The sequence below is a fragment of the Paenibacillus azoreducens genome (assembly GCF_021654775.1).
GTDB classification, from domain to species: domain Bacteria; phylum Bacillota; class Bacilli; order Paenibacillales; family Paenibacillaceae; genus Paenibacillus_AQ; species Paenibacillus_AQ azoreducens.
In genome coordinates, this window is record NZ_AP025343.1 from 980,416 (window position 1) to 1,441,788 (window position 461,373).

Here is a 461,373-nt window from a genome sequence, read left to right on the forward strand (position 1 = left end):
CCGTGCCTGTGCTGGCACACCGGCTGCTGCTTAGCCACGAGGCGGTTCTCGCTGGAACAAAAAATGAGGACGTTGTACTGGAACTGTTAGCAGCGATCACGATTCCCCTTGCGTCCCGAAAAGGAGCCAAACCATGAAAAGGCGTTTGGCGGAATGGGTAACAGGCGCTGCAGTTTTGGGTGGACTAGCCGCTTTTTATGTTTGGCATGGGGGAGCAGCCGCGCTTTATATACTGCTGCTTGCAGGGATGGTCGTGCTATCAGGCGTTTTGCTCCAGCTGCTGGGGCCGCGGCGATTTAGCGTTGAGCGGCAATTATCCCAAGCGGTTATATCGGCCGGCGAGGCGACGATGATCCAGGTGCAGGTGGAATTCAGCTCCTGGCTGCCCGTACCCTGGCTTGCCGTAGAGGACTACTATACTGGCGGGCGCAGCCGCAGGGTTTTGTTTCCCTGGTTCCGGCGCAAGCTCTCGTACAGCTTCGAGCTTAGCAACTTGCCGCGCGGAGTTTATTCATTTGATGCCTGCCTGCTTGAATGGGGCGGGCTGTTCGGCTGGTTCAAGGGAGAGCGGCTGCAGAAATCGGAAGGGAGGCTTCTGGTTCTGCCGAAACCGCTGCCGCTCGGGAATGCCTTGGCCGTGCCGAAGGCAGCATCCATGGCGGCATCCGGGCAGCCGTTTCAAACGGCAAAGCAAAGGCGGGGCGTCAAAGGTCCCGAGGTCAGGGAATATATGCCTTCCGATCCGCTGAACCGGATCCATTGGAAGAGCTCGGCCAAGCGCGGCAAACTTCAAACCTTGCTGCCTGAGGAGGAGCGGAACCCGTCTTGCCTCCTGATTCTGGACCGTTCCTTTCAGGGATATACACGAAGCAGCGGTTCGGAAGAGGAGGGGCGGAAACGGGCCGAACAGGCTTTTGAAAAGGCCGTATCGGCAGCCGCAGCGATTCTGGGTGAAATGATGCGTACCGGTTCCCGCGGCAAGTTAATATACGGAACGGGGAAGGGCGTGATTAACAGTGCGGGTGCGGACGCCGGACGGGAAGAGGGAGCGGGCGGCAGCGACGCCTATTCCCGCATGCTTGCTGAATTGTCGCCGGTAACATTGGCTGAAGGTCCGGCGCTACCGATGCTGCTGGAAGAAAGCATGAAATACTTGGCGCCGGGAACCCGCGTAATCATCATTACCGGCATGATGGACAACCAGACGGTCGATACCGCCGCCCGGCTCGCGGCAAGAGGGGTTCGGGCCGATTTCTACTGCACTGCCATTGCCGAAGGCCAAGCCGGCACGGAAGGCCGCAAAACAAACGGAGACGGGGGAACGGATTCCCCTTTGGCTGCGGCTATCCGGTTATCCGCAAGCGGAGCCGGCATCTACGCTATCGAACATGATCGGGCGATGAGGATCGGTTTGGCGGCGGGAACGCTCCCTTCCGGAGAGGGGGCGGTATAGATGGAAAAGGGAAAAGATCCGTTTTGGTACAGAGGATTGGTTTCACTGCTTATAATGGGGCTTTTTATGGAGTGGCTTCATCCCCTGCGGTCTTTGAATATCATGTCCTTTGGAGAGGAATGGTTTCCGGCGATGTATTTATTCACCGGCATGCTTCTTCTGCTTGGTCTGTTCGGCTTGAAATGGACGATTTATATGCCTTTATACGGATTGTGCACTTTGGCTGTCTGGGCTTACATGGTCAGGGGGAGCGAAGAGACGGCCGGCTTCATGTCATCCCTTACCCTTTTGCTGCGGGATGCGGGAATGATTCTTTCCAACGGGCAGTTTTCCATGATCAGCCAGGAGTCGCGCATGCTGGTGCTTATGATCGGCTGGGCTTTGCTTGTCTATTCGGTTCAATCATTGGCGCTGCTTCGCAGCAGTGTCCTGCTTTTTGCGATGGCCACGCTGATCTATTTATTCTGTCTGGAGACGCTGCTGGATATTTCCGTATATGGGGATATCGTCCGTACCGGCGCTTTGATCTTAATGCTGCAAGGCATGATTCATCTCTCACGTCTGCGGGAAAGCGGGAAAATCGACCACGTCTTCAGGCAGGCATACAGCCGCTGGAGCTTCTTATTAACGGCAGCGGTGCTGCTGCTTGCCGCGGTAAGTTGGCTTGGCGTAACCCTGGCGAAGCCGGGGCCTGCGGCCCGGATTTCCCTTCAGCAAACGGCGGAACGCCTTGCGGAGTGGGTAAAAGCTGAGTACGGCAAAGAGGCGGTAGCGGTGACGGGATATAATTTATCCGGCGAAGAAGAGGAGATGGGGTTGCCCCTTCGTCAAAGCAACCGCGTTTACTTCACGGCGCAAACTCCGGTCGCTACGTATTGGCGCGGGGAAACCTTTAGCGAATATAACGGCAGAAAATGGTCCGAAACTGAAGATGACGTGAAGACGGGTTATGCGCCAGGCATCATTGCGAATCCATCGGACTACACGACCGGGAAGCCTCAAACCATAACGCAGCGTGTCGAATTCGCGCAGCCCCCGCGGCAAAGCTTTCCGTTATTTGGCGGGGGGAAGGCTGCGGAAATTGCAGACCTGCAGCTGTTGCCGGGCACGCGCGCCTTGCCTGCTTCGATTGAATACAACGTAGATGCCAGGACGGTAAAGGTCATATTGGACAAAGGCCAGCCCCAAGTTGAAGGCTATACCTTGAAAGTTGAAATTCCCGGCAAGGACCCGCAGGGTCTCCATAAAGAGACCGGGGCGGATCCCATGCCTGTCCGGAAACGATATTTGCAGCTGCCGGAGAAACTTCCGCAGCGGGTCAAGGATCTGGCCGCCGAACTTGTCAAAGGGGCTTCGAGCCGCTATGAACAGGTGGAGGCGGTGAATAATTATTTGCGGCAGCATGGATCTTATACGCTGGATACAAGGGTGCCGCCTGAGGGACAGGATTTTGTCGATGATTTCCTGTTTGTGACCCATGAGGGATATTGCAATCATTACTCCACGGCTATGGCGGTACTGCTTCGCAGTCAGGGCATTCCAACCCGATATGTAAAAGGATTTACGCAAGGCAAGCAGGATTCGGTTCATCCCGATCTTTATTCGGTTAGCGAAGGCGATGCGCATTCCTGGGTCGAGGTTTATTTTCCGGAATCAGGCTGGGTTCCGTTCGACCCTACGCCTGGATTTGCAATATTCGGCGGCACGGACCGGCCGGCTTCCGCGTTTTATCACCTCTCTGCCGCCGGGAGCGATGCCTTGTCGAAGATGACTGAATATACCGCTGCCGGATGGCTGCGGACGGTTGATTTCATTTGGCGCAAGAAGGTTTTAATGATAGAGATTGCAGTTATAGCTGCGATCCTGGGGATAGCCGCCGTAATATTGAAGCCATGGCTGGGGAGAGTTCCTTTGTGGCTGCGGCTTCATACAACAAGGCGACGCTTTCCCGGCAGGGAAGAGCTAATGAGGGAGGCGCTTGGCGTATGGCACGCACTTGCGCGCCGTTTCGGCGCCCCTCAGGCGGGCTGTACCGCAAGGGAGTATATTGGCAACCTTCCGGTTGAACAGGAAGAATTACGCGCATTGTTGTACGATTTTACCGCCGATTGGGAAATGATAGCTTATGATGAAGGTCCGATGAATCGGAGCCGATGCATAGCATTTTTGCGCCGCTGCCTGCGGATCTCCAAAAAAGTGGCATGAAACTGCCTGCCTGGTTTTCTTGACGGTATGAATTGTCGTTGCGTATAATTAATTTCAACAATTGAGGGAGGCACGTTAATGAACAAGCCAAATGAAATCATCGTTGTCCTGGACTTCGGAGGACAATACAATCAACTTATTGCAAGACGCATTCGCGATTTGGGCGTATACAGCGAACTGATGCCTTTTAATACACCGATCGAAAAAATCCGCGAGCTTTCCCCGAAAGGGATCGTATTTTCCGGCGGACCGATGAGCGTATACTCGGAAGACGCACCCCATGTGGATCCGGCGATTTATGACCTGGGCGTACCGATCTTCGGCATTTGCTACGGAATGCAGTTGATGGCTCATCAGTTGAACGGCAAAGTGGAACGTGCGGCGAAAAGAGAATACGGCAAAGCGGACCTGGAGTTTGCTTCCGGTACGACTTTGATTAAAGGACTGGACTCCAAACAAACCGTCTGGATGAGCCACGGGGATCATGTCGTCGAGCTGCCTGAAGGCTTCAAGCTGGAAGCGGGCACGGAATCGGCGCCGATTGCGGCGATGAGCAACCTGGACAAGCAGCTTTACGCTGTGCAATTCCATCCGGAGGTACGCCACTCCGTGCACGGGAATGAAATGATCCGCAACTTCCTGTATGAAGTCTGCCATTGCGAAGGCAACTGGAGCATGGAAACATTCATTGAAGATGCCGTGCGTGATATCCGCGAACAGGTCGGCGACCGCAAAGTGTTGTGCGCACTCAGCGGCGGCGTGGATTCTTCGGTTGTAGCCATGCTGGTTCACAAAGCCATCGGCGATCAGCTGACATGCATGTTTATCGATCATGGCCTGCTGCGCAAGGGCGAAGCAGAGGGCGTCATGGAAACCTTCGTTGGCAAATTCGATATGAAGGTCATCAAAATCGATGCACGCGAGCGTTTCCTCGGCAAATTGGCCGGCGTGGACGATCCTGAGCAAAAACGCAAAATCATCGGCAACGAGTTTATTTATGTATTCGATGAGGAGTCTGCTAAACTCGGCGAATTTGATTTTCTGGCCCAAGGCACGCTGTATACGGATATCGTAGAAAGCGGAACGGCTACGGCCCAAACGATAAAATCCCATCACAATGTCGGCGGACTGCCTGAAGACATGAAATTCGAGCTGGTTGAACCTCTGAAAACATTGTTTAAGGACGAAGTGCGCAAAGTCGGGCTGGAATGCGGGCTTCCGGAAGCAATCGTATGGCGTCAGCCATTCCCGGGTCCGGGTCTTGCTATCCGTGTTCTTGGAGAAGTCACAGAAGACAAGCTTACGATCGTACGCGATTCGGATTATATCCTGCGCGAAGAGATTGCCAAAGCGGGACTTGACCGCGAAATTTGGCAGTACTTCACCGCCCTTCCTAACATGAAGAGTGTCGGCGTCATGGGTGACGCCCGTACGTATTCCTACACGGTAGGCATCCGCGCCGTAACTTCCATCGACGGCATGACCGCCGACTGGGCGCGTATTCCATGGGATGTGCTCGAGAAGATTTCGGTACGGATCGTCAACGAGGTTGAAAATGTCAACCGCGTCGTGTACGATATCACTTCCAAGCCGCCTGCAACGATTGAATGGGAATAGGATAGAACAACAATAGAGTGAAAAAAAATACTCTCTTTTATCTGCGTTATTTACCAGATGAAAGGGAGTTTTTTATGGCCAAAATCAATGAGTTTATCGGGATTTCAAAAATTGGTAACATTAATAATGCCGCTGGGTATTGACGGATGCCAGGATTCCATTAAAATGGTTACAAATAAATATCCATTGCACAGTCTAGGGCGTTTCGGATGATATCATGAAGTATTTGAAAGACATGCTCGCGAAAAGCGGAGAGGAGTAAGGAAAATGCAAATTTATATGGTATCAGGCAGATCCAGGTTCGGAGAATACACAGAGGTCGTCGATGTATTTGAGGATATAAAAGAGAAGCCCAATTATTACGTGTGTGCAGGTAAAAGAATTGATAAAAACATGATTGGAAAAGTGGAAGAGAGCAAATTTTCAGGTTCTTATCGAATAGCGCTGCTCGACTCTAATGAGGTCGCGGAAGCTCGGAAGGCAATCAAGGATAAAGTCAGAGAATATCACCAAAAAGAGTTGGAAAAGACCAAAGCGGCTTTAGAGGCAGTTGATCAACACAGTTTGGACTCGGATATTAAATTCAGATCGTAATAAATTTAAATTGCAATTTTCAATATTGATCTTTAAACCATTGACGGCATGACCGCCATCTATAAGGATTGGATGGGAACAAGCGGGAAGCTTGAAATGCATACAACAAAAAATCCGTTTTCCTCTTAAAGGAGGGAACGGATTTTTATTTTATCTCTCGCCCTGCTCATCCGTCATCAGATCTTCGGCCGGGTAATCCCGACCTGAGCCTTCATGAAGTTGAAGATTTTCGTAACCGAATGGGCGCGGCCCGTTTTGGCCTTTTTTCCACGGCGAGCTTTTCCCGATCGATTCGGCTTCCAGGCTTGATCCGTAAGGTCCTTCCGGGAACTCCTCCGCAATCAAATCGTTTTGTTGGGACTGCACGGTGGAAACGTCACCGTATTCGGATTCTGAATTTGAATTTAATGGACTCATGATGCATTCGGCACCTGCCTTTCTTTTTTTGAGCGGATTTTCAATGGTTAATGTCCCCGTCGATTTCGGTTCTTATCCCTGCCCTCTGGTCCCTAGTTTTATGTTATTGATGTTATGGGCTATCTTTATCGTTGAATTTTACCCCTTATCTATTGCCGTACATTGTATATAATGAATTTATATACCATCACCATGTTGAGAGAGGGGAGATAGAGGAAGGTATGAAGCTGACCAGAGAATCGCTCGAAACGCCTTGCATTCTGATTGATGAAAATATTGTGCAGCGCAACATCGATCATATGGCGGACTGTGCCGCCCGCAACCAGGTGAAGCTCCGTCCGCATATTAAAACGCATAAAATTCCCGAGTTCGCGCTTAAACAGCTGGCCCAAGGGGCTGAAGGCATTACCGTCGCCAAGGTTGGCGAAGCCGAAATTATGGCCGAACACGGCATAGACGATATTTTTATCGCCTACCCGGTTGTTACGCCCGCGAAGATCAAACGAATCATTGCACTGGCTCACAAGAAACGCATGATTGTTGGCGTGGAAAGCATTGAAGGCGCCCGGAACCTCTCTAAGGAGGCAACCGCGGCAGGAATTATTTTGCCTGTAAGACTGGAAATCGACACAGGGCTTGCGCGGACAGGAGCGGCTCCGGACAAGGCGGTTGATCTGGCGCAGCAAATTGCGGCGCTTCCCGGGCTCGATTTAAGCGGTATTTTTACCTTTAAGGGGGCCGTATTCAAAGGCGCAGGCACGCTTGATCTGGCAGCAGCGGGTCTGGAGGAGGGTACCATTATGGTGGAAATGGCCGAGAAGCTGCGTGCCGCAGGTATCCCGATCCGTGACGTAAGCGTTGGTTCGACGCCTACGGCTCCATATGCGGCTGCGGTTGAAGGCGTAACGGAGATCCGGCCGGGAACGTATATCTTTTATGACCGGATGCTCGCCGTAATGGGGGCATGTTCCGAAGAAGATTGGGCGGCCAAGGTTTTGGTGACCGTTGTAAGCGTTCCCGCTGCAGACAGGCTTGTGGTAGACGGGGGCAGCAAAACCTTCGCAACCGATGTCCAGCCCGGCCAGCATCCGCTCCATTTAAAGGGCTTCGGGGAAATTATCGGCCATCCGGACGCCGTATTCGAGAAAATGAATGAAGAGCACGGGATGATCCGCACCAGCGGTCCGCATGGACTGCATGTCGGAGATGTCCTCGAAATTGTGCCGAATCATATTTGCCCTACGGTCAATCTGCATAATGAGGTTTACGTGTCGACGGCAGGCGTCATTCGGGCCGTGCCTGTTCCGGCTAGAGGGAAGCTGGCCTAGGAGGAAAGAGAGGGAAGGCGTATGCTCGATATCATTATTGAAAACGGAAGACTTGTGGATGGAACGGGGAACCCATGGTATTTTGGACAGCTCGGCATCAAAGACGGGGTCATTACGCATGCGGGCCGAACCGACGACGAAGCATTGGAGCGGATCGATGCCAAAAGCCAAGTGGTGGCGCCGGGATTTATCGACGGGCATTGCCATTCCGATCTGCTTATATTGGACCAACCCGATAGCGAATTTAAAATGCAGCAGGGTGTGACGACGGAAGTCGTTGGGAACTGCGGCCTCGCCCCGGCCCCTTACTTCAAAGAACGGGCTGCCGAGCTGAAAAATTATATCGAACCCGTCATCGGACGCACCGATTGGCCGTGGCCATGGGAGAATATCGAGGAATATTTGCAGTATTTGGCTAAGTCGCCGGCATCCGAAAATGTTTCTACTTACGTAGCGCATGGCGCTTTGCGTATCTCCGTGATGGGTTTTGCGAACCGCCCGGCCACAAAGGATGAACTGAACCGGATGAAAATGCTGCTGGAAAACGGATTAAAGGCAGGAGCCATCGGCCTATCGATCGGCCTTCTCTACGCGCCCGGCAGCTATACGCCCAAAGAAGAACTGGCCGAGCTGTGCAAAGTGGTTGCCGCGTATGGCGGCTTATTTTCGACGCACATCCGCGGTGAGGGGAATAACCTGTTAGCTTCGGTTCGGGAGGTCATCTGGATTGCGGAACATAGCGGCGTATCCCTGCATATCAGCCATCTAAAAGCGGCGGGCCGGATTAATTGGGGCCAGACGCAGGACGCGATCGCCCTGATCGATGAAGCGAGAAGCCGCGGGATGGATGTCACCTGCGACGTGTATCCGTATTCGGCCGGTTCGACCACGTTGACGACGGTGCTGCCTCCCTGGGTGCTGGAAGGCGGAATTGATGCGACGCTGGAGCGGATCGCCGACCCCGCCATTCGAGCGAAAATCAAGCAGGAGCTGCGGGAAGAGCAGACCGACTGGGATAACCTGGTGTGCTCCACCGGCTGGCAGAGCGTATTTGTTTCCTCCGTTCCGTCCGCAGCGGGCAAACTGCTTGAAGGCAAGCATATTCTGGAGATCGGCGAATTATGGGGCATGGATCCGGAAGATGCGGCGCTTGAGCTTTTGGCAAGGGAAAACGGCCAGGTATCCATCGTCTATTTTCACATGTCGGAAGAAGATGTGCGGGAAGTGATCCGCTATGATTATTCTTTGGTCGCGTCAGACAGCCTAGGTTGCGTAACGGGCAAACCGCATCCTCGTTCCTACGGCACGTTTCCGAGACTTTTTGCCGAATATGTACGGAATAAGCAAACGCTGACCTTGGAGCAGGCTGTCCGTAAAATAACTTCATTCCCCGCCCAACGTTTCAAACTTGGCAAACGCGGGCTCTTGGTTCCGGGGTATGCCGCGGACATCGTTATTTTTGATCCGGCCACGATTGCGGACACCGCTACATATCAGGACCCGATGCGTTATCCGGAAGGCATTTCCGCCGTGCTGGTGAATGGCAAAAAAACGATGGAACATCGTCAGCATACGCATGAACGTCCGGGTATTTTTATTCCGGTGCAGCACTGCTGCCGGCATTGATTTCTATAGTCGATAAAAAAACTATAACAATTTAAGGAGATGACCCTCATGGCAAAAATCGAAAAAATTCTCGAAGAAAAAGGAATCGTGCTTGAAAAGGTGCCTGTCCCGGTGGCGGAGTATGTTCCGGCCAAAACCGTAGGCAATCTCGTATACACCTCTGGAAATGACTGCCGCGTGAACGGCAAGCTGAAATATACCGGTAAAGTAGGCAGCGATCTTACGGTTGAACAAGGTTACGACGCTGCCCGCCAGGTGATGATTAACCTGATTTCGGTGCTCAAGGAGCATTTGGGAGATCTGGACCGTGTAAAACAAGTCGTTAAAATGCTGGCATTCGTCAATTCCGCTGATGGGTTCGTTGAACAGCCTTATGTCATTAATGGGGCTTCCGAGCTGTTAGTAGAGATTTTTGGCGAAAAAGGCAAACATGCCCGCTCGGCGATATCGGCAAACGAGCTGCCTTTCGATACGCCAGTGGAGATTGAATTGATTGTAGAGATTGAGTAGGAAACATTAAATTTTCATTATTTCCGAACGTTAATTGTGTTTACTAGTTTTAATATTCGTTTTTTCTATTGACATTTTTCGATCGTCTCCCTAGAATAAATGATGTAAGAAACGACAATATAAAAGACATTTTTCGTATAATCCCGGGAATTGGCCCGGGAGTCTCTACGAGATCACCGTAATGATCTGGCTACGAAAAGAATGAGATAGCGGATAACCTGCTTTGCGTTTGGGCATATCTGGTTGATAGAACCTAAATGCAGGCAGAGAGCTACTTCTCTTTTCTTTGATGCAATATGCCTGCGGATCCAAGACGGTCTGCAGGCTTTTTTGTCGTCCTGACTCAATATTCTAAGGGGGATTCATTAAAAATGGAGCGTTTCTTTAAGTTAAAGGAACACGGAACGAATGTGAGAACCGAGATCATTGCCGGTCTTACCACTTTTATGGCCATGGCGTACATTCTTTTCGTCAACGGGCTGTTTTTGGGTGAAAACGGCGCCGGCATCCCGAATGAGGGCGTGTTCTTCGCGACGGCAGTAGGCGCGGGCCTGGTTACGATCGTGATGGGATTATTCGTTAACATTCCGATTGCTTTGGCACCGGGGATGGGTCTCAACGCTTACTTTATGACGGTAGTGCTCAGCTCGAACGGTGCGATTACTTGGCAGGCAGCGCTTGGTGCCGTATTTATTTCGGGTATCATTTTCATCATTCTGACCGTGACCAAAGTTCGTCAAATGCTGATGTCAGCTGTTCCGCGAAACCTGCAAAGCGCCATTACGGTTGGTATCGGTTTGTTTATCGCCGTTGTCGGCTTCAAACTTAGCAATCTGATCTCCATTTCGGTCAATCCAGGTACGGATGTAAGCAAGCCGGTTGGCGGCGCAAGCTTCAACCTGATGCTTAGCGATTTCTTTACGCATAAAGATGCGCTTCTTACTTTGATTGGTATTTTGTTTATTGCTGTTCTGATGGTGCTGCGCGTGAAAGGCGCGCTTTTGATCGGCATCGTCGTTACAACCCTGATTGGCATTCCGATGGGCGTAACGAATCTCAGCGGTTTGTCTCAAGCCAATTGGATTCCTTCCTTCACCAACCTGGCCGTTGGTCAGCTGGATCTGAAGGGCGCGCTTCATATCGGTTTGTTCGAAATCGTATTTATCTTTACATTCGTTGAATTGTTCGACACTTTCGGTACATTGGTAGGTACGGCAACGCGTGCCGGCTTGATGAAAAATAAAGAGCAAGGCGAAAAAACGATCGGTAAAGCCATGCTGGTCGACGCGGTCGGCGTCAGCGCAGGCGCTGTTCTTGGTACAAGCACGGTTACGGCGTTCGTGGAAAGTACCGCTGGCGTTGAAGCTGGCGGACGTACGGGTCTGACAGCTGTTACGACAGGCGTCATGTTCCTCTTGTCCTTGTTCATTGCTCCGCTGGCTTTGGTTGTTCCGTCGGCGGCAACGGCTCCGGCACTGATTGTTGTGGGCGTGCTGATGATGAGCCAAGTCCGCAATATTGAATGGGATGATTTCTTTGAAGCATTCCCGGCGTTCCTGACAATCGTTCTGATGCCATTTACGGGCGGTATCGCTAACGGTATCTCGGCGGGTATTCTGTCTTATGTTATTTTGGGCGTCTTCGCCAAATTCTTTACCAAACGCGATATCAAAATCCACTGGCTCATGTGGGTGCTAGCGGCAATCGTTATCTTCCGTTATGTATTCCTTGGATCGGAGTAAAGGGATTTCAAAGGAATCTAAAGATATCTATATAAAAGAAAAGAGGAGTCGTTCTCTCAACAAATGGAGAGGGCGGCTCCTCTTTTGTTGTCCCGTAATTCTATGGCTTCGTTCAATGGCTATAGGTAAATTCTTTAAAGGGATATGCCGATTTTAAAATCCGGTGCCGTAGTGCAAGATGTGTTTGCAGGGAACAAGATTTTTCATGGCTGCGAATGAGAAAACTAAGCCGGAAGCAAAATGATATGGTGATGTGATGTGGATTGGAGTTTAAAAGGGTCAGATTGACTCGTCATGTTCATGCTGATGAAATTAATGCTTTGACTGTAGATGTGTTGCTTAATCTGAATTAAAGTTTTTTTTGTAAAAAGTCTTGCGTTGTTTTTATATCTATGTTATATTCTAATTCCGGCCAAGAAAACACCAGTTGGTGAATTCTTAGCAAGTCAAAAGGCTTCAAAAAAAGTTTTAAAAAATGCTTGCATAAAACGGTCGGATATGTTATGATATAAAAGTTGTCGCCGATAAGACGATGACGATGAAAAAAGTTTGATCTTTGAAAACTGAACAACGAGTGAGATAAAGGTTTCGGCAACGAAACCGAAACGCAAGATTATCGGGTTCATGACAACTGTCTGAATCGATAGTCGAGCAAATGAGAATTAATTTCTCGTCAGATTCAAAATGAGTCACAAACTTTCTTGGAGAGTTTGATCCTGGCTCAGGACGAACGCTGGCGGCGTGCCTAATACATGCAAGTCGAGCGGACTTGATGAGGAGCTTGCTCCTCTGATGGTTAGCGGCGGACGGGTGAGTAACACGTAGGCAACCTGCCTGCAAGACCGGGATAACTAGCGGAAACGTTAGCTAATACCGGATAATTTATCGCTTCGCATGAAGCGGTAATGAAAGACGGAGTAATCTGTCACTTGCGGATGGGCCTGCGGCGCATTAGCTAGTTGGTGAGGTAACGGCTCACCAAGGCGACGATGCGTAGCCGACCTGAGAGGGTGAACGGCCACACTGGGACTGAGACACGGCCCAGACTCCTACGGGAGGCAGCAGTAGGGAATCTTCCGCAATGGGCGAAAGCCTGACGGAGCAACGCCGCGTGAGTGATGAAGGTTTTCGGATCGTAAAGCTCTGTTGCCAGGGAAGAACGACCGTTAGAGTAACTGCTAACGGAGTGACGGTACCTGAGAAGAAAGCCCCGGCTAACTACGTGCCAGCAGCCGCGGTAATACGTAGGGGGCAAGCGTTGTCCGGAATTATTGGGCGTAAAGCGCGCGCAGGCGGTCGCTTAAGTCTGGTGTTTAAGGCCAAGGCTCAACCTTGGTTCGCACTGGAAACTGGGTGACTTGAGTGCAGAAGAGGAGAGTGGAATTCCACGTGTAGCGGTGAAATGCGTAGAGATGTGGAGGAACACCAGTGGCGAAGGCGACTCTCTGGGCTGTAACTGACGCTGAGGCGCGAAAGCGTGGGGAGCAAACAGGATTAGATACCCTGGTAGTCCACGCCGTAAACGATGAATGCTAGGTGTTAGGGGTTTCGATACCCTTGGTGCCGAAGTTAACACATTAAGCATTCCGCCTGGGGAGTACGGTCGCAAGACTGAAACTCAAAGGAATTGACGGGGACCCGCACAAGCAGTGGAGTATGTGGTTTAATTCGAAGCAACGCGAAGAACCTTACCAGGTCTTGACATCCCTCTGACCGGTCTAGAGATAGACCTTTCCTTCGGGACAGAGGAGACAGGTGGTGCATGGTTGTCGTCAGCTCGTGTCGTGAGATGTTGGGTTAAGTCCCGCAACGAGCGCAACCCTTGATTTTAGTTGCCAGCACTTTAAGGTGGGCACTCTAGAATGACTGCCGGTGACAAACCGGAGGAAGGCGGGGATGACGTCAAATCATCATGCCCCTTATGACCTGGGCTACACACGTACTACAATGGCCAGTACAACGGGAAGCGAAGTCGCGAGATGGAGCCAATCCTATCAAAGCTGGTCTCAGTTCGGATTGCAGGCTGCAACTCGCCTGCATGAAGTCGGAATTGCTAGTAATCGCGGATCAGCATGCCGCGGTGAATACGTTCCCGGGTCTTGTACACACCGCCCGTCACACCACGAGAGTTTACAACACCCGAAGTCGGTGAGGTAACCGCAAGGAGCCAGCCGCCGAAGGTGGGGTAGATGATTGGGGTGAAGTCGTAACAAGGTAGCCGTATCGGAAGGTGCGGCTGGATCACCTCCTTTCTATGGAGTACCTCGCTTCCGTAGCGAAGCGGTACAATGTAACGGTCAGCGAAAGCTGCCGGATCACTTTGCGAATGCAAAGTAACCATCTCACTCGTTGCTCAGTTTTGAGAGTTCAAACTCTCACATATGATTTCCAGAACTTGCTTGTAGTCAAGCGGAACTGAAAATGGTATGATATAAGTCCGGTTTGAAAAGCCGGGTTTTTGATCCTTGAAAACTAGATAACGAAACGAATTTGCGTTTTAGAAATATCCTTTTAGCTGAACTTGTGTCAAGTGATTGACCAAGTAAGTAAAAAGTAGCAGCGAAGGTTTTGAGATCAGCGATCCTTTGCGAGCTTGTTTCCAGCTTGATTTAATTCAATCGAGAAACAAGCGAACAACAGAGCGATGAGCGCAAAACCGGAGCGAACATGGTTAAGCTACTAAGAGCACACGGAGGATGCCTAGGCGCTAGGAGCCGATGAAGGACGTGGCGAACAACGATACTGCCTCGGGGAGCTGTAAGCAAGCTTTGATCCGGGGATGTCCGAATGGGGAAACCCGGCTGGTGTAATAGCCAGTCACTCACATCTGAATACATAGGGTGTGAAGAGGCATACCAGGGGAACTGAAACATCTAAGTACCCTGAGGAAGAGAAAACAATAGTGATTCCGTCAGTAGCGGCGAGCGAACGCGGATTAGCCTAAACCGGTCAGCTTGCTGGCCGGGGTTGTGGGACGTCTCACATGGAGTTACAAAGGAATTGGTTAGGCGAAGAGGTCTGGAAAGGCCCGGCATAGAAGGTAAAAGCCCTGTAGCCGAAAGTCAGTTCCCTCCGAGACGGATCCCGAGTAGTGCGGGGCACGTGAAACCCCGTATGAATCTGCCAGGACCATCTGGTAAGGCTAAATACTCCCTAGCGACCGATAGTGAAACAGTACCGTGAGGGAAAGGTGAAAAGCACCCCGGAAGGGGAGTGAAATAGAACCTGAAACCGTGTGCTTACAAGAAGTCAGAGCCCGATCTAGGGGTGATGGCGTGCCTTTTGTAGAATGAACCGGCGAGTTACGTTCCCGTGCAAGGTTAAAGTGAGAAGCCGTAGCCGCAGCGAAAGCGAGTCTGAATAGGGCGATATAGTACGTGGGCGTAGACCCGAAACCGTGTGATCTACCCCTGTCCAGGGTGAAGGTGCGGTAACACGCACTGGAGGCCCGAACCCACGAATGTTGAAAAATTCGGGGATGAGGTGGGGGTAGCGGAGAAATTCCAATCGAACTCGGAGATAGCTGGTTCTCCCCGAAATAGCTTTAGGGCTAGCCTCGGTGGGACAGTCGTGGAGGTAGAGCACTGATTGGGTGCGGGGCCCGCAAGGGTTACCAAGCTCAGTCAAACTCCGAATGCCATAGACTGATTAACCGGGAGTCAGACAGTGAGTGCTAAGATCCATTGTCAAAAGGGAAACAGCCCAGACCATCAGCTAAGGTCCCCAAGTGTGTGTTAAGTGGGAAAGGATGTGGAGTTGCACAGACAACCAGGATGTTGGCTTAGAAGCAGCCACCATTTAAAGAGTGCGTAATAGCTCACTGGTCGAGTGACTCTGCGCCGAAAATGTAACGGGGCTAAACACACCACCGAAGCTATGGCTTGTATCGACTTCACTGCTTTTTTGAGGTAGTGAAGACCTAAAAAACATTTTTATCGGAAGCCGAGGAACAAGGCTGACGATCAAATGCTCTCAGGGGATAAACACTTCGAAGGCGGAGTGAAGTCGATACAGGGGTAGGGGAGCGTTGTGTACAGCGTTGAAGGTGTACTGGAAAGAGCGCTGGAGCGTACACAAGTGAGAATGCCGGTATGAGTAACGAAAAGATCAGTGAGAATCTGATCCGCCGAAAGCCCAAGGTTTCCTGAGGAAGGCTCGTCCGCTCAGGGTAAGTCGGGACCTAAGGCGAGGCCGAAAGGCGTAGTCGAAGGACAACAGGTTGAAATTCCTGTACCACCGTAAACCGCTACGAGCGATGGGGTGACGCAGGAGGGTAGTGACGCGAGCTGATGGATGCTCGTCCAAGCAGTGAGGCTGATGTGTAGGCAAATCCGCACATCGTAAGGCTGGGCTGTGACGGGGAGGGAAAATTACAGTACCGAAGGTCATGATCTCACACTGCCAAGAAAAGCCTCTAGCCAGGTGAAGGTGCCCGTACCGCAAACCGACACAGGTAGGCGAGAAGAGAATTCTAAGGCGCGCGGAAGAACTCTCGTTAAGGAACTCGGCAAAATGACCCCGTAACTTCGGGAGAAGGGGTGCCCCGGTAGTGTGAATAGCACGAGGGGGCCGCAGTGAAAAGGCCCAAGCGACTGTTTAGCAAAAACACAGGTCTGTGCGAAGCCGTAAGGCGAAGTATACGGGCTGACGCCTGCCCGGTGCTGGAAGGTTAAGGGGAGCGGTTAGGAGCAATCCGAAGCTGTGAACCGAAGCCCCAGTAAACGGCGGCCGTAACTATAACGGTCCTAAGGTAGCGAAATTCCTTGTCAGGTAAATTCTGACCCGCACGAATGGCGTAACGACTTGGGCGCTGTCTCAACGAGAGATCCGGTGAAATTTTAATACCTGTGAAGATGCAGGTTACCCGCGACAAGACGGAAAGACCCCATGGAGCTTTACTGCAGCTTGATATTGGATTTGGGTACGATCTGTACAGGATAGGTGGGAGCCTTTGAAACCTGAGCGCCAGCTTAGGTGGAGGCGCCGTTGGGATACCACCCTGATCGTATCTAGGTTCTAACCTGGTACCGTAATCCGGTGCGGGGACAGTGTCAGGTGGGCAGTTTGACTGGGGCGGTCGCCTCCTAAAGAGTAACGGAGGCGCCCCAAGGTTCCCTCAGAATGGTTGGAAATCATTCGAAGAGTGCAAAGGCAGAAGGGAGCTTGACTGCGAGACCTACAAGTCGAGCAGGGACGAAAGTCGGGCTTAGTGATCCGGTGGTACCGCATGGAAGGGCCATCGCTCAACGGATAAAAGCTACCCTGGGGATAACAGGCTTATCTCCCCCAAGAGTCCACATCGACGGGGAGGTTTGGCACCTCGATGTCGGCTCATCGCATCCTGGGGCTGAAGTAGGTCCCAAGGGTTGGGCTGTTCGCCCATTAAAGCGGTACGCGAGCTGGGTTCAGAACGTCGTGAGACAGTTCGGTCCCTATCTGTCGTGGGCGTAGGAAATTTGAGAGGAGCTGTCCTTAGTACGAGAGGACCGGGATGGACGTACCGCTGGTGCACCAGTTGTTCCGCCAGGAGCATGGCTGGGTAGCTACGTACGGAAGGGATAAGCGCTGAAAGCATCTAAGCGTGAAGCCCCCCTCAAGATGAGATTTCCCAACTAGTAAGACCCCTTGAAGACGACGAGGTAGATAGGTTGGAGGTGGAAGTGCAGCAATGCATGGAGCTGACCAATACTAATCGGTCGAGGGCTTATCCTAAATTACCCCAAAAAGTGAAGCGTATGCTTCGCGGATGATTCCGATTACTTTTCGGGGGCCCCGGGATTTAAAACCGGGAAATGCTACGGAGAATTAAAACGCAAAACGTTTCGTATCTAGTTTTCAGGGAGTCAATGTAGGTTTTCAGAGCTCGAGAGGTTCTGAAAAACAAAGATGACTTTCAGCATTTGGCGATGCCGTTTCCTGAATAATTTCAAGCTATTGATTTTGAAGCTGTATGTCCTTTCTAAGGATGGATATTTTGCTGGTGAGTAATCATTGAGGCAAGCGCAGCGCAAAAATCCTGTTTGGTGGCGATGGCGGAGGGGTTCCACGCGTACCCATCCCGAACACGACCGTTAAGCCCTCCAGCGCCGATGGTACTTGGACCGAAGGGTCCTGGGAGAGTAGGACGCCGCCAAGCGAAGGACCACTGTTGATAACATCGACGGTGGTTTTTTTATTTCTTATCCCCATTGTGGATAATGGATTAGTTTCGTCTATTCATCCACAGGTTTAATGTCCTTTATAGATTTTTTAAAAAAAGTTATGCACAAAAAGGAAACCATTCCCGCCAATTTGCGTTATAATTCTAAATCATATTCCCAAAACTCACAGTTTCATCCCCAATACTCACAACTTCAACGTGATTTATGGTCATAAATGATTTATATGGTGATGTTAGATTAAGCTTTTGTAAAATGTTATTCACATGTACATAAGTTTTCGATTTCTTGCGAAGGGTCTCCTAGGAACGATAAAGGAGGAGTAGTTTTGACCGAAGCACAAGCACGAGCCATACAGTACGTTCGTAAGGATGCTTTGAGCGCGCAGTGTCTTTCCCGCAGATGATTGACCGGATTCTGGCTGACGAAGGCCTTAATGCTATTGATGTTGGCGCACTCATTGATAACATTCGCCGTTTTGCACGGGTTACAATCAATTTTCATCCTGATCGTTTGCTCGCTACCGGTCGGTCGGTAGCTGAAGGACTGCTTCAGGACGGGGTGTACCGAGGACAGTTTGAGACCGCGATCTCCAACGGGAGCCGAACGGCATTTGCCGGTGGTGATCGTGACCGGTGGGAAGAGCATTTATTTGGAAGAGCATACCAGGCTGCCGGAGTAACCAACGAAGAATGGCCTAAGTATGGAGGGCTTAATCTGATGAATTATGGGGATGGTGCGTCCCCCCGTTTTGGGTCGTGCCATTTGGTCCTTCGTCCGCACGTGACGGAGCGTTGCACTTTTACGTTTGGGGATAGCTTTATGGAGCCTGAGCAAAAAGGAACGATTGATGTTTTTTCTCCAGTTTTGGCTCCCTTATTCGAGGCTGCTGCCGGCACCCAGGAAGTGCTCGGTTCCGAACGCATCGGTGTACCGCTGCTGGTGGAGCTGCTTCAAAAGCTGAGCTTTAGATCCACGGGGTTTACACCGGCAGCCTTGGGACGATCGCTTGATGATTACATCGAAGCCCAGGTTCATGTTGTGTTGGATTTGGCAAACGATGCGGAAGCCTTGATTGCGGATCCTTCTTTCCGAAATACGCCAACGGGCAAACTCTTGAAGGAAATCTGCGATAAATATGGTCTGCGGCTTGGCTGGCATGCAGGGTACCAGCTGAAGGTCGAATCGGTGCCGGGTGATTTTCGTGGTCCTGCGATGCAGCCGCTTGCGATGAGGATCGACCAAAGGTTTGGTAACGAAAAGGGACAAATTGACGCGGCGGTTTTGGGTTTGGCTGCGGCATCGCTGCACAATCATCCCGAGAAGTGGGAGGACTGGGGATCTTATGAAGAAAGTTTGCAGCACATTAAACAGTTATGGCATGTTCTCGTTCAATTTGGCTCTCCTATTCATTGTGTTATGTAATGTTACGGAATACCAAGGCAATTCACATAAATAATATAAGTATTATTTTTAGTATAATATCCTAATAAATCGCATGAGGCGTAAACCGCTTTGTGGGATTTATTTATTTTCCGATATAAGCAGAAAAAGCAGAGTAAACAGCAGGTTGCTGGCCGGAGGCGGGGGGACAGCTAGAGTTCCATCTGCTCCTCTCGGTCCTGCGTTCGATACAGCACGGTGGCGCTGTTCTGAGAGCCGTCGTTTGCTTGATCTCGAAGATCCGGTCGTTAAACGGTAATTTACACCTCTTTGAATAATATAAAAACTAAGAGTATGCTGTATATATAGGATTGTAAACCGGAACTTTTAACATAAGGTTCCGAATTCCAAACACTCGCTTAAAATTCCTGGTTGATGATGTGGCCTTGGAATGATCATTACAAAGTTCATCGCAAAGTTCATTAGAAAGTTCACTACAAAGTTCATTGTTCATATTGGCGCCAGTCCGTCATGGGGCAAAGTTCGTACGTCGGAAAAGGGAATCACCTGAGCTGCAGATATATTTTTTACAAAAAAGAGGAGAAAAGTCATGGACAACAAGTGGAGAGAAACCTACCTGATTCATTCCAACGATATCGATTATAAATCCGAGGCACGTTTATCTGTGCTGCTGGCATTGATGCAGCGTACAGCGGATGCGCATTTGGAGCATATCGGCGCCTCGAGAGACCAGATGATTGAAGCTGGCATGGGCTGGATGCTGATTACGATGGATCTGCGTTTTGAGCGGACACCTCAAGCGCTGGAGAATATTACGATTGATACATGGAATATGGGGCCGAAAGGAGCGCTATGGCAGCGTGATTTCCGCATAACGGATCAAACGGGAGGCGTTGTGGCCGAAGCATGCAGTATCTGGGCGCTTGTGGATATCAATAAGCGTAAAGTTCTTAGACCGTCGGCATTTCCTTTTGAAGTGCCAATCACAGCCGAGGATTCAGCAGGAGAGACGCCGCAGAAAGTAAAAATTCCCGAAGACGTAACCATGCATAAGGCTTATAACTCCGTTGTCCGATACAGCGGTATTGATGCGAACGGGCATTTGAACAATTCCCGGTACGCAGATTTATGCATGGATTCCCTTAGCAAAGAGGAGATAGGCAAACTTCGAATCCAATCCTTTAAAATCACCTATCAGCATGAAGCATTGGCTGGAGATGAAATTGAGATCTATCGTTCGGAGATCGTTGACGGCATGATTTATTTTAAAGGACAAGCTTCAGATGGAAACCACTATTTTGAGGCGCAGCTGGACATTGTCAAATATAACGAATTTCTCAAAGCCGCTCAATTAAGGGCGGCATACAAAATATAAGACGATCATACTTTACTCAAATCCGTAAAAACAAAAATGGCGGTACAAGGAATCCCATCCTTTGTACCGTCATTTTTTTTGTTACGCTCGGCTTAGAAAACTTATACTTTAAATTTCATCACCGACTCCTGGAGCTGGCTGCTGACATTGCCTAAGGATTCGGTAGCTCTAGTCATTTCCTCAATCAAATCAAGCAGGTTTCCGGCGGCTTCGTTTACTTGCCCGGAAGTAAGCGCGATGTTGCTTGCCGAATATTTCAGTTCGGTAACTGATGCGGTCGCTTCTTCAGAGGAAGCAGAAATTTGCTGCAAGGCAGCGGAAATTTCCTGCATCTGCATTGCGACATTGCTTGTAGATTGCTGAATACGGTTGAATGCTTGTCCGGCTTCCGATGCCAGAGAAAGGCCGCGTGTTGCCTCGAGCTGCCCGTGTTCAGCCGCTGCAATGGTATTGCCAGTGCTTTCTTTGATGCGAGCGACCAAGTCCATGATGCCTGCCGCAGATTTGCCGGTGCTTTCGGCCAGCTTTCGAATCTCGTTGGCGACTACGGCAAAACCTGCACCATGTTCACCGGCGCGGGCTGCCTCGATGGAGGCATTCAGCGACAGCAGGTTGGTTTGCTGGCTAACCTCGGTGATGAGATCGGAGAAAGTACCGATTTCCGTGATTTGCTGATGCAAAGTGTGGAACGCGTTTGTGATTTGTCCTACCGAAGCGTTGATGGTTTCCATCTGCGTTATGATGTGTTGAAGCACTTCATAACCAGAGTCGGCATGCTCCGCCATTTGGTTGGATTCTTCGGATGCCAATGAAGTGGACTCGGCAATCCGCTGTATGCCCTGGGCTGTTTCTTCCAGAACAACAACGGTTTCTTCGGAGATTTTGGATGTCGTTGCCGTTTGTCCGGCAACCTCGGACACATCCTTTCTGACGGAACGCGAAAAATTCGCCGTTTCCCAAGCGCCGGTTTGAAATTGCTCGATATGTTCCATCATCGAACTGGCCTGGTTCTGGATATTTTGAATCAGCATACGGAGCTGTGTATTCATTTTGCTGATCGCATTGTACAATTGTCCGACTTCATCATTTATATCAGTATTCATCTCTTGAGCGGTCAAATCCCCGTCAGCTATGCTATTGGCCAACGTTACGACACGCCGCAAGGGCACAAGCAGCCGATGCACAACGGAATAAGTGATGAGAGCGGTGACTGCAATACCGATCAGAGTTATGATAATCTCCGTGGTCATGGAAGTGTTAACCGCATTGTTAATATACTCTGCAGAATAGTCGATTCCAAGCACCGCAATGATTTTCCCTTCACTTCGGATTGGCTGCATAATTGTCTTCCAAGAGCCCAAGGAATCATCATATACGTCGGTTATATAGCGTTTGCCGGTCTTATAAGCTTCCTGCGCTGCTTTGATATTAACCGGCGATAAGTCGATGAAAGGTTTTCCGAAATCCTTGGCTTGACCGTTCAAATTTGAAGTAAATACTACTGGATATGCCTGTCCGTCCTTCATTTCCCATATGTAGCCTGATGACATGGTTCCTTGAACTTTTTTAATAAAGTCGAGCTGTGATTGAAGCTTTGTAAAATCCGGATTATCTGTCCCCTTATGGTCGATAAGTGATGTGACTTGGGACGGATCAAGCTGCATGGCGGTCAAATTACCTACGCCTTCAAGCTCATGGTTCAGATCACGGGATAACCCGGACTTCAATGTGTTGATATTCAACAACAAAATGGCCGTAAAAATGATGATAACAACCGGAATTAGTAATGCAATGAATTTGAACTTGAGCGATAAATTACGAAATTTCACGATGTGCCCTCCTGTTGTTTGCGTGGTCTCTGGTTTATGCTACCAATTTTAACTTAACAAATGTATATAAATTAATCCATAATTTTATCTTTTTTATGAAATAAATTGCGCAAATACTCAAAGTATAGGTCAATAATACTAATTAGTGGATAAAAAATCAGGAATAGGGGATCGATAACAGAAAGGAGGGATAGTTATGCCGTATCATAGACCGCTAAAAATCAATAATCAACAAAACAAAGCCAGCAATAAAGAGGAAACCATAACGCAGCGTCCGGAAAAAGCAGCCAAGGTTCCGCCCAGCCTCAACGGGATTTCGAAGCAAGAGTAACATCTTCTGAATCTTTTCTCACAAATATAAGCTAGGACTATCCTCGCAATCCGAAATTCCCTTTGGACGCGTCTGTGAAAGATCTGTTTTTTCACACGGTGTCACGAAGGGATTTTTCATGTTTTGCGTAAAGGGAACTTATGACTTGAGTCATGAGTTGTTGGCGCGCCTATCTGTTATTTCATGACATATGTCAAAGAATGATATAATAACAATCATGGGAAAAACGGTTGCAGGCGTATGTATGTCGCATATGAGACAGACCGTTCGAGAGTCGTTTTTTTCTAAGCGTATCTGAGGCCGGATGAATGGACATTCATGCTTTTGATACCTCAAGGAAAGGGGAGCGTTATGAAAGCACTCGTATTAGCCGAAAAACCATCCGTCGCACGCGAAATTGCGCGGGTCATGGGAAGCAAGGAAAAACATAAGGGATATTTTGAAGGCCCTAAATATATTGTGACTTGGGCGCTGGGACATTTGGTCGGCCTCGCCGAACCCGAGGATTATGATCATAAATACGCAACATGGAATCTTGAGGATTTGCCGATCCTGCCGAAAACGATGAAACTGAAAGTGCTGCGCGAAACCGGCCAGCAGTTCAGAGTGGTTCAGTCGCTAACCAAACGTCAGGATGTGAACAAGCTGATTATCGCAACCGATGCGGCGCGCGAAGGAGAGCTTCTGGCCCGCTGGATCATGAAAATGGTTCATTGGAACAAACCGTTCGAGCGCCTGTGGATATCATCGCAAACGGATAAGGCGATCAAGGAGGGGTTCTCGTCTTTGCGTCCGGGCAAGCAGTTTGACCGTCTGTATGAATCGGCACGCTGCCGCGCGGAAGCGGATTGGATGATCGGACTGAACGTAACCCGCGCATTGACCGTCAAATTCGGAGCGCAGCTGTCCGCAGGCAGGGTTCAAACGCCAACACTGGGCATGATCATGGACCGGGAAAAGGAAATTATTAATTTCCGCTCACAGGAATATGACACCATTAAGGCGGATTTTGGCAGCTTCTCGGCAACCTGGCGGGGGAAAAACGGGGATGCCCGGATTTTTGAACGCCAAAACAGCGAATCATTAAAGAAAAAGCTTGAGGGCCAATACGGGAAGGTCGCCCAGATCAAGAAAACGGAAAAGGTGGAGCCGCATCCGCTTGCTTATGACCTGACCGAGCTGCAGCGGGATGCGAACCGGAAATACGGTTTTTCCGCGAAACAAACTTCCAATGTACTGCAGCGTCTTTACGAACAATACAAGCTGGTCACTTATCCGCGTACGGACAGCCGTTATCTGACCTCCGATATGGTTAATACGTTGAAGGAGCGGCTTGAAAGCGTAGCTGTAGGTCCATATGCCGCGTTGGCCCGGCCGCTGCTGCGCAAAAATCTGCCAATCACCAAACGCATCGTCGATGATTCCAAGGTCAGCGATCACCATGCGATCATTCCAACGGAAGAAACGGTGCTGCTTAATCAGTTGAGCACGGAAGAAAGAAAGCTTTATGACCTGATCGTGCGCCGTTTTATCAGTTTGTTTTATCCGCCTGCCCGATACGACAACGTCAGCGTGACCGTGCAGGTGGAAGGCGAGCAGCTTCATGCCAAAGGCACAACGATCAAGGATGCGGGTTGGCGTGAAGTGTATGGCGCAGATAGCGATCATTTTTCGGATGAAGATGATGAGGATGCGGATGACCGTCCGTCCCTGCTGCCTGTGCTTCATGAAGGCGAATCCGTTAAGGTGCAGCGTGTCCATGTCCAGAACGGAAGAACGCTTCCGCCGAAGCGTTATACTGAAGCAAGCCTTCTGTCCCTAATGGAAAAGCATGGGCTTGGTACGCCAGCCACCCGTGCCGATATTATCGAAAAGCTGATCAACACCGATACGATCGAACGTCAGGGCAATCTTCTGCATCCGACAGGAAAGGGAAAGCAGTTGATCGAACTGGTAGCTTCCGAGCTGCGTACACCTGAGCTTACCGCGCGCTGGGAGGCAGAGCTTGAAAAAATCGCCCGCGGCCAAGGCAAGCCTGATCCTTTCCTGCAAGGAATTCGGGGCATGTCGAAAGATCTAGTTACCGAAGTAAAAAACAGTTCCGCCGGTTATAAGCCGCATAATGTATCGAATAGCCACTGTCCAGAGTGCGGCACCCGCCTGCTGGAGAAAAAGGGAAAACGCGGCAAAATGCTCGTATGTCCAAGCGAAGACTGCGGGTATCGCCGCTCGGATGAGAAGCGTTTGTCGAATCGCCGTTGTCCGCAATGCCACAAAAAAATGGAGATCAAGGAAGGCAAAGCCGGACTGTATGTACAGTGTTTGCCATGCGGCATTACCGAAACGTTAAATAAAAATAATAATCATGTGAACAAAAGGGAAGAGCGCAAGCTTGTCCAAAAATATGCAAAAGAGGAATCATCAGCCGTTTCCAACCTGGGTGAACTGTTGAAAGCAGCCATGGAACAGCAAAAGGGCAAATAACCAGGGATGGAAAATCCATCCGATATGGCTTAGAAACTGAATTGTTCTAAGTTTTGACATTGTTTCGGGAAGATTGTGGAATTATAATAAAATTAGGCAAAGGAACGGAGGTGGTTCCCCAGGTGAAAACAGCCCTTTGGATATGGTTCATTTTCATCAATGCTGTGGGCTACCTGGTGATGTCCGAGGACAAGAAGAGGGCAAGGAACAGACGCGAGCGCGTGCCCGAAAAAACATTGTTTTTGCTGGCAGCGATCGGCGGAGCATTGGGAGTGTGGATTGCGATGTACCGCAAACGCCATAAGACGCGTCATTTGAGCTTCCGTATTGGAATTCCGCTGCTGTTGTTTGTGAATGCCGTTCTGTACGCCTATTTTTTAAGCTAGCAGGTTCATACAGGCATCATCGATTTTCTTTCATTTTTACACGAATCGGTTCCGGTTTTTCTTTAGTGATTGATGGAACGGATTCATGGGTAATAGTTCTACAAAACAGGGAAAGAAGAGGTGGGCTCATATGTTATTCTCCAAAATTCTTCTGGCTTATGATGGTTCCAAAGCTTCCAATAAGGCTCTTGACCGTGCAATCGAATTGGCCCAAGCAACACCCGGCTCGATCATCGAAGTCATTCATGCATTCGACTTTCCACGCGTTTTTATTGGCGAAGGGCTGGCTCCGATTCCCGCCTCCGTGAACAAGGATTATTACGATCTGGCTGAACAGACGGTGGAGGAAGCGAAGAAAAAATTGTCCGAATCCGGCGTGGATTTTCATGTGAAAATGGTGCAGGGAGCTCCTGCGGAAACCATTTTGAAATATGCCAAGGATCATGAATCAGACGTTATCGTCATTGGCAGCCGCGGTCTGGGCGGAATTCGTGAATTCGTGCTTGGCAGCGTCAGCCATAATGTGGTGCAGCATGCCCGCATACCTGTTCTTGTGATTAAGTAACGTTGAATCAATAAATGAAAGCCAGTGCGGCCGGAGTTTCCGGAGGTGCTGGTTTTCTTTTTAAACGTGAATTATGAAAAAAACGAACATTAATTTTACTTGTTTTAAAATTGTTCGTGTTTCGGTTGACATGCAGTAGAAGGGATTGTTAAACTGATCATTGAAAGCCCCTAATTCGGAGACTTTCATTCATTAAACAATAATTCAATAAATTGCTCGTATAATGCCGGGGATAAGGCCCGGAAGTTTCTACCCGGGAACCGTAAATTTCCGGACTACGAGGGAATACCGTAAGGGAGGCTGCGAAAGAGCCTTTCGAGTCTTGACGTCTGCCTGCTGCGCATATTACGTTTGGCTCGTCATGCGTATTCCTGACATGTGGTCCGGTATCCTGAAAATCAAGATTTTCGTGGGGACCGGGCTTTTTGGTCTTGTTTTCGGCTTTGATTGTAATTTTCCACGATAGACGAAAACCATACAAAAACCAACAAGAAGGTAGGTAGGAAATATGTCAGCATCGGTCGCTGTCATTATGGGCAGCAAATCGGATTGGGAAACGATGCAGTACGCATGCAAGGTGCTCGATGAATTAAACATTTCATATGAGAAAAAAGTGGTTTCCGCACATCGTACGCCGGATTTGATGTTTTCATTTGCGGAAGAAGCCGCGCAGCGGGGCATTAAGGTCATTATTGCAGGCGCGGGCGGAGCCGCGCATTTGCCGGGAATGGTCGCTTCCAAAACCGTGCTGCCGGTCATCGGCGTGCCGGTGCAGACCAAAGCGCTGAACGGGCTGGATTCGCTTCTGTCCATCGTGCAGATGCCCGGCGGCATACCGGTGGCGACGGTAGCGATCGGTCAGGCCGGAGCGACAAATGCGGGACTCCTGGCAGCCCAAATTCTGGGAGCTTCAGATCCTGTCATTCAAAACAGGGTGCAGGCGCGGCGGGATCATATCCGCAATGAAGTGCTGGAAAGCAGTGATTCCCTATGAGCAATGTGCAGCGAAACGATCCTTTGACCCAAATTAATACACTCCTCCCGGGATCGACGATTGGCATTTTGGGCGGAGGGCAGCTCGGGCGGATGATGTCTCTTGCCGGGACTGCAATGGGATACCGGTTCATTACGCTGGACCCAACGCCGGAATCGCCATGCGGACAAGTAACGCCGCAGATCGAAGCTGCCTACAGCGATGAGGATGCGGCGCGGAAGCTGGCTGCGAAGTCGGATGTCATTACGTATGAATTCGAAAATGTGGATGCAGGCGTAGCGGCCCTGCTTGAGCGGGAATCCTACGTGCCGCAGGGAAGCTCGCTTCTCTACACTACCCAGCACAGATTGCGGGAGAAACGCGCGATCGAAGCGGCAGGCGTGCCTGTTGCGCCATACCGCGAAATTACGGATTTGCAGAGCCTCACAAAAGCAGCGGAAGAGCTGGGTCTTCCCTGTGTGCTGAAAACGGCAACCGGAGGATATGACGGCAAGGGACAAGCGGTCATCCGTACAGCGGATGAACTGGAAACGGCTTACCGAGAGTTGGCGACATCCGTGAGAGAGCTGGTGCTTGAGAAATATATCGCTTTCCAAGCGGAAATTTCCGTGATTGCCGCCCGGAGCCCGAAAGGCGAAATCAAAAGCTTTCCCGTATCGGAAAATGTTCACGTGAACGGTATTTTGCATCTATCGATCGTACCGGCAAGGATCGAAGAAAGCATTCAAAGAGAAGCACGGAAGTTAGCGGAGAAATTGGCGGAAAGCCTGGGTCTATCCGGACTGCTCGCCGTGGAAATGTTCGTGACGGAGGACGGCCGGCTGTATGTCAATGAAGTTGCCCCGCGTCCCCATAATTCCGGACATTACACGATGGAGGCATGCGCAACCTCGCAGTTTGAGCAGCATATCCGGGCGATATGCAATCTGCCGCTTGGAGACACGACTCTGCTTAGCCCGGTCGTCATGGTGAATGTACTCGGGCAGCATTTGGATGAAGTCGTGAAGCGGGCAGGGGCGCCGGACGATGCTTTAAATGAATTCGGCGTTGTGCCTAAGCTTCATTTATATGGAAAGAATGAAAGCAAGACCGGCCGCAAAATGGGCCATATCAATCTCTTATGCAAAGATGTTCAGCATGCGCTGGACTGGGTAGAACAAACTCAAATTTGGAGGCAAGGATAATCAATGATTGAACGTTACAGCAGACCGGAAATGCGGGCCATCTGGACCGAGGAGAACAAGTTTAAGGCTTGGCTGGAAGTGGAACTATGCGCTTGCGAAGCATGGGCTGAACTCGGCGTCATTCCGAAGGAAGATGCCAAGCTGCTTCGGGAGAAAGCTACTTTTGACATCGACCGCATTTATGAAATCGAGCAGGAAACGCGCCATGACGTGATTGCTTTTACGCGCACGGTATCGGAAAGCCTTGGAGCGGAACGCAAATGGGTGCATTACGGACTGACTTCGACCGATGTGGTCGACACGGCTCTTGGTTACCTGCTGCGTCAGGCCAATGAAATCCTCGAGCAGGATCTGCTTCGTTTCATCGAAATCCTGAAAGAGAAAGCCATTGCCTACAAGGATACGCCGATGATGGGCCGTACGCATGGCGTGCATGCCGAACCGACAACGTTCGGACTCAAAATGGCCTTATGGCATGAAGAAATGAAGAGGAATTTGGAGCGTTTCCGGCATGCGGCGAAAGGCGTCGAGTTTGGAAAAATCTCCGGGGCAGTCGGCACTTACGCCAATATCGATCCTTTTGTAGAAGAATTCGTATGCAAAAAGCTTGGAACCAGCCCTGCTCCGATATCAACGCAAACGCTGCAGCGTGACCGCCATGCCGAATATATGGCAACCCTTGCGCTGATTGCGACTTCGATGGACAAATTCGCGACGGAAATCCGTGCCCTGCAAAAGAGCGAAGTGCGCGAGGTGGAAGAAGCTTTTGCAAAAGGTCAAAAGGGTTCGTCGGCTATGCCGCATAAACGCAACCCGATCGGCTGCGAAAATATTTCCGGTCTGTCCCGCGTGATTCGCGGTCATATGGTAACGGCATACGAAGACGTGGCGCTTTGGCATGAACGCGATATTTCGCATTCCTCGGTAGAGCGGGTTATTTTGCCTGATGCGACAATGCTGCTGAACTATATGCTGAACCGTTTCGGAAACATCGTGAAAAATTTGACCGTATTCCCGGAAAATATGAAGCGCAATATGAGCCGCACGTTCGGCGTTCCGTTCTCCGGACGCGTGATGACCAAGCTGATCGACAAAGGCTTCAGCCGCGAGCAGGCTTACGACACCGTGCAGCCGCGCGCGATGCAGGCATGGGAGGAACAACGCCAGTTCCGCGAGATCATCGAGGCGACGCCGGAAATCACAAGCGTGCTTAGTCCGGAAGATATCGAAGATGCGTTTAACCCTTCATGGCATTTGAAGCATGTGGATACGATTTTCAAGAGACTTGGTCTAGTATAAAGATAAAAAGTGGATCAACATTGAACAGTGACTAAATGAAGCGAAAGTAGCGAAGGGGACGGAATCTGAAAGCTTTCCGTTAGGAAAGCTATATAAGTTGAACTAAAGAAAAGGATAAGGAAATAGGCAAGAGGGCTCAATATTCTAAAGAGACCCGTATTAGAATATTGAGCCTAGGAGAAATGATTCTGGAGAAGCGAAGCGTTCGCCTTTGTGATCGGATTTCTACCATAAATGAATTTGGTTAAATCATAGAAATCCGGGAGCAACAGCGATCGAAAGAACATTTCACCCGGCTGCCTTTATCCGTTCAATTATTGGTTTAACTTATATCGCATCGAAAGCATTACCGCAGCGGCCTGCTTCGTTCTAACTAATTTCAGTGTTGAGCCACATAATGGGGAGGATTCACATGACATCACCGGCCGTATCCACCGCTGTGGAACTTGTTGATGCGCCGCTGCTTTACAAAGGCAAGGTACGCGAACTGTACGATTTGGGGGAACATACGCTGATCGTCGTCACGGACCGGATTTCCGCGTTTGATTACGTGCTCGAGCCGGCCGTTCCGGAAAAAGGAAACGTCTTGAACCGGCTCAGCGCCTTCTGGTTTGAGCAGACCCGCGAGCTGATGGACAATCACGTGGTGCATACCGATGTGGAGCGCCTCGGCGATATCGCGAAGGACAAAGCGCTTTTGAAAGACCGGATCATGGTGGTCCGCAAAGCGAAGCGCATCGATATCGAATGCGTGGTCAGAGGTTACATTACCGGAGGCGGCTGGAAACAGTATCAGGCTTCCAGTGAAATAAACGGGATCAAGCTCCCGGAAGGCATGCGGAAAAACGAGGCTTTTCCGGAACCGATCTTCACGCCGGCCGCGAAAAACGATGTCGGACACGACGAAGACATTTCGATGGACCAAATGAAGGCGATGATCGGCGAAGAGCTAGCTTTCGAACTGCAGGAGAAAAGCCTGAAGCTGTATGGTTTTGCCAGAGATTATTGCGCGGAGCGCGGCATTATTTTGGCGGACTGCAAGTTTGAATTCGGCATTCTGGACGGCCGGGTCATCCTCATTGACGAAATTTTCACTCCGGATTGTTCCCGGTTCTGGGCCAAGGAAAAATATGCTCTGGACATCGAGATCGACAGCATGGACAAGCAGCCTGTCCGCACGTATCTGGCGTCAACGACGTGGGACCAAAACAGCCAGCCCGATCCGCTTCCTGCGGAAGTGGTGGAAGAAACCACTCGCCGCTACAAGGATATTTATCATCGGTTGACCGAGCGGGCATAAGGCCGCTTAGGAAATATTACTTCAGTTCAATTTAAAAAGTGGAAGTAGCGGAGGGTACGGAATCGATTCTTACGAAGCGGTAGCGTTCGCCTAAGAGCTTTCCAAAGGAAAGCTGGCATGGAATGCATATGCTTGTGAGCGGATTTCTACCATAATAAACTAGGTTAAATCATTGAAATCCGCGAACAACAGCGATCGGAAGAACAATCCGTAACCGCAGTGGTCGATGCCACGTAATGCCGCTTGCTTCTAAGATTGAAATAGAGCATTCATTTTAACTCATTCTATCGATCTAATCTGAGGAGGAACTAGAGGAATATGTTGAAAGCTACGGTCTATGTCACGATTAAGCAGGGCGTGCTCGATCCGCAAGGCGTTGCGGTACAGGGAGCGCTGCATTCGATGGGTTTTCAGGAAGTTGAGAGTGTACGCATCGGCAAATATATGGAGCTTAGCCTGAACACGGATGACCGTGCAGAGGCGGAGCGCCGCGTCAAAGAGATGTGCGAAAAGCTTTTGGCAAACACGGTGGTTGAGGATTACCGTTACGAATTGGAGGGCTAACATCCATGAAATTTGCAGTTCTCGTTTTTCCTGGCTCCAACTGTGATATTGACTGTTACAAAGCGGTGCAGGATACGGTAGGAGAGCCTGTCGATTACGTGTGGCATACCGCTACCGATCTTTCCGCATACGACTGCATTCTGGTTCCGGGCGGATTTTCGTATGGCGACTATTTGCGCTGCGGGGCGATTTCCCGTTTTGCGCCGGTTATGAACGAAGTGGCCAAAGCCGCGGAAGAAGGCAAATATATTCTCGGCATCTGCAACGGGTTTCAAATTTTGACGGAAGCGGGATTGCTGCCTGGAGCGCTGCTCCGCAACACGTCCATGAAATTCCGCTGCCATGACACGGTGCTTCATGTCGTGAATAATCAGACGCCGTTTACGAATGATTTTGAGCTGAATGAAGAGATCGTCATCCCGATTGCCCATGGCGAAGGCAATTATTACTGCGATGAAGAGACGCTGAAGGACCTTCAGCAAAATAACCAGATCGTGTTTACGTATAAAGACAATCCGAACGGCTCCCTGGCCGATATTGCCGGCATTTCGAATAAACGGGGCAACGTCGTCGGCATGATGCCGCATCCGGAGCGGGCGGTAAGCGACCTGCTTGGCTCGGCAGACGGAAAACGCATGTTTACATCAATCCTGAAGGCTTGGAGGGATACCCATGGCACAGCAAGTGTCCGCTAAGGAACCGACCGCACAACAGATCGCGGAACAGAAAATTTATCAGCAGTTTGGCGTATCGGACAGCGAATATGAATTGATTTGCTCGTTTATGGGCCGCCAGCCGAACTATACGGAAATCGGCGTTTTCAGCGTGATGTGGTCCGAACACTGCGCATACAAAAACTCGAAGCCGCTTTTGCGCCGCTTCCCGACCAGCGGACCGCGCGTCCTGATGGGGCCGGGCGAAGGCGCGGGCATCGTCGACATCGGGGACAACCAGGCCGTCGTGTTCAAAATCGAAAGTCATAACCATCCGTCGGCGGTAGAGCCTTATCAAGGCGCGGCGACCGGGGTGGGCGGCATTATCCGCGACATTTTCTCCATGGGCGCGAGACCTGTTGCCCTTTTGAACTCGCTTCGTTTCGGGAAGCTGGAGAGCGAGCGCGTCAAATATCTGTTTGAACATGTCGTTTCCGGCATCGCCGGATACGGCAACTGCATCGGCATTCCGACCGTAGCGGGCGAAGTGATGTTCGACAACAGCTACGACGGCAATCCGCTCGTCAATGCCATGTGCGTTGGCTTGATCGATCATGATAAAATCCAGCGCGGCGTCGCCAAAGGCGTCGGCAACCCGGTATTCTACGTGGGACCTCCTACCGGCCGCGACGGCATTCACGGGGCGACATTTGCCTCCGTTGAGCTGAGCGAAGAGTCGGAAGCAAAGAAAACGGCCGTTCAGGTCGGCGATCCATTCATGGAAAAACTCGTGATGGAATCCTGCCTCGAACTGATCGATTCCGGTATCGTGCTTGGCATTCAGGACATGGGCGCAGCGGGTCTGACCTGCTCTAGCGCGGAAATGGCGAGCAAGGCGGGCAACGGCCTGGAGCTGTACTTGGACCAAGTGCCGCAGCGTGAAGAGGGCATGACGCCGTACGAAATGATGCTTTCCGAATCGCAAGAACGCATGCTGTTTGTCGTTGAACCGAAGGACGAAGCTCAGGCGATGGAAATTTTCGAACGCTGGGGCGTTATCTGCGCGAAGGTCGGCAAAGTCACCGACGACGGACGTTTGAAGCTGTTCCATCACGGGGAACTTGTCGGAGATATGCCGGTACAGGCGCTTGTCGACGAGTGCCCTGTGTATGAGAAACCTTCGAGCGTTCCGGCTTATTATGTCGAGAACGAAAACGTGGACACGCAGCGTTATGACGAAGTGAAGGATCTTGGCGGCGCCCTGAAAAAGGTGCTTGCTTCCCCGACCGTAGCCAGCAAAGCGTGGGTATATAATCAATACGACCATATGGTTCGTACCAGCACGGCGGTACGTCCAGGCTCGGATGCGGCAGTGATTACGATCCGCGGCACGCGCAAAGGCCTGGCAATGACTACGGACTGCAACGGCCGTTATGTGTATCTCGATCCGGAGGTTGGCGGTAAAATCGCCGTCAGCGAGGCAGCACGTAACATCGTCTGCTCCGGCGCGGAGCCGCTGGCGATTACGGACAACCTGAACTTCGGCAGCCCGGAAAAGCCGGACATCTTCTGGCAAATGGAACGTGCGGTCGACGGCATGGCGGAAGCCTGCCGCGTGCTGGATACGCCGGTCATCGGCGGCAACGTCAGCTTGTACAACGAAAACGCGAGCGGGGCGATTTACCCGACGCCGGTTGTCGGCATGGTCGGCCTGCTGCATGATACGGATCATATCACGACCCAAGGCTTCAAACAGGAAGGGGACGTCATCTTCCTGCTTGGCGAAACGAAAGCCGAACTCGGCGGCAGCGAATTCCAATACGCCGTTCACGGCGTAACGGAAGGACGCCCTCCAATGCTTGATTTGGTTATGGAGAAAAAGCTGCTTGCAGGCGTGCTCGGCGCGATTCAAAGCGGACTTGTGCAGTCCTCGCATGATTTGTCCGAAGGCGGGCTAGCGGTCGCTTTGGCGGAATCCTGCATCAGCGGTTCCATCGGCGCTCAAGTATCGCTCAGCACGGAGCTGCGCAGCGATCTCGCGCTGTTCAGCGAATCGCAATCTCGCATTCTGCTGTCAGCAAGCAAGGAACAAGCCGACAAGCTGGAGGCGTATTTGGCCGGATGCGAAGTACCCGTGGCACGGATCGGCTCCGTCGGCGGCGAAAGTCTCGCAATTGCGATCAACGATGCGCAGGCTTTGAACGAACCGGTTGAAGGACTGCGCCAGGTCTGGGAGGATGCGATTCCATGTCTCATGAAATAGCACCTCATACGCTGTGGACCGGAGACTATTATAACGAAGGGGCGGGCAAGGAAGGCCTGTTCGACAAATTAAAGGAAGAATGCGGCGTATTCGGGGTCTATGGACACCCGGATGCCGCGTCCCTTTCCTATTACGGCCTGCATGCCCTGCAGCATCGCGGAGAAGAAAGCGCCGGGCTTTGCGTCAGCGACGGGGAGGAATTCCATTTTCACCGCGGCATGGGTTTGGTGAAAGAGGTATTCGACAAGGACTTGTTGTCGTCTCTTACCGGCTCCATTTCCATTGGCCATGTCCGTTATTCGACCAGCGGCGACAGCAAGCTGGCGAATGCGCAGCCGCTTGTCTTCAAGTACCGCGCAGGCGATCTCGCCGTGGCGACCAACGGCAACATCGTCAATGCGCCGCAAATCCGCCGCGAGCTTGAGGAAAGCGGCTCCATCTTTCAGACGACAAGCGACACCGAGGTCATCGCGCATCTGATTGCCCGTTCCTCGAAGGATTTGGTGGGGGCAGCCAAGGATGCGTTTAACCGGATTGTCGGCGGATATGCATTCCTGATCATGACGAACGACAAATTGCTGGTAGCCTCCGATCCTCATGGCTTGCGCCCGCTCAGCATGGGCAAACTCGGTGATGCGTATATTTTTGCTTCCGAGACCTGCGCGTTTGAGACGATCGGCGCGGAAATCGTGCGCGACATCGAACCGGGCGAGCTGCTGGTGCTGGACCGCGAAGGGTTGCATGAGGGCCGTTTTGACGAGAAAAAGCACCGCAAAGCGTTGTGCGCGATGGAATATATCTATTTTGCGCGTCCCGACAGCGACATGAACGGATCGAACCAGCATGCGGCGCGTAAACGCATGGGCAGCCAAATGGCGATTGAATCGTTTGTCGATGCGGATATCGTGACAGGCGTTCCGGATTCCAGCATTTCGGCGGCGATCGGTTATGCCGAACAGACCGGTATTCCGTATGAGCTGGGGCTCATCAAAAACAAATACACCGGACGTACGTTCATCCAGCCGAGCCAGGAGCTGCGCGAGCAGGGCGTGAAGATGAAGCTGAGCGCGGTGCGCCGCGTGGTGGAAGGACGGCGTGTCGTGATGATCGACGACTCTATCGTTCGCGGCACGACTTCGAGACGGATCGTCAATCTGCTCCGCGAAGCGGGGGCCGTCGAGGTGCATGTGCGGATTACGTCGCCGCCGTTCAAGAACCCTTGTTTTTACGGCATCGACACGCCGGACCGGCGCGAACTGATCGCTTCGTCACGATCCATCGAAGAAATTTGTCGTGAGATCAATGCGGATTCGTTGGCTTTTTTAAGCCCTGAAGGTTTGATCACGGCCATAGCGGGCAATAACGAGGCGGATTACAAAGGCGGTCTTTGCATGGCGTGTTTCGATAACGATTACCCGACGCGCCTGGATTTTGACGGCGAAGAGAAGTTCGGCTGCGGCTGCTGAGTGGATCATGCAGTGCTGGCAACTGGATGGAAGTTATAAGCTGCTCATACCAGGGCTAACGGTTGGAAAGTTAAACATATAAAACATTCATGCAGTGTATATTAAGGCTTTCGGGAATGATCATTACTGCCTTGATGTGTGCTGTTGAAACCTTCTGTTTTTGCTGGTAGAGATAGTTGATCATGTGAAAAGGGAAAATGTTGCGAAAGTGCATCCTTTTTAGAGTAGTTGATAGTGTGGCACGCAAAACGCTCGTAAGGTGGCAGTTTTTTCAGATAGCTGATCATGTAAATAGAAAAATGTTGCGAAGGTGCATCCTTTTTAGAGTAGTTGATAATGTGGCACGGAAAATGCCCGAAAGGCGGGCAGCTATTTCAGATAGCTGATCATGAGAAAAGGGAAAATGTTGCGAAAGTACATCCTTTTTTTACATTTTATAGCGTGAAATGCGAAATTGTTGCGAAAGTGCATCAATTTGACCATGAATCGTCTGATTATACCTAAAAACTGGGGAAAAGATGCGCTTTTGCATGCTTTCTAGCCATAAGTGTCTGGAACGCTAAAAAAGATGCACTTTTGAAACTTTCCAAGCCACATTTGCTTGGAGTGCTAATAAGATACACTTTTGCAACTTTTCAGATGGAACAGCCAGTCATTTTTGTATGTAAGAGAAAATAGGTTCCTTCAACGATCTACCATTGAGCGTAGAATGCGAATTGCTTTGCGTCTGTCAGACTTACAAGGAGTCCACTGGAATTTCACGGACAGGCCTATTTAAAAAGCTGCTTTTATCAATTCATGATATAAAACGGAAGGGAAGTGTCGTGGGAAGTGTCTGAAGCCTACAAAAACGCCGGCGTCGATATCGCGGCAGGGAATGAAGCGGTAGAACGCATGAAGAAACATGTAAAACGGACGTTCCGTCCTGAAGTGATGACCGATCTCGGCGGCTTCGGTGCGTTGTTCGGATTGAACAAAGAGAAATATGAGGAGCCGGTGCTCGTGTCAGGCACGGACGGTGTCGGCACGAAGCTGAAAATCGCTTTTGCCATGGACCGCCATGATACGATCGGGATCGATGCCGTTGCCATGTGCGTAAATGATATCGTCGTTCAAGGCGCTGAACCGCTTTTTTTCCTGGACTATCTCGCATGCGACAAAGTGGTGCCGGAAAAAATCGAAGCCATCGTCGCAGGAATCGCCGAAGGCTGCCATCAGGCCGGCTGCGCGCTGATCGGCGGCGAAACGGCTGAAATGCCCGGCATGTATGCCGAGGGCGAATACGACATTGCAGGTTTCACCGTTGGCGTTGTCGACAAAAGCAAAATCATTAACGGCGCCGACATTGCCCCAGGCGACACGGTGATCGGACTGGCTTCAAGCGGTGTCCACAGCAATGGCTTCTCTTTGGTCCGCAAGCTTCTTCTGAAGCAGGAAGGCTACAGCCTGCAGGATTCGGTTCCGGAACTTGGAGGCACCTTGGGCGATGCGCTTCTCGCGCCTACCAAAATCTACGTCAAACCGCTGCTAGGCTTGCTTGAACTGTTACCGGTTAAAGGCATGGCGCATATCACAGGCGGAGGTTTTATCGAAAATATTCCGCGGATGCTGCCGGATCACGTCAATGTCGACATTGAATATGGCTCTTGGCCGATACTGCCGATCTTTGAGCTGATGCAGCGCAAAGGTTCTATTTCGGGCCGGGATATGTTCACGACCTTCAATATGGGCATTGGTCTCGTGCTTGTCGTTAAGGCCGAGGATGCGGAAAAAGCAGTCGGCTTCTTGAAAGAACAGGGAGAAGAGGCTTATATCATCGGCAAGGTGACGGAAGGCGAATCGGTTGTGACCTTTACGGGGGCTGACATTTCATGAGTGTTTACCGTATTGCCATTTTTGCTTCGGGTGAAGGCAGCAACTTTCAAGCTTTGGCCGAAAGGGCAAACGCAGGAGAACTGGGCGGGGCGGAAATCGCGCTGCTCGTTTGCGACAAACCTTCCGCACCTGTCGTACAACGGGCCGAGCGGTTGGGGGTCCAAGCGCATCTGTTCAAACCGAAGGACTATGATTCCCGGGAAGCTTATGAGCGCGAAATCGTTCATAAGCTCGAAGAACATCGCGTAGATCTTGTCGTGCTTGCCGGATACATGCGGCTTTTGACGCCGGTCATCGTCGATAAATACAGAGGCCGCCTCATCAACATTCATCCGTCCCTGCTGCCTGCTTTTCCCGGGAAAGATGCGATCGGACAGGCATTGGCATATGGCGTGAAGGTGAGCGGGGTAACGGTTCATTTTGTCGATGAAGGGATGGATACCGGGCCGATTATTGCCCAGAAGGCGCTTCCGATCGTTTCAGGAGAAACGGTTGATTCTTTGGCTCAAGCGATTCACGCCATCGAGCGGGAGTTGTATCCCCAGGTGGTATCCTGGTTTGCCAAAGGTCTGGTGCAGCTTGATGGCAGGCAAGTTACCGTTTCGAATCCATAACCGCCGTTGTTTAGCTTCACGATAGCGACAAGTTTGGCTATAGAGTGTGAACATTCCGTTGTTTTGTCACTCACAAGCGATTTGCATGAACGAGGGCCGGGGGTTATTCGATATTTCTCGGGAAATAATGAAGATCCCCCGAATGTTAGCGTATAAACGCGAGGATGATGGAGAATGTGGGGCCTGAATATATGCCGCCCAATATATGATGTACCAAGGCATTGCCGGATCTATATATTGAGATGCGCAGCCGGGCCGATGGGAATTTCATCATCTTTTACTACAAAGGAGGAGCATATTGTGGGTATTAAAAGAGCGCTGGTTAGCGTTTCGGATAAAAAGGGCATCGTAGATTTTTGCCGTGAGCTGTCTGCACTTGGCGTGGAAATCATTTCGACAGGCGGAACGAAAAGTCTGCTGGCGAAAGAAGGCGTGCCGGTCATCGGGATTTCTGACGTAACGGGATTCCCTGAAATTTTGGATGGACGCGTCAAAACGCTTCATCCTGCGGTACACAGCGGTCTTTTGGCCATCCGCGACAGTGCGGAACATCAGCAGCAGATGAAGGATTTGGAACTCGGGTATATCGATCTTGTTGTCGTCAATTTGTATCCATTCCAGGAAACGATCGCAAAGCCGGATGTAACGTATGAGGACGCCATCGAAAATATCGACATTGGCGGACCAACCATGCTTCGCTCAGCTGCCAAAAATCATGCGTTCGTGACCGTAGTCGTGGATTCCAATGATTACGGCACCGTGATCGAACAAGTCCGCGAGCAAGGGGATACCACTCTTGAGACGCGCAAACAGCTTGCAGCCAAAGTCTTCCGCCATACCGGCGCATACGACGCCCTGATTGCCGATTATTTGTCGAACGTGACCGGCGAGCCGCTACCCGAGCGCTTTACGGTAACCTACGAAAAAATCCAGGACCTCCGCTATGGAGAAAATCCGCATCAAAAAGCGGCGTTTTATCGCAAACCGCTTGCTCCTTCCGGTACGCTTACGACGGCGGAGCAGCTTCATGGCAAAGAATTGTCGTATAACAACATTAATGATGCCAATGCAGCGCTGCAAATCGTGAAAGAATTCGACGAGCCGGCGGTCGTCGCCGTGAAGCATATGAACCCTTGCGGCGTAGGTGTGGGCGAAAGCATTTTCGAGGCCTATGAAAAAGCGTACAACGCTGACCCGACCTCCATTTTTGGCGGCATCGTCGCAGCAAACCGGATCATCGACAGCGATACCGCAAAACTGCTCAGCGAAATTTTCCTTGAAATCATCCTTGCACCGGGCTTCACGGACGAAGCGCTCGAAATTTTGACGAAAAAGAAAAACATCCGTCTGCTCAAAATGGGGGAATTCGGGTCTTCCAGAGAACGTAAGAGTAATTTTGTCGTAACATCCATCGACGGTGGCATGGTTGTGCAGGAAAGCGACGTGCATGCGGTGGACGAGTCCGACCTGAAGGTTGTGACCGACCGTCAACCGACGCCGGAAGAATTGAAGCAGCTTCTATTCGGATGGAAAGTCGTTAAGCATGTGAAATCCAATGCGATCGTCCTTGCTGCGGACAACATGACCGTCGGCGTTGGCGCCGGACAAATGAACCGCGTCGGTGCGGCAAAAATCGCCATCGAACAAGCCGGAGAAAAAGCAAAGGGAGCCGTTCTGGCATCCGATGCGTTTTTCCCGATGGGCGATACGCTTGAACTGGCAGCGAAAGCAGGCATTACGGCAGTTATTCAACCAGGGGGCTCCATCAAAGACGAAGAGTCCATCAAAGTTGCAAACGAATATGGCATTGCCATGGTATTTACGGGCGTCAGACATTTCAAGCATTAATCACAATTGGCGAACGACAAATGTGGCACTAAACAATAAAAAAGTAGCGATGGGGACGGAATCGATTCTTACGAAGCTAAAGGCTTTTTGAAAAAAAGCTACTTCGGAAGCATATGCTGCGTTCGCCTAAAAGCTTTCTGCAGGAAAGCTCGCTTCGAAAGCATATGCTTTGTGATCGGATTTCAACCATGAATTTAGTATAAATCAAAGAAATCTGGGAGCAACAGCGATCGAAAGAACATTTCACCCTGCTGCCTACATCCGTGCAAATCATTGGTTCAACTTATATAGTGTAATTAAATTAAAGGCCGGACACGGCGTAACAGACCAGACATATGAAATTAAAATCGGGCTCCGCCTGCTGCCGTTTGAAGCGGACTTAGGTGGAGCCCGAAATACACATGGGCAGAAACAGGAGGCGGACATGGATATTTTGGTCATTGGCGGCGGCGGCCGCGAGCATGCGATCGTTTGGGCGCTTCGCAAAAGCCCCAAGGCGGGCAAAATTTACTGTGCGCCGGGAAATGCCGGCATCGGGCAAATCGCGGAAAATGTGCCGATTGCCGTCAACGAGTTCGACAAGCTGACGGCTTTTGCAAAGGATAAAGAGGTCGGGCTGGTAGTGGTCGGACCGGATGACCCGCTGGCGGACGGCATTGTCGATGCGTTTGAAGCCCAAAACATTCCGGTGTTCGGACCGCGCAAAAATGCGGCTGAAATTGAAGGCAGTAAAACATTTATGAAGGATCTGCTTCATAAATACGGCATTCCGACGGCGGCTTATGAAAAATTCGACAACTATGAAGCTGCGCTAGCTTATTTGAATACGCAAAAAGCGCCGATCGTCATCAAAGCGGACGGACTTGCGGCAGGAAAAGGTGTGACCGTAGCTCACACGATGGAAGAAGCACATCAAGCGCTGCAAGACATCATGGTCGCCAAAGTATTCGGCGAATCGGGCGCGCAGGTTGTCATCGAACAATTTCTCGAGGGCCAGGAAATGTCGATCCTTTCCTTCGTCGACGGGGAGACGGTACGTCCGATGCCGGCAGCCCAGGATCATAAACCGATTTTCGACGGCGACCGCGGTCCGAATACGGGAGGTATGGGGACTTATTCGCCGCTGCCGCATATTGATCCGGCCATCGTAGAGAACGCGATCGAAAACATTATTCAACCGACAGCCAAAGCTTTGGTGGCCGAAGGCCGCCCATTCAGAGGCGTGCTGTTCGCCGGACTCATGATCCAGCCGGATGGGACGCCGACGACGGTCGAATTTAATGCCCGTTTCGGCGATCCGGAAACGCAGGTGGTGCTGCCGCGGCTCCAAAGCGATCTACTGGACATTTTCCTTGCGGCGGTAAACGGAACGCTGGCTGATGTCGAAATCGAGTGGAGCGACCGGGCCGCAGTTTGTGTCATTCTCGCTTCCGAAGGGTACCCGGCTTCTTATCCGAAAGGTTTGCCGATTGAAGGCCTACGGCCGTCTATGGACGATGAAGACGCAGTTGTATTCCATGCCGGTACGGCCCTGAACGAGCAAGGGCAATACGTCACGAGCGGCGGACGCGTGCTTGGCGTCGTAGGACTGGGTTCCGATATTGCCGAGGCCCGCAGCAAAGCCTATGAAAGGGCGGAGGGAATCACGTTCCAAGGCAAGCAGAACCGCACGGACATTGCCGCCAAAGCGCTTGTATAAAGGTTCAAGAGCTATTTTTAATAGAATATAAGGGTCAAAAAGGAGTCTTCGTCATTGAAGGCTTTTTTTTGTGCGCGGAGAGGTAATTTCCCGGAAAGTACCCGGGAAATCGAGCAATTGACTTGCAATCAAAATGGAATATTCATATCTCATATACTTTCTTCAAGCCTGAACAGTGGATTACCTCAAAGTTCCTTTCTTCCTTTTCTGTTATATAATACATGTATCGCCGACGCTTAATCCAGATCATTTTCCTAGTTAATCGGCCGGACACAATTAATATCCATAAGGAATTAAGGAGTCATGGAGTTTATGGTGCAAAACTATACGGACAATATTTCCATATTATTGGTAGACGATGAGCAAGGGCTGTGCGAAATGCTGACGGCCGTGTTAAAGAAGGAAGGCTTCCGGCATATTCGAAGCGTGGGAACCGGAGGTGAAGCGCTGAAGATGGTGGCCGAGCTTCCTATCGATGTGATCGTGCTGGATGTTATGCTTCCAGATGAAGACGGCTTCGAAGTATGCCGGCAAATGCGGAAGATGACCGAGGCACCTATCCTTTTTTTAACCGCCAGAGACACCGATTTGGACAAGCTGATGGGGTTTGGCATTGGAGGAGACGATTATATCACTAAACCTTTTAATCCTTTGGAAGTTGTTGCCCGCATCAAAGCTCGTCTGAAGTATAAGCTGCAGCAGGAAAAAGCGCCAGAAGCCGGGTTAGCCGCATTGGACTATAACTATTTCCGGATTGAACCTGAAGCCGGGGAGCTCATCGTAGACGGAAAGCTGGTAGACTGTCCGGCGCGTGAATGGGAACTGCTTGTATTTCTATGCCGCCATCCGAACCGTATTTTCAGCACGCGTCACTTATATGAAGCGGTTTGGAAAGAACCTTATCTTGGAGATGAGAAGACGGTCGTGATCCATATCTCACGGCTGCGGAAAAAGATCGAACCCGACCCGGGCCATCCCTGCTTTCTTGTAAACGTTAGGGGGCTTGGCTACAAGATGGTAGCGCCTAGGAAGGGACAGAAATGAATCCAATGATCAAAATGACGACTCGTTTTATTCAGGTGGTCCTCATGTTGGTAGCGGCCTCCATTTTTTGTTTCATTTTATTGGCAATTGGATCTTTTTATCTCCGGGAAGCGATTGAACCGCTGCAGTTTATATCCACAAGAACATTAATGTTTACAATGGGGTTTATCCAAATCATCTTGTTTATAACCGTTTGCGGCTGGTGTGTTGGTAAACCGCTTATTTATTTAATCCGTTGGATCAACCGTTTATCCAAGGGAAACTACCATCAGCCCGGAGATCATTATCGCACGCCATCCAAGAATTCTTTACAAGAAAAAAAATACCGTTATCCTTTTGCCTTATTTAAGGAGTTGTTTGAGGAGATGAGCAGGTTATCGGAACAGCTGTATAACAGTGAAACCGAGCGGTTGAACATGGAAGTCAAAAAGCAGGAATGGATTTCGTCCATCAGCCATGACCTCAAAACGCCGTTGTCCTATATTGAAGGTTATGCCCGCTTGCTTACTGCGGCCGAGTATCATTGGACCGATGAAGAAAAGCGGGATTTTAGCAAGCAGATCAGCGACAAGACTACCGAAATAAAACGGTTGATCCAAGATTTAAATCATACAAGCCGCTGGTCGGTAGAGCAGTTCCCTATGAACCGGAAAAGAGAAGATGTAGTGAATTTCCTGCGCGATGCCGTCATTGATATCGCAAACCACCCTTTGGCTGAGCATACCCTGTTTACTTTTACGACCTCAAAGGATGTTTATATGTTGGATTTTGACCGCAAACTGTTGGGAAGAGCGATTCAAAATGTGCTGATGAATACCGTTATCCATAATCCTCCCGGGACCGAGGTAGCATGCGACTTTACAATACAAGATAACAGCGTCCTCATTGCGATCGAGGATAATGGAGTCGGGATCGACGAGGCAGTGCTAAAGCAGGGAATGAATCATTCCGGTAAAGGAATCGCTATTGCGAGAGCCTTTATCGAAGCACATTCCGGGCGTATGAACATCGTGAAGGTCGATGGTGGCGGCAGGGGTGTCAGGATTGAGATTACATTACCGAATTAAGAAAAAGTATTTTTCTGCTGTTTATTCCTTGTTTACCTGTTATTAACCCTGCATTGCTACACTTGAGATGTTAGTTATGATGCTAGGGAGGAATAAGGGATGACGGATTTTGCAATAGACACGAGTCAGCTAACAAGGAAGTTTGGGCAGCGTGAGACGGTAAAGCGGATTGATTTGAAGGTTCCGAAGCGGGAAATCTATGGTTTTTTGGGTCCGAACGGAGCCGGAAAGACAACCACGATTCGGATGCTCCTTGGATTGATTCGTCCTTCGTCCGGAGATATCCGCATTTTGGGCAAAGATCTGAAGAAGAATAGAATTGAGATTTTAAAAGATGTGGGTTCGCTCGTAGAATCTCCGTCCTATTATGCCCATCTTTCAGGCTATAAAAATTTGAAAATCATGACGATGATGCATGGGATTTCGGAATCCAGAATCAAGGAAGTCTTGCAGTGGGTCAGGCTTGAAGAGGCTGCACACCGCCCGGTGAAGGGGTATTCCCTTGGCATGAAACAGCGGTTGGGCATTGCGATGGCGCTTATTACGGAGCCCAAGCTGCTGATTCTGGATGAGCCTACGAATGGATTGGACCCATCCGGCATTCAGGAAATCCGCGAGCTGATTACACGGCTGCCCCGTGACTTTGACATCACGGTACTGCTTTCCAGCCATCTTTTGAGCGAAATTGAACAGGTGGCGACCTATGTGGGAATTATTAACCATGGGGAACTGATCTTTCAAGGTCCGCTCGAGGAATTAACCGAACGGAGCAAGCCTTATGTATGGATTGAAACGGACCGGCCTTTGGAAGTAGCCGCTGCTTTAAATGATAACGGGTGGGATGCGGAGCCGGATGTATCGGCAGGCCAGCTTAGAACCTCCATTACCGATCGGCCTCAATCGGCGGAAATGATTCGATTTCTGGTTGGACAGCAGCATGATGTCTACCGGGTGACGGAGAAGAAGAGGACCCTCGAAGAAATTTTCCTTGAATTGACCGGCCAGGAGCGCAGCTTATGAAAATGGAGCTTATACGTGCGGAAGGTCTGAAGCTGAAGAGATTATGCCGATGGATACCTCTCATGCAAGGGATTATTCTAATCAGCATGACGGCGCTGGAATGGTATCTTTATTTCCGTCAAGGACCCGGGGGAGTATATGCTGGCTTTAATGTAATGTACATGTTTATATCGTTTGTTTTTTTATTGGGAATTACGATTCTTGCCAGCATTATGGCAGGTACGGAGCATGAAACCAAGGCTTGGAAGCAGCTCCTGACCACGCCGGTTCCCAAACGATCGATTTACCTGGCCAAATTGTCATGGATATTCATTTTGCAGTTATGCACCGTGGTGATTACCGTTGTTGGCATGTGCCTCATCTGGGTGTTATATACGAACGAACCGATGCCGTGGAAAATCTTGATCCTTCAGCCTCTATTCGTCTGTTTGTCGTCACTGCCGATGATGGCGATCCAAATGTGGTTTTCCACTGTTTTTTCCAACCAGGCGCTGCCGCTGGCTGTGGGGATATTCGGTTCCATCTCCAGCCTGTTTTTGGCCCGAAGCAGTTCCTCTATCGTCCATCTTCTTCCTTGGTCATATCCCTCTTTATCCAGTCCGCTCGTATCCGGTCATGTACAGTGGATCGGGATATCTCTCGGTGTAGGATTATTGTTGTCCTTTCTGGGAGCTTTGATGTTCGCCAGAAGAGAGTTTGAATAGGAGGAACAGATAATATGAGAATGCTGTTACGTGCCGAAGCGATGAAAACCCAATGGAAAATTGTTCTTTTGCTGATTTTGCTGGACACGCTTATCAATGCAGCCATGGGCGTGGAACAGCTCAATAGTCTGAAGGAATTTTTTAAACCAAGCTGGACCACTCTTTATATACACAGCGTAAATCTTCACTCTATGTTTTTTTATCCTCTCTATTGTGGGATACTGGCCTCATTACTATGCATGTACGAGCATCGGGACGGCGGATGGAAGCTCGTGATGGGATTTCCCGGCCCGCGGCATAAAATCTTTTTTGCTAAATACCTGGTGTTAATAGGGATTCTGGCGCTGGTACAGGTTGTATTTATGCTGGGTTATCTTACTGCAGGAATGCTGGCCGGGGCTCCGGGAAGTCTTCCTTGGGGGACTCTGGTGTATACTGGTCTTGGTGGATGGATAGGTATTCTTCCGCTCGCTGCTTTGCAGCTTATCGTTTCCATAAAAGTGCGTAATTTCGGGGCTTCCCTTGCCTTGTCCGTTGGTTATGTCGTTCCGAATATTGTGCTGACCGGTTTTCATTCCTCGATCGGAGCTTGGCTCCCGTTTACAATTCCCTATTATGTTATGATGCCGCAGACGGCAATCTTTGCGCCAAGAGTTGAACCGTATAGTTTATGGGCTATTACGTTATTTACGGGATTGGTTTATTTGCTTATCGGGCGGCGCTTTTTTGAAAAAAGAGATTGGTTATAATATGATAGCGTGCGCGCTTATATGTGTGATTGTCCCCTCATAGCTTGATCGCACCGCTTCCGTTACCCCAGTGCCTTGGGCACTGGGGTGTTTTTGCGCCGCATAGTGTGACTAAAAAACTCTGACGAAACTGGGACACGCTATTGCCGCAAAAAGGACCACAAAAAAATCTAACGAAACAGTGCCATCGGCACTGGGGCGGTTTCGTGGCGCATAGTGTGACTAAAAAACTCTAACGAAACTGGGACACGCTATTGCCGCAAAAAGGACCACAAAAAAAATCTAACGAAACACCATATCGTTATTTGGACGAAATTCACAGAAATCACCGTTCATTGTGCCTAATAGCACTCCCTAGTTTCGTTAGAATCCAACATGGCCTGACGGTCACCACGCTGTGGGCTGTAACTGTACTCTAAAAATACTGAGGTTACTGTTGGCCACTTGCCCGCTCAAGTAAAACACTTGCCTTTTATCTTAAATTGATATAGTATGTAATTAATAATCTTAAATTAAAGAAATACAAAATATAAGGAGCGTGAAAAAAATGCTTAAAACAGCAGGTATTCATCATATTACCGCATTCGTAAACGATGCCCAGCAAAATGTCGATTTTCACGCTGGCGTGTTAGGATTGCGATTGGTCAAAAAAACGGTCAACTTTGACGCACCGGAGGTTTATCATTTATATTTTGGCAATGAAAACGGAAGTCCGGGCACCATCATTACCTTCTTTCCACAGGACAATGCCAGAACAGGCAAAATCGGCGGCGGGCAGGTAAGTATTACCGTCTATGCGATTCCGGAGGGAAGCATGGATTTTTGGCAAAAACGGCTGGATTCCTTCGGCATCCAATATGAAACGACCACCCGCTTCGGCGAAACCTTCCTGCGTTTCTTCGATCCGTCGGGACTGCAAATCGAGCTTGTCGAACGTAACGAAGGAGCGCCTAGCCGTTGGTCTTTTAACGGTATTCCTGCCGAACATGCCATCAAAGGTTTTGGTGGCGCCATGCTGAGCAGCGTATCTTCGAAAAATACGATGCTTGTGCTGGAAAAAGTGCTTGGACTTGACCTCATTGCCGAGGAAGACGGACTTGTTCGTTTTAAAGGATTTGGCGATATCGGCAATATCATTGACGTGAATGCCGAGAACGCGGCATGGGGAGATCCCGGGGCCGGAACGGTTCACCACATCGCATGGCGGGCCAAAGATTACGAAGAGCATGAAAAATGGCGCGAATTGCTGGCGCAAATCGGTTTTCAGCCAACCCAGGTGATTGACCGGCAATATTTTAATGCGATATACTTCCGTGAGCCGGGTGGAATCCTGTTCGAAATCGCCACCGATCCTCCGGGTTTTGCGCGTGACGAAACTTTCGAAGAGCTGGGTACCCATTTGATGCTGCCGGAATGGTACGAACCACAGCGTGAATTGATCGAGCAAATATTGACCAAAATTGAAGTACGTGAAGTGGAGGAGATATAAATGAGCAATTTGAGCATGAAGCATATTTTCAAACAAGGATCGGATCCGGCTGCGCCGGTGCTGGTTTTGCTGCATGGTACGGGGGGCAATGAACATGATCTGCTGCCGCTGGCGGAAATGCTCTCCCCGGAATCCTCGGTGCTGGGGGTTCGCGGCAATGTACTGGAAAACGGGATGCCGCGCTTCTTCCGCAGACTCGCGGAGGGCGTGTTTGATGAAGAGGATCTGGTTGCCCGCACCAAAGAACTAAATGATTTTCTGGACGAAGCGGCTAAGGAGTATGGACTTCAGCGTGACCGCATGATTGCGGTCGGTTACTCGAACGGCGCCAATATCGCTGCCAGCCTCTTGTTCCATTACGAGCATGCTTTTTGGGGAGCGATCCTGCTTCATCCGATGGTGCCGCTGCGCGGTAAACAGCTGCCTGATCTCACCGGACTGTCTGTCTTTATCGGCGCAGGCCAAAACGATCCGATCTGCTCGGCTTCCGAAACGGAAGAACTGCAGTCTCTGCTCACTGGGGCGGGTGCGGAGGTACAGGTGCACTGGGACAATAAAGGGCATCAGCTGAGCAAAAAAGAGATGTATGCGGCTTCCGATTGGCTGGATAACCGCTTCTAAATGATTCGTTATAAATCTCCTGTCCTGTTTAGGGCGGGGGATTTTTTGTTTTGACGAGAGTGCATTTATGGCTTTTTCGAATTCAAGGTGCAGTTTTGTCAGACAAAGCTATGAATTCATTTCTCAATCTAAGGGGTTATTTCTATTTTCTTAGGCTCGGTTTTAATGATGAAATCTTTACTTTTTCCGTTCTCGATGGCCGTAAATTTTGCAATTGCCGAGATTTCATAAGTGCCCGGTTTCTTAATCTTATATTGGTGGGACTCTGAAATAACGGATTTACCGGAGATATCCCGAGTTATTCCTACTTCCTGAATCGTATAGGAATTAATCTGTTTCCCATTACGATCCTTGATCAAATAAACGAACATTTCCCGGGTACTCTGAATTCTGAGCTTTTGTCCTGTCTGGTTTTTCAAAACAGCCTTAATCGTAAAATCCTCGTTGACTTTAGTTTTTTGTGGGAGTGACAGAACCGCCGAGAAATCTACTTGCTTACTTTTTGTCATTGAAGAAGAAGCAGTTCCTCCTGAACCTGATGCTATAGATGGATCCGGCTTTAATGTCTGACATCCAAGCAAAATGAAAATGACAATGGCAACCATGGATTTTTTCAAAATCAATCCACCTCCTTTTACAATTAGACGGTGGATTTTTATTTTTGTTTCAAGACTTAATGTTGGATACCCCCTTGCAAACTTCCTTCGGACATACACTCTTGAAAAAATGCCGCAAACAAGGTACGTTACTGAATAACAAATATTTCTGCGATGGCATATTAAAGCCCATACTGATTGATAGAGGGCTAACGGAGTGAGGAGAAGAGATGAAGGACAAACAGCTTGAAACGACCGTACAACCACCGAATACCGCGGCGGCGGCTCCGGTAGGAGAAAATATCGAAACCATGGTGTCCATGGAGGACATCGTGCGTGCTCACCACATGCTGCGTGAAGTGGTCATACGTACGCCGCTGCAGCATGACGCGGTATTGTCGGCGAAATACAAATGCAACGTCTATTTGAAAAGGGAAGATTTGCAGGTTGTGCGCTCCTTTAAAATCCGCGGTGCCTATAACATGATCCGCAACTTATCGGATGAAGAGCTTGCGAAGGGAATTGTCTGTGCAAGCGCGGGCAACCATGCGCAAGGCGTGGCTTTTTCCTGTAATGCCCTTGGCATTCAGGGCAAAATCTATATGCCAAGCACGACGCCGAACCAGAAGGTGAAGCAGGTCAAGCGTTTTGGCGGCAGCAACGTTGAGGTCGTCCTGACCGGCGATACATTCGACGATGCTTTCGAGCAGGCGATGAAGGCTTGCAAGGAGCAGGGAATGACGTTTATCCATCCGTTTGACGCGCCGAAAATCGTCGCAGGCAACGGCACGATCGCCATGGAAATTATGGAAAGCATGGATGCGCCGGCGGATTATGTTTTCGTTACGATCGGCGGTGGAGGTCTGGCGGCAGGCGTGAGCACGTATATCAAAACGGTGAGTCCCGCCACGCAGGTGATCGGGGTTGAGCCCTTGGGGGCGGCTTCCATGAGCGAAGCGCTGCTGCGCAAAGAAGTCGTGACGCTGCAAGAAATCGATAAATTCGTGGACGGAGCCGCGGTCAAAAGAGTGGGGGACTTGCCATACGCGATTTGTACGAGCAAGCTGGACGACATCGTGAAGGTGCCTGAAGGCAAAGCCTGCACGACGATTCTTGATCTGTACAACGAAAACGCGATTGTCGTCGAACCGGCAGGCGCGCTGCCCGTTGCGGCGCTTGACCTGTACAGCGAGCAGATTCAGGGCAAAAACGTCGTGTGCATCATCAGCGGCGGCAATAACGACATCGACCGCATGCAGGAAATCAAGGAACGCTCCCTGATGTACGAAGGCATCAAACATTACTTCATGATCAATTTCCCGCAGCGTTCCGGGGCATTGCGCGAGTTTTTGCAGGATGTGCTTGGGCCTGGGGACGACATCACCAACTTCGAATATACGAAAAAGCATAACAAAGAAAACGGCCCGGCCCTTGTCGGCATTGAACTGAACAGCAAAGAGGACTATCTCCCGCTGATCGAGCGCATGAACCGCAAAGGTCTGCAATACACCGAATTGAACAAGGATTCGAACTTGTATAATATTTTGATCTGATCGCGAGCAGCACAAAAAAAGCGTCCCTCCGAATGCGGAAGGGCGCTTTTATACGTACAAGCTTGAAGCATAGAAAAGCGAACCCTTATAAATAATAATTCGTCATCGACTGATCGCTGGCCAAAACAGCTTCACTGTCGAGCTTTTTCTTCAAATAAGACTTGTCCGACGAGATGAAAATGCTCATGATCAGATCGACGACAAACAGGAATGTAATGTGATTGGACATAAGCGCGCTATTATTCACCGAAATTTTGTCCGGCACGATGATGTTCACGTCCGCGTTTTCCGTAATGGGCGACGAATCATAACATGTGATCGAAATCGTCTTGACCTGATGGACCTGCGCGATGGCCACCGTCTCCACGATTTCCTTCGTCGAGCCGGAGCGGGAGAAGGCCACAACGGCGTCTTCTTTGCCGCATTGGGCGGCGGCGATCTTCATGGCACGGCTGTCATTGACCGCTTCGGCCATGATCCCGATGATGGACAAGCGGTTCTTCAGGGCGATGGCGGCCAGGTATGAATCGAACATGCCGATAATATAAATCCGCCGTGCCCCCTTCAGGATATCCACCACGCGGCGGAGCTGCTCCTCGGTAACGAGCGCGGACGTATTGACGATCAATTCGTTATAATCGAGCGCAAGCGCATCGATCGGGTTGATTTCCCGTCTTTCTTTTTTCTTGGCCTGCATATCCCGATAAAAGGCGTCCTGGGCAAAAGCAATCTTGAAATCGTTAAAGCCCTTAAACCCGACCTTTTTACAGAACCGATTAATACTTGTCTCCGATACGCCGATTTCATTGGCAATGGCCGTAATCGTATTACGCGTAATAAAATCCGGATTGTGTATAACGAAATTGGCGATCTGGTTTTCACCATATGTCAATTTTTGAGTTTGGGATACGATTTTTGCGATGACGGCCGGAACCTGTGAAGACATGATACCTCCTCCTGATCTAACGCTGGAAATGACAATCCGGCGGGTCTCCGATAGCTTTTCCCATTATATCATACTGAGTGAGGTATTGAGAGTGCATTATATCCATAATTTACAAGTATCTATTTGCTGCAAAAACTCTTCAGCCGGAAGCTGCATCTCTCTGATCAAATAGGCATAGTCCAGCAAATTGGGCAGGCAGGGGAGATCAAGCAGTTCCTTGCAAAAAGCATGCGCGGCGATCTCGCAGCACTGCACCACGCTTGATTTTTTCGTAAATGGCCCCAGCTTAAAGACCTCGATCGTTTCGAGCTTTTCATTCGTAAAAACCTTATCCCGATACTCCAGCCAGTGGTAGAACTCATGAGCCAAATGAATATCGACAAGGAGATCCAGATCGGTTTCGGCGGTACCGGACAGCTCGCCTAGGACGTCTTGGCATACCGTTTGCATTCCTTTCAGGGAAGAGGCGTACAAAATAATCTCGGGCGGCTTTTTGGCAAAATCGATCTGCGCGCGAAAAGAAACGTTATGAAATTTCCCGGAAGCTTCCGTAATTTCGTAATGGAGGCCGTTGTTCCTGCATAGCTCCCGAATGCCGTGGCCTTTATACGCTGCCGCCGCCAGGCGTCCGGCCTGAAGCGATTCATGAACGTAATACGGAATGTTCGCAGGCGGTATTTTATGAAAAAGCGGATCCTGCCTCAGCTCCATGCAGCCCAAAACTTCATCGGACAGACCGGACAAGCAATCAGGCAAAAGGGTTTGCACCGGCATTCGAACGTCCTCCTTGTAAATTCAGAATGATAAGACCGTTCGCCTAAAAAACAATCTTAACGAAATGTGATGTTGCTGTTGAGCTAAAAAAGACTAGCGTAAATCCAATAACTAATGGAACGTGATATTGCTATATACGCCATAGAAGGCAGCTGAAAAATTGTAACTAAACAAGGTATCGCTATATGAGCTAAAAAGTGCTGGTGTAGATTCTATAACTAATGGAACGTGATATTGCTATATAGGACATAGAAGGCAACTGGAAATTGTAACTGAACATAGTATTGCTATTGAGCTAAAAAGACCTGCTGAAGATGCTAACGAAACGTGATATCGCTATTTGCGCCAAAAAAGACTCCTGGATATTCTAACGAAACATGGTATCGCTATTGAGCTAAATTGGTGGGTTTAAGCCTGTTTTTATCCCGAATAACGATATGTAGTTTCGTTAGATTTAATTTGTTGTTGTTTTTGAGGCAATAGCGCTCTGTAGTTTCGTTAGATGTGAATTCTTATTGATTTTGCTGTCTGTAGTTTCGTTTGAAAATATAAGCGTTTATTGATAAGCCACAACCAGTATTTCATCCTGTGCCGCGAGCATCTCGGTTTCGATCTCCAGGATGGACAACAGCTGCTCTTTGGTCTGCATGCCGGTTAAATCGAGCATTTTTTCCTTGTAAAAGACAAATACCTTCGGAATCGTGGCATTGGCGTCGGAATAAATGGTGTTATCGTCCAAAAACGAGTTGAGCGCTTCCTGCGCGGATTTGCTGAGCTTCGCATAGTGGACGTTGCTTTTTTTGAAGCGGACAACGCCTTCGCGGTCGAGAACGCTGACGGAGCTTGATTTCTTTTTCAACAAGCCAAAAAAGGATTTCTTCACATTCTCGCTGACGAACAGGCTCCAACGTCCGGTCTGTGCAGCAAGCACCGTCGATTCCAGCGGCTGGTCAATGGAGCTGGCAGCGATGGCCCGCATGTCTTCCTCGGACATCGCTTCCTGGGCCAGATCCTTGGAGCGCAGCTCGGTGGAGCCGGTCGCCATGGCGCGGAGAATATTTTTCTGGCTGTCGATCTCGATACTAACTTCTACCGTCTCCTCGGAAGCGCCGGACTGCACGATACGCTCAATGATGTCGGCACGGATGCGCTTAATATCCTCGTCGGTCGGATTGACGACCGTGCGCTCCAGCTGTTCCTTAACCATGGCCAGCGCTACGCCGATCGTGGAGACATAAGGGGCGTTATTGGCAATTTGCGATTTGAAGCCCTCGCGCTCGGCCATCGCCGGGATGAGTACGGCACCACTGCCGCCGCCGCCCACTAGCGTAACGAAGCTGCGGTCCAGCTCATAGTCTTCGATCATCTCGTTAACGGTTTTCATCGTTTTATCGATGGCGATATTCATCACCTGTCTGGCGGCTTCTTCCACGCTCAGTCCAACATGATCCGCCAGCGCCTGCCATGCTTTCAGCGCCGCTTCGGTATTTCCTTGGGCATAATCGCCTTCGGGAATGTAATTCAGGATGTTGGCCGCTCCGGCCAGCGTATACGAATATTCCTTGCCTCCGGCACATTCGCAGATGATGTATTCGGCAGGGTCGCCTTCACGCGGGCTGATGAATTTCACCTTCGGGTCTACCATGTTTTCTGTAGGCGCGAAAGCTTCATATTCTTTGCCGGCGATATGCGCGCTGCGCGGACCGACATCCGTGATTTTTCCTCCGGCTACCTTGATCATACTGCCGCCGGCGATGCCAAGCGTGCGCACATCCAAGGATTGCAGATAGGTGCGGTGTCCGCCTACCTCGGCATTTTTGATCATGACTTTACCGTTTTTAATGACGGAGATGTCGACGCTGGTACCGCCGACCTCAAAGAAAATGCCGTCGGAAATTTTCTCATACATCAGCGCCCCGGCAACCCCTGCGGCCAGTCCGGACAGCATCGTCAGGATCGGGCGCTTGCGCACCTCGTCGATGCTCATAACGCCGCCGTCGCATCGCATAATCATCAGCTGCGATTGGATGTTGGCATTTTTGACGGATTTCTCCGTCATATTTGCGGTCTCCATCATCTTGGGAATGAGCGAGGCGTTGATAACGGCTGTGCGTGTCCGCGTCTTCAGGCCGTAAAGCTGGCTTATCTCATGCCCGCCCGTGGCGTAGAGGCCTTTGCGGTTCGCAAGCTCCACGACGCGCAGCTCATTGGTCGGATCATCCACGCTGTAAGCTTCGGAAGCGACGATAACCTCGGCTCCTTGAGCGGCCAATTCATCGATAGCGGCGTTGATTTGGTCATCCGTCATGTTTTTGGAATCCAGGTACGTATGAAAAGTATGCAAATATTTGCCCGGAGCCAGCTCGATATCTCCTGGATTGGATTCGGAGCGGGCGCTGAGGCCGTCAATGCCTGAACCCATGCCAATGATGCCGACGCGAGCGACGTCACCCTCCAGAAGGGCATTCGTTGCCTGCGTCGTTCCGTGAGCGATGAAGGTGACGTCTTCGGGATGGATGCCTTTGCTGCTTAGAATGCGATCCAAAATTTGCACGATCCCTTTCGCCACGCCGTCCGGGTCATGGTGAGTGGTCGGAATTTTCATTTTTTCGATGACTTCGAATGTTTCATTGTCGATGAGAGCCGCGTCGGTAAACGTACCGCCAACGTCAATGCCAACCCTTACTTTTGTTCTCCCCATAATGTCCTCCTCCAGATGACGGGCAAAGGACCTTCTGCCGGAGCTTGCCTTAAGAGGTTGTTCAAAAAGTCCGATTTTGATAAGAAAACCTAATCGAGGCAACTCAAGGTTGAGCGACCGCGATGAATAGGTAGGTTTTCTTGCGATATAGAATTTCATCAGCTCAGCTGATAACTTGTAAATTCTATATCTAACACGAAGTGAATCAGGAAGCAGATTCGGCATCGAATCTTGAATTCAGCCGGGCCTTCTGGTGCTCACGTACCCACTACAAGCAGATGCTTTCGAAGTCGTTTTCTACGAAAACGTTTAGCTCCGCTCCTCAGTCCCTAGCTTCATCCAACTGAAGCGTTTTGAAAAAACGCACATCGGAAGCATAAGCTTTGGTGCTGAAAACCGACCTTTTTGAACACGCACTTTAAGCTCTTCGCAGGGCCCTTGTGCCCGGTTTTATCTGTATAAGTTGAAGTTGAACCAATGTTTTTTTGCACGAATGAAGCAGCCAAGTGAATATGTTCTGCTTGCATCGCTGGATTCATCTCTAACGAAACGTGATATCGCTATTTGCAGCAAAAAGGGGATTTTGAAATTTATACGAAAATGTGTTTTTCCTAACGGACACAGCAGCCGCTATTATGGGCAATTTTGGCCATCATGGTTTCTAACGGACACAGATGATGCTATTTAGTGAAAAAGATCGCTTTTGGCGGTGTTTCTTGGTATTTAAGCGCTGTGGTGTCCGTTAGAATATAGCATTTTCATCGTTGGTGGTGACCATGAGGTCATGAGAGCTTTGTAGTTTCGTTAGAGATACACATGGGCTTTTTCAACAACTGATTTTCCCTTTTGCTGCTTTCATAAGTTTGCTTATGCCCGGTTGATACCGACGGTTAAAATACCATAAATGATCCAATAACCACCGCGATCAGGACAGAGACCATCGTCCATGGCAGCGTCTTTTTCAAAATTTCATTGATATCGCTTTTCGTAAAATCGGCCACCCATACGTTATGCGAGTTTGTAGGGTCCGACACGGACTGCACGTTGCTGACCGCGCGCAAAGCAAGCATTGCGGCCACCGGCGTCATGCCAGCGGATACGAACAGGGCGGCGATGCCGCTGCCAAGACCCCATACGTTCAGCGGTCCGCGATAGATCGCAAGCGGCGACAAAATCGTAAAGAACAGGATGTACATCAGCGGGCTGCTTGGCAGCACGGATTCGATCAATGGCGAGATAACTGCCGATACCTGCGGCGACATGACGGAACTCAGCAGGATGCCGATGCCGATCATAAGCCCCAAGGCGCCAGCGACGTCCTGAATCCCTTCCACCAGCGCGCTGGAGAGGATATGGACCGGACGTTTGGGCCAGGTGAGTAGAATGGTGACGATAGCGCCGATAATTACGGCCGGAACAATATCGATTTTGAAAATGAACACGAGAAGAACCGGTACCAACGGGCTGATCAGCGAAATCGCAGGCACCTTCTTGTTGTCGCCTGGCGTTGCAGCTGGCATCGCCCATGCTTTGCGGCCTTTGCCGTCTTTTTTGATATAAAACACAATCATAATCAACGAAACAACAATGAGCGGCGCGGCCACAACCAGGGTGTAGTTTGCGATTTTATCGACGGAGAGACCCAGCACATCGACATAAACAGCCCAGTTGGACACGTTGAACAGAGAGCCAACCCCTACGGCCAGCAGAACAACGATGGAAGCGACGAATTGGGAAATGCCTGCCGTCAGCATAATCGGGATAACGATCGTGCCGACCAGGATGACCATGCCAAGTCCGCCTGCCGCCGAAAAAATGATGGATGCGGTAATAAAAAAGAGAATAGCTATAAGTACGGGTTTATCGCCAGCCAGCTCAGCAGCCTTGCGGATAATGGATTTGGTAATGCCGACTTTGTTCAGAATCTGGCCGAACCAGGCACCAAAAATGAGGCCTGCGATAGCGCCGGATAATTTCATGGAGCCGCCTGCCAGAATGGTTTTGGCGATGGAGGTCGTCTCCGGATCATTCGACAGCAGCGGCACGCCCGCGATAATGGCGAACAGAATCGCCATGCAGGGCAGAGCCAGAATGGTTGGCAGCTTGCGTGCCATCATGAGACCTACAAACACCAGGAATACGAGCAAAATACCGATTGCTTGGAACCACATTGCTGTTGTCATCAGAATTTCCCCTCTCGAAATGGTGATTTATACAAGTTGAACCACTGATTTTCGGATGAGGGCAGCCGGTTGAAATGTTCTTTCGATCGCTGTTGTTCACAGATTTCTATGATTTAAGAATTGCAATATGGTAGAAATCCGTTCACAAAGGCGACCACTCCGTTTCGCCAGAATCATTTCTCCCTCTGCCTGTATCCTTCTATTTTTCTAGTACAACTTGTGATCTTAAGCTTCCAGGTAAGCTCCTTGCTCTTTTAAAATCGTCTGTACTTTTTTGATGTCGATGTCCTGTACGTTTTTGCCCTCCAGCGCCGCGAGTGCTGCGGCAACGCCGCCGCCATGACCGATAGCGCCTGTTGTCGGCGTGGTTCTCATCGCCGCTTGCGCTTCGAAGGTGGCCGAAATGCAGCGGCCGATGACGATCAGGTTATTCACGGAGCTGGTTATCATGCAGGAATAAGGTATGCTGTATACGCCGCCCCATTCCAATTTTTGATGTTTCGTACCTTCGCCGTCCGGGCTGTGGATATCGATCGGATAACCGGAGTGGGCAATGGTATCTTCAAACAGGCGCTGCTCCAAAATATCCTCTGCCGTCAGCGTGTAGATTCCCTTGATTTGGCGCGAGCCGCGAACGCCGATGCTTGGTCCTGTAGACTCTACAACCGCATTCTCGAACCCTGGAATGTATTTGCGGACAAAAAGCTCCAGTTCACGGCACTGCTTGCGGCCTTCCATCTCCGCCTGGCTCAGGCTGTGCGCGTCGGTTGCGTCAAAACCGATAATACGGGTTGTGTTAAGAATGACCTCGCCCGGGTTATTGGTTTCGAAGAACAAAATATTTTCGCGCGGAATGGAAATTTCGCCACGTTCTTTGGCTTTTCGAAACAGGCTGTCGAATCCGCCGACCGAAAGGCGGGGGGATTTCTCAACAATGGAGGTGTCCCCGTTATACAGCGGGAAGTCCTCCGGATGGCTGTGAATGTATTCCTTGACCTTGGGAATGTCGACGTTGTACATTTTCATTTTCAAAGTCATCGGCTGCGTTGCACCGTCGGATTCGCGCCCTTTTGTATATTCCACTCCGGCAAGAGCCGAGAGGTCGCCGTCTCCCGTCGCATCGATGAAGACAGAAGCGTGGATGTCGCTGAGCCCGGATTTATTGCACACCCGTATGCCCGTAATCCGGCCATTTTCCGCATAAACGCCTGCCAGCATCGTATGATATAAAATCTCGCCGCCGGCTTCCGTAACCATCAGCTCAAGTTCATGTTTCATCGCTTCGGCGTCAAAAGGGGTAACAGAATATGTAAAACCTACCGTATCAAAAATATGCCCGGGAGATTTGCCCAACCGCTTCAGCCGCTCGATCAGCTCCCCGGTGAAGCCCTGAATGACTTGTTTCTCGCCAGCATGGAAGGTCATCATTGGACCAACGCCGTTTGCGGTCAACGTGCCGCCAAGAAAACCGTGGGACTCGATAATCAGCGTTTTCGCGCCGGATTTGGATGCGGCGATGGCCGCCATCGCGCCAGAGATGCCTCCGCCCATTACAACTACGTCGTATTGCTGCATGTTCCTCGCTCCTTTTTTTCCAAGATTTATCCTTTGATGCCTTAAGGCTAACAAATAAAAATCAGTTTGTAAACGCTTTTAGAAAATTATTTTCTAAATATACGGAAATATTGAAAATTGCTTGCTGAATTATTGTATTGCGTTCTTATGTGAACACGGCATGGAAATATCCTCAAAAAAAAGAAGACTCCGAATGTACGGAAGTCCTCTTTATATTGCGTTTAAGCTATACATGCTCAAATAACATAATTCATATCTTTAAATAAAAAAACAACGGGATACACCCTTCACGCATTCCAGTATTGGGATAAAGGTCGGCACAATGATTTATTGTGCATATGTTTTATCAAAGCCGTTTGGAGTTGTTCGTTTGGCCAAGAATGTAATCAATGCTTACGTTATAAAACTCGGATAACTTAATCAACACAGAGCTAGGCACATCTAAGTCTCCACTTTCGTATCGTGAATAAGTTGTTTGTGAGATGTTTAAATGATCAGCCAATTTTTGCTGCGTCAAGTCCCTGTCCTCTCGCAAATCGCGTATTCTCTTATACATCGTTTCATCACCCAAGCCAAGTTTAAGTTATGCGAAAATTGCATATTGTATTTTATGCAGTTTTCGCATAAAATCTACGTGGGAACTATTGGATGATTCGAAGTGAATGTTCTAATTACTATTTCTATAAAGGGGAGAGAAGTAATGAAGAGTATTTTGGAGGAAATCTACTACGGTAACCTACATATGGAAGAGCAAATTGTCCCCACAGATCCTGAATATCAGCCGATTAACAGAAAAATTTCGGAATTGATAGAGGAAGCCAAACAAAAATTATCGGAAAGTGATTTCGCAGCTCTTGAGGAAATTCTGGATTTGAATGGGGAGTCTAACTCTATTCTGGCAAAAGCTTCTTTTGTTCACGGGTTTACGATGGGGGCTTTGGTGATGGTGGAGGTGTTTGGTGGGGAGGGGAAGGGTGTTGGGGAGTAGGCAAGAAAGAAAATCATTTGAATTTAGGGAGTACAGTGATGTGGATTAAACACCTATAAAGCTTCTACTGTTGAAATCAGTAGGAGTTTTTTTGTTAGGAGAAAAGAATTGTTTTTCGTCAAATTATTCCATTTTTATAGTACAATATGCTTATAGTGTATTTTGATTATTTAAATCAAAGGGTGTCGTATAATCTATTATTTCTGTAATTTTTACGAAGTTCGTGAATATTACGTTATGTGCAATATCCCAACAAAAATAATAAAATGAGAGTGATTTTATGGATGAAAATCAAAAAATACTTATGGGCTTAGCAGCTAGATCTAGTCATATTTTACATCAATATTTTGAGATTATTTCTACGTATTTTAATAAGGAGTCTGACGTACCTGTTTTCGAAAGGCATGTATTAAAACAAATACCAATTAGTTGTCATGTGACAAGTGAGAGTATTTTAGTTTTGGTTGCAAATAGTAGATTATGGGATAATGAAATGCTCATCCGTTCAGTACTAGAAGGAACTTTAAAATTTATATATTTAACAACAGGAACTGATGAAGAAAGGAAGACTAAGATAGACGAATTCTGGAATGTGCTTCCTGTAATAGGTCAAATAAAGAGTTCAAGAAGAGCCGAGGAAGTATACAATAATTTATCTGAGAATGCATCTCAGAAGAATGATATGAAGTTTATTAAAGGTGTTATTCTAAGTGAAGATAAGATAAATGAAATCCAAACCAAATATCCAAGAAAATATCGTAAAGAATTGGAACATAAGTGGTCTTATAGTGAAATAGTTAAAGAACTTTCGAAAGATGACAAGCATAAGTATTTTAATGGGATGTTTCATGGTTATGGAGTAGGAAGTCACTTAATACATCACGACGCTGACGCTATAAATTTTTTGATGGATCATAATGCAAGAGTGCCAGAAAGAAGGATTGCTAAAGAATTAGCACATGGATGCCGACAAATCAGTGATGTCATGACTTATTCAATGCTAAGACTTTATGCATACAAGCTGTTACACAATGAATCAGTTGCTAATGTATGGCTTGATTCATATATCGAATTAAGCGAGGAAATGAAGCAATATCATGAATCTTTCCAAGAAATTGAAGAGAAATACTTAGAATATTGAAGGTTTATTCAAAGAAGTGGGATACCTCACATAACATAATATAGCGTTTCAGCAGATACATCCGACTTCGTCGGACGTCATAAATACAGAAACGTTAAGTATAATCGTCGTAAAGGAGAAAACAATGTATCAGTATCTCAAAGAAGTAAAACAATTAATTGAAAATTACTTGGGTACTATCCCAGAGGTAAAGTCACAAAAATTCTATCAAACAAGATTAAATCGGTTTTTTCACGTTTATATGTCTCAAATACATAATTCGCCAAGGCCATACAATACTATTAATTTTCATGACATTAATACATTCATTAATGAACTTGAGTATTCGGGTTCAGAGAAGTTGAATTATTATTATGCGCTAAATGGTTTTTTCAAATACATGTATCGAATAGATCTCATAAATACTGATGTAATGAAAGGAGTTATTAAGCCATCAATAATTAAAAAGAAGAAACGATATATAATTAATACAGATATTAGTCTGATTCAGAGATTCTTGGATGATAGTAACAGATTAATTGAAGATAGATTACTGATCGGCTTGTTTCTATATACAGGCTTGAGCCGTAAATATATCGCTCAATTAACACATTACCAAGTTAGCCGAGGAAATGAATATTATTCAATTTTCTTTGATTTTGGACAAGGTGAATCTCATATCCCTTTGAAGAAAGAATTGGTTGATTTATTTCAAGAATATTTTGATTCATTTAAGACAATCAATCCATTTCAAAAGGTCTTTAGCTTTGATGAGAATTATCTTAGTACGAAGGTCAGTGAACTAAGTAAGCAAATAACTGGAAGATCATATACCCCCACAAATTATTCTAATACCTTTATTCGCTCAGCATTAAGTTTAGGAAATGATTTATTAACTATAAGCGGACTCACAATGGAAACCGTTGAAACAATTAAGAAGCATGTTGATGTAATTGATCAAGAGATGATAAAGAAACAGTTGGAATTACTTGATCGTTTATTCAAAGACGACGACATCACCTAACACCGTATCTACGTCGCGTTGCGTTTGCTCCTTGGTCTACCCGAGGTTTTTCGAAGAAGTGGAATCAGGCAGACAATCCTGCAAGATTAAGTGGTGAAGCCACCCGGTCCGTTCACACCTTAAGTTATTTGTGTTCGCAGATACAAGAATGTAATATTTGGAACAGGAGGGGTTTTAATGTTAAGAAAAGATAAAAACGGATTTATTGATATAATAACAAGCAATAGTTTAAATCCTTCAGATTTTACTGTATCTGAAGATATTAAGGATGGTTATCCTACATTTATAATTAAGCATAATGCATCTCCATTGGAATTTTGGACACGGAATTCGAAAGAAAGCTATTTTGAATATGACTGTAACTACATACCGTTTTCCCCTTCATTTGAACCAGTAGGTTATGAACCTAATGAAGATTGGTATGATAATATTGAAGATGTCTATGACATTTTTGAAGGATGGATAAAGCAACACATTAAGTCTTACGTAGAAGAACAGACTGCTCAAGATATGTGGAAATCATTTACTAGTAGTGGATCTGGCGGGTTTGATTGGGAAAGTATTAATGAAGAGTCAACTGAGTACTTTAATGAAGTAGAAAAAAAGCAACTGCTAGAACAAATTTCGGATTTTCGAGGTAAATTAATTGATAATTATACACTAAGTGAGAAGTTACTATTGCAGATTGATTCAAAATTAAACTATCTGTCAGAATCTATTGATAGACTAAATAAATATGATTGGAAAAGCTTATTAATATCTACATTGATGGGGATAGTAACAACAATGTCGCTTGATAAGAGCAGTGGTCATGCAGTAATAACTATCGCAAAAGAAATATTTACAAATAGTCTAATGTTACTAAAATAAACTTTTTAGCCAGCCCAAGCATTCCATAGTGCTTGGGCTAAATTAATAATTGAATGAAGTACAAGAAGTTCAAGAGATTTTTGAAAGCACTGTGTTTGTAGTTCTTGTTTCTTAAGAAAAAGATGAAAAATGGGTTAAATGAACTAAGGGAAGTGTCGAAAAAGCAGGGGATTGGAAGGGCAAGTAGAATATATGATTTAGAGAAATTACTAGAATTTACTGAACTTGAATATCTCGACAAGTGAGCTGGTAGAAAAGTAGACTGCTTTCGGCTGAGGGGGGGATTTGGATTATGGAGAATTTGAAAAATACAACTAATTGGGATCACGAACACATATTGAAGGTGAATAGATCCATTTCTACATATGTTGCTAAGGAAGAGATAATAGAGGAGAAGGTAAGGAAACGAATAGAGCCATGGTTGTCAGCGATTTTTCAAAGCGAGCATCTATCTGTTTTGCTGGGCGCAGGGTTAACGACCGCAGTAACTTCTATTGCTTCTCTGCCCTCCCAAGGTATGTGGAGGATTGATTTTGAAGGAGTTTATAAAGAACATATTAAGGCTTACGCAGATAAAAAGGCTGCTAAAAGCGACAGAGGTAAAGCTAACTTGGAAGATGATTTAAGAACTGCTTTTGAATTATTAGCTGGTTTGCAAATCGCTGGGCATGAAGTGGATGCCCTTCAACTAAAGACAAGTATAGAGTCAGCATTATCTGAATTTATTTCAGCAATATTAAAAACTGAGGAACAATTTAAAGAAGCACTTGAAGCCAATTTTAAAAAATTTGATATAGAGATGATGTTTGATGATAAGTACGAGAGTAGAGCAGAACAAGAAAAACTAGATTATCAAAAGAAGGCGGAAGAAGCTTTAAGCTATCTAAAGTCATTCCTTACAAGTTTCGCAAGTCGAACTGCCAGTAGAGATCGCCTTAACATTTTCACTACGAATTATGATCGATTTATAGAGTATGCATGTGATATGGCGGGTATCTTACTGTTGGATCGCTTTATGGGGAAAATTTCTCCAATTATGCGTTCAACCAAACTTGAATTAGATTATCATTACAATCCGCCAGGTATTAGAGGAGAACCACGCTATGTTGAAGGTGTAGCACGGTTAACAAAAATGCATGGTTCAATTGACTGGAAGTTTCAGGGGAAGAAGGTTGTAAGAGAACCATTACAATTTGGGGCTTCAGGCTTTATGAATGAATCAACAGAAGCAGTAGTTATTTACCCTAACTCTTCCAAGGATATTGAAACTGATTTTTTTCCATACGCGGACATGTTTCGAGATTTTTCTGCTGCGCTTTGTCGTCCTAACTCTGCACTTGTTGTTTATGGCTACAGTTTTGGTGATTCCCATATAAATCGGATCATTGAAGACATGTTAACACTTCCTTCAACTCACTTAGTTATCATTGCATATGAAGATAGCGCGAAGCGGATAAAACGTTTCTATGAGAAGCATAACCCTGCGCAGATTACTTTATTAATTGGCAGTCATTTTAGTGACTTAAAGAACCTAGTTGATTACTATTTGCCAAAAGCTGCAATCGACAAGATTTCTGTTAAAGCGCATGAACTGAAGGAACGTCGTGGAGATAAAGAACCGCAAAACAAAAGTGGGGAAGGTGGATTTGATGAATGGGATTCCTGATTTTGATTTTCTTCGTGATTTTACAATTGGTACAGTCGAATTTGTCAGTCCATCAACAATTAGAGTGAAATTAGATTTCAATACACCGGCAAACACTGCTATTAATGCTGGTTTTCCAGTATCTTTTCCTAAAATAAACGGATTTGTCCTTGTTCCTAATGAAGTCGGGGCAGTAGTCGGGATGATATCCTGGATTGGCGTTGAAAATTCAATTTATCCAAAAAGAACAGGATTAAAAGATTTTGATTTAATCGACTTACCATTTCCTCAAAGGAAAATGCAAGTTAATTTACTAGGGACTCTAAAAACAAAACGAGACGGAACGTTTGAATTCGAAAGAGGTGTTTATCAATTTCCTTCCGTGGGGGATGTCGTTTCTATTCCTACGAATGAGGAAATGGAGGCAATTGTTGAAAATAGAGAAAGGAACGCCAATGTTGTTATTGGCACAGCCCCAATAGCAGGTAATGTTCCCGTAAAGATAAACCCAGATACTCTTTTTGGTAGACATGTTGCTGTTTTAGGTAATACGGGGAGCGGAAAATCCTGTTCAGTGGCCGGATTGGTTCGTTGGTCAATTGAGACTGCCAAAAATAACAATAAAAAATCAGGGCCACTAAATGCTCGTTTCATTGTTTTTGACCCAAATGGAGAATACTCAGAAACTTTTGATTCTTTAGGGGAACCAAGGAAATTTAAGGTGAGTATAGGCGAGAATTTACTTCATGAAAGCACCCAACTTCAAGTACCAGCCTGGATGTGGAACAGTTATGAATGGAGTTCGATTTCACAAGCAAGTGGAAAAATGCAGCGGCCGATACTTAGGCGTGCTTTGAGAGAATTACGAAATGGCGGTGCGATCTCAAATGATATCTTTAAAGCGAGGCAAGAACTAACAAGCTATCATATAGCTCTTAAAAATCATGTTGCCAGAGGCTACGACATTCTGTCTGATAAGAATGAGCGTACAGCATTCGGGAAAAGGCTGCTTATGTTTAAAAATGATTTTGAGCATATGATAACTCTATATAGTCACCTTTCTGAAGTTGTTGCTGGATTAGGAAAGATCCTTTGGAAAATTGGGGAAATAATTAATAAGTGTTCCAACTCATTTGTTAAAAATGGAGAAACAATTCCATATTTTGAGAGTATCTCGAGGGCTGAATTTGACAGTCTAATTGCTAATATGCAGGAAGTACTAGATTCATGGGGAGGTGAAGTAGAATATGAAGGTCCCAACGAGGACACGCCTGTCGAGTTTGATCTTAATCAATTAACTACACAGATTGCACAAATATCTAAAGAACAAAATGCGATACAGTTTGTAGATTATTTGATTATGCGTATTCAAACGATGATGTCAGATATCAAAATGTCATCTATTATCAATCACAAGAGTGAAATAACTTTATCTGAATGGTTAGAAACATATATTGGCGGTGATCAAGGAAGGGATAGCGAGGTAATGGTCATTGACTTATCACTTGTTCCATCTGAAATTATACACCTGATCGTTGCTGTAATGTCTCGGATTATTTTTGAATCATTGCAACGATATCGAAGAAAATATGGGAAGCCATTGCCGACAGTCATGGTTCTAGAAGAAGCGCATCATTTTATCAGTCGGTATGTGCAAAATACGGAAGAGTTGTCGCCAGCGTCTATGTGTACACAAACTTTCGAGAGAGTTGCCCGCGAAGGAAGAAAGTTTGGTCTTGGACTGATTATTTCTTCTCAGAGACCATCTGAACTATCTCCAACGGTGCTTTCGCAATGTAATACATTCCTACTGCACCGAATTGTAAACGATCGTGACCAAGAATTAATCAAACATCTGGTACCCGATAATTTGGGAGAAATGCTAAATGAACTGCCCGTACTTCCAACAGGTAAGGCGTTATTGATTGGAGCGGCGTCTTCAATTCCGATTTTAGTCGAGATGACTCAATTAAAAGAGGAGGAACGTCCACATTCCTCAGATCCGGACTTTTGGGATGTGTGGACAGGGAATGTGGAACGAGAAGTCGACTGGAAAACCATAGCTAGAGAATGGCAGGTTGAATAAAAAGGTAAAATGGTAACTTAAAACGACATAATCGAATTTTGCGTTACTCTGAAAATTAACTTGAGGAGGGCAAAGGAATGGAGAGTAAAAGAAAACTTACTAATGAAGAATGTAGGGAAATCGAAGGGCTTATCAATAATGCAATTACGGCGATCAATAAAGAAGCAGCTGCTCCATTTATTAAACGCTTAGAATTTATGAGAGAAACATTAACCATAGAAGCTCCACAGAAAAATATTTTTGCTGAACTTGTAGCATATACAAAAGCAGCTTCGGGACAAGTGAAGGAAAAGGAGCACTGGATTAGCGCAGTCAACCAAAGTCTTTATAAGTTGAATTTTTTTGAATATTACGGTGTGTAAGAATCACCTTTCAGGTGAGTAAAGAGCTAGACCCCTAGCTGCGTATAAGTGTGTCTCCATTTTCAAAGTAAATTCCTATATGGGTGGCGATACTGGAAGAGAGAAGAGAATGGGCTGCCCCGGTGTCGATGACTAATGATCAATTGTCAGAGAGCACCCTTTATAGCGAATAGTCATAGAGGGTTGCCGCAGGTTATCTATTCAATCCACATGATATCGGCTCCTATAGAATGGAGGCTTTCTCAGCTCGATTGCAATTTGTTCTTCATCTGCAATACTGTTGTCTTTGCATTTTAGTAGCTCTTTCGTCGCCTCAGAGGGATTTTGGATGGATCGAACAATAGTAACCTCATCAACGTATCCTACGTATGAAAATCGAGAATTTCTAGTAGAACGTATTGATCAGGATCGATCGAACCTCTTGCCACTGCATAAAATTCACCCCGTTCATAAGAATAATTCATCTTTAAAAATTATATTTTTATGCGGTACCCGGGAGACCCTTCAGCTTGGCATGATGGAAGCGGGTATTGATATACACTCGGTTTACGTCACCTATTTGCTTATACGCCGCCCAATCCGTGCTTATAATAAGCCTGCAACCCGAGCGGCATGTCTTCACCATCTACAATTACAGCTTCTTCAGAAGCAGCCGTCGGTACTATTTGGTTTTGGGAATGTCGTCTCGGAAGCTTTGTTCCCCCAGAAGGAGGATGCCACTGTCAAGGCGTTGCGAGGAAACTGGCACGAGTTTGAGCGTATACCGATCAGATTCACCTATCATCCGCTTGCTGTAAGAAGGAGATCCAATTTACTAAGGTTCTTCGTCGAGGATTTGAAAGCTTTGAAGGAGAAGTGGGAGGGAGGAGCAACGCTGGAAAAGTAATTGCTCATTTCCTTCATATTTGGTCAATGAACCCTCCGAAAATTTCATCGGTTTTTAACACCAGGGTTTTTTCCAATATCCACTATAAGGGGTGCACTCTAAATATCGGGGGGTTCTTCGCCAGATACTTTGATGTTCTTTTGCATCGACGGATTGTCAAGTCAAGGTGCTTTTCTGAGAAAGATTCGTGAGCAGTCTTTCACTCTAGGCATTTCGTAGTCTGTGATTTATGAGATCTATTGTAAAATGGCCTTTCCGTAACCAATTTGTTCGCCCATTTTTTCTGATTCAATTTCGTTTTTTTCGATCCAATACTTTGTCTCACTTTCTAATCTTGATATTCTTCCAACAACTCAATTGCAAACTTAAGATCATAAATTTGATTTCTCATTTTGGCGACTGTTGTAACCATTACATCAACTTTCCTTTGACTGAATTGTTCTACTTCAAATTCCTGATCTCGCAACTCATCCTTTAATAAGCGTAGTGCAAATTCTCCAGACATTTTTTACTCTATTAAATGAGACCAAATACCCAAGTATATATTTACATAATATGGTATTGTATACTTATATTATTAAAGGAGGAATTGTATTAATGAACATCAAATCTTTAGCTATAGGTGCTTTAGTAGGTGTGTCTATGATATTTGGAAGTGTGAATGTGAGTGCTTCACCTGTTAATACAGACTCCGTTTCTCCTTTGGCGAATACAAATCAAAAACTAAACCTGCGCATAGGTGACCGTTACGATTTTCATGGTACTGTCACCATGATTTCTAATCCGCAGAGAGCAATCCTTATTGAACAAGGCCGGATAGTTAAGGGAATACAACCAGGAAAAGCTACAGTTAGTGTGAATTCCAATGGAACATATATTTACTATGACATTTGGGTTGATTGATAATAAAGTAGGAACTTTTTGTATTTGATGTTTTTTTCTTTGCTATCCCTTGATATAGTGGAACCGGCTTTTTATGTCCCTACAGATGTACTCATTGGGAAAGTTATCTATGCACTGGTTGGCATGGTAATGATGTTGATCGCTATTATGTCAAAGAAGCAGAAGAATAGCTGTTAGATCGGCTAGACCTGCTGAAAATACTCAATAAGCAAAAGGACTGGATAACATCATCCAGCCCTTTTTCCATCTTCCTATCCTTTTCTTCTCTTGAAAATTCTCTTGAAAAAACTCAGGCTCAAAGCTGCAAATAAAGCCGGTACAGCATCCGGGCAGCTTCCCCGCGCGTGACAGCCTCGCGGGCTTTAATCTGTTTATCGGCAGGAACATCGATCAGACGCTGCTTTACTGCCAAAGACATGGTTGGTTTGGCCCAATTGGATATGGTCTGTTTGTCTACGAATTGATTCAGGTAATCCTCCGGATTGGAAGGGTAAAAATAGTGTTTCTTTTCGTGCAGGTATCTTGCCCCGATTGCGGTCATTTCTTCCCGGGAAATCGTACGATCCGGTTTGAATGTGCCGTCAGGATAACCTTCGACGATATGTTTTTTTTCGGACGAAGCGATAAATGGATGATGCCACTGCGGCGGCTCCACGTCTGAAAAGCTCTCTGTCGCTGTTTCGTCCAAAGCGTAAAAGGCTCTTACAAGCATAGCCGTGAACTCGGCGCGGGTGAGCAGGGAATCGGGCTCGAAACCGCCTTTGTCTTTCCCGGTAACGATTCCTTTGGAGCCCAAGAAGTGTACGGCTTGCTGTAACTCCGGATCTTGACCGTCAACGTCGGGGAATGATTTGGAATTTTCGCTCACGAAATATGTTCCGCTGCGGCTGATTTCCGCTTCCATGCCGTTTTTGGATGGATTGAACTTTCCGCCGATCGGCTGCGTGCTGCTCCCATTTTGATAGAACACGCTGATATTTGTGGCGTCCGGCTGATTTGTGGGCAGAATAAGCCCGATATTGCTTGGAACGTTTGGAAGCTCCTGACCTTGCTCATTAAAAAATTGTACGCGATATCCGTCATTATTTTCTTTCACCAGATGAATCTCAATCACGGGGAATGATTGAAACAGGCGATCTGTTGTCGCAACATTCAGCACCAGCTTCGCATCCCCCGCATAAACGGTTATATAGTCGATATCCTTCCGGCCGACCAAGCCATTTTTATAAAGCTTGAATGTATATTCATTTTGATTGGGCTCGGTCACGATTTCCGCATTCACAATCAGTTCTCGCACAAGTGTGATTTTATTCTCCGATAATGTCTGCTTTACAGTTGACTTTACCTTGGACGCATTGCCAGCTAAGCGGTCAACCACATCGGACGTTATAACGAACTGGCCGTTAACCGGAGTCAGTTTGTCGATGCTTGCGGCTGTGATCACAAGTTCTCCCGCTTGCGTCAGCCCCTCCACAATAAAGGGCTTTTGTCTGTCAGTGTCGGTAATTGCCCGGACGGCCGTGAAATACGTATTGGACAGCGTGCTTCCATCAATGACATACAACCAAAAGTAGGCGGTCTCGTCTGGGGCACCGGCTCTGGTTGCAGTTGCCCGCACAATGGTCTGTCCGGATTTATTCGCTGTTACGACCGGTACGCCATTCACCTTCGATAAGGTTCCAATGCTCGGATCATCAACGGTGTACGTGATTGTCGTCCCGGGAAGCACATTGCTTGCGGCAATGATCTGTCGTTCCCCAGGCTGCAGCATCGTGATAAACGGAAAAATATTTATTTCCGGCGATGTTCTTATGGCTGGTCGAGCTTTTTCCTCAGAGGGATTACCTGCTGTTTTGTTTGTTTTTGCCTCAGGAGGATTGCCTGCTGCTCTGTTTGTTGACTCCGAAGAATTACCTGTCGGCTTGTTTGTCTCGGAAGAATTACCCGCCGGCTTGCTTGTTGTTTCATTACCCGCTGGTTTACTTGTTGTTCCTGTAGAATTACTTGTTGGTATGTCTGTTGTTCCGGAACGATTACCGGATTCTTCCGTTATTTCAGAAGGATTGCCGGTTGGTTTGGTACCGGGAATGCCAACTGACGTGTCTTTCGTGAAGACAACAAGCTTCGGCAAGTTGGAAGAATCCTTCCAGGCCCACAAGGTCTGATCCTTTTTCAATACATAATTCCTTCTTGAATTAAACCCCTGGTGATACACGGAGGCGATATTTGCAAGCCCGGAATACACTTGCTCATTCCCCACTGACCAGAGCTGGTCATCCGTTTTTAAAGCATAAGTGGTATCGATATTCGGATCTTTCACACCGGAGTCTAACTGGACGATACCTCGCGCACCCGTTGCTTTATGTAGTTGAACCGAAATACTCTCAGCGTCATATGTTCGCCAAAACCAGACCGTGCCATCTTGTTTGTAGGCATAGTTGATCATATCGCCCGGCTCGATGTTGACGATATTTGCAAGTCCTGTGATCTGCTCTGGATCTTTGTTTTTAGAACGGTTTTGCGGAAGAAACCAACTTGTTCTCCATTTCCAAACGGAACCGTCTTTTTTAACTGCGTAAGCAACACCGTTTGCAGATTTTAAGGATATGACATCATCAAGAAGCTTGGTTGGTTTTGAGGCCGACGAGGATTTTTTCAGTTTACTTCCCCAACTCCAAACTGAACCGTCCGCTTTTAATACAAACAAGGTTTTATAATTATTGCTGACGAAAAAATCAGCGACGAATGAAGTTACGTTGTTTAAATCTTTAATGGGTGTTGGAGCATCCGCAGGCCGAAGATAATCACCTTTTTTGGAATCCCAATACCATACGGTGCCGTCTTTTTTTAGCGCAACATAGTTGGTTATAAGTCTATTGTTCCGTTCCTTCGCCTCGAACTCGATCTGTTTCACGTCCTGCATGCCCGAAATTTTCGTCAGCTTGGCTTGATAGAATGAATCGGAATCATTAGGTGGATAATCATAGAAGTTCCAGGCCCATAGGGTTCCATCTTTTTTTGCCAATAGCATATTCTCATTAAGAATGTCGTAATCTTCGCCGATGCGTGTATAATGCTGTTCGCTAACCGTATTCGCATCATTCTCCTTGGCTTGCACGATACCTGAATAGGCGGTGAGAATGAGCATCATACTGAGCAGCACTGCCATTAATCGTTTCATGGTCGACCTCCACTAAAATTTTTTTTGTTCGTCTCGTGGTTCTTCTTCTCTGATCTTGAATGGTAAGCCGCTGGGCTGTCTTTGTTTTTCAAGCGGGTCCCCTCACTCTTTCTCTTTCTATTAATTCACATAAGGATTTTACAAAAATCCCAAAAGCGACTTCAATTAAGCAATGTATAGATCGAAACGATTTCGTTCGTCTATATATTGGACCCGAGAGCGTCTATATAAGTTGAACTAAAGAAAATGGAATAGGCAAGAGGGTTCAATCCCCTAAAGAAGATCACTTTAGAATATTGAACCTAGGGGAAATGATTCTGAGAAGCGGCAGCGTTCGCCTTTGTGAGCGGATTTCGACCATGAATGAGTTGTAATCATAGAAATCCGTGAACAACAGCGATTCAAGAAGAACATTTCACCCGGCTGCCTCCATCCATTTAAAGTAAATGGTTCAACTTATATAGAATCGAATTTGAAAAATCCTATCATTATAGTTTAATCGGTTAAAAGAGGTTTGGATTTCATTTTCACCAAATTATCATAATATAGTGGCTGGGCCACAAAAAAACCAATCATTTAAGATACTTCTCTTTTTTGAAAGGTGAACTTATTGAGGTAGACCATATGTTCATTTAGATAATGTTGAACTGAATAGAATAGCAAAGTATCTGGATGAAAAAGGTGTTACCATAAGAAAAGGAATGGGGGACTAAAATTGGGGAGATATGTTTCCGTTAGAGGATGGATTGAATGTGAAGAAAATGATATTGAGAAGATAAAAGAGATAAATAACCTCTTTTTTAAAAATTATTCTGAATATGAATTAGATCTTGATAAGCGTAAACTGTATCAATCAGGATGGAATTTTCCAAAATCGATTATGAATTGGACGGCGTATGTTTTTTATGGGGCAGACATACGAGAGTATCACTCAGATTTTATTAAGAAGCAGCTGGATGAAATAGCAAAATTAAACTCAGATCTAACTGGGTATTTTTTGATTGATGATCATGATGGTGAAAAGAAAATGTGCTGGCAAATATTTGGTGGAAAATTAGTTGAAACAAAGCAAGGGGAAGTACTGTTTAATCAGTGATTTGCAGGAAGGTTTAAACCAGGGAACCGCAAGTAATGCTTTAATATTTGAAGATTACATTGAAAAAAAGTATGCATTGATATTTTTTTCAACTTATTCTAAAACCCTTACTACAAAAAGCCCACGCACCCTTCCCTTAAAGCATAGGAAGAGGAGCGGTAGGGCTTTTTTCGTCGGATCTAGAAATCACGCACCCGAAACGCTTTTTCTATATTTCTCGACGTCAGGCGTCAGCGTATCGTTGTTTTTCTTCAGTACGTCCAGGAAACCTTTTAGCGTTTTCAGGTAACCGCTTTTGCTTGGATCGCCTTTGCTGACGGCGGCTGCGAGAGCTGATTTGGCTTTGGGGTCGATTTTTTTGGTGTCATAATCGAATAATGGCGTGTTATTGAGACCGTGTAGGGAAACGTTCAAGTACTGCTGGTATAATTCCTTGACCTGGGCGGCGCGGTTGGATTTCGGGAAGGACTTTAGGAACTTCTCCTGCGCCAGTGCGCGTTTGGTGACTTCCGTCCAGCCGATGGACAAGGCGGCGTCATTCGCAAACGGGTTTTTCGTTTCGGCCGTCATGATGTCGATGTAGCTTTGAATGTCGGCGGTAACAAATGAACGGACCTTTTGATATCGCGGGTAATCCAGTACCAGGTAGAACATGCCCTCCGAGGTTTCCAGGCGGTAACCGCTGTCGCGGGCGCTTGTGAGCAGGGATTTCAGGCTTTTGTCGCTTGTTTTGCGGATAAGAGTTGTCAGGTCATCTCCGGATTTCATCAGCTTCATAAGTTTGCTTTGTACGCTGTCTTTGAAAAATTTGTTGTTCCAAGCATCCAGATTTGCTTTTTCCGCATTTTCGAGCTTTAAGAGCATCGTAGTGGCTTGGGCAGGCGTTGCCTGGCGTATGTTCTTTTCCAGATAGCTGACGGCTTCAGCCTGTTTGGCCGGGGATTTGAGCAAACTCAACATATGATTATATACATCATTGGAATGGGATTTGACGGTGGAGGCCGTCGATGCTGCCGCAGTCGATGTACCAGCTTTCGCACCAGCGGCGTAAATCGCTCCGGGTCCTGCTTGTAAACTAATAACGGCTGCAAGAAGGACTGCCGCGGCGGATTGGGCCAATTTCATAAACATGCACCTCCGAATAATGCTGAAATGTAGTTCGAATTGTTACTATATTATGTGATACCTTATTGCCTTTGCAAATATTGCCTGCGCATTAAGTCAATTTCATAATAGATTACAAGCAGCAATTTGCATTATGAAATTGACTTTATTTGCGCACATTTTATCGTAGAACCCCTGAATAGCCTTCCAACAAAAAAACATCTTTGGCTGCGTCTTATCGCATTTCGGCACAAAGATGTTTTGTAATTCCTGACTTGAAGTTATGATCTGGATCTGCGCAAAAAGATAAACCGGAGCCCGAGAATGCCGACAGCGCATAATATGAGGCTGATCCATGGCGATACTGTAAAAACGGGCAGCATATTGCGCAGCGAATAGCCGATCACCATGACGATGACCATGACGATCAGGTAGATACCGATAGCCTTTAGGTTAATTCCCGGCTTCTTGTTGTCCGAATCCTGCAGTTTGGCGAGCGGCTTCATGATGAGTTCTGTCAATCCAATCGAGCCGACAGCCACCAGGATGATCGCCAGCAGGCTGATCTGGTTGAGCGAACTGCTGTCGTAACCCGCAAACTTCGCCCACAAACCGATGACCGCTTCCACCAGAAATAAAATGGTCAAGGCGGCCCAGGCAATCATGATGTAATAGCGGGCACCTTCAACAGGTTGAATGGAAGGCAGCGATTCGACGACCGACCGCGCATAAGCCTCGGCATCTCCGCCGAATAATGCCGATGCGGATGTTCCTTTTTGCTGCGCTTCGAGTACCTCCCTCGCCAGCTCCAGCAGCCGCTCTTCGCCTTGATGGCGGTCTACCCGGCTGTCGCGCACATAAACGACGATATCCTCAAAAAAATCCCTGTTCGCCGGAGTCATCTGCTCCCGCAGCCGGTTGTTCTCTTGTATCATTTGTCTTGTTGTCATATCCGTTCCTCCGTACAACAAGTATAGGAACAGCTTCGGCCGAATTCAAGGCCCGGGAACCGCTTATTCCTCGTAAAAGAGCTGCTCGTAATGGAGGATCACATAGATCACAGCCCAAATAACGCCTGCGATAAGTATCCAGGGCAGGGGATGTTCGATGATATGAGAGATCCATTGTCGCCACATATTCCTTATCCCTTTCTTTAACGGTTCTGACCGTAGTTTCTGCCAAGCTCCCCCGTTTCATACCTCCGCCGTGGATTTCCTAACAACCATATGGTTTTGGATTGACACCTTAGAACCTGGGGTGTTAATATGTATTTCAAATCAATATCTTACTAAATTTATCGGAATTATATGTTAAAGGACTTTTAGTAACTTCAAGATATATTATGGGCTCACCATAATAATGAGTGTTTTGAAGTAGCGGAGGGGACGGAATCGATTCAAGAAATTTGGAGACAACAGTGATCGGAAGAATGATCCGTAACCGTAGTGGCCAACTCGTATGCAATGTCAAGAACTAATTTCAGCATTGAGCCACATTATCCGCGAATATTTCGGTTTGAAAATATGAATAGAAGTTATGAATAAAAGGAGGAACGAAGGAGATGGAAAGAGCTATAACGATTCGCCACGGTCAGGAGGAATTGACTGCGAGCTTGCATTATCCGGTGCAACCGGAAGGGGAAAACGGCCGCTGCGGGGAGCGGGCTCCGCTAATCGTGATTTGCCATGGTTTTGTCGGGAGCCGGGTCGGCGTAGACCGCCTGTTCGTGAAGACGGCCCGCGAGCTGGCAGGAGAAGGCTACATGGTGCTGCGTTTTGATTACGCCGGCTGCGGCGAAAGCAGCGGGACTTACGGGAAAGAGGGGCTGGAATCGATGATCGCCCAAACCAAGGCCGTGCTTGATTACGCACTGGAATGCGGCAATGTCGATCCTTCCCAAGTGACGCTGATCGGGCACAGCCTTGGCGGCGCGGTCGCCATTCTGACGGCGGTTCGCGACCGGAGAGTGAAAAACTTGATCTTGTGGTCGGCCGTGGGATATCCGCTGAACGATATTTTGAAAATCACGGGGCGCGAGGTTTATGATCATGCGGTCAAAACGGGTAGTTCCGATTACCTCGGTTTTGAATTTACGCCGGCATTTTTCGACTCGCTTGGCACATATCAGCCGTTTCAGGAGGCTGTGAAGTTTAGCGGCAATGTGCTGGTGATTCATGGGACGTCGGATGAGTCGATCCCGGTCGATTATGCGTTTTTGTATCAAAAAGTGTTCTGGATGCGTTCCGAGGGCCGCTGCGACAAGGAAATTATTTTTCAGGCAAATCATACCTATTCCTCGGGGCCGCATTGCGGGCAGCTTATCCACAGAACCAAAGAATGGCTAAACGAGCAAAAGACATTGCAGCAGGATTGGCAGCACTGGATGATTTAGGATTGCGAACGGAAATCCACTGCCTCTTTAGAGAGAGATGAGAATCCGCTTTGCCATGATGAAATAAATCCGGTGCCCTGCCGGCCGGGATTGGAATTATCTTTCCGTACACGGTAAAATATAAGTAGCAACTTATACTGGCGTGTGGAGGTTGACATCGATGACATTACCATCTCTATTTGTAGCGCACGGTTCACCTATGCTCGCTCTGGAAGATAACGGATACACTCGTTTTCTTGAGAATCTGGGGCAGGAACTTCCAACACCCGAGGCGATTGCGGTTTTCTCGGCACATTGGGATACTCCGGACCAGTCTTTCAGCGTGGATGAGTCACACGATACAATGCACGACTTTTACGGATTTCCCGAAGAAATGTACGAATTGCGCTATCCGGCTCCCGGCTCAGCCAAGCTTTCCCAGCGGATCGGGCAGCTTTTTGAGGCAGGCAATCTGCCGAATCAGCCGGTTCGCGGCCGTGGGCTTGATCATGGTGCTTGGGTTGTTTTGCAGAAAATGTACCCTGACGCCAACATTCCGGTTGTCGAGCTGTCGGTGGATTCCAGACGTTCACCGGCGGAACAATATGCCATTGGCGCCATGCTGACAGAGCTTCGCAGGCAAGATGTACTGATCGTCGGGAGCGGCGGGCTTGTGCATAATCTCCGCTTGATCGGCCAGTCTGGCGGCGAAGCCGATCCATGGGCCGTCGAGTTCGATGATTGGGTCACCGAGCAGCTGGAAAGCTGGAAGATAAACGAGTTGTTCGAATATGCCAAAAAAGCTCCCCATGCCCGTCAAGCGGTTCCATCTTACGGATCGGAGCACTTCATCCCTTTGTTTTATGCGATGGGAGCGGCCGATGACGACCGCCAGGCTAAACGGCTGTTTCAAGATTATCAATACGGCAATCTAAGCCTCAACTGCTGGATGTTCGGCTCCTGAGTTGAATCATTAAATATTTGAAGAAGCCGCCTCAATTTGAGGCGGCTTCTGTGTCTAACGGGAACTTTTGTGCACAGGCATTCTCTAATATTCTGTTATCGCCGCTTCCTACGGTTATTTTTCGAAAAAGGGCCGGCCAATCGCATTGCGGGCAGCACCGGCGTACGGCGCGGTGTTGCATGACGGAGGTCAACCACCTAAAAAAAGAACCGCACCGCCAACTGTCAGTTTTAACGACCAACGGTTGGGATACAGTTCAAGTTCTCTACATTTATCTCAGTATGGTTTCTACTCTCTAGAGTTCTCTTTATTCTCTTTTTATCTACGCATTTTTACGCAGCGCCTTTGGTTTTTGGCAATCCACCATGTGGAAGTGGAGCATTGCCATGGCCTTTTTTATGGAAAAGGCTGCGGAGGTAAGGCATTACCCAACGGTCAAGCCCGATGCGACCGGCATTAGCGGCAGCGACGACTACGAAAATTTCAAGCAGCAGCATTTGCGCGTTGGTGCTTACGGTTCCCGAGAAGAGGAAGGCGAAGTTCATCACCATACCCATCAAGGCCGCGAAGGTTGTGAAGCAGCCCAGGATGAGTCCGAGTCCAACCAGCGTCTCGCCGAGCGGGATCAGTACGTTGAACAGTTTCACGCCAGGCATTGCGCCATGCTCCAGGAATGCAGCCCACCAGCCTTGTACGGCCGGGTGATCGCCGCCGGCTTTCGCGATTGCTCCTTGCAGGAAGCCTCCCGCATCAAATCCGCCTGTCAATTTTCCAATACCAGCCGTGAACCAGGTATATCCAAGGTAGATCCGAACCACCGTCAATAACCACATCGCCGTTTTGTTGTTTCTCAGCCAATTGTTGAACATAATAATCCACTCCTAAAATCAATTTTTTGGGTATTTTCAGAAGCTCTTGGTGTCAGGTTATCTTGCTGTTAGCTTCCGGTTTGTTTTTTTAAGTGATGATCATCTCTTTCATGTCTTTATTATATGTGAAATATTTCACAACACATGTGATTTTAATCACAATTTTAAATAAAATTTTTATAAAAATTTTTCCCATGTCTCTTTTGCCGCTAATATCCAGGAATAGCAAGGACAATGGCGAATTTTTATGGTTAAATGGGAAGAAAAGGAATTGGGAGAGGGATGACAGGATACATGGCTTGCAGCTTGCAATGCCTATAAGGAACAAGGGGGATTATCGATATATGATGAATAGGAACAGGTACATAGGTAAGAATAAGCTCTGGTTTAAATTGGGAAGCGGGATGATATGCCTTGCCGTATGCGGCTCGCTGTTGGCTGCCTGCGGACAGCAAAAAGCGGAAGCGCCGCAGCCGCCGGTTGTGGAGGAACAGACCCCGCCGGAGGAGCCTACGCAGGACGAACCGATTCAATCGGGTGAACAGCAGGGTGCTTATACCTCGTCTTTGACCGGCTTACCAGTGGATAAACCTGTTACACAGCGCCCGCTATCCGTGATGATCAATAATGCGCCTGCCGCACGGCCGCAGTCCGGGCTTACGCAGGCGGATATCGTATATGAAGTGCTGGCTGAAGGCGGCATAACACGTTTGATCGGCATTTTTCAAAGCAAGGGCAGCAATGAGAAAATCGGTCCGATCCGCAGCATCCGCCCTTATTTAATCGACATCGGGGAAAGCTACGGCGGCGTGCTGGTCCACGCAGGGGGCAGCAACGACGCGTATGCGATTTTGCAGAAGCAGCATAAGGAGGACCTCGATGAAATCGGCAATGCCGGGGCATACTTCTGGAGAGACAAAACGCGCAAAGCTCCGCATAACCTATATTCGGATGCAGACAAGCTCAGGGAGGGCGCTGACAAGCGCGGATACAAAAAGGATGTAAACATACCTGGCTATACATTCCGGGCCGAGGATGACCTTCCAGAGGGCGAGGATGCTTCAGGTGTCGATATTACATTTTTACTGAAAAGCTACAAAGTGACGTACCAATATAACGTAGAAAAAAAGACGTATCTGCGCTCGATCAACGGCAAACCCCATATCGACCTGAATACGGGAGAGCAGTTGTCCGCCACGAATGTCGTGGTATTAGGCGCCAACCATAAAACGTTGGACGATGTGGGGCGGCTGGCCGTGAATCTTACCTCCGGCGGGGACGCCATCCTGCTTCAGCGGGGAAAGGCCATCAAAGGAAAATGGGCTCGCGCCAAAAACGACGTCATCCGTTTCGTCAAAGACGGAAAGGAAATGCCTTTATATCCGGGTACCACATATTTCAACATCGTGCCGAATGCTCCGTCATTCGACAGCCACGTCAACCTTCTTCATCAGAAGGGCTAAATTTCATAGGAGAAATGCTGAATTTCATATGGAAATCCTGGAAGGGTTACATCCAAGCCTTGGATAATTTTGCGCAAGATTGGGTATTTTAAGACATAAATCGCGCTAAGGTTTTACAATCCGTTTAAAATAGAGAGGAGTTGCCTTTACAAAATACGTCGCGGGTTGATAAGATAACTAGGGTTGTCATTTTTCATGTTTTCACGCGTTCAAGGCAATTTTAAGTAAAGGGGTTATCGTATGAAATTGAAGAAAAAGGACATATTTTTCCAAACTCTGGAAAATATGGCCGATACGATTGTACAAGCTGCCGATTATTTCGCTCAGCATGTAGCCAATCTCCAGGATGTGCTTCTTTTTGCCAATGAAATGAAAAAGTTTGAGTCGCAGTGTGACGAATTTACACACACCATTATTACGGAACTCAACAAAACGTTTATTACGCCGCTCGAACGCGATGACATTATGGACCTGACAACCAGCATGGATGATGTTATGGATGGGCTGGAGGCCTGCGCTTCCCGTTTTGACATGTATCATCTGCCGAACTCCGATGAGTATATCGTACAATTTGCGGAAATTTTGAGGCAATCGGCTTATGAGATCCAGAAGGCGATTCATTTGCTGTCCCAGAAAAAACTGCTCGCGATCCGCGAATATACGATTCGTCTGAACGACCTTGAGAATCAAGGGGACGATCTGCTCCGTATCTGCATTAAAGAGCTGTTCGCGAAGGTATCCGATCCGATCGAACTGATCAAACGTAAAGAAATTTACGAACGTCTCGAAACGACCACGGATAAATGTGAAGATGTGGCGAATTTGCTGGAATCGATCATTATGAGCAACTCGTAAGGGGTTTAACAAGACATGGAGACATCATTATTCGTATTAGGCATTGTCATCTTCCTTGCGCTGGCGTTTGACTTTATTAACGGTTTCCATGATACGGCCAATGCGATCGCAACATCCGTTTCGACACGTGCCCTGAAGCCGCGGACGGCGATTATTCTGGCAGCGGTGATGAACTTTATCGGCGCGATCCTGTTTACGGGCGTGGCGAAGAAAATCGGCGGAAGCGTAGCAGACCCGTCAACGCTTGACAACGGGATAGAGGTGGTTATTGCCACGCTGCTTGCGGCGATTATTTGGAATCTGTTGACCTGGTGGCTGGGTATACCTTCCTCCTCTTCACATGCATTGATCGGTGCTTTGGCCGGTGCGGTGTTCGTGGGAGCCGGTTCGGACCATGTCAAATGGAGCGGCTTCGTGGAAATTGTGGAAGGACTTTTGTTATCTCCGCTTATCGCGTTTGTGATGGGTTATATTATCATGACGATTCTCAAATGGATATTTGGGAGAATGAGTCCGCATACCGTCAACAAAGGTTTCCGTACGATGCAGATCATTACGGCTGCGGCGCAGTCTTTTACGCATGGTACGAATGACGCGCAAAAGGCAATGGGGATTATCACCTTTGCACTCGTCACCTCTGGTCATCTGAAAGATCTTGAAGTCCCGTTGTGGGTCAAAATTGCGGCGGCGACCTCGATGGCGCTCGGCACCTCTATTGGCGGCTGGAAGATTATCAAGACCATGGGTACGAAAATATTCAAAATCGAGCCGATCAACGGCTTTGCCGCTGATTTCACATCGGCAACCGTTATCTTCGGCGCAACTTTGCTGCATTTGCCCGTCAGCACAACCCATGCGGTGACATCCGCAATTCTCGGCGTCGGCAGCGCAAAGCGTTTCTCCGAAGTGAAATGGTCGCTGGCCGGACGGATCGTGATGACTTGGTTTATTACCATTCCGATCTCCGCTATACTGGCAGGCATTATTTATAAGATATTATTTTAGATAGATTAGACAGAGTAGACAGATAAATAGGATAAGAAGTGGGGGCCAATCGATATTAGGTTGGCTTTTTTGTATGCAGAAAAAGGGGGGATTTCGAATCGAGTTGCTTATACTGTACAATGAAGGGACTAACTTCATCCCGAGCTGAAAGGAGAACATGATTGAGCGATGATACGCACGCTGGCGATAACCCATTCGCATGAGGTGGTGACAGGCATTCCCTTGGAGAAGATTCAAATGGACAATTATGCCTGGATATGGGTTGATTTTAATGCGCCTACACCAGATGAATCCGAACTATTAACTACATATTTTCATTTTCATCCGCTGGCGGTGGAGGACTGCTTGCATGTGCTGCAGCGTCCGAAACTGGATTATTACGACGAGCTGCAATTTTTCGTTCTGCATGCGCTTGATCCGGGTACGCTGCATGTAGAGGAAGTTGATTTATTTCTGAGCCAGCATATGATCGTATCCTTCCACAGCCAAGAACTGGAGGAAGTGGATGAGGCATGGTTGGAAATCATACAGCATGTTCATGACCGCAAAATCTGGGCGCGCGGGCCGTCCTATTGCGCCTACAACGTGATGGACAAGCTGGTGGATAAATATTTTCCAAGCGTATTCATGATTGAAGATGAGTTAGCGGAACTGGAGAGCAAGGGAAGCGTGAAATCGGTCGAGGATCTGATGAACCAGGTGTTTGATCTGCGCGGACGCCTTTTGAAGCTGCGCCGGACGATCGTGCCGATGCGCGATTTGATGTACCGTGTCCTGAATTCCCAACATGTGCAAAGCAGTAACGAACATAAGGTGTATTTTGGCGATATCTATGATCATCTGCTGAAGCTGACCGACATGATTGAAGCGGACCGCGAAATGACGGCCGACCTTAGGGACAGCTACATCTCGCTGAACTCCAACCGGATGAACTCCATCATGAAGACACTGACCGTGATTACAACCATCTTCATGCCGCTGACGCTGATCGCGGGTATTTATGGGATGAACTTTACAAATATGCCGGAGCTCGGCTGGAAATACGCTTATCCGGTAGTGCTGCTGCTCATGTTCGGCCTAGCGGTCGGGATGGTATTGTGGTTTCTGCGCCGGGGCTGGTTCAAGTAGATTATTTTCATTGGGATTGGCCCCACTTTGTGGGGTTATTTTAAAATATAAGAAAGTATAAACTTCGCATATACTCTGGTCTTATATTTCTCGCAGAATCGCTTACCGGCCTGGAAAAGGACGCCGTAGGCGTTTCTTCTTGGTATGCGGATTTATAGCGGCCGCGAATGATGATCATACATTAGACCTAATTTTTTTAAAATGATAAGCTTGCGGCAGGAAGTTAAAAAAGGTTCAACATAATGATTAGTACTTTACAAGAAGCAAAGGTAGCGGAGGGGACGGAATCGATCTGAAGAAGCGGCAGCGTTCGCCTTTGTCTCCGAATTTCTACCTTTTTGGGAAATATAACCATAGAAATTTGGAGACAATAGCGATCGGAAGAACGATCCGGAGCCGCAGCGGTCAACTCGCATCGTATAAAGAACTAATTTGAGTTTTGAGCCTTAAAAAAGCCAGAGATTATCGGAAAGGTTGGGTTGTATGAAGGCGCATGCTGAGAAAGAACCAATGATTTTTGACATCCATGTGACGGAAGGAAGCCATTATGAGGTGGGAAAGCAGCGGGCAATCACGTTCAAAGAAAGTTATCCGGATGACATTGCCTATTTCATCAGTCCAATGGAGGGGCGTGATTATAACCATGGCATGCTTTTGATTTTGATGCTCCGGTGGGGCTCAAAGAGATCGTATGCGAATATGAAAATGTGAATATCGGCAATCCGGAACAATTTTGGCGGGAAATGTGAGCAGTTGAAAGAGGGGCATGATTGCCCCCCCTTCTCAGTTAAGTTATCGGTAAGAATAATTTTTTCGGGAAACGCATGGGGCGTTTCATATGTGCATGGCCTAACGCCGCTTTTTGCCGGATGATTTTTTGGATTTGCCGGACCGGGAAGCGGAGCTTTTGCGTTTACGGGAAGAGGATTTTTTACGGGAGGATCTTCTTCTGCGCCGCGGGCGGTACTCATCCATATCATCATCAGCGCTGTTGGTTTTGCCCTTGCCGAAAAAAAGCTTGAACATTGGCGCAACCTGCTGTACGCCGGTCATGACTTTCTGCACCTTGCCGATGGAATTGACGATACCGTCGATGCCGCCCATTCGCTCGATCAGGCCCTTGAGTTCACCGATATTGGCGAGAGAGAATCCCGTTTTTGCGGCTGCTGCAGCCGGTGCGGCTGCTGCTGCGGTAACTTCGGCCGCTCCCGTCAAGGCTTCGGCTCCAGCCAAAGCATCAGCGCCTCCCTGAAAAGGAACAAGTTCTGTGCCGGGCCCGGGGATGTCATAAGGGATACCCGGATAGGGGGAATAAGATGGATATGGGGAAAAAGGACCGCCATCCAGCGAGCGCCGATCATGGTGAGACTTGCGGTGGTAGTAATGCTGAGGCATGGGATATCACTTTCCTTTTTGGAATGGTTTAATATACTGTATGTCATAGGCGAACATAAGGTATAGGCGAATACCCGGTAGACAGGGATAGGAGCGGAATCGGGCGAATACCCATATGAGGGTGGATGCACAGAGGATGTTACTTATCAGGATATGGGCCCGGGAGAGGAGAGGTTCTTGCATTCATTTGTTTTATCAGGCTTTATCCAAAAAATAATAGACCATTCGATTTGCTGAAAGTAGCGTAATGACGGGCATTTTTCGTGCAAATCTGATTCACTGTTTTTTTGATTGCCCGTAATAAAATTTAATGCTGTAAATCTGTACATTAATGATGTGTTGGGGTATAATTAAAGCGTTTTCAAATCAAGGGCTTTTCAAGTGTCAGAATTGGCCTCCGATATCGGAATCCGCTTCATGTTGACCAATGCCGGCGCCATGCCCCCAATTAGTTTCGATGGGGAGGAAGTGCGTATTTGGCATATTCGACAGATTGAGTCTCGTTGTTCCGGTTTCTGCAGAGTCTGTTCAGAGAGGGGAGGGCGAGTGGTTTCGCGCCTGAAATCAAACCAGGATTTTCGGGATGCTCTTGGCCTGCAGCTCTGTAGTGCGTGAATTCGTTAACGCTTGAAAAGTGCATACCCGCTCGGGTACAATGAATATACATAGTAATAGTAGGGGATGATGATTCAGTGCAACTGAAGAAACTTAATGATAAAAGTATAGACCAATTATTCGAAGCGGTTTTAACGCTTAACAGTGTTGAAGAATGTTACGTGTTCTTCGATGATCTGTGCACCGTGAATGAAATCCAGTCTCTATCGCAGCGTCTGGAAGTTGCGCGCATGCTCGGCAAGGGCTGCACGTATAATCAGATCGAAGCGGAGACAGGCGCGAGCACTGCAACCATTTCCCGTGTGAAGCGTTGTTTGAATTATGGCAATGAGGGTTATAAAATGACGTTGGAACGTCTGGGACGATAAGAAATGAGCAAACGGGGCGTATTGGTAATCAGTCATGGCTCAAGGGAACAGGCTTGGGTCAATCTGGTCGATGACGCCATTCATCAGCTGCCGCTGCGGGGGGATATCCCTGTGGCGGCTTCGTTCTTGGAGATTGTTGAAGGGCGGCTGATTCAGGATGGCATCGATCAGCTTGAAAGCCAGGGGGTCACGGACATCCTGGTTATTCCGTTGTTCGTTTCCTCGGGGAGCACTCATGTGAATGAAATCGCATATGCGCTTGGCGTCATAGACGCGCCTTCCTTTGACAGCGACCTGTCGCCGTTTCGCGTTAACGCGCGAATTTATTACGGTTCTCCGATCGAGCAGGGGCCTTACGTAGCCGAAATGATCTGGGATAAAATAAAATCCGTTTCCCGGAAACCGGCGCAGGAAGCGCTTGTCCTGATCGGGCACGGCAGCAGCTATGACAGCTTCCGGCAGCGCTGGGAGCAGGGATTGTCGCAGTTAGCGGAAAAGGTAAGCAGACTTGGCGGCTTGGCCGCCTGCGATTATGCGTTGCTGCGGCCGGACAATGTGCGCGCCAAAGTGGAATACTGGCAAAAGGAACGCGGGATGCAGGTTATTGCAGCTCCGCTCTTTTTGAGTGCGGGGTATTTTACCCGCGAAGTGATCCCGAAACGGCTGGAAGGATTAAATTACCTGTATTCGGGTATGCCGCTGCTGCCGCATCCGCTTTTACCCTTGTGGATCGATCAGCAGGTTCAAAGCTGGTTAAAAGTTGGAAAATGAGCTATATTTCTTGTAGAGATGTTAATGGCTTTTCGGGAACGCGGCTGGGGATTGTCTTAATGGTTTCAGCCAGCACGTACCCGGAATATGGCAATCATCAGTGTGCAAATCCTAAAATAGGTGGCGTTGGGTAATGAAAAGAGCAAGATTAATTTATAATCCCACCTCAGGCCGGGAGGAGATGAGACGGCGTCTGCCGGACATCCTTCAGAGGCTTGACCAGGGCGGAATCGAAACCTCCTGCCATGCGACGATGGGCGAAGGCGATGCAACCGCCGAGGCGGCAGCGGCCGTGGAACGCGGGTACGACATGATTATCGCCGCAGGCGGCGACGGTACGCTGTACGAGGTAATCAACGGGATGGCCGGCAAAGAAAATGTGCCGCCGCTGGGCGTGTTCCCGTTAGGAACCACCAATGATTTTGCGCGCGGACTCGGCATTCCGAGGAATTGGGAGGACTACTGCGATCTGGTAATCCGGCAGCAGACCCGTCCTATTGACGTGGGAAAAGCGAATGACCGTTATTTTATCAATATTGCGGGCGGAGGGACATTAACGGAGCTGACTTACGATGTACCAAGCCGCCTCAAGACGATGATCGGGCAGCTCGCTTATTACATTAAGGGCATTGAAAAGATGGTCAGCCTGTCGCCGCAGGAATTGATCATTAACGCGGAGGGGCAGGATATCATTCATGATGAATTCATGATTTTCCTGATCACCAATACGAATTCGGTCGGCGGCTTCGAAAAGCTGGCGCCGGGAGCGCGGATCGATGACGGTCTGCTCGACGTGATTGCCCTCAAGAAATGCAACCTGGCGGAATTCGTGCGGGTGGTTACTCTCGCGCTGCGCGGCGAGCATTTTAACGACAAGCGGGTGATTTATTTCCGGACCCGTGCGATGGAAGTCACTTCCCCGGGCAAGGTGCTGCTCAACCTTGACGGCGAGCTGGGCGGAACGCTTCCAGGCCATTTTTCCGTGCTGCATCAGCATTTGAAAATTTTCGCATAGCATGATGAACTAATAAACATTCGGCAGGGCGTGAAGGCAGTTTACGGTGAAGATACTTTATACGGAAGGTTTTTTAGGAGTTGCAACAAAAGTTCTTCGGATTTTGCGACGAACGCTCCACATCAGATACTTGAAGATAGCGTCAAAGTTTATAAGTTCCCCCGGTGTTCATTGCGGAAGCAGTTGGCTTCGCTTTGAAAGTAAAAACGGCCCTAGCGGCCGTTGACCGATACATACCAGTCGTTCATGGAGGTTAAGATGTCCGCCCGCTGTTTTAGCGCGAAGTCGGGGCGGGAGCGGGACATCTTGATCTTTTTTTGCGTTGGGGCGATGTCTGGTATAATAGGATGGACGCAGATGAGGGATGTGGCAAATGTTGCGTCCAAGCGATGTAATAAAGGGTAAACAAAGTGCGCCTAAGTATCGCTAACGAAACAGAGAAGCGCTATTGCGGCTAAAATGATGCGTCCGGACGATGGAATGAACAAGAGCACACGCCTAAATGCGCTAACGAAACAGAGAAGCGCTATTGTGGCTAAAATGATGTGCCCCGACGATGGAATGAACATGAGTACACGCCTAAATGCGCTAACGAAACAGAGAAACGTTATTGTGGCTAAAATGATGGCAAATGAAATCTAACGAAACACGATATCGTTATTTGGGTGAAAAACGGCCGGATTGCCTCCAAATTTGCTGAATAGCGATACACAGTTTCGTTAGAGATTTTAGAAGCCCCAATTTGCACAAATAACGATTGTGAGTTTCGTTAGAAGCCCACATGACCTCACGGTCACCACCAACGATGAAAATGTTATGGGTTTTGTCTCAAAACGCAAAAGCACATTTTCGCATAACATTACAGAGTTGTTCGAGGAACAGGATTCTGGCGTTACAGTGGAAGTTACAGTTGAGAAGGTGTTTTTTTAATGTGTCCGAAGCATAGGCTCGGGCGTTACTATGGGAGTTTCAAATTGTTAAAAAGGCGTTCCGGCCTTTAAGCGACACAACGAGCGACTCCAATTGTGACAGGAAAAACAAACTGTCGCAAAGTTGGAGGCTTAATATATAACGCACGAGTATATCGCACGAAAAGGGGATTCCGGCGAAGTGAATAAGAAAAGTATTCATTCGCGGACCTCCCGAAATATGATGAAGAAAGAAGTGACATGAGCAGCATGAACAAGCGACAAAGCCGCCGTAATTCCGGCCGCCGCAGCACGCCTGCGCCCATCACCGGGCTGCCGGTATCCAAAAACGATGAGGTCGTGATCGACATCATCGGCATGAATCATGACGGAGAGGGGGTAGGCCGTGCCGAAGGCTACACCCTGTTTGTCGCTGGCGCCTTGCCCGGCGAGAAGGTCCGCGTGAAGGTGTTGAAGACCAAAAAGCAGTACGGTTACGCCAAGCTGCTGGAGATGGTCGAATCCAGCCCGGACCGCATAGCCGCCCCCTGTCCGATTTACGCCGGGTGCGGCGGCTGCCAGCTGCAGCATATGGATTATGGTGCGCAGTTGGTTTGGAAAAGGCAGCTTGTCGTGGACAACCTGACGCGCATCGGGAAGCTGCAGGTGAGCGGAGAACCGCCGGTGCGTCGCGTATCGGAAGGCGGTCAGGTTGGAGCGGATGAGCGGGGGGCCGTCGATGGACAGGCTTCCGCCAAAGAGCAGGAGCGGGATGTTACGCTCACGGCTCATGTAGAGGCGGAGTCTGGCAGTGCGGCTGAGGCAGGGCGCTCGGAAGCGCTGAATGGAGCATCGGAGCCGGCCCATGCTGCGGACAGCCAAGGCATTCAGGTTCATGCCACGCTGGGCATGAATGAACCCTGGCGTTACCGCAACAAGGCGCAGTTGCCGATGGGCGTGACCGATGGGGGGCTCGTCGGCGGGTTTTATGCCCGCGGCAGCCACCGCATCATCGACATGGAAACCTGCCTCATCCAGCATGAGCGCAACGACGAGGTCGTTGCCCGCGTGAAGGCGATCGGGCGCAGGCTCGGCATCACCGCCTATGACGAGGAAAGCGGCCAAGGACTGCTGCGCCACGTTGTCGTCAAAGTCGCTTTCCGCACCGGTGAGATGATGCTCGTCCTTGTCACCAACGGCGATAAAATCCCGCATGCAGACGAGTGGATCAAGGAGATTAGGGCGCAGCTGCCGTCCGTTGTTAGCATCTGCCAGAACGTAAACACGAAGCAGACCAACGTCATCTTCGGCGACCTGACCCGCGTTCTATGGGGCAGCGATGTCATTTATGATTACATCGGCGACGTGAAATTCGCTATCTCGGCGCGTTCATTTTACCAAGTGAACCCGGTGCAAACTGAAGTATTGTATGGCAAGACAGTAGAATATGCCCGTTTGACCGGAAACGAAACGGTCATCGATGCCTACTGCGGCATCGGTACGATTTCTTTATTTCTGGCGCAGCATGCCGGCAAAGTATACGGCGTCGAAATCGTGCCGGAAGCCATCGAAGATGCGCGCCGCAATGCGGAACTGAACGGGTTGACCAATGTGACCTTTGAGGTCGGCGCCTCCGAGGAAGTCATCCCGGCCTGGAAAGAGCAGGGGATCGAAGCGGACGTCATCGTCGTCGACCCGCCGCGCAAAGGCTGCGATCCGAAGCTGCTGGAGACAATCCTGGAGATGAAACCGGAGCGGGTAGTGTATGTAAGCTGCAATCCTTCCACGTTGGCAAGGGATTTACGTGTGCTGGAGGATGGCGGTTATCGTACGGTGGAAGTGACGCCGGTGGATATGTTCCCGCATACGACACATATTGAAAATGTAGCATTATTAGTGAAGAATTAATACAGTCGTTCAATCCCTTGTGTAATAAAGGTTTTTAGACTGTAACAGGTTGTTTTTGCAGACTATAACAGCAGAAAAATACTGAGTTTGATGTGAAAAACCTAATCAAAAGTCAGTAAATGGTGATAATCCGACAAAAATATACAGGACACACCAGGTTAGAATTTGGGTAAATTTACCGTTAATATTGACATATATTATAATTGATCTAAGCGATCTGGCCCATGTTCCTTACGAGGACTGGGCTATTTTAATGGAGTTGAAAATCATATCATTTTGCAGCTAAATTAAAGAGCTAAATGCTTATCTTGAAATGACGAATTATTCACGTGATCCAGCAAAAGTAAAAACGGTTCTTCAGGTGATTGCTAATATCAAATGAGATTATGAAAAGTCCACCTAGAAGCTCTACAATTCCGGTCATTTAGGAATCTCGGGTCCTTTGATTAGGCATGGAAAGCCGCTCTTATTAGGCGGCTTTTTTTATTGTCCTCTACAGGGCATGTATAGGCTTCTAATTAGACCCCACCCAGTGCCGAATGATTTACATTTTAATGTTGCGGCAGAGTTTACCCTCGTTTGCTCCGTACCAAGTTATTTAAGAATTTGTTGTACGCACAAGGTCCTTTCTTAAAGTTACGGGCAGGATAGTTTAATCCAAGGCACAAAAGTCAGAACAAACGTTCTTTACATATGCGCTATTAATGGATAAAATCAACTTATTCCCATATTAGAAATGGAGGTTAAAAATGAATAATAAAGCAGCTTTGAATTATGATCAGACAGCAGAAGAAATACTGAAGTATAAAGAATTCGATGAACAACGCCTTCTTGAGCCAATAAGTGAAGGTAAGTGGTCAGTCAAGGAAATCATAGGACATCTATATTATTGGGATAAGTTCATTTTAGGGAATCATGTCCCATATATGAAAGAGGGTGCAAACTTGAACGCTTTCCCTAATCATGACTTACATAATAGAGAAGCCATCGAATACATAAGTGTTTTTAAAACAGCAGGTTCTTTAATAGATGAGTTTGTCCTGAATAGAAGACTATTAATTGAAGCGATATCTGGAATCGACAGTAATGCTAAGTTCACAATTGGTTCTGGGAAACGTCAATTTACAGTTGATAAATACTTGAAGATATTCATTGACCACGATATCCATCACCTTAAGCAAATGAATGAACGACTAAGCTAACGGGAAACGACAGTGCAATATGCAAAGGAAAAGGCAGCGATCACTTAGATCAGCTGCCTTTTCTCAACTAACGGGCAGTTTACGTTAATTACGAGTGGGTTTTCGAGTATTATGCAGTTTTCTAATATACAAGATTGACATCTGAATTCTAACTGGATAAAATGAAAAAAATTAGGAAAAAATACGAATGAAAACGATGAATGAACAAGATATGCTACATTTCGTTCAGAGAGGGATGTTTTGGTGTGAAATCCCACGAAACTTAGTATATTGCCGGTTCAGGAGTGCGGTTAATACCCGCCGGTTTGACTCGTTATAGTCAACAAGAGCTGATTGTTTCGCTATGCGCGAGGACAATAACTTGGGTGGTACCGCGATTAAAATCGTCCCAATTTTTGGGACGGTTTTTTTGTTGTAAAAATATTCGGAATGGAACGGGGGAATATTGATGAAATTGTATACATCCGATGAAATTAGAACACAGTTTATTCGGTTTTTCCAAGCCAAGGGTCATGAAGTCATTTTAAGTGCTTCTGTTATACCCGATAACGATCCAACAGTTCTGTTTAGGACAGCGAGAGAATAATTGTGGTTAATCAAGAAGTCGACGGCATTACATAACACCATATTCATGCATCGGGCATTCGCCCTCGGTCCGGTAGACGTTAGAAGTTCATAGTTTAGGAGGAGTCTATATGATGTTAGAAAAAGTTATAAATAGAATTGTAATTCAAAGTGAATATAAGGATTTTGTTGATAAGTATATAGATAATATACTTACCGAATTTAAAGGTAAGATTCATAGCATCTATATGTGTGGCTCGATTCCAAAAGGAACTGCTAAACCTTTTAAGTCAGATGCAGATTTTACTATTGTATGTGTAAATCCCAAAGATATTGATTACGAAAGATTGTCAAATATTAATGACAGTCTTTTGAAAGAATATCCAGTATTAACTAAGATTGATACGACAATTTGCTCGATTGACGATGTATTAAGTAAACCAAATGATTGGGGTTTTTGGGTAAAGATAATTTGTGTTTGCATATATGGTGATGACGTTGGTGAAAAAGTACCACCGATAATTATTTCTCCAGAGTTCATTTTAGACTTAAATACAGAGACCAAGAAGGAAGTAGATCGTAGACATCGTTTACTTTCTAATGCTAGTGATAACAAAATGAAAACTAGATATATTAAAGGTTACTCTAAGAGATTAATTCGTGCATTATACTCTTTGGTTTTAGAAGATACAGGTGTATGGCAAGATGACATTATTAAGATGAAGAATGCCATATTAAACTATTGTGAGATTGACTCTGCTTTAGTTGATTATCTGTATGCTTGTTACTTGGATGGTAATAATGTACTTGTTGAAGAGTTTCTGGGAATTGCGGATGAAGTATATAGCTATTTTGAGAAGGCCTTAAATGCAATGGCTGCTTCCAGAACTTCCTTCGACTAACACCATATTGACGCTTCGGGTCACACTGAGAAGCGAGTGACCTCATCCAGCTCCCTAAGCCCGTCGGGACGTCACTGCATTAGGTGTTCGGCAAGCCTCACAACTATTAGCAGCGACTCTATTTAAAACATAAGACTATTGAGCTAACGGGGACACGATAGATCAATAAATAAATTAAAGACACGACTGCCATCATGGATCGGCAGTCGTGTTACGCTAACGGGCAGAATAGTGTAACAATGCATTATATTTATGATACGGATCACCGTAAATTGTTCTATAACTTATAGAACTTGCTAGCAGATTTCATGTTGCAAATTATGGTGAATTAATTATGAAATATTTCAGAACTAGAAGCGTAAGATTATGACACAAATATAACCTTTTAAATTCCTCTTTTTCGAAGAGTATAGTTTTTGAAATGCTCCTTCGGGGCAGAGGGAACTGAGTTGGCTTCTGACACCCTGTTTTAGAGTGGGGGTATGGGGGGGCTAGGACGCATCAGAATGAATTCTAAGCAGTCTGACGAGGTGGTAAGTGGTGGTGGGGGGTTACATCTTTTTCGTGTTTGTTGTTTTCAGAAATGCCATATGCACATCCATCGACCGACTTTCAAGCGATACGATAACAAGTAAAATATAGTAGGTTAGAGGTAATTGCAATTTACATTCACGTAATGTAAAATTACTTGATGGAAAAAACATGGAAGGGGTGGGAGTATGAGGTGGAAACGGAAGACTTTCATTCAATCGACTTGCGTAACTTCATATTTCCATTCAATTAGGACACTAAAGCATTTATTGCTTTAGTGTTTTTATTTTATGGGGGTGGAATATTTGTCAAGGTACAAAAGGGTTCTCGTTAAGCTAAGTGGTGGAGCAGTTGCTGGTAACTCTGAATTTGGTTTTGAGCCAGAAAGGTTAGACCATATTGCTGATGAAATTATGTCAGTAGTAAACTTAGGCGTTGAAGTATCGTTAGTTATAGGTGGAGGTAATATTTTCCGAGGTAATATGGCGGAAAGCTGGGGGATAGAAAGGGCAGAAGCTGATAACATTGGAACGCTTGCGACTGTAGTAAATAGTTTAATGCTTCGTGGAGTTCTTAAAGCCAAGACCAAAAAGGAAGTACGGGTTATGACGGCAATACCTATTACTTCAGTTGCAGAACCATACATCCGTCTAAGAGCAATCCACCATCTAGAAAAAGGCTATATTGTAATTTTTGCAGGGGGGAACGGTCAACCTTACGTTACAACAGACTATCCTTCAGTACAAAGAGCCATCGAGGTTAATTGTGACGCTTTATTAGTTGCAAAGCAAGGTGTTGATGGTGTTCTTAATGCAGACCCTAAATTTGATAACGCTACAAGGAAATTTCGTTCGCTTCATTACAACGACGTTATAAAACACAACTTAAAGGTAATGGACCAATCAGCTTTCATTTTGGCAAGAGACTACAATCTGCCAATGCATGTGTTTAACTTCGATAAACCAGGCTCGATGAAAGAAATTTGTGAAGGTAAGAATAACGGTACAATAATTAGTGGTGAATCTGTATTAGAGTTGGAATGAATATGTCTGAAATACTACTCTCTCTTGATTTAGCGAAACACTAATTCCATAAAAGAGAAGTCCTAAGCAAAGAAACCACTCCATTGTCGGAGTGGCTTATTCTTTATATGCTGATGTATATTTTATGGTCAAACTGTACTTTGTGTTTAGATACATTACGGTGAACCGTACCACAAGTGATGGTAAAACATATTAAACACGAGATTGTACTAGACAGTTACTACATAAGCAAGCTATTACGAGAACCGTATCACAAATAGTGGTAAAGCGGAGGGTGGAAGTAACAATTAGTACAAAAGAAATACCTTTCGTATCATAGACGGAGTTTTATTTCAGATGTATCTGAGTTTGGTCTATATCTTGAAATATCAATCTTGAGAAACCTTAATATAAGTTGTTCCGATAAATTCCGTATATAAAATATCGAGCGGATAATAATTTACACCGATAAAATGTATTTGTAAAGGAGGGAAATGAGTGTTACAACAACTCAATAATTTAATGGACTACATTGAAACACATTTGACGGAAGAAATCTCTGGAAAAGATATATCAAAAATTGTAGGACTATCTGATTATCATTTTAAAAGAATGTTTTCGTATATGGCTGGAATGTCATTGAATGAGTATATCAAGAAAAGGAGACTATCAGTTGCAAATGTTGAATTAATTAACGGAGCAAAAGTGACAGATATTGCCTATAAATATGGTTTTCAATCTATAGAAGGATTTTCAAGAGCCTTTCGTGAATGGAGTGGTTTTCTGCCTTCAGAAGTAACTAAAAACAAAATACAAAAATCATTTCCCAAATTTTTATTCTTTATAGATATAAGAGGAGGAATATCAATGGAATTCAAAATTGAAAAGAAAGAGAAGTTTAATATCGTAGGTGTATCGAAAAGAGTACCCATTCAATTCGAAGGTGTAAATAATGCTATCTTAGAACTAGCCCAGTCAATTACCGAACAACAAAGAAATGAAATGCATCAATTAGCTGATTTATATCCTCATCAAGTCTTGAATGTATCTTATGATTTTGACGATGGTTTCTTAGAAGAAAAAGGATACTTGACTCATATGATTGGTTTTGCAACTACAAAAGAAAATACATTTGATGATTTAGAACAACTTTCTATTGAAGAAAGTTTATGGGCAATTTTCCCCAATCAAGGACCATTTCCTGTTACGCTTCAAGAAACTACCGCTAAAATTTATTCTGAATGGTTGCCTTCTTCAGATTATGAAGTATCAGATATACCTGGGATTTCTTTTACAAAGCACAGTGGTACTTCGGAAAATGTATATAGTGAAATTTGGATGCCAGTAAGAAAAAGGAGAGAGATAAATTTAGCTGATTAATTACAACCTATTGTAAAATATCCCTCCCAAGGTAACATCAACAACAATTTACCTTGGGAGCGGATTTTATTTTGGAGCAACTGAGTTGGAGAAAAGTGCGAGACTGGAACGAGCGACGCCCGGCACGTGCACGACGATCTGCGCAAAGTGTACGATGAAATTGTCGATCAGACGATGTTTAAATTTATTAGCGGTGACGACAAAATCTATACCTCGCAAGATTACGAGAGTTATTTGCAGACGCAACGCACCCTTTTGGATGACACCCTGACCGAGCATTTGATCCAATCGGTACGAAGCGGTAATGAGGAGAGAATGCTAAGTACGTTGGAGGAACTGTTTCTCCAGCTGCAGACGATGAAATATTCGGAGTGCAAATTCCAGCTGAGTCTCCTGTTTTTCACCATCGTCAAATCGTTCAATAAGCTGACATCCATCCAGAGCGTTGATAGCATTGAAAATCATTTGAAACACTTTTCCACGTTAAGTGAGGTTAGCGATTGGCTGAAAGAAGAGCTTCTGAGGATCATACACCTGCTTACGAGCCAGAAGGGATTCAGCCGGAAAGATAAAGTCGTTGAGGAGATGGTAGAGTACGTGCACTATCATATTCATGATCCGATGCTTTCAGTCGATGAGATTGCCGAACATGTCTCCTTGTCAAAAAAATACGTGCGTCAATTGTTTGACGAGGTGCGGGGCGTTTCGTTATCGAGCTATATCTTGAACGCGCGTATTGACAAAGTGAAGGAGCTGCTGAGGAACACGGATCTGCCTATCACGGATATTTCTCAACAATCGGGATTCCAGACGAAAAGCCACTTCTTCAAGGCGTTTAAGAAAGCGATGGGCATGACCCCAAGTCAATACAGACTCAGTTCAAATGAAGCGAATGCATAATCGGAAAGCCGTCTCCGTCCGGGGGCGGTTTTCGGGTTTTTACGAACCGACTGGCAAAATCAGAACCCGCAAATTCGCCCTTTGAGAACCGGATTCGGACTATGAGAACTAGGCGGTTCGCCGGTTCCGGTGTTACAGTGACCGTGTAGAGAGGGCTGCGGGTACTGAGATTCCGTAGGTCCATTATTACAACCTTTAAGGAAAGGAGGGACAAACCAATGAAATGGCAACGAAGATTCGGGCGGGGAGTGGTGGCTGAGTTTTCAAAAAATCGCTACTTGTATTTGCTGGCGCTTCCAGGCACATTGTTTCTTATCGTGTTTGCGTATATTCCTATGTCCGCGCATCTGCTCGCGTTTAAAGACTTCCGGCTATCGGACAGGTTGTGGGGAAGCAAATGGGTTGGATTTGACAACTTCAGATACTTTTTCTCCGGAAACGATTGGCTTCGAGTAACTTACAATACGCTCTTCCTGAACGGGCTGTTCCTAGTGTTCGGGCTTGGCTTCGCGGTTATGCTTGCTATCTTTTTAAGCGAGGTTATGAGTCCGTTGTTTAAGCGGGTTGCGCAATCATTTGTTTTTTTGCCTTACTTCATCTCATGGATTGTTATAAGCATGATGACGCAAGCCTTATTCAGCACATCGGAAGGGATTATTAACAAGACGCTAAATTCATTAGGATTTGAAGGGGTCGAGTGGTATTTGACTCCAAGTGTCTGGCCAGCTATTCTGACGATCATCTATATATGGAAGTTCGCGGGTTACAATTCGATCATCTTCCTAGCAGGGATAACGGGGATCTCCCCGGAATACTACGAAAGCGCTAAACTCGAAGGTGCAACTCGTTTTCAGCAGATTATCTACATTACTTTGCCGCTGCTCCGTCCCATTATCCTGTTAATGTTGTTGCTCGGTGTTGGCCGTATCTTTTACGGTGATTTCGGTATGATTTACGCAATTGTGGGTGATATCGGAGTTCTCTATCCGACGACGGACGTCATCGATACCTTTGCGTATCGCGCTTTACGTCAGTTGGGCAACTTTAGCACTTCTTCGGCGGTTGTTCTTTATCAATCCGTCATGGGACTAATCACCGTAGTTATCTTTAATGCAATTGCCAAGAGAATCGACACAGACTCCAGATTATTCTAAGGTGTGGTTGAATTGCGGGAACGCGCATTTGTTGTCATGATGTACACCGTTTTGGTGATATTTGCTCTTGTTTGCTTTCTTCCGTTTTGGCTTGTCATTATTAACTCATTCGCAACCGAGACCAGCATCCAGACGCAAGGCTATCAGTTTTTTCCTCGTAGCTTCAGTCTGAGTGCATATGAATATTTGTTCTCGGGGAAGCAATTGTTTAACAGTTACAAAGTGACGCTGTTCGTAACAACCGTCGGAACGTTATTAGCCGTCTTCACCACGGCAACGTATGCTTATACTTTGTCTCATCCTAGAGTTAAGTATCGAAATATTCTTTCGTTTCTGACTTACTTTACGATGCTGTTCGGAGCCGGCTTGGTCGGATTTTACATGCTTATAGCAAATTGGCTGGGTTTGAAGGATTCGATTTGGGCGCTTATTTTGCCTTACCTGCTGAATCCGTTTTATGCTTTCATCCTAGTCTCGTATTTTCGCACGCTGCCTTTCGAAATGAATGAAGCGGCTACGGTGGACGGCGCTAATGATCTGGTTATTTTCTTCCGCGTTATCTGGCCGATTTCAACTCCTATTATCGCTACGGTCAGCTTGTTTTACGCGCTTAGTTATTGGAACGACTGGTGGTTGTCGCTGCTGTTCGTTGACAATTACAAACTGCATCCGCTGCAAATGATGATTCGCCAGTTGATGTCCAATCTGAATGCAAAGGCGTACGTGGCTGGAAGTGGAACCAATTACAACATCGTTGTGCCTACCTTAGGAATGCAGCTCGCGATTGTATGCGTGACGATCGGCCCGATTTTGTTTGTTTATCCGTTCATTCAAAAATATTTTGTCAAAGGCATTACGATTGGAGCTGTGAAAGGGTAGTTGCCCGACTATTATTTGATCAGATGGGGGAAAGAGTATGAAGCGTTTTGTTATGCTCTCTATGATATTTGTATTGGCATTATCCACCTTCGTAGGATGCGCAAAATCGGGTGACGGCGGGAAAGCATCACAGGAGTCGACAACTTCGTCCCAACAGGCGACTTCGACGCAGCCGACAGCTGACAAGCTGCCGCAAGTCACGCTCAAAATCATGATTCCCGGGGATCGTCCGCCCGATATGGACCTGATCATTGCCGAAGCGGAGAAACGGATGAAAGATACGATAAATGTCAAGCTAGACATCGTTTTTGTACCGTGGTCGGATCTTGCACAAAAAACACAGGTGACGCTGGCATCCGGCGAAAACATCGACTTGATCTTTGACGCGCCTTGGCTGCATATCAACCAAATGATTTCCAACGGCTACTACGAACCGCTGGACGACCTGCTGGCCCAATACGGGAAGACCGTACTGGAGAAGCGGCCGCAACAAATGTGGGACGCCAACAAATACGGCGGCAAAATCATGGCTGTCCCGCTCGGCGTAAGCTACATGTCCGGGAACTCGTACATGATTCGCAAAGATATCCGCGAGAAGCTGGGGATCGAGCCGATCAAAACGTATGACGACATGATCAAGTTCGCTTATGCGGTCAAGGAGAAAGAAAAAGGGCTGGTGCCGATGACGGCCGCCGGTTCCACGGCCCAACAGCAGTATTCGCTTGTTAATTTCCGGTCGTTGAATGATTATCAAACCCATATAAGATCGACACATGCCCTTGGCAACTCCCTCACGCTCTATTACAAAAACAATGATGGTAAAGTGTACAACTTGTTCGAAGATAAAGATCAAGTTTTGACTTGGTTGAATGATGCCCGTAAATATTATACAGACGGGTTGATTTACAAAGACATTCTTTCGGTCAAAGACTTCCACCAGTTGTTCAAGAGCGGCAAAGCGGCCATTACGCCTAACGGCTCCTTCGGACTTGGTGATGACTTCATCAATTCGCTAAAGCAAAATGCTCCGGGCGCGGAAGTGGAGACGGTAACCTTCTTTGATAGTACAAAGGGCGCCAACTACACCAATTTTAAACAATGGAACTTCCTTGCCGTTCCGAAAGCAAGCAAGAATAAGGAACGCGCGGTTATGTTCATGAACTGGGCGAACGAGAAGGATAACTACGATCTGCTTTCCTATGGCATCAAAGGCAAGCATTGGGAAGAAGTTGGGCAAGACAAAATTAAATTTTTGGACACCACTAATTATTGGGGATTCGGCTATGTATGGGTTTGGAACCCGGTTGATGAGCGTTCCGAGGCTAACGGCGACCCTACTACCCAAGCGCTGGATAAGATTTTGCGGGATGCGGACAACTTCACGCCGGATATTCTGACCGGTTTCGAATTTGACACTTCACCCATTCAGAATGACATCAGCCAGTATAACACGATCGAGGCAAAATACTATCCCGCCATGTTCAACGGTGTGGTTGACCCGGCCACTACGATGGAGAAATTCGAAGGTGAGGCAGGCCCCGCACTGAAGAAAATCCAAAACGAGCTGCAAAAACAGATCGATGCCTTTCTGGCTATGAAGAAATAAACCGCTTTTGGTTCGGCCCGATTAGTAAGCGGTTGTGAACAAGAGTCCGAAGTCGGACTGCAAATGATGGAGCTATCCCAAAAGGTCTATAAAAAGGCTAGAGGGATAGCTCTTGTTTGGCTCACCCATACCGTTACGAGATAGACTTTTTTGGTGGTTATACCATAACGAATTACTTCAAAGCAGGTCCCGAACTTGAGGAAGCAGGAGGTTACGTATGAGTAAGATTGCATGGGATAATAAATCTTATCTGCTGGACGGAGAAAGAAGATTTCTGGTATCTGGAGAATTTCACTATTTTCGCGTCCCGAAGGAGGACTGGGAAAAACGATTGATTCTGCTTAAAGAAGCTGGGGGGAATTGTGTTGCCACTTACGTTCCCTGGATTTTACATGAACCGGTAGAAGGGGATATCCGGTTTGGAGATATTCCGCAAAGAGATTTGGAGGATTTCCTGCAGCTGTGCAAAAAGCTGGATCTGCTGGTTGTCTGCAGACCGGGGCCTTATCAATATTCCGAACTAAAGTATGACGGGCTTCCGGGATGGTTGTGTGAGAACTATCAGGAAATTCTTGCCCGCGATATTCACGGTAACATATTCCGCGGTTCGTCGGTTAGCTATCTTCATCCTGTGTTTTTGGGAAAAGTAAAAAAATGGTTTGATGTGGTTAATCCTATTCTTGCAAAGTACATGGTTGCCAAAGAAGGCCCGGTCGCCATGGTACAAATTGATAATGAACTGATGGGAATCCATGAGTGGTATGGCGGATTTGATTACAATCGGGACACGATGGGTTTTGGCACTGAAAGCGGGCGCTATCCCGTTTTTCTAAAAAACAGGTACTCAAATGTCGAAAGCCTGAATTTGGCCTATGGTACCTCTTACGGACAATTCAGTGAGGTTTATCCGTTGAAGGACGGGAATGGGAAGAAAAGCAGTGAAACGCGAAGAATAAAGGATTATCAGGATTTTTACTTCGAAACGATATCCGAATATATTTATCTTCTTTACAAATGGATGAGAGAGGCGGGCATAGACTGCCAGATCGTTCATAATTCGGCGAACCCGTATATGAATTCGTATTTTCTTGAAGCAGTCAAGCTGATGGGCAAGGATTTCTTATTGGGCTCGGACCATTATTATAATCTAAACCAGGACTGGAATCAGAACAATCCCACCCCTCAATATGCCATCAATGTCTATTATTCGAATGAAATGCTTAGGCTGATGGGTTACCCTCCAACCATTTTTGAACTTCCGGGGGGGAGCTTATCTGATTGGCCGCCTATCACGAAAGAAGATTTACTGTGCTGTTACATGACCAACATAGCCCTCGGAATGAAAGGCTCGAATTATTATATCTTTACCGGCGGACCGAATCCGGAAGGGGCATCCCATCACGGAGATTTGTATGACTACAATGCTTCAATCGGCGCATTAGGTGATATCCGGCCTACTTACGAATCACAAATGATATTCGGAAAGTTTTTGGAGGAAAACGCATGGTTAGCCGGCTCTGATCATCTGGCTGATTTCCATATCGGACTTGATTGGGAGCAAAGCAGAAGCAGTCATTACTGGAACGACAAGAGAGGCATGGGCTTCAGCAATTCTGATGCATGGAAATTTCTGCGCAAGGGTTTGATGACGACTGCGTTCTGCGCTTCCTATTCATGCAATCTATTGGATTTATCTAATCCGATTGTAATGGGGGAGCTGGACAAACCTTTGGTCGTTGCAACTTCTGCCTGTATGTCGGAAATGATTCAAAACAATCTCGTGGAATTTGTTAAGCGAGGCGGCAAGCTTATTCTTTCACCAGTTATCCCGCAGTTGGATGAGAATTTCAACCCATGTACCATTCTTAGTGATTACCTTATGGCAGGTGGAAGCGGGCAGTTTGAAAAAACCTCTCCTGTTATCTCTGTCGGGGATGTACACAATATCCTGATGACCGGCTCTCTGTGGGTCAATGAATCAAGACCGTCCGAAGCGCAGGGCATTGCTTTTGAAGAGACCAGCGGTACAGAAATCGGTTGGAAGGCCGATTTCGTCGGAGGTGGAAAAGTCATATGGCTAGGCTTCCAATGGAGCCACGCCAAACATGAGCATTCTGATATGCTCCGATGCTTACTTGCGGAACTTGAATGTGACAAATCCGTGATCCGGTGCAGCAATCCCAATGTCTGGACTTCGATTAGAAGCAATGGCGAAAAACATATGCTTTTTGTTATGAATTTGCTCTCGGCCAAAATGACAGCAAACATAGAAGTAAGTCGTAAGGGAAAAGATGATATTCGATTGGCTGATATAGTGCTGAACCCTATGGAAGTTAAGTATTTTGAAATCGAAGGGGAAATCGAACTGTAGAGCTGGAAGTAGCTCAGGTGACGCCTCCGCGAGCTTACATTCAATTACATATAGCTGATTGCTATAGTACCGCCTGTCCTTGACCGGCGAAATTGCCAAGCCGCCCTTCGGTCTCCGGAGGTGCGGCCTTCAGCGCTTGCCACCCAATTAAATGAAGGATGAAAATGTCCGGAGGTTCGAATCAAGGGTCGTTTGATTTCGATTACATGGATTTACCTGCCTTAATGCTTGTTTCGAAATTTAGCGACTTCGGGTTCAATTTCTGATACAAGTTTTTCAAGGATTCGATTGAATTGTTGTTTTTCCTCGATCGTTAAAACATTTAAAAATACAGGCTGAAAATCTCCGTTTTGATTTAATACCACTTTACCGGCTTTTGTTAGCGTAATCATCATCACGCGTTGATCTTCTTCAGATTTATACCGTTCGATTAATCCCTTCTTTTCCAGCTTTTTAATCAGTTCAGAAGCAGATTGCGGGCGCATATCTAATTGAGCGACTAATTCTTTTTGAGAAATATGTGGTGTTTGATGAAGGATACTCAATATTTTCCCTTGCCCTCGATTTTGAACTGTAAACACGCTGCCTTTAAGCATGCTTTCTTTTAAGAACACCGTAAGTAAATCATTATATTTCATAAAATTCATAGTTATATCGGTATTCAATTGTTTTTCATCCATGACCATTTCTCCTTATCTTTTCCCAGTACACCTCTATTTTATCAGGTTACCGAAATAATTCAAAATGATGTTGACAAATTAATAAGGGTACCTTATATTATTCGTAAGGGTACCTGATAAAATGAGTGGAGGAGAAAAGAGATGACAGAGCTAGCCGTTTCAACGAAAGAGCTCGTTAAAGAGTTTCCTAACAAACGGGCCGTTAATGGAATTTCTTTGGATATAAAAAAGGGAGAGATTTTCGGCATTCTAGGTCCGAATGGTGCAGGAAAGACAACTTTCTTACGAATGCTTGCAACGATTACTAAAGTTTCAGGAGGCAGTGCAAAGATTTTTGGCAAAGATGTCATAAAAGACGCTCGAAAAGTTCGGAGCTTAATTGGCTTAACGGGGCAATATGCAACCGTTGACGAGGAATTGACCGCGATGGAAAACTTGAAGCTTTTTGGCCAATTGAATGGTTTATCGGCGAGTCAATCCAAAGCGAGGGCGCTTGAACTTCTAAATCAGTTTTCACTAACGGAGGCAAAGGATCGGCCCATTCGTGAATTTTCGGGCGGGATGCGTAGACGATTGGATTTATCAGTGAGTTTAATTGTGAAGCCACCCTTAATTTTTCTCGATGAACCAACAACCGGCTTAGATCCACGCACAAGAGGAGAAATGTGGGAAGTTATTCGCAACCTAGCAAGCGACGGGGCAACGATCTTGCTGACAACGCAGTATTTGGAGGAAGCGGATCAACTAGCTGACCGACTAGCCATTATCAATCATGGAAAAATCATTTCACTGGGAACGCCAAATGAATTGAAGTCTCTTTTAAGTGAGACTCAATTTGAAATTACTCTGGAGCATATGAAGGATACCGAAAGAACCAAGCAACTTATCAAGACAGAAATCGCTCAAGAAGCCATGATTTCACCAGAAGGAACCAAATTAACCGTTAAGCTGGCTGACACCAAAGTCATGACGAAATTACTTTTATGTTTTACTCAGCAAAATATAGAGATCAAAGAATTTTCGGTTAGAAAACCAACGCTTGATGAAGTGTTTTTGGAATTAACGAAATAATAAAGGAGAAAATGAACATGGAATCCGTGGTAAGCAAACAAAACAACTTAAAGAGCACCTTGGTTGATATTTTAGTAATGGCCAAAAGAAATATCCTGAAAATCAAACATAATCCCGATAAATTGATTGATGTAACGGTGATCCCCATTTTCTTCATGGTTGTCTTTTCTTATTTGTTCGGAGGCGCAATTGCTGGCGGTGTGCAAGCATATTTGCCAATCATCGTGCCGGGAATTCTCATTCAAACCCTGGTAATGTCGTCATCGGCAACAGGTACACAATTACGAGAAGATTTGGATACGGGCGTTTTTGATCGGTTTAAATCACTGCCCATTGTACGGATTGCTCCCCTAGCCGGTTTGGTGGTATCGGATATTTTGCGATATATTATGGCAGCTTTGTTCTCGATTGGTACGGGCTACATTCTTGGGTGGCGTCCGGAAGCCGGGATTGGTTGGCTAATCGTCGCTTCACTTTTGGCCATTTTTGGGGCATGCGCAATCAGTTGGGTGTTTGCATTAATTGGTTTGGTATCCAAATCCTCAGCAACGATCTCCAGTGTGTCGACAATGGTCACGATGATGATGTCGTTTTTATCCAATGCCTTCGTGCCTACGAACACTTTGCCAACTTTTTTACAAAAAGTAGCTGAATATAATCCTGTTACTTATTTGGTCACTGCTTTTAAAGATTTAGCAAACCATGGACAGTTCACTTCAAGTGCATCAATGACCATCTTTATCGGCATACTGCTTGTTTTGATTATCGCTCCAATTACAGTTAAAATTTATAACAGAAAAATTTAGAAAATGCAGACTTTATTTCCAGGACATATGATCGATCTCGAAAGAGGTTGGTCTACTCTATCAAGAGTTAGAACAATGTGATTAGAAATAAAAAACTAATATTGTCTAAATAGTATTGAAAATCAAATTATGGCATGATATGGTAATGTTATCCGTATAGGGAAATTCTATTGAACAAAGGGGGGATATCCTATGAAAAACCAGTTTGATTTGGATTTGCAAGTAACTAAAACCCAAATTACTTCTAAGAAAGCACTAGTAACTAGCCTTGCGTGGCAGTGTACCAGTTTATGCGATACTTATTTCAACTGTTCAAAGAAAGCTTGATTTCCCGTAAAATTTGCCAAAGTGAACGAAAAACATGCAAATCCGAAGACACGGTTATTTCAAACCGTGTCTTTGTCTATTCCCGGCTGTTTCGCCCCATAGCTTGGGTTTGTTTTGTTCTGAAGGCACCGTTTCACGACGTACAAGGTTTGAAATGAATACAGAATTGTCTGTGGCTTTGTTGGTGAGGAAAGACAAATAGTTGGAGATGCATAGCGGTATAGTAATAGAACGGTGAATCCTGCTTCTTTTTTTGTATATACTTGATGTGGGGCGGCTGAGACAGCCGGCCTTGCTGAATTTAACGAAAGGGTGATCGTATGCAATCTGAAGATAGAAAATTGGTTTTAAAGAAGGATATTTTTGATGCTGTTAAAAATGTTGGAATTGTTCATGGCGATACGGCTTGTTTTGTACAAGCGCTTTGGAAGATCGACTTTCCACGATCCACTGGTTCCCTTGCTTCATACATGTTAAAAAGTCTTTAGACACAATGATTTTAAGTGTTTAGGGGCTTTTTGTTTTTAATATTGATTCTCATAGTAAACGCAAAGCATGCGTAATGTTATACATACAGAAGTGATGCAGTTTTGCAAATTTCACATTACATTAAGATTGCATAGAACCTGGATTAAGTTTACTCATTTACTCTGTTGATGCATGAAAATGACATTAAAGGAGAGAGCACGGTATGAACATATTTTTAAAGCGTGTAATGGCCATTGCATTCACCTTCACCGTAGCAACTGGCTTGCTGGGCGGTATGGGTCCGCTATCGAAAGTATCGGCGAAGCCCTTGGAAATGGGTCCGCAAGATCCGAAAGAAGTGGAGCAATTTGCTGATGAATTTTTTAACCGTTCGGAATTGAAGGATAGTATGGCAGGAGCCGCATTTGTAGTCGTCAAGGGCAACAAGGTGTTATTGAAAAAGGGTTACGGCTATGCAGATATAGAGAAGAAGCTGCCGGTTGATCCTGACCGTACGGTTTTTCGCATGGCCTCCATTTCTAAAGTGATCACCGCTACAGCCGTGATGCAACTAGCCGAACAAGGGAAAATCGATTTGAACAAAGATATGTCGGCTTACTTGGGGGATATTAGCATTCCAAATCAGACGGGCTTTCCTCTAACCATGAAACATTTACTGACGAATTCTACTGGATTTGAATATGGAGATGGTTCAGAGTTAGAGACAAGGGATTTGACTCGGGAAGTACCTATTAAACAATACGTATCAGACAATACACCTACAGTGATCCGTAAGCCTGGTGAGTTTTACAGATATGACAACTTAGGATTTACGATTCAAGGTTATGCCATTGAGCAAGTGACAGGGAAGCCATTTGGTGCATATGTGCAGGAGCATGTTTTCAAACCACTAGGCATGAAAAATAGTAGCTTCCGTTTAACCCCGGGAAACATGAAAGAATTGGCTGTCCCTTATAACCAGATTGGCGAATCTATTCCTACGTATGCCACTGTTCCAACCGAGCTTCCGGGCGGAGGAATGCTGTCTACAGGTTCCGACATGGCTAATTTCATGATGGCTCATCTAGGTGGCGGCAAGCTGGGAGATGCGACGATTCTGAGAAATGAATCCGTGGCGGAAATGCAAAAACCGCAGCTTGCTATCCACGAGAAGCTGCCGAATATGGCTTATGGCTTCGAATACGCTAATCAGCAGCATTATAATGGGCATTACATGATTGAGAAAGCAGGTGACATGGCAGGATATCACAGCAATATGTGGTTGATTCCTGATGAAAAAGTTGGTGTTTTTGTGACCGTAAATAAAGATATTGAAATTCGCAAGCCATTGTTAGAAGCATTTATGAATCATTATTATCCGAATAAGGAGAAATCGTCCAAACCTCATGAACGGTCAAAACAGTCCTTGGCCAATTTTGAAGGTACATATAGTGACTTGCGGAATCGGATGTGGACCTCACGTATTCGTTCAGAAGAGGGCAAGCTTATCGTGAAGGATCCGTTTGGAGAGCATGTACTATATGAAATAGAACCTTTGCTTTTTCAAGACGAGCAGGGCACAAAAGCTGCTTTCAAATTGAATAGCAGCGGTGACGTGCAGGCATTTTATTATGATTTGAAATCTGATAGCTGGACCGAAAAATTGCCGAAACCGCAGCTGTATAAGGATGTTAGTACCGACGATCCTTATGCCGCACCGATCTATCACATGCGCCAATTGCGGGTCATCGATGAAATAAGTAACGACAACCGCTTTCAGCCTGAACAAGCAATTACGCGAGAACAGTTTATCGGATGGTTTATCCGGTGGGCCGGGGTAGCCCCATCCAAGAATAAGCCGGTGTTCACTGACATTTCTAACAGTGCTTACGCCCAAGAAATACAAGCGGCTTATGAGTTTGGTTTAATACAAACCTCAGCAAGTAGTCAATTTCATCCACAGCAGCTGTTGACGCGGCAAGAAGCAGCAACTATTATATGGCGTATGGCATTCAATCATTTAGGCGCCGAACCGCAGAAACCTTCGCTTAGCGGTCATACCGATGCTTGGGCGCTCGAAGGCGTTCGTTTCGTTATCGGGAAACAATTATTTGGACCCGAGGTTGTGAAAGGTAAGGACGGCAGGTTTGATTATCACTCCAAACGGCCTATGCTGAAAAAAGAAGCCGCTTCATTGTTATCACGGTTTGCTGACAATTTATTATAATATATAGAACAACTCCCTTTTGCTTGCAAGAAGAAGCAAGTCATGCGGGAGTTGTTCTTGCTTAACCTGGAGAGGTGAGATAAATGAAGTCTATACTCATCATAGATGATGAAATTGAGATTCAGGAACTGCTGACCATCTATTTAACCAATCATGGCTATACAACGATTGCTGTCGGGAATGGAGTTGAAGCACTGGCAATCATGCAGGAGAGGTCCATAGATTTGATTATTGCCGATATTATGATGCCTCAGATGGATGGATTGGAATTGCTTAAGAGGACGCGACAAAGCTCACAGATTCCGTTCCTCTTTATTTCCGCTAAGTCTGACGACATGGACAAAATCTTCGGCCTTCAGTTTGGAGCGGATGATTACGTTGGCAAGCCTTTCAATCCACTTGAAGTTGTTAGCAGGGTTCAAGCGTTGTTCAGACGGATTGATGCCTTTGCAAAGCCTGCGAAGCAAGAGCAGGAGTGTATTGAAATCGGGGATATATTGCTTGATTTGAGGAGCTGTAAGCTGTACAAGTCCGGGATAGAAAAAGAAACAACATCATATGAATTCAGGATTCTGGAATTGTTAATGAGACAAGCAGGCAGGGTATTTACGAAAGCACATATTTACGAGCAAGTGTGGGGCGAGGAATACATTGGAGATGAGAACTTAATCATGGTGTATATCAGCAAAATCCGGGAGAAAATTGAGGACAATCCCAGAAAACCCGTTCATCTCATTACGATTAGGGGGTTAGGCTACCGATTTGAAAAAGGCAGATAGCGTTTCAGGCAAACGTCCTTTGAAAAGGCTGTTTTTTCGAAATTATGCGGTGATCAGCGCATTGATGATTGTGGCAATATTCGTATCGCTTTTAAGTACACACCTGTTTATGAGAAGGTATATAGATGATCTGGATTTAGCCCAAATTAAAGGAGAGAATATTTATCAATACCCCTTTGATAACATCAGCGGGCATCTGCTAGAAAAGTACGGCGGTTGGTTCGAAATTGTGAATGAGCTGGGCCAGATTATTTATGTCAAAGGAAACAAAGAAGACGATATCGTCCATTATCAGGAGGGTCAGCTGTTTGCCAAAATGGATGTGGAGCGAAACGATGATGCGATTTTCTACCATGGATTTCCTGCGGATGGACCGCATGGCGAATCCTATGTATTATTGTGGAAAATACCTGAACGATTGTTTAAATTATCTACAGCTACAACTTTCTTCGCTGCATTGTTTGCCGTTTTATTGTTCATCTTGCTTTACTTTTATGCCCGATATTCTGTTAGACAAGTTAAGAAGCCGCTAAGACAAATCGTTGAAGGCATCAAAGAGATGGAGCACTTTAATTACACGAAGCGTCTTCATTATTCTGCCGAATGGGAGTTTGTGGAGATACAAGATGCATTTAATAGAATGGCAGGACGATTGCAGCGTACCTCTGCCGATAAGGAATTGGTCGAAAACAACAAAAAAAACATGCTGCTTCATCTGTCACATGACTTAAAGACACCCATTACCTCAATCTATGGATACTCGCAGCTTTTGTTGGATAACGAGACATTAAATCACAGGGATGCGCGCAAATATATTCAATACATTTACGATAAATCATCTTATATGGCCAATTTGATTAAAGACTTATTTGAATTGGCAAAACTGGAAGACAAGCATACGGAATTAAATAAAGAAAAAGTGAACATCACGAAATGGTTTCAACAGTTGGTGGTAGAATATTATCCCGAAATTGAGGAGAAGGGGTTTGAGCTTGAAGCACATATCCCGGAAGAACCGCTTCATGTTAAAATAGACAAAATTCATATGAGTCGCGTTATTACAAACTTGATTAGCAATACATTACAATATAATCCGGTGGGAACTGTTCTTTATGTGTCATGTGAACGAACAGAGGGAGATGTTATTCTATGGATTGGAGATGACGGAATCGGCATTGAGGAGCAAATTAGGGATCGAATTTTTGAAGAATTCATACGAAATTCAAGTACGGTGAAAGACGGCACAGGACTGGGTCTTGCTATATGCAAAAAAATTGTTGCATTGCATCACGGCACTATTGAAGTGGAAAAAAGTGATCGTTATTCTACTTTGTTTCGGATTTGCTTGCCATGTACAGTGGAAAAGCAGTGAACCCGACCATCGCGGGAGAGCACATCAAAATTCGGATTTGTATGGACAGAGCAGAGATGCATTTCCAACGGAGATATTTGGTTATAAAATGTGCATTACCCCATCATGGTCTGCAAAAAGAAAAGGAGGGGATGAAGGAGTATTTTGACCTAAGAGCCTTCTTATCGTCTTCAGATGCCCCTCTTACTTCTATCTACACTTCACTCTCTTCCATCGCTCGAATTGACTCGGCAACTTTGGCCATCATGGAACATTCGATCCGTTTGCGGAAAATGTCACAACTAAACTCGTAGGTTCCGTTGATGGAACCCGTCGCATGCAAGGCATTGGCAGGACAGCCGCCGCTGCAATAGAGTTTGGCCCAGCAATCCTTGCACTCCGGCTTCGTGTAGCAGTTGCTCTCTTTGAATTGGCACTGCAGCTCAGGTCGTGTGATGCCATCCCAGAGGTTGCCCATGCTGTACGCTTCATCCCCTACAAACTGGTGGCAAGGGAACAGTTCGCCCCATGGCGTGACAGCGAGATATTCCGTGCCTGATCCACAGCCCGTAATTCTCTTCTGGATGCAAGGACCTTCCGAGAGATCGAGCATGTAATGATAGAAAGTAAACCCTTCGCTTTGTTCACTCCGCTTAATCATTTCCTTGGCGAGAATTTCGTACTGCTTATAAATCTCCGGAAGATCCCTCTCGGTAAGCGCATAGGGTTCCCGTGGATCGCAGATGACCGGTTCCATCGAGATTTTGTCAAAACCAAGATCTGCGATATGGAAAATGTCATTGGTGAAATCGACGTTGTTCTTCGTATAAGTTCCCCGGACATAATACTCCTGGTCTCCACGCTTTTGGACGAATTGCTGGAACTTCGGCACGATATAATCATAACTGCCTTTGCCGGTCACGGTTGTGCGCAGCCTGTCATGAACCTCTTTTCTTCCATCCAGGCTTAAGACGACATTGTACATTTCCTGATTTAAAAACTCGGTGACCTCATCGTTTAGCAGCATGCCGTTCGTTGTGAAGGTGAAGCGGAATTTTTTATTATATTCCTGCTCCTTGCTGCGTGCATACGCAACAATCTGTTTGACGACTTTCCAAGCCATAAGCGGTTCCCCGCCGAAGAAGTCAATGTCAAGGTTTCGGTGATGGCCCGAGTGTTCCAGCAGATAATCGATAGCTCTTTGTCCAACCTCATAGCTCATGATTGATCGATCGCCATTGTATTTCCCTTGGCTGGCGAAGCAATATTCGCATGACAGATTGCAGGTGTGCGCGACATTGAGACAGAGCGCCTTAACATACGTTTTTCGTTCTTTTAAATTAATGGACAACTCTTCATACGCATCCTCTGTAAAGAGCTGACCATTGCTTATGAGTTCCTCGATCTCCGAGATGGTCTCTCGGATGCTTTCTTCAGAATAATGTTTTTCCTTCATCAATGAGATGATTTCTTCGGGAGCTGTATGCTCATAAAGCGCAATGATCTCATACGCCAGGTCATCAACAACATGCACTGACCCACTATAGGTGTCGATTACGATGTTGTATCCGTTCAGTTGATATTGGTGAATCATATTGCCAATCAAGCTCCTTTTCGCCTATAAAATGTTCAACAGCCATCGAAGCATAAACAACTTCGCCGCCCTTGTAAGGACGGCAGTGGTTTATGCGAAAATATAAAAAGTTCTCTCGTGAACGTATCTGATTCGTAAAATAACCGCCCATGACAGCGCAGTGGGCGGCGAATTTCAATTCCTATTTGTTCATGGGATTTTCACAACGCTGGTTAGCAACGCCACAGGAGGTCTTGCAAGCAGATTGGCAAGATGTCTGGCATGCGCCGCATCCGCCGTGTTTTGCAGTATCCATCAGTTTGCGTGTGCTTAGTGTTACAATTCTTTTCATCTGAAATAACTCCCCTACCATTTCATTAGTTGTAATAAACTCGCTACGTTGAACTATCGTAACAGCAACTTTGGATGTACAACAATCAAAAAGGTCACACATTTCACACATGTGGAATGCATCGATTCGTTGGGAAACAAGATACAGTAGTAAGGAGGATCGAGTGGATTACGGATGTTCCCTCAGTAGCGTGTGGGAGGGGGGAGTGGTTATATCGTCCATACGGACTTATTCTTCATGAGATCATCACTTAAATGGAGTTTCGACAAGTGGAGCCTTATGTGTTGCATGGAATAAAAAGGTTCTTAATTTTATGTAGTATTCCCTTGAGGTATAAAATTCCATATGCTAAGATAACCTTAATAAGGGACCGTGCTGTAACACGATCCCTAAGTACAACGTCCGCTAAAAGAGCGGTCGGCATCGGAAAAACAGTGCAGAAATAGACCGTTTACCTCACCAAGGGCGGTCTATTTCTTTTTGTGGAATGAAAGTATCGCTACAACCAGAGTCGCAAATGAAATCATTAGCGTCAAAGCTTGGTATACCTCCACAGGCATCACCTCCCTTCCGGGAGATTAGCCGACCGCCCTTAAAGCCGTTAAGTTGTACGAACCATATTATACCATGTGGCTCTCGTTTGAGGGTCCTTTTCTTGTGTGAAAAAGGAGACAGAGATGCTTTAGCACTGTAGAACTTGTGGCCTTTACGGATTAGCTGTCGGCAGTGTTACTAAGATAAAAGGTTTTATCCGAGCAATCCTTACATCTGGCATTTTGCATTCCATAACATACCCAAGTTACCTGAGATTCTTGTTTCAGGCAATGAGCTTCCTTTAATGCCGCGTCATAAAATGTTATTGTATCGATGTCGATTTTCTATCTGCGGGTTTATGGCTTTCATCTGCTGTTTGGGTGTTTTCATTTTTATCAGGTATTTATTCTCGATGAGCTTATTAATTTGCCCTTATAAAGTGCCATGGCTATTGACATCACCTATTCTATTTTGCTAGTATGTATCACGAAATAATTTTCCTTTAATGACGGTCCAGAGAGGCCGAAAAGGGCGACTTGATATTTTAATGCTAATAATATCTATGTTTTCTCATGCCCTTTTGTCCTCTGTGCCAGAAGGGCTTTTTATTTTGCTTAGTAATACCTCTTTTAAAGGGAGTCCCGTGAGGCTTCAAAAGAGAATGGAAAAGTCTTGTGTAATCCATTCCCTCAAACACGCTAAAAGAGAGTTTTATCAACAAGAAACGGGAGGATCGTTAGAATGGATTATCGTAAGAAAACAGTGGTAGCTTCAGTAGCCGGTTTAACGTTGGAAGGAATGGACATTATGTTTATTTCCTTTGCGATGACAATGATTATTTCAGAATTTAACATTGATCTCGCAACGGGTGGACTGATTTCTTCCATAACGAACGTTGGCATGCTGTTAGGCGGTATTATTTTTGGGGTTTTGGCTGATAAGTTTGGGCGGGTAAAAGTGTTTACGAACACCGTCTTGTTGTTTGCAATTGGAACGGCTTTAACTGGACTCGCAACGAATATTGAACAAGTTTATATTTACAGATTTATCGCAGGTCTTGGCGCAGGGGGCGAATACGGAATAGGTATGGCTCTTGTTGCCGAGGCCTGGCCGAAGAATAAGCAAGGAAGAGCTTCCTCATATGTTAGTGTAGGTGCTCAATATGGCGTTATTTTAGCGGCGCTTCTTAGTGCTGTCATTCTTCCGACTTTAGGGTGGAGAGCTTTATTCTTTGTTGGAGTGCTGCCTGTAATTTTCGCCGTTATTGTGCGAAAGAACCTTGGGGAATCTACAGAGTGGCTGGATGCTCAGAAAAATAAAGAGATCAACAAACAGCACGAAAAAGGCAAGCTGGCTCAACTATTTGAAACACCTAGAACATCGATGACGACAATTTCATTAATTATTATGGCCACTGTGCAAATTGCCGGTTACAATGGCTTAATGATTTGGCTGCCATCCATGCTGCAGAAATCCCAAGGCCTATCCGTTTCAAGCTCTGCGCTTTGGACGATTAGTACAGCGGTTGGCATGATTATAGGGATGCTGACGTTCGGCCTGTTTATGGACCGATTTGGCGCAAAACGTACTTTTGGTATCTTTTTGCTTGCCTCTGCATGTGCCGTGTTTTTATACTCCTATGCTACTGGAAGTGTCGCCATTTTAATCGGAGGGGCGATTGTCGGCTTCTTCTCAAACGGCATGTTCGCTGGGTATGGGGCTTTAATTAGCAGCTTTTATCCAGTGCAAATCCGAAGTACGGCCACAAATACGATTTTTAACTTCGGTAGAGCTATAGGAGGATTTTCACCAATCTTCGTTGGCTATATTCTTCAGAGATATGATATGACGGTCGTCATGATCTACTTGGCTGCCTTATACTGCATTTCCTTCATCGTGATGCTAACTCTAAAAAAAGGCTCGAACAAAGCTTTACAACCGATTGAAATAAAATAGTTAAACATAGTCAAAAGAGTAGCAGAAATCCTATGTGAATGAGATTTATCATCAATAGCCGAGAAGATAAGTTTGTGTTATATATGCTGGAGGTAAGTGTCGTGGAAAATAGTAATAGGCTTCATTATTTTGATAATTACTTGGATGATGAAGATGTGTATTCTGCTCTAGAAAAATATTGGATTGATATGTTTTTTATGTTGTTGCATAAAGAAAATATAGATGGAAGAGACTGGATATGTCCTTATTATAACACCACCTTTAGTAATGGGAAAAAAATGATGGATGGAAATCCTATATTTTCGGCGAAATCAAAAGAAAAAAATAAAATAATAAAAATTATTCAAGAAAGCTCTAAGAATGGGACTTTATTTTCTTATTGGATAAATAGTTCTATGGACAATAGCCAGAATGAATTGGTGATAGTTTGTACATTAAATAATAATAACTTGGAAAAGATAAAAGAAATAATCATTAGTTGGATTAAAGGTAATTTGAAAGATACGAAATAATAGTCTGAGAGAAAATACGATGGTGAGAAAATCTTGCCGGTTGGCTAAAAACAATCGCCACTATCTGAGCAAGTAGTATTTTGCAATTAAGTAATTTAGAGTGTTGTCCGACTCGCAAAAAAAGGGGGACTGATATGCTAAAACAGTGTTCCGTAGGAAAAGTGAAAAATGTACGTTTAACCGTGGATATCAACCAAACAACTGTGGAGGCGTTTTCTAAACGGGAAGAGCACTTGGTCTAGTGAGGGTTATCAATAATATGATATGGGACATGTCTCGAATAAAGAAGCTTGCCTTTGGGCAGGCTTTTTGACGTTTTAAACACAGTTCATTTTATTGGTAGGATTCAACTCGATATATGTCGAAGTATGGTGGGAGGATGAACAGGACGTAATTATATGGGAATGTGAATAGCAGGGGGATTTTCATGAGAGATTTAAAAATTCTTAAAGAACGAGAAGCTTGTATGCTTTTTCAAACATGCGAAAATGATAGCGGTAATGGATGGATTGGTGGAAATGCGCAGCATATTTTGATGACAAAAGTGTACTGTTTAGAGAAATCGGATCTGATTATCACTTCTATCTTTGTTTTGTGAATCCATTGGATAAAAATAATATGTTTTCTGTCTTTATACCAAAAGAATACGAAAATCGGATTTCAAAAAATATTTATCCAAACTGCTCATTGTACGTATTTGAACATCCGGTTTCGAAAGAAAGTTTGGATTCTACTTATACCGAATTTGGAATAGTTAAACACTATATTTCAGAAGGTATTTTTGCAAGTGAAGAACAAGCATTTGAGACACCTTTTTTAATTAAATTTGGCGGGAATCCCTTTCATATTCAAGAAGAAGAATATTATTACATAGAATTAGAAAAGGACGGATATTGTTTCTTGTGTCAAATTGATGAAGACGGTTATCCAAGTGGGTTATTCCATTCAGGCACAAGCCTTCCATTTGGATTTGGTGCTGTGTATTTGTATGCATTTGTGACCGAGAATACCGTAAAAAATCCAATAGTAGGATATTGGCAATATTCATAGGTCGATGAATATGTAGATTTTTTTAAAGCGCCTTCTGAACAAAGGGAGCCAATTTCTTCATAAAACAATCTTGATGAGAGGTTCATTAATGGACTGAGAGGTATACATATGAAAAAATTCTTAAAGATATTCGCTATTACTATTCTTGTAATTGTAATCGTGTCTATAGGAGCTTTGCTATTATTTGGACGTAACAACCATAGTAATTTATCTGGAAGCATTTCTGATAAAATCGATCAATATTTGACCAATGAAAAATTTCAGGGAACCGTCCTAATTGCAAAGGAAGGTGAAATTTTATTTACAAAAGGTTATGGATTGGCAGCCACTGATTTACCTAATAACCCAAGCACGCTCTATCAGATTGCTTCATTATCCAAAACATTCACTGCAGTAGCAATCATGCAATTAGTAGAAAAGGAGCTTCTTAACGTAGATAACCCAATTTCACAATACTTTCCAGACTTTCCGAATGGAGAGTCTATAACAATAAGTCATCTACTTAGTCATAGCTCGGGAATTCCGGACTATCTAAAGCCGAATTTCAAATTTGACTACAGCAAAGAATGGAATCCAAATGATATTGTAAAAACCGTTAGCAATTCTGAATTAGAGTTTACCCCAGGTAAAAGCTTTAGTTATAGTAATACTGGTTATGTGATGTTAGGACTTATTGTTGAAAAAGTTAGCGGACAGTCATATGCAAATTACATAGAAGAGCATATTTTTAAGCCAAGCAACATGTTGAATTCTATGTTTACGGTTTCGGCTGGCATACCAAAAGCGGAAGGACATATAAAGGGGGAAGTCGGGCCCGTAATGCATAATTCTGCAGCGTTTGCAGCCGGGGATATCATTTCTACAGTTGAAGATTTAGAACGGTTTGACAGAGCCCTGCGTAATCATGCATTGATAAGTAAAGAATCATCAGAACTGATGAGTATGACCCATGCTAAAAAGTTTCCGTCTCAATATGGATATGGATGGTATACGCAAGATGTCATGGGGAAAAAGGCAGTTGGGCATCCAGGAGGGTATCCAAGTGGTTTCCGTCATTATGTTACACGGCTAATGGACGAGGAATTAACAGTGATCGTTCTTAGCAACGAGATGACGGTGAATTCCAAAAAAATCAACCGTAATCTTACATCCATCGTTCTTCAGCAGCCGATTTGGATATGGGAGGAGAAACTTTAGTTGGCACATATTATGGAGAATGGGGAGGAGAGTTGTTGGCATTCTGGGCTTTTTGCCCAATGTTCAATCCCCCGAAGCAAAAACTGTTCCGGGGGATTTTTGCATCCGTCGGCTCTTTCATTGTCATAATTCTAATGAAGATGCTCTTTTAGGCTAGAGCCTGTTCAACTTCCTGTTTTAACTCGGCTGCATCAATTTCAACGGGGTATTGGAACTCTTTGCCGTTAATGAATACAGTCGGCACCATCTTCACCTGACGTTTAATGGCTTCTGCTATAATGTTTAGACTTAGGTCAATGTTATCGGGTTGTTCCTGCAAACCATATTCTTCGGTTAACAGCTTTTTAATGGAATGGCTGTCGGATTCGCTCCACTGGTTTTGTTTGGCGAATAAATCTTTCATAAGCTCGTAGGCTCGCTGCGGGTCCTTATAGTCTAAAAATGCGTTTGCCAGTGTACCATATAATAGCATTTCGCGTGGTTTATCGTAATGTTTAACAACATATTGAACTTGCCCTTTCTCGATATAAGGGGTCAATGTTTCATCGGCTGCTTGAAAGAATGTTGCACAATACGGGCACGCCAGGTTCAAAAACACTTCTATTTTTACGGGCGCACTTTTTTTACCATAACTTAAAAATGCATTTTCGATCGCTTGTGTCATGTTCAATCCTCCTATTTGATATTGCTTGGAATGACGGACTTGTCGATATGAACGGCGTCTTTGATGTTAATTTTGGCATCTAGCAGTCCTGCGTCAACGAATTTATCGGCCAGTTTTTGCTGGCTTGCGATGATAGCTTCACCCATCTGTTGAACGCCGAATGTACGGCGATCATTGGCTTTTTGAAGAGGAGCAACGTCTAACCCCAATTCAGTGGATAAGATTTTCGAAATTTCCTGTTTATTTTCATTGGCCCATGCATCGGCATTTTGCAATTCTTGAAGAATGGTCGTCACGACTTCCGGTTTTTTGTCCAGAAGGTCTTTCGTCGCAAAATAGAACGTCCGATTTTCCGAATTCCCGGAGCCATTGACAATGGTACGCGTTTTTACCGTGTTTTCTACAATCGCCAAGTACGGATCCCAAGTGCCATATACGTCGAACTCGCCTTTAGTAAAGGCAGCCAGGCCCTCCGCGGCATCTTTATAAAACTTAATGTTGACTTCGTTTGGAGCAATACCGGCTTTCTCCAAGGCAACCAAGAGCAGGTAATGCTGATTGCCGCCTTTGGTTACCCCGATCGTTTTCCCTTTCAGGTCATTTACGCTTTGGATCTCGGAATCTGCTTTGACAACGAGTGCAACGCCTTCCGGATATGGAGATTCGGATGCCACATAGTTCAAAGGATGTCCGCCTGCTTGCATAAATACAGCGTTACCGTCAGATGCATGGCCGAAGTCAATGTTATTCGTATTTAAAGCTTCCAATAAAACGGTGCCTGTAGGGAACACCTTCCATTCTACTTTATAGCCTTTCTCGCTTAATGCTTTATCCAAATTCCCGTGTTCTTTTAAAATGTTTAGCGTATTTCCTTTTTGATAACCTATGGTGACGACGCCTTTTTGATTACTTGGAGATGTACTAGCAGACCCGTCGGCAGAGCCGCTAGTAGAACTGCCGCCAGAACTGCTGGCAGAACCGTTGCCGCAGGCAGCTAAAACCAAAGCAAATAGGGCAACTAGAGTAAATAAAAATGTTTTTTTCATGTCCTACACTCCTAAAATTTGATTTAATATTTTTTTCTCATGGAAGGTAAACGTATCGTTTCGTTCCCGTGGCCTTGGCAAGTCAATGCGTTCATCTAACTGTATGGCACCCCGGTCGATCACGATAACGCGATCCGCTAAACGCACGGCTTCCGTTACATCATGGGTCACAAGAAGGGAGGTGAATTTCTGCTGCTGCCACAGCTCTTCAATCAGGTTTTGCATTTCAATCCGGGTTAACGCGTCCAGCGCGCCAAGCGGTTCATCAAACAGCAAAATATCCGGATGGCTTGCTAACGCCCGGGCCAGGGCAATGCGTTGTTTTTGTCCGCCTGACAGCTGATCGGGCCAATCATATCGTTTATCGATCAATCCCACTTTTTCCAGAGATTCTTGGGCGACGCTCGGATTGACTGCGCCAAGTTCAATATTCTTCATAATATTTTTCCAGGGCAGCAGCCTATCATCTTGGAACATGATCCGGATTTTCGGATCGTTTGCTTCTTTGCCGGAAAAATGCAATTCTCCTCTCGTGATCTGCGTAAGCTTTGCGATGATGCGCAGTAGAGTGCTCTTTCCGCAGCCGCTTCTTCCAACGATGGCCGTAAAGCTTCCTTGTTCGATGGATAATTCGATATTCTGTAATACTTCGTTATCGCCGTAACTTTTGCTGACATTTTTCAGTTCAATGTTGACCATGACGTCCCCCAAAAAGCTAGTTATTTCCTACGGTAAACAGGATTCCATTTTAAAAAGCGGCGCTCAAACAGTTTTGCAATGTAATCGGACAGCTTTCCTAGTATCGCGTATAGAACGATGGTTAACACGACAATGTCCATCTGCATGAATTCCCGGGCACTCGTTGCCATAAAGCCAATCCCTGAATCAGCGCCGATGGTCTCCGCTACGATTAATGACATCCACATGACGCCAAGCGCATAACGAATGCCTACCAGAATGGAAGACAAGGCGCCGGGCAAAATAATGTTCACAAACAATTTCCACTTCGATAACCCATAAACGGTTCCCATCTCAATCAGTTTTCGATCCACATTTTGAATACCGCTAAAAGTGTTTATGTATACAGGAAACATGACGCCAAGCGCAACGAGAAAAATTTTGGCGGATTCACCGATTCCAAACCATAAAATGACAAGCGGAATCAACGCCAAGTGAGGGATGGTACGGATCATTTGCATGGTTGTGTCCGTTGTGATTTCAAAAAACTTAACCGTTCCATTTAATAGGCCAAGTGTAAAACCGATGATCCCCCCTATGAGAAATCCGATTAAAGCACGCTCGGTACTAATCAAAACATGTTCTTGCAATTTACCGGAACTCGTTAATTTGATTGCAGCATCAACGACGTCCAATGGCGTTGGCAGGATGGAGGAACTGATAATCTCGGATTGCCCAAGTATTTGCCAAAGTACAATCATTAGGATTGGAAAAAGCCATGGAAACAAATGATTTGTATACCTTTTATTGATTTTTCTCATCTTCTGATCTCCCGAAAATTGTAGAAATGATGAATATGATAGCAAGTTGTGTTTGATTATAGAGAATTCCGATGAGATTTGTCAACAATAAAAATGAACGATGTTGATAGGAGATAATCTGAAAAGCTAACGGACAGGGCAGACGCTATAGAACCGATCAGCCGTCGACCGATTGATTTATCAATTAGCCGAGAATACTCGTGACTTTAGTCATGCAGATGAATCGGCTTCAGTTGAGGCATAGCTTTAGCTATGTTAATCAACTGACGTATGTTAAGCTTAAAACAAATAAGAAGTGAGGTGAATGCCATGCCTCGACATAAAGCTTATAAGTTTCGGATCTATCCAAATCAAGAACAGCAAATATTAATCGCTAAAACTATCGGTTGTTCCAGATTTGTCTACAATCACTTTCTAAATATGTGGAATACAGCTTATTCAAATACAGGAAAAGGTCTATCTTACCCTTCTTGTTCTGCTATGCTTCCCAAAATGAAGAAGGACGTTGAGACTTGTTGGTTGAAAGAAGTCGATAGCATCGCACTCCAATCCTCTCTTTTAAACTTAGCGGATTCTTTTTCTCGTTTTTTCAAAAAACAAAATAAAAGGCCTCAATTCAAAAGTAAAAAGAATCCCGTTCAAAGCTATACTACGAAGAACGTGAATCAAAGCATTGAAATCAAAGAAAACTACGTGAAGCTACCTAAACTCGGATTCGTAAAGTTGGCTAAAAGCCGAGAACCGAAAGGACGTATACTTAATGCTACCCTTCGTAAAAATGCGAGTGGAAAATTCTTCGTCTCCATCCTGTGTGAGGAAGAAATCGATGAACTACCGAAAGTGAATTCCGCGATTGGTATTGACTTAGGTATCACAGATTTTGCAATTCTATCGGATAGTCAGAAGAAAGATAACCATAGATTCACTGCCCAGATGGAAAAGAAACTGAAACGAGAACAGCGTAAGTTGTCACGTCGTGCCTTCCTGGCTAAAAAGAAGGGAATCGACCTTTTTCATGCGGAGAACTACCAAAAACAAAAGCGAAAAGTCGCTAGACTCCACGAAAAAGTGATGAATCAACGTACCGATTTTCTAAATAAGTTAAGTACAGAAATCATCAAAAACCACGATGTGATCTGTATAGAGGACTTAAACACAAAAGGTATGTTACGTAATCGTAAATTAGCGAAAAGCATCTCTGACGTATCCTGGTCTAGTTTTGTAGAAAAGTTACAATACAAAGCCGACTGGTACGGTCGTCAAATTGTAAAGGTAGATCCATGGTTTCCCTCAAGCCAGATTTGTTCTGAATGTGGACACCTAGATGGAAAGAAACCGCTCCACATTCGGGAATGGACTTGCCCCATTTGTCATACCCATCACGACCGTGATATCAATGCGAGCAAAAATATCTTGATAGAAGGATTGAGAATACAAGCTCTATCATAGACCAGACACAAAGAACCGTAGGTACTACGGGGATAGCTTGGTAAATAAGAGAAACCGCTGATTGTCGTGTATGCCACGATCGATCAAGTATGCTCTCTTCCCAAGAATCTCGTGACTTTAGTCATGAGAGGTTCAATTCGGCAAGTTGGGTACAACGTTGTGCAAAGCATAAGCGCGGCCATGAAGGATAAAGAGTACCCGCCGCCACTTTCGCACAAGCGACCCGGGGACGGTGAAAGCCCGGGGAAAGAAGCGGGGAAACGGCGATCCGGAGCCGCAGTCGAAGAAAGGGGACGCGCGTTCGGCATGATCGAACGTTACGGAAAACGCCTATATGCGGAAATTCCGGCGGCGCGTCAACTAGGGTGGAACCGCGGGTGCGTCATACAAGCTCTCGTCCCTAGGCATAGTTCTATGTCATGGGAGAGGGCTTTTTCTATTTGTTTTTAAGCTGCTCATGGCCAAAACAATCTGTTCGGTATAAGGAGAGAAGCAGAAATGAGTGTCAACATGGATCAAATCGTAGCGCTGGCGAAGCATCGGGGGTTCATCTTTCCGGGCTCGGAAATATACGGGGGCCTTGCGAACACATGGGACTACGGACCGCTCGGCGTCGAGCTGAAAAACAACATCAAGCGGGCATGGTGGAAGAAGTTTATCCAGGAATCGCCGTACAACGTCGGTCTGGACGCCGCCATCCTGATGAACCCGCAAGCGTGGGTCGCTTCCGGACACGTCGGCAATTTCAACGATCCGATGATCGACTGCAAGCAGTGCAAGGCGCGTCACCGCGCCGATAAGCTGATCGAGAACGCATTGTCGGAGAAAGGCATCGAGATGATCGTCGAGGGCCTTTCGTTCGAGCAAATGCGCAAGCTGATCGACGAGCACGCCATCGATTGTCCGGATTGCGGCAGCCGCGATTTTACCGACATCCGCCAGTTCAACCTGATGTTCAAGACGTTCCAGGGCGTCACCGAATCGAGCACGAACGAAATTTATTTGCGTCCGGAAACGGCGCAAGGCATTTTCGTCAATTTCAAAAACGTACAGCGCACGATGCGCAAAAAATTGCCGCTTGGCATTGGCCAAATCGGCAAAAGCTTCCGTAACGAAATTACGCCGGGCAACTTTACATTCCGGACGCGCGAGTTCGAGCAGATGGAGCTTGAATTTTTCTGCAAGCCGGGCGAAGATTTGAAATGGTTCGCTTATTGGCGCACGTTTTGCTTCGAATGGCTGAAATCGCTGGGCCTGAAGGAAGCGAACATCCGGCTGCGCGACCATTCGGAAGATGAGCTGTCCCACTACAGCAACGCCACGACGGACATCGAGTTCAAGTTCCCGTTCGGCTGGGGCGAGCTGTGGGGAATCGCCGATCGTACCGACTATGATTTGAAGCAGCATATGGAACACTCCGGCGAAGATTTTCATTATATCGATCAAGAGGCGAACGAGCGGTACGTGCCGTATTGCATCGAGCCGTCGCTCGGCGCGGACCGGGTGACGCTGGCGTTTCTGATCGACGCGTTCGAGGAACAGCAGCTCGAAGGGGACGGCAGCCGCACTGTGCTGCATTTGCATCCGGCGCTTGCGCCGTTCAAGGCGGCCGTATTCCCGCTGTCGAAGAAGCTGTCCGAAGGGGCAAGCGGCGTATTCGCCGAGCTGGCGAAGCATTTCAACGTCGAGTACGACGAAGCGGGCTCGATCGGCAAACGGTATCGCCGTCATGATGAAATCGGCACGCCATTCTGCATTACGTACGACTTCGAGTCCGAGCAGGACGGGCAAGTAACCGTGCGCGACCGCGACACGATGGAGCAAACGCGGATTCCGATCGCCGAGCTAAAGGCGTTTATCGAAAGCAGGATTGTCTTTTAAGCTGCGCTGGAGATCGATCCTGAGTTAACGTTGCTTTGAATGTCGCCGAACTCTTTGCTTCGCTGGCGTTCTTCTACCGCTCTCTTTCCCGGTGACCAGACCAATGCCCGCTAAAAGGCTCAGTGTACCGTGGTGTTTGTTCGGAATCACGCCCGGGTAGCGGGATGTTTGCCGGGAACAGTTGGTAAATCCAAGGAGGTTTTCTGAAAAGATAACCTATATAAGTTGAACTAAAGAAAATGAAAAGGGATAGGCGAGAGGAGGAAATGATTCTGGAGAAGCGGAGCGTTCGCCTTTGTGAGCGGATTTCCACCATAGATTAGGTTCAAATCATAGAAATCTGGGAGCAACAGCGATCGAAAGAACATTACATCCGGCTCCCTCCTTCCGTTCATAAACATTGGTTCAACTTATATAGAAAAAGACCCTCTATGAGGCTTTTGGAAACGAAGGAGGAAGTGTTATGGAAAAAGACCTGTTGGAACAGCTAAACTGTTGGCATGACGATGATGAATTTGAAAAAATAGTTGGCAAGATTACGGAAATTCCCGAACAGGATAGAGACTATGATTTAGTCAGCCATTTGGCGAGAGCATTAAACAATTTGGACCGTTACGATGAAGCATTGCAGCAGCTTTCGACGATCAAAACGGAAGGGGAGCATGACCCTCTTTGGCATTTTCGTGTAGGGTATGCCTACTACTATCTATCGCAATATGAGGACGCAGTAACAGCATTCGAAATGGCGAATAAACTGGATCCCGAGGATGAAGATGCTGTGATGCTTTTAAAATGGAGCCGTCACGAGGTTGGCATAACAAGCCCTCAAGAGAAGTCGATGACAGTGCAGCCAAACGCTATTGCTTCAGTGAAGAATGATCCTCCGGCGAATGAGCTCATAAGTTTTAAAGAAAGAATCAAACCGTTTCAGTTCATAGAGCATGATAGCGGCAATGTGTCCTTGATTTTGAATGTTGGTGTTTATAAAGATGAGGTTTTTCAGACAAGAGCTGACGAGGGATTTGAAGGCAACGGTTACGATTGGGGATCTTTAGCGGTGGTCTTTCTTGAGGAAAAAATGCCTCAACTAGAAGATACCGTACATTTTGACCCGGAAGCCGATATGTTCTGCGCTTATTCAGACAATAGAGAGGCTTTGCAAAAATTTGCGATCGGGTTTAAAGATGCTTGCGAAGATGACGCCGTAATCAGGGATTTATTCTCCCGAGCTGAATTGGATTGAACCGAGGACAAACAGTTAGGACTAAATTGACGATGATTGGTGGTGTTTGCTATTCATAAAATTAGCAGGCAAAAGACTGTAGAGGGCACGCAAATTCCGGGCATTATCCATAACATGCAGTATTTCTACATTAATCTCGATGTATATGAAGATGGAATGATGAATTGTTGGGAATTAGTGGATTTGGATGGCCTAAAAGAAAAACTTGAAATCGGTTGGCTTGTGCCAAGCATCCCGGATGGAGAAAATATATCAATCCATGGATTAGGGGCGTACAAAATTATAACCGGGTCGTGGAATTATGATAAGAACAGCTATTATGAGTACATAAAGAAAGCGATTGAGCGCCTTAATCCTAATTTGAATAATATATATACCGTTTCGGAAGAAGAAAAAAAGTTATTGGAGCAGCGGAGAATATCTTATTCGCCGGAAGCAAAGGATTTTTATGTGAAAAGCGAATTATTTTATCAAACAGTTGAAGGGAATGGGTTCCCTATCTTCATGAAGCATGAGGGATGCTGCTACTTAGCCAATTTGGTGGTTTACCAAGACGGGTGTGTGAAATGTTATTATTCAGGATACGAGTTGGATTATAAAATAGAAGAGGTTCAAGAAATGTTTCGTAACGGTACCTTTTTCACGGAATTTAAGACACCCACAAAAATGATGATTGATGATTTTGCGGAGGTTACGCTTGGAGAAGCCGTATACTGTACCGATCCTGAAGAAAAATATAAGGAACTTTTGGATATCCACTCCAAACTGAATGGAAAGAAAACATCATTAGAAAAATGCAGGGAAGCCTACTATAGTTATCTTGAATATCCCTCTGACTATACAAGGGAGAGGCTTAAAGAACTGTACGAACTTATTCCGGAGCATGAAAGAATGTATTTGGGAGATATGGATAGTAAAGATGCCGATTATATAAGAATCATTTATTATCCAGAAGATAAAAGAGAAGTCTAGTCGAAACGGACCGAACATGCCAACAGACCGCAATCCTCTGTCAGAGGGCGGTCTATTTTTCTTTTAATTGGATAGTACGCTCATTGCTTATGATCTTACAGCCGTTTATGTGCTCATTTCACCGTTTATGTGCTCATTCCGCTCCATATGTCTCCGCTTATACTTCAGCTCTCCCTTATTCCGCGGAGTACTCTTTATGTGCCACCCGATGATCGTTCCTGCTGTCCAAGCTGCACACCCGCTGCGTTGTAGAGACCTCGTCCCATAATATGCGCGAGCTGTTCGGCCATGTACTTCGGAGTGTAAGGCAGATCATTATCCAACCAGGAGACGATGACAGCCAGATGCGCGCCGGCCGCATACGTAATGAAAAAATCCTTCGATACCAGGAACTGCTCCATATTCGGCTGCAATGCAGAAATTCCTTCATAACACTGCGTTTTGATTAATTCAAGCACGCGCCATCCGAATCCCGGTACGCCTTTCAGCATCACTTGATAGAATTCCCGGTTGCTGCCGATATGTTCGAACATCCGAACGAAGGTGGGAATGGGAGTGTAGTCGGGAGTTGCTGGAGAAGGAGGCTTTTGCTCTCCTTGCAGGGCGTTCACAGCCTCGGCGAGCATTTCATTGATGCTTTGCTCCAATAAGTCATGTTTATCCCGGTAGTGAAAATAAAACGTAGATCGATTAATATCGGCGCGAACGGTAATATCCTGGATCGTGATTGCATCAAATCCCTTTTCCGGAATGAGTGAAATCAGAGCCTCTTTTATAAAATGTCGCGTACGTTTTATCCGGCGATCCATTTTGATATTATTTTCCAACGCTTTTCTCCTCCTTGTAGAAGATCTCCACGTAATCCTACATTTTTTCCGTCTTTGTCGAATAAGCAACGAAGCCAAAAAATCTAATGGTAGCGGGGGTGGCTGTCATAACTATAATAATAAACAAGTTGTATGAATTCCGACAAGGCGTTGGATAACATAACGTACAGCAAATAGATATTTAAATGAAAGAGGAGAGGTTCTTATGTCAAATTTCGTGCTTAAAGGCGGACGATTGATCGACGGTCTCGGCAGCATCATTGAAGATTCGGTGGTACAGGTGCGGGACGAGCATATCATTGCCGTAGGTACGGCCTCCGAATTGGAGATTCCTGCCGATGCGGAAGTGATTGATGTAAAGGGCAAAGTGGTTATGCCGGGTTTGATTGACGCTCATGTTCACATTATCGGCGGAAAAGCGGCTAATCCGGTCATGGTCTCGCTCACTCCGCCGGAAGTATTGGTTGGCCGGGCGCTAAATGATATGAAAAAGCTGATCGACGCCGGTTTTACCAGCGTCCGCGATTGCGGCAGCCATGTTGCGGTTCATGTCCGCAGCCTGATTGCCGAAGGCGAGTATGACGGGCCGCGGTTAAAAACTTCTTATAAAATGTTAAGCCAAACGGGCGGGCATGGAGATTTGCATATGCTGCCCCAATCCTTCAATTCCTATGGAAGACTGTGCGACGGCGTTGCGGAATGCCGTAAAGCAGCCCGCGAAATGTTCCGGGAAGGCGCCGATTTTATTAAAATTTGCTCATCCGGAGGCGTATTATCGGAGAAAGATGATCCGCGTTCGCCTCAGTTCACGGTAGAAGAAATCGAGGCTATCGTATATGAAGCCCAAGCTTTCGGTTCCTATGTCGCTTCGCATGCGCAAAGCACCATAGGCATCAAAAACGCGCTTAAGGCCGGGGTAAAGACCATTGAACACGGTATTTTGCTTGACGATGAAGCGATTGAACTGATGCTGAAGCAGGATGCGATTCTCGTGCCTACGCTTGCCATCACCCATTTGATCGTCACCGAAGGGCAGCATTATGGCATACCGCCATTTGGACTCAAAAAAGCACAAGCATATCATGATATTCATAAAGAAAATATCGTCAAAGCGTATAAAGCAGGAGTTAAAATCGCGGCGGGAAGCGATTTGATGGGCTGCAAGCCTGTCGAGCATGGCAAAAACGGGCTGGAGCTCGCCTTGATGGTGGATGAAATCGGGATGAGCCCGATGGAAGCCATTATGGCCGCTACCCGTTTCTCCGCCGAAGCGATGGCAATGGAGGATGTGGGAGTGCTTGCCCCAGGGAAGAAAGCAGACCTGCTTGTCGTTGACGGAGATCCGTCCAAAGATATTCACGTATTATTGGATTCCAGTCATATTGAAAAGGTCTTTGTAGACGGGAAATCATTGAAATAGGCGGTCAACCTTGTCCCGTTTATAGCCGAAAGCTGTAGCGGGACATGGTTCTGCCTTTTGCCTTCAGTAGAGGAGGCCTGTTCATCATCGGCGCTTCCTGGATTAAAAAGGTGCTATTAAAAATAGTGCCTTTTTTATTTTTTGAAGCACTTGCTTGGTTGGATGTCCAAGTGTACTATTGTTTAATCATTAAGTTATTAGGCATGATATAAGTGGATAAAAAGTCGAAATTGCGTTATATTTTGGGTCAAAGTTTGATGCTGTATTCTAACGAGAGGATTTGAGTTTGAAGTGAACCATAATTTTTGGCTTGATTTACCCCGGCCTTTTTTCGTACTTGCACCAATGGAAGATGTGACGCACGTTGTTTTTCGTCATGTCGTGAGTAAAGCGGGAAGACCGGATGTGTTTTTTACAGAGTTTGCGAATACCGAGAGCTATTGTCACCCGGAAGGAAATCATAGTGTGCGCGGCCGTTTGCTATTTACCGAGGATGAACAACCCATGGTTGCACATATATGGGGCGATAAGCCGGAGTATTTTCAAAAGATGAGTATCGGTATGGCGAAGCTAGGATTTAAAGGGATCGACATCAATATGGGTTGTCCTGTTCATAATGTGGCATCCAATGGGAAGGGGAGCGGCTTAATTCTCCGCCCAGAGGTTGCAGCTGAAATCATACAAGCGGCAAAGGCAGGAGGACTGCCTGTCAGTGTGAAGACCAGACTTGGTTTCACGAGGGTGGATGAATGGCAGGACTGGTTGACGCATATCTTGAAGCAGGATATCGCTAATCTTTCGATCCATTTGCGTACAAGAGAGGAAATGAGCCAAGTCGATGCGCATTGGGAACTGATTCCTGAAATTAAGGAACTTCGGGATCGTGTGGCGCCACAGACGCTGCTCACGATTAATGGAGATATTCCTGATCGTCAAACGGGCTTGAAGCTGGCTGAACAATATGGTGTGGATGGGATCATGATCGGGCGTGGTATTTTTAAAAATCCATTTGCCTTTGAAAAAGAGCCGAGGGAACATAGCAGCACCGAATACCTTGATCTTTTAAGATTGCAGCTTGATCTCCATGATCAGTATTCCCAAGAATTAGAGACCCGTCCATTCAAAGCTCTTCATCGCTTTTTCAAGATTTATGTCAAAGGGTTCAGAGGGGCAAGCGAACTAAGAAATCAATTGATGAGCACAGCGTCTACAGATGAAGTACGTGCGCTTTTGGACGAATTTTCGAGGGCTATGGATGAGGGTGGAGACAGTTAAATTGATATAAGCTTCATCGAAATTAAGCCCAAATGAGAAGAAGACAACAGTATGCTCCTGTGTGTCTTCTTTTGTATGTTTAGATGCAGAAACATTCAACAAGCAAGGGCGAATCGAGCGCAAACAGACAGGTGCAATCAATAAAACTACTGCTGTAACGGGAGCTTTTTCATGCTTAATAAAAAATATAGTGCGTAAGAAAAACATCATCGACGTACTCTCATAGAAGACAGACCGCGTGTAGCGGTAATTTTCTTGCGATATAAGGATTTGAGATTTCCAAAGTTTATACTTTCTTATATCTTCAGAACAACTCGCTATCCTCGAGTGTTGAAGCCGAAGTGCTATGTTGCGATTGTTGCGATTTTGAGATTGTTGGGATTGTTGCGATTGTGCATCCTTTTCAGGCGTTTTGTGGTGTGGGAGGCAGAATTGTTGCGAAAGTGCATCCTTTTGACCATGAATGACCTAATTGCGCTCAGAAAAAAGAGAAAGCCTGCACTTTCGCAAGCTTTTTATCCAAATCAAGCCGTTGTGTCGTAAATAGATGCACTTTTGCATCAATTTCGCTCGCTACTTGACGGGGTGCAGTTCACCTTTTGGACACCTTCATTCGTTTATCAGGCACCAAGGAACATTTTCATGTCATCTTCCACATTGGTAATGCCGCCGATCCCGAAGTTATCTACGAGGACTTTGGCCACGTTAGGCGACAGGAATGCAGGAAGCGTAGGGCCCAGATGGATATTTTTGACGCCAAGATAAAGCAGGGCAAGCAGCACGATCACCGCTTTTTGCTCGTACCAGGCAATGTTGTAGGAAATCGGCAGTTCGTTGATATCCTCAAGGCCGAATACTTCCTTCAGCTTCAATGCTATGACGACCAGGGAGTAGGAATCATTGCATTGCCCGGCGTCCAGAACCCGCGGAATGCCGCCGATTTCGCCTAAGTCCAGCTTATTGTATTTGTATTTGGCACAGCCTGCGGTCAGGATGACCGTATCCTTCGGAAGTTGAGCCGCAAAATCGGTGTAATAACCGCGGGATTTCATCCGTCCGTCGCAGCCGGCCATGACGAAGAAACGGCGGATCGCGCCGGATTTCACGGCATCGACGATTTGATCGGCCACGTTCATCACAGCGGCATGGGCGAAGCCGCCGATGATCTCGCCGGTTTCAAGCTCCGTTGGGGCCGGGCACCCTTTCGCTTGCTCGATCAGGGCGGAGAAGTCCTTGGGAGCACCGTTCATTCCTTCCGGAATATGGCGTACGCCCGGAAAGCCGGTGTTGCCCGTCGTATAAATGCGGTCCTTATAGCTGTCCTTCGGCGGAATGATACAGTTGGTCGTCATCAGAATCGGCCCGTTAAAGGATGCAAATTCGCTGTTCTGCTTCCACCAGGCATTCCCGTAATTGCCTACAAAATGCTCATATTTCTTGAATGCCGGATAATAGTGGGCAGGCAGCATTTCACTGTGCGTGTACACGTCCACGCCGGTTCCTTCCGTCTGCTTCAGCAGCTCTTCCAAATCCTTCAGGTCGTGGCCGCTGATGAGAATGCCGGGCCGGTTTCTAACCCCGATATTGACCTTCGTAATTTCCGGATTTCCGTAAACGGAAGTGTTCGCTTCGTCAAGCATCGCCATGGCGTTGACGCCGTATTTGCCGGTTTCCATCGTCAAAGCTACCAGATCCTGCACCTCAAGGCTGTCGTCAAGCGTAGCCGCAAGCGCACGGCGCATGAATCGGTTTAATTCGATATCATCTCTCTCCAGATGAAGCGCGTGGTACGTATAAGCAGCCATTCCCTTCAAGCCGTAAGTAATCAATTCGCGCAGCGAGCGGATGTCTTCGCTCTGGGTCGAGAGGACACCAACTGTACGTGCTTTTTCATCAAATAGGGTTTCATGATCTGCTTCCCAGACGGCAGCATCAGGGAGATTGGCTGTTCCTTCCGGATATTGTTCGTTGAAATAGGCGCGCACCTCGCCGCGGAGCGCAATCGCTTCCCGGATTCTCCCCACAAAAACCTCGCGGTCAAAGTTAGCGTTCGTAATGGTTGCAAACAAGGAGTCCATGATAAAGAGCGATACGCGCTGTTCAAGCGCTTCCGGCAGCCGGACATCCAGACTAAGAAAAGAGATACCTTTCAGCAGATAAATCAACAAATCCTGCAGGTTCGCCACATCATGCGGTTTGCCGCATACGCCGACAAGGGTGCAGCCTGTTCCTTTGGATGCTTCCTGGCATTGAAAGCAGAACATGGACGGCTGATGATTTAAGGCCTGCTCTGTCACGTTGTTATTCATTATTTCTCCTCCGGTTTCATGAGTTCTTTGTCGCCTAAGGTCAGCATAATTCCGCGTTGTCATTGGACTGTCAAAAAAAGTATACTTCGCTGCTATAACTGGAATGGTGATTGGAATCACCTTATTTTTTAAGTTTGTGTGTTAAATCACAAAGTTGGTTCGTTTCTTCTTTTAAACTGAGTTTATTGACCTATATAAAATGATTGCCACCTTCCGTTCATAATCATTGGTCCAACTTATATAGAAGAAATGGGGAGAGAACATGTCGATTTTACCTCGCAAGAATGAACTGGGATTTTTCGAGATCCGTCTCGAATCCATCGGCGGGCTTGGCGCCAATCTGGCCGGAAAAATGCTGGCTGAAGCCGGGGTGACCGGCTCCGGACTTAACGGTTCGAATTTTTCCAGCTATGGCTCGGAGAAAAAAGGGTCGCCGGTAAAGAGTTTCGTAAGGTTCTGCGATCCCGAGGTGGAAATCCGCGATCACAGTCCCATTGAGCAGCCGCATGTCATCGGCGTATTTCATGAAGCATTGTATAAAACGATAGATGTCATAAGCGGATTACAGCCTGATGGAACCGTGCTTGTGAATACGGCGCGGGACCTTTCCGAAGTGGCCGCGGATCTGAGCATGACGCAGGGAACGCTGGCCGTGATCGATGCGCTGAATATTGCCGTTGAGGAAAAGACGAAAGTCAATACAGCGATGCTGGGCGCCTTGTTCCGGATCTGCAGCTTCCTTGACCCGGACGATATGCGGCAGGTTATCCGCACAACGTTTGAAAAAAAGCTGCCCCACCTCGTGGAAGCGAATTTGCGGACCTTTGACAGAGGATATAACGAAGTCCGGTTCCTTTCCTTAGGAGATGGCTCAGAGATTATAGACCCGGCGGCTTTCGCAAGACCGCAGCCGGTTCTCGGATTTGAAACGCAGGAGCCGGGCGGAATTCTGAACGTTACGGCAAACAGCATACTGAAGAATCTTAGCGGCTCCCGGCAGGGATATTTGCCGGAATATAAGGTCGAGGACTGCATTCACTGTGCCGCCTGCGATACGGTATGCCCGGATTTCTGCATCGTATGGGAGCAGAAACCGGATAAACGCGGCAACCTGCAGATGTTTATGAAAGGCATCGATTACCAGTATTGCAAAGGCTGCCTGAAATGTGTGGAAGCTTGCCCGACCACCGCTTTGGCCGCCATGTTGGAAGAGCCGCATTATGCGGAGCAGCACCGTGTGCCGCAGGTCTTCCCCTATTTAACTGCGGAGGGAGTCAGATCATGAACATGCAAATCCAAGAAGCAACAAAGCAAAAGATGCCGGCCGCTCAAACGGCGGTCTTCGAATCGGGCAACGAAATGGCCGCCATGGCGGCGGCCCAGATCAACTATCACATTATGGGGTATTTTCCGATCACACCGTCTACGGAAATCGCCCAATATCTTGACATGATGCGTACGCGCGGCGAACACGACATCAAGCTGATTCCGGCCGACGGCGAACACGGATCGGCGGGGATCTGCTACGGCGCGGCCGCAGCCGGAGCTCGGGTATTCAACGCCACCAGCGCGAACGGTTTCCTGTATATGATCGAACAGCTGCCTGTGCAGGCGGGTACCCGCTTTCCGATGGTCATGAACCTGGTGACGCGGGCGGTCAGCGGCCCGCTGGATATCCGCGGCGACCATTCGGATCTTTATTACGGCCTGAACACGGGCTGGGTGATTCTGACCGCCCGTTCGCCGCAGGCGGTCTATGACCTGAATATCATGGCGCTGCGCATCGCCGAACATGCAGACGTACGCCTGCCGGTCATCGTGGCTTATGACGGATTTTTCACGTCGCACCAGAAACGCCGTGTGCAAATATTTACGAAGCGGGAAACCGTCCGCGGGTTTGTAGGGGAACAGCCGCCGGAATTCCCGCATGTGCTGGACGAGAACAAACCGATCGTCGTTGGGGCTTATATGAACGGCGACGACTTGATGAACAACCACTTCCAGCAGTCGAACGCCATGTACCGTGCGGGCGAGGTATTCAAGGAAGTGGCGGAGGAATACGCGGCTTTGTCCGGAAGATCCTATTCGCCGCTTGATTTGTACCGTATGGAAGACGCGGAGGTGGCTTTGTTCCTGCTCAATTCGGCGGCCGAATCCTCCAAAGACGTCGTGGACCGGCTGCGGGCGAAAGGGATCAAGGCGGGCGTGATCAGCCCGAATATTCTCCGGCCGTTCCCGGCAAGGGAAATCCGCGAGGCGCTGACGGGCGTCAAAGCGCTGCTGGTTGGCGAACGCGCCGATTCTTACGGCGCACAAGGGGGCAACCTGACGCATGAGGTCAAAGCGGCCCTACAGGAAATCCGTGGTCCGCAGCCCATTGTGCTGTCCCGCATATTCGGCCTTGGCGGGAAAGATTATTACGCGGATGACGCGGAAGCCTTTTTTGCCTTGACGCTAGAGGCCATGGAGCTGGGGTATGCCAAGGTACCGTTTGATTATTACGGCCAAACGCCGGGAGATGAGGCGCAAAAGCTGCAGTCGGTCATTGCGCCGATGAACGGCGACAGCTTTAAATCCGGCCTGATCACTGTAAAGGTGGATGAGGCGACGAACAAGCTGTCCGTTAAGGCGCCGCCGATGCGGTCGCTTGCCGCCAAACCGAAACGGTTTGCTTCTGGTCACGGAGCCTGCCCGGGCTGCGGTATTTTCCCGGCGCTGGAGCTTTTTTTCAAAGGGATCGAAGGCAATGTCGTCACGTTATTCCATACCGGCTGCGCTTATATCACCACAACGGGTTATCCGTATAACTCGCATAAGCAGAGCTTCATTCATAATTTGTTCCAGAACGGACCGGCGACGTTATCCGGCACGGTAGAGGCGTTCCTTGAGAAGAAACGCCGGGGGGAAATCGAAGTTCCCGAGGACTTTACTTTTGTCATGGTGACCGGCGACGGCGGCATGGACATTGGGATGGGTTCGGCCATCGGGACGGCGTTGCGTGGCCATAACCTGATCATTCTGGAATACGATAATGAAGGCTACATGAATACTGGTGCACAGCTTTCGTATTCTACGCCTTTAGGCCACATGACCAGTACGTCCGGCGTCGGCAAACAACAGCAGGGCAAAACGTTCCATCACAAAGATACGGTGCAAATGATGGCCGCGGCGCATATTCCGTACGTATTTACGGGGACGGAGGCATTCCCGCAGGACCTTGTGAGAAAGGCGGCAAAAGCGCAGTGGTACGCCCAGAATGTAGGTACCGTCTACGGCAAGCTGCTGATCACATGCCCGCTAAACTGGAAGTCCGACGACAAAGAAGGGGAAAACATCGTTCGCGCGGCCGTGAATTCATGCTTTTTCCCGCTGTATGAAGTGGAACAGGGACAGACGAACATTACGTACGATCCGGAGGCGAAGAACAAACGGGTACCGCTCGGCGAATGGCTGAAATATATGGGCAAATCAAGACATCTGCTCAAGGAAGAAAATAAAGAAATGCTTAGCGAATTTGAACAAGAAGTGGAGCGGCGTTGGTTGATTTTGAAAGCGAAGCATGAGCATCCGCTGCTTTAGTGACGTGGGAACATTCGCGTGCAAATGACGGAAGAGTTGATCAAGATACAAAATACAGGTGTGTATAAGAGAAACGTCGATCGACGTACTCTCCATGAAGACAGACCGCGTTTAGGGGATGCTTTTCTCGCGATATCAGGATGCGCTTCCCGGAAGTTTATACTATCTTAAATAAGGGGGAAACACCCCCTTTTTTAATGTAATGATGCAGGCTTACCCTTCAGGCGATTACGTCTATGGACCCCGAACTCCCAAAAAACAGGGGGCAGTCTCAAAGAACAAGCCCTCATTAAACGTATTTTGAAAACCTTACATAGTAACGGAAACAACGGGAGAATGACAGTGCAGACTTTATGGGTTGTTTTTTTGTAGGGGTTTATTCATACTGAACAAGACGGCGCAGAATGATACCGCGCCCCTTTTAAGCACAATTTTCCCAAAAAAGATACCTGACAGCCGCAAATACGGGGAGGCAGGGTTTGAGAATATAGGAGGAACCATGTCCTGGAGCAAATTGAAGCAGCAGCTGGAGAGTTTTCTCTGTCCTGCGTTAAACGGAAGGGTTGAATACCGAGCAACGGGTTATCGTTATTTGCCTGACAAAGCAGGGCTTTGTTATATTTCGGTAGATAAAAAGGACGCACTCCGAATGAATGATAAAGCGAGTTCAATAAGGTGGTATCAGACGGAGCTGGAAATTAAAAATGACCCGGATATCCGAATTCCGATCAGCGATGAAGAAATGGAAGAGGTCAGAAAGAATACCAAGGGGACCGTTCCGGAGGATCGCCTAAAAGTCATTGCAAGAAACAGAAAAATATCAGAATATGCCAAGGAGCTTTTGTCGGCACAGGCTTCATTAAGCAAATCCAATTTTGTCGCTCTGGCTAATCAATTTTTATCTACTTCTATAGAAGAAAGCATCGAAAGCAAAGATATCTTATTGAATATTCTGGCTTTGGTGGACAGACGGGTTGGAAAAAAGCGGATTTTAAACATGGCAGAGAAGATGAAGTTAAAGCATCCTATTGTGCAGTATTTTTATGAACTACGGCGCAGTACATGTTGAGAAAAATAACTTTCGTTGTTGGCGGCGTCACTGCAATGCATATGGCTATAAAATAGAGAAAAGAAGCAATAACAAGAAACCCTTCTAGCGGAGGGTTTTTATATCGTTTATACTGGTAGAGCCAATTTACTACTTTCTAGGAGTTGTCTGACGAACCATGAACAAGAAAGAAGTCGCGCACATACGCAAGCAGTTTAAGCTGGATAATCATTTGATGCAAATTTACGATATTCTGAACGTGTACATTATGAAGGAAACGAACGAAATCTATCACTGGGAGCGGAATCCTTTTGGGTTAGTGGACCGGGAGAAGCAGGAGCTGTACATGGGCAATTTCAAAAAGCTGCTGACCGGTGAATTGGATCATAAGCTGTTCGAGCTCAAGTTTCAGGAGGAAGCGGAAGATCAGAAAGACCCTTCGCGGGTGCTGCTTCACCAAGCTATCCAGACGGGCGATCCGGAGGAGTGGCAGGATCTGATGCTGCTGCTCGTAGACAAAATGATGGAGGACACGACGTATGAACGGGATACGGTCATCACGTTCGTACGCGGACAATACTACCGGCCGACCAAGGCGCGGAATGAGGAAGCCGAGGAGACAGGGAATGACGAAGTGTTCGGGCATCCGTTCATTCTATGCAGCGTGAACTCTACGGAGAAGCAGCGGAAGGCGCTTTTGTTCGACTATGTGGAGAAAGAGTTTAAGTACAATATTATTGTAGATCCGATTATCAAGCTCAGCACACCGGAGGAAGGGTTCTTTTATCCCAGCGTGACGGACAATTATTCCGACGTGAACCGGGTTTTATACTGTACGGGAAAATCGAATGATCCGAATGAGCGTTTCATTTCGGAGGTGTTGAATGCAAAGCGGTCTGTGACGGCACTGGAAGAGCGAGCGATCTTTGAAGACATCGTGAAGGAAGTGGCGGGCGAACAGCTGGACTCAGCCACGATCGCACACGTGTACGAGGAGATTCATCATGTGATTGAATCCCACCAGGACGAGGAAGAACCTCCGAAGCTGGATTATACCGATGTGGAACGCGTGCTGACCGCAAGCGGCGTAGAAAATGTGACCAAGGATGCCGTGGAGCGGGCGTTTGAAACCATCGTTGACGATAAGAACTATGAACTGAAGGCGAAAAGCGTTATTCCTAAATTCACTTCCAAATCGATCAAGATCGATACCAAGGTAGCCACGATTACGATCAGCCCACAGGATTTAAGGTATATTAAACAGGTGAGCTTTCAAGGCAAACGCTGCATTATGATTGAGGTTGACGAAGATGCCGTCATCGAGGGCTTTACGCTGAGCACAGAGACGTTGTTGGAAAAGGCGGATTGAAGCGATAACAGCCTTTGAATTGGATTTCGCATATTGTAAAAATCTTACCGAGCTTGAAGACGATATAAATAATATCGTAATTGGCATGATACTATTGCAGCTGGAACTTAGAAGATCAATGATAAATAAAACGGGACACAGCTTACTCTAGCCTGTGTCCCGTTTATATTTCTCCGCTCTTCTCTTGGATCTTTTCGTACTCACTTTCAACCAGCTTGAAAAAATCCGATGGTTTGATTTTTAGACCTTTGCAAAGTTCAAATATTTTTGTGACAGAAGGTTCATTCCTGCCGACTTCAATCATGGAAATATAGGATCGATCCACATTGCATTCATGCGCCAGATCCTCTTGGCTTAAACTCTTTTTGATACGTATAGCCTTGATGGTTTTTCCGATGACTTGCTTGATAATAATGGACTGATCTCTCAAGAAAATTACCCCTTTTAAGTCCATTATTAGTCTGTTATACTAACCTTAACAGATAAAATTTTCAACAAATTGGAATTAAATTACATAAAAAGACATAACAAAATCTAGTGCTAATTTTAATAAAGAGCTGGAGGGGAAGTAATGATTCCTTTACTTGCTGTATTAGAGGAAGAAAAGCAGAAACTAAATGAACTTGGTCGTAGATCTCTTGAGCAGGGAATCCCTCTATTTCAAAATGATGCACTTCAGGCTCAAAGCAGGAAAGTGGATGAATTGATCGTCCGATTGCAGAGGGAAGCTGAACTTGAGAAAGAACCAAACAAACTCACTATCAAGGGACGTTAAGAAGTAATGGAATTGCCGTCATGGTTTCAAAGTGCGATTGAGAAGAGGTTGGACCAGGTAGCGGCTCGGATTAAGCGTCAACCCGAACTGCGCAAGCTGCGTGACGAAGAGCGACGATAATGATTCAAGTTAGTTAGCGGTTAACTTTACAAACCCAATACTATCACATCTTTAACTTGTCAATTTTAATTATTCCACACATGTGGAGTGTTGTTCATTATTAGTGCGAATGGATAGTGCTTAAGCCAGTTGAGTACGCGAAGCGTGCGAAACAAAAAAACACCTGCTATACGGGCGGTGTAGTCAGGCATATAGCAAAAACGACCTGAAGCAATTGTTATAATAGAGTTGTTCAAGCTACTGTGTTTAACGAAAGGAGAAGGTGATTTAATGGTTTTCCCAAATTCTTGATGAGTTTAGCTCCTTACTTTGCATCCCCAAAAAGGCTTATTCCTAACTCATAGTCAAGTTGGAATAAGCCGCTGGAAGTTTATCAAACGTGAATCGCCAAGCTTTTTAAACTGTTTGGTTTGTATCGTATGAATTCGCTGTTGGAGTTGCGACTGATTTACACAAAATTTTGGATAAATCTATAGAAATTATCCTTCAATTATCCTTTTCAAATTTTTTCATTCTTTCGATTTTAATTCTATCACTCCCATTTTGTGGAATATTATTTAGATACTTACTTTCCCAATATTCCAACCTATCTGAGGGTCCAAAATTTGATTCGCCCCACTTAGTATAATCATATTCTATATGTAATTTTCCTTCAGAGGTAAGTTTCATAGTGAATTGAGAACCAAGGCTCTTGCCCATTTTCTAAAAATATATTCTTCAGGTCATTTGTAGTTTTAAATAATCTATTCTCTAATTGATTATATTCATTCGAATTTATATTGTATTTGTTTGGTATGTCTAAGGAATAAACATAATCGTCCACATTAATAGGCTTAAAGAAAAAGAAAACTCCTCCTTCTCCATTTTCAACCTCACCATTAAAATAAAACTCAGCCCATTCAACCGGTATCATCTGATCTATTGTTTCCGCAATTATTCTATATAAATCATTCATCTTTTTTTCCATTTCATTAACCTCCCGATTGATTCAATATCAACGGTATTTTGTTTCAACAGGTGGCTCTCCATATCTTTTCGGGGCTTTCCCCGTCTCCTTACTATCCTAACACCATATACTCTCCTGATTCTAACGCATCAGTCTTTTTTTATCTCTCAGGCGAAATATGCGGGCTTACAATTTATAATGGTTTTTTTCTAGTATTGTAATTTATTCCAAAAAGAACAGTGGGAAAACGAAAATAACAAAAACAGGCCAATCATTGTGATATCTAACCATAATCGATCTGTTTAATGTGACGGAATAGCGTTATTTGGGGTATAAATTAATGCACTGATGTGCGTATCAAAATGACGAAATCTTTATATGGGATGACATAGTTGTATGTGTTATTGGTTGAATCATGGGTTCATTTGGCACTGGGTAGCAACCCACATGTCACAGACATTACGCAAAATCTATCTATGAAATTGTTTCTTACTCTAATCTCGTCTTAAGTGCATCTTCTAACATGAAATTAAAATCAGTAAATGAATTCATTACCGTACATGAAGGTTTATCAAGCTCCAAATATACCATCTGAGTTAAGTCATAACAATATAATGCTATATCAGAGTCTCCAAAAAAGACATACTGTTTTTGCCATTCATTTTCATACCAAATCTCATTAGTTTCAATAAATCCATGAATCTCATTTTCTTCTTCAGTTTCTAATAGAGATTTGTCAACTCCATAAATAACTAAGCCGTTGAAGTCCAAACCATTTACAGTCATTAAAAATTGAATGAACTGGTCAGGTAATACAAATCCATTAAACTTTAATAATGTCTCTTCCTGAAGTCTCTTAATTTCATCACTAGTAGCAGGTTTTCTTAAATTAAAGCCATATTCACTTAGTACAGTTTGTATATCTGCTAGTAAATCTCGCCACACAGTCGAACTCCTCCTCATCATTTAGGCTTTTTGGGGTAAACAAATCCATCAGGAATCGGCCAATTCATCGTTTTACTCTCTCCAGGTTTCAATCCCCTTGTCGCATTCATTTGAGCATTTGTAATAACTTTATGGTAGGGGTCATTTTTTATCAAAACTAAATTATCATATGAATTCGTTCCACCATCATCTAGTGGCAATTTATGATGCACCTGCCAGCCTATTGGTACAATTACCATTCTTCATTAAAGCAATATCAGCATCTGATAAACCTGCTTCCTTGAGTAGTTTGACTTTTTCAGGGTCGTTAGCTAAGTCTTTAAGATAATTTTTTCTCTTCAAAATCAATAAAAGCATCTATAGAATCCCTTATAATGATCGACGTATCATTAACTTCATCCCAATCTTCAAGTAATGTTAAAAGATATGGAACTACTTCGAGAGAAAGCGTTGTAACTGCCGCTGACGCAAATGTATTAACCGCATCTTCTGTAGCTTTTTCTAAAAACCGAAGATTGTTGAAGTCTCTTAAATCTTCATGGGTACAAATTGAGCAAAATATCCGAATACAAAGATTAATACTGCTTCATCTTCAGAATGATTTAACAAGTGAATTAAGAGTGCTTTTTGTGTAAAATCTCCTAACTTGAAAAGTTCTACGAGTTGGAGTATAACATCTTGTTCCGTCTTTGAACGTAAGATGCTTTCCTTAATATCCGAAATGTTGGAATTTGATATCTCACCGTACCAACTGCTATTCATAAGGTTCGTATAGTTCGCCATTTTTCATAACCCTTTTATTTTTTTCCTTCATTCAGCATCACTCTGCCATTTTAACACTTTATTTTAAAAAACTTGGTAGAAAATCAATGAAAAATAAGAGAGGGACACAGCTTTCTCTAGCCTGTGTCCCTTTATTTTTCTCCGTATTTCTCTTGGATCTTCTCGTATTCACTTTCAACCAGCTTGAAAAAATCGGATGGTTTGATTTTTAGACCTTTGCAAAGTTCAAATATATTTTGTGACAGAAGGTTCATTCCTCTAATCAAGCAATATATAGATAGAAACGGTTCAGTTCGTCTAAATATTGCTCTCGAGAGCGTCTGAAATCGAATTTTACAAAATCCTAGCTTATCAAATTGTTAACTCTATGGGTATTCTATTTATATAGTGATTTAGAAGATGTGAGTTTTGTCTATTTAAATTGATGAAATTGCTTTGAAGTTTGCATGCTACTAATTGTTTTGTATGGAATCTTTCACATTCTCTAAATGAACATTTCTATAACTTATTTCGGAATCACTAAGCCCTTCTTGTTTCCAAAGTGTTATTAATCTTTTATCACTTATTACTTTTAATGCTTCTTCCTTTATCTCTTTCCTTAAACAATTATGTCGTAGACATATCTCTGCTAACAAAACATTAAACATCCATTTAACTTCCTCATAATCATCGGTTTGCATTTCATATTCATCTATCAATCTAGAAATTGCTTGATTGGGAGATAGGCCGTCTGAAACAGACTTATGATAATCGTTTGGAATATATTTCATTAGTTCCTCATAAGTCATCGGTTCTAACAATTGAATCCCTCCATTTTTATCTATATATGGAATAACATAGCGGGTTCATTCGGCACTTGATAGTTCCAAACTAATTATCTCCAATTTGTTCATTGAATTTTCCAATGTCAAACATGATTTTCTTAATATCCTCGGATTCTAACTCTTCCTTTAATGGCAATAATGAGATATCACTTATCATAATGTTTAAGTTATTCTTTAGATCCTCTCTAAGATAACCTTTATCGAGACAAAGTAGAGCAATTGTCAGATAAATAACTAATTTTTCAACTTTACTGTTGACAATCCCTCGATGATATTCGACAAGTAATTTTTCCGTTACTTGTGATAATGACAACCCCTCATCTAAAAATTCTTCAAAATCTTCAACAATATATTGCTCAAGTTCCTTATAATTGCTTAACATTAGCATCATTCACCTCTCGTATTTTTAAATTCACCCGAGTATACATTCAATTTGATATTAGGGTACTCTTGCCTGAATTGCATTATAATATCGGAACAGCTTCTGAAAGCAGGTAATTCCGTGAATAAATCAATTGTACCTTTAGCTTGCTTGTTGTTCCCTAATTGATGTGCTATATCCTCTAAGATTTTTCGCTCTGTGTCATTATTCCTAGGAAAAGCCCCCTCACCGTTAATTTCTCCTTTTTGGTTTACTGATTTTGCAGGGTGTTGACCCTTGCCTGTTACTGACGAAAATCCGTCGGCATTTTCCTTATGAATCCTACTGTGGGCTTTGAACTCTGTTCTAAGCCCGGGAATATTCACATCCGCAACCGCGACATTACCGTAATTCTTATATTTATTTGGCAATGTATCTCGGATAGCCTGTGCTCTTGCTTGGAACATTTCAACTTTTTGAGCATAGGTGAGATTCCCCGATCCCGTACTCCCCTTACCCGAATACTCTCCTGATTCTAACGCATCGATCTGTTTTTGTCTTTCAGGCGAAATATGCGAACCTGAACCTTTGGAATGCGGAGCATCAGGACCAAGATCATGAAAGCGAAAGTGGCCTCCTTCGGTTGCAAGCAGGGGAGAGCGTTTCGTTATACGGATATTCATCTTTCGCGCTATACTTTGCAAGTAGCTGCTCAAGGATTCGAAATTGGTCGGGAAACGGAGGGCATTCGTTTTAAATTTCCCATCCCCAGCCTTGGCGAGAGCAGAGTCAGCTTTGGCTGTGTCTCCGAATAGTCCAGGCATTACGCTTTTTCCGCCGTTCTTTTCTTCGACCTCTTTGAGTCCTTTAGATAAATGAGATTTTTACCCAGTTTTCCTAGATTTTTGATGAATTTTGCTCCTTACTTTACATGCAAAAAAGGCTTATTCCTAACCCATAGTTAAGTTGGAATAAGCCTCTGAAAGTTTATCAGGTGTATTATCAAGTTGTTTGGTTTTTGGCTTGTTTGTTGTATTGTACGATCTTGTTGTTGGGGTGTAAGAGCAGTATCCCAGTATACTATCCAATAAAAATTACTATCCCATTCCGATGAGAAAAAGCGATGGGCACTTCAGACTCAATCAATTCAATTCTTTCAATAATTTTTGTCTTCTTTTCCTCAGGTAGATTCACCTTTGCCCATTCTTTTATTTTTGATAATTCTTCTATAACAAATGGAAAATCTTCTTCAACTAAATCGATACCAACGGAAAATACTTTAGTCCATTTTAACCCTAATTCTTCGATTGCTGGCTCCCAACACTCTTGAAAGAAAGACTCAGCAGCAATAGGAATAAAAAACTTTTCTTCAAACTCATCCTTTGCATCTAAAACCATAGCACTAATTGACATTACTTTTTCCCTCCAAACAATGCATCAAAAGTGTAATCAGGAAATTCTTTTCTTAATTGTTCCAAGCTATTCTTTACAGCTTGTCTTAATTCAGGTGTATCCCCATCTAATCTGAAGATGAATTTACGAATATCTTTTATTTGCTCTAATGAAGGCACTTCTGGGGTCCCATTTTTAGTAGCTCGCGTAGCTGTAGCTTCTGCAATATTTTTAATTCTTTTTCTTGTTTTACCCAATATTTGTTTATTTGTAAGTTGTTGATGTGTTTGAGCAGGTAATACAGTTTTGGGATTAATGATATCAAGCCCCTTCGCTGCTTTATCCTCATAAAAAATACCATTTTTCAAGTCAATCTCGTCTAATTCGCCAATTGGTTTTCCAGTGTGATCTACAATTTCAACTTCTTTTATTGGTCTAGCTTCTCCCGTCCCCTTACTACCCTTACCCGAATACTCTCCTGATTCTAACGCATCAATCTGCTTTTGTCTCTCAGGCGAAATATGCGGACCTGAACCTTTGGAATGCGGAGCATCAGGACCAAGATCATGAAAACGATAGTGACCTCCTTCGGTTGCAAGCAGGGGAGAGCCTTTCGTTATACGGATATTCATCTTTCGCGCTATACTTTGCAAGTAGCTACTCAAAGATTCGAAATTGGTCGGGAAGCGGAGGGCGTTTGTTTTGAATTTTCTATCTCCCGCCTTGGCGAGAGCAGAGTCAGCTTTGGCTGTGTCTCCGAATAGTCCAGGCGTTACGCTTTTTCCGCTGTTCTTTTCTTCGATCTTTTTGAGTCTTTCAGATAAAGGAGATTCTTTTTTACCTATTTTTCCTAGATTCTTGATGAGTTTAGCTCCCTACTTTACATGCAAAAAAAGGCTTATTCCTAAAACCCATAGTCAAGTTGGAATAAGCCTCTGAAAGTTTATCAAACGTGAATCGCCAAGCTTTTTAAACTGTTTGGTTTGTATCGTATGAATTCGCTGTTGGAGTTGCGACTGATTTACACAAAATTTCGGATAAATCTATAGAAATTATCCTTCAATTATCCTTTTCAAATTCTTTCATTCTTCCAATTTTAATTCTATCACTCTCATCTTGTGGAATATTATTTAGATACTTACTTTCCCAATATTCCAACCTATCTGAGGGTCCAAAATTTGATTCGCCCCACTTAGTATAATCATATTCTATATGTAATTTTCCTTCAGAGGTAAGTTTCATAGTGATTGAGAACCAAGGCTCTTGCCCATTTTCTAAAAATATATTCTTCAGGTCATTTGTAGTTTTAAATAATCTATTCTCTAATTGATTATATTCATTCGAATTTATATTGTATTTGTTTGGTATGTCTAAGGAATAAACATAATCGTCCACATTAATAGGCTTAAAGAAAAAGAAAACTCCTCCTTCTCCATTTTCAACCTCACCATTAAAATAAAACTCAGCCCATTCAACCGGTATCATCTGATCTATTGTTTCCGCAATTATTCTATATAAATCATTCATCTTTTTTTCCATTTCATTAACCTCCCGATTGATTCAATATCAACGGTATTTTGTTTCAACAGGTGGCTCTCCATATCTTTTCGGGGCTTTCCCCGTCTCCTTACTATCCTAACACCATATACTCTCCTGATTCTAACGCATCAGTCTGTTTTTATCTCTCAGACCGAAATATGCGGGCTTACAATTTATAAATGGGTTTTTTCTAGTATTGTAATTTATTCCAAAAAGAACAGTGGGAAAACGAAAATAACAAAAACAGGCCAATCATTGTGATATCTAACCATAATCGACCTGTTTAATGTGACGGAATAGCGTTATTTGGGGTATAAAATTAATGCACTGATGTGCGTATCAAAATGACAAAATCTTTATATGGGATGACATAGTTGTTTGTGTTATTGGTTGAATTGATGGATTCATTAGGCACTGGTTAGCCCCGATTATTAACACAAAGTAGTTTTAATTTTGTTTAATAGAAGTTCAACTTTAGACTCGTCTAAGGGGAATGAAACAAGATACTGGTGAGTCATTTTTTCAAGAAAATCAATGAAGTCAGTATTTTTCACTATCTCATATTTATTTTCATCAACTGCTGGCGGTTCAACTTCAAATTTCACCCCTTTATCTCCAAAATAGCCCTCTTCCCATGATTCATATTCAGATGGAAATGCACAACCAATAAACTCTGATATACCATATCCTATCATGTTTGAAAAATCCTCTAGAGCATCAACAAATTTATCTTCATTAAGGTAGAGGAAATATAGTTCCATTGCAGTCAAATCCTCAAAATTTTTATCGATTCTCATTGTTTGCCTCCATTAATCGAGTTTGGGATAGAAATTCGTAATAATACCATTTGCATCCATATACCCTTCGAACTTCAAGCCATTTGGTGCAATGCCAGTAATTTTTCTTCCGACAATACTCCTCGCATCAATTCCTTGTTGCATAGCAGCTTTACCCCATTCAATTATTGTTTCATCAGATATTTTGGATGGGTCATAAACAGTCTTTGGATTTTTAAAGTACTTATACTCCCCAGTCAAGTTACCCTTATTATCGAGTTTAGGTATCTTGTAATTGATTTGAATAATACCATCAATTGTCGGGTGAGGCGTCACTCTATGAATAAAATCTACATCATCTAACTGCTCAACATTTCTGAAATAATCCATATTGTGACCACCTGTAATACCTTTAGAAGTATCACGATTAAAATTCTTTACATTTATTAAATGGTCATCATAATCTGATTTGAAGACAAGTTCTCCTGTCCCCTTACCACCCTTACCTGAATACTCTCCTGATTCTAACGCATCGATCTGTTTTTGTCTCTCAGGCGAAATATGCGGACCTGAACCTTTGGAATGTGGGGCATCAGGACCAAGATCATGAAAGCGATAGTGATCTCCAGCAGTTGCGGAGATGAGGGAGCGCTTCGTTATATGGATGTTCATCTTCTTCGCTATACTTTGCAAATAACTATCCAAGGACTCGAAATTGGTCGGGAAACGGAGGGCATTCGTTTTGAGCTTTCCATCTCCGGCCTTGCTAGAGCAGAATCGACTTTCGTTGTATCCCCGAATAATCCTAGTGCTCCTCCTTTTCATTCGAAAAAAACTGTTTAAGGATTCCGAGGAAAACAAAAAAACAGGTCAATCATGGCGGTAACTGACCATAATTGACCTGTCTTATGCAATACTATCGCATTTTTTAGGTTATACTTTTCAAGCCTTGTTGTGCGTACATCTGAAATGACGAAATCTTTTACGGGTATTACATGGGTTATATGTGTTACTGATTAATTCATGTATTCATTCGGCACTAGGTGGGTCTATTTCATCCACCGCAACAGAATCAGAAATTCCAGTTCGTCATTCTAATTTGAATCTCTTTCTGATATATTGTAAGCAATTTAATACCTCTTCTTTTAACTCTGGATTATTTTTCACATACTCCATGCTATACTTTTCGATATAAGGATAGAATTCAGCTTCATCCATGATAATTTCTTCTTTTGTCACATCATCAGCAACGCATACTTTATTTTCTCCAATGTAATACTCATCGTCAGGAGTATAATACGCTGACAATGAACATCCGATGGTTTCAGACCCACATATATTGCTTCCTGATTCGTATTGAAACTCATTTAACATTTTAAATGGATTTCTCGTATCAGAACGCAAAAAACCCATAGATAAAAATAGTTGGTGTATAAGCCATTCCTTTCGGTCCTTATCAGTAATTAATTTATCATCACTCATAATATATTTCCTCCTAAACTAAACTTGATAACTGCAATTATTTACCTTCAAGAAGAACTGGATAAATTGAGTCTAGTTCCCCGTCTTTTAATCTCTATTCAAATACTAAACCATTGCTTGCAGTATCTTGATTTATCCCTTCCTTCATTGTAATTCCTGCCTGCTCAACATTCTTTACAGCTTCTTGTCCCCATTTTAAAATATCATCATCAGTAATAGGTGGACCGTATACAGTTTTTGGGTTTCCTTATACACAACATTTCCATCAGCGTCTATTTTAAGCTTAAGCCCACCATTAACATAATCCGTCTCCAATGATGGGATACGATATCTAATTTCATATACACCTTTTACATTAGGATGTGGTTTTGGCTCACCAATAATATAGTCAGAACGAGACAACCCATATTTTTCTGCTTCAGTATCTATTGTCTTATAAAAGCCGCTAATATTATGTGCTCCTTTTACACTAACATTACGTCCTCTACCAATACCGTGACCATCAGTTAAATGTTCAAATAAGTCCTTATTGTCCCTACTAATTGTTTCAGATAGACCTTTACCCGTCCCCGTACTACTCTTACCCGTATACTCCCCTGGTTCTAACGCATCGATCTGTTTCTGTCTCTCAGGCGAAATATGCGAACCTGAACCTTTGGAATGCGGAGCATCAGGACCAAGATCATGAAAGCGATAGTGGCCTCCTTCGGTTGCAAGCAGGGGAGAGCGTTTCGTTATACGGATATTCATCTTTCGCGCTATACTTTGCAAGTAGCTGCTCAAGGATTCTGAGGATTACAAAAAACAGGTCAATTGTGGTGGTATCAGACCATAATCAACCTGTTCAATGTACCGCTATAAATAGTATATTTTTGTGGCTTTTTGTGTGTACATCTTAATTAGTTATAGCTTCTTGTAGGTAGAGCAAAGGTCATGTTAGTCATTTATGGGTGATCTATTCACTCGGCACTATATAGCCCAAAACTTAAAATCTAAGCATTGATGCGTACAAAGAAATACAGTTATACAGGTATTACATGAATTATATGTGTTATGGTTGAATGGTGGGTTCATCAGTACTAGGTAGCCCCATCAAAAGAAGAAATCTGAGCGATACTTAGAAAGTTTCTTCTGATACAGCCTTAAAAGGAGGGTGTCCAGTTTCTGCATTTCTTAATAAAGTCGGCTTACTAAACCTTAAACTGCACCGCAATTTATAAATAGCCGTATCTTCATTCATTTCGACGAAGGTTACATCTATCCATATTGGTACTAATGGTTGTAATCCACAAAGTATTTTCACAGTGTTTTCCAATGCTAATTGCTTGTTCCCCATGTTTCCTTCACTTAAAATGTTTAACCTCATCATATCATCTGCACCGTTTAACGGCTTGTCATTTTCTTTCACAGGCTCTATAACAAATTTACAATCGGTAAACGTCAACCCTTTCTTTCTTGAAATTTCCTCAATAGTTTTTAATAAATTTTCTCTGAAAATATCTTTATTCATTTGTTTTATTTCTCCCACGTTCATCACCTACTTTATTTGAGAGCTAGAAATCTTAACAAGTTCATTTGTGTTAACGCAACCCGAAGGAGTTGCTTCTATGGTGTAAATTTCAAGCCACGCATTCTTAGTTTTTGCCCCTGCTTGCTCAAGAACTTGTGGGATCAACCCGAACTGTGCAAGCTGCCTAACGAAGAGCGTACGCTCCAAAAAAGAAGCCCTGAGAGGCATGAAGCCAGTCAGGGTCTTACGTTATTAGCTTTCAGTTGAAATAATAGCCTTAAAGGGTGGATGACCAGTATCCTGATTTTGTAGCAGACTAGGGCTACGAAATCTTAAACTAGTTTGTAATTCGATAATTGGTACTTCTTCTCTAATTTCCTTGAGGGCTACGTTAATCCAGATAGGGCATAGCGGAATCCTACATGCAAGCATATTGACCACTGCTTCAAAGTCAAGTTCTCTTCCACTTAAATTTTTTTCATTTAACATCCCCCGATGTAAATACTCATCAGTAGAATTGAGAGATTTGCCATGTTCAATTATGGGGACTACTGTAAATTTGCAGTTTTCACCTAGCCTTACATTTTGGGATATTGATATTTCATTCAATACCTGTAGTAAGTGCTCTTTGAACGTCACTTTATCCATGTACTTTATCAATTTATTCACTCCGTTATTTTTTTTGATACTACTTTAATTGAATCGATAATGAAGCCATCAGCATCTATTTTATAGCTATAAAATTCAACCCATGATCCTTTAACTTTAACTCCAGCCTGCTTAAGTAGTTGCGGATAATTCATTGCCTCTTCAGGTGTGGGGCGATAATGCCCAGATTCATTAGTTATCCTTCTCACTTCTCCTTGTCCATTTATTTTTAGTTGTCCTGCTGCAAGAACTTCGTCTTTATTCCCTAAAGTATGATGTCTTTTTCCGATAACAAGCTTTCCATTTTTATCAATAACGAAGTCAACCTCTGTTCTACCATCAATTCCTTTTATTTTTCCATTCTCTAATTTATACGGTAATATTTTACCATCTTTTGGGAAGTCTTCATCAGGAAATTTGTTCTTAATTGTAGAACTACCATTTCCCGTCCCCTTACCACCCTTACCCGAATACTCCCCTGATTCTAACGCATCAATCTGCTTTTGTCTCTCAGGCGAAATATGCGGACCTGAACCTTTGGAATGCGGAGCATCAGGACCAAGATCATGAAAGCGATAGTGGCCTCCTTCGGTTGCAAGCAGGGGAGAGCGTTTCGTTATATGGATATTCATCTTTCGCGCTATACTTTGCAAGTAGCTGCTTAAGGATTCGAAATTGGTCGGGAGACGGAGGGCGTTCGTTTTGAATTTTCTATCTCCCGCCTTGGCGAGAGCAGAGTCAGCTTTGGCTGTGTCTCCGAATAGTCCAGGCGTTACGCTTTTTCCGCTGTTCCTTTCTTCAACTTCATTGAGCCCTTTAGATACAGAAGCTTCTGTCTTGCCCATCTTTTCTACGTTTCTAAATAATTTTGCGCCGCCTTTAACAACCGTATAAATGTCTACTCCACGCTCGACGGCTTTAACGCTGTCATATCCTGCATCGTAGCTCTCCTGTTTGGTATCGGTCAACGGGTTGGGGAGGAAATTGTTCATTTTTTTTACAAAAGGTTCTGTCAGGCCGTCCCAAGCGGTTCCGATGTCGTTTCCTACATCCGACCAGCTCTTTTTCCCTTGAAATGAATCGGCAATATAGTTGCCGGCCCATTTCGCTCCATCCTTAATGCCTTCAAGTGTCTCATTCCGCTCCAGAAAACCTTTATCCACGACGTTACCCGGCATGACGAGAGGGGTCATTACCATGACGCCAATGTCCGCCGCATCAACAACCGTATTCCATACCCCTGTTACAAATTCTACACCCGCATCCCATTCTCCCTTTAGCGTAGAGCCAACATTCTCCAACACGCGTCCCCCCACCACGTTTAGGGCTCCATTTTCAGCCACCTGCTTCTCAAAATCAGACAACAGCGGCTCAGGATAGTATTGGTGGAGGGAAGCTTTGAGCTGTATCTCAGAGCTAACGCTGTTGACTTCCTGTTCCAAATCCAGCGTATCGGTGGTCGTATTCAGGTGTAAACCGTTGGTTCCCCGCAGCAGGATGCTTTCCGCTGAAAGACTAAGGTTACCTGTAGCTTGAATCTGAACATTCTGGGTGCTGCTTAGAGTCACGCCATGATGGGCATTCAAGGAGATGTACAGCGATCCTTCCTGAGCGCTCATCGATAGTTCGGAGTTGCCCAAGGATATTTCTTTTCCCTGCGGATTTGCAAAAGATTTCACGCCAGGGTCGGCCGTTTTACGCTGGTGACGCTCTGCAGGGGACTCGGATGCAGCGCCTTGAGCGGCGTGAGATGAAGGGGCCGCAACAATAGATGGTTTTGTCCGCACCGATTGAATAACCATCGCATCGTCTTCGTCTGCACTTGGAAAATACAGCTTAACCTGTGCCCCTTTTTCCGGCATGAGATACCACACCTGATTGCCTTCGGCAGAATAAGGGAACCACTGGGTATCCTTGGGATTCTGCTGATTGTCCATATCCAAATGCAACCGGACCTGATTCCGGCTGACCTCCATTATTTTTCCTTCAATAGAGGCACCAATGATAGCTCGATTATAGCTTTTAGGGATCTTCAATCCTGAAGGCAACGCGCATTCATACGACCAGGTCATCAAGCCATGAATCAACTGGCCTTCACGTTTGGTGATGACATAAGTTTCGTGATTGCGTTCGACTTCATCTCCCAGTTGCAGGATGTGATCCCACTCGAAGGCATATCGGGTGTAATCCTGAGCGGTGGCCGATTTCCAGCCATTTGCCTCCTGATCCAGATAGGGAGCGATCTTGCGCTGTAGCTTAAAAGGAACGTCTTTCAATTGGATATGCTGCCGTGCCTGCGGAATACCAATCCAAATTTGTACATGGTGCGACAGGATATTAGGAACGAGCAGGGCACCTGCATGCGAAGCTAAACGTTTCAAAAAAGTCCAATCCGTCTCCTGATACTGCATGATAAATTGGCCTGTCGCTTTTTTCTCAAAAGCTTCATCGATCTTGTCCGAGCCTTTATAATCTGCCAGTACTGCATCCACGATTTCCACATATTTTTGATGGATGTGCTGAAAGGAACGGTTTCTGAGCTGCGTATCCAGTTTAAAACTATGAGAAATGACGTCGAGTGTAACTACGGTCTCTTGATGCATGTGCTGTACATCTACGCAGTACAACTGCCCCATAAATAAGGGATGTTTCCGGTCCATGGCATCGGTATACCAAAGTTCGATCTTATCGTCGCTGCTTGCTTTAGTTATAATCTTGTTTGCCTGATCGGCATCCAAGCCGCCCGTGATCAACAGTCTGGCGTGTTCTCCCATCTCATGACTCATGTGTACATGCCGAAGACGCAGCTTGCCATAGGGCCATGTGATATGTAAGTGTTGATAGGTAAAGCGATCATTCGCTACGATGTTCATCCCTGACTCTCCTTGCTTGATAGAATCAACCATCCTGTCCATCATCTATAATGGAGATGAGGCCACCACTAGCACTGTCTCCACCAAAAAATGAGGTTACCGTTTCTCCTACACTTTGACAGCTGCACATTAAGGTTGAATTGCTGAGCAGGGCAGGGGCCCCCTCGATCAACACATCCTCTTTTCCGCCTGTCCACTTGGACCCAAACGCAATCTCCGGTTCACAGGGGAGACCCATCTTTAATTTGCATAGACCAAAAGCATAGATTTTGCTAATATTCGCTCCACAAATGGCATCGTCGATATTCAGCACAGGTTTATCTTTAATGTAGACACCGTGGCTGTACATTGCATTGAGTACTCCCGGGTTTGTGCCTTGACTGCACTCTAGCTTGGCTCCTCTCACTACATAAGAGTGCTCACCACTCAATGCCCCTTGGGCCAGGGCCTTCAAAAGTATAGGTAAAAACATAGAAGTACCTCCTTGGATAAAGGGTATACATTCAGGAAAGCTCCGACCATGTCGCCGTGAGCAGCATGGCATAGGTTAAGGGAACCCATAGGGGAGCATTCTCCAGCTTAAATTGACAACTCCCGATCAAAGCATTGCCATGCCAGGAACGCGCAAAGGCAATCTGATAATAAGGGGAGGGGGAAGCTAGAAAAATAGATTCATAGCAACTGATGATAGCGTCTTGAACATGAAGGGCTTTTTGTTCAACCAGCTTCATCGCAGGTTGTACCCGACTTGTTTGCTCGATTATCTGTTGTTGATAGAGTTCCACCTGCTCAGGGGCCAGTTGTTGCCCGCTCTGGTGAAGCCCGAACAGGATTCCGGCTCGCTTATCCTTAGCGACGAAGCTTTTCGACGGATCTGTAGGTCGTCCAGCACGTACTTCTGGAATGAGCGAATCCGGGAGAGACATCGTGAGCTGATGATCGAAGAGGGGAAGGGTCTGAAACTGAATATCCTGTTCATCTGGCAGCACTAATGATCCGTTCGACATTCCCTTAATCGCTTCTTCAATGGATACCAGCATCCAGTCTTCATCGTTCTCTGCTACGTCTAGTTGTTCTTTCAATATTTGTTGATGATGCAGCTTCAAGAAAAATTCATCCCAATGCTCCGTCAAGGCCTTAGCCTCCTTACAAGATTTCTAGCTTCTGTAGTTGAAAACCACTCAAACTTCGCCGCAGTAGGCTTTCAGCAGCCTCCAAGCTAACGATGAAATAAGGTTCTCTCACGCCCGACAAACGAAAAAAATGGTGTTCTTTTAATTTTTGGCTATCCAGTACAAGATGTTTTAGTGTTTGATCATGCGCATAAAATTCGGTTTGCTCCGAAATACCATCGACGGATGGAACGGATGGAATCCAATATAGCTCCTGACGGCTAAGTTCCCTGTTCACGAGATACACCTGTTTAAAACGGGCTTGGGTATTATATAGTTCTATAATTCGTTTCATAGGATCGGAAAGAAGCGGTTGTGATGTGGACAAAGGAAGCCAGTCCGTAAACTCGGCATCTGCCGTTGCATGAACATCCAACACCTGTGCTGGAAGCATGCGAACAAATGGCGTTTTGAAAAAACTCATATTTGCAGGTTTGATATGGCGGGAAATCCTTTTATCATCGAGCACACTATAATAGTGGCGCATATAGACTCCTCCTTACTCCGTCCATACGATGGATTCACGCTGTGAATCACTAAGCTTCCAGTGCTGCTGGTATATTCTCGGGACACGGGTCCCTTGCATGGAGGCTCCCTCAAAATATGCATGTTCAAAGGAATGCACATTCGTAAAATCGGCCTCGTCCAGATTGGCATGTTCAAAACGTATCCCGCAAAGGCCGGGAGTTCGCAGTCCATTTTCTCGATCCACTCGCCCGCTAGCCTCGCTAAAGTTCACGCCTTTTAGATGACAGTATCTAAAGTCCGTATCAGATAGCAGGCAGCCTTGGAAGCTTCCTCCTTCTACATTGGCTTGCTGCCAGCGGGTCCCTAGCAGTATACAGGTATGAAACTGGCTTCCCCGCAGGTCACTGTAGCTGAAATCGTTATAGCGCAAATCCTTTTGGAACTGATGAAGATGAGGGAGGGAGAGCGACTTCAAGTTTTCGTAAACATAAGGTTCTTCTTCGCTGGATTGCATTAATTGTTCAAATACTTCATCTGCACGGAGCGGTTCCTGATCCCAGACATAAAGATTTTCACTAATATCTCTGTACTCACCCGTCCGAATGAGCAGTCGTTCAGCTTTATGGATGGCCTGATATTCAGGCGATTGAACGGATTCAGCTATAGCCAGACGTACAAGAGAATCCACAAATGAGTGAAAAAAGGGTGCGGATTCTAATATCAGCCGTTCAACATCCGCAGAATTTATCGCCCCCATGTATATTTTTCGCTGCTGCTCCAAGTTTTCCAACATGGCACTCATCGGTGCATAGGCCCATGAAGCGTCATAGGTTAACTTGCAATCGGAATCATCTTCGTACCATTCGGCAGAATAAGCTTCGACCATATACAGGTAGGATTGCTCCAGCATCTGAGTGCGCAGGAACGAGTAGTGAATATATCCAATCGGTTCTTTTAGGCCCTGTTGCTGCATGCTCAGAATGTATGCACACAAATCCCTGAACGATTGTTTGAAGTCGGAGATCAGCCCAGCTTGGCAGCGGTGGAACTTGGCTTCCAGTTTGTCCAACTCAGATTCTAACAAAGGTGTAAAATGATGTTCTTTAAAATGGTGTAATGCCGCTTGTTTATCCATTCTGATCGGGCTACCTTTCGTTAGTTCATCTTAATTTCCGTGCCGGAAAAGGTGGTTTTGTCATCCAGCGTAATGCTGTTTCCTTTACCGGATAGCTCAATTTTCCCGGCGGAAAGCTGGATATTGCCTGAGCTCATGACGATATCGGAGGCTGCGTTAATGCTCACATTTTTTCCGCTTACAATATCAATGCCGGTTTTATCGTTAATGACAATGGACATGCCATTGCCCGAGATGACGATTTGATCCGGGGCGAGCATGATTTCTTTGCCGTATTTGGTTCGAAGCGTCTTAATGGCAGGGTCCGCCATTCGGTCAGGCGCAGGGGCTGCTGCAGACAATGCCGATGAAGACTTTGAACCGGCAGGCGAAGCAGAAGCAGCCGCATGTCCGGAATGGGAAGCAGAAGCAGCGACCGTATGTCCAGAGGCGGAAGCAGAGGCAGTCGCATGTCTGGAAGTGGAAGAAGATTTCCCCTCGGAATGCTGCTGTTCTCTTTTAACCGAACTGATCGCGTATCCTTCTTCTTCCTTATAGCTTGGGAAATAGATACGAATGCTGTCCCCGATCTCAGGCATACAATACCAGCCCGTGTTATCCGCAGATGCATAAATGGTAGAGTAGGGAAACCAGTAATCCGTATTCGGATCTTGCTGCTCGTCCATATCGAGCCCAGCACGGACTTTGTCCCGATGCACGCTCAGTACCTTGCCATGAATGGAAGCGCCAATAATGGAGCGATTATAGTCTTTAATAGGACGCAGTCCGCTTCGTGGTGACAGCTTTGCAGTATGGGTTAGCACCCCGTCTTTCATCTCTGTTAGCACTTCAGCTACGATCAGCTTATGACCATGAAAGGTCACTTCATAGCCAGGCTCCAGCAGTTTCTCCGTCTCAACCTCATATTGAATAAAATCAGCATCGCGCACGCCGGGTATATGATTTTCTGAGGCGGTTTGATAATCCGCGACCCGTTTTTTGACCTTATAATTGGTGGATTGTATTTCCCCCTTGCTGAGTCCCATGGGCAGGCCAAAATAAAACTTCGGTACGCCATAACCCACGGCGGGAATGAGTGGAGAGTAAAAGTGGGAAGCCATGCGTTTCAGGAATTGCCAGTCGGTTTCATCGTATTGCATGACAAAGGTGCCGATAGGTTTCTTGTTGGAAACGACATCCATGGCTTCAGCTTTGGAGTAGCCTGATACAATTTTTTCGATCAGATCCGTATAGGTGAGCTTGGGGTTCTGGAAAGAGCGCTGATGCCGCTTAATATCTAACTCATAGGTATGAGATATGGCTTCAACGGTCAAGTAATGAACGCCGTGAACAACTTTCTCCTCCACATCCAAGGCAATGCCTCGAAAAAGGGGCTGTCGATTGCCATTTTGATCAGTGACAAAAGCTTTGACCTGGGTTTCTTCATCCGAAGCACGTACATACAACTCGCGCTTTTTGTCTGAGATGATGCCTGTACAGATCATTCGGGCATGATCATTGACTGTTTTTAAGATTTTAAATTCATGAAGGCGGACGAATTCATAAGGCATGATTTCGATATGACCATAAGTCACGAAGGTTTCCATAGGTACCTCCTTATGTAGTTGTTATAAGAAAAGCGGCATTTTGAAATTCCAAGACAGTTATTGTCTTTTGTGTATTTATCGGTTAAAAGATAGAGCTAGTTTACAGAATAGACCATTTTTTGGTGTATTTACTATGCTTATTTCTGGGGATGAGGCGTGCAGAAAGGTACTTAAAGACAAACCAGAGGATTGTTAAGAAATTATGGTCCATTGCAAACAGTTGAAAAAAGTAATATTCTTTACTTATTTATCTGGACTGATCGGTTCAGAAATGGTATATTTCTATTACGGGAGGTGTTACTCATCGCTAGGACAAAAGAGTTTAACGAGGATCAAGCGCTGCACCAAGCAATGCTGTTATTTTGGAAAAAGGGTTATGAGGCAACAAGCATTCCGGACTTGCTGCAAGTTATGGGCATTAGCCGATCCAGTCTTTACGACACTTTTTCCGACAAGCAAGCGTTGTACATTGCTGCACTGGAACACTACAGAAAGGTTAACTATGATAAACAGGTCATTCTTGAACGGGCATCAAACGTTAGAGAAGGAATTCGACAATTTTTTGAGCAACATATTGCTTCAGCGTACGATACCAGCCTGCCGGGTGGGTGTTTTGTAACGAACGCAGCTACAACGCTAGAGTCGCCAGATGAAAAAATAAATGAATTGATAAAGACCAGTTTTTTGAATTTAGAACAGGCTTTTTGCGAGCTATTGGAAAAAGGCCAACAATCAGGCGAAATTGATAAAAATACAGATATCCAAGCGTTGTCTTACTTATTGCTGAATTTACATCAAAGCATAAATGTCATGGCGAAAATAGGTCAAGATCAGCAACGCGCAATGAACATGATAAATTTTGTAATTGCAGGAATGTAATTTTTTTTTGACTATATTGGAACGATTATTCCAATATCATGAATGATCATAATATGGCGATGAGGTTCATGAAAGGATCTGAAGGAATATAATTTTTTTTGGTTATATTGGAACGATTGTTCCGTTATTATCGCTAACCAAACGGATTCGCCTGACTAGTGCCGTGACGGTCCTTTCATCTGCTGATCCTGTACGTGTGTTTCAGGATTTTGCTGCGCTTGATGGCATCTCCAATGGACGTGCCGAAATTATAGCTGGGAGGGGTTCCTTTATTGAATCCTTTCCGTTGTTTGGTTATGACTTACATGACTATGAGGAGTTATTTAATGAAAATATTGAACTGCTTCTGAAAATAAGGGAATCCGAGAAAGTAACGTGGAAGGGAGGCCATCGGCCGGCGATTCATAATCTGGGTGTGTACCCGCGGCCCGTTCAGGACTCTTTACCCGTATGGATTGGCAGCGGAGGTACCCAAGAGTCCGCCGTGCGTGCAGGCCTTCTGGGCCTGCCATTGATCCTGGCGATCATTGGCGGAAGCCCAATGAATTTTGCGCCGATTGTTCAGCTGTACAAAAAGGCTGCAGCCCACGCCGGACATGATGTATCGCGGCTTCAGGTAGGATCTCATTCGATCGGATTCGTCGCGGAAGATACGGAACGGGCGGCAGAAATATTTTTCCCGTCTACCCAGTACGGCATGAATAAGCTCGGCAAAGAGCGGGGGTGGGCGTATTACGACCGTTCCAGCTATGATGCCGCTAGGCACTTTGAAGGCGCATTGTATGTTGGCGATCCGGAAACCGTTGCCCGGAAGATCATTCATCTACGAAAGCATGTAGGTATTACACGCTTTATGATGTATGTTCCATTAAGCACGATGCCGCATGAGCTGGTCATGCGGGCTATAGAACTGCTCGGAACGGAGGTTGCGCCACGGGTACGAGAAGAAATTGCCAAGTGGGAAGCTGAGACGAAATAAGGATGATCCAATCAATCATCACCCGAGAAAACGGTGAACGAACGAATTCATTATTTTATTGGAGGGAATTTCATGAATATTGATAAACGTATACTACCGGAATTAAGGGAGGCATATTCGCAATTTCCAGGGTTTCAATTGGAGGGGGATTTAGAGTGGAGCAGAGGTTTGGTGTCGGCTCCGCCTGTGAAGAGATCAGAGCAAGTAAACATGACCAGTCGAAAAATACCGGGTGCTGCAGGGGAGATGCTGGTAAAAATTTATGAACCTGCTCGGCGAAATGTTGACAAGCTTCCAGCCATGTTGTGGATTCACGGAGGTGGATACGTGTTGGGACATCCTGATATGGACGACGAGTTGTGTGAACGCTTCGTTCAGACGGCTCGATGTGTTGTCGTGTCAGTCGATTACAGGCTTGCGCCCGAGCATCCTTATCCGGCGGCTATCGAAGATTGTTATGCCGGCTTGGTATGGATGACGGAGAAAGCGGAATCGCTGGGCATTGATGCGAATCGGGTTGCGATTGCCGGCGCAAGCGGCGGCGGCGGGCTGACAGCAGCGCTCGCGCTGATGGCTCGTGATAAAGGTGGGCCATCTATTATCTTCCAAATGCCGCTATACCCGATGCTCGACAATCGTAATATTACGCCATCAAGCCATGAAATTACAGAAGATGGCGCAATCTGGAACCGAACGGACAACTTGGCGGCTTGGAACATGTACCTGGGCGAGGAGAACGATGCCAGCGCGATATCTCCCTATGCGGTACCGTCGAGAGCGGAGAACTTGGCAGGGCTGCCGCCAGCCTATACATGTGTAGGTCAGCTCGATCTGTTCCGAGATGAGACGATCGAATATGTAACGCGACTTGCACAAGCAGGTGTAGATGTCGAATTTCACTTGTATCCCGGATGCTTTCACCTCTTCGAAGGTCTAGTACCAGAAGCGGAAGTGAGTCAACGCGCCGTTCAGAGCTATATGGATGCGATGGCCCGGGCGCTTCATTCCTAAGGCGCCTTTGTTGACTAAATGATAAACGTGTTACAATAACTGCCGGTGGAAGCAACGGAATTGGTTTTTCAATCGCTCAGAAAACGGTATAATAATTTAGATATTCTGGTTTTTGGGATCGTAGTAATTAAGAAGGTCGCCATCAAATTGGAAGGAAATGTACACTAAGTTGAGCAACCACACTTATTTCTGATACAAGGAGCAGACATATGAGCATGACGATAGTGGGGCCGGATGGTAAATTGCGCTGCCAATGGTGCAGTGCGGCACCGGAATTTCTGGACTATCACGATAACGAATGGGGGTTCCCGGTTAGTGATGACCATCGTTTGTTTGAAAAATTGAGTTTGGAGAGCTTTCAATCCGGGCTCAGCTGGCGTACCATCCTCGTTAAGCGCGAGAACTTCCGCGCAGCGTTTCATGATTTCGATTTCGACAGGATCGCTCGTTTTACCCAACATGACATCGATCGCCTGCTTAAGGATGAAGGCATCGTCCGGCACCGCGGCAAGATTGAAGCGGTCATCAATAATGCACAGCGGGCGCAGGAACTCGTCAAACGGGAAGGATCGCTGGCAGCCTTCATCTGGCGTTATGAACCTGACAAAGAGAAGCTTGCAAAACCGCGATCTGTTTCGACCTCTGCAGAATCGATGGCCTTGTCGAAGGATCTAAAAAAGCAAGGCTGGAAATTCGTCGGACCTACTACCGTGTATGCTTTCATGCAAGCAATGGGGCTGATCAACGATCATGTTGAGGACTGCGTGGTCAGAGCGAACGTTGAACGTGTACGTAAGAATTTCAGGAGACCAGGGCGCTGATAAATAACGTGTATAATTGAGAATTTATTTACAGATTCACTCCTGCTCCATTTCAGGGCTTAGCCCTGCAGGGCGCAGGGGTGAGTTTTAAGTATCTGCCCGGTACTGGCTTGCTCACCGTTTACCGAATTTAAACTGTGATATGTACGAATCCCTAGTAAGGGATACCGCCAACCAAATAACGTAAAAATCCACGCTAAGATAGTTTTTACCAGTCCCTCTTTTTTATTTTCTTTAAAATACCCCTTCGCAGCAAGCCTTTCTGCACTCCACAATAGCCCCGAACGTGCTTTTCTATATTTTTTGATAGTGATTCAAAAGATTCCCCACTCGATCTTGGATCATTTGTTTTAATGATTCAGGTTTTACTGACATAACATCATGGCCATATCTCATAAAATAGTCGGCTAAAAACTCCTCTTCGCCTGGATTATAGAATCCCTTAATCACTGTCTTATCGCCACTTTCTATTTTCATGGTAGGATAATGTTCTTTATAAAAAATATCCTTTGCTTGCTCTAAAATCTCGACTTCAAAGTCGATACTGTTCTCGGAACGATAAATTTCCAATGAGCGGCTAACGAGTTCATCTATAGAGAAGCGGGATTCGATGTCTTCTTCTATAAAGGTGATTCTGTCGCATCTGAAAACCCGATGTTGATTCGTCTTTAATTCTATTCCGGCAGCATACCATTGGCCAAACTTGGCGGAAATTTTGAAAAATTGAACTTGGTAGCTTTTTTCCTGATTGTTTTTTGCGTATTGAATTTTGCAGCTGCTTTCATTAAGAATGCTTTTTAGGATTTTATCCAAAAAACGACTGACATGATGATGAGGATACATTTCGAATTGCAGAACTTTTTTCATGTTGTGAATTTGCTTGATTTGTTCTTTGGAAAGGCAGTTTTCAAACTTCTCGTTTAATTGATTGACGCTCAAGTGAAACGGCGTCGATTGATAAGCTTCTAGCGTCAACATGGCAAAATACAGGGCATACACTTCATCCATCGTAAAAATAATGGGCGATAACAATCTGTTTTTCAAAATGCCGTATCGTCCATGCCTGCCATGCTCCGCAAAAATAGGCATACCTAATTCCTCTAATGAACTAATATCGCGTAAAGCTGTACTTTTTGAAATGTTGTATTTATCCATTAAGTCGCTTAAATTAAAGAACTCCCGGCCGTTTAAGTATCTGATCATGTCATTTAATCTTTCTGACTTCTTCATGTAAATCCCCTTATAAAGGTTTCAATTTTTGATACCTTTATATCTTATAATAAGATCAAGGCATACAGCAATTACCTAACATCATCATAATAAAGGGAGACTGATACAATGAGTGCAACGCTAGAAGTAGCTATTTTCTTATCGATGAACGGAAAAGCAAAAGAAGCGATCGATTTTTACAAAAAGCATTTTAACGCAGAGGAATTGTTGCTTGTTACTTATGAAGACATGGCAAAACGCGACAGCTCGATTCAGCTTACGGATGAAAATAAGCATCATATTTCCCACTCCGTCTTAGCCATCGGAAAAACAAAGATCATGCTGGCGGAAAATCCAATGGATCCCAAAGAAAAATATGCGGTTGGCAACAACACTTCATTATGCATTCAAAGCGCGGACTTAGAAGAAATTAAGCAATTTTACAAGAGCTTGACTACAGATGATCGAGTGCAGATTATTGTTCCTTTATCCAGCAATGTGTTTAGCAAGGCATACGGTATCATTGAAGACCCGTTCGGCATTCAAATTCAATTGATGCATGATGATAGACTGAAATAAAACATTGATGTTTGCGATAGTGTCAGCTCGTCACACGTGGAGTATGCTTTGATAGTGAGGAAGTAGTGTGCGCCGCATTTACCTATATTGAAACAGCCCGGTTCATTCGTGAACGGGCTTTTTTTGTGCCGCAGTTAGGCTGATTTTCGCTCTGCGAAAGTTGAGATATTAATATATTTGGTGTTTTATATATTCAATATAATTCAATATAATTAATGGAGAGTGACTAGTATTCACCTTGATAGGAATTTAATGAAAATGAACATGGTGTTAAGAATAAAGACATTTGACGTAACAATAGAGAATACGGGTTCTTTGCGTGAACACGCAAAAGGAATGCGTGTGTAAACTTGAATTTGACGGAAAATACGGATTCTGTTGGCAGCGAAGTCCGCTATGATCAATGAGTGCACGAAGAAATTAACGCTCATTTTGAGATTAAATGGAGGGATTTTGTCATGTCCACGGTTTACCGTAAATTCGTCGATTTTTTCAACTTGTCCGATCCGAACTATGTTCGTTTTGTCCGTAAGTTTGAAGCCAAGACAAAGAAAGAAATCGCCTTCTACTTGTTTCTTGGCTTGTTGCCCGGTCTGATAGCATATGTTTTTATCTATCCGCTTCGAGAGATGATGATGGCATGGACCGGCTTATCAGCTCACTATGTGCAGTTGTATGTGCTCGTCCTAATGAGTGCCGGCTGGCATACGCTCGTTCCTTTCCTGATGCTGCGTTACAAGGACGGACTTTCATTCAAGGAATCGCTCGTATACTTAGGCTTCGCCAGACTTGATCTGAAAGGGCTGCTGTTCGTCTTTCCGATTTTGACGATTCTGTTCACGCTTTTATCGTTACCTTATGTAAAATACGTCTATCCGCCATTGTTTGAATGGCTGAATGGGTTCCCGGCTTTCCATATGGGGGAATGGCATGTTTTTTATCAAGGTTATTACGACCCGAACTTTCCGTTACCGTTGCTGCTAATTGGCCTAATTGGCAACTTTATCGGCGAGGAAATTTATTTTAGAGGCTATCTGCTACGTAAAGTTGGACGCCTCAAATTGGACTGGTTATGGATTGCGATCATTTTTCAAATCTATCACATGTGGCAAGTACCAATCAATTGGGCCTACATTCCGTTAGCCATAATTATTCCAGAAGAAATCTTGGTTAAGTTGCGCAAAAATATTTATGGCGCTATCCTGCTGCATTTGTTCGTGAATTTTGTGTGGGGGATGATTAATATGTATTTGGTCGGCGTTAGATAAGTGTCATTGATCTTAGCCTTTATGCTCGAGTTATTGATTTTTTAGAGTATTACACTCGAAGAGAGGTGCTGCAATTTGCCAAAAATTGCACGCAAATACAATTGGGCCGTATACAGTTCAGTCTTGTTATTTCTGCTTGTTGCGGGTTATATTCATGCCGTTACATTAAAGAATCCATATACGGGTTTAATGTTTCACGAAGATGGAGACACCTGGGTCGTCGCATCCATCGATCCAGCCGGTAAGGCAAGAGAATGGGACATCCATATCGGTGACAGACTTCTGACGGTTGAAGGCCAAAAGCCGGAAGTAATGAAGCTCGGTAATCGTGCTTATCTGAAGCGATTGGGAGCACTTCAGTTCGAGCGCGAGGGCTTGGGCCGCTTCGAATTGCGCAGCGACCCGGGAATGCCGGAAGTGTATAAAAGTTTGTTTGCAGCATGCGCGGGGCTGGCTCTGCTGGTTATCGGACTGGCTGCCTATCGGAACAAGCCCGAGTCCTATATGGTACGCCGCTTTTATGCACTGAATGTATTCATGGCAGCGACGCTGCTATCGGTCTATTCGACAGAGACGGTGCTTACTGGACTGATATTGCCTGTCATTGCAAGTTGTTTGCCTTACCTGCTGTTTGCCTTCTTCGTTGCTTTCGTGTTTCGTACCGTCCCAGGGTGGATTGGTTTAGTGATGGCTGCCTACCGGGTATCGGCTGCCTTGTTCGCCGTATACGCTTTGCTGGTTTTCTCGCTAGGGGACATCCCGGGGTGGACCCGGGGCGCTCTTCATACCGCTCTGATTGGTACATTGCTTGCCATATTCGCCATTGCTATCGTATATTGGCGCGCGATGGATCGCGCTGAAAAAAACCAGCTGCTGATATTTGTTACCGCGTTGACATTTGGCCTGATGCCCTACCTGTTTTTATATGCACTCCCTGACCTGCTATGGGGGGAATACATAGCGCTGCCGGATATGACATTGGCAGGTCTTATTGTTTTCCCTGCTTCTATACTATCGTTGTGGGCCAGACAAAAGCTGCTTGATATCCGCTTCTATCTTCCACGTTTAGTTATTCATGGCTTGTTTGGAGGGCTTGCGACAATCCTGATAGCCGCGCTAATACGTGCTAGTGCATCTCCTGTAACACTTACATTATGCGGCGCGTTTGTTATCCTAACATTGTTGCATCGGCTTGGTCTTGATAGTTTCAAACGGCAGCGGGAGAAACGGGGAAATCGTCTGGATCGGCAGCGGTTGGAGATGTCGATTAGGCTTGCCGAACATCGTAACAGCCGTGATCTATTGCGAATGCCTGCCGAGCTCATCCATAGTGTAACAGACATTGAGGGACTTTGCTTCGTCTGGAATCGGGGAAGTGAAGCTATTATGTATGGAACAGGGCAATTTACCGAGATGCAGGAGTTAACCAATTTTCGTCAAATCGCTCCGACTATTTTTGCACAAGTGATGGATCTTGTGCAGCCTGACGGAAAAGTCATTGGCTATTTGGGACTTGGTTCCAAAAAAAATAATACGTCCTTTACACCGGAAGAGCTGGACTTAATCGACAAAGTAAGGCTGGAAACCGTCCGTCTGCTGATGGGTGCTGCCTTACTGGACGAGCTGCGAGGAGCGAGAAGTGAGTTGCCAAAGGAAACCTCGGAATTCAGATTGCTAGAAGCACAGCAGGCAGAACGGGTTCGAATGTCATATTATTTGCATGATCATGTTTTGCAGAATCTGATCTTTCTTGCTCGCGATTTGGAAGAATTACACGATACCGAACGAAGCGACAGGCAGTTGACCGCCGTCTGGCTGAAATGTTTGTACGATACGCAGCGCGACATCCGAATGCTTTGCGATGATTTATACCCGCACATCATCGATCAGGCGGGGCTGGATGCAGCGCTGCTCTGGCTCGCGCGCACAGTTAAAGAGAACGGAGGCCTAGCCATCGAGGTAGACAACAAGCTGCCGGTTACGTTGCCTTCGTTATACAAGATGGCGCTGTTCCGAATTGTGCGTGAGCTTGCAAATAATACGGTCAAGCATGCGAAGGCACAGAAGTTGGAGATTCGGTTATGGGAAATTGATGATGCGTTCTGTGGAAAGATCAGCGATGACGGCATTGGATTCGACCCTGTGAATGTGAGCAGTAGTACCGATTCTAAAGGATTCGGACTTGTCACGATCAGCAGTCAAGTCGCCCAATTTGGAGGAGGCATCGAGATTGAATCGGGAGCACAGCGAGGTACGATTGTCCGCATTAGACTGCCCAAACAGGGAGGTGAAGCAAATTATGGATCAACGAATCAAGGTGCTGCTGCTGGATGATCATCCACTTGTCATGGAGGGATTGAAGAATCGGCTGGATCGTGAGCAGGATATGCAGGTCATAGAGACATTCAGTGAACCGCTCGAGCTGCTTAAAAGTATCGATGCACTGAAGCCGGACGTCGCCGTTATTGACATTTCAATGCCAGGTATGACGGGGTTCGACTTGGCGGTAGAAATAAAGCGGACTTACGATATGGAAATCAAGTTGATCGTGCTGTCAGGTTACGTCTACGATGAATATGTCCAAAAAGCTTATGAGATAGGAGTACATGCTTATTTATCCAAACAGGCGACCTATCCGCAAATTATAAATGCCATTCGGCAGAGTATGCTTGGGCTGCGGCTCGTGCCGGAGACAATGACTACATTACCGAGAGCTGACCAATTGACACCGACAGAGAAGGATGTACTAAAGCAAATCGCGCTAGAGAAGACAAATAAGGAAATTGCTAGGGAGTTAGCGATGAGCCAGCGAACGGTAGAATATCATATGGCGGCAATTAACCGAAAGCTTGATGTGAAGACGAGGGTTGGGGCGGTAGCTAAGGGCTATGAGATGGGATTGCTAGAACGCTTATATGACTGATTCTAGCATTAAATAGAAGTAACCCTCTGTTATACTGTTGATCTTGTAGGTGTAGGGGATTGATGATGAAACCATTTAAATCATTCCACATCCATATTTTTTCGGTATTTTACAGTATGATTGCCGTAAGTGACTTCAGGAGCAGGAAGCAAAGCTTCAACTCGCCGCTTGCAGCCGGACGTACGCTGAGTCTTCAAATATCAAACATCAATCCAATTTCATAAAAAAGGAGAATGAATATGATCATTCCTTTAGGCCAATTTGAAGTCACTTCCGGAAAAGTGGTCGTATCCGATCCCTGTTATGACCTGAATCCGGAAACGATTATTATGGGAGTTTTGGAAAATGTAATGAACGGAAACTGGAACGCTGAGGTACATAAAACCGAGGTGAGGGATTGGGGCGAAGCCTGTTCCAGGCTGATCGCTTTTCACGATGCGTTTGCTGGGCGGCAGGATGAGCTCGCATGGATCAAATGCAATTTTATCGTTGGAGTGGACAGCGGGCAGGCGGGGATTTTTGACGTAAACAAATATCGCCTTCCTGACCCGGGAGTTCAGGAGATGGAGCCTGACACAACGGATAGCGACTGGTATTATGTATGCTGCGACATGACGGGAAGCGAGGAAGAGGCCGGAGTTTTGGACGGGGGCGTGGTGTCGCATTCCGGTCTGGGCGATGGCGGATATGCGGCGTATTATGCTGTAAACGATCAGAATCAAATTATCGGAGTCAAAATCATTTTCATTAAAGACGCGGATTTGTAAAAAGTAACGATAATTACACAGAATTCTTTCTCTATCGCCACAAGAGCAGCTATCATCATGTTTGGATACGCTTCCGATTCTAACGGACACCACGACCGCTAAATGGCTAAAAGCAGCAGTTTTTAAATCCTAACGGACACCACAGCGCTTAATTGCCTCAAAACACCGCCAAAAGAGATTTTTTCACCAAATAGCAGCATCTGTGTCCGTTAGAAATCAAAATGGTCGAAATTGCCCACAATAGCTGCAGCTGTGTCCGTTAGAGTGTTGTGTGACTTTGCAATTCGTCCTTTGTGCTCGTCAACATCACATCATAGAGTACATCTGTAACAATATATTAAGGCGATAAATACTAATAGATATTACCTATGAACCCATGAATATGAAATTGATATCGGCTGCCTTTACCTTACTTGGATTTAACACTATGTGTGGGTGGATTCCTTTACGGGTCCAGATGTGGTGTCCAGTTGCAAAGTGAAGGGCAGCAATGGATGAAAAATCGAAAAGTGGCGATGCAGAATTACTCCTCTGCTCGCCACTTTTTAGTTTCCTAACCGCGTTTCTAATTCCAAGTGGAACTGTCTCTTCAGTAAACTAAGCTACGTTTGGGACAGCCCGAAAATTATTTATGGGTCCTCTTATACGAGATGATGAATAGGATGCCGCCAAACGCCACGAGCGCCATAAAAATCAGCATCATATTGCTGTAAAGCGCAGCCGCTTGAATCTTTACGGTTCCGATGAAGCGAAAGTTTAGCCACGGTTTTGTCAGCAGCCCGCCTACACCGGCAATGCCGATGCCTTCGGCCAGGAAGCAGGCGAAGTTGAGCATGCCCATCCCGGAACCCGCCTCATCCGGTTCCAGCGTCTTGGCGACACCTGCGGATACAACGGTTTTGACGAACGAGAGACCGCCAAACGTCAGGATTACCGAGCCTGCAATCAGCCAAGGCCCACGGTCCGTATAGAAGAGTACGATCAAGAAACCGGCGGCAATCATGACGAGTCCGAACAACATCGCTATGATATGGCCAAGGCGGTCAGCCAGTACTCCTCCAAGCATTCCGAACAGGATGACGCTTAGCGTCCCCGGAAACAGAATGGCACTTCCGATAAGGCTGGTCGGCATATGATACACGGCTTTCATCAGATAAGGCACCATGGCAATGAAACCGGCGACTGTACCGAGCACCAAAGCACCCGTAAGTACCCCGGCAATGTACCCTTTTTTCCGAAACAGGAACGGTTCGAGAAACGGCTCCTGCCTTCGGCGGATATGAAAGGCGAGAAGTACGAACAGAACCAGACTTGAAGCCAGGTAAACCCAATGGTACAGCGTCGTGAACAGAGCAAACGCAAGAATACCGACTGACAGCAGAGCTGCCCCGGTCATATCAAACGCTTTTCTATTCGACATTTCGTCAGGCAATATCCGTAATACGAAAGGGAGGGCCAGAAGCGATACCAATGGCAGCGCAAATAACACGGACCAATGAATATAGCCGGAAACCGCACCACCAATAACCGGGCCAAGCCCTTCACCAAAGGCAACAACGGAGCCGACCAGTCCAAATGCTTTTCCTTGTCTTCCCGGATCGACAACTTTGACGATCATCACCATAATAAGTGACGGAATGGCTGATGCTCCAACACCTTGAAAAAAACGAGCGGTCAGCACGCCCGGATACCAGGCATGGCACAACAGGCCAATAACCGAACCGAAACCATAGGTCAGCATGCCGAATAGCAGCAGCTTTTTCATGCCCGTATGCTCGGATATCTTTCCATACACCGCTACGCCAATGGCGAAGGAAAGCGAAAAGCAAGTATTCGTCCAATTGGCCGCAGATGGCGTTATGCCAAAATAAGCGGCAATATCCGGCAACGAGACATTAAACATCGTTTCGTTCATTACGCTGAAAAACGTCAAAACACTGAGCCACAGAATAAATCGCATTTCATTTTGGTGTTGCACTTGCATATAACCCCTTTAGGTAAAGGGGAATCGCAGTTTATAGGGTCAATGATGCGTATTCCCCTAATTGATGTACCCTTGCAGAATTGATTTGCCGCATGTTAAAATACGCCTCCAAATCTATGGATTTATAAAATATACCAAATGATTATAACATAATCCCTCCGAAAAATACTGCGGATATTGGGAAACGCCTTTTGTCTAATTATGCTTCAGGCCTTTGCTCTACTTGCGAGCAAAAGTATGGTTCGATGAATATAAAATATTCCCTGGTTATCACTGGATATTTTGATACTATTGATATTGATAACCAACTAAAGTAGGGTTGGGAGTCCGATCCTACTGGAACAAATCCTGGCTACCTATGGGCTTGTAAAACTCCCCCTTGTTATGAACTGGAGCGGTATTTTCCAATTGCCTTTGTCAGTATCGTATCCGCGGTGTTTGGTTCATGGTTATCAACCCGTGTGATCACAAAAACAGCCCCTAGAATATTGGTAATTGAGTAAAGCAAAGCTGTAATTTATAAAGTGAAAGGAGTTCGGCTTCCCATGAACAAAAAAATTACGTACGGGTCGATTGACGAGTACATCTCTACATTCGCGCCGGAGGTGCAGGACATTCTGCAATCGATCAGGCAAGTCATAAAAGAGGCGGCCCCGGACGCAAAGGAAAAGATCAGCTACCAGATGCCTACATTTGAGCTTCATGGGAATCTCGTACATTTTGCCGCATTCAAACATCATATCGGCTTTTATCCGGCGCCGGATGGGGTCGAGGCATTCAAAGAGGAGATCAAGCCATACCATACGTCCAAAGGAACAATACAGTTTCCCATCGATAAACCGATCCCGTATGAGCTCATACGCAAAATCGTTCTATTCAGAGCAGCCAGAAATACAGAGAAGGCCAACAGCAAAAAAGTAAAGAAAAAATCGTAAGAGAAAGTTCAACTAAAAACGTTTCATTTTATGGAAAGTGCTCAGAATTGAAGTGCTCCAAAAGTGAAGTGCTCCAAAAGTGAAGAGCCCAAAAAGTGAGTGGGTCCGAATGTGAGTGGTCAAAAGGTACTCCGAAAGTGCTACGAGGTGCTTCAAAAGTGCTTCGAAGGTGCTTCAAAAGTGCTCCGAAGGTGCTTCGAAAGAGCTTCGAAAGAGCTTCGAAAGAGCTTCGAAAGAGCTTCGAAAGAGCTTCGAAAGAGCTTCGAAAAGTGCTTCGAAAGTGCTCCGAAGGTGCTTCAAAAGCGCTCCGAAGGTGCTTCAAAAGCGCTCCGAAGGTGCTTCGAAAGTGCTTCAATAGACTTTTCGCAAGCCGCGCTTGGGTGCTGACCAGACGCTTGGTTTGATCTGAATGCGCTAACGAAACTGGGGAGCGTTATTGGCGCAAAAACGATGCCGATTTAAATTTAACGAAACTACAGATCGTTATTTGCACGAAATACGACCGAATGAACCTCTATTGAGCTAAATAGCGTGTCATAGTTTCGTTAAAAATTTTAGAAGCTCATTTATGCCCGAATAACGATTGTGTGTTTCGTTAGAATCAAACGCATGAACAGGTTCATGAGTCCAGCCCATTTTATACGTTAACATGATGCGATTCGAATCCGGTTCTACGAACTTGAGTACCAAGGTGGTGTTTCCGTATTTTTGGCACGGACTCTTCTAATGCGTGAGATAGCATGAGGACCTGCTGCTGCTTGTCCCGTCGCTGCAATGGTCACTTTCTTTCACACTGGATCAGTCGATACTGTTATACCGACGCCTCCAACGATGAAAAATGTGGGTGCGGCATTCATTTAGAGGCGGATTTATAAATTAAAGGGGACTTTGTTTATATAAGTTAAATTTATTGGTAATAAAGGTGCTTAACATTGATTCATCTATGTAAAATAGCGGTTTGAACATGTAAACTTATATCTGCTAAGGCGAGCGCTCGCAAGCAGGTAAATTCAATAACCGACTATTCTACTCATAGGAGATGATCATATTGAGCAATCATGTTAGCTCTGCCCAGTACAGTGCTGCGTCCGATACTCCGCGCTCTGAGCGTTTCCCGTGGGGAGGATTGATTGCACTCGCCATGGCAGGGTTTATTTGCATTCTAACCGAAACGCTGCCTGCGGGTTTGCTGCCTCAAATCAGCGCAGGGCTTGGAATCTCGGAAGCTCTTACGGGGCAGCTTGTCACATTATACGCTCTTGGCTCCCTTTTGGCCGCAATTCCTTTGACCACCGCTACGCGCGGATGGCGGAGGCGGCCGCTGCTGCTGTTGTGTTTGATCGGTTTTCTTGTATTCAACAGCATTACTGCCATGTCCTCCAATTATTCGCTGACGCTGGTTTCCCGTTTTATGGCAGGCGTATCCGCCGGCGTGTTATGGGGAATGGTAGCGGGTTACGCCCGCCGGATGGTACCTGATCCGCTCAAAGGGCGGGCCATGGCTGTGGCTATGGTGGGCACGCCCCTTGCGCTGGCGCTCGGCGTTCCCGCCGGAACATTCCTTGGCGTAGCAGTAGGCTGGCGCGCCGTGTTTGGACTGATGTCGCTGCTGACTGTGCTGCTGGTTGTCTGGGTACTCTGGAAGATGCCGGACTATCCAGGCCAACAGGCCGACAAGCGGCTTCCTCTCCGTAAAGTTTTTGTCATGCCGGGGGTTCGGTCCGTATTAATGGTTGTTTTGACTTGGATACTGGCCCATAACATTCTGTATACGTATATTGCCCCGTATCTCGCTGAGTCCGGGCTTGCCCGGCGCGTTGACCTGGTGCTGCTTATATTCGGGATGACGTCTGTTGTCGGAATTTGGTTGACCGGCATATGGATTGACCGGATGTTACGGCCGCTGGTATTGATCAGCCTCATTAGCTTTGGCTTGGTTTCCATCCTGCTTGGGATCGGGAGCGGTCAGCCCATGATCATCTATGCGGCGGTTGCCATCTGGGGACTGACGTTCGGGGGAGCGGCGACATTGCTGCAGACCGCAATCGCCGAGACCGCCGGCGAGAGTGCCGATGTGGCCCAATCCATGCTGGTGACGGTATGGAATCTCGCCATCGGCGGTGGCGGTTTAGTTGGCGCTATTTTATTCGAAACGACCGGTGTCCGTTCCTTTCCCTGGACTGTGTTCATTCTGGTGGTTCTTGGGCTGCTCATTGCGTGGCGGGCTAAGGAACATGGATTTAGTTCGAAGAAGCAGGGATGAATTCATGCCTTGCATAAGGACGCTCGTGACTCCGGTCGTTTATCGTTGACTTACTCTTCATCAAGTGTGATGAGAGGTTTGTGCTCGATAGGGGATGACATTACGATCAGGATCGTATATGTTCCGAATTTGTCGAGATGATTGCCAAACTCTTCCAGGTTACGCGTAGATTCGGTCAAAACTTTCAATAAATAATTATGTTCTCCACTGATGCGGTGGCATTCAATGACATGCGGGGAAGAACGGACAAAATCGAGGAACGCGTCGCAATCTCTTGTCCGAAACAGGATATAGGCGCTGGCGTGCTTCCCCGTTTTTTCAGCGGAAACGATGGTGCGGTATTCCTCAATAATTCCTTTTTCCTCCATCCGTTTAACTCTTTCCGTTACGGCGGGTTGAGAGAGGTTCACGGATTTGCCGAGCTCTGTCATTGAAATTCTTGCCTGGCCTTGCAGATGGAACAGGATCTGTTTATCAATTTGATCCACGTTGTTGCCCTCCTTTGAATTTAAGGTTAATTAAGCTAAATTCATATAATTTATTCGTGATACAGTCATTTGAATAGACTTTATAATATAAAGTGAGTCTTTTCGTTAATATAATAAACCGGATTAGCTATAGTATCAACACTTGACTTCTTTTCACAAATATTCAAACCGGATGGCTATCTTGGACTTTGTTGCAACAGACAAACAGACCGCCCAAAAGGAGTGGTCTGTTTGAAAATATAAGAGTATATACGGCAAGAAGCCCGCATACGGACAAGAAATGTTTAAGATCAAGCGCCATGACTTCGGTAAGGAACAACCCACTTGCCCAGCTTATAACCGCAAAAGACAAGCAGAAGTGTAAGAGGCAGCGCAATGGCCAGACCTCCGGCCAGGGAAGAGGCGCTAATTTTACCGGCATCGTAAAAGCGATAAAGCGCATAGAACGCAAAAGGGATTTCAACCAAAATGGCGGTGATGACCCCGGGCGTATAAGCCCGCTGCTGCAAACTAATGAAGGCATGTTTGATGCCGTCCAGCCCGATCACGGCCAAAACGCCGGCACAAAGCAGGTTCAGGTTGCCATTGTTTTCGAACCACCTAACCGAACCAAAGGCAATCAGGCTGAGGACTGTGCCGAGCAGCAAAACGGCGACCGTGAACTGCAGCGTTATGCTTTTGCCGGGATCGATGAAGCGGTTTTCCATACGTCTGAAATAATCCTGATGGTTTCGGAGCCATCTCTCCATCATAAGGATCTCTTCCCCGTCATGAATGAAAAAAGCCGCCGGTATCAGCCAGATGAGTGCTTGCAGGTGAATTTGATCAGATATCAAAAAATTCAGCATGCTTCCTATAACCTCCTAAGAATGAAAAATTTTTGCTCATTATCAAACTGAGTATTTACTCAAATTGAGCCGATAAAAAAAGCTGCCGCAGTATATATGTCATGTATAAACTACGAAGCAGCCGGGTGCTAATTTTGCTGCGATTGTCCGTACAAACCGTGAAGGAGGAGCTGCACAAGCTTGCGGACATAGGATTCCTCATCGTACATAAAGGCGTTTTGGCCGAAACGGTAATGGATCATAAAATAGAGAAAAATGGAGGACGTCAGCATCGACATGGCCACTTCATAAGTACCTTCGGCTGCCGGCATCATTTCCATCCCCTGCTTCAGCATACTGCCTCCCGCAGATCCAATGCTTCCGATGAGCTGGAATACTTCCTGGGATACCGCTTCATCCTGGATCATTTCGGGCGACCAGATCAGCATCAGGTAATCGATATGCTTTTTAAGAAACCGCAAGTATTCAAGACCATACTGAACCAGCGCCTCTTCCAGCGTTCTTCCGGATAAGTATTCATCAACCTTTTGGGCTTGGATGGCAAAGGAAAAATTTTTCACGATATGCAGCAGCAGCTTTCTTTTGTCGCCAAAATGGTAAAAAATAAGTCCTTCCGCCACGCCGCATTCATTTGCGATTTCCTTCGTTGTGGTCCCGTGAAACCCTTTTTGCGAAAACAGCTTGAGTGCGGCGGCGATTATGCGGTTTTTCTTGGAGTCTCTGTTTTTTGAGTTGGCCAATGGCAATACAACCCTTTCCTAATGCGCATCAATAGATGAAATGTATTTTTTGAGTGGTTACTCAAATTATAGGTTTGGGAATATATTCTGTCAATCAGGCAGGTGAACCGAGAGGCAGGGGAGGCCGGGTTGTTCAATCGAATAACCCGCAATGCCCGATGATGTCATCCGCTTGCATCAGCGTGGCTTCCGCAATTCCGACATGATTCAGGTTCATAAAGGACTGCACGGCCTTGTAACCAATGGCATAACCCGCAAACGGGGACAATCCGACAGGGGGATACCCCTGTTCTTTTGCATAGATATCGCCAAACATATAGCTGCTAACCTCGGCAAAACCTTTTACATTCAGCGCTTCTTTCAGAATCTGGGTGGAATACTCCAAATCCTCCTCATCGAAGGAAGTCACCCAAGGGCCAAGCAACTCCTCTCCATACAATTCCCGGGCGAACGACTCTGCCAATCCTTCAATGATCAAATATTCTCCAACCGTAACATCGCCATGATCCCAGTCAAAATAGGAGAAACGGATATTATGATGAAATTCATGCGCAATAACGGCGGGAATTCTCGGAATATTATAGGTGTTAGGATGAATGGTCACCTGGATAAATCCAGGGATTCCTCCAAATCCGCTATACCCTTTTACCAGCTCCAGCTTGTAGGGATCGGCGATGTACAGGCCAAACATAACTTCTTCTGCGTTGATGTTTAGTCCATGTTCGAGTATGAAATCAACGCATTTTTGCAAAGCTTCTTGTGCAGTGGATAAGGCATCGATCTCTTTTAATTTATGCAAAACACGAGTGCCTGTCTCCGTTTCGCTTAGTTCCAAATGCCCAAGCATTTTCGCGGCCATTACGACATCGTAACCGCCCGGCTCTTTGGCGCGAAGCGGAACATTGATCGTATTCCACATCGTTTCAAAAGGTTTCATCATGGTGTAGCGAAAAAAATCTTCCCTTTTGGACGGTTCTAAACCATATAGTTTTTCATAGTGCAGAAGCGTATTTTCGATGGTGCATTTCAATAGATTCACCTACTTCGGATGATTGTGATAGAACGGAAGGTATGTTTTCAAGTCCGCTCATCACTGTCTGTTTGAGGATAGGATAAGATATAACGTTACGTGAGAGTCAATGGAGAGAGTCAAACTTGTTATGGAGGCTGCTTAGAGAAGGGATATAGAATCTACTCGGCCTTCAACAAGTCTTGCAGCTTAAGGAAGCCAATGCAGGCGATGCGGATATGATCTTTTTCGCGAATCCTGACGAATTTTTTTGTAGGACTAAAATGGTTGTAGGAAAAAAGGCTGATCAGCAGCTTGACTCCATGCGCGATAAAAGATCGGCAAAACGTCCATAGAAAAACCCTGGCGGTCTTACGGTACGGGAAATTCGACCAGTTAGAGGGCCCGGAAATCAGTAAAGCTAGAGAGAAATGGTTCTTTAGGAAAAAGAGATCATTTTGCCATTTGCTAATTGACAATATGAAAGCGCATTCATATACTGAGGCTTAAATTTGTTAGTTATTTTAACTAATTAAGGTGGTGAAGCAAATCGTGATCGGTCGGGGGAAAACCGGGAATACGAAATTTATGAAGCAGATGAATCGGGAAGGCATATTGCACCAGCTGCGGCAGGAGCCCCGCTTGTCACGGGCCGAACTGGCAGCAAAAACCAAACTTAGCCGTCCCTGCGTCTCGGCGCTGGTCGAAGAGATGATTGGGGAAGGGCTGATTAGAGAGGTTGGCACAGGAGAATCCAGAGGGGGACGCAAACCAATCCTGCTTGAATACAATGTGCAGGCATATGCTGTTATAGGAGCCGTTTTTGAGGGAAGCGAGCTCGAAATGGCGGTGGCCGATATGAAAGGCGAACTGATCGCACAAGTGCATACCCGTTTGAACCAGCCGGTCGATGGGGAATCAGCGCTGCAAGCGCTCGAAGTTACCCTTGCGCGTCTGCTTGATGCAAGCGGCATTGAGCGCGACCGGGTGATCGGTATCGGCGTCGGCCTGCCGGGCATTACGCAGCGCTTGAGCGGTACCGTGAGCTATGCCCCAAGTACGGGCTGGATGGATCTTCCCGTAGGCAAGGAAATCGAAGAACGCCTTCACTTGCCGGTCGTGCTGGATAACGACGTCAACATGATGACGCAGGGGGAATTTTTCGGCGGGTCCGGGTCCGGCGTGTCCAGTCTGGTGTACATGTATGTCGGAACCGGGATCGGGGCAGGCATTATCATTGACAAGCAGCTGTACCGGGGAAGCAGGGAAGCCTCCGGGGAAATCGGCTATATGCGGATCGGCGATTCGCCTGAACGGCGGAAGGACGAATTCGGCGTGTTTGAGAAAAATTTCTCGGTTGCCGGCATCCATGGGAAGGCGAAGGCGCTCGGTCTTCATGTGGATCCGGAAGCGAGCATTCTCAAGCAGTTGATCAAGCTGGGCGAGGAAGGCCATCCGCAAGCGGAGATGCTGCTGAATGAGGTGTATCACGGCTGGGCATCGGGGATTGCCAATACGGTCAGCGTACTTGATCCCGAGATGCTTGTCTTGAGCGGCGAAATGGTGCATCTGAACGAAGCGGGACTGAACCGGATCCGCGAGCTGTTATTCGATTGGGTGCCTGTGGTGCCGGAAATCCGTCTGGCCGAGCTGCGCGAACGCGCGGGTTTGCTAGGGGCGGTGCACAGTGTGTTGGAAGCGCATTCTTCTGCGGCAATGGGGGCTGGAAGGAGATAATCAAGAAATTTGGGGGCAACAGCGATCGGAAGAAAGATCCGGACCCATAGCGGTCAACTCGCATCATATCAACAACTAGTTTCAGTATTGAACTTTAAAAACAGGGGGAATCAGAAAGATGAAAAAGAAATGGTTGAAACTCGGCATGTTTGGGGTGGCGCTGGCGATGACGGTCGGCCTGACGGCTTGCGGCGGAGGAGAAAAGGAACAACAACCGGCAGCCTCCGGTGGAGACGGCGGGAAAAAAGGATCGCAGAAGCTGGTCATCTACACCGCCCGCGACAAAAATGTCGTCGAGCAGATCTTGCCGAAGTTCAAGGAGCTTAACCCGGATATCGATGTCGAAGTGATGACGATGGGCGCCCAGCAGATCATGGAGCGGGTGCGCGGCGAGAAAGCGAATCCGCAGGCCGACTTCTGGTGGGGCGGAACGCAATCCTCTTTTATTACGGCGGCGAATGAAGGATTGCTGGAATCGTATAAACCAAGCTATGCGGACAGCGTGCCGGCTGAATACAAAGACGCTCAGGACCGCTGGTACGGCGAGATGCTGCTGCCCGAGGTGATCATGTACAACTCCGAGGCAATTAAAGAAGCGGATGCGCCGAAGGATTGGGACGATCTGCTCGACCCGAAATGGAAGGATAAAATTTTGATCCGGGGCGTCATGGCATCCGGGACGATGAGAACGATCTATGACGCGATGATTTACCGCCAAGACCCTGCAAATCCGGAGAAAGGTTATGAATGGCTCAAAAAGCTCGATGCGAACACCAAAGAATACACCCAGGATCCAACCCAACTTTACTTGAAGCTGGCCCGGCAGGAAGGAATTTTGTCGCTCTGGAATCTGCAGGACATTTTGCTCCAGAAGGAACTGCAGAAACAGCCGTTTGACTACATCTACCCGGCAAGCGGAGCGCCGATTCTGGTGGATGGGGTCGGTATCGTAAAAGGCGCCAAAAACATGGACGCCGCCAAGAAGTTCTTTGATTTTATTTTTGATAAAGACCAGCTGAAGGAGAAGGCGGATAAATTGTTCCAGATTCCAACCCGGACCGATATCGACAAAAACGAGTTCCCGGACTGGTACAAGAAACTGGACACCAAACAGCTTGATCTGGACTGGATGGTTCTTGCGGATAAAGAGAAGGAATGGATGCAATATTGGGATGAAAATATCAAAGGCAAAGGCGGAAAGTAGAATCCGTACAGTCATTGGTTTGGGCTCATATAGCTTGAACGAGGCTGGTAAAGATGGCAAAGCTGGCGGGGGCAACCCCGCCCGGCCATCCAGCTATATAAGTTGAATAATGAAAAGGGACAAGGGATAGGCGAGAGGGTTCAATATTTTAAAGTAGATCAGTTTTAGAATATTAAACCTGGGAGAAATGATTCTGAAGAAGCTGAAAGCTTTTTGGAAAAAAGCTGCTTCGGAAGCGTATGCTGCGTTCGCCTAAAAGCTTTCCGTAGGAAAGCTAGCATCGAAAGCATTTGCTTTGTGAGCGGATTTTGACAATGAATGAGTTAAATCAAAGAAATCTGGGAGCGGGCAGCGATCGAAAGAACATTTCACCCGGCTCCCTTCATCCGTGCAAACATTGGTTCAACTTATATAGCTTGAAAAAACAATCATACATGCATCTTAAAGAGAATGACTTGAAGGAGGATTCATTATGATCGGAGTCACGCTGGATCGCGTCAGCAAAAAATTTGACGGGGCCAGAGGTGTGGAGAATGTTGACGTACATATCAAGCCAGGCGAGTTTTTTACTTTTCTTGGTCCGAGCGGCTGCGGCAAAACGACCACTTTGCGCATGATCGCCGGATTTTATTACCCAAGCGATGGAAGAATCCTGTTTGGCGAGCATAACGTCACCAACATGCCGCCCAATAAACGCAATACGGGAATGGTGTTCCAGAACTATGCTTTGTTTCCGCACATGACCGTGTTTGAGAATATTGCCTTCGGTCTCCAAGTCCGTAAACAAGGAAAGGCGGAAATTCATGACAAAGTGACGCGTGCCCAAAAGCTTGTGCATCTGGACGGCTACGGGCAGCGCCGCATCGACCAATTGTCGGGCGGACAGCAGCAGCGGGTAGCGCTGGCGCGAGCTTTGGTGATCGAACCGAATATTCTCCTGCTCGATGAGCCTTTGTCCAATCTCGATGCCAAGCTGCGCGAAGAAACAAGGCAGGAAATCAAAAGGCTTCAGCTTGAGCTCGGCATCACGACGATCTACGTTACGCATGATCAATCGGAAGCGATGTCGATGTCGGACCGCATTATGGTCATGAAGGATGGCGTCGTGCAGCAGATCGGTGCCCCGCATGAAATTTACAACCGGCCGGTCAACCGTTTTGTCGCTTCGTTTATCGGCGAGTCCAATCTGTGGGAAGGAACGGTGGAACGCCTGGAAGGCGGGATGGTGGACGTTCGTCTAACGCCTGATTTACTGCTGACGGGCCTTGCCGAAAACGCTTCGCCTGAATGCAAGCTGGCGGTCGGGCAGAAGGTAACGCTATCGGTACGGCCCGAAGCGATCCGGGAAGCCAACCTGTCTGAACGCGGTGAGGCGAACACAATGGCGGTCAAAGTGCTGCTGTCGGAGTTCACTGGCATCAGCGTGAATTATATCGCGCAAGCCGGACCGCTATCCGTGAAGGCGATGTTCGTCGGACAGGGGCATCAGATGCGGAACCGGGATGAAGAGGTATGGTTTAGCGTGGCTCGGGACAGCATTTATTTTTTGGGATAAGGGGGTGAGCCGAAGCGATGAATAAACCAGAGCCTCAATTGACACCGCCGATCATTCGTCCGAGCAGCCGTTGGAATTCGGTGACGACCTCGCCGCATTTTGTGTATGTATTGATTGCGCCGTTATTTCTGATTCTTTTGGCGTATGTGATCTATCCGTTTTTCCAGACATTCCTGCAAAGCATTAAAATGGATGGCAGCTTTTCGCTCCAAAACTACTCGCGTTTTTTTAGCCTTGAGCACACGGCCAATTTGGAGGCGCTTTGGACGAGCGTGTATATCTCGGTGCTAAGCGTGATCACCTGCGGCATCGTGGGGGTAGGAATGGCGTTCCTGCTGGAAAGATACGAGTTCCCGGGACGCAAGCTGCTTTCGGTGCTCGTACTCGTGCCGATGGCTCTGCCGCCGCTGATCGGGGTGCTCTCTTTTGAGTTTTTGTATGGTTCGAGCGGTATTATTCCGCGGGGATTGCAGCATTTGTTTCATTTGGAAAAGCCGCCTTTTACCCTAAAGGGCATCTGGGGCGTGCTTGTCGTCCATACGTTTACGATGTACACCTATTTTTATATGACGGCATCTTCGGCGATCAAGGGACTTGATCCGTCACTTGAGGAAGCCGCGGCCAACCTGGGAGCGAACCGGTTCACGATCTGGCGCCGGGTGATTCTGCCGATGCTGACGCCGGCGATCGTTGCGGCATCGCTGCTCGTCTTTATGATTTCGATGGCGTCGTATACCGCGCCGCTGATTTTCGGAATCGAACGGACGATGACGATGCAGATTTACCTGTCGCGTACCAACGGCGACCTGGATATGGCTGCGACGCAATCGACGCTGCTGTCGGTCGTGTCCATCCTGTTCCTCATTTTGATGAGATGGTATCAGGGCGCCCGGAATTACCAAAACATGAGCAAAGGCGTCAGCGTTCATCGGACCGAAGTGAAAAGCAAAGCCGGCAGAAACACCGCGATGGTGTTGTCCTTCCTCGGGGTGCTGGTGCTTATGCTGCCGATTCTCGTCATCATCCTGCTGGCTTTTTCGGAAGACGGGAAGTGGACGACCCAGGTCCTGCCGCCGTCTTACACGCTGGATCATTTCAAAGATTTGTTCACCGACAGCAAAACATGGCGTCCCATCGCGAACAGCTTTAAGATCAGCATCGCGGCAACGATCGGCAATCTTCTGTTCGGGGTCGCTGCGGCATACGCCATCGTACGCATGAAATTCAAAGGGAAGACACTGCTCGATATTCTGATCATGCTGCCTTGGGCGCTTCCGGGCACGGTCGTTGCCGTCAACCTGATTACGGCATTCAGCGAGCCGAATGCGTTCTCTTTCGGCCAGGTGCTGATCGGCAGCTTTTGGATTTTGCCGCTCGCCTATTTTGTGCGGCATCTGCCGTTGATCTTCCGCTCGACTTCGTCGACGCTGATGCAAACCGACCGCTCAGTGGAGGAAGCGGCCCGCAATCTGGGTGCATCCTGGTGGTATACATTCCGCCGCGTCGTATTCCCGATGGCGCTGAGCGGCATTCTTGCCGGCACTTTGCTGGCGCTGGTGGAAGGGATCGGCGAATTTGTCGCCTCGATTCTGCTGTATACGAACAAGACGACACCGATCTCCGTCGAGATCTTCCAGCGGATGTATGCATTCGAGTTCGGCACCGCATGCGCTTACGGCGTGCTGCAAATCGTGATGATCATTTTCGTTCTTTATGTTTCCCGCAAGCTGACCGGCGGCAATGCCGGATCCGCCATTTGACGATAGACTTTTCCTGAGCTTAAAGCGGTAAAGACGACTTCCTTTCATTACTTGCGGATGCCCGTCTTATTCGCCCGGGCGTCCCGCGATAATGATATAGGCAGGCGCCTGCTTATGCCGGTGTTTGCCACAACAACGCTTGAAGGAGGAGATGCGATTTGAGTCAATCGAGAGCAAAACGCAGGACGAAAAGGTGGGTGGCGGCTTCCGTCAGCCTGGTTCTGGCCGGAACGCTGGCTTTTCAAGCTGGTCCCCAGACAGCGGCTGCAGACAGGGGGGTGGTCGATTTATGGAAAGCGATTAAACCTCTCAGCACCATTGCAAGCGCGATGAACACGGGGGCTCACCCGGATGATGAGCACAGCGCGACACTTGCGTATCTTTCCTTGGGATTGGGTGTTGATACATACAGTGTCATAGCCAACCGGGGAGAAGGCGGGCAAAACGAAATCGGCAGCGAGCTGGGCAATGCCCTTGGTATCATCCGAACCAGAGAGCTGCAGGAAGCGTCCAAGATCACCAACGTTACCCTGGCTAACTTAAGCCAAAAGCTGGACGATCCGATCTATGATTTCGGCTTCTCCAAAAGCCCCGACGAAACGTTGGCCAAATGGGGCGAGGACGTCGCTTATGAACGGTTGATCCGTCAAATCCGGGAGAAGCGCCCGGATGTGCTGATTCCGGCCTTCCTGAACGAACCTTCGACGCACGGTCATCACCGTGCCGTGAATGTGCTGACCGTACGGGCATTCAAGGATGCGGGAAATCCGCAGGTGTTTCCTAAGCAGCTGGAAGAAGGGCTTCAGCCATGGCAACCGAAGAAGCTGTATGTACCGGCCTCGGAAAAAGATTATGACGTCTCATTGCCGGTAAACGAATATAGTGAGCTGTACGGCGCTTCCTATTCCCAACTGGGCGAAGAATCCCGGTATATGCATAAGAGTCAAGGGATGGGAAGACAAATTGACGAAGGTCAAGGAACAGCATATTACAAGCTGCAAGAATCGGCGGACGGCAAGAAGGCCGGCGGTAAGCCGGAAGCGTCGCTTTTTGGCGGGATCGCCTTCACGTTCGAGGATTTGGCGCAAGAGCTTGATGCGAAAGGAAAGGACAACAAAGTCGTCAAGCAGTTAAAAACACTGCAGGAAGACGCAAACGAAGTCATTGCCGCTTATCCATCATTTGCGAAAGTGGCCCGCGAAGTCCATGGGATGAAAGCGGACGTAAAAACAACCGTCGAGCTGGTAAAGGCTTCGTCTTTGGAGCAAGTGGCGAAAAACGATCTGCTGCATCGGCTGGCCGTGAAGGAGAAGCAGCTCGATAAGGCAAGCCAAGAGGCAACGTCCGTCGTGGTTAAAGTGAAACCCGAGACCGGCGAGCTGATTTCAGGGCAAACCGCAAAAGTGACAGTCACCGCCTTTAACGGCGGCGAGGTGGATATCAGCAAAGTCAATTTGAAGCTGAATGTGCCGGAAGGCTGGACCGCCAAGGCAGCTGGGGCGGACAGCTTCGACAAGCTTGCCAAAAATCAGACGGTAAAAACGGAGTTTGAGGTCACCGTGCCCAAGCAGGTGGCGGACTTTAATCCATACGCCCTCCCGCTGATTTCTGCGGATATCCGGTATGAAGCGTTCGGGACGGAAGCGTCGCTGCATGCGGTTCCGGATAATGCGGTAGCGGTGCTGCCGCCGGTTGCATTGTCGCTCAGCCCGGAGGCGGCGGTTCTGAATACGCTGAAGCCGGATGATGCCGTATCGGTCAAGGTTACGGCAACGAATTATGCGCCAGGTGCGGAGAAAACCAAGATTTCACTGAAAACGCCTGAAGGTTGGACGGTGGAACCTGCGGTGCAGGAATTGAGCTTTGCAGCCAAATACGAGACCAAGGCGGCCGAGTTTATCGTCAAGGCGCCGGCAAATGTGAAGCCGGGAAGTTATGATCTGTCGGCCATATCGAGCGACGGTACGTCAGACAGCAGCAGAACGGTGCAGGTGATCCAGTATCCGCATATCGGCAAAACCTATTATGTCAAACCAGCCAACCTTGCCATTCAGGCGTTTGATCTGAAGGCGCCGCAAGGACTGAAGGTCGGTTATGTTTCCAGCGGTTTTGATAATATCGATCAGGTGCTGCGCCAAGTGGGCGTCAATGTGACGAATCTGGACGCCAAAACGGTTCAGTTCGGCGATCTGTCGCAGTACGATACGATCGTGCTTGGCATCCGGGCCTACGCCTTCCGTCCGGAGCTGATTCCAAGCAATCAACGTCTGCTCGATTATGTGAAAAATGGCGGCAACCTGGTTGTTCAATACCACAAGCCGGAGGACAAATGGTCGCCGGATTTGGCCCCGTATCCGATCAAGATCGGTCAGCCGCTTATCCAGTGGCGCGTGACGGATGAAAACTCGAAGGTGACCATGTTGGCGCCGGAGCATCCGATCTTCAATACGCCAAATAAGATCACGGCAGCCGACTGGGATAACTGGATTCAAGACCGCTCCGCCTACAACCCGTCCGAATGGGGCAAGGAGTATACGGAGCTGATCTCGAACGGAGACCCTGGAGAGAAAGAATTTACCGGAACGTTCTTGACCGCTAACTACGGCAAGGGCACTTACACGTACAGCTCGCTTGTCTGGTACCGTGAAATACCAAATCTTGTACCTGGTTCGATCCGGATGTTCGTCAACATGATCAGCCTGAAGCAAAATGGAACGGCATCAACCAGCGTGGCGGCAGCTCCGCCTAAATAACACCGGAATTTGGAATCCGAGCAGAAAACAAGGGGATTAAAGTAGAGAGGATAAACAAGAGGGAATAAAGTAGAAGGAATGAGGAAGAGCGGATAAAGAAGGGGGGAAGGCAGAAGGAGTGAAGAAGGGCGGGTAAAGAAAAAAGAACAAAGAAGAGGAATAAAAGAAGAAGGAAGGCTGTAAAAAGGGTGGAGTGCGCGGGGGATGGGAATCAAAATCACTTCGCTCGCGCCCTCTCCCTTCAGTCAAAACGATAGGCCCACTGCGAAGAGAAAAACGGTACATAGGATTGCCGGATCAACACTAAACTTGGTGCCTGATGAGAGGCGAAGGAGAGGGCAGGGCGGAATCGATTCTTATGAAGCGGGAGCGTTCGCAAAAGAGCTTTCAGAAGGAAAGCTGTAGGCGTTTGGCTGTTGAGAAAGGCGATACTTGTAGCTCTAACGAAACTACAGAGCGCTATCGCATCAAAAACAAGAGCAAATCGAATCTAACGAACTACAGAGCGCTATCGCATCAAAAACAAGAGCAATTCGAATCTAACGAAACTACAGAGCGCTATCGCGTCAAAAACAAGAGCAAATCGAATCTAACGAAACTACAAATCGTTATTTGGGATAAATACCCGGTTTAAAGGCATTGTTTTGGTTTAATAGCGATACCTTGTTTCGTTAGGATTTTTAATAGCCTTTTTTGGCATGATTAGCGATACCACGTTTCGTTAGAGATGTCTCCTTTTTTGTGCTTCCGCCAATCCCAAACCATGTAAGGAAGAACTATTTTAGAAGATGAACCTAGGAGAGAGCCGCTGTCGACAAATTGCTTAATACAAGAATTATTCTCAGGATTGAGCCGGGATTTGATTGGTCAAAACGCGGCTGAACGCTGTTATCAAGGCAGACGTATGCTGAACATGATGAAGGTTCACGGTCAATCACAAGAACATTACGGAAAGGATCTGGACAACATGAGAAATCGGGAACAAATTTTAGAGGAAGAAGGCAAGCTTTTTCCGGGCCGCACATATACGGAAGTTGTGCTCGCGCCTGCTTTTGATGAAGCGAAAACCAGTTTGCTCGCGCCGATGATGGCGATCAACAAAGCGCATCTCATCATGCTGAAGGAGCAGGGACTTGTCACCGAAGAGGAGGCGGGGCAAATTGCGGATGCAATTCGCGGTCTCGATCTGGAGAAGCTTCGTCACGCCGAATATACCGGACAATTCGAGGATCTGTTCTTCCAGGTCGAGCATGAATTGCATGCAGCGGCCGGAGATATCGCGGACAATCTGCATCTGGCCCGCAGCCGCAATGATATGGGCATCGCGATTTACCGGATCGTGCTGCGGGAGAAGCTGCTCGCGACGCTTCGCGGAGCTTTAACGCTGAAGAGCCAGCTGCTTGCATTTGCCGAGGAGCATGCCGATACGGTCATGATCGGGTATACGCATACGCAGCAGGCGCAGCCGACGACGCTCGCCCATTATATCATGGCGATGACGGACTCGCTCGACCGCGATATCCGCCGGATGCAGGCCGCTTATGCCAACTGCAACCGGAGCAGCATGGGAGCGGCGGCGCTGACCACTTCCGGTTTCGCCATCAGCCGGAAGCGGATGCAGGAACTGCTTGGTTTTGACGAACTTATATACAACTCATACGATGCGATCGGCGGGGCCGATTATATAGGCGAAATGATGACTGCCGTGCAATTGGCGGCCATTAATCTGGGCAGATCGTCGCAGGATTTCTTGCTGTGGTGCACTCAGGAGTTTGGCATGCTGCGCGTCGCTGACCCCTATGTGCAGATCAGCTCCATCATGCCGCAAAAACGGAACCCGGTTTCGTTTGAACATATGCGCGCGCTTCTATCCAGCTGCGTAGGCAATACCCAAACGGTGCTGACGATGATGCATAACACGCCGTTCGGCGACATCGTCGATACCGAAGACGATATGCAGCCTTATGCCTGGAAGGCGCTCCAGGTGCTGGACCGGATGTATCGTCTGCTCTCATGCGTCATTGGGACGATCGATGTCAACAAAGAAGTTCTCCGGAAGCGGACCGAAGGCAGCTTCGCCACGGTGACCGAACTGGCGGATACGCTTGTGCGCACCGACGGCCTGTCATTCCGCAATTCCCACCATATCGTGAGCAATGTGGTAAAGCGTTCCGTTGCCGCGGGGCTCGCGGCAAACGAAATTACGCTGGAGCTTGTCAATGAGATCGCGCTTCAAGTCATTGGCCGGAAGCTGTCGCTGACTGCGGAGCAGCTGCGGTTGGCGCTGGACCCGGTTCATTTTGTGGATATCCGGACATTGCCGGGCGGACCTGCTCCAGCAGAAATTCGAGGCACGATCGCCAAACGGAAAACAAGCCAGCAGAGCCAGGAGCAGTGGCTGGACGCGGCACGTGCCCAGGTGGAAGGAGCGCTTGCGGAGCTTGACCGCACGCTGGCCGGTTGGGGCGGCAGCTTATGATGACAGCAACGGTCCCTCTGTTGGCAGTAGACGGCGGGGGAACGAAGTGTCTGGCCGTGTTCGCGGATACGGAGGGCCGAATGCTGGCGAGCGGGAGAGCGGGATCATGCAACTATCAGGGAGCAGGCCGGGAACCTGCGGCACTTGAGTTGACGCGGGCGATTCAGGAGGCCAAGCGGCAGTTGGCCGTATCAGCTGCCGTAGGGAACAAGCCGCCAGAATCCGATGTGGAATCTGCTTCCCTTGCACAGAAGGAGACGGCCAACATTACGGAAGACGGGCCGCTTCACGTGACCTGCGCAGTATTTGGCGTAGCCGGCCTCGATACCGAGCATGACCGCCAAGTGATCGAAGGTATGGTACGGGAAGCACTTGCCCGCACCGAAGTGACGGCGGACCGCATCTTTGTCGAGAATGACGGCGTGGCCGCCTTGCTTGGAGCAACGGGCGGAGCGCCCGGCATCCTCATTATCGCTGGCACCGGTTCGATCATGTTCGGGATCAATGATCAAGGCAAAAGCGCACGGTCAGGCGGCTGGGGCCACCGTATCGGCGACGAAGGCAGCGGTTATTGGATCGGCAAACAGGCCATCAATGCCGTTCTGCGCGGATTTGATGGACGGGGCAGCCACACGGCACTGACCGGTAAGCTGCTGCGGCATCTGGGACTGCGGACAGAAGAGGAATTGTTCAACTGGGTTTATTCCGCCGAGTACAGCGTAAACAAAACAGCCGAACTCGCGAGGTACGTCAGCGAAGCGGAACAGGAGGGGGACGAGATTGCATGTTTGATTCTGGAGACGGCCGCCGATGAGCTGTTTCTGGGTGCGAGGTCGGTGATGAGCAAGCTCGGCATGGCTACCGCGTCATTCACGGTTATTCTGCAGGGCGGCGTGCTGCAAAATAATCCGCTTGTAAGAAACCGATTGGCTGCCGCCTTCCGGTCCGTCTCCCCGCTGGCGCTAATCGACGAGGCGAAAAAAGAGCCGATTTACGGCGTCATCGCGCAGGGATTGCAGCTTTTGCGGCATGGGAATTAAAGGGAGAGGTCCGAACCTCGAGAGGACATTTCACCCGGCGCTTTCATCCATGCAAATCATTGGTTCAAGTTATATAGTTAGGTGACGAAATGGGGGACTTGTTATACAAGTCCCTATTCTGACGGTTGCAGAATGTATATAAGAAAAACATCCGCTAAATGCGGTCTATCTTCTTATAGAGTACGTCGATAGACGCTTTTCTTACATAGGATAGGTTTTTGCAATCATTACGACAGGAATCTATGGTACTGACATGAAATAAATATAAGAGACAGGGGAAGGGGGGCAGATGGATGAAGATGAAAAAGGCAGATATCGATGAATTAACCCGTTCCGGGGTCGTTTTTTTCAACTCCAAGCTGGAGATGCTGGAAGACCTGTCGTGCAAAATGTATAGAATGAACAAGCTGACCAGCTTGTGGGCGCATTTTCATGATTATTTTCAAATCTGGTACGTAGCCAAAGGCGAGTTCCTGCACATGATTGGCGAGCAGCAGTACCACATTACGAAGGGAAACATGTTTGTCGTTCCTCCTTTTACGGTACATCGCATTCAGGCCCCACCCGAGCAGGAGGTTGAAATTTGGGGATGCGAATTTCTGCCGGGATTCGTTAACGAACGTTTTGACGATCCGGCGGGGGAGCATCCCTTTTTTGACGTCAGCTATTTAACCTATTTTGTGCATGCAGAAAACGCAAATTCGCATCAAATGACCTTCGACGGGGTTACGGATAGCCGGATTCGCGGTTTGATTCAGGATATGTTTGGAGAATATGAAAGGCGCACGCCGTTTTTTCAAATCGTCCTGAAAGCTAATCTGCTGCTGTTATTATCGATCATCGTTCGCCAGGTGAACGGGGAGCTTGTCCAAGCTGGTTTTGAGAAGTCGGAAAAGTATCGTGATACGATGACGAAGGTAGTTGAATATATCCATAAAAACGCGCATGAAGATATTAAGCTGGAGGATGTATGCGCCGTTTCGAATCTGTCGAAATCGACGTTTTGCAGCTTGTTCAAAGAATGGACAGGCAAGACCTTTAACCGCTATCTCATTGACCACCGTATCTCTAATGCGCTTAGGCTGCTCCAGCATCCGTCCTTAACGGTCACCGATGTGTGTTTTGCGGCGGGATTTAACGAGTTGTCCTATTTTTGCAGAATTTTTAAAAATTACACAGGCATATCGCCCAATCAGTTCCGCAAACAGGCGACAAAGAAGCAGCTTCAAAATTAATACGATAATCCTATTTTCACATACGATATTGAAATCAAATCAACCGCTTGCATGATAACATGGCAGTAGTTGGCCGAAACGAGTCGCGGATGAATGCGCCGGTTTGAAGGGGGATGGCGTTTTTCATTCGGATGAAACTGCTCGGTCAAATACTTTATGCAATCCGGGTCTGTCTTTACCGGATTCCAATAACCGGAGGGAACTTGCTATGACAAAAACGATTGTAGCGGTGATCGGCTGCGGAACCATTGCCAACAATGCACACATTCCGGCTTACATGGCCAATCAGGACGTAGAGATCAAGTATTTCTGCGATATTCGCAAGGAGCGGGCCGAGAAAGCGGCCCAGCAGTATGGGTGCGGCACGGCGGTGGAGGACTATCGGGTCATTTTGGACGATCCTGAGGTGACGGCGGTGTCGATATGTACCCCGAACAATGTCCACGCCTCCATTGCGATCGACTGCATGCGCGCGGACAAGCACGTATTGTGCGAGAAGCCGGCCGCCAGAACGTACAAGGAAGCGCTGGAGATGCAGAAGGTGCAGCATGAAACAGGCAAAACGCTCAATATTGGCGTCGTGAACCGATTCAATAAAGGCGTCAACATTATCAAACAGATGATCGAAAGCGGAGAGCTTGGCGAACTGTATCACGTTGTGGTCAGCTTCCGTGCGCATCGCTCGATTCCCGGACTCGGCGGAGACTTTACGACCAAGGCGGTTGCCGGCGGCGGGGCGCTCATAGATTGGGGCGTTCATTACCTGGATATCGTCATGTACTGCACGGGCGATCCGCAGCCGAAGACGGTGACGGGGCAGGCGTATTCCAAGCTTGGCAAAGACATGCAGAATTACGCTTACCTGAACATGTGGGCAGGTCCTCCAAACTATGAAGGCAGCTATGATGTGGATGACTTCGTGACGGCCATGATTCGGACGGAAGGACCATCGATTACGGTAAACGGTGCTTGGGCGCAAAATATAGGCGTCGAAGAAACGTACATTGATTTTCTCGGGGATAAAGCGGGCATTCGTCTCCAGTACGGCAAGGAGTTCACGCTGTACTCGGCGAAGCACGGCGCTTTGTTGGAAAGCACCCCGAGCTATCCGCAGAACAACGCTTTCCAGGAGGAAATCGACAGCTTTATTGCTGGCATTCATTCGGGTGAAAAGCTGCCGTCTCACATCGATACGGTGATTTTGTCTGCGCAAATTATCGAAGCCATTTATCGATCCTCTGAAGGAGGCTGTGAGATATCGCTCCTGGAACAGGGCGTGCTGGGATGAAGAAAATAGGCTTTATCGACTACTATCTGGATGAATGGCATGCGAACCAATACCCTGAATGGATTCGCAATGCTTCTGGCGGCACGATGGAGGTCGCTTATGCTTACGGCATGAAGGATGCCGAACAGGGGCTCAGCAATACGGAGTGGTGCGCGAAGCATGGCGTGACGTGGTGCAGAACGATCGAGGAAGTGATCGCACAGAGCGATTATTTGATCGTGCTGTCGCCCGACAACCCGGAACAGCATGAAATGCTTGCCCAGCTGCCGCTGGCCTCGGGAAAGCCGACCTACATTGACAAGACGTTTGCTCCGGACAGGGCAGCGGCGATGCGTTTGTTTGAGCGGGCCGCGAAGCATCAGACCCCGCTGTATTCTTCATCAGCGCTCCGGTATGCTGCGGAATATGCAGAAGTCGAGCGCGCAGGGATCAAGGTAATCTCCAGCTGGGGACCGGGTGCAATGGAAAACTACTCGATTCACCAGATCGAGCCGATCATCGCCCTGATGGGCACAGGCGCGAAGCGCGTCATGTTCAACGGTACGGAGGCTGCGCCAGCCTTGCTGATCGAGTTCCCAGGCGGTCGGCAGGCAACGATCCAGCAGCCGGGTCAGGGCTCTCCGTTCATGATGTCCATCAACTACGACTCGGGAGCCTGCCGCGTCGTGCAGCCGGCATCGGATTTCTTCCAGATCTTTATTCGCGATTTGACGAGGTTCTTTGAGACCGGAGAGGCGACTGTGCCGTCCTCCGAGACCCTTGCCGTCATAACCATTATTGAACATGCGCTTATAGCCGCCAAGCAGCCTTATCAATGGATTGAGCTGCCGGAGAGCCAATAAGCGAAGGAAGCGGAAAAGCTTCCACTGCATTATCCGCACGGGAGGATTACGTTCAGCCGCTTATGTGGATTATTGGATAAGTAATGAAAACCATCGGTAATGGCCAGCTGTACGACTTTATGTATCAGTTCATGAAAGGAACTTATGTGAAGCAAACCCCTTAATACTTGTTTGGATCGTAAAAGAAGCATCCTGAACAAGCGGCATTCGAGGGCGCAAAAAGAAGCTGACGATATTCGTTCAGCTTCTTTTTGTATCACTCTCGTATCTTCAGTATCACTCTCGTATCTTCAGTATCACTCTCGTATCTTCAGTATCTCTCTCGTATCTCTAACGAAACTACAGAGCGCTATTGCCTCAAAAACAAAAGCAAATCGAATTTAACGAAACTACAGATCGTTATTTGGTGTAAAAACAGTCTTAAAGGCCATTATTTAGCTCAATAGCGATACCCTGTTTCGTTAGAACTTTCAGCGGCCATTTTTGGCGTAAATAGCGATATCACGTTTCGTTAGAGATGGTTTATACGGCTTTCTCACAGCCTGATTCACCGCAGCCTTCCGAATCAGCCCTATCAAGATTGGATGCAGACTCTTTTTAGAGGACCATCGTATCATTCGTTCTCCCGCAACTAAATCACTACGTTGTGGCACCGTACGCCGGTTTCAGCGCGCGATTTGGCGTTGAAGGCGGAGCTCCACCGGATTTGCAACTTACTTTGCGCTTGGCAGCAATTTATTCAATAAGATCGCCGCAAGAGAAGCAGCTAAGATAGGCGAGCCCAACAGATATTGCACGAATGTAGGCAAAGAATGCAAGAAATCCTGCGGAATCATTACCAGAGCCAAGGTTATGATCATCGGAATCGCAATGATGTACATTTCTTTTTCGCTGATTTTTACGTTTTTCATTACTTGTATGCCATTAATCGCGATGATGCCGCAGACGATGCTGAATACGCCGCCGATGACGGCGGTTGGAATCGAAGAGATTAAGACGGCTAGTTTGCCCGAACAGCCAAAGATGACAAACCATACGCCTACGGCAAGGAAAACGCGGCGGCTCGCAATGCCTGTGATGGAAATAATGCCCGCATTGGTGGAATAACCGGTAACAGGCGTTGAACCAAGCAAAGAAGCGATAAGGCAGCTAATGCCTTCCCCAATGACGCCCCGATTCAGATTTTTATCCGTTAACGGTTTATCGATGACGTTACTGACGGCAAACCATGTGCCCGTTGTTTCAGCCAACAATACGAAATAAATGATGATCATGGTGATGATCGCCGAAAAGTTGAAGGAAAAGCCAAAATCAGCAAAAGGAATATGCGGCATGCTAAACCACTTGGCATGGTTAACCGCGGAGAAATCCAACACGCCCATAATATTCGCGGAAATACATCCGACAACGAGCGCGACCATGACCGAAATAATTCTGAAGATGGAACCTTTATTGCGGAGCAAAGAACCCAGGATCACGAAAAGAATGAGTACAGCGCCTGAAATCAGGGCCAGCAGTACGTTTTGGTTGATCGTCGCATCCTTGGCCCCATAAATATTGTCTCTGATAGCCACAGGCAATAAAGAAAGGCCAACAATAAATATGATTGTGCCGCCAACAATCGGTGGAATAAATGACTTCACGATTTTATTGAAAATCCCGGTATAGCCCAAAACAATAACTAAGATCGAACCCACCAAGCCGGCGCCCAATACGGAGTTCCAACCTAGTTGCCCGCCGCCGCTAGCGGCATAAATGCTGACGATCGCGCCAAGCGGAACATAAGAAGGACCTTGGGCGACAGGCAGCTTCATGCAGAAATAAGTTTGCACGATCGTGGCAAGCCCGGCCGCAATAAAGGTCGCTTGAATCAAAGCGCTGGACTGGCCTGATGATAGGCCGATTAACATCGCGATCAGGAAAGGCACGACATAGACGTCCATGGCTATAACATGCTGTAAACCCAGGATGATGGATTTCCCGACCGAAATTTTTTCGTCAGGCGAAACCGTCAATTGTGGAGCGTGATCTTGCTTGTCTGCTTGTGTGTTCACTTAGATGTACACCTCGAATTTTCGATTTTTATTGGGGCTCAAAACTGACATTAGTTCTTGTCATTATGCGGGTTGACCACTGCGGCACCGTGCCCCGGATCGTTCTTCCGCTAAACTCTTCCATTAAACCATTCCATCCCCGTATGAGAAACTGCCGCTAGCTGCGGTTTGACTTTTATGAAGATACGTCGCAAAAAATATTCATCTCTAACGAAACGTGACATCGCTATTTGCAACAAAAAGACCTTTTTGAAATTTTAACGAAACAGGGTATCGCTATTAAGCTAAATAAGTGTCTGCAAGCCTGATTTTCTCCTAAATAACGATACATAGTTTCGTTAGATTTCATTTACTCTTGTTTTTGGGGCAATAGCGTTCTGTAGTTTCGTTAGAGATATCTTGGTTGATCGTAGCATACCGTAACAAAGGGAAGTGCCGTGTCGCTGCCAAGGCTGAACGACGGCTACTACGCTTTCGAAGCAGCTTTTTTCAAAAAGCTTTCAGCTTCGTAAGAATCGATTCCGTCCCCTTCGTTACCTTAGCCTATTGTCAAGCACTGATTATGTTTTCAGCGGAGTTGAACCATTCTAAATCGCAAGAGAAACTGCCGCTAGCTGCGGTTTTACTTTTATGAAGATACGTTGATAGACGATTGTCTTCTATTTTTAACGTGAATGAACTTTTTCGCCCTGCACCCAGACTTCGCGGATATGTTCAGGCCGGGTCAGGTACATAATTTTTTGGAAAACGTCATGTAAATCTTCATTTTCGTTAAAGATCGGCAATTTAGCGGATGGCAGCTTGGTATCGATGACCTGCACATCCCATGCATAGTTTTCTTGAATGCGGCCGATGGGTAAGCTTAAGCTTTCGCCGCCGCCGGCCGTAGCAAGATAGAACGCTTCGTCAACCGTAATACGTGATCCCGGCACGCCGCGTTCTTTGGCAGAAAGGGCAGGGTTAACGCCATCCTCCAGCATTCTGGAAGAGATGACAGCTTGCCTGATGTTATCGAAAAGACTGGGTGAGAATCCTCCTGAAATATCGGTCCCGAGGCCAATCTCCACGCCCTTGGCATGAAAATGAGCTACGGGAATGACGCTATTGGCAAAATAGGCGTTGGATATTGGACAATGGGCAATAGCCGTTCCCGTTTCGGCAAATAAATCCGCATCATCATCGTTCAGGAAATTGCAATGTGCCATGACGGACTTATCGCGCAGCAGGCCAAAATCATGCAGGGCAAAGGCATCATTTTTCTGGAATCGATCTTGAACATAACCATGTGCCCAGTCGCTTTCGCTGCAGTGTGATTGCACATACGCGTCATATTTTTCCGCCAGCTCGCCCAAACCTTTTAAAGCCTCATCTGTGCAGCTTGGAATGAACCGGGGCGTCACGACGGGAAAAACGCCTTGTTTCGTGGTTTTGGATAATTCTTTTACAGCGAGAATAAATTCTTCCGTGTCGGCCAGTGCTGTCCGGCTGTCGGCGTCGCGGTAGTTTTCCGGATTTTGCTCCGGATCGTCCATGACCACTTTCCCGACGAGTCCGCGTTGGCCTTTCTCGGCGCATATTTCGGCTAACAATAAACTTGCTTCTTTATGAACGGTTGCAAAATAAAGGGCTGTCGTCGTACCGTTGGCGAGCAGGGTGCCGACCAAATCATCGTAGACCTCCTGCGCAAACTCGAGATCCGAGAACTTGGATTCAAGCGGGAAGGTATACGTATTCAGCCAATCATAGAGCGGGATGTCCAATGCCGTTCCGGATTGGGCCCATTGCGGCGCATGAACATGCAAGTCGACAAATCCGGGCAATAGATACTGGCCTTCAGCTAACTGACGGAAGTTGTCTTTGCCTTGATAAGCATCCAGCAATGGGTGATAGTCGGGATCGTCTGGCGCTACGACTTTTTCAATCATTCCGTCACGATTGATGCAGAACAGATGGTCTTTTAATATTTGAGTTTCTTTGGAAGATTTGCTAGAAAATGCAGTACCTCGAAACAATTGCATATGTTTATCCATAAATACCGCCTTAATGTTCGTTTTCTGATTATGTATTTGTTATTATATCCGTTGAAAAATGACAAGTCCATATCTAAATACGAATGATTTTGTTGAAGTCGTTTACAACATCCTTGCAAATATAAAAGATACATCTTGTTTAAGATTCATTCTTACGACACATTTTTCGCCCCCATCGAATTATTCAGGTTCATTGTTTTACTGGAAAATACCGCCACAATCACCTTACATAAAATAAGGGAGTTCCCTAAATACTCTCCGAATAATCCCTAAATAATCTCCGATAACTCCCTAAAAACTCTCTGAAAATCCACTAAAATTTTCTTTTCCTAAATTTAAAATTTCTTTCATTTCTATGATCTTTCTCACATCCTGTGAAATAAAAATCGGCTAATCTAGAACTGTGATATATTTCACAATGTTTCAGGGGAGGCGTGGAAATGAGAAAGAGATTAGTGATGATTGGCAATGGCATGGCAGGAGCGCGGTGCATCGAGGAGATTCTTCGCCGCGATCGCGAACGCTTTGATGTAACGATGATTGGGGACGAACCTTATCCAAATTATAACCGCATCATGCTGTCCCCTGTGCTGCAAGGCAAAACGACTTTCGAAGAAATCACGATCAATGATTGGAATTGGTATCAATCCAATAATATACATTTGCTGACAAATGAGCGCGTCGTGGCTATTGACCGGAAGGCTCAGGAGGTTAAGACGGACAAGGGGACTGTCGTTCCTTATGACGAATTGATCATTGCGACAGGATCGAGCGCCTTTATCCTGCCTGTTCCAGGACATACACTCGAAGGTGTCGTCGGCTTCCGGACGATTGAAGACACGAAAATGATGCTGGAAGCGGCCAAACAATATAAAAAGGCGGTTGTCATCGGGGGCGGATTGCTTGGGCTGGAAGCGGCGCGCGGTCTGATGAACCAAGGAATGGACGTGCATGTCGTTCATTTGCTGCCGTATTTGATGGAGATGCAGTTGGACCCGGCAGCCGCGAAGCTGCTGCAGCGGGACCTTGAAGCTCAGGGCATGAAGTTCCTGATGGAGAAAAAAACGTCGGAAATTTACGGTGACGGGCGGGTTCAAGGACTTAGATTCGAAGACGGAACAAGCGTCGAATGCGATCTCGTCGTGATGGCCGTCGGCATCCGTCCGAATATTGCGCTTGCGCGCGAAGCGGAGCTCGCAGTAGGCCGGGGCATTCAAGTCAATGACGTCATGCAGACGTCGGACCCTAACGTTTATGCGGTCGGCGAATGCGCCGAACACCGCGGAATTGCCTATGGGCTGGTGGCGCCGCTATATGAACAGGGAGTCGTGCTTGCGGATCATTTAACGGGCCGGTCAACGGAAGGGTATCATGGCAGCGTGTTGTCCACGCAGTTGAAGGTGGCGGGCTGCGATCTGTTTAGCGGTGGGGAAATTCATGCCGATGAGAATACGAAAGCGATTGTCGTTCAGGACGAATTCGCCGGAGCCTATAAAAAAGTGCTGGTTCGCGACGGGAAGGTTGTCGGCGTCGTTCTCTACGGGGATGTGTCGGATGGCACGCGGCTGTTCAACATGCTGAAAAAAGGAAGCGACATTCAGGAATATACGAGCGCATCCGTGCTGCATAAGGCCGGGGAAGATGGCGGGCTGGATGTCGCATCGATCAGCGCCAATGAGACGATTTGCGGCTGCAATGGGGTGACTAAAGGAACCATCGTCGGCGCAATCCTTGAGAACGGATTGACCACTTTTGATGAAGTGAAATCGCTGACGAAAGCCGGCGGTTCGTGCGGCAAATGCCGCGGCATGGTCGAAGCGATCCTTGCGCATACGCTCGGTGATAAATTCGATGCATCGGCGCAAAAGGCGGCAGGCATGTGCGGCTGCACGACGCTATCCCGTGATGAAGTGGTCGCTGCGATTCGGGAGAAAGGACTGCAATCGCCACGGGAAGTGCGCATGGTCCTCGGGTTTAAGCATGAGGAAGGCTGCTCGAAATGCCGTCCGGCGCTGAACTATTATTTGCGGATGCTGCGTCCCGAGACGTATGCCGACGACAAGGCCTCGCGCTACGTTAACGAGCGGATGGAGGGCAATATTCAGAATGATGGCACCTTCTCCGTCATTCCGCGGATGTACGGCGGAACAACGACGCCGGAGGATCTGATCCGCATCGGCGAGGTGGCGAAGAAATACGAGGTGCCGCTGGTCAAAATCACGGGCGCCAGCCGGATCGGCCTGTACGGCGTGAAAAAAGAGGATGTGCCGAAGGTATGGGAAGAGCTTGAGATGCGTTCGGGATATGCCTATTCCAAATCGCTGCGCAACGTCAAATCGTGTGTCGGATCGAGATTTTGCCGCTTTGGCACGCAGGATTCGTTAGGGCTTGGCATCCGGCTCGAGCAGGAAATCGAGATGGTCGACACGCCGCACAAAATGAAAATGGGCGTTACGGGCTGTCCGCGGAACTGCGCCGAGGTGTTGACGAAGGATTTTGGCGTGGTTTGCGTAGAGAACGGATATCAGCTTTATTTTGGCGGAAACGGCGGTACCGAAGTCCGGGAATGCGACAGCTTGACGACCGTGGCAACGGAGGAAGAAGTGATTCGTTTTGCTAAAGCTTACGTCCAACTGTACCGGGAAACAGGCATCTATGGCGAACGCACGGCCCCTTGGGTGAACCGGATGAGTCCGGATTGGGTGCGCCAAATGCTGGCCGATGAAGCGGAAGTCACTGTGCTGAATGACCGATTCGAAGCGGCGAAAAGAACCTATAGCGAAGCGTGGAAAGCCGCGCTTGAAAACGAGGAACGCCGCAGCATGTATACGGTGGAAAAACCATAACGGGGAGGGAGCCGCATGAGCGCTACAAAGGAAATGGTGAAAGTCATAAAGCTGGAGGATCTGAAGCCGCAAATCGGCAAGGAGGTTCAGGTGCTGGATCAATCGATCGCATTATTCCTGCTGTCAAACGGCGAGGTGCGCGCCGTGAGCAACCGGTGCCCGCATAAAAACGGGCCGCTGGCCGAGGGGATCGTATCGGGTGAATTCGTTTTTTGCCCGCTGCATGACTGGAAAATCTCGCTGACAACCGGTGAAGTACAGAAGCCGGATGACGGCTGCATCGCAACATACGAGACGGCGATTATTGACGGTTATGTCTACATTGGGGGGCTGAGGCAGCATGAAAAACACGATACAAGTCGTTGAAAATGCGGGTGTGGGCAAGGTCAATCTCATGAACCGGAGTTTGGGCAAGTACCTCGTCTCTTCCATGCTGGCCGGCTTATTCGTCGGGCTTGGCATCATTCTGATTTTTACGATTGGCGGAATGCTCGCTCCCGCTCATGCGCCGAGCACGAAGATCGTGATGGGGATCAGCTTCGGCATTGCCCTGAGTCTTGTCATCATGGCCGGGTCGGAGCTGTTTACCGGGAATAACTTCGTCATGATGGTCAGTACGTTGAACAAAAAAACGACCTGGCTGGATACCTTCAAAATTTGGCTTTACAGCTATGCCGGCAATTTTGCCGGTTCCATGCTGGTCGCGGCGATTTTCGTTTTTACCGGGCTTGCGAAGGGCGGCACGGCCGACTTCATCAACAACGCCGCGAGCGCGAAGATGAATGCGCCGTTTATGGAGCTGTTCATGCGCGGCATTTTATGTAATACGCTCGTCTGTCTCGCGGTTTGGTGTTCCATGAAGCTGAAGGAAGAGATGGCGAAGCTGGTCATGATTTTCTGGTGCCTATTCGCTTTCATCACTTCAGGGTTCGAGCACAGCGTGGCGAATATGACGCTTCTGTCGGTTTCTCTGTTCATCCCGCATCCGGAGACGGTTTCGTGGGCAGGGCTGGCCGCGAATTTGATTCCGGTCACCCTTGGCAACATGATCGGCGGCATTTTGTTCGTGGGAATTGCTTATTGGTATATTGCGAAGGATAAGGAAGCAGCAAAAGCTTAGTTGCTGTAGAAATTTAGTAGCTGTAAAAATTTAGTTTCTGTGAGAAATTTAGTAGCTGTAGAATTTAGTTACAGTAGAAATTTAGTTACTGTAAAAATTTAGCTGCTGTAGATAAAGAAATGCGGCCTAAGCCGCCTGTCGTCACTTGATTGAATTGGCGATGGGCGGCTTTTTGAAAATATAAACATCCGGGGTCCCCGCAAAGTAATCGGAATAAGCTTCAAAGGCCACACGTCACTCAGTACTTTCGCTCCCCAAAAGCGCCCTTCAGGCGTCGGACTTCTTTCCGATACACTTTGTGGGGTTATTTTAAGTTTATGGCTATGTTCGATTGCATTGTTGATATTTGATAAATAAGAGCGATCGTTCCATAATCAGGGAAACATAGTTTGCGAAGATGATCTACCCATGAATTTGAAGGAATTGAAAAAGATTTGCCGGCGGACTATATTATTTAATGCTTTTCAGGAAAAAAGTTGCAAAAGTGCATCTTTTACCGGCTTAATCGGCTAATTATGGCTAAAAGCGTGCGAAAGTGCATCCTTTTTCAGTTGAATCGGCTAAAAGTCACGTTGAGCGGCGAAATAAATGCACTATCGCAACAATTCTCCCATTAACAAATATATAGCGAAAAAAGGATGCACAATTGCAGGCTTTTGGGTACACGACCCATCTGGAGCCCTGAAAGATAGGAAGCCGGGGGTGAGCCCCCTGACCCGGCGGCTGGCACAGTCTCAGGTACTGACTCTTAACTATGATTTTACCCGCCCGCAACCTGCCAGAGGTTGTTCAAAAAGTCCGATTTTGATAAGAAAAACGTCTATTGATGTACTATCACAGCAGACAGACCACCTTTAGCTATAGTTTTTCTTGCGATATCAGGATGCAAATTCCTTTGAAGTTTATAGTGGTGCCGCGAAACGGCATGTTTGTCTGATATCTAAAGAAAACCAATCGAGGCCAATCAAGAATGAAGGGCCGCGATTCAAAGGCAGTTTTTCTTGCGATATCGAATTTTATAAGCCCTTAGCGGCACAAATAGTAAAGCAGCCATTTCCGGCAAGCTCGGGGAATGGCTGTTTTGCGTTTTTACATACTTTTAGTTTTTTCAGTCTGCACGCTGCGTGTCTTTTTCTGAATCAACGGATCGAAGATCCGCTTGCTCCACTGACCGAGGATGGACAGGGTTTGCGCATCGACGAATCGATAGAACAAATGGGCTAATGCAAAGATGACGGGGGTGGTTAGTATAAAGGTGAGAGTCACGCTAAGGCCGTATGAGAATAGGGGGTGCAGCTGATAGAAGATATACGATCCGAGCGAGCAGATGATTGTAAAGTGAAGCAGATACAAGGAGAACGATATTTTGCCCAGATAGGAAAACAGTTTCCGGCTGAATAGCGACTGGAGGCGGGAGGAAGTCAGGAGGGCTGTCAGGGTTAAACATGCGCCTATCGTATGGTAAAACACAAAAAACGAAAAGGAAGGGGTCTTCCATACCAGGACGGAATATATGGTATTCTCTATCCCTACATAAGGATAGGAGCCAAGATATAGCCCTATGCAAAGAAGAAAGGGGGTGATCCAAGGCCGCTGAATGACGGTCAGCCAATTTCGGCCGCTGTATTTCAGGTCGCTGAGCGCCATGCCAAGCACGAAACCTAAATAATACGAATCAATGAGCAGCAGGGCGAGAATGGCATACCCGATCACCCGAAGCCTGAATCTGCCGACGGTCAAAAGAAATCCAAAGATGAGGAAGGAACCGAACAGCTCATAGGTCATGGTCCATAACACGGGATTGTAAGCGGATCCATAAGTGAAGAAAGTGTGGAATAAAGCCTCTTGAATCATGACGGGAAAATTTGAACTGGCCAAAAACGGATCAGGCATCGAAGACAACGTCGTTTGGCGAATCTCGTCAAAATATCCCAGACCAAGCAGCATGACCACGTAGGCAAAGATGACGGACAAGGTGGCAGGAACGGCCAATCGGAAATACCGGCGCAGCGCGGAGGAGTAAATATGTATCTTGTCTTTCGTGCAAAAATACCTCCAACTGAGCACAAAACCGCTCAATGCGAAAAAGACGCAAACGGAAAAGTTGCCATTGAACAAAAGGTTCAGCGGTGTCCGCGCGGCAAAGCTTTCAAAAACAAAGTGGGTAATCTCCTGTTTACCTTCAAAAACGGATGGCACAAATACCTGAAAAAAATGAGAAACGACGACCACGCAAGCGGCCAAACCCCTTAAACCATCCAAATAGGCGATTTTCGATGCCATACAGGCTCAACTCCCCATATTTTTGTAAGTTTCAAGGTCCAATTTTATTCGATTTCAGAAAGGAATGATTGTACTAACGTAACGAGTTGTAAAACGCGAGCGGATGGCAATCGAAATGCAGGTGTTACGAAAAAGGGGATATGTAAAGAGGAGTGATTTGAGATGAAAAAGCTCGATATCGACCAATTAACCCGCTCAGGGGTGATCTATTTTAACTCCAAGCTGGAGATGCTGGAAGATTTGCATTGCAAGATGTATCGAATGGATACCCTCGTCAGCTTGTCCACCCATTTTCACGACTATTTTCAGATATGGTACGTATCCAAGGGGGAATTTCTGCACACGCTCGGCACGCGGCAATACCGGATCACAAAAGGGGATTTATTTCTGGTTCCTCCTTATACGATGCATCGCATTCAGGCTTTCGAGAACGAGAAGATTGAGATTTTGGGCTGCGAATTTATGCCGTCCTTCATCAACGAGCGTTTTGACGATTCCTCCAGGGATCAGACGTTTTTTGACACCAACTATTTGAAGCACTTTTTGCGTTCCGACTGCTCTCATCATTCGCAGATTGTGTTTGATGGAGTAACGGATGGGAAAATCCGCAATTTGCTTCAGGATATGCTGAGCGAATATGAAGGACGTGCGCCGTTTTTCCAAATCGTGCTGAAAGCGAATCTGCTGCAGCTGTTATCGATCATCATCCGTCAGGTGAACGGGGAGCTGGTGAAGGCGGGATTCCAAAAAATCGAAAGGTATCGGGACACGATGAATAAAGTCGTCGAATATATCGATCAAAACGCGCATGAGGACATTAAGCTGGAGCATATTTGCGCCATATCCAATATGTCGAAGCCGACGATTTGCAGGCTGTTCAAAGAATGGACGGGCAAGACCTTCAACCGCTATCTTGTTGATTTGCGCATCGCAAATGCGCTTGTGCTGCTGCAGCGTCCGTCATTGTCGGTCACGGAGGTATGTTATGCCACAGGGTTTAACGAGCTCGCTTACTTCTGCAGAATTTTCAAAAAGTATACAGGCATTTCTCCCAATCAGTTCCGAAAACAGGCCATGAACAAGTAAGTTAAATTTTAACGATAGTCCAACTTTACGATACAATAGTGAAATTATCTAAAGCGCTTACATGCTAACATATGGGATAGTTGATGGCAGCAAACGCGCTTCGTTGGTGTCGCTGTCCAAAGATTAAGGAGGGAAAAGTCATGATGCGAAAAGGGAGTTTGTGGGGGTTGATCTTCATTCTTTTGCTTGCGATTTTATCCGGCTGCAGTGGTAAAGATACTCCAAGCTCCGGGAAGGAAAGCGGCGAAACGAAGGGCGGGGATTCCCCAAAAGAGCCGGTTGAGCTTAGCTTTTGGTACGGATGGACCGGTCCGGAGGGAGAAGCGCTCGAAAAATTGATCAAGAAGTGGAATGACGCAAATCCCGATATTAAGGTGAAAGGGTTGTCGCAAAGCGATTACCAGAAGCAGCTGACGGCCATTACGGGAGGCAATCCTCCCGATGTCGCGTCCAACTTCGGCAAAGATGTCGTGCCGTGGGGAGAGCGGGGCGCCATGATGCCGCTGGATGATTACATCAAGAAGGATAACGTCGATTTGGGCGATTTTGTGCCGGCTGCCCTCAGTTCATCGCAATCCCAAGGGAAGACGTATGCCATTCCGATTGCCATGCACGTATCGATGCTGTTTTATAACAAAGATATGCTGGAAAAAGCAGGTCTGAACGGTCCTCCGGAAACGATGGGCCAGCTCAAAGAATACATCGCGAAGCTGAGCGTCAAAGAGAATGGAGGAAAACTTCAGCAGCTGGGCCTATGGCCGGGGGTTGATGCCTTTACGTTCAGCTATTCATATGGCGGCTCTTTTTATGATGCGGACAAAAAGCAGGTGACTCCGGATCATGCAGGCGTCAAAGCGGCTATCGAGTTCGGAAAAGGGATCTGGGATCAGTTCGGATCCAAAGAGCTGGATCGGTTTGCGTCCGGATTGGGCCAGTACATGTCGCCTCAGAATCCTTTCTTCACAGGCAAGTATGCGATGACGATCGACGGCGAATGGCTGCCGACATTCATCAAACAGTTCGCTCCGAACTTGAAATACGGCATCGCGCCGATTCCTTATGATGATAACAATCCCAACCTGAAAAATCCGGGCAACGTGACTACAAGTGTATTTTATATTCCTAAAGGCGTGAAGCATCCGGATGAATCGTGGAAATTCCTGAAATGGATCACGGAACCGGAACAAATGGCGGAGTTTACCGCGGCGATCGGCAATCTGCCGACCAGAACCTCGCTGCAAACGCATGAAATCTACAAGGATGTACCCGGCTTCAAGGAGTTTTTGCAATATTCTTCGAGTCCGAATCTGCGCTCCTTCCCGGCCACAACTTTTTCGTCGGAGTATATGACGGAGTTCTCGACGCAATACAATGCGATTCTTCGCGGAGAAGTCAGTGTTGATGAAGGATTGAAAAGGGTCAAAGACAAGATTCAGCCTCTAGTCAAATAATCCGGCATAAGGATCTAACTCAGCCGCTTATAGGGGCCGGGTTAGATCCAATCGATCAGGAGGAGGACGGATAGATGAAAGACTCCATCTCCGGCCAAACGTCTTTAAGGAGAAGGGGCTGGACGAGAAGGGAATGGCATTATTTTTGGCTGGGGCTCATTTTCGCTTCCCCATGGATTATCGGGTTCCTGATTTTTACCGTGTATCCTTTCTTCAGCTCCCTATACTTCAGTTTGACGGAATATGATCTGTTTAATGCCCCGAGATGGGTGGGCATGGATAATTACAAGGCGATCATGAAAGATCACAACTTTTATAAATCCATCAGCAATACGCTGTTTATGGCGTTTATATCCGTTCCCATCACGTTGTTCAGCTCTTTGCTCATTGCCATGCTGCTGAACTTCAAAGTCAAAGGCATCAATTATTATCGCACGATATTTTACCTGCCTGCGGTGATCCCGAGTGTCGCGAGCGCCCTTCTTTGGACATGGATGCTGAATCCGGACTTCGGCCTGGTCAACATTTTTCTGCGCTGGGCGGGTCTTCCCGATCCGGCTTGGCTGCTGGACCCCCAGTTTACCAAGCCTTCCCTGATTCTGATGGGACTTTGGGGCTCCGGAGCGGGTGCGCTGATTTTTCTGGCGGCTCTGCAAGGCGTTCCGCAAACCTATTATGAAGCGGCGCAGGTCGATGGGGCCAACTGGTGGCATCGGTTTTGGAAAATAACGGTTCCGGCGCTGTCGCCGATTATTTTGTTCCAGCTTATTATGGGGCTGATCGGCGCGTTTCAAATTTTTACGGAATCCTACATTCTTGCGGGAGGGAAATCGAACGGAGGCTCCCTCGGCGGTCCCGGGCAGTCATTATTATTTTACGCCGTTAATTTGTATCAGGAAGCTTTCATGAATCTGAAGATGGGGTACGCTTCGGCACTTGCCTGGATTCTGTTCATTATTGTCATGCTGATTACGCTGTTGGTTCTGAAAACATCCAAACGCTGGGTCTATTACGGGGGTGAATAATGGATGAGCGCTGCAAAGCTGCTTCGCACGAGGATTTTTCCGCATACGATGTTAATCTTGTTCTCGGTATTTTTTCTGTTCCCTTTCGTTTGGCTTGTGTTCACCTCGCTCAAGTCGCCGAATGAAATATTCGAGCTGCCGCCGCGGATCATCCCGGCATCTTTTCAATGGTCGAATTACAAGGCTGCGTTTGAAACCGTGCCGTTTGGCCACTATATGCTGAACACGCTGGTGATCTGTGTGGTATGTATCATTGGACAATTGTTTGCCGCTCCGCTCGTCGCCTATTCGATCTCTCGAATCCCGTGGGTTGGGAGCAAAATTATTTTCGCGATCGTCCTGGCTACGATGATTCTGCCGTCGCAGGTGCAGTTGATTCCGCAATACATCATCTTTGCCAAGCTCGGCTGGATTAACACCATTTTACCGCTTACGATCGGGGCTTTTTTCGGAGCGCCATTCTACATTTTCTTATTGCGGCAGTTTCTCTTAGGCATTCCCAGGGAGCTGTCTGAAGCAGCGAAAATGGACGGAGCGTCCGAATTCCGGATCTACGCGCAAATTATTTTGCCGACATTGAAACCTGCGTTAGCGACCGTTGCCTTGTTTACCTTCGTGGGTGCTTATACCGACTTTATGGGGCCGCTGATTTACTTGAACGATGCCGCCAAATGGACGCTTACGCTCGGTCTGCAGGGCTTCCAGCAGGATCACGGGGCGCAGTGGGAAAAGCTGATGGCCGCGTCGACGATTATGGCGATTCCAATGATTTTGCTCTATTTCTTCGGGCAGAAGTACTATATGCAATCGGGATCGGCTTTTACGGGGTTTAAGTGATGGGGGGCATATGCAGGCAGGAATACAAGCGGGAATAAATAATGAAGCAGCCATTTTCCGAGAAGACCGGGGAATGGCTGCTTTGTCGTGGACGTCTTTTATATGGTAAAAGTCATGACACACATTGTTCATAATTATTATTTAAAATTGTAGGCATTTGGCATTTAAATACATCTATAATTGTAGTTAATTCCAAAAAAACATTTTTTTTGTTTAGGAGTAACAATATTCTTTATTTTACTAAGGAGTGACCAAAGCGTGGATATGCTAAATATAAGCAGGTATGCATTTATAACTGCTTTTTTCCTGTACTGTTTGGGATTTATATTTTATATGATTGCATTTGGAGGCAAAAAGTGGAGAAACCGTGATCCGGAACTGCATATGAAGCGTTGGGGAAAGATCGCCTTTATAATCTCCGTGCTGGGTTTTGCGTGTCATAGCATTTATTTTTTTACCCGCTGGGCTGGTGCGGGGCATGTGCCTACAAGTAATATGTATGAATTTATGGCTTTTTTGGCGTTGGTTATTATGCTTGTCTTCATCATTATTACCGCTATCTATCGTTCGTTCATACTTGGGTTATTTACTTTACCGCTTATCATCATCATCGTTGCTTACGCCTCAGTTTTTCCACATGAAGTTCAGCCGCTTATTCCTGCTTTAAAATCAGTCTGGCTCGGCATTCATGTTACGATGGCTGCTCTTGGCAGCGCATTCTTTGCTGTCGGGTCTGTTGCAGGGTTCATGTATCTGCTCCGCGTGATTGATTTCCAAGGGGAATCGAAACGAGATAAACGCATGCAGCGCTGGCTTGAAGTGACGATTTATTTTGTCGTGGTCGTTGTTGCTTTCATCGGCACCGTCTTTCTTTTCCGGGGAATCGGGTATGAAGCGGAATTTTTGCAGAGAAATGAAATAGCAGCTGCCGAAAGACAAGCGTCCATTTCGGAACATACTGTTATTTACAAGATGCCCCCTATTTTTAAACCATATAATAGTGAAGTCGTACATATAGATTCTTTCCTAGGTTTAAAGAGTGCTGTTTTTGAAACGCCTGTATGGATGAAAGGAGTGGATGCCGCACGTAAATGGAACACTGTCGTATGGTCATTTCTGAGCGGATCGCTGCTTTACGGAATAATAAGATTATTATTGCGCAAACCGATTGGAGCGGTGCTCCATCCGTCCCTGCAGAGAATCGATCCTAAACATTTGGATGAAATCAGTTACCGGGCCATCGCCCTTGGTTTTCCGGTTTACACTCTAGGTGCGCTTATTTTCGCCATGATCTGGGCCAGTATTGCTTGGGGCCGATTTTGGGCATGGGATCCGAAGGAAGTATGGGCTCTGATTACTTGGTTGTTCTACAGCGCATATTTGCATTTACGGTTGTCCAGAAGCTGGTATGGTCTACGTTCCGCGTGGCTGTCTGTCATCGGCTATATCGTCGTCATGTTTACTTTGATCGGTATCAATTTAATTATTGCCGGGTTGCATTCTTATGCCGGGGTATAGGGGTAGGGAGCAAAGCAACCTTGTAAGCAGGATATTGGTCTGCAAGGCTTCCAGCAGGATCACGGGGCGCAGTGGGAAAAGCTGATGGCCGCGTCGACGATTATGGCGACTCCAATGATTTTGCTCTATTTCTTCGGGCAGAAGTACTATATGCAATCGGGATCGGCTTTTACGGGGTTTAAGTGATGGGGGCATATGCAAGCAGGAATACAAGCGGGAATAAATAATGAAGCAGCCATTTTCCGGGAAGACTGGGGAATGGCTGCTTTGTGCGTACTGGGCGTTAATATGTTTGATTAAGGGAAAACGAATTAGTGCTTCAAATGATGTCTTTTTTTGAGGTAATAATGCGTATACCCGCCGGCATTTTCGATGATGCCGTATACTTCGAAACCATGGTTTTGGTAGAAATCCAATGCTTGAAAGCTTAACGTATCCAGTTTGATAAAATCGCATTTCTTGTCTTTGGCGATAGCTTCAGCTTGAATTAAAAGCTTTGTCCCATAACCGGACTTGCGAAGTTGCTTATCAACAAATAAATAATGCACTTCCATCCAGTTCCAGCATATTTCCCCCATAATCCCGCCCAAGAATTGTCCCGCATCATTTTTCAGATACAGATTTACTTCCTGGTACCTTCCTTTGAATTGATCAGGGAAATGCATCGAGTTGAATTCGAACATCTTGTTTCTTATGTAGTTTTTGCCGTCCTCATTTGCTTCATTTATGATATGCAAGTTCATATTTTAGGCGCTCCTTGTTATTGAAATAAACTGATGAGAAATAAATCAGGCCATAATTATAGCTTAGCACACCAATTACAGCATCCGGTGGTAAAAAATGTTTTAGCCGATCTTTGCCGGTATCGCAACTTTTCCCGGCCTAGAAATCGAGCGGAAACTGATATTAACTATATTATATTGCTTCGGGCAACCGGCTGGAGGATTTCAACTTACGGGCAGGATAGTTTAACAGTTTCGCGAATACCATACATATGAATTGTTCATGAAGTTCGTGAATAAGACGTTATAAGAAATCGGCGAAGAGCGTAAAAAACATTAGAGTTGGTGATCACGATGAAGGATCCAGTGATTATTGAGCCGTACAGCGATAATTGGCCAAGTCTCTTTAATGAATTAAGAGCCCAGATCGTAACGAAAATTGGCTCTGAAGTACTTAGAATCGATCATATTGGATCGACGGCAGTAGTTGGTTTAGCAGCTAAGCCTATTATTGATATTCAGATATCTGTAAGGGATTTAGGTAATATAGAGACAATCATATCCGGACTTGCATCTTTAGGATATCGATATCATTCGAATAATGATGATTTGACTAAGAGGTATTTCAGAGAAGCACCTGGGACGAGAAGAACCCATATACATGTAAGGCAAGCAGGTAGCTGGTCTGAACAATTCAATTTATTATTTCGAGATTACTTAAGAACTCATGAAGATGATAGAGATCAATATGCCAGGACGAAATATGAATTAGCAAAACGGTATAGAGATCAAAGAGAAAAATATGTAGATGCCAAGACTGAAATCGTATGGGATATTATAAAGAAGGCTAATACATGGAGCCAGAAGATCGGATGGACACCTAGTAAAACCGATTTATAAGTAATTCGAAGAAGCGCCGACATCTTATAACATTATACTCACGCTACGGATCGGCTGAAGCCGATCCTTGGTCCGCCAGGGGATGGGCGAGGAGGATAATCAGGCGGACAACCCTGCACCGACTAACCGCGTCGCGGCCGCCCCTTTAGGGCTTAAGTCGGTGAGGGTTCGTGAATACGGAAACGTTATATGAAACGCCACAATAAATTTTAAAAGAAGGAAACCCATGAAAAACAAAAGAAAAGAAGAAGAAGAGAAGATCAAGAACTTTGACTTGTTGGCATCAGATTGGGATCAAAAGATTCCTGAAAAATCAATTAAGTATGCTGACCAATTGATAAAGAGACTTAATATTACAGATGAACATTCATTACTCGATGTAGCAGCAGGGACTGGAATAATTTTTTCAAGACTCCAATGTTTCGATATATATCTCCAAAGATACGTAGCAGTAGATATCTCGAATAATATGCTTAAGGAACTAAAGGCAAAATATCCAAATGCAGAATCATTTTGCGCTGATTTCGAAGATGAATTTAGTATGAATTATTGGTTCGATTTTGTGATTATCTTTGATAGCATCCCTCATTTTAATAATTTTGACATGGTATTTCTGAACGCATATAAAAATTTGAAGAATAACGGAAAGTTTATAATTGTACATGCACGAACAAGACATGAATTAAAAGAACATCATAAAAGAATAGGTTATGTCGGTAAAATCGATCCAATCCCCAGTGATGATAAGCTGATTGAACTATCTAACAAATATCAATTTAGGAATGTCTGTATAGAAGATGAAGATTATTTTTGTTACATTGGGGAGAAATAATTTTGATAGTAGATTCGGAGAAGTGTGGCGCATCATATAACATCGCATTCAACGCTGCGGGCCGTGACGAGCACGGCCCTTGACCCGGGAGAGGCATTTTCGTGGAAGCAGATTCACCGGACACATCCGCACCGACTAACCGCATCGCGGCCGCCCCTGGCGGGGCTTAAGTCGGTGGGACGTCGTGAACACGGAAACGTTATAAGAAATTGGCGTAAGAGCGAATATATGAAGGCTAATAACATTGATGTAGTGAAAAAGCTATGTCTGGAGCATCCTTATATATTGGGGTATAATAAGAATGATTAAATAAAAGGGGGTACAGTTGATGAGTGTCCCGAATGATGAATTGGAAAACATATTAGGTAATTTAAATGAGAAAAATAAGGTTGTCGCAAAGAGCTTTTTATCATGGTTACTTGAAAAACAGCTTGATGAAGACGATGACTGTTTGACACCTGAAGATATTCAGGCCATAGAACAGGGACGGATTGAATTTCAAAATGGTCAGACAAAATCCTTGGAGGACCTAAAACGTGAACTTGAAATATAAAGTCACATTTTCAAGTGAAGCTGAAAAGAACCTGATGAAAATAGACCGAGTTACCGCAAGAAGAATCTTTATATCCCTTGAAGAATTATCTAATGATCCATTTAACAATCCGAATACAAAGAAAATGAAGGGTAAAGAAGGGATAATCTATAGATTACGGGTGGGGAATTATCGAATAGTCTATGAGGTTCTTAATAATGAATTAATTATCTTTGTAGTTCGTATAGGACCTAGAGGAGACATATATAAATGACAGCAGAGCCCTAGCAATAAAGTTAGGGCTCTTTTTATTTAAAGAAGATCATGTGAGATGTTCAAGAAGCCGCCAACATCTTATAACATAACATTTCTGCTTCGTCGCTGACGCTCCTTGGTCGACAAGAAGTATGTCAGAGAAGTAGAATCTGGCGACACATCCAATCGGCTAAGTCTGACGACCCGGCACTTTGTGCCTTAAGCCGCTTGGACGTCAGAAATGCGAGAACGTTATACGTAATTACTGATTTAATAACAAAGGAGTGAGATGAGTGAGTTTAAGTAAATCTATTGAGTATGTAAAACAAAATTCCACTGATCCATTTGATATTGTTAGATTGAAGAATATATTGGATAGGAAGATTCCAGATGATGAAGAATTAGTGGGACTTATTAAATCACAAAGGCAGGATGGGAGTTGGTCACCCTTTTGGGCAAAAGATAGCAGTTCGTTAGATGCAACATGCTATAGACTTGCAATGCTCGAACAGGCAGGCATTAAAACACATCCTGTTATTGAGCGAGCAATAGAATTTATTACTAAACAAATGAATGAAATGGGGTATTTCGAAGAAAACAATATTCCAATAGACATGTGCCCACCATGGGTTATGCCAGGTGATATTAAGGCTAGATTATATTTAACTGCGAATTGTGGTTTCTGGATTAATCATTATTCATCAAATATAGACAACAGAATAATTACTTACTTAAGAGAACATATCGATATCAACGGAAATATTAATTCGTATTTACATACAAACTGGCTAATAGGAGGTTTATTCTATTCTCTAGGATTGTTTAAAGAAGCAGAAGCCATTTTTCAATGCCTATGTGAACAATTTCCAAAGTTGTCCTCAGATAACCTAGCTTGGTTAATCAATACGTTAATAGTAAGCGGAGTAAATAATGAAGAAGAGATAATAAAAAAATCTATAACTCGATTAATTGAATTGAGAAATAATGATGGAAGCTGGAGTAGTGATGATGGTTCTTTGAAGGATATTCATACAACAATAGAATCTATAAGAGCCTTGAGTTGTGTAGGTATATCATAGAGGTCAGTAACTACGTATAACAATGCATCTATGCTACGGGACATTCGTCCCTTGGTTGTCAGAAGTAAAGGCATAGATATTAACTCAGACAACACACGACCCGGTCTAAGATAAGAGCTATCTAAGGCCGGGTCGCGTCATAGATACAAGAACGTTAGAGGAAATTGCCGAAAAACCATCAATAACACAGAAGTATAATCAAAAGGAGCAAGAATCAGTTGAATGATGTTGATTTATTACCAGTTGATCTAATGAATAAATCGTTATCAAAAAAAGAGATAGTTTTAAACTATGATGTTGTTCATGAAGCAATTGACATAATTACATTTAAAAACTGGGCAATTCTTGGATGGGAAGCATGGGTAAAATACAAATGGAAAATACGGTCATCCATTGCCTTATGTAATAGGGGCTGTTCACGTCGTTCGTAGCTATGAATGAGAGCGAAATTATTTTGAAAGGATGAAAAGGAACATGGGAAATCTGGTTGTGCATATGTTCATGACGTTGGATGGTGTTATTCAAGCTCCGGGAAGGCTCGATGAAGATCGCGAAGGTGATTTCGGCTATGGCGGGTGGCAGGCACCGTATGTCGATGCGGAGTCCGGACAACTGATCGCGGCTGATTATGCGAGGCTCGACGCGCTGTTGCTCGGTCGCAAAACGTACGAAATCTTCGCGCCGTACTGGCAGCAGGCTCCGGCCAGCAACCCGTTCACCAAGCTGTTGAACGAGAAACCGAAATATGTCGCATCCCGCACATTAACGAGCGTCGATTGGAACAACTCAAAGCTGCTCGATGCGGATGTGACCACAAGTGTGCCATTGCTGAAGGAGAGGTATACAGAGGTGCACGTCGCCGGCAGCAGCGACCTGATCCAGACATTGCTGCGTCACGATCTGATTGACCGTATGAACATCTGGCAGTTTCCGGTATTGCTCGGAAAGGGAAAACGGTTCTTTGATTCCGGAACGATGCCGACGGCCTTGCAATTGCTTGAATCCAGAACTTTTTCGAGCGGCGCGGTTCTATTGCGCTACGAGACTGCGGGAAAACCGACTTTCCGCAACATGTAGCAGGATGCCAACGGACGACTATGAGTCACAACATATTCACGTATCGGGTTGACGATGTCGCCCCTCGATCCTGCAAAAGTCCGCTTAGGAAATCAGCGCAAAATATAATAAATTCTAAAAGAATATAGGAACTCATCTAATTTGGAGGCAATTTTATGGCCACTAATCGATCCAATATAAGTATCTATTTATTGATAGTTTCTATAATCATTACGGCATATTTTTTCTTAGTAGTGATCCCATATGGCAATAAGTATGATTTCTTTAGCGAAGGACTCGATCCAAAAGCTGATAAAGTTCCATATTATTTTCTTATGACAACACCAATATTAATTGGCTATGTAGTCTTTGTAGCAAGGTCTATAAAGAAAGTAGCATATTTATGTTGTTTGAATTATCCTTTAATAATTTTTAATATATACTTTTTTTCATTTATATGTTTATCTGCAGAGACAGGTGGCGCTGTACTTTGGCTTATGATTTTTACAATACTAATTCCTTTGATATTGATCCCTATTAGCTTTATAGCAGGATTAATCAAGGATATAAAATATTTAAGAAGAAACGATTTTTACAATCAATAGGTAAACAAACCTATGTTCAAAACGAAAAATTGTGGTACGATTCGATATGGATTAAGCTAACGATTGTCGAATCCTTTGTTCGAATATTTAAGGGGGAGTTGGGTATGGAAATTAAGATACGAGAAGTTGTAGCAGATGATTATACTGAAGTTGTTTTTTTATGGAACGATGTACTTGGAGTTCGCAATGTTAATATTGAAAACTTTCGAGTTACTATGGAAAACATGAATAAGGATGGAAATTACAAAACATTCGTTGCATTATTTGAAAATGATGTGGTTGGTTTTGTCACTATAGTTCAGGCGTTATCCGTAGGGTATTCGATTGGTTATCTACATATCCAAGGGCTTGCTGTTAAAAAGGAATTACAGAATAGCGGGATTGGTACAAAACTACTAAGACACACTGAAAATTATGCTAAAGAGATAGGAATATCAAGTATTATTTTATGTAGCGGATTTAAGCGAACCGACGCCCATGCTTTTTATGTACATAATGGCTATGACAAAGATTCATACTGCTTTGATAAGATTATTAAACTTGACTAACTAATGAGTAATATAAACCAAACTAATTTTGAATATGGAATAGCCAGGTAGCCATTATGCATTAAGCTAACGGTTACAATAGTTGAATCAAAAAGCAGACCAAAACTGAATTTCCAGTTTTGGCCTGCTTTATTCTTACCAAGGTGTTTCAGTTTTATGTTCAATGACTTGCAATACTTTTGGCTCAAGAGCTTTTGACAGTTGTTCCATTTGTTTCTTTGACACAGCAGCACCATTAACTTCTTTTTCAGCTTGTGTTTTTGCAATCACATCAATGACTTGTTGTTTAGAGATATTTTTAGATGCTGCAACTTCCACAACAGTTTTCCCTTTTGCTAATTCTTGTTTTAATTCTGCTGGGCTCATTTTTAGTAAAGAAAACAGTTTTTCATCATTTAAAAAGGAATCTGCAGTATGATCAGGCTTGCCATTTGTAGAGAAGAAGCCTTCTACTTTCATGTTTGAAGGTGTAGCCTCGCCTCCGATCAGTGAGACACTGATTGTATTGCCATGAACAAATGCTTGGTAGAATGGTTTTTCTGATCCCTTTTTGATGTAACTCAACATAAACGTTTTTTGATTCGAATTATCCAATTGCTCCATACTAATCTCGTAATTATCAATGCTGCCATACATTTTATTAATAAGAAAATCTACCTTCGCCTTGATTTCCTGATCGTTTAAAGAAATGACCGGCTTCTCTTTAGGCTCCCAATTCTCCTGAATCACGCTGTCAATCTTACCCGCAGCACTAATACCAAGGCTAATCTTTTTGCCGGTTCCCCCTTTTTCCTGTAGTGCGAAGTTTGTTTGGATCGCTTGCTTGTTGGTTGAATTTGTGGTGTCTCCTCCAAGGGAGCTTGCATCGATAATCTCAAATGATTTTGTTTCGGGAAAAGCGCTATACAGTTTCTCAAGTGCTGGTTTGGAAGCCTCATCCACTTTGACTTGTTCAGCAGTCATTGGTGTTCTAGTAAGCATCTCAATCAGGGTAGGGGCCGCAAATGCTGCGGTTGGAATCATAATCATAGCTGCAACTAATCCACCAATCAATCGTTTTTTCATAGGTTTTTCGCTCCTTTTTCGTTGCAAATATTGAGAATAGGATTGTTCGATTCGTCTGGAAACGGCCGGGGGGCATTCCATCGTTTCTGCCTCTTTGTGCAGATGTTCACGGATTTTGCGTTCAATAGTCATTGATCTTTTCCATCCTTTCCGGGGGGAGATTCCATAAGTATTTTCGAAGCGCCTGAAGGCCGGCATGATATCTGGATTTGACCGTACCCAGCGGAACATCGAGCAAAGTTGCAATTTCCTCAAGGGTATAGTCGTGAAAAAAGCGGAAGATAATCACTGTCCGCTGTTTGTCGGTCAGTTTTCGTATGGATTGCGATATCATTTGGTCCGTCCCATCGAGCGCAGTATGTTGATCCCAATAAGACTCTTCTTCTTCCCGAGTGAAGGCGCGGATGCGTTCAAAAATTCGGAATCTCCTCCAGCTCTTGACCCGAAATCTTTGCACTTGACGGATTACCAAGCCGTGCAGCCAGAAGTGGAAAGGACGGTTCATATCGTAGTTATCAAGCGAGAGCCACATTTGCATATAGATCTCACTCATGACATCTTCCCGATCCTGCTGATGATCCACCAGAAAGGAGACTGTACGGTAGACATCCTGATAGGTAGCATCATACATCGCATGAAACGCCTGTTGATCACCTGCCTTCATTTTGATAAGTAACTGGTACATATGTTCATTTTGCATTCAGAGGGCCCTCCTGTAAGCAGCTTACACACTATATTGCCTCTCTATCGGAAAATGGTTCGGTTCTTTTCTAATTTTTTTAAAAACGATCATCATATCAGCCGAAAGATGCAATCAACGGAATGAATTGGCCAATAAAAATGAATGTGTATGATTTATTTTACTGTCCACGGGTTCTTCAGCGGATGGATATAATAATCTTAATAAACCGTTTCCTTACATAGAGCGGTCTACTTTTGGTTTTTATGTAAATGTACTCCACAACATGGTAAGATTGCTTTGACCATATTTGAGGAGGATACATAAGGTGAAAAAGTTACTTTTATCTCTGGCTGTGGTTATAGGAATGATGTCTACTTACGCAGTCACGGCACCGCAGGTAGATACAGCTTCAGCTAAAACGAGCAGTTATCAAGAAAAAATGGATTACTATAACAAACAAATTGCTATTTTACAGAAAAAGATTGATGAGCTTAAGAGGGCTCGGATCAGAATTCCGAAAGGTTCTGAGGCATACAGGGCATCATTAAGAAAAGAAATATCGTATTTAAAGCAAATGAAATATTATTATAACTTGATTATCGAGCTTAACAGTTAGGGTATCAGACTGGTAACTTTGATTTGTTGAGATTTTCGACTAAGAAAACCGTATGCCTTTAAGAAGGGGCAGTACCAGAAAACTGACACCACCCGCAAAGTAGATGTATTTAAATAAGGAATTTATTGACTTCGTTATATTCCTGCTGGGATCGGTGATTGCAAGCTTTGAATAGACCTATGGCGTGGGCAAATCTTTTGGAGAAGCACTTGCTTCTTATTTTGCTTACCAAGAAAATCTTCATAGTATCGCGTTAAGAATTGGGGCATTTGATGAAGTTGCTCAAGTAGGTACAGATTTGACAGCGAGAGATATGAGTGCTTACATAGCTACTACTCCGTTAATTTGAATAAAAAAAGAGCACATATTATCCCAAGGAAGTTCACTAATTCCCTCAAAGGAAAGTATTGTCTACCTTTCATAATTTCTTTGGCTTTATCCCAAAATGGACAAGAGCAGGCCGCCGCGGCACCTGCTCTTGTTAATTTCACAATCATTTTACTTTAAGTGATAGCTAATTTACTGACCACACTATCGGGACCAGAAAAAATGGACCCGCCGTTGCGAACGGTATCGCGAATAAGTCTTATCATCGATTCTCGATCGGCTTTCACCGCGGAAATCCAATTCTGCGGCGCATCGGTCTCAGGGTCGTTTTGGGCGCCCCAATCGGCTAACTCAAGCAATATTGGTATTAAATCCAAGCCTTTGTCTGTAAGAAAATAAACCTCTTTGCGCTTATCTGTAGCGTGGGGCTTTTTAACGAGAATGCCTTTCAACTCTAAATGAGCAAGGCGACTGGCCAGTATATTTGATGAAATTCTCTCATCAGATTCCATGAACTCCCCGTAGGTGTTCTTTCCGAAATATACGATGTCTCGGATAATCAGCAAAGACCAGTTATCGCCAAAAGCCTCTAAAGAAAAATTAATCGGGCAGTGTGATTTAAGATCTGAACGTTTCATAAGACCAATTTATCATACTTGCATAACGAAAACAATCTTACTTGCATTATGAAAGTGATAATCGTATACTGGGATCAATGCAGCATGTTTAAAATTTCCAATGCATGTAGGGAGGATGGATTATATGAGCATTTCTTCAATGCCTCAGATCGTTTCAGAAGAAGAGTGGCAGGTTGCTCGTCAAAAACTGCTCGTCAGAGAAAAGGAACTCACCCGCGAGTTAGACGCACTTGCTGCGGAGCGCAGAAGGCTGCCGATGGTGCGAATTGAAAAAGATTACGTGTTCGAGGGACCGAACGGCACAGCGGGCCTGCTTGATCTTTTCGACGGACGTCGGCAACTCATCGTCTATCACTTCATGATGGCTCCTGGCTCCGACCAGCGCTGCCGCGGCTGCTCATCCTTTGTCGACAACATTGGTCACCTAGCTCATCTGCACGCCCGTGATACCTCCTTCATCCTCGTTTCGCCAGCACCCTTTACACAGATCGAATCTTATCGGAAGCGCATGGGTTGGACAATCCCTTGGTTCTCCTCAAACGGGGACAATTTCAATATCGACTGCGGGGCAGGCAAAGGATTTGGTTTGAGCGTCTTTCTCCGTAATGACGATAGTGTGTATCGAACCTATTATACGACGGCACGCGGTGTAGACAGGATCAGAGCCGATTTCAATTTCCTCGATCTGACCCCTTACGGCAGGCAGGAGGATTGGGAGGATTCACCTGAAGGGTGGCCGCAAACACCACCATACACGTGGTGGCGATTACACGACGAGTACGAAGTCTGACCCAGGATGGAAAATAACCCTCTCATATATATTCTCGAATGAATGACTTCAGCCGCCAAAAAAAAGGATGCCCGCATTTGCGAGCATCCTTTTATGCCGTGGCTTTTTCGTTATTTTCAGCAGCCCGTGAATCTGGCCGTAATCATAAAACGTTCCGCATTCGTCCGAATGCCTTTTTCCGTTTGATGATCCTGGATGAACTTGTGCAGGATGTGATAATCCAATTCATTTTGCCCGAAATCGGGAATGGTTGGAGTATGCTTGAGCAGGAAAATCAAGTCTTCGGCCGTCTGATAATATTCGGTGGCATTATATTCAGACAACTGAATATCGATAAAACCTGCTTCACTTAATTCAGCCATGTATCGGTTTTTTAATGTCCCTGGCTGTGTCCCCAACGCTTGCCCTCTTCCGAACGCTTCTTTTATGTTGAGCTTATCGATCTCGCTTACCTGCTGCGTGAGGAAAACCCCACCGTTCACGAGCACCTTTGCTATTTCTTTGGCACAGAAGTCCGAATGCCTACAAGTAACGACATTAAAAAAGTTCCCGGGAAAATCCAGCTTCATCGCATCCATCTGCAAAAAACGGACATTCGATACACCTGATTTCATGGCGTTGCGGGCGGCCGTTTCAATCATTCCGTTTGATAGGTCAATTCCGACGAGAAGCAGCAGCGATTCTGCTATGGACAAAAGAGCTTCCCCGCCGCCTGTGCCGATGTCGAGCAAGAGATCCGATTGAGTGCAAATCTTCGTTACTTCATTCAAAAAATCCCATTTTACCCCTTCGGACACGCATTTCACATGACTGAAATCCCATCCGTTCACTTTGCCGACTTTATCATAAAATTGTTGATATTCTTGAGGATTCATATTTTTTCACCTTCCAATGAGATTTAATTACAGGAGTTATCACCGATATCGCCAAGCACTTGCTTTCGTTTGATCAAAAGGGCAGACTACCCCCTTGATAGCTGGTACGCGTTTTTTCCAGCCCGAAACCTAGTTACTTCGAACGATTCGGAAAGACATCCATTTCACCTCATTTGAAAGATTGCATCCATTATATTCTGAAAATGTTGGTTCATCAATGAAAAATGAGCTTTTATGGCGGGTGCTTGAAAAGTCATTGTGAGAAAACAGCTATAGTGGAACTTTCCCTTGTTTATCCCGGATGCTTCCACCATCATTTAAGGGAGAAAGCAGCTGCATCTTAAGTATAAGCTTCAACTACATAAGTGAAGGAGTGATGATGTTTGAATACGAACAAACAAATCAAAAGGCAAGTGAGAGGTTTGGACATATAATTGGATGAACCTCTCATAGGCTTGTGGGAGGTAGAAGAACAATGAAATATGTAATCGATTCAAAGTACGGAGTAGAACTCACGAGTGAACAATTTGCCAAAGCATCGGGCCTGTTTGATGATCTGAATCATCATTTATCCATCAAAGGCGTTTTTTCGGGCGATGTGGCCGGCAGAGTTTTTCTGTCTAACGACGGGAAGACGGCTTTTATTGCAAATAAGGAAGGCTTTTTTGTCGGGGGATGTCCCGAGAACATTCCTTTTCTTGAAGAAATCAATAAAGTGCTTGCAAAAGAAATGATGCCGGAGCTTGTAGCTAATGAAGCATTGGACTATGTACTGTTTTATCCCAATAACGGGGCCTGGGAAACGGCTCTGCCGCATTTGATGAAGGATTTACTGCCGATCCGCAGCGGTCGCATGACCTTTACTCATGATCTGCAAGATGTGAAACCTTCACTTGATGCTGATATCGTGCCGGTTGATCTCGAACTGCTGAAGCAGCAGCATATCATCGGGATGGATGACATCATTGAGGAAATCGAAGGGAACTGGCCTTCGCTAGAAGTGTTCGGAGAAAAAGGATTTGGTTGCGCAGCTATACAAAATACGGCTAAGTCCATCGGACCCGGTCGCGTGCGCTTCCCTTAAGCCTCTCGGGTTCGTGAATACAGAAATGTTATAGGAAATTGGCGTAAGAGCGTTTATTAAAGGTTCTTATGAAAGATTTACAATAAAATAAGAAGCTGGAGCATCGTAAATGATTAGCGTATAATAAGAATGAATTGACAGAGGAGGCTTGAATGATGAGTGTCCCAAATGAAGAATTAGAGCGAATCTTAGAGAATTTAAACGATAAGAATAAAGTGGTTGCCCGAAGCTTCTTATCATGGTTACTGGAGAAGCAAATGGATGAAGAGGATGAATATTTGACAGTTAGCGATCTGGAAGCCATCGAGAAAGGAAGGATTGAGTATCAGAATGGTCAAACCAAATCGTTGGAGGAACTAAGACGTGAGCTTGATATATAAAGTAATCTTGTCAAGCGAGGCTGAGAAAGCTTTGAAAAAACTGGATAAACCAATGACCAGAAGAATTTTCAATGCATTAGATCAATTAAGTAATGATCCCTGGAATCATGCCAATACTAAAAAGATGAAAGGGACAGAGAAAGATGTTTATAGATTAAGGGTAGGAAGCTATAGGTTGATCTATGAAATTATAAATGAAGAGTTAATAATCTTGGTTGTACGCATTGGCCCAAGAGGAGATATTTATAAATGATATGCCCCCAATATTTAAAATTAACGCTTTTTTGCAAAATAATTAAGGGTTCTCAAGAAGACGCCAACATCTTATAACAATGTATTCACGCTGTAGGTCTGTTGCCCTTGGGTTGACAGAGGTATAAACATGGAGGAGAATCAGTCAACAAACGCCCCAGCCTTATATAAACTGGAGATGTTTGGTGATAAAGGAAATCGGAGGTTATAAATGGATATTAAAATTCGTGAGATAAGAGAAAGTGATTATTCTGAAATAGTATCGATATGGAATAATGAATTGGGAAGTCCTAACGTTAATCTTGATAATATTTCCGAACGGATTGCAAGAATGAATAAGGATGAAAACTACAAAATATTCGTAGCATTGTTTGAAAATAATGTTGTAGGTTGTATTTCGGTCGTACAAACAATGGCATTGGAATACGAAATTGGATACTTAAAAATTAATGGTCTTGCTGTACGAGGAGATTTTCAAAAAAAGGGAATAGGATCTAAACTTTTAAAACATGCTGAAGATTATGCTTTAGAGAAGGGGCTTTCTTTTCTCATATTAAATAGTGGCTTTCGACGAACAGAGGCACATAATTTTTATGAGTCCAAAGGTTATGATAAATTGTCTTATTGTTTTACTAAGAAGGTCCACTAACAACGGATAATAATAGATAAATTAATCCTAGTAACTCGAAGAAGCGATTACATCTTATAACACCGCATTCACGCATCGGGCCAGTTAAAGCTGTCCCTCTTGCTCACTTCGTGCTCCATTTTTCCGTACGGATTCAAGCATATGTTCATATTGCCACAACATAATATCCTCCATTGGCTTGGAAGGGCCAGCCAACGACCTCATTATTTATATAAATAATTATTTGTTGAAAAACCAAGTATGGTTACGTTATGGATGAGCAGCAAATTCGGGCTGTTCCTTTACTTTTTGCCGATAGACTCGCATGAGTGACGACAACGATTTTTAGAGGGAAACTATGCAGGAGTATTCTGTGTTGACAGTTGCATCACTTGTCAGACTTTGGACATTCATTGTAGCGAGAAAGCTGATTTTATTGGTTGATTGGTAAGGGGTAGATTGCGTTCCTGTAGTCTAAAAGAGGGAGAGAGCTTCCAGTTTGTGCTGCGGTTGCTGATTAGGGCTAACGTAAGATATGGGAGCCTACATGTTCAGATACTATAATCGAATAAATGAAATTAGGTAATAGGACGATAAAACACATGGACCAAATTAAAATATGCAAAAATGATCAAACTCACTGGTGGTTGTACTAGGCACCAAGGGCCAACCAAAAAATCAGATTTAGAGATCATAACCAGAATTTTTCCCGAAGCGTGATAAAAACCGTGAAATTTAAAGTTTGCTATTATCCAACATCAGGATATGTCTCTAAACAAAGTCAAAGTACTACAACAAATAAAGAATGCAACTCATTTGCCTTCTGACTCGTCTAATATTATGTATTATTTCTGCAAGTAAGGATCATCCTCTAATTGGATTTTAAGGTTCTTATGGTTTTCGTTACTTAGGAGGTAGATAATCTACTAACAAATACATAATAGAAGCGACGAGAGTCGTGTATTTTTAACTTAATAATTGCAGGTATGCTCATCCAAAAGCAATTAAGAAACAGATCATCAGACTGAGGTGTAGTAATGAAGAAATTCATATTTTTAATTCTATTTAGTGTATTTTTTCTAATAGCGCTACCGCATCATAGTGTTGCTGCGACTAACCAATCTAAAATTATTTTAAATGGCGGGGAAATTGTTCTACCCGAGGATGTTGAGGTCGTAAACGTTAAAAATAACGTGATGATCCCCATTCGCGTAGTTGCTGAAAACTTAAAGTTTAAAGTTGACTGGAATCAAAAAACTCAAAATGTGAAGATACAGCAAAACTCCAAAGTAATCTCTTTAACAGTCGGTAAAAAAGAAGCTATGGTTGATAAAGATCAGAAGCTGCTCAATATTGACCCTCAAATTATAAAAAATACAGTCGTTGTCCCCATACGATTCGTTAGTGAAGAGATGGGACTTAAAGTAAACTGGAACAACGCAGACAAAATAGTCACTCTGGATAGTAACGATACACAGCCCGCTCCTCCTGCAACAGGTGGGGAAAATGATTCTAAATTAAACCATGTTAATGAAATTAATTTTGCAAACAATCAGCTGGTTGTTTCTTTAGATAAAGAGGTCACTCCAGTAATCTCTAAATTGACCAATCCGGATCGGATCGTCGTTGATCTGCCCAATACTGCATTCGGTGGTCATGCGGCTGAATCTCTAAATTCAAAATCAATAGGAAAATTAGATATAGGTGGGATACCTAATTTGACGGAAGTAAGGTATTCCTTGTTTAATCAGGATCCAGCTCAGGTTCGAATTGTCATTGAGTTGAATAATATAAATGCAGTCCAGTATACTCCACAGTTTATGCAAGATAAGTTGATTCTTGATTTGAATTTTAATGGCGAGATCAGTAATACTGAACCCACACCACCTAATTTAGGTAAAAAAATTGTTATTATCGATCCCGGGCACGGTGGAAGCGACCCTGGGACAACCGGTTATTCCCAAAAATACGAAAAAGACTTTACTTTAGCATTGTCTCTAAAAGTCCAAGCACTGCTCTTAAAGGAACCTGAGATCGAAGTGATCATGACCCGTGAGACAGATGTATACCCTACTCGTACAGAGCGTGTCCAGTTGGCCAATAAATTAAAGGCAGATGTGTTTGTATCGATACACGGTAATAGCGTACCTACTTCACCCCAGACAACAGGTACGGAGACTTTCTTCTATCAACGCAGCAGCAGTAAAGATTTGGCTAATGTTATTCACAAGCACTTGATCGAAGCGATAGGGCTGAAAGATCGTGGCGTGAAAAATGGCAGCCTGCAGGTCATTAGAGAAACAACGATGCCGGCAGTCCTTCTGGAAATTGGATTTTTAAGCAACCCTGAGGAAGAAGCCCTAATGCTGTCAGATTCTTTTCAAGATAAAGCAGCGCAAGCGATTGTTGATGGGATCAAAGAATATTTGGGAAAAGAAGTAAAACCGTGAGGGATGTGCTAGTATGAAAAAAAGTGTATGCATTTCTATTTTGTTATGTATCATAGCAATGGTAGGGGTAGCCTGTGGAAGTAAGCCTGCTACAGAGTCAGGGGGTTCCTCAGCTTCAGGACAGGAGATGAACTCTGGAGTAGATGGAACTGATAAGAAAGCAGAGCAAGTGAATAATCAAACGGAGGAGATTGTTGTTTACCTCGTCGATTCTCAAGTAACGGAGTTAAAACAGATTAAGGCAGAAATAAATTATACGAATGACATCGATAAGTATGAGAAAGCATTTAAAGCTTTGCAAAGTAACAGTCATTCTGATCTTGTATCTTTATGGAACAAAATCGAGCTAAACGCTATGAAATTCCATGAAGGAGTGCTGGTGATCGATGTTCATATCCCTGATGAGGCAAGATTAGGATCTAGCGGTGAACTGTTAGCCTTGGATGCATTAAAAGAGACCATGTTTCAATTTAAGGAGATAAATAACTTAGATCTTCTTATTGATGGAAAAGCCTTAGAAAGTTTTATGGGGCACTCTGAATTGGAGCATCCGATTTCCCGTAATCAGTAGGGATGGATAAGGCACAAAAAACTTGCCACCCTGATATGCTATTACGCGTTTGATTTGCTCAGGAACTGTTCATCCCACTTACCATGGAATAAAAATGACTTAAGCTTCTTCGATTCCGATGATGCAAGCTTTCGCGATGAATGTCAACGAATTTTTAGAAGTATGCTGCAACCAGACCATCTGGTATATTTAGCTTTTCTTGTAAAATAGATTGAAATTATAACAAACAAAAGAGAAGGGCGGATATACGCCCTTTTCTTTTGTTTTTACGCCTGGAATAGGCGACAACTCTAAGGTCAAACAGTGGAGAAATAAGCGTGGATTTCGTGAGTTGATGTAGAATTCCATATAGGAACACGTTATAAGAAAGACAGGTGAAGCCTGAACGGCTCATAATAGTGGACTTAATCAACCCCGGCATAAACCTCCACTAATCCCATCATCTTTATGGTCATGGATGGACAGCGAACCGCCGTAAACGGGATCGTTACGTATGGTAGTGATGGGGTAGACGGGGATTCAGATGAGTCCCCTCGTACCCGATTTTAAAATATGTCATAAAAGAGGTGTTATCTATGTCTAATGATAATAATGAGTTTCCAATAAACAGTTATAGGGAAATTGTATTTACAAATACGGAAAGTAATAGGATTCTTGAAAAGAATAAATCTTTTTCTGTAACCTGGTATGAAGAAAAAAAATCATTCTCGTCAATGTATGAAGCACAGGAATATATATCAAGTGAAATTTATCCTGAAATTCTTCACAATTATAATGGTTATAAAACAACGGATCCCCAATTAGCTTGCTCTCTTCTCTTTGAATTAATAAAAGCAAAAACACATGGATTTATAACAAGAGAAGTTCATGCAAGTATTGATGTAATTGAAAAGAAACTATACTATCTGGTCTGGATTTCCCCTGAATAAATCCGTACGGAATTGTTCTGAGGATCTAACCGAACACATAATTTACACGAATGAAATCCCAGCAGTCAGATTTTACTCATAATTTGCATGGAGTTTCACCCGTATAGATCGTGGCAAGCGGCAAAAAACGCTACTGACACACCGTTGTCAGTAGCGTTTTTATATCATTAAACCATTAAACGGGAACTGGCTATATGGATCCGCATCCAACCGATACTACAAATCAACTTTTGGAGGTGTCTTTATGCGTGAAGCTAACGTTGTGAATAAGTCCAAACAAAACAAAGAGCAGCGGCGTTATTGGATTGGCGTCGTCTCCGAAGCTCATGTCAGATATGGAGAGGAAGGCGGTTTCGCGCAGCTTTGCCACGGCAAAGCCGCTCCGCTCCGCAGAATGCGACAAGGGGATTGGCTCATTTATTATTCTCCACGGACGGAAATGAAAGGCGGACAAGCGCTGCAATCATTTACGGCGATCGGTCAGGTCGTAGACGATGAGGTCTATCCCTATAAAATGAAAGAGGATTTTGTCCCATATCGCCGGAATATACGTTATTTCCCTTGCCGTAGCGTGAGAATTGCCGGTTTGTTGGACAAGCTAAGCTTCACTAAAGGGAAAGTTAGCTGGGGGTACTCATTTAGGTTCGGGCAACTGGAGATTAGTCAGGAGGACTTTATCATCATAGCGAATGAGATGCTTGGGGAAAGGTGCGAGGAAGCGCTGCGCCTTTCTTAACTCACTCACTGGCAAATCTGCACCCATTGCAAGGGAACGCGGCTTCAGCAGGAAAGCCGACAAGTGACCATCCATGGCTTGTCCATCGTCGAAGTTGCACTGTATTAGACTCCCTTGCTAATGGGTTGCGACTTCCCTATATTTAATGAAATTATCGTCGCGGCGAGGCGGAAAAGTCATCGACTGGAACGGTAAGGAACGCAAGGTAATCATTCAAAAAGCGTAAATACCAAGCGTTATAGAGAATGAATCCCCTCCCAGCACGTTGGCCGGGAGGGGGTTCATTTTGTTTGGCTTGTTTTGAATTCTATCTTATTTTATAGAGATATGTTTCCCCATTGACTTTAACCTCAGCCGTAACTGACTTGTTTCCTGTCTCAACTTCCTTTGGAACTTCGGCCAAAAAAATGACTGTGTTAGAACTCAAAGGGTTAATGTCTGTAATGTTTGTATAAGTAAAATTCCCTCCGCCATTTTCCTCCAATACGCTGAAGGCATCGTAACTAAATTTATCATCATATTTAAAAATAACATTTGCAAATTTATTGGCGGTTGTTCCTGATTCATTCAGATTTTTGATTTTAATGTAGAGTGCAAGGTATGTAGTATCTTCGCCTTTGGCTTCATAATAGGTATAAAAAGATGATGGGGATGAAGGTTCAATTTTTTTAGAGAATTTCGTTTTAGTTATAGTTATCTCAGCGAAATTGTCAAATAACTGCATCTTGTTTTTTGTTAATAAAGGCATTTTTTTATTTTGTTCTTCCGATTTTGTTTGGCTCGTGGCTTCAGTATTATTGCCACTTGTTTTTGTTGCTGCATTTTGATCCTTTAGTTTTTTGTTTTCCGCTTCTAGACTCTTCACCTTCTGCTCAAGTTCTGCTACCTTTGTCCCAACCTCGCTTGAGTTTCCGCCAGTATTTGATGAACATGCGGTTAATGATAGAATGCATATGGCCACCAAAATCAACAGTCTGTATTTCATTTCCTAACCCCCAGTAAAGTTAATATATTACATTCTATCAGTTATAGGACTATATATCTATAGAATGCTAAATATTTGGTTCTTATTTCATATGGTACGTTTTGATTGATAAACAGGCCAAGGAAAAATTTCTTTACCTAGGTGGAAATGCAGGCCGTATGAAATGAAAGGCGGACAAGCGCTGCAATCTTTTACGGCGATCGGTCAGGTCGTGGACGATGAGGTCTATTCCTTTAAAATGAGAGAGGATTTTATCCCATATCGCCGGAATATACGTTATTTCCCTTGCCGTAGCGTGAGAATTGCCGGTTTGTTGGACAAGCTGAGCTTCACCAAAGGGAAAGTTAGCTGGGGGTACTCATTTAGGTTCGGGCAACTGGAGATTAGTCAGGAGGACTTTATCATCATAGCGAATGAAATGCTCGGGGAGGGATGGGAGGAAGCGCTGCCCCTTTCTTAACTCTCTCAGTGGCAAAGGAAAGGACGGTTTGGACCAATGAATCCCTCATCTCTCTACTACGTCAACATATGTCGTAATTGAGATTTACACTGATAGTAAAATCAGTCTAGATGAAATGAGGGAAACAGCCATGACCGAATATATCGAAATCCGAGGCGCGAGAGAGCATAATTTAAAAAACATCTCCCTGCGGATTCCAAAACGCAAGCTGATCGTGTTAACCGGACTTTCGGGTTCGGGAAAATCATCCCTTGCGATGGATACGCTGCAAAAGGAATGCCAAAGACAATATATGGAGTCCATGGGGATGGTGACGGACTTCATCAGCAAACCGCGGGTGGATTCTATTCGCGGCCTGTCCCCGTCCATCAGCGTCAGCCAGCATCGTTCAAACCGGAACCCCCGGTCAACGGTCGGCACGGTTACCGAGGTATACACCTACTTGCGTGTCCTCTATGCCAAGCTTGGCGTTCGCGTTTGTCCATCATGCGGCAGGACGGTTCCACCCGATTTTGAAAGCGATCCGGCCATCATGGATATGGACCAGGAAGAGCTCGAAGAGCAGAGCACCAAAACGCCCGGCGTGAAATGTCCTCACTGTAAAACGCAAATGCCGAAATTGAAAATGGCCCATTTCTCCTTCAACAAGCCCGAAGGAGCATGCGAGGCATGCACCGGACTTGGGATCATAACCACCGTCGATATCGGACAACTGCTCGATGAAGACAAGAGCATTCCCGAGGGCGGCGTCCTGATCTGGGAAAATTGGGTCCGCGACTATTATACGGATGTTTTGTCCGCCGCCGCTAAGCATTACGGCTTTGCATTCGAGCCGAACATGCCCATTCGACGGTTCGACGCAAGCACGCGCGATTTTCTGTTATACGGAGCCGGCAGCGAGGAGTTCAAGGCTCATTTTCCGGATATACGGCCCCCCAAATCCGTCGGAAAAGGCAATTTTGAAGGAATTGTGACCCAACTGTTAAGGAGACATCGCGAGAAAGACGGCGAACTCCATTCTTCCGGCAAAACGGACCGTTATTTCATTCAACAAATCTGCACCCATTGCAAGGGAACGCGGCTTCGGCAGGAAAGCCGACAAGTGACCATCCATGGCTTGTCCATCGTCGAAGTTGCCTCCTATTCTCTGCGCAGACTTCTTGCCTGGCTTGAGGAGATGAGGCGGCAGCTCACAGGAGAGGGTCAGCTGATCCTGGAGCCCATCTTGAGCGATCTGACAGAACGGATCCGCCGCCAGATCGATGTCGGTCTGGATTATTTAACGCTGGACCGCCAGGCCAACTCGCTCTCCGGCGGCGAAGCCCAGCGGCTCCGGCTTGCGTCGCTTCTCGGTTCCGGCCTGACCGGTGTCCTGTACGTGTTGGACGAACCCACCACCGGGCTTCACCCGCGGGATACGGGCAAATTGATCCGTGTTTTGAAGCAGCTGCGCGATTTGGGGAACACCGTGCTTGTTATCGAGCATGATACGGAGGTGATGAGAGCAGCTGATCACATCATCGACATCGGACCGGGCTCCGGCAAACGCGGAGGCACTGTTGTCGGCACCGGAACATTGGATCAGCTGAAAGCCAGTCCCGAGTCCGTAACCGGCCGATTTTTGCGTGAAGAGGAACATGGGCTCCCCGAACGGCAACGACGCACCGGAAATCAAGAACGCATCACGATACGAAATGCATCCGCCCATAATTTGAAAAATATGACCGTTGCATTTCCGCTGGGCCGCCTGATCACTGTTACGGGTGTATCCGGATCCGGCAAATCCACCCTCCTCTTCGATATACTGGAGCCTGCGGCAAGGGTAAGGCTTCACGGAACGAACGTCATACCAGGCAAGCATGAGCGCATTGACGGATTGGAGCATATCGATAAAATCATAGCTGTCGACCAGTCCCCCATCGGACGAATATCGCGCTCCAACATCGCGACATATACCGAGCTTTTCACGCCGATCCGCAGCCTGTTCGCCAGCCTTCCGGAAGCGAGAAAGAAAAAACTGTCGTCCAAGCATTTCTCCTTCAATACTCCAGGCGGCAGATGCGAGAAATGCCAGGGCATGGGCACGCTGCAGCTTGATATGCATTTTTTGCCCGACGTGGAAGTACGGTGCCCGGCCTGCCGGGGGAAGCGGTTCACGGATGAAGTGCTCGAAGTGAAGTACAACGGCTACAGCATATCGGATGTTCTCGACGGGACGGTCCGGGAGAATGCCTCGGTCTTCGGGGAGCCGGAAATTGCCGGGAGGCTGGAACTGCTGTGCGAGGTCGGCCTGGATTACTTGCAGCTGGGACAGCCAACATCCACCTTGTCGGGCGGAGAAGCCCAGCGCATCAAACTGGCGAAGGAACTGGGCAAAAAAAACCAAGGACATGCCCTCTATTTGTTGGATGAGCCGACGACGGGGCTCCATCCCTGGGATGTACGCCAGCTTTGCTCTCTGCTGAACCGTCTGGTAGACGCCGGCAATACAGTGATCGTGATCGAGCACAATCTCGACCTTATTGCAGAGTCGGACTGGGTGGTCGATTTCGGACCGGAAGGCGGCGAAGAGGGAGGCCGCTTGATCGCTCAGGGCACGCCGGAAGAAGTCGGCGCCATCAAAGGCTCCCACACCGGAACATACTTGGCAGCCCATCTCTCGCGCGGGAAATAAAGCAAAGCCTCCAGGATTCTTGCGGTTAAGTCGTTTCGCCATGTCATGCCCGACGATAAAAGAACTGCCACGACTTCAGTGGCAGTTCTTTGTATATTTCAAATAGAAATGACGCTATTAGAGCTATTCTAACCTGACGACGACCTTTGTAGACTTCACCGAAGCTGACGGAAACGGTCGCTGAATGTCCCTCTTCTCTATATTCGGCGTGTACAATGAAGGGAACGTAACGCATTGTAAGCGAAAATGAGAGAATTTATATGAACGAAATGGTTTTATATTTCTCTTTTATGGTTGGGGCTGCTTATGGGTTGCACTCAACAGGCGCAGGTTGAGCTAGATCGTTCCACGGAAGTTTCAATGATGAATCCTACCTCTCAAGCCGACCCAGTTTCATTCGGGACAGAAATTCCGGGCAAGCTCTTCAGCCAGTTTCCGAATCGGTTTCAACCTCCACCGAGCTCGATTCCGTTAAAGATACTCCATCCGTTCGTGCCGAGACGGCCACAGATCAAGGTACTTTGCTGATGTTTTCCAATGGGTGGGAAGAAGAACTCGGGCATTTGGTGGCTTCGAGCAATTTTGGACCTGGCCAGCCATCGGAGCAACTTCATGTTCATCGCCCTCTTCCAAACCGATTCTCTGGACCATAGTCTAGACTATAGATAGCACATCCTCTTTTCCGTTGTTACCGGACCTCTGTTCGCCAAATTCACAAATGAGTGGAAAAAGTGCAGATTCTAATATCAGCCGTTCAACATCCGCGGAACTAATAGCCCCCATGTTATTTAGGGAAAACGAATTTATTTCTCTCGTTGAACTTAAAGTAAATAACACCCAAATATGCTACATTATATAATATGAAGAATAATGCAAGGGAGAGAGTATTATATCTAATCAAGATTTTCACATTAATAGTACCTTTTCGAAATCTGATCTAGGTGCTCAATCTGCTTGGAAAGGTTTTTCATTTCAAACTCTATATATATCATCTCGAATTATTAAAGATACAAATGAGTTTGTGTTTTATCCGGAGGATATTGAAGATTTAGTAATAAAAAAAGAAGATGTTGTTATTGAGGCTATTCAAATTAAAAATATCTCTTCTGATTTGACGCTTTCTTCTCTATCTTCCACAAAGTCTTCAAAATATGGTGAAGGCTTTTTTAATAGAGTTTGCAGTTTACACGCCTTGTATCCTGAGCTTAACTGCATTCGTGTTGTATATTTTAATTCTCTTGGCAGTGAATTTAGAAGCTTAGAGAATAATGATGAAGAAGTTAAGGAACAATTGCTAAAAAAACTGACCAATAATCACGGACTAACAATTGAAAACGCAAAGTGGCTTCTATCAGCTTTGATTTTTGAAAAAGTCAATACCGAAGAAATGGAGAATAGCATCCGCACCCAGTTGAGTACATATGTTCCTGTTATGGCTGCTCCAGATCTTGCGAAGACATTACTCGTTCAGCATGTTTCTGAGTTGTCGAGAACAAAAGGTCATACTACTTTACAAGAGTGGCAAGAGAAAATGCACCAAATTGGAACAGATATTGCTACCATAGACGGTTACTACAAAGAATACCAAAAGTCTCTTATTCGTCTAAGTGACCTAACCTCAGATAAAAATGTTGACCAATTGCGAATTGAATTCGAACAAGGAATTGCGACACAGCCCTCTCATATTAGGAATAATTTGGATTTACCTAGAGAAATTTGGATAACTAAAATATCAGAAGCAATCAGCCATACAGGTGTTGCTATTGTAAGGGGGGTATCGGGCCAAGGAAAAACGGCCCTTTGTTATAGATATCTCTTAAATGAATATCCAGAGGACCTAGTATTTTGTGTGCGTTCTATTTCATCAGTAGGTCAAGCAGAAAATCTTGTAGCAGCTATACGTGGTATTGCAAAACATACACAAAATATGGTTATTTATATTGATGTTAATTCTGGTGAATTGCAGTGGTGGTTACTTGTACAAGAACTTCAAGCCAGAGGTGTATCAGTTCCAGTTCTTCTATCCATTCGTGATGAAGATTTTAACATGACTCAAATAAATGGAAGCGTTATTCAATTTAAACTTGTTGAAGTAGAACTGTCTAAGCAAGAGGCTCGAAATATTTATGAAAACTATACATCTATGTCCCCTCATCAGCAACTGCGAAGTTTTGAGGAAGCATGGAGTCAATTTGGTGAACAAGGCCCGTTAATTGAATTTGCCTACTTACTTACAAATAAACAGCCACTTAGACAACGTATAAAAAGCCAGGTTAATAGGATGCTGCAAGAAGGAATACAGGATTCTTGGCTTGGATTATTACATTTGGTCTGTTATGCCGGGCAAACAGGATGTCCTCTCCATATTCATCGAGTAAAGAAAGAAGTCAAATGTGATAACTTATATTCTGCTATAAATCGCCTTAGCAATGAATATTTGATTAGAACATTTGATGATAACCAATATATTGAACCGTTACATCCATTAAGGGCCCAGATAATCTGTGAAGTTCTTAGGGAGACTCTCGGAGAAGACAGTTTGGATTTAGTGTTATCAGCTATAAAATGCATGGATTCTGCGTATATCCAGTTGTTTTTGATGGACTTCTTTTCTAAGAGCTCCCACTCAATGGATATTATCGAAAAAATTGTGTCTGTTGAGTGTCCTGATTGGATTTCTTATGCTGGGAAGCTTAAAACAATGCTATGGCTTGATGTGAAAAGATATGTTGAGCAAAATAAATCCGTAATTGATGACCTCATCGCAAAGAATGGTGATGGTTGGCCAACTTATATGCCGATGGATTTTTCGGGTATGTTACATCCTAATAAAATAATCGCTGAAGATTTATTGTCTATAGAGAGTCTTGATTTAGAGAACGTTAATAAGGACGAACTACTGACAGCAATTAACGAGGTCAAAGAGTCTCTTACCTCATTACAAATGGATTATCAAACTACAGATTTCTTTATTACTCATAGTAAAATACCAGTTGATATTCCCAATACTGATACTGAATGGTCACTATTTGGTTATGCTCTTTTTTGGCTTGGTTTACGTGGACATAAAATTGAACTTACTTTCTTTCCAAATGAATTTCATGAAAAGATGCTTTCTGGTGATATTCAATCTAAGGCGGATGCTATATGTGGACTTTACATGCAAAAAGGGGAAGATGAGTACTATAAAGCAGCTATTGAATCGCTTAACTCTCGAATAGTCGAAGATTACTGTGTGATTAATTTCTGTATCTCAGATAGTAAAGTTAAATGCCATTTTGTTCCCCCTTTATTTGATGATACACAAAATACAAACAATGAACAAAATTTCAATCATTACTGGAAAATAAAGTTATATAATGTGCTGAAGAGAGCGTATTATGACAAAGAATATATTGAAATTGAATTATTAGGTGTTGATCTTCTAGATGATTTAGGTATTGATGCAATAAATCATACAGTTTGCATACCTAAAAGCAATCGATATGATGACTGGATAACAGAAGTAAACTCATGGATAAAGTCCCGTATTGATTATCATTATCGTCCCGAAACTTGGAAACAGTATGTATCTAGAATTGATGAATTGCGTAAAGTGGCAGATACTCTCGTTACAAATATGATATCATGTTTTGATCATTTATATAAAAAGCAATATCTTGATAAAGGGCGTTGGACTAAAGTTGTGGAAAGTACTGAGAAGTTTAAGGTACTAACTTTTTCTCCTTTACTATTGCCCAAATCTGTAGTTGACCCCTACTGTTTGTTTAGAGAAGATATGAACTCTCTAAGTTCCGAAACGCAAGAATTAGAACGTGTGTCTCATTTGTTATCTTATTCAAAGTACAAAATGTTCAGGAAAGGTTTTTCTGACGTTTATCGACACCTGGAGAATTTCCTAAATCAATACAGTTCAATTCTACTTGCACGAATCAACAAAAAGAATTTAGATGAAATCAATAATCCTAGATTGGCTCTCATTAATTTATTTTTTTCTGCAAATGCTCTGGTAACAATGCAAGAAGAATATATGATGTTATTTAAAAATTATGGAACACTTGGTGTGGATTTCAATCAAAGAGAGCTAGACAATTATATTATTTTGCTGAATATGTGGGCATATATTAATGAAAATCCGATCAAAGGGTATGCAATAGCTTATGATGCAAAACAACGCTATAGAAAAAGTCATGATTCTCTTGAGGTATCGTTACAGGATGCAATCAACAAAATTAGCGCACGGAGTGTAGTATTTGATGAGCATACGTATCTGATAATTCCATTTGACGGTGAAGCCTTGGAAGATAAATATACTAAAGTAGCTTTGACGTTGAGAGAATCATATAAATCAGCGATTGAATTTGCGAGTGAGCGTTGGTATCTCGAGACATATGATCCTAATTTTATTGTAGTATATACACATGGAGATATCCCCGTTGGAAGTGGATTTTTGTTACCAATATTCAGAATTTTAGATACTCCAGAAGATGAAATATCCGCATCTCTTTTTCCTGCTGAGCTGCCCAAATCAACTGAATTCTCCTTACATAGTCAATGCGATGAATTGGCGTTGTGGACAGAAGCTATCGGTTTTTTATCGGGTGCAAGGATCTTAATCAAACAGTATAATAACGTACTGAAGCATATTGATGAGGACATTTTTTATTCAAGTGGTATTATTCAATACATTAATGATTGGTGGCCGAAGTTATCTGATGTATTGGAGAAATTTTCAGACGCAATATCTAAGCCGCTAGACATAATGGTAAAGCATCCAACTGAAATGTTTATTGATTTTTCAGCATCGGCTAGCAAAACTCTTGATAAACTACAGACAATAGGTGAAAAAGTTAGTAGTTGTGAAAGTCTTACCGAGCTTGAAGATGAAATAATTAATTTCGTAATTGGGATGATACTATTGCAGCCAGAACTTCTTTCCTTGGTAGAAGAACAATGAAACATAAAAGAGGGACACAGCATTCTCTAGCTTGTGTCCCTTTATTTTTCTCCGTCTTTCTCTTGGATCTTCTCGTATTAACTTTCAACAAGCTTGAAAAAATCGGATGGTTTGATTTTTAGACCTTTGCAAAGTTTAAATGTTTTTGTGACAGAATCGGTTTGCATTTCATATTCTTCTATCAATCTGGATATTGATTGGGAGATATGCCGTAACAAAATTATGATAATCGTTTGGAACATATTTCATTAGTTCCTCATAAGTCATCGGTTCTAACATTCAAATTCCTCCAATGTTATCTTTTTAACTTTTTAATGAAGTATATATTAACCTTGATATTGGGAAACCTTTCTTTGAATTGTTCAATTATTTGGCTACAACTTGTACAAGGTTCGCGAATCATTTTCATATTTTTATTCCTTCTTGTTCGATCTCTTCTATTTTACCATGCCAAACAAACTAGTTAATTCCTGATAGTCTCGAACGAAATACCCTAGTTAATTATTTTTAAGTAAACTTGGGGTTAAGTACTTTATTGATTCAAAACATTATTGACAGTTAACTGATCATTACTAGACAAGGCTACCGCTGTTCCTGTATCCAAGCTTTAAATGAATTGGAACGTTTGTTCGGAAGGCTAATGTTACTTCTTGTCGAAAAGATAGTATATCTTTGGTATTAGGGATGAGAGTATAGGCCCATTTATTTGAACGAGAAACGAACCAATTTATTACAAAAACTCATTACCCTTGCTAAAGTTTATCTATATGGGGAGTTTTAATGCAAGTTACTAAGATGAAAATTAAAAACTTCTGAAGTTCGGATAATCAGAGACTTCTGTGGAATTTTCTAAAATTACTACTTTAGTAGGGAATAATAGTACTGGGAAAACCATATTTTACCCATTTTTTTCAAAAAAACTGTTTTACAATCTCTGTAATGATAGAATCCTGGTAAAATGGGTTTGGACTACTATTTGTAACTCGCAAAGTTAATAGTATTCCCAAAAAAGCAGGGAGGTTAATGGTAAAGCATGTACTTGAAAATAAAAATCAATTGACAGAAATTGAAGTGAAGATTATTGGGAAAATCATATGTGATAAGCCAATGCAGTCAAAAGAGGAACTTAAACGTTTTAATGAGTCTGTAATCCAGATATAGTTGGATCTCTTTGCATAGGTACCATTAATCCTTTTTCCTTCATATTAGAGAATTATAAAGATATGTTGGTTGAAAAACAGAAAAAATAATTTCAGCATAAATTAAAAGAGGGTAGCTTGATGAAACAGACTTCAAAACATACTAGGTTAGTTATATTACTTATTGCTTTAGTAGCAGTTTTTTTCTTATCTAGTGGCACCATTTTCATAGTTGACATATTTTTTAATGTATTGAATTTTAAACTAAATAACCAAGTTATAAAAATTATATATAAGTGTTTGACTTTTTTCCTAGGCATATTCCTTAGTTTTGCTGGATGCCTCTTAGTTTTATTTTGTCTTTGGACAGTTGATAGATTTAAGAAAGTTGTAGGAAGAATTCTTGATTTCATAAATCCTATTGTTAATTTGATTGATCGGATAATGAATTGGTTCTCAATGATTGGTCTTATCTTTATTCTTATGATTTTTATACTCCTACCTTTTTTAGCCTGGATACTTCTCTATAGTAATAATATTGCACCGCTCAGATATATTGGCGGATTTTATTACGCAGCTGAACTGAGTGTAGTTTTGCTTTTTACTTACGGTATTGAGTGGATCACAAAGTTGTTTATAAAATATAATTTTCCACTTTCGGATAGAATGAAAGAAAAAGCCAATAGTTATTTTTCAACGAAAAAATTGAAAAGAGTTACTTATATATTTTTCTTAGTGGTGTATATAATATTTAACTTTTTAAATTTTTCTGATGAGAAACATACTTTATTTGAAATCAGTAAAGAAGTACTCGTAACTTTTATTGGTTTAGAAACCTGCATAGCATTGTTTAAAGGAAATCATAAAAAAAAGAAAAGAGGGAATACTATGGCTTCTCATATTTTACGTTTAAACCATACAGATAATGAAGTAGTTGATGTCGAATCAGTCTCAATTGAGTTTCCAAAGTTCATAGATGGATCTAAATATGAAGTGACATTTAACAGTAAAGAAACTGATAGCGAGGAGAAACACTCTTTTACGTTAACACTTGAGGGCATGGAAGAGATGGTTAAGTTTTACAACATTATTAAACAAAACAAAGGAAATCTTGAGGGTAGCAAAGATGAGTGACAAAATGTTAAGGCTTGGTTATTTTTGAAACCATATTCGGATTATATGTAGATCGGAAATATCATTTTACTACTCGGGAAATTGCCGTCATCATTTCTTGCTGAGTAATGGCAGGTTAATCGGCTTGTCCGTGTCCCGAGGAGCTCAACAGTATGTTTCAGGTAATGGTAAATCCTGGTTATCCACTCATGAAGGGTTAATATGCAATCCGTATTATTCTTTGTACAATTGGAGGATATCTCCATGATCTGTCGAAGTGTGTAGTTTATTAAAACGGAACTATTAATCTATTCAATATTTATTTCTTTAGCAACACAACATGAAGAAAATAAAAGTGCATTAAGGCGGTGCCGACAACTATGATTATTTACAGCAGTAACGCTCTACAATTTAGAGAAGCTGTTGAGACCAATCAAATCACGCTAGATATTGAACAGGCTTATATTCAGAAAATGGGGAAACGACCAATCCAAGGTGAACGGATGGCATGGAATAATTCCATGCAATTTATGGAGCGAGTGATTCGAAACTCGGAAATACCCGATGATTGCGGTATTCTAATCGAATATAATATTCCTTCAACAAGCAAGAGAATTGACTTCATTATTGCAGGTAAAGATGTACACGAACAAGATAATTTTGTCATTATTGAGCTTAAACAATGGGATTCTGCTAAAGCTACGGAGAAGGAAGATGTTGTAGTTGCATTTATTCGTAGCCGAAACCGAGAAACACCTCACCCTTCTTACCAAGCATGGTCCTACCGGCAGTATTTAACAGACATGAATGAAGCCATCCAAAACAATGACTTAAAGGGACACTCATGCGCTTACTTACATAATTACCATGAACCTAAAACGTATGATCCTCTTAAAAACGAAGTCTACAGTTCTATTATTAAGGAAGCCCCATTATTTTACGCAGATGATACAAAAGAACTTCAGAAGTTTTTGTATAAACATGTTGGTAAAGGGAATGGGGTTAACCTTCTATATTTAATTGAAAATGGGAAGATACGTCCTTCGAAAAAATTGATTGATCATATAAACGGACTGTTCAAAGGTAATTCAGACTTTATCATGTTGGATGAACAGAAGGTTGCTTATGAAACAATAATGTCCTTAACTAAAGATCTAACATCTAAAAGGACTATTATCGTTAAAGGTGGACCAGGAACAGGTAAATCCGTGATCTCAATGAACGCACTTGGGGGAATACTTTCTAAAAAGAAAAACGTTAAATTTATAGCTCCTAACGCTGCTTTCCGAACCGTAATGGTGGACACGCTAGCTAAGCAGCAAGTAAGAGACAAAACACGTACTAGAGTGTTATTTGCTGGATCTGGACAGTTCTATGATTGTGAATCAAATTTTTACGATGTTTTAGTCGTAGATGAAGCACATAGACTGAAGGGGAAAGGAGCCTATCAGTATAAAGGTGTCAATCAAATCGAAGATATTATTAAAGCCTCTAAATTAAATGTGTTTTTCATAGATGATAATCAAAGAATTAGGCCAGATGATATCGGCTCAGTCGAGGAGATTAAAAGAATAGCAGCGCTTCACAAGTCGGAAATTTATGAAATTGAACTTACTTCCCAGTTTAGATGTGCAGGGGCTGATGGCTATTTGAACTGGATTGATGATGTTCTTCAAATTAAGGAAACAGCTAATTTTAATGGCTGGGATAAATCTGCCTTTGACTTTCAGTTATTCGATAGTCCCCATGAGTTGTTGAAGCAAGTCAAGGAAAAGGAAAGTAACGGAATGAAGTCTCGAATGCTGGCTGGATTTGCTTGGACATGGACAAAAGAAGATGAAGGAAACCGTAACGGGGAAATCGATGACGTCATTATCGAAGAGCATGATTTTAGCATGCCTTGGAATGGGCGAGCGATTTCAACTACTTGGGCTGTTCATCCCGATGGTATCGATCAGATTGGTTGTATCCATACTTCCCAAGGCCTTGAGTTTGATTATGTTGGTGTCATTATTGGCAATGATCTTAAGTTTGATCCCCAAACTATGACTCTTTATGCCGATTATGATGAATATAAAGATACGGTTGGCAAGAAGGGATTAAAGAAAGATCCCGCAAAATTAACCGAACTGGTCAAAAATATATATAAAGTGCTATTATCTCGGGGGATGAAGGGGTGCTACGTTTACTGTAGAGATAAAAACCTTCATAACTATCTATTGGAAAGAATTCAACTTACCAACTCTTAAATTACAAATGCGTAATTTGATAGATCTATTGAACCACCTGAGTAATACCGGAGGGTGTCCCTCAGTCATCATAGATGACGACTGAGGGACGCCCCTCTTTTAATATCATTTATAGTTATAAAGCCAATTTACTTTCTAGGAGTTGTCTGACGAACCATGAACAAGAAAGAAGTCGCCCACATACGCAAGCAGTTTAAGCTGGATAATCATTTGATGCAAATTTACGATATTCTGAACGTGTACACGATGAAGGAAACGAACGAAATTTATCACTGGGGGCGGAGCCCTTTTGGGTTAGTGGACCGGGAGAAGCAGGAGCTGTACATGGGCAATTTCAAAAAGCTGCTGACCAAGCGAATTGGATCATAAGCTGTTCGAGCTCAAGTTTCAGAAGGAAGCGGAAGACCAGAAAGACCCTTCGCGGGTGTTGCTTCACCAAGCTATCCAGACGGGCGATCCGGAGGAGTGGCAGGATCTGATGCTGCTGCTCGTAGAGAAAATGATGGCGGACACGACGTAAACGGGATACGGTCATTACGTTCGTACGCGGACAATACTATCGGCCAACCAAGGCGAGGAATGAGGAAGCCGAGGAGACAGGGAACGACGAAGTGTTCGGGCATTCGTTCATTCTATGCAGCGTGAACTCTACGGAGAAGCAGCGGAGGAAGGGTTCTTTTATCCCAGCGTGACGGACAATTATTCCGACGTGAACCGGGTCCTCTATTGTACGGGGAAATCGAATGATCCGAATGAGCGTTTCATCTCTGAGGTCCTGAATGCGGAACGGTCTGTGACGGCGCTGGAAGAGCGAGCGATCTTTGAAGACATCGTGAAGGAAGTAGCGGGTGAACAGCTGGATTCAGCCACGATCGCACACGTGTACGAGGAAATTCATCATGTGATTGAATCCCACCAGGACGAGGAAGAACCTCCGAAGCTGGATTATTCCGATGTGGAACGCGTGCTGACCGCAAGCGGCGTAGAAAATGTGACCAAGGAAGCTGTGGAGCGGGCGTTTGAAACCATCGTTGACGATAAGAACTATGAACTGAAGGCGAAAAGCGTGATCCCGAAATTCACGTCCAAATCGATCAAGATCGATACCAAGGTAGCCACGATTACGATAAAAGCCCACAGGATTTAAGGTATATTAAACAGGTGAGCTTCCAAGGCAAACGCTGCATCATGATTGAGGTTGACGAAGATGCCGTCATCGAGGGCTTTACGCTGAGCACAGAGACGTTGTTGGAAAAGGCGGATTGAAGGGATAAGAGCTTTTGAGATTCTCCCCTTACGGAGACAGGTTTTATGATTTCGCCTGTACTGTGAGGGGGGGTTATGGTTGAGATTCACCCACTTATTCGGCACTTATATTTCCTTTCGCGCTAAAAAGCTCTACCGCGGGTGACTGGGAACCATCGCTTCGGTAATGAAGGGAGCGCCATTGGATCGGGAAGCAGACCATCAGCGACGCGTTGCGATCGTTTCATCAAGTGAATCCGGCGCAGACCGAGGTGCTTTATGGGAAGACGGTGGAGTATGCTCGGTTGACTGGGAAGGGGACAGTTTTTGATGCTTACTGTGGCATCGGGACGATTATGCTATTCCTGGCGTAGCATGCAGGGAATGTGTATGCTTTTACTGCCTCCTCATTATTTATATCCGCCGCATTTAACAATTCTTTTGTTACTTTTCCTTTGGTACCATGAGTGTGCATTCTCTTGTTCAGTTATCGGTACATTATCTTAAAGAATATATAAAAAACATTATATATAAAGTGACTTGGAAAGACTTGGAAAACGGGTTTTAAATCTATAATGTCAGAGGACAATTCCATTTACTTGTATACCCAATTTGGGATACTATAGACCTATATAAATTAGTTGGAGGTCCTATATATGGGAAGCAGCGGATATTCTGGAGGAAGTTATGGAGGAGCAGGAGGAGGTGCAGTTAATAAGTGCGGAGATACACTAATTATACAGATTATTGTTAATCAGAATCAGGGAAGCATTTGGTACAACACTGCTGTAAGTGACGATGTTTACATAAATCTAAACAAAACTTCTATTTTACCTAAAATAGAAGTTTTAAAGATCGACGACAATACACTTGTTGGGGTGGCTCCGCCAAGTTATGGTTGGGTAATTAATTGTATTGAGAATGGCTGGAAGTATCAAGGTGTCATTTTAAAAAAAGAAGGCACTGAATATGATCCGAGAGTAACTGTTCAACTTAGTGGTGTGAAATAGAATGATAAATAATCAAGCAAGCAATATTTTAAAAGAATTATGGGATGTCTATGGCTGCTCAATAGAGTTGGAGTATAGTTCATTAACGAAGACGAAAGAACAGGTGCTTGATGAGTTCTTCTTTGTACTATTAGGTGGATTCGGAATAAGTTATGAATTGAATCTATCAGGCCTACAGATTCTTAAGAAGCAAGGTATTTTTAATCACAAACATTATCAAGAACAAAAAAGATTGAACTTAATTGAAGAAAAGATTAGAGAGCAATTTTCTATAAAACAATTCTCTCCTACTACTTCTAATGGGGAATCTAGAAAGTATAGGTATATCGAGTCGAAACCCAGAACAATCTCCAAAGCGGGTTATTGGCTATGGAAAAGTTGTGAATGGGGACTTTACGATAAACTTGAAAATATGAACACAATTCAGTCGAGAATATGGTTATGTAGTTGTCCTGGAATTGGGATGAAGTCGGCAAGTTGGTTATTACGGAATACAGGATTTAGTGAGGATTGTGCTGTATTTGATGTGCATATAATAAGATTTTTAGGTTATTTAGGTTTTTCTACTCCTGAACCACTAACCAAAAAAATGTATTTAAATTTGGAAGATACCCTACGAACAGTGTGTAATAACGTAGGGGTGTCGTTAGGGAAAATGGATTACTTATTATGGCTATTGTCTAGAAATGGCTTTCTTGATTACGCGAATCGAGGTGATCGTGTTTGAGTCTCGCTATATATGGAGAAATTGGGATAGATTTCTTGCTCGAAAGTAATACTAAAATAACTCATAGAATTGGTGGAGCTGGTCTGTATGCATCTGTTACTGCGGCTAAGCAGGGGGCTGAAGTAGATTTACTTACTGTTTATGGCCCGGAAATTGAAAAGTACAGCATAGATTTTTGGGGAACTATGGGTGTTTCAACAAAGCAATCACTGTATTTAGAAAATTACAGCGTGCCCCGATATATAGTAACTGGTTATAAAGCATTTGAACATAAAATTAGTACCCCAATGACTGACTTGAAAATTGGAATCAATTATAGCCCTTCTTTAAACAATGTATGTCAGGGGTTATTACTTTTTCCGGTAGATCACTCTTTCCCCGAGTCTTTGTGTGAGCAAGCATTTGAAATAGGACTTCCAATTTTCTTAGATCCGAAGCCTAACGAAAAATCTATTAGACAGGCTAGAAATATTCTCAAATATACCACTGCACTTTTAGTTAATGAAGAAGAAGCTTTATTGTTATCAGAAACTACAAATATTAATGAAGCCATTGAAACACTAAAAAACAAGGGACCTAAATATATCATTATAAAACAAGGTCATAGGGGTTGTATTTTGGCCTATGGTAACAAAATAATTGAGGTTCCTGCTTATAAAAGTAATGTTATCTGTACTCTGGGTTCAGGAGATGCTTTCGGAGGTGCTCTTGCAGCAACATTTTTAGAAACAGGAGATATTGAGTATAGTGTTCAGATTGCGAACTGTGTTGCTGCAAACTTTATTGAAAATCTTGATATTGAAACAGTTATTGATAAGGCTGGTGTAGAAAAAGATATTCATTTGCGTGAGAAGTTTGTTGTCGATCATGTCCCATCTAGAAAGATATATTTGGCAGGCCCTTTCTTTAGTGACCAAGAAATTCAATGGGTAAAGCATGTTAGTGATAGATTGGAAAATGCAAAATTTACCGTTCTGTCTCCTTCAAGAGAGAACGGATTTATTTCTAAGAGTATGTCATTTGAACAAAGGGAGAAAATTTTTCAATTAGATATAGAACTCTTAAATTCATGTGACATTGTAGTTGCGTTACTGGATCATGACGACGCAGGAACATGTTTTGAAATTGGCTATGCGTTTGAAAAAGGAATACCCGTATATGGCTTCAAAACGTCTCAAACCGATCTGAATAATATGATTCAATTTGGATGTAAAGAAATAACCGGAAATATTGAAGAGTTAATAAGGACATTATATGGACAAAGGTAGAGTTGTGTTACTGTTCTCTGGCGGGATTGATTCAACCGTTCTTTATCATTGGCTAATTAATGCTGACTATGATGTTTTCCCTATTCATATTAACTACGGCCAAAGAACATACTTGGGTGAGATGAATGCCATAAGAGAAATAGCCAAAGATTTTGAAAAGCTAAACAGACCGCCATTATATATAGATGTTCCAGGTCTTAGACAAGTAGGCTCGGGTTCACTTGTCGGTGAAATTAAAACAAATAACTATTCATTAGATGAATGGTTTCGAGAAGAGTTTTTTCCAAACAGAAATATGATTCTTATTTCTATAGCAGCCTCTTACGCTTATAAATTGAATATCAGCAACCTAGCTATTGGAGTGGTAGGAGAAAACTCTTATAACGATACAAGAAGTTCCTTTATCAAGAGTATTGCTTCTACATTGTCTGAATCGTTATCACTTTTCGAAATAATTGCACCATTTGTTGATAAAAGCCGAGAAATTGTAATAAACGAAGCTAGAAGATTGAAGGTTCCAATAGAAAAAACATTTTCTTGTAATTGTCTAGGAGAACGACATTGTTTGTTGTGCAGTAGTTGTTTGGACAGACAGCACGCCCTGGAATTACTAGGAAAGCAAAATGAATTTTAAAAACTTGAGAATAACTCTAATATAGTTTATAATTATCAAGAACATATGTTCTTATTTTGGGGGCTGAAATGAAAACAATTCGCGATCCTATTCACAACATTGTTCAATTCGATAAGAATAATGATAAATTGTTACTTGACCTAATCGATACGCAGGAATTTCAACGTTTACGTCACATTAAACAACTAGGACTCGCCTCTTTTACATATCCAGGTGCTGAACATACTCGGTTTGCTCACTCCCTTGGTGTAACTCACCTTATGAAAAGGTTCATTGACAAGATCTGCAGTCTTAAAGAAGATCGCTTTATTCCCTATATTAAAGAAATTGGTGAACACAGATCGCTTGCATTAAGCGCCGCTTTATTACATGATATAGGACATGGACCATTTTCTCATGCCCTAGAAAAAACAACTGGTGTTAGACATGAAAAATGGACGATAGCAATTATTCAAGGTGATACCGAAGTTAATAGTGTACTTAAAAAGTATGGGATAAATCCGCAGGAAGTAGTAGATGTTATACAAAGAACACATCCCTCAAAGGCAGTCGTCAAGCTACTTTCCAGCCAGTTGGACACTGACAGAATTGATTATCTTTTAAGGGATTCTAAAATGACTGGTGCTGGGTATGGAACTTTTGATCTTGAATGGATGATTAATGTATTAACAATCGGAGAACACAATGGTGAGATTGAAGTTGGCTTAGATATCGACAAAGGAATTAGTATAGCCGAGGATTTTGTTATGGCGAGATACTATATGTACACAAATGTATATTTCCATAAGACAACAAGAAGTGCTGAATTACTGATTGACAAAATTTTTTCACGGGCGCTTGAGCTATATAATGAAGGTAATATTGATTTACCTGATGATCTTGTTAGCATATTAACAAGAAAGGGTCAACTCCATGAAACAGTTGCTAACTACATTAATCTTACAGACAATACTATTTGGCATTTTGTAAATATTTGGACAAACCACAACGACATAATATTAAATGACCTTTCTAGTCGACTAAATAAAAGGCGATTTTTTAAATCGATTAATTCTTCCGAGTTAGACCCATTAGAATATTGGAAAAGAGTTATTGAAATATCTAATAAGTATGGGATTTCTAGAGAATATTACTTTCTCAGAGATGAAGCAAAAAGTAGCTCCTACAAAGATTCGTATCTAATCCAGACACCGAAAATTGGAGAGGAAGGAATTGAACGGGAAGCTTCCGAACAAATTGTACTATTTGATAAAAATGGAAATGGTACTGAATTGTCGTATATTTCTGATATAGTGAATGGTTTAAGGAACAAAAAGATATCAATTGAAAGATATTTTGTTCCAGATGAATATAAGAACGAAATTATAGGAGGGTATCAACATGTTTAAAGCGGCCTATAGTCTGTTATGTATATTTGATAATGTAGATTCAGTTTATGGAAGAAAAAAAGTACAAAAAATGGTGCACCTTCTTGAAACGTCAGGAACTGAATTGCCCTTTAAATATGAATATCATTACTATGGTCCCTACTCTGCTGAAGTTCAAGAGGAGATAGGCTTTCTTGTGCAACAGGGGTTTCTTGACGAAATTAAACACGATGAAGCATATGAATATGTTATAACTGATAGAGGAAGAAACTTTAAAACAACTCTTGAAGATGATGGGGGATATAGTATTGACTTAAATGAGCGATTATTGAACTCAATGACTAAAGAGAGCTCGCAATTTCTTGAAATGGTCAGTACATATGCATTCTTAATTGATTCCGGTTACGAAGCTGGCTCAGCAAGGGAAAAAGCCCTTGAACTAAAGCCTCATTTAGAACGTTTTGTCGACAAAGCAGTTAATTATTATAACGAGAAAATAAAAAAACACTAATGAATATTGGACACTTTTTGTGGTATTAGCCTGTAGATTAAGTCCTTTTAGAAATAGGTCTACAGGCTATTTTTTATTTAATTAAAAAGGGGGAGAGAAAAATGCTTATTAATGATAATTGCAAAGGCGCTCCCACATTGTGCTGGACGAACTTGTGGCAAAAAAAGTTGTTATAACTTAGAAGTACTTTAGTTTTTTGACAACTTTAGAAGAGATTATTTTTGTGAGAATAGTATTTATTCTTTTTTTCATGAAATTATGAGGAGGTTTTTGTCCGCCATTCTTTTATGAGTTCATTTTCTAAAATTTGATTCGGAATAATAATTTTTGACTTTTCGTTCCTCTTCCCAAAAGAATAATCAACTTTATTAAATGAAATATAAAGAATATTTGATTTTGGTATTAATTTTTTATTCTCAGCTTTTTTTAGATATGAATCTCCAATTATGATTCCACCATCAATGTTATGATTTATGATAAATTTATCTTCAAATACAGTTCCATCTTTTAAATAAATACTTACTGATATTTTTTCGAAATAAATTATAGAAAAAAATAATCTTACAAGAAAAATTAAAAATGAATAGATCGAAATTATTATTATTAAAACATAAAAGAAATGATAGTTCTTAATTTTATTAAAGTACCATATAACATCGTAAGTTCTTATTGCATTAATTTTATATATAGAATTTATATCTTTAAGAATAAAATTAATAGCCGTGGCAAAATAAAGTGAAAGTAATATGCTAAATACAGATGCAATTGTAAAGAGTAATGTTGCATAGGTGAATTTTTTCTCTTCACGGTTTTTTGACAATTTTTTCATTATGAAGTCTTTTGAGTTTGATGAAAACATTAAGATAATAATAATAAATAAAAGAATACATAATGATACCGAAATAGGATTTAGAATCAGAAAAAATAGTATTTTAGTAAACAGGGTATAATTACCGTTTACATTGAAACCTGTGACGAAAACAGCATATAACAAGAATGTGGTAGTAAGTACTATCCAGTAAACTAACTTTCTAAAACTGCGACTAGTATTGTTCATAAACAGTTGTTCTTCTTTTGATTGTTTACCAAGGGCAGCAAATAATCCAAGAACTCCAGTACATAAGACAGTAGACTTGAGTATGCCTTCTATTATGGTTATAATTGGGGCCTCCTCCTCCGAAATCTAATTTAGTAATTTTTATATCGGTATAACTCTGTGCTGATATTATTGATTCAAAATAAATATTTTTAAAACTTGATTTTAGAGTTACCACTTTTCTACTAGTGGAAGTTAACTATAAGCTTTTTTTTCCTCTGTATATAATACAAAACGTTATTCTTTGAGTTAAAGGAGTAAGCTATGAATCAGTTACATCAATATAACCATAAGATAGAAAAGCCCATGATCTCCCTTCATAATGCCCTCTCCGAAATCATGAACAGTTACATAACAGCTAGAAACCAATCGTATGCACACGCTAGGTACCCTTCTAAGACAAACGATCCCTGAGCTAATAAGGTCGCTTTCCATTATCGATCCAAACTACAAAATTCGAGGTTCAGTTGGCCAAGGTAATTGGGTAAACATTCCTTGGATTGCTGTGATGGACAGGCAATTACCGATACGACGCAGCATGGTGATTATATTGTTTATTTGTTTTCCGAGAACATGGAGTCTGTCTATCTAACATTAGCTCAAGAGGTTACTGTGCCCAAAGATGAGTTCGAAAAGAAAGAAGGGTACAACTATCTTGAGAAGAAGGCAAGTAAACTTCGCGAACTTCTTCCCCTTGAAGGTATGCATAAGGATGATGGTATTAACCTCACCTCGAGAGGTGCTGGGGATTCGGGGGAGATAACCCTTACTGTCAGAGTTTATTTAGATCCATGGATAAAACTATGATTCTCAAGATTGTGAATCCCGAGTTTTTTTGTTCAATATTCAATACCTAATCCTTGATTTACCTAGATGGGATCACGGGATTAATTGATAACTTTTTTCTGAGGTGAAGCGAGATGAGTTCTAATGAGGAAATATGGAGGCTCGCGGATCAACTGCGCGCTAGGGGAGATTTAATTACATTGCATGACCTATTACGGGAGGCCAAGAACCAAGGTTTAACCGTATCGTTTGATACTGTAGCAGAGTTGGCCTGGAAGACGGAGCGGTTGGAGCTTCTTGTTCCTCCGCCATTAGTGAGAAAAACCATATCTGCGTTTCTCAAAGGTCAGACCTACGAAAGGGTACTTGACCCGTGGGATAGGCTGGGTGGACTCATACGATTGGCAAATCCGGAGTCCGTGCGGCTGTCCATTGTATACAATTCTCTTTATCAAGAGCTATTTAGCGCAATTGAAGATAATTCCGATATTCAATTGATGTTGGGAAATCCGATTGAATTCCTGGATAAGGAGGTTACATACTGGGATCTAATAGTGTCCTGTCCCCCTTTTGGAATGCAACGTGATAAGATCATGATTCGAGCCGAAGATAGTAAAGAGACGGTTTCTGACTCGATGGAGTTGTTACTTCTCTTGCAGGCATGTACCAGACTAAGCACAGAAGGGACGGCCCTGTTCGTTGTGGCAACTCGTTTCTTTGGCTCAAATTCCTTTCGTCATTTATCGTCGATCGGTATACATCTAGAGGCGATAGTTCATTTCCCTCCGGGAACGTTTGCACCATACACTTACATCAGTACTTATCTTGTTGTATTGAGGCGAATAGATGTCCCCAAGTTGGCATTCCTCGCGGAGATTGGATCAGAGGATGATATTCAGCCAGTTATACACAACATGACTTCAGGTAGACAAGGGAAAACGCTTGAACTCGGTTCATATGTGAACCCTCATTCATTCAAATCCTTCAGGTCGCTTCGGCTATCGCGCGATATCCATCAATATTCACGACGGATGAACCTCGAGCCGGTACCTTTGGCCTCTATCGCCAAAGATATCAATCAGTCGAACGGTAAGTTGGAGGAAGGCTTTGAGGATCTCCCGGATGCGGTGTACCTTCCGATTATCGGTAAATCTGATGCCGTCACAAGGCTTTCGGACCTAAAGCTTAAACCTCATAATTATGTGCAAATCGTTATGAATAGCGAGAAAGTAAATGCGGAATATGTGGCTCGATTTTTTAGCTCCGAGTTGGGAAGAATGATAAGAGAATATCATCAAATAGGGTATGCAAATCCCAGGATCTTAGTCTCTAGTTTGAAGGAATCCGAGCTGTACTTTCCTTCGATTGAGACGCAGATCGAACTGATCAATGCCCAGAATGAAATAACGGAGCTGCGAGCTATGATTAATTCGATTGAGCAACAGCTCTGGAATAAGCCCAATGATGTGGAATACACTCTAAAATCGCTGAAGAACTTAAACCGGGAAAGCGGTTTTGAGGAATGGGCGGAGACGCTCCCCTTTCCATTGGCTTCCATCTTGTGGCGGTACAATGCGGAATCTGATGTCCGGTTGAAGAAGGAACATTTATTCCATTTTTTTGAGGCGGTTGCTCAGTTTAACACTATACTACTCCTCAGTGGTCTGAAGTCCGATTCCAGCCTGTTTGATGCACAAAGAGAGATTGTGTTCAAGGACTTCAAAAAGGAGTCACTCTACCGTTCAACGTTTGGTACTTGGATTGTGCTTGGCGAAAGGATTGCTAAACTCATCCGTACCGAAATGGGGAATAGGAATGGCAGGGAAAGATGCCTTAAGGTGTTTCGATCCGGCCGTTCGGATCTCATTGACTCCTTATCCAGTAAAAAAACATTTGAAGTGCTGAAGAGGACTGCCGATTTTCGTAACAAATGGAAGGGGCACGGCGGAATCGAGAACGAACGGGAAGCACAGAAACGATTAAGTGTATTAGAGTCCGAGCTTGCCGCCTTGCGCGAGCTTATGGTCGACACGTACGCGGGAAATCAGATTATTCGCCCGGAGAACGGAAAGCTCAAATCAGGGATCTATCATATACAGGTCTATTCATTGATGGGAACAAGGCAAATATTCAAGAAAATTAGCATCCAGATGAATATCATGCTGGATAGCGACAGGTTATATTTGTATTTCGAAGGAAATCCGGAGCCACTCGAATTACTTCCGTTTATTAAATTTAAGTTCGGTCAGTCTTCTGAAGAAAATGCTTGCTACTTCTATAATAGTTTGGATAAATCAGGTGTTCGGTGGGTATCCTACCATTTCGATAAGGAGGCTGAATTTGTAAAGGTGGATAATTCGCTGGAACAAATATTAGAATCTTTTTTTGGGTATAATTAATGCTGCGAAAATTGTAATTATTCATCCAGGTGTACCAATTTCGTATTTGGGCTACTTCGAGAGTCTTCCCACAGAGACATTAGAGATCTAGTAAAAAAAGTTCGTCTACAGTGAATCGATTATAAAGTAGATACTGAATGTTGGTCCGAGATCCGCTGAAAATTAAGAAACAATAAAACATCGCCTGCTATCTAAAATATATTACCATTAACGGAATGTTCAATATTGTAGAAATAAAAATGTATTTGTAGATAATTTTATAGACGCATATATCTGCCAACTTCTATAACCATTCCCACGAGCGATTTCAGTTTAAACTAAACAGCCTTAGCACGGTAGAGTACCGAACTAAGGCTGTATTAATTCTCTTTTTTACTTGCGACTCTTAACAGGGACAACTTCAAATCCGATCAGTTTTTTAACCCTTTCCATCCATCCGCCGAAAAATCTCATTCAGCACATTCCTTGCCATCTCTATATCCTTTGGATCACGTTCTCTCAGTAAAGAAATAACTTCTTTCAAAGTCGATTCCTCGGGCAGTTCTTCCTGTTCCTTCAAATATGTAAAAAGCTCATAAACTCCAACGTCTAAGGCACTAGCAACCTTCTCCAGATTCTTCATGGAAATGTTGCGCTCTGCTCGTTCAATAAATCCGATGTAGCTTATATTGAAGCCAGCCTTCTCTGCCAGTGCTTCTTGAGACAATCCCCTTAATTTACGAAGATCCTTTATCCGTGCTCCGACTAATTTTAGAATATCTGACATCGTTACACCTCTCTTTAATAGAAGTGTAGGGAAAGTTTCAAATACAAATAATATATAGATAATAAGTTATTTGAATTAATTACTACTATATAGTAATATTATGTATGTATTTTATCCTAAATTAGGATATTTATTCATGAATGATGATTATTGTTTTCCAGATGTGTGTGATTAATTGATACGTATACTTCTAGTGCATCGCAAATTTGGCAAGGTCAATAAAGCGAAACAATCGCAGCTGAGGAATCGCCAATAATCGCAATAGGAGCTGAAGCATGTGAATGATTCAATCTCCATCGATAAAGCCAGAGATAGTAGGAATAAGCCGTTAAAAATCCAGGAACGAAGTTTGGCTCAAGCCAAAGGCATGATCAAAATGCAGCATCTCGCACAGATCCACATGAACTCTGCCGAGCGGATGATGCATCCAACCTCCGCACATGTCTGCATTCTTGTTTAGTGACCGCGCTCTCGAGTACATGCTTAAGGCATTGTATATGAAGAAGAATAACTATATGTTTCCTCCGCCTTCATTTACGCTTCAGGATATCTTCCAGTTAACGGCGCAGGACGCTGTCCCGGATTTGGATAGGGTATTGTTCATGTGCGTCATCCATTTTCTGGCCGGCTGCAATGACATTTCCTTTTTGCAAAATATAATCTTCTCGCAGCTTCAGAAACTGCTGAACCAAGTGGACAATGTACTGCTTCACCTGTCAGCCATAGTCGCATCCCATCCTTCCGAGTCGTACCGATCTATTTATCCCTAATCAACATGCCAGTCGAGTAGCGGCAAACCCTCCCTCTTCCGCAAATAAGCGTCTGGTGCGCCGTAATGTAGTATAGGTTAAGACACAGGATAGTGATAAATTTGTTATAATGAAGTTATGGAAAAACAGAACCGATACACCTCGGAGTTTAAAACGAAGATCATGCTGAAGCTACTCCGCGAGGAGCAGATAGTAAACGAAATTACATCGAAAACTGAGTCTGATAATGCGTAGTAAACTGGCTCCCTGATTAAACGGATGAAATGTGAACAACGATGTTCCTAAAGAGATGGAAATAAAATCTTAGTACCAATGCACCCATTGAAGGGTGCATTTCTTTTTACCTAAATTAGAGGGAATATAGGAGCAATTGTCGAAAAATGGATGTATACATAACCGGAAGGATGAGTAACGAATGGCTAGGACATACAAAGCAGAAGGCAGGCAGATTGCATACGTTTTGAGAGGTTTATTTATTCTCGGTGGACTTGCGCTTTATTTTAGTATTCCAGGATTACATTGGGGTTTCTTCTTTGGCATCATTCTTGTTGCTGTTCTGGCAGCAGAAATTCTGGGTGCGATGTGGACACGGAAGAGACGTACGAATAAAAAGCAATACTCTGCTAAACCAAGTCAAAAGAAAAGTTCAACCGCAACAAGACGTGCCAGCAACTCAGTGAGATCAGACGAGATTATCCTGACAAGCCGACTAGACAATTTAACTGGAGCTGAATTCGAAAGATTACTTGCTCTTTATTTCCGCGATCAAGGTTATACCGTTAAGGAGGTCGGCGTGGGAGGAAACGACGGTGGAGTAGATTTAGTCATTATTGACCGTCGCGGTGAAAAGACCGCAGTACAAGCCAAATGTTATGCGGACCATAACCTGGTTACCGTCACGACCGTACGCGAACTAGTTGCAGCAAAAAGAAATCATGATTGTATTTTATCCTTGCTTATCACAACCTCCGACCTGACTTCCTCTGCGAAGAAGGAAGCGGAACAGTTTAAGGTGGATTATTGGCATGGCGGTCTTGTAGAGCATAAGCTCAGAGCTTGGGGAAAGTGGCAGCCTAGTAAAAAACGAAGTCCAATTGAAAAAAGTGTAGCCGCGGCTAAACTGAAATAGTTAAGACAAAAAGAGAGGTGGCGGCGACTAGCGGTATAACATGCAAATGTGGGGCCCCAATGGTTAGAAGAAAAGGAAAACAGGGCACGGAATTTTGGGGTTGTAGTAACTTTCCGAAGTGTCGGAATACAAGAAGTATCTAGTCAAGGGACTAGAAAAGTATGAAAGAGGCATTCAAATGACAAAACAACAATGGGAGGTCCTCTAATTTTGTTACCTAATGATTTAGCTACAATATTTAAAAACAAACAAAAATCATACAAAATGGTGCTTGTTTTATCTTTTATAAACCATTACGAAAAGACAAAAAGTCTGACGGTGACTTTAAATGAGATTGCAGAATCTTTCCTTGATTATTACCGAGGCAAGGAGGAACTGGGCTTCAAAATAGACTTACCACCGAAAGGCGAATCGTCCAGTTGGAAAGAATGCTCCCTTGGCCAAATTAGAAACTTGCTCAAAACACCGATAGACGCTCTTTCATCCATAATTGAATATAACAGTTTGCAACAAACACTATCCTTTAAATCCCCTGTAAAACAACTGCTTAATGAAAAAGTTTTTCAAGAATTAAAGGAATATGCCGAACGTGAATTGGAGAGCTATAACAATCAACTACCTTCCAGTAGTATTTGGTTGGACTTTTCGCTGCAAGCAGTCTTTCAAGAAGTGTTTAATAGCTACTTGGAGGCCAAAACCCAGTCATTTGCAGGCCATCAACTCGGGACTCTCTTCAGACAAACCTTGCCTAATGAACTTAAAAAGTTACCCTTTATGAATGATCACTACAAAATACAAGGTTCAATCGGTATGGGGAATTGGGCAACCGTGCCATGGCTTGCAATCATGGATAAGCGGGTAACCGACACCACTCAAAAAGGGGAGTATGTCGTTTATTTATTTTCAGAAGATATGAATTCGGTTTACTTAACCTTGGCCCAGGGTGTAACGGTTCCTACTCGAGACTTAGGTAAAAAACAAGGATACAACTATTTAGAGCAAAAGGTAGCTGAGATGCGAGGACTTCTCCCTCTTCAGGGAATGAAAACGGACGATCAAATCTTTCTTACCTCAAGCGGGTTAGGAAGGGATTATCAAGTATCAACAGTTGCTTACTATCGTTATGACCGAAATAATCTACCTGACGATGAACAATTAATAACGGACCTGAAGAATGTAATGGACAATTACAGACTTTATGTCGATCGGCAAACTGATTACTCGGAGAATGACCAGAGCTCACAGATGATGAGGAGAATTGAGCCAATGGACCCGCAATTAATTAAACCTAAGCTGAATCAAATAAAAGCTTTTATAAAACAAAACGGCTTCCACTACCCCGACCCTCTCATCGAAAACTTCTACCTCTCCCTAAAAACCAAACCCTTCGTCATCCTGGCAGGTATTTCTGGGACAGGTAAAACTAAACTCGTGAAGCTTTTCGCAGAAAGCGTAGGAGCTACAAGGGAAAACGGTCAATTTACGCTGATCCCGGTACGTCCGGATTGGAACGATCCTTCGGATCTCATTGGTTATCAGGATTTATCCGGCCGCTTTAAGCCGGGCAGGTTAACCGAAGTTTTGGTCACCGCTTCGCTGCCTGAGAACCGGAATAAGCCGTATTTTATATGTCTAGATGAAATGAATTTGGCTCGGGTGGAACATTATTTCAGCGACCTTCTGAGCTTGCTGGAGACCCAGCGTTGGATGGACGGCCAAATCGTCACCGAACCGCTTATTCCCAATGCTTCGCTGGATCGGCTTGAAGATCAAGAGCTCTATGGGGACCTTGGCATTCCTGAAAATGTCTATCTCATTGGCACGGTGAACATGGATGAGACGACCTACCCGTTCAGCAAAAAGGTGCTCGACCGAGCCAACACCTTGGAATTTAATCATATCGACTTAACGCAATTGCCATGGTCAGAAGGCGATGACGAACAGGAAATCGTGGAAATCGCGCCGGTTTCTCAACGTTTTTTTCGTGCCGATTACTTGAATCTGGTGAACGTCGATGCCGAAAATAAAGAATTGGTGAAGCGTACGACCGACAAGCTAGTCGCAATAAACCAAATACTTGAGGAAATTCATGCCCAGGTTGGGTTTAGAATCCGTGATTCGATCAGTTTTTATAGCATTTATGCGGAGCGTTTTGGGCTACTAACGGAGGATGAAGCTTTCGATTTGCAGCTGCTTCAGAAGATTTTACCTCGTATCCAAGGCAGTCATACGTCTGTAAAAAGAGTGCTCCTAAAACTTCTAAAAGTTTGTCTGGAAGGGGAATCACTTAAGGTCAACGATTTACTGGATGACGCCTCCTCCTTGTACTCCAGATGGGATGCCGGCAAAGAAGCACCAGCTGCGAAATATCCCCAAAGCGCACGGAAGTTGGCGTTTATGCTGAGGAGGTTAGAGGAAGATGGATTTACCTCTTTCTGGCTCTCCTAATGCTGATATCGAGTTGTTATGCGTGGAGACTAATCTTTTTACGCTGTATCTAAAAGGACGTCCAACTCATCCTACGGTCGAAACGCTAAAGTTGCATAGGGATGGGGAAGGGCAATGGATCAATGCTCTACTTAAGGTTTCAAGTCCAGCTTCTCAATTGCAAATTGAGGAAGTCAAAATGTTTTCCCCGTTAGAAGGGGGATTAGTGGACTGGCATGAGGGCATGCCGGCTTTTCCTTGTTTTTACGAGACTCGAAACTATGAGCTCATTGTAGAGAAGAAACAGCAACCGCTGGACCTGACTTTTTACCATGACAACATCAGCTTGCGGGAAAGCGTTAAACCCGTAGGGAGAATGGTTCTATCCGGCATCTTGAACTTTAAAAATGAAGTCGGCTACACGGAGCTTGAATTCCGCTTGGCGGGAAAAACGGTGCTTCGGCTTGAACTTGAAATTTTCCCCGTTAAGCTGGATTACAAGCAAGACTATATGACGCTGCTGCACGAAGTGAACAGTCAGATTTATAACCTCTCGTTTGATTTTATGAGGAGGACTTATCAGTTAACCGGGTTAAGAGAGACGCAGAGTCAAAGCTTGACGGAGTATTATACGATTCTGCAATTTGTGTTTGAGCGTTTGCTGGAAGCCGTAAGACGAATTACGTTGCAGCCGCATCATCGTTTGGTGACCGACCGTCAAGTAAAACCTGCTGAGAAGGTTCGGAAGGCGGGGAAGGAGAACATCGCTTTTTTGAACAAGAGGGCAGGCAGGCTGTTTGAAGATCCCATGCATGGATATGTCCGGATTGAGGATCGGCTTTATAAGGCGACGCATTTGATCGAATCCAAGAAGCAAGTTTCCTATGATACGAATGAAAATCGGTTTGTAAAGTGGATGCTGGAACGGGTCAAAGGGAACCTATTAAAGCTAAAACGTCGTTTGCAAGAACCGCAAGGGATGCAGCAGCGGAAAGAAGATGTTTTGCTATTACGTCGTTTAGATCAAATGGCGGGCCAAGTGGAACAGGTGCTACATGCGAGCTTTTTGCGTGAGGTGGGGAAGCTACAGCATTTCACGGTCAGTTTGGTTTTGCAAATGGCGCCAGGGTATAGGGATGTTTACCGGTATTATTTGATGCTGCTGAAGGGTTTGTCCATTCAAAATGATTTGCTTCGCCTCTCGATGAAAGACGTGGCGCAGCTTTATGAATATTGGTGTTTTCTTAAGCTCAATGAAATTCTCGGCAGAAAGTACAAGCTCAAGAGCCAGGATATCGTAACGGTAAATCGGAACGGCATTTATGTAACTTTAGATAAGAAACCGACAGCCAAGATGGAATATGTGAATCCAAAGACGGGTGAAGTGTTCACCCTCTACTATAATTTAAGTTTCGGAAAAAGCCAAACCCCAACACTCTCACAGCGCCCCGACAATGTGCTGACTTTAAGTAAAAAAGATGCAGGGCGAGAGAAGGTGTATCAATATATTTTTGACGCCAAATATCGTTTGAATCCGGCTTATGAAGGTGATGCTTATTTCAATGCTTATCGTGCACCGGGACCAGTGGAAGATGACATCAATACGATGCATCGTTATCGGGATGCGATTGTCAGCCTGAATGCATCCTCTCAAGAATATGAAAGGAATATGTTTGGTGCTTACGTCTTGTTCCCTTATCATGACGAGGGCCGATTCAAAGAGCACCGTTTCTATAAAAGCATTGAGCTGATGAATGTGGGGGCATTCCCTTTTTTGCCGGGATCGACGAAGCTGGTGGAGCAGTTCTTGGACGAAATTATTTTGGACAGTCCGGAGAAAGCGTATGAACGATCCACGAAACCGCGGGGAACCCAGGAGTATTTTGCGAATAAATTTAGTGGGAAAAATGTCTTGGTCGGCTCTCTACGAGAGGTCTCCCAGCTGCAGGTCATGCTGGATCATAATATCTACCACATGCCGTTGAAAAATCTATCTGACGCCAAAATTTTGACGCAGCTGGAGTACATCGCGATGTGCCAGTCTCGGAAGAAATTCGATCATACAGGTCGTACGGGCATTCACTATTATGGCAAAATCAAAGACTGGCAGGTGGTCCGCCGCGGGGAGATTAAGGAACGTCCGGCAATACCTGGTCAGGAAAATGAGCTGTATGTCAGATTTACTGTGGAGTCCTGGGAGAAGCTTGGTCAACCTATTCAATTAGGTGGGATAGGGATCTATACGGTTTTGTATACTACCAAGTATATGCTGGACCGGGCCCGGGAACTCGCGGAATTAAAGCTGGAGACGGAAGAGCAGCTGCAGGAATGGCGGGAGAAACGGCGGGCCGGGAAAGTGAAGGTTAAGCTGGATCATGCATATGTGGACTTGGCGAAGCAGGTGAAGGTTGATTTAGTGGAGGATTATAACGGGTGAAAAGCAGCTCCAGGCTGAATTGATTGCAGCAAACTCACCGACCAAGCTGACGTTATCGTTCGTACCAGTCGCGGAGACCATAAGGTGCTTCTCATCCAAGGAGGGAAAAGCGAACTCGCCTGCGGTGCGTTTTTTAAGCAGCATCTGGCCGATTATCGCGGCAAAGGTGGAGGCAGCGACAAGATGGCACAGGCCGGTTTTGCCAACGGTGAGGATGCCATGGCATTTTACCATTTTCCGGTGCAGACATTATCGCCGCTTGAAGAGGAATAAGCGGTAAGCTTTTTATGATGATGTCGTGCATGAGCGCGAAATTTATAAATTGGGGGTCCGCTTTCAAGACCTGCTTCAAGTTGTAGCCAATTCATTGGTATGGTGGGTGTAGAAATCGGTAATTAAGTGGATGCGAATAAGGTGATTGTGTACAGTTTTGACTGGGATCTTGTTGTTGGAAGGTCTTTTTGTCTGTCGAAATTGGGAATATTTCCTGGATTTTGCAGCGAGAATGGGCTATCATTAACATAGGTAAATTGTACTGTTTTCTTTCCTTAATCTCGTGTTATAGGCAAAGAAAAACTTCCGAAAATCTTATATATCATTTCGGCTTTTTACTAAAGACATCGAAAATTATTAAACTTAGAACTGGAGGGGTATAGCATGTCCGTAAGCGACTATTTTAGTCAGTTTTGTTCAAATCTTAGAATGAGTGATTCTACTGTCAGTACGATACAACAGCGATATAAGCAAATTACGAAGCGTATTAATATTGACTATTGGAATAGCACTTCTGATACAACTCATAGTTTATATGTTGGTTCCTACGGACGGGGAACAGATATTTGGACGAGTGATATAGATATGATCGTGCAATTACCTTATGCCACATATAAGAAGTTCAATAATTATAGTGGAAATGGGCAATCAGCATTATTGCAAGAAGTAAAAGGCGTTCTTCAAAAAACATATAGTAGCTCATACATTAAGGGCGACGGACAGGTTGTTGGAATAAATTTTACAGACAATATTAACTTTGAAATAGTACCAGCATTCATTAACGATGATAATAGAAGTTATACATATCCCGATACTAATAACGGAGGAAGTTGGAAAACCACTGATCCAAGAAAAGAAATTGATGCCATGAATGAAAGGAATAAGGATACTAATAAGAACTTGAAAAGGCTTTGCCGTATGGCACGTGCATGGAAAGGGTACTGTGATGTACCAATGAGCGGCATACTAATTGACACATTAGCGTATAAGTTCATAGGCCAGTGGGAGTATAAAGATAAGTCATATTTATATTATGACTACATGAGTAGAGACTTTTTTAAATATCTCAAAGATACAGATACAGATCAAAACTATTGGCTGGCACCAGGAAGTGGTCGTTATGTTTGGAAAGATAAAAATTTTCAAAGTAAGGCTGCAACAGCGTATAATAATTCTATAACTGCTATTGAGCACGAAAGTAAGAATCAGACTTCAACTGCGAAACTAACGTGGAGGAAAATTTATGGAACGAAGTTCCCGAGTTAGTCAGGGGTATAAATTGGAGTCGCAGATTAGAGAGGCATATGGTCGGGTAGTTTATACTTTTACTTGTCACAATAAAATTGCTCAGAGAATGTTGACTAAAAACGAAAAAATTAAAATACTGCAGATAGTACTCTCTGCGCTAACTACAGGCGGGTTCATAGTTACAATTATCGCGGATGAGAAGATTGCCAGTATTTTAGGCGCTCTGGTTTCTATTTTTCTTTTAATTTTGAACGCTTACACAAAGAATTTTGATTTAGTTGAAACTGCTCAAAGTCATCAAAAAGCTGCAGATGCACTTTGGATAATACGGGAAGAGTATGTATCTCTCTTAACCGACTTTGAGTCACTGGATGATACTATAGTAATGACCAAAAGAGATGAACTTCAGAATAGAACCGCAGAGGTATATGCCCAATCGCCAAGAACAGATGCTAGAAGCTATGCTGAAGCTCAAAAAGCATTGAAGACTGATGAAGAGCAGACGTTCAGTGATGACGAGATTGATATTATGCTTCCCAATTCGATACGAAGGAAAAGTAGAAAGTGGGATGACTAATTTTGCGCGATATCTTCTTGACAATCAGAAATTCCCTGACAGTTTGTATGCAAAATTGGAGTAGGCACAATTGATTGTGTAAAGAGAAGTATTTTTATACAGTCTTGGCTTAAGCTTTAGTGCTTAAGCAGCTATCTTGCTTCTAATGGACTAATTTGAATAATTCAACGAAATTATTTTTTTAATCAATAAACATTTGTTACTACTGAGTATTTTCTTACATTTCAACACTACCCATTCCGCAGTTAAGAACAACAATAAAGATTAATGAACTAAAGGTAGTTTAGTACACTTGACATCACTTCATGTATTCACAGTAAAAAAGTGATTTTCACGAGGCTTTCTGCGTTAACCTGACAACCATTTTGACAACGTATTTATCACAATATAATAAAAAAATGTAATTAAGTAAAAAGCAAAGACTGAATGTATTATTGATTTTTAGTTGATTTCCCAATCATGTAAAACGGATGAAACATAGTGTACTGCGTATGCTAAGTATAGTGTATTGGTTGATAATAATGGAATAAGAGAAACTTTACCTGATATTTATTAATGACTCAAGTTGTAAAATACTTGAGTTTTTATGTTTGTTTTGTGGTTGTTGCTTATTTTTCCTGATTATCGTTTACATACGAATTAAATGTTAATTTTTAGAAAATTATCCGATATAGTTTGTATGAATGATTAGAAACCTATATTAGCAGTTGAAAAATAAAAACATTACGATAGGAGGAGAACCTATGGAGAATAAAAGAAAGTTATTTGAAGAGTTTTTTGAACTTGAAAATTATGATATTGAAGCTGAAATAGCAGAAATTATTGATAGGTTTCGACAATATAGACCATATGAGGTTTTTTGGTTAATAAATAGTCTGATTATGGACAACACGAGATATGCTTTTGAAAACAGAGAAAAACGGGTTTCTCCAAAATTGGTAAATAGATTATTTTATTTGTATAAAAAGAATTCAGTTATAAGCAGCAAAATGAAAATTAAGAATAGACCCAGCGAAATAGAGTGGTTGAGAAAAAAGTTTATTAAAATAGTAAACTATTATTGTATGGAACAGTTTAATCAGAAAGAAGAACAAGAAGATATTCATATGTCTTTACGAAATTTCCACTCCCAAAATTTTATAAATTACCATTTCGATTATCCTAATACCTCTTGGTTCCAATACTTGCGTGCTTTAGAAATCAACCGTAAAGTTATTGATGAAATTTTTGAAAATGATAATCTGACAACACTAGAAATTGAAAAAGGTCTACTAATTTGCATTTTATATGATTTTATTTATCGAGTTTGTCAAAAAAATTTACTCAATGACTTATTGTACGAAAAAAAGAAATATAAATTCGAAAACTTTTTGACTAGCTTTTCCATTAAACAATTTTCGCAGATTTTAAGAAGATTTGGAATTAGGGACAAAGAGTTCATTGGTAGATTTTTCCCACTCCTAAGAAATGAAAAAGAGATAAAAGTGAGTTATCCAACTGATAAATATTATAAAGAAGAGTTCTCCGTAGGGATTTGTCATAATGAAAGAGTATTTTTCCCACGTACAAATTTTGTGCTTGATGAGTTCTGGAATTACATATTAGAACGTGAAGAAATGATTGGTAGGAAAGATGATTTTGTTGAAGATTACACTAATATGTTGTTGGTAAACTTTTTTGGAGTAGAGCATATATATAGAAATTTGTTCGATGAAAATGGTGCTGAACAAGATATTATTGTTCTCAGTGGAGAATATATATTGTGTTTTGAGTGTAAATCTGAAGTGTTAAAAGAGCCATTTAGAGATTCTAATAAATCTGAAAAAAGAATGCAACAAAATTTTAATCGAGTTATTCAAAAGGCCTATAAGCAAGGGTGGAGGGTTAAAAATAACATTAGAAATAAAATGTGTAAGTATTACGACAATGATAAGAAAGATTCTCGAAAGATGGTATTGGATTTAAGTGAGTATGATTACACGAAGGTGATTATGGTATGTGTAACTATTAATAATTACTTAAACCTTTCTAATCGTGTTAATAAATACCTTAAATTTGAAGATGATGATAAAGCCTATCCCTGGGTTATTGATATATTTAGTTTGGAGCATATCTTTAATAAAATAATCTCTAGTGATAGAGATGAGGGATACTTTATTAAATATGTTCGGGATAGAATCAAATCTTATCTAGGTGTTCAAGCTATGGGAGCTGAAGAGTTGGAGTGCTTTGGGTATTATTTGCGTTATGGGAAATTTGATAACTCTCTAGATGGTTCAGTAATTACAAATTTAGGGAATGGGTATGCTACATTTGTTCTAGATTATATACCTAGGCCGGAGGTTGATTTAATGTATTTATATTTTTGGGAACTCGCATCCAATACTTAAACAAGATTACGTTGAGTAAATCTCATTCAAATTTTTAGATGTACTCATTGTATCTCAGCACATGTTGAGGCAGTAAAGTCAATAAATCGTATTGAAAAAAATCGGGAGCGCCTAAGCCCAATATTCTGGCTCAGTGAAAATGTTCGAAAATTATATTAAGGTTGGCATTCTTAAGTACTATGTTAGACATGATGGAAATAGAGTTTAAACAATTCGAGCAGGAGATAACTCGAGTATCCATGTATTGAATAACATTGAAATTGAGGATATCGTTGTAAGGCTAAACGATCCCCTCAAGCCTATATTATTTATTTGATTATTGATTTGGTTTTTAGTTATTCGTATATTAATTTCGCAGAACCTGCTTCTGCCGCTTTTGCTTTTGCCCCCTCAAACTCTCCTAAACCTTTCTGGCCTGCTTGCATCGCTAGATTACAGATTGTTTTCGGATAACGATATCAATGAACTATTAAAAGAATTTTTATCCAGTATAAGCAATAACCAAGATTCTGTTGATGAAGCTTTAATAAATTACATGATAAAGTATCTACTATCTAACAGTGGCAATACTCAGGGCGATTAGCAATCAATGAAAAATACATTATGTTCTTAATCATTTACATTTAGATACTCGTAAAAGTAAAGGCTGATTAGAATTCCAATCAGCCTTTTTGCTATGTAAGAAATGTTCACTTATTATTAAAAATTGCTTTAAGCACATTCTTTGCCATAGCGATTTGCTGAGGATTTTGTTGTTCGAGCATGTGCATTATTTCTTGAAGATCAGCTTCTGATTCTTCGTTACTCCCTACACTGGTATAGGTGAAGAGCTGGGATATATCTACCTCTAATGCTTCAGCAATCTTCGCAAGATTTAACAGAGCAACGTTTTTTTCTCCTCGCTCGATTTGTCCGATATATGAAAAATGAAACCCGCCTTTTTCCCCGAGAGCTTCTTGCGTTAATCCTTTTTCTTTTCTCAAATCACGTAGACGAGCACCTATTCGAAGTAGGATCTCTTTATCCGTCATCATTCCACACCTCACTACTAAAAAGTGTAGATAAAATCACAACTGCTATACACTAGCGTTTAAATATCATAAATAATATCTATAGATATTAATTTTGTGTATAATGGTAAATATAAGTATTTCCACGATCCATAAATTCATAACAGTCGAGGCAATGTATTCAGTATGAGTCGTACAATAACTAAAGCGGGAGCTGAAGCATGTGAATCATTCAACCTCCATCGACAAAGCCAGAGATAGTAGGAATAAGCCGTTAAAAATCCAGGAACGAAGTTTGGCTGAAGCCAAAGGCATGATCAAAATGCAACATCTCGCACAGAGCCACATGAACTCTGCCGCGCGGATGATGCATCCAACCTCTGCACATGTCTGTATCCTATTTAGTGACCGCGCTTTCGAGTACATGCTTAAAGCATTGTATATGAAGAAGAACAACTGCATGTTTCCTCCGCCTTCATTTACGCTTCAGGATATCTTCCAGTTAACGGCGCAGGACGCAGTCCTGGATTTGGATAGAGTATTGTTCATGTGCACCATCCATTTTCTAGCCGGCTGCAATGACATTTCCTTTTTGCAAAATATAACCCCCTCGCAGCTTCAGAAACTGCTGAACCAAGTGGACGATGTACTGCTTCACCTGTCAGCCAGGGTCGGATCTCATCCTTCCGAGTCGTATCGCTCTATCTTTCACTAATTAAAATGCAAGCTAGTCAGTGAAGCCGAGCAAGAGGGTATCGCGTCTGCGTGTTTGATTCTATGGGACAGCAGTATTTTCGACAGGGCCACGGAAATAGTAGAGCTCAAATTGGTAACGGATGAGGATTTGCAAAAATAGCGGGAATAAAGATGTGCGGGTGCCTTTAGAGTGGAGCTGGATCATGAGCAGGTGGATTTGGCGAAGAGTGTGCTAGGAATTCGTAGAAAGTAGTAAGATCGACCTTTCTCAGTATTTACATCAAGGGCTTGGGCGGATCGGATACGGTCGTCGGTTGGTCTGCCTTTGCCACGGCCATTTTGGAAGTACCCGTTTTTTTATTGCTGGATCGGTATTTGAAGAAAAATTCGCGTACAATGCTGACCTGGCTGACCGTTATCTGCCTGCTCTTTTCGGCGCGCTGGTTATTGATGTCCGTAGCGGTTTCGGCCATACAGGTGATATTCATCTAATTGCTGCATTCCATTACATTCGGAGGTTATTACTACATTGGCACACAGCTTACGTCGCATCTGGTGCCCGGCGAATATCGCTCCAGCGGGCAGGCCGTTTACGGTCTGACATGGGGAGTGTATCCGGCATTGTCGCAGGCGTACTCGGCGGCTGGATGTTCGAGAATCTGGATGCCTCCGTATTGTACCGGATTTGTTGCGGGGGAACGATCTGCGGATTTATCGGTTTCTTTTGGTTACGGCATTCGTTCCGGACGGCGGAGAAGCAGGTGAACACACAGATCGAACAATTTAATTAAGTCGTTGAAACAACGGGCTACAACAACAAATCAGTCAACTGAAGACGAGTAATATAAATGCCGAAAAGTCCGCGAAGTTCGCGGACTTTTGTAAGCGACTTGATTAATTTCACCATCGGTGCATGGTCTACGTTTCCAAAATGCGCAGCCGTCAGCCGATTCACCGTCAGCACCTGGGCGCGCGGAAGAAAATTATTGGTGCCTATTCTTTCTTTTTCGGATTCAGGGATGTTTCAAGCAAATAGTCAACGACCCAAGGTCCAATATTAGCACCGGATGCAGCTGAATGAACGAGATGGGCAAGCTGATCAGTAGCATTCCCGATCGCCCATACTCCTGGTCGGCTCGTTCTTCCGTACGTATCGGTAACTGCGAAACCGGCTTCGTCTACTTCACAGAGAGAGGCAGCCAGTTCAGACGCGGCTTTGAATGGGGCCGCCACAAAAACTGCTTCACATGGCACTTCCGTGCCGCTCGCTGTGGCGATGGAGACGAGTTGGTCCCCTTCCGTTACCAGACCGGTCACCTCGTCTTGAACGGTTTTAACTCCGAATCCATCAAGCCTTGTCAGCGTTTCGGAGTCGAACTCGTGAGGGCTTACGACCGTTACGGATGAAGACCACGCGGTCAGGAACTTTCCAAGCTGGGCAAGGCGCTCCGGTAGTCCAAAGGCTACGAAAGGTTTGTCCCGAACTTCATATCCGCTGAAGCATGGGCACAGATGAACGTACTTGCCCAACCCCTCTTTTAAGCCAGGCACCATAGGGAGCACATCGACTAGCCCTGTGGCCAGCACTACGGCCCGAGCCGCGATCTTCATCTTACTGCCCCAGACATCAAAGAACCCATCGGGCCTTGCTTCGATCTTCAATACGGTCTCACTGCGAATTTCTCCGCCGTAGCTTAACACTTCGGAACGCCCACGTTCCAGGAATTCGGCCGGTGTACTTCCTTCATATCCAAGGTATTCATGAATCTTAAAGATCATTGAATTGCGAACGGGTCCTCCATCATAAACGACCGTTCGGCGACGGGCTCGAGTGAGAAACAATGCTGCACTTAGCCCTGCAGCTCCTGCCCCTACCACCGCGACATCGAAGATATCATCATGGTCTTTTGAAGTTTTGCGATTCATCATGTTCCTTCCTCCTTATAACGATCTCTTAGTAAAATGAGTACGCTTATATAAAAGATATTACGAGTCTATAATAGCTATAATTAATGAAAGCTGTCAAGTCTTCGTGACAATTGGGACACAGCTTACTTCGCATCTTGTGCCCGGCGAATCACTCAGCGGGCAAGCCGTTTATGGTCTGACGTGGGGAGGTATGGGGTCACGATCTGCGGATTTATCGGTTTCTTCTTGTTACGGCATTCGTTCCGGACGACGAAGAGTCAAGTGAACACACAGAGCGAACAATTTAATGCATAGTCCGCTTGGCAGCGCTGGTGCCACAACTGGGCAAGTATGATTCGGATAGAGTTGTCCATTTTTTTAAAGAATTCATGAAGCTGATCCAAAGGGTTATTCATCGCGACCTTTCGGATCAGCGCTTTTTTCGTTTGAGATTTTGCCGGTTCATTGTGAATCCAGAGTTGAGAAAAATTTAGTCGGATGAACTAATCGTGCATACGAGCATGTATTTAGAGTTATTTGTCTTCGATAAGTTCAAAGTCAGGTTGCATTAAATAGCTCAATGGATAAAGCTCTGGATTCGCTGAAATAAGCCCCTTGATCAAAGCGATTTTCTTTTCTTCCGATGTGTAGAAGGTTACGCCGAGTGCCGTGGGTTCGACGAATTGAATAATGAGATAAGCGTCGTCCTTTTGGTTCATGGGACAAATCATATTATTTTCAGAAAATACCGAATCATATTCATCAAATAAGAAGATATGGTAGGTTTGATTCTTCCAAACCGATTCGTATAGCCTGTATGACTGGCTTTCAATGAGTTTAATAAATTTCGTTGGAGACAACCCGATTTCATAGCCGGTAATATATCCGGAATGGTCAAAGTCGACCCTTTTCTTGTTCATAACCGCTTCTAAACGAATAAGGGAGCATAGACATGTTGTCGAGGCAGGTTCCCAGTTCCGGTTTTCTTTCAAAAGGGATTTGGATCTGGGAAATATCAATGGATTGATTTAATTTGCAGTTGGTTTGGTGGGGGATATTCCTGGATGGTGGTTGTAGATACACATAACCAATATGAGCATAGTCCGACTCCATGCAAGTAATCTTCATAAGAGCCTCCTTTATGAACTTAAACTCGAATAAGGTATATTTAGTTTCTTTCAATATAAAAATAAAAAATTATACGGTCCAAAGCTGTCATCAAACATTAGTTTGCTTAAAATCAATTGCTTCTTCCAAGCATTAGATATAGATGGGCAGACGTATTTGCCAGCCCGTGTATCAAGCGACTGAAAAATAATAACAGTTGAAGGCAAAGCATTAATATATTCGGCATCATCGCCTTTTAAGCTACGGGCAGGATTGTTGAATCGTTTCTCGAATATTTTCTGAGTTGGATAATTTTATGAAGTTTGTGAATATAACGTTATCTGAAAGATACGCAAATCTTATAGGTAAGGGTGATTCGTTTGAAGCAAGGACTTATTGTGTTCTTGAACGGAACTTCAAGTGCAGGAAAGACTAGTATTTCTATAGAACTAAAAAATCAGAAAGAGATTCCTTTTCATCATTTATCCATAGATGCTTTTTTTCGTAATTACTTTGATTTTATTAATAATAAATTTCCAGATACCGAACCTACAAAAGAAGTGGATAATATCGGACAAATCATTTTTGATCCCATAGTCTCAGTGTACTATGCAACAATTAAATTGTTTTCAGAAATGGGTCTGAATGTAATCGTCGATACCGTAATCGACAATGACAAGCGGTTTAATGATTATCTTGATGTACTTTTTGATTATCCTACATTATTTGTAGGTGTAATATGCTCGAAGGAAGAACTCACAAGAAGAGAGCAAATCAGAGGAGATCGAGAGATTGGACTAGCAAATTCCCAGTACGACAAAATATATTCTTTTAATGAATATGACCTTGAAGTAAATACTGAAGAGTTGAGTCCAACAGAGTGTGCCGAAAAAATATTAAGTTTTATTAAGTCCGATCAGGATTACTCGGCATTTAAGAAATTAAGTAAAAGAGAGATTAGTGTTTCATAGAAGGCGAATTCACCAGATAACAACAAAGCATTGAGCTATTGATAAAAAACAACCAGGATAAAGCTGCCGGTGCCGATCAGCCGCTTCATGAAAATGATCGGGCAATAAATTTGTACACATAAGGAGATCAAACTATGGAAAACAACAAATTACTAAGAATGGACAATGTTGGCATCGTTGTAGAATCCCTTGATGACGCAATCTCTTTCTTTGGGGAGATCGGATTGAAGCTCGAAGGGCGAGCTACTGTCGAAGGTGAATGGGCTGGTCGCGTAACAGGGCTGGGTTCACAGTCTGTAGAGATTGCTATGATGGTTACCCCGGATGGCCACAGCCGACTCGAACTTTCGCGATTTCTCACCCCACCTACCATATCAGATCACCGAACTGCTCCTGTAAATGCCCTCGGTTATCTACGCGTTATGTTCACCGTTGAAGACATTGACGAAATGGTATCCAGACTCGCTAAGCATGGTGCTCAGCTCGTAGGCGAAGTGGTTCAGTACGAGCACTCGTATCGGCTCTGCTACATTCGTAGCAATGAAGGACTTCTAATCGGTTTGGCGGAACAACTCGGCAATAAATAAGTCACGTTTAAAAGAAGACTTAGTTAAAACACCGCATTTACGCTCCGGGTCTGGGCGACTCTCGGTACCGGAACAAGGAAGTTGCCGGGACAAATCCGCATCGACTAACCGCATCGCGGCCGGCAGCAAGCTCCCTTAACTCGGTGGGACTTGGAGATGCATGAACTTTAACGGAAATCAATGCAAAACCAAATTAAAGGGACTCAACGACGGGACACGTTAGTTTACATGAACCAGCATAAAGCAACTGAAAAAGACGCTAGGGAAGGTTAACTCAATAAAATGAAAGCAAATATCGAAACGCTTCTACTTATACTGGGAGAGCATCATGAGGAGGCCCACGGCATTCCGGAGGCAGAAATCCGGGCTAAGGAACAAAGCCTGGGCATTCCGTTACCGGCTGCGCTGCGGGAATACTATAAGATTTTGGGACGATCACCGAATATTACCCAAAGATGCAATAACCAATATGAACCCCTTCCGCTAGAGGAAATATTCATTCCCGATAATGATTTTTTTACGACGGATAAGGAATTCCTGGTTTTCTATCAGGTGGAGGAATCCGTGATCTATTGCGGGATTCGAATGCAGGATTTGCAGGAGGAAGACCCGCCGGTTTACTTATGCGCATGGAACTTGCCCGATTGGCAGCTGGAAAATCGATCGCTTCGGCGTTTTCTCGCCGGCAAGGCACTCATTCAGTTGGGCGTTGAGGATCGGCTTCCGTATTGGGCCAATTTCGATGAGAGCATGTGGAGTTTGTCTGATTATTGCAGATCTATGCATCTTGATCGGGAGTGTGAGATCGAAGAGGGTTCAGAACTGAACGCCTGGAAAATCTATGTGAAGGACGATATATTGATCGTGTTTGAACTGGACGTATCCGAAGAGGGAACGGAGGAACCATTGGCCGTATTTTTGGCCTCATTTCAGCGGGCGAGCATCGAAAATCTGCTAAACGGAATGGGAAAGGACACCAGCCTACCCCCGTTTCGAACGAATCTATGAGAACTTTGATGAATTGATGGACGCGGCCAACTTGAGGAGCTTTTCTTTTACACTATGGGAATTGCAAGGCGTATCTCTAAAAGGGATTTTCACTACGGACGGGTATGTGGTGAAGCGGAAAAAAGTCATGAGAAAGTATGGGACTGACGTGAGACAAAATTAAAACCCTTCAAGTGAAAGAAACCATGTCGTAAGATGTTGAGGACAACTTGAAGGTGTTTTTTCGTTGGCAACACGAGTTAGCTACCCCGTAGAAGTGAAAATGCAGGCAATCAAAATGAGGTTAGCTGGTATTCCAGTAAAGGAGGTCTTGGACCAACTAGGGATCAGAAATGTAACTCAACTTAAAGTTTGGATGTCGTGGTGTCGTAATGGGGAACTTCATCGTCCTGGTTCCCGTCATGACCTTACGCGAACTAGTTGCAGCAAAAAGAAATCATGATTGTATTCTATCCCTGCTCGTCACCACCTCCGACTTGACTCCTCCTGAAAAGAAGGAAGCGGAACAGTTTAAAGTGGATTATTGGTATGGCGGTCTGAACCAGTTTACTATTGAACGTCTTACGGAGCATTTTCAACTTGAAGAAGAATGATAGATTTGAAAGCTTAGAGGGAAGAGGGAAGTAATGAATAATGGACATCAACAGCCAACTCGATGAATTGTTTCAACAGTGGAAGATGAACGAATCGTGTGCAGAGGGGATTTTTATCCCCGACGGTCATGTGGACGAGGAAGCGTGGTCCGGTTCTGGACTCAAACTGATGGTATTGCTGAAAGAAGTAAACTCCTCTGATGCTGGATGGAATCTGCAGCAGTTTGTTAGAGAGAAGGGATATCTCAAGGAAAGCAGCACATGGCCTGCACTCATTCGGTGGGCGTATGGGATTCTGCATGGTTATCCTGAATTCCAGGAAGTTGAAAATCGTTATGCGAATGTTAAGGAAGAGGCGGATCAATTCTTACGGCAGGTTTATTTTGCCAACGTGAAGAAGATTGCGGGTGGTTCGCAGGCGGTACACACGGATATTGAACGTCATATAAAGTCGACCGGGCCGCTCCTCCTTCAACAAATCCGGATTCTGAATCCAAGTATGGTCCTATGCTGTGGAGATGTGATTTTCCATGGTGTCCAAAAGGTATTAAAAGAAACAGGATCTTCGAAATCCGAACGGAAGCAAACTTCCGGCGGATTGGATTATATTTGGTGGGATGACGCACAGACCTTTGTGATTCGTTATCATCACCCTAACGCTCATTTTCCAAGAGCGATGTCTTATACCTATCTGATGAAGGAAGTTCAGAAGATTCTTTGAACCGGTAAAAATACGGAACAATCTACTATTCATCTAGCTCATTCTCATAACTCATAATCAAAACCGAAGGCTTAACTTGAAGCGCCCTTGCTAATGCAGTGATCGTTAGCAGAGAGGGCGCTTTTTCGCCGTTCTCTAGTTCGCTAATATACGACCGATCGACGCGAGAATAAATGCTTAACTCATCTTGAGTAAACTTATTCTCCTTCCGTATTTTTCGCAAAGCTCTGCCGAAGGCAAGAAGTTCTATGGATTTTTCACTATGATTAGCCACGTTATAACCCCTTAATTGATAGTTAAAATAATCTTATGCGGTTCTATAAGGGAATTTCCGTAGGCTATTGCCTACAAAATGATTTGGGTGATACAATACAGATACTGGAAAATATATTAAATGGGTGTAAGTTTTTATTTGAATGGGAGCTGAAGCAATCATGAAATCGATCGTGAAAAATGATTCTAATGTTACTAGGCACCCGTCACTCAAACAGAAGCAGCTAGGTTTCAGTTATCTTGATACGATCCATCGTTTGAACAACTGTGTTCAAGAATACATGAGTTTATCTATTCACTTCTTGGAGAAAAATATGCTTCATGTAAGTCTATTATCCTGCAACAGAGCGCTAGAATGTATGTTAAATGCCCTATACTTAAAGCAAAATAAAGGACTGTTCAGTTACAACATTGTACCAGATGACATGCTTCAATTGCTCTCTAAAGATTCAGGGATAAAGATGGATTCATTGATCTTTATACAATCCTTATCCTATTTATGTCAGGAGAGGTCTCTGATCAGCAAAATGCAGTCTACACATTTAAAGAACCTAATTAAGAAAGCGGATGATCTGCTGCTTCAGTTCTCAAACCAACTCCCTATACCTACTGAAAAATACCATTCTGTTTTTGAATAATTTTATTGATCGGCTCATAGCGGACAGATAGGATCATGGCCGGAGGAGCTCGAAAATTACACATGTTCTGTTCTGGTGACCTCTCCCGTCATGACGCCTTAAAAAACCTATTTTAACTCGCGGCAACCGAGAGTCATGTTGCTTTTATCTTATACAGCCGAATAATAAAAGCGTGAATATAAGCTATACGCTATTAAATAACTAGAGGGCGCAAGAAGCAAAGAAATAGGGGACATGACAGTTGAAGAAGTGCTGGGGGAACGTAACATAAACTTGACGTAAGGAAAAGTCAACTGGGGTTGGAGAAATAAACAAGGATACCTATCAATCTGGGGTAACTCTTCTACTCAGTTACGGTGATTCTTAGAGCACTGAGAGTACACGTTCATAGTCGAGCCGCCCCCTCCCTTTTCAAAAGAACAGGAGGTCTCTCATTCAAGGGATCTTTATGTTATTTGGGCGCTGTCATCAGGGGCTTGTCTTCAGACTTTATGCAGTCTTCAGGGGTTGCGCTTATTTGCGAAAATTTAGTTTGCTCAATCTCCGCATTTATCCCCAATTCATAACCAACAAAATCAACCTTTTACCCCGATAATAGAACATTTACCACAATCCCATTTTAAGCTCTTAAACCTCCCCTCCACCTCAGCAACTCCTTCCTACACTCGACCAGTTAACATAAGATCCCCTCTTCTTTAATAAAAGCACAAAGTGTACTTCGCAAATTCCTATCAGATCTATACGATAATCCATAAATATCAAAAAGATAATCTTGGGAAAAAAGATGAACAAGAGCATCTGGGGAGAAAGGAATAAGGGGGAGGTGACACATCCGGATTCTGGAATATGAGGCGTATTGCGCTAGGAGGTCAATGAAAGATGAAATTCATACATCGGCTATCAAGCAAGTCGATCCGGTTCAAGTTGATTGCGGGTTTTCTTCTATTTGTCATCCCCCTGCAGCTTCTGCTTATCTTAGTTCTATCGAATTTCGTATATATGGGCCTCCAGCAATTTTTCCATATTTTCACTTTGAAAATGTCCAATCTACCAAGGTTAATTATAGGAATAAATGTATATTATTCTCATTAAAGTAAGAAAAATGTTGAAATTCTAGCAAGATTAATTATTATTAAATAAAAGGGAGGTGGATCCCATGATTCCAGTATTGAAGCACAAACACTAGCTAGCGTAAACCCCAGAAATCACTGCCATAAGGCAATCGGAGGGGAAATATAATTTGGAATACGTAGATATATTTGCTGAGATAGTATCTATCATGCATCAGGATTATGCAGGATTTGAGGAAAAAAAAGGTTGGGATAATCCTGATTATTTTACCCAAAAAATAGAGTGCCTTGAAACCAGTAAATTAATGACACCGCAACTGTTTACTGATATTGTGAATGAATATCTTATTTGTTTCAAAGATCGTCATATGTATTTTCTCTTACATAATTCAGAAAAGGTAGAACCGAAAACTTGTGGTTTTACCGTAAGGAACTACGAAGACACATTATACGTAACAGGGGTTTATGAAGAGAACAGATTTGGAAAAGGGGCAAAAATTGTTTCTATTGACGGACAATCCATTTCTTCGATAAGAAAAATGCACCGTGAAATGCTTAGAGAATCTCACCCTGAGAGAGAAGAATGGGATGATATTATGAACAAAGCTAAGTATTTTGAGCTTATTAATGAGAATAAAGATTTAGTTAAGCTGGAATTAAGACTATACGGACGAACTTCTAAAAAGTCAACTTATGCTATTCATTTTATCAATGAAGATACGTTATTATTAACCTTTTCTGATTTTAGAGATCCCGATAGAATAATGAATCTAATTGAAAAACATAAGGATGACCTGCTCGAAAGTAAAAATTTAATTGTTGATGTCCGGAGGAATAGTGGAGGCAATGCTCATGCTTTTTCTTCTTTATTAAGATATATCTTTAAAAAGGGAGAAAAACCAACTTCTGATCTTAAAGTACGAGAATTTAATTGTTCTGACCGTAATGTGGAACTATTTTTAAAGCAGGCCAGGGAAGTTCGAAATTCAACAGATAATGGAGAAACTCTTAAAATGTTAGAGTTTGCTGAAAATCAATTTAAAAAATATCAAAATCAAGGGTTTGTTGCTTTTGACTTTTCGGAATATATTGCAGAAGTAGAAAACAATTTTGAGGGGGAGGATAATCCAAAAAATGTAATTATATTATCAGACTGCTATTGTGCAAGTGCCGGAGAGGAACTTGTGGAAATTAGTAAAGAATCATCCAAAGTAACAATAGTAGGACGTGCCACCATGGGACTAAATGATTATAGCGACTTAGTTAGTGTCAATTGGGAAAATCAGTTTTCTCTATATTATCCAATATCAAGACTTAAACGTAAAACAGAAACAGACCCAATACACGGAAAAGGAATTCAACCTCATATGTATATAAAATGGACACCTAAACATATTGAAGAAGATATAGATTTAAATCAAGCATTGAAATTAATTAATAGCTAAGGGCTATAGACTATCGAAATCTTGAGATAAAGCTGCGGGTTAGGTTCATGGGGAAGGGCACACTATGAATACGGAAATAGCAATACCTTTATACTGGCAACAGAATAATGTATTTATAATTTTTTAGAAAGAGGAGGGTTTTCTCTGTCCTTTGCTTCTTCCCTGCTGCTGGATTTGCTCAGTTGGTTTTTTATTGGGAGCGGAATAATGAAGCTACTTTCCCACCGGCATTTTATACAACATGTCATTCATTTAAGGATAGTACCACCAAACGCCCTGGGCAAACTTTCAGTCATGCTTTTGATCGGTATAGAGTTGCTGCTGGGTATTCTGCTGAACGCCAGAATTTTAGTGTTCTACGTTCTTTTCAGTCTTCTTTTGCTCATGATAGGCCTGACCGTCTTGGTAGTCATACTAATCAAGAAGGGAAAATCCAGTGAAGACTGCGGATGTTACGGAAGGTTCTATAAAGAAAAACTAAATGCAAGCAAAGTGATTAGTAACTTAATATGGATTTCCCTGATCCTCATTGCATTTTTTTTACCCAGGGACAATTCCTCTTTTTTCGCCAACTTCTTAGCGCTGCTATTCATGATCACTCGGTTTGCTATTTTAAGGCTCAACCAATTCTTTACATCGTTTTCACTATTTAAAGAAAGATTGTGAGCGATTTTGTTCTTAAATGTTATTCTAGGTATTCTGATAATTGTCGTTATCTTTTTATGCTATGTCGTCTTCAAACTGGTAAAGCAACTCACCAGTTTTTATAATTTGATTTACTCTCGAACATCAGGAATATCAGTAGGAGAACCTATTCCTTTTACCGACTTTCTTCCCTCCGAGCCTTCCGGAGCACAAGTTCTTATATTCGGCAAACCAACTTGTTCCGCTTGTAGGAAGCTGCTTATGCAGATACAAAAAGAGAAGTTGCACCAGAGTATAAATATTTCCGTACTATATCAAGATTCAGAATCTGAACAACAAGAATTTTCCCAACAGAAACATTTTTCCTTCCCAATAAAAACCATCACGAAAGAACAAAAATCACTCTTTAAGATTGAGGTCGCGCCGTATACATACGTCATCGACAAACAAGGCATTATCCGTTACAAGGGTGTGCTGAGTAGCCGTGAAATTGTAAATGCATATAAATTTGTTCAAGCAACTACCTGAACAAAAGTACCGTTAAGCAAATATGAAATAGCACGTCTGTAAAGTCCGCGAAGTTCGCGGACTTTTGTATTGGCAGCGCGCCGACTAAGGAGTAAAAGTCTCCAGCATACCGCGAGGTGGCGGAAGTGCGTAGCTGATAGGCAGTGCGTAGTCCGTAGGATGCGTACGGAGGACATGAAAGCAAACCCCGGAAAGACCATGTTGGCCGGCGAGACCGGATAACCCTGCAAAAAGAAGGGAATGTCCAATACCACCGTAGATCTTGCAGGTTAGGAGGACTGGATTCGGAAGATCGTATCGCATATTCGTAATTGAGACGAAGAATTGCACGAGAGAGATTAAGGGAACGCGAGGGGATAAGCCATGGACGGTGAGCAACCATTTTCAGAATTCGTAGAAGGCAGTAATAGCGAACGTTTTGAATTGGACGAAATATGTGATTGTTAATAAATCCGTTTTCATAGGATGTTATAATTTGGATAGTACATACACACCTTAAGTGAACAGTAGGTTGGTGCTACTGAGTCCGAAAAGGAGGGATATTATGATCGCTGAAATCCACAGCAAAATCTCAAGCTCTGGCAGTAACTTGGGCATGTTACCGCAATCTGAAAAAGGGATTTATATATAATTTAAGCATCAGAAAGAGACGCGATAGAAGAATACGCCCAGAGGTTGATGAGAATTCCATCGGATGCCGATATTAAAACAAAAGGAGGTGGTATAATGGATATTGCGGCTTTGTCTACTTCCATGAGTCAGGCGGCATTGGCTCAACAGGTAAGCCTATCGGTGCTCCGCATGGCTAAAGGCCAGGTGGAATTGCAAGGACAGGATCTGGTCCAGATGATGGAAAAGAGCATTGATCCCAACTTGGGAAAACATATTGACGTTTCGGTGTGACCTTACTAAGAAAAATGGATTAACAGAGCACGCAGCTACTGCGTGTTCTTTTTGATTTCCCTCATTTTTGAGCTGGATAGCCATCATGGGCAACTATGTTACGAAGTGAGTAAATTGGTAATGTATCTAAGGAGATGAAAGTTCCACTGGCCATCAACATACCCATCTCCGCTTTATTCGGCCCGATCTCCTCGAAGTAGAGCGGAAAGTAAGAGGAAATGATTGCAATAGTTCCATATAAGAAAAAGTTAAAAAACATAACGAAAAATTATTACATATATATTTTTTGTATATTTAATTGCATATGTATATATTTACATTATTGATTTAAATGTGGTAGTATTTGGGACATGGGATAAACGATATTATATCCGAGGAGTCCTAAGCAAATGTTAATCCAGGAGTATTGCTATAGGAGCTTGGGAAGTTACGAAGTGAGTAGATTGGTAATGCATCTTAGGGGTGGGTAAATTGTTTTTTTTTCTCTAAAAATAGTGAAAATAAACCCTCTCCTCTTTAAATTTATTTTATATTGTTTATTCTATGTTAATGTTGATATTGTATTATGGTTATGTATTGTTGGATCGTCATCGATTAATTAAATCGAAAATCTATATATCGAAACCTAGTTTGACACAGGAAGATTCTATTGCAATAGAGCGGCTTGGGAATTTGATATCAACGTTTGAATACAGTTTTCTACTTTTATTCATTATTGCGATACTTATCATTCATATTCTTTTTCGAAAAAATATTAAAGTCATTACACACTTCCAGATGTTGAATATGTCCCTATTCGTAGGGATAGTACTAATAAATTTTATTATTTTTCGGTTCACTCACTTACCTATAGGTAATCTTATGCAACCATTATCATACCCCTCGTACATATTAGTGGGAGAATTTATCTGTGTCTTATGTTTGTGGATTAAAAAGTGACCTATAGTCCATCCGGCAGTCATGTGATTGTAACAGTGATTTAAGTAAAGCATATGGATTGATAAGTCAAATGTAGTAAATCATAAAATTAATGAGTCCAGATAAATATCTATCTGGACTCATTGTGTTAGATTGGGGGAGTAGAATGTTCTTTACGATTGGGTATACCGTTATTACATTATTGTATATTGCGATTTTTATTTATCGTATAAGAAGGAATACTTTCTCTTCCTACTTAAAGGAGGAGATAGGATTAATAGCTATTTTTTTTATAATAAGCCCGGGGTTAAAAGTTCCAGGAATTCTTAAAGCTATTTATCTTTCAATTACATTATTAGTTTTCATTTATGGATGCACAAAAAATTATAAAAAATAAGCTATTTCGAAAACATCGGTAAAAATCCCCTGCGGGCTACATACTAGCAGGGGATTTGTTGGCGTCAACCGACGGACATTATGCGTTAGCAGAAATAACAAGTTATTTCATTCATTGCGAAACGCCCTTCACAAAGAATAGTTTACTCTTGCGAATAAGTAATACTACTTTAACAATACCAATGCATAACGATAACAAGCAAAGGGTAAACATCAGATGTCCAATGCCTGGTAAAAACGAGAAGACCATACTCCATGGAGCTAAGTAATTCTCTATGATGATTAGGATTGCAGCAGGAATAATGATGTTAAAGATAAGAAGACAGGTTATAAAAACAAAGATCCGAAAAGGACTGGTCTTACCTTTTTTACTCCATTTAAAGAGGTTGTAAATTGATATGCCCATTAAAGTTATGATGCCTGAACAAATAAGGTCGATCACAACGTAGGTTCCGGATATGTTGGAAATCCCCTCTTGTGATGGTTCTTGACCCTTCATAATTTCATTAATTCCTGATGCAAACATGCCGAGGTGACGACCGCGAACGAGATAATCTTGGGAGTTAATCAATACCACGATGCCCGTATCCCCATCCAGTATCATATCAGAGTGGAAGCTCTCTATATCCCCACTGTGATGAATGGTGTTACCGCCAATTTCCCATCCCATGCCGTAATAACCACTCACTGACGGAGCGTATGGCTGGTGCATTTGCGAGATACTTTCGGCAGACGCTATGGATGTATGACGAAACCTTCCATTATTGAGTTGGGCGATCAAATAATTTGCCATATCCTCTGCACTGGAAATGAGGTAGCCGGATGCAAGCAGGGACGGATTATCCGGCTGCTTCATAGGAACCATAAAGCCAAAGATGGATTGATATCCTGTGGCTAACCCCTCATTTTTTGCCTTTTGCGTAGAAGTGAAGCTATTTCTCATCTCCAAGGGTTTGAAAATATGGTTTTGAATATACTCGGAATAGGACTCATTGGAGACAGATTGAACAATTCCGCCAAGTATATCGTAATTTAAATTGGAATATTGAAATGTGGAGCCTACAGGTTCGGTTAGGGATGTGTGTTTCAGATGAACGATAAGCTCATCAATAGATGGAATAGTGTTCGAGAATACGCGTCGGCCATCATAGGTGGATAATCCACTGACCTGATGCAAAAGATCCTTGACTAAAATCTTCCTAGACGCATCCTGATCGGCTAATCTAAAGTTCGGTAAATAGTTCTGTACAGGTGCATCCAGGTTGATTTTTCCCTGTTCAACCAGTTGCATCGTGGCCAAAGCCGTAAATGATTTGCTGCTTGAGCCTATAATAAAAGGAGTTTGAGGAGTAATCGGTTGCTGATTGGGACCGGAGATCCCATACCCTTTTAAGTAGACCACTTGCTCTCCCTTCACAATTCCTACAGCAACACCTGGAATTTGAAGCTTGTTCATCAGAGATTCTACATAAGTATCGATTTTTGCTGTATGGGCGATAGTTTGCGCCGGGTTCGCATGAACGTTATGCGTTTGCAGAGGTGTTAAAACATCACCTGTGAACATGATGAGTAGGATCATTACCAGTCTAAACATTAGGCTTCTTTTTTGCTCCATCTCTCTATTTACTCCTTTTCCCTGGGGTTGTTTCTCTTTGTGTAAATATGGATTTGTTTAACACCTCTTCATTTTAATGGACTTAGACATGTCGTAACACCGTCTTTAGGATGGTATACGAACTGGACCTTTGTCGAGATAATGCCCAAATATTGGATGAGGACTGTATATAAAATCTTGTGTTCCCGAGCCTTTGGAGAAGAACAATTCATCGTTTTTTTGGAGCCGATCCAACCAAAATTCTCGTTCAGAAAATCGACCGAAGAGGGAATGAATGAAAGGATTGATACACCATATGAATAGCTTGTTAATCAGCAGTTCGATATTTGTGCTATGTTGCATAATTTATCAGTTGTTTTATTTTAAATTTGAACAAAGAATTTCAAATACAGGACTAGCGATTATGGGTACATCTCTTATATTCATTAAAGATAGTTTTAGAGAAGAATTCCGGATTTTATTCTTTATATTGTTATCAGCCTTTATTATATTAGGAGTTCTGCCCATTTTATTGTTCGGGACTAAATTAATTAAAAATTTGAGGAAATAAGAATTAAAACCTTTGAAACACTGCGGGATAAATTGCGTTGTTGTAGTGTTATGGTTTTTTTGTTTCAGGATAAAGGAGTGCTAAAATGTTGAAAAAATGGAGATTTTTAATATTATTGGTGGTTTTGGGTCTTACTGCAATGTATTATGTGTATATCATGAGTGAGTCTAGTACAACAGCCGGAGTTACTATTGCTGAAGTTAATAAGAATAGTATTGTGGTAGTTAATGCTGTTGGAGAAAAAACGAAGTTAATTGTTCCCAGAGGAATTGATACGAGCTGCCTAAACAAGAAAGATTTCTACTTTGTCGACTATTACTCTAACATTTTTAGGAAGAGCACATTAAGAGAAATCCATAAAGCCTATTAGTTTGAACATAGATTATGTTTTCCTTAAAAACATTGCAAGCATAGTGGTCAAGACCCCATAGCGTGAGACAAATCAAAACACCTTCAAGTGAAATCTACTATGTCGTAAGATATAGGGACAATCTTGGAGGTGTTTTTTCAGTGTCCACTAAATGGGGGCTTGACCATGGCCGCTTCGTTCGCTTTGCGTTTCGCTGCAGTTATTACGTTGAACTGCGCACAACCAAACGGGTAGGCAAAATAACCTTCTTAGGCAGCAGCTGGTTTCCGTTTATTCTGTCTATTAAGTTATCGACAGCGACCATACCAATTTCTTTGGTTGGCACATCGATCGTAGACAGCGGGGGGTTAGAATATTTGGATACCTCAATGTTGGACAGCCCTATAACAGCCACTTCATTAGGAACGGAGATGTCGTTGTTATACAAGCCGTTGAGGGCAGCCATGGCCATTAAATCGCTGCCGACGAAGAAAGCGGTGGGAAGGTTCTTGGCTTGACATAAATGATTGATTTGTTCGATGCAGACCGTTTCATCCCACATGCAATCCATCACCCAATCGGGATTTACGGTTAATCCGGCAGCATGCATGGTGGCATAGTAGCCTTGATAGCGGCGGCTGCCTTTCAAGTTGCCTCTTAATCCGCCTCCTCCGATATATCCAATATGGGTGTGCCCCTTTTCAATGAGGTGGTTGACGGCCATCGAAGCAACATGGTAATGATCATAACCCACGTTATCGATATCCTCGCGTTCTGTATCAATCCCCACGATGTACGGCACCTGCTTGCGGATGTACTCATAGGTTTCGTTGTTCAAAGATTCCATGAGGATCAGACCGGTAATCGGTTCACTGAAGGTATTGAATAAGATTTTATTGTTATTCAGTTCAATACCGGTCCGAATAAAGTCAAGATTATACCCTGCGCTGAGCAAGCGTTCTTCCACGCCGGATAAGATCGACATGAAATAAGGATCATTGTATTTATCTTTAGTCACGCTTAATACGCACCCGATTTTGATGTGTGACTTGCTTTTGGAATGATCTTTGGTTGAAACTTTTCGCTTGGGGCTTGAACTGATTTTATAGTTAAGCTGCGTAACGGCTTGCCACACTCTTTCCCTTGTTTCATCCGTGATTTTATATTTCGTATCATTGTTTAAAACTCTGGATACGGTGGCAGTGGATACATTGGCTAATTTGGCAACATCCCGAATCGTACTCATCTATTGCACAATCTCCTTTTAGGTTACTAATTTAGAGTTTATAGGAATGTTACACTTCAAACAATAATTATCCTGCTTGTTATTTATTTGTTGCGTGAAATGTTGCGTGATATTGTTTCGTTCTTACAGCTTACATGTGTTTACGGTTAAAATCAACCATATCTTGTCCGTGTCGCGGAATGTAACATGAAATTTTACAATATTTTAAAATTAATGTTGCAAGATTGCGTACGTATGATATAACATGAAATCACTAAACAAAATATTTGTTTTCGCGACTAATAACGTAACAATAACGTAACAAAATACAATCTCTGATTCGTACATGGCAGGGAGCTGAAAAGAACGTGAACAAAGCAGTGACGGTTTACCCATTGATATTAGACGACATGATTAGCAACCCAGGCATTGGTTTTACGGCAGCACCGGGGTTAATGGGGGACCCGGAGCGTATTTATGACAATCGGGGGGAAGAGCAGGGAAAATATAAGTTCACGGAAGACAGCAAAACCTGCAACCATCCTGACAGCAAAGTGTATTTCTGCAACGTGCGCTGGCGGGACGTGGAGACGGCTCAAGGGGTGTACAACTGGGAAGTGCTGGAGGAAAAGCTGGACTACCCCAAATCGATCGGATGTACGGCAGTGGTTCGTTGTTCGCCCTATGCTTTAAGCGAAGAGGATGATATACCGGCATGGTTTCGGGCGGAATATCCGGAGGAACCCGACTTTCCCTTCTGGAGAGTAGACCCGAAGGAAACGCCGTATGTGGCGTATTGGTCTGAATTTATTAGGGCATTTGCCGCACGGTTTGACGGGCACCCGGTCATCAGTTCGGTGGATTTGACGATTGTAGGGGCCTGGGGGGAAGGCGGGGGAACCGAGTTTTTAGACCCGGAGGCGATTCAGCAAATTACGGATGCCTACTTCGACGGGTTTAAAATCACGCCTCTTCAGGCGCTACTGCATGACTCGATGTCGATCCGGATCATCAAGGACCGTAAAGCCAAAGTGGGCTTTCGCGTCGATTGCTTGGGGGATATGGGAGGATTTCATGGCAAAGCGTGGTCGCATATGACCGATTTCTACCCCCAGAATATTCAGAATTTTAACATGGGCGATGCTTGGGAGAAGGCTCCGGTGCTGTTTGAAGCATGCTGGCATATGAATGACTGGTATCTGCAGGGCTGGGATATCGATTATATCATTCAAGAAACGTTGAAGTGGCATATTACCTCCTTTAACAACAAAGGGACGATTGTTCCGGAACCGTGGAAAGAGAAAGTCAAGGCTTGGCTGAACAAGATGGGATACCGCTTCGAACTAAGGAAGTTTACGTATGACTCTGTCGTGAAGGCGGGGGGAGAGCTGGAAATCCGTGCTTTGTGGGCCAACGTGGGAGTGGCTCCGATCTATCATCGTTATCCGCTTGTGGTAAGGCTTATCGGCCATGATCAAACGTATACGCTGCATAGCAGAGAAGATATTCGGGAATGGCTGCCGGACGAAGACATTGCCTGGGAGGAAAGCTTCGCTCTGCCGGGCGGAATGTCCGAAGGAGAGTATCGTTTGGAAATCGGCATCGAAACCGGCGTGAAAGAAATCGGAAATATCCGATTGGCGATCGAGGGATACACGCAAGGCTATTACCCGATGGGTAAGATCTTAGTTGAACGGAGGGAAGAAGGGAATGGAGAGGCAGCTAGATTTTAACGAGTGTATGGCCATCTGTAATTTTGATTATTTGCCTGAAGGGTTGGAAGCCAAATATAACCGCTATCATCCGGATGACAAGTCCCATCTCATTCCGCGCGATTTCCTGTCCGAACTCTTCGAGCAATACCAAATTCCCGAACATACCCGGCAATGGATCATTCGTGGGATTGAGGAGATAGAAACTCATACCGTATTATTTCATTTCACCAAATTTTTAGTGGAGGACATGTGCTCTGCGCGCAATCGCTGTGATGAGACCCACTATACCAATATGACTCCGGAATGCATGAACCAACACGGAGATTTATATTCATTTCTTTTGCTGCTGGCCTGTGTTGTCCCTTCCATGGAAATGCTGCAAAAACGTTCCGTACCCCAAGCGTACTATAAGCAAATCCCTCATCAGCCCCTGAAGCTTCAGTTGGAAAGAATGGTATCGCACGGCGATGCCAAGGTTCATGATTTTCCATGGGCGATGAATTTTTATACTTGCTCCATCTTTTTGTTGGACCGGTTTTATTTTATTCCATACCGGTTTGGGGATCCATTTACCATGTTCCGCCATGTAAATACGCAAGAAGTGATTGCCCTTCGGCACGCGGGTGAAGAATTTCGCAGCGATGGACAACGAAATGGAATCAATGATGTGTATGACCCGCATGGATGCTTCACTTCAGAATGGCTGGAGAACAGTGAATCGATCAGAGCCAACCGGATCAATCCGATGGGGTTCGTAGAAAGAGAAACAACGTCGATCTTAAAAAAGGAATGGGAACCGGCACTTCGGGAAGGGGATATGCTTTTAGCGCTGCACATTCCATCCGGGCCCGGATATACGCCGGAACGGCTGAAGAATTCCATGTCCATGGCCATTGAATTCTATGATAAATATTTTCCGGAGTTGCCCATCAAAGGTTTCTGGAGCGCAAGCTGGCTTTATGATACCCGGTTATCGCTCATTTTGGACAACGAAAAAAGCAATATCGTCTGCGTTCAACGACAGTTCTATAATTATCCGACTCTGGAAGGGGACGGGATGCTGCGCTATGAAGTCTTTGGAGACCGAAACATCGATCCGGTCCGCATCCCCGGCGGATTTACAACCTCGCTGCAAAAAGCGGCTGCAGCCTATATGCAGACAGGCGCACGCTTTAACACGTTAAGCATGATTGTATTGAAGGAAGACATCGAACGGATCGGCAGCATGCCTTATATTACAGACGCAGATATGGAGCAATTCCACAAGACCGTTGACAGCCATCTAAGGGAGGTAAGTGGATGAGCCGATATTCGCTCGAAAACTACGAGAAGTATAAAACCGTAAAAATCCGGCCGGAGCCCTTATCCCAAAAAAGTGATGTTTCAAACCACGGCCTATTCGAATATGTTGCCTTTTCGTGGAAAGAACTAGAGCCGGACCGAGGAGAATATAGGCTTGAAGGGATTCAAGAAGCACTTAATACCGCAAACAATCCTACTCTAGTCCTGACACCGGACTTGCCTCGATGGGTCAAGGATGACGCCGATGATTGTTTTGCGGCTTTGGTCCGAAAAGTCGGGAGTTATATCGACGCGGACAGACGCCTTGCAGCCGTCGTGATTTCGACCTTGGCTGACAGCAAGGAAGAATGGAACGCTTATATCGATTCTTTCGAAACGCAGACGCTGCTTGCCGACTTGCAGAACGATAGACTCATTCGGCATTTAAGAGAACGCAGCCGTGGATTCGGCCTGCTGGTCAAATGCAGCGAGGAGAATTGGATCGAATGCTGCGAGGCTTTTGCCAGAAACCATCTGCAGAAGGTATGGAAGAGTTATCCTGTTGTCCTCCATGTGACTGATGACGCTTGCGGTCCTCATAGCAGACGCGAGGCATATCGCTGGCATGCTGGCCTCTCCAACGTGAATATAGGGCTTGGATATAACCTGACTTTGCGCAGATTGACTTATCCGGAAACCGTATCCAGCCGCGGGAGTTTACCGCTGCGATTTTGGTTTGTCAACACGGGCAGTTCGAGAATTTATCGGAAATTTCAATTATGGGTGCAGCTAAAGCAGGGCGAGGTTTCCTATGAGCTTCCGCTGCTTGGGGGAACGGATTCATGGTTAACCGGGGATCTTGTTCATAACGAAATGATACCTTTGCAGGATATGCCGGCGGGTGAATATACGCTCAGTGTGGGACTCTTTTTCGAAGACCGTTCTTACATCCCGCTGAATATACGGAATCAACAACAAGATGGATATTATGAGATGGGTACGATCCAAGTCGAAATCACCGATGAAGATCCGCTGATGAATATATGGGATTCGTACGATCCGGAAGGGTATTATCCATTGGAAGACCCTAAGCTTCCGGAAGCAGACTAGTGGAAATGAAAGAACATTTCACCCGGCTGCCCCCATCCGTATAAATGTTGGTTCAACTTATATAGGACAAATACAAGTTCACTGGAGGTAATGGATTTGAAATTAGCATTAATCGGCGCAGGACAACGAGGCATGATCTATACAAGACATGCTTACCAAAGCGAGGAGATTGTCGCGGTCGTTGAACCGGATGAAGGCAGAAGAAAGGCGGCGGCGGACGAGTTTCAGATTCCTCTGGAGAGACAATTCGAATCCGTAGACGAATTTTACCGGCTTGGTAAAATTTGCGATGCCGTTATTATTTCTTCCATGGATCGGGACCATTATGCGCAAACAATGGAAGCGCTTCATATCGGTTATGATATTTTGCTTGAAAAACCCATTTCGCCAAGTCCCGAAGAATGCTTGAAAATACAACAAAGAGCCAATGAAAAAGGCCGCAAAGTGATTGTATGCCATGTACTCAGATACACGAATTTTTTTGCGGAGATCAAGAAAATCATCGATAGCGGCGAGCTCGGCAAAATCATCACCATTCAGCATAACGAGAACATCGGCAATTTCCACATGGCCCATTCCTTTGTAAGGGGCAATTGGAGAAGAAGCGATCTGGCGAGTCCGATCATGATGCAGAAGTCCTGCCATGACATGGATATTCTAGCCTGGCTGGTGGATAGCGGGGCCAAACGAATCTCTTCCTATGGCAGCCTCGCTTATTTTAAAGAGGAAAACGCGCCGGCCGGCAGCGCCGAGCGATGCCTGGACTGCAAGGTGGCTGCGGACTGCCGTTTCGATGCCAGAAAAGCATATCTGCCTGTACGAGGGCAATGGCCGGCTACGGTCGTTTCGGCGGATCCGACGGAAGAAGGATTGCTTCAGGCGCTGGAAACGAGTCCGTACGGACGCTGCGTTTACCGGATGGACAATGATGTGTGCGATCATCAGGTGACCGTCATCGAGTTTAAAAACGGGGTCACGGCAACGTTTAATTTAAGCGGGTTTACCAATAAAATGCACCGCACGCTCAAAATCATGTGCGAACATGGAGAAATTCGCGCGGATGATTACTCGAATATCATTGAAGTCACAAGGTTTAACTCCAATATGGCTGAGGCCAGCCAGCAAACGATCATTCGGCCGGCAGCCATGGGCGGCGGGCATCATGGCGGCGATACCGGTCTGATGAACGACTTTTTGGAAAATTTGGAGAAGGCCGATTTCAACAGCAGATCCTCCATTGACATGTCCGTCGAAAGTCATCTGATGGCTTATGCAGCGGAAGAGGCAAGGGTGACCGGCACGGTTATTGATCTTGATCTTCTCAAGGAGCAGCTTGAACATAGTGTTACGGCATAATCGTTTAATTCAGGATTTTGCAAAATTCGATTCCGGCCGCTCCCGGGTCCAATATATAGACGAACTAAACCGTTTCATCCTATATATTGCTGATTGATAGCCGCTCTTTGGATTCTTGCAAAATCCTCAATTCACAATGCAAAGGTAGTGATGGAATGAATCCAGTGGGTAAGGGGTTCCTATATGAAATAAAGAAAAACAGAATCTTGTATCTCATGTGCGTGCCTGCTCTTATTATTCTGATCATGTTCTCCTATATCCCTTTTGCAGGCGTATGGATGGCATTTACCGATTTTAATGTCGTTGACGGCATCTTTGGCAGTAAATTTGTCGGTCTGGACAATTTTAAATACTTTTTTTCGGCGAACAGCATGGGCTGGAAGGTTACTTACAACACGTTATATATTAACTTTTTCAGCCTCATCTTAGGCATTATCATTCCGGTCAGCATCGCTATTTTCATCAATGAGATCCGGCATAAAGCCTACAAAAAGATTGCTCAAAGCATGATGTTTTTTCCCTATTTCATATCGTGGGTTGTCGTGGGAGCGATCCTGTACGGCATTTTCTCCACGGATGTGGGTGTTGCCAATCAAATTCTGAAGTTCTTTGGAGCGGATCCGATCAGTTGGTACTCGGAGCCGAAGTATTGGAAATGGATCATTATCTTGTCGAGCGTGTGGAAATGGAGTGGGTACAGTTCCATCATTTATATGGCGGCGATGGCTAACTTTGACGCGAGCTTATATGAAGCGGCCAAAGTCGACGGCGCCAGCAAACTCCAGCAAATCCTGCATTTAACCGTGCCCATGCTGAAACCGACGATCATCGTCTTAAGCTTGCTGAGCATCGGACGGATCTTCTATGGCGACTTCGGCATGATTTACGGCATCGTCGGCAACAATCCGGTCCTGGTGGATGAGGTAACGGTCATCGATACGTATGTTTATCAGTCGATGCGTACGCTGGGATTTTCCTACTCTACGGCCATCGGGCTATTTCAGTCTTTGATGGGATTGATCCTGATTACGGCTGCGAACCAATCTGCTAAGAAAATAAATGACGGAGAGGGTCTATTTTAATGATGAAAAAAAATAGGTTGCTTGGCGATAGATTGGTGATCGGCGTAGCTTATGTTTTCATTGGCTTATTTGCGCTTATCTGTCTGTACCCTCTAATTTTAACCCTAAGCGTATCCTTTTCTTCAGAACAGGCGATTGCGAGGAACGGATATTCGATTTTTCCTCTTAGCCCCAGCGTGGATACCTATAAATATATCTTTGTGAACAGCGGTATGAAAATATTGAAATCCTACGGGGTGACCATTTTTGTGACTGTTGTGGGAACGGCAGGCGCTTTGCTGATTACAAGCATGATTGCATTTTCTCTATCCATCAAAAAGCTGAGATACCGTAACACACTTGCCTTTATTTGTAACTTTACGATTATCTTTTCGGCTGGCTTAATCCCGTGGTACATCGTGAGCGTCAATTATTATGGACTGAAGAACAGTATTTTGGCCTTAATTCTTCCTTCCATATTTAGCGTGTGGAATATGTTTCTGCTGCGCACGTATTTTGCAAGCGTTTCCCCCGCTTTATATGAAGCTGCTGAGATCGACGGGGCCAATTATTTTACGATTTATGTTAAGGTAGCGCTTCCATTAAGCAAGACCGCGCTGCTTACGGTTGGTTTGATGTATGCACTGCAATACTGGAATGATTGGTGGCATGCTCTGATCTTTGTGAATGATCGCGATTTATTTCCGCTGCAATATTATCTCTATAACATTTTGTCCAACGTCAATGCCATTAGTTCCGGACGCATTCCATCAGGGGCTTCAGGCAATATCACCTTGCCCGCTGAAACGGTGAAGATGGCGATTACGGTGATTACGATCGGACCGATCATTTTCCTTTTCCCTTACATTCAAAAATACTTCGTGCACGGGATCATGACCGGCGCAGTCAAGGAATAAACGGTGTATGGTTACTGGCCGATCCAGGCTTTTAACATAGATTAACCATTTTATTAGGGAGGGTCATCATTCATGAAAGCAAGGAAAATGCTTATCTTTTTGGTTTTATTGATTGCGTCCGTTTCGGTGATGGCAGGTTGCGGCAGCGACAAAAAGGAAGGAACAGAGAATGCCGCACTCAAAACCATCCGGATTTTGTACCCTGGTGAGGAAACGGATCGGATGAGCGAATTTCTAAAAAATGAATTTGCGGAAAAAATGGCTGCCGATCTTGGTTTGAAGGTAGAGGTTGTGTTTGTGCCGTGGGCCCAATATTGGGAGCAAAAAGATATTATGCTGGCCGCCAATGAACCGATCGATCTGTATTGGGATGGTCTCCCGGATCTTTCTACGATCGTGAACAAGAAGCAAGCGATGGCATTGGATGATTTAATCGAGAAATATGGTCAGGATATGTTAAAAGTGTTGCCGAAGGAACAGCTTCAAGGCGCAACGATTGACGGCAAGGTTTATGGCATTCCATCGGCGTACGCACCTTCCTCCGCCATGTATCAGCTGGTCGCCGTTCGTCAGGATATCCTCGAAGCCGTAGGGATGACCGACATCAAAACCGCCGATGATCTGAAAGAATTTGCAACCAAGGCGAAAGCCAAGTTCCCTGAAATGAAAGGGCCAGCCGACATTATTTTTAAACCGTTAACAAGGTATTTTGGCGATGAACAATATAACTGGATCGCCTCCGAGGATTTGGTCGTATTCGGGGAAGACAGCAAAAAAGCATATAGTTATTATGAATCAGAGGCTTTCCAGAAAGTAGCGAAGTTTAACCGTGAAATGTATAAAGCCGGATTATACACGGAGGATCTGACCATTAAATACAATGAAAGAGACTCCCGCATGCAGACAGGTTTGTATTTATGGGTTGAAGGATCCGTGGGCAAGGAAATGGAAATCATTAATGCACTCAAAGCCAATGCACCGAACGCCAAAGTTAAAACGTACCTGTTAGCGGAGGATAAACCGCGTTATATTACGGCCACGGGCGGAGAGGTTCTGGGCATACCCGTAAACGCTCCAAATCCTGAAGGTGCGATGAAGTTTATAAACTGGATTTATAAGTCCAAGGAAAATTATTTGTTTGCTCTCTATGGCGTCGAAGGCAAGGACTACGAAATTGTGGATGGAAGAATCAAAAAACTGACCTCTAACGAATTTTTCTATGAATGGATGTTTAGAAACCAAAATTACCAAATGTTCGGGCCGGATGTGTCGCAAGAGTCCATCGATAAGTATAAGAGCTGGGATGACAAAGCTATACGATCCGCTTCACTCGGCTTCCGATTTAATAACGAGAAAGTCAAATCGATCGAAACGGCTCTGAAAGAAGTTACGGGCAAAGACTTGGCCGCTATACGTTCCGGTTTTGTGGACTTTGAAACAGGGTATCCCAAGGCCATTGAGAAGCTGAAGAAAGCAGGCATTGATGAATATGTAGCCGAGGTGCAGCGTCAGTTGGACGAGTTTTTGGCTGGTAAAAAATAAGAGTCCGCTATAGCGATCAAAAAAAGAGGCCGTCCCCAAAGATTGTAGATCTTGAGGGCGGCCCCATACCTTCCTACCACTCCATCGCAACACGATGAACATCCCCTTGAGCCAGATCCTTCCCCAACACGACTTCCATCAGTTCAAGATCAGTAATTGCTTTTATTCCATGCTTGAATCCAGCTGTGATTTGTAAAACATCGCCCGCCTGCAGTTTATATAGCCTACCTTCCATTAGGATCTCCGCGCTGCCCGTTACAATCGTCACGATTTCCTGCCGCTTCAGATGCCGGTGATAGCTCGTATATTTTCCTTGGGTGAGTTTAACCCTCTTGATCATGACTTCCATTCCCGTTTCATCTTTCCAATAATTCAAGACCCGATAGGATCCCCATCTTTTCTCTTCATACATTGGAATCTGCGGTACATGTTCGAGCCTTTCCTTGATTTGATTGGCTTTATCCTTGTTAGCGATCAGGATGCCATCAGAACTTGCCGCAACGATGAGATCAGAGACGCCGATAATTTCAATAGGATAGGGAAGTTCGTTAATGAGATGGGTATTCGAGGAGTCATCCGAAATTCGCCCCGATCCAATCACTTTGTTCTCGAAATGACCGCTGAGCGCCATCCAACTCCCCAAATCATTCCAATAGCCGTCATATCTCATGACAACAGCAGGCAGTGTGTGTTCCACGACTTCCCGGTCGAAACTGGTATTGGCAAGATGTTCGTAATTAGCCAGCCAATGCTCAACTTGGGTCGGATGCCCCTTGTCCTTCAAATACGCCAGCATGAACTTCAAGGGGAATGCAAATATGCCGCAGTTCCACATCGCGTGATGCCCGATTAAGCGAGAGGCCGTTTGTTCGTTAGGCTTTTCTATGAATTGGCGGATGAAAAAATATTCGTCATTCTCCTTGGGCAGAATTGGAACGATATAGCCGAACTGATCGGAAGGATGGGTAGGTTTTGTTCCGAGGAGAGCAAGATCTGCTTTAGAATGCAAAAGAACATCGGGAAAGCGAAGGAGCAGCCGGAAAAACGCGGTATCTGCGAAAGTGTCTACCGGAAGAATACAAACCGTTTCATTTGGATCTGCTTGCAGTTTCTCATGAAGATAACTTACGGCATAGGCGACAGCTGTGAAGGTTCCTCTTTTATAGGGTTCGGCCAGGATCGGGATATGCTCGCCAACATAGTTGCGCGTAATTTCCACTTGACTGTGATGGGTGACGATACATGTGGATTGAAGCAACCCCGCCTCATCCAATTGTCGGCATATCCGTTCGATCATCGATTCTCTGACCCCTGCTTCGGATTTCAAAAGCTTAAGAAACACCTTGGAGCGAACCTCGTTGGATAAAGGCCACAGCCTTTTTCCGGATCCCCCGCACAATAGTACAATGCGCAAGCTGATTCCTCCTTTCTTGGGGGAACATCACCCTCCATTCTCATTTCTTGGATCGAATGACTTCTTCAATCGCATGTTTCATGAATGCCCCGGCCCGATCCCAGGATAAATGAAACATATCCTTTCTGCCTTGGCGTCCTTTTTGTTTGCAAAGCCCGGGATTCTGGTACGCTTTCCTCATTGTTTTTTTCAAGCTGCCCAGATCCGGTTCCGCCCATAGTTGTCCCTTTTGCACAAACAGGTTGCTGAATTTTTTCGAAATGGCTCTGTTCATGCTGCTTGACGGGCTCCTTAGCTGATACGGAATGAGGAATGAGTTGCTGTGCGTAAGAAAATCCATTTGCCCGCCCCAACTTGTGGTGATGACCGGTACGCCGCTCGCCAGCGCTTCCAGAAAAGGCAGCCCAACCCCCTCGCCACGAGTGGGGAGGACGAAAACATTGCCAAGCGTATACAAACCCTTAAGCTGGTTTTCACTGAGCCGGCGGCCGATAATGACAACGGGGGCTGTATCCTTTTGAATGCCCAATCTTTTTTTGTATTGCAGTATTTTTTGCTGAATCCATTTTTCGTTCTCATGTGCCGCATATCCGTTCGTTTTGATCACAAGCATGACGTTATCTTTAGAGGAAAACTCTTCCCAATATGCCCTTAAGAGGCCCTCCGGATTTTTGCGATGCTGGAAGCCAAATACGGACACGAATGTAAACCTGCCTGCCGCACCCGGCACAGACATCTTCTTATTGTTCGGATGAAACTCCTTGGTGTTTACGCCATGGGGAACGACAAAAATCGGGACTTTCACGCCGCTGTTCCTTAGCGTTCCTTTATTCTGCCGGGAGGGGACGCAAACCGCGTCAAATTTGTTCATATGGGGAAGCCAGCCCTTGGGGATCCTGCTTGTTTCCCAAACGGTGTTCAAAATAATGAAATCATATACGCTGCGCTCTTTTTGCCATTGAATGCTGCTGGGAATATGGTGATAAATCAGCACCTTTTTGCCTTGGACGCCGTTTTTGCGGTGGTTTGACGCTCCGATGCTAACGGCCACTCCCTGCCGCTTTAGTGCTTGCGCATACGCTCTGCTGGCACGGCCAAGCCCGCTTGCTTTGTGTACGGGTCCCTTCCAGTAGACATGATAGGGCTTCATTTGGCTCCCTTCTTCGAAGATTTAACATATTCTTTGCGTTGGTGAAAAGAAATGGAGCGATATGACTTGGTCAGGGAAGACATCTTGGAAGGGGATATTTGCGAAAAACTCGAATGCAAGCTTTTATTGTTTGCAGGCTTTAAGATCATCTTTTCAGGCTCAGACGAGTATAGGAAGTTCCCATACGTTTCAAATTCCGAAAAAGCGAATTGTTTGGATTTATTCATGCTTTTCATAATCGCCGAGTACCAGCTGCTGTGATGTTTAGATTCAATCGCTTGTTTTAGCTGCTTTACTTTTGATTTATTGAACAGCATGTAATGGGTCACGAAGGAGGACCGGGAGGAGCGGCTTTTTCCCATCAATTTTTTATACGTCTTGAAGTATTCGTCCTGGCTCCAGTTTCTGCAGTAAAACACCGTTTTGTTGCCCACCTTGAAGACATGCGGGCGAATAAGCACGGTATCGGCATCGATGACCAAATAGTGCTTGGATGAGCACACCTTATCACCGCCCAGCTTAAGCAGCTGCTGATAAAGCCATCCGGACCGATCCCACCTTTTGGATTGATAATGGATGTTCTTTTTCGTTATGGGCAGAACTGTATCTTCATGAACGAATCTACACCCCTTCTTCGCACAAAGATCAAGAATTCTTTGCTTCCGGGGAGCTACAATCATGATTTCGCGGATAGGATGCTTCACATATTTTCTTACTGAATCAATAACATGGGGGAGTGTAGCCAGATCTTTCTCAATCGCTGGGATTAACACATCAATTGGGGTTGTCATTTGCTCATCTCCATATGTCTAATATATGGATTATCATATGCCGGAGGAATGAAACGGGATGGGTGTAGTGAGCGTGAAAAACACACAAAAGTAAGGGTTTGAAAAATTTATTAATGTTGTTCTTCTAATCCATTACAGGACTTATGTCAAAGCGTGAACAACTGGCGTTAGATCCGCATACATTGTTAGACTTCGCCATGACAAGTTGAGAAGGATTATTTCCTTGCAACCCCAAACATTCTTCCTCGTATAAAGGTATGAACTTGAATGGAAGAAGCAGGCGCGACAAGCATTCCTCCTTTTAAATTATCATGAATTCCTGGGTTATGAATCGGATATGGCTCTAACTCTTTTAGAAACCGAGGGAACATCATATGAATGCACATTATATATATCATGCCGAACCCGAAACCAGTTATCGTCTAGCGGAGGAGAAGGCAGCTCAATATTTTTCGACTCTTGATGCTCAGGTTAAGAATCAATCTTTCCTGCCCATCTTGACCCATGACATTCAGCTCTGGAAAAGAAGTCATATTACTCAGCCATCGCTGTTATCCCTGTTTTCCAAAAAAAAGAAACGGCCTGATTCGCGAGATTATGGGCGATACATTCAATGGCTGAATTACACAGGCAAACTGGAAGATTATCTCGATCGAAGCGTCTCATACATTTACATGAGAGATCTAGGTAAAGCTTTGGATTCGCTTGAGACGAAGACCCGTATACAAAGAATTGTTGCCGATGTAAAAAGGTACGTTCTTCAATTGACTACCGGAGACGGCGATAAACCTCCAGCGATGGTGGACTTGGCTGAGCTGTATCGCTGGTCGCAGAAACTGGGCATTGAAGCATCTACGATCTGGCTTATCGACAAACTCAAGGGAGTGGCCGCCCATATTCCAGAGGGGATGAACGCCGAACATGCGCAGCGAAAGCTGATCAAGATCGTCATCGGCGTCATGATGCATGTATACGAAGAATTGGATGTAGATGTATCCCATGCTGTAAGGGCACAGAAACTCAGTGAAGCGATCCGGCTTGGCTACTCCTATGGCCTAACTTATCCCTTCATCGACGATCTGTTGGATTCCTATGTATTAACTCCGCAAGAGAAAGAGCAGTATTCGCACATGATCCGCAGCGCGCTGCTTACAGGGATTGTTCCGGAGATCGGATTATGGACGGGAAGCAATCATGAGCTCATTCAATATATCCATGCAGAGCTTAAAGAGGCATTTGAAACGATCGCGAATATTCAAAATGAAGAGTCCAAGCAGATCTTCTTCGAGCAATCCTATGTCTTTTTTCAAGCTCAAGAACAGGATCGTGCAAAAAACCTTGCTTACCCAAGCTACACCAATGAAGATCTCTATATTCCGGTGATCCTGAAGTCTTCTTCATCACGGCAAATTATTCGATCCGTCATTGCTGCTTCGGTGGATGATGGCTTCGATCATCGTACTTTCTGCTATGGCATTTACAATCAATTGGCGGATGATTTTGCCGATATGTTTGACGATATGGACAACGGTGCGGTCACTCCGTACACCTATTATTTAAAATACCGCCACCAGCGTCCTGATCTCATCAATCCATTTGAATTATACTGGGCGGTTATTCATCACCTGATTCATGGCGTGCATCATTCCGATTCCAGCACAAGAGAGGTTATTCTGGATCGTGCCATTAATGGCCTGAAGCGCTGCAAGGAGCGCTTAGGAACGGAGAAATACAACGAGATCATGGATATCTTTGCTTCCGGAATTCCTGCATTGAACAAGCTCGTTCAGCAAATGGTGCAGAAAGCGGATGATGTGGACTTCCTTGATAAGCTGCTCCGGGACCAGCTTGTTACAGCCCTTCGTCATGATCAGAAGGAGAAGGATGAATTCCTGGACACCGTTCATAAAGCCCGCGATCAGATCAACAGCGTCTTAAAGATAGCAAAGGAAGACGATATCTCTCCGATGAAAGAGCCGCTTATTGATGCGGCAAATTACTGCCTGGAGGGTGACGGCAAACGGCTGCGTCCGATTCTGTCTTGGGCTATAGCCGTGAACGCATACGGTCTGAATGCGTCCGAGATTATACCTCTTCTGCGATCTATTGAGTATATGCATACGGCTTCTTTAATCTTTGATGATCTGCCTTCACAGGATAATGCCTCTATCCGGCGCGGCCGTCCAACTTTGCATCAGGTGCATAATATTGCGACAGCCGAATTGACAGGACTATTCCTCATTCAAAAGGCGATTAAAGAGCAGTCGTCGCTTAAGTCTTTTGATCCGAAGGCTGTACTTGACCTGATGCAATATTCCGCGCATAAGACGGAGGAGATGTGCATGGGGCAAGCGATGGACCTTGATTCCAAGGGGAAGGCGCTGAATCTCGACCAACTGAACATGATTTGCTTTTATAAGACGGGAATCGCCTTTGAAGCCTCTCTTGTCATGCCGGCTATTCTCGCTCAGATCTCTGGGGAAGAGATCGAAACGCTAAAGAAATATGCCTATCATGCCGGGATTGCCTTTCAGATTAAAGATGACTTGCTAGATCTGGAGGGGGATACGCATGTACTTGGAAAGCCTGTTGGTCAGGATGCTCATAACAACAATTCGAACTTTGTATCCATCCTTGGCCGGGAGGGCGCCAGAAAAGAGATGTGGGAGCACTACTGTCTGGCGATGGAAGCATTGAAGGGCATGCCGCGCAATATTGCGTTCCTCCGTCACCTGCTGAATTACTTCGTCAATCGCGATCGCTGATAGAGCTAGCAAAAGATAAGGACACTGCTTCCGATGCTTAAAAGCGATTCACCAGGTGGCAGACAGCCCCCCCTTTTTTCAGCAGTATAGAATTTATAAGTTTTTTTGGGGGTCCCCGCAAAGTATTTGGAATAAGCATCGAAGCATAGGCTCCACTTTGTGGGGTTATTTCACATACTTCTCTGCATGTATTGTCCACGATCCGAATAGGCTTAAAAAGTAGGACAGGACAGACAGTAGGGTGGGGATGCGACTAATGGGAATGAATAAACAAAGTTTTATGCGCGGGACGTTCATTTTGACCGTGTCGTCGTTTTTTACCAAAGGGCTCGGGTTTGTGAACGGAATATTGCTGGCACGTTTTTTGGGAGCTGAAGGGGTAGGTCTCTTGATGATTGCTCATCCGCTGCTTCCGTTGTTTATTACGCTGACGGAGCTGGGGCTGCCAGTTGCGATCTCGAAGCTGGTCTCAGAGGCCGAGGCAAGGGGCGATCAAGCCAGGGTCAAGCGGATTCTTGCCGTATCTTTAAGCGTGACGGGGACACTCAGTATTGTATTGACCTCGGCAGCTCTTTTTGGCTCCAAATGGATCGCTTCGCTTGTATTAGCCGATCAGCGGGCGTTTTATGCGATGGTTGCCATAACGCCGATCATTCCGATTGTTGCGGTGTCAGCTGTGCTCAAGGGATACTTCCGCGGCAGGCAGAACATGAATCCGCTCGCGATCTCTGACATTGTTGAGAATCTGGCGCAGATCATCGTCATTATCGGCGTGGTTAACATTTTGCTGCCTTACGGCATCGCTTACGCCGCTGCGGGGGCAATGGCCGCTTCCGTGATCGGGGAAGGATTTGGTTTACTCTATTTGTTCTCCATGTTCAAATGGTCCAATCGGGGAAGAGCCAAGGCAAACCCGCAACTTGCGGAAGGAGTTTCAACTAAAAAGGATCACACGCTTAGAGACCTGCTGCGCATCGGCTTGCCGATGACAGGCAGCGGTTTAATCCATTCCGTATACCGTGCGTTTCTGCCGCTGCTCATAACGAAAAGCCTGGTGCTGTACGGCATCGGCGTTGAGATGGCAACCAAAGAGTTTGGTCTGCTCGCCGGGTACGCGATTCCGCTGTTGTTTCTTCCGAGCTTTTTTACGCAGTCGCTGTCGACAGCGTTAATTCCGGCGATCAGCGAAGCGAGCGTGGACAATAACAGCCAGCTCATGCACAAGCATATGGATATGGCGCTGCGGATTGCGCTGCTTGCCGGTCTGCCCTGCACCGTCATCTTGTATTTATGGGCCGAACCGCTGACGGGTATTATTTATCACGCGCCGGAAGCGGGAGCGCTGCTCAAAATCGTGGCCCCGCTGTTCTTTTTCTTTTATTTTGAAGCGCCGCTGCAAGCCATTTTGCTTGGTTTGGGCAAAGCTTCAACAGTGATGTGGAACCATATCATGACGAATATTTTTGAAGTGAGCATGATTTTTGTGCTTGGTTCCAACTTCGGGACCAAAGGAGTTGCGCTTGGATTCGGGCTTGGCATGGTGCTTGCGACATTGCTTAATTTTTTCTCCGTGGCCAGCACGATCGGCATTTATTTCGACTTCCGCATATTTTTTAAGGTGGGGGCAGGGGTCGTGGTCATGACATTTTGCGGTCTGGGAGCTCATAGCTTTTTTACGCGGATGCATGTGGGGCAGGCGATTGAACTGCTTGGGTCTCTGCTTATTTCGCTGCTCGCCTATGCCGCAACTTTGCAGCTAACCCGCGCTTTGCACGGCGGTCCCAAGACGCCGACGATGACGCCGGTTTCTTGAATGGGAATATCATGATCGGAAACCGGATTCGAGCGGAGCAGCCAGGTAAGGCATGAAGCGAATCGGACATTTAAACAGCTCAGAGAAATAAAAAAGAAATGATTCTGAATATGAAACTGATCTCTTCACGCCGATAAGGTGTGAAGTTTTTTTATTTATTTGCTGACAAGCAAACAGCAGCTGCCGAATTGAAGTATGGTAACCCAACACAATTCCTAATACCAATCTAATCTCGATGAAGGAAAAAAATGAAAATTGTCGAATGAACAATATGCAAAACAAAGCAGATCTGATTTCTATTTAAAGAGGGGATACAATGGGCAAACAGAAGCAGTTCAATGCAGGCAAGAAAAACGTTCGCCGCTTGCAGACGTCTTTGCTTACCGGAGCTTTGATTGTCGGCTCTATTCCGGGACTGGCATATGCAGAGGGATCGACTGCGAATGAGCAGTTCAAGGCAAACGATCACTTGTCTTCGGGGTTGACTGGCACGAGAGAGAAGCCGCTTACTAATCGGGCTTTGCCAGCGGGATTTTCCGATTTGAACGGATTGACATCGTCCGAACAAGACATCATTCAGAAGGCAGTGAACATGGGTTTGCTGGAAGGAGACTCTTCAGGACATTTCCGTCCTAATGAGGTTTTAACCCGTCAAGAATTAGCTGTTTTGTTGGCACGGGCGCTGCATTTGCCTTTATCGGATGCACCCGCTCCGGCGTTTGCCGACGTGACGGAATCTAACTGGAGCGCTTCTTACATAGAGGCCGTGAAACGAGCCGGGTTGATGGCAGGAGAAGGATCGGAATTGTTCCACCCGCATGATCCCGTTACCCGCGAAGAGTTGGCCGCCGTCTTCGTAAGGGCAGTGAATGGAACGGACGCGCGCGGAGGACAAATCCCCCGGATACAGGATAGTGGACAGGTTTCCTCATGGGCGGCAAGTTTAGTTGATACGGCACTGCGTTTAGGATTAATAGATGCGACCGATGAAAAATTGCACCCGCAGAGTTCCGTTTCACGTAAGGACATTGCATCGTTTTTACTGGATGTTTTTCATACTGAAGAACAGACGACAGCAATCACCAAAGTGGATGGCGACCTGATTTTTGTTGACGGGAGCCCATATTTGGTAGCTGGAAAGTTGAAGCAGCTTCTTGGCGAACGGAATCGTGAGGCGCTGGAAGGGGCTGTGTTGAAATATAAGTCGGCCAACCATAACTTAAACGATCTGTCCGAACTGGAAATCGTCAAGGACGGTGTTGTGCTGGATGCGAGCGGTACTTCATACGGAGGAAGCGTGAAGATTTCCGGGGAAGGCGTCACGGTTAGAGGCGACGCCCTGGGTCAAGTGCTTTTGACGAAAGGACTTACCAATTTTGAGGCTAACGCCAAGATCAAGATGTTGATCGTGGACGGCGGACAAGCCGTTCAGTTGAAAGGGAAAGCTCAAATCGAAACCCTGCAGATAACGAATTCGCAAACGAAGCTGACGATCGGCAGCAGCGTAGGAATCAATGAAGTGCAGTTGCCTAAGGATGTCAAATTGTCACAGGTAATTAAAAACCTGGACCAGGTGCGCGGACAGATCAAACATGTGCAAATCGGCATTGATGATCGGTATCCTCCGAACCCGGTGCCGTCAACTTCCGCTTCAAATCCAAGTCAAAATCCAAGCCCAAGCCCAAATCCGACTCCAACCCCAACTCCATCCAATCATGCTCCAACCGTGAAAACAGCAATTTCTCCTGTGACCACAGGAGTAACGGACGGTGTTCAGTCGGTGAGCCTTGTGGATGTATTTGCAGATGAGGACCAAGACGCTCTGACTTATTCGGCTGTATCCTCGAACACTGGTGTTGCCGCAGTTGGCGTCAACGGAGCAAGCTTGTCCATTACCTCTGTTAACGCCGGAACGGCGACGATCACCGTCACGGCAAATGATGGCAAGGGAGGCAGGGTACAGACGCAGTTCATCGTAACTGTCAAGGCCTCGCCTCCGCATGGTTCCGGAATTCCGGATCAGAGGAAAGAGATTGGTACAGGCGATGTTTTCCTTTCGCTGAACTCCTTTTTTACCGCTGCCGACAATGACCTGCTTACTTATGAAATCAGTGTCGGAGACCCCAGCATCACCGCATTTACTCTCAATGCAGATCAGCTAGTGCTGAGTCCTTTACAAGTCGGCAGCACGACGGTAACGGTCAAAGCATCTGATGGACGCGGCGGCACGCAGACTCAATCGTTCCAATTGTATGTAACAGGAGCGGCAAACCGGAATCCGGTGGTGAAGCAAACGCCAAACAACCGAACGATCACCGTTGGGGAGGATGACTACATCATCGATTTGTCGACAGTGTTTGACGATCCGGACCAAGACACGCTAACTTACGAAGCGATCTCGCTGGACCCAAGTCTCGCAGCGGTCTCGGTTAACGGAACGCAGGCGGCGGTACACGCTCTTGCGTCCGGCATGACGACAATTCAGCTGAAAGCCCAGGACGGCAATGGCGGTGAAGCGACGACCGAGTTCCAAGTCACAGTTAATAAACCGCTTGCGATCGGGACGCTCCCCGCCCAAACACTGCAAGTGGGCGATGCGCCGATAACTTTAGATCTCAGCCCGTATCTTACCGATCCGGATCAAGGCATTTTGACCGTCACGGCAACGTCTGCAGCGGCAAACATTGCAACGATTTACGTCTCGGGACAAAAGGTGACGTTGACCCCGGTTGCTGCAGGTTCTACAACCGTGACGATCACGGTAACAGATGGACGAGGAGGCACAGCAACTTCAGCGTTTGCGGTGACGGTCAAAGTCAAGGAATAAGATCCGGATGCTCTCGCAAATGCAGTTTCTTGGAGAATGTCATTTAGAAATTTGAAGTTCTCCCCTAAAAGGAGATTCAAGAAGGCGGGTTGTTCGTGCAATAAAAAAATTTTTTCCATCACATCTCTTTTGCCAAAAGCATGCTATAATACGATGTACACTTTAAACTTCAATGAAAAAGAGATGATATCTTGGGTTCGCCAGCTCCATATTATAAACAGAAAACCAATGTATTCCTGAATAAGTACTTTACTGGAACCAAGCTTGATTACAAGCAAATTATCGCGATCATTATTCCGATATTTGTGGATCAAGCTTTTATTATTTTGATGAGTTTGATGAACACGGCGATGATTGCTTCCTCGGGCGTGGCTGCCGTAAGTGCGGTCAGCATGGTGGATTCGCTGAACATTTTCCTCGTTAACGTCTTTATTGCCGTGGCAACGGGGGGAACCGTCATCGTGGCGCAGTATAAAGGCAGCGGGAATGACAAGATGGTATCCAGGGCAGCCGCGCAGGCCATTTCGGCAGTTGCGGTGATATCCATTTTTTTATGCGTGATCGTGATCGCTTTTCACACTCCGGTGCTGAATTTGCTGTTCGGCCAGGCGGAAGCGGATGTATTCCAGAATGCCCGGATTTACCTGATCGGAAGCTGTATTTCGTATCCGTTTATTGCTGTTTTTCAGGCGGTGACGGGGGCGCTTCGAGGCGTAGCGGAGACGAAGGCTTGTCTGGGGCTTTCCCTTATTTTGAACTTATCTTATCTGCTGCTTAATATTTTATTTATTACCGTCCTTGATATGGGCGTGATCGGGCTCATCATTTCATTGATTACGGCAAGGGTGCTCGGAATGGGCATTTCGCTGTTTTACTTGATCAAAATGAACCATACGCTCCGGTACCGCCTCAAGGATGCGCTGAAGATCGATTTTTCTTTGCTCAAAAAGATTATGATCATCGGGGTGCCTTTTGCTGCGGAGCAAATGTTTTTTAATGGCGGCAAGCTGCTTACGCAAACTTTTATTGTGCAGCTGGGTACGCTTGCGATTACGGTCAATGCGATCAGCGGCTCGATTTCGATGTTGTTCCAGATCGGGGGAAGTGCGCTGAGTATCGCCGTCGTCACGGTGGTGGGCCAATGTATCGGGAATGGAAGCATTCCGGACGCGAGAAAGTTTATTAAGTCCTTTATCGGGCTGTCGACCGTCCTTTTTATCGTGATTTCAGCGATTATTCTGCCGTTATTCCCGTGGATTGTGAGACTGTTCTCCCCGCCGGCCGAGATTATCCCGGATATATTTAAGCTTACTCTTCTCATCACCATAACGCAGCCGATTTTCTGGTCCGCCAGCTTCATTATGCCTTCGGCTTTACGCGCGGCAGGGGATTCGAACTTCACTTCGATTACGTCGCTGCTGTCGATGTGGGTATTGCGGGTTATTCTGGGTTATGTGCTCGCGATCACCTTCAAGTTCGGCATTATGGGCGTTTGGATTGCGATGGTAACCGAATGGAGCGTACGCGGGGCCATTTTCTGGTGGCGGTTCAGGGGCGATAAGTGGTATAGACGGAAGCTGATATAGGATAGAACACCCTTTACATCAGTTAGGATGGGGAGGGTGTTTGTTTTTGTGAGCGGCTTAAGCGCATGATATAAGTATGTCATAAACGCTGCTCAAAGTAAGGATTGGGTTTGTTCGGTGTGCGGCAAGTCAAAGATCATTTTGCCAAAGGTAACAGAATAACTAAGGAACTTCCCCGTAACCTGTAACCGCCGCATCTTTGCATCATGTGCATATGGATACGGATTACAAATTGTTGCGTTTGTGCACTCTTTTCTGGCATTGTAGGAGTTAAAACGCAAAATTGTTGCGATTGTGCATCAATTTGACCATGAATCGTGTAAAAACGCTCAAAAGGCGGAAAAAGCCTGCACTTTTGCAAGCATTTCAACGATAACGGAGCTGACTGACGAAAACAGATGCACTTTTGCAAGTTTTTTAACGATACGGAGCTGCCTGCCGAGAACAGATGCACTTTTGCAAGTTTTTCAGCGAGACTGGTCTGTTCAAGCTTGAAGAAGCGGTAGGTGGTTCATCTGCTTTGAGTGAGTCTTTTGTGCGGGAGGTCGTGCTTAAAAACACAATGTTTCGCAGACTCTGAGGTTCGTGTAGCATATATGCTTTTGGAATTCTGCCGAAAGTGTGGCAGTAAGCATCCTGAAGGTATTCTAATTCAATTGCCATTAAGTTTCGCACTCGCCGTGATGCGCCCCCCTAAGGGAATTCTTTATTCCAGGGGGGGGGCATTTTTTTAAGATTATAGAATTTATAAATTTTAAGCGGAGCTTAAGAAATCCTATAATCGCAAGAAAAACATCCGCTAAATGCGGTCTGTCTTCCTAGAAAGTACGTCGATAGTCGTTTTTCTTATGGCGGTCTACCGAATGTCGCTCCCGTTAATAAATCTTCTTTAACAGCTCAATAACTTCATCTAGAGTCAGGCCAAAGGATTTGTAGTATGAAGTGTCACTTTCCATTTGCTTCAGGATCATTTCGTTGCGTATTCGAAGCATCTCATCGGAAGAGAATTCGGCCACAAAACACCCTTTACCTGTGACTGTATTGATCAAACCGCTTCGTTCGAGTTCTTCCCAAGCTTTTTTGACGGTGATGACACTAACACGAAGCTCCAGGGCTGCTTGTCGAATGGGTGGTAAACAATAGCCGCTTTCAAGCTCTCCTTTCAAAATTTGGGCGCTGATTTGTTCGAAAAGCTGCTGATAAATCGGTTTTTCAGATGTGTTCGAAATTGCTATGTTCATTGTATCTCCACTTGCAGGAATCGTTTAACCCCAATTCGATAAGCAATCATCGTGAATGCAATGAAAATAATGATTCCTGCGACCAGAATAGATGTTTGAAGCGCCATATTGTCAGCACCGGACCCATTGAAAATGTCAAACAAATAAGAACTCTGGATTCCCAGCCATTGGGCAACACCGGCAAAAATCATAGCGGCCACTATAGATACAAGCTGCGCCGTACCATATTTATACGCCGTCTTGTAATACATGGGTATCAAGATAATGTTATAGATCGCAAACATGGCAAAGTTTAGCCCCCAGAAACCCATGTGCGGCGCGAAGAAATGGTACGTCAGATTCGGGTATAGGTGAATCGTGAACAAACCGTAGATCATAGCAAACACAATATGCATTAATTCCAGGATAACAAAAACGGACACCCTTGCCTTCACCATGTCTTTCTTGGTTACAGGCATCATCGCGGTAAAGAGTAAATCGTTCGAGCTTCTGAATTGGGCGAACAAATTCGGTGCCGTTACCCAGAAAAAATACATAACCACAATAAAATACAACCAACCCGGAATGAGCATTAAGGCGCCCATCAAAATAGGAAATACAAAAAACAACGGATTTACGCCTAATTTCAAATCTTTTATCAATAAGTTAAACATACGCATCCTCCTTTTTCGCGAAATAGATCATGATTTCCTCGAGACTCGGCGTGGTTGCTTTAATATCGGAAGATGGATCGAAGTCTTTGGAGTGGATCAATCCTGTAAAGCCGAATGAATTTAGTTTGTAGGAAATCAACTTTTCTTTCACCTGGTTTAGCTGGTCTTCGTTGCCGTTCAACAAGCGATAGGACTCCTTAAATTCTTCTTTGTCGGCACTTTTGATAATTTGTCCGTTTTCGATATAGGTAATAAAATCCGCGCATTTTTCCAAGTCAGTTGTAATGTGGGTGGAAAAAAGAATGCTGATTTCGCCATCGACTACGAGCTCTTGAAAAATATCGAGCAGATCATCTCTTGAGACCGGATCGAGTCCGCTTGTTGGTTCATCGAGGATGAGAAGCTTTGCACCATGGGATAAGGCCAGGGCCAAACTGTACTTTACTTTCATTCCCGTCGACAAATCGACGATTTTTTTGTTTTCATCCAATTTGAATCTTCTCAAATAGCTGTAATAGGTTTCATCATCCCAATTCGTATAGAATCTTTTAATCACACTAGTCAATGTTTTCATTTTGCTCCGAGTATAAAAATCGATGCCGCCAAACGCATATCCGAGTTCTTGTTTCAATTCGACTTCGTGTTCGGCAATGTTTTTACCTAAAATGTGTATCTCGCCGCTATCAAGATGAATCATATTGAGGATCGATTTGATTGTGGTTGTTTTTCCTGCGCCATTGGCGCCGATAAATCCCATAATATAACCTTTTTCCAGTTGAAACGATATATCTTTTAACTGAAAATTCGGATATGTTTTGTTTAAATTTCTAACGTCTAATGCTAGCATAAAGTTCCTCCTCTTTAAATTGTGTATATCGTGTATGCACAATATAGCATGAGGAAATTATGAAGTCAATTGTTTTATGACTTAATTTTGGAATATGGTAATCTAACATTGTGGCTTTATACATCAAATACATAGACAAGAAATTTCCATTACAGGAGGTGACCCCTTGTGATCCAAGTAGCTGCAGCAATCATCGAAAACGAGCAAGGGCGGATTTTAATCGCCAGAAAACGAACGGGGAAACCGCAAGCTGATATGTGGGAGTTTCCAGGGGGCAAGCTGGAGGCTGGCGAAACCCCTCAAGAGTGTTTAAAGCGTGAATTGCGTGAAGAAATGCAAATCAACATCGAGCCGTATGCATGGTTTGGAACAAACGACCATCATTATGGGGAAAAGCACATCCGGCTGATTGCATACAAAGCTCGCTTTATCGGCGGTGCAATCAAACTTACTGATCATGACGAGTTCCGTTGGGTGGATCTGCATGAGCTTGGCGAGTATACTTTTGCACCAGCTGATGTTAAATTCGTCGAAATGCTAATGGCAGACAAGAGAGCGATGAAAGGGGATGAACCGTTGGGGGAAGTCGTTGCTGAGACTGAGGAGAATAACGAGGAACTCTTGGACGTTAAATCAACCCTTCGACAGGCCTACGACAATCATGCTGATCTCAGAAACTCAGCGGAACTGGAAGGCTGGAAAGCAGACGAAAGGGATCATGTGCTTGATGTATTCCGATCCCATCATGTGCGAAGCATTTTAGAAATCGGCGCGGGTCCGGGTCGGGACAGTTTGTTTTTTAAGGAACATGGCTTTGATATAACGGCTGTAGATTTGTCGGAAGAGATGGTCCGTTTATGCAAGGAAAAGGGGCTGCGCGCAAGGGTGATGGATTTTTACCATTTGGATTTTGCGGATTGCTCCTTTGATGCGGTGTACGCCATGAATTGCTTGCTGCATGTTCCGAAAGCTCAGCTGCATGTTGTGCTCACGGAAATCAAACGGATTTTGAAGCCTAGCGGTATATTTTATTTGGGACTTTATGGAGGGATGTCCACGGACGGCATTTGGGAGCAGGATTCATATAAGCCAAAGCGTTATTTTGCCATGTACCCCGATGAGGAGATCGAGCGGATCATCAAAGGTTATTTTCAAATCGAAGACTTTCACACCCGTTTTATGGGCGAGGGAAATCCCCATTTTCAAGCGATACTGCTCAGAAACTATATAAGTTGAACTAAAGAAAAGCATAAGGAATAGGCAAGAGGGAGAAAGATTTACGGAGAAGCGAAGCGTTCGCCTTTGTGATCGGATTTCAACCATGAATTTAGTATAAATCAAAGAAATCCGGGAGCAACAGCGATCGAAAGAACATTTCACCCGGCTGCCTACATCCGTGCAAATCATTGGTTCAACTTATATAGCATGGTTTCTTGCTCTAAATGGCTGCCTCATTACAATCATCGGGACATTTACGATATGGATTTGCGTTACCCACCCAGATTGCGCCATCAATTACTTGGCAGATAAAAGGCATCATCATATTAAAGGGGGTCAGGTTGTTTATGCGCTGAAACTTCTTACCCTTTCCTGCGTCTATCATTACAACCCAATATATAACCTCAGAGGAGCGCCTGTTTATGAATATTCGGAAATGGATGTTGAGCTTTAGCATAGCAGCCTTAGCTATATCAGCAGCAATGCCGGCATATGCCGCTGAAACGAAAAGCAATTCGAATGTGACCAGCTTCAAGGCTGCATCGTTAGTGAAGAAGGATGGCTCCTATTGGATCTGGGGAGATACAAGGGCAGTACCAACTCAGGTTGTAGCACTAACCGAAGTTGAGCGGATCATTAATGATCAGTTCATTCAAAAGAAAGATCAAACGGTTTGGTATTATAAGCCGGAATATAGCTGGAGTCCTGGGGAAGAGAAACTGCTTCAGGTTAAGGGTCTTCGTGATGTGGTTGACGTAGCTGACGGGATAGGTACATATGTGGCGTTGGATAAAGAAGGACATTTATATGAATTTACTATTCAATCTTTAAAGAATGAAGTAGTTAAACCAAGTAATGTGTTAGATCATGTAGTTGCCGTCAGCAGCTACAATCGAACCATTCCAAGGCAGAAGCCGCCGTTTGAAGATTACTCCACGGAGGGAAAGTGGCTGCTTCTTCGGCAAGATGGAACGCTATGGCAGAATGAAGGTGGAAAACCGGATAAAGTGAAGCCCGTTGCTGGTTTGCCGAAGGTCAACATGCTGGCTAATAACGTAGCTTTGGCAGTTGACGGAACCGTTTGGAGGTTCCCCACCCGGGTTGCTGCTGGTCAATCGGCTGCACCTAGCCAGTGGAAAGGAATAGCCAAGATGCAGAAGATCTACTCCAATAATCAGACAACGCTTGCGATTGATGCGAATGCAAAGCTATGGTTTTTAGGTTCAACTGTGCCGTACGGATCGGATGGATCGGAGTATCATGTCGGGAAGCCTGTACAGGTCAAGACAATCAATAAGGTAAAAGAGGCTTATGTCGTCGAACGCAGCTTGATTGTGTTGACTGAGGATCACAAGGTATACCGCACATCGATTGAAAATGACAATATATCCGCAAATCCGAAATTTGAGCTGCTTGCTTCGGATGTGATGCAGATCGAGCCTGCCATGCGCCATTTCATCATGGAGAAGAAAGACGGTTCCCTATGGGGATGGGGGATTAATAAGCAGGGCGAGCTTGGGTATGGCGATTATAAATTTATGTATGACAGGCCGGTTCTGATGCAAAAGGCGATTACGGTCCGCTTGAATGGAAAGGCGCCTCAGCTATCCAACGGTGCGCTCGTTCGCAATGGGCAGGCATTCGTACCGCTGCGTTCGATTTTCAGCGATCTAGGCGCTGAGGTAGGATGGGATGCAAACACGAAGATGGCAACTGTGGTGCAGAAGAAGGATGGCAAGGACAGCTTGAAGATTACGATCGATATGAATACGGGTGCAACAAAGCTGAATGATAAGCCAATTGAGCTTCAAAATAAACCGTTCACTGTAGGTGGAACCGCCTATTTGCCGCTTCGCTTGATTAGCGAGTCGTTAGGGGCGAAGGTTGATTGGCAGCCCCAAGGACTCCTCATTTCGATAATAATGAATTAATCGCTTTATAACTGTATAAGCAAACAGTCACCATATTCAAGATAGCAGATCGAATACCGGATAGATAAAAGTTATAAAAAACCCACAAGATGGATGAAATCATTTTGCGGGCTTTATCTTTTATGATTCATAATTACTAGGTCTACTGAACACAGCAATCCACTTTATACATTATAGGGATTAAGCACTCCTTATTCTTAACGAATAATCCCCCGAATCTCGTCCAAGCTCTTGATGTTTTCTTTTTGCATAAAACGGTTCAGTCCGGCAAGCAGCTCTTCGCCAGCTCGCAGATTCATGAAGTTGTAAGTACCGACCTGAACGACTTCAGCGCCGGCCATTATAAATTCGATAATATCTTCTGCTGTCGTGATGCCGCCCATGCCCATGACCGGAATAGTGAGCTCGCGGGCCACTTGGTGGACCATGCGCAGGGCAATCGGTTTAATGGCCGGGCCGGACAAGCCGGCGTACAGATTCGAGAATACGCTGCGGCGTTCATGAATATCGATTTTCATGCCCGAAAAGGTATTCACTAGTGAGACGCAATCCGCACCTTCTTCCTCGCACATGACCGCCATTTCAACGATGTTCTCCGCATTGGGTGACAGCTTGATCGCAAGCGGGAGAGATGTGGCTTGACGTACTTCCCTGACAACTTCCCTGGCCACGTCTGTTTTGATGCCGAAGGCCATGCCGCCTTCTTTAACGTTCGGGCAGGAGATGTTGAGTTCGATCATATCGACGCTGTGCAGGAAGGCTTTACGGCGTTCCCCGGTATCTTTGGTGATTTTTAAGGCGCCAAGCACATAATCTTCGATGTTGCTTCCGCCAAGGTTAACGATTTTAACGGGTTCGATTTTTTCCCAAAACTTCATTTCCTCATCGAGGAAGGCATCGATGCCGGGATTCTCCAGACCAACGCTGTTCATCATGCCGCCGGCCGTCTCCCAGACGCGGATTCCGCGGTTGCCAGGGCGAGGTTCAAGGGTCAACCCCTTGGAACAGATTCCCCCAAGTTTGTTGATGTTGTAATGCTTGGCGTATTCCTGGCCGAATCCGAAGGTGCCGGAAGCCATTACGATCGGATTCGCAAATGGAATGCCGGCGATATTACAAGCTAAGTTCCGCATCCCATTTCACCTCCTCCGCCAAAAATACCGGGCCATCCGTACACACCTTGCGGTTGCCGTCGGTGTTGGTTATGGAGCATACATAACAGGCGCCGATGCCGCATGCCATCCGTTTCTCCAAAGAGACGTATACTTTGGTATCAAGCCCCTCAGCCATCCGCGCAGCTGCCTTCATCATCCCGAGCGGACCGCATACAAATACGTTTTCGTACCGACTTAAATCCAGATCGTCCAGCACGCTGCCGCCGATCCGCACGACAAGTTCATTCGCATATGGTTCAAAGGCTTGGGTCAGATAAGATTCTTGTTGAAAACCAAGATAAATATCCGGTTTATCCAACTGCTTGGCGGTATAGAACAGGGGAGCGATACCGATCCCGCCTCCAATCAGGGCAGTTCGTCCCATCACATCCGGGAAACCATTGCCGAGCGGTCCTTCCAGCTGGATGCTGTCCCCTGGGCGAAGTGCTGCCAATAAACGCGTGCCTTCACCGGCAATTTTGTACAGAAATTGAATATGGTTATGTTCCTTATTAAAAATACTGATTGGACGCGATAACAGAGGGGCATCCTGCCAAGCGCGCAGCATAAAAAATTGCCCCATGCGTGCTTCTTGAAATGCTCCCTCCACCGTCATGAGGTAAATGCCTTCACAGATGCGTTCGTTGGAAAGAATGTTGTACACAGGCATGCTCCTTTTTTTTGCGACATAAGGATTTTGCAAAAATCCTGGACATAGGAAAAATCTGAAAGATGAAAAGAAAATAAATATCTTTATTTTCACACATCTTTACTATGCCTGCTTTGTCAACCATTCGGCCGTGATACGCGTCACAATCCATGCATAAATGTACTGTAAGCGCGAGCATGATGAGTCATGTGGAGGGCATATTTTTTCTATGGTTATCCATGAAGGTAAAGCGTACGTCCGCCCATATCCTTATGAATTGGACCATGCCGCCAATAATTCCATCGCCTTGACCCGCTGGGGCCAGGTTTGTTTCGTCAAACGCAGCAGTTCCCGGCTCCTTGGGCGGCCTGGGAAGCGGTAAGCGGACCAGGCTTCCCGGGGCAATCCATATAACGCGGCAATTAATTTGCGCTCAGCCTGAATTAACGGCCTGCCAGCTTCGTAACCCTTCAAGAGCGACTGGATGAAATCGGGATTGAATTGGGTAGTGTTCATGATCGCGTTGGCTGTATCGATGTAGGTGGATCCGATCCGGATACGGTCCCAGTCGATCATAAACAGACGGCCATCTTCGGAAACAATGACGTTTGGCGAGGTTACATCGCCGTGAATCAGTGATGGGTGCATCATCTCATTTTTCATCAGCTGCACGATGTCCGGGTTGGCAAGAGAGGTCCATGCCCGGTCCGAAAGAGCACTGCAGGCTTCCCCATGTTTACAGACCTTTCGTCTGTTCCCACCCTTAAAAGACCGGGGCATGTGCTTTCGGGCGAGACGATCATGGTTTTTCCATAACAGGATTTTCTCATAGGTAGGGGACTGATTTCCGCTGTTGATCCCGGTGGGGGTTGTATGAAGCGCGGCGAGGGCCATGCCCAGTTGCTCAAAGTCTCCGGTCGTTTCCAGGCCGCGGCCCGGTATCCATTCCGTCAAATAAAACGGCCTGCCCCTGCTTAATATCCATAGCGCACCGGAACGGGCCGGAAGCCATTCTGGCATGTAACGGTACCCGCTGTTCATTAACAGCTGGACGTAACGCGCGGCTGCACTCATTTGCTTAACTGTGCTTGAGTGAAGAAGATCGCTTCGGAAAAAGGGTTTTAATGCATAGACTCCGGCGCTTGTTTGTACTTGAATGACGGCGTTTATACGGTAAAGGGATGCGACCTTGGACGATTTCAGCATGTTTAGACCGAAACGACGGGTGATATCGCGAATCTGTATGTCTTGGTATGTGTCAGTCATGCGAAGGCTCTCCTTTCAACGCAAATGCGGCTGGTATGTAGAGATGCAACTTGGCCGTTGTCATATTATATTCGTCCTCATAAGGTATGTATGGATGAATACCGTGTCCATCATGGTTTATACCTGGTACGTTAGTTTTCAGACATGTCAAAATGCAAGTGCCTTCAATCACAATCCATGAATTGCTTAAGACCTACAATGAATAAAGAGACAGGGAAGGACAAAAACAATCCAAAAGATGGGGGAGAAAGCAGCCATGGAGAAAATTTCGTTAAACGAACGTATCGAATATAAAGAAGAGAAATTCACAAAAAGAATTGTATTCAAGGATGAACAAAGCGTTGTATTCGTACTTAATTTCATGCCTGGTCAAGAGCTGCCGACTCATCGGCATCCGGGGGCCATGCTGTATCTGACGGTTCTCCAAGGAGAGGGCATCATCACGGCAGATGGCAAAGATACGGGAGTCTCCGCGGGTGATGCAGTCCGGTGCGAAGGAGACGAAGTTTTCTCTTTCCGCTGCACGGGTACCCAGCCTGCAAGCATATACGTCATGCTTACCTCGATTCCGGACGAAAGATACTCGGCAGAAGTATGACTGGATAAGTTGGACTAAAGAAAAGTATAAGGAACACGCAAGGGGATCTAATTCTTTTCAGCAGATCCATTTAGGAAATTGAAATAGCGATGTCACGTTTCGTTAGAGATGAACCAGCTATAGTTCAAAGGCAGCCAGCCCTTTTGTTGTTCTAATCGCATGGTTATCCCCATCAAATATTCCGAAGAATAACCCCCATCCGGTAAGGACAATCTATACAGGATGGGTTTACATTTCTTTGCGAAAGGGGATATTTACCATGGCAGAAGAACGTACGCCGACCAAAACTATTGTGGCAATCGGATCGATCCCATTGATTATGACGCTGGGCAACTCCATTCTCATTCCGATCCTGCCCAAAATGAAAGCGGAACTTCATCTTTCTTCTTTTCAGGTCAGTTTGCCGATCACGGTGTTTTCGCTGGTGGCTGCATTTGCGATTCCGTTTCTGGGATATTTGTCCGACCGCTTGTCCCGCAAGGCAATCATTATTCCGGCGCTGCTGCTTTACGGCATTGGCGGCGTTCTTTCGGGAATGGCCGTTGCGTGGTTTTCCAATCCGTTTATATGGATTATGGTGGGGCGAACCCTGCAGGGGATTGGGGCGGCAGGAACGACGCCAATCGCCATGGCGCTTGCCGGGGATCTATTCAAAGGTGCGGAAGCAAACCGCGTCCTCGGATTGGTTGAGGCATCCAATGGCTTCGGCAAGGTTATTTCGCCGATTCTCGGGTCGTTGATTGCGCTGATCATCTGGTATGGCGTCTTTTTTACGTTTCCGGTCGTGATGCTGGTTTCGCTGATCCTGACATGGATATTCATCAAAGAGAAAAAGACGGCGAAGGAACCGCCGCCATTCAAACAATACATTCGCGGATTAGCCAGCGTTTTTAAACATGAAGGCAGATGGCTGTTTACGGCTTACTTGGCCGGAGCCACTTGCCTGTTTACGCTGTTTGGCATTTTGTTTTTCCTGTCGGATGTGCTGGAGAAACCTCATAACATTGTCGGCGTGGTCAAAGGGTTGGTCCTGGCTATTCCGCTGCTGGTGATGTGTACCACTTCCTACATTACGGGCAGTAAAATCGGCGAAAATAAAAAGCTGATGAAAAGACTGATCGTGCTCGGGTTTGTTTTCATGACGATCTCTTACGCATTGCTGTCTTTTATCGGGCATTTAACGTTGTTTATTGCCGTGTTGGCGGTCAGCAGTTTGGGGACCGGATTGATTTTGCCTTGCATCAACAGCTTTATCACGAAGGCGGTCGGCAAGGAAAGACGGGGGTTCGTGACTTCGCTGTACGGCTCGGTCCGTTTCTTCGGGGTGGCCATCGGCCCGCCGCTGTTCGGATGGATGATGGGCTGGTCGCGCCTCGGGATGTTCCTGTCCATCGCAGGGCTTACGTTGGTCGTCGGCGCGCTGGCATTTTTTATGATTCGGGTCGATCAAGGCGACAAAGAAGAGGAACAGTCCGGGGGCAGTCAGAGTCATTACGAACTGAAGCGAAAAAAGCCTGTTGGTCTCATGAACCCTATCCGCGGCCGCGTGCGGTAATTTGGAAGCGGTCAGCGACCTTTAAATTCCACCTTGGTTTTATTCCAATCAAGAAACTGGCGGGCAACAGAGCACATAGCACGAAACTTGAGCGAACATGGTTAAACTACCAAGAGCACACGGAGGATACCTAGGCGCTAGGAGCCGATGAAGGACGTGGCGAACAACGATACTGCCTCGGGGCGCGTGTGCGGCCAAGGACTAATTTCAGCATCGAGCCTTACAAATATCGCGAATTTACTTCTTGCCGCTTCTCCAGGCAAAACCAAACCCTGGCCTTGCTTTCGGTCTTGTGGAGCGCAGCAGCCAATTGATGATCCGCGTCGATATCAGTTGGCATCCGATGGCCAAAATGATGATTTTCCAGTCGATCACAATCGCGGTCAGAGAAAAAATAAAACCGTTCATCCAAAACAAAGATGTGCCGGGTTTGATTTTTTTGTATTTGTAAAGGGCCAGGGCGGCAAAACCGATCCCTCCGTTGGACACTCGCTGCCTCATCAGCATGGCTACGCCCGTTCCTAAAAATACGGAGCCGATGAGCAGATCGATCCACACATTCGGAAAAGGGTGCTTGATATATACTTCAAAGAAATTCACGGATACGGACGTAACCGTAATGACATATATCGTTCCGATGGTGCTCGCGTTGCCAAGATACGGGGCGGTAAAGATCAGAAAAACAAAATTCGCAAACCAAAACCCCAAGCTCATCGGGAGGCCAAAGAAATGATGCAGAAGCACTGCAATCCCTGAGCCGCCCCCGGAAGGAATGTCATGGGGAAACAGAAAAACGGCCATGGCAAGACCCTGGATCACGGCACCTGCAGTAATCAGCGAAATTTTACGGTATAGGCGGCGGTAAAAATAGAACTTGTTCCGGCCGGGAACCATCAGAATTTTCACGCGAATCATCCTTCGAATAATAATTGGATTGGGATGCTAGTCCTGTTTGGTACAGTGTATGCTTGTCTTCTGGACAGGATGCCCGGAACTTTTATATAAGGCCGATCATTCTTGCAAAAGGATTACTTTTGCCGGAGAAAGTGCAATCGAAAAACCGCGTTATATACCCCTGATCAATCCTGACAATGGCCATGTGCGGGGTTTGGTGTGGGGAAGATAAAAGAAGGAGTCCCTCTTGAGGAAGGCTGTTCAACGCGAACGGTCTTTTTTTGAAGATTATAGAATTTATAAATTTTCTTGCTACGCTGAACAATTCTATAATCGCAAGAAAAACTATCTCTAAGCGCGGTCTGTCTTCTATGAAAATACGTCGATAGACGTTTTTCTTAAGATTATAGAATGTATAAGTTTTAAGCAGTGCTTAAGTCATTCTATAATCGCAAGAAAAACATCCGCTAAAAGCGGTCTGTCTTCTATGAAAATACGTCGATAGACGTTTTTCTTATAAGTTTTTTGGTCCCCGCAAAGTATTTGGAATAAGCATCGAAGCATAGGCTTGTGGGGGTATTTGCACAATCCTTGTTGTTGGTTCGTTTGCAGGATTTCTTTCGGACCGGTTCTCGGGTAGGCTTAAAGATATCAGCTTTTGAGTCGGACAAGGAATGTTGGAATCATACCCCAAGCTATCGAAGGAACGGATATGACGGATAAAATAGAGGCGTTATTAACGAAACAAGGAAAGAAATTTAAAGATTACCGACATCTGATTATCAGGGAAACTAGGGCGCCGATATATTGGCAGCGGGCCTCCCGATGATTTACCACGTGGAAGACACCCTCGAGAAATACCGGAAGATCGAACCGGTGATCACGGAACGTTACCGTAATTGGAAGGCTTCGCATTGAGGACATTGAGGATATTAGGATATGAACCTGAAAGGAGTGAGGAATGTCGATGAAGCTTGAAACCAACCGGTTGATCCTGCAAACACTCGATCTCGACCTTATGGATGCTGCAGCCAAACGCGATGCACGGGCGATTGAAGCGCTAGGGTACAAAACAAACGGCGAGTGGCCGGGTCAGGACTTTTACGAAGCTCTGCCTTTTTTTCGGGAACTGCTTGTCAAAAATAACGGAACCCGAGGGTTTGATTCATGGATCATCGTGACGAAAACGGATAGGGAAATTGTGGGCGGAATTGGCTTCTTGGGCGAACCGGAAGAAGGCGGCATGATTGAAATCGGTTTTGCGACAAACGAAAGCCAACAGCGGAAGGGTTACTGCTACGAAGCCGCAACGGAATTGCTGGCATGGGCGACAGGACAAAACGAGGTCAAAAAAGTAACCGCCAGATGCGAGCCGGGCAATACCGCGTCCCAAAAGGTGTTGGAAAAGCTGGGATTCAGTATCGACCGCAGGGACGATGATTTCATTTATTGGACGTATCGTGGCGGGCAGTAATATGAATCCTAACGAAAGTACGAATTGTTATGAAGACAAAATAGAGCCTTTATGAATCCTAACGAAACTACGAATCGCTATTGAGCTAAAGAGACGGTCATAACGCTCTTTTTTGCCCGAATAGCGACCTGTAGTTTCGTTACATTTATTTTGTTATCGTTTTGGCCAGTATAACGCTTCCCAGTTTCGTTAGCGGCAGCTTGCCAGGCGAATGTCCCCCGATCGCTGCTGTGATAACAAAGAACGCTGCCCTGATAACCTGGTTATTTCAATAATTTAGGCGAGATGATATTCATCAGGTTTTCCGGAATCTTAAATTGCTGGTTATCGATCAGAAACTGGAAATCCCCTTTGGAATCGGCTTGATTGGCCCGTTTGATCTCTTCCATCTCATGGTGAAGCTGCTCCATCGTCGTGTCCAGTTCATAGGCGGTGTCCGCGGCTTTTTTCAGATCGTCGATTAACCGCTGCGGTACGGTTTCATAGTATTTATAAAAGATTTTATGTTCCAAGCTGGCCCAGAAGTCCATGGCGATGGTCCGGATTTGAATTTCAACGCATATCGATTCCTCATGGTCGGACATGAATACAGGGACTTCAACGATCATATGAAGGCTTTTGTAGCCGTTGGGTTTCGGGTTTTTAATATAGTCTTTGATGGAAATGGTCTTCAAATCATTTTGGCTTTGCAGCATTTCGCTGATTCTGTAAATGTCCGAAATAAAAGAGCAAGTAATCCGGATACCCGCGATATCATGGATCGTTTCTTTAATTTCTTCGAGTGAGTTTGCCCCGCCTTTGCGCATCATTTTTTTCAAAATGCTCTCCGGCGATTTCAAACGGGACTTGGTATGTTCAATCGGATTGTAATCATGCAGCATTTGGAATTCTTCCTGCAGGATTTTGATTTTGGTCTCCACTTCCTGCAAAGCAAACTTATATTTCATCATAAAACGTTTAAGCTCTTTTTGGATGACTTTCACTTGTTCAATAGGATTATCTGACATGGTACAACCATCCTTCTGTACATATATTCGTATAAGAATAGTATGAAGCTTTTAGGAGAAGTCTGTCAAATGATTGATGTCGAGAAGGGGCAGAAAGAAGAAGCGGACAGGCAAGAAGGAATTAACATAACTTTTACAGCTTAATGATGAGGGGCACATATATGGTTGATACACTGGGGAGCAAGGGGTGGTAATGATGGAAAAATCGTCCTCGGCTGCTTTCCAGCCTATGCTTACGAGCGATCGCTTTGGTTGGGATAAGCTGCGCGTATCGCAATGGGGCAGTCCGGAACAAGCTTTAGATCCTTCGACTGAGCCCAGGTACATCGTTGGGATTCACTGCACGGCCTACTATGAAAATTATTATACGATTCATATGACCCCATGCAACGAAAGCATTTTTTGCCCTTGGGGGAGAACCTCGCTCTATTTTCTGAAAATTGAAATTACGCCTTCTGTCATTGAACAAGTTGCCCGTGAAGCGGGGTTTTTGACGGAAGGCCATATTCAGTTGGAACGCAAGTTCCATGTCAAAGATTCCAAGCTGCTGCAGCTGGGGCTTTGGATGCTTGAGGAGCTGCAGAATGGGGGAAAGAAGGGGAAAATATACAGCGATTCATTGGCCAATATGATGATTATCTATTTATTGCAGCACTACTCTATCGTCATTCCCAGACATTCCACAGGCGGATCATCGGCAAACCAGGAGATTGCTGAGGTCATCCAGTATATGCGCGAGAATTTGGAAGAGGAGATTCAGCTGGCCGAACTGGCTTCGAAAGCGAACATGAGTCAATCCCACTTGATTCGCGTGTTCAAACAGCAGACAGGCTTTACTCCGCATCATTATTTGATTCGCCTGCGCATCGAGCGGTCGAAATTCCTGATCCGTTCGGGGAAAATCGGCTTGAAGGAAATTGCCGCCCAGGTCGGTTTTGCCGATCAAGGTCATTTCACAAGAGTGTTCAAGCGCGAAACAGGACTTACCCCAAAGTTATTCGCACAACAATTTTCCTCAAAATCAAACCACGCGCTGTATTAAATGAATGTTCGCAAATGAGAGTTTTGTTCAAGGAATGGAGTGTTTTGTTCAATAGGGGAAGAGGGCTCTACTCTACAATAAAATCAAGCAAGGCGATAAGGCGCCTGGCCGAGATTTTAGGAGGAGGAGAGAAAATATGAAATGTTTAAGATTGGCGGGTCTGGTTTGCGCGGGAGTCATTGCAGCCGGATCCTTGTCTTCGATGGCATTTGCCGCGCCTGCCGAAATGTTGGAGCCTGAAAGCGGGGCAGACGAAACCGTTGCAACCGCCGCGGCAGCCGAGTCCTGGCATGAAATATCCAAGCAAACCTTCTGGCTGCTGGATGCCCTCGAACGGGGACAAGGCGTAACGACGGACGGAAGCGCCTGGATTTTCAATTCCAATTTGGGACTTCTGCGTACGGAACTGGACGGCAAAACCGTAAAGGCACGGAATGCGGTGGCGATTCCGCCCGAGATCTCGGCCCAGGGCGGAGACCACATCGGCGATATTTCCTATAACAATGGCATCATCTATGCTCCGATCGAAGACGGCAAGAACTATCAACATCCCTATATCGCTCTCTTTGACGCCAATACCTTAAAGTATACGGGAACTTCATACGCATTGCCTTTGCAACTCCATCCCGGGGGCGTGCCTTGGGTTGCGGTCGATGCCGCGCGCGGACAAGTGTATACGGCCCAGTGGAGCAATGCCCCTGTACTTAACGTGTTTAGCCTTGACGATATGCATCTGATCAAAACGGTTCCCCTTACCCAGAGCATCGACCGGATTCAAGGCGCCGAAATGTATAACGGTTATCTGTACGCCTCGACCGATAACAAAACCCAGACCGTCTACCGAATCGATCCGGATACCGGCAGCGTATCCACAGCCTTCGACCGCAATTTGCCAAAAGGTACCGAGGCGCAGGGCATCGCGGTTCTGCCGACTGCAAACGGCGCTGTTCTCCACATTCTTGACGTAGATCCGAACCGCATCAGTCAAAACTTCCGCCATTATGGACTCTAATCATTGAACGAAGCGAAAAGAGGGACTAACGGATATGATCAAGCGATCCAAATCGTTGCTGCTGCTGCTCGCCGCTTGTTTCTTGGCGATTGCGGGCTGCGGCCAAAGCAATAACCAAACGGCGGGAACGGATGGCGGTGCCGCCAAGCCGCAGACAAACGCAAGCGCGCCGGAACCGAAAGAAACGAAGCCGGTCGAAATCACCTTTTATTATCCGGTAAACGTCGGCGGGCCGCTGACGAAAGTGATTGACAATATGGCAGGCACATTTATGGAAAAACACCCGGATATTAAGGTGAATCCCGTGTATACCGGAAATTACGGCGACAATACGGTGAAGATCCAGGCAGGCATTCAGGCCAAGCAGCCGCCGGATGTGGCGGTCATGATGTCGACGGAGCTATACGGCATGCTGGATATGAACGCAATCATTCCGCTGGACGATTTGATCGCCAAAGATGCGGATATCCAGATGGCGGATTTCTACCCCGCTTTTATGGAAGATACGCAGTCCGAAGGCAAAACATACAGCATTCCGTTTCAGCGGAGCACGATTGTTATGTACTATAACAAGGAAATGTTCAAAGCCGCAGGACTGGATCCGGAAAAACCGCCAGCCACATGGGATGAGCTCGTGAGCTATGCCCAGAAGCTGAATAAAGACGGCCACGCGGGCCTGGAAATTCCGGGTAATGACGATTCCTACTGGATGTTTCAAATGCTGGCAAGGCAAAACGCTTCCGATCCCAAACAAAACATCATGTCCTCCGACGGGAAAAAGGTGATGTTCGATACTCCGGAGAATGTTCAGGCGCTGCAATTTTGGCTGGACTTGTCCCATAAGCATAAGGCGATGCCGGAAGGCGTCATCGATTGGGCTGCGGTGCCGACCGATTTCATCGAAGGCAAAACCGCGATGATGATGCATACGAGCGGCAATTTGACGAACGTAAAAAATAACGCAAAATTCGATTTCGGCGTGGCGTTCCCGCCTGCGCAAAAGCAGTTCGGCTCACCTACCGGCGGCGGAAACTTGTATATCTTCAAGGATACGACGCCAGAGAAACAAGCAGCGGCTTGGGAATTCGTCAAATACATGACCTCTCCGGAGCAAGCCGCGCTGTTCAGCAGCTCATCGGGATATGTGGGAGTCCGTAAATCCGCATACGATACCGAAGCGATGAAAAAGTATACGGCGGATTTCCCGCAAGCTCTTGTTGCCCGCGATCAGCTGCAATATGCGTTCCGGGAATTGTCGACCCATAATCATGGCAAAGTATCGACGGCGATCACGAACCAGATTCAAGCCGCCTTGGCCGGAAAGACCGATGCGGCAGGGGCGCTGAAGAAAGCACAGGAAGAAGCGGATCAGGCGCTTGCGCCATTCAACAAGTAAACAGGGTTTTGGAGCGGTGTGCGTCAGGGAGTTTTGCCTTAGGCCTGATGCATGCCGCGTCCATGTCGTTTATTCGATGATCTGACTTTTATAGAAGGAAGGACGAAAATGTCATGGGTGCCGGATGGACCGGGAAGCTGAAACGAAACGGATTCGGCTGGGGGCTTATTCTGCCGTCCCTTCTGTTTCTATGTTTATTTACTTATTATCCGATGCTGAAAGCGGCTTGGCTCAGCCTTTACGAGCAAAATTTGGCCACGCCAGAGCCTGTTTTCGTCGGTTTGGGCAATTACGCCAATCTGCTGAAAGACCCCGTCTTTTTGAAAGTGTTCGGCAACAATATCTGGTTTGCGGTCGGAACCGTACCCGCCTCGTTAGGTCTGGCTTTCTTGATGGCACTGTTTGCCGATAAGGCGATAAAGGGACGGGCGATCGCGCGTCTCGCTTTCTTTTATCCGAACATGATACCGATGATCGCGGTGGCCAATATTTGGTTGTTTTTGTATACGCCGCATTTCGGTTTATTTGCCAGACTGGCTGCATGGATTGCGGACCAGCCGGTGAATCTGCTCGGAACGCCCGATACGGTCATGGGCGCCCTCATTGTCATGATGATCTGGAAGGAAGCCGGTTACTTCATGATTTTTTATCTGGCCGGGATGCAGCAGATTCCGAAAGATTTGTATGAAGCGGCTGCCGTGCATGGCGTCGGAACATGGGCATCGATCCGGCGGATTACCATTCCGCTTACGATGCCGACCACTTTGTTCGTCGCGGTGATCGCCGTAACGAATTCCTTTAAGCTCGTCGATCATCTCTGGATTATGACGAAGGGCGGGCCGAACCATGCGAGCAACCTGCTGCTGTACTATATCTACGAAACGAGCTTTAACTTCTACGATCAAGGAATGGCCGCCGCGATGACCGTGGTGATGATCGCGCTCCTGCTTCTGATTTCTTCCCTGCAGTTTTTCGGCTGGGACCGCAAAATCCATTACGAATAGGATGGAACGTATGAACAATCCATTAAAGATGTCGTTGCCGCTCAAACCGAACACGATCAGGCCAGCCCGGAAAAACCGCGTTCTGCGCTCCGCGAGCCTGAAAGTTCGTACCCTGCAAATGTTGTGGCATGGAATGGGCTTCGCCTTTGCCGCCCTATGGATCATCCCTTTCGTGTGGGTCGCCAGAACCGCCTTTCTCCCCAAGGAATCCGCCATAACTTCGGGATGGTTTCAGGGCTGGACATTCGATAATCTCATCAACGTGTGGCACGCAGCTCCGTTCGGGCAATATTTTTTGAATACTTTGCTTGTATGCGGCGTCGTTCTTGCCGTCCAATTCGTCACGCTGACGATGGCGGCTTATGCGTTTGCGCGGGTTCGTTTCGCCGGCAGAGACTTGATATTCCTGCTGTTTCTGGTGCAAATCATGGTTCCGCCCGACATTCTCATATTTTCGAATTATCAAGTGCTGAACGAAATGGGATTACTGGATACGAAGCTTGCGATTATGCTGCCGTATTTCGCATCCTCGTTCGGCATCTTCCTGCTGAGGCAGTCCTTCAAGCAGCTGCCTTACGAGCTGGAGGAAGCCGCATGCGTCGAAGGCGCCTCGCGTTTGCATATTTTGTCGCGAATTTATGTTCCATTGTCGCGCCCGGTGTATGTATCGTTTGCGATCGTATCCGTCAGCTTCCACTGGAACGACTTTTTATGGCCGCTGATCGTAACCAATTCGGATAGCAACAGGCTATTGACCGTAGGTTTGGCCATGTTCGCGAAATCCACCGAGTCGGGCGCGCAGTGGTCCGACGTGAGTGCGGCGACGCTGATTGTTGCGGCACCGCTCATGGTCGGCTTTTTATTGTTTCAGCGCCAGGTGATCGGCAGTTTTATGCATTCCGGCATTAAAGGGTAGGGGAAGGTTTATGAAGTTACACGGAAATCGGGAGGGGCAAAAATGATGAACCGGCCTATACGGTTAGCCATCGTTGGCGGTAACAGGGGAGCAAGCTTTATAAACGCGTTATATTCGCTTACGGACCGGATCCAGCTTACTGCGACCTGCGATTTGAACGAATGGGTGCTTAAGTTTTGGAAAGAGAAATTTCCGGATATCCGGACTTACCGGGACTTTCACGAAATGCTGAAAGATCCGTCCATCGATGCCGTATTTCTCCTCAGCCCCATGCATCTGCATGCCAGGCAGTCCATCGATGCGCTTAAAGCCGGAAAACATGTCCTCAGCGAGGTCATTGCGGCCCAATCGTTGGAGGAGGCCTGGGAGCTTGTCGAGACGGTCGAACAAACGGGCCTGAAATACATGATGTCCGAAAATTATTGTTTCTCGCGTTCGAATCTCACGATCAAGCATATGGCCGATCAAGGAATGTTCGGTGAAATAACGTATTTGGAGGGCGGATATATCCATGATTTACGCCATTTGATCCATCATCCAGACGGTTCCTTGACATGGCGGGGGCAGCTGCATCAGCAATATAACGGCGTCAATTATCCCACTCATTCGGTCGGACCGCTGGCGCAATGGATTCATCTCAACAAACCTGGCGGAGACCGGCTGGAGAGCGTATCGGCTTTTGTCTCCGAATCAAGATCCTTGCAGCACTACTTCAGCGAATATTTCGGCAAGGATCACCCGGCGGCGCGGAGCGGCTTCTGGCGGCAGGGAGACAGCGCGGTCGCCGTCCTGCGGACGATGAAGGGAGTACTGATTCAATTGCGGGTCGATTGGACTTCCGTCAGGCCGCATAATAAAACGCATTACGTGCTGCAGGGAACCGAAGGCGCGTATATTACGGGCCGCCATCCGCAGGAAGACGATCTGATCTGGCTTCAGCATCGTTCGCCGAAAAATGCGGAAGACGGATCCGCTATGTGGGAACCGCTCCGGAACTATCAGCCGCAATATGACCATCCAACCTGGAAGCAGTGGGGGGAATATGCCGCCGGGACCAAACACGGCGGAGGCGACTTTCTTGTGCTGGAGGAATTTATTTCGGCTATCCACGAGGACCGGACGCCTTCGGTGGATGTGTATGACGCGGTAACCTGGAGCTCTGTTTTCGCCTTGTCCATGGAATCGGTCCAAGCCGGCGGGAAGGCGATTCCGTTTCCCGACTTCAAAGCGAAGGTGGGGACATAACGGTGAATCAATCCCTTTCCAAACTTCTGATGAAAAAAGAGACGTTGTCCGATTTGCCGCCTTTCCGTTGTCCGACAGGGTTCCGGATTCGCTGTTTTCGTCCTGGCGACGAACGGGATTGGGAGGAGCTCATCCGGCATTCGTTTACGAGGGAAATTAAATTCGCCCACAAGATTGGGGATCATGTACCTTCATGCGCCGAGCGCGTATTGTTTATATGCAAGGGCGGCGAGCCTGTCGCAACCGCTACAGCTTGGGAAACGGGCGGTGAAGACAGCCAAAGGTGGTATCTGCACATGGTAGGCGTGAAACCCGAATATTCGGGCAGAGGGCTTGGCTTCGCCGCAAGTCTTGCAGCCCTGCACAAGATGGAGGAATCGGGCGCGGAAGCGGCCTATCTGGAAACGGATGATTTCAGGCTGCCCGCGATCCGCATTTATTTAAGACTAGGGTTTCTGCCCGTACATACCGATGCAAGCCATCCCGGCAGATGGGAGCGGATTCTTAGGCAAACCGCAGACCATACGCCGAAAAAGTCGTAAAGCCTCCAACCTTCAGGTTGATGCCACGGGCGGTTGCGGACAAAACTGAGCTTGATGCCACGGGCGGTTGCAGACAAAACTGTAGCTTGATGAGCGAGCGGTTGCAGGCAAAGTAAAAAGCTGACGCCGGTAGGTCCGGCGCCAGCTTTTTGCAGCTTTGCTTATTTCATTGTCCCTTATTCGTGGAAAAATGAAAGGCTTATTATTCGGTGTTTTTATCCGATTACCAAATGCTCACGCGGTCTTTAGGCGCAACGTACATGGCATCTTTTTCGGTTACTTCGTATGCTTTATAGAATTCTGGGAAGTTCGAAACGGTACGGTTCACGCGTACTTTGTTTGCGGAATGCGTGTCGATTGTCGACAGGTACGCAGCCGTTTCCTTGTTCATGGTCGTGCGCCAGATCGTTGCATAACCTTCAAAGTAGGCTTTGAAATCCGGCTTTTCCATTTTGGACAGCACTTGAAGCGATGCCGCCATACCGCCAAGGTCGGCGATATTTTCGCTTACCGTCAGCTTGCCGTTATTGTATACGCCGGGAACCACTTCAACATGGTCATAGTAGGAAATAACCTGGTCGCATTTTTCCTGGAATTTTTTAAAGTCTTCCGGAGTCCACCAGTTGACCGCATTTCCGTTCTCATCGTATGCAGAACCTAAATTGTCAAAAGCATGGCTGATTTCATGCGCAATGACCATGCCGATGGCTCCCAAATTCGTTTCATGTTTGGCTTTGAGATCATAAAACGGTGCTTGCAGAATACCCGCCGGGAACACAATTTCGTTATTCAAAGGATTATAATAAGCATTGACCTCATAGGCGCTCATCATCCAACTGCTCTTATCGACAGGTTTTCCAAGTGAAGCGATAGCGCGTTTTTTGCTTTCTTTACTGATGTTAACGATATTGTCAAACAGCGATCCGCCGTCCGCAAAAGTTTTAATGGAAACATCCTTCAAGGAATCTTTCCACTGATCCGGATATCCGATTTTGATCGTCATTTTATCCAGTTTTTTGATGGCTTTGGCTTTGGTTCCTTCAGACATCCAGTCCAGCGCTTTGATCCGCTCTTTATAAACTTCGATGAACTGCTTGACCATCTGTTCAACGTCTTGCTTGGCTTCTTTCGTGAAATATTTATCGGCGAATTCCTGGCTGAGATACTCGCTCATGACCGCTTGGGTAGTCATAATCGCCATTTCTTCATTTGTCTTTGCGCCTTCAATTCCAAACATTTGAGCTTCGAATTGAGTCGACAATTTGAGGAAATCTTCCGATAGGGTACCGCCTGCGTTGATCAGCAGCATCCCTTTGGCATAAGTTTTGAGCGTGTTCAAATTTTTGTCGTTCAAAACTTCCGCCGTTTTATTCGCGAGTCCAACGTCAGTCACGATAACCTTGTCCGCTTTATCGACTTGGGATTCTTTCATATATTTGTCCATATCGATCGATTTGAAGAGTGCAACGAACTTTTCCTTGGTATAAGGATTATAGTATTTCTCTACCTTCCCTTGATCCTGAAGGTCCATTGCGGATGCAGCCAGCTGTTTTTCGAACGCGAACATGTCTTCGGCTTGCGCTTTTGCCGATTTCTCATCGCTACCGGACAGCATAAACAATTTCGTCAAATAGGTCGTGTACGCTTTTTTTGTTTTTTCGTCGCCGGAGACATAACTATTTTTGTCGAGCACGGTTCCAAGACCGGAGAAATACAGCGCATTGACGTTACTGTCCTTGGCGTCTCCCATCACTGCAAAAGACAGCAGCGAACCTTTCGCGATTTCTTTATCGATCTTAAAGCTTGCATCGAACAATTCCTTGATGGAGGAGGCCTTGTCCAGAGCGGCTAAATAAGGTGCAATGGGCTTGATCCCTTGCTTGTTGCGGTTTTCCATATCGAGCACCGATTTGTAGAAATCGGCAATCTTCTGCTCCTTGGAGCCCGCCGGATTTTGCTTTTTGACAAGGTCGTCGATGATTGCTTTAATCCGGTCTTCGTTGGCTTTGGCCAGCTCATTAAAGACGCCGTTGGACATTTCCCCAGCCGGGATTTTAGAGTCGTTCAGCCATTTTTTATTGACGTATTCATAATAATCATCGCGCGGATTCGATCCTTCGAGTGCCATGACCCGATTCGTCAGCGTACGCAATTGTTCTGCTGTGATATGGTCGGAAACGCCCAGTTTCCCGTCCGGATAACCGCTGACCAGGCCCGCAGCGATCAGCTTCGCGATTTCGTCCTGCGCCCATTTCGGCACGTCGGTAAAGGATGCGGAGGTGTTGGCTATGCGCAAATCATTGCCTTTTGGTTCGGGCAGGTCCGAAAAAGCGCGGCCAAGCATGATCAAAGCTTCAATTCTGGAAACATATTGATCTTCTTTGCCATCTCCTTTGCCGTAACCTTTCAAAATATCTTCTTTTTTGATGCCCGGATTGTAGTCATCTGCTGCATTCAGCAAAAAATCTACAACTTCCCCCCGTGTCAGGTTTGGTTTGGCTTCTTGTGCAAGTGCGGCTGCCGGCAGCATGGTCAGGAACAATGATGCGGATAATAATACTGCTGCGAATTTTTTCACGTTTTTTCCTCCTAAAATAAAAATACATCCTATGTAATGAGAATGAATACCGAATAGGATAGGCCCTTAGACTCAGTTGGTATTATTCTCCTTTAAGTATACGAGATAATAGAAGATCTGATAAGTGTAAAATGAAAAATTGTTCAAGGTTGACGTTCGCAAATTCACTTGCGAATATTAACAAGTTAATGCGTAAAAGTGCAAAAATATATAACTAATTACCTATGCTTTTGCTTTTTTTGATCCGCAACGATTGCAATTATTTTTTTAAAGCGTTTACAAAACTGTAAAAATCCTCGGACTGATGTAAAGATCCTCTGTATCTGGCAGCATATTTCTCTCCTATGATAGATGTACGCTCGGGAGCCAGACAATTCTTGAAACTCCCAGCGGAATATGGCGCCTTTTTAAATCGATGTATAAGGAGGTTTTTTTGCATGAATCGTGGAAAGGGGAGGATCGCCCTAACGAAAAAAACATGGCAAAAAGGAACGGCTTTACTTTTGATATGGGTCATGTTGTTTTCGTTGTTTGGCGTTTCCGCACCGCCTGTGAGCGCACAGGAAGGGGAGCCTGCAAGCGGGCAGGAAGAAACGGCAGAACCACTCGCACTCGAGCTGCCTCCGCTGCCGCCGCTTCCTGACGTGCATCTCTCCGATATGGAGTGGATCAGCGCGGAATCCGGCTGGAAGGAAGTACAGAAGAACAAATCGGTTGAGGGAAACACGCTCTCTGTAGGGGGTCAAGAGTACAGCAAGGGGATCGGGACACATGCTTCGTCCAAAATTGTGTACCACATTCCCGCTGGGTATACGAGATTCGTTTCGGTTGTGGGGGTGGATAATGAGATCAACGAATTTCTTCCCAATAAGCGCGCGAGCATGACTTTTCGGGTATACGCGGATGAGACGCTTTTGTCGGAATCACCGGTCTTGCATGCTAACGGATACTGGTATTTTGACGTAGCTATTCCCGAAGGCGCACAACATCTGAATTTGATTGTCGATGATATGGGTTCCAATGAATTTGACCATGCGGATTGGGTTAATGCGGGGTTTTATAATCCTGTGGACACGGAAGGAGACCCTGTTCCAATCGAAAGTCCGACGGGGGCGGTAACCGCTTCGGTTTATTTTAATGCTTCCGGACAGTTAGTTTACGCCGTTAAGTATTCGGGCCAAGATGTCATCGAGGAATCGAATTTGGGCGTCTATTACGATAATGTCGATTTGGGTTATGGAGTCAAGTTAGGAGAACCCGAGAGGGCGGAAACCCACAATGAAACCTATCCGTGGAATGGAGGGCATGCCCAAGCGGAGGACCGCCACAACCTGGTGAAGATTCCGATTACGCATATCAAAAGCGGCATTCAGTACACCTTGGAGATCAAAGCATTTGATGAAGGAATCGCCTTCCGTTATGTGATGCCGGGAGAAGGAACGCACACCATCTCGGGTGAAAAGACCAATTTCAAGCTCCCAGCGGGAAGTACGGTATGGTACCAGCAAAATACGATGAATTATGAAGGCAGATTCACGAAGAGTCCGGCAGAATCGGTACCGCCAAGCACCCGGATTGGTCCGCCGTTAACGATTCAGCTGCCTGAAGGCAAAGGTTACGCGGCGATTACGGAAGGCAACTTGGTGGATTATAGCGGGATGTCGCTGTTAGCTGCGGGCAACGGGGTGTTCAAAGCGAATTTCCTGTATGACAACGGGGCATGGCAGCAAACGGGAACGATTGAATCACCCTGGAGAATTGTCATGATGAATGCTGATTTGAACGGGCTTGTGAACAATGACATCGTTCATAATACCGCTCCCGCCCCATCGCCGGAGCTGGCGAACGCCGATTGGATCCAACCCGGGAAATCGACGTGGTCATGGCTCGGAGGCGGCGGGGTTACCGTTGAAAATATGAAGCAGTATATCGATTTCGCGTCTCAATTGGGCATTGACTCCAACCTGGTTGATGAAGGATGGAGCCATTGGATCAGCGGCAACCGGGATTGCTGGGATTTGCTGAAAGAGGTCGTGGATTACGGAAAAGAGCGGAACGTCAAGACATGGGTATGGAAAGCGGCTCCTGACCGTTATGGCATTCCAGGCATATACAACCGGGAGGCGCGGCGGGAATTTTTCAGAAAATTAAAAGAGATCGGCGTCGTTGGAGTGAAAATTGACTTCATCGACGGGGAAAGCGTGAACCAGGTGAATTTTTACCGCGATACATTGGAGGATGCAGCCGAATATAAATTGATGATTAATTTCCACGGCGCCAATAAGCCGACCGGTCTATCGCGTACGTATCCGCATGAGGTTTCAAGGGAAGGCATTTATGGATTGGAGAATTGGAACCCTTGGGCGGAGCATAATACGACCCTTCCGTTTACGCGGTTTCTTGCAGGGCATGCGGATTATACGCCTATGCATTTTACGGGCCGGTTAGGGGATACGACATGGAGCCATCAATTGGCTACCACGATCACGTTTACTTCATCCCAGCTGGTGTTCGCTGAACATCCGGAGACGATACTCAAAAATCCTGCGGTCGAGTTCATCAAAAGCATTCCTTCGGTCTGGGATGAGACGATCGTGCTTCCAGGCAGCAAAATCGGGGAAGTGTCCGCCTTTGCAAGACGGCAAGGGACGACTTGGTATGTTGCTGTTCTGAATAACAATACGGCCCGTGATATGGATGTAAACTTGTCTTTCCTGGGAGAAGGCATGTATCAAGCATCCATTTACGGCGATAAACCTGGCGAACAAGCGGCCTATGATATGGCGGAGAAATCCGCTTCGAAGCAAGACCGTTTTAATGTGAAGTTGAATGCAGGCGGCGGGTTTGTGGCGAAGCTGTCCAAGCTGGACATGAAGCCTTATGGCGGAGGTTTCGCCGCCAAGCAGAAAGTATATCTGACTGTCGCGGATCCCGGTGCGGAGGTGCGATATACATTAGACGGCAGTGAACCGACGCAAAATTCCCCGTTGTATAAAGATTTTATCGCTCTGGATGAATCTGCCGTAATACGGGCCAAAATCGTTGCAGGCGAAGGAGCGGGATCGGAAGTCAGTGCCAGATTCAATAAAAGAGTGCCGAAACTGGCGATTACCAATGAAGGCAGCCAAAGCTTTTTGCATAAAGGGGATAAAGTTACCCTGAAAACCGACGACATCGATGCGGATCATGAAATTCGCTACACCTTGGACGGTAGTGAGCCGGATCAAAACGCCATGCTGTACACCGAACCTTTCGCCCTTTATGAAAGCGTTATCGTTAAAGCGCGTTTGTTTGTGGAAGGAGCCGACACGGGGGTTGCGGCCGAGCGGAGTTTTACTGTTCTTGATAAACCGCGGCTTCCGGATGTGCATTTGTCTGATTTGAATTGGGTGAGTGCCGAGACCGAATGGGGACAAGTGCAAAAGAACAAATCTTCGGACGGCAATTCGCTGCGCGTAGGCGGGACAACGTATCCGAAGGGCATCGGAACGCATGCAAACTCGAAGATCGTTTACAATATTCCTCCTGAAGCAAGACGTTTTGTTGCAATTGCAGGAGCGGATGATGAAATTTCGGAATCCATGCCTGGCAAATATGCGAGCATGATTTTTAAAGTGTACGCGGATGGTACGTTATTGTCGGAGTCGCCGGCAGTCCATAAAAACGACTATTGGTATTTTGATGTGGACATTCCATATGGTTCACAGCAGTTAACTCTGATTGTAGACGACGATGGTGCACCGGAATACGATCATGCGGATTGGGTTCAGGCGGGGTTTGTGACCAAAGTTGCCCTGAAAGTGGAAGAGATCACGGTAACCGGAAAAGACGGAGCCGCCAAGATCGCGACGGACAAGGGAACCTTGCAAATGGTTGCCAGCGTTATGCCGCAGAATGCGGACTACAAATCGGTAGCTTGGTCGGTGTCGGATCCGGGCAAGGCGTCGATCGATGCGAACGGATTGCTGACGGCGAAAGCCGACGGCAATGTTGACGTCATAGCCGCTGCCAGGGACGGCTCGGGCGTGAGCGGGCGGAAGACTATTACGATCAGCGGTCAAACGGGAGCAGTGCCTGTAAAGGAAATCGTCGTGACAGGCAAAGACCAGGCAACGGCAATTACGAAAAAGAATGGAACGCTGCAAATGACAGCCTCCGTAAAGCCGGAGGGCGCTACCAATAAAGCGGTGACGTGGTCGGTGTCAGATCCGAGCAAGGCATGGATCGATGCGAGCGGATTGCTGACCGCGAAAGCCAACGGCAGGGTTGAAGTCAGGGCTGCTGCGCAAGACGATTCGAATGTAACAGGCAAAACCATCATTACGATCAGCGGCCAACTCATAAGCTTCGATGCGGATGCCGAAGTGCTGGATCGTGAAATTTCGGTTGATTTATCGCAAGAAGGCAAGGCGGACTGGATTCGCTTTGGCGGGGATAAGACGATCAAGTCCAGAAAAAATATCGGTCAACCGCTTCTTCAGTTCCAACCGTTCAACACGCAGGCCGTTCATCAAATGTACGACTACAAAGGAAGATTTACATGGAATGACGGGAATCCGACGGCGGCGGGAGATAACGAACGTTACGGCATCTATATGGCGGATCTTTACAGCGGGTGGCAAATAACGGTTCCGCCCGGCCAACATGAAACGACTGTCAAAGTGTATACAGGGGGTTGGGCATCGAAGGGAAGAATCGAAGCATTATTCGGCGACAGCAGTACGCCGGTGTATACGGATCACTACGATAACAAAGGCGAAAACAGCATTCATAAAGTATATACCTTCAGGTTCAACGGCGGGGAGTCAAACCAATCCCTGATTATCAAGGGGAAAGTGGAAGGGCAATACCACCCGAGCGGCAACGTGACGCTTGCGGCAGCCGTCATGTCAAACTCGGTGAGCGAAAATGCGCCAAAATGGCCGGAAGGCAGCGTATTAACGGCTTCGGACATTACGAGCAGCAGTGCCGTATTAACATGGAGCGGCGCCGACAATTCGACAACCAAATATAAAATCTATCAGGACAATCAATGGATCGGCACGGTTGGAAGCGATGTTAAAAGTTATAAAGTTTCCGAATTGGTAGCCGGCGTTACTTATACCTTTAGAGTCGAAGCAGGAAACGCCTCGGGAGATTGGAGCTTGACCGGACCTTCCGCATCCGTGCAGACAAAACCTGATCATCCAGCGGAAGTGGAGGCCATTAAGCCAATCGAAGTGCTTACTTCCCCCGGTAAGAAACCGGACCTTCCGGATAAAGTGACGGCATCGTACGCAGATGGAAGAACGGAAGAATTAGCAGTGGAATGGCCCAAGATCGATCCGAAACGATATGAGAAACCGGGAACCTTTACGGTAGAAGGTACCGTTGCCGGAACGGATAAAAAAGCCACAGCGAACATTTTCGTCGCATACGAACAGAATCAATTTATAGTTGCGCCTGCCTTTAATATGGATAAGTTGGAACCAGACAGAACGCTGCAAGCCAGCGTCATCGTGAAAAATAACAGTTCACTGGCTGAAAACGTATTGGTGATTGCCGCTCTTTATGATCAGGATCAGAGGATGGTGGATCTTTCAAGCTATTCGAAAAAAATCGATGTGGGCGCAACCGAAAAATTAGCGGCTGGATTCAAGCTTCCAAACCGTATTCAAGGGCATCAGGTGAAAGTGTTTGTATGGAGAGGCGAAAAGATCGAAAACTCGCCGATGAAGCCATTGTCAAGCGAAGTCATTCTGAAGTAAAGGTAAAGCGTAGCGTCTTTCCGGAAGGCGCTGTGCCTTCCCGCATCCCTGTTTCGCAAGGTGTGATTCATCGGCTAATGCTGCGCTCGTTTTTGACCGCATACTGCCACGGGAATATCAAACGGATCCCTTGCGGGAATTGGACCCCGGGCATGGGTTGGACGAAATCGTGACAGGAGGGTATTTATGTTCAGTTTACAAAGGGGTAAAGCAGCGGCATGGATATGCTTGATCGCTCTGGTGTTCATGTGTTTTGGCGTGATGAATCCGGAAGCCCGCGTCTATGCGGATCGAATTACGGCCTTGGATGATTCGCAGCCTGAGGAGCCACTGGCGTTTTCTACCGCATGGAACATGGAATCATTGGAGCCGGGCAAGCTGCTTACCGCAGAGGTTAAGATTGCGAACCGGCAGAAGCATTCACAGCGAATCCTGGTCATGATGGCCCTGTATGACGGACAGGGCAAAATGGAAGGCATCTCTTACGTTTCGCGAACGATTGGCGGAGGAAGCGAAGAACGATTCATCCCCGGAATCCGGCTGCCGAAGAAACTGAACGGCCATACAGCCAAAGTGATGGTCTGGGAGGGAGATAACCTGAACGCAACGACGATGCAGCCGCTTACGGATATTGGCATTAATAAATAGATTCGTAAAGATGTTACGTGTCGAAACCATGAACCATCGTAGAGGAGGGGTTATATGTTCCGTTTCACCAGGTTTCGTAAATCGATCATGACCTGGATCTGTATTGTCTTATTGTTATTCACTACTCTGGTTCCGGTTAGCCAACAAGCTTTCGCGGGTGCAGCAACAGGAGCCGCCCTAGCGGCAGAAATTCCGGAAGCAGCGGTAAACGAGGGGGATGGAGCCGTAACGGAAACCCCTTCCGAAGCTCCAAGTGAACACCCCAAGGCGGAAGTTCCAAATGAACTTCCAAAGGAAGAAGTTCCAAGCGAACTTCCGACGGCGGAAGTTCCAAATGAACCTCTGAAGGAAGAAGCTCCAAGCGAACTCCCGAAGGCGGAAGTTCCAAATGAACCTCCGAAGGAAGAAGCTCCAAGCGAACTCCCAAGGAAAGACGTTTCAGCAGCCCCCGAAGAAAACAGCTATATGAATGTCCAGTCTGACATTCTGGATCAAGAAATTCTCGTCAACCTGACAGATGAGGGAAACATTGATTGGATCCGTCTGGGAGACGAAGAAAAGGGAATCAAGGCCAGAAAAAACATCGGCGGAGAGAAAATCAGGTTTAACGTGTTTAATGGCGGAATGAACAAATTTACCGACTACATCGCCAAGTTTACCTGGAATGACGGCAAGCCGGTGGCAAAGGGCGACAACGAAAGATACGGCACATTTGTCCGCGACATAAACGGAGGCTGGCAGATCACCGTTCCAACCTCAACGCGGGAAATGAAGTTGAAGGTGTATGCGGGCGCCTGGGCTTCCAAGGGGAAAATCGAGGCATTTTTCAGCGACAACAGCGTTCCCGTATTTGTAGACAATTATGATACTGTGAACGATTCAGCCGTACGCAAGGTTTATTCCCTATCATTCAAAGGCAGCGGAGCTAAACAGTCGTTAATCGTCAAAGGAACCGTTGAGGGCAAATACCATGATTGGGGCAATGTATCGCTGGCGGCAGCGGGATTATGGGCGTCTGCAAGCGAGAACGCTCCCGTCTGGCCGGAAGGCAGTGCTCTGAAAGCCACGGACATAACCGAAAATAGTGCCGTATTATCCTGGAATGCTGCCGAAGATCCGAATGGAGTGTCGGAATATCGAATCTATCAGGATAACGTCGAAATTGCTTCAGTAAAAGGGGACGCAACATCGTACGAGGTATCTGGCCTAGCGGCAGGCAATACTTATCATTTCAGCGTAGAAGCGGGTAATCAGGCGGGTGAGTGGACCATTAACGGCCCATCCACATCGGTATCCACAACACGTTTTCATTACATTGGCGATATCGTGTCCTTTGAGCGGGAAGGGGACAACACGCTTGTTTTTGACGCTTCGCCCGCGAAGGTGAGGATCAAAGCGGTATCGCCGGAAATCGTTAAGGTTTGGGCCGAACCTGCTGGTGAATTCGACAGAAAATATGAATCGGTCGCGATCGTGAATGACGATCTGGGCGGCAGCCTTACTCTCGATGAGAAGGGAGACTACTACGAAGTACGTACTTCCAAATTGCTGATAAAAGTATTCAAAGCACCTTTCCGTCTGGAATATTACGACCTGCAAGGCAATCTTCTGAGCAAAAGCAAGGAAGGCAAAAGCATGGGGTGGAACGGAAAAGGCGAGGTGGGCGTCTGGAATGAAGTCCAAAGCGGCGAACATTTCTGGGGTTTGGGAGAGAAAACCGAATCTTTTGACCGCAGCGGCCAAAAGATTTATGAATGGGGCGTCGATTTGGGAGGCGCGAGCTGGGATGCAATGGCTCCGGCGGTCGGCGAAGGAAGATGGTACGGCGCGAACCCGCATTTTATGAGCTCGAAGGGGTATTCGATCTATTTTGACAATACGAGCAGAACATGCTTTGACATGGGGAAAAGCGAACCCGGCACGTATTCGTTCAGTTCCCTGGACCCGGCCGCCGGGGGAGAATTGTTATACTATTTCATTTACGGTCCGACCCCGAAACAGATGGTTCAAAAACTTACCGATTTGACGGGAAAACATTTTATGCCACCGATGTGGGCGTTCGGCAACATGCAGAGCCATTGGGGATACACGCAAGCGGATATTGAGCGGGTGGCCAAGGAATACAGGCAGCGGCAAATTCCACTGGACGTGATGTATTCGGATATCGAATGGTATGCCAAATATTGTGCCCCTTCCGAGTGGAACAGCGACAACTTTCCCGACCCTGCCGGAATGTTCAGGAAATTGCGTGATCTCGGCATGAAAGTGTCGTTCATCGATGACCCGAATATAACGGTATCCGCGAAGGATTATGGCATTGCGGATGACAAAGGTTATTTTATCCGGGACTCGAGCGGCAAAACGAAAAATGTTAATTGGCCTTGGGGAGATGAGTCTGGAGTCATCGACTTCTTTAACCCCGAAGCGCGCAAGTGGTGGGGGGATTTGCACAATCATTTGGCAGACCTGGGGGTTAATGCTTTCTGGACCGATATGAATGAGCCGGCGAGATACAATGCGGATTGGCGTTTTTGGAACGGGGAAGGCAAAGAGGAAGGCGATATCGGCGAAATGCATAATGCCTACGCGATCATGCACCAAAAGTCCATGTTTGATTGGTATAAGGGATATACGCAAAAAAGACCTTTTATACTGACCCGTTCTTTCTTTACGGGTTCTCAGAGATATGCCGCTCCATGGTCGGGCGATATCGAATCCGGTTGGGAAAGCATGGGGCAGCAGATCGGACTCGGAACCGGAATTTCCCTGTCCGGATTTAACATGTGGGGTTTTGATATCGGCGGATTTTCGGGCAATCCTACACCGGATCAGTTCAAACGCTGGATTGAATTGGCGTCCTTTATGCCTGTGCACAGGTTCCACTACGCGAAGTGGGGAAATCCTCAGGAGGCCTGGGAAAATGGGGCCGAAGACGTCGCGAGAAAATACATTTTGCAGCGCCAGCGCCTGATTCCGTATTTCTATTCTTATATGGCGGACAGCGTCATCGGGACGGGCATGGAAGGAGAGTATGGCAGCGGAGGAACCGGCCTGCCGCTGATGCGGGCGATGATGCTGGAATATCCGGACGACAGCGCCACGTATAACATGGACTCCCAATTCATGAACGGTCAAAGTTTTCTTGTGGCGCCCGTCACGGATAACGGCACGATGAAAGACGTCTATCTCCCCGCAGGAGACTGGTATGACTATTCCGACGGAAAAACTGTATACGAAGGGAACCGGACGCTCCGTTACCCGGCGCCGCTCGATAAACTTCCGGTATTCGTTAAAGCGGGCGCCATTATTCCGATGACTCCCGCCATGCAGTATGTCGGCGAGAAGAAAATCGATGTCATGACGATGGATGTTTATCCGCAGCGGGCCGGCGGCACTTCTTCATTTGTTTTATACGAGGATGACGGCGAAAGCTTGGGGTACGAACAGGGCCGGTACAGCACCACGAAGTTTGAAAATACGGTACATCCGGGAGCGGACGGCGCGACAAATACGTTTAAAATTAATGCAAGGCAGCAGGGGAAAGGCAGATTCGAGCCGGATCCACGAAGTTATATGCTGCAGTTTCATCAAACGGTTAGGAATGACATGACCGTACGTCAAGATGGCATAATTCTTCAAGAATACACATCGCTGAATGAATTGGAAAAGGCGGAATCCGGCTGGTTTACGGATCGTAATTCATTGATCACCTATGTGAAAATTCCGGATCGCGGCCAAGAGACCGTCATCGAGTTGTCAGGCCGGTTAACCGGCGACAATCCATTTACCGTGGCTTCTTCTTTTAATCTAAGTAAACTGGAAGCGGGAAAAGTCTTGCATGCGGACATCACCGTGAAAAACAACGGCGCCTATGCGGATACCGTATTGATCATGGCCGCTTTGTACGACCAAGCGGGAGACATCGTTAACGTTTCGAGTATACCGAAAACGATCGGAGCAGGAACAGCGGAAGTCGTGAAGGCAGGCTTCAAACTTCCAGACCGAATCCAGGGGCATCGGGTCAAAATATTCGTCCGGGACGGAAGCAGTCCCGAAGCGAAACCGTTCAAGCTTTTATCCAATGAACTGGTTGTTCAATAAAAGGGAGATGGTGAGATGAAAAAACATGCCGGATTTATGATAGCAGCGTTGTTCGCCTTGTTCTTGATGCTGCCGTTAAGCGCGGGAGCCGAGGAAGCGGTTGCGATCAAAGGAATGAAAGCGGCAATGGACAAAACGACGAAAAAAGTATCCATCGAAGGGATGGTTGTAGGTAGTTCTGCCGTGAATGTAACGCTGAAAGTGCTTGATCCCGGAGGCGAAATCGATTATGTGGATCAAACCAAAAGCGCGGAGAACGGGAAATTCAGTTTTGCATTTACGCTTTCAAGTTCGCTGAAAGGCACTTATACGGCATATGTCGGCACAGAACGCCTGAGTGAGCCGGAGAAGATTACTTTTGAGTATAAAGACGGCAGCCCTGGCGGAGGCGGCGATAACGGCGGAGTTGGCGGCGGCAACGGAGGAAGCGGCGGAAACGGCAGCGGGGCAGGCGGCAATCCGACAGCACCAAGCGATTCCGACTTGCTTCAATTGCAAGCGGACGGTTCCGTCAAGGCGGTGATCGAAACCAAGCTTGAGCAAGATGGAACAACTGCGGCAGGTGCGGTTGGCGAGCAGGATTTGCAGAAAGGGTTCGCGAAGGCGAAAGCGGGCCAAGAGGGTAAAAAGAAAGCGATTATTGAGCTTAAAGAACGCAAAGAGGCGAAGAAATATGCCCTTGATCTTCCTGTATCGTATCTATCCGCTCATCCTGAATGGATCATTGAAGTGAGAACGCCTAAGGCAGCGGCAATTTTGCCTGGACATATGCTGCAAGAGATGGAGGCCAAAGGGAAGAACTTCCGTTTCATCATCGCTGAGGCTAAGGCCGAAGGCGTGGAAAAAAAGGTGAAAGAGCAAATCGGTCCTCGGCCGGTCATTGAAATTCTGGCAGAAATGGATGGAAAGGCGATCCGCTGGGCGAATGAACTCGCTCCTGTTACTGTAAAGATCCCTTATTCGTCCGGCGCGAATGAAGAGGCTGCGCGAATCGGCGTACTTGATATAAGCGAACAAGGCCAAGCAAAAGCGGTGCCGCAGGCTGCGTATAACAAAGCCGATCAGTTCGTGCAATTCCGGACTGGGCATACAGGAACTTATGCGGTCATCAATACGGGAATGGAGTCTAGTACCCCTGCGAGTCAGCCTTTTGAGGATCTCGGCAACTACCCGTGGGCTCAGCAGGCGATCGGGGAATTGGCTGCAAAAGGAATCGTAAAAGGGACTTCCCCGAAAACATTCAGCCCTGCCGATCAAGTGACCCGAGCCGATTTTGTTCTGATGCTCGTCAGAGCTTTGGATTTGCAGGCTGACGCAGCAGGCGGTTTTGCGGATGTGAAGCCAAACGATTATTACTATGAGGCGGTAGGTATTGCCAAAAAATTGGGTATCGTTACCGGAATCAGCGGCGAGCGTTTTGAACCGAAAGCGGAGATCACCCGGCAGGATATGATGGTCATGACGGCCAGAGCGTTGGAGGCGTCAGGGAAAGGAATCCAAGGGAAGAAGGAGGATCTTGCCGGATACCAAGATGCAGCGAAAGTGGCGGACTACGCCGCGACCAGCGTTGCGGGCTTGATTTCGCAAGGCCTGATTCAGGGCAGCAACGGTTTGATCCATCCGCACAGCCATGCCACCCGAGCGGAGACGGCTGTCCTGATATACCGGATTTTCCGTTTATAATCTGAGATTTGGTTTGCATGGCATAAGGAAAGCCCCTGGCTGCAGCTCAACTGCAGCTAGGGGTAAAGCAGATCTTAGAAGCGCAGGGGAGTCCCATACCTTCACAACCTCATGAATTTAGTTTAAAACACGAAGCGCCCTGTCCGGGCGCTTTTTGTGCATTCAGCCAGATTGAAACTAGCGCTTTGCAAAACCTATATCCCTTGTTTGATCTGCTGGCGGTTGTCCCACAACAGCTTGCGCAGGTTCGACTTGGAACCCTGAATCACGAAATATGGAATTTGGTACTGCTTGGCCACTTCAATGGTGCCCCATGATGCCCGGTGGGAGGTGGCTGTCAGCAGGAGAAACAAAGCCTGGGAGGATTTCAAATCCGGATATACTCTTTCAGGACTTGTGCCATTTTCATGGATCAGTTCAGCTCCGGTTTCTACGACCACGGACTCGAACCATTTCCGCTGGCCGCCGATGATCACAATTTTGCATCCTTCCAGGAACGGTTCCGGTTTTTCTTTTTTGGGGCCATAGTCAGTTATAGCTGTGCTTGGGGTGGAGGCGCCCGTTTTGGTTTCCGCAGGTACGGGACCATTAACCGGATACAGGCGAACCAGGCGGGCAACGCGGCTGTTTTCGGCAATATTAAAGGTGCAGGGCGCGCCGTCGACGGGCTTTTGAATTTCGATGTCTTTATAATGGATGGGGTAACGTTGGTCGGGATGATTCATGTCCACGCAATACCATACATGATACGCTCCCAGCAGAACATACCCTTTAAACTGCCGGACCGGGCTGTATGTGTCGTCGCCTTGAAACAAAACCTCAATGTCGTAATAAACCGTCCCATCTTTGGGTTTTGGCCTGCATAATACTTCCGCTTCGTGTTGCAAATCATGTTGATATACCATCGATTCGGTAATATTGAATACCTCGCCGTTTTCCAGGCTGATATATCCTCCATGATCGCGCCGGTAAAATATGCCGTTAAAGGTTTGCACCTCATCCTCATCCGGCTTATTTTGTTCTGCCTCCATCATCTGAGTGGTTTCCGCAGGTGGTGCTTCAGGCTGTTCTACCGCCGATTCGGGCTCGTCCTGATCCAGATAATCCTCAAGCAAGTCCATCAGATCGAGAATCTTTTTTAACTGTGCGCGCAGCTCGCTTTTATGAGGAGAGTTCTTCAGCTTGCGGTTGATCTCGTCCATATTTTCGTATAACCCGGAGAGCAAGTGGGAAGCCGATTCTTTGGAATCCTGGGAGCGGTGCCCCATTTCACGGATTTCCCGTTTAAGGGCAGAGAGTTCCTTGTCTTTTTGTATCACTAATTTTTCCGACTTGCTGAGCGCCTTGCCTGCATCTTGCAATTGTTCGAGCAGCGCGTTTTTTTCTTCTTCCCAGTTGGTTTGCAGTTGTTTCCAGAATAGTTCATGCTTTTTTTGCCTGTTTCGGGATTCTTGCCATTGTTCTCTGTCCTGCTGCATTTTTAGTTCAAGCTGTTGCTCCTTTAGCGCCGCTTGCTCCAGTTTGAGCTGCTGCTGCATCAACAGTTTGGTTTTGTGATCCAGTTCTTTGCGCAGCGACTGTTTGGTGCGTTCGGCTTCTTGAAGTTTGGCGGCGAGGTTATCGATTTTATTTTTCAGCTTCTGTTCTCTTGCCGTGTTCAGATCGGAAGGGACGGGGAGCTCTTCTTTAACGGCCGAGGCTTCGATGTTGGGTGCGTCGATTTGAGCGAGTCTTGTCTTGAAAAGTTCAATTTGGCTGTGCCACGAATCATGCAGAGGTTCGCGCGCGGGATGGAAGTATAAGGCCCAATACGTATGATACAGGCCGCAACGGTTGGATAGCGGTTCAAGCTCACGTATAAAGGTATCCCATGTGCTTTCGTCTTCGTTTTCGATCAGGTTAGCGACTTCGTAAATGAGGGCGGAGATGAACTGACGCTTTCGGTTGTTATCTTTTGCAGCTTGTAAAATAAACTGGTTGATCTCTTTTTGGAACAAGAGATGCGGGAATTTCTTGCGCTGGTTATGAAAAAAGGTGATATCAAGGTTAGAAGCCATTTCCTGCTTGCCTTTATCATTCATTTCTTTTAGCAAACCGCGTATTTCAGGCAGCTGCAGGGGGAGGGGGTCTTCCCTGTTAACAAGGTTTTGGTATTTGTGAATATCCTCTCTGATCGTCGGCTGAGAAGAGTCGTTTAACCATTTCCTGATCATTTTGGAATTGATTTTACTAGCCATAGGAGTCCCCCTCGAGAATGATAATAAAAATGCTTGCTTGGTTTGAAAAAGCGGAGCATAGATGAATGGCTTGTTTGAGTTTGGAGGTAGATCGTTCATTTCTTATAAATATAAGGATTTTGCAAAAATCCAATAAGCGGCTTTAAAGAATCTCTCCGGGACCCGCCCATCATCCACAAAAGCTGTAACGGACACCAGAGACTGGTGACTTTTGGACGACGCTAACGACACCGCATCGTCCACTAAAGCTTATAACGGACACCAGAGACGCTAAGAGGCTGAAAAAGGCCGATCCCAATTTGTAACGGACATCCTGCATCTTAGAAGCGAAAAACTTGGTCAAAAGGCCGATTCCGGCGCTCTAAGCTGCAAATATGTCCGTTAGACTTGCGCCATGAGCGAAATGATGCATCTAAGCGTCCATTATGTCCGTTAGAATCCAAGCGCCGCCCATTTTTCTTTTGACTAGTAATTTTTGACAAAAGGTATGCGGTATCCTGCTTTTTAGTAGAAAAAAAGTTCACCAAGGACAACGTAACACGCCACAATACAAAAAAGAGGGGGGGCCGTCGAGTGGATGTTATTTAGATGTAAGCGGAGAGTTCATGAAGATTGGCTTTTCCCGCCATTAATGAGAAGCCGGAACCCGGGAACTGAGTCCCCTTGTTCCGGCTTCTATATAAGTTGAACCAATATTCCTCTCTAACGAAACGTGATATTGCTATTTGCAACAAAAAAGGCCTTTTGAAATTTTAACGAAACAGGGTATCGTTATTAAGCTAAATAAGTACTTGCAAGTCTGATTTTATCCAAAATAACGATCTGTCGTTTCGTTAGATTTCATTTGTTTTTGTTTTTGAAGCAATAGCATTCTGTAGTTTCGTTAGAGAAACCTAAGCGAACGTAGAAGCGTTAGTACATGCTTCCGAGGCAGCCTTTTTTCAAAAAGCTTTCAGCTTCGAAAAATATCATTCCTCCCAGGTTAATTTTTCCAAAATGGGTTTTCTGTAGAGGAAATGGACCTTCTATAAAGGATTGGACTCTCTTACGTTCGTGGCTATGCAGTTATAGGAATCCGTTCAGGCGCGACATTTCCTGGGGCATCTGAAGCAGCAGGGCAAGCCAACGCTCCACATGCTGTTCCATTCGCTCGCTTGGTCCGATCGGACTAATAGCGGCCAGCACGTTACCGTTGGGCGACGCAATTCCGGTAACGCCGATATTACGCATATCGATAAAACACATTCTTGTCAGGGGGCTGGAAGGAAAATGATTTTGCCTGCCGAATCATTGTAAGTATCAGGTAGAAATAATGAGCACGTGCAAAGAGTAGCTTATTTAGGTGCGAATGTGAAGTGCACATGATTTTCCTGGGGGATTCGCACCAAGAATATCTTGATCTTTATACATAAATGGGATTAAAAGTAAAAGCAAGTGGTGATTATGAGGTATAAAGACGGTTTTTGCAGCCATTTTGGCTTGAAAATCGGAGTCGCATCCTATGCGGATGCGTGGATTGAAAGCTAAATAACGCGTTTTCTGAAACAGGAGCAAACGTCGCATCCTATGCGGATGCGTGGATTGAAAGCTCAAACGCGCATTTGATGGCAACTGGAGATTCCGTCGCATCCTATGCGGATGCGTGGATTGAAAGCATCCGCATCTGCTGTAATGCCAAGCAGTGTAAGTCGCATCCTATGCGGATGCGTGGATTGAAAGCATCCGCATCTGCTGTAATGCCAAGCAGTGTAAGTCGCATCCTATGCGGATGCGTGGATTGAAAGTTCAATAACGCATCTTTTTGACCGTCACCAGCAGAGTCGCATCCTATGCGGATGCGTGGATTGAAAGGCATTGAATTTATTTTTTATTCCTGGCCCGCAAGTCGCATCCTATGCGGATGCGTGGATTGAAAGTGATAATAATCAGGATTGCCAGCGTATCCCGTATCGGTCGCATCCTATGCGGATGCGTGGATTGAAAGCTACTCGGGGAATGCCTGCTACTGGACCGACTTGGTCGCATCCTATGCGGATGCGTGGATTGAAAGATGAATACAAGCAGAACACCAAACCAAAGCGAACCGTCGCATCCTATGCGGATGCGTGGATTGAAAGCCCTGTATAGCATATATCTCCCAGATAAGCGAAGTCGCATCCTATGCGGATGCGTGGATTGAAAGTCCGGATGGCCGATCCGAAAGCAAGGGCAGAGATGGCACGTCGCATCCTATGCGGATGCGTGGATTGAAAGTCTTACCAGTAGTAAGGATGGATCGTTAATATCGTCGCATCCTATGCGGATGCGTGGATTGAAAGACCGTAACGCCGGATACAAAGGTGTACCACGTGCCGGTCGCATCCTATGCGGATGCGTGGATTGAAAGAAAACTCAAGTTGTTTTTAGAAATGAGTCGGGTGGTCGCATCCTATGCGGATGCATGGATCGAAAGGCCATAATGCCGATCATTGCGGACGTTTTCTCAAGTCGCATCCTACACGGATGCGTGGATTGAAAGTACTGCGAAGGTTATGCAAAACGTTATGCACGAGCCGATCCAACCGGATGCGTAAATAACCGAATAGCTACCGCTTTGACAGCCCCATTGTAAACTCGCCAATTTCGCAAATTTCATTGTGAATTGGCGATTTTTTATTTTGTGCTGATTTAAGATAATTGTTGAGGTATTTAAATTTGCTTGTGACCACTAAATCAGAAATTATTGACAAAACCTTGTCCTTTATGACTGATATGGGTTATTCGAATCCATAATAATTGATTTTTTGGAAGGATATCTCAATTACCTGTCGAATGTCGTTAACAATAAGGGAAAATTGTCGTAGATATTTGGTCCTGGTAGAGATGGGAGAATCCTGTTTTAGGAGGGGGAGGAATGAATTATATCGCCCATATTCGCGAAAGCGATCATCAAATACAAACAGTTGAAGAGCATCTTCTAGCAGTAAAAAAGTTGGCGGAATCTTTTGGGGAAAAATTAGGCGTCAAGCATATAGCCGGACTCGCGGGTCTGCTGCATGATTTAGGGAAGTATACGAACAAGTTTAAGGATTACATATGGAAGGCAGTCCATGATCCAGGGTCAGCCCCACCGCGTGGAAGTGTGAATCACTCCACTGCAGGCGGCAAGCTATTGTACGATTTGTTTCATACCGGGAAAATAGATACTCACCGAGGACTGTTGGCCGAAGTTGTTGGAAACGCCATCATTTCTCATCACTCATATCTTCAAGATTTTTTGAGACCGGATTTGGAATCCGACTATTTACGGCGCGTAAGGGATTCTACTCCTGATGAATACGAATGGACTATCCCCACATTTTTTGAGCATGTCATGAGCGAAGCGGACTTTCGGGAATATGTAGATCGGGCAGCGGATGAATTAGGAGCCTATCTGAACAAAAAAACTTCTGCTTCCTCTGAAATGAAGTTAATGTTCTTAACCAAGTTTATTTTTAGCGCATTAATCGATGCGGATCGGACGAATACCCGGCTGTTTGAGGAGAACAAAACGTTTGAACCGGAGCTGGAACATATCAAGCTTTTTTCAGATTATTATAAAAAGTTAATGCTCAAACTCAATTCATTTGCGGATCAAAGCCAGTCACAGTCGGCTATTAACCAATTAAGGAGTAAAATGTCCGAACGATGCGAGGATTTTGCAGGGAAGCCGTCAGGTGTTTATACATTATCGATTCCTACTGGCGGAGGAAAAACGTTAGCCAGCTTGAGAAATGCGTTAAAACACGCCATGACCTATCGCAAAAAACATATCATCTATATCGTTCCTTACACGACAATCATCGAACAGAATGCTGCTGAAGTACGCAAAATCCTCAAGGACGATGCCAATATTCTGGAGCATCATTCCAATGTGGTGATCGATGACAGCGACGAGAATGAAGATTCGGATGACATGAACGATATGCAGCAAAAGCTTAAATTAGCAAAAGACAATTGGGATTCACCGATTATTTTTACCACCATGGTGCAATTTCTGAATGTGTTTTACGCCAAGGGCAGCAGAAATATTCGCAGACTGCATAATTTGGCAGAGTCCGTCATTATTTTCGACGAGGTTCAGAAGGTTCCGGTTCCATGCGTTTCGTTATTTAATGAAGCCGTTAATTTCTTGCGGGCATATGGGCACTCCAGCATTGTACTTTGCACTGCCACGCAACCGGCGCTTGATTTTGTTGAACATAAACTTGAAATGGGCCCGGATGCAGAAATGATAGACAATTTGGATCAAGTTATTGAAGCTTTTAAACGTGTGGAAGTGATCGACCGGGCGACGGATGAAGCTTTTAACAATGAGAGTTTATGTGAGTTTGTTATTGAAAAAATGGAAGACTCGCAAAGCGTTCTGGTTATTTTGAATACAAAATCCGTAGTGAAAAAGCTTTACCAGATTTTAAAGACGGCAGCAGAGCATATACCTGTTTATCATCTCAGTACGTCGATATGTGCGGCTCACCGGAATAAGCTGCTGCAAGAAATACGGGACCATTTAAAACGCGGCAACAAAATCATTTGCGTCAGCACGCAGCTTATTGAGGCCGGGGTGGATGTCAGTTTCAAATGCGTGATTCGCTCCTTGGCCGGACTGGATTCCATTGCGCAGGCTGCGGGGAGATGTAACAGACATGGGGAAAGCGAGCTACAGCAGGTTTATGTGATCGATCATATGGAAGAGAACCTGAAATTTTTGCGGGAGATCAAGGAAGGCAAAGAGATTTCGAAAAAAATCCTCATCGATTTAAAACGTGATCATACCCAACATGGCGGCAATATTTTATCGCTGGAAGCGATGGAGCGGTATTTTACAGAGTTTTATTCAAAATTTCATTCGAAGCTGGAGTATCCTTTACCGAAATTAGGTACGGATGTTACCATCACCAGGCTGCTTGCAGCTGACAAAAGAGAGAACTCGTATTATCAAGCTTATAAAAATAACAAGGGGGCGCTTCCATTATTTTTGGCCAACAGTTATAAAACGGCGGCAGAGCACTTTCATGTCATCGACGATCTGACCACTTCGGTGATCGTTCCATATGGGGACGAGGGAAAAGATCTGATAGCGGACTTAAACGGTGATCGGAACATTGAGGATCTGACGCGTTTATTGCGAAGAGCACAGCAATATACTATCAACTTGTTTAAATATGAGCTGGATCAATTGGATAAAAACAATGGCCTGGCAAGCTGCCTTGACGGAAAGGTATTGGTGTTAAAAGAAGGGGCTTATAGCGATGAATTTGGCCTCGATTTGGAGAACGACAGCGGGTTTGATTTGAGTATGTACTAAATATATAGAATAAAAACCTATCTGTTCATAACAAGATAGGTTTTTATATCATTCAAAATAATTTTAAATCCACGCTGTTGAAGAAATAGCGACAAGTAATTATTGCATATATAGCATTTTGTGTAAATGATTCTTATTATGAATAATATTATAGACGAAATTAGTATTTTGTTTTATTATGGAAACTAAGGAAGATAATTGGAGGTGTTATTTCTGTAATGTAGTTGATTGAAGAAATTTGAAATGGAATCTGCTCCAACAGAATTGTTACTTGTTTCCTCTGGTCTAGTTTCTGTAGCAAGCGGGAGTTGAAGTCCCTGATGTGATTTGTCCCATACTCAATGAACGCAAGGAGATTGGGACAACTTTTCGCTCCAAGAATAATTATAAGGAAGTCTTGTATTATGTTTGTTAAATGCGCTGAGCCATCGAATATACATTCAGATTTTCGAGCTTTGATAAATCTTCAAAAGAAGCTTATCAGAGATTTTAGTCAAGTAAGATGTCAGATACAGAATTGGTTGGACTGTTTTTTTCCGAAGTATGGACAAGTATTTAAAGATTGGGAGGGCAAGGCATCGTTAATAACACTAAGCGAATTTCCGACTCCAACTGAAATTGTAATGTTAGGTCCGAAAGCAATTTTATGTCGTTGGAAGAAAGACGTAAAACGTGCGGTTGGATACAAACGAGCAGTCCAGTTATTTGAAGCGGCGAATCAATCTATTGAGCTTAGCAAAGGGTTGAAAACAGCGGAAATTGAGCTAAGAATGCTCCTCGAAAAATATAAAATGCTCGGCAAACATCTTACGGAGATTCTGACTGAGTTGAGACGGTTATTAGTTCAAATTTCAGGAGCCAAAGAGATGCTGGTCATGCCCGACCTTTCCATCATAAACCTAGCTAGCTATTTATCTGAGTTGGAACACCCTAGAAACAATTGATTTTTCGACAATGTTTTCAAACAAGCTGAAGCTGTGAGACAACGATATACAATTACGATGATTTTCCTGTTTACATGGGGGAAGCTGATCGGAATGGCGTGGATGTTAATAATTGATTGAGATTAATATTCAGAACTTTTCTCCGTCATTTCCCCCTAATGATTATGTATTTAGTTGTTTATCATCCATCATTGAGAAATGAAGATTACAACGTCTAAAAGTAAGTGGGGGCAGATATTAAATTGCGAAAGGAGGTGATTCTATGAGAAATGCAATCGAATTCGAAGTTTATGGAAATTATGCGCTTTTTACGGACCCCTTAACCAAATTGGGCGGGGAAAAGCTATCCTATCAGGTGCCAACTTACCAAGCGATTAAAGGCATCGTTGAAAGCATTTACTGGAAGCCGACCCTCATCATGATTGTCGATGAGATTCGTGTCATGAATGCAATTCGTATGGAGTCTAAAGGCATTCGTCCGATTGAATACGGGGGCGGCAACACGCTTGCAAACTATACCTATTTAAAAGATGTCCGCTATCAGGTGCGGGCTCATTTTGAATTCAATCTGAATCGCCCGGATTTAGCACATGACCGTAATGAACATAAGCATCATAATATTTTAAAACGTTCTCTCAAAGCGGGGGGCCGCAGAGATATTTTTCTGGGAGCCCGCGAATGTCAGGGGTATGTGGAGCCGTGCGAATTTGGTTCAGGCGATGGATTTTATGATGGATATGGCGAGATTCATCTCGGCAATATGGTGCATGGGATCAATTATCCGGATGAAACAGGGCGGGATCAGATGGAAGTCCGTTTATGGATTCCTAAAATGAAGGATGGCTATATTAAATTTGACCGACCAGAGGATTGCCCTCAGGTTCGAGTGATCTCAGAAATGAAGCCGAAGCATTTTGATGAAAACAATGTAGAATCGGTTGACGATCTTTTTGCCCAAATGGAAGGGGGTGAAGCTCTTTGAGTTGGTTGCTGAATTTATATGAGACCTATGAATCTAACTTGGACTTGGTTGGTGAAATCGAAACAAGAGCGAATGACCAGGAATTCACATTGCTGCCCATTTCCCACACCACCCAAAATGCTCACATTGAAGTCACCGTTTCGGAAAATGGTGAATTTCACTCGGCGTCCGTAATTGACAAAAAGGATGCAAGCACATTAATTCCATGTACGGAAAAATCGGCGAGCCGTGCGGGGAAGGTCATCTCTCCATATCCCTTGCATGACAAACTCGTTTATGTTGCCGGGGATTTCACGGCATATGCGGGAAGTGGGAATGAAGCGGAATCTTTTGCCCATTACATCAAGCAGTTGGGGGATTGGGCGAACTCTTCGTATGCCACTTGGAAAGTTCGGAGTATCTATAACTATCTCAAAAAAGGCTGCTTGATTCAGGATCTGATCAAAGAACGCATTTTATTCGTGGATACGGACAAACGCCTGATTGAGAAATGGGATAAAAAGTATGAGTCGCTGTATCCCGAAAAGCCGTTTATTTTTTCCGTACTTGCGGGAGGGCAGGAGAGTGCTTTTGTCCGGTTTAATGTACGGGCGCGGGATATTGAGAAGGATGTATGGGATGATCAGGAGATGTACAAGTCCTGGATCGATTACTATCAAAACCTGCTCGGCGATGAGGATATTTGCTTTGTCACGGGAAACAGGCAGCCAAGCACCGACAAACATGCCAACAAAATCCGGAATGCGGCGGACAAAGCTAAATTAATTTCGGCCAATGACTCAAGCGGTTTTACATATCGGGGCCGGTTTAATGCAAGCCATGACGCTGCCAGCATTAGTTACGAGGTGTCGCAAAAAGCGCATAATGCGTTGAAATGGTTGATTAATCGCCAAGGGAAAATCATTGATCTACGGGTATTTTTGATTTGGGGAAATGATGATCTTAATGTGCCCGACCCTACCGAGGATACGTTTGCGATTGGTCCTGCACCAACTGAAGTTGCAGCCAAGAGGTCTTTTACGAACCGGGAATATGCCCAAGAAGTATACAAATTAATGGACGGTTACAAAAGCAACTTGTCGAGCAAACCGAAGATTAATATCCTGGTCCTTGATTCGGCGACAACGGGGCGCATGGCCGTACTTTATTACCGGAACATGGATAAAGAAATCTATTTGGAAAAGCTGAAAGATTGGCATACAAGTTGCGCATGGCTGCATCGCTACCGTAAAAACCGTGAAGGGGATTTTGTGCAGTTTTATGGAGCCCCGGCAACCAAAGATATTGCATTTGCCGCTTACGGACCGCGAGCGAATGAAAAAATCGTCAAAGGTTTGATGGAGCGGATGCTGCCATGCATCGTCGACGGTGCCAACATTCCTCAAGATATTGTCAAAAGCGCTTTTCACCGCGCCTCAAATCCGGTGTCGATGGAAAAGTGGGAGTGGGAAAAAACGCTCAGCATTACATGCGCGTTGATCAATAAAACATTGAAGACCAGAAAGGAGGAGTTTGGTTTGGCATTGAATACGGAAAACGATGATCGCGACTACTTATTTGGCCGCTTATTAGCCGTTGCGGATGTACTGGAAAGACGGGCTCTCGGGGACGAGACGCGTGCGACGAACGCAATCCGTTATATGAACTCTTTTTCCATGCATCCCGAAAGAACCTGGATGACTATTCAAAGAAGTTTGCAGCCATATCAAGCACGGTTGGGGACAAAAGCTACCTATCTTACGAAGATTATGGATGAAATCGCTTCGAAATTTAAAGTGGAGGATTTCAATAATAGGTCGTTAAGCGGCAAATATTTGTTAGGTTTTTATAGCCAAAGACATGAGCTTTATCAAAAGAAAGAAAACAATAACGATGCCAATGAAGCATCCGGTGAGGAGTGATTGCGATGTCAGTATTAGATCATAAAATCGATTTTGCCGTCGTGTTATCTGTAAAAGGCGCTAATCCCAATGGAGACCCGTTAAACGGTAATCGTCCAAGACAAAATTATGACGGGCATGGAGAAATATCGGATGTGGCGATTAAACGGAAAATCCGAAACAGGCTGCAGGATATGGGAGAACCGATTTTTGTACAATCTAATGACCGAAAAACCGATGCGTTCAGCAGCTTAAGAGAACGTGCCGATGCGAATGAGGAACTGAATAAAATACTGAAATCAAAGACAGCATCAGGCGATGATTTTGCTAAAATCGCATGTGAGTCCTGGATCGATGTCCGCAGCTTTGGGCAGGTGTTCGCGTTTAAGGGTGGGGCGGATAAAGGCGTATCCGTAGGTGTGAGAGGCCCTGTATCAATTCATACGGCGACCAGCGTTTTACCAATTGATATTACCAGTATGCAGATCACGAAAAGCGTGAACTCGGAGCCGGGGAAGGACCGGGGATCGGATACGATGGGGATGAAGCATCGCGTGGATTTTGGTGTATACGTTTTTTATGGCAGCATCAATACTCAACTGGCTGAAAAGACAGGCTTCTCAAACGAAGATGCAAACAAGATCAAAGAAGCGCTGGTAACATTGTTTGAAAATGATGCATCGGCAGCCAGACCGGACGGAAGTATGGAGATTCATAAGGTATACTGGTGGGAACATAATTCAAAATTGGGTCAATACTCTTCCGCCAAAGTACATCGTTCATTAACCGTAGAACCACGTGTTGAGGAACCAAAATCTTTTGATGAATATGTTATTGAACTCACGGAGCTTGATGGTCTGAAGGTTGAGATTCTGGATGGCCTATAATGATGAAGATGATTATTTGATGCTGTCTGGCATCCAGCATTTTCAATTCTGCAAGCGGCAATGGGCACTCATTCATATCGAACAACAATGGGAAGAGAATGTAAAGACGATCGAAGGGCAGTATCTCCACCGCAATGCAGACCAACCGTTTACGAGAGAAAAGCGCGGCGATAAACTTGTCGTCCGCGCGATGTCTGTCAAGTCGCATGAACTGAAGATGAGCGGCATTTGCGATGTGGTCGAGTTCGTACAAGATAGCCGTGGAGTAGAGATTAATGGAGCCGAGGGCAAATATTTAGTTTTCCCGGTTGAGTATAAACGCGGCAAGCCTAAAACGGATGAGTCGGATGTGCTGCAATTGGCTGCTCAGGCAATCTGTCTCGAGGAGATGCTGCTATGTGAAGTACAGATGGGCTTTATTTTTTACCAAGAACTGAAACATAGGGTTGAAGTGTCACTAACGGATGACGTAAAACAAAAAGTCAGATCGGTTGTGGCTGAGATGCATGATTATTATAAGCGTGGCCATACTCCCAAAGTTAAAACTGGTCCATTTTGCAAAAATTGTTCGCTCCATTCCATTTGCTTGCCATCCCTAATGACAAAACGGACTGTGCGAAGCTATATAGAAGGGAAGATCCGGGATGAAGCGTCTTCTTAATACGTTATATGTCACGCAACCAGATATATATTTATCACTGGACGGGGATAATATTGTGTTGCTGAAGGAACAAGAGAAGGTTGGACGTTTGCCGCTGCACAATCTGGAATCTATTGTCGCTTTTGGTTATACGGGCGCCAGTCCGGCACTAATGGGGTATTGTGCGGAGCGGAATATAGCGATCACATTTATGACGATGAGCGGGAGGTTTTTGGCTCGTGTTATTGGACAAAGCAAAGGGAATGTGGTGTTGCGTAAGAAGCAGTATCTTATCTCTGCGGATGAATCTTTGTCTGTAAAAACTGCCCGCAACTTTATTATCGGCAAAATATATAACCACAAATGGATAATTGAGCGAATGACTCGCGACTATCCGCTTCGAATTAATGTGGCTGAATTCAAGGAAATTTCCGGGCAGCTATCATCCATTATTTTAGATGTAAGAGCGTGCGAGGACCTAGAGCGGTTAAGAGGATTGGAAGGACAAGCTGCATTCAGCTACAATAAGGCGCTGGGACAAATGATTTTGCAGCAGACAGACGATTTTTATTTTCGTTCCCGCTCTCGTAGGCCTCCGCTGGATAATATGAATGCGATGCTTTCTCTGGCGTACACATTGCTGGCAAATGATATGGCTGCCGCCCTGGAAGCGGTTGGGCTGGATGCCTATGTTGGATTCCTGCACCGGGATCGTCCCGGGCGGGCATCTTTGGCACTTGATGTTATGGAAGAGCTGCGGGGAGTCTACGCTGACAAATTTGTTTTGACCTTGATCAATAAGAAGATTGTAAACAAGGATGATTTTTATACAAAAGAAAACGGCGCTGTTTTGATGACAGATGAGGCCAGGAAGAAATTTTTAGCGGCATGGCAAAATAAAAAGCAAGAGAAAATAGAGCATCCGTATTTGGGCGAGAAAATAAGCTGGGGACTGGTTCCGCATGCTCAAGCATTGCTACTGGCGCGTTATTTGCGCGGCGATCTGGATGAATACCCTCCATTTTTATGGAAGTAGGTGTTTGATTTGTTAGTTCTAGTCACATATGATGTAAAGACAACAAGCATGACCGGGCAGCAAAGATTGCGCCGAGTTGCAAAGCTATGCCAAAACTACGGCCAAAGAGTTCAAAATTCGGTATTTGAATGCATCGTAGATGCAACTGAGTTTGCTCTTTTAAAAATAAAACTGATGGAAGTTATCGACCAAGAACAGGACAGTATCAGGTTCTATCAGCTTGGCAACAATTACAAAAACAAGGTGGAGCATTTTGGAGTTAAAGAATCCCTGGATCTTGAAGGTCCATTGATTCTATAGTAATTTGACGGTGCGAACCCCAAGTGCACATGCATTTCCCGGGGGATTCGCACCAGAAATATCTTGATATTTATCCATAAATGTTATTTTATGTATATAAGTGTTCGTAAACAAGTATGTTTTCGACAAAAAAGTACTGGTTTTCAGGCTTTTTTACTTGAAAATCGGAGTCGCATCCTATGTGGATGCGTGGATTGAAAGGTATCCATTGGCGCACCTGAGACGGTCTATCATGTCGCATCCTATGTGGATGCGTGGATTGAAAGCATATGATTTTAGTACAATTACTAGAATGTTATTGGGTCGCATCCTATGTGGATGCGTGGATTGAAAGCACTCTTCTTGGTTTGTTTCACAAGCTGGTTACCAGTCGCATCCTATGTGGATGCGTGGATTGAAAGACCTCCTTCTCCCCCATCGTCCTTTTTAAAAAGTGGTCGCATCCTATGTGGATGCGTGGATTGAAAGGTCGGCATCATCCTGGAGCTTTACGAGTTGATCTTGTCGCATCCTATGTGGATGCGTGGATTGAAAGAACATACGCCGGATCCAGTATATGGAGCGAGGTAGTCGCATCCTATGTGGATGCGTGGATTGAAAGCAAAAAGGGAGAATAATAAATGGAATTTTACATGCCGTCGCATCCTATGTGGATGCGTGGATTGAAAGAACCATTAGTTTCGAATCTTGGTTTGATCAACTTGTCGCATCCTATGTGGATGCGTGGATTGAAAGAAATGTTGCAAACGGCAACCCTGCCGCACGTTTTACGGTCGCATCCTATGTGGATGCGTGGATTGAAAGACTGATTTGATTTGCAAAATTTGTATTGGTGTCCAGTCGCATCCTATGTGGATGCGTGGATTGAAAGCGATTGAGATAAGTCAAACCCTCCTACGCACGGCCTAGTCGCATCCTATGTGGATGCGTGGATTGAAAGTGGACTGCTCATCTGCCAAAGATGCTGATGAGCTGGTCGCATCCTATGTGGATGCGTGGATTGAAAGATATCATCCGGTTTAACAACGTCGGTCATTTTCGTCGCATCCTATGTGGATGCGTGGATTGAAAGCCTTTAGGAGCGCCCGGCCCCCGTTTAGTAACGTTGTCGCATCCTATGTGGATGCGTGGATTGAAAGTGAGCAGCTGCTTCGATTGCGGCATTGATCCGCGTCGCATCCTATGTGGATGCGTGGATTGAAAGTCCGCGGGTACTGGAACGCCCTGGCCGTTTTTGTAGTCGCATCCTATGTGGATGCGTGGATTGAAAGGAGACAGCCAGGAATTCGCAGCTGCGGGAAATCGTCGCATCCTATGTGGATGCGTGGATTGAAAGTTGAATGTTATCGTTGGTATTCTCAAACTTTACTGTCGCATCCTATGTGGATGCGTGGATTGAAAGATATCAGCAGAACAGAGCTAGAAAAAATCAAACGTGTCGCATCCTATGTGGATGCGTGGATTGAAAGCACATCAACACGCAAAGTACCACCAGTACGACCGTCGCATCCTATGTGGATGCGTGGATTGAAAGGTCGTGGTACAATTTACCTCTAGATTCACCGCCTTGTCGCATCCTATGTGGATGCGTGGATTGAAAGTCAAGAAGTTGCTGGAACTGATCCATTTGAAGCAGTCGCATCCTATGCGGATGCGTGGATTGAAAGTGATCTCGGGCTCCCTAAAAGTTGGTTAAGGCCTAGTCGCATCCTATGTGGATGCGTGGATTGAAAGGTCGTGGTACAATTTACCTCTAGATTCACCGCCTTGTCGCATCCTATGTGGATGCGTGGATTGAAAGTCAAGAAGTTGCTGGAACTGATCCATTTGAAGCAGTCGCATCCTATGCGGATGCGTGGATTGAAAGACCCCTTGCGTTTGGAGACGCGTAGCCACTCGCTCGTCGCATCCTATGCGGATGCGTGGATTGAAAGTGATCTCGGGCTCCCTAAAAGTTGGTTAAGGCCTAGTCGCATCCTATGCGGATGCGTGGATTGAAAGGTATCGATGCTGATCGGAAATGGAAATGATGTGACTCGTCGCATCCTATGCGGATGCGTGGATTGAAAGATAGTTTGCCTTGGACTGCTCACGTGATGTAATTCCGTCGCATCCTATGCGGAAGCCAACCATCCCGGTAGTACCAAAAATTATGACCACGTCGCATCCTATGCAGATGCGTGGATTGAAAGATTGGAGATTATTTGTATCTCTTGCAGTAACAACAGTCGCATCCTATGTGGATGCGTGGATTGAAAGTTTTAGATGGAAGCCATCAATGCCTCGACCTGAACCCGTCGCATCCTATGCGGATGCGTGGATTGAAAGTTGTCTGCCCATGATGTGAACTGGATCTTCACTAGGTCACATCCCTCATAGATGCACGGTTTTATGTTCACAACTGCAAAGCTCCCCACTCCGGTCTCATTCTGCACTCGCTGCAGCTTGAGACTTTCTTATGTTCCATACCTCCAAAGAAATCGCAAATGTAAAAATCCTCGGAGTGTTGTAAATATCCTCTATTTCAGTCTAGGGGCTCCCTTTTTATGATGAATATAGATTCTTTGCTTTCTCTGAAAGCGAGGGCGGGGAGTCGGACTATCTTACGAAAAAGGGTTTCGTAAAGCGGAAGGAGTAACAACATGAAGCCGAAAATAGACACACAGCGCTCCATGATTAAACCGAACAGGAGCTTACATGCCAGGCTGGGCAGGCTGGGAAGTTCATCGACGTTTGTTGGCTATTTGTTTGTAGCCCCCATCCTGATTTTGATGGGAATCTGGTTTTATTATCCTCTGATTCAATCGTTTATTTACAGCTTGCAGGATATCAGTTTTTTGAACCCGGATGCGGCCAAGTTTGTCGGTCTCGGCAACTATATCGAAATTGTTAAGGATAAGGATTTTTGGACCGCCTTAAGCCATTCCGCGCTGCTGACAGTCGTGGCGGTGCCGCTGCAGGCGCTCATCGCGCTCGTGATTGCGGTCAATTTGAACAAGGTCAAGCGGATGAAAGGCGTGTTCCGCACTTTGTATTACATGCCTTACATTACGTCCACGATTGCCGTGACGACCGTATTTATGTATTTGTTCATGCAGCACGACGGGATTGTCACTAAAGCGCTGGTTTGGCTTGGATTCCCGGACATTTCCTGGTACGCGGACGTGAAATATGCGCTTCCGTTTCTGATGATCTTAACGATTTGGACTTATGTAGGCTTTTATATGGTGGTATATCTTGGGGGGCTGCAAACGATTCCTAACGATATATATGAAGCGGGCCGCGTTGATGGCGCTAATGGCTGGCAGCAATTCTGGAGGCTTACCGTACCGATGCTGAAGCCGGTAACTTTCCTGGTCATCATGTCCGGGATTATCAATGTCATGCAATTGTTCGACCAACCGTATGCGCTCGCGAGAAACGGATCTCTGGGCAGCCCCGCCGGCGCAACAAGCACCATCGTGACGTACTTCTACAGCCAGGCGTTCAGCTATAACCGTTCCGGCTACGGCAGTGCGGCTGCATTTATTATCTTCGCGATTATCATAACGCTGTCCATGCTGCAAAAACGCTTTATCCGGGAGGAGATCTAAACATGGAAAACCGTAAACATAGCTTCTTCCGATATCTGTTGCTGATCGTTTTCTCCATATTTTTCATCGTGCCGTTCGGTTATGCGATTTATACGTCGCTTTTGTCCAAAGCGGACATCGGCCATTTGGTAATACCTACGAAATGGACGTTTGAGAACTACAAGGACGTTTTCGTGAATTCGGATCTGCTGATCTGGTACAAAAACTCCATTATCGTAACACTCGGCATTTTGATAGGGAACCTGATTGTCAACACGATGGCTGCTTATTCTTTGGCCCGTTTGAATTATAAGGGGAGAGGAGTCGTGTTTTTCTTGATCATCGGGATGATGATGGTTCCTTACCAGGTCATGATTATTCCGATTTTCTCCATGATCGTCGATTTGAAATGGATGAACAGTTATTATGGCTTGATCATTCCGTTCCTGTTCCAAGGATTTCTCGTCTTTTTGATGCGCCAGTTCTTTTTGACGATTCCGAAAGAGCTGGAGGAGGCCGCGGAGGTCGACGGGTTAAACAAAATCAGCATTTTCTTCCGGATCATGCTGCCGTTATCCAAAGGCGCGCTCGGTACACAGATTATTTTCAGCTTTACCGGAACATGGAACTCCTTCGTATGGCCGGTTACGCTCGTGAACGACAGCCGCTGGTACGTGCTGACAGTCGGTCTGAACACGCTTAAAAACCGTTATTTTGAATGGCCGAACCTGACGATGACCGGCGTTGTGCTGCTGACCGTGCCGATCATCATCGTATTCCTGATTTTCCAGCGCCAGATGGAGCAAGGGATTGCCACCACGGGCCTGAAAGGATAAACCGATTCGAAGTAGAGGATAGATAGGGGGAAGAAACTTGATCGGATATAAAGCAAAAGACGCGCTTCAGAATGGATGGGTCATCTCGGAAACTGCTTTTGATGCCAGATATTTGGCTAAATTCGAAACGATTTTCAGCCAAGGCAACGGCTATATGGGACTTCGGGCGGCAACGGAAGAAAGTTATGCGGGAGAACGGCGCAATTTGTTTGTTGCCGGCACGTTTAACCGCTTTGCGAATCAGGAGGTGACCGAGCTGCCGAATGCCGCGGATATGCTTCAGCTTGACATTCGCTTGAACGGCATCCCTTTTCATTTGGAAAAGGGAATGATTCACAGCTACCGCCGGGAGCTTGATCTGCGGCAGGGCGAGCTTCGCCGCGACATCGTCTGGGAGGATGGGCAGGGAGCGCAGTTCAAGCTTTGTTTCAGGCGTTTTGTATCAATGAGCAACCTGCATCTGCTGGGGATGAGGGTGGAAATTACGCCGCTCACGCAACCTGCCGAGATTTCCATCGTTTCCGGGATTAACGGGCAAATGACGAACTCGGGCGCACAGCATTTTCTTGAAGGAGAGCGCCGGATATTCGAGAAAGAACTGCTGCAGCTGACTGCCGTAACCTCGCAATCGAACATGGAGTTCGTGCATACTTCCGCGCATCAGTTGTACCGGAGAGGGACACGCCTTCAGGCTTACCCATCGCCAAGCATGGAACGCCGCAAAGTGCGGCTGACATACCGGGTACAGGCCGACGCTGGCGAGACCATTTCGCTCGATAAAATCGCTTCGGTCCATACAAGCATCGATGCCGACTGGACAGGGGAGCAGAACGGCAGACCGCCGCTTGCTGAATTCGCCAGAGATAACCTGCTTGCAGCCGCATGCAAAGGTTACGATCAGCTGTTTGAAGATCATGCTCAGGCATGGCAGCGCCGCTGGGAGAGTACCGGCATCGAAATCGGCAGCAGCGATGACTTTGATCAGTTGTCCATCCGTTTTGCCCAGTACCATCTCGCGATCATGACGCCTGCCCATGACAGCCGCTTCTCGATCGGTGCCAAGGGACTGACGGGTGAAGGTTATAAAGGGCATGTGTTCTGGGATACGGAGATTTTCATTCTCCCTTACTTCCTGTACACCGAACCGGGGACGGCGCGCAAGCTTGCGGAATACCGGTATCATACCCTGAATGGCGCCAGAAAAAATGCGCTTGACCGCGGGTATCGCGGCGCAATGTATCCTTGGGAATCGGCTGTTACGGGAGAAGAGGAAACGCCGGAGTGGGGACCCGTCGATGTCGTGACTGGCACGCCGACGTATATTTGGACGGGAAAAATCGAGCAGCATATTACCGCAGACGTTGCTTATGGAGCATGGCATTATTATCAGGCAACGGGCGACCAGGAGTATATGGACCGCTATGGTTATGAAATCGTGATGGAAACCGCGACTTTCTGGGCCAGCCGGCTGGAGTGGAATGAAGAGAAGCAGCGGTACCACATCACGGATGTGATCGGTCCGGATGAATATAAGGAGCATGTAAGCAATAATGCGTACACCAACTACATGGCCTATTGGAATATCAAGAAGGCTATCGAATGTACCCGCCGGTTAATGCAGACTGGCAATGAGGTTTACACTCGTCTGGAACAAAAACTTTCGCTTAACGAACGTTTGAAGGAATGGGAGGAAAAAGCCCAGCGCATTTATTTGCCGCAGCCTGATGCAGAGTCGCTCCTTATCCCGCAGGATGATACTTATTTGGAGTTGCAGGTCATTGATTTGGAAAAGTACAGAAATCAGGAGCAGGTGGCTTCCATTCTCGCCGACTACAGCATGACGCAGCTCAGCGATATTCAGGTATCCAAGCAGGCGGACATTCTCGTCTTGTTTTACTTGCTGGAGGATTGGTTTTCCAAAGAGGTCAAAGCGGCCAACTGGCATTATTACGAACCCAAAACGCTGCATGACTCCTCGCTCAGCCTTTCGACTCACAGTTTGCTGGCCTGCGATGTTCATGATCTGGACCTTGCATATGAAATGTTTGCCAAGGCGGCGCGGATCGACCTCGGTACGAATATGCACAGCTGCGATGAAGGGATTCACGCTGCTTCGATCGGGGGCATTTGGAAGGCAGCCATCATGGGCTTTGGCGGCGTTCGTTCCTGGGAAGGAATGCTTCGGCTGAATCCGATGCTGCCCAATGCCTGGGAGCGGCTGTCCTTCCCGCTGTACTGGCAGGGCGTACGGCTGCAGGTGACGGTCACGCGCGATCAGCTGGTAGTAGAACGTATATCTTCCGAAGCAAACGCGGGAAGCGATCTGCGGGAAATGAACATTCTTATACACGGCCGTCCATACGCGCTGAAGGATCAGCTGATCATAAATTCATTCTAGATCATAGATTAGTGCATCTGTATGCAGGCTGAATCGGACTCCCAGTGACAGGTTCAGCTGTCGCATACTTTTTCTATTGAAGGATTTTCCAAAATCTTGGTTGCTAAAAAGCAGTCGGATCGAATATGATTTCGTCATATACCGCCTTATTTCTACCAAAAACGGAGGGTGGATCATGCTGAAATGGAAGCGATTCCAAGATCGCAGTATCCGGCAGAAAATGTTTCTCACCTATGCGCTCTTGATGATTGTTCCGCTTTTGGCGATCAGTATTTCTTTTTATACATACGCCATTTCGATCTTTGAGACCCGCATTGTCAAGTCGTTTGAGGAAACGAACCTCCAAATGATGTCGACCGCAGACAATTTTATCAACAATATGATCAAATCTTCGGAGCAGCCTTTTTATGACGAGAAGCTGATGGGGATTTTGGCCAAGGATTATTCCCGCGCCACCTATGAAACATTTGAAAAAAGCATGGATTTCCGCTATATCAGCGACGGTGTTTTCAAAAATTTAATGACATTCAATCCGAGTATCGATTCGATCCTGATTTATCCGCAAAACAGCTCGTTGATTTACCGCAGAGGGTATAATACGACCTTTAACTACAAGTACACTCCGGTTCATGAACCGTGGTACCAGCAGATTCATAACAATGCGGATAAGCCTGTTCTGCTCGGCCTGCATGAGGAAAAGCAGATGTATGCCAAGCCGCGGAAGATGCTGTCGGTCGGCCGGGTGTTGATCGATGCGGATTCGTACCGGAAGATTGGCGTGCTGCTGGTCAATTTCAGGGTTGAGCAGCTGGAGAAATTGTTCAGCGGACTGACTGACAAGCGGGATGTCAATCAGGTCATTATGGATGGGAAAGGAACAGTCATATTTAGCACGACGCCGGGTATGGTCGGGAAAAACCTAATTGAACCTTTATCGCAAATAGGGCCGGGCAGCAAGGAGTATTATGTCGTCCGCCACGTGTCCAAAGTCTCGGGATGGCAATTTTACAGTGTCGTACACCGTAATCAGCTGTTTGCGGAGATCAATAAACTGCGCGACTTTACCGTGCTGCTGTTTGTGCTGCTGGTTGCCGTCGGATTTGTTATTGCGTTTCTGGTGTCCGGCAGCATTTCGAATCCGATCCGAAGACTGAACCGGTTGATGCGCAAGGTAGAGAGGGGAGATTTCGACGTGACGGCCCGGCAGGACAGTCTGGATGAAGTCGGTCATTTATCCCGTTCCTTTAACCGGATGACGGCGGAAATCAAAGATCTGATCGAAAGAATCAAGCTGGAGGAGAAAAAGAAGCGGAGCGCCGAACTGAACGCGCTGCAGAACCAAATCAATCCCCATTTCATCTATAATACGCTGTCGGTAATTAAATGGATGTCCCAGGCGCAAATGGCCGACAACATTACGGAAGCGATCGACGATATGATCAAGGTTTTGTCTTTCTCTACGCGAAGCACGCAGGAGTATGTGTCCATCGAAGAGGAAATGGCGTTTATTCGCAGCTATGTCGAATTGCTGCAGCTTCGCTATTACAACATATTTGACTGCGAGATGGAAGTTGCGCCGGATGTGCTGCACTATCGCACCCTTAAATTTATGGTTCAGCCTTTTGTGGAAAACGCGGTATTTCATGCTTTTACCTCGCAAGACCGCCATTACGAATTAAACATTCGGGTAGAAAAAACGGATGACAATGACATTCAATTCATCATCAGAGATAACGGGATAGGCATTGGCCAAGAGCGGCTTCATGAGCTGCTGGAGCGGGAGTGGTCCGATAATCAAACGATAAATTCCATCGGCATCGGCAACGTGTCGCGGAGACTGAAGCTGCATTACGGAGAAAAGTATGGGGTAGTGATAGACAGCACGGAAGGGTTAGGGACATTAGTGTGCATTCGTATTCCCGCAATGGAGCAAAATCCTGTTCCCCATGGGCCAAGGAAGGAGGAAGCGGTATGAGAATCATGATTGTGGACGATGAGACGTTTATCAGAGTGAACTTCAAGACTTTTTTGGATTGGGAACAGGAGGGCTACAATCTCGTAGGCGAAGCTGCCAATGGGGAGGAGGCGCTGGCAAAAATCGAAGAGCTGAAGCCTCATGTCGTATTTCTCGATATTCGGATGCCGGTGCTTGACGGACTAAGCGTGCTTCAGGAGCTGCAGCGAAGAAAATTCCCGTGCAAAGTGATTATCCTGAGCAGTCACAACGAATTCGACTATGCCAGGGAAGCGCTAAGGCTGGGTGCCTGCGATTATATTCATAAGCCCAATCTGACCCGGACCGCGGTGCTGGAAGCATTGGACAGGATTCAGAAGCAGATCAGCCCATATGCTGATATGGGGCAGTTTCCGGTTCAGCAGGAGAAAAACCGCTCCGAATTGAAAACACTCTTTTTGCGGGATTTGGTTATCGGCGTGATCCGTCATAAATGGGAGATCGACCAAAAGACCGAACAGTATCAGCTGCAGCTGAAGCAGCCGAATGTATGCTGCATTGTGATGCATATCGATCAATACGAACAGGTGATGGAGCGGTATAAAAAGGGAATGGGGCATCTGCTCGGATTCTCCATTCTGAATATTTTGCAGGAAGTGCTGAGCCGGTACGACGAACTGGAATTGTTCCAGACCAATCCGAAAGAGTTTGTCATTCTTAAATCCTTTTCCAATGTGAGAAGCATGAATGAAATTTTGGAGGAGCGCTGGCGGCTGCTTCGCAAGGTCGAAAAAACGCTGAAGCAATTTTTGAATATTCATGTCAGCTTCAGCATCAGCGGGCTGCATTCCCGTCTTCTGGATATTCCAAAAGCTTACCATGAAGCGCAGGAGGCGGCGGAAATGCTGTTCTTCGAAGTCCAAAGCAACGTTGCCGTTTACGAACCGGTCGCTTCCCGGAATGAAAAAGACAGGGCGGCTCTTGCCCATTACGAACAGCGAATCAGGAAGGCCATAACGGAGAAAAAAATGGCGGATGCGATGAAGATACTCCATGAGATGTTCGCGGCAATCAAAGAGCGGCGCCCGGCGGACCGGCATGAAATATTGGAGCTGTGCGTCAATTTGCATTACCTGATTCAATCGCATTTACGGGAAGACCATCCGGGGACGGAGACAGCCGGGGTGCAGAAGCTTATGTCAGCCGAGCGGGCCGAGTTTTTGCATGGGATGCTTGTACAGGAGCTGGAGGATTTGTCCGCGAGCCAGGCGGAAGACAGCTCATCGTCCAACTACAAAATCAAGCGTGTGATCGACTACATACACCAAAATTATGCCCATGATTTGACGCTGGATGAACTTGCCGGTTATGTCGGTTTGAATAACAGCTATCTCAGCAGAATTTTCAAGGAGCAAACCGGCTCCATGTTAATTCCTTATATTAACGGGTATCGGGTAAAAAAGTCGCTTGAGCTGCTGAAAGAAGGAAAACTGAAGACATATGAAATTGCGGAAAAAGTTGGTTTTAACAGCATTGATAACTACTATCTAAGCTTCAAAAAAATATACGGCCTTCCCCCGAACGAATACCGAAAAACTTGCATGGGAAAGTAAAATATCGCGGAGATATGTAAATATCCTCTGTTTGCCGGGTCCTACGCGCCAGCTAATATGAAGTTAACACCGATCAGGGTGAATTTAGTAATGACGAAGGGGTAATGGCAGATGAGAAAGAAAGCATTCCTGTTATTGTGCTCCCTCATGCTGGCGCTTACCGCGGCGGGGTGTGGATCCAAATCCACCGAAGGCAGCAAAGGCAGCGAGCCGGGCAGCACCGGAGAGACAAGCGGGGACAAGAAAGAAACGGTTGAAGTCACGATGGCTTATTGGGCCAATGCTTCGGAACAAAAGAACTTCGAATACATGGTAAACGGACTGGAAAAAGAATATCCGAACGTTAAAGTCAAAATGCAGATGTACCCGACGAGCGATGAGTTCTGGAAGGCGATTCCATCCGCGATTGCAGCCGGCGTAGGCCCGGATATCATTGCGATGTCCGATGAAGGCAACTACGAATATATCAAAAAAGGCGTTCTGGCTCCGCTGGATGATCTGATCACGCAGGTCGGTTTCGAAAAAGACAGGATTACGGGATCTTTGTACAAAGGCTGGACGGATGACAACAAGCTGTACGGCATTCCTTACGATTCGTCGACTTCCATGCTCGCGATCAACAAAGCGATGTTCGAAAAATCAGGCATCACCAAGACTCCCGAAACGATGGATGAAGTTGTTGAGCTGGCCAAAGCGATGACAACGAAGGATGTCAAAGGGATTATCGGCAGCATCGATCCATTCCACATCACGCAATATGTACACGCTTTCGGCGGGGATTGGGGATACGGCAAAACGATCAATTCCAAAGAAAATATCGCCGGCGTTCAGTTTTTTGTCGATCTTTTTCTGAAGCATAAGGTGGCCATCGCTCCGATCGAAGTAGGCGCGCCATGGGATGGAGAAGTGTTCAGCCAGGAAAAAGGCGCAATGTCGACGGCAGGTCCTTGGTACGTCGGTCATTTGAAGGAAGCCAATCCGAATATGAAAATGATTGCTTTGCCTATGCCTAAAGGGACGGTAGCGGCACAAAGCGCGTATTCTCACGGGTTGTCGATCTTGGCAGGCAGCAAGCATAAAGAAGAAGCCATGCAGGTGATCAAGTATGCGCTTCGCGACGACGCGCAGCTGAATGCCATTGAAGCGGTTGGATATTCCCCGGCTGTTTCTTCTCTGCTTCCAAAATACCTGGAGAAGAACCCTGAATTGAAACCGGTGTTTGACAATATGGAAAAAGTGGGCATGCCTTTTGCTTATCCAGAGCAAACCAAAGCGTTCCATGCCGACCTTTTGAAAGGGGTAGAAGAAATTATCTTCAAGCAAGACGGATTGACCGTTGAAAAGCTGTTAAACGATCTGCAGAGCAAATACGGGCAAAACTAGTGAATCAGTTGCAGGCAATACCATGTTAGGGTGAGGATGACCGCTTAAAAGCTATTTTGTTTTTTCGGAAAATATGCTGATAAGCGGTTTTCTATTACAACCCGATAGGAGGTAAAGGGAAAAGTGAAACATTCATTCAATAAAGCCATTTCGAAGATTATGCTTATGTCCTTGTTGATAACAACGATCGGCCCGGTATACTCCGCACATGCCGCACCTGGATTGCAGATTACAGACAAGCAAGCGCTCGAATCCGGTTCGGGGTCGGCAGAAGATAAGGTTGTCGAAACCGGTTCGGGGCCGGCGGAAGGCAAGGCAGGCGAATCGGATTCAGGGAAAACAGAAGGGCAGGTCGTCCAACCGGATTCAGAGTCGTCAGATGATAAGGCAGGCGAATCCAATTTGGAGCAGCCGGCAGAAGGGAAGGCGCCTGAATCTGAATTAAAGGGGACCGAAGAAGAGAAGCTTGAACCCGAATTAAAGCCTCAGGAAAATCAAGTATTGGCATCTGATTTGCAGTTGGCGGAAGGCCAGGTACACGGCGAATTTCCGGTGAATTTGACTCAAGTCGGGGATGTAGATTGGCTCCATCTTAAAGGGAATGGAAGTTTTGCCCAGATTAAAAAAGCGGGATCGAACTCAATTGCCTTCAGCGTAATTGGAGATGACACTACAGGAACCGAAGGAAAACTGAACAAGGGCGGGGACACGAATTACATGTCTTATGCCTGGACGGATGGTATGAGTGGACATGAAACTTCGGTAAATGACACCGGATTTGTCGTATTTTATCCAAAGTCCAGCCGGGATGCGGGCGATTATGAAAATGTGGGCTGGGACGCTACCATGGCTGCACAGCCGCAGGAGTCAACGATTATATTCGGCGTTGGCATGTGGCAGGCTGAGATGAATATTAAAATTTATTTCAACGATGAGCTCAAGACCGACCAGACTCTTTCTGCAGGCGGTATTTCCGAGGTACACAAATATCAATTCAAAGCGCCTTCAAATGTGAAGGTAAAAATAGAGGCCCGGCAAACGAAAGTATTATCCCAGTGGGGAAATATGTCATTTTCCGGATTGGCTGTAAGCAGCAAGGACATTGCAGACAAGCTGGCATTGCAAAACGAATACAACAAAGTAAAGGACATGGCTCAAGAACTGTATACGGATGCAACTTGGAAGCCTTTCGCAGCTGCAAGGGATAAAGCTAAGAATGTTCTGGCCCAAACGTTTGCTTCGCAGCAGGAATTTGACAGCGCTCTCAATGAAATGCAAGCAGCAATTCAAGCTTTGGAGAAAAAAGACACGAATATCCGGATTGACTTTATGGGGAATATTTCCGGCGGGTATACGTTTGGTTCCATGGGGGATCAGCAGGACAGATATCAAACATTTACGCCAAAAGAAAGCTTTGAAATGGAATATGTTCAAGTAAGGGTCATCAGAGAACATGAGCCGGTTAGCGATCTGGTTGTGAAGCTGTATGCAACAGATGACCAAGGATTGCCTTCCGGATCGCCATTAGCGGAAAAGACGGTAAATGAGCGTAAGGTTGTAAGCGGCGAAATCACTACCATTCCATTAGCCTTCAACCTTGAGGGCGGCAAGCGTTACGCCATCGTATTATCCCAGAAAAATCTCGGCTCCGGCGAATACCGCTGGTATGTCATGAATAAAAAATCGGAATCCAGCCATGAGTTTTACGGCAAATCGGTTTCGGGGAATTTCGTATCCGAAGCTTCCCTGGGCACAGGCTTGCTGCGGGTTATCCAGAAAAGCGATGTGGATCGCAGCGTCCTGCAAGCGCTGGTTAACGAACTTGGGCAGTATAACCGGAAGCTGTTTACGGTGGCAAGCTGGTCCCAATTGGAGAGCGCCTTGAATGAGGCCAATCTCCTCTTGAACGATGTGGATGCGAAACAGACGGCTATTGACGCGGTTTATGAAAAGCTGAGTGCGGCATTCAAAGGTTTGGAACAGGGCGCCGGACTGAACGATATTGCGAATATCATTGAGGAAATCAGCCGCGTAGATATGAATGGATATACCAGCGAATCGAAATCCACCCTTCAGCAAGCCATTCAGGAAGCGAAGGACCTAGGAAACACGGCGCCGGACAAAGACCGGGTTATCGCCTATTCCAAAGTCATGAACGCACTGGACGCACTGGAGCCTGAGGGTAAATACCAGTATGAGTCTCATCCGAAGATCACGGCGGCATTTGGTTTCGAAGGCGACAAAAATGCTTCGCTCGCATTCCTTGACGGAACGTATCAAATCGGCGGCAGCCGTCCGGAGCAGCATGGACCGATCGCTCCCAAGCAGACGGTGACCTTCGGTGTAAAGAATGCGACTGATATCAAATGGTATAACGCAGAAGGTTATTTGCCGGCATTTATTCACGAATTTTCCAAAGATCAGATGGACTACCAAATCGAATCTTTCGGCAACAAGCATACGGTTGACGGCAAGGATTACGTGATCGATTATTCGAGAATGACCGTGACGAACCATTCGAATGAAATCCGCCTGCTGCCGGTCGTATCCCAAAATCTGACCCCGCTGAATGCCGCAGCGAATCAGGCCTATACGATTCAACCCGGCGAGACGGTCGTCAGAGATTATGCCATTGAAGCGGATAAGTATGAGTACTTTGATGAGGGCAAAACTTCATTTACTTCACTAACGAGAGAGCAAGTAGCGGGTCAGGGCGATTTTGACAAGAATTACGCCTCGATGAAATCATATTGGGATAACCGGTTGTCGGCGGTGCTGGATCTTGATCTGCCGAATAAAGAGCTGGTGAATGCGTTCAAAGCAGGTTATATCTACACCATGATTATTAAGGACGGCAACTACCTGCATATCGGCGAAAACGGTTATGCAAGATTGTACTCTCACGATACCATCGGGATTCTGGTTCAATTGATTCAAAGCGGGGATTTTGCTCATGCCAAGGATTATTTGAAGAGCGTTCCGCTCACCGGCGGCATCAATATCGAGACCGGTGAAGTGGATGGCAATCTCTATTGGGATGCCAATTGGAAGCTGGCGTGGGCTTATGCGGTTTATTTGAGCAAGACGGGGGATACCTCCATCTTCAAGGAAATGATGACAGCGGATGACGGAACGACCGGTACCGTTTTCGAGAAGAGAATTAAGTTCGGGGCGAGAAGTATCGAGAAAGACCGCACCGGTGAGGGCGGGATCATGAAAGAAACGTATGCCATCGATGACCCGGGTTATTGGACGGTCGACAACTACGCTGCGTTGGCAGGCTTGGCGTCGTATGAATACATCACCCGTGAGCTGTATAAGGCGGAAAAGGATCAAAGCTATCTGGATGAGGCGAAGTGGGCTAAAGATCAATACGATGACTTGCTTGCCAAATTCTCAGCCAAGCTGCAGCAAACGATGACGAACAATAACCTGAATTATATTCCCGCGTCTGTCGTGGAGAGCAACGATAAAAACCGAATGAAGGATCCTCGCGATGCGAACTGGGCTTCGATGTTTCTATTCGGAAGATGGCTGTGGGACGGATACTTGTATGGCGCGGACCAGCCTGCCGACAATATTAACCTAAAGATGCTGGACGATACTTATACTTATGGCATCGAAAGACGAACCGCGGCGGGAGTAACCGATTCGCCATATAACTTCGGCGGTTATCCTCACGGTTTCTATTCCAGCTCTTATAATGCAGGTTACGGAAGCTCCGCGCTTCGCGGGGAGAAATATAGAGACATGGGCATTAAAGCCTATGAATTCATGCTTGAAAATTCGATGAGCGGACCATTCAGTTGGTGGGAGGGCGTGGATTATCCTTCCAAAGAAAAAAGTCCTTGGACGGCGACCAACGAGAAGCTTGGCGTTCGCAATACGCCGGGCGGGGGCGGATCGGCCCAGCATATCTGGGGGCAGTCCGTCAATTCCAAAGTATTGGCCGATTCTCTGATCGCAGAGCGTGTTTACGATCAGAATACGAAATACGAAATTATCGTCGGCCGCGGAATTCCAAAAGAATGGGTTACGGATGCGGCCAAAAACAACAATGTGGTAGCTAAAGTCCATAACTATCCGGCATTCCAGGGCGGCAGAGTCGGATACGATGTCGTGAGAAATAACAATAAACTTGAATTCTCGTTTACGACCGATCTCACCCAAGCCAAGGCGGACGCCAGCAATGCCACCTTTAGTATTCAGCTGCCGAGCATGGTAAACAACATTTTGGAAACTTCTGCAGGAACCATTGACAATGCTAAAGGGATCGTTACCGTTCCGCTCAGCATAAAGTCCGTTACCATCACGCTTAGCGATCTGCCAAAGCCTACATCTGATGTGGACCTCGATAAAGAGGAGTTGGAAATCGGTTTTGCTGCAGGCGATTCCAGCACATCCGTCACCCAAAATGTGACACTGCCGAAGCAAGGCCGTCATGGCAGCATGATTACCTGGTCTTCAAGCCATCCGCAAGTCGTATCGGAAACAGGCACCGTGAAGCGTCCGGCGGCGACCACGCAAGTGACGCTGACAGCTGTATTGACCAAAGACGGTCGCCAGGCACAAAAAAGCTTTGTGCTGACGGTCATCAAGTCGGATGCAGGTAACGGCAATGGTAATGGCAACAATGGCAACAACGGAAATAACGGCAACAACGGTAATGGGAACAATGGGAATAATGGCAACAACGGTAATGGGAACAATGGAAATAATGGAAATAATGGAAATAATGGAAATAATGGCAATAGCGGGAATAATGGAAGCAACGGCAATAATAGTAACAAGGGCAACAACAGTAACAACGGAAATAACGACAACAATGGCAATAAGGGGAATGGCGGGAGTTCGAGCCGGCCGGTGCTGAGCGATATTTCTAATCACTGGGCTCATGAAGCGATTGCCACCGCGGTAGAGCGCGGAATCGTGAAAGGATATGAAGACGGCACTTTCCGTCCGAATGGCACGCTTACGCGCAGTGAACTTATCGTCATGCTGGGCAGGGCGCTGAACCTTCCACAGGAAAATGCGGCCACGACATTTACCGATGAAGCCAAAATTCCGGCTTGGGCAAAACCATACGTATCCGGCGCGCTCAAAGCGAAATTGGTGAAAGGATATGGTGACGGCACATTCCGCCCTGAAGGGAAGATGACACGGGCCGAGTTCGTGGCGGTCATTCGCCGGGCGCTTGATTTAAAGGCCGACGCCAAGTCTGCTTTGCCGTTTAAAGATGCAGATCAGATTCCAGGATGGGCTATAAACGATGTGGCGGCGGTTCATCAAGCAGGCCTGATTGAAGGCAAAGGAAATAACAAGTTTGCTCCAAACGATTCATTGACACGGGCCGAAGCGGTTACTTTGCTTCTTCGGATGCTGCAATATTCGAATGCCAAATAAAAGGGCTGATATCGAGCTGATATCGCACCTTAGTATATTCTTCAAGCTATTGATCTATGAAGCTGTTGATCAATGAAGCTGTTGATCTATGAAGCTATCTATCGCATTAAAGTACTCTAACGGACACAGGTGCAGCTATTGGGGTGAATTTCGACCATTGCGAATTCTACCGGACACAGCAGCCGCTATTGGAGTGAATTTTGACCATTATGAATTCTAACGGACACAGGTGCAGGTATTTAGTGAAAAATGCCCATTTTGGTGACTGTGTGGGGCAAATAAGTGCTGTGGTGACCGTTAGAATTTGAAAAGTACTGTTTTTTGCGAAATAGCGTCCGTGGTGTCCGTTAAGTTAACATGATCCAGTTGTGCTCCTCGTTCGCTGCTTAAAAGGGCGCAAAGTAGGGGCTCCTCCTTAGCTCACTTAAACTTTAACGGACACAGCAGCCGCTATTGGGGTGAATTTCGACCATTATGAATTCTAACGGACACAGGTGCAGCTATTTAGCGAAAAATACCCATTTTGGCGACTGTTTGCGGCAAATAAGTGCTGTGGTAACCGTTAGAATTTGAAAAGTACTGTTTTTTGCGAAATAGCGTTCGTGGTGTCCGTTAAGTGAACATGATCCAGTTGGGCTCCTCGTTCGCTGCTTAAAAGGGCGCAAAGTAGGGGCTCCTCCTTAGCTCACTTAAACTCTAACGGACACAGCAGCCGCTATTAGGGTGAATTTCGACCATTACGAATTCTAACGGACACAGCAGCCACTATTTAGCGAAAAATACCCATTTTGGCGACTGTGTGGGGTAAATAAGTGCTGTGGTGACCGTTAGAATTTGAAAAGTACTGTTTTTTGCGAAATAGCGTCCGTGGTGTCCGTTAAGTGAACATGATCCAGTTGGGCTCTTAGGGATCCTGATATTTGTGCAGACAAATCATGCAGTCTTGTAAGAAGTTGAGACTTTATACTCGTGCTCGTAGTGAAAATCAGCTGGTGACCATCAGGCCATGTTGGATTCCGAAGTAAATGTTTAAGCACAGCATCCATTGAAAAGATGCTGTGCTTTTTTCATAAGATAAAGCTCGGGTATTCGGACATAGGAGATCATTTGGACAAAAAAATGTACATCATGTCGCTTCCGCTGGCCAGATTGTTGCATTTTGGATGTATATGGATTCTCCTGCGGCAGATAGCCCCTTTTCCCTAGTAAAAAAGTTCCTTAAAATATATGAAATTAAATTTTATAGTATAAATATCCATTTTTAATTATATTTCGAAATATTATTTTACATCCTTTTTACGAAATTATGGGAGGAGGGTTAACAAGACCCCGGTATACTTTTCTGAAATGGCGTTCTATGCAGGACCTGAATTCTGATAGTAGAATAGGAGGTAAGATAGAATGATTAGGAAAAGGACGAAAAAAATGTGGTCTGCCCTGCTTGGCGGCACGATGATATTATCGATGCTGCTTCCGGTTCAGCAGGTGCTGGCGGAGAGCGCGGGTTTGGCGGCGGAAGGCAATGTCATTGATGAGAGGCAGGCGCAAATCGGGCCAGGGGCCACTTATACGTGGAGAGCCATGAAGTTAGACCGTGGACTGGAGAAGCTGCACATGGTGGAATTCAATCCCAAAAATAAAGCGCTTACACTCGAACCGGGCCTGGCGGACGGCAAAGTGTACGGCATGCAGGGCGTAAGCAAAATGGCCAGCGACGTGGATCGTCCGGGGAATCGGGTCATCGCGGGGATTAATGGCGATTTTTACGATATGTCTAATGGCGTGCCGCTGGGTATGTTCATGGGTAGCGGCAAGATGCTTGTCAGCCCTCCGGACGACTGGTTTGCTTTCGGTTTGAAGGCGGATGGCACGACGTTGTATGGAACGAGCCCGAAGCTGGAAAAATCGCTGCTCATCGGTGGTGAAACGGCCGAATTAAGCGCGATTAACCGAACCCGGGGGAACCAGGACCTGGTGCTGTATACGCCTGATTTTAATGGAACCACAATGACCAATGATATGGGGGATGAAGTAGTCCTGAATGTGGTCAAAGGCGAGGTCAAGAGCGGTCAGACCTTGCAGTTGAAAGTTGAGCAGATACATAAAGATAAAGGAAATACGCCGATTGCCGAAGGCAAGGTGGTATTATCCGCGGCGGGCAAACAACGCGACACGCTCTCCGGTCTTAAGGCGGGGGATGAGGTTAGCATAAGCTTGAAGCTGCAGGATGACTGGAGCGACGTGACGATGGCGATCGGCGGTTCGGCGCTGCTTGTCATAGACGGCCAAATTCAGCCGAGTTCCGATCCTGCGGCACATCCCCGCACCGCGGTCGGTACCAAAGCAGATGGTTCCGTTGTGCTGCTGGAGATCGACGGCCGCCAGCCAGGATTTAGCGAAGGCGTGACGCTGGACGAGCTAGCCCGGATTATGAAGGACATGGGGGTTGTAAATGCCCTGAACCTGGATGGCGGCGGATCGTCCACATTTATTGCCCGGATGCCGGGAGAACGCGACAGAAAACTGCTGAATTCCCCTTCGGATGGCGGGGAGCGCAAGACGGCGAACGGGATTTTGCTTGTTAACAAAGTGCCTGAGGGTGCGGCGGACAAGCTTGTCATCCAGCCGGAATTGCAGCGTGTGCTTGCAGGTTCGGCGGTTTCCTTCAAGGCGGCGGCTGTAGATGCAAACCTGCATCCGGCAGCTTTCAGCGGTCCTCTGCAGTGGAGCGTCTCGCCGGAGATTGGTATGCTGGACGATCAAGGGATTTTTACGGCCGGAACACAAGCGGGTTTGGCGGATATTGCTGTTACAGCCGGCGAGCTGGGCGGAAAAGGGAAAGTCGAGGTGGTGGATACGCTGACAGAGCTTTCTTTTGGAGATACGGTAAAAAGCTTCGCACCGGGCAAATCGGAAAAGCTGAAAGTGACGGCGCTGCGGAATGGCCAGACCATTCAGGCGGATAACGGCCAGCTGGAGTGGCGCGTTGAAGGGCCGATCGGCTCAATCGACGAAAACGGAGTATTCACGGCGACTGACAAAACAGAACAAAGCGGTAAAATTATCGTCAGCTACAAAGGGATTGAAGCGTCCGTGGACGTGAACATCGGGCTTCCGCCGGTTGTGCTGGAGGACTTCGAGCATGGATTGGATCGCTATCTTCCATCGGCCGGAGCCCAGTTTAAAACATCCAAAATTAGTGTTGAAACGGACGAGGATTTGGTACGGTTCGGCAATGGATCGCTGAAGCTGGAGTATGATTTTACCGGCATGCCGGGTACCTCGGGTGCGTACCTGCAAACCAAAAGCACTGCCGACAACATCATGATCCCGGGGTATCCGGAGAAAATCGGCATGTGGGTATACGGAGACGGCAAAGCACATTGGCTTAGAGCGCAGCTGCGCGACAGCAAAGGGACGATTGCGCTTGACTTGACGAGTCAGGAAACCGGTGTGGACTGGGTAGGCTGGAAGTATGTCGAAGCCGATGTGCCTAAGGGCAGAACGCTGCCGCTGACCATGGATATGCCTGTGCGTTACATGGAGCCGTCGGGAGCCAAAAAGGATGCCGGCGTCATTTACGTGGACCAGATCCGCGCTCTTTACGGTCCTAACGAAGACGATATGGAACCTCCGATTTTGAAAAATTTCTCGCCTGCGGAAGGCGAAACGGTTCATACGAACCAGCCGCTCATTAAGGTCTACGGCGAAGATGCTGGTTATGATCCGGTGAAGCATCCCGGGACGACTTTGATCGACCCTGATTCGATCCGGTTTGACCTGGACGGGGTACGGGTACAGCATACCCTTTATCCGCCGGAAGGAAGAATTTATTACACGCCGGGGACGCCGCTGGCGGACGGGGTTCATCAGGCGAAGGTTTCAGTAAAAGATCTTTCCGGCAACCGGACGACGGAAGCATGGACTTTTAACGTAGATACGGGTTCTTCCAAAATAACGTACGATACGCCAAAGAACATCTATGCGGGAAATACGTATTCGGTAGACTTTAAAGGTGTTAAAGCTTCGGGCCTGAAGGACGGCCGGATCAAACTTGCTTTTGACATGTCGAAAGTGGAAAATTTGAGGTTCGTTCCAGGAAATAAGCTGAAGGCTTCCCAGGTTCAGGCTGATATCGACAGCAATACGGGGACGGTTGCTCTGACATTAATTGGTCTTCATGAAGCTTCATTAAACGATGAGGATCTCATCGGACAAATTCAATATGACGTGAAAAAGGACGTCGTCGGTACTCATACGGTTCAGTTCGTGTCTGGCAGCGTTTCTTTTGTCGGTACGGGGAATGTGAACTATACCTTCTTTGGTCTGCCGCTGTCTTCCGAGATCAAAAGCGGTCTGACGCTATCATGGAATGAAGACGGGAATGTTCAGGGTAGCGAAACGGTGTTCCGGGTCAAAGAGGAAGCGGGAGCGCCTGTAGAAGGAGCGCAAATCCTTGCAGACGGCAGTTCTATCGGTACGACGGACGCCCAAGGCGAGCTGAAAACGAGGGCCCTCACAGCGGAAGCCAAGACGTACAAGGTACAAGCGGTAAAGGACAACTTGTTCAGCCCGGTTGCGGAATTTAAAGTTTCTCCGCTTTCCGGATCGGAAGCGCCGTACAACATCAATGTCAGCATGGGTGAAGACCCGTCTTCCTCAAGAGGATTCACCTGGCATACCCACCCGGGTACGGAGCCAACCGTCGTTGAAATCGCGAAGCAGTCGGAGTTTAGCGGTTTTGATCAGGCTAATGTACAAAAAATTGACGGGACGAGCTATCTGTATCAAACGCTGGATTTGGGTACCGTACGGGTACATAAGGCGACCGCCCAGGGCCTTGAGCCGGGAACGGTTTACGTGTACCGCGTAGGGGACGGTCAAGGGAATGAAAGCCCACAAGGAACTTTTAAAACGGCAGAGGTTTCCGGCGAGCATACGAAGTTTTTGTATTTTGCCGATTCCCAAGCTGGGGATCTTCCTGGTTACAAACTGTGGGGCAATACCGTGCAAAAAGCGGCGCAGAATACGCCTGACGCCGAATTTATGGTACATGTCGGGGATATGGTCGATAAAGGATTTAATGAACAAGAATGGAAATGGTGGTTTGGCGAAGCCCAGGGAGCCCTCATGAACACGACACTTGTCGGCGCGATCGGCAACCATGAAGTGATGGGCACGAAGGGAAACAATGATTTCCTTGCCCATTTCAATCAGCCGGGGAACGGACTCGAAAGCTTGAAAGGAAGCCATTTTTCTTTTGATTACAAAAATATTCATTTCATCGTGCTGAACAGCGAATATCAATATGAAGAGCAGCAGCAATGGCTGGAACGGGATTTGGCCGCCACGACGAAAAAATGGAAAATCGCGATCTTCCACCGCGGTCCGTACGGCAGCGTCTACGATACGGCGGACATTAGACGATTATGGGCGCCGGTATTGGAAAAGCATCAGGTAGACCTCGTGCTGAACGGTCATGATCATATTTACTTGCGGACGTATCCGATGATGAACAACCAGATCGTAGATGACGGCCAAGGGACGACTTATGTTGTCGCCGGTTCTACGGGGCCGAAGTTTTATTCCCTGACGAAGCGGGACTGGCAGCGGGTAACCGATGATGAGGCAACGCAAATGTACGCTTCGGTTGAAGTTGATGGTGACCAGCTGAAATTCATGACGAAAACGGTGGGCGGCCGCGTCGTAGACGAGTTTACGTTGTCCAAGCAGACGCTGGCTCCCGAAGAAATCGATATTGAGCAGCAGGACGTGCAGCTGGCCGTTGGCCAAACCTACCAGCTTACCGCCAATGTGAAGCCTGAGCAAGCCAATAAAAGCGTGACCTGGTCCGTATACAGCTCTGATCCTGCAGATCAGGAAATCTCCGAATCTGTGCATCAGGAAATCTCCGAACCTGTAGATCAGGAAATCTCTGATCCTGCAGATCGGGAAATCTCCGAACCTGCAGATCGGGAAATCTCTGAACCTGTAGATCAGGAAATCTCTGAACCTGCAGATCAGGGAGTCGTAACCGTTTCGGCCGAGGGACTGGTGACGGCCCGCGGTTTGGGGACGGCGGTAGTAAGGGCTACTAGCACGATCAATCCGGATGTGTACGGAGAAACGACGATCACCGTCAACCGGGTTCCTGAGGGGGCAATCGAATCATTGTCCATCAAGGGAAAAGAAAAACTTAAGATTGGCGAAACCGATCGGGCAGTTACGGAAGCCGTATATCAGGATGGAACGCGGGTTCAACTGCTGGAAGGCGTGTCGTATGCAAGCAGCGACAGCAATATTGCTTCGGTTAATGAACAAGGCCTGGTTACCGCATTGTCTGCAGGGACAACAGTGATTTCGGCAGCATATAATTCCCTTCAGGCCGAATATGTGCTGAATGTGCAGGCTCCCGAACTTCCTCGTCCTCCAGGAGGCGGGGAAGGCAATGGGGGCGGCGGCAACAGCAATTCCGGCAGTGAAAATAGTGGTGGCGGCTCAACAGAGCAGGTTGCTCCACCAATTCAACCGCCTGTAAAGCCGGAACCGCTGCCTGAGAAAAAAGAGGGAACTTGGAATGTAACGGAAAGCGAGCTATCAACACTTGCCGCAAAAGGGGAGGTTGCTTTTAAAACGGACCAGCCGTTTGAAGAACTCATTTTACCTGGCAATGCGGCTTCGCTGCTGCAAAATAAACCTGTAAGCATTTATGCGGGGAATGTTTCGCTGACGATTCCATCCGGTTTATTCGGTTCCTTAAACGAACGGGTGCCTGCCGGGCAGCTTGATGGAGGCAAAATCAAACTCAGCCTCAACCGGATTAGCGGAAATGAACAAGCACAATGGCTTACGGCCGCTGAGCATACAGCGGGCGTTTCAATCCGGGCAGTAAGCGATATGCTGAAACTTAGCTTAAGCGTCATCGCCAAAGACGGAACCGTGTATTCATTGACAGAATTGAAGAAGCCGATCGCGCTTACGCTCAAGGCATCATCCGATGCAAATCTGAAGCTGGCGGGCATGTATAGTCTAACGAACTCCGGCACGCCGAAGTATATCGGGGGAGCATTGGAAAGCGGCAACTTGAAATCCGACATCTCCAGCCTTGTTCCTGCTTATGCTGTCTTGGAATACCGCAGGGATTTTGCGGATACGGCATCGCACTGGGCTTCCGGAGTCATTCGGGAACTGGCGGCAAAACATATGATCGAAGGCGTCAGCGGAGGCCGTTTTGCTCCGGATCAACCGGTAACGCGCGCTGAAATGACGGCCATGCTGGTTCGCCTGCTTGATCTCAAAGGCGGCGGCACAGCGCCGTTCAAGGATGTTGCGGCGGACCGGTGGTACGCGGAGGCCGTATCGGCAGCCGTTCAAGCCGGGATCGTGCAGGGCGTAAGCGAAACAAGCTTTGCGCCGGACGCTTTGATCAAACGGCAGGAAGCGGCAGCAATGGTCGTACGCGCCTATAAGCTGGCGGGAGGGCAAATCGGCGGATCTGCTGGTGATGCGGCGTTTAACGATTTAGCCGCTTCGCCAGACTGGGTGCGGGAGGCCGTGCAATCGGCATATGCCTCCGGGCTGATGCAGGGGCAATCGCCGCAGCTCTTCATACCGGAAGGGGCGGCAACCCGGGCGGAAAGCGCGCAAATCATCTACAATATGATGAGCAAGCTGAACCAAGCCGGAAAATAACAAGAGACAAAAAAGCGGCAGGGCCCAAAATGAGGGTCCTGCCGCTGGCGCTTCTTGACGTAATCCGCTGGATTGCTGCGGTACTGAGCCTTTTGTCTGGTATCCGAAAGCTTTATCGTTTTATCAACTTTAACTCCCAGAAAATTTATAACCATGCAACAATCTTTACCCCCTTATATCTGCATTAATCCTAATTATTTTCCTAAACATTTCCGATATTTTTCTATAGATTGTATTTTTTTCAGAAACCATACAAATAGACAGTCCATTTTGCCTAAAAAGGAGTGGAAGACCATGTTTAAACGGGTAGAGAATGAACTGGAGCTGGCTATGTTTAACGGGATTTGGACGACCGTGTGGCTGGAAAAAGGATTCGAACTTGAATTTTCCGAGAAAGTTCTGGAAAGATACGTGGTCGTTACGGATGAAGGGCATTATGTCGGGACCACGGAGATCAAACCTTACGGCAGCGAAAGTCCGATCAACGATGCGGCCCCCTTTGTTCGGCATCCCAAGATCATAAACGCAGTAGGCGCCGTTGCCGAAATCGATAAAATGGCGCTCCTTCGCACCTACCGTGGCCATTTCATATCGGATTTGCTGTCTGCTTTGGTGGAGTTTGGCGAGCGGAATAAACTGAAATATTTTGTCACACTGCTTGAACCGGTGCTTCTGCGGGCGCTGCGGATCACGTTTCAGGTGCCGCTGGAGAAAGTATCGCATAAAGTGTTTTACAAGGGCGACTATGTCGTTCCAGCGATTGTGGATGCCGAGGAAGTGTACACCCACAAAGAACGTTACCCATGGCTTGCGCTCCCTCTAGGCGCTGCGCAGACAGGGACAAGCACTTAACCAGCACGAAGGAATAATACATATTAGACAGAAAGGGTAAGAAAAAATGAAAAATGGAGTTCTCACCGAGCTCGATAAGCGCAATCGCCTGTTCGTCAAAATTTTGTGGGTGATGCTGGCTCTCGGCGTGGTTACGGATTTGGCGATTGGATTGGGCATGAACATGATTATGCTGCTTGCAGGCGTTGGGATCGTTACCTGCGGTGCTGCCACATTTATGACTTACCGCCGTTTATTGGTGTCCTACATCAAATATTTCGTGTCCTGCATTTTTACCTTGATCATATTGCTGCTGATTGTGTCTGATCCCCACCCGATCATCAGCACGTATTTTCTGGTTTACGTGAGTTTGGCTGTCATGACGCTGTATGCGGACTACAAGCCGATCATTTTCACGGGGATTTTGGGAGCGGCGGTGACTACATATTTATATGTAACGCCGGATATTCGAGACCAGCTGTTTCGGGGAGAGTCGCTTGTTTATTTATACCTTTACCTTGCGTTTGCGACAGCGGCTCTGGCCTTTTCAGCAGGATTCAGCCAACGTTTGCAGCGTCAGGTGAAGGCGAAACAGCAAGAGACGCTGGAGGCCAAACTTACCGTGGACGGCTTGCTGGATCAGTTGAAAGTTTCGGTCCTGGTACTCAATGAATTCAGTGCCAATCAACAGGAAGGGGTCCGGACGACCGGGGATATCTCCAAAGAGGTGACGCACACCTTCTCCGAAATGTCGTCATCCATCGAGAAGCAAACGGACAATATTATGAATATTAACGATACGACCCAACTGATGAATGAGGGTGTCGGACAGCTGCTTGAAGGAACGGGCCGGCTGCAGAACTATGCGTCGGACAACGCCGAGCTGACAGAGCGGAGCAGCAGGCAGATCGGAGTTCTGTCCGGCGAAGTGGAAAGCGTGCATCAGATGATTGATCAGACGGTTGAAAAAATGCAGCTGCTGAGTCAAGAAAATGAACGCGTCGGCTCGATCGTTTCGGTCATCCGTGAGATTGCCGAGCAGACGAATCTGCTTGCGCTGAATGCCGCGATAGAAGCGGCCCGTGCCGGAGAGCATGGTCAGGGGTTCGCGGTCGTGTCCGGGGAAGTCCGGAAGCTCGCGGATAATTCGGCCAAAGCTGCGGCTGAGATCGGGGAGATTCTCTCCGGAATCCGTGATCAGATCCATGTGGTGCATGAGCAGGTTCTCCAAGGCCAAGCTGCCGTCACCACCAGCAGCAAGGTTTCGCAGGAAGTGAAGCAATTGATCGGAAGCATCCATGAAAATATGGAAATGGTAAAGGAACATGCTTACACCGTGGGCGGTTCTGCAGATCATCTTCATAAGCGGCAAATGGATATCGCCGACAACATGGCCCAAATTGCGGCCGCAACGCAGCAAAATATGGCTTCGGTTGAAGAGATGCATGGAAGCATGCGCAGCCAGGATGCGAAGATCGGCGAGATGGTCAAAGATTTTGCCCGATTGGATCAGTTGATCTCCGATATGAAGCTGTTGGTGTCCAAGCATTAAATTCGAATTTTTATAACCATTTCATTGGCGGATCATATTCCTCTATTCTTATCATACGCGGACTTTTCGGTTCAGCGGGAACCACACTCCAATCCTTGCTGAATCCGGGAGGTCCCGTTATTTTGACACCCCACAATCCTCCTATTTCTCTCAAATAATCTCCACACGATACTCGTTCGTTACCACACTATTTCTGCACATACATATTCTTCATGGATTTCTTTGTTACAGCTTTCTTCATATTCTGATCTACCGTGACTCGCTTCTATCTTAACGTAATTAGCCAGAAGTCTTCGACGCTTGGGTAAGTAGGGACAATGGCGCCGCTTTGGAATAAGGTTCCCTTGGGCAGTTCGAAGTCCGTCATTCTACGGGGAACATTTTTTAACTTTATGGGAATATATGTTCCCGTTTTTCTTAATTATGTGCTATTATAAAAATAAAGTACATGCCTATGAAGTTAGACCGTATCAAAAATTGAAGAAGTTTGTCGAGTTTTTGTCTATTTCCTTATGATAAATTGTAAAGATTGTAATGAAAGCATCACCAGCAAGGCTGGGTCAGCTCAAACCCCATATCAGGATGGCGCGATTCCCCCTATACATGCCGTCCCGGATGGATGGTTGAACTAAGCATGTATCTTAGGTTTAGAAGGATGTGTTGCTTCGATGGCAAGAGTTATCAGTATTACTTCAGGCAAAGGCGGGGTGGGCAAAACGACGATTACGGCTAACTTGGGTACATCCCTTGCTTGCCTGGAACAAAAAGTTTGTTTGATCGATGCCGATTTCGGCCTGCGAAATTTGGACATTCCTCTTGGTCTGAGCAGCAGGCTAAATTATGATATTTCGGATTTTATATCGGGCAGCTGCGATTTGCAGCAAGTGACCGTCAAAGACAAACGCCTTCCCAATCTCTCTTTGATCTCTTGCAGTATGGATGCGGATCATCACTATGATCCGGAGCTTTTTCGCGATGTAATCCAATACATCGGCCAGGACTATGATTACGTGCTGATCGATTCTCCCGCCGGGATCGAGAACGGATTCCGCAATGCCGCCCACGCTGCCGACGAGGCCATTATCGTTACGACTCCGAACCGAACGGCGTTACAGGATGCGGATCGCGTGATCGGTTTGCTGGGAGATCTCATTCCGACATCCCCGCAGCTTATTGTTAACATGGCGGACGATCCGTCAGATCCGTCTTTAAGCATAGAACAGATTATCAATGTTCTTAATATCGGGCTCATTGGATTGGTGCAATTGGATCTGGAAATTATGCGTTCGGTCGCCAAAGGCACCCCCATCGCGCTGGACCCCGAGCTCGAGAGCGGTCAACGCTTCCGGCATATCGCCCGGAATATCGTAAATAATTTACAGGAATCATACCCTCCGGAAAAAACGAAAAAGAAACATAAAAGCATCTTTTCTTTTTCCAAAGGAATACGGTGGAGGCAGAGCAATTCGATGTAGCGATTTAGGCTAGTCTTTAAAGCGATTAGGTTAGTCTTTAATATGAATGAAAACGAAGCATTATAGTTAATACGGAATATTTCGGGTTGGCGCGCCCTGCTTTAATAACGAACAAACTTGCGTACCATGAGCGAGATTAGTCATGAAATGAGCATCTGGAGAAAAGCTCCGGACGCTCATTCTTTTTATATACTTCAGGATATTGCAAAATCCTCGCTTAAGCGGTGAAACGTGTTCAATGTTCCCAAGCGATTTTTTTAATTCTCGGCTGCGGGTAGCGCAAACAATCCGGGATTTGACATACTTAACTGTGTTTAGTATGATTACAGTAAAAATTTTAATGTGAATAATTTGGTTACAGTTTGTATATACTATAAGCTAAGGCGGTGGGGAAATGATGAAATTCGAAATCAGCGATTGGGTCCAAGGGAAAACGGTAGATGGAGAGTTCATTCAGGGATACATTGAAACGACGGATGACCAGCGGGAGCTCGTGCGGGTACGCGTCGTGCAATCGGATCATGAAGCGGCGGTCGGCAAAGCCGTTACGGTGCACAGTTCCTGGCTGAAACAGCTTCCTCTCAACTCCCTGAATGACCGGAAAAATATTGAAAGCTTAATTGATCTTGCTCTAGCAACCTATGACGAAACATGGTTTAACGAATTGTCGGACCGGCTAAGCAGCCTGCAGCATGAAGGCAAAAGCAAACCTAAATCCCGTGTTCGCGGATCGCTGATCAATCGTTTGGGCTTGTACGAAAATAAATAAAAGAAGGGAAGCGCTGGAGCAAAATCCGGCGCTTCGTTTTTTTTAGCAGTATAGAATTTATAAGTTTTTTTGGGGGTCCCCGCAAAGTATTTGGAATAAGCATCGAAGCATAGGCTCCACTTTGTGGGGTTATTTTACCCATATAAATAATACGGCGGGAGACACGGTGCTGATTTTAAAGGATGCCAACCTTTCCGAATCGTATGTTATAATGTCATGTAAATTATTGACGGAATCTATCCCAAAATCAGTAGGCGGACATGCTGCCTCAACCGAAGAATATATCGGTACTAGGAATAACGCAGGCAACTCGAAATGAACTGGAGGAAAAACGATGGGGCTGGAGATTGAACGTAAATTTTTGCTGCCGGAGTACCCGGCCGATTTGATAAGGGAACATGAGATCCGGATCGAAAAGGAGCAGCTGATCGACCAGACATACCTGGCTATACACGGGGATCAGGAGCTAAGGGTCCGCAAAATCCAGGATTTGACGAGCAAGCAGGTAGAGTACACGCACACCTTCAAAAAGGGCCATGGCATCGCGCGTGAGGAAGTGGAGTATTCCATCTCCGAAGGACTTTATGAGCAAATGATCAATGCGCACCAAGCTGTGCCGCTTATTAAAAAGCGGACCACGGCGGTTTGGGGAGACAAAGTGATCGAAATCGACGATTACGAGCAGATACAGCTGTTGGTGCTGGAAGTGGAATTCGCTTCGGTCGAAGAGGCGGAAAACTTCAACGCCCCCGGGTGGTTCGGGAAAGATATCAGCTCGGAAAAGCAGTATAGCAATAAAAAAGTATGGCAGGAGCTTCAAGCACGGAAGGGGTAACAGAAATCGTGGGGCGGATCCGGGCGTCTTGCCGAGGTGTCTGGCAACCATAGAATCAAACCGAAATCCAAAACCCTCGCTTAGAGACGTTGATCCTCCCTTTGGATTTATTCGAAAATAGATAAAAAAGCAAAGCGCTGGAACGAAATCCCGCGTTTTGCTTTTTTTTTGAATTTGGGCGGTTGGCATTCAGACCCGCATAATGGCTTTTGCAATTTTGGCGGGGAAAGAGCGAAAATTGATTTGGCCTTGCCAAGACCGCCTCCGAAAAGATAGGTTATTGCACAGTTATATGCGTATTAGCGAAAAATATCCTCTAGGCAACGGAATTGTCTTAATAGAAAATAAGTGGGTTTCTTGCAGTTTTTTGTAGGGGAATGTCGGAAATACGTCATGGAAGATATGCAGAAATGCCGATGACAAAATACGGTTAATCCGCTATGATGGGCATTAAATCGAATATCTCAAATAGGTGCCAAATGATGGATGCGTTTTGGAATGGATTCATCGGTTGGTTAAAAGGGAAGCGGGTGCAAATCCCGCGCGGTCCCGCCGCTGTGTAAGAGGAGTCCTTGCAAAAAGACCACTGGGAAACCGGGAAGGTTGCAAGGGTGATGATGCTTGAGCCAGAATACCTGCCTATTTTGATGACGCCATGAACTCTACGAGCGATAGGGGGTGTTTATTAGTACATGCTTTGTGCCTTGTATAGCCGTGTATTCTCGTAAAGGGGCTGTCCAATAAGTCCCCAAAATAAAAAGTTGGACGGGAAAACGTCATGTTTTCCGTCCAACTTTTTTTGTTCTGTCGCTTTTGCAGGAAAGTGGCTGAGCGGATGCCCGCCACCTTCAGTAGATTGTGGGCCAAAGCCACAATCCCAAATTCGGTGTGAACCTTCTCCATCCCTCGCAAGGAGAAGCGACGGAACGAGCGATTGCCCTTGATGTGACCGAATACGCTTTCTACCTCGACTTTACGCCGAGCATAGATCGCAGATCTCTCGTCATCCTCAAGGGCTTTCTTGGCCTTTGCTTTTAACTCTTCCCAGATTGTATTCCAGTGTACCTGGCGGTTCCCCTTGGCCTTGGTGCAGCTTGCCTTGAGTGGACAATCACTGCAATCTTCACATTCATAAATCTTAAAGCTTTGCTCCAGGCCAGACGCGTTTTTCTTCATTTGGTATTTCTTAAAGCGAACGTACTGGCCATTCGGGCAAATAAATCGGTCATCTTGCTCTTCATACGTCCAATTGGAGGCATGTCGGATGTCCTTCTTGTAGCGACGCGCTTTCTCTTTCATATAACTGCCGTAAGGAATGAGAAAATCAAAACGAGGCTCTTTTTCTTCGCCCACCGCATACAAGTAATTTTCCTCGCTGCCATAGCCTGCATCGGCAATCACCGTTTTCGGCATCGGCAAAGCAGACGCAGCCAATCGCTCCATATGGGGGATGAAGCAACGTGTATCTGTAGGTCGCTGATGAAGGCTGTAAAACAAAATGAACTGGTTTTCTGTCGCTATTTGCACATTGTAACCCGGTTTCAGTTGACCATTCTTCATGTGGTCTTCCTTCATCCGCATAAACGTGGCATCTGGATCAGTTTTGGAGTAGCTGTTGCGATTGCCAAAGCAGGCTTTCTGCTGCTCATACTTGGCGAGCCGCGGAAGAAAGTCCTCCCAAATTTGTTTCAGTGGCTGCTTCAGGGCACTGCGCTCTTTGCGTAAGGCTTTTCTCGCTCCGCTGTCGTTTGCCTGAGCCATTTGTTCGGTGAAATCCTCCACTTTTTCTTCCAGTAGGGCGGCTGCTTCTTCGAGTCTTACAGGAAGTTCATCCGGGGCTGCCGCCGCGTATTCGTCGGCTTCTTGCTGTGTGAGCGTATGAATATGCGCAAGGGTCGCCTGTACCTTTTCCTTGAGCTTCTCTTCAAAGTGAAGGGTGGATTTTTTCCACACAAAAGAATACTTGTTAGCATCAGCTTCGATCTTCGTGCCGTCTAAAAAGTAGTTCTCCATCGTGATGTAATTGTCTGCGATGAGCTTTTGGATCATTGTTTCAAACAGCTCGTCCATAAATGCTTTCATACGCACGCCACGGAAGTCGTTCAAGGTACGGAAGTCGGGCTGTTGCATCGCCGCCAGCCACATCGCCGGGAGGTTCTCTTGCAGCAGCTTTTCAATGCCTCGGCAAGAGTAAACCTTTTGCGAGTAACCGTAAAGGATCACCTTGAGCATCATTTTGGGATGGTAGGGACTGCGGCCTCCGCCTGTGTAGTGGGCAAACAGTTGCTGATCTGGAATGGATTCGATCATTTCATCAATGACATGTGCCACATGGTGGTCAGGAATGAATAGTTCCAAATTCAGAATCATCTGAGCTTGCTTGTTATCGTACGGCTTGAAGGTAGGGGCAAGATTTCGTTTAGGTATCACTTTTTCTTCCACATCCTCTAGAGGAAGTGTCACTTGCATGGTATACTGTTCGGTAGTAGTCGTTAGATTACGCAAAAAAATCGCCCTTTCCTGAGTTGGTTGTGTGGTAACTTCCATTCTACAAGAATTGGCGTTTTTTTTGTTCCTTTTTTTAACATCCAACAAAAACGGGGCGTCCAGCATCAGCTTTTACTGACTTTCTGGACAGCCCCTTTTTGCGCTTGCGGCAGAGCTTTTTAAAATCATCGAATCAAAGAAATGGGAAGGGGTATAAACATGAGAAGATTTAAACCTGCAGCCTGGCTGGTCGTCATCAGCATGCTGTTTTCCTTGCTTTTCCCGGGACTTTCGGTGTCTTATGCCGATGGAAACGGGGGCCCAGCCGGATACGTTACGATTTCGGTAGAAAAATTCACCTTGGGCCAAGGATATGTTAGAGAGCCGTTAAAAGTACCTTTTTACGAAGGGGAAAATGGCGCGGCATTAATTGCCCAGTTTTTGGGCGAGGACAATTACGAAAACACCGGGAGTATACATGATTCATTTTATTTGGCAGCGGTTATGGATCATGACACCGGCGATGTGCGCATTCCGCAATACATTTTGGATCAAGCCGGATCGGTCGGTTCCAGGCAGGACGAAGACTGGCTTGGGCAATTCGATTATACCCCGATGTCCGGCTGGATGTATGCGGTCAACAATCAATTTCCCAATTATGGCCTATCCAATTATCATCCGCAAAACGGCGATGTGATCCGGACGCAGTTCACGGTATACGGTTATGGCGCGGATTTGGGCGGGGGCTTTGACGGTAACTATATTCAACCTGCGAACAAAGATGCGCTCACATCAAAAGTTGCGGAAATCAACAGCAGTCCGGACAAAGACGCGCTCCTCTCCAGGGCGGAAGCAAGGGCTGCTTATGACCGCGCATACGAGCTGCTGACGGATATGGAGAGCAGTCAGGAAGACATCGATGCGGCGTATGCCAACCTGGCAGGCGCTTTATCGGAAACGGAACAGCCGGCCCTGGATACGGAGCAGCCTGTCATTCAAGCCGAGGGCTTGCAGCAGGTACAGGAGGTAGCAAGTCCTGAGCTGAGCTTCAAAGTATCGGTAACGGATAACGCCGACCAAGGCATCATTCCGGAAGTAACGCTTAACGAAACGGTTTTGCCTGAAACGGGCGGAGAATACAAGGCTTCCCTGAGAGCTGGGGCAAACCGAATCCATATTGCCGCAACCGACAAGGCAGGGAACCGTGCGGAGCAGGATTATTCGGTTATCTATAAGGCAGCGGGCACTTCCCAATTAGCCAAAGAGCGTCTGGATAAAAGCCTGGAGTATATTTTTCGGACGGTAGAACATCCGACGTTTGGAACAGGTGGCGGGGAATGGTCCATTCTTGCTTTGGCGAGAGGCAACTACCCGGTTCCAAGCAGCTATTATAAGGAATATTACGATAATGTCGTCAGCGTGGTGCAAAGCAAACAGAATAACCTGGACCGGACAAAATGGACGGAACATTCCAGACTGGTTCTGGGCTTGACGGCCATTGGCAAAGATGTCACGGATGTAGGCGGTTACAGCCAGCTTGACAAGCTTGCGGATTACAACGCCGTGATCAAACAAGGGATTAACGGACCGATTTTTGCGCTGATCGCCTTTGACAGCAAAAATTATCAAATTCCCGTTATTGGCGGCGATAAAAAACAAACCACAAGAGAGAATCTGATTGATTTTATTTTGAACCTCGAGATCAAAAAGGGGACGGCTGACGCGGGCGGATGGGCGCTGTTCGGCTCGGCTGCCGACACCGACATTACGGCGATGGCCATCCAGGCGCTGGCTCCTTATTATTCAACCCGCGGCGATGTCCAAGCGGCGGTTGACCGGGCCGTAAATTGGCTTTCCAAGACGCAAAACGCGGAAGGCGCTTATACAAGCTGGGGAAGCATGAGCAGCGAAAGTCTGTCTCAAGTGGTTACCGCTTTAAGCAGCATCGGAATCGATGCCGATCAAGACCCGCGATTTATTAAAAACGGTAATTCCATACTTAGCGCCCTCTTGAGCTTCTCGGTTCCGGACGGCGGTTTCATGCATGTAAAACCAACAGGCTCGGAGGCTCCCAAAGTCGACGGCATGGCCACCGACCAGGGGACTTATGCCCTCGTAGCTTACGACCGCTTCATTAACCATAAAAACCGTCTGTATGACATGACGGATGTGGGGGATCAAACGCCGAATCCGGGAACGCCGGCGGAAAACCTTTCGGTTCCGGATGGTGCTCAAGACTATAAGCTGGCGGTTACAGCCGCAGATGCGAATAAAGAGTTCAATTTGGAAATTCCGGGAACTAAAGAAGGGAAAGTCGTCTTAAGTTTGCCGGCGAAAAGCGATCTGCCTTTGATCGCGGCTTTTAAGGGAAATGTATCCGTGACGATCCCCAAAGGCTCACAGGTTATAGCCGGGGACGCTTCCGCGTTGGAGGTGATCACGTCCTTAAATGCACAGAGGAAGGACCTAAGCGACAAGATTGCGGGAATCGTTCCGGATGGCTACAAGCTTGATGGCATTGACAAAGCCTTTACCATGGGCGGCCAATCCAAGATTGATCTTAACCGGTTTGTGACGCTGACGTTCAAAGGGTTGAAAGGGAAGTCTGCCGCTTATATTCAGGACGGGACGCCTCATGCGATTCAAAAGGTTGCCGACGCATCCGAAGGCGAAAATGGCAGCCTGACCGAATATGCATACGACAGCGGCAATGATCTTGTTGTCAAAACCAAGCATTTTACGGACTATATCGCGTATTCCGCAAGCAAGGCAAGCACGCCTGGCGGTAATCCCGGCGGCGGCGACGGAAACGGCAACGGGAATGGCAATGGTAACGGTAACGGTAACGGCAATGGTAATGGAGGGAACGGCCCGGGTCCGCAGCCGGGATCCTATGTAACCCTGTCCGTGGACAAGCTGACGATCAACAAGGGATATGTCGTCACGCCGACCCAAATCGAGTTGAAGTCCGGAGATACCGCATGGACGGTGCTGAAGCGGGTACTCGACGGCAAAGGGATCAGCTATGATTACGTATGGACGGAAAAATACGGAAGCGTATATGTGCAGTCGATTGCCGGCGACGGGGAGTTCGACCATGGCAGCGGCAGCGGCTGGATGTACAACGTCAACGGCGTTTACCCGGGATACGGGGCAACGAAATATATTCTAAAAAGCGGAGATCAGCTTCAGTGGCGGTATACAACGAATCTTGGCGAAGATTTGGGCGAGGATCTCAGCAAGTGGAATCCGGGAGGTACGGGACAGGGTACGGGCCAGGGAGGAGGAAGCGGCTCCGGTGCTCCGGTAGCTCCAGGCATCGTCCTGAACAAAGACGACAAAACACCTGTAATCCAGGTTCCGGCTAACATTCAATCGGATTACATCCTGAATATTACCAAGGCGCTTCAAAATACAAACAGCATCACCATCAGCATTCCGGATGTGAAAGCCAAAGTCATCCTGAATCTGGAGGATGTAAAAGACAACATCCCGATGATTGCGGCGGTCAAAGGAAATACCTCGCTTGTCATCGACAAGGGAACCCGGGTGAGGTCGGGAGACCGGAGAATTGAACTTTTTACCGCAAATACGGACGCCAAAGTCAAAGACCTCATTCAATTGGCCCTGACGGGGCAGGACAAGCTGGACGCGGTTAAAAACGCCTTTGTTGCCGGTAATGCGGCGGTTCCGGTTATTTTAGACAAGCCGGTTGCGATTGTGGTTAAAGGCGGCAAAGATCAGCGCGCAGGTTACATCGACAACGGCAAATTCGTGCCTGTTCAAATTTATGAGTCCGATGACCAGGGGGCGCAGGCCGTTAAAGGCAATGAGGTACAGGTTTATGCTTTTGTTAAAGGCAGCGATCTGTATATCAAAACAAACCGCCTGACGTCGTTTGCGACTTATACGGTTACGCAGGCGGCTGTGAAGCCGGAGGCTGGCTTGAAGGGGGTGTATGCCGATGCGTCGACGATCTCCGATTGGGCATACGAAGCGGTTATGGCAGGAACGCAGAAAGGATACATTCAGGGAAGCGGCGGCAAGTTTAATCCGAAGTCCAATGTTACCAGGGCGGAGTTCGCCAAAATTTTGGTAAGTGTTTTAGGATTGGATACGAAAAACGTGCAAGCGGCCGACTTTAAGGATGTTCGTCTCGATGACTGGTATTATCCATATGTTCAAGCGGCCAATGACGCCAAGGTGCTTACGGGGTACAATCATGAATTCCATCCGAACGAAAATATGACCCGCGAGGAAATGGCTGCGACCGCCGTCCGGGCTTTGGGCGTGCAGCCAGCCAAGCTGCCTTCGGCCATAAAGGATATGGAAAAAGCATCCGAATGGGCTCGTGCCGACATCGAAACGGCCGCCGCGTATGGATTGATGACAGGCACCGGAGACAGATTCCTTCCGAAGGGCACCGTGACCCGGGAAATGGCGGCCGTCGTTTCGGCAAGGGTCTATGAATTTAAAAACAAAAACACATCTGGCAACCAGGCAAATGATCAAGCTAAACAGCAAGACAAACAGCAAGATAAACAGTCAGACAAGCAGCAAGATAAGCAGTCAGACAAACAAACAGACAAACAACCGGATAAGCAAGCAAACACCAAAGTAAAGCAGCAGCTGAAGGAAACCGCGGCATTCCTGCAAAAATCGGTTGCCGATCCGACCATTGCGTCGGTTGGCGGCGACTGGACGGTCTTGGCAATGTCCCGTTCGGGAATTCCTGCGCCGGACGCCTATTTTGCCAAGTATTATGCCAATGTGGAGAAGGTCCTCAAGGAAAAGTCGGGCAAGCTGCATCAGGTCAAATATACCGAATATGACCGGGTGATTTTGGCGCTTACAGCTCTCGGCAAAGACGTGGATCATGTGGCAGGCTATAACCTGAGAGAGCCGCTTGCCGATTACGACACTGTCATTAAGCAGGGGATTAACGGGCCGATCTTTGCCTTGATCGCGCTGGACAGCAAGCATTACGACATCCCGGCCGTGAAAAACGGCAAAACGCAGACCACCCGGGAAATGCTCATCGATTTCATTTTGAAAAGAGAGATCGACGGCGGGGGCTGGGCTTTAGGCGAAAATCCGACCGCAGCCGATCCCGACATTACGGCGATGGCGATCCAAGGGCTGACGCCGTATTACGCGACGAATCCGCAGGTTAAAGCTGCCGTTGATCGGGGAGTCACATGGCTGTCCAAAGCTCAAAGCGCGGATGGCGGCTTTGCAAGTTGGAAATCGGCCAACTCCGAGAGCGCAGCCCAGGTCATTGTGGCTTTGACAGGTCTCGGCATCAATCCGGATACGGATGCCCGGTTTATCAAAAACGGCAAATCGGTCGTGGATGCGCTTCTAGGCTTTGCCGCACCGGGAGGCGGATTCTATCATGTCAAAGCAGGAGGTGCCGATAACGGCGGTGCCAAGCCGGGTGAAGTGGATTTGATGGCGACCGACCAAGCCATGTATGCGCTTGTGGCTTTCGACAGATTCGCGAATGGACAGAACCGTTTGTATGACATGACGGACGTGAAATGATGAAGAATAAAAAATGGTTATATGCCGCCCTGATTGCGGTTGTGCTGGCAATTGCTTTTGTCTGGGGCGGTCAGGATTCGAAGAAACCGGCGCCGCCTATGGAAGCAAGCGTTCAGACGGAACATTCTGAATCCGCAATTTCGCCTGAGGGAGTGGCTCCCTCAGGCGGGAAGGCGGCCGCCGATGAAGAAAGCAAGCAGCCACCTTCAGACGCAACGCAAGCTTCCACCGCGCCGGAGAAGGAACCGAAGGATTCCAAACCGGATGCCGAGAAGGCGTCAGGCGAAGCAGTCGGTACCAAAAACAAGGAAGCCGGACTAACCAATCAACCGCAGGACCTGAAGCAAGAAACGGATGGCGCATCCGCGCCGGACGCTTCCCAAAAAACGGAATTGGCAGAAGAAGCAGCCGTCAACACTTCCACCAATAAAGGGCCGGACAAAGCAAAAGAAAATGCAGAGGCTAAGGTCCCGGGCAAAAGCGAGACCAAGGCTTCTGTCAAAGCGGCGGACAAAACTGCAGATAAAACCGTAGATAACGATAAAACTACAGACAAAACGGCGGATAAAAACTCCGCAGCCAAAACGGCAGAAAAGCCAGCAGCTTCATCCAAACCTGGCAAAACGGATTCCGCCAAGGCGGACGCCAAACCAAAAAAGGATAAATATCAGACGGACCCCGTACCGGCAGGCAAACCGAAGCCCGTTGAATGGCAGGATACGACGATCAACAAGAAGAAACAGCTGACCGCTACTTTATCCGTCTCGGCTGCCTCGATTTTGAACCATATGGATCAATTCAATAAGGATAAGCTTGAGGTTTTGCCTAAAGACGGAGTGATTTACAAAGCACGCAAGGTCACTTTCTATGAAGGGGAATCGGTGTTTGACCTGCTGCTGCGGGAAATGAAGAAAAATAAAATCCATATGGAATTTTCCATGACGCCGATCTACAACAGCAATTACATCGAAGGCATCAACAACTTGTATGAATTTGATTGCGGCGAGCTCAGCGGCTGGATGTACAAGGTAAACGGCTGGTTTCCGAATTATGGCAGCAGCCGTTATGCCTTGAAGGACGGGGATGTCGTGGAATGGGTATACACCTGTGATCTGGGCCGCGACGTTGGCGGTTATGTGGCTGCCGGAGGCAAACCGTAATGAGGGATCCTTTTTCCTCCTATCACCCGATTCTTAATTTCGGTTATTTTACCGTGATGCTGCTGTCCAGCATGTTCTTTATGCATCCGGTATTTCAGGGGATCGCCTTGCTGAGCGCGGTTACTTATTCCTTGCTGCTGAAAGGCCGGAGCGGAGTCAAATTCCATATGCTGTATATGCTGCCGCTCCTGCTGTTCATGGCCGCGATGAACCCGGCTTTCAACCATGCGGGCGTGACGATTCTGTTTTATCTCAAGAGCGGAAATCCGGTGACGCTGGAATCGATTGTATTCGGCGTGTCGGCAGCCTGTATGTTCGTGACCGTAATCATATGGTTTTCCTGCTACAATGCCGTGATGACATCGGATAAGTTCATTTACATTTTCGGAAAAATACTGCCTTCGCTCTCATTGATTTTATCGATGGTGCTGCGGTTCGTACCGAGGTATATTGCGCAAATGAAGACGATCTCGAACGCCCAAAAATGCATCGGAAGGGATATGTCGCAGGGAAATATGCTGCAGCGCGCACGGAACGGAATTGCGATTTTATCCATACTGACGACATGGGCACTCGAGAATGCGATTGAAACGGCGGACTCCATGAAGTCCAGAGGATACGGGCAGCACGGACGGACAAGCTACTCTAATTTCCGCTTTGACCGCCGGGATCGGATCATGCTCGCCGTTCTGGCGGGACTCATCGCATGTGTGCTGGTCGGGGCCGTGCTGGGCGAAAATACGATACGTTTTTTTCCGTCTATCAAAGTAAGCGTGGTTACGCCGGTTAGTTATGCCGTATATATTGCATATTTTGCATTATGTACGATACCTGTTCAGGTCGCGATCATGGAGGAGGTCAAATGGAAATATATCGAATCGAAAACTTGAATTTTGCCTTCCCGGGCCAAGAACGGCAGGTGCTTTCCGGTATACGCCTTACAATACGAAGCGGTGAATTCGTAACTATATGCGGAAAATCGGGATGCGGAAAAAGCACGCTGTTAAGACATCTGAAAACCGTGCTTATGCCGCATGGCAAACGGGAGGGATGCATTTATTTTCGCGGCGAGCATCTGGCGGATACGGATCAGCGCACGCAGGCATCGGAAATCGGATTTGTGCTGCAGAACCCCGACAACCAGATTGTGACTGACAAGGTATGGCATGAACTGGCTTTCGGGCTGGAGAGCCTGGGGACCGATTCCCGCACCATTCGGCTGCGCGTCGCGGAGATGGCAAGCTTTTTCGGCATCCAAACCTGGTATCATCGGAACGTTTCCGAGTTGTCCGGAGGCCAGAAGCAGCTGCTTAATTTGGCTTCGGTCATGGCCATGCAGCCTTCGGTATTGATTTTGGATGAGCCGACTTCTCAATTGGACCCGATTGCAGCTGCGGATTTTCTGGAGACTGTAAAAAGGATTAACCGGGAACTGGGGACCACCGTCATCATCACCGAACACCGGCTCGAAGAGCTTCTTCCAATTTCCGACCGCCTGATCGCGATGGACGAAGGCAGTATCATCGCAGATCATGCGCCGGCAAAAGCTGGAGAAGCGCTGCATGCGATGAACCATCCGATGTTTGCCGCCATGCCGTCGCCAATGCGGATATATGCGGGTGCTCTAGAGAACGGCGGATACCCGGTTACGGTGAAGGAAGGGCGGCAATGGCTGGACGCTTTTTATCCTGAAAGCAGCCCACAGGCCAAGCCGGACAATGCGGAAAACCGGGAGCATCCGGGTCCTGCCGCCATCCAGTTCAAGGATGTTTGGTTTAGATACGAGAAACATGGGGCGGATATTCTAAAGGATTTGACGTTTGAGGTGAAAGAGGGGCAATTTTACTGTATTGTCGGCGGGAACGGGACAGGCAAAACGACCGCGTTGTCGCTTATTAGCGGGCTAAGGCAGCCTTACCGGGGAAAGGTGCTGATTCACGGCAAAAATCCGGCCAAAATGCCATCACGCGAGCTGTTCTCGGCTTATCTTGGCGTACTTCCGCAAAATCCGCAAACGCTGTTCGTCAAAAAAACCGTCCGGGAAGATTTATACGAAATGTTATCCGGCAGCAAGCTGACCCCAGTTGAAAAAGCAGGGAAGGTGAAGGACGTGTCCGAATTTGCGGAACTGGAACCTTTGCTGGACATGCATCCTTATGATCTGAGCGGAGGCGAACAGCAGCGGGCTGCACTGGCCAAAGTACTGCTGTTGGAACCGAAAATTTTACTGCTCGACGAACCGACGAAAGGATTGGACGCCTTCTTTAAGGAGAAGCTGGCCCGGCTTTTGCAAAAGCTGAAAGCGGCGGGAGTTACGATCGTGATGGTCTCGCATGATATCGAATTTTGCGCCAAATACGGCGAGGAATGCGCGATGTTTTTTGATGGCAGCATCATCGCGGCAAACCGGGCCAAACCGTTTTTTGCGGGCAACAGCTTTTATACCACGGCGGCGAACCGCATGGCGCGGCATGTATGGAACGATGCCGTTACAGTCGAGGATGTGATTGAGCGATGCAGGACAAGCAAGCCGCAAGTCAACGTTTAAGCCGCCGCACTTGGCTGGCCGCCGCATTTATTCTGGTGATCATCCCGGCCACGATCCTGCTTGGCGTGTTTTTGCTGAATGACCGTAAATATTATTTCATCAGCCTGCTAATTGTGCTTTACACGATGATTCCTTTTGCCATGGTCTTCGAGCGGCGCAAACCGCAGGCAAGGGAGATGATCGTCATCGCCGTGATGACGGCGATTGCCGTGGCGGGGCGGGGGGCCTTTTTTATGCTGCCGCAGTTCAAGCCGGTCGTAGCGATCGTGATCATTTCCGGAGTAAGCCTGGGGCCCGAAGCGGGTTTCCTCGTTGGAGCGATGACGGGGTTTGTGTCCAATTTTTTCTTTGGCCAAGGGCCATGGACGCCGTGGCAAATGTTTTGCTTTGGCATTATCGGCTTTCTGGCAGGCGTCCTGTTCAAAAAAGGACTGCTGCATAAAAGCAAGCTTTCGCTTTGCATCTATGGCGGATTGTCTACCTTCGTCATATACGGCGGCATTATCAATATCGGCTCGCTGCTGATCTTTACGGCCGCTTTTTCCTGGAAAGCGCTGCTTGCCACGTATATATCCGGCTTCTGGTTTGATATGGTGCATGCGCTCGCGACGGTTTTTTTCCTCTTTATCCTCTCTAGGCCGATGCTTGAAAAGCTGGACCGGGTCAAAACGAAATACGGTTTGTTGGAGCCATAACTGGCACGCATGGAATGAAACAAAAAGCGCCCTGAAATTCGGGGCGCTTCTTTGCGTCGGTAGTTATGGGGCATGGAAGGTCAATCAAAAATCCTGCATGAGCCTCGTAAAGCCAGCTACTTCGCCATCAACGCCGATTCCCGGAAGATCGGCTTCGTCTGGATATGCGTAACCTGATGCGGCTGCGACGGCTCCTGGATGCGGGACAGCAGCATGTCGGCTGCCGTGATGCCCATTTCGTCGCTAAAAATATGTACGGTCGTCAAATGCGGCTCAACGATGCGCGATTCCGGCGCGTTGTCGAAGCCAACGACGGCGATGTCCTCGGGAATGGAGATGTTTTTGTTTTTGAGCGATTTCATGACATTGACCGCAATGAAATCGTTGGCACAGACGAAGGCCGCAGGCAGTTCGGCGATTTGCTCCAGCCGCTTGTCCATCCAATCGGCCTCGGAAATGAACTCCTTATCCGGATTCAAAACGCATTGGCCCAGGTCCAGCGGCACTCCCGCCTCGGTGAGGGCCCGGTTGAAGCCCGCCCAGCGCTCGTTAAAGCTTTTGCAGTGGTTGTAATCGCCGATGAAGCCGAAGGAGCCGCAGCCGCTCTCGATCAACCGGCGGGTCATGAAGTACGTGCTGTGCTCGTTTTCCATCAGCAGCAGATCCGCCTCCAGATCGGGATAGAACATGTCGGCTGCGCAGTCGATGAAAATAGTTGGCAGCCCGAGGCTCGTGATCTTTTGCGTGTATTCTTTATCGAACAGCTCGATACAGATGATGCCGTCCACCTTGGACGTCTCGAAATTGTTGGGCAATTGCAGGGCGCTCCGCTCGAAGTCGCGCACGATATGAATCGACAGATTATACCCTTCGGCGCTGATCCGTTTCTCGAGCCCGCTGATCAGGCGGGAGCCGAAGTGGGAGCTGCTGGGCATATTGGCCGTCAGCAGGGCGATGTTCCCCGGGTTTTTCGCTAACAGATTATCGGTTTCCATATATGCAAACTGTTTATATTTAAGCTCGATCGCTTTCTTGATGACCTTGTTGCGGGTTTCGCTCGGGATGCTCTCGCTGCCGTTAAGCGCCTTGGACGCCGTGTTTCTAGAAATGCCAAGTGCATCGGCTATATCTTGAATCGTTACTTTTTCCTTCATGTAAGTCTTTTCACCTCTACGAATTATTCCACTCCAACCCCACGCGCGTTTGCTGCCTTTTATATGCTATGACAAATGTATAATAGATTGGCCTAAATAGCAATGTTATTTTTACAAATGCACATATAAACTTTACATTTTTGACGAGGTTGAGAGTAAGAAAGATTTATTTGTATACAAAAAGCCGTTCTTGTACGCAATATGTTGTAATCGAGCAGCAAGAATGATGCTGATCAAATGATAAATATGCTATATATTTACATTTAACTCATTTTCGCGTCGATTATGAACAAAATATTATCTACAAATGCACAAATAATAATTTACAAAAGTTATTGACGGATGTTACAACCTTTGATAAATTGTAAAAGCAACGGTAAACGGCAACGAGAATTGAAAGCCTTTTCCGTCATGAGCATGCTCAATTCTCACAGGTAAGAATGGAGGTTACGGTTTGGAAAACACGGTCAAAGTCGATCAACGGGCAGCGGTGCTGAAGCGGAGGAGCTCGGCGGGGCGCATATTCGATTTTCTGAAAAAGAATTACTTTTTGTACGTCCTGCTCGCTCCGGCGCTGATCCTGACCCTGATATTCAAATATGTCCCGATGTACGGCGCCATCATCGCATTCAAGGATTTCAGTCCGATCCGGGGCATCATGGGAAGTCCCTGGGTGGGACTGAAGCATTTCGAGAAGTTTCTGTACTCGCCCAATTTCGACGTTATTTTTATGAATACGCTTAAATTGAGCTTCCTGGGCCTCATTTTCAGCTTCCCGGTGCCGATCCTGCTGGCGCTCATGCTGAACCAGGTCCGGAAGACTGCGGTGAAAAAGAACGTTCAGCTCTTCTTGTACGCGCCGAACTTCATCTCGGTCGTGGTGATTGTCGGCATGCTGTTCATCTTTTTGTCGCCGACGGGGCCAATCAACCAGATTCTGATGCATTTCACGGGCAGGCCGCTCATGTTTATGTCCGAACCGGAATATTTCCGCTGGATTTACATTTTGTCGGATATTTGGCAGGGGGCCGGCTGGGCCTCGATTATATACGTGGCCGCGCTCGCCAACGTCGATCCGGAGCTGCACCATGCGGCAAGCCTGGACGGGGCGAACCTGCTGCAGCGGATCCGGAACATCGATCTTCCGACGATTCGTCCGATCATGGCGATCGTGTTCATCCTGGCGGCGGGCGGCATCATGTCCATCGGCTTCGAAAAAGCATATCTGATGCAGACCTCGATGAACCTGCCCGCATCGGAAATCATTGCGACTTACGTATATAAGGTCGGTTTGCAATCGGGCGATTACGCGTATTCCGCGGCGGTCGGATTGTTCAACTCCGTCATTAACGTCATTTTGCTGCTGACCGTGAACTTTATCGTCAAAAAGCTGAACGAAGGCGAAGGTCTCTACTAGAAAGGAAGTGTATCTCAAATATGGCAGTCAAGCATTCCGGGCTCGACCGTTTCCTGCTGGCGTTGAATTATTTGTTTTTGGCGCTGGCCGTGCTCATCGTCGTCGTGCCGCTCGTGTATATCGTGGTCGCCTCGTTCATGGATCCGACCGTGCTGCTGAACAAGGGGCTTTCCTTCCGGGTCTCCGATTGGAGCCTCGAAGGGTACAAGAAGATTTTGTCCAACCCGGCGATGGTCCGCGGATTTTTCAACTCGGTGTTTTACTCCGCCGCTTTTGCGATTGTAACGGTCGCGGTTTCGGTGTGCGCAGGATACGCGCTGTCGGAGGAGCGCCTGGCGGGACGCGGCATCTTCATGACGCTGTTCATCGTCACGATGTTTTTCGGCGGCGGGCTGATTCCGACCTACCTGCTAGTCCGCAATCTCCACATGCTGAACACGGTGTGGGCGGTCATCATTCCGGGCGCGGTCAACATATGGAATATCATTTTGTCCAGAACGTTCTTCAAAGGCGTGCCGAAGGAGCTGAAGGAGGCCGCGAACGTCGACGGCGCAACGGATGCGGGCATCTTCGCCCGGATCGTCCTGCCGTTGTCCAAACCGATCATTTTCGTGCTGGCGCTGTATGCGTTCGTAGGACAGTGGAACTCGTATTTCGACGCCATGATTTATTTGGAGGATGCGAAGCTTCATCCGCTGCAGCTCGTTCTGCGGTCCATCCTCATCCAAAACCAGGCGGCCCCGGGCATGATCAGCGATCAATTGGCCATGAACGAGCTGAAGCGCCTGTCGGAAATGATCAAATATTCGGCGATCGTCATCTCCAGCCTGCCGCTGCTCGTGATGTACCCGTTCTTTCAGAAGTATTTCGAAAAAGGTGTGATGGTGGGTTCCCTGAAATAGGCCGCCCCCTGAACATACATAGCCATCATTCATTTTTTAATCCGCAAGGCAGATTTTCGTTTGCATGAAGATCGAATAAATAATGGAGGTCATCGTGATGAAAAGATTACAGGCAAAGAAAACCGCGGGAAAAGCCGTTTCGCTTTCCGCGCTGGCAGCGCTGGTACTGCTCTCCGGCTGCGGGGGAGGCAAGGCTGAGAACGAATCCAAAGACGGAAAATTGACCTTGAATTTCCTGACGCAAAGCTCGCCGCTGGCGCCGGCCGATCCGAACGACAAGCTGATCAACAAAAGGCTGGAGGAAAAAACGGGCGTTCACATCAAATGGACCAACTACACGAATGACGTTTTCGCGGAAAAGCGCAATCTGGCCATGGCGAGCGGCGACTTGCCTGATGCGGTGTTCGACGCGGGATACGGCGACTACGACCTGCTGAAGCTGGCCAAGGACGGAGCCATCGTACCGCTGGAAGACCTGATCGAGAAGCAGATGCCGAATTTGAAAAAGGTGCTGGAGGAAGCTCCGGAATACAAATCGATGATTACTGCTCCGGACGGCCATATCTACTCCTTCCCTTGGATCGAAGAGCTCGGGTCCGGCAAAGAGCGGATTCAAGCAGTGGACGATCTCCCATGGATCAACGTCGAATGGCTGAAAAAGCTGGGCCTTGAAATGCCGAAAACGACGGATGAGCTGAAAAAGGTTCTGATCGCCTTTAAGACGCAGGACCCGAACGGCAATGGCAAGGCGGACGAAATTCCACTGTCCTTCATCAACAAGCCGGGCGGCGAGGATTTGGCATTCCTGTACGGCTCCTTCGGCCTGGGCGAGAACTGGGACCATACGGTCGTGACCGACGACGGCAAGGTTGTATTCACGGCTTCCCAGGATGGCTACAAAGACGCGATCAAATTCATTCACGAGCTGTACCAAGAGGGGCTGATCGATGTCGAAGCCTTCCAGCAGGACTGGAACACGTACTTGGCCAAAGGCAAGGACGATCGGTACGGACTGTACTTCACGTGGGATAAGGCGAACATTACAGGCAGCAACGACAAGTATGATCTGATGCCTCCGCTTGCGGGACCAGGCGGCGAAGCGAACGTAACCCGGACCAACGGCATCGGCCTGGATCGCGGACGCATGGTCGTCACCAGTACCAACAAGCATCCCGAAGAAACGGCAAAATGGGCCGACCAGCTGTACGATCCGCTGCAATCCGTCCAAGACAACTGGGGCACCTACGGGGATGACAAACAGCAGAATATTTTCGAATTCGACGAAGCGAAAGGCATGCTGAAGCATCTGCCGCTCGAAGGAACGGCCCCGGTCGAGCTGCGGCAAAAAACGAGCATCGCCGGTCCGCTGGCGATCCTGAACAGTTACTACGGCAAATATACGACGATGCCGGACGACGCGGCGTGGCGCCTGAAGCTGCTTAAAGACGTGATGGTTCCGCACATGAAGGCGAAAAACAACTACCCGAACGTGTTCTTCTCCTTGGATGAGCTCGACCGGTTGTCCACGATTCAAACGGATATGTTCGCCTACGTGGAACGCAAGCGCACTGAGTGGTATCAAAACGGGAAAATCGATCAGGAGTGGGATGCTTACCTGAAAGAATTGGACCGTTTGGGACTACAGGAGTGGCTTAAAATCAAACAGTCGGGTTATGACCGCAACGTCCAATAAAAAGAACGAAAACCGGACGCTGCAGCAGACGCCTTAGTGCACGATCGCGGCCGCGTCCGTACAATACCCATATGAAGGAGTTTATCGAATGTCCGTACTGCTGCAAGATCATCGCCGGGGGACGTATCATTTTTCCCCGCGGCACAACTGGATGAACGATCCGAACGGCATGGTTTATTTCAATGGAGAGTATCACCTGTTTTATCAGCATCACCCGAACGGAACGACGTGGGGACCGATGCATTGGGGACATGCGGTGAGCAGGGATCTGGTGGCGTGGGAGGAGCTTCCGATCGCCCTTGCGCCGGATGAGCACGGCACGATTTTCTCGGGCAGCGCGGTGGTCGATTGGAACGACACGACGGGTTTTTTCGGCGGCAAACCGGGACTCGTCGCGATATTCACCCATCATTCCGACGTGCCCGGCGCGGAGCACCCGGTTCAGAGCCAAAGTCTCGCATACAGTGCCGATCAAGGGAGAACCTGGACCAAGTTTGTGGAAAATCCGGTGCTGCGCCATGACTCTTACATCGATTTCCGCGATCCCAAAGTGTTCTGGCATGAGCCTACGTCGCAGTGGATCATGATTCTGGCATGCGGCCAGTCCGTCAGCTTGTACCGCTCCCCGAATCTTAAGGTCTGGACGCTTGCCAGCGAATTCGGCGAAGGCATCGGTTTTCACGGCGGCGTCTGGGAATGCCCGGATTTGTTCCCGCTGCCCGTCGAAGGGGAGCCGGGCAGTGGCAAATGGGTGATGCTGGTGAGCATCGGGGATGCCCCGGATTATGAGGAAGGTTCAAGAACCCAATATTTCACGGGGGACTTCGACGGCGAACGCTTCATGCCGGATGCATACTCGCAAGGCCATGTTCGGTGGTTGGATTACGGCCGCGACAATTATGCAGGCGTGAGTTGGTCGGACGTTCCGGCGGCGGATGGAAGACGCCTCTTCATCGGCTGGATGAGCAACTGGAAATATGCAAATCAGACACCTACCAGCGGCTGGAGGGGGGCAATGACGATCGCCAGGGAATTGCAGCTTATCCGGGTGAACGGTGAGACAGTGCTGACCCAGCAGCCGGTGCGGGAGCTCAAAGCGTACCGCAAGCCCGTCTTGACGATGCGGGATGCGAAGGCCAAGGACGTTTCCGTCCGCTTGGCAGGCTTGCGCCTGGACGCCATCGAAATCCATGCTTGTGCCGGGTTTGCAGAAGCGCAGGGTTCTTTTGCATGGAAGGTCCGGACCGGAGCGGAGCAGGAGACGGTCATCGGTTATGACGCGGAAGCGGGAGAAGTGTACGTGGACCGCCGCCGGTCCGGCATCGCCGATTTCCATCCGCAGTTTGCCGGCAGGCATGCGGCGTCGCTTCGTACTGGAGCGGAGAGCCTGGAGCTCCGGATCTTCGTCGACAAGTCTTCCGTCGAAGTATTCGTGAACGGCGGCGAGTCCGTGTTGACGGATTTGATCTACCCCGATCCTAACTCGGCCGGCTTGTCGCTGCAAACGGATAACGAGCGCTTGACGTTCGACGCGTTCGACCTATTCGAGATAGCGGTTCCGGCGAAATAAGCCGGGCTCAAGAAAGAGATGCGGCGGGGGGGGGAAGGATTCCGAAGAAAATGATAGATGAACGATGGACGAACGCTCGGCGAAGTTGGCGAGTGATTCCGTAACAAAATAAACGACGACAGGAGCATCGACACATGCGGATCGGAGCCATAGAGGCAGGCGGTACCAAATTCGTCTGCGGGGTTGGGAACGAATCGGGCTTGATGGAGGACAGCATCAGCTTTCCGACCGGGCATCCCGAAGAGACGCTGCCCCAAGTGATATCTTATTTCAAAAAGAACCGGGTGGAGGCGATCGGGATCGGTTCCTTCGGTCCGGTGGGCCTGCGGCGGGACAGCCCGACTTACGGCTTTATTACGACCACGCCCAAGCCGGGATGGGCTCAGTACCCTTTCCTCGACGCGATGCGCCGACATTTCGGCGTTCCGTTCGGGTGGGATACCGACGTTAATGCCGCGGCCTTCGGCGAAGCGGCTTGGGGAGCGGCCGAAGGGCTGGACAGCTGCGTTTACGATCGGCACGGGCATCGGCGTCGGCGTATATGCCGGCGGCCGACTCGTTCACGGCCTGGTTCATCCGGAGGGAGGCCATGTGCCCGTGAAGCGCCATCCGGAGGATTCCTATCCGGGAGGCTGCGCTTACCATGGCGACTGCCTGGAAGGGATGGCGGCGGGACCGGCCATTGAAGCACGCTGGCATGCCAAGGGGCATGTGCTGCCGCCGGATCATCCGGCCTGGGCGATTGAAGCGTATTACATCGCGCAGGCGGTCACCGGCGCGATTCTGATGCTGTCGCCGGAGAAGGTGATCCTTGGCGGTGGCGTCATGCAGCAGCCGCAGCTGTTTCCGCTTATTCGCGAGGCGGTGGCGCGGAATCTGAACGGCTACGTCCAGGCGGATGAAATCACGGAGCGGATCGAAGACTATATCGTTCCGCCGCGGCTTGGAGCCAAGGCCGGATTATACGGCGCGCTCGCGCTGGGATTGGAAGCGCTGGGCGAAACGCCGGCGAGGCGATGATACGCATGCAGCTTGACCAGGATCAGTTCAATGTCCCGCCAAGCCGCATCATATATTTGAATCATTCACTCTTCCTCAGCGGGGGAAGAGTGAATGATTCGCTTTTCTTGTAAGCGGTTTCTATAAGGATGAGAAGGGGACGTATGAACGAATGAAGACAAGTAGAGGAATCCTTTCGTTATGTTTAACCGGCCTGTTGACTGCTTCTGTGGCGTTGTCGTTCCAGGCTGACGCCGGGAAAGCCTCGGCCGAACCGCTTCAGCCGGCGCCGAAGGGACAGAAGGAGGCCAATATGAATACGGTGAATACTAATTTGGGCGGATGGAAGGCTCAGGGACAAGGCCGTATGGAGTATACGGCCGACGGTCTTCTGTTGACTTCGGACCCGATGGAAAACGTGATCGCGATGTCGAATACGCAGACGGACGATTTCGTCTATGAAGCGGACATGATGGTTCTAAACGGAACGCATCCGGACGCGACGCTGCTGTTTCGGAGCAGCGAGGACGGATGGTCCTCCTACATGCTGCAAATCGTGCCGGATGCCGGCGTGCTGCGGCTGAAGGACGCCGGCGGGGGTGACGGAAAGCTGAACGTGGAGAAACCGGTTTCCGTGAAGCCCGGGGATATCGTTCATTTGAAGGTTAAGGCCGAAGGTTCCAGCCTGAAGGTTTATTGGGGCAGCGCTTATCAGCCGGTCATCGACGTCCGGGATTCCGCGCACAGGTCGGGACGGCTCGGCCTTCACGTGTGGGACGGGGCGGTACTGTTCCAGAACATCCAGGTCAGCGGCCTGAACGGTAACGTTGGAGCGGCATCGGCAACCGAGGGAAGTTGGCAGCCGGATCTCAAAGGCTGGAAAGGAACGGCCGCCGTCGGACAAGCCGCCCGGCAAATGCGCGATGGCCGGTTCGCCGACGGGATCTACGAAGCTAACGTTACCCTGCAGCCTGGAGCGTCGGCGGGACTCGTGTTCCGCGGCAGCGCGCAGGGCTCCGCAGGCTACGAAGCGGTTCTGGTCAGCCAAGGCGACCGGATCGGCGTGCAGCTGCGCAATGCCGGCGGCAAAGTGCTGCAGACGTCGGGGAACACCTATCCGAACATTCCGGGCGCGAAGCATCATCTCGAAATCAAGGCGAGCGGACAGCGGATTCAGGTCTTTGTGGACGGATATGAGCCAGCGGCCATCGACGTGAACGACGGCAGCTTCCGGGACGGGTTCGCAGGGATGAAGGTGGACGCAGGAACGGCATACTTTCAGGATACATACATTACGGCCGCTGCTGATTATTACGAAGAAACCTATCGGCCGAACTATCACTACAGCCCCCTGCGCGGTTCGGCCAGCGATCCGAACGGGCTCGTGTATTTCGACGGGGAATACCATCTCTTTCACCAAGACGGCGGGCAGTGGGCGCATGCGGTCAGCCGCGACCTTGTGCACTGGAAGGCGCTGCCGATCGCGCTTCCCTGGAACGATCTCGGCCATGTGTGGTCCGGCTCCGCGGTAGCCGACAACACGAATGCCTCCGGATTGTTCGGGAATGTGGGCGGGAAAGGGCTGATCGCATACTACACGTCCTACAGCCCGGATCTGCCGAACGGCAACCAAAAAATCGGGCTCGCTTACAGCACGGATCATGGTCGGACATGGGAGTATGCCAAAGACCGCCCTGTCGTCATCGAGAATCCCGGCAAAAACGGTAATGATCCCGGCGGCTGGGACTTTCGTGATCCGAAAGTCGTGCGGGACGAAGCTAACGGACGCTGGATCATGGTCGTATCCGGCGGGGATCATATCCGCTTCTTTACCTCGACCAACCTCCTGGATTGGACGCTGACGGACAATTTCGGCTACGGCGATTACGTGCGCGGCGGCGTCTGGGAATGCCCGGATCTGTTCCAACTGCAGGTGGATTCTACGGGCCAGCGCAAGTGGGTGCTCATGATCAGCACAGGCGCGAATCCGAAGACGAAGGGCTCGGATGCGGAGTATTTTATCGGCGATCTGACCCCGGAAGGGAAATTTGTCAATGACAATCCTGCCGGAAAGGTGCTGCGAACGGACTTTGGCAAGGAATTCTATGCCTCGATGTCGTTCTCGGATATGCCGGACGGCCGCCGCATCATGCTGGCCTGGATGACGAATTGGGATTACCCGTTCAGCTTCCCGACGACGGGCTGGAAGGGGCAGTTGACGATCCCGAGGGAAATCTCGCTGAAAAAAACGGATGAAGGCATCCGCATGTATCAAAAGCCGATCGACGAATTGGCGTCGCTTCGCAGCCCGCTGCTGCAAATTGCCAATCGGAAGGTCGCGGCGAATTCGGACAATATGTTGAAGGGGCTCGCCTCCGGGGCATACGAAATCGAGGCCGAAATCGAACTCCCGGCCAACGCCGGCGCTTCGGAATTCGGATTCCGGCTCCGTCAAGGCGGGGACCAGCAAACCATCGTTGGTTACAAGCCGGGGAGCCAGCAATTGTTCGTGGACCGTTCGGCTTCGGGAACGACCGATTTTTCGAGCCGATTCTCGACCCGGCATGAAACATCCCTGGCGGCGGTGAACAACCGGGTCAAGCTGCGGATTTTTGTGGATGAATCCTCGGTGGAAGTGTTCGGCAACGACGGAAGGGTCGTGTTCTCCGATCTCATTTTTCCGGATGAAGCCCGGAGAGGCATGAGCTTTTACACGAAGGACGGCCAAGTGAGAGTCGTATCGCTTCAGGTTTACGACATGCGGAATACTTGGAGGGAAGGCTTCGCCTCGCCTGAAATCGTCATGGATCAATCGGCGCTGGAGCTGTCCCAGGGGCAGATGCAGGACGTATACGCATCATATGCGAGTACTGCGCATCCAGCATCAAGCCTGATCAAGTGGGCATCGAGCCGTCCGGATATCGTTGCCGTCGCCTCTAAGGTACAAGGGCATGCGGTCGTGCGGGCCCAAAAAGCGGGCGAAGCCATCATCACGGCTTTCTCGCCGAATGGCAAAACGTCCGCAAGCATGACGGTTCGCGTCACTACAGGGACGTTCGACACGAATCTGACCGGATGGAAGCCGAGTCCAGCTGCAGGGAAATGGGTCGTCACGGAGCAGGGAATCCGGGGAAGTTATGCCAGCGACGCGAATTACATGGCGGCCGAGCTGGCCGGGAATTTTACCTATGAGGCCGATATGCGGCTTGGCGAAGACGGCGGCGCGGGCTCGATCCTGTTCCGTGCCAGCGAAGACGGCCGCAGCGGTTATTACTTCAATCTCGACCCTGGCTTGAAGGCGATCCGGTTGTTCTATATGGTTGACGGGCGTTTCGAGGAACGCCAGGTGCTGGCGAAGCTGCCGCGGTTCATTCAACCCGGAAGAACGTATCATGTGAAAATCCAGGCGGATGGCCCTCATATCGCAGCTTGGGTTGACGGCCAACAGGTCGTGGACGTCCATGACGGCACGTTTGCGGAGGGAAGGTTCGGCGTGAACGTGTTCGACGGCCACGCATATTATCAACATGTGCAGGCAAGCGGCATGTCCGAGGCACGCCTGGTCGAAACAATCTTCGTCAATGCGGGCGCGCATCTGGCCCTTCATGCCGCCCAATCGCAAAACGGCGAGCCTGTCGCCCTGCGTACGCCTGACGGGTCCACCAATCAGCAGTGGGTACTCGTGCCCGCAGGAGACGAATCGTATTCGATCCGGACGAAGGGAGGCAAAGCGCTGGACATCGACACCGGCCAAAATAAGCTGCAATTATACGATTATCTCGGCTACGATAACCAGCGGTGGAATGTGACGGCGGATGCCGATGGCAACGCGGCGATTCTCTCCGCCTTTAACGGCAAGGCGCTCGAGGTATCGGCCGACGGGCAGCTTCAACTGAGCGATGCCAAGGCCGGCGAGCCGAGACAGAGCTGGACGTTGACCCCGGGAACAAGCTTGAAACGGTAATCTATTCGTTGCTCGCTGCCGCATCATCATGGTGCGTTAGCATATGGGCTTTAACCCCGGCAACGCACATGCCAGCCGCAAGCAAGCGACAACGGATGTGAGCGCGAAAAAGGATCTTTCCTGGCCTATGAGGCTGAAGGAAGATCCTTTTTCGCGTTGCTCCCGCGAAACCCGCTTTCAGTTTTCAGAAACAGTCCTTTTCAATTCCGTGCTTACGCTGTTCCGGTTACCCGGGTTTATTTCATTTCCCAATTCGTCACTTTCTTGATGGCAGCGTCGGCATTTTTCAGATCGGTAATGCCCATGCTCATAAGGGTACTCCATTGTTTGACTCGGTTTTTGCCGTTTGGCGGCGTGTTGTAATCATGGGTATCGACGACTTTGGTCCGTTCCGCGTAGAATTTCGTCATAAATGTTTTTTCGTCCTTGCTGCTGCCCGAGCGGGAAAGGAGACCTTCCAAGGTGTTGGAATCGCCCGTCGCGCCTTGATTCAGCGCAGTGTCGACGAAAGAGCCGATGGTCAAAGCCGAATTGAAGCCGCGTTTTCTGGCCTGCTCGACGCTGTATTGGATATAGACGTTGTAGAATGTGCGCCACATGGCTTCTCTCCAGGCGGAATCATTTTGGAGACCGTTGATCTTTTTGATAAATTTGCTGTCGCTGTCCGAGATGATCAGGATGCCGTTTTGCATTTTTCCGTTGATGCCAAGCCGCTTGAGTGCGCCTTCAACGCTTGGGTTGCTGGCTCCTTTAGCCCGGTCATATTCTTTGAACAAATCGGGACCATCCGGTCCTTCGTCGTTTGGCCCCCCTGTGGTTGCACCGAAAATTCCGATGGTAAATCCACGTTTATCAGGAAGCCTCTCACAGTATCCATAGAATTCGGTCCAGTTGAGGTTGTCCTGTTCCGGTTTGTTTACGAGCTTCATGATGTTATCCCATTGTTCCCCGTCGAGACTCGTATTGGCTTTTAAAAATTGCAGGGTAGCGGGAGAAAATTTGGAATCATGGTCTTCGGCTGCTGCAAACTCGTAGCTGCTTACATCGTTGTCTGCGGGCGTCAGGGCTTCGCCTGCTTCAATGTCAGGATCGTCGTTTCCAATCTCCGCAGGATCCTGAATTTCCGTTTGAATTCCCTCATCATCCGCATATACTTTCGTTTGCACCGGACCGGAAAAAGCCGCAATGGAGCCGAGCAGGGCGAAACTGAGCAGGATCGCCGTAAATCTTCCTTTTGGGGTGGATTTTTTATCGGTTGTCGTATTCATCATAAATCCCTCCATCATTTTTTGTTGCCGACACATCAATGTGCGGACTGTAAAGAGATAATAAAAGCGCTTTAACTTTTTGAAAAAAGAAGAAATTATCCGGTGAAAACGGATACCACAAAATAAGGATTATATACTCGGACTGATCTTCCTCCTCTCTTCTCACAATTTAAGCGCTTACACTTTTGGGGCAAATAAAAACATCCGCTTCGAAAAGAGACCGTTCATGATGCATGGAATGTTCTTACCCCGGGCTGCTTGTCTCCATTTGTCTGTGATGTAGTCTGAGCATACTGGATAATTTTGGTCGTGTATAGGGCTTATATAACTAAATTGATTGCGTTTTATGTGTAGAACCATTTTCCCAGGAAGGGCGGGATGCAGAATTATGCAGCTTTTTGTAGAACGAGGCGCCATTTTTAGTGATGGGAGGTAATGGATACTGCAGCACTCGACAAGATCATGACCCCAATTCAATATATTGAGCGTATATTTATTCAAAGAAAATGATTGACGCGGCATATTTTTCATGCTAAGTTGGTGTCACGAAATCATTTTACTAAAATAGTTTCGCCACCATTTTCCAACAGTTCGACAATTCAGCTCAGATTTTACTTATCTCACCTTAGACATACCCGCCATCAAAGCAACAAATTCACTTCATCTTAGACAAAACTCACTTCATCTCAGACATATTCACCATCAAGACAATACAAAAACATCAAATCATCTCAGACAAACTCGCCACCAAGCTAAGACTAACTTACCATCTCAGAACAGCACATCTTTTGAACTATATAAGTTGAACTAAAGAAAATGAAAAGGGACAGGCAAGAGGGGGAAATGATTCTGGAGAAGCGAAGCGTTCGCCTTTGTGAGCGGATTTCTACCTAAGATAGGTTCCAATCATAGAAATCTGGGAGCAACAGCGATCGAAAGAAACATTTCAACCGGCTGCCTCCTTCCGTTCATAATCATTGGTTCAACTTATATAGACACGCAAGCAGGATGACTTTATGAATCATTAGGCTCATCGGTCAGACTCCAGGACTCCCGCCGGTATGAGCCGCTCATCCCAAATCATTTTTACAGGAATCAATTTCATAATGGATTAACAGTTGAATAAAAAGAGGTCGTAGGATGGATAAATGGTATAGTCCTTCAGAATCTTCCGGTTCAAGCACCGTAACGATCAAAGATATAGCTAGACTTGCAGGGGTGTCGATTGCAACCGTTTCCAAAGTGTTGAACAACAAGGATCAGGATATCAGCGAAGAGACGCGGGCCAAGATTAACAAGGTGATCAGCGACAACAACTATATCCCGTACCGCAAAGTCGTCAAGCGGATGGGGGCGAAAAGCGACACGATCGGGCTTGTGATTTCATGCGGCGAGGTTGCCGGGAAGGAGTGGGTCCGGGGAGCTGAAGCTGCGGCATATCAAGAAGAGATGAGTCTGATCGTATGCCATACGGATGGTCTTGCGTCGAAGGAAAAAGGTTATTTTAAAATGCTCCGGGACCGCAATGCGGAAGGTGTCGTGTTTGTGCCGAATTCAGGTTCGGAGCGCAAACAGGAAACGCCCATTGCCCAAGCCGGTGAAGATTGGCCGATGGTGGTCGTAGATCACCAAGGAGGCGGGCCGGACATGCAGCATCTGGCGCCCGATTTTGAGCAGGGGATGTATATGTCTGTTCAGTGTTTGGCCGAGCAGGGGCATGAGCGGATCGGTTTTATTGGCGGTCCTTTAGACCATGCGCCCGAGATCGCCAAGTTCGAAGGGTATAAAAAGGCGCTGTATGAAAACCACATCAACTTCGATAAAAGCCTCATTTTTGAAAGCGCATCCGGCAGCGAGAAGTCGGGTGGATACGAAGGCGCCAAGCAGTTGTTGTCAATGGGAGCGACAGCGATCGCAACCGGCAGCGACGTAATCGCATGCGGTGTCTATGCGGCGGGGGCCGAGCAAGCGATTCGAATTCCGGAGGCGCTTTCCGTCATTGGTTTTGGCGATTCCGACATCTGCAAGCTGGTCATTCCGACGCTCAGCTCGGTGCAGTTCCCGTTTTATGAAAGCGGTTTTGCGGCGGTGATGGCCTTGCTTGACCAAATCCGGAACCAGGAAAAAGGAAAAAAGCAGGTGTTCCAGCCGTCCATCATCGTTCGTGACAGCGTAGCTGCACCGCCTCATATCGATCTGACGCCAAAAGAGAAAATCGCCATCGTAGGCAGCTTGAATATGGACATCATCATGCGGGTGCCGCATATCCCGAAGGTAGGAGAGACGATTTTGGCCCAGGATGTCAAAAACGCTGCCGGCGGCAAAGGCGCGAATCAGGCGGTTGGCGCGGGCAAGCTGGGGGGAAAGGTGTATATGATCGGCAGGGTCGGAAACGACTTATATGGCCGGGAGCTGTACAATAGCCTGATCAAAAACGGCGTGGATGCAAGCGGGGTTATCTTCGATGAATTGCTGCCGACGGGGAATGCCTATATCCACGTGTCCGACAAAGGGGAAAACAACATCGTCGTTAACCCCGGGGCCAATTCCAGATTAAGCCGGGAGCAAGCGCAAAGCATGGAATGGATTTTTGACGAGGTGTCCTATTGTTTGGTGCAGATGGAGATTCCGGCGGACACGATCCGTTATGTGGCGGGCATTTGCAAACGCAAAAACGTCAAACTCATCATCAAACCGGCACCCGCGCATAACTTCAATTTCGACAACTTTGATGAAGGTTTCTTGATCGTTCCCAATGAAACAGAGTTGGCCTTGATGCTGCCGGGCGGGCAAACCATTGAGGAAAAAGCGTACCAATTGCTGAACATGAACTATCAAAACGTCATTGTGACGCTTGGTGAAAAAGGCTGCCTGCTTGTCAATGCGGATACGAAGCAGTATTTCGACGCGGCGGATTTTCAGGCGGTTGATACAACGGCGGCGAGCGATTCCTTTATTAGCGGGCTGACCGTCGCGCTGGCGGAGGGCAAGGACTTGATCGAAGCCATCCGTTACGGTTCCCTGGCGGCGGGCATTACCGTCAGCAGGGAAGGGGCGCAGCCGTCGCTGCCCGACCAGGATACGATGCGGATATACATGTAAATAAGGATTTTGCAAAAATCCAAAAAGCGAGGGAGCGTCCTCGAATCGAATTTAGCAAAATCCTGAAATGCATAATAGGGAGGCACAGATGAACATGGAGGAATACAAAATTTTAGCGCCGTGCGGCATGCTCGGATATGGATTTCCGAAAGCTTCGTTTCAGAAAGGAATGGAGCATAAACCGGACGCCATTGTCGTTGATGCCGGATCGACGGATGCCGGACCGCATAAGCTGGGCGCAGGGACGGCCATCGTCAGCAAACAGGCTTGCAAAAAAGATCTGGAGCTGATGATTACGGCCGGAGCGGCAGCCGGCATCCCGGTGATCATCGGCTCGGCCGGCGGCAGCGGCGCCCGGATTCATGTGGAATGGACGCAGTCGATCGTGATGGAAATCGTGAAAGAGCACCGGCTTAGCGATTTGAATATCGCGGTCATCTGGGCGGATATTCCGCATGAGGCGGTGAAGGCCAGTCTGGCGGCCGGCCAATGCGAGCCGCTGAATATGACGGTGAAGCCATTGACTGAAGAGCGGCTTGAAGCGACCACCCGCATTGTGGCGCAGATGGGCCACGAGCCGATTATCCAAGCGCTGGAGGCGGGGGCCGACATCATTATTTGCGGACGGGCCTATGATCCGTCGCCGTTTGCGGCAGCAGCCATCCATAACGGTTTCGATCCGGCCTTATCCTATCATCTCGGGAAAATCCTCGAATGTGCAGCGTTATGCGCCGATCCCGGAACGACCAAGGACTCCATGCTCGGCATTTTGAAAAAAGACTCCTTTATTATCAAGCCGCTGAATGACAAGCGGAAGTGCACGACCATCTCGGTCGCGGCGCACACGTTCTACGAAAAGGATCATCCATATTTGCTGCATGGACCGGGATTGATTCTCGATCTGGAGCAGTGTACATTCACGGAACTCGGAGACGGCAGCGTCGAGGTTCGGGGCAGCAGAGTTCATGAAACGCACGTTTACAAAATCAAACTTGAAGGGGCGATGAGAACCGCTTACCGCACATTTGTCGTCGCCGGCGTCCGCGATCCTCTGCTGATTTCGAGAATCGAAGAAGTGGAGGAACTCGTCAGGCAGCAGGTCCAAGAGTATTACGATGATATTTCTGAAAGCGATTACGAGATTCGTTTTATCAATTACGGCCTGAACGGGGTCATGGGACAGCTGGAACCTACACCGACGCCGGGCCATGAGCTCGGAATCGTGGTCGATGTCGTAGCCAAAACCCAGGAGCTGGCCGATATGATCTGCAGCTCGGCCCGTTCCACCTTCCTGCATTACGGTTACGAGGGACGGAAAGCAACGGCGGGGAATCTCGCTTTTCCGTTTGCCCCGAGCGATGTGCCGTTTGGCGCCGTCTATGAATTTTCCGTTTATCATTTGATGGAAACCCGTGATGCGCTTGAAATGTTCACCTGCGAATTCATTCAGGGGGGATCGAGATGAAGTTATACGATGCTGCCGCCGTGCTGCGCAGCAAAAACAGCGGCCCTTTCGAAATTACGGTAGATGCCCTGTTTGATCATGCCGCAACCTACAACAAGATCAAACAGTCCGGGATCATCAACAAAGAAACGATTTCCAAACTGTACAATATTGCGCCTGAGGAGATTACGGAAATCGTTTTTTTCGATCAAGCTTTGGGATTTAAAGTTACTTTTGCCCGCGGCGTGTCTTCCGGTTCATTTCTGGACCGCGACGTTTACGGGGCGCAGCAGCATGCGCCGCTGATGGACCTGGAGGTGGAGGTATGAGCAGGATGAGAACGGTGCCCGCAGACCCGAAGCCTTCCAAGCTCAAGCAAATCCGGGCCGACAAAATCCTGTATCTGATGCTGCTGCCGGCCATCGCATTTTATGCCCTTTTTCATATTTGGCCGATTTACGAGATGAAGCTCGCTTTTTACGATTACCGCATTATTGGCGACGATGTTTTTGTTGGCTTCAAGCATTTCAAGGAGCTGTTTAATACGCCTATTTTCACCCAGGTTATCGTGAATACGCTGGTCATCAGCGCGATGAAGATGTTTTTGCTTTTTCCGCTTCCGATTTTATTCGCCCTGGCTCTGAATGAGTTTATGAACAGCGGTTTTCGGAAAACGGTTCAGGTCGTGTCCTATCTGCCGCATTTTCTTTCCTGGGTCGTCATTGCCGGCGTATGGTATGAATTTTTGTCGCCTTCGACCGGAGCCATTAATCAAATTCTGACGTTTTTCGGATTTCAGGCTCATGATTTCCTGACGGAAAAAAGCAGCATCCGCTGGGTGCTGGTGGCGAGTGAAGCCTGGCGCAGCATGGGATGGGATTCCATCATTTATTTGGCGGCGATCATCGGCATCAGCCCTACGCTGTATGAAGCGGCGCGCGTGGATGGCGCCGGACGCTGGCATATCATGACACGGATTGTTCTGCCGCATCTGTTTATTCCGATGGTAACGATTTTTATTTTGAACATCGGCTTTATCATGAACGCTGGACTGGATCAAATCCTGAACTTCACGAACGATTCCGTCGCCAGTCACATCGATATTATCGATACCTTCGTGTACCGCATGGGTCTCTTGAACGGCCAATATTCCTTGGCTACCGCCGCGAATTTGTTCAAAAGCGTCATCGGCGTGATTCTGGTTCTGTCCACCCATTTCTTATCGAAAAAAATGACCGGCAAAGGCGCATGGTAGGGGAGGTAATCAAGTGGTAGGTAAAAAATTCACGCTGCCCAAGCTGGCGATCGGACTGGTGCTGAGCTTGATTGCGCTGGCGATGTTCATCCCGGTAATCAATATTTTCGCCAGAGCCTTTTCCCATCCTGACAAGGTGCATGAGCTGACCGGACTTGGCGTCATTCCCAAGGGGTTCTCGCTGATCAACTTCCAGGTGGTGCTGAGCAACCCGATTGTCGGACAAGCCATTGGCAATTCGTTGTTTATAACGATCGTCGGCACCTGTTTCAGCCTGTTTTTCACGACGATTACCGCCTATGTGCTGACCCGGAAAAATCTAGTAGGCAAAACGCCGATCATGATTTTTCTAATCATCATTATGATTTTTGAACCCGGCTACGTGCAGGAATATTTTGTGATGAAAGATCTGCATTTGCTCGACAGCCTGTGGTCCATGGTTTTATACCGGATGGTCAACGTATTTTATCTCGTCATTATGATGCGGTTCATCGAGGAAATTCCGGAATCGTTAATGGAAGCCGCCAAAATTGACGGCGCAGGGCATATGCGCGTTTTTGTCCGAATCGTGCTGCCTTTGTCGCGGATACCGCTGCTTACCATCGGCATGTTTTATGCCATTGCCAAATGGAATGAGTTTTTCAAATCGAGCATTTTCCTGTCCAGTCCAAACAAGACGGTGCTGCAGGTGCTGCTAAGACAGTTTGTCGTCGAGCGGGACACCTCAACCCTTGTGGGGATTACGGAGCTACTCAAGAACAGCAATGTGGCGCAGCTGGATTTCAATGCGTTAAAAGCGGCTACCATCGTGGTCGCCATGGTTCCGATTCTTATGCTGTATCCCATCATTCTCAAGTACTATACCAGCGGCGTGATGGAAGGCGGCGTTAAAGAATAATAGATAGGTCAATCAAAAAAGGGAGGTTGAAGTCGTGAAAAAAATGTTGGTCATGGTTATGGCGGCACTTATGATTCTTACGACGGCTTGCGGTTCCGGGGGAAAAGAAACTGCGCAGGAAACACCGGGAAGTTCTGATTCGGGAAGTGGGGAACCGGTTACAATCAGCATAGTTTACAAAGACATGACTGCGGACGATCCATGGATCAAAGCCGTTGAAGAGGGAATGAAGGCGGAAGGTAAAAACGTAAAGCTTGAATTCGTTCCCGTGCAAAGCGGTACGTACTCCGAGAAACTGGGACTCCTGCTGCAAAGCGGCACGATTCCGGATTTGATCTACTTCCAGGGCGGCGATTACCAGTTTGCGATCACCCAGAAGATTCTGGAGGATCTGACGCCGTACATTGAAAAATCGACTTATGTGAAGGCGGCGATGGACCCTTACAATCAGGAGCGCACCAAAAATTATCCGTACCTGGTATGGTTGTCGCCGACGACAACCAAAGTACCGGTCGTGCGCCAGGACTTTTTCGATAAAACATCATCCGGCAAAACGCTTTTGGAAAATCCGAGCATTGATAACTACTACAATTTCTTCAAAGAAGCGAAAGAGAAAAACGGCGCTAAATTCGCTTACACGGTACCTGGGGATCTGGACGAGCTGGATGCCGTATTCGCCCAAGCATTTGGCCTCACCTCAACCTGGCTTAAGGGGGATGACGGCAAATACGTATTTGGCAGAACGACGAAATTCGAAAAAGATAAGTTGGAATTTTACGCGAAGCTGTATAAAGAAGGGCTGCTTGATCCGGAATTCCTGACTAAGAAATGGGATACGAAGGAAAAAGCATTTTATGACGGACAAGCGGCCGTGATCGCCGGAACGCAGGGCAAAGTTATCGACATGTATAACAGCAAATCGGTTTCGCAGAACGGAAAAGACGCTACCGTGATGCCGCTGCCGCCGGCTAAAGGCGTGGGTGAAGGTTATCTGCCGATCGACGTCAGCAAAGAGAGTCGCGGCATTGCGATTTCCAGCGTGTCCAAAAACAAGGACATGGCTTTTGCGGTCTTGGAATTTCTGGCCAGCCCGAAAGGACAAATGCTGGAGAAGCTGGGGATTGAAGGCGAGCATTACAACATTGAAAACGACAAAATCAAATTTACGGATAAATACGCCGAGTGGTATGCGCGTTTCGTAGCCAACAACGTCAACTTCAAGCCGGACCATGAATTCGACCCGTCGACGCCATTCCTGTCGGAAGCGGCCACGAAATCGCTGGACCTGGTAGCGTCCAAATCGACTAAGGACAACGCATTTATTATTCCGGATGATATGCAGGCCAAATATGATGCGGCCATGTCCGTATACAAAGAATTTGCGGCGAATGTAGTGACAGGCAAAACGTCCATCGACAAGTTCGACCAATTCGTTCAGGACTGGAACGCTGCAGGGGGCAGTGATTTGACCGCCAAAGCGAATGAAGTCATCAAGTAAAATAGAACGCTCAGGCGCGGGGCTTAGGCTGGCAAAGAGCCTTATAGAGCCCCGCCCAATTTCCGCATTTTTCGCATAAAGGAGTGAAAGTCAGGTGATTTCTTTTGCAGACCGGGTCAAAGGCGTCGTTTTCGGAACCGCATATGGCGATGCGATGGGTGCGGTTGTTGAAAAACTGACATACAAGGACATTCAAGAGAAATATGGGAGAGTGGAAACCACGCAGCTGAGCTGGTGGAAGTCGGAGCTTCCGGAAACAACGAGACTCGGGCGTATGAGAGGGTTCGGCATCGTAACCGACGATACGCTCATGACGCTGGCGCTCATGAAGGTATACGATACGGAAAGGCGCCATTTGGACGCATATGATCTGGCCAACGAATTCGTGAAGGAAATTGCCTTCCGGCCGCGTTATATTCCGGAGTTCGGCAGGGAAGCCCTCATTATGGACAGGCTGTTTTATCCCGAAAAACATATATTTACCCGGCATGTGCTGGCGAACTGCGAACCGCGCGAAGGCGGATACGGCAATATGGTCAACTGCGGGGCTGCGATGTATATCGCGCCGGTGGGCATCGTCAATGCCTGCAATCCGAAAGCGGCTTATGACGAAGCGATTTTATTCGCATCCGGGCATCAGGTCAGCTATGGGCTGGAAGCGGCAGGGGTCATGGCTTGCTGCGTGGCCAAAGCGTTTGAGCCGGGAGTTACGGTAGATGAGATCGTAGAGACGGCGCTGGCATATGCGAAGGATGGCACGAAAGAAGCGATCACCGATTTGTGTACGGCCGCCAAAGTCCTTCGTCCCATGAAACAAGACCGCGATGCGGTCGTGCGATATTTTCATGAAATGATTAAAAGATATTCTCCAATGGGAGATGACGTCAACCGCAGCATCGACAAGGTCGGCATCCCTTCGAACCACTACACGCCAAGCCGGCTGTTTGCGATTGAAGAGCTGCCGTTGGCGCTAGCCTACATCGTATTGCATGAAGGCGATTTGACGGAGGCGGTTAAGGACGGCGTCAGTTCGGGAAGGGATACCGATTCCATCGGGGTCATGATCGGGGCGATCCTGGGCGCCATGCATGGCGTGCAGGCGATACCGGCCGATGAAATCCGGGCTATCGAAGAAATCAACAAGCAGGAGATCGGCAAGCAATGCGGCATTTTTGTGGAAACGGCTGCCTCTATGATCCGCAAGGATCTGAAAGAACAGGAAGCACGCAGGGAATATATGAACATTATTCAATTGTAATGCGAGTTCAAAAAGACCGGTTTTCAGCACCGAGAAGATTGGATGAAGCTAGGGACGAAAGGAGCGGAGCGTACGTAGTGGGTACGTGAGCACCGGAAGGCCCGGCTGAATTCAAGATTCGATGCCGAGTTCACTTCCTGATTTACTTCGTGTTAGATATAGAATTTATAAGTTATCAGCTACGCTGATGAAATTCTATATCGCAAGAAAACCTACCCTTGAACCGCGGTCGCTCGTCCTTGCCTAGGCTTCGATCAGGTTTTCTTATCAAAAGCGGACTTTTTGAACAACATTTTATAGGTGGTGCATACAGCGATGATTCCTTCTAATTATGTAGAAAAAGTGTACGCCGGTTATTTGGGTATGAATGTGGGCATCCGCCTGGGGGCTCCGGTGGAACCGACTCACTGGACGTATGAAAGAATATATCAAACGTACGGCGACATTAAGGACTACGTCAAACCGTTCAAAAATTTTGCGGCGGATGATGACGCCAATGGACCGTATTATTTTCTGAGAGCGTTGTATGACGATGCGAAAGACCGGGACATCACGCCAAATGATGTGGCGCGTGCCTGGCTTAACTATTCCCGGGAAGGCGTCGGGATGTTCTGGTGGGGCGGATACGGCGTAAGTACGGAACATACCGTATACGTTAATTTGAAGCGCGGCATTCCCGCGCCGCAGTCCGGTTCCATTCGGCAAAACGGATTAATCGTGGCAGAGCAGATCGGAGGCCAGATATTTATCGACACATGGGGACTGATTACCCCTGGAAATCCGAAAAAAGCGGCCGATTTGGGCGAAGCCGCAGCCCGGGTTTCCCATGACGGGGAAGGTGTGCTGGGGGCGCGGTTTTTCTGCGCGGCGATATCCAAAGCATTTGAAACAAGCAATATCGAAGAGATTATCGCGGCAGGACTTGCGCAAATTCCGGCGGAATCCACGTATTCGAAAGTGGCGCATGCCGTGCTGGATTTCCATAAAGAACATCCGGATGATTTCCGCGCCTGCCGGGAAATGCTGGAGCGCGATTGGGGTTATGACAAATATACGGGCGTATGCCATATCATCCCGAACGCAGGCGTTTGCGTGCTTGCCATGATTTATGGGCAAGGCGATTTCAACCGGACCGTTGAAATTGCGACGATGTGCAGCTGGGATACGGACTGCAATGCCGGGAACGTAGGAACGGTTTTGGGCGTAGCGTGCGGCGTGGATGGAATTGCGGATCATTACCGCCAGCCGATTAATGATTCGATCGTCATGTCGGGCATTTCCGGTTATTTGAACATTCTCGATATCCCGACATACGCCAAAGAGCTTTCCATTCTCGGTTACCGCATGGCGAAGGAGCCATGCCCGCAGTGGTTGGCGGACAGTTATAAGGAAGACGAGATCTACTTTGATTTTGAACTGCCGGGCTCAACGCATAACATCCGGGTTTCGGATCCGTATCTCTGCCGGGCGAAGCATTCCGAAGAGATGGCCTATCAGGGCAAAGCCTCGCTTGAAATCGTTTTTGACCGGATGGCGCGTCCTCAGAATGCCAAAGTGTATTACAAACCCTTTTATACAAGGGATGAATTTAATGACGAACGTTATTCGCCGACGTTTGCACCCAAAGCATATCCGGGGCAAAAGGTCTCCATGCAGGTTTACCTGGATCAATGGTCCGGAAACGAAGCGATGGGCATCGCTCCTTATATCCGGCTTGCATCAAGCAAAAAGGAGCTGGTTCAGGGATATATCAAGCTTATTGACAAGGAATGGCTGCATGTCGAGTTTACGATTCCGGATGCCGAAGGCGAACTGATCGATGAAGTCGGAATCGTACTCGAAGCCTATTCTCCGGCCAAGTTCAAAAGCATGGGGCGCATTTTTATTGATGAGTTCCGCATCAGCGGCCCATCGGAATACCATATCGATTTTGCCAAACAGCAGATCAATTTCGGATGCGTCACGCCATTTTCGCATAATCACGGGGCATGGTCGCTGGAGCAGGATGCGATGTACCTGATGACAGCCGATCCGGCCGAGGCTTATACAGGCAATTATTTTGCCAAAGACTATTCGGTAGCGGTCCGAATTAATCCGCAGTATGGTTCCTCGCATTTGGTCGCCGTTCGGGCGCAGGGCGCGATGCGCGGTTATCATGCCGGTTTGGATGAAGACGGCGAGGTGTCCTTGTATATCAACCATTTCGGTTATAAAAAGCTGGCTGGCCGCAAGTTTGCCTGGGAGCTGGATCGCGAGTATGATGTGAGGGTAACGGTGCAGGGTTCCACCATTACGCTCGCAATCGATGGCGAAGAATTGATCCAACATGAAGACGACACATTTGCTTACGGTATGTACGGCGTCAGCACATTGGGCGCAGCAAGAACGTATTTCCGCGATATTCGGTTGACAGAGCGAGCATAACATCCGAGCATTTTGCAAAAATCCAAGGAGCAACTTTCAATCAGCAATATATAGATCGAAACGGTTTAGTTCGTCTATATATTGTACCCGGGAGCGGTTGGAATCGAATTTTGCAAAATCCTGATCCAAAAAATCTGAATCGAGGATATATATGAAAATTATTGTGATAGGCAGTGCGAATATGGACATGGTGATGGAAACCAGCCGTATTCCGAATAGGGGAGAAACAATACACGGGGAGAAATTCTTTTTATCTTCCGGCGGCAAGGGAGCCAATCAGGCGGTGGCATGCGCCAAAATGGGCGCGGATACGTGGCTGCTGGGTAAAGTCGGAGATGATCTGTTTGGCAAGTCGCTGGTGGAAAGTTTGACCGGCTATGGCGTGAAATCCGATTTTATAGCGGTTGAAAAGGGCACCACCTCAGGCGTTGCCGTGATCACCGTTTGCGAAGGAGATAATGCGATCATTCTCGATGGTGGGGCCAATAAGAAGGTGACGCCTGCGTATATCCGGCAATTTGAGGCAGAGCTGTTGGCGGCCGATGCGGTGCTGCTGCAGCTGGAGATTCCGCTCGAATCCGTTTATGAAACCGTTCGGCTGGTGAAAGGCAAGGTTCCGATTTTTCTGAATCCGGCTCCAGCCATGCCGATCGACGAAGATATTCTGCAGGGATTGGATTACTTTGTACCGAATGAGCATGAAGTTGCGCTTTACACGGGGTGTGAGATTCATGACGTTGCTGACGCTTTGACCGCGCTGGATCTGCTGCGGGCGAAGGGCATCCGCTATCCGCTGATCACGCTCGGGGACAAAGGGGTCGCGTATTATAACGGTACCCACAATGTCCATAAAGAAGGGCGCAAGGTGACTGCCGTAGATACAACGGCTGCAGGCGACACGTTTGCGGGCACGCTGGCCGCCATGATCTGTTCGGGTAAAGGAATCGACGAAGCAGTGGATTTGGCCCAGCAAGCTGCATCCATTGCGGTCACGCGTCCAGGGGCTCAGCCTTCGATTCCGGCGATTAGCGAGCTGTCGTAAGCAGCTGCAATAGTATATACGGGAACAGCTACAGGGGAGGATTCGTCAAGTCCATCCCTATGGAGTTCAAGCCGTCTACCCTCGGGAAGGCGGCTTATTTTTTGATTTCAGAATTTTGTGAAATTAATTCGATTCGAGGGCGCTCCCGGGAACAATATATAGACGAACTAAATCGTTTCGATCGACATAAATTGAGCACGAAACTATCTCTAACGGATGCCACCACGGCGGCTAACGGACACCATGGCTGCTAAGCGGCTAAAAACAGGCGTTTTTAAATCCTAACGGACACCACAGCGCTTAATTGCCCCAAAACACCGCCAAAAGGGAATTTTTCATTAAATAGCAGCATCTGTGTCCGTTAGAAATCAAAATGGTCGAAATTGCCCTCAATAGCGGCCACAGTGTCCGTTAGAGTTTTGCGTGCCCCTGGTATCGCGTCATTAGAGCGGGTCTGTAACGTGTTCTTTGTGCGAATCTGCATAGCGGCTGCTATGTCCGTTAGAGTTTTGCGTGCCCCTGGTATCGCGTCATTAGAGCGGGTCTGTAACGTGTTCTTTGTGCGAATCTGCATAGCGGCCACAGTGTCCGTTAGAGTTTTGCGTGACCTGGTATCACGTCATTAGAGCGGGTCTGTAACGTGTTCTTTGTGCGAATCTGCATAGCGGCCACAGTGTCCGTTAGAGTTTTGCGTGACCTTGTATCGCGTCATTAGGGCGGGTCTGTAACGTGTTCTTTGTGCGAATCTGCATATCGGCTGCAGTGTCCGTTAGAGTTTTGAGTGACCCTGCATTGCGTCATTAGAGCGGATCTGTAACGTGTTCTTTGTGCGAATCTGCATATCGGCTGCTATGTCCGTTAGAGTTTTGGGTGACCTTGTATCGCGTCATTAGGGCGGGTCTGTAACGTGTCCTCTGTACGAATCTGCATCGCGGCCGCTGTGTCTGTTAGGGTTTTGCAGTTCTGGTCTACATATTGCGTGATGAATCCATATCATAATGAATAAGTGCGGGTGATTTAAACAGTGACATGATGAAATTCAAATTCATTCTTAAAAGTCGCTTCTTGAATTACAAAATCCTTAGAAAATATCACGCCTGTTGATTTACCAGCATCTGGGTTATGGCAATGCTAAATGGTGAGCCAAATAAACCACCCATTCGGGAGGCAAGGCCGCTAAGCTGATCAGTCGATCGAACTCTGCAAAAGATAATCGTGCACTTGGGTGAACCTGGCTATTTCCCTGCTCATACACGTACTGAAGCAGCACGTACACGATTAATGCGGTGTATAATTGTCCGTAAACGGCATTTGGTGTCTTCCCAAAAAGTTTGGGCACATTCAGATGCTGTTTAATCCATCGAAAAAACACCTCGATTTGCCAGCGTTGTCGGTAGACTTCTGCTATTTTCTCCGCCGAGGGACGGTGTAAGTTGGTCGCCAGGACAACCGGGTTGCCTTGGGGATCCTTTAGCTTTACGACCCGAAATCGATATCGGGTCAAAGACGCTTTTGTTCCGAGCTGACAGGTCAAATCTTGCTCAATCGTATGTTCGTAAGGGCGTTTTCGTTCACGATAAACCGGCTCATGCAGTACCGTATTGTTTCTCAACCGGATGACAAAATACTGCCGTTGCTCCTGCTCCATGTACGCATCAAACTGTTTATGCTTTCCATATGCACGATCCGCAACCAGAATGAAATTGGAGTCCGTTACCGCGCTGCACAGGGTCGAATCGTGCTGTTTTCCCGTCGATTCCGTAACACGATGGAGTTCGCCGGTCTCAGTCAACAAAGACACGTGCAGCTTAATGCCACTCTTCTCTCCTTTTACCGATGGAGCCCAAGGCAGCCGATTGTGACCGGCAGAAATGGTCGTGGAATCCACCGCCAGCGGCTCTTTTGGAAGCCGAAGACGCCTGCGCGTGGAGCGATTGCATTTGCGAATCAGTAGATGAAGCAGTTGCTTAAAGACGCTGAACGGAACTTCTTTCGCTTTTTTGGAGATCGTGGAGTGATCCGCCGGACGCAATCCACAGGCGACCATTCGCTTTTCTCCGTCTCGATAGCCATCCCACTGCCCAAGCGCCGCTTCAGCAAGAAAGATAAAGAGCTCGTAAACTGTAAATTTCCTTGCTGTATCAACATAATTGGCTTGCTGTAACAAAGGTTGAAGCTCCTCGTTAGGAATAAGGGATTGAAGAATAGGGACTAACATTGTACGATGGTTCATGAGACCGTCTCACCTTCCGTAGGGTTTGTAGGGGTACAAACACTTTACAGAAATGAGCGGTCTTTTTCTACCATTTTTTTGATAATCAACAGGCGTAGAAAATATGAATGAAATAAATAGGGTTAATAATCCATTGTAGGGATTTATTTGGTAAAATGGAGTTAATCCCTTATACGTTTTTAAGGGGGATCGATGGAGGGGAGCAGGATGAAAGTATATAACAAGCATTATATCAAGGCATGCGAAAGTTTCCTGTACATGACTACGGATGATATCATCGCCAGGCAACTCCGAAGCGAAAATAGGCTGCTCGTCAATGAATATCTCGTCAAAATAGGGACCCTCGTCTTTATGGGGGCTTTTTTTTTGACATCAAATTTGGTGGTACCAAGTGAGCTTTCTTTTATAAGATGGAGCCTGTCTGAAATCATCATTTACATTGGTCTGCTGTATTTCGCCAGCCGGAGTTCAAAACGCTGCCGGGCGTTTAGCGACGCGGCCGAAATTATGCTTCAGTTTGATACCGAAGAAGCCCGCCGAACCTATTTTGATGAAAAACTGAGGCATCAGCTTTAGGAAAGGGAACGGCGCCCAGATTTATAGTCATTGGATGGAACAGGTAAGAGTCTTCATCCGTCCAATCATTTGATTCAACTTAAACAGTCTTAGAAAATATCATTGACAATCAAGTTGGTGTATGATCAATGAGTATCCGCCTATTTTGAGAGGATCATTGATGATACATATGAAGGGAGGATTTATGCCCATGTGGATTGCCTATGCCTTTGGCTCAGCTTTGTTTGCCGGAATCACATCCATACTTGCCAAAATCGGTATCCGGGATGTGGACTCCAATTTGGCGACCGCGCTGCGGACGTGGATCGTGTTGTTTTTTTCATGGCTGATGGTTTTTATCGTTGGATCACAGCATACCATTACAGATCTTGGCGGGGTAACCTTGTTGTTTCTCGTTTTGTCCGGACTAACTACGGGGGCGTCATGGATTTGTTATTTCCGGGCTTTGCAGCTGGGTGACGTCAACAAGGTTGTGCCGGTGGATAAATCAAGCAATGTGCTGACGATGATTTTGGCTTTTTTATTTCTTGGTGAACGGATGTCGGGGATCATGCTTGCAGGGATGGTTTTAATCGCCATCGGAACCTATATGATGATCCAGAAAAATAAAGCGCAGCAGGCTGCGGCCCCCGGGAATAAAAGCTGGCTTATCTACGCCTGTTTGTCGGCGCTGTTTGCGGCTTTGACGTCAATCTTGGGCAAAATCGGCATTGAAAATGTCGAGTCCAATCTGGGGACGGCCATCCGTACCATTGTCGTGCTCATCATGGCTTGGCTGATTGTGTTTGCCCAGAAGAGGCAAGGGGAGATCAAGGACATCGACCGGAAAAGCTGGCTGTTTATCATTTTATCCGGGCTTGCGACGGGGCTGTCCTGGTTATGCTTTTACAAAGCGCTGCAGGACGGGCCGGCCAGCGTCGTGGTTCCGATCGATAAGCTGAGCGTGCTTTTAACGGTGCTGTTTGCATTTGTTTTCTTCAAGGAAAAGCTGTCCGTTAAATCCGCGCTCGGATTGCTGCTGCTGACGGCGGGAACGCTGACGCTGCTATTATAGGTCTAATGAAAGCCCGCCCGTAGAATCGAGTCCACATTTAGGCGGGCTTTCGTTAGATAATAAGGCAGCATAATAAAGAGGCTGAAAATAAGTGGACGAAGAAGCAAGGTTAGAGGAAGGGGGGCGTAATGTTTTTGAAGGGGAGGGCTATTTGATTCTAGCGTTATTTACAGCAGGATTTTGCAAAATCCTTACATAGATATTTTTTCAAAATAAGTAGGATCATGTATGATGATTTTCTTTCCTGAAATTGTAATAATATTATTTTTCTTTAAATGGTTTAACACACCGCTAACCGTTTCTCTGGACGTTCCGGATATTTTGGAAATTTCAATGGTTGTCAGCGGACATGAAATGATGATCTCTTCACCGTTTCGTTCACCTAAATCCCGCATTAAATAATTTAGCGCCTGGGTTACCCGGTCTTGTGCGTTGGGGATGGTAATATTTTGCACACGATTCTCATGCAGCTTTAGTATTGAAGATAATTCCTGAACAACATATATTAATTGTCCCTGGTTTGATTTCAGCATATCTTCAAATATCGCCGTAGGGATATAATACACATCTACATCGGTCAGAGCTTCTGCCGAGTAACTATATCTTTTATCTGTAAACATGCCGCCATAAGGAAAGATGGAATATTGTTTGACATGGTCCTCATATAATAAATTTCCACTTTGATTTACCCGCTCTAACTTTACAAAGCCATCTAGCATAAGGTAAATTCTTTCCCTTGAATCCCCATCTAAAAATAAAAATTGACCTTTCTTATACGTTCGCCAGTAGACAAATTCCGTTAAGGCTTTTAATTTTTTGTCTGATAAATGGGCAAATAATTCAAACTGCTTTAAATCTTTTTCAACGTTTCGTATACTCATGTGATCTCCCTCTTCTCTACATGTAGGTTGATGAGAAATAAATGAAAGCGGAAACAAGATATATTTTACCGTATTTTTTCTTATATACTAAGATATATAATTTAGTGATTAATGATTTTTTAAGATTATAGAATTTATAAATTTTAAGCGGAGCTTAAGAAATCCTATAATCGCAAGAAAAACATCCGCTAAATGCGGTCTGTCTTCCTAGAAAGTACGTCGATAGACGTTTTTCTTAAGATATAAGAAAGTATAAACTTCGGAGATCTCGCATCCTTATATCGCAAGAAAAATTACCGCTAAATGCGGTCTGTCTTCCTAGAAAGTACGTCGATAGACGTTTTTCTTAAGATATAAGAAAGTATAAACTTCGGAGATCTCGCATCCTTATATCGCAAGAAAAATTACCGCTAAACGCGGTCTGTCTTCTATGAGAGTACGGCGATAGACGTTTTTCTTATAAACTATAAAACAGCCATAAACAAGCAGGCCGAGTGAGGGAGTAAATACAACCCAAACTCGACCATGTTCATTACAAAGCAACCCTATAAAATCATGCACAGACTCCTCTTATCTAGAAATAATAGTGCCTGCTTTTTCTTCTAATGCCTCATACACCCTCTCTAAAGAAGTAATAATTGCTTTCCGCTCTCCATTTCCACGAACAAAATGAATGGCTGCTTCAATTTTTGGAAGCATGCTTCCTGCTGCAAACTGTTGTTCTTTGATATATTCCTCTAATTCATCAGCGGTTACAAACTCCAGTTTCTTTTGATTGGGCTGATTAAAATTCACATACACAAAATCAACTGCAGTTAAAATCACAAGTATATCGGCACCCACTAATTCAGCCAATTTTTGAGCAGCGAAGTCCTTATCAATAACCGCTTCAATTCCTATGAGTCCTTCTTCGGAATGAATGACCGGAATTCCACCGCCTCCGACAGCAATCACGATATCGCCTTGTTCTACCAAGGAATTGATCACCCTATGTTCATGAATGCTCACAGGTATCGGTGATGGTACAACGCGTCTCCATCCTCTTCCCGCATCTTCCTTGAATACCGCCTTTGTTTCATTCATTAATTTTCTCGCTTCGTCCTCTGCATAAAAAGGTCCTATTGGCTTGGTGGGATTATTAAATGCTTCATCTTTTTCATCGACGACAACACGTGTAACAACGGTTACGACTTCTTTATTTATATTGTGTTTTTTCAATGCTTTTTCGATCGCATTTTCTATCCAATACCCGATCATTCCTTGACTCATCGCGCCACAGGTATCTAGTGGCATTGCGGGGGTTTTTTCCGATTCTGCTACTTTTTGCTGAAGAAGAATGTTTCCTACCTGCGGACCATTTCCATGGACAATGACTATATCGATATTCTTTTCTATTATTTTAACAAGTTGCTCTGCTGTTTTTTCCAATGCTTCTTGCTGTGCCTTGGCAGTGGCGTCGCCGGTTTGTATCGCGTTGCCGCCAAGCGCAATTACGATTTTTCCTCGTGTCATACGGCAAACCTCCAATAGATTCTTTTTTCATCTCATCCAACTTTAAATTGTAATTCTCCCTGTAATTAATCCGAAAATTGCGAATAATGCGAAGGTAGCAATAGCAATAGATAACACCAGTTCCGGCCGAGTAAATATTTTTTTGATCGAATGTTGTTTTTGCAGATTAATGTAGATGATGATTCCTGGCGCATATAAGGTCATTGTTAACAAGAGGTAGTTTAATCCGGCAGCAAAAATCAACCAAATACCATAAATACTTGCAATGATACCGATGATCATATTTCTGGTTCGGTCTTTGTCTTGAGATTGCAAGCTATGCTTGAATTGATAAAACGCTGAAAACGCATAAGGAATTAAAATTGCCGAGGATGCGAGAGAATACGCAAAATGATATGCTTGATCGGAAATAATGAAGGTTAATAGGAAAATCTGAATTAGACAATTCGTAATCCATAATGAATGGCTCGGAGCTTTGTTCTTATTCTCTTTTGCGAACCACTTTGGAAATACACCATCTTTAGCAGCCAGATAAGGAATTTCAGATGCTAACAACGACCATCCGAGCCAAGCGCCCAATACAGAAATGACTAAGCCTAAATTAATAAATGCAGCTCCCCATTTACCAACAACACTTTCAAATAAATACGCCATAGCCGGATTTTTCAAGTCAGCAACATCTGCTTGCTGCATAATTCCAAGAGATAGTAACGAAATCAATATATAAATGATCAGTGTTCCGGTTAATCCGATAACGGTTGCTTTCCCGACATCGCTTCTATTTTTTGCACGGCTGGATAAGACAACCGCTCCCTCAACGCCAATAAATACCCATAGAGTGACAAGCATTGTACTTTTAACTTGACTTCCGATGTCTGCCCAAGAGAAGGAACCGCCTTGCCCCCAGAACCCGTCTATGAATATATCGATATGAAAAGCACAAATTCCTACAATAATAAAGACAAACACAGGTACCAGCTTCGCAATAGTTGTGACAAGATTCACAAGCGCTGCCGATTGTACACCTCGTAGGATTAGCATATGGACACACCAGAGCATGATACTCGCACCAATAATAGACGCTATGTTTTGACCTCCATCAAAAATGGGGAAAAAATAACCTAGCGAACTAAATAATAGAGTCGCGTAAGCCACATTGCCGAGCCAAGCGGATAGCCAGTATCCCCACGCGCTGTTAAAGCCCATAAAGTTACCGAATCCAGCTTTTGCATAACTGAAAATACCACCATCTAGATCCGGTCTTTTTTCAGTTAAATTCTGAAAGGATAATCCAAGTGCAATCATGCCGATGCCTGTTATAATCCACCCGATAATAATAGCTCCAGCGCCGGCTTCTTTTGCCATATCACTTGCCAGGTTAAATGCCCCGCCACCTATCATCGAACCTACCACAAGAGACGTTAAGGTAAGCAGCCCTAATTTCTTTTCTTCACCCATTACACACTCACCTCTTCCTAAATTGCATTAAAAACAACAATAATAGTGAATGAACGTATTAAGGAGAGAGGGGAAGAAGGAAAACGAATTCCTTCTTCACTCCATATTTCCCAAAGTAGCTGCTATAACCGCCTTAATGGTATGCATTCTATTTTCAGCTTGATCGAATACTTTAGAATGTTTGCTGAGGAATACCTCATCGGTTACTTCCATTTCCTTCAATCCATGTTTTTCATGCATTTCTCGTCCATACGCTGTTTCGAGATCATGAAAGGCAGGTAGACAATGTAGAAAGATGACGTTGTCATTTCCTGTTGCTTTTATCATTTGCATATTTACTTGGTAAGGCGAGAGCAGTTCAATGCGTTCCGCAAATTTATCTTCTTCCCCCATGGATACCCAGACATCCGTGTAGATGACATCCGCACCTGCAACTGCCTCTTCAACAGAGCTTGTGATCATGATCCGGTCGCTATATTTTTTGGCTGTATCGACAACTTCTTGTGCCGGCCATAATGATGCCGGTGCACAAATCCGAACTTCCATTCCGGCGATTGAACCGCCAACTAATAGACTATTAGCAACATTGTTTCGTCCATCGCCCACATAAACGAGCTTCACATCTTTCAAGTGCCCAACATGCTCTTTAATCGTTAGCAAATCTGCGAGCGTTTGTGTTGGGTGCCACAGATCGGTTAAACCGTTCCATACAGGAACACCAGAATGTTCAGCCAAGGATTCTACCGTTTTATGGGAAAAACCACGGAACTCAATTCCGTCGAACATACGGCCCAGCACTTTTGCTGTATCTTCCACAGATTCTTTTTTACCGAGCTGAATATCGCCTTTTCCTAAATACTCAGGATGCGCGCCTAAATCTGTGCAAGCGACTGTAAATGCACACCGTGTACGAGTCGAAGTTTTTTCAAATAGGAGCGCGATATTTTTCCCTTCCAAATAACGATGGGGAATGCCGCTATTCTTTTTCGCTTTTAAATCTGCTGCCAAATCAAGAAAATATAACATTTCTTCTTCTGTGAAATCCTTCTCTGCAAGAAAACTTCTCCCTTTTAAGCTTGCATTACTCATTTTCATGTTGATCCCTGCTTTCTTGTGATATTATTTTCCGGGATTATATAGTTTCCGGGGTCCCCGCAAAGTAATCGGAATAAGCTTCGAAAGCTACGCGTCACTTTGTGGGGGTATAGTTTCCGGGGTCCCCGCAAAGTAATCGGAATAAACTTCGAAGGCCCCGCGTCACTTTGTGGGGTTATATATAGTTTCCGGGTTCCCCGCAAAGTAATCGGATAAGCTTCGAGGGCTACGCGTCACTTTGTGTGATTATATAGTTTCCGGGGTCCCCGCAAAGTAATCGGAATAAACTTCGAAGGCCGCGCGTCACTTTGTGGGGTTATATATAGTTTCCGGGTTCCCCGCAAAGTAATCGGAATAAACTTCGAAGGCCGCGCGTCACTTTGTGGGGTTATATATATTTTCCGGGGTCCCCGCAAAGTAATCGGAATAAGCTTCGAAGGCTACGCGTCACTTTGTGGGGTATTCTTTAGATGTCTTTTCGAACGATTGGCATACTCATGCAGCGTGGACCCCCGCGGCCACGGGATAATTCCGAGCTCAACACCTCTATTACCTCGATGCCGTGTTCGCGTAATAGAGCATTGGAAACATAGTTGCGGTCATAGGTAACAACGACTCCTGGTGCAATGGCCAACGTATTAGAGCCGTCATTCCATTGTTCGCGAGCAGAGGCGATTGCATCTCCTCCTCCGCAAGGAATCAGAACCAAATCCTTCAGGCCGAGTACCTCTTTAAGAGATTCCATTAAAGAAGTTCGATGGGAAATCTTAAGCGTTTCTTCATCCGGACCTTTTTCCAAAATATAAATATTCATATTTCCTTGTGGCCCTTGGATCGCTGGATGGATGGTGAATTTATCATAATCAACCATTGTAAATACGGTGTCCAGATGCATAAATGCCCGGCATTTTGGAATTTCTATGGCCAATACTTTCTTGAATGACGCGTCTGGATTTTTAAACAGATTCAAAGCTAAACGTTCAATAGCTTTCGCTGAAGTCCGGGCAGATACCCCGATGGCAATGGTCTCTTCATTCAAAATCAGCTCGTCGCCGCCTTCGATTGGGAATTTATAATTACGATCCAGCCATACAGGCACATGATGAGTTGCAAATCTTGGGTGATATTTGATGATATATTCCATGAACAATGATTCGCGTCTTCTTGCCGGCTCTCTCATTTTATTGATCGTCAGTCCATCTCCAATCACGGCTGCAGGATCGCGGGTAAAATATAAATTGGGCATTGGATCCAAATAGAACGGATAATGATCTTCCATAAATTCATATAGTTGCGCTTTCTTGCTCGTTTCAATTTCGTTTTTTCGTACACCGCCCATTATTTTTTGAATGAGATCTTCATTTGAAAAGGAAAGCAAATAGTCTTTTAAAGTTTGATGCGAAACATTTCCTTCGGTCTTTCCTTCTTCCAAAATGCGACAAACAAATTCTTCTTTAATGTTTTTATCCACCAGCGCCTCAGATGCCAGTTTTTCTAAATAAAGAACTTCAATCCCGCGATTGCGTAAGGTTTGTGCGAAATAATCATGTTCTTGTTGAATAACAGGCAGGTAGGGGATGTCGTCAAAGAGTAATTGCTGCAGATAATCCGGCGTTAAGTTTTCCAATTCAAAACCTGGACGTTTTAACAGGACCGTTTGTAATTCACCAATTTCCGAAGTAACATGTAGCGGATGTTTCATTTTTTGTACCTCCCTTTTTTGATGTTAGATTTATAAGTTTTTTGGGGTCCCCGCAAGCACCGAAGCATAGGTCCACTTTGTGGGGGGAGTTAGTTTGGTGCTTACAAATACATCATAAGGGGACTGTGCTTTCGACATTATGGAAACGCTAACAATAGGAACGTGAAATATTTCACGATTTTTTTCAAGAAATCAAATTAGATTGTATGTTTATGAAGTGTTTATGTGGTTACTGTGCTGAACCTATTTCATTTTGCGTATATATGGTGAATATTTGAGGAATTGAGACATAAAATAACCCCACAAAGTGGAGCCTATGCTTCGATGCTTATTCCAAATACTTTGCGGGGACCCCCAAAAAAACTTATAAATTCTATACTGCTAAGAAAAACGCCTATCGACGTATTTTCATAGAAGACAGACCGCGCTTAGAGATAGTTTTTCTTGCGATTATAGAATTGTTCAGCGTAGCAAGAAAATTTATAAATTCTATAATCTTAAAAAAAGCATCTTCCGGAGCGATAAACGCTACGAAAGATGCATGATCTGTTACGATGGGCATGATCTGTGATTAAAAAGGCAAATTCAGTTTTTCCTCTAACAACTTTCTGTCTGATATTGTCCGGGATATGACAAGGCATGTATCATTTCCGCATATACATCCTATTTTTTCTTCCCAATCCAAATCATCCAATATAGCCCCAATGACGTGTGCATTACCGGGCAGTGTTTTAATAACCGTTAATTGATCTACATAGTCAATCTTAATGACTACTTCTTTTAACATCTTTTTTAATCTCAAATCCGTTTGAAAAGGTTTTTCTGAGGAGCTTTTATATATCATTAATCCTTGTGGGGAAGCTGCTCTTATTAAATTCAGCTCACGAATATCCCGTGAAACCGTAGCTTGAGTTACTATGACATCTCGTTCCGCCAACAACTCTACTAATTTCTCCTGTGTATCTATCTTATGTTCTTTTACCAATTCCCGAATCAACCGTTGCCTTTTTTCCTTTTTCATAAAAGACACCCCTTTATATTATATCTGTAATAAACCTTTCTTGTTCACTACAAAAGTCATAGATAACCGAGAAATAAAAAAAGGTGACCCCCGTACAATACAGGAATCATCCTTTCGGTAACATAAACAGATTTTTGCTTCAAGTCTCGAAGAGAACTTCTCCCGTCCGGGACAAATCGTAACCGGCGATCATTTGCAGCTCCCTCCGGAATTCCTCCGACCGCAAAATATCCAGCAAAGCTTGAATCCACGGTATATTATCCGCCGTCTTCAGCATCACCAGGTCGTAGCGTTCCTCGATCAGCGGGATAAAGTCCAGCTGACCGACGATCGCCGCGGCCTTTTCGATGCCTACGCCAACATCGGCTTCACCGGAAGCGACCTTGGCGGCAACCCCGATATGATTCGTTTGCTCCAGCTCATATCCTGCAAGCTGCCGAGGGCTTATGCCATGCAGGCGAAGCTGCTCGTCGAGCAGTATGCGGGCGCCGGAGCCTTTCTCGCGGTTCATGAGGCGAAGCCCGGGATGGCTCAGGTCCTGCCAACCGGCGAGCCCGAGCGGATTTCCCTTTTGCACGTAAAACCCGGCCTGCCTCGATAACAGATTCACGACCATATAGGATGAACCGACCAAAAGCTTGCGGATATATGGAATGTTGTATTCACCCGTATCACCGTCAAGCAGATGGGTACTCACGATGTCCGATTCGCCGCGGTACATGGAGATCAGGCTGTCCAGGCTGCCTACATATGCCCGCAGAGGCCGGATGCCGGAGATGTTTTTTTCCATATGCTTAACCAAAATATCCAGGCCGATATCTTGTCCCGTAACGACGATGGGGCGTATGCCGTTTACCGATGCAGCGGAGTGCTGCAGCGGGCGGTCCGCAGCCGGAGCAGGTTGGGAAGATGGCTTGATTCCTTTGGCCCGCTGTTTGTAGGCTTCCAAATCGGCCGCATCCACGCGCATTTGTTTGCCGACTCTGTAGGAGGGCAGCTCGCCTTTTTTGATCAGGTCGTAGACAGTGAGCTTGGATATTTTAAGCATCTTGGCAATTTCTTCGGTGGTATAGGATATATCGCTAGACACGGACATCCTCCTTATCAAAAACAAATACATTCGAACGTTTCATTCTTGCTACCTTGTATTGTAACATAATCGACTCATAAAGTTTTTTTAGCGGGTTTACAATTCAAATGATAGGCAGGTATAATTTGTGTTAATTATAACTAATTATATCTAAATATAACTTTGGGGGTTAAAAAATGTACGCTAAGATAAAAACTAATGCTGTTTTATGTTTTTTGTTAGCGATGATGCTGGTTCTGGCAGCTTGCGGAAATCAAACGGAAACGAAAACCGATGCGAGCGCGAATAACGCGGCTGGTTCCGATAAGACAGCATCGGCCAACGCAACAGCGGACAAAGTAGGGCTTACGATCTCTGCGGCGGCCAGCATGACCGATGCGTTGAATGAGATTAAGCAAACATATGAAACTGAACATCCCAACATAGAATTAAGCTTTAATTTTGGCGGTTCCGGTGCGCTGCAGAAGCAAATTGAACAAGGAGCGCCGGCGGACCTGTTCCTTTCGGCCGCAGTCAAAAACATGAAACCGCTCGTTGAGCAAAAGCTGATTGAAGAGGGCAAAGAAAAGACACTGCTGAAAAATGAACTGGTAGCGATCGTGCCTGCGGATACTCAAGCTTCTATTGCGGCTATGGATGATCTGAACAAAGCGGAAGTGAAAAAAGTGGCAATCGGTATTCCGGAAAGCGTGCCTGCAGGCAACTACGCCAAAGAGGCGCTTACAAATTCGAAGCTTTGGGAACCTCTCCAGCCTAAAATGGTCCAAGCCAAAGACGTGCGGCAAGTGCTGCAATACGTGGAAACGGGGAATGCCGACGCCGGGTTTGTTTATAAAACGGATGCGCTAACTTCGTCAAAAGCCAAAATCGCGTTTACGGTCGATCCAGCTTCTTATTCGCCGGTTGAATATCCGATCGGGATCGTCAAGGCGACGAAACATGCCCAAGAAGCCGAAGACTTTTATAATTATTTGCAATCGAAAGCATCGCTGGATGTATTCATCAAATACGGATTTTCCGTCCCTGAGTAAAAAGGAAGTGTATTTATGAACTGGCATGATTTCTGGCCGCCGATTCGGATTTCCTTGCAGGTCGCGCTGTTATCCAGCGTAATCGTTTTAATTTTGGGCGTAGCCGCGGCGTGGTGGATGTCAAAGCGCAGGTTCAGAGGGAAAATCGTGCTGGAAACCGCCTTGATTCTGCCGCTGGTGCTGCCGCCGACGGTGGTCGGCTTCCTGCTGCTGGTCATTTTGGGTCGTAAAAGCTGGATCGGCCAGGCTGCGGAGTGGTTGCTGCATGCTCCGATTATTTTTTCCTGGTGGGCTGCGGTCATTGCAGCCGTGGTGGTATCTTTTCCGCTTGTGTATCAGACAATGAAAAATGGTTTCGCCGCCATCGACCCGGAGTTGGAGAATGCCGGACGTTCCAGCGGGGCAAGCGAGTGGCAGGTGTTTAGGCACATTACGCTTCCATTGACCTACCACTCTTTGGGCACGGCTTTCATCTTAGGATTTGCGCGTGGACTTGGCGAATTTGGCGCGACGCTGATGATTGCCGGCAATATTCCCGGCAAAACGCAAACCATACCGACAGCGATATATGTTGCGGTAGATGCAGGCAATATGCCCTTGGCGTGGGCATGGACCTGTGCGATTATTGTCATTTCGTTTCTGATGCTGCTGCTTACAGGGCAGCGAAATCAGGCAGGCGCGGCCGAGGCTGTGGAAAAGTCGGGACGAACCCTTGTATTACCGGGGAAATAATGGATATAGTTGAGCAAAAGCAATGAGGCTGACCAATAAGCAAAGCCTGGCTTGGGGCGTACCGCACAAGGCCAGGCTTTTTCTGTATTCATTCTGATTCTGCCGATTTTTCTGTCGCGATTGGTGTTCCCGCGTGCCGAATCGTATTCTGCTGGCGCGGTTTAGCTCGACCGGAGCTGCGGAACCAATTCCAGATTTCTTCCACATCCTTTTGTTCCAAATGACTTAAGGACTGGTTGTATTGACTCGTGATCAGGTAGACCTTAAAGGAACGGAGGTTTCGCTTCCGCTGCCGCCGGGTCGACCTAACCTTCAAGGAGACAATTTGCGGACGACGGGCATACTGGGTGCTACGGGATATGATGCGGCTCCGCATCGTCAATTGCTTGTCCCGCAGTGTAAAGCCGGTGTCTTTATAGGATACAACGGTCCAGAAGATCGAGAGCGGGAACAGCAGCAATGACCATAATCCATGTTCTTTAAAATATGCGATGCAAGCTGCGCATAGGATCGCAGTGAGCGCCAAATCGATCTGAAGCACCATCCATAAGCCGCGCCGCGGAGATCTGCGCTCCACTGGATCGGCTTTGAACTGGGGAACGATTTGCTCAAGCAGCTCACCTACCTGCCGGACCGGAATCAGGGGATGAAGTATCAGATTTTTTTCGGATTCGGAAGTGAGCACATGCAGCTTGATCTCGGCATAGCCAAAAGGCTGGCGCAGCAACCCTTCCTTCACGGATACAGCCTGAACCCGTTTCGGCGAAAAGAACATTTGCTTGCGGTCAAACAGTCCGGAAGTAACGGCAATTTGCTTGCCGAGCCGTTCTACCTTGAACCCGGCATATTTAATCGTAAATAGGATTCCCGAGAGAATCCAGGCCAGTATAATCGCTAACGGGACGAGGGTGAACCAGCCTCCATACAGCCAGCTTCCCGCTTCCATAAATGCCCGGGCCGACAGCTTGCCGGGAAGGAAATCATTTGCAAGCGAATATGCCCCGAACAAAAAAGCGACCGCAAGCGTCAGGTTAAACGAAGTTAACGCCGCTATAAACAGCTTTCCCGGCGATAGTGCAAGCAGAGTAGTACGCTCCTCCGCAAAGGCAGACGAAGCAGGGCCTATCGGTTTTGGATTCTGCGGGGTATGATTCCATGCAGGTGCCGCGTTTTTGTCCGTATCGGCTTCTACAACCGGCAGCTTAAGATCAAGCGGCTCCTGTTCCAAGTCCTGTCCTGGTCCTAACTGCATGGATTCCGCTGTATTGACGCGATTAGCACTCATTTCCGTTGTCGCATGAACCGGGTTGTCAACAGCGTCGCCGGAGGCTGTACGTTCCCGCAGCCATTGCTGCAACCGGGCGGCTTCCGCAGAAGAGACAGCCGGCAGTTTCCCGCCGTCATGATCCGCTTTGCCCGGCATGTCAAACTTGATCAGCGTTAATCCGAAGAGTCTCTGCGCGAATGGCTGCTCTATGTTTAAGGAATGTATTCTTGCGGCATAGATCGTTTGTTCCCCGCGAAAGATGACGCCACGCCGGATCACGATTTTATCGTCTTCCAGTACATAGACAAATCGTTTCCACTGCAGCCAGCCATAAAAGAGCAAAAACAGAAAGATAGCGGCTATCGTCCCGATAAACCAGGGAACGGTTGCCGGCGACATGCTTTTGCCTCCTGTGACGACTCTGATCGTAAGCAAAACGCTGATCGGAAGAAAAGCCTTGAGTAAATGAACCAGCGGAAACAAAATAAACAGTTTATGAAGACGCACACCCTGCCGCTTATTCATCGTGCTCCACCACTTTCGCCAAATCTCCGATCTGGCGTTTCAAATCTTCCGCCTCATGCAGCGGAAGCGCTTTGATGATATGGGATGTAGCGGCCGTAACCACTTTCACCTGTGCCAGATTGTATTTTCGCAGCAAGGGCCCCCGTTCAAGTTCCACATGCTGCACGCGGGTCATCGGCACGATGATGTCGGTATACCAAATCCACCCGGAGCGTATTTCGAGTTCTTCTTCCGACACCCGAAATCCGAACATCCGATAGGAGATGCCTGGAGAAAAGCAGGTTAACCAGATCAAGAGCAGCACACTTAGGCCAATTGCGATCCAGCCAGGCATGAATATCCAATGTTTCCATTTGGCAATCAGCAGATACAAGATGGAAATGCCGATCAAGAACAAACCCGTCATAAATCCGGAATAACGGAATACTTTCACGGAGTCCGGATGGCAGCGCCGCATGGAATCCAATCGTTGATTCATCATAAAAACCCCTTTCAAGCGGCAATACTCTAGTTGTTCTTTTTCATCATATTACCATGACCGCCTAAATTCCTTGTGAAGCAATCCTTAACATAAGCTTAACAAAATGAGGAGTAAACCTCTCTGAAAAGGTGTCCGACAGCTTTTTTGCAGGAAACATCTTCTCCTTTATTGTCGATGTTCAGAATTTATTCAGGGCATTATGATTTAATGGTTTTATACTTGCTGGATGAAGAAAAAGCGATATTTGTGTCAGGCAGAAAAGCCTGGAAGCAAATTTCGAAGTATTGATTTGAGTGGTGATAAGCATGATTTTATCTGAAAGACAGCAGGAGGCTCTGAATAAAGCGCAAAAGCATGGGGGAAAGCTGATTCGTTGGAATCAAGGCGGTTATTGGACATATGAAGAAGCGGCGGCGAAACATAGCGATCCTTCCCTTGATGCCTCAACTTTGGAATGGTGCTGCACGACGAATACCATCTTTGCATTGGTACGCCGTGGATTTATGATGATGGATAATTGGGAAAGCTGCTCCTTGATCCATAGGGGCATCGTGCAAGAAGATTTATAGAATGTTAGAAAAACTTGATAATGACATATCCGAAAGGTACACCTGAGAATATTTTGCTGTTAAAATGAAAGAAGAGAATGCAGCGCGAGGCTCAGGGGGAGTGACAAGCCTTGAAGATAATGATTGTTGATGATGAAAATTTGGCTTTGTGGAAAATGGAAAAGCTTTTGCAGTCACAGGAAGGACTGGACGTCAATATCGATCTGATTGGAGCATTCCAGAATCCATATGCGGCATTGGAAGCGGCCCGGCAGGAAGTTCCGGACGTCGCTTTTTTGGATATCGAAATGCCGGAAATCAACGGATTCGAGCTGGCCGAGCAGCTTTGGGAGCTGCATCCCCAGATGCAAATCGTTTTTGTTACCGCATACCAGGATTTTGCCATCAAAGCCTTTGAGGTGAATGCACTCGATTATTTGCTGAAGCCCGTGCATCCTGCCAGATTGACCGTAACGCTAAACAGGGTGGTCCAATACTTGCGAGCCAATCCTGCAGGCATAAACGACGAGAGCCGTACCCGGAAGACGCTTTGCTGCCTGCAAAGCTTGCATTACCGGGATCATGAGGATGAACCGCAAAGCTTTTCATGGAAAACGTTGAAAGCGCCGGAGCTGTTTGCGTATCTGATCTATTACCGCGGCAAGACGGTGAGCAAGCAAACACTGATGGATTTGCTTTGGCCTGAACATGATATCAAAAAAGCGTCAACACAGCTACATACTGCAATCTATCAAATCAGAAAAATGATGAAAACCTGCGGGCTTGATGTCCAAATCAGTTATCATGACGAAAGCTACCGCCTGGTCCTGGGCGACATGGCGCTGGATGTCGAAGAGTGGGAGAGCTGCCTGCGCGAAGCTCCGGCTGTGACACCGGAAACGCTGTCCCGGCATCTGGCGATTATGTATATGTATACAGGCGATTTTTTGGAAGAACACCGTTATGCATGGGCAGAGCCGGAGCAGGAGCGAATCCGTTTATTGTGACTGGAACATGCCAAACCGGTTGCTCTATGTCATATTCAGCTTGGCCAGCATTCGGAAGCTATCAAAATATACCAGCAAATGATGATGAGAATGCCTTATCTGGAGGACGGTTATGCCGGCTCCATGAAAATGTATGCGGAGCTGCATCATCTGTCGGAGGTCAGGAAGGTATATCAGCAGCTGACAGATGCGTTTTTTGAGGAATACGGCATAACGCCAAGCAAGGAAATTGCCGCGTGGTATCGGAATTGGGAACTTGGGGTCATAAGCAGCTCGTAAGTCATGGAAGGAGGCTTGAAGCTGGCGGTGAAATTGAAAATCGTATCCGTTATTTTGATCGCGGCAGGTCTTTTGATGCTGTTTTATCCCAAACTAACGGAAATGGCCGAAAATGCGGAACAGGAAAAGTTGGCCGAGCAGTGGCAGGCAAGCCTGCAAAATATCGAAATTCGGAATGAAGAACCTGAGGTACAGGGGCGACAAGAGGCTTTCCCAAGCATTCAAACGCGTCCGGTTTCGGCAAACGCAACGAGCAGCAGCGAGCAGGTGGAAGGAATGCTGGAAATCGGCAAAATCAATCTGAAGCTCCCGATCCTTCATGGCGCGACCAAAAGCAATATGAGAACAACGCTGGCCAGCATTGAAAATACCGGGCGGCCCGGCGAAATTGGAAATTATGCGGTTGCGGGACACCGGAACCGGACCTATGGCAGAAATTTTAATAGGCTGGACGAACTAGCTGTCGGCGATCTGATTGATGTCGATACGGGAACCGAAAAATTCGAGTATACAGTCACGGAAAAACAGATCGTCAAACCGGAGGATGTATGGGTGCTGAAGGGCAACGGCAAGGATAAGGAAATTACGCTGGTGACCTGCCATCCCATGGTGAATCCGACGCATCGGCTGATTATAAAAGGAAAAATCGTGGATAAAAAATAAGAACCGTTCACTTTAACGTGAGGGTTCTTATTTTTTTTGCCAAAAAAGAAAATATAAATGCTTACTTTCAGAAAATATTCAGAGGGGTATTTTATAGTAGATTTGGCATGCGGCTTTTGACACGGACAGACAAAGCGGCATGATGAAAAAAGTCGAAGGAGAGGTGAAATTTCCGAATGCGCAAGAAATGTGGACGGCTGTCATCGATGATGTTGGCGTTTGTATTGCTGCTTAACCTGTTGTTTCCGCACAGCATGGTCAGCGCAGATGCTGATACAGGTCTGAATACGGGAAACACGGTTACGACAGCGGCCGTCGATGAAAACGCAGCAGGGAATGATAACGCGGAAGTCAAGGATAATCCTGACGTTAGCGAACATACAGACGTTGACAATAATACAGATGCTAGCGATAACACTGACGTGATCGATAACAAAGACAAAGACGTTGGTGATAACAAGGAAGCCAATGACAACGCAGGGGAAGTAAAAGATGGCGCAGATCAGAAAGATGCGGATCAGAAAGACCCAAGTCAGAAAGATCAAGAGCCAGCAAAAGAGGTTACAGGGCAAGGGCAAGTGATTGAGAAAAATATCATTACCAGCGTTAAGATGACAGACAAGGATGGTAAGGATATTAAAGAAGTGCGCGTTGACCAGAACGAAAAGGTTCAGGTTGACCTGGAATGGCAGCTCCCGGCAAATCATGGATACAAGGCTGGAGACAGCTTTACGTTCCAACTGCCGGAGAATTTCAAGCCTGGGCAAAAATTGGATGGAAACTTGAATGACGAAGAGCCAGAAGTAGGGACATACGAGGTCACTTCTGACGGGCAGGTAACCTTCACTTTCGATAAAGGGATTGAAGGTAATGAAATGCAGGGTCATTTCTTTGTTTGGCGATACTTTGACGAGAAAAAGCTCTCGGGTAGTACCAAAGAAGAAATTATCTTTAAGATCCACGAAGAAACCTTTACGGTTCCTGTTCACTTTAATAACAGCTCAGGCAAAGAAATCGACAAGACCGGAGTAACTGACAAAGTTATGAATCCGGGTAAGATTAACTGGACGGTTGATTTTAACAAAGGTGAGCAAAAAGTTACCGATATGCTGCTTGAGGATACGCTGCCTGAGGGCGTAACTTTGGTCGAAGACTCCGTGCAAGTATATGCTCTTGAAGTGAAAGTGGACGGAAATGTTGAAGAAAAGGGACTGCTTGATTCAAGCAAATATGCTTTTAGTAAAACGGATGGCCGGTTCCAGCTGAATATCAGCGGTTCATCCGACAGCGCATATCGCTTGAAGTATGCTACTTTGATTGACAAGCCAGGGGATAAGACTTATACCAATAAGGTCAAGGTAACCGACAAGGATCGGCCGGAATGGCTGGAAAAGACAACGGACGTGAAAGTGTTTTTCAGTAAGCCGCTCGACAAGAAGGCTATAGATTATAATTCTTCGCTTCAGACAATTCAATGGGAAGTTCGATACAACTACAACGAACAAACCATAAAGCAAGGTAATGCCTGGATCGATGACAAATTCGATACGAACAACCAGAAACTGGTCGATGGTTCGTTCGAAGTTTATGAAATGACGATCGATGATGCCGGCAACGGTTCCCCAAAAACGGGAACAGCGCTCATCGAAGATAAGGATTATATCGTAACCAAAGAATCTTTTGGATTCCGTTTCCAATTTACCAAGGATGTAGATGCGGCTTATAAAATCATATACAAAACAAAAGCGAAAGACCGCGTATATGATGACAAGCTTAATGTAGAGAATACGGTAAGCATTTGGGACGGCACTGAGGTTACAAAAGGCCAGAATATCAATCAGGTCATCTTTTGGAAGAGTTATGGGAACATCGATTATGCCCAAAAAACGATCGATTGGAAAATTAGTTTAAATGACGATCTCAAGACCATGACGGGCGTCGTCATTACCGACAGCTATGCCGGACAGCATATGGAACTGATTCCGGAAAGCTTGAAAGTCAGCGGTTTAAAAGTAGGGGACGACTATAAACTCGAACCGTATCCGGAAAATTCCGATTATAAATCCGGGTTCAAAATAACCTTCCTAGAAACGGTTTCCGCGAGCCACATGATTACGTACACAACGACCTTCGATCCGAGAGCGGAGAAAGAGAAAGGTTCTTACACCAACACGGCTGTGCTGAATTGGAATGAAAGTGGTGGGAGGCCAATTGAAAAGACAGTATCCAGGCCAGTAGACGACTACACCAAAAACAATGGCTACAAAAAGGGTTCTTATAACGCCATAAATAAGGAAATCACCTGGACACTGGACGTCAACTACAACTTGCATGAGATCGAGAAGGCTGTAGTACGGGATTTCTACACGGGTGAGCAGAGCTTTGTGAAAGGATCGTTGGTTGTCAAGCAACTTAAGATTACCAACGATGGAGCAGTCGTGGAGCCTACAGGTGAGCCACTCACTGAAGGTAAGGACTACACCTTTGAGACCATGAAAGATGGCGACAAAGACGGGTTCGAATTGAAGTTTAATAACAAGATCAATTCCGCTTACCGGATTACGTACAACACCAGCCTGGAAAATCATCCGGTTGCGAAAGAGTATAAAAACGATGCGGTGCTGTACGATGAAAGCAAGCCGAATAGCAAGCTGTTCGAAAAATCAGCAACGGTTGAACCAAAGTACGGTGACGAATATATCGTAAAAAGCGGCGTACAAGGCACAGGGGAATTTGAGGATCGCGCGTATTGGACGCTGCATATCAACCGCAGCCAATCTTTTGTCAAAGATGCGGTGGTGAAGGATAACTTAATCGGGAATCAAATCCTTATTCCTTCCTCATTTGAGCTGTACGAAACGAATGTAGCCGCAAATGGCAATTTGTCGAAGAGTACGCCTGTGAGCAAAGATAACTATACGCTTGAAGTAAACGGCAACTCATTTGAATTGAAATTCAAAAATCCGATTGACAAGTCATATGTGCTTGAATATCAGTCGTTTATCAATGAGGAAGACGGCAAAGAGATTAGAAATAATGCCGAGTTTGCCGGTCACTCCTCTGTGACGGTTGAAAAGAATGAAAATAAGATCATTAAAGTGAGCTTTGCGGGTGCCGGAGGCGGAGCGCAAGCAGGCAGAGGCGATTTGACCCTGATTAAGGTAGACGCCGCAACGGACAAGCCTCTCCCAGGAGCACATTTCGGATTGTACGACAAGACGGGCAGTATGCTCCTTGAGAAGCTGGTCACGGATTCCGAAGGCAAGGCAGTATTTAAGAATTATACTTATAAACAGTATGTTCTGAAAGAATTGTCCGCTCCAGAGGGCTATCTTATTGACCAAGACTACTTGAATGGCCAGAAGATCACTTTTAGCGCAAAAAACAATACAATCAAGGTCACCAATACAAAAGGCGTTTGGGATCTTGAGCTCACGAAAGTTGACAAGGATGACGCTGCCAAGGTTTTACCTGATGCAGTATTTAAACTGCAAAAGAAAAACGGCGAAGCCTTTGAAGACGTAAAAGAATACGCTGAGCTGGAGACCAACGAGCACGGCAAAATTCTGCTGGCGCATCTCGCTCCGGGAAGTTATCAGCTTGTCGAAGTCAAAGCGCCTAAGGGATATAAACTCGATTCTGCTCCAATCGCCTTTACAATCGATGCAAATCAGTCCGCACCAAAACAAGTAACCGCGAAAAACGAAATTTATGTAGGTTCCGTCGAGTTGACGAAGGTCGACGCCTTTAACAAAGCGGCACTGGCAGGTGCTAAATTCGACCTTAAGGACGCTGAAGGCAATACGCTGCATTCCGGATTAACGACAGATGCAGATGGAATATTGTCTGTGAAGAATCTGAAAGCGGGAAGCTACATGTTCATTGAAACAGCTGCTCCAGCAGGTTATGAACTTAAAAACGAACCGCTAAAATTCGAGATTGTGGACGATCAGCTGCTGAAGCTGACGTTTGATAATGGCATGATTCCAGGATCGCTAAGGCTGACCAAAATCGAAACCGGCCGTCCGGACATCCCGCTCAAAAACGCCCAGTTCCGGATTCTCGATGAGAACAAAAAGCCGGTTCTGGATGCCAACGGTAAAGAATTAGCCGGACTCTTGACGAATGAGAAAGGCGAGCTTGCCATCTCGAACTTAAGACCAGGCAAATATTATGCCCAAGAAACAGCGGCGCCTTACGGCTATTGGATCTCGCGCGCATTAACCGAGTTTGAGATCGTTCTGGGCAAGGAAACAGCAGTAACCATTGAAAATGCCAGAATCACGGGCGGCGGAAGCGTTGATCCGAATCCGCCGGGACCATCCAATCCTGATCCGAACCCGCCTGGAACCACGAACCCTCCAGGAACGACGACTCCGCCTACACCAGGCGGAACGACAACGCCTGGCGTACCTGGAACGATCGTTGAGCCGGGAACAACGGTCCCAGGCACTCCTGGAACCGTAACGGAGCCTGGGAGACCAAGCGAACCGGATACGGATGCGGATAAACCAGCCGAGCTGGATGATAACAGTGAACCGCCTGCCGGCAACAACGAAGAGGGGCAGCCAGGCAAAGATAAGCCTGCTCCAGCCGGCGATGGCGACGACGGCAAGCCAACACCAGGTCCAAGCGGCGAAAGCTTGCCGAAAACCGGTGAAGACAGCCAGCTTTCACTCCAACTTGCAGGTCTCAGCTTGGTAATGGTCGGAGCGGCATTGGCAATCTACAGAAAAAAACGCGTTAAACCATAAGTATCATACAAAGGCAGCTTACCGATTTCGGTAGGCTGCTTTTTTGTGAAATCACGATTTTCACACAGAAATTGAACCATGTCTTAATAAATTTGAAGATCGAAATGACATAACCCAGGACTTTGAACTCTCTTAAAAGAAATTTTCGATGCTTGACCGTTCGTGGAAACAAGCATACGATGATGAAAAACCTGGCAGTTCAGCTTTATGAGCGACTTCATCCGTCCAATCTTCACCGTCCGGACTGTTCAGGCTGACAGCATGAATAACAATAAATGAAACCCATTAATCATGAGGAGTCGATGCTGGAATGAGGATTCGTTTTTTGGGCACGGCGGCTTTCGAAGGGATTCCTTCCTTATTTTGTCGCTGTGGGTTATGCTTGAAAGCAAAAGAGCTTGGAGGTAAAGAGATCCGTTCCCGAACTTCGATGCTGCTGGATGATGATTTGAAAATCGACTTTCCGCCCGATACATTTTTACATATGGTTCGGGACGGTTTGGATTTGGAGCGGATCAAGGATCTGATCTTTACGCATTCGCATTCGGATCATCTATACGCGGAGGATTTGGTTGCGAGGCTCCCGGGGTATGCGCAATCCGACGCTCATCCGATTCAAGTGTATGGAAATGATGCCGTTCTGCTGAGGATTAAGCAGACGCTTGATTTTAACGGCGGGCTGCAGGAGAAATTTGTGTTGAACCGGTTAAAGCCATTTGAGCGAAAGGAACTGCAGACGGCGGTGGTTGTGCCGCTTCCGGCCAGCCATGACCCCATTGAGGCTTGTTATGTGTATTACATTGAAAAGGACGGCAAGTCCATTTTGTACGGACATGACAGCGGCTGGTTCCCTGAAGAAACCTGGGACTGGCTTCGGGGCAAACAGTTGGATCTGGCCGTGCTCGAATGTACGGTAGGGAAGATCAACTATCGGCAAAGCCATATGAACGTAGATGCCGTTCTGGAAACAAAGCAGTTTTTTGCGGAAAATGGCGTACTGAAGCCGGAAGCCAATATCGTTGTGACCCATTTCTCTCATAACGGGCAGTTATCCCATTCCGATCTGACGGAAATTTTCACGCCGCACGGGATCCAAGTGGCATACGATGGCATGGTCCTTGAACTTCCGTGAAAAGATAGAAATCGCTGATGCGTGAAGCACCAGCGATTTTTCTTGATCAATAAAAAGAATAAACTTAAACTTCAATGTCCTCATCCTGAAATAGTGAGAGAAGTTTTTACTAAAAGCAATCTGTCAGCAGCATGATTACCATTCTGTTTTTTTGAAAATGACGTTCAAGGGGATGCTCCTTTGGGTGGTTTGACGGATGTACTGGGAACTTTATCGGCGCGTTTAGCCTCTGCGCATCCGACAATCAGGATGCTGAAGGTCAGAACGGCTGCAACAACAGTATGCGTTTGCCTGGTTTTCATAATTTCACCACCTCTTATATTCCGATCGATCATATCGTTAATAATTAACCGTTTGGATACTTCACTTTACAATGAAAGGCCAATCATTTCCATATAGGCGTATACCTATATAACGCGTTATTTACCAATAAGTTCTATTTTTCAAGAAACGTTCACATTCTCTGCCAGCAGAAAGGGGCATGACGGATTGAGGGCTCGTTTCCTTAATGTATTAAACGTATGAATGAAGTCTTGGTTACAAAATAATTGATTTGGAGAAAGAGAATGCCTCGCGTAGATGGGCGGAAGACGATCGGCAAATAAAACATAAAAAAGACCATCCATTTCGGACGGTCTATATGGTTTAAGGTACGCAATATCCCAGCCTGTATTCAGTTTGGCATCTTCAAAAAAACGGGGACGCCTTGATTATTTAATGGATGCATAAGCTAATGTATAATCTCTTCAAAATTTGCATCTGTTACATTTTTTAATGCCTGTACACTTAGTTCAATCTGAACCCCAATTTTTCCGCCGCTGACGATAATTCGTTCAAGACTAGACGCACTATAGTCAATAAATGTAGGATATTTCTTTTTCATGCCTATTGGCGAACATCCGCCGCGGATATATCCCGTCCACTTTTGAATGTCCTTTACGGGCAGCATGTCCACTTTCTTCTCTCCGGCCGCTTTAGCAGCCTTTTTCAAATTTAATTCGGTCTCGACAGGAATGACAAACACATAAATATTCTCTTTCTCCCCATGCACAACCAATGTTTTATAAACCATGCCCGGATCTTTACCAATCTTCCTGGCTACAGAAACGCCATCAATTTTGTTATCGTTGGTTTCATACGTTATGGCTTCATACGAAACATGATTTTGATCAAGGATTCGCATGGCATTTGTTTTGGCCTTTGACATTTTTCCTTCTCCTTTTCAAAAATACCGTAAAGTAGTACGTCATTCTAGACTAAAAGATGATGGATATAAGGTCAAATGATGTAGCCGCTCATTTTATGGGCAGTTCCATCTTATTTAAGCGGAAGGAAGACTGATTTTTGTGGTCCGAGCCCGTGATATTATTATGTTTTGGTGTACAGTTAATCTATTGCAGGGGTACGCGCCCATACGTTATAATAGCGTTAAACATGGAAATTGGATGAATTAACCAACATAACGGAATACCGCACAATGAACAGGTAAAACACCTCGCTATGCAGAAAACAACGTACAGACATTCTTTCATCGGGGTATGGCGCAGTCTGGTAGCGCGCACCCTTGGGGTGGGTGAGGCCGTGGGTTCGAATCCCGCTACTCCGATAAAACTTTATGTATCAAGCTGTTTGTCTATTTATTCTTTTTTAAAAAGGTAGCAGAAGATAGATAACCACTCCATTTAAGGAGTGGCTTTCTCTTTAAATACAGAAATTATGGCAAGTGTTTGGTGCAGGCTACTCGTGGTTTTAGCCATGAGAGGTCAAATATTGTGTTTGAGGTGTCAGAAATGGATTTTAACGAATATATGGCATTTGTCAGAAAATGCAAGGAAGAACCTGTAAAAGAACTCAACGAATCAGACTTCGACGATATAGAGAAAACGGTGGGTGCAGAATTGCCCGTCGATTTTAAATCCTTTTATCTAAAAAGCAATGGAGAAGTTGAAAGCGAATATTATAGTTTCTCTCCCATTAAATATGGATTTTCAATAGAGAAACATATATATGTTTATGCTGAGCAAGGCATTTCTTTTGGGAAAAAGCTACCTTTTGCAACAGATATCCATGGACACACATATTTATTGTCTTTAGAAAATGATAGTTATGGACAAGTGCTTTTCCTACAACATGAATATGAAGATGAACAAGATTATGATTTTGTCGCAAACAGCTTTACAGATTTTCTTAATGAATTTGTATCCAAAGAGAAAACATTTTTAATATGAACTAAAGTCTTATATAAAAAGCGTTTACCGAAAGCCGCTGCTTCCGGCGAACGCTTTTTATGTTTGGCTTAGCATTGATTAAATTTTGTTGATAGGGCGAAAGAATCGATCGCTGCGGCCGCGTCGCAAAAACTGATTGGCGGATACGATGACGGCACATTCCGTCCGGACGAACATTACGCGCGCAGAGATGACCGCCATGATTGTCCGAGCGCTGCACCTGCCACTGGATGAATCAGCAACCCCTGCTTTTACGGATAAACAGGACATTCCCGTTTGGGCGAAAGGTCCGGCGGCCGCAGCCGTAGAACAAGGCATCATCAAGGGGCTGAACGGTCAGTTTGCTCTCGCCCGTCTCGCGACGAGAGCCGAGGCTGCGGCGATGCTGATCCGGATGCGGCAGTCGGAAGGATTATAATCGGTTTAGAAATCAAAGATCAGGGAATTCCGCGTGCGGATGGCATCCCTGGTCTTTTTTTGTTGTGCGATGACCGAATAGGACCCCCGATCCGATGCTTGATTTTACAATTCCCCATTCCCGGCTTGTCTCTTAAGATCGCGAAGATCCGGTAAAGACAGGCTTTTTTTTACGTGAGCCATTCCGTAGAGAACCCGGGAGCGATTTGACAAAGACGTCCTTTTTTTACAGATACTTTACAGTGATTTGACCCTTGCAACTTGGCACCAAGTTAGACTGAAGCTACGAATTGCGGATCGGGCTAAAACGTTTGTCTGCGCAGCGATTCCGATTCGTTGAATCCATGGACAAGGTGGTGCTCAAGATCAAAACGGAACTGCATTGCCATACGAACATTTCGGACGGCTCTTATTCTTTTGAGCAATTGGCCGAAGCGGCCCTGAAAGAGGACATCCGGGTGCTGGCGGTAACGAACCATGACACGACCCAAGGCCTCGCCCTAATGGCGGAACAGGGCGGCAGCCTCGGGCTCGAAATTATTCCGGCCATCGAAATTTCCGCTTGCGACCGGGAAAGAAAGACCAAGGTTCATATTTTGGGTTACTTTATCGAGCCCGGTCACCCTGCTCTTGAACGGTTATGCGCGCCTATGATCGCCAAACGCCACGAAACCTCGCGGCTGATGGTTGAACGTTTGGCCGAAGCGGGGTACCGCATTACTTGGGATCAGGTCCAGCGGTATGCGCTGGGCGGAACCGGAGTGTATAAGCAGCACATCATGCATGCCTTGATTGATGAAGGCTACGCCGTTTCCATTTACGGGGAGTTGTACAAGAAATTGTTTGCCAAGGGCCAAAACGGGGAGGCGGGGATCGCCCATATCCCGCTGGAATACTTGCACGCCAGGGATGCCATCGATGCGATCCTTCAAGCGGGAGGGGTTCCGGTTCTGGCTCATCCGGGCCAATACGGCAATTTTGACTATATCCGCGATCTGGTAGGCATGGGGCTTCAAGGGATTGAGGTTTGGCACCCGCTTCATGATCAAGAAGACGAAGAGCGGGCAAAGGAGTATGCGAGGCGGTACGACCTCGTCATGACCGGAGGCTCCGATTTTCACGGCTTTTACGGGGAAAAGGAAGTCCTGCTGGGCAGCAAGGACCCGGGCCTCGCCTGTGTCGACGAGCTCAGAAAACGGAAAATCCACGCGTAGAGGAGAGTGCCTCAAATGGAACAGCATCAGGTGCACCGTCCTACAGAATCTAAACGGCTCACGGTCGAACCGGATATTCATCCGAGCGCGCATGTTCTTCACAGCACGTTCGGATCCTGGACCTCCATCGGTCCGGGCAACCAGATCATTGAATCCCATATCGGGGATTACACCTACACAATGGATGACGTTACCGTCAACTATGCCGAAATCGGCAAATACACCTCTATAGCTTCGCATGTCTGCATCAATCCGGTGGACCATCCGATGGAGCGGGTAACGCAGCATCATATGACCTATCGGCGCAGGGATTACGGTTTTGCCGCCACCGACGATGAGGTTATTTTTAACCGGCGCAGGGGCAACCGCGTAACCATCGGCCATGACGTCTGGATTGGCCATGGCGCGATCATCATGAAGGGGGTCCATATCGGCATTGGAGCCGTGGTAGGGTCCGGCGCCATCGTGACCAAGGACGTCGAGCCGTATGCCATTGTCGTCGGCGTGCCGGCAAGACCGGTTCGAAAAAGGTTTCCCGATGAGGATCGCCCGGCTCATGGAGATAGCCTGGTGGGATTGGCCCCGGGAAGTCATGGAGGAACGGTTCGAAGAGCTGAATGATACGGAGGCTTTTATTCGGAAGTACGGAGTTGATATCCGGAGCTAAAAGTGAAGGGAACGAGCGAAATGCGCGAGGAAATGGAGATCATGGATAAGCTGATATTCGATATGGAGGCAGGAGTTTATGAGCCCGATGACAAGCTGCCCTCCGAGAACGATTTGGCCCGACTGTTCAAGGTCCCACGAATGACCGCCCGCAAAGCCTACGAAAAGCTCCAGGACCTTGGTTACGTATATTCGAAGCAGGGGAAAGGCAGCTTTGTCCGGGATCAGCACCAGCGCATCCCGCTCCTTTTTTCCGGCAATGAAAGCTTTAGCTCCAAAATGCTTCAAATGGGGTACGATTACCAGTCCCGCAATCTGTTTTGCGATCCCATCGAATATAATCATAAAATTTATGAAACGCTCGGCGCGGACCCCGGAGAGAGAGTCTTCAAAATCGGCAGGCTGCGCCTCATCGGTAACCGGCCGATCGCGATTCATATCTCTTACGTGCCGGAATCCATGTTTGCGGACATCGGGCAGACCGGAAGGGATATTACCTCGATGTTCGAGTATTACCGAAGGAAGGGGTACATCGATTTCGGATCGATGAAGACGCTCCTCAGCGTCAAGTATCCCGGCAAAGCGGAGAGGGAACTGCTCGCCTGCACCGGCCTCATTCCGCTGCTCGTGGTGGAAACGGGTTGCCTGGATAACCGGACGGGAAGGGCGCTTGAATATACGCGGATACTGTATAGGAGTGACTATTTTACGTATGAGCTCTAAAACGGGAGGTTTGAAAGGATGAAGCGAAGACGAAGAACCGAGATCCTGATTGAAGGATCCCGGGAGATAGCCTCGGCCATGGCGCAGGAAATTTCAGACCGGTACGAGGTGAGGCTAATCGAGGAACCGAATCAAGGGCTTGTCATGGCCAAGGTTAGGGAAACTGCTGAGCAAAGCCTGTTTTACATTGGCGAAGTGCTGGTAAGCGAGTGCAAGGTACAGGTGGAAGGATGCATGGGGCTCGGTATCGTCAAGGGACTTCATAATGATCTGGCTTATCAGCTGGCCGTTATCGACGCCGCTTATCAAGCCGGGCTGCGGGAGACCTTGGCCTGGGAGCCGCTTCTCGGCTCCGAAGAGGCGAAGCTCAGGGCACGGCGGGAGAAGGCGTTCGGCCAAATCGCCAAAACGAAGGTGGATTTCGAGACGATGGATACGGTTAAAGGAGGAGAGCGATGAGCTTTCATGCGATTCACGATATTCAGCGCGCTTACCGCAAGGTAGTGGATTCCATGGCCCGACCTGGCCGGGTGTCGGATTTATCCGAGGAAGCTTCCAGGGCGGATGCCGGTTTCGGGAGTTATCCCTCCACTTGGGTACTGGCCGTCATGATGCTCGATACGGAAGTTACCTTCAAAATATACTCCCGCCGCGAAAACGAGCTTTCCCGGCTTTTTAACCAGCTGACCTTCGCAAGCCGGGCCGAGACGGAGAAGGCGGACTATATCTTTGTTCTGCACGATGCGGAAGAAGGCGCCGCGGAGGCGGCTTTGCGCAAAGCCAAAACAGGAAGCCTCGCCGATCCGCATGATTCGGCTTCCATCATTATCGAATCCGGCGACTTGTCGGACGGGTCCGAATGGAGGCTCACCGGCCCGGGAATCCGTGAGGAAAGTTTGGTCCGGCTGCCGCTGGAAGGCGGCTTGCTTCTGGCAAGGGCGGAGAGAAATGCGGAGTATCCGATGGGCCTGGATATGATCGTCGTTGACCGGAAGCATCGGCTGATATGCCTGCCCCGGACGACGCAAATTTCCCGGCGGGAGGTGCAGCTAGCATGGGATATGTAGCGGTAAAAGGCGGAACGCTCGCGATTGAAGAATCGCTGAAGCGGATTAAATATGAACGGCTTAAAGGGGGCACCGTTCTCGATGTTCGCCGGATCGAAGGGGGCATGCGGGCTTTGGTCGATCAGGTGATGTCGGAGAGCAGTCTATACAGCGAGACGCTGGCGGCGCTGGCGCTCAAACAAGCGGAAGGGAGTCCGGAGGAGGCGGTGTTTTTATTGAGAGCTTACCGGTCGACCCTGCCCAGGAAGCATTATTCCAGAGTGGCAAAGACAAGCGAAATGAGGGTTGAACGGCGGATTTCCGCCAGCTTCAAGGATATTCCGGGAGGGCAAATTCTCGGGGCCACCGTGGATTACAGCCATCGCCTGCTTGATTTTGACCTGATGGATGAGACGGACGAAGAAGCGGCGGAGTGGGTGCGCGGGTTCCAGGAAGAATTAAAGGATCAGCCGCCTGCAGCAGGGGAAGCCGAACTCATGAAAGTCGTGGATTATTTGATCCGGCAAGGGCTCATGGTACGCCGTGAGGATGACGATACCGAACCGGATGATGTCACGCGCAGAAGCGTAACGTTCCCGGCCAGCCGGAGTCAGAAACTGCAGATCCTGACGCGGGGACAGACTGGAGCGGTAACGTCCTTGGCCTATGCCGTTATCCGCGGGTACGGAGTTTCCCATCCGACCGTAGGCGAGCTGCGGGTTGGGCATATGCCGGTATCCATCGACGACCCGCTGGGGATGGAAGGAGACGAGGACGACAGCTATTACATCGGCGAAATCAAGGTCACCGAGGCAGAAATGCTTATGTCGGCTTCCGCGTCGAAGGAACAGGGCCGAAAAGAGCTCGCTTTTGAAATCGGCTACGGCTTGTGTTACGGCCAGAATGAGACCAAGGCGATTGCGATGGGCATTCTGGACCACAGCCTGGAACAGGGAGACGGCAGCCTCCCGACCCAGAATCATGAATTCGTGCTGTTTCATATCGATTCCGTGGAATCCACCGGATTCATGTCGCATCTGAAACTCCCGCATTACGTCACTTTCCAGTCCAAGATGAACGACGTGCGGAAAACGAAGGGAACAGTGAAGCCGGAAGAAACTGCGGCCGAGAAGACCGGGGAGGTGCAGGAAGCATGCACATAAACTACAATTTCGCGTTTTTCGATGAGGGCTCCAAGCGGGAAATCCGCAGAGCGACCCTGAAGGCGATCGCCATTCCGGGATATCAGGTTCCGTTTGCCTCCAGGGAAATGCCGATCGGGCGGGGCTGGGGAACGGGAGGTCTTCAGCTGACGCTCTCTTTGGTTGGCCGCGAAGACGTCGTGAAGGTGATCGATCAGGGGTCCGACGAATCGGTGAATGCCGTCAGCATCAAGAAGCTGGTTCAGTATACGACGGGGATCGAAACGACGGACGAAACCGCGGAAGCGACCTTGATTCAGTCCAGACACCGCGTTCCCGAGGCCCCGCTTCGGGAAGGTCAAATCCTTGTGCTGCAGGTGCCTACTCCTGAGCCGCTCAGGATGTATGAACCGAGCGAGGCGGAGACCAAAAAGCTGCATGCGGAAAAAGAATACAGCGGCGCTTGGCTTATGCTGTTCGAGCAAATCATGAACTACGGCAGCATGACGACCGGCGCAGACCACCCGGTGCTGGTTCACGACCGGTATGTTATGGCGCCAAGCCCGATTCCTAAATTCGATAATCCCAAGTTGGATGCGTCCGAAGCGCTTATTCTTCTCGGAGCCGGACGGGAAAAGAAAATTTATGCGGTGCCCCCGTATACCCAAATCGTATCGCTCGATTTTGAAGACCACCCGTTTGAACCGGAATCCTTCCAGGGCCGATCATGCAGGCTGTGCGGAGCTACCGGCGTGTTTTTGGACGAATTGTACGATGACATTGGCGGCATCGCTTATTTCCAATGCAACGACACAAGCTACTGTTTGGACCGGATGAACCGGCAAACCCGGGATGAGGGGGTAGGGAGCCGATGACGCAAACGGAACAACCGATCATTTCCATTCGACATTTAAACAAGCAGTTTGGGGAAGGCTGCGCGCACTGCGCAAGCCCCGGCAGCCGCCGGCTTCACCGGAATTTTTGCACGGTATGCGGAACGGTGTATTCCTGCCAGGACGTCTCCTTTGATCTGTATCCGGGCGAGATTATCGGCGTGGTCGGAGAAAGCGGCAGCGGAAAGTCGACGATGATGCGGTGCCTGTATTTCGACCAAGAGGCCACCAGCGGCGAAGCTTATCTAAAGGAATACAAAGGTGGAAGCCAAAACCTGTTTACGGAATCTCCGCAGCAGAAGCGGTACATCCGCAACCACCTCATGGGAAAGGTGTATCAGAACCCGATGCTGGGCTTGCGAATGGGGTTCTCCTCTATCGGCAACATCGCGGAAAAGATGATCGCGGCGGGCATCCGCCACGTGGGAGAGATGGAAGCCCGCGGCAAGGAACTGCTGGGCAAGGTCCACATCCCGCTCCACCGGATCAAGGAAGCCCCGAAGCATTTTTCCGGCGGCATGCAGCAGCGGGTGCAGATTGCCAAGGCATTATCCAATAATCCGCCTGTGCTGCTGCTCGATGAAGTCACGACCGGACTTGACCTGTCCGTTCAGGCAAGCGTGCTGGATTTGATCAAGTACCTGCAGCGGGAGCTTGGCATCAGCATCATTCTCGTGTCGCATGATCTCGGGGTGATCCGCATGCTCGCCGACCGGACGCTAGTGATGCTTGACGGCAGGGTGGTTGAGGAAGGTTTGACCGACCAGATCCTAGAGGATCCGCAGGAAGCGTATACGCAGCAGCTCGTGCATTCTTTGCTGTAGTTTATTTTGAAGGAGGAAGGGCCGTGTATCTCATTACGAACGGGCTCATCGTTACCGAAGAAACGATCCTGGATGGATACGACATTTTGATTCAAGGCGATAAGATCGCGCGGATTTCCCCGCGCGGCGAAATCAAGGCGGATGGACGGACCGAGGTGATCGATGCGGGAGGAGGATACCTTGCGCCCGGGTTTATCGATATTCACTCCGATTACATTGAGCATATGGCCGCCCCGAGGCCGACATCTTTAATGGATTTCCGGCTTAGTCTCAGGGAGACGGAGAAGGAGCTGATCACCCACGGCATTACGACGATGTTTCATTCCTTATCCATCTACAAGTCGACGGAGTACAAATACCGCCCGATCCGCGAACCGGAAAATGTCCGCAGGCTGCTGGAGCTGATCGAGTCTTCGCATACGAGCAAGCATCTGGTGCGCCACCGCTTCCACGCCAGGTTTGAGATCGACAATGTGGTTGAGGTTGACAATCTCAAAAGCTATATCGCGGCTAACAAAGTGCATCTGGTCTCGTTTATGGACCATACGCCGGGTCAGGGACAATATCGTGATCTGGAGGTATACCGGGCAACGTTAAGAGGTTACGACGATGTGACCGATGAGGGCATAGACGAGCTGATTCGGAAGCATATGAGCAAGGAGAAATTGACCGCCCAGGGCATCCGGGAAATCGCCGGGATGGCGCTGGAAGCCGGAATTGCCGTCGCCTCGCATGACGACGATTCCCTTGAGAAGCTGGATCTGGTTAAGGGTTTCGGGGCAACCATCAGCGAGTTTCCGATCACCCTTGAGATCGCCCGGCGGGCAAAAGAACAGGGGATGTACACCGTGGCCGGCGCGCCTAACGTCATCCTTGGCGGTTCGCATAGCGGAAATCTGTCTGCCGCCGAGGCGATTCGGGAGAAATGCATCGATATCTTATGCAGCGATTATTATCCGGCTTCGCTCCTGCACGCCGTATTTTACCTTGCAGAACGCTGCGGACAGGACTTGGCGGACATGTTCCGGCTGGTGACGCTTCATCCAGCGCGGGCCGTCAAGATGGATCACGAAATCGGCTCGATCCGGGTAGGGAAAAAGGCCGACCTGATCCTGATCGCAATGATCGAGGAGGATTTTCCGGTGATCACGGCGGTGTTCGTCGATGGAAAGCTGATTCAGAGAACCAACTACAGGGATCATGAAAGGGGGAACGACGTTGAAGAGCCTGCTGACGATCGAACATTTGTCGAAGACGTTCACTTTGCATAATTTGAATCAGCAGATCGACGCCGCTCAGGATGTAAGCCTGCATTTGGACGAGGGCGAATTTATCGGCATTACGGGTAAAAGCGGCAGCGGAAAGTCCACGGTTCTCCGCTGCATCTACCGGACCTATCTTCCGCAGGGGGGAACCATCCTGTACCAATCCGCAAAATACGGGGAAGTCGATCTAGCCCTGGCCCCGGATCGTACGATCATCGATTTGCGCAAGCATGAGATCGGCTACGTTTCCCAATTTTTGAACGTCATGCCGCGGACGACGGCGAGGGAACTGGTGAATCAGGCCCTGCTTGAAATGGGCAAGAACCCGCTGACCGCCTCACAGGAGACTGAGGGCATGCTGGATCATTTTGAGCTGGACCCCGCCCTCAGGGACAGTTATCCCGCAACATTCTCCGGCGGGGAAAAACTGCGCCTCAACATCGCGAGAGCGATGGTTAAACGCCCGAGGCTCCTGCTCCTGGATGAGCCGACCGCCAGCCTGGACCAATCTTCCAAGTTGAAGGTGAAGGCGCTGATCGAGCAGCTGATGCGGGAAGGAACCACTATGCTTGGCATCTTTCATGACCTGGAATTTATGGAGGGCCTGTGCAGCCGCAGATACCATATGCAGGACGGGCGCTTTCATGAAACCGCAGGCTAAAAGGAGCTGTTCAAAAAGTTCGTTAACCGACCTTTTTGAACATGTATTAAAAGGGAAAAAGAGGTTTATATGAAAATATAATACAGGCTTATTCCTCGGTTAACAATCCACTGACCTTTCACCGGTATAGTAAATCTGTATCCATTAACTAAGGAAAAGGAGCGCCCAATCCATGAAAAAAACCATTTCTCTTCTCTTGGTTCTGATCCTGGCCGCAGCGGTTGCCGGCTGTTCTTCCGGAGCTTCCTCGCTGGGCCTGAACGTCAATGGTTCAAAAGGCAAGGATACTCTCACGATCGTCTGGTACCCGAATGAATCGGCCGCCGATTTGAAGGATGCGCGGGACGAGATCGGGAGGATCGTCGAGAAGGCCACAGGCAAAAAAGTCGAGCATAAAATGACGACGGATTATAACATTGCGATCGAAGCCATAGCAAACGGAAGCGCGGATTTGGCTTACATGGGTCCGCAGGGTTACGTGGAAGCCCGGAACAAAACGGAGGACGTGAAGCCGTTGTTTACGAACAGCGGAGAGTCGGGAACGCTGGATGACGCCGTGTACTACTCTTGGATCAATGTGAGAAAAGGGGACGAGGCCGGGTATAAAAACGGCGATAGTTTTGCCATCGACTCCCTAGCTGGTAAAAAGTTCTCCTTTGTTTCCAACAGCTCGACTTCGGGCTTTAAAGTTCCGGCTGCCGGCATTATCGGTTATTTCGGGAAAATGGATAAATATAAAAACCTGTCGCAGGATGATTTGATGCAGGGCGGCAAAGACAAGTTTTTCAGCGATGTCTTGTTCGGCGGTTCCCATCAGGGCTCCGCGGTCAACCTTCTGACAGGCAAAGCGGATGCGGCTGCTTTTTGCGATACGTGCGTGTCGAATTACGTGGAGCTGGCGGACGGAACCGCCAATAAACCCGGAGCGGTCTACAAGGTGAAGGAAGGTGCGGCAGAGCCCTTCAACACATTGGCAGGCAAAGAGTTTGTCGTCATTTCCGTCACGCCGGTGTTGAATTCCCCGTTTGTCGCCAATACGAAAACCGTGAGCGAAGAGGACCAGAAGAAGCTGGTGGATGCGTTCACTGCGGATGATGTTACCCATAACCCGAAAATTTTCCTGCCCAAAGATTCCAAAGCAACCGGTCTGTTCAAGCAAAAAAGCGGGAACGAGAGATTTTTGCCGGTAGAGGATGCCTGGTTCAATCCGATCCGGGAGCTGTCCAAATAACGGCGCCGTCTGGTTAGCCTTTCCAAGGAGCGCGGAGGTAAACGATGACAACGTTATTGGAATTCAAGCATGTATCCAAGCAGTACGGCCACGAAACCCAAGCGTTAACGGACGTCAGCTTTTCGGTGGAAAAAGGGGAGTTCGTATCGATTATCGGCCCGTCGGGGGCCGGAAAGTCGACCCTGCTCCGGTGCATCAACCGGATGATCGACGCGAGCAGCGGCGAAATTTGTTTTGAAGGGAACAATGTGCTGGCATTCCGGAAAAGCGAGCTGAAAAAGCTGCGGAGAAGCATCGGCATGATTTTTCAGCATTACAATCTCGTCGAGCGTCTCAGCGTCATCGAGAACGTTCTTCATGGACGGCTCGGCTATAAGTCTACGCTTGCCGGAATGCTGGGCATCTACCGCGAAGAAGAGAAACGCCAGGCGTATGAAATGCTCGGCATCCTTGGTTTGGAGGAGCAGGTTCACAAGCGCTGCGACCAGCTCAGCGGCGGCCAGAAGCAGCGGGTCGGCATCGCGAGGGCTCTGGTTCAGGGGCCGAAAATGCTGCTGTGCGACGAGCCGATCGCTTCCCTGGACCCGAATGCGTCGCGCGTCATTATGGATCATCTAAGGAGCATTTCCGTCAACCTGGGCATTACCGTCGTGATCAATCTCCATCAGGTGGAGACGGCGTTAAAGTATTCGGATCGGATCATCGGGGTCAACAAGGGAAAAGTGGTATATAACGGATCTCCGGACCAGGTTACCGCCGGCGAGCTTCAGCGCATCTACGGAAACGAGAGGAGAGAGGCCGGTGCGGAACAGGGCGAGACGCAAGCAGGGTGACTTCTTTGCAGTCAAAAGAAGGCATGCTTACCGTTTGTGGGGACTGCTTCTGTTACTGACTTATGGCGCGATGGTGTTGACGCAGTATGACGTCGTCCAAGGCCTGCGCTCGATACCGAAAGCGGCGGAATGGGGGATCACCCAGTTCTATCCGAACCGGGAGTCGTTCTCCAAGCTCCCCGACATTCTGCGTACCTTACAGGAGACCCTGCTGATGTCCATTGCGGCATCGTCCGTCGCCGCCGTGTTCGCGCTGTTTTTCGCCATCATGGGATCACAGGCGGTGGGAATCAACGCGGGGCTGAAGCTGGTCAGCCGGACGATTGCGACCATATTTCGGAATATCGATATTACAGTGTGGTCGATGATTCTGCTGTTTTCGTTCGG

Annotated in this window: 362 protein-coding genes, 1 tRNA gene, 3 rRNA genes, 7 pseudogenes, 2 CRISPR repeat arrays and 3 riboswitches (2 of these 378 cut by a window edge); of the genes and pseudogenes, 270 read left to right on the forward strand and 103 right to left on the reverse strand. The window is 46.3% G+C overall.

Annotated elements, in window-relative coordinates:
* The 5 genes from L6442_RS04175 to L6442_RS04195 all read left to right on the forward strand — a co-directional run.
* Positions 1-137, forward strand: the 3' end of a protein-coding gene (locus L6442_RS04175) for an AAA family ATPase (RefSeq protein ID WP_237100205.1). The gene continues 847 nt to the left of window position 1, outside the view; only the last 137 of its 984 coding nucleotides appear in the window; its start codon lies beyond the left edge, outside the window; the stop codon is at positions 135-137.
* Positions 134-1,453, forward strand: coding sequence for a DUF58 domain-containing protein (locus L6442_RS04180; protein ID WP_212981575.1), 1,320 nt, complete (start codon positions 134-136; stop codon positions 1,451-1,453). The genes L6442_RS04175 and L6442_RS04180 overlap by 4 nt, the downstream gene beginning before the upstream one ends.
* Entirely contained in the window at positions 1,454-3,658 is a 2,205-nt protein-coding gene (locus L6442_RS04185) for a transglutaminase TgpA family protein (RefSeq protein ID WP_212981576.1), read from the forward strand.
* A 78-nt stretch (positions 3,659-3,736) separates the two neighbouring features.
* Positions 3,737-5,275 carry a glutamine-hydrolyzing GMP synthase gene (gene guaA, locus L6442_RS04190; protein ID WP_212981577.1) on the forward strand — a complete coding sequence of 513 codons (1,539 nt, stop codon included), beginning with the start codon at positions 3,737-3,739 and terminating at the stop codon, positions 5,273-5,275.
* A gap of 267 nt (positions 5,276-5,542) precedes the next feature.
* A complete protein-coding gene (locus L6442_RS04195; RefSeq protein WP_212981578.1) occupies positions 5,543-5,869 on the forward strand; it encodes a hypothetical protein in 327 nt (108 codons plus the stop codon).
* A gap of 150 nt (positions 5,870-6,019) precedes the next feature.
* Here the strand turns inward: L6442_RS04195 and L6442_RS04200 are convergent, their stop codons facing one another.
* Positions 6,020-6,286, reverse strand: a complete 267-nt coding sequence (locus L6442_RS04200; protein WP_194235092.1) for a hypothetical protein — start codon at positions 6,284-6,286, stop codon at positions 6,020-6,022.
* Between the two features lie 221 nt (positions 6,287-6,507).
* Here L6442_RS04200 and L6442_RS04205 point away from each other — a divergent pair, with 221 nt between their 5' ends.
* The 9 genes from L6442_RS04205 (at position 6,508) to L6442_RS04245 (ending at position 20,429) form a co-directional block, all read left to right on the forward strand.
* Positions 6,508-7,614 (forward strand): alanine racemase, encoded by a 1,107-nt coding sequence (locus L6442_RS04205; protein WP_212981579.1) that lies wholly within the window; start codon positions 6,508-6,510, stop codon positions 7,612-7,614.
* A 21-nt stretch (positions 7,615-7,635) separates the two neighbouring features.
* Positions 7,636-9,240 carry an N-acyl-D-amino-acid deacylase family protein gene (locus L6442_RS04210; RefSeq protein ID WP_212981580.1) on the forward strand — a complete coding sequence of 535 codons (1,605 nt, stop codon included), beginning with the start codon at positions 7,636-7,638 and terminating at the stop codon, positions 9,238-9,240.
* A gap of 48 nt (positions 9,241-9,288) precedes the next feature.
* On the forward strand, positions 9,289-9,750 hold the full coding sequence (locus L6442_RS04215) for a RidA family protein (protein ID WP_194235095.1): 462 nt from the start codon (positions 9,289-9,291) through the stop codon (positions 9,748-9,750).
* A 113-nt stretch (positions 9,751-9,863) separates the two neighbouring features.
* Positions 9,864-9,963, forward strand: a riboswitch (purine riboswitch).
* 158 nt (positions 9,964-10,121) lie between these two features.
* A complete protein-coding gene (locus L6442_RS04220; RefSeq protein WP_194235096.1) occupies positions 10,122-11,492 on the forward strand; it encodes an NCS2 family permease in 1,371 nt (456 codons plus the stop codon).
* 698 nt (positions 11,493-12,190) lie between these two features.
* Positions 12,191-13,744 (forward strand): 16S ribosomal RNA (locus tag L6442_RS04225).
* A 417-nt stretch (positions 13,745-14,161) separates the two neighbouring features.
* Positions 14,162-17,204: ribosomal RNA gene (locus L6442_RS04230) — 23S ribosomal RNA — on the forward strand.
* 307 nt (positions 17,205-17,511) lie between these two features.
* A 5S ribosomal RNA gene (gene rrf, locus L6442_RS04235) occupies positions 17,512-17,628 on the forward strand.
* The 16S, 23S and 5S rRNA genes sit together here, the layout of an rRNA operon.
* 409 nt (positions 17,629-18,037) lie before the next feature.
* Positions 18,038-19,075, forward strand: coding sequence for a DUF3626 domain-containing protein (locus L6442_RS04240; protein WP_237100206.1), 1,038 nt, complete (start codon positions 18,038-18,040; stop codon positions 19,073-19,075).
* Between the two features lie 568 nt (positions 19,076-19,643).
* Positions 19,644-20,429: an acyl-[acyl-carrier-protein] thioesterase gene (locus L6442_RS04245; protein WP_212980379.1), complete on the forward strand. Its 786-nt coding sequence runs from the start codon at positions 19,644-19,646 to the stop codon at positions 20,427-20,429.
* Positions 20,430-20,530: 101 nt separating this feature from the next.
* On the opposite strand, the gene L6442_RS04250 is transcribed toward L6442_RS04245, so the two are convergent.
* Positions 20,531-22,258, reverse strand: coding sequence for a methyl-accepting chemotaxis protein (locus L6442_RS04250; protein WP_212980378.1), 1,728 nt, complete (start codon positions 22,256-22,258; stop codon positions 20,531-20,533).
* Positions 22,259-22,454: 196 nt separating this feature from the next.
* Here L6442_RS04250 and L6442_RS32800 point away from each other — a divergent pair, with 196 nt between their 5' ends.
* The 23 genes from L6442_RS32800 to L6442_RS04360 all read left to right on the forward strand — a co-directional run bounded on the left by L6442_RS32800 (position 22,455) and on the right by L6442_RS04360 (position 48,477).
* Entirely contained in the window at positions 22,455-22,589 is a 135-nt protein-coding gene (locus L6442_RS32800; protein WP_265589859.1) for a hypothetical protein, read from the forward strand.
* 351 nt (positions 22,590-22,940) lie between these two features.
* A complete protein-coding gene (locus tag L6442_RS04255) occupies positions 22,941-25,073 on the forward strand; it encodes a DNA topoisomerase III (RefSeq protein WP_212980377.1) in 2,133 nt (710 codons plus the stop codon).
* A 122-nt stretch (positions 25,074-25,195) separates the two neighbouring features.
* On the forward strand, positions 25,196-25,459 hold the full coding sequence (locus tag L6442_RS04260) for a DUF1294 domain-containing protein (RefSeq protein ID WP_212980376.1): 264 nt from the start codon (positions 25,196-25,198) through the stop codon (positions 25,457-25,459).
* 130 nt (positions 25,460-25,589) lie between these two features.
* On the forward strand, positions 25,590-26,024 hold the full coding sequence (locus L6442_RS04265; protein WP_194234719.1) for a universal stress protein: 435 nt from the start codon (positions 25,590-25,592) through the stop codon (positions 26,022-26,024).
* 196 nt (positions 26,025-26,220) lie between these two features.
* Positions 26,221-26,322: riboswitch (purine riboswitch) on the forward strand.
* Positions 26,323-26,532: 210 nt separating this feature from the next.
* On the forward strand, positions 26,533-27,018 hold the full coding sequence (gene purE / locus L6442_RS04270; RefSeq protein ID WP_212980375.1) for a 5-(carboxyamino)imidazole ribonucleotide mutase: 486 nt from the start codon (positions 26,533-26,535) through the stop codon (positions 27,016-27,018).
* Entirely contained in the window at positions 27,015-28,202 is a 1,188-nt protein-coding gene (purK, locus tag L6442_RS04275) for a 5-(carboxyamino)imidazole ribonucleotide synthase (protein ID WP_212980374.1), read from the forward strand. Before purE ends, purK begins: the two co-directional genes overlap by 4 nt.
* A gap of 3 nt (positions 28,203-28,205) precedes the next feature.
* Positions 28,206-29,501 carry an adenylosuccinate lyase gene (gene purB / locus L6442_RS04280; protein WP_194234716.1) on the forward strand — a complete coding sequence of 432 codons (1,296 nt, stop codon included), beginning with the start codon at positions 28,206-28,208 and terminating at the stop codon, positions 29,499-29,501.
* Between the two features lie 412 nt (positions 29,502-29,913).
* Positions 29,914-30,801, forward strand: coding sequence for a phosphoribosylaminoimidazolesuccinocarboxamide synthase (locus L6442_RS04285; RefSeq protein WP_212980373.1), 888 nt, complete (start codon positions 29,914-29,916; stop codon positions 30,799-30,801).
* 318 nt (positions 30,802-31,119) lie between these two features.
* Positions 31,120-31,365 (forward strand): phosphoribosylformylglycinamidine synthase subunit PurS, encoded by a 246-nt coding sequence (gene purS, locus L6442_RS04290; protein ID WP_194234714.1) that lies wholly within the window; start codon positions 31,120-31,122, stop codon positions 31,363-31,365.
* 5 nt (positions 31,366-31,370) lie between these two features.
* Complete coding sequence (gene purQ, locus L6442_RS04295) at positions 31,371-32,060, forward strand: phosphoribosylformylglycinamidine synthase subunit PurQ (RefSeq protein WP_194234713.1); 690 nt, start codon at positions 31,371-31,373, stop codon at positions 32,058-32,060.
* On the forward strand, positions 32,038-34,281 hold the full coding sequence (gene purL / locus L6442_RS04300; RefSeq protein WP_212980372.1) for a phosphoribosylformylglycinamidine synthase subunit PurL: 2,244 nt from the start codon (positions 32,038-32,040) through the stop codon (positions 34,279-34,281). Before purQ ends, purL begins: the two co-directional genes overlap by 23 nt.
* The gene (gene purF / locus L6442_RS04305; protein WP_212980371.1) at positions 34,266-35,747 is read left to right on the forward strand and encodes an amidophosphoribosyltransferase; all 1,482 of its coding nucleotides are present in this window, start codon (positions 34,266-34,268) and stop codon (positions 35,745-35,747) included. The genes purL and purF overlap by 16 nt, the downstream gene beginning before the upstream one ends.
* An 831-nt stretch (positions 35,748-36,578) precedes the next feature.
* Positions 36,579-37,622, forward strand: a complete 1,044-nt coding sequence (gene purM / locus L6442_RS04310) for a phosphoribosylformylglycinamidine cyclo-ligase (RefSeq protein ID WP_212980370.1) — start codon at positions 36,579-36,581, stop codon at positions 37,620-37,622.
* Entirely contained in the window at positions 37,619-38,236 is a 618-nt protein-coding gene (purN, locus tag L6442_RS04315; protein ID WP_212980369.1) for a phosphoribosylglycinamide formyltransferase, read from the forward strand. The genes purM and purN overlap by 4 nt, the downstream gene beginning before the upstream one ends.
* A 300-nt stretch (positions 38,237-38,536) precedes the next feature.
* On the forward strand, positions 38,537-40,084 hold the full coding sequence (gene purH / locus L6442_RS04320; protein ID WP_212980368.1) for a bifunctional phosphoribosylaminoimidazolecarboxamide formyltransferase/IMP cyclohydrolase: 1,548 nt from the start codon (positions 38,537-38,539) through the stop codon (positions 40,082-40,084).
* A gap of 424 nt (positions 40,085-40,508) precedes the next feature.
* Positions 40,509-41,783, forward strand: coding sequence for a phosphoribosylamine--glycine ligase (gene purD, locus L6442_RS04325; RefSeq protein ID WP_212980367.1), 1,275 nt, complete (start codon positions 40,509-40,511; stop codon positions 41,781-41,783).
* 312 nt (positions 41,784-42,095) lie between these two features.
* On the forward strand, positions 42,096-42,827 hold the full coding sequence (locus tag L6442_RS04330) for a response regulator transcription factor (RefSeq protein ID WP_212980366.1): 732 nt from the start codon (positions 42,096-42,098) through the stop codon (positions 42,825-42,827).
* Positions 42,824-43,894, forward strand: coding sequence for a sensor histidine kinase (locus L6442_RS04335; protein ID WP_212980365.1), 1,071 nt, complete (start codon positions 42,824-42,826; stop codon positions 43,892-43,894). The genes L6442_RS04330 and L6442_RS04335 overlap by 4 nt, the downstream gene beginning before the upstream one ends.
* Positions 43,895-43,993: 99 nt before the next feature.
* Entirely contained in the window at positions 43,994-44,914 is a 921-nt protein-coding gene (locus L6442_RS04340; protein ID WP_212980364.1) for an ABC transporter ATP-binding protein, read from the forward strand.
* Positions 44,911-45,618, forward strand: a complete 708-nt coding sequence (locus L6442_RS04345) for an ABC transporter permease (protein ID WP_212980363.1) — start codon at positions 44,911-44,913, stop codon at positions 45,616-45,618. The genes L6442_RS04340 and L6442_RS04345 overlap by 4 nt, the downstream gene beginning before the upstream one ends.
* 14 nt (positions 45,619-45,632) lie before the next feature.
* On the forward strand, positions 45,633-46,367 hold the full coding sequence (locus L6442_RS04350) for an ABC transporter permease (protein ID WP_212980362.1): 735 nt from the start codon (positions 45,633-45,635) through the stop codon (positions 46,365-46,367).
* Between the two features lie 547 nt (positions 46,368-46,914).
* Complete coding sequence (locus L6442_RS04355) at positions 46,915-47,856, forward strand: ring-cleaving dioxygenase (protein ID WP_212980361.1); 942 nt, start codon at positions 46,915-46,917, stop codon at positions 47,854-47,856.
* A 15-nt stretch (positions 47,857-47,871) separates the two neighbouring features.
* Positions 47,872-48,477 (forward strand): alpha/beta hydrolase, encoded by a 606-nt coding sequence (locus L6442_RS04360; protein WP_194234727.1) that lies wholly within the window; start codon positions 47,872-47,874, stop codon positions 48,475-48,477.
* 128 nt (positions 48,478-48,605) lie between these two features.
* Here L6442_RS04360 and L6442_RS04365 read toward each other — a convergent pair whose 3' ends face one another.
* On the reverse strand, positions 48,606-49,094 hold the full coding sequence (locus tag L6442_RS04365) for a hypothetical protein (protein ID WP_212980360.1): 489 nt from the start codon (positions 49,092-49,094) through the stop codon (positions 48,606-48,608).
* Between the two features lie 290 nt (positions 49,095-49,384).
* On the opposite strand from L6442_RS04365, the gene ilvA reads away from it, so the two are divergent.
* Positions 49,385-50,626, forward strand: coding sequence for a threonine ammonia-lyase IlvA (gene ilvA, locus L6442_RS04370; protein ID WP_212980383.1), 1,242 nt, complete (start codon positions 49,385-49,387; stop codon positions 50,624-50,626).
* Between the two features lie 85 nt (positions 50,627-50,711).
* Here the strand turns inward: ilvA and L6442_RS04375 are convergent, their stop codons facing one another.
* The 6 genes from L6442_RS04375 to L6442_RS04400 form a co-directional block, all read right to left on the reverse strand.
* Positions 50,712-51,572 (reverse strand): MurR/RpiR family transcriptional regulator, encoded by an 861-nt coding sequence (locus tag L6442_RS04375; protein WP_194234702.1) that lies wholly within the window; start codon positions 51,570-51,572, stop codon positions 50,712-50,714.
* 96 nt (positions 51,573-51,668) lie between these two features.
* Positions 51,669-52,346 (reverse strand): C1 domain-containing protein, encoded by a 678-nt coding sequence (locus L6442_RS04380; protein WP_212980359.1) that lies wholly within the window; start codon positions 52,344-52,346, stop codon positions 51,669-51,671.
* A 556-nt stretch (positions 52,347-52,902) separates the two neighbouring features.
* A complete protein-coding gene (locus L6442_RS04385; protein ID WP_212980358.1) occupies positions 52,903-55,047 on the reverse strand; it encodes a hydantoinase/oxoprolinase family protein in 2,145 nt (714 codons plus the stop codon).
* Between the two features lie 890 nt (positions 55,048-55,937).
* On the reverse strand, positions 55,938-57,230 hold the full coding sequence (locus L6442_RS04390) for a citrate transporter (protein ID WP_194234699.1): 1,293 nt from the start codon (positions 57,228-57,230) through the stop codon (positions 55,938-55,940).
* A gap of 225 nt (positions 57,231-57,455) precedes the next feature.
* Positions 57,456-58,805 carry an FAD-dependent oxidoreductase gene (locus L6442_RS04395; RefSeq protein WP_212980357.1) on the reverse strand — a complete coding sequence of 450 codons (1,350 nt, stop codon included), beginning with the start codon at positions 58,803-58,805 and terminating at the stop codon, positions 57,456-57,458.
* 346 nt (positions 58,806-59,151) lie between these two features.
* Positions 59,152-59,361 carry a helix-turn-helix domain-containing protein gene (locus L6442_RS04400; protein WP_212980356.1) on the reverse strand — a complete coding sequence of 70 codons (210 nt, stop codon included), beginning with the start codon at positions 59,359-59,361 and terminating at the stop codon, positions 59,152-59,154.
* Between the two features lie 144 nt (positions 59,362-59,505).
* On the opposite strand from L6442_RS04400, the gene L6442_RS04405 reads away from it, so the two are divergent.
* The 8 genes from L6442_RS04405 to L6442_RS04440 all read left to right on the forward strand — a co-directional run bounded on the left by L6442_RS04405 (position 59,506) and on the right by L6442_RS04440 (position 67,786).
* Positions 59,506-59,793 (forward strand): DUF6809 family protein, encoded by a 288-nt coding sequence (locus L6442_RS04405; RefSeq protein WP_212980355.1) that lies wholly within the window; start codon positions 59,506-59,508, stop codon positions 59,791-59,793.
* Positions 59,794-60,073: 280 nt separating this feature from the next.
* Positions 60,074-60,934: a DUF5677 domain-containing protein gene (locus L6442_RS04410; protein WP_212980354.1), complete on the forward strand. Its 861-nt coding sequence runs from the start codon at positions 60,074-60,076 to the stop codon at positions 60,932-60,934.
* Between the two features lie 124 nt (positions 60,935-61,058).
* Positions 61,059-61,937 carry a hypothetical protein gene (locus L6442_RS04415; RefSeq protein ID WP_212980353.1) on the forward strand — a complete coding sequence of 293 codons (879 nt, stop codon included), beginning with the start codon at positions 61,059-61,061 and terminating at the stop codon, positions 61,935-61,937.
* Between the two features lie 177 nt (positions 61,938-62,114).
* Positions 62,115-62,807: a hypothetical protein gene (locus L6442_RS04420; RefSeq protein ID WP_212980352.1), complete on the forward strand. Its 693-nt coding sequence runs from the start codon at positions 62,115-62,117 to the stop codon at positions 62,805-62,807.
* Between the two features lie 292 nt (positions 62,808-63,099).
* Positions 63,100-64,473 carry an SIR2 family protein gene (locus L6442_RS04425; protein ID WP_212980351.1) on the forward strand — a complete coding sequence of 458 codons (1,374 nt, stop codon included), beginning with the start codon at positions 63,100-63,102 and terminating at the stop codon, positions 64,471-64,473.
* On the forward strand, positions 64,457-66,538 hold the full coding sequence (locus tag L6442_RS04430) for an ATP-binding protein (RefSeq protein ID WP_212980350.1): 2,082 nt from the start codon (positions 64,457-64,459) through the stop codon (positions 66,536-66,538). The genes L6442_RS04425 and L6442_RS04430 overlap by 17 nt, the downstream gene beginning before the upstream one ends.
* A 77-nt stretch (positions 66,539-66,615) precedes the next feature.
* Positions 66,616-66,900, forward strand: a complete 285-nt coding sequence (locus L6442_RS04435; RefSeq protein WP_212980349.1) for a hypothetical protein — start codon at positions 66,616-66,618, stop codon at positions 66,898-66,900.
* A 328-nt stretch (positions 66,901-67,228) separates the two neighbouring features.
* Entirely contained in the window at positions 67,229-67,786 is a 558-nt protein-coding gene (locus L6442_RS04440; protein ID WP_237100207.1) for a uracil-DNA glycosylase family protein, read from the forward strand.
* A gap of 328 nt (positions 67,787-68,114) precedes the next feature.
* Here the strand turns inward: L6442_RS04440 and L6442_RS04445 are convergent, their stop codons facing one another.
* Positions 68,115-68,291, reverse strand: coding sequence for a hypothetical protein (locus tag L6442_RS04445; RefSeq protein WP_212980348.1), 177 nt, complete (start codon positions 68,289-68,291; stop codon positions 68,115-68,117).
* 92 nt (positions 68,292-68,383) lie between these two features.
* Here L6442_RS04445 and L6442_RS04450 point away from each other — a divergent pair, with 92 nt between their 5' ends.
* The gene (locus L6442_RS04450; RefSeq protein WP_212980347.1) at positions 68,384-68,689 is read left to right on the forward strand and encodes a hypothetical protein; all 306 of its coding nucleotides are present in this window, start codon (positions 68,384-68,386) and stop codon (positions 68,687-68,689) included.
* A gap of 295 nt (positions 68,690-68,984) precedes the next feature.
* Here L6442_RS04450 and L6442_RS04455 read toward each other — a convergent pair whose 3' ends face one another.
* Positions 68,985-71,870 carry an S-layer homology domain-containing protein gene (locus L6442_RS04455; RefSeq protein WP_212980346.1) on the reverse strand — a complete coding sequence of 962 codons (2,886 nt, stop codon included), beginning with the start codon at positions 71,868-71,870 and terminating at the stop codon, positions 68,985-68,987.
* A 715-nt stretch (positions 71,871-72,585) separates the two neighbouring features.
* Between L6442_RS04455 and L6442_RS04460 the strand changes: the two genes are divergently transcribed.
* The gene (locus L6442_RS04460; protein ID WP_212980345.1) at positions 72,586-72,966 is read left to right on the forward strand and encodes a hypothetical protein; all 381 of its coding nucleotides are present in this window, start codon (positions 72,586-72,588) and stop codon (positions 72,964-72,966) included.
* 186 nt (positions 72,967-73,152) lie between these two features.
* Here L6442_RS04460 and L6442_RS04465 read toward each other — a convergent pair whose 3' ends face one another.
* A complete protein-coding gene (locus L6442_RS04465) occupies positions 73,153-74,091 on the reverse strand; it encodes a hypothetical protein (RefSeq protein WP_212980344.1) in 939 nt (312 codons plus the stop codon).
* Positions 74,092-74,351: 260 nt separating this feature from the next.
* Positions 74,352-75,020, reverse strand: coding sequence for a DUF1129 family protein (locus tag L6442_RS04470; RefSeq protein ID WP_212980343.1), 669 nt, complete (start codon positions 75,018-75,020; stop codon positions 74,352-74,354).
* Between the two features lie 611 nt (positions 75,021-75,631).
* Between L6442_RS04470 and L6442_RS04475 the strand changes: the two genes are divergently transcribed.
* Together L6442_RS04475 and L6442_RS04480 are read left to right on the forward strand one after the other, a co-directional pair.
* A complete protein-coding gene (locus tag L6442_RS04475; RefSeq protein ID WP_212980342.1) occupies positions 75,632-76,462 on the forward strand; it encodes an alpha/beta hydrolase in 831 nt (276 codons plus the stop codon).
* Positions 76,463-76,622: 160 nt separating this feature from the next.
* Positions 76,623-77,405: a DODA-type extradiol aromatic ring-opening family dioxygenase gene (locus L6442_RS04480; protein WP_212980341.1), complete on the forward strand. Its 783-nt coding sequence runs from the start codon at positions 76,623-76,625 to the stop codon at positions 77,403-77,405.
* Positions 77,406-77,737: 332 nt separating this feature from the next.
* Here the strand turns inward: L6442_RS04480 and L6442_RS04485 are convergent, their stop codons facing one another.
* Positions 77,738-78,274, reverse strand: a complete 537-nt coding sequence (locus tag L6442_RS04485) for a DoxX family protein (RefSeq protein ID WP_212980340.1) — start codon at positions 78,272-78,274, stop codon at positions 77,738-77,740.
* 347 nt (positions 78,275-78,621) lie between these two features.
* Between L6442_RS04485 and L6442_RS04490 the strand changes: the two genes are divergently transcribed.
* The 5 genes from L6442_RS04490 to L6442_RS04510 all read left to right on the forward strand — a co-directional run bounded on the left by L6442_RS04490 (position 78,622) and on the right by L6442_RS04510 (position 83,436).
* Entirely contained in the window at positions 78,622-79,737 is a 1,116-nt protein-coding gene (locus L6442_RS04490; RefSeq protein ID WP_237100358.1) for a DUF3048 domain-containing protein, read from the forward strand.
* A 240-nt stretch (positions 79,738-79,977) separates the two neighbouring features.
* A complete protein-coding gene (locus L6442_RS04495) occupies positions 79,978-80,592 on the forward strand; it encodes a DUF47 domain-containing protein (protein WP_212980339.1) in 615 nt (204 codons plus the stop codon).
* Between the two features lie 15 nt (positions 80,593-80,607).
* Positions 80,608-81,597: an inorganic phosphate transporter gene (locus tag L6442_RS04500; protein ID WP_212980338.1), complete on the forward strand. Its 990-nt coding sequence runs from the start codon at positions 80,608-80,610 to the stop codon at positions 81,595-81,597.
* 168 nt (positions 81,598-81,765) lie between these two features.
* Positions 81,766-82,725 (forward strand): magnesium/cobalt transporter CorA, encoded by a 960-nt coding sequence (gene corA, locus L6442_RS04505; RefSeq protein ID WP_212980337.1) that lies wholly within the window; start codon positions 81,766-81,768, stop codon positions 82,723-82,725.
* A gap of 483 nt (positions 82,726-83,208) precedes the next feature.
* Positions 83,209-83,436: a hypothetical protein gene (locus L6442_RS04510; RefSeq protein ID WP_237100208.1), complete on the forward strand. Its 228-nt coding sequence runs from the start codon at positions 83,209-83,211 to the stop codon at positions 83,434-83,436.
* Between the two features lie 138 nt (positions 83,437-83,574).
* Here L6442_RS04510 and L6442_RS04515 read toward each other — a convergent pair whose 3' ends face one another.
* A complete protein-coding gene (locus L6442_RS04515) occupies positions 83,575-84,120 on the reverse strand; it encodes a hypothetical protein (RefSeq protein ID WP_212980336.1) in 546 nt (181 codons plus the stop codon).
* A 692-nt stretch (positions 84,121-84,812) separates the two neighbouring features.
* Between L6442_RS04515 and L6442_RS04520 the strand changes: the two genes are divergently transcribed.
* The 14 genes from L6442_RS04520 (at position 84,813) to L6442_RS04580 (ending at position 102,216) form a co-directional block, all read left to right on the forward strand.
* Positions 84,813-85,103 (forward strand): YerC/YecD family TrpR-related protein, encoded by a 291-nt coding sequence (locus tag L6442_RS04520; protein ID WP_194234128.1) that lies wholly within the window; start codon positions 84,813-84,815, stop codon positions 85,101-85,103.
* A gap of 3 nt (positions 85,104-85,106) precedes the next feature.
* Positions 85,107-85,874 (forward strand): sirohydrochlorin chelatase, encoded by a 768-nt coding sequence (locus L6442_RS04525; RefSeq protein WP_212980335.1) that lies wholly within the window; start codon positions 85,107-85,109, stop codon positions 85,872-85,874.
* Positions 85,875-86,007: 133 nt separating this feature from the next.
* A complete protein-coding gene (locus L6442_RS04530) occupies positions 86,008-86,889 on the forward strand; it encodes a diacylglycerol kinase (RefSeq protein ID WP_212980334.1) in 882 nt (293 codons plus the stop codon).
* A gap of 1,178 nt (positions 86,890-88,067) precedes the next feature.
* Positions 88,068-89,705 (forward strand): 23S rRNA (uracil(1939)-C(5))-methyltransferase RlmD, encoded by a 1,638-nt coding sequence (gene rlmD / locus L6442_RS04535; RefSeq protein ID WP_212980333.1) that lies wholly within the window; start codon positions 88,068-88,070, stop codon positions 89,703-89,705.
* 749 nt (positions 89,706-90,454) lie between these two features.
* Complete coding sequence (locus L6442_RS04540; protein WP_212980332.1) at positions 90,455-90,907, forward strand: DinB family protein; 453 nt, start codon at positions 90,455-90,457, stop codon at positions 90,905-90,907.
* Positions 90,908-91,355: 448 nt separating this feature from the next.
* On the forward strand, positions 91,356-91,493 hold the full coding sequence (locus L6442_RS33030) for an alanine--tRNA ligase-related protein (RefSeq protein WP_212980331.1): 138 nt from the start codon (positions 91,356-91,358) through the stop codon (positions 91,491-91,493).
* Between the two features lie 109 nt (positions 91,494-91,602).
* Positions 91,603-92,373, forward strand: coding sequence for a nucleotidyltransferase domain-containing protein (locus tag L6442_RS04545; protein ID WP_212980330.1), 771 nt, complete (start codon positions 91,603-91,605; stop codon positions 92,371-92,373).
* Between the two features lie 821 nt (positions 92,374-93,194).
* Positions 93,195-93,947: a UMP kinase gene (gene pyrH, locus L6442_RS04550; protein ID WP_420538878.1), complete on the forward strand. Its 753-nt coding sequence runs from the start codon at positions 93,195-93,197 to the stop codon at positions 93,945-93,947.
* Positions 93,948-94,424: 477 nt separating this feature from the next.
* Positions 94,425-95,306 carry an AraC family transcriptional regulator gene (locus L6442_RS04555; protein ID WP_212980328.1) on the forward strand — a complete coding sequence of 294 codons (882 nt, stop codon included), beginning with the start codon at positions 94,425-94,427 and terminating at the stop codon, positions 95,304-95,306.
* A gap of 126 nt (positions 95,307-95,432) precedes the next feature.
* Positions 95,433-96,206: a helix-turn-helix transcriptional regulator gene (locus L6442_RS04560; RefSeq protein ID WP_237100209.1), complete on the forward strand. Its 774-nt coding sequence runs from the start codon at positions 95,433-95,435 to the stop codon at positions 96,204-96,206.
* A 218-nt stretch (positions 96,207-96,424) separates the two neighbouring features.
* Positions 96,425-97,360 (forward strand): ABC transporter permease, encoded by a 936-nt coding sequence (locus L6442_RS04565; protein WP_212980327.1) that lies wholly within the window; start codon positions 96,425-96,427, stop codon positions 97,358-97,360.
* A gap of 3 nt (positions 97,361-97,363) precedes the next feature.
* Positions 97,364-98,239, forward strand: a complete 876-nt coding sequence (locus L6442_RS04570) for a carbohydrate ABC transporter permease (RefSeq protein WP_237100210.1) — start codon at positions 97,364-97,366, stop codon at positions 98,237-98,239.
* 37 nt (positions 98,240-98,276) lie between these two features.
* Positions 98,277-99,845 carry an extracellular solute-binding protein gene (locus L6442_RS04575; RefSeq protein WP_212980325.1) on the forward strand — a complete coding sequence of 523 codons (1,569 nt, stop codon included), beginning with the start codon at positions 98,277-98,279 and terminating at the stop codon, positions 99,843-99,845.
* Between the two features lie 217 nt (positions 99,846-100,062).
* On the forward strand, positions 100,063-102,216 hold the full coding sequence (locus L6442_RS04580) for a beta-galactosidase (protein ID WP_212980324.1): 2,154 nt from the start codon (positions 100,063-100,065) through the stop codon (positions 102,214-102,216).
* A 221-nt stretch (positions 102,217-102,437) separates the two neighbouring features.
* Here the strand turns inward: L6442_RS04580 and L6442_RS04585 are convergent, their stop codons facing one another.
* Positions 102,438-102,896, reverse strand: a complete 459-nt coding sequence (locus tag L6442_RS04585; RefSeq protein WP_212980323.1) for a MarR family winged helix-turn-helix transcriptional regulator — start codon at positions 102,894-102,896, stop codon at positions 102,438-102,440.
* Positions 102,897-103,037: 141 nt separating this feature from the next.
* On the opposite strand from L6442_RS04585, the gene L6442_RS04590 reads away from it, so the two are divergent.
* The 6 genes from L6442_RS04590 to L6442_RS04615 all read left to right on the forward strand — a co-directional run bounded on the left by L6442_RS04590 (position 103,038) and on the right by L6442_RS04615 (position 109,946).
* Positions 103,038-103,967 (forward strand): ATP-binding cassette domain-containing protein, encoded by a 930-nt coding sequence (locus L6442_RS04590; protein ID WP_212980322.1) that lies wholly within the window; start codon positions 103,038-103,040, stop codon positions 103,965-103,967.
* A 17-nt stretch (positions 103,968-103,984) separates the two neighbouring features.
* Positions 103,985-104,773 carry an ABC transporter permease gene (locus L6442_RS04595; RefSeq protein ID WP_212980321.1) on the forward strand — a complete coding sequence of 263 codons (789 nt, stop codon included), beginning with the start codon at positions 103,985-103,987 and terminating at the stop codon, positions 104,771-104,773.
* A gap of 647 nt (positions 104,774-105,420) precedes the next feature.
* Positions 105,421-105,588, forward strand: a complete 168-nt coding sequence (locus L6442_RS04600; RefSeq protein WP_212980320.1) for a hypothetical protein — start codon at positions 105,421-105,423, stop codon at positions 105,586-105,588.
* A 203-nt stretch (positions 105,589-105,791) separates the two neighbouring features.
* Positions 105,792-107,795 (forward strand): serine hydrolase domain-containing protein, encoded by a 2,004-nt coding sequence (locus L6442_RS04605; protein WP_212980319.1) that lies wholly within the window; start codon positions 105,792-105,794, stop codon positions 107,793-107,795.
* A gap of 83 nt (positions 107,796-107,878) precedes the next feature.
* The gene (locus tag L6442_RS04610) at positions 107,879-108,574 is read left to right on the forward strand and encodes a response regulator transcription factor (RefSeq protein ID WP_212980318.1); all 696 of its coding nucleotides are present in this window, start codon (positions 107,879-107,881) and stop codon (positions 108,572-108,574) included.
* Positions 108,558-109,946, forward strand: a complete 1,389-nt coding sequence (locus L6442_RS04615) for a HAMP domain-containing sensor histidine kinase (RefSeq protein ID WP_212980317.1) — start codon at positions 108,558-108,560, stop codon at positions 109,944-109,946. The genes L6442_RS04610 and L6442_RS04615 overlap by 17 nt, the downstream gene beginning before the upstream one ends.
* Before the next feature lie 193 nt (positions 109,947-110,139).
* Here L6442_RS04615 and scfB read toward each other — a convergent pair whose 3' ends face one another.
* The 3 genes from scfB to L6442_RS33035 all read right to left on the reverse strand — a co-directional run bounded on the left by scfB (position 110,140) and on the right by L6442_RS33035 (position 112,410).
* Positions 110,140-111,519, reverse strand: coding sequence for a thioether cross-link-forming SCIFF peptide maturase (gene scfB / locus L6442_RS04620; RefSeq protein WP_212980316.1), 1,380 nt, complete (start codon positions 111,517-111,519; stop codon positions 110,140-110,142).
* Between the two features lie 181 nt (positions 111,520-111,700).
* On the reverse strand, positions 111,701-111,850 hold the full coding sequence (scfA, locus tag L6442_RS04625) for a six-cysteine ranthipeptide SCIFF (RefSeq protein ID WP_208915715.1): 150 nt from the start codon (positions 111,848-111,850) through the stop codon (positions 111,701-111,703).
* A 470-nt stretch (positions 111,851-112,320) separates the two neighbouring features.
* Complete coding sequence (locus tag L6442_RS33035) at positions 112,321-112,410, reverse strand: putative holin-like toxin (protein WP_373871843.1); 90 nt, start codon at positions 112,408-112,410, stop codon at positions 112,321-112,323.
* Positions 112,411-113,125: 715 nt separating this feature from the next.
* Here L6442_RS33035 and L6442_RS04630 point away from each other — a divergent pair.
* The 4 genes from L6442_RS04630 to L6442_RS04645 all read left to right on the forward strand — a co-directional run bounded on the left by L6442_RS04630 (position 113,126) and on the right by L6442_RS04645 (position 117,099).
* A complete protein-coding gene (locus L6442_RS04630; protein WP_212980315.1) occupies positions 113,126-114,340 on the forward strand; it encodes an MFS transporter in 1,215 nt (404 codons plus the stop codon).
* A 101-nt stretch (positions 114,341-114,441) separates the two neighbouring features.
* Positions 114,442-114,852 (forward strand): hypothetical protein, encoded by a 411-nt coding sequence (locus L6442_RS04635; RefSeq protein ID WP_212980314.1) that lies wholly within the window; start codon positions 114,442-114,444, stop codon positions 114,850-114,852.
* Positions 114,853-115,356: 504 nt separating this feature from the next.
* Positions 115,357-115,902 (forward strand): hypothetical protein, encoded by a 546-nt coding sequence (locus L6442_RS04640; protein ID WP_212980313.1) that lies wholly within the window; start codon positions 115,357-115,359, stop codon positions 115,900-115,902.
* Positions 115,903-116,010: 108 nt separating this feature from the next.
* The gene (locus L6442_RS04645; RefSeq protein WP_212980312.1) at positions 116,011-117,099 is read left to right on the forward strand and encodes a serine hydrolase domain-containing protein; all 1,089 of its coding nucleotides are present in this window, start codon (positions 116,011-116,013) and stop codon (positions 117,097-117,099) included.
* Between the two features lie 148 nt (positions 117,100-117,247).
* Here the strand turns inward: L6442_RS04645 and L6442_RS04650 are convergent, their stop codons facing one another.
* The 4 genes from L6442_RS04650 to L6442_RS04665 are packed head-to-tail and all read right to left on the reverse strand — an operon-like array spanning position 117,248 to position 120,308.
* Positions 117,248-117,763: a thioredoxin domain-containing protein gene (locus tag L6442_RS04650; protein WP_212980311.1), complete on the reverse strand. Its 516-nt coding sequence runs from the start codon at positions 117,761-117,763 to the stop codon at positions 117,248-117,250.
* An 11-nt stretch (positions 117,764-117,774) separates the two neighbouring features.
* Positions 117,775-118,809, reverse strand: a complete 1,035-nt coding sequence (locus tag L6442_RS04655; protein WP_212980310.1) for an aliphatic sulfonate ABC transporter substrate-binding protein — start codon at positions 118,807-118,809, stop codon at positions 117,775-117,777.
* 3 nt (positions 118,810-118,812) lie between these two features.
* Complete coding sequence (locus L6442_RS04660) at positions 118,813-119,508, reverse strand: ABC transporter ATP-binding protein (RefSeq protein ID WP_212980309.1); 696 nt, start codon at positions 119,506-119,508, stop codon at positions 118,813-118,815.
* A gap of 20 nt (positions 119,509-119,528) precedes the next feature.
* Entirely contained in the window at positions 119,529-120,308 is a 780-nt protein-coding gene (locus L6442_RS04665) for an ABC transporter permease subunit (RefSeq protein ID WP_212980308.1), read from the reverse strand.
* A gap of 309 nt (positions 120,309-120,617) precedes the next feature.
* Between L6442_RS04665 and tnpB the strand changes: the two genes are divergently transcribed.
* The 4 genes from tnpB to L6442_RS04685 all read left to right on the forward strand — a co-directional run bounded on the left by tnpB (position 120,618) and on the right by L6442_RS04685 (position 125,853).
* Positions 120,618-121,757 carry an IS200/IS605 family element RNA-guided endonuclease TnpB gene (gene tnpB, locus L6442_RS04670; RefSeq protein ID WP_237100211.1) on the forward strand — a complete coding sequence of 380 codons (1,140 nt, stop codon included), beginning with the start codon at positions 120,618-120,620 and terminating at the stop codon, positions 121,755-121,757.
* 498 nt (positions 121,758-122,255) lie between these two features.
* On the forward strand, positions 122,256-123,638 hold the full coding sequence (locus L6442_RS04675; protein WP_212977868.1) for a glycine--tRNA ligase: 1,383 nt from the start codon (positions 122,256-122,258) through the stop codon (positions 123,636-123,638).
* Between the two features lie 463 nt (positions 123,639-124,101).
* On the forward strand, positions 124,102-124,881 hold the full coding sequence (locus L6442_RS04680; RefSeq protein ID WP_212977867.1) for an Imm51 family immunity protein: 780 nt from the start codon (positions 124,102-124,104) through the stop codon (positions 124,879-124,881).
* A 51-nt stretch (positions 124,882-124,932) separates the two neighbouring features.
* Positions 124,933-125,853, forward strand: coding sequence for a DUF7638 domain-containing protein (locus L6442_RS04685; RefSeq protein WP_212977882.1), 921 nt, complete (start codon positions 124,933-124,935; stop codon positions 125,851-125,853).
* A 194-nt stretch (positions 125,854-126,047) separates the two neighbouring features.
* Here L6442_RS04685 and L6442_RS04690 read toward each other — a convergent pair whose 3' ends face one another.
* Positions 126,048-126,680 carry a TetR/AcrR family transcriptional regulator gene (locus L6442_RS04690; protein WP_212977866.1) on the reverse strand — a complete coding sequence of 211 codons (633 nt, stop codon included), beginning with the start codon at positions 126,678-126,680 and terminating at the stop codon, positions 126,048-126,050.
* A gap of 205 nt (positions 126,681-126,885) precedes the next feature.
* Between L6442_RS04690 and L6442_RS04695 the strand changes: the two genes are divergently transcribed.
* Entirely contained in the window at positions 126,886-128,100 is a 1,215-nt protein-coding gene (locus tag L6442_RS04695; RefSeq protein ID WP_212977865.1) for a metal-dependent hydrolase family protein, read from the forward strand.
* A gap of 291 nt (positions 128,101-128,391) precedes the next feature.
* On the forward strand, positions 128,392-129,375 hold the full coding sequence (locus L6442_RS04700) for a tRNA dihydrouridine synthase (RefSeq protein WP_212977864.1): 984 nt from the start codon (positions 128,392-128,394) through the stop codon (positions 129,373-129,375).
* Between the two features lie 620 nt (positions 129,376-129,995).
* Here L6442_RS04700 and hcp read toward each other — a convergent pair.
* Positions 129,996-131,684 carry a hydroxylamine reductase gene (gene hcp / locus L6442_RS04705; protein ID WP_212977863.1) on the reverse strand — a complete coding sequence of 563 codons (1,689 nt, stop codon included), beginning with the start codon at positions 131,682-131,684 and terminating at the stop codon, positions 129,996-129,998.
* Positions 131,685-131,946: 262 nt separating this feature from the next.
* Between hcp and L6442_RS04710 the strand changes: the two genes are divergently transcribed.
* The 4 genes from L6442_RS04710 (at position 131,947) to L6442_RS04725 (ending at position 137,680) form a co-directional block, all read left to right on the forward strand.
* A complete protein-coding gene (locus L6442_RS04710; RefSeq protein WP_212977862.1) occupies positions 131,947-132,969 on the forward strand; it encodes a 2-oxoacid:acceptor oxidoreductase family protein in 1,023 nt (340 codons plus the stop codon).
* Positions 132,966-135,263 (forward strand): thiamine pyrophosphate-dependent enzyme, encoded by a 2,298-nt coding sequence (locus L6442_RS04715; RefSeq protein WP_212977861.1) that lies wholly within the window; start codon positions 132,966-132,968, stop codon positions 135,261-135,263. The genes L6442_RS04710 and L6442_RS04715 overlap by 4 nt, the downstream gene beginning before the upstream one ends.
* A gap of 499 nt (positions 135,264-135,762) precedes the next feature.
* Positions 135,763-136,332 carry an SF0329 family protein gene (locus L6442_RS04720; protein ID WP_212977860.1) on the forward strand — a complete coding sequence of 190 codons (570 nt, stop codon included), beginning with the start codon at positions 135,763-135,765 and terminating at the stop codon, positions 136,330-136,332.
* Between the two features lie 157 nt (positions 136,333-136,489).
* Positions 136,490-137,680, forward strand: a complete 1,191-nt coding sequence (locus tag L6442_RS04725) for a DUF4317 domain-containing protein (protein ID WP_212977859.1) — start codon at positions 136,490-136,492, stop codon at positions 137,678-137,680.
* A 163-nt stretch (positions 137,681-137,843) separates the two neighbouring features.
* Here L6442_RS04725 and L6442_RS04730 read toward each other — a convergent pair whose 3' ends face one another.
* Positions 137,844-138,110: a helix-turn-helix domain-containing protein gene (locus L6442_RS04730; protein WP_237100212.1), complete on the reverse strand. Its 267-nt coding sequence runs from the start codon at positions 138,108-138,110 to the stop codon at positions 137,844-137,846.
* 141 nt (positions 138,111-138,251) lie between these two features.
* Here L6442_RS04730 and L6442_RS04735 point away from each other — a divergent pair, with 141 nt between their 5' ends.
* Positions 138,252-138,455 carry an aspartyl-phosphate phosphatase Spo0E family protein gene (locus L6442_RS04735; RefSeq protein WP_212977858.1) on the forward strand — a complete coding sequence of 68 codons (204 nt, stop codon included), beginning with the start codon at positions 138,252-138,254 and terminating at the stop codon, positions 138,453-138,455.
* A gap of 606 nt (positions 138,456-139,061) precedes the next feature.
* Here L6442_RS04735 and L6442_RS04740 read toward each other — a convergent pair.
* The 24 genes and pseudogenes from L6442_RS04740 to L6442_RS04850 all read right to left on the reverse strand — a co-directional run bounded on the left by L6442_RS04740 (position 139,062) and on the right by L6442_RS04850 (position 157,015).
* The gene (locus tag L6442_RS04740; protein WP_336513157.1) at positions 139,062-139,274 is read right to left on the reverse strand and encodes an immunity protein YezG family protein; all 213 of its coding nucleotides are present in this window, start codon (positions 139,272-139,274) and stop codon (positions 139,062-139,064) included.
* Complete coding sequence (locus L6442_RS04745; RefSeq protein ID WP_237100214.1) at positions 139,228-139,542, reverse strand: immunity protein YezG family protein; 315 nt, start codon at positions 139,540-139,542, stop codon at positions 139,228-139,230. The genes L6442_RS04740 and L6442_RS04745 overlap by 47 nt, the downstream gene beginning before the upstream one ends.
* Before the next feature lie 468 nt (positions 139,543-140,010).
* Complete coding sequence (locus tag L6442_RS04750; RefSeq protein WP_212977857.1) at positions 140,011-140,466, reverse strand: YrhA family protein; 456 nt, start codon at positions 140,464-140,466, stop codon at positions 140,011-140,013.
* Between the two features lie 17 nt (positions 140,467-140,483).
* The gene (locus tag L6442_RS32805) at positions 140,484-140,666 is read right to left on the reverse strand and encodes a hypothetical protein (protein WP_244871463.1); all 183 of its coding nucleotides are present in this window, start codon (positions 140,664-140,666) and stop codon (positions 140,484-140,486) included.
* A 1-nt stretch (position 140,667) separates the two neighbouring features.
* Positions 140,668-140,823 (reverse strand): hypothetical protein, encoded by a 156-nt coding sequence (locus tag L6442_RS32810; protein WP_244871464.1) that lies wholly within the window; start codon positions 140,821-140,823, stop codon positions 140,668-140,670.
* A pseudogene (gene imm47, locus L6442_RS04760) lies at positions 140,786-141,249 on the reverse strand (Imm47 family immunity protein). The gene L6442_RS32810 and the pseudogene imm47 overlap by 38 nt, the downstream one beginning before the upstream one ends.
* A 452-nt stretch (positions 141,250-141,701) precedes the next feature.
* The gene (locus L6442_RS04765; RefSeq protein WP_212977856.1) at positions 141,702-142,049 is read right to left on the reverse strand and encodes an Imm3 family immunity protein; all 348 of its coding nucleotides are present in this window, start codon (positions 142,047-142,049) and stop codon (positions 141,702-141,704) included.
* 70 nt (positions 142,050-142,119) lie between these two features.
* A complete protein-coding gene (locus L6442_RS04770; RefSeq protein WP_212977855.1) occupies positions 142,120-142,455 on the reverse strand; it encodes an Imm3 family immunity protein in 336 nt (111 codons plus the stop codon).
* A gap of 5 nt (positions 142,456-142,460) precedes the next feature.
* On the reverse strand, positions 142,461-143,258 hold the full coding sequence (locus L6442_RS04775) for a deaminase domain-containing protein (RefSeq protein WP_237100215.1): 798 nt from the start codon (positions 143,256-143,258) through the stop codon (positions 142,461-142,463).
* Positions 143,259-143,514: 256 nt separating this feature from the next.
* Positions 143,515-143,847 (reverse strand): hypothetical protein, encoded by a 333-nt coding sequence (locus L6442_RS04780; RefSeq protein ID WP_212977854.1) that lies wholly within the window; start codon positions 143,845-143,847, stop codon positions 143,515-143,517.
* Positions 143,847-144,458 (reverse strand): hypothetical protein, encoded by a 612-nt coding sequence (locus L6442_RS04785; protein WP_237100216.1) that lies wholly within the window; start codon positions 144,456-144,458, stop codon positions 143,847-143,849. Before L6442_RS04785 ends, L6442_RS04780 begins: the two co-directional genes overlap by 1 nt.
* Before the next feature lie 427 nt (positions 144,459-144,885).
* A complete protein-coding gene (locus L6442_RS04790) occupies positions 144,886-145,365 on the reverse strand; it encodes an immunity protein YezG family protein (protein ID WP_212977853.1) in 480 nt (159 codons plus the stop codon).
* 431 nt (positions 145,366-145,796) lie between these two features.
* Positions 145,797-146,162 (reverse strand): ribonuclease toxin immunity protein CdiI, encoded by a 366-nt coding sequence (cdiI, locus tag L6442_RS04795; protein ID WP_212977852.1) that lies wholly within the window; start codon positions 146,160-146,162, stop codon positions 145,797-145,799.
* Positions 146,163-146,174: 12 nt separating this feature from the next.
* Positions 146,175-146,834 (reverse strand): CdiA family toxin C-terminal domain-containing protein, encoded by a 660-nt coding sequence (locus L6442_RS04800; protein WP_237100217.1) that lies wholly within the window; start codon positions 146,832-146,834, stop codon positions 146,175-146,177.
* 396 nt (positions 146,835-147,230) lie between these two features.
* The gene (cdiI, locus tag L6442_RS04805; protein ID WP_212977851.1) at positions 147,231-147,623 is read right to left on the reverse strand and encodes a ribonuclease toxin immunity protein CdiI; all 393 of its coding nucleotides are present in this window, start codon (positions 147,621-147,623) and stop codon (positions 147,231-147,233) included.
* A gap of 195 nt (positions 147,624-147,818) precedes the next feature.
* Positions 147,819-148,373, reverse strand: coding sequence for a CdiA family toxin C-terminal domain-containing protein (locus L6442_RS04810; protein WP_237100218.1), 555 nt, complete (start codon positions 148,371-148,373; stop codon positions 147,819-147,821).
* Between the two features lie 367 nt (positions 148,374-148,740).
* Positions 148,741-149,133 carry a hypothetical protein gene (locus L6442_RS04815; protein WP_237100219.1) on the reverse strand — a complete coding sequence of 131 codons (393 nt, stop codon included), beginning with the start codon at positions 149,131-149,133 and terminating at the stop codon, positions 148,741-148,743.
* 252 nt (positions 149,134-149,385) lie between these two features.
* Positions 149,386-149,793, reverse strand: coding sequence for a hypothetical protein (locus L6442_RS04820; RefSeq protein WP_212977884.1), 408 nt, complete (start codon positions 149,791-149,793; stop codon positions 149,386-149,388).
* 5 nt (positions 149,794-149,798) lie between these two features.
* Positions 149,799-152,654 (reverse strand): contractile injection system protein, VgrG/Pvc8 family, encoded by a 2,856-nt coding sequence (locus L6442_RS04825; RefSeq protein WP_212977849.1) that lies wholly within the window; start codon positions 152,652-152,654, stop codon positions 149,799-149,801.
* Between the two features lie 25 nt (positions 152,655-152,679).
* The gene (locus L6442_RS04830) at positions 152,680-153,126 is read right to left on the reverse strand and encodes a DUF4280 domain-containing protein (protein WP_212977848.1); all 447 of its coding nucleotides are present in this window, start codon (positions 153,124-153,126) and stop codon (positions 152,680-152,682) included.
* A 31-nt stretch (positions 153,127-153,157) separates the two neighbouring features.
* A complete protein-coding gene (locus L6442_RS04835) occupies positions 153,158-153,787 on the reverse strand; it encodes a hypothetical protein (RefSeq protein WP_212977847.1) in 630 nt (209 codons plus the stop codon).
* A 13-nt stretch (positions 153,788-153,800) separates the two neighbouring features.
* Positions 153,801-154,313 carry an imm11 family protein gene (locus tag L6442_RS04840; protein WP_212977846.1) on the reverse strand — a complete coding sequence of 171 codons (513 nt, stop codon included), beginning with the start codon at positions 154,311-154,313 and terminating at the stop codon, positions 153,801-153,803.
* A gap of 12 nt (positions 154,314-154,325) precedes the next feature.
* Entirely contained in the window at positions 154,326-155,429 is a 1,104-nt protein-coding gene (locus L6442_RS04845; RefSeq protein WP_212977845.1) for a pentapeptide repeat-containing protein, read from the reverse strand.
* 20 nt (positions 155,430-155,449) lie between these two features.
* Positions 155,450-157,015 (reverse strand): contractile injection system protein, VgrG/Pvc8 family, encoded by a 1,566-nt coding sequence (locus tag L6442_RS04850; protein ID WP_212977844.1) that lies wholly within the window; start codon positions 157,013-157,015, stop codon positions 155,450-155,452.
* A 210-nt stretch (positions 157,016-157,225) separates the two neighbouring features.
* On the opposite strand from L6442_RS04850, the gene L6442_RS04855 reads away from it, so the two are divergent.
* The 4 genes and pseudogenes from L6442_RS04855 (at position 157,226) to L6442_RS04870 (ending at position 160,705) form a co-directional block, all read left to right on the forward strand.
* On the forward strand, positions 157,226-157,894 hold the full coding sequence (locus L6442_RS04855; protein WP_237100220.1) for a TetR/AcrR family transcriptional regulator: 669 nt from the start codon (positions 157,226-157,228) through the stop codon (positions 157,892-157,894).
* Between the two features lie 136 nt (positions 157,895-158,030).
* Positions 158,031-158,873 (forward strand): annotated as a pseudogene (locus L6442_RS04860) (LLM class flavin-dependent oxidoreductase); the annotation flags it as partial.
* Positions 158,874-158,945: 72 nt separating this feature from the next.
* Positions 158,946-159,884, forward strand: coding sequence for an alpha/beta hydrolase (locus L6442_RS04865; protein WP_212977843.1), 939 nt, complete (start codon positions 158,946-158,948; stop codon positions 159,882-159,884).
* A gap of 209 nt (positions 159,885-160,093) precedes the next feature.
* Complete coding sequence (locus L6442_RS04870; protein ID WP_212977842.1) at positions 160,094-160,705, forward strand: DNA-3-methyladenine glycosylase I; 612 nt, start codon at positions 160,094-160,096, stop codon at positions 160,703-160,705.
* A gap of 294 nt (positions 160,706-160,999) precedes the next feature.
* Here the strand turns inward: L6442_RS04870 and L6442_RS04875 are convergent, their stop codons facing one another.
* Entirely contained in the window at positions 161,000-161,935 is a 936-nt protein-coding gene (locus L6442_RS04875) for a helix-turn-helix transcriptional regulator (RefSeq protein WP_212977841.1), read from the reverse strand.
* A 108-nt stretch (positions 161,936-162,043) separates the two neighbouring features.
* On the opposite strand from L6442_RS04875, the gene L6442_RS04880 reads away from it, so the two are divergent.
* From L6442_RS04880 to L6442_RS04900, 5 genes are all read left to right on the forward strand, one after another.
* Positions 162,044-162,493 carry a VOC family protein gene (locus tag L6442_RS04880; RefSeq protein ID WP_212977840.1) on the forward strand — a complete coding sequence of 150 codons (450 nt, stop codon included), beginning with the start codon at positions 162,044-162,046 and terminating at the stop codon, positions 162,491-162,493.
* Positions 162,494-162,951: 458 nt separating this feature from the next.
* Complete coding sequence (locus L6442_RS04885; RefSeq protein ID WP_212977839.1) at positions 162,952-163,761, forward strand: CPBP family intramembrane glutamic endopeptidase; 810 nt, start codon at positions 162,952-162,954, stop codon at positions 163,759-163,761.
* A 75-nt stretch (positions 163,762-163,836) separates the two neighbouring features.
* Entirely contained in the window at positions 163,837-166,095 is a 2,259-nt protein-coding gene (locus L6442_RS04890; RefSeq protein ID WP_212977838.1) for a sensor histidine kinase, read from the forward strand.
* Positions 166,061-166,684 (forward strand): response regulator transcription factor, encoded by a 624-nt coding sequence (locus L6442_RS04895; RefSeq protein WP_212977837.1) that lies wholly within the window; start codon positions 166,061-166,063, stop codon positions 166,682-166,684. The genes L6442_RS04890 and L6442_RS04895 overlap by 35 nt, the downstream gene beginning before the upstream one ends.
* Before the next feature lie 239 nt (positions 166,685-166,923).
* Positions 166,924-167,451 (forward strand): DUF4241 domain-containing protein, encoded by a 528-nt coding sequence (locus L6442_RS04900; RefSeq protein WP_212977836.1) that lies wholly within the window; start codon positions 166,924-166,926, stop codon positions 167,449-167,451.
* Between the two features lie 625 nt (positions 167,452-168,076).
* On the opposite strand, the gene L6442_RS04905 is transcribed toward L6442_RS04900, so the two are convergent.
* A complete protein-coding gene (locus L6442_RS04905; RefSeq protein ID WP_212977835.1) occupies positions 168,077-169,435 on the reverse strand; it encodes an MFS transporter in 1,359 nt (452 codons plus the stop codon).
* Positions 169,436-169,980: 545 nt separating this feature from the next.
* On the opposite strand from L6442_RS04905, the gene L6442_RS04910 reads away from it, so the two are divergent.
* Both L6442_RS04910 and L6442_RS04915 read left to right on the forward strand, forming a co-directional pair.
* The gene (locus L6442_RS04910; RefSeq protein WP_212977834.1) at positions 169,981-170,370 is read left to right on the forward strand and encodes an iron chaperone; all 390 of its coding nucleotides are present in this window, start codon (positions 169,981-169,983) and stop codon (positions 170,368-170,370) included.
* 1,048 nt (positions 170,371-171,418) lie between these two features.
* Positions 171,419-172,633, forward strand: coding sequence for an MFS transporter (locus L6442_RS04915; protein WP_237100222.1), 1,215 nt, complete (start codon positions 171,419-171,421; stop codon positions 172,631-172,633).
* Between the two features lie 50 nt (positions 172,634-172,683).
* On the opposite strand, the gene L6442_RS04920 is transcribed toward L6442_RS04915, so the two are convergent.
* The 4 genes from L6442_RS04920 to L6442_RS04935 all read right to left on the reverse strand — a co-directional run bounded on the left by L6442_RS04920 (position 172,684) and on the right by L6442_RS04935 (position 175,739).
* Positions 172,684-173,121 carry an Lrp/AsnC family transcriptional regulator gene (locus L6442_RS04920; RefSeq protein ID WP_212977832.1) on the reverse strand — a complete coding sequence of 146 codons (438 nt, stop codon included), beginning with the start codon at positions 173,119-173,121 and terminating at the stop codon, positions 172,684-172,686.
* Positions 173,122-173,411: 290 nt separating this feature from the next.
* Entirely contained in the window at positions 173,412-173,969 is a 558-nt protein-coding gene (locus tag L6442_RS04925) for an HXXEE domain-containing protein (protein ID WP_212977831.1), read from the reverse strand.
* Between the two features lie 128 nt (positions 173,970-174,097).
* A complete protein-coding gene (locus tag L6442_RS04930) occupies positions 174,098-174,709 on the reverse strand; it encodes a TetR/AcrR family transcriptional regulator (protein ID WP_212977830.1) in 612 nt (203 codons plus the stop codon).
* A gap of 133 nt (positions 174,710-174,842) precedes the next feature.
* Positions 174,843-175,739, reverse strand: coding sequence for a DUF2268 domain-containing putative Zn-dependent protease (locus L6442_RS04935; protein ID WP_212977829.1), 897 nt, complete (start codon positions 175,737-175,739; stop codon positions 174,843-174,845).
* A 567-nt stretch (positions 175,740-176,306) separates the two neighbouring features.
* Between L6442_RS04935 and L6442_RS04940 the strand changes: the two genes are divergently transcribed.
* From L6442_RS04940 to L6442_RS04985, 10 genes are all read left to right on the forward strand, one after another.
* Complete coding sequence (locus L6442_RS04940; protein WP_237100223.1) at positions 176,307-177,455, forward strand: ROK family transcriptional regulator; 1,149 nt, start codon at positions 176,307-176,309, stop codon at positions 177,453-177,455.
* 118 nt (positions 177,456-177,573) lie between these two features.
* Entirely contained in the window at positions 177,574-178,659 is a 1,086-nt protein-coding gene (locus tag L6442_RS04945) for an extracellular solute-binding protein (RefSeq protein ID WP_212977827.1), read from the forward strand.
* A gap of 472 nt (positions 178,660-179,131) precedes the next feature.
* Positions 179,132-180,214: an ABC transporter ATP-binding protein gene (locus tag L6442_RS04950; RefSeq protein WP_212977826.1), complete on the forward strand. Its 1,083-nt coding sequence runs from the start codon at positions 179,132-179,134 to the stop codon at positions 180,212-180,214.
* Positions 180,215-180,231: 17 nt separating this feature from the next.
* Complete coding sequence (locus L6442_RS04955) at positions 180,232-181,974, forward strand: ABC transporter permease (RefSeq protein ID WP_212977825.1); 1,743 nt, start codon at positions 180,232-180,234, stop codon at positions 181,972-181,974.
* Positions 181,975-182,132: 158 nt separating this feature from the next.
* On the forward strand, positions 182,133-184,727 hold the full coding sequence (locus L6442_RS04960) for a PIG-L family deacetylase (protein WP_373871796.1): 2,595 nt from the start codon (positions 182,133-182,135) through the stop codon (positions 184,725-184,727).
* Between the two features lie 967 nt (positions 184,728-185,694).
* Positions 185,695-187,206 (forward strand): argininosuccinate lyase, encoded by a 1,512-nt coding sequence (gene argH / locus L6442_RS04965; RefSeq protein WP_212977878.1) that lies wholly within the window; start codon positions 185,695-185,697, stop codon positions 187,204-187,206.
* Positions 187,203-188,246: an N-acetylglucosamine kinase gene (locus L6442_RS04970; protein WP_212977824.1), complete on the forward strand. Its 1,044-nt coding sequence runs from the start codon at positions 187,203-187,205 to the stop codon at positions 188,244-188,246. Before argH ends, L6442_RS04970 begins: the two co-directional genes overlap by 4 nt.
* A gap of 293 nt (positions 188,247-188,539) precedes the next feature.
* The gene (locus tag L6442_RS04975; protein WP_237100224.1) at positions 188,540-189,481 is read left to right on the forward strand and encodes an AraC family transcriptional regulator; all 942 of its coding nucleotides are present in this window, start codon (positions 188,540-188,542) and stop codon (positions 189,479-189,481) included.
* Positions 189,482-189,689: 208 nt separating this feature from the next.
* Positions 189,690-190,769, forward strand: coding sequence for a Gfo/Idh/MocA family protein (locus tag L6442_RS04980; RefSeq protein WP_194232932.1), 1,080 nt, complete (start codon positions 189,690-189,692; stop codon positions 190,767-190,769).
* Positions 190,766-191,611 carry a Gfo/Idh/MocA family oxidoreductase gene (locus tag L6442_RS04985; protein WP_212977823.1) on the forward strand — a complete coding sequence of 282 codons (846 nt, stop codon included), beginning with the start codon at positions 190,766-190,768 and terminating at the stop codon, positions 191,609-191,611. The genes L6442_RS04980 and L6442_RS04985 overlap by 4 nt, the downstream gene beginning before the upstream one ends.
* 713 nt (positions 191,612-192,324) lie before the next feature.
* On the opposite strand, the gene L6442_RS04990 is transcribed toward L6442_RS04985, so the two are convergent.
* Both L6442_RS04990 and guaD read right to left on the reverse strand, forming a co-directional pair.
* The gene (locus L6442_RS04990; RefSeq protein ID WP_212977822.1) at positions 192,325-193,665 is read right to left on the reverse strand and encodes a uracil-xanthine permease family protein; all 1,341 of its coding nucleotides are present in this window, start codon (positions 193,663-193,665) and stop codon (positions 192,325-192,327) included.
* A gap of 665 nt (positions 193,666-194,330) precedes the next feature.
* On the reverse strand, positions 194,331-195,695 hold the full coding sequence (guaD, locus tag L6442_RS04995; protein ID WP_212977821.1) for a guanine deaminase: 1,365 nt from the start codon (positions 195,693-195,695) through the stop codon (positions 194,331-194,333).
* Between the two features lie 440 nt (positions 195,696-196,135).
* Here guaD and nirB point away from each other — a divergent pair, with 440 nt between their 5' ends.
* From nirB to L6442_RS05010, 3 genes are read left to right on the forward strand one after another with little or no spacing between them, the layout of a single operon-like run.
* Positions 196,136-198,541, forward strand: a complete 2,406-nt coding sequence (gene nirB, locus L6442_RS05000) for a nitrite reductase large subunit NirB (protein WP_212977820.1) — start codon at positions 196,136-196,138, stop codon at positions 198,539-198,541.
* A 15-nt stretch (positions 198,542-198,556) separates the two neighbouring features.
* Positions 198,557-198,907, forward strand: coding sequence for a nitrite reductase small subunit NirD (gene nirD / locus L6442_RS05005; protein ID WP_212977819.1), 351 nt, complete (start codon positions 198,557-198,559; stop codon positions 198,905-198,907).
* Complete coding sequence (locus L6442_RS05010) at positions 198,882-199,661, forward strand: formate/nitrite transporter family protein (RefSeq protein WP_212977818.1); 780 nt, start codon at positions 198,882-198,884, stop codon at positions 199,659-199,661. The genes nirD and L6442_RS05010 overlap by 26 nt, the downstream gene beginning before the upstream one ends.
* 1,089 nt (positions 199,662-200,750) lie before the next feature.
* Here the strand turns inward: L6442_RS05010 and L6442_RS05015 are convergent.
* A complete protein-coding gene (locus L6442_RS05015) occupies positions 200,751-201,944 on the reverse strand; it encodes an acyltransferase family protein (protein WP_212977817.1) in 1,194 nt (397 codons plus the stop codon).
* 162 nt (positions 201,945-202,106) lie between these two features.
* Between L6442_RS05015 and L6442_RS05020 the strand changes: the two genes are divergently transcribed.
* The 5 genes from L6442_RS05020 (at position 202,107) to ccsB (ending at position 207,861) form a co-directional block, all read left to right on the forward strand.
* Positions 202,107-203,030, forward strand: coding sequence for an AraC family transcriptional regulator (locus L6442_RS05020; RefSeq protein ID WP_212977816.1), 924 nt, complete (start codon positions 202,107-202,109; stop codon positions 203,028-203,030).
* A gap of 140 nt (positions 203,031-203,170) precedes the next feature.
* Positions 203,171-204,481, forward strand: a complete 1,311-nt coding sequence (locus L6442_RS05025) for an ABC transporter substrate-binding protein (RefSeq protein WP_212977815.1) — start codon at positions 203,171-203,173, stop codon at positions 204,479-204,481.
* A gap of 74 nt (positions 204,482-204,555) precedes the next feature.
* Positions 204,556-205,506 carry a carbohydrate ABC transporter permease gene (locus L6442_RS05030; protein WP_212977814.1) on the forward strand — a complete coding sequence of 317 codons (951 nt, stop codon included), beginning with the start codon at positions 204,556-204,558 and terminating at the stop codon, positions 205,504-205,506.
* A gap of 3 nt (positions 205,507-205,509) precedes the next feature.
* Positions 205,510-206,343, forward strand: coding sequence for a carbohydrate ABC transporter permease (locus tag L6442_RS05035; protein WP_212977813.1), 834 nt, complete (start codon positions 205,510-205,512; stop codon positions 206,341-206,343).
* Between the two features lie 258 nt (positions 206,344-206,601).
* Positions 206,602-207,861: a c-type cytochrome biogenesis protein CcsB gene (gene ccsB, locus L6442_RS05040; protein ID WP_272880322.1), complete on the forward strand. Its 1,260-nt coding sequence runs from the start codon at positions 206,602-206,604 to the stop codon at positions 207,859-207,861.
* A gap of 311 nt (positions 207,862-208,172) precedes the next feature.
* On the opposite strand, the gene L6442_RS05045 is transcribed toward ccsB, so the two are convergent.
* On the reverse strand, positions 208,173-208,604 hold the full coding sequence (locus L6442_RS05045) for a GNAT family N-acetyltransferase (protein ID WP_212977812.1): 432 nt from the start codon (positions 208,602-208,604) through the stop codon (positions 208,173-208,175).
* Positions 208,605-208,937: 333 nt separating this feature from the next.
* Here L6442_RS05045 and L6442_RS05050 point away from each other — a divergent pair, with 333 nt between their 5' ends.
* From L6442_RS05050 to L6442_RS05090, 9 genes are all read left to right on the forward strand, one after another.
* Complete coding sequence (locus L6442_RS05050) at positions 208,938-209,483, forward strand: GrpB family protein (protein WP_194232914.1); 546 nt, start codon at positions 208,938-208,940, stop codon at positions 209,481-209,483.
* A gap of 226 nt (positions 209,484-209,709) precedes the next feature.
* Positions 209,710-210,315 (forward strand): class I SAM-dependent methyltransferase, encoded by a 606-nt coding sequence (locus L6442_RS05055; protein WP_212977811.1) that lies wholly within the window; start codon positions 209,710-209,712, stop codon positions 210,313-210,315.
* A 328-nt stretch (positions 210,316-210,643) separates the two neighbouring features.
* Complete coding sequence (locus tag L6442_RS05060; RefSeq protein ID WP_212977810.1) at positions 210,644-210,868, forward strand: hypothetical protein; 225 nt, start codon at positions 210,644-210,646, stop codon at positions 210,866-210,868.
* Complete coding sequence (locus L6442_RS05065; RefSeq protein ID WP_212977809.1) at positions 210,852-211,121, forward strand: type II toxin-antitoxin system RelE family toxin; 270 nt, start codon at positions 210,852-210,854, stop codon at positions 211,119-211,121. Before L6442_RS05060 ends, L6442_RS05065 begins: the two co-directional genes overlap by 17 nt.
* Before the next feature lie 274 nt (positions 211,122-211,395).
* Positions 211,396-212,181, forward strand: coding sequence for a prenyltransferase/squalene oxidase repeat-containing protein (locus L6442_RS05070; protein WP_194232911.1), 786 nt, complete (start codon positions 211,396-211,398; stop codon positions 212,179-212,181).
* A gap of 218 nt (positions 212,182-212,399) precedes the next feature.
* Entirely contained in the window at positions 212,400-212,612 is a 213-nt protein-coding gene (locus L6442_RS05075; RefSeq protein ID WP_194232910.1) for a hypothetical protein, read from the forward strand.
* 43 nt (positions 212,613-212,655) lie between these two features.
* Complete coding sequence (locus L6442_RS05080; protein ID WP_212977808.1) at positions 212,656-213,258, forward strand: dihydrofolate reductase family protein; 603 nt, start codon at positions 212,656-212,658, stop codon at positions 213,256-213,258.
* 155 nt (positions 213,259-213,413) lie between these two features.
* Positions 213,414-213,842, forward strand: a complete 429-nt coding sequence (locus L6442_RS05085; RefSeq protein WP_212977807.1) for a hypothetical protein — start codon at positions 213,414-213,416, stop codon at positions 213,840-213,842.
* Positions 213,843-213,946: 104 nt separating this feature from the next.
* Complete coding sequence (locus tag L6442_RS05090) at positions 213,947-214,390, forward strand: GNAT family N-acetyltransferase (protein WP_212977806.1); 444 nt, start codon at positions 213,947-213,949, stop codon at positions 214,388-214,390.
* 135 nt (positions 214,391-214,525) lie between these two features.
* Here the strand turns inward: L6442_RS05090 and L6442_RS05095 are convergent, their stop codons facing one another.
* Together L6442_RS05095 and L6442_RS05100 are read right to left on the reverse strand one after the other, a co-directional pair.
* Complete coding sequence (locus L6442_RS05095) at positions 214,526-215,587, reverse strand: hypothetical protein (protein WP_212977805.1); 1,062 nt, start codon at positions 215,585-215,587, stop codon at positions 214,526-214,528.
* Positions 215,577-216,155, reverse strand: coding sequence for a sigma-70 family RNA polymerase sigma factor (locus L6442_RS05100; protein WP_212977804.1), 579 nt, complete (start codon positions 216,153-216,155; stop codon positions 215,577-215,579). Before L6442_RS05100 ends, L6442_RS05095 begins: the two co-directional genes overlap by 11 nt.
* 307 nt (positions 216,156-216,462) lie before the next feature.
* Between L6442_RS05100 and L6442_RS05105 the strand changes: the two genes are divergently transcribed.
* Entirely contained in the window at positions 216,463-216,753 is a 291-nt protein-coding gene (locus tag L6442_RS05105; protein WP_212977803.1) for a hypothetical protein, read from the forward strand.
* A 503-nt stretch (positions 216,754-217,256) separates the two neighbouring features.
* On the opposite strand, the gene L6442_RS05110 is transcribed toward L6442_RS05105, so the two are convergent.
* A complete protein-coding gene (locus tag L6442_RS05110; protein ID WP_212977802.1) occupies positions 217,257-217,718 on the reverse strand; it encodes a winged helix-turn-helix transcriptional regulator in 462 nt (153 codons plus the stop codon).
* A gap of 124 nt (positions 217,719-217,842) precedes the next feature.
* Between L6442_RS05110 and L6442_RS05115 the strand changes: the two genes are divergently transcribed.
* Positions 217,843-218,508, forward strand: a complete 666-nt coding sequence (locus L6442_RS05115) for a DUF899 domain-containing protein (RefSeq protein WP_194235635.1) — start codon at positions 217,843-217,845, stop codon at positions 218,506-218,508.
* Between the two features lie 116 nt (positions 218,509-218,624).
* Here the strand turns inward: L6442_RS05115 and L6442_RS05120 are convergent, their stop codons facing one another.
* Positions 218,625-219,383: a class I SAM-dependent methyltransferase gene (locus L6442_RS05120; RefSeq protein ID WP_212977801.1), complete on the reverse strand. Its 759-nt coding sequence runs from the start codon at positions 219,381-219,383 to the stop codon at positions 218,625-218,627.
* A gap of 475 nt (positions 219,384-219,858) precedes the next feature.
* On the opposite strand from L6442_RS05120, the gene L6442_RS05125 reads away from it, so the two are divergent.
* The 8 genes from L6442_RS05125 to L6442_RS05160 all read left to right on the forward strand — a co-directional run bounded on the left by L6442_RS05125 (position 219,859) and on the right by L6442_RS05160 (position 226,413).
* On the forward strand, positions 219,859-220,467 hold the full coding sequence (locus tag L6442_RS05125) for a hypothetical protein (protein WP_212977800.1): 609 nt from the start codon (positions 219,859-219,861) through the stop codon (positions 220,465-220,467).
* Between the two features lie 152 nt (positions 220,468-220,619).
* Positions 220,620-220,847: a hypothetical protein gene (locus tag L6442_RS05130; RefSeq protein WP_237100225.1), complete on the forward strand. Its 228-nt coding sequence runs from the start codon at positions 220,620-220,622 to the stop codon at positions 220,845-220,847.
* Positions 220,831-221,100 (forward strand): type II toxin-antitoxin system RelE family toxin, encoded by a 270-nt coding sequence (locus L6442_RS05135; protein ID WP_212977799.1) that lies wholly within the window; start codon positions 220,831-220,833, stop codon positions 221,098-221,100. The genes L6442_RS05130 and L6442_RS05135 overlap by 17 nt, the downstream gene beginning before the upstream one ends.
* Positions 221,101-221,310: 210 nt before the next feature.
* Positions 221,311-221,748, forward strand: a complete 438-nt coding sequence (locus L6442_RS05140) for a GNAT family N-acetyltransferase (protein WP_212977798.1) — start codon at positions 221,311-221,313, stop codon at positions 221,746-221,748.
* A 1,016-nt stretch (positions 221,749-222,764) separates the two neighbouring features.
* Positions 222,765-224,177: an N-acetylmuramoyl-L-alanine amidase gene (locus L6442_RS05145; RefSeq protein ID WP_212977797.1), complete on the forward strand. Its 1,413-nt coding sequence runs from the start codon at positions 222,765-222,767 to the stop codon at positions 224,175-224,177.
* Between the two features lie 13 nt (positions 224,178-224,190).
* Entirely contained in the window at positions 224,191-224,748 is a 558-nt protein-coding gene (locus L6442_RS05150; protein ID WP_212977796.1) for a GerMN domain-containing protein, read from the forward strand.
* Positions 224,749-225,323: 575 nt separating this feature from the next.
* Positions 225,324-225,677 carry a hypothetical protein gene (locus L6442_RS05155; RefSeq protein WP_212977795.1) on the forward strand — a complete coding sequence of 118 codons (354 nt, stop codon included), beginning with the start codon at positions 225,324-225,326 and terminating at the stop codon, positions 225,675-225,677.
* Between the two features lie 244 nt (positions 225,678-225,921).
* Entirely contained in the window at positions 225,922-226,413 is a 492-nt protein-coding gene (locus tag L6442_RS05160) for an EVE domain-containing protein (protein ID WP_212977794.1), read from the forward strand.
* A 307-nt stretch (positions 226,414-226,720) separates the two neighbouring features.
* On the opposite strand, the gene L6442_RS05165 is transcribed toward L6442_RS05160, so the two are convergent.
* Positions 226,721-227,398: a bZIP transcription factor gene (locus L6442_RS05165; RefSeq protein ID WP_237100226.1), complete on the reverse strand. Its 678-nt coding sequence runs from the start codon at positions 227,396-227,398 to the stop codon at positions 226,721-226,723.
* 163 nt (positions 227,399-227,561) lie between these two features.
* On the opposite strand from L6442_RS05165, the gene L6442_RS05170 reads away from it, so the two are divergent.
* The 3 genes from L6442_RS05170 to L6442_RS05180 all read left to right on the forward strand — a co-directional run bounded on the left by L6442_RS05170 (position 227,562) and on the right by L6442_RS05180 (position 235,489).
* Complete coding sequence (locus L6442_RS05170; protein WP_212977793.1) at positions 227,562-227,858, forward strand: EVE domain-containing protein; 297 nt, start codon at positions 227,562-227,564, stop codon at positions 227,856-227,858.
* A gap of 130 nt (positions 227,859-227,988) precedes the next feature.
* The gene (gene uvrA / locus L6442_RS05175; RefSeq protein ID WP_212977792.1) at positions 227,989-230,532 is read left to right on the forward strand and encodes an excinuclease ABC subunit UvrA; all 2,544 of its coding nucleotides are present in this window, start codon (positions 227,989-227,991) and stop codon (positions 230,530-230,532) included.
* A 1,021-nt stretch (positions 230,533-231,553) separates the two neighbouring features.
* Positions 231,554-235,489, forward strand: a complete 3,936-nt coding sequence (locus L6442_RS05180; RefSeq protein WP_212977791.1) for a hypothetical protein — start codon at positions 231,554-231,556, stop codon at positions 235,487-235,489.
* Positions 235,490-235,784: 295 nt separating this feature from the next.
* On the opposite strand, the gene L6442_RS33040 is transcribed toward L6442_RS05180, so the two are convergent.
* The gene (locus L6442_RS33040; RefSeq protein ID WP_212977790.1) at positions 235,785-235,898 is read right to left on the reverse strand and encodes a deaminase domain-containing protein; all 114 of its coding nucleotides are present in this window, start codon (positions 235,896-235,898) and stop codon (positions 235,785-235,787) included.
* 871 nt (positions 235,899-236,769) lie between these two features.
* Between L6442_RS33040 and L6442_RS05185 the strand changes: the two genes are divergently transcribed.
* The 10 genes and pseudogenes from L6442_RS05185 to L6442_RS05230 all read left to right on the forward strand — a co-directional run bounded on the left by L6442_RS05185 (position 236,770) and on the right by L6442_RS05230 (position 246,752).
* On the forward strand, positions 236,770-237,762 hold the full coding sequence (locus tag L6442_RS05185; protein WP_212977789.1) for a hypothetical protein: 993 nt from the start codon (positions 236,770-236,772) through the stop codon (positions 237,760-237,762).
* 359 nt (positions 237,763-238,121) lie between these two features.
* Positions 238,122-239,990, forward strand: coding sequence for a DUF2075 domain-containing protein (locus tag L6442_RS05190; protein WP_212977788.1), 1,869 nt, complete (start codon positions 238,122-238,124; stop codon positions 239,988-239,990).
* A gap of 156 nt (positions 239,991-240,146) precedes the next feature.
* Positions 240,147-241,256: pseudogene (locus tag L6442_RS05195) on the forward strand (DUF4317 domain-containing protein).
* A gap of 212 nt (positions 241,257-241,468) precedes the next feature.
* Positions 241,469-241,606: pseudogene (locus L6442_RS05200) on the forward strand (23S rRNA (uracil(1939)-C(5))-methyltransferase RlmD); the annotation flags it as partial.
* 285 nt (positions 241,607-241,891) lie between these two features.
* Complete coding sequence (locus L6442_RS05205) at positions 241,892-242,245, forward strand: hypothetical protein (protein WP_212977787.1); 354 nt, start codon at positions 241,892-241,894, stop codon at positions 242,243-242,245.
* Position 242,246: 1 nt separating this feature from the next.
* The gene (locus tag L6442_RS05210; RefSeq protein WP_212977786.1) at positions 242,247-242,972 is read left to right on the forward strand and encodes an 8-oxoguanine DNA glycosylase; all 726 of its coding nucleotides are present in this window, start codon (positions 242,247-242,249) and stop codon (positions 242,970-242,972) included.
* Positions 242,969-244,240 carry a PfkB family carbohydrate kinase gene (locus L6442_RS05215; protein WP_212977785.1) on the forward strand — a complete coding sequence of 424 codons (1,272 nt, stop codon included), beginning with the start codon at positions 242,969-242,971 and terminating at the stop codon, positions 244,238-244,240. The genes L6442_RS05210 and L6442_RS05215 overlap by 4 nt, the downstream gene beginning before the upstream one ends.
* Positions 244,227-244,874, forward strand: a complete 648-nt coding sequence (locus L6442_RS05220) for a 7-cyano-7-deazaguanine synthase (protein WP_212977784.1) — start codon at positions 244,227-244,229, stop codon at positions 244,872-244,874. The genes L6442_RS05215 and L6442_RS05220 overlap by 14 nt, the downstream gene beginning before the upstream one ends.
* Positions 244,875-244,942: 68 nt before the next feature.
* On the forward strand, positions 244,943-246,262 hold the full coding sequence (locus tag L6442_RS05225) for an HD domain-containing protein (protein WP_212977783.1): 1,320 nt from the start codon (positions 244,943-244,945) through the stop codon (positions 246,260-246,262).
* Complete coding sequence (locus L6442_RS05230; protein ID WP_212977782.1) at positions 246,255-246,752, forward strand: YwgA family protein; 498 nt, start codon at positions 246,255-246,257, stop codon at positions 246,750-246,752. The genes L6442_RS05225 and L6442_RS05230 overlap by 8 nt, the downstream gene beginning before the upstream one ends.
* A 256-nt stretch (positions 246,753-247,008) precedes the next feature.
* Here L6442_RS05230 and L6442_RS05235 read toward each other — a convergent pair whose 3' ends face one another.
* Positions 247,009-247,581 (reverse strand): hypothetical protein, encoded by a 573-nt coding sequence (locus L6442_RS05235; RefSeq protein ID WP_212977781.1) that lies wholly within the window; start codon positions 247,579-247,581, stop codon positions 247,009-247,011.
* Between the two features lie 640 nt (positions 247,582-248,221).
* Between L6442_RS05235 and L6442_RS05240 the strand changes: the two are divergent.
* A pseudogene (locus L6442_RS05240) lies at positions 248,222-248,655 on the forward strand (MrcB family domain-containing protein).
* 113 nt (positions 248,656-248,768) lie between these two features.
* Positions 248,769-251,033: a type I restriction-modification system subunit M/S gene (locus tag L6442_RS05245; RefSeq protein ID WP_212977780.1), complete on the forward strand. Its 2,265-nt coding sequence runs from the start codon at positions 248,769-248,771 to the stop codon at positions 251,031-251,033.
* Positions 251,034-251,451: 418 nt separating this feature from the next.
* On the opposite strand, the gene L6442_RS05250 is transcribed toward L6442_RS05245, so the two are convergent.
* Positions 251,452-251,799 carry a helix-turn-helix domain-containing protein gene (locus L6442_RS05250; RefSeq protein ID WP_212977779.1) on the reverse strand — a complete coding sequence of 116 codons (348 nt, stop codon included), beginning with the start codon at positions 251,797-251,799 and terminating at the stop codon, positions 251,452-251,454.
* 277 nt (positions 251,800-252,076) lie between these two features.
* Between L6442_RS05250 and L6442_RS05255 the strand changes: the two genes are divergently transcribed.
* From L6442_RS05255 to L6442_RS05295, 10 genes are all read left to right on the forward strand, one after another.
* Positions 252,077-252,259 carry a hypothetical protein gene (locus L6442_RS05255; protein ID WP_212977778.1) on the forward strand — a complete coding sequence of 61 codons (183 nt, stop codon included), beginning with the start codon at positions 252,077-252,079 and terminating at the stop codon, positions 252,257-252,259.
* 55 nt (positions 252,260-252,314) lie between these two features.
* On the forward strand, positions 252,315-252,569 hold the full coding sequence (locus tag L6442_RS05260; protein WP_212977777.1) for a hypothetical protein: 255 nt from the start codon (positions 252,315-252,317) through the stop codon (positions 252,567-252,569).
* A gap of 415 nt (positions 252,570-252,984) precedes the next feature.
* Positions 252,985-253,698 (forward strand): restriction endonuclease, encoded by a 714-nt coding sequence (locus L6442_RS05265; RefSeq protein ID WP_212977776.1) that lies wholly within the window; start codon positions 252,985-252,987, stop codon positions 253,696-253,698.
* A 59-nt stretch (positions 253,699-253,757) separates the two neighbouring features.
* Complete coding sequence (locus L6442_RS32935) at positions 253,758-253,841, forward strand: topoisomerase DNA-binding C4 zinc finger domain-containing protein (protein ID WP_212977873.1); 84 nt, start codon at positions 253,758-253,760, stop codon at positions 253,839-253,841.
* 67 nt (positions 253,842-253,908) lie between these two features.
* Positions 253,909-256,146: an MrcB family domain-containing protein gene (locus L6442_RS05270; protein ID WP_212977775.1), complete on the forward strand. Its 2,238-nt coding sequence runs from the start codon at positions 253,909-253,911 to the stop codon at positions 256,144-256,146.
* Complete coding sequence (locus tag L6442_RS05275) at positions 256,118-258,562, forward strand: restriction endonuclease-like protein (RefSeq protein WP_212977774.1); 2,445 nt, start codon at positions 256,118-256,120, stop codon at positions 258,560-258,562. Before L6442_RS05270 ends, L6442_RS05275 begins: the two co-directional genes overlap by 29 nt.
* 84 nt (positions 258,563-258,646) lie before the next feature.
* Entirely contained in the window at positions 258,647-258,835 is a 189-nt protein-coding gene (locus L6442_RS05280; RefSeq protein WP_237100227.1) for a hypothetical protein, read from the forward strand.
* A 384-nt stretch (positions 258,836-259,219) separates the two neighbouring features.
* Positions 259,220-260,101, forward strand: coding sequence for an SMODS domain-containing nucleotidyltransferase (locus tag L6442_RS05285; RefSeq protein ID WP_212977773.1), 882 nt, complete (start codon positions 259,220-259,222; stop codon positions 260,099-260,101).
* Positions 260,079-260,660, forward strand: a complete 582-nt coding sequence (locus tag L6442_RS05290; protein ID WP_212977772.1) for an SLATT domain-containing protein — start codon at positions 260,079-260,081, stop codon at positions 260,658-260,660. Before L6442_RS05285 ends, L6442_RS05290 begins: the two co-directional genes overlap by 23 nt.
* 743 nt (positions 260,661-261,403) lie before the next feature.
* Entirely contained in the window at positions 261,404-263,050 is a 1,647-nt protein-coding gene (locus L6442_RS05295) for a hypothetical protein (protein ID WP_212977771.1), read from the forward strand.
* 689 nt (positions 263,051-263,739) lie between these two features.
* Here L6442_RS05295 and L6442_RS05300 read toward each other — a convergent pair.
* Complete coding sequence (locus L6442_RS05300; RefSeq protein WP_212977872.1) at positions 263,740-264,081, reverse strand: helix-turn-helix domain-containing protein; 342 nt, start codon at positions 264,079-264,081, stop codon at positions 263,740-263,742.
* 202 nt (positions 264,082-264,283) lie between these two features.
* Here L6442_RS05300 and L6442_RS05305 point away from each other — a divergent pair, with 202 nt between their 5' ends.
* From L6442_RS05305 to L6442_RS05315, 3 genes are all read left to right on the forward strand, one after another.
* On the forward strand, positions 264,284-264,775 hold the full coding sequence (locus L6442_RS05305) for a hypothetical protein (RefSeq protein WP_212977770.1): 492 nt from the start codon (positions 264,284-264,286) through the stop codon (positions 264,773-264,775).
* A 269-nt stretch (positions 264,776-265,044) separates the two neighbouring features.
* Positions 265,045-265,248 carry a hypothetical protein gene (locus L6442_RS33045; protein WP_212977769.1) on the forward strand — a complete coding sequence of 68 codons (204 nt, stop codon included), beginning with the start codon at positions 265,045-265,047 and terminating at the stop codon, positions 265,246-265,248.
* Positions 265,249-265,521: a hypothetical protein gene (locus L6442_RS05315; protein WP_212977768.1), complete on the forward strand. Its 273-nt coding sequence runs from the start codon at positions 265,249-265,251 to the stop codon at positions 265,519-265,521.
* Between the two features lie 228 nt (positions 265,522-265,749).
* Here L6442_RS05315 and L6442_RS05320 read toward each other — a convergent pair whose 3' ends face one another.
* Complete coding sequence (locus tag L6442_RS05320) at positions 265,750-266,685, reverse strand: NAD(P)/FAD-dependent oxidoreductase (RefSeq protein WP_212977767.1); 936 nt, start codon at positions 266,683-266,685, stop codon at positions 265,750-265,752.
* A gap of 512 nt (positions 266,686-267,197) precedes the next feature.
* Positions 267,198-267,584 carry a hypothetical protein gene (locus L6442_RS05325; RefSeq protein WP_212977766.1) on the reverse strand — a complete coding sequence of 129 codons (387 nt, stop codon included), beginning with the start codon at positions 267,582-267,584 and terminating at the stop codon, positions 267,198-267,200.
* Between the two features lie 567 nt (positions 267,585-268,151).
* Between L6442_RS05325 and L6442_RS05330 the strand changes: the two genes are divergently transcribed.
* The 5 genes from L6442_RS05330 (at position 268,152) to L6442_RS05350 (ending at position 271,651) form a co-directional block, all read left to right on the forward strand.
* Positions 268,152-268,742, forward strand: coding sequence for a chloramphenicol phosphotransferase CPT family protein (locus tag L6442_RS05330; protein ID WP_194235128.1), 591 nt, complete (start codon positions 268,152-268,154; stop codon positions 268,740-268,742).
* 134 nt (positions 268,743-268,876) lie between these two features.
* Positions 268,877-269,329 carry a VOC family protein gene (locus L6442_RS05335; protein ID WP_212977765.1) on the forward strand — a complete coding sequence of 151 codons (453 nt, stop codon included), beginning with the start codon at positions 268,877-268,879 and terminating at the stop codon, positions 269,327-269,329.
* Positions 269,330-269,611: 282 nt separating this feature from the next.
* Positions 269,612-270,337, forward strand: a complete 726-nt coding sequence (locus tag L6442_RS05340) for an SMI1/KNR4 family protein (RefSeq protein ID WP_212977764.1) — start codon at positions 269,612-269,614, stop codon at positions 270,335-270,337.
* Between the two features lie 371 nt (positions 270,338-270,708).
* Complete coding sequence (locus L6442_RS05345; RefSeq protein WP_212977883.1) at positions 270,709-270,930, forward strand: PDDEXK family nuclease; 222 nt, start codon at positions 270,709-270,711, stop codon at positions 270,928-270,930.
* A gap of 40 nt (positions 270,931-270,970) precedes the next feature.
* On the forward strand, positions 270,971-271,651 hold the full coding sequence (locus L6442_RS05350) for a hypothetical protein (protein ID WP_212977763.1): 681 nt from the start codon (positions 270,971-270,973) through the stop codon (positions 271,649-271,651).
* A 25-nt stretch (positions 271,652-271,676) separates the two neighbouring features.
* On the opposite strand, the gene L6442_RS05355 is transcribed toward L6442_RS05350, so the two are convergent.
* The gene (locus L6442_RS05355) at positions 271,677-271,925 is read right to left on the reverse strand and encodes a helix-turn-helix domain-containing protein (protein WP_212977762.1); all 249 of its coding nucleotides are present in this window, start codon (positions 271,923-271,925) and stop codon (positions 271,677-271,679) included.
* A gap of 1,877 nt (positions 271,926-273,802) precedes the next feature.
* Between L6442_RS05355 and L6442_RS05360 the strand changes: the two genes are divergently transcribed.
* From L6442_RS05360 to L6442_RS05375, 4 genes are all read left to right on the forward strand, one after another.
* Positions 273,803-275,077 carry a S41 family peptidase gene (locus L6442_RS05360; RefSeq protein ID WP_212977761.1) on the forward strand — a complete coding sequence of 425 codons (1,275 nt, stop codon included), beginning with the start codon at positions 273,803-273,805 and terminating at the stop codon, positions 275,075-275,077.
* 174 nt (positions 275,078-275,251) lie between these two features.
* Positions 275,252-275,743 (forward strand): MauE/DoxX family redox-associated membrane protein, encoded by a 492-nt coding sequence (locus tag L6442_RS05365; protein WP_336513158.1) that lies wholly within the window; start codon positions 275,252-275,254, stop codon positions 275,741-275,743.
* A gap of 240 nt (positions 275,744-275,983) precedes the next feature.
* Positions 275,984-276,250 (forward strand): peroxiredoxin family protein, encoded by a 267-nt coding sequence (locus tag L6442_RS05370; protein ID WP_237100229.1) that lies wholly within the window; start codon positions 275,984-275,986, stop codon positions 276,248-276,250.
* Between the two features lie 726 nt (positions 276,251-276,976).
* Positions 276,977-277,153, forward strand: coding sequence for a YjfB family protein (locus L6442_RS05375; RefSeq protein WP_212977758.1), 177 nt, complete (start codon positions 276,977-276,979; stop codon positions 277,151-277,153).
* Between the two features lie 1,426 nt (positions 277,154-278,579).
* Here L6442_RS05375 and L6442_RS05380 read toward each other — a convergent pair.
* The gene (locus tag L6442_RS05380; RefSeq protein WP_237100230.1) at positions 278,580-280,082 is read right to left on the reverse strand and encodes a serine hydrolase domain-containing protein; all 1,503 of its coding nucleotides are present in this window, start codon (positions 280,080-280,082) and stop codon (positions 278,580-278,582) included.
* Positions 280,083-280,717: 635 nt separating this feature from the next.
* Between L6442_RS05380 and L6442_RS05385 the strand changes: the two genes are divergently transcribed.
* Positions 280,718-281,002, forward strand: coding sequence for a hypothetical protein (locus L6442_RS05385; protein WP_194232018.1), 285 nt, complete (start codon positions 280,718-280,720; stop codon positions 281,000-281,002).
* Between the two features lie 202 nt (positions 281,003-281,204).
* Here the strand turns inward: L6442_RS05385 and L6442_RS05390 are convergent, their stop codons facing one another.
* A complete protein-coding gene (locus L6442_RS05390) occupies positions 281,205-282,227 on the reverse strand; it encodes a LacI family DNA-binding transcriptional regulator (protein WP_212977757.1) in 1,023 nt (340 codons plus the stop codon).
* A 347-nt stretch (positions 282,228-282,574) separates the two neighbouring features.
* Here L6442_RS05390 and L6442_RS05395 point away from each other — a divergent pair, with 347 nt between their 5' ends.
* The 7 genes from L6442_RS05395 to L6442_RS05425 all read left to right on the forward strand — a co-directional run bounded on the left by L6442_RS05395 (position 282,575) and on the right by L6442_RS05425 (position 291,188).
* The gene (locus tag L6442_RS05395; RefSeq protein WP_212977756.1) at positions 282,575-283,939 is read left to right on the forward strand and encodes a DUF4832 domain-containing protein; all 1,365 of its coding nucleotides are present in this window, start codon (positions 282,575-282,577) and stop codon (positions 283,937-283,939) included.
* The gene (locus tag L6442_RS05400) at positions 283,917-285,224 is read left to right on the forward strand and encodes an acyltransferase domain-containing protein (protein WP_212977755.1); all 1,308 of its coding nucleotides are present in this window, start codon (positions 283,917-283,919) and stop codon (positions 285,222-285,224) included. The genes L6442_RS05395 and L6442_RS05400 overlap by 23 nt, the downstream gene beginning before the upstream one ends.
* Positions 285,221-286,312, forward strand: coding sequence for a DUF4832 domain-containing protein (locus L6442_RS05405; protein WP_212977754.1), 1,092 nt, complete (start codon positions 285,221-285,223; stop codon positions 286,310-286,312). Before L6442_RS05400 ends, L6442_RS05405 begins: the two co-directional genes overlap by 4 nt.
* A 90-nt stretch (positions 286,313-286,402) precedes the next feature.
* Positions 286,403-287,668, forward strand: coding sequence for a Gfo/Idh/MocA family protein (locus tag L6442_RS05410; RefSeq protein ID WP_237100231.1), 1,266 nt, complete (start codon positions 286,403-286,405; stop codon positions 287,666-287,668).
* A gap of 155 nt (positions 287,669-287,823) precedes the next feature.
* The gene (locus tag L6442_RS05415; protein WP_212977752.1) at positions 287,824-288,750 is read left to right on the forward strand and encodes an ABC transporter permease; all 927 of its coding nucleotides are present in this window, start codon (positions 287,824-287,826) and stop codon (positions 288,748-288,750) included.
* Complete coding sequence (locus tag L6442_RS05420) at positions 288,750-289,646, forward strand: carbohydrate ABC transporter permease (protein ID WP_212977751.1); 897 nt, start codon at positions 288,750-288,752, stop codon at positions 289,644-289,646. Before L6442_RS05415 ends, L6442_RS05420 begins: the two co-directional genes overlap by 1 nt.
* A gap of 72 nt (positions 289,647-289,718) precedes the next feature.
* Positions 289,719-291,188, forward strand: coding sequence for an ABC transporter substrate-binding protein (locus tag L6442_RS05425; protein ID WP_212977750.1), 1,470 nt, complete (start codon positions 289,719-289,721; stop codon positions 291,186-291,188).
* A 73-nt stretch (positions 291,189-291,261) separates the two neighbouring features.
* On the opposite strand, the gene L6442_RS05430 is transcribed toward L6442_RS05425, so the two are convergent.
* The 3 genes from L6442_RS05430 to L6442_RS05440 are packed head-to-tail and all read right to left on the reverse strand — an operon-like array spanning position 291,262 to position 294,543.
* On the reverse strand, positions 291,262-292,602 hold the full coding sequence (locus L6442_RS05430) for a sugar phosphate nucleotidyltransferase (protein ID WP_212977749.1): 1,341 nt from the start codon (positions 292,600-292,602) through the stop codon (positions 291,262-291,264).
* A 40-nt stretch (positions 292,603-292,642) separates the two neighbouring features.
* Entirely contained in the window at positions 292,643-293,752 is a 1,110-nt protein-coding gene (locus tag L6442_RS05435; protein WP_212977748.1) for a glycosyltransferase, read from the reverse strand.
* Complete coding sequence (locus L6442_RS05440) at positions 293,749-294,543, reverse strand: DUF6492 family protein (protein WP_212977747.1); 795 nt, start codon at positions 294,541-294,543, stop codon at positions 293,749-293,751. The genes L6442_RS05435 and L6442_RS05440 overlap by 4 nt, the downstream gene beginning before the upstream one ends.
* A 374-nt stretch (positions 294,544-294,917) precedes the next feature.
* On the opposite strand from L6442_RS05440, the gene L6442_RS05445 reads away from it, so the two are divergent.
* The 4 genes from L6442_RS05445 to L6442_RS05460 all read left to right on the forward strand — a co-directional run bounded on the left by L6442_RS05445 (position 294,918) and on the right by L6442_RS05460 (position 303,534).
* Positions 294,918-297,308 carry a polyprenyl synthetase family protein gene (locus L6442_RS05445; protein WP_212977746.1) on the forward strand — a complete coding sequence of 797 codons (2,391 nt, stop codon included), beginning with the start codon at positions 294,918-294,920 and terminating at the stop codon, positions 297,306-297,308.
* Positions 297,309-297,570: 262 nt separating this feature from the next.
* Positions 297,571-299,121 carry a stage V sporulation protein B gene (gene spoVB, locus L6442_RS05450; RefSeq protein WP_237100232.1) on the forward strand — a complete coding sequence of 517 codons (1,551 nt, stop codon included), beginning with the start codon at positions 297,571-297,573 and terminating at the stop codon, positions 299,119-299,121.
* Positions 299,122-299,437: 316 nt separating this feature from the next.
* Positions 299,438-301,948, forward strand: a complete 2,511-nt coding sequence (locus tag L6442_RS05455; protein ID WP_212977744.1) for an S-layer homology domain-containing protein — start codon at positions 299,438-299,440, stop codon at positions 301,946-301,948.
* A 191-nt stretch (positions 301,949-302,139) separates the two neighbouring features.
* Complete coding sequence (locus tag L6442_RS05460) at positions 302,140-303,534, forward strand: MATE family efflux transporter (RefSeq protein ID WP_212977743.1); 1,395 nt, start codon at positions 302,140-302,142, stop codon at positions 303,532-303,534.
* A gap of 875 nt (positions 303,535-304,409) precedes the next feature.
* On the opposite strand, the gene L6442_RS05465 is transcribed toward L6442_RS05460, so the two are convergent.
* The 3 genes from L6442_RS05465 to L6442_RS05475 are packed head-to-tail and all read right to left on the reverse strand — an operon-like array spanning position 304,410 to position 306,275.
* Positions 304,410-304,775, reverse strand: a complete 366-nt coding sequence (locus tag L6442_RS05465) for a GntR family transcriptional regulator (RefSeq protein WP_212977742.1) — start codon at positions 304,773-304,775, stop codon at positions 304,410-304,412.
* Positions 304,772-305,428 (reverse strand): ABC-2 transporter permease, encoded by a 657-nt coding sequence (locus tag L6442_RS05470; protein ID WP_212977741.1) that lies wholly within the window; start codon positions 305,426-305,428, stop codon positions 304,772-304,774. The genes L6442_RS05465 and L6442_RS05470 overlap by 4 nt, the downstream gene beginning before the upstream one ends.
* The gene (locus L6442_RS05475) at positions 305,421-306,275 is read right to left on the reverse strand and encodes an ABC transporter ATP-binding protein (protein ID WP_212977740.1); all 855 of its coding nucleotides are present in this window, start codon (positions 306,273-306,275) and stop codon (positions 305,421-305,423) included. The genes L6442_RS05470 and L6442_RS05475 overlap by 8 nt, the downstream gene beginning before the upstream one ends.
* A gap of 168 nt (positions 306,276-306,443) precedes the next feature.
* On the opposite strand from L6442_RS05475, the gene mutT reads away from it, so the two are divergent.
* On the forward strand, positions 306,444-307,511 hold the full coding sequence (gene mutT, locus L6442_RS05480) for an 8-oxo-dGTP diphosphatase MutT (RefSeq protein WP_212977739.1): 1,068 nt from the start codon (positions 306,444-306,446) through the stop codon (positions 307,509-307,511).
* A gap of 404 nt (positions 307,512-307,915) precedes the next feature.
* The gene (locus L6442_RS05485; protein WP_212977738.1) at positions 307,916-309,424 is read left to right on the forward strand and encodes a stalk domain-containing protein; all 1,509 of its coding nucleotides are present in this window, start codon (positions 307,916-307,918) and stop codon (positions 309,422-309,424) included.
* A 197-nt stretch (positions 309,425-309,621) separates the two neighbouring features.
* Here L6442_RS05485 and L6442_RS05490 read toward each other — a convergent pair whose 3' ends face one another.
* From L6442_RS05490 to L6442_RS05500, 3 genes are all read right to left on the reverse strand, one after another.
* Positions 309,622-310,557 carry a dihydroorotate dehydrogenase gene (locus tag L6442_RS05490; RefSeq protein ID WP_212977737.1) on the reverse strand — a complete coding sequence of 312 codons (936 nt, stop codon included), beginning with the start codon at positions 310,555-310,557 and terminating at the stop codon, positions 309,622-309,624.
* A complete protein-coding gene (locus L6442_RS05495) occupies positions 310,538-311,242 on the reverse strand; it encodes a dihydroorotate dehydrogenase electron transfer subunit (RefSeq protein ID WP_212977736.1) in 705 nt (234 codons plus the stop codon). The genes L6442_RS05490 and L6442_RS05495 overlap by 20 nt, the downstream gene beginning before the upstream one ends.
* Before the next feature lie 255 nt (positions 311,243-311,497).
* The gene (locus L6442_RS05500) at positions 311,498-312,493 is read right to left on the reverse strand and encodes a phosphotransferase (protein WP_212977735.1); all 996 of its coding nucleotides are present in this window, start codon (positions 312,491-312,493) and stop codon (positions 311,498-311,500) included.
* Positions 312,494-312,749: 256 nt separating this feature from the next.
* Here L6442_RS05500 and L6442_RS05505 point away from each other — a divergent pair, with 256 nt between their 5' ends.
* Together L6442_RS05505 and L6442_RS05510 are read left to right on the forward strand one after the other, a co-directional pair.
* Entirely contained in the window at positions 312,750-313,091 is a 342-nt protein-coding gene (locus L6442_RS05505) for a cupin domain-containing protein (protein ID WP_212977734.1), read from the forward strand.
* A 259-nt stretch (positions 313,092-313,350) separates the two neighbouring features.
* Entirely contained in the window at positions 313,351-314,646 is a 1,296-nt protein-coding gene (locus L6442_RS05510) for an MFS transporter (protein ID WP_212977733.1), read from the forward strand.
* A 237-nt stretch (positions 314,647-314,883) separates the two neighbouring features.
* Here L6442_RS05510 and L6442_RS05515 read toward each other — a convergent pair whose 3' ends face one another.
* The gene (locus L6442_RS05515) at positions 314,884-315,552 is read right to left on the reverse strand and encodes a YitT family protein (protein ID WP_237100233.1); all 669 of its coding nucleotides are present in this window, start codon (positions 315,550-315,552) and stop codon (positions 314,884-314,886) included.
* 955 nt (positions 315,553-316,507) lie between these two features.
* On the opposite strand from L6442_RS05515, the gene L6442_RS05520 reads away from it, so the two are divergent.
* Positions 316,508-317,014, forward strand: coding sequence for a GNAT family N-acetyltransferase (locus tag L6442_RS05520; protein ID WP_212977870.1), 507 nt, complete (start codon positions 316,508-316,510; stop codon positions 317,012-317,014).
* Positions 317,015-317,277: 263 nt separating this feature from the next.
* Here L6442_RS05520 and L6442_RS05525 read toward each other — a convergent pair whose 3' ends face one another.
* Positions 317,278-318,021: a GTP pyrophosphokinase gene (locus L6442_RS05525; RefSeq protein WP_212977732.1), complete on the reverse strand. Its 744-nt coding sequence runs from the start codon at positions 318,019-318,021 to the stop codon at positions 317,278-317,280.
* Positions 318,022-318,214: 193 nt separating this feature from the next.
* Here L6442_RS05525 and L6442_RS05530 point away from each other — a divergent pair, with 193 nt between their 5' ends.
* From L6442_RS05530 to L6442_RS05560, 7 genes are all read left to right on the forward strand, one after another.
* Complete coding sequence (locus L6442_RS05530; protein WP_212977731.1) at positions 318,215-319,063, forward strand: helix-turn-helix domain-containing protein; 849 nt, start codon at positions 318,215-318,217, stop codon at positions 319,061-319,063.
* A 136-nt stretch (positions 319,064-319,199) separates the two neighbouring features.
* Positions 319,200-320,075, forward strand: a complete 876-nt coding sequence (locus L6442_RS05535) for a DUF6923 family protein (RefSeq protein ID WP_212977730.1) — start codon at positions 319,200-319,202, stop codon at positions 320,073-320,075.
* 34 nt (positions 320,076-320,109) lie between these two features.
* The gene (locus tag L6442_RS05540; RefSeq protein ID WP_212977729.1) at positions 320,110-321,471 is read left to right on the forward strand and encodes an ABC transporter substrate-binding protein; all 1,362 of its coding nucleotides are present in this window, start codon (positions 320,110-320,112) and stop codon (positions 321,469-321,471) included.
* Between the two features lie 113 nt (positions 321,472-321,584).
* Positions 321,585-322,475, forward strand: a complete 891-nt coding sequence (locus L6442_RS05545; RefSeq protein ID WP_212977728.1) for a carbohydrate ABC transporter permease — start codon at positions 321,585-321,587, stop codon at positions 322,473-322,475.
* Between the two features lie 118 nt (positions 322,476-322,593).
* Positions 322,594-323,391 (forward strand): carbohydrate ABC transporter permease, encoded by a 798-nt coding sequence (locus L6442_RS05550; protein ID WP_212977869.1) that lies wholly within the window; start codon positions 322,594-322,596, stop codon positions 323,389-323,391.
* A gap of 42 nt (positions 323,392-323,433) precedes the next feature.
* Positions 323,434-324,636 (forward strand): Gfo/Idh/MocA family protein, encoded by a 1,203-nt coding sequence (locus L6442_RS05555; protein WP_194231983.1) that lies wholly within the window; start codon positions 323,434-323,436, stop codon positions 324,634-324,636.
* 2 nt (positions 324,637-324,638) lie between these two features.
* The gene (locus tag L6442_RS05560) at positions 324,639-325,178 is read left to right on the forward strand and encodes a GNAT family N-acetyltransferase (protein ID WP_212977727.1); all 540 of its coding nucleotides are present in this window, start codon (positions 324,639-324,641) and stop codon (positions 325,176-325,178) included.
* A 223-nt stretch (positions 325,179-325,401) separates the two neighbouring features.
* On the opposite strand, the gene L6442_RS05565 is transcribed toward L6442_RS05560, so the two are convergent.
* Positions 325,402-327,756 (reverse strand): M13-type metalloendopeptidase, encoded by a 2,355-nt coding sequence (locus L6442_RS05565; RefSeq protein WP_212977726.1) that lies wholly within the window; start codon positions 327,754-327,756, stop codon positions 325,402-325,404.
* Between the two features lie 437 nt (positions 327,757-328,193).
* On the opposite strand from L6442_RS05565, the gene L6442_RS05570 reads away from it, so the two are divergent.
* The 4 genes from L6442_RS05570 to L6442_RS05585 all read left to right on the forward strand — a co-directional run bounded on the left by L6442_RS05570 (position 328,194) and on the right by L6442_RS05585 (position 339,935).
* The gene (locus L6442_RS05570) at positions 328,194-333,503 is read left to right on the forward strand and encodes an NPCBM/NEW2 domain-containing protein (RefSeq protein ID WP_212977725.1); all 5,310 of its coding nucleotides are present in this window, start codon (positions 328,194-328,196) and stop codon (positions 333,501-333,503) included.
* A 186-nt stretch (positions 333,504-333,689) separates the two neighbouring features.
* Positions 333,690-334,151 (forward strand): hypothetical protein, encoded by a 462-nt coding sequence (locus tag L6442_RS05575; RefSeq protein ID WP_212977724.1) that lies wholly within the window; start codon positions 333,690-333,692, stop codon positions 334,149-334,151.
* Between the two features lie 54 nt (positions 334,152-334,205).
* Complete coding sequence (locus tag L6442_RS05580; protein WP_212977723.1) at positions 334,206-338,252, forward strand: TIM-barrel domain-containing protein; 4,047 nt, start codon at positions 334,206-334,208, stop codon at positions 338,250-338,252.
* A 15-nt stretch (positions 338,253-338,267) separates the two neighbouring features.
* Positions 338,268-339,935, forward strand: coding sequence for an S-layer homology domain-containing protein (locus tag L6442_RS05585; RefSeq protein WP_212977722.1), 1,668 nt, complete (start codon positions 338,268-338,270; stop codon positions 339,933-339,935).
* Positions 339,936-340,129: 194 nt separating this feature from the next.
* Here the strand turns inward: L6442_RS05585 and L6442_RS05590 are convergent, their stop codons facing one another.
* Both L6442_RS05590 and L6442_RS05595 read right to left on the reverse strand, forming a co-directional pair.
* Positions 340,130-342,172, reverse strand: coding sequence for a coiled-coil domain-containing protein (locus tag L6442_RS05590; protein WP_212977721.1), 2,043 nt, complete (start codon positions 342,170-342,172; stop codon positions 340,130-340,132).
* A gap of 1,065 nt (positions 342,173-343,237) precedes the next feature.
* Positions 343,238-343,402: a hypothetical protein gene (locus L6442_RS05595; protein WP_237100234.1), complete on the reverse strand. Its 165-nt coding sequence runs from the start codon at positions 343,400-343,402 to the stop codon at positions 343,238-343,240.
* A 261-nt stretch (positions 343,403-343,663) separates the two neighbouring features.
* Positions 343,664-344,690: a CRISPR direct-repeat array (repeat unit 32 nt; unit sequence GTCGCATCCTATGCGGATGCGTGGATTGAAAG).
* 375 nt (positions 344,691-345,065) lie between these two features.
* On the opposite strand from L6442_RS05595, the gene cas3 reads away from it, so the two are divergent.
* From cas3 to L6442_RS05700, 21 genes are all read left to right on the forward strand, one after another.
* Positions 345,066-347,498: a CRISPR-associated helicase Cas3' gene (gene cas3, locus L6442_RS05600; RefSeq protein WP_212977720.1), complete on the forward strand. Its 2,433-nt coding sequence runs from the start codon at positions 345,066-345,068 to the stop codon at positions 347,496-347,498.
* 404 nt (positions 347,499-347,902) lie between these two features.
* Entirely contained in the window at positions 347,903-348,442 is a 540-nt protein-coding gene (locus L6442_RS05605) for a hypothetical protein (protein ID WP_212977719.1), read from the forward strand.
* A 262-nt stretch (positions 348,443-348,704) separates the two neighbouring features.
* Positions 348,705-349,424 (forward strand): type I-C CRISPR-associated protein Cas5c, encoded by a 720-nt coding sequence (cas5c, locus tag L6442_RS05610; RefSeq protein WP_212977718.1) that lies wholly within the window; start codon positions 348,705-348,707, stop codon positions 349,422-349,424.
* Positions 349,421-351,325 carry a type I-C CRISPR-associated protein Cas8c/Csd1 gene (cas8c, locus tag L6442_RS05615; RefSeq protein ID WP_212977717.1) on the forward strand — a complete coding sequence of 635 codons (1,905 nt, stop codon included), beginning with the start codon at positions 349,421-349,423 and terminating at the stop codon, positions 351,323-351,325. Before cas5c ends, cas8c begins: the two co-directional genes overlap by 4 nt.
* A 5-nt stretch (positions 351,326-351,330) precedes the next feature.
* Entirely contained in the window at positions 351,331-352,191 is an 861-nt protein-coding gene (gene cas7c, locus L6442_RS05620) for a type I-C CRISPR-associated protein Cas7/Csd2 (protein WP_212977716.1), read from the forward strand.
* Positions 352,181-352,852 carry a CRISPR-associated protein Cas4 gene (cas4, locus tag L6442_RS05625; protein WP_212977715.1) on the forward strand — a complete coding sequence of 224 codons (672 nt, stop codon included), beginning with the start codon at positions 352,181-352,183 and terminating at the stop codon, positions 352,850-352,852. The genes cas7c and cas4 overlap by 11 nt, the downstream gene beginning before the upstream one ends.
* Positions 352,836-353,867: a type I-C CRISPR-associated endonuclease Cas1c gene (gene cas1c / locus L6442_RS05630; RefSeq protein ID WP_212977714.1), complete on the forward strand. Its 1,032-nt coding sequence runs from the start codon at positions 352,836-352,838 to the stop codon at positions 353,865-353,867. The genes cas4 and cas1c overlap by 17 nt, the downstream gene beginning before the upstream one ends.
* Positions 353,868-353,876: 9 nt before the next feature.
* Positions 353,877-354,167, forward strand: a complete 291-nt coding sequence (gene cas2, locus L6442_RS05635) for a CRISPR-associated endonuclease Cas2 (RefSeq protein WP_212977713.1) — start codon at positions 353,877-353,879, stop codon at positions 354,165-354,167.
* A 169-nt stretch (positions 354,168-354,336) separates the two neighbouring features.
* Positions 354,337-356,238: a CRISPR direct-repeat array (repeat unit 32 nt; unit sequence GTCGCATCCTATGTGGATGCGTGGATTGAAAG).
* A gap of 571 nt (positions 356,239-356,809) precedes the next feature.
* Complete coding sequence (locus L6442_RS05640; protein ID WP_212977712.1) at positions 356,810-357,760, forward strand: carbohydrate ABC transporter permease; 951 nt, start codon at positions 356,810-356,812, stop codon at positions 357,758-357,760.
* A gap of 2 nt (positions 357,761-357,762) precedes the next feature.
* Positions 357,763-358,575, forward strand: a complete 813-nt coding sequence (locus L6442_RS05645; RefSeq protein WP_194231974.1) for a carbohydrate ABC transporter permease — start codon at positions 357,763-357,765, stop codon at positions 358,573-358,575.
* Between the two features lie 37 nt (positions 358,576-358,612).
* Positions 358,613-360,973, forward strand: coding sequence for a glycoside hydrolase family 65 protein (locus L6442_RS05650; RefSeq protein WP_212977711.1), 2,361 nt, complete (start codon positions 358,613-358,615; stop codon positions 360,971-360,973).
* Between the two features lie 175 nt (positions 360,974-361,148).
* The gene (locus L6442_RS05655; RefSeq protein ID WP_212977710.1) at positions 361,149-362,948 is read left to right on the forward strand and encodes a sensor histidine kinase; all 1,800 of its coding nucleotides are present in this window, start codon (positions 361,149-361,151) and stop codon (positions 362,946-362,948) included.
* Entirely contained in the window at positions 362,945-364,540 is a 1,596-nt protein-coding gene (locus L6442_RS05660) for a response regulator (protein ID WP_212977709.1), read from the forward strand. The genes L6442_RS05655 and L6442_RS05660 overlap by 4 nt, the downstream gene beginning before the upstream one ends.
* A 111-nt stretch (positions 364,541-364,651) precedes the next feature.
* Positions 364,652-365,923 (forward strand): ABC transporter substrate-binding protein, encoded by a 1,272-nt coding sequence (locus L6442_RS05665; protein WP_212977708.1) that lies wholly within the window; start codon positions 364,652-364,654, stop codon positions 365,921-365,923.
* Positions 365,924-366,046: 123 nt separating this feature from the next.
* The gene (locus L6442_RS05670) at positions 366,047-371,326 is read left to right on the forward strand and encodes an S-layer homology domain-containing protein (RefSeq protein WP_212977707.1); all 5,280 of its coding nucleotides are present in this window, start codon (positions 366,047-366,049) and stop codon (positions 371,324-371,326) included.
* A 1,401-nt stretch (positions 371,327-372,727) separates the two neighbouring features.
* The gene (locus L6442_RS05675; protein WP_212977706.1) at positions 372,728-379,018 is read left to right on the forward strand and encodes a phosphodiester glycosidase family protein; all 6,291 of its coding nucleotides are present in this window, start codon (positions 372,728-372,730) and stop codon (positions 379,016-379,018) included.
* A gap of 294 nt (positions 379,019-379,312) precedes the next feature.
* Entirely contained in the window at positions 379,313-379,870 is a 558-nt protein-coding gene (locus L6442_RS05680; protein WP_194231967.1) for a hypothetical protein, read from the forward strand.
* A gap of 46 nt (positions 379,871-379,916) precedes the next feature.
* On the forward strand, positions 379,917-381,401 hold the full coding sequence (locus tag L6442_RS05685; RefSeq protein WP_212977705.1) for a methyl-accepting chemotaxis protein: 1,485 nt from the start codon (positions 379,917-379,919) through the stop codon (positions 381,399-381,401).
* A 668-nt stretch (positions 381,402-382,069) separates the two neighbouring features.
* Entirely contained in the window at positions 382,070-382,876 is an 807-nt protein-coding gene (gene minD / locus L6442_RS05690) for a septum site-determining protein MinD (RefSeq protein ID WP_212977704.1), read from the forward strand.
* A 394-nt stretch (positions 382,877-383,270) separates the two neighbouring features.
* Entirely contained in the window at positions 383,271-383,645 is a 375-nt protein-coding gene (locus L6442_RS05695; protein ID WP_212977703.1) for a hypothetical protein, read from the forward strand.
* Positions 383,646-383,979: 334 nt separating this feature from the next.
* On the forward strand, positions 383,980-384,480 hold the full coding sequence (locus L6442_RS05700) for a CYTH domain-containing protein (RefSeq protein WP_212977702.1): 501 nt from the start codon (positions 383,980-383,982) through the stop codon (positions 384,478-384,480).
* Between the two features lie 458 nt (positions 384,481-384,938).
* A riboswitch (cobalamin riboswitch) is annotated at positions 384,939-385,137 on the forward strand.
* On the opposite strand, the gene L6442_RS05705 is transcribed toward L6442_RS05700, so the two are convergent.
* Positions 385,120-387,075 carry an IS1182 family transposase gene (locus L6442_RS05705; protein ID WP_237100235.1) on the reverse strand — a complete coding sequence of 652 codons (1,956 nt, stop codon included), beginning with the start codon at positions 387,073-387,075 and terminating at the stop codon, positions 385,120-385,122. It overlaps the preceding riboswitch by 18 nt.
* A gap of 111 nt (positions 387,076-387,186) precedes the next feature.
* On the opposite strand from L6442_RS05705, the gene L6442_RS05710 reads away from it, so the two are divergent.
* From L6442_RS05710 to L6442_RS05730, 5 genes are read left to right on the forward strand one after another with little or no spacing between them, the layout of a single operon-like run.
* The gene (locus L6442_RS05710) at positions 387,187-392,511 is read left to right on the forward strand and encodes an S-layer homology domain-containing protein (protein ID WP_212981352.1); all 5,325 of its coding nucleotides are present in this window, start codon (positions 387,187-387,189) and stop codon (positions 392,509-392,511) included.
* On the forward strand, positions 392,508-393,671 hold the full coding sequence (locus L6442_RS05715) for a DUF4430 domain-containing protein (protein WP_237100236.1): 1,164 nt from the start codon (positions 392,508-392,510) through the stop codon (positions 393,669-393,671). Before L6442_RS05710 ends, L6442_RS05715 begins: the two co-directional genes overlap by 4 nt.
* Positions 393,671-394,561 (forward strand): energy-coupling factor transporter transmembrane component T, encoded by an 891-nt coding sequence (locus tag L6442_RS05720; RefSeq protein WP_212981351.1) that lies wholly within the window; start codon positions 393,671-393,673, stop codon positions 394,559-394,561. Before L6442_RS05715 ends, L6442_RS05720 begins: the two co-directional genes overlap by 1 nt.
* A complete protein-coding gene (locus tag L6442_RS05725) occupies positions 394,534-396,219 on the forward strand; it encodes an ABC transporter ATP-binding protein (protein WP_212981350.1) in 1,686 nt (561 codons plus the stop codon). Before L6442_RS05720 ends, L6442_RS05725 begins: the two co-directional genes overlap by 28 nt.
* Positions 396,186-396,914 (forward strand): ECF transporter S component, encoded by a 729-nt coding sequence (locus L6442_RS05730; protein ID WP_212981349.1) that lies wholly within the window; start codon positions 396,186-396,188, stop codon positions 396,912-396,914. The genes L6442_RS05725 and L6442_RS05730 overlap by 34 nt, the downstream gene beginning before the upstream one ends.
* A 116-nt stretch (positions 396,915-397,030) precedes the next feature.
* On the opposite strand, the gene L6442_RS05735 is transcribed toward L6442_RS05730, so the two are convergent.
* On the reverse strand, positions 397,031-398,068 hold the full coding sequence (locus L6442_RS05735; RefSeq protein WP_212981348.1) for a LacI family DNA-binding transcriptional regulator: 1,038 nt from the start codon (positions 398,066-398,068) through the stop codon (positions 397,031-397,033).
* 490 nt (positions 398,069-398,558) lie between these two features.
* Between L6442_RS05735 and L6442_RS05740 the strand changes: the two genes are divergently transcribed.
* The 6 genes and pseudogenes from L6442_RS05740 to L6442_RS05765 all read left to right on the forward strand — a co-directional run bounded on the left by L6442_RS05740 (position 398,559) and on the right by L6442_RS05765 (position 408,613).
* Positions 398,559-399,485, forward strand: a complete 927-nt coding sequence (locus L6442_RS05740) for an ABC transporter permease (protein WP_237100360.1) — start codon at positions 398,559-398,561, stop codon at positions 399,483-399,485.
* A 20-nt stretch (positions 399,486-399,505) separates the two neighbouring features.
* Complete coding sequence (locus L6442_RS05745) at positions 399,506-400,387, forward strand: carbohydrate ABC transporter permease (RefSeq protein WP_212981346.1); 882 nt, start codon at positions 399,506-399,508, stop codon at positions 400,385-400,387.
* Between the two features lie 97 nt (positions 400,388-400,484).
* Positions 400,485-402,080 (forward strand): ABC transporter substrate-binding protein, encoded by a 1,596-nt coding sequence (locus L6442_RS05750; protein ID WP_212981345.1) that lies wholly within the window; start codon positions 400,485-400,487, stop codon positions 402,078-402,080.
* A gap of 88 nt (positions 402,081-402,168) precedes the next feature.
* Positions 402,169-403,650, forward strand: coding sequence for a glycoside hydrolase family 32 protein (locus L6442_RS05755; RefSeq protein WP_212981344.1), 1,482 nt, complete (start codon positions 402,169-402,171; stop codon positions 403,648-403,650).
* A 134-nt stretch (positions 403,651-403,784) separates the two neighbouring features.
* Positions 403,785-404,670 (forward strand): annotated as a pseudogene (locus tag L6442_RS05760) (ROK family protein).
* Positions 404,671-404,821: 151 nt separating this feature from the next.
* Positions 404,822-408,613, forward strand: a complete 3,792-nt coding sequence (locus L6442_RS05765) for a GH32 C-terminal domain-containing protein (protein ID WP_212981343.1) — start codon at positions 404,822-404,824, stop codon at positions 408,611-408,613.
* A gap of 236 nt (positions 408,614-408,849) precedes the next feature.
* Here the strand turns inward: L6442_RS05765 and L6442_RS05770 are convergent, their stop codons facing one another.
* Positions 408,850-409,884, reverse strand: a complete 1,035-nt coding sequence (locus tag L6442_RS05770) for a chitosanase (protein WP_237100237.1) — start codon at positions 409,882-409,884, stop codon at positions 408,850-408,852.
* Between the two features lie 1,137 nt (positions 409,885-411,021).
* On the opposite strand from L6442_RS05770, the gene rbsK (L6442_RS05775) reads away from it, so the two are divergent.
* The 9 genes from rbsK (L6442_RS05775) to rbsK (L6442_RS05815) all read left to right on the forward strand — a co-directional run bounded on the left by rbsK (L6442_RS05775) (position 411,022) and on the right by rbsK (L6442_RS05815) (position 422,802).
* Positions 411,022-412,983 carry a ribokinase gene (gene rbsK, locus L6442_RS05775; protein ID WP_212981342.1) on the forward strand — a complete coding sequence of 654 codons (1,962 nt, stop codon included), beginning with the start codon at positions 411,022-411,024 and terminating at the stop codon, positions 412,981-412,983.
* Between the two features lie 88 nt (positions 412,984-413,071).
* Positions 413,072-414,448: an acyclic terpene utilization AtuA family protein gene (locus tag L6442_RS05780; RefSeq protein WP_212981341.1), complete on the forward strand. Its 1,377-nt coding sequence runs from the start codon at positions 413,072-413,074 to the stop codon at positions 414,446-414,448.
* Complete coding sequence (locus L6442_RS05785) at positions 414,445-414,756, forward strand: DUF4387 domain-containing protein (RefSeq protein WP_212981340.1); 312 nt, start codon at positions 414,445-414,447, stop codon at positions 414,754-414,756. The genes L6442_RS05780 and L6442_RS05785 overlap by 4 nt, the downstream gene beginning before the upstream one ends.
* Positions 414,753-415,682, forward strand: a complete 930-nt coding sequence (locus tag L6442_RS05790) for an ABC transporter permease (RefSeq protein WP_237100238.1) — start codon at positions 414,753-414,755, stop codon at positions 415,680-415,682. The genes L6442_RS05785 and L6442_RS05790 overlap by 4 nt, the downstream gene beginning before the upstream one ends.
* Positions 415,683-415,695: 13 nt before the next feature.
* Entirely contained in the window at positions 415,696-416,580 is an 885-nt protein-coding gene (locus tag L6442_RS05795; protein ID WP_194231955.1) for a carbohydrate ABC transporter permease, read from the forward strand.
* A 43-nt stretch (positions 416,581-416,623) separates the two neighbouring features.
* Entirely contained in the window at positions 416,624-418,078 is a 1,455-nt protein-coding gene (locus L6442_RS05800; RefSeq protein WP_237100361.1) for an extracellular solute-binding protein, read from the forward strand.
* Between the two features lie 94 nt (positions 418,079-418,172).
* On the forward strand, positions 418,173-419,336 hold the full coding sequence (locus L6442_RS05805) for an ADP-ribosylglycohydrolase family protein (RefSeq protein ID WP_212981338.1): 1,164 nt from the start codon (positions 418,173-418,175) through the stop codon (positions 419,334-419,336).
* A 315-nt stretch (positions 419,337-419,651) separates the two neighbouring features.
* Positions 419,652-421,760, forward strand: coding sequence for an ADP-ribosylglycohydrolase family protein (locus tag L6442_RS05810; RefSeq protein ID WP_212981337.1), 2,109 nt, complete (start codon positions 419,652-419,654; stop codon positions 421,758-421,760).
* 151 nt (positions 421,761-421,911) lie between these two features.
* Positions 421,912-422,802: a ribokinase gene (rbsK, locus tag L6442_RS05815; RefSeq protein WP_212981336.1), complete on the forward strand. Its 891-nt coding sequence runs from the start codon at positions 421,912-421,914 to the stop codon at positions 422,800-422,802.
* A 1,120-nt stretch (positions 422,803-423,922) separates the two neighbouring features.
* Here the strand turns inward: rbsK (L6442_RS05815) and L6442_RS05820 are convergent.
* Positions 423,923-425,035, reverse strand: coding sequence for an IS4 family transposase (locus tag L6442_RS05820; RefSeq protein ID WP_237100017.1), 1,113 nt, complete (start codon positions 425,033-425,035; stop codon positions 423,923-423,925).
* Positions 425,036-425,242: 207 nt separating this feature from the next.
* Here L6442_RS05820 and L6442_RS05825 point away from each other — a divergent pair, with 207 nt between their 5' ends.
* Complete coding sequence (locus L6442_RS05825) at positions 425,243-425,611, forward strand: hypothetical protein (RefSeq protein WP_212981279.1); 369 nt, start codon at positions 425,243-425,245, stop codon at positions 425,609-425,611.
* Positions 425,612-425,771: 160 nt separating this feature from the next.
* The gene (locus L6442_RS05830; protein ID WP_237100239.1) at positions 425,772-426,665 is read left to right on the forward strand and encodes an EamA family transporter; all 894 of its coding nucleotides are present in this window, start codon (positions 425,772-425,774) and stop codon (positions 426,663-426,665) included.
* A 191-nt stretch (positions 426,666-426,856) separates the two neighbouring features.
* Here the strand turns inward: L6442_RS05830 and L6442_RS05835 are convergent, their stop codons facing one another.
* The 7 genes from L6442_RS05835 to L6442_RS05865 form a co-directional block, all read right to left on the reverse strand.
* Complete coding sequence (locus tag L6442_RS05835; protein WP_194231947.1) at positions 426,857-427,546, reverse strand: Crp/Fnr family transcriptional regulator; 690 nt, start codon at positions 427,544-427,546, stop codon at positions 426,857-426,859.
* A 570-nt stretch (positions 427,547-428,116) separates the two neighbouring features.
* Positions 428,117-429,058, reverse strand: coding sequence for a carbamate kinase (arcC, locus tag L6442_RS05840; RefSeq protein WP_212981280.1), 942 nt, complete (start codon positions 429,056-429,058; stop codon positions 428,117-428,119).
* 42 nt (positions 429,059-429,100) lie between these two features.
* A complete protein-coding gene (gene arcD, locus L6442_RS05845; protein ID WP_212981281.1) occupies positions 429,101-430,516 on the reverse strand; it encodes an arginine-ornithine antiporter in 1,416 nt (471 codons plus the stop codon).
* Between the two features lie 96 nt (positions 430,517-430,612).
* Positions 430,613-431,605: an ornithine carbamoyltransferase gene (gene argF, locus L6442_RS05850; protein WP_373871863.1), complete on the reverse strand. Its 993-nt coding sequence runs from the start codon at positions 431,603-431,605 to the stop codon at positions 430,613-430,615.
* A 472-nt stretch (positions 431,606-432,077) separates the two neighbouring features.
* Entirely contained in the window at positions 432,078-433,313 is a 1,236-nt protein-coding gene (arcA, locus tag L6442_RS05855) for an arginine deiminase (protein WP_212981283.1), read from the reverse strand.
* A gap of 571 nt (positions 433,314-433,884) precedes the next feature.
* On the reverse strand, positions 433,885-434,334 hold the full coding sequence (argR, locus tag L6442_RS05860; protein WP_194233840.1) for an arginine repressor: 450 nt from the start codon (positions 434,332-434,334) through the stop codon (positions 433,885-433,887).
* Positions 434,335-434,473: 139 nt separating this feature from the next.
* A complete protein-coding gene (locus L6442_RS05865; RefSeq protein ID WP_212981284.1) occupies positions 434,474-435,424 on the reverse strand; it encodes a helix-turn-helix transcriptional regulator in 951 nt (316 codons plus the stop codon).
* 176 nt (positions 435,425-435,600) lie between these two features.
* On the opposite strand from L6442_RS05865, the gene modA reads away from it, so the two are divergent.
* Complete coding sequence (gene modA, locus L6442_RS05870) at positions 435,601-436,455, forward strand: molybdate ABC transporter substrate-binding protein (RefSeq protein WP_212981285.1); 855 nt, start codon at positions 435,601-435,603, stop codon at positions 436,453-436,455.
* A gap of 15 nt (positions 436,456-436,470) precedes the next feature.
* Positions 436,471-437,187, forward strand: coding sequence for a molybdate ABC transporter permease subunit (gene modB, locus L6442_RS05875; RefSeq protein WP_212981286.1), 717 nt, complete (start codon positions 436,471-436,473; stop codon positions 437,185-437,187).
* 88 nt (positions 437,188-437,275) lie between these two features.
* Here modB and L6442_RS05880 read toward each other — a convergent pair whose 3' ends face one another.
* Together L6442_RS05880 and L6442_RS05885 are read right to left on the reverse strand one after the other, a co-directional pair.
* Positions 437,276-438,979, reverse strand: coding sequence for a PH domain-containing protein (locus L6442_RS05880; RefSeq protein WP_212981287.1), 1,704 nt, complete (start codon positions 438,977-438,979; stop codon positions 437,276-437,278).
* Positions 438,972-439,460 carry a PH domain-containing protein gene (locus L6442_RS05885; RefSeq protein WP_237100240.1) on the reverse strand — a complete coding sequence of 163 codons (489 nt, stop codon included), beginning with the start codon at positions 439,458-439,460 and terminating at the stop codon, positions 438,972-438,974. The genes L6442_RS05880 and L6442_RS05885 overlap by 8 nt, the downstream gene beginning before the upstream one ends.
* A gap of 305 nt (positions 439,461-439,765) precedes the next feature.
* Between L6442_RS05885 and L6442_RS05890 the strand changes: the two genes are divergently transcribed.
* From L6442_RS05890 to L6442_RS05915, 6 genes are all read left to right on the forward strand, one after another.
* A complete protein-coding gene (locus L6442_RS05890; RefSeq protein WP_194233835.1) occupies positions 439,766-440,029 on the forward strand; it encodes a hypothetical protein in 264 nt (87 codons plus the stop codon).
* A gap of 119 nt (positions 440,030-440,148) precedes the next feature.
* A complete protein-coding gene (locus L6442_RS05895; RefSeq protein ID WP_237100362.1) occupies positions 440,149-441,015 on the forward strand; it encodes a response regulator in 867 nt (288 codons plus the stop codon).
* A 33-nt stretch (positions 441,016-441,048) separates the two neighbouring features.
* The gene (locus tag L6442_RS05900) at positions 441,049-441,294 is read left to right on the forward strand and encodes a bacterial transcriptional activator domain-containing protein (protein ID WP_272880348.1); all 246 of its coding nucleotides are present in this window, start codon (positions 441,049-441,051) and stop codon (positions 441,292-441,294) included.
* A 27-nt stretch (positions 441,295-441,321) separates the two neighbouring features.
* A complete protein-coding gene (locus tag L6442_RS05905) occupies positions 441,322-441,957 on the forward strand; it encodes a class D sortase (RefSeq protein WP_212981305.1) in 636 nt (211 codons plus the stop codon).
* Between the two features lie 176 nt (positions 441,958-442,133).
* On the forward strand, positions 442,134-446,711 hold the full coding sequence (locus L6442_RS05910; protein ID WP_212981288.1) for an LPXTG cell wall anchor domain-containing protein: 4,578 nt from the start codon (positions 442,134-442,136) through the stop codon (positions 446,709-446,711).
* 310 nt (positions 446,712-447,021) lie between these two features.
* A complete protein-coding gene (locus L6442_RS05915; RefSeq protein WP_212981289.1) occupies positions 447,022-447,843 on the forward strand; it encodes an MBL fold metallo-hydrolase in 822 nt (273 codons plus the stop codon).
* A 164-nt stretch (positions 447,844-448,007) separates the two neighbouring features.
* On the opposite strand, the gene L6442_RS05920 is transcribed toward L6442_RS05915, so the two are convergent.
* Together L6442_RS05920 and ybaK are read right to left on the reverse strand one after the other, a co-directional pair.
* Positions 448,008-448,145 carry a hypothetical protein gene (locus L6442_RS05920; protein WP_194233832.1) on the reverse strand — a complete coding sequence of 46 codons (138 nt, stop codon included), beginning with the start codon at positions 448,143-448,145 and terminating at the stop codon, positions 448,008-448,010.
* A gap of 428 nt (positions 448,146-448,573) precedes the next feature.
* Positions 448,574-449,050 (reverse strand): Cys-tRNA(Pro) deacylase, encoded by a 477-nt coding sequence (gene ybaK / locus L6442_RS05925; RefSeq protein WP_212981290.1) that lies wholly within the window; start codon positions 449,048-449,050, stop codon positions 448,574-448,576.
* Between the two features lie 325 nt (positions 449,051-449,375).
* On the opposite strand from ybaK, the gene L6442_RS05930 reads away from it, so the two are divergent.
* The 16 genes and pseudogenes from L6442_RS05930 to L6442_RS06005 all read left to right on the forward strand — a co-directional run.
* Positions 449,376-449,449 (forward strand) — tRNA-Pro (locus L6442_RS05930).
* 184 nt (positions 449,450-449,633) lie between these two features.
* Positions 449,634-450,071 carry an SMI1/KNR4 family protein gene (locus tag L6442_RS05935; protein WP_212981291.1) on the forward strand — a complete coding sequence of 146 codons (438 nt, stop codon included), beginning with the start codon at positions 449,634-449,636 and terminating at the stop codon, positions 450,069-450,071.
* A gap of 148 nt (positions 450,072-450,219) precedes the next feature.
* Positions 450,220-450,489 (forward strand): S-layer homology domain-containing protein, encoded by a 270-nt coding sequence (locus L6442_RS05940; RefSeq protein WP_212981292.1) that lies wholly within the window; start codon positions 450,220-450,222, stop codon positions 450,487-450,489.
* Between the two features lie 364 nt (positions 450,490-450,853).
* Positions 450,854-451,702 carry a PHP domain-containing protein gene (locus L6442_RS05945; RefSeq protein ID WP_212981306.1) on the forward strand — a complete coding sequence of 283 codons (849 nt, stop codon included), beginning with the start codon at positions 450,854-450,856 and terminating at the stop codon, positions 451,700-451,702.
* Between the two features lie 15 nt (positions 451,703-451,717).
* Positions 451,718-452,369, forward strand: a pseudogene (locus L6442_RS05950) (DapH/DapD/GlmU-related protein).
* 2 nt (positions 452,370-452,371) lie between these two features.
* On the forward strand, positions 452,372-453,091 hold the full coding sequence (locus L6442_RS05955) for a GntR family transcriptional regulator (protein WP_237100242.1): 720 nt from the start codon (positions 452,372-452,374) through the stop codon (positions 453,089-453,091).
* Positions 453,092-453,109: 18 nt separating this feature from the next.
* Entirely contained in the window at positions 453,110-453,550 is a 441-nt protein-coding gene (gene phnG / locus L6442_RS05960; RefSeq protein ID WP_212981294.1) for a phosphonate C-P lyase system protein PhnG, read from the forward strand.
* Entirely contained in the window at positions 453,547-454,158 is a 612-nt protein-coding gene (phnH, locus tag L6442_RS05965) for a phosphonate C-P lyase system protein PhnH (RefSeq protein ID WP_212981295.1), read from the forward strand. The genes phnG and phnH overlap by 4 nt, the downstream gene beginning before the upstream one ends.
* Positions 454,146-455,300: a carbon-phosphorus lyase complex subunit PhnI gene (locus L6442_RS05970; RefSeq protein ID WP_212981296.1), complete on the forward strand. Its 1,155-nt coding sequence runs from the start codon at positions 454,146-454,148 to the stop codon at positions 455,298-455,300. The genes phnH and L6442_RS05970 overlap by 13 nt, the downstream gene beginning before the upstream one ends.
* Positions 455,291-456,154 carry an alpha-D-ribose 1-methylphosphonate 5-phosphate C-P-lyase PhnJ gene (locus tag L6442_RS05975; RefSeq protein ID WP_212981297.1) on the forward strand — a complete coding sequence of 288 codons (864 nt, stop codon included), beginning with the start codon at positions 455,291-455,293 and terminating at the stop codon, positions 456,152-456,154. Before L6442_RS05970 ends, L6442_RS05975 begins: the two co-directional genes overlap by 10 nt.
* The gene (locus L6442_RS05980) at positions 456,151-456,996 is read left to right on the forward strand and encodes an ATP-binding cassette domain-containing protein (protein ID WP_212981298.1); all 846 of its coding nucleotides are present in this window, start codon (positions 456,151-456,153) and stop codon (positions 456,994-456,996) included. Before L6442_RS05975 ends, L6442_RS05980 begins: the two co-directional genes overlap by 4 nt.
* 23 nt (positions 456,997-457,019) lie before the next feature.
* Entirely contained in the window at positions 457,020-458,267 is a 1,248-nt protein-coding gene (gene phnM, locus L6442_RS05985; protein ID WP_212981299.1) for a phosphonate metabolism protein PhnM, read from the forward strand.
* Positions 458,215-458,922, forward strand: coding sequence for a phosphonate C-P lyase system protein PhnL (locus tag L6442_RS05990; protein ID WP_212981300.1), 708 nt, complete (start codon positions 458,215-458,217; stop codon positions 458,920-458,922). The genes phnM and L6442_RS05990 overlap by 53 nt, the downstream gene beginning before the upstream one ends.
* A gap of 172 nt (positions 458,923-459,094) precedes the next feature.
* A complete protein-coding gene (locus L6442_RS05995; RefSeq protein ID WP_212981301.1) occupies positions 459,095-460,153 on the forward strand; it encodes a phosphate/phosphite/phosphonate ABC transporter substrate-binding protein in 1,059 nt (352 codons plus the stop codon).
* 44 nt (positions 460,154-460,197) lie between these two features.
* Positions 460,198-460,986 carry a phosphonate ABC transporter ATP-binding protein gene (gene phnC / locus L6442_RS06000; RefSeq protein ID WP_212981302.1) on the forward strand — a complete coding sequence of 263 codons (789 nt, stop codon included), beginning with the start codon at positions 460,198-460,200 and terminating at the stop codon, positions 460,984-460,986.
* On the forward strand, positions 460,955-461,373 hold the 5' portion of the coding sequence (locus tag L6442_RS06005) for a PhnE/PtxC family ABC transporter permease (RefSeq protein WP_237100243.1). The gene runs 391 nt beyond the window's last position; the window shows 419 of its 810 coding nt (coding positions 1-419); its start codon is at positions 460,955-460,957; its stop codon lies beyond the right edge, outside the window. Before phnC ends, L6442_RS06005 begins: the two co-directional genes overlap by 32 nt.

Coding starts and splice junctions, on each gene's coding strand:
- L6442_RS04180 (WP_212981575.1), top strand. CDS start 134: ATGAAAAGGCGTTTGGCGGAATGGGTAACAGGCGCTGCAGTTTTGGGT.
- L6442_RS04185 (WP_212981576.1), top strand. CDS start 1,454: ATGGAAAAGGGAAAAGATCCGTTTTGGTACAGAGGATTGGTTTCACTG.
- guaA (WP_212981577.1), top strand. CDS start 3,737: ATGAACAAGCCAAATGAAATCATCGTTGTCCTGGACTTCGGAGGACAA.
- L6442_RS04195 (WP_212981578.1), top strand. CDS start 5,543: ATGCAAATTTATATGGTATCAGGCAGATCCAGGTTCGGAGAATACACA.
- L6442_RS04200 (WP_194235092.1), bottom strand. CDS start 6,286: ATGAGTCCATTAAATTCAAATTCAGAATCCGAATACGGTGACGTTTCC.
- L6442_RS04205 (WP_212981579.1), top strand. CDS start 6,508: ATGAAGCTGACCAGAGAATCGCTCGAAACGCCTTGCATTCTGATTGAT.
- L6442_RS04210 (WP_212981580.1), top strand. CDS start 7,636: ATGCTCGATATCATTATTGAAAACGGAAGACTTGTGGATGGAACGGGG.
- L6442_RS04215 (WP_194235095.1), top strand. CDS start 9,289: ATGGCAAAAATCGAAAAAATTCTCGAAGAAAAAGGAATCGTGCTTGAA.
- L6442_RS04220 (WP_194235096.1), top strand. CDS start 10,122: ATGGAGCGTTTCTTTAAGTTAAAGGAACACGGAACGAATGTGAGAACC.
- L6442_RS04245 (WP_212980379.1), top strand. CDS start 19,644: ATGGACAACAAGTGGAGAGAAACCTACCTGATTCATTCCAACGATATC.
- L6442_RS32800 (WP_265589859.1), top strand. CDS start 22,455: ATGCCGTATCATAGACCGCTAAAAATCAATAATCAACAAAACAAAGCC.
- L6442_RS04255 (WP_212980377.1), top strand. CDS start 22,941: ATGAAAGCACTCGTATTAGCCGAAAAACCATCCGTCGCACGCGAAATT.
- L6442_RS04265 (WP_194234719.1), top strand. CDS start 25,590: ATGTTATTCTCCAAAATTCTTCTGGCTTATGATGGTTCCAAAGCTTCC.
- purE (WP_212980375.1), top strand. CDS start 26,533: ATGTCAGCATCGGTCGCTGTCATTATGGGCAGCAAATCGGATTGGGAA.
- purK (WP_212980374.1), top strand. CDS start 27,015: ATGAGCAATGTGCAGCGAAACGATCCTTTGACCCAAATTAATACACTC.
- purB (WP_194234716.1), top strand. CDS start 28,206: ATGATTGAACGTTACAGCAGACCGGAAATGCGGGCCATCTGGACCGAG.
- L6442_RS04285 (WP_212980373.1), top strand. CDS start 29,914: ATGACATCACCGGCCGTATCCACCGCTGTGGAACTTGTTGATGCGCCG.
- purS (WP_194234714.1), top strand. CDS start 31,120: ATGTTGAAAGCTACGGTCTATGTCACGATTAAGCAGGGCGTGCTCGAT.
- purQ (WP_194234713.1), top strand. CDS start 31,371: ATGAAATTTGCAGTTCTCGTTTTTCCTGGCTCCAACTGTGATATTGAC.
- purL (WP_212980372.1), top strand. CDS start 32,038: ATGGCACAGCAAGTGTCCGCTAAGGAACCGACCGCACAACAGATCGCG.
- purF (WP_212980371.1), top strand. CDS start 34,266: ATGTCTCATGAAATAGCACCTCATACGCTGTGGACCGGAGACTATTAT.
- purN (WP_212980369.1), top strand. CDS start 37,619: ATGAGTGTTTACCGTATTGCCATTTTTGCTTCGGGTGAAGGCAGCAAC.
- purD (WP_212980367.1), top strand. CDS start 40,509: ATGGATATTTTGGTCATTGGCGGCGGCGGCCGCGAGCATGCGATCGTT.
- L6442_RS04330 (WP_212980366.1), top strand. CDS start 42,096: ATGGTGCAAAACTATACGGACAATATTTCCATATTATTGGTAGACGAT.
- L6442_RS04335 (WP_212980365.1), top strand. CDS start 42,824: ATGAATCCAATGATCAAAATGACGACTCGTTTTATTCAGGTGGTCCTC.
- L6442_RS04340 (WP_212980364.1), top strand. CDS start 43,994: ATGACGGATTTTGCAATAGACACGAGTCAGCTAACAAGGAAGTTTGGG.
- L6442_RS04345 (WP_212980363.1), top strand. CDS start 44,911: ATGAAAATGGAGCTTATACGTGCGGAAGGTCTGAAGCTGAAGAGATTA.
- L6442_RS04350 (WP_212980362.1), top strand. CDS start 45,633: ATGAGAATGCTGTTACGTGCCGAAGCGATGAAAACCCAATGGAAAATT.
- L6442_RS04355 (WP_212980361.1), top strand. CDS start 46,915: ATGCTTAAAACAGCAGGTATTCATCATATTACCGCATTCGTAAACGAT.
- L6442_RS04360 (WP_194234727.1), top strand. CDS start 47,872: ATGAAGCATATTTTCAAACAAGGATCGGATCCGGCTGCGCCGGTGCTG.
- ilvA (WP_212980383.1), top strand. CDS start 49,385: ATGGTGTCCATGGAGGACATCGTGCGTGCTCACCACATGCTGCGTGAA.
- L6442_RS04375 (WP_194234702.1), bottom strand. CDS start 51,572: ATGTCTTCACAGGTTCCGGCCGTCATCGCAAAAATCGTATCCCAAACT.
- L6442_RS04380 (WP_212980359.1), bottom strand. CDS start 52,346: ATGCCGGTGCAAACCCTTTTGCCTGATTGCTTGTCCGGTCTGTCCGAT.
- L6442_RS04385 (WP_212980358.1), bottom strand. CDS start 55,047: ATGGGGAGAACAAAAGTAAGGGTTGGCATTGACGTTGGCGGTACGTTT.
- L6442_RS04390 (WP_194234699.1), bottom strand. CDS start 57,230: ATGACAACAGCAATGTGGTTCCAAGCAATCGGTATTTTGCTCGTATTC.
- L6442_RS04395 (WP_212980357.1), bottom strand. CDS start 58,805: ATGCAGCAATACGACGTAGTTGTAATGGGCGGAGGCATCTCTGGCGCG.
- L6442_RS04400 (WP_212980356.1), bottom strand. CDS start 59,361: ATGTATAAGAGAATACGCGATTTGCGAGAGGACAGGGACTTGACGCAG.
- L6442_RS04405 (WP_212980355.1), top strand. CDS start 59,506: ATGAAGAGTATTTTGGAGGAAATCTACTACGGTAACCTACATATGGAA.
- L6442_RS04410 (WP_212980354.1), top strand. CDS start 60,074: ATGGATGAAAATCAAAAAATACTTATGGGCTTAGCAGCTAGATCTAGT.
- L6442_RS04415 (WP_212980353.1), top strand. CDS start 61,059: ATGTATCAGTATCTCAAAGAAGTAAAACAATTAATTGAAAATTACTTG.
- L6442_RS04420 (WP_212980352.1), top strand. CDS start 62,115: ATGTTAAGAAAAGATAAAAACGGATTTATTGATATAATAACAAGCAAT.
- L6442_RS04425 (WP_212980351.1), top strand. CDS start 63,100: ATGGAGAATTTGAAAAATACAACTAATTGGGATCACGAACACATATTG.
- L6442_RS04430 (WP_212980350.1), top strand. CDS start 64,457: ATGAATGGGATTCCTGATTTTGATTTTCTTCGTGATTTTACAATTGGT.
- L6442_RS04435 (WP_212980349.1), top strand. CDS start 66,616: ATGGAGAGTAAAAGAAAACTTACTAATGAAGAATGTAGGGAAATCGAA.
- L6442_RS04440 (WP_237100207.1), top strand. CDS start 67,229: ATGGATCGAACAATAGTAACCTCATCAACGTATCCTACGTATGAAAAT.
- L6442_RS04445 (WP_212980348.1), bottom strand. CDS start 68,291: ATGTCTGGAGAATTTGCACTACGCTTATTAAAGGATGAGTTGCGAGAT.
- L6442_RS04450 (WP_212980347.1), top strand. CDS start 68,384: ATGAACATCAAATCTTTAGCTATAGGTGCTTTAGTAGGTGTGTCTATG.
- L6442_RS04455 (WP_212980346.1), bottom strand. CDS start 71,870: ATGAAACGATTAATGGCAGTGCTGCTCAGTATGATGCTCATTCTCACC.
- L6442_RS04465 (WP_212980344.1), bottom strand. CDS start 74,091: ATGAAATTGGCCCAATCCGCCGCGGCAGTCCTTCTTGCAGCCGTTATT.
- L6442_RS04470 (WP_212980343.1), bottom strand. CDS start 75,020: ATGACAACAAGACAAATGATACAAGAGAACAACCGGCTGCGGGAGCAG.
- L6442_RS04475 (WP_212980342.1), top strand. CDS start 75,632: ATGGAAAGAGCTATAACGATTCGCCACGGTCAGGAGGAATTGACTGCG.
- L6442_RS04480 (WP_212980341.1), top strand. CDS start 76,623: ATGACATTACCATCTCTATTTGTAGCGCACGGTTCACCTATGCTCGCT.
- L6442_RS04485 (WP_212980340.1), bottom strand. CDS start 78,274: ATGTTCAACAATTGGCTGAGAAACAACAAAACGGCGATGTGGTTATTG.
- L6442_RS04490 (WP_237100358.1), top strand. CDS start 78,622: ATGAATAGGAACAGGTACATAGGTAAGAATAAGCTCTGGTTTAAATTG.
- L6442_RS04495 (WP_212980339.1), top strand. CDS start 79,978: ATGAAATTGAAGAAAAAGGACATATTTTTCCAAACTCTGGAAAATATG.
- L6442_RS04500 (WP_212980338.1), top strand. CDS start 80,608: ATGGAGACATCATTATTCGTATTAGGCATTGTCATCTTCCTTGCGCTG.
- corA (WP_212980337.1), top strand. CDS start 81,766: ATGATACGCACGCTGGCGATAACCCATTCGCATGAGGTGGTGACAGGC.
- L6442_RS04510 (WP_237100208.1), top strand. CDS start 83,209: ATGAAGGCGCATGCTGAGAAAGAACCAATGATTTTTGACATCCATGTG.
- L6442_RS04515 (WP_212980336.1), bottom strand. CDS start 84,120: ATGCCTCAGCATTACTACCACCGCAAGTCTCACCATGATCGGCGCTCG.
- L6442_RS04525 (WP_212980335.1), top strand. CDS start 85,107: ATGAGCAAACGGGGCGTATTGGTAATCAGTCATGGCTCAAGGGAACAG.
- L6442_RS04530 (WP_212980334.1), top strand. CDS start 86,008: ATGAAAAGAGCAAGATTAATTTATAATCCCACCTCAGGCCGGGAGGAG.
- rlmD (WP_212980333.1), top strand. CDS start 88,068: ATGAACAAGCGACAAAGCCGCCGTAATTCCGGCCGCCGCAGCACGCCT.
- L6442_RS04540 (WP_212980332.1), top strand. CDS start 90,455: ATGAATAATAAAGCAGCTTTGAATTATGATCAGACAGCAGAAGAAATA.
- L6442_RS33030 (WP_212980331.1), top strand. CDS start 91,356: ATGAAATTGTATACATCCGATGAAATTAGAACACAGTTTATTCGGTTT.
- L6442_RS04545 (WP_212980330.1), top strand. CDS start 91,603: ATGATGTTAGAAAAAGTTATAAATAGAATTGTAATTCAAAGTGAATAT.
- pyrH (WP_420538878.1), top strand. CDS start 93,195: ATGGGGGTGGAATATTTGTCAAGGTACAAAAGGGTTCTCGTTAAGCTA.
- L6442_RS04565 (WP_212980327.1), top strand. CDS start 96,425: ATGAAATGGCAACGAAGATTCGGGCGGGGAGTGGTGGCTGAGTTTTCA.
- L6442_RS04575 (WP_212980325.1), top strand. CDS start 98,277: ATGAAGCGTTTTGTTATGCTCTCTATGATATTTGTATTGGCATTATCC.
- L6442_RS04580 (WP_212980324.1), top strand. CDS start 100,063: ATGAGTAAGATTGCATGGGATAATAAATCTTATCTGCTGGACGGAGAA.
- L6442_RS04585 (WP_212980323.1), bottom strand. CDS start 102,896: ATGGATGAAAAACAATTGAATACCGATATAACTATGAATTTTATGAAA.
- L6442_RS04590 (WP_212980322.1), top strand. CDS start 103,038: ATGACAGAGCTAGCCGTTTCAACGAAAGAGCTCGTTAAAGAGTTTCCT.
- L6442_RS04595 (WP_212980321.1), top strand. CDS start 103,985: ATGGAATCCGTGGTAAGCAAACAAAACAACTTAAAGAGCACCTTGGTT.
- L6442_RS04600 (WP_212980320.1), top strand. CDS start 105,421: ATGCAATCTGAAGATAGAAAATTGGTTTTAAAGAAGGATATTTTTGAT.
- L6442_RS04605 (WP_212980319.1), top strand. CDS start 105,792: ATGAACATATTTTTAAAGCGTGTAATGGCCATTGCATTCACCTTCACC.
- L6442_RS04610 (WP_212980318.1), top strand. CDS start 107,879: ATGAAGTCTATACTCATCATAGATGATGAAATTGAGATTCAGGAACTG.
- scfB (WP_212980316.1), bottom strand. CDS start 111,519: ATGATTCACCAATATCAACTGAACGGATACAACATCGTAATCGACACC.
- scfA (WP_208915715.1), bottom strand. CDS start 111,850: ATGAAAAGAATTGTAACACTAAGCACACGCAAACTGATGGATACTGCA.
- L6442_RS33035 (WP_373871843.1), bottom strand. CDS start 112,410: ATGCCTGTGGAGGTATACCAAGCTTTGACGCTAATGATTTCATTTGCG.
- L6442_RS04630 (WP_212980315.1), top strand. CDS start 113,126: ATGGATTATCGTAAGAAAACAGTGGTAGCTTCAGTAGCCGGTTTAACG.
- L6442_RS04640 (WP_212980313.1), top strand. CDS start 115,357: ATGGATTGGTGGAAATGCGCAGCATATTTTGATGACAAAAGTGTACTG.
- L6442_RS04645 (WP_212980312.1), top strand. CDS start 116,011: ATGAAAAAATTCTTAAAGATATTCGCTATTACTATTCTTGTAATTGTA.
- L6442_RS04650 (WP_212980311.1), bottom strand. CDS start 117,763: ATGACACAAGCGATCGAAAATGCATTTTTAAGTTATGGTAAAAAAAGT.
- L6442_RS04655 (WP_212980310.1), bottom strand. CDS start 118,809: ATGAAAAAAACATTTTTATTTACTCTAGTTGCCCTATTTGCTTTGGTT.
- L6442_RS04660 (WP_212980309.1), bottom strand. CDS start 119,508: ATGGTCAACATTGAACTGAAAAATGTCAGCAAAAGTTACGGCGATAAC.
- L6442_RS04665 (WP_212980308.1), bottom strand. CDS start 120,308: ATGAGAAAAATCAATAAAAGGTATACAAATCATTTGTTTCCATGGCTT.
- tnpB (WP_237100211.1), top strand. CDS start 120,618: ATGCCTCGACATAAAGCTTATAAGTTTCGGATCTATCCAAATCAAGAA.
- L6442_RS04675 (WP_212977868.1), top strand. CDS start 122,256: ATGAGTGTCAACATGGATCAAATCGTAGCGCTGGCGAAGCATCGGGGG.
- L6442_RS04680 (WP_212977867.1), top strand. CDS start 124,102: ATGGAAAAAGACCTGTTGGAACAGCTAAACTGTTGGCATGACGATGAT.
- L6442_RS04695 (WP_212977865.1), top strand. CDS start 126,886: ATGTCAAATTTCGTGCTTAAAGGCGGACGATTGATCGACGGTCTCGGC.
- hcp (WP_212977863.1), bottom strand. CDS start 131,684: ATGAATAACAACGTGACAGAGCAGGCCTTAAATCATCAGCCGTCCATG.
- L6442_RS04710 (WP_212977862.1), top strand. CDS start 131,947: ATGTCGATTTTACCTCGCAAGAATGAACTGGGATTTTTCGAGATCCGT.
- L6442_RS04715 (WP_212977861.1), top strand. CDS start 132,966: ATGAACATGCAAATCCAAGAAGCAACAAAGCAAAAGATGCCGGCCGCT.
- L6442_RS04720 (WP_212977860.1), top strand. CDS start 135,763: ATGTCCTGGAGCAAATTGAAGCAGCAGCTGGAGAGTTTTCTCTGTCCT.
- L6442_RS04725 (WP_212977859.1), top strand. CDS start 136,490: ATGAACAAGAAAGAAGTCGCGCACATACGCAAGCAGTTTAAGCTGGAT.
- L6442_RS04735 (WP_212977858.1), top strand. CDS start 138,252: ATGATTCCTTTACTTGCTGTATTAGAGGAAGAAAAGCAGAAACTAAAT.
- L6442_RS04740 (WP_336513157.1), bottom strand. CDS start 139,274: ATGGGCAAGAGCCTTGGTTCTCAATTCACTATGAAACTTACCTCTGAA.
- L6442_RS04745 (WP_237100214.1), bottom strand. CDS start 139,542: ATGGAAAAAAAGATGAATGATTTATATAGAATAATTGCGGAAACAATA.
- L6442_RS32810 (WP_244871464.1), bottom strand. CDS start 140,823: ATGCTTTTATTGATTTTGAAGAGAAAAAATTATCTTAAAGACTTAGCT.
- L6442_RS04770 (WP_212977855.1), bottom strand. CDS start 142,455: ATGTTAAGCAATTATAAGGAACTTGAGCAATATATTGTTGAAGATTTT.
- L6442_RS04775 (WP_237100215.1), bottom strand. CDS start 143,258: ATGCCTGGACTATTCGGAGACACAGCCAAAGCTGACTCTGCTCTCGCC.
- L6442_RS04780 (WP_212977854.1), bottom strand. CDS start 143,847: ATGTCAATTAGTGCTATGGTTTTAGATGCAAAGGATGAGTTTGAAGAA.
- L6442_RS04785 (WP_237100216.1), bottom strand. CDS start 144,458: ATGAATATCCGTATAACGAAAGGCTCTCCCCTGCTTGCAACCGAAGGA.
- L6442_RS04790 (WP_212977853.1), bottom strand. CDS start 145,365: ATGGAAAAAAAGATGAATGATTTATATAGAATAATTGCGGAAACAATA.
- cdiI (WP_212977852.1), bottom strand. CDS start 146,162: ATGAGAATCGATAAAAATTTTGAGGATTTGACTGCAATGGAACTATAT.
- cdiI (WP_212977851.1), bottom strand. CDS start 147,623: ATGAGTGATGATAAATTAATTACTGATAAGGACCGAAAGGAATGGCTT.
- L6442_RS04810 (WP_237100218.1), bottom strand. CDS start 148,373: ATGAATATCCGTATAACGAAACGCTCTCCCCTGCTTGCAACCGAAGGA.
- L6442_RS04815 (WP_237100219.1), bottom strand. CDS start 149,133: ATGAATAAAGATATTTTCAGAGAAAATTTATTAAAAACTATTGAGGAA.
- L6442_RS04825 (WP_212977849.1), bottom strand. CDS start 152,654: ATGAACATCGTAGCGAATGATCGCTTTACCTATCAACACTTACATATC.
- L6442_RS04830 (WP_212977848.1), bottom strand. CDS start 153,126: ATGTTTTTACCTATACTTTTGAAGGCCCTGGCCCAAGGGGCATTGAGT.
- L6442_RS04840 (WP_212977846.1), bottom strand. CDS start 154,313: ATGCGCCACTATTATAGTGTGCTCGATGATAAAAGGATTTCCCGCCAT.
- L6442_RS04845 (WP_212977845.1), bottom strand. CDS start 155,429: ATGGATAAACAAGCGGCATTACACCATTTTAAAGAACATCATTTTACA.
- L6442_RS04850 (WP_212977844.1), bottom strand. CDS start 157,015: ATGGAAACCTTCGTGACTTATGGTCATATCGAAATCATGCCTTATGAA.
- L6442_RS04865 (WP_212977843.1), top strand. CDS start 158,946: ATGAATATTGATAAACGTATACTACCGGAATTAAGGGAGGCATATTCG.
- L6442_RS04870 (WP_212977842.1), top strand. CDS start 160,094: ATGAGCATGACGATAGTGGGGCCGGATGGTAAATTGCGCTGCCAATGG.
- L6442_RS04875 (WP_212977841.1), bottom strand. CDS start 161,935: ATGAAGAAGTCAGAAAGATTAAATGACATGATCAGATACTTAAACGGC.
- L6442_RS04880 (WP_212977840.1), top strand. CDS start 162,044: ATGAGTGCAACGCTAGAAGTAGCTATTTTCTTATCGATGAACGGAAAA.
- L6442_RS04885 (WP_212977839.1), top strand. CDS start 162,952: ATGTCCACGGTTTACCGTAAATTCGTCGATTTTTTCAACTTGTCCGAT.
- L6442_RS04895 (WP_212977837.1), top strand. CDS start 166,061: ATGGATCAACGAATCAAGGTGCTGCTGCTGGATGATCATCCACTTGTC.
- L6442_RS04900 (WP_212977836.1), top strand. CDS start 166,924: ATGATCATTCCTTTAGGCCAATTTGAAGTCACTTCCGGAAAAGTGGTC.
- L6442_RS04905 (WP_212977835.1), bottom strand. CDS start 169,435: ATGCAAGTGCAACACCAAAATGAAATGCGATTTATTCTGTGGCTCAGT.
- L6442_RS04910 (WP_212977834.1), top strand. CDS start 169,981: ATGAACAAAAAAATTACGTACGGGTCGATTGACGAGTACATCTCTACA.
- L6442_RS04925 (WP_212977831.1), bottom strand. CDS start 173,969: ATGCTGAATTTTTTGATATCTGATCAAATTCACCTGCAAGCACTCATC.
- L6442_RS04940 (WP_237100223.1), top strand. CDS start 176,307: ATGAAGCAGATGAATCGGGAAGGCATATTGCACCAGCTGCGGCAGGAG.
- L6442_RS04945 (WP_212977827.1), top strand. CDS start 177,574: ATGAAAAAGAAATGGTTGAAACTCGGCATGTTTGGGGTGGCGCTGGCG.
- L6442_RS04950 (WP_212977826.1), top strand. CDS start 179,132: ATGATCGGAGTCACGCTGGATCGCGTCAGCAAAAAATTTGACGGGGCC.
- L6442_RS04955 (WP_212977825.1), top strand. CDS start 180,232: ATGAATAAACCAGAGCCTCAATTGACACCGCCGATCATTCGTCCGAGC.
- argH (WP_212977878.1), top strand. CDS start 185,695: ATGAGAAATCGGGAACAAATTTTAGAGGAAGAAGGCAAGCTTTTTCCG.
- L6442_RS04970 (WP_212977824.1), top strand. CDS start 187,203: ATGATGACAGCAACGGTCCCTCTGTTGGCAGTAGACGGCGGGGGAACG.
- L6442_RS04975 (WP_237100224.1), top strand. CDS start 188,540: ATGAAGATGAAAAAGGCAGATATCGATGAATTAACCCGTTCCGGGGTC.
- L6442_RS04980 (WP_194232932.1), top strand. CDS start 189,690: ATGACAAAAACGATTGTAGCGGTGATCGGCTGCGGAACCATTGCCAAC.
- L6442_RS04985 (WP_212977823.1), top strand. CDS start 190,766: ATGAAGAAAATAGGCTTTATCGACTACTATCTGGATGAATGGCATGCG.
- guaD (WP_212977821.1), bottom strand. CDS start 195,695: ATGGATAAACATATGCAATTGTTTCGAGGTACTGCATTTTCTAGCAAA.
- nirB (WP_212977820.1), top strand. CDS start 196,136: ATGAGAAAGAGATTAGTGATGATTGGCAATGGCATGGCAGGAGCGCGG.
- nirD (WP_212977819.1), top strand. CDS start 198,557: ATGAGCGCTACAAAGGAAATGGTGAAAGTCATAAAGCTGGAGGATCTG.
- L6442_RS05010 (WP_212977818.1), top strand. CDS start 198,882: ATGAAAAACACGATACAAGTCGTTGAAAATGCGGGTGTGGGCAAGGTC.
- L6442_RS05015 (WP_212977817.1), bottom strand. CDS start 201,944: ATGGCATCGAAAATCGCCTATTTGGATGGTTTAAGGGGTTTGGCCGCT.
- L6442_RS05020 (WP_212977816.1), top strand. CDS start 202,107: ATGAAAAAGCTCGATATCGACCAATTAACCCGCTCAGGGGTGATCTAT.
- L6442_RS05025 (WP_212977815.1), top strand. CDS start 203,171: ATGATGCGAAAAGGGAGTTTGTGGGGGTTGATCTTCATTCTTTTGCTT.
- L6442_RS05030 (WP_212977814.1), top strand. CDS start 204,556: ATGAAAGACTCCATCTCCGGCCAAACGTCTTTAAGGAGAAGGGGCTGG.
- L6442_RS05035 (WP_212977813.1), top strand. CDS start 205,510: ATGAGCGCTGCAAAGCTGCTTCGCACGAGGATTTTTCCGCATACGATG.
- L6442_RS05045 (WP_212977812.1), bottom strand. CDS start 208,604: ATGAACTTGCATATCATAAATGAAGCAAATGAGGACGGCAAAAACTAC.
- L6442_RS05050 (WP_194232914.1), top strand. CDS start 208,938: ATGAAGGATCCAGTGATTATTGAGCCGTACAGCGATAATTGGCCAAGT.
- L6442_RS05055 (WP_212977811.1), top strand. CDS start 209,710: ATGAAAAACAAAAGAAAAGAAGAAGAAGAGAAGATCAAGAACTTTGAC.
- L6442_RS05060 (WP_212977810.1), top strand. CDS start 210,644: ATGAGTGTCCCGAATGATGAATTGGAAAACATATTAGGTAATTTAAAT.
- L6442_RS05080 (WP_212977808.1), top strand. CDS start 212,656: ATGGGAAATCTGGTTGTGCATATGTTCATGACGTTGGATGGTGTTATT.
- L6442_RS05085 (WP_212977807.1), top strand. CDS start 213,414: ATGGCCACTAATCGATCCAATATAAGTATCTATTTATTGATAGTTTCT.
- L6442_RS05090 (WP_212977806.1), top strand. CDS start 213,947: ATGGAAATTAAGATACGAGAAGTTGTAGCAGATGATTATACTGAAGTT.
- L6442_RS05095 (WP_212977805.1), bottom strand. CDS start 215,587: ATGACTATTGAACGCAAAATCCGTGAACATCTGCACAAAGAGGCAGAA.
- L6442_RS05100 (WP_212977804.1), bottom strand. CDS start 216,155: ATGCAAAATGAACATATGTACCAGTTACTTATCAAAATGAAGGCAGGT.
- L6442_RS05110 (WP_212977802.1), bottom strand. CDS start 217,718: ATGAAACGTTCAGATCTTAAATCACACTGCCCGATTAATTTTTCTTTA.
- L6442_RS05115 (WP_194235635.1), top strand. CDS start 217,843: ATGAGCATTTCTTCAATGCCTCAGATCGTTTCAGAAGAAGAGTGGCAG.
- L6442_RS05120 (WP_212977801.1), bottom strand. CDS start 219,383: ATGAATCCTCAAGAATATCAACAATTTTATGATAAAGTCGGCAAAGTG.
- L6442_RS05125 (WP_212977800.1), top strand. CDS start 219,859: ATGAAATATGTAATCGATTCAAAGTACGGAGTAGAACTCACGAGTGAA.
- L6442_RS05130 (WP_237100225.1), top strand. CDS start 220,620: ATGATGAGTGTCCCAAATGAAGAATTAGAGCGAATCTTAGAGAATTTA.
- L6442_RS05140 (WP_212977798.1), top strand. CDS start 221,311: ATGGATATTAAAATTCGTGAGATAAGAGAAAGTGATTATTCTGAAATA.
- L6442_RS05145 (WP_212977797.1), top strand. CDS start 222,765: ATGAAGAAATTCATATTTTTAATTCTATTTAGTGTATTTTTTCTAATA.
- L6442_RS05150 (WP_212977796.1), top strand. CDS start 224,191: ATGAAAAAAAGTGTATGCATTTCTATTTTGTTATGTATCATAGCAATG.
- L6442_RS05155 (WP_212977795.1), top strand. CDS start 225,324: ATGTCTAATGATAATAATGAGTTTCCAATAAACAGTTATAGGGAAATT.
- L6442_RS05160 (WP_212977794.1), top strand. CDS start 225,922: ATGCGTGAAGCTAACGTTGTGAATAAGTCCAAACAAAACAAAGAGCAG.
- L6442_RS05165 (WP_237100226.1), bottom strand. CDS start 227,398: ATGAAATACAGACTGTTGATTTTGGTGGCCATATGCATTCTATCATTA.
- L6442_RS05170 (WP_212977793.1), top strand. CDS start 227,562: ATGAAAGGCGGACAAGCGCTGCAATCTTTTACGGCGATCGGTCAGGTC.
- uvrA (WP_212977792.1), top strand. CDS start 227,989: ATGACCGAATATATCGAAATCCGAGGCGCGAGAGAGCATAATTTAAAA.
- L6442_RS33040 (WP_212977790.1), bottom strand. CDS start 235,898: ATGAAAATGATTCGCGAACCTTGTACAAGTTGTAGCCAAATAATTGAA.
- L6442_RS05185 (WP_212977789.1), top strand. CDS start 236,770: ATGAAACAGACTTCAAAACATACTAGGTTAGTTATATTACTTATTGCT.
- L6442_RS05190 (WP_212977788.1), top strand. CDS start 238,122: ATGATTATTTACAGCAGTAACGCTCTACAATTTAGAGAAGCTGTTGAG.
- L6442_RS05205 (WP_212977787.1), top strand. CDS start 241,892: ATGGGAAGCAGCGGATATTCTGGAGGAAGTTATGGAGGAGCAGGAGGA.
- L6442_RS05210 (WP_212977786.1), top strand. CDS start 242,247: ATGATAAATAATCAAGCAAGCAATATTTTAAAAGAATTATGGGATGTC.
- L6442_RS05220 (WP_212977784.1), top strand. CDS start 244,227: ATGGACAAAGGTAGAGTTGTGTTACTGTTCTCTGGCGGGATTGATTCA.
- L6442_RS05225 (WP_212977783.1), top strand. CDS start 244,943: ATGAAAACAATTCGCGATCCTATTCACAACATTGTTCAATTCGATAAG.
- L6442_RS05230 (WP_212977782.1), top strand. CDS start 246,255: ATGTTTAAAGCGGCCTATAGTCTGTTATGTATATTTGATAATGTAGAT.
- L6442_RS05235 (WP_212977781.1), bottom strand. CDS start 247,581: ATGAAAAAATTGTCAAAAAACCGTGAAGAGAAAAAATTCACCTATGCA.
- L6442_RS05245 (WP_212977780.1), top strand. CDS start 248,769: ATGAGTTCTAATGAGGAAATATGGAGGCTCGCGGATCAACTGCGCGCT.
- L6442_RS05250 (WP_212977779.1), bottom strand. CDS start 251,799: ATGTCAGATATTCTAAAATTAGTCGGAGCACGGATAAAGGATCTTCGT.
- L6442_RS05260 (WP_212977777.1), top strand. CDS start 252,315: ATGTTTCCTCCGCCTTCATTTACGCTTCAGGATATCTTCCAGTTAACG.
- L6442_RS05265 (WP_212977776.1), top strand. CDS start 252,985: ATGGCTAGGACATACAAAGCAGAAGGCAGGCAGATTGCATACGTTTTG.
- L6442_RS32935 (WP_212977873.1), top strand. CDS start 253,758: ATGGTTAGAAGAAAAGGAAAACAGGGCACGGAATTTTGGGGTTGTAGT.
- L6442_RS05275 (WP_212977774.1), top strand. CDS start 256,118: ATGGATTTACCTCTTTCTGGCTCTCCTAATGCTGATATCGAGTTGTTA.
- L6442_RS05285 (WP_212977773.1), top strand. CDS start 259,220: ATGTCCGTAAGCGACTATTTTAGTCAGTTTTGTTCAAATCTTAGAATG.
- L6442_RS05290 (WP_212977772.1), top strand. CDS start 260,079: ATGGAACGAAGTTCCCGAGTTAGTCAGGGGTATAAATTGGAGTCGCAG.
- L6442_RS05295 (WP_212977771.1), top strand. CDS start 261,404: ATGGAGAATAAAAGAAAGTTATTTGAAGAGTTTTTTGAACTTGAAAAT.
- L6442_RS05300 (WP_212977872.1), bottom strand. CDS start 264,081: ATGACGGATAAAGAGATCCTACTTCGAATAGGTGCTCGTCTACGTGAT.
- L6442_RS05320 (WP_212977767.1), bottom strand. CDS start 266,685: ATGATGAATCGCAAAACTTCAAAAGACCATGATGATATCTTCGATGTC.
- L6442_RS05325 (WP_212977766.1), bottom strand. CDS start 267,584: ATGAACAAGAAAAGGGTCGACTTTGACCATTCCGGATATATTACCGGC.
- L6442_RS05335 (WP_212977765.1), top strand. CDS start 268,877: ATGGAAAACAACAAATTACTAAGAATGGACAATGTTGGCATCGTTGTA.
- L6442_RS05340 (WP_212977764.1), top strand. CDS start 269,612: ATGAAAGCAAATATCGAAACGCTTCTACTTATACTGGGAGAGCATCAT.
- L6442_RS05345 (WP_212977883.1), top strand. CDS start 270,709: ATGGGGAACTTCATCGTCCTGGTTCCCGTCATGACCTTACGCGAACTA.
- L6442_RS05350 (WP_212977763.1), top strand. CDS start 270,971: ATGGACATCAACAGCCAACTCGATGAATTGTTTCAACAGTGGAAGATG.
- L6442_RS05370 (WP_237100229.1), top strand. CDS start 275,984: ATGCAGATACAAAAAGAGAAGTTGCACCAGAGTATAAATATTTCCGTA.
- L6442_RS05375 (WP_212977758.1), top strand. CDS start 276,977: ATGGATATTGCGGCTTTGTCTACTTCCATGAGTCAGGCGGCATTGGCT.
- L6442_RS05380 (WP_237100230.1), bottom strand. CDS start 280,082: ATGGAGCAAAAAAGAAGCCTAATGTTTAGACTGGTAATGATCCTACTC.
- L6442_RS05385 (WP_194232018.1), top strand. CDS start 280,718: ATGTTGAAAAAATGGAGATTTTTAATATTATTGGTGGTTTTGGGTCTT.
- L6442_RS05390 (WP_212977757.1), bottom strand. CDS start 282,227: ATGAGTACGATTCGGGATGTTGCCAAATTAGCCAATGTATCCACTGCC.
- L6442_RS05400 (WP_212977755.1), top strand. CDS start 283,917: ATGGAGAGGCAGCTAGATTTTAACGAGTGTATGGCCATCTGTAATTTT.
- L6442_RS05405 (WP_212977754.1), top strand. CDS start 285,221: ATGAGCCGATATTCGCTCGAAAACTACGAGAAGTATAAAACCGTAAAA.
- L6442_RS05410 (WP_237100231.1), top strand. CDS start 286,403: ATGGATTTGAAATTAGCATTAATCGGCGCAGGACAACGAGGCATGATC.
- L6442_RS05415 (WP_212977752.1), top strand. CDS start 287,824: ATGAATCCAGTGGGTAAGGGGTTCCTATATGAAATAAAGAAAAACAGA.
- L6442_RS05420 (WP_212977751.1), top strand. CDS start 288,750: ATGATGAAAAAAAATAGGTTGCTTGGCGATAGATTGGTGATCGGCGTA.
- L6442_RS05425 (WP_212977750.1), top strand. CDS start 289,719: ATGAAAGCAAGGAAAATGCTTATCTTTTTGGTTTTATTGATTGCGTCC.
- L6442_RS05435 (WP_212977748.1), bottom strand. CDS start 293,752: ATGAAGCCCTATCATGTCTACTGGAAGGGACCCGTACACAAAGCAAGC.
- L6442_RS05440 (WP_212977747.1), bottom strand. CDS start 294,543: ATGACAACCCCAATTGATGTGTTAATCCCAGCGATTGAGAAAGATCTG.
- L6442_RS05445 (WP_212977746.1), top strand. CDS start 294,918: ATGAATGCACATTATATATATCATGCCGAACCCGAAACCAGTTATCGT.
- spoVB (WP_237100232.1), top strand. CDS start 297,571: ATGAATAAACAAAGTTTTATGCGCGGGACGTTCATTTTGACCGTGTCG.
- L6442_RS05455 (WP_212977744.1), top strand. CDS start 299,438: ATGGGCAAACAGAAGCAGTTCAATGCAGGCAAGAAAAACGTTCGCCGC.
- L6442_RS05465 (WP_212977742.1), bottom strand. CDS start 304,775: ATGAACATAGCAATTTCGAACACATCTGAAAAACCGATTTATCAGCAG.
- L6442_RS05470 (WP_212977741.1), bottom strand. CDS start 305,428: ATGTTTAACTTATTGATAAAAGATTTGAAATTAGGCGTAAATCCGTTG.
- L6442_RS05475 (WP_212977740.1), bottom strand. CDS start 306,275: ATGCTAGCATTAGACGTTAGAAATTTAAACAAAACATATCCGAATTTT.
- L6442_RS05485 (WP_212977738.1), top strand. CDS start 307,916: ATGAATATTCGGAAATGGATGTTGAGCTTTAGCATAGCAGCCTTAGCT.
- L6442_RS05490 (WP_212977737.1), bottom strand. CDS start 310,557: ATGCGGAACTTAGCTTGTAATATCGCCGGCATTCCATTTGCGAATCCG.
- L6442_RS05500 (WP_212977735.1), bottom strand. CDS start 312,493: ATGACTGACACATACCAAGACATACAGATTCGCGATATCACCCGTCGT.
- L6442_RS05505 (WP_212977734.1), top strand. CDS start 312,750: ATGGAGAAAATTTCGTTAAACGAACGTATCGAATATAAAGAAGAGAAA.
- L6442_RS05510 (WP_212977733.1), top strand. CDS start 313,351: ATGGCAGAAGAACGTACGCCGACCAAAACTATTGTGGCAATCGGATCG.
- L6442_RS05520 (WP_212977870.1), top strand. CDS start 316,508: ATGAAGCTTGAAACCAACCGGTTGATCCTGCAAACACTCGATCTCGAC.
- L6442_RS05525 (WP_212977732.1), bottom strand. CDS start 318,021: ATGTCAGATAATCCTATTGAACAAGTGAAAGTCATCCAAAAAGAGCTT.
- L6442_RS05530 (WP_212977731.1), top strand. CDS start 318,215: ATGATGGAAAAATCGTCCTCGGCTGCTTTCCAGCCTATGCTTACGAGC.
- L6442_RS05535 (WP_212977730.1), top strand. CDS start 319,200: ATGAAATGTTTAAGATTGGCGGGTCTGGTTTGCGCGGGAGTCATTGCA.
- L6442_RS05540 (WP_212977729.1), top strand. CDS start 320,110: ATGATCAAGCGATCCAAATCGTTGCTGCTGCTGCTCGCCGCTTGTTTC.
- L6442_RS05545 (WP_212977728.1), top strand. CDS start 321,585: ATGGGTGCCGGATGGACCGGGAAGCTGAAACGAAACGGATTCGGCTGG.
- L6442_RS05550 (WP_212977869.1), top strand. CDS start 322,594: ATGTTGTGGCATGGAATGGGCTTCGCCTTTGCCGCCCTATGGATCATC.
- L6442_RS05555 (WP_194231983.1), top strand. CDS start 323,434: ATGATGAACCGGCCTATACGGTTAGCCATCGTTGGCGGTAACAGGGGA.
- L6442_RS05570 (WP_212977725.1), top strand. CDS start 328,194: ATGAATCGTGGAAAGGGGAGGATCGCCCTAACGAAAAAAACATGGCAA.
- L6442_RS05575 (WP_212977724.1), top strand. CDS start 333,690: ATGTTCAGTTTACAAAGGGGTAAAGCAGCGGCATGGATATGCTTGATC.
- L6442_RS05580 (WP_212977723.1), top strand. CDS start 334,206: ATGTTCCGTTTCACCAGGTTTCGTAAATCGATCATGACCTGGATCTGT.
- L6442_RS05585 (WP_212977722.1), top strand. CDS start 338,268: ATGAAAAAACATGCCGGATTTATGATAGCAGCGTTGTTCGCCTTGTTC.
- L6442_RS05590 (WP_212977721.1), bottom strand. CDS start 342,172: ATGGCTAGTAAAATCAATTCCAAAATGATCAGGAAATGGTTAAACGAC.
- L6442_RS05595 (WP_237100234.1), bottom strand. CDS start 343,402: ATGCGTAATATCGGCGTTACCGGAATTGCGTCGCCCAACGGTAACGTG.
- cas3 (WP_212977720.1), top strand. CDS start 345,066: ATGAATTATATCGCCCATATTCGCGAAAGCGATCATCAAATACAAACA.
- L6442_RS05605 (WP_212977719.1), top strand. CDS start 347,903: ATGTTTGTTAAATGCGCTGAGCCATCGAATATACATTCAGATTTTCGA.
- cas5c (WP_212977718.1), top strand. CDS start 348,705: ATGAGAAATGCAATCGAATTCGAAGTTTATGGAAATTATGCGCTTTTT.
- cas7c (WP_212977716.1), top strand. CDS start 351,331: ATGTCAGTATTAGATCATAAAATCGATTTTGCCGTCGTGTTATCTGTA.
- cas4 (WP_212977715.1), top strand. CDS start 352,181: ATGGCCTATAATGATGAAGATGATTATTTGATGCTGTCTGGCATCCAG.
- cas1c (WP_212977714.1), top strand. CDS start 352,836: ATGAAGCGTCTTCTTAATACGTTATATGTCACGCAACCAGATATATAT.
- L6442_RS05640 (WP_212977712.1), top strand. CDS start 356,810: ATGAAGCCGAAAATAGACACACAGCGCTCCATGATTAAACCGAACAGG.
- L6442_RS05645 (WP_194231974.1), top strand. CDS start 357,763: ATGGAAAACCGTAAACATAGCTTCTTCCGATATCTGTTGCTGATCGTT.
- L6442_RS05655 (WP_212977710.1), top strand. CDS start 361,149: ATGCTGAAATGGAAGCGATTCCAAGATCGCAGTATCCGGCAGAAAATG.
- L6442_RS05660 (WP_212977709.1), top strand. CDS start 362,945: ATGAGAATCATGATTGTGGACGATGAGACGTTTATCAGAGTGAACTTC.
- L6442_RS05665 (WP_212977708.1), top strand. CDS start 364,652: ATGAGAAAGAAAGCATTCCTGTTATTGTGCTCCCTCATGCTGGCGCTT.
- L6442_RS05675 (WP_212977706.1), top strand. CDS start 372,728: ATGATTAGGAAAAGGACGAAAAAAATGTGGTCTGCCCTGCTTGGCGGC.
- L6442_RS05680 (WP_194231967.1), top strand. CDS start 379,313: ATGTTTAAACGGGTAGAGAATGAACTGGAGCTGGCTATGTTTAACGGG.
- L6442_RS05685 (WP_212977705.1), top strand. CDS start 379,917: ATGAAAAATGGAGTTCTCACCGAGCTCGATAAGCGCAATCGCCTGTTC.
- minD (WP_212977704.1), top strand. CDS start 382,070: ATGGCAAGAGTTATCAGTATTACTTCAGGCAAAGGCGGGGTGGGCAAA.
- L6442_RS05695 (WP_212977703.1), top strand. CDS start 383,271: ATGATGAAATTCGAAATCAGCGATTGGGTCCAAGGGAAAACGGTAGAT.
- L6442_RS05700 (WP_212977702.1), top strand. CDS start 383,980: ATGGGGCTGGAGATTGAACGTAAATTTTTGCTGCCGGAGTACCCGGCC.
- L6442_RS05710 (WP_212981352.1), top strand. CDS start 387,187: ATGAGAAGATTTAAACCTGCAGCCTGGCTGGTCGTCATCAGCATGCTG.
- L6442_RS05715 (WP_237100236.1), top strand. CDS start 392,508: ATGATGAAGAATAAAAAATGGTTATATGCCGCCCTGATTGCGGTTGTG.
- L6442_RS05720 (WP_212981351.1), top strand. CDS start 393,671: ATGAGGGATCCTTTTTCCTCCTATCACCCGATTCTTAATTTCGGTTAT.
- L6442_RS05725 (WP_212981350.1), top strand. CDS start 394,534: ATGGAAATATATCGAATCGAAAACTTGAATTTTGCCTTCCCGGGCCAA.
- L6442_RS05730 (WP_212981349.1), top strand. CDS start 396,186: ATGCAGGACAAGCAAGCCGCAAGTCAACGTTTAAGCCGCCGCACTTGG.
- L6442_RS05735 (WP_212981348.1), bottom strand. CDS start 398,068: ATGAAGGAAAAAGTAACGATTCAAGATATAGCCGATGCACTTGGCATT.
- L6442_RS05745 (WP_212981346.1), top strand. CDS start 399,506: ATGGCAGTCAAGCATTCCGGGCTCGACCGTTTCCTGCTGGCGTTGAAT.
- L6442_RS05750 (WP_212981345.1), top strand. CDS start 400,485: ATGAAAAGATTACAGGCAAAGAAAACCGCGGGAAAAGCCGTTTCGCTT.
- L6442_RS05755 (WP_212981344.1), top strand. CDS start 402,169: ATGTCCGTACTGCTGCAAGATCATCGCCGGGGGACGTATCATTTTTCC.
- L6442_RS05765 (WP_212981343.1), top strand. CDS start 404,822: ATGAAGACAAGTAGAGGAATCCTTTCGTTATGTTTAACCGGCCTGTTG.
- L6442_RS05770 (WP_237100237.1), bottom strand. CDS start 409,884: ATGATGAATACGACAACCGATAAAAAATCCACCCCAAAAGGAAGATTT.
- rbsK (WP_212981342.1), top strand. CDS start 411,022: ATGGATAAATGGTATAGTCCTTCAGAATCTTCCGGTTCAAGCACCGTA.
- L6442_RS05780 (WP_212981341.1), top strand. CDS start 413,072: ATGAACATGGAGGAATACAAAATTTTAGCGCCGTGCGGCATGCTCGGA.
- L6442_RS05785 (WP_212981340.1), top strand. CDS start 414,445: ATGAAGTTATACGATGCTGCCGCCGTGCTGCGCAGCAAAAACAGCGGC.
- L6442_RS05790 (WP_237100238.1), top strand. CDS start 414,753: ATGAGCAGGATGAGAACGGTGCCCGCAGACCCGAAGCCTTCCAAGCTC.
- L6442_RS05800 (WP_237100361.1), top strand. CDS start 416,624: ATGTTGGTCATGGTTATGGCGGCACTTATGATTCTTACGACGGCTTGC.
- L6442_RS05810 (WP_212981337.1), top strand. CDS start 419,652: ATGATTCCTTCTAATTATGTAGAAAAAGTGTACGCCGGTTATTTGGGT.
- rbsK (WP_212981336.1), top strand. CDS start 421,912: ATGAAAATTATTGTGATAGGCAGTGCGAATATGGACATGGTGATGGAA.
- L6442_RS05820 (WP_237100017.1), bottom strand. CDS start 425,035: ATGAACCATCGTACAATGTTAGTCCCTATTCTTCAATCCCTTATTCCT.
- L6442_RS05825 (WP_212981279.1), top strand. CDS start 425,243: ATGAAAGTATATAACAAGCATTATATCAAGGCATGCGAAAGTTTCCTG.
- L6442_RS05830 (WP_237100239.1), top strand. CDS start 425,772: ATGATACATATGAAGGGAGGATTTATGCCCATGTGGATTGCCTATGCC.
- L6442_RS05835 (WP_194231947.1), bottom strand. CDS start 427,546: ATGAGTATACGAAACGTTGAAAAAGATTTAAAGCAGTTTGAATTATTT.
- arcC (WP_212981280.1), bottom strand. CDS start 429,058: ATGACACGAGGAAAAATCGTAATTGCGCTTGGCGGCAACGCGATACAA.
- arcD (WP_212981281.1), bottom strand. CDS start 430,516: ATGGGTGAAGAAAAGAAATTAGGGCTGCTTACCTTAACGTCTCTTGTG.
- argF (WP_373871863.1), bottom strand. CDS start 431,605: ATGAGTAATGCAAGCTTAAAAGGGAGAAGTTTTCTTGCAGAGAAGGAT.
- arcA (WP_212981283.1), bottom strand. CDS start 433,313: ATGAAACATCCGCTACATGTTACTTCGGAAATTGGTGAATTACAAACG.
- argR (WP_194233840.1), bottom strand. CDS start 434,334: ATGAAAAAGGAAAAAAGGCAACGGTTGATTCGGGAATTGGTAAAAGAA.
- modA (WP_212981285.1), top strand. CDS start 435,601: ATGTACGCTAAGATAAAAACTAATGCTGTTTTATGTTTTTTGTTAGCG.
- modB (WP_212981286.1), top strand. CDS start 436,471: ATGAACTGGCATGATTTCTGGCCGCCGATTCGGATTTCCTTGCAGGTC.
- L6442_RS05880 (WP_212981287.1), bottom strand. CDS start 438,979: ATGAATAAGCGGCAGGGTGTGCGTCTTCATAAACTGTTTATTTTGTTT.
- L6442_RS05885 (WP_237100240.1), bottom strand. CDS start 439,460: ATGATGAATCAACGATTGGATTCCATGCGGCGCTGCCATCCGGACTCC.
- L6442_RS05890 (WP_194233835.1), top strand. CDS start 439,766: ATGATTTTATCTGAAAGACAGCAGGAGGCTCTGAATAAAGCGCAAAAG.
- L6442_RS05895 (WP_237100362.1), top strand. CDS start 440,149: ATGATTGTTGATGATGAAAATTTGGCTTTGTGGAAAATGGAAAAGCTT.
- L6442_RS05910 (WP_212981288.1), top strand. CDS start 442,134: ATGCGCAAGAAATGTGGACGGCTGTCATCGATGATGTTGGCGTTTGTA.
- L6442_RS05915 (WP_212981289.1), top strand. CDS start 447,022: ATGAGGATTCGTTTTTTGGGCACGGCGGCTTTCGAAGGGATTCCTTCC.
- L6442_RS05920 (WP_194233832.1), bottom strand. CDS start 448,145: ATGAAAACCAGGCAAACGCATACTGTTGTTGCAGCCGTTCTGACCTTC.
- ybaK (WP_212981290.1), bottom strand. CDS start 449,050: ATGTCAAAGGCCAAAACAAATGCCATGCGAATCCTTGATCAAAATCAT.
- L6442_RS05935 (WP_212981291.1), top strand. CDS start 449,634: ATGGATTTTAACGAATATATGGCATTTGTCAGAAAATGCAAGGAAGAA.
- L6442_RS05940 (WP_212981292.1), top strand. CDS start 450,220: ATGACGGCACATTCCGTCCGGACGAACATTACGCGCGCAGAGATGACC.
- phnG (WP_212981294.1), top strand. CDS start 453,110: ATGAAGCGAAGACGAAGAACCGAGATCCTGATTGAAGGATCCCGGGAG.
- phnH (WP_212981295.1), top strand. CDS start 453,547: ATGAGCTTTCATGCGATTCACGATATTCAGCGCGCTTACCGCAAGGTA.
- L6442_RS05970 (WP_212981296.1), top strand. CDS start 454,146: ATGGGATATGTAGCGGTAAAAGGCGGAACGCTCGCGATTGAAGAATCG.
- L6442_RS05975 (WP_212981297.1), top strand. CDS start 455,291: ATGCACATAAACTACAATTTCGCGTTTTTCGATGAGGGCTCCAAGCGG.
- L6442_RS05980 (WP_212981298.1), top strand. CDS start 456,151: ATGACGCAAACGGAACAACCGATCATTTCCATTCGACATTTAAACAAG.
- L6442_RS05995 (WP_212981301.1), top strand. CDS start 459,095: ATGAAAAAAACCATTTCTCTTCTCTTGGTTCTGATCCTGGCCGCAGCG.
- phnC (WP_212981302.1), top strand. CDS start 460,198: ATGACAACGTTATTGGAATTCAAGCATGTATCCAAGCAGTACGGCCAC.